General features: G+C 65.5%; 414 protein-coding genes, 12 tRNA genes and 11 pseudogenes (1 of these 437 only partly in view). 245 read left to right on the forward strand and 192 right to left on the reverse strand.

Annotated elements, in window-relative coordinates; all coding sequences use genetic code 11:
* Positions 1-243, reverse strand: partial view of a transglycosylase SLT domain-containing protein gene (locus tag PT85_RS01640; RefSeq protein ID WP_039605752.1) — the 5' portion only. The gene continues 1,677 nt to the left of window position 1, outside the view; only the first 243 of its 1,920 coding nucleotides appear in the window; it begins with the start codon at positions 241-243; its stop codon lies beyond the left edge, outside the window.
* A 219-nt stretch (positions 244-462) separates the two neighbouring features.
* On the opposite strand from PT85_RS01640, the gene PT85_RS01645 reads away from it, so the two are divergent.
* Positions 463-2,361 (forward strand): ATP-binding cassette domain-containing protein, encoded by a 1,899-nt coding sequence (locus PT85_RS01645; RefSeq protein WP_039605965.1) that lies wholly within the window; start codon positions 463-465, stop codon positions 2,359-2,361.
* 13 nt (positions 2,362-2,374) lie between these two features.
* A complete protein-coding gene (locus PT85_RS01650) occupies positions 2,375-3,058 on the forward strand; it encodes a DUF6901 family protein (protein ID WP_027589302.1) in 684 nt (227 codons plus the stop codon).
* 95 nt (positions 3,059-3,153) lie between these two features.
* On the opposite strand, the gene PT85_RS01655 is transcribed toward PT85_RS01650, so the two are convergent.
* A complete protein-coding gene (locus PT85_RS01655; protein ID WP_027589303.1) occupies positions 3,154-3,597 on the reverse strand; it encodes a universal stress protein in 444 nt (147 codons plus the stop codon).
* A gap of 373 nt (positions 3,598-3,970) precedes the next feature.
* Here PT85_RS01655 and fadB point away from each other — a divergent pair, with 373 nt between their 5' ends.
* The 6 genes from fadB to PT85_RS01685 all read left to right on the forward strand — a co-directional run bounded on the left by fadB (position 3,971) and on the right by PT85_RS01685 (position 11,325).
* Positions 3,971-6,118 carry a fatty acid oxidation complex subunit alpha FadB gene (gene fadB, locus PT85_RS01660; protein ID WP_039562049.1) on the forward strand — a complete coding sequence of 716 codons (2,148 nt, stop codon included), beginning with the start codon at positions 3,971-3,973 and terminating at the stop codon, positions 6,116-6,118.
* A 30-nt stretch (positions 6,119-6,148) separates the two neighbouring features.
* A complete protein-coding gene (fadA, locus tag PT85_RS01665) occupies positions 6,149-7,324 on the forward strand; it encodes an acetyl-CoA C-acyltransferase FadA (RefSeq protein ID WP_027589305.1) in 1,176 nt (391 codons plus the stop codon).
* Positions 7,325-7,464: 140 nt separating this feature from the next.
* Positions 7,465-7,716 (forward strand): DUF1653 domain-containing protein, encoded by a 252-nt coding sequence (locus PT85_RS01670; protein WP_027589306.1) that lies wholly within the window; start codon positions 7,465-7,467, stop codon positions 7,714-7,716.
* A 97-nt stretch (positions 7,717-7,813) separates the two neighbouring features.
* Positions 7,814-10,417 (forward strand): type I DNA topoisomerase, encoded by a 2,604-nt coding sequence (gene topA / locus PT85_RS01675; RefSeq protein WP_039605753.1) that lies wholly within the window; start codon positions 7,814-7,816, stop codon positions 10,415-10,417.
* 55 nt (positions 10,418-10,472) lie between these two features.
* On the forward strand, positions 10,473-10,970 hold the full coding sequence (locus tag PT85_RS01680) for a DUF6586 family protein (RefSeq protein ID WP_039605754.1): 498 nt from the start codon (positions 10,473-10,475) through the stop codon (positions 10,968-10,970).
* A gap of 121 nt (positions 10,971-11,091) precedes the next feature.
* Complete coding sequence (locus PT85_RS01685) at positions 11,092-11,325, forward strand: hypothetical protein (protein WP_027589309.1); 234 nt, start codon at positions 11,092-11,094, stop codon at positions 11,323-11,325.
* A 6-nt stretch (positions 11,326-11,331) separates the two neighbouring features.
* On the opposite strand, the gene sulA is transcribed toward PT85_RS01685, so the two are convergent.
* Both sulA and lexA read right to left on the reverse strand, forming a co-directional pair.
* Positions 11,332-11,784 (reverse strand): SOS-induced cell division inhibitor SulA, encoded by a 453-nt coding sequence (gene sulA, locus PT85_RS01690; RefSeq protein WP_039562053.1) that lies wholly within the window; start codon positions 11,782-11,784, stop codon positions 11,332-11,334.
* Between the two features lie 17 nt (positions 11,785-11,801).
* Entirely contained in the window at positions 11,802-12,413 is a 612-nt protein-coding gene (gene lexA / locus PT85_RS01695; protein WP_027589311.1) for a transcriptional repressor LexA, read from the reverse strand.
* A 186-nt stretch (positions 12,414-12,599) separates the two neighbouring features.
* Between lexA and PT85_RS01700 the strand changes: the two genes are divergently transcribed.
* The 3 genes from PT85_RS01700 to nagZ all read left to right on the forward strand — a co-directional run bounded on the left by PT85_RS01700 (position 12,600) and on the right by nagZ (position 14,916).
* Complete coding sequence (locus tag PT85_RS01700) at positions 12,600-13,307, forward strand: TetR/AcrR family transcriptional regulator (protein ID WP_027589312.1); 708 nt, start codon at positions 12,600-12,602, stop codon at positions 13,305-13,307.
* Positions 13,308-13,374: 67 nt separating this feature from the next.
* The gene (locus tag PT85_RS01705; protein ID WP_027589313.1) at positions 13,375-13,899 is read left to right on the forward strand and encodes a L,D-transpeptidase; all 525 of its coding nucleotides are present in this window, start codon (positions 13,375-13,377) and stop codon (positions 13,897-13,899) included.
* A 21-nt stretch (positions 13,900-13,920) separates the two neighbouring features.
* The gene (gene nagZ, locus PT85_RS01710; protein WP_139182065.1) at positions 13,921-14,916 is read left to right on the forward strand and encodes a beta-N-acetylhexosaminidase; all 996 of its coding nucleotides are present in this window, start codon (positions 13,921-13,923) and stop codon (positions 14,914-14,916) included.
* 158 nt (positions 14,917-15,074) lie between these two features.
* Here nagZ and PT85_RS01715 read toward each other — a convergent pair whose 3' ends face one another.
* Positions 15,075-15,623 carry a CsiV family protein gene (locus PT85_RS01715; RefSeq protein WP_027589315.1) on the reverse strand — a complete coding sequence of 183 codons (549 nt, stop codon included), beginning with the start codon at positions 15,621-15,623 and terminating at the stop codon, positions 15,075-15,077.
* 12 nt (positions 15,624-15,635) lie between these two features.
* The gene (gene mfd, locus PT85_RS01720; protein WP_039605756.1) at positions 15,636-19,079 is read right to left on the reverse strand and encodes a transcription-repair coupling factor; all 3,444 of its coding nucleotides are present in this window, start codon (positions 19,077-19,079) and stop codon (positions 15,636-15,638) included.
* Positions 19,080-19,283: 204 nt separating this feature from the next.
* Between mfd and PT85_RS01725 the strand changes: the two genes are divergently transcribed.
* The 10 genes from PT85_RS01725 (at position 19,284) to sthA (ending at position 29,707) form a co-directional block, all read left to right on the forward strand.
* The gene (locus PT85_RS01725; RefSeq protein WP_027589317.1) at positions 19,284-20,726 is read left to right on the forward strand and encodes a glyceraldehyde-3-phosphate dehydrogenase; all 1,443 of its coding nucleotides are present in this window, start codon (positions 19,284-19,286) and stop codon (positions 20,724-20,726) included.
* A 347-nt stretch (positions 20,727-21,073) separates the two neighbouring features.
* Positions 21,074-22,411 (forward strand): Na(+)-translocating NADH-quinone reductase subunit A, encoded by a 1,338-nt coding sequence (locus tag PT85_RS01730; RefSeq protein ID WP_027589318.1) that lies wholly within the window; start codon positions 21,074-21,076, stop codon positions 22,409-22,411.
* Positions 22,412-22,414: 3 nt separating this feature from the next.
* The gene (locus PT85_RS01735) at positions 22,415-23,626 is read left to right on the forward strand and encodes an NADH:ubiquinone reductase (Na(+)-transporting) subunit B (protein ID WP_027589319.1); all 1,212 of its coding nucleotides are present in this window, start codon (positions 22,415-22,417) and stop codon (positions 23,624-23,626) included.
* Positions 23,619-24,407: a Na(+)-translocating NADH-quinone reductase subunit C gene (locus tag PT85_RS01740; protein ID WP_027589320.1), complete on the forward strand. Its 789-nt coding sequence runs from the start codon at positions 23,619-23,621 to the stop codon at positions 24,405-24,407. Before PT85_RS01735 ends, PT85_RS01740 begins: the two co-directional genes overlap by 8 nt.
* Positions 24,404-25,078 carry an NADH:ubiquinone reductase (Na(+)-transporting) subunit D gene (locus tag PT85_RS01745; protein ID WP_175444378.1) on the forward strand — a complete coding sequence of 225 codons (675 nt, stop codon included), beginning with the start codon at positions 24,404-24,406 and terminating at the stop codon, positions 25,076-25,078. The genes PT85_RS01740 and PT85_RS01745 overlap by 4 nt, the downstream gene beginning before the upstream one ends.
* Positions 25,078-25,686 (forward strand): NADH:ubiquinone reductase (Na(+)-transporting) subunit E, encoded by a 609-nt coding sequence (nqrE, locus tag PT85_RS01750; protein ID WP_039605757.1) that lies wholly within the window; start codon positions 25,078-25,080, stop codon positions 25,684-25,686. The genes PT85_RS01745 and nqrE overlap by 1 nt, the downstream gene beginning before the upstream one ends.
* 15 nt (positions 25,687-25,701) lie before the next feature.
* Positions 25,702-26,925 (forward strand): NADH:ubiquinone reductase (Na(+)-transporting) subunit F, encoded by a 1,224-nt coding sequence (gene nqrF / locus PT85_RS01755; protein ID WP_027589323.1) that lies wholly within the window; start codon positions 25,702-25,704, stop codon positions 26,923-26,925.
* Position 26,926: 1 nt separating this feature from the next.
* Positions 26,927-27,958: an FAD:protein FMN transferase gene (locus PT85_RS01760; RefSeq protein ID WP_039605758.1), complete on the forward strand. Its 1,032-nt coding sequence runs from the start codon at positions 26,927-26,929 to the stop codon at positions 27,956-27,958.
* The gene (gene nqrM / locus PT85_RS01765; RefSeq protein ID WP_027589325.1) at positions 27,955-28,188 is read left to right on the forward strand and encodes a (Na+)-NQR maturation NqrM; all 234 of its coding nucleotides are present in this window, start codon (positions 27,955-27,957) and stop codon (positions 28,186-28,188) included. Before PT85_RS01760 ends, nqrM begins: the two co-directional genes overlap by 4 nt.
* Positions 28,189-28,312: 124 nt before the next feature.
* Entirely contained in the window at positions 28,313-29,707 is a 1,395-nt protein-coding gene (gene sthA / locus PT85_RS01770) for a Si-specific NAD(P)(+) transhydrogenase (protein ID WP_027589326.1), read from the forward strand.
* Positions 29,708-29,946: 239 nt separating this feature from the next.
* Here sthA and PT85_RS01775 read toward each other — a convergent pair whose 3' ends face one another.
* The 3 genes from PT85_RS01775 to PT85_RS01785 are packed head-to-tail and all read right to left on the reverse strand — an operon-like array spanning position 29,947 to position 31,562.
* Positions 29,947-30,669 carry a glycerophosphodiester phosphodiesterase gene (locus PT85_RS01775; protein ID WP_039605759.1) on the reverse strand — a complete coding sequence of 241 codons (723 nt, stop codon included), beginning with the start codon at positions 30,667-30,669 and terminating at the stop codon, positions 29,947-29,949.
* 19 nt (positions 30,670-30,688) lie between these two features.
* The gene (locus PT85_RS01780; RefSeq protein WP_039605760.1) at positions 30,689-30,982 is read right to left on the reverse strand and encodes a hypothetical protein; all 294 of its coding nucleotides are present in this window, start codon (positions 30,980-30,982) and stop codon (positions 30,689-30,691) included.
* Between the two features lie 10 nt (positions 30,983-30,992).
* Positions 30,993-31,562: a PilZ domain-containing protein gene (locus PT85_RS01785; RefSeq protein ID WP_027589329.1), complete on the reverse strand. Its 570-nt coding sequence runs from the start codon at positions 31,560-31,562 to the stop codon at positions 30,993-30,995.
* A 143-nt stretch (positions 31,563-31,705) separates the two neighbouring features.
* On the opposite strand from PT85_RS01785, the gene PT85_RS01790 reads away from it, so the two are divergent.
* The 11 genes from PT85_RS01790 to murB all read left to right on the forward strand — a co-directional run bounded on the left by PT85_RS01790 (position 31,706) and on the right by murB (position 41,767).
* Positions 31,706-32,953, forward strand: coding sequence for a lipoprotein-releasing ABC transporter permease subunit (locus tag PT85_RS01790; RefSeq protein ID WP_039562069.1), 1,248 nt, complete (start codon positions 31,706-31,708; stop codon positions 32,951-32,953).
* Positions 32,946-33,629, forward strand: coding sequence for a lipoprotein-releasing ABC transporter ATP-binding protein LolD (gene lolD / locus PT85_RS01795; RefSeq protein WP_027589331.1), 684 nt, complete (start codon positions 32,946-32,948; stop codon positions 33,627-33,629). The genes PT85_RS01790 and lolD overlap by 8 nt, the downstream gene beginning before the upstream one ends.
* 5 nt (positions 33,630-33,634) lie before the next feature.
* A complete protein-coding gene (locus PT85_RS01800) occupies positions 33,635-34,879 on the forward strand; it encodes a lipoprotein-releasing ABC transporter permease subunit (RefSeq protein WP_039605761.1) in 1,245 nt (414 codons plus the stop codon).
* 54 nt (positions 34,880-34,933) lie between these two features.
* Positions 34,934-37,156 (forward strand): DNA internalization-related competence protein ComEC/Rec2, encoded by a 2,223-nt coding sequence (locus PT85_RS01805; RefSeq protein ID WP_039605762.1) that lies wholly within the window; start codon positions 34,934-34,936, stop codon positions 37,154-37,156.
* Between the two features lie 70 nt (positions 37,157-37,226).
* A complete protein-coding gene (locus PT85_RS01810; RefSeq protein ID WP_027589334.1) occupies positions 37,227-37,877 on the forward strand; it encodes a MotA/TolQ/ExbB proton channel family protein in 651 nt (216 codons plus the stop codon).
* Complete coding sequence (locus PT85_RS01815) at positions 37,874-38,302, forward strand: ExbD/TolR family protein (protein WP_027589335.1); 429 nt, start codon at positions 37,874-37,876, stop codon at positions 38,300-38,302. The genes PT85_RS01810 and PT85_RS01815 overlap by 4 nt, the downstream gene beginning before the upstream one ends.
* Positions 38,302-39,321 (forward strand): tetraacyldisaccharide 4'-kinase, encoded by a 1,020-nt coding sequence (gene lpxK / locus PT85_RS01820; protein ID WP_039605763.1) that lies wholly within the window; start codon positions 38,302-38,304, stop codon positions 39,319-39,321. Before PT85_RS01815 ends, lpxK begins: the two co-directional genes overlap by 1 nt.
* Before the next feature lie 10 nt (positions 39,322-39,331).
* The gene (locus tag PT85_RS01825) at positions 39,332-39,523 is read left to right on the forward strand and encodes a Trm112 family protein (RefSeq protein ID WP_027589337.1); all 192 of its coding nucleotides are present in this window, start codon (positions 39,332-39,334) and stop codon (positions 39,521-39,523) included.
* Positions 39,520-40,284, forward strand: coding sequence for a 3-deoxy-manno-octulosonate cytidylyltransferase (gene kdsB, locus PT85_RS01830; protein WP_039605764.1), 765 nt, complete (start codon positions 39,520-39,522; stop codon positions 40,282-40,284). The genes PT85_RS01825 and kdsB overlap by 4 nt, the downstream gene beginning before the upstream one ends.
* Before the next feature lie 2 nt (positions 40,285-40,286).
* Positions 40,287-40,751, forward strand: coding sequence for a low molecular weight protein-tyrosine-phosphatase (locus PT85_RS01835; protein ID WP_027589339.1), 465 nt, complete (start codon positions 40,287-40,289; stop codon positions 40,749-40,751).
* Positions 40,748-41,767, forward strand: coding sequence for a UDP-N-acetylmuramate dehydrogenase (gene murB / locus PT85_RS01840; protein ID WP_039605765.1), 1,020 nt, complete (start codon positions 40,748-40,750; stop codon positions 41,765-41,767). The genes PT85_RS01835 and murB overlap by 4 nt, the downstream gene beginning before the upstream one ends.
* 177 nt (positions 41,768-41,944) lie before the next feature.
* Here murB and rne read toward each other — a convergent pair whose 3' ends face one another.
* Positions 41,945-44,827 carry a ribonuclease E gene (rne, locus tag PT85_RS01845; protein ID WP_082013017.1) on the reverse strand — a complete coding sequence of 961 codons (2,883 nt, stop codon included), beginning with the start codon at positions 44,825-44,827 and terminating at the stop codon, positions 41,945-41,947.
* A 549-nt stretch (positions 44,828-45,376) separates the two neighbouring features.
* Here rne and rluC point away from each other — a divergent pair.
* Genes rluC through PT85_RS01860 form a run of 3 tightly spaced genes read left to right on the forward strand, consistent with a single transcriptional unit; the run spans position 45,377 to position 47,977 of the window.
* Entirely contained in the window at positions 45,377-46,330 is a 954-nt protein-coding gene (gene rluC, locus PT85_RS01850) for a 23S rRNA pseudouridine(955/2504/2580) synthase RluC (RefSeq protein WP_027591277.1), read from the forward strand.
* Positions 46,323-47,003, forward strand: a complete 681-nt coding sequence (locus PT85_RS01855) for an HAD-IA family hydrolase (protein WP_039562873.1) — start codon at positions 46,323-46,325, stop codon at positions 47,001-47,003. The genes rluC and PT85_RS01855 overlap by 8 nt, the downstream gene beginning before the upstream one ends.
* The gene (locus PT85_RS01860; protein ID WP_039605767.1) at positions 47,003-47,977 is read left to right on the forward strand and encodes a S49 family peptidase; all 975 of its coding nucleotides are present in this window, start codon (positions 47,003-47,005) and stop codon (positions 47,975-47,977) included. Before PT85_RS01855 ends, PT85_RS01860 begins: the two co-directional genes overlap by 1 nt.
* 13 nt (positions 47,978-47,990) lie before the next feature.
* On the opposite strand, the gene PT85_RS01865 is transcribed toward PT85_RS01860, so the two are convergent.
* On the reverse strand, positions 47,991-48,569 hold the full coding sequence (locus PT85_RS01865; RefSeq protein ID WP_039605768.1) for a Maf family protein: 579 nt from the start codon (positions 48,567-48,569) through the stop codon (positions 47,991-47,993).
* A gap of 114 nt (positions 48,570-48,683) precedes the next feature.
* On the opposite strand from PT85_RS01865, the gene PT85_RS01870 reads away from it, so the two are divergent.
* From PT85_RS01870 to PT85_RS01930, 13 genes are all read left to right on the forward strand, one after another.
* Positions 48,684-49,208, forward strand: a complete 525-nt coding sequence (locus tag PT85_RS01870; protein ID WP_039605769.1) for a YceD family protein — start codon at positions 48,684-48,686, stop codon at positions 49,206-49,208.
* 13 nt (positions 49,209-49,221) lie between these two features.
* Positions 49,222-49,404, forward strand: a complete 183-nt coding sequence (rpmF, locus tag PT85_RS01875; protein ID WP_027591282.1) for a 50S ribosomal protein L32 — start codon at positions 49,222-49,224, stop codon at positions 49,402-49,404.
* Positions 49,405-49,407: 3 nt separating this feature from the next.
* Complete coding sequence (gene plsX / locus PT85_RS01880; RefSeq protein WP_074467548.1) at positions 49,408-50,418, forward strand: phosphate acyltransferase PlsX; 1,011 nt, start codon at positions 49,408-49,410, stop codon at positions 50,416-50,418.
* A gap of 110 nt (positions 50,419-50,528) precedes the next feature.
* Entirely contained in the window at positions 50,529-51,467 is a 939-nt protein-coding gene (gene fabD, locus PT85_RS01885; protein WP_039605770.1) for an ACP S-malonyltransferase, read from the forward strand.
* Between the two features lie 17 nt (positions 51,468-51,484).
* On the forward strand, positions 51,485-52,225 hold the full coding sequence (gene fabG / locus PT85_RS01890; RefSeq protein WP_039605771.1) for a 3-oxoacyl-ACP reductase FabG: 741 nt from the start codon (positions 51,485-51,487) through the stop codon (positions 52,223-52,225).
* Between the two features lie 187 nt (positions 52,226-52,412).
* Entirely contained in the window at positions 52,413-52,649 is a 237-nt protein-coding gene (gene acpP / locus PT85_RS01895) for an acyl carrier protein (RefSeq protein WP_003283670.1), read from the forward strand.
* Between the two features lie 160 nt (positions 52,650-52,809).
* Entirely contained in the window at positions 52,810-54,054 is a 1,245-nt protein-coding gene (gene fabF, locus PT85_RS01900) for a beta-ketoacyl-ACP synthase II (protein ID WP_027591286.1), read from the forward strand.
* Positions 54,054-54,869, forward strand: a complete 816-nt coding sequence (gene pabC / locus PT85_RS01905; RefSeq protein WP_039605772.1) for an aminodeoxychorismate lyase — start codon at positions 54,054-54,056, stop codon at positions 54,867-54,869. Before fabF ends, pabC begins: the two co-directional genes overlap by 1 nt.
* 2 nt (positions 54,870-54,871) lie before the next feature.
* Complete coding sequence (gene mltG / locus PT85_RS01910; protein ID WP_037009449.1) at positions 54,872-55,924, forward strand: endolytic transglycosylase MltG; 1,053 nt, start codon at positions 54,872-54,874, stop codon at positions 55,922-55,924.
* Positions 55,921-56,550, forward strand: coding sequence for a dTMP kinase (gene tmk / locus PT85_RS01915; protein WP_039605773.1), 630 nt, complete (start codon positions 55,921-55,923; stop codon positions 56,548-56,550). Before mltG ends, tmk begins: the two co-directional genes overlap by 4 nt.
* Positions 56,547-57,533, forward strand: coding sequence for a DNA polymerase III subunit delta' (locus PT85_RS01920; protein WP_039562902.1), 987 nt, complete (start codon positions 56,547-56,549; stop codon positions 57,531-57,533). Before tmk ends, PT85_RS01920 begins: the two co-directional genes overlap by 4 nt.
* Before the next feature lie 31 nt (positions 57,534-57,564).
* Positions 57,565-57,918 (forward strand): PilZ domain-containing protein, encoded by a 354-nt coding sequence (locus tag PT85_RS01925; protein WP_027591290.1) that lies wholly within the window; start codon positions 57,565-57,567, stop codon positions 57,916-57,918.
* A 65-nt stretch (positions 57,919-57,983) separates the two neighbouring features.
* The gene (locus PT85_RS01930; RefSeq protein WP_027591291.1) at positions 57,984-58,772 is read left to right on the forward strand and encodes a TatD family hydrolase; all 789 of its coding nucleotides are present in this window, start codon (positions 57,984-57,986) and stop codon (positions 58,770-58,772) included.
* 212 nt (positions 58,773-58,984) lie between these two features.
* On the opposite strand, the gene PT85_RS01935 is transcribed toward PT85_RS01930, so the two are convergent.
* Positions 58,985-60,118 (reverse strand): aminotransferase class V-fold PLP-dependent enzyme, encoded by a 1,134-nt coding sequence (locus PT85_RS01935; RefSeq protein ID WP_039605774.1) that lies wholly within the window; start codon positions 60,116-60,118, stop codon positions 58,985-58,987.
* A 69-nt stretch (positions 60,119-60,187) separates the two neighbouring features.
* Here PT85_RS01935 and PT85_RS01940 point away from each other — a divergent pair, with 69 nt between their 5' ends.
* From PT85_RS01940 to PT85_RS01950, 3 genes are all read left to right on the forward strand, one after another.
* Positions 60,188-60,826, forward strand: coding sequence for a TetR/AcrR family transcriptional regulator (locus tag PT85_RS01940; RefSeq protein ID WP_027591293.1), 639 nt, complete (start codon positions 60,188-60,190; stop codon positions 60,824-60,826).
* 70 nt (positions 60,827-60,896) lie between these two features.
* Positions 60,897-61,493 (forward strand): DUF4823 domain-containing protein, encoded by a 597-nt coding sequence (locus tag PT85_RS01945; protein WP_027591294.1) that lies wholly within the window; start codon positions 60,897-60,899, stop codon positions 61,491-61,493.
* A gap of 13 nt (positions 61,494-61,506) precedes the next feature.
* Positions 61,507-62,070: a DUF1285 domain-containing protein gene (locus tag PT85_RS01950; protein WP_039562905.1), complete on the forward strand. Its 564-nt coding sequence runs from the start codon at positions 61,507-61,509 to the stop codon at positions 62,068-62,070.
* Positions 62,071-62,181: 111 nt separating this feature from the next.
* Here PT85_RS01950 and PT85_RS01955 read toward each other — a convergent pair whose 3' ends face one another.
* Positions 62,182-63,846, reverse strand: coding sequence for an electron transfer flavoprotein-ubiquinone oxidoreductase (locus PT85_RS01955; RefSeq protein ID WP_039605775.1), 1,665 nt, complete (start codon positions 63,844-63,846; stop codon positions 62,182-62,184).
* 317 nt (positions 63,847-64,163) lie between these two features.
* Between PT85_RS01955 and PT85_RS01960 the strand changes: the two genes are divergently transcribed.
* The 4 genes from PT85_RS01960 to PT85_RS01975 all read left to right on the forward strand — a co-directional run bounded on the left by PT85_RS01960 (position 64,164) and on the right by PT85_RS01975 (position 67,352).
* A complete protein-coding gene (locus PT85_RS01960) occupies positions 64,164-64,913 on the forward strand; it encodes an electron transfer flavoprotein subunit beta/FixA family protein (protein WP_039605776.1) in 750 nt (249 codons plus the stop codon).
* On the forward strand, positions 64,913-65,842 hold the full coding sequence (locus PT85_RS01965) for an electron transfer flavoprotein subunit alpha/FixB family protein (protein ID WP_039562959.1): 930 nt from the start codon (positions 64,913-64,915) through the stop codon (positions 65,840-65,842). Before PT85_RS01960 ends, PT85_RS01965 begins: the two co-directional genes overlap by 1 nt.
* Positions 65,843-66,036: 194 nt before the next feature.
* On the forward strand, positions 66,037-66,831 hold the full coding sequence (locus PT85_RS01970; RefSeq protein WP_082013018.1) for a substrate-binding periplasmic protein: 795 nt from the start codon (positions 66,037-66,039) through the stop codon (positions 66,829-66,831).
* 20 nt (positions 66,832-66,851) lie between these two features.
* Entirely contained in the window at positions 66,852-67,352 is a 501-nt protein-coding gene (locus PT85_RS01975) for a hypothetical protein (RefSeq protein WP_139182081.1), read from the forward strand.
* 10 nt (positions 67,353-67,362) lie between these two features.
* Here PT85_RS01975 and PT85_RS01980 read toward each other — a convergent pair whose 3' ends face one another.
* The 8 genes from PT85_RS01980 to PT85_RS02015 form a co-directional block, all read right to left on the reverse strand.
* Complete coding sequence (locus PT85_RS01980) at positions 67,363-69,192, reverse strand: long-chain-acyl-CoA synthetase (protein ID WP_039605777.1); 1,830 nt, start codon at positions 69,190-69,192, stop codon at positions 67,363-67,365.
* 110 nt (positions 69,193-69,302) lie between these two features.
* Positions 69,303-70,127, reverse strand: a complete 825-nt coding sequence (locus PT85_RS01985) for an SDR family oxidoreductase (RefSeq protein ID WP_039605778.1) — start codon at positions 70,125-70,127, stop codon at positions 69,303-69,305.
* Between the two features lie 204 nt (positions 70,128-70,331).
* The gene (locus tag PT85_RS01990; RefSeq protein WP_039605779.1) at positions 70,332-72,320 is read right to left on the reverse strand and encodes an acetyl/propionyl/methylcrotonyl-CoA carboxylase subunit alpha; all 1,989 of its coding nucleotides are present in this window, start codon (positions 72,318-72,320) and stop codon (positions 70,332-70,334) included.
* Positions 72,321-72,376: 56 nt separating this feature from the next.
* A complete protein-coding gene (locus tag PT85_RS01995) occupies positions 72,377-73,171 on the reverse strand; it encodes an enoyl-CoA hydratase/isomerase family protein (RefSeq protein WP_027591704.1) in 795 nt (264 codons plus the stop codon).
* Positions 73,172-73,277: 106 nt separating this feature from the next.
* The gene (atuD, locus tag PT85_RS02000; protein WP_039605780.1) at positions 73,278-74,438 is read right to left on the reverse strand and encodes a citronellyl-CoA dehydrogenase; all 1,161 of its coding nucleotides are present in this window, start codon (positions 74,436-74,438) and stop codon (positions 73,278-73,280) included.
* 41 nt (positions 74,439-74,479) lie between these two features.
* Positions 74,480-76,096 carry a geranyl-CoA carboxylase subunit beta gene (gene atuC, locus PT85_RS02005; protein WP_039605781.1) on the reverse strand — a complete coding sequence of 539 codons (1,617 nt, stop codon included), beginning with the start codon at positions 76,094-76,096 and terminating at the stop codon, positions 74,480-74,482.
* 5 nt (positions 76,097-76,101) lie between these two features.
* Entirely contained in the window at positions 76,102-76,971 is an 870-nt protein-coding gene (locus PT85_RS02010; RefSeq protein WP_039605782.1) for an SDR family oxidoreductase, read from the reverse strand.
* Positions 76,972-77,083: 112 nt separating this feature from the next.
* A complete protein-coding gene (locus tag PT85_RS02015) occupies positions 77,084-78,871 on the reverse strand; it encodes an acyclic terpene utilization AtuA family protein (RefSeq protein ID WP_039605783.1) in 1,788 nt (595 codons plus the stop codon).
* Between the two features lie 181 nt (positions 78,872-79,052).
* Between PT85_RS02015 and PT85_RS02020 the strand changes: the two genes are divergently transcribed.
* Positions 79,053-79,679 carry a TetR/AcrR family transcriptional regulator gene (locus PT85_RS02020; RefSeq protein ID WP_039605784.1) on the forward strand — a complete coding sequence of 209 codons (627 nt, stop codon included), beginning with the start codon at positions 79,053-79,055 and terminating at the stop codon, positions 79,677-79,679.
* A gap of 28 nt (positions 79,680-79,707) precedes the next feature.
* On the opposite strand, the gene PT85_RS17535 is transcribed toward PT85_RS02020, so the two are convergent.
* Positions 79,708-79,878: a DUF2897 family protein gene (locus PT85_RS17535; protein ID WP_065365683.1), complete on the reverse strand. Its 171-nt coding sequence runs from the start codon at positions 79,876-79,878 to the stop codon at positions 79,708-79,710.
* Between the two features lie 129 nt (positions 79,879-80,007).
* Between PT85_RS17535 and pyrF the strand changes: the two genes are divergently transcribed.
* The 3 genes from pyrF (at position 80,008) to PT85_RS02035 (ending at position 81,309) form a co-directional block, all read left to right on the forward strand.
* Positions 80,008-80,703: an orotidine-5'-phosphate decarboxylase gene (gene pyrF / locus PT85_RS02025; protein ID WP_039605785.1), complete on the forward strand. Its 696-nt coding sequence runs from the start codon at positions 80,008-80,010 to the stop codon at positions 80,701-80,703.
* A gap of 89 nt (positions 80,704-80,792) precedes the next feature.
* A complete protein-coding gene (locus tag PT85_RS02030; protein WP_027591697.1) occupies positions 80,793-81,032 on the forward strand; it encodes a type II toxin-antitoxin system RelB/DinJ family antitoxin in 240 nt (79 codons plus the stop codon).
* Positions 81,022-81,309, forward strand: coding sequence for a type II toxin-antitoxin system RelE family toxin (locus PT85_RS02035; protein WP_039605786.1), 288 nt, complete (start codon positions 81,022-81,024; stop codon positions 81,307-81,309). The genes PT85_RS02030 and PT85_RS02035 overlap by 11 nt, the downstream gene beginning before the upstream one ends.
* A 30-nt stretch (positions 81,310-81,339) precedes the next feature.
* On the opposite strand, the gene PT85_RS02040 is transcribed toward PT85_RS02035, so the two are convergent.
* The 3 genes from PT85_RS02040 to PT85_RS02050 all read right to left on the reverse strand — a co-directional run bounded on the left by PT85_RS02040 (position 81,340) and on the right by PT85_RS02050 (position 84,046).
* Positions 81,340-81,999 carry a nitroreductase gene (locus PT85_RS02040; protein WP_027591695.1) on the reverse strand — a complete coding sequence of 220 codons (660 nt, stop codon included), beginning with the start codon at positions 81,997-81,999 and terminating at the stop codon, positions 81,340-81,342.
* Between the two features lie 23 nt (positions 82,000-82,022).
* The gene (gene thiM / locus PT85_RS02045; protein WP_081798342.1) at positions 82,023-82,874 is read right to left on the reverse strand and encodes a hydroxyethylthiazole kinase; all 852 of its coding nucleotides are present in this window, start codon (positions 82,872-82,874) and stop codon (positions 82,023-82,025) included.
* A gap of 170 nt (positions 82,875-83,044) precedes the next feature.
* Entirely contained in the window at positions 83,045-84,046 is a 1,002-nt protein-coding gene (locus PT85_RS02050; protein ID WP_039605787.1) for an NADP-dependent oxidoreductase, read from the reverse strand.
* A 167-nt stretch (positions 84,047-84,213) separates the two neighbouring features.
* Here PT85_RS02050 and PT85_RS02055 point away from each other — a divergent pair, with 167 nt between their 5' ends.
* A complete protein-coding gene (locus tag PT85_RS02055; RefSeq protein WP_039561589.1) occupies positions 84,214-84,924 on the forward strand; it encodes an AzlC family ABC transporter permease in 711 nt (236 codons plus the stop codon).
* Positions 84,924-85,253 (forward strand): AzlD domain-containing protein, encoded by a 330-nt coding sequence (locus PT85_RS02060; RefSeq protein ID WP_027591691.1) that lies wholly within the window; start codon positions 84,924-84,926, stop codon positions 85,251-85,253. Before PT85_RS02055 ends, PT85_RS02060 begins: the two co-directional genes overlap by 1 nt.
* 110 nt (positions 85,254-85,363) lie before the next feature.
* On the opposite strand, the gene sugE is transcribed toward PT85_RS02060, so the two are convergent.
* From sugE to rdgC, 3 genes are all read right to left on the reverse strand, one after another.
* A complete protein-coding gene (sugE, locus tag PT85_RS02065) occupies positions 85,364-85,678 on the reverse strand; it encodes a quaternary ammonium compound efflux SMR transporter SugE (RefSeq protein ID WP_027591690.1) in 315 nt (104 codons plus the stop codon).
* A 108-nt stretch (positions 85,679-85,786) separates the two neighbouring features.
* Positions 85,787-86,749, reverse strand: coding sequence for a bile acid:sodium symporter family protein (locus PT85_RS02070; protein WP_039605788.1), 963 nt, complete (start codon positions 86,747-86,749; stop codon positions 85,787-85,789).
* 167 nt (positions 86,750-86,916) lie between these two features.
* Positions 86,917-87,837, reverse strand: a complete 921-nt coding sequence (rdgC, locus tag PT85_RS02075; protein ID WP_039562480.1) for a recombination-associated protein RdgC — start codon at positions 87,835-87,837, stop codon at positions 86,917-86,919.
* A gap of 207 nt (positions 87,838-88,044) precedes the next feature.
* On the opposite strand from rdgC, the gene PT85_RS02080 reads away from it, so the two are divergent.
* The 6 genes and pseudogenes from PT85_RS02080 (at position 88,045) to PT85_RS02115 (ending at position 93,475) form a co-directional block, all read left to right on the forward strand.
* A tRNA-Val gene (locus PT85_RS02080) sits at positions 88,045-88,120 on the forward strand.
* Between the two features lie 13 nt (positions 88,121-88,133).
* Positions 88,134-88,210 (forward strand) — tRNA-Asp (locus tag PT85_RS02085).
* A gap of 163 nt (positions 88,211-88,373) precedes the next feature.
* Positions 88,374-88,928, forward strand: a complete 555-nt coding sequence (moaB, locus tag PT85_RS02090) for a molybdenum cofactor biosynthesis protein B (protein WP_027591935.1) — start codon at positions 88,374-88,376, stop codon at positions 88,926-88,928.
* Complete coding sequence (locus tag PT85_RS02095; RefSeq protein ID WP_039605789.1) at positions 88,925-90,157, forward strand: molybdopterin molybdotransferase MoeA; 1,233 nt, start codon at positions 88,925-88,927, stop codon at positions 90,155-90,157. The genes moaB and PT85_RS02095 overlap by 4 nt, the downstream gene beginning before the upstream one ends.
* A 451-nt stretch (positions 90,158-90,608) precedes the next feature.
* A pseudogene (locus PT85_RS02105) lies at positions 90,609-92,765 on the forward strand (ribonucleoside triphosphate reductase); the annotation flags it as partial.
* Positions 92,766-92,779: 14 nt separating this feature from the next.
* On the forward strand, positions 92,780-93,475 hold the full coding sequence (locus PT85_RS02115; RefSeq protein ID WP_039605792.1) for an anaerobic ribonucleoside-triphosphate reductase activating protein: 696 nt from the start codon (positions 92,780-92,782) through the stop codon (positions 93,473-93,475).
* Between the two features lies 1 nt (position 93,476).
* Here the strand turns inward: PT85_RS02115 and PT85_RS02120 are convergent, their stop codons facing one another.
* Entirely contained in the window at positions 93,477-93,896 is a 420-nt protein-coding gene (locus PT85_RS02120) for a putative zinc-binding protein (protein WP_027591108.1), read from the reverse strand.
* Between the two features lie 21 nt (positions 93,897-93,917).
* A complete protein-coding gene (locus PT85_RS02125; protein WP_039605793.1) occupies positions 93,918-94,595 on the reverse strand; it encodes a Crp/Fnr family transcriptional regulator in 678 nt (225 codons plus the stop codon).
* Positions 94,596-94,914: 319 nt separating this feature from the next.
* Between PT85_RS02125 and can the strand changes: the two genes are divergently transcribed.
* Entirely contained in the window at positions 94,915-95,544 is a 630-nt protein-coding gene (gene can / locus PT85_RS02130) for a carbonate dehydratase (RefSeq protein ID WP_039605794.1), read from the forward strand.
* Between the two features lie 195 nt (positions 95,545-95,739).
* Here can and narL read toward each other — a convergent pair whose 3' ends face one another.
* Both narL and PT85_RS02140 read right to left on the reverse strand, forming a co-directional pair.
* Positions 95,740-96,366, reverse strand: a complete 627-nt coding sequence (gene narL, locus PT85_RS02135) for a two-component system response regulator NarL (RefSeq protein WP_039605795.1) — start codon at positions 96,364-96,366, stop codon at positions 95,740-95,742.
* A complete protein-coding gene (locus tag PT85_RS02140; protein ID WP_039605796.1) occupies positions 96,363-98,159 on the reverse strand; it encodes a type IV pili methyl-accepting chemotaxis transducer N-terminal domain-containing protein in 1,797 nt (598 codons plus the stop codon). Before PT85_RS02140 ends, narL begins: the two co-directional genes overlap by 4 nt.
* Positions 98,160-98,391: 232 nt before the next feature.
* Between PT85_RS02140 and PT85_RS02145 the strand changes: the two genes are divergently transcribed.
* From PT85_RS02145 to PT85_RS18430, 22 genes and pseudogenes are all read left to right on the forward strand, one after another.
* Positions 98,392-99,648: an MFS transporter gene (locus PT85_RS02145; protein ID WP_039562473.1), complete on the forward strand. Its 1,257-nt coding sequence runs from the start codon at positions 98,392-98,394 to the stop codon at positions 99,646-99,648.
* A 2-nt stretch (positions 99,649-99,650) separates the two neighbouring features.
* The gene (locus PT85_RS02150) at positions 99,651-101,063 is read left to right on the forward strand and encodes a NarK family nitrate/nitrite MFS transporter (protein WP_039605797.1); all 1,413 of its coding nucleotides are present in this window, start codon (positions 99,651-99,653) and stop codon (positions 101,061-101,063) included.
* 60 nt (positions 101,064-101,123) lie between these two features.
* Positions 101,124-104,879, forward strand: coding sequence for a nitrate reductase subunit alpha (locus tag PT85_RS02155; protein ID WP_039605798.1), 3,756 nt, complete (start codon positions 101,124-101,126; stop codon positions 104,877-104,879).
* A gap of 10 nt (positions 104,880-104,889) precedes the next feature.
* Positions 104,890-106,428 (forward strand): nitrate reductase subunit beta, encoded by a 1,539-nt coding sequence (gene narH / locus PT85_RS02160; protein WP_039605799.1) that lies wholly within the window; start codon positions 104,890-104,892, stop codon positions 106,426-106,428.
* A 2-nt stretch (positions 106,429-106,430) separates the two neighbouring features.
* A complete protein-coding gene (gene narJ, locus PT85_RS02165) occupies positions 106,431-107,177 on the forward strand; it encodes a nitrate reductase molybdenum cofactor assembly chaperone (protein WP_039605800.1) in 747 nt (248 codons plus the stop codon).
* Positions 107,170-107,952 (forward strand): respiratory nitrate reductase subunit gamma, encoded by a 783-nt coding sequence (narI, locus tag PT85_RS02170; RefSeq protein WP_039605801.1) that lies wholly within the window; start codon positions 107,170-107,172, stop codon positions 107,950-107,952. The genes narJ and narI overlap by 8 nt, the downstream gene beginning before the upstream one ends.
* An 83-nt stretch (positions 107,953-108,035) precedes the next feature.
* The gene (locus PT85_RS02175; RefSeq protein WP_039605802.1) at positions 108,036-108,941 is read left to right on the forward strand and encodes a peptidylprolyl isomerase; all 906 of its coding nucleotides are present in this window, start codon (positions 108,036-108,038) and stop codon (positions 108,939-108,941) included.
* 51 nt (positions 108,942-108,992) lie between these two features.
* Entirely contained in the window at positions 108,993-109,979 is a 987-nt protein-coding gene (gene moaA / locus PT85_RS02180; RefSeq protein ID WP_039605803.1) for a GTP 3',8-cyclase MoaA, read from the forward strand.
* A gap of 244 nt (positions 109,980-110,223) precedes the next feature.
* Positions 110,224-111,597 (forward strand): oxygen-independent coproporphyrinogen III oxidase, encoded by a 1,374-nt coding sequence (hemN, locus tag PT85_RS02185; protein WP_407681065.1) that lies wholly within the window; start codon positions 110,224-110,226, stop codon positions 111,595-111,597.
* A gap of 350 nt (positions 111,598-111,947) precedes the next feature.
* On the forward strand, positions 111,948-112,925 hold the full coding sequence (locus PT85_RS02190; protein WP_039605805.1) for an IS110 family RNA-guided transposase: 978 nt from the start codon (positions 111,948-111,950) through the stop codon (positions 112,923-112,925).
* A gap of 151 nt (positions 112,926-113,076) precedes the next feature.
* On the forward strand, positions 113,077-113,517 hold the full coding sequence (locus tag PT85_RS02195; protein WP_039605806.1) for a CopD family copper resistance protein: 441 nt from the start codon (positions 113,077-113,079) through the stop codon (positions 113,515-113,517).
* A gap of 162 nt (positions 113,518-113,679) precedes the next feature.
* Positions 113,680-115,812, forward strand: coding sequence for a transcriptional regulator NosR (gene nosR / locus PT85_RS02200; protein WP_234702654.1), 2,133 nt, complete (start codon positions 113,680-113,682; stop codon positions 115,810-115,812).
* A 59-nt stretch (positions 115,813-115,871) separates the two neighbouring features.
* Complete coding sequence (nosZ, locus tag PT85_RS02205) at positions 115,872-117,758, forward strand: TAT-dependent nitrous-oxide reductase (protein WP_027591322.1); 1,887 nt, start codon at positions 115,872-115,874, stop codon at positions 117,756-117,758.
* 106 nt (positions 117,759-117,864) lie between these two features.
* Positions 117,865-119,169 (forward strand): nitrous oxide reductase family maturation protein NosD, encoded by a 1,305-nt coding sequence (locus tag PT85_RS02210; protein ID WP_039605807.1) that lies wholly within the window; start codon positions 117,865-117,867, stop codon positions 119,167-119,169.
* Positions 119,166-120,086: an ABC transporter ATP-binding protein gene (locus PT85_RS02215; protein ID WP_027591324.1), complete on the forward strand. Its 921-nt coding sequence runs from the start codon at positions 119,166-119,168 to the stop codon at positions 120,084-120,086. The genes PT85_RS02210 and PT85_RS02215 overlap by 4 nt, the downstream gene beginning before the upstream one ends.
* Positions 120,083-120,913 (forward strand): ABC transporter permease, encoded by an 831-nt coding sequence (locus tag PT85_RS02220; RefSeq protein WP_027591325.1) that lies wholly within the window; start codon positions 120,083-120,085, stop codon positions 120,911-120,913. The genes PT85_RS02215 and PT85_RS02220 overlap by 4 nt, the downstream gene beginning before the upstream one ends.
* Positions 120,914-120,946: 33 nt before the next feature.
* A complete protein-coding gene (locus tag PT85_RS02225) occupies positions 120,947-121,507 on the forward strand; it encodes a nitrous oxide reductase accessory protein NosL (protein ID WP_039605808.1) in 561 nt (186 codons plus the stop codon).
* A 10-nt stretch (positions 121,508-121,517) separates the two neighbouring features.
* Entirely contained in the window at positions 121,518-121,676 is a 159-nt protein-coding gene (gene tatA / locus PT85_RS02230; RefSeq protein WP_027591327.1) for a twin-arginine translocase TatA/TatE family subunit, read from the forward strand.
* A gap of 745 nt (positions 121,677-122,421) precedes the next feature.
* A complete protein-coding gene (locus PT85_RS02235; protein ID WP_039605809.1) occupies positions 122,422-123,612 on the forward strand; it encodes an NnrS family protein in 1,191 nt (396 codons plus the stop codon).
* 89 nt (positions 123,613-123,701) lie between these two features.
* Positions 123,702-124,445: an SDR family NAD(P)-dependent oxidoreductase gene (locus PT85_RS02240; protein WP_039605810.1), complete on the forward strand. Its 744-nt coding sequence runs from the start codon at positions 123,702-123,704 to the stop codon at positions 124,443-124,445.
* Positions 124,446-124,784: 339 nt separating this feature from the next.
* Positions 124,785-125,090 (forward strand): annotated as a pseudogene (locus tag PT85_RS18425) (methyl-accepting chemotaxis protein); the annotation flags it as partial.
* A gap of 72 nt (positions 125,091-125,162) precedes the next feature.
* On the forward strand, positions 125,163-125,540 hold the full coding sequence (locus PT85_RS18430; RefSeq protein WP_234702661.1) for a CZB domain-containing protein: 378 nt from the start codon (positions 125,163-125,165) through the stop codon (positions 125,538-125,540).
* A gap of 12 nt (positions 125,541-125,552) precedes the next feature.
* Here PT85_RS18430 and mapR read toward each other — a convergent pair whose 3' ends face one another.
* From mapR to nirJ, 6 genes are all read right to left on the reverse strand, one after another.
* Positions 125,553-126,956, reverse strand: a complete 1,404-nt coding sequence (gene mapR, locus PT85_RS02250; protein ID WP_039605812.1) for a GntR family transcriptional regulator MpaR — start codon at positions 126,954-126,956, stop codon at positions 125,553-125,555.
* Between the two features lie 53 nt (positions 126,957-127,009).
* A complete protein-coding gene (gene ccoG / locus PT85_RS02255; protein ID WP_039605813.1) occupies positions 127,010-128,410 on the reverse strand; it encodes a cytochrome c oxidase accessory protein CcoG in 1,401 nt (466 codons plus the stop codon).
* Positions 128,411-128,549: 139 nt separating this feature from the next.
* Positions 128,550-129,068: a superoxide dismutase family protein gene (sodC, locus tag PT85_RS02260; protein ID WP_027589879.1), complete on the reverse strand. Its 519-nt coding sequence runs from the start codon at positions 129,066-129,068 to the stop codon at positions 128,550-128,552.
* A 463-nt stretch (positions 129,069-129,531) separates the two neighbouring features.
* Entirely contained in the window at positions 129,532-131,049 is a 1,518-nt protein-coding gene (locus PT85_RS02265) for a nitrite reductase (RefSeq protein WP_039605814.1), read from the reverse strand.
* Positions 131,040-131,861 carry a uroporphyrinogen-III C-methyltransferase gene (cobA, locus tag PT85_RS02270; RefSeq protein WP_039605815.1) on the reverse strand — a complete coding sequence of 274 codons (822 nt, stop codon included), beginning with the start codon at positions 131,859-131,861 and terminating at the stop codon, positions 131,040-131,042. The genes PT85_RS02265 and cobA overlap by 10 nt, the downstream gene beginning before the upstream one ends.
* A gap of 57 nt (positions 131,862-131,918) precedes the next feature.
* On the reverse strand, positions 131,919-133,106 hold the full coding sequence (gene nirJ, locus PT85_RS02275) for a heme d1 biosynthesis radical SAM protein NirJ (protein WP_039605816.1): 1,188 nt from the start codon (positions 133,104-133,106) through the stop codon (positions 131,919-131,921).
* 421 nt (positions 133,107-133,527) lie between these two features.
* Between nirJ and PT85_RS02280 the strand changes: the two genes are divergently transcribed.
* The 5 genes from PT85_RS02280 to arfB (PT85_RS02300) all read left to right on the forward strand — a co-directional run bounded on the left by PT85_RS02280 (position 133,528) and on the right by arfB (PT85_RS02300) (position 136,125).
* Positions 133,528-133,758: a hypothetical protein gene (locus PT85_RS02280; RefSeq protein WP_052199854.1), complete on the forward strand. Its 231-nt coding sequence runs from the start codon at positions 133,528-133,530 to the stop codon at positions 133,756-133,758.
* Positions 133,759-133,881: 123 nt separating this feature from the next.
* On the forward strand, positions 133,882-134,304 hold the full coding sequence (locus PT85_RS02285) for a hypothetical protein (RefSeq protein ID WP_234702655.1): 423 nt from the start codon (positions 133,882-133,884) through the stop codon (positions 134,302-134,304).
* A 190-nt stretch (positions 134,305-134,494) separates the two neighbouring features.
* Positions 134,495-134,908, forward strand: coding sequence for an alternative ribosome rescue aminoacyl-tRNA hydrolase ArfB (arfB, locus tag PT85_RS02290; protein WP_039605818.1), 414 nt, complete (start codon positions 134,495-134,497; stop codon positions 134,906-134,908).
* A gap of 258 nt (positions 134,909-135,166) precedes the next feature.
* The gene (locus PT85_RS17905) at positions 135,167-135,442 is read left to right on the forward strand and encodes a hypothetical protein (RefSeq protein ID WP_139182051.1); all 276 of its coding nucleotides are present in this window, start codon (positions 135,167-135,169) and stop codon (positions 135,440-135,442) included.
* A 311-nt stretch (positions 135,443-135,753) separates the two neighbouring features.
* On the forward strand, positions 135,754-136,125 hold the full coding sequence (arfB, locus tag PT85_RS02300; RefSeq protein WP_052199855.1) for an alternative ribosome rescue aminoacyl-tRNA hydrolase ArfB: 372 nt from the start codon (positions 135,754-135,756) through the stop codon (positions 136,123-136,125).
* A gap of 399 nt (positions 136,126-136,524) precedes the next feature.
* Here arfB (PT85_RS02300) and PT85_RS17910 read toward each other — a convergent pair.
* Positions 136,525-137,013 (reverse strand): annotated as a pseudogene (locus PT85_RS17910) (IS4 family transposase); the annotation flags it as partial.
* Positions 137,014-137,175: 162 nt separating this feature from the next.
* Here PT85_RS17910 and arfB (PT85_RS17915) point away from each other — a divergent pair.
* Positions 137,176-137,445: pseudogene (gene arfB / locus PT85_RS17915) on the forward strand (alternative ribosome rescue aminoacyl-tRNA hydrolase ArfB); the annotation flags it as partial.
* A 102-nt stretch (positions 137,446-137,547) separates the two neighbouring features.
* Here arfB (PT85_RS17915) and PT85_RS17920 read toward each other — a convergent pair.
* The 14 genes from PT85_RS17920 to PT85_RS02360 all read right to left on the reverse strand — a co-directional run bounded on the left by PT85_RS17920 (position 137,548) and on the right by PT85_RS02360 (position 149,963).
* Positions 137,548-138,012 carry a hypothetical protein gene (locus PT85_RS17920; protein WP_139182048.1) on the reverse strand — a complete coding sequence of 155 codons (465 nt, stop codon included), beginning with the start codon at positions 138,010-138,012 and terminating at the stop codon, positions 137,548-137,550.
* Positions 138,012-138,890 carry a hypothetical protein gene (locus PT85_RS17925; RefSeq protein WP_074467539.1) on the reverse strand — a complete coding sequence of 293 codons (879 nt, stop codon included), beginning with the start codon at positions 138,888-138,890 and terminating at the stop codon, positions 138,012-138,014. The genes PT85_RS17920 and PT85_RS17925 overlap by 1 nt, the downstream gene beginning before the upstream one ends.
* A 130-nt stretch (positions 138,891-139,020) precedes the next feature.
* Positions 139,021-140,394, reverse strand: coding sequence for a Fic family protein (locus tag PT85_RS17630; RefSeq protein ID WP_074467538.1), 1,374 nt, complete (start codon positions 140,392-140,394; stop codon positions 139,021-139,023).
* A 311-nt stretch (positions 140,395-140,705) separates the two neighbouring features.
* Positions 140,706-141,194, reverse strand: coding sequence for a siroheme decarboxylase subunit beta (gene ahbB / locus PT85_RS02310; RefSeq protein ID WP_039605820.1), 489 nt, complete (start codon positions 141,192-141,194; stop codon positions 140,706-140,708).
* Positions 141,169-141,612, reverse strand: coding sequence for an Lrp/AsnC family transcriptional regulator (locus tag PT85_RS02315; protein ID WP_039605821.1), 444 nt, complete (start codon positions 141,610-141,612; stop codon positions 141,169-141,171). The genes ahbB (PT85_RS02310) and PT85_RS02315 overlap by 26 nt, the downstream gene beginning before the upstream one ends.
* On the reverse strand, positions 141,605-142,111 hold the full coding sequence (gene ahbB, locus PT85_RS02320) for a siroheme decarboxylase subunit beta (protein WP_039605822.1): 507 nt from the start codon (positions 142,109-142,111) through the stop codon (positions 141,605-141,607). Before ahbB (PT85_RS02320) ends, PT85_RS02315 begins: the two co-directional genes overlap by 8 nt.
* The gene (locus tag PT85_RS02325; protein ID WP_039605823.1) at positions 142,108-142,569 is read right to left on the reverse strand and encodes an Lrp/AsnC family transcriptional regulator; all 462 of its coding nucleotides are present in this window, start codon (positions 142,567-142,569) and stop codon (positions 142,108-142,110) included. The genes ahbB (PT85_RS02320) and PT85_RS02325 overlap by 4 nt, the downstream gene beginning before the upstream one ends.
* 1 nt (position 142,570) lies before the next feature.
* Positions 142,571-143,749 (reverse strand): cytochrome D1 domain-containing protein, encoded by a 1,179-nt coding sequence (locus PT85_RS02330; protein ID WP_039605824.1) that lies wholly within the window; start codon positions 143,747-143,749, stop codon positions 142,571-142,573.
* 1 nt (position 143,750) lies between these two features.
* Positions 143,751-144,038, reverse strand: a complete 288-nt coding sequence (locus PT85_RS02335) for a c-type cytochrome (RefSeq protein ID WP_037008655.1) — start codon at positions 144,036-144,038, stop codon at positions 143,751-143,753.
* A gap of 58 nt (positions 144,039-144,096) precedes the next feature.
* Positions 144,097-144,414, reverse strand: coding sequence for a c-type cytochrome (locus PT85_RS02340; RefSeq protein ID WP_027589866.1), 318 nt, complete (start codon positions 144,412-144,414; stop codon positions 144,097-144,099).
* Positions 144,415-144,471: 57 nt separating this feature from the next.
* Positions 144,472-146,193 carry a cytochrome D1 domain-containing protein gene (locus PT85_RS02345; RefSeq protein ID WP_027589865.1) on the reverse strand — a complete coding sequence of 574 codons (1,722 nt, stop codon included), beginning with the start codon at positions 146,191-146,193 and terminating at the stop codon, positions 144,472-144,474.
* A gap of 507 nt (positions 146,194-146,700) precedes the next feature.
* Positions 146,701-147,576: an ethylbenzene dehydrogenase-related protein gene (locus tag PT85_RS02350; protein ID WP_052237582.1), complete on the reverse strand. Its 876-nt coding sequence runs from the start codon at positions 147,574-147,576 to the stop codon at positions 146,701-146,703.
* Between the two features lie 43 nt (positions 147,577-147,619).
* Entirely contained in the window at positions 147,620-148,225 is a 606-nt protein-coding gene (locus PT85_RS02355; RefSeq protein WP_027589863.1) for a NapC/NirT family cytochrome c, read from the reverse strand.
* 52 nt (positions 148,226-148,277) lie between these two features.
* Entirely contained in the window at positions 148,278-149,963 is a 1,686-nt protein-coding gene (locus tag PT85_RS02360; protein WP_052237598.1) for a cytochrome D1 domain-containing protein, read from the reverse strand.
* Between the two features lie 239 nt (positions 149,964-150,202).
* On the opposite strand from PT85_RS02360, the gene PT85_RS02365 reads away from it, so the two are divergent.
* The 7 genes from PT85_RS02365 to PT85_RS02395 all read left to right on the forward strand — a co-directional run bounded on the left by PT85_RS02365 (position 150,203) and on the right by PT85_RS02395 (position 157,226).
* Positions 150,203-150,982, forward strand: coding sequence for a CbbQ/NirQ/NorQ/GpvN family protein (locus PT85_RS02365; RefSeq protein ID WP_234702662.1), 780 nt, complete (start codon positions 150,203-150,205; stop codon positions 150,980-150,982).
* Positions 150,966-151,565 (forward strand): cytochrome c oxidase subunit 3, encoded by a 600-nt coding sequence (locus PT85_RS02370; protein WP_039605825.1) that lies wholly within the window; start codon positions 150,966-150,968, stop codon positions 151,563-151,565. Before PT85_RS02365 ends, PT85_RS02370 begins: the two co-directional genes overlap by 17 nt.
* A gap of 9 nt (positions 151,566-151,574) precedes the next feature.
* Entirely contained in the window at positions 151,575-151,823 is a 249-nt protein-coding gene (locus PT85_RS02375; protein WP_027589859.1) for a cytochrome C oxidase subunit IV family protein, read from the forward strand.
* 825 nt (positions 151,824-152,648) lie between these two features.
* Positions 152,649-153,182, forward strand: a complete 534-nt coding sequence (locus PT85_RS02380) for an REP-associated tyrosine transposase (protein ID WP_039605826.1) — start codon at positions 152,649-152,651, stop codon at positions 153,180-153,182.
* A gap of 223 nt (positions 153,183-153,405) precedes the next feature.
* A complete protein-coding gene (locus PT85_RS02385) occupies positions 153,406-153,846 on the forward strand; it encodes a c-type cytochrome (protein WP_027590186.1) in 441 nt (146 codons plus the stop codon).
* Between the two features lie 3 nt (positions 153,847-153,849).
* Positions 153,850-155,268 carry a cbb3-type cytochrome c oxidase subunit I gene (locus PT85_RS02390; protein ID WP_027590185.1) on the forward strand — a complete coding sequence of 473 codons (1,419 nt, stop codon included), beginning with the start codon at positions 153,850-153,852 and terminating at the stop codon, positions 155,266-155,268.
* Between the two features lie 107 nt (positions 155,269-155,375).
* Positions 155,376-157,226 carry a nitric oxide reductase activation protein NorD gene (locus PT85_RS02395; protein ID WP_039605827.1) on the forward strand — a complete coding sequence of 617 codons (1,851 nt, stop codon included), beginning with the start codon at positions 155,376-155,378 and terminating at the stop codon, positions 157,224-157,226.
* Positions 157,227-157,524: 298 nt separating this feature from the next.
* On the opposite strand, the gene PT85_RS02400 is transcribed toward PT85_RS02395, so the two are convergent.
* Positions 157,525-158,322, reverse strand: coding sequence for a hypothetical protein (locus tag PT85_RS02400; RefSeq protein WP_027590183.1), 798 nt, complete (start codon positions 158,320-158,322; stop codon positions 157,525-157,527).
* Positions 158,323-158,491: 169 nt separating this feature from the next.
* Between PT85_RS02400 and aroC the strand changes: the two genes are divergently transcribed.
* The 4 genes from aroC (at position 158,492) to PT85_RS02420 (ending at position 161,947) form a co-directional block, all read left to right on the forward strand.
* Positions 158,492-159,583 carry a chorismate synthase gene (aroC, locus tag PT85_RS02405; protein ID WP_039605828.1) on the forward strand — a complete coding sequence of 364 codons (1,092 nt, stop codon included), beginning with the start codon at positions 158,492-158,494 and terminating at the stop codon, positions 159,581-159,583.
* 62 nt (positions 159,584-159,645) lie between these two features.
* Positions 159,646-160,812 (forward strand): MFS transporter, encoded by a 1,167-nt coding sequence (locus PT85_RS02410; RefSeq protein WP_027590181.1) that lies wholly within the window; start codon positions 159,646-159,648, stop codon positions 160,810-160,812.
* A gap of 19 nt (positions 160,813-160,831) precedes the next feature.
* On the forward strand, positions 160,832-161,377 hold the full coding sequence (locus PT85_RS02415) for a hypothetical protein (protein WP_039605829.1): 546 nt from the start codon (positions 160,832-160,834) through the stop codon (positions 161,375-161,377).
* Positions 161,378-161,491: 114 nt separating this feature from the next.
* Positions 161,492-161,947: a Smr/MutS family protein gene (locus PT85_RS02420; RefSeq protein ID WP_039605830.1), complete on the forward strand. Its 456-nt coding sequence runs from the start codon at positions 161,492-161,494 to the stop codon at positions 161,945-161,947.
* Here the strand turns inward: PT85_RS02420 and PT85_RS02425 are convergent.
* The gene (locus tag PT85_RS02425; protein ID WP_039605831.1) at positions 161,944-162,834 is read right to left on the reverse strand and encodes a DNA-3-methyladenine glycosylase family protein; all 891 of its coding nucleotides are present in this window, start codon (positions 162,832-162,834) and stop codon (positions 161,944-161,946) included. The two genes, PT85_RS02420 and PT85_RS02425, sit on opposite strands and share 4 nt — an antisense overlap.
* Before the next feature lie 873 nt (positions 162,835-163,707).
* On the opposite strand from PT85_RS02425, the pseudogene PT85_RS18435 reads away from it, so the two are divergent.
* Positions 163,708-164,082: pseudogene (locus PT85_RS18435) on the forward strand (HAMP domain-containing protein); the annotation flags it as partial.
* 339 nt (positions 164,083-164,421) lie between these two features.
* Positions 164,422-164,937 (forward strand): annotated as a pseudogene (locus tag PT85_RS18440) (methyl-accepting chemotaxis protein); the annotation flags it as partial.
* A 105-nt stretch (positions 164,938-165,042) separates the two neighbouring features.
* Here PT85_RS18440 and PT85_RS02435 read toward each other — a convergent pair.
* From PT85_RS02435 to PT85_RS02450, 4 genes are all read right to left on the reverse strand, one after another.
* Positions 165,043-166,386: a short-chain fatty acid transporter gene (locus PT85_RS02435; protein ID WP_027591680.1), complete on the reverse strand. Its 1,344-nt coding sequence runs from the start codon at positions 166,384-166,386 to the stop codon at positions 165,043-165,045.
* Positions 166,387-166,510: 124 nt separating this feature from the next.
* Positions 166,511-167,689, reverse strand: coding sequence for an acetyl-CoA C-acetyltransferase (locus PT85_RS02440; protein ID WP_039605833.1), 1,179 nt, complete (start codon positions 167,687-167,689; stop codon positions 166,511-166,513).
* Between the two features lie 50 nt (positions 167,690-167,739).
* Positions 167,740-168,396: a CoA transferase subunit B gene (locus tag PT85_RS02445; protein WP_039605834.1), complete on the reverse strand. Its 657-nt coding sequence runs from the start codon at positions 168,394-168,396 to the stop codon at positions 167,740-167,742.
* Positions 168,397-168,410: 14 nt separating this feature from the next.
* Positions 168,411-169,109, reverse strand: coding sequence for a CoA transferase subunit A (locus PT85_RS02450; RefSeq protein WP_027591677.1), 699 nt, complete (start codon positions 169,107-169,109; stop codon positions 168,411-168,413).
* Positions 169,110-169,233: 124 nt separating this feature from the next.
* On the opposite strand from PT85_RS02450, the gene PT85_RS02455 reads away from it, so the two are divergent.
* Complete coding sequence (locus PT85_RS02455; RefSeq protein WP_027591676.1) at positions 169,234-170,124, forward strand: LysR family transcriptional regulator; 891 nt, start codon at positions 169,234-169,236, stop codon at positions 170,122-170,124.
* Between the two features lie 190 nt (positions 170,125-170,314).
* On the opposite strand, the gene betA is transcribed toward PT85_RS02455, so the two are convergent.
* From betA to PT85_RS02495, 8 genes are all read right to left on the reverse strand, one after another.
* A complete protein-coding gene (gene betA, locus PT85_RS02460) occupies positions 170,315-171,982 on the reverse strand; it encodes a choline dehydrogenase (protein WP_039562694.1) in 1,668 nt (555 codons plus the stop codon).
* Between the two features lie 296 nt (positions 171,983-172,278).
* Positions 172,279-173,751 (reverse strand): betaine-aldehyde dehydrogenase, encoded by a 1,473-nt coding sequence (betB, locus tag PT85_RS02465; RefSeq protein ID WP_039562695.1) that lies wholly within the window; start codon positions 173,749-173,751, stop codon positions 172,279-172,281.
* 17 nt (positions 173,752-173,768) lie between these two features.
* Positions 173,769-174,608: a glycine betaine ABC transporter substrate-binding protein gene (locus tag PT85_RS02470; RefSeq protein WP_027591673.1), complete on the reverse strand. Its 840-nt coding sequence runs from the start codon at positions 174,606-174,608 to the stop codon at positions 173,769-173,771.
* 23 nt (positions 174,609-174,631) lie between these two features.
* A complete protein-coding gene (locus PT85_RS02475; RefSeq protein ID WP_027591672.1) occupies positions 174,632-175,576 on the reverse strand; it encodes a choline ABC transporter substrate-binding protein in 945 nt (314 codons plus the stop codon).
* Complete coding sequence (locus PT85_RS02480) at positions 175,573-176,472, reverse strand: ABC transporter permease (protein ID WP_027591671.1); 900 nt, start codon at positions 176,470-176,472, stop codon at positions 175,573-175,575. The genes PT85_RS02475 and PT85_RS02480 overlap by 4 nt, the downstream gene beginning before the upstream one ends.
* Positions 176,469-177,671 carry a quaternary amine ABC transporter ATP-binding protein gene (locus PT85_RS02485; RefSeq protein ID WP_039562697.1) on the reverse strand — a complete coding sequence of 401 codons (1,203 nt, stop codon included), beginning with the start codon at positions 177,669-177,671 and terminating at the stop codon, positions 176,469-176,471. Before PT85_RS02485 ends, PT85_RS02480 begins: the two co-directional genes overlap by 4 nt.
* Positions 177,672-178,489: 818 nt before the next feature.
* Entirely contained in the window at positions 178,490-179,251 is a 762-nt protein-coding gene (locus PT85_RS02490; RefSeq protein WP_039605835.1) for an SDR family oxidoreductase, read from the reverse strand.
* A 77-nt stretch (positions 179,252-179,328) separates the two neighbouring features.
* Positions 179,329-180,255 carry an alpha/beta hydrolase gene (locus tag PT85_RS02495; RefSeq protein ID WP_039605836.1) on the reverse strand — a complete coding sequence of 309 codons (927 nt, stop codon included), beginning with the start codon at positions 180,253-180,255 and terminating at the stop codon, positions 179,329-179,331.
* Positions 180,256-180,643: 388 nt separating this feature from the next.
* Between PT85_RS02495 and PT85_RS02500 the strand changes: the two genes are divergently transcribed.
* The 5 genes from PT85_RS02500 to PT85_RS02520 all read left to right on the forward strand — a co-directional run bounded on the left by PT85_RS02500 (position 180,644) and on the right by PT85_RS02520 (position 188,826).
* Positions 180,644-181,600, forward strand: a complete 957-nt coding sequence (locus PT85_RS02500) for a lipase family alpha/beta hydrolase (RefSeq protein WP_027591667.1) — start codon at positions 180,644-180,646, stop codon at positions 181,598-181,600.
* A gap of 144 nt (positions 181,601-181,744) precedes the next feature.
* Positions 181,745-182,800 (forward strand): lipase secretion chaperone, encoded by a 1,056-nt coding sequence (locus PT85_RS02505; protein ID WP_052237583.1) that lies wholly within the window; start codon positions 181,745-181,747, stop codon positions 182,798-182,800.
* A gap of 150 nt (positions 182,801-182,950) precedes the next feature.
* On the forward strand, positions 182,951-183,295 hold the full coding sequence (locus PT85_RS02510) for a ribonuclease E inhibitor RraB (RefSeq protein WP_027591666.1): 345 nt from the start codon (positions 182,951-182,953) through the stop codon (positions 183,293-183,295).
* 57 nt (positions 183,296-183,352) lie between these two features.
* The gene (locus tag PT85_RS02515) at positions 183,353-185,956 is read left to right on the forward strand and encodes a LuxR C-terminal-related transcriptional regulator (RefSeq protein ID WP_139182046.1); all 2,604 of its coding nucleotides are present in this window, start codon (positions 183,353-183,355) and stop codon (positions 185,954-185,956) included.
* 122 nt (positions 185,957-186,078) lie between these two features.
* On the forward strand, positions 186,079-188,826 hold the full coding sequence (locus PT85_RS02520; protein WP_039605837.1) for a peroxidase family protein: 2,748 nt from the start codon (positions 186,079-186,081) through the stop codon (positions 188,824-188,826).
* Between the two features lie 280 nt (positions 188,827-189,106).
* On the opposite strand, the gene gspD is transcribed toward PT85_RS02520, so the two are convergent.
* Positions 189,107-191,026, reverse strand: coding sequence for a type II secretion system secretin GspD (gspD, locus tag PT85_RS02525; RefSeq protein WP_039605838.1), 1,920 nt, complete (start codon positions 191,024-191,026; stop codon positions 189,107-189,109).
* A 3-nt stretch (positions 191,027-191,029) separates the two neighbouring features.
* Positions 191,030-191,695, reverse strand: a complete 666-nt coding sequence (locus PT85_RS02530) for a type II secretion system protein N (RefSeq protein ID WP_052237585.1) — start codon at positions 191,693-191,695, stop codon at positions 191,030-191,032.
* Positions 191,696-191,865: 170 nt separating this feature from the next.
* Here PT85_RS02530 and gspE point away from each other — a divergent pair, with 170 nt between their 5' ends.
* The 12 genes from gspE to PT85_RS02590 all read left to right on the forward strand — a co-directional run bounded on the left by gspE (position 191,866) and on the right by PT85_RS02590 (position 199,539).
* Positions 191,866-193,350 (forward strand): type II secretion system ATPase GspE, encoded by a 1,485-nt coding sequence (gene gspE, locus PT85_RS02535; RefSeq protein WP_027590718.1) that lies wholly within the window; start codon positions 191,866-191,868, stop codon positions 193,348-193,350.
* A gap of 3 nt (positions 193,351-193,353) precedes the next feature.
* Complete coding sequence (xcpS, locus tag PT85_RS02540) at positions 193,354-194,565, forward strand: GspF family T2SS innner membrane protein variant XcpS (protein WP_039605839.1); 1,212 nt, start codon at positions 193,354-193,356, stop codon at positions 194,563-194,565.
* Between the two features lie 3 nt (positions 194,566-194,568).
* Complete coding sequence (gspG, locus tag PT85_RS02545) at positions 194,569-194,997, forward strand: type II secretion system major pseudopilin GspG (RefSeq protein ID WP_027590602.1); 429 nt, start codon at positions 194,569-194,571, stop codon at positions 194,995-194,997.
* The gene (gspH, locus tag PT85_RS02550) at positions 194,997-195,512 is read left to right on the forward strand and encodes a type II secretion system minor pseudopilin GspH (protein WP_039605840.1); all 516 of its coding nucleotides are present in this window, start codon (positions 194,997-194,999) and stop codon (positions 195,510-195,512) included. The genes gspG and gspH overlap by 1 nt, the downstream gene beginning before the upstream one ends.
* Positions 195,509-195,886: a type II secretion system minor pseudopilin GspI gene (gene gspI / locus PT85_RS02555; protein WP_039605841.1), complete on the forward strand. Its 378-nt coding sequence runs from the start codon at positions 195,509-195,511 to the stop codon at positions 195,884-195,886. The genes gspH and gspI overlap by 4 nt, the downstream gene beginning before the upstream one ends.
* The gene (gspJ, locus tag PT85_RS02560; RefSeq protein WP_039605842.1) at positions 195,883-196,509 is read left to right on the forward strand and encodes a type II secretion system minor pseudopilin GspJ; all 627 of its coding nucleotides are present in this window, start codon (positions 195,883-195,885) and stop codon (positions 196,507-196,509) included. The genes gspI and gspJ overlap by 4 nt, the downstream gene beginning before the upstream one ends.
* The gene (gspK, locus tag PT85_RS02565) at positions 196,506-197,468 is read left to right on the forward strand and encodes a type II secretion system minor pseudopilin GspK (RefSeq protein WP_039605843.1); all 963 of its coding nucleotides are present in this window, start codon (positions 196,506-196,508) and stop codon (positions 197,466-197,468) included. The genes gspJ and gspK overlap by 4 nt, the downstream gene beginning before the upstream one ends.
* The gene (gene gspL, locus PT85_RS02570; protein ID WP_039605844.1) at positions 197,461-198,567 is read left to right on the forward strand and encodes a type II secretion system protein GspL; all 1,107 of its coding nucleotides are present in this window, start codon (positions 197,461-197,463) and stop codon (positions 198,565-198,567) included. The genes gspK and gspL overlap by 8 nt, the downstream gene beginning before the upstream one ends.
* On the forward strand, positions 198,568-199,092 hold the full coding sequence (locus PT85_RS02575) for a type II secretion system protein M (protein WP_027591919.1): 525 nt from the start codon (positions 198,568-198,570) through the stop codon (positions 199,090-199,092).
* A 92-nt stretch (positions 199,093-199,184) separates the two neighbouring features.
* Positions 199,185-199,260 (forward strand) — tRNA-Val (locus PT85_RS02580).
* A gap of 36 nt (positions 199,261-199,296) precedes the next feature.
* Positions 199,297-199,373, forward strand: a tRNA-Asp gene (locus tag PT85_RS02585).
* A gap of 89 nt (positions 199,374-199,462) precedes the next feature.
* Positions 199,463-199,539: transfer RNA gene (locus PT85_RS02590), tRNA-Asp, on the forward strand.
* A 126-nt stretch (positions 199,540-199,665) separates the two neighbouring features.
* Here the strand turns inward: PT85_RS02590 and PT85_RS02595 are convergent.
* Positions 199,666-200,133: a DUF305 domain-containing protein gene (locus PT85_RS02595; protein WP_027591487.1), complete on the reverse strand. Its 468-nt coding sequence runs from the start codon at positions 200,131-200,133 to the stop codon at positions 199,666-199,668.
* 300 nt (positions 200,134-200,433) lie between these two features.
* On the opposite strand from PT85_RS02595, the pseudogene PT85_RS18445 reads away from it, so the two are divergent.
* The 3 genes and pseudogenes from PT85_RS18445 to PT85_RS02605 form a co-directional block, all read left to right on the forward strand.
* Positions 200,434-201,120, forward strand: a pseudogene (locus PT85_RS18445) (cache domain-containing protein); the annotation flags it as partial.
* Between the two features lie 129 nt (positions 201,121-201,249).
* On the forward strand, positions 201,250-201,975 hold the full coding sequence (locus tag PT85_RS18450; protein WP_407681069.1) for a methyl-accepting chemotaxis protein: 726 nt from the start codon (positions 201,250-201,252) through the stop codon (positions 201,973-201,975).
* A gap of 66 nt (positions 201,976-202,041) precedes the next feature.
* Complete coding sequence (locus PT85_RS02605; RefSeq protein ID WP_027591485.1) at positions 202,042-203,025, forward strand: lipid A deacylase LpxR family protein; 984 nt, start codon at positions 202,042-202,044, stop codon at positions 203,023-203,025.
* Here PT85_RS02605 and PT85_RS02610 read toward each other — a convergent pair.
* Both PT85_RS02610 and PT85_RS02615 read right to left on the reverse strand, forming a co-directional pair.
* Entirely contained in the window at positions 203,013-203,831 is an 819-nt protein-coding gene (locus PT85_RS02610; protein ID WP_039605846.1) for an alpha/beta hydrolase, read from the reverse strand. The genes PT85_RS02605 and PT85_RS02610 overlap by 13 nt on opposite strands.
* Before the next feature lies 1 nt (position 203,832).
* Positions 203,833-204,735 carry a LysR family transcriptional regulator gene (locus PT85_RS02615; protein WP_039605847.1) on the reverse strand — a complete coding sequence of 301 codons (903 nt, stop codon included), beginning with the start codon at positions 204,733-204,735 and terminating at the stop codon, positions 203,833-203,835.
* A gap of 155 nt (positions 204,736-204,890) precedes the next feature.
* Here PT85_RS02615 and PT85_RS02620 point away from each other — a divergent pair, with 155 nt between their 5' ends.
* From PT85_RS02620 to PT85_RS02715, 20 genes are all read left to right on the forward strand, one after another.
* Positions 204,891-205,718 (forward strand): FAS1-like dehydratase domain-containing protein, encoded by an 828-nt coding sequence (locus PT85_RS02620; RefSeq protein WP_039605848.1) that lies wholly within the window; start codon positions 204,891-204,893, stop codon positions 205,716-205,718.
* Between the two features lie 188 nt (positions 205,719-205,906).
* On the forward strand, positions 205,907-207,070 hold the full coding sequence (locus PT85_RS02625) for an acyl-CoA dehydrogenase family protein (RefSeq protein WP_027591481.1): 1,164 nt from the start codon (positions 205,907-205,909) through the stop codon (positions 207,068-207,070).
* 176 nt (positions 207,071-207,246) lie between these two features.
* Complete coding sequence (locus PT85_RS02630; RefSeq protein ID WP_027591480.1) at positions 207,247-207,639, forward strand: VOC family protein; 393 nt, start codon at positions 207,247-207,249, stop codon at positions 207,637-207,639.
* Positions 207,636-208,988: an MmgE/PrpD family protein gene (locus tag PT85_RS02635; protein WP_027591479.1), complete on the forward strand. Its 1,353-nt coding sequence runs from the start codon at positions 207,636-207,638 to the stop codon at positions 208,986-208,988. The genes PT85_RS02630 and PT85_RS02635 overlap by 4 nt, the downstream gene beginning before the upstream one ends.
* A 140-nt stretch (positions 208,989-209,128) precedes the next feature.
* Positions 209,129-210,334 (forward strand): CaiB/BaiF CoA transferase family protein, encoded by a 1,206-nt coding sequence (locus PT85_RS02640; protein WP_027591478.1) that lies wholly within the window; start codon positions 209,129-209,131, stop codon positions 210,332-210,334.
* A 25-nt stretch (positions 210,335-210,359) separates the two neighbouring features.
* Positions 210,360-211,178, forward strand: a complete 819-nt coding sequence (locus tag PT85_RS02645) for an HpcH/HpaI aldolase/citrate lyase family protein (RefSeq protein ID WP_039605849.1) — start codon at positions 210,360-210,362, stop codon at positions 211,176-211,178.
* Positions 211,179-211,309: 131 nt separating this feature from the next.
* The gene (locus PT85_RS02650) at positions 211,310-212,323 is read left to right on the forward strand and encodes a TRAP transporter substrate-binding protein (protein WP_039605850.1); all 1,014 of its coding nucleotides are present in this window, start codon (positions 211,310-211,312) and stop codon (positions 212,321-212,323) included.
* Positions 212,324-212,585: 262 nt separating this feature from the next.
* The gene (gene acs, locus PT85_RS02655; RefSeq protein WP_027591475.1) at positions 212,586-214,541 is read left to right on the forward strand and encodes an acetate--CoA ligase; all 1,956 of its coding nucleotides are present in this window, start codon (positions 212,586-212,588) and stop codon (positions 214,539-214,541) included.
* 153 nt (positions 214,542-214,694) lie between these two features.
* Positions 214,695-215,684, forward strand: coding sequence for a GlxA family transcriptional regulator (locus tag PT85_RS02660; protein ID WP_027591474.1), 990 nt, complete (start codon positions 214,695-214,697; stop codon positions 215,682-215,684).
* Between the two features lie 119 nt (positions 215,685-215,803).
* The gene (locus tag PT85_RS02665) at positions 215,804-217,027 is read left to right on the forward strand and encodes an aspartate aminotransferase family protein (RefSeq protein WP_039562748.1); all 1,224 of its coding nucleotides are present in this window, start codon (positions 215,804-215,806) and stop codon (positions 217,025-217,027) included.
* A 22-nt stretch (positions 217,028-217,049) separates the two neighbouring features.
* Positions 217,050-218,072, forward strand: coding sequence for an arginine/ornithine succinyltransferase subunit alpha (gene aruF, locus PT85_RS02670; protein ID WP_027591472.1), 1,023 nt, complete (start codon positions 217,050-217,052; stop codon positions 218,070-218,072).
* A 37-nt stretch (positions 218,073-218,109) separates the two neighbouring features.
* A complete protein-coding gene (gene astA / locus PT85_RS02675; RefSeq protein WP_027591471.1) occupies positions 218,110-219,135 on the forward strand; it encodes an arginine N-succinyltransferase in 1,026 nt (341 codons plus the stop codon).
* A gap of 76 nt (positions 219,136-219,211) precedes the next feature.
* Positions 219,212-219,499 carry a hypothetical protein gene (locus PT85_RS02680; RefSeq protein ID WP_039605851.1) on the forward strand — a complete coding sequence of 96 codons (288 nt, stop codon included), beginning with the start codon at positions 219,212-219,214 and terminating at the stop codon, positions 219,497-219,499.
* Positions 219,500-219,634: 135 nt separating this feature from the next.
* A complete protein-coding gene (alaS, locus tag PT85_RS02685; protein ID WP_039605852.1) occupies positions 219,635-222,259 on the forward strand; it encodes an alanine--tRNA ligase in 2,625 nt (874 codons plus the stop codon).
* 99 nt (positions 222,260-222,358) lie between these two features.
* Positions 222,359-223,603 carry an aspartate kinase gene (locus PT85_RS02690; RefSeq protein ID WP_027591468.1) on the forward strand — a complete coding sequence of 415 codons (1,245 nt, stop codon included), beginning with the start codon at positions 222,359-222,361 and terminating at the stop codon, positions 223,601-223,603.
* A gap of 164 nt (positions 223,604-223,767) precedes the next feature.
* Entirely contained in the window at positions 223,768-223,953 is a 186-nt protein-coding gene (gene csrA, locus PT85_RS02695) for a carbon storage regulator CsrA (RefSeq protein ID WP_003283978.1), read from the forward strand.
* A gap of 71 nt (positions 223,954-224,024) precedes the next feature.
* Positions 224,025-224,115 (forward strand) — tRNA-Ser (locus PT85_RS02700).
* A 32-nt stretch (positions 224,116-224,147) separates the two neighbouring features.
* Positions 224,148-224,224 (forward strand) — tRNA-Arg (locus PT85_RS02705).
* 76 nt (positions 224,225-224,300) lie between these two features.
* Positions 224,301-224,377 (forward strand) — tRNA-Arg (locus PT85_RS02710).
* 77 nt (positions 224,378-224,454) lie between these two features.
* Positions 224,455-224,531: transfer RNA gene (locus tag PT85_RS02715), tRNA-Arg, on the forward strand.
* A gap of 37 nt (positions 224,532-224,568) precedes the next feature.
* On the opposite strand, the gene PT85_RS02720 is transcribed toward PT85_RS02715, so the two are convergent.
* On the reverse strand, positions 224,569-225,021 hold the full coding sequence (locus PT85_RS02720) for a DUF4124 domain-containing protein (RefSeq protein WP_039605853.1): 453 nt from the start codon (positions 225,019-225,021) through the stop codon (positions 224,569-224,571).
* A gap of 325 nt (positions 225,022-225,346) precedes the next feature.
* On the opposite strand from PT85_RS02720, the gene mgtE reads away from it, so the two are divergent.
* Positions 225,347-226,789 carry a magnesium transporter gene (gene mgtE / locus PT85_RS02725; protein WP_027590150.1) on the forward strand — a complete coding sequence of 481 codons (1,443 nt, stop codon included), beginning with the start codon at positions 225,347-225,349 and terminating at the stop codon, positions 226,787-226,789.
* Between the two features lie 61 nt (positions 226,790-226,850).
* Here mgtE and PT85_RS02730 read toward each other — a convergent pair whose 3' ends face one another.
* The 3 genes from PT85_RS02730 to PT85_RS02740 form a co-directional block, all read right to left on the reverse strand.
* Positions 226,851-227,180 (reverse strand): Arc family DNA-binding protein, encoded by a 330-nt coding sequence (locus PT85_RS02730; RefSeq protein ID WP_027590149.1) that lies wholly within the window; start codon positions 227,178-227,180, stop codon positions 226,851-226,853.
* 281 nt (positions 227,181-227,461) lie between these two features.
* Positions 227,462-230,701, reverse strand: coding sequence for an EAL domain-containing protein (locus tag PT85_RS02735; protein WP_052237586.1), 3,240 nt, complete (start codon positions 230,699-230,701; stop codon positions 227,462-227,464).
* 105 nt (positions 230,702-230,806) lie between these two features.
* On the reverse strand, positions 230,807-231,733 hold the full coding sequence (locus tag PT85_RS02740) for a LysR family transcriptional regulator (protein WP_027590148.1): 927 nt from the start codon (positions 231,731-231,733) through the stop codon (positions 230,807-230,809).
* 159 nt (positions 231,734-231,892) lie between these two features.
* Between PT85_RS02740 and leuC the strand changes: the two genes are divergently transcribed.
* The 13 genes from leuC (at position 231,893) to PT85_RS02805 (ending at position 247,416) form a co-directional block, all read left to right on the forward strand.
* Positions 231,893-233,320 carry a 3-isopropylmalate dehydratase large subunit gene (leuC, locus tag PT85_RS02745; RefSeq protein ID WP_039562736.1) on the forward strand — a complete coding sequence of 476 codons (1,428 nt, stop codon included), beginning with the start codon at positions 231,893-231,895 and terminating at the stop codon, positions 233,318-233,320.
* A 10-nt stretch (positions 233,321-233,330) separates the two neighbouring features.
* Positions 233,331-233,978 carry a 3-isopropylmalate dehydratase small subunit gene (leuD, locus tag PT85_RS02750; RefSeq protein ID WP_039605854.1) on the forward strand — a complete coding sequence of 216 codons (648 nt, stop codon included), beginning with the start codon at positions 233,331-233,333 and terminating at the stop codon, positions 233,976-233,978.
* Between the two features lie 106 nt (positions 233,979-234,084).
* Complete coding sequence (gene leuB / locus PT85_RS02755) at positions 234,085-235,167, forward strand: 3-isopropylmalate dehydrogenase (protein WP_039605855.1); 1,083 nt, start codon at positions 234,085-234,087, stop codon at positions 235,165-235,167.
* Between the two features lie 64 nt (positions 235,168-235,231).
* Positions 235,232-236,344 carry an aspartate-semialdehyde dehydrogenase gene (asd, locus tag PT85_RS02760; RefSeq protein ID WP_027590144.1) on the forward strand — a complete coding sequence of 371 codons (1,113 nt, stop codon included), beginning with the start codon at positions 235,232-235,234 and terminating at the stop codon, positions 236,342-236,344.
* A 347-nt stretch (positions 236,345-236,691) separates the two neighbouring features.
* The gene (locus PT85_RS02765) at positions 236,692-239,430 is read left to right on the forward strand and encodes a FimV/HubP family polar landmark protein (protein WP_039605856.1); all 2,739 of its coding nucleotides are present in this window, start codon (positions 236,692-236,694) and stop codon (positions 239,428-239,430) included.
* 3 nt (positions 239,431-239,433) lie between these two features.
* Positions 239,434-240,288: a tRNA pseudouridine(38-40) synthase TruA gene (truA, locus tag PT85_RS02770; protein ID WP_039605857.1), complete on the forward strand. Its 855-nt coding sequence runs from the start codon at positions 239,434-239,436 to the stop codon at positions 240,286-240,288.
* A gap of 58 nt (positions 240,289-240,346) precedes the next feature.
* Positions 240,347-240,979, forward strand: coding sequence for a phosphoribosylanthranilate isomerase (locus PT85_RS02775; RefSeq protein WP_027590141.1), 633 nt, complete (start codon positions 240,347-240,349; stop codon positions 240,977-240,979).
* Positions 240,980-241,120: 141 nt separating this feature from the next.
* Positions 241,121-242,005, forward strand: coding sequence for an acetyl-CoA carboxylase, carboxyltransferase subunit beta (gene accD, locus PT85_RS02780; protein ID WP_039605858.1), 885 nt, complete (start codon positions 241,121-241,123; stop codon positions 242,003-242,005).
* Positions 242,002-243,279: a bifunctional tetrahydrofolate synthase/dihydrofolate synthase gene (gene folC, locus PT85_RS02785; RefSeq protein ID WP_039605859.1), complete on the forward strand. Its 1,278-nt coding sequence runs from the start codon at positions 242,002-242,004 to the stop codon at positions 243,277-243,279. The genes accD and folC overlap by 4 nt, the downstream gene beginning before the upstream one ends.
* A 31-nt stretch (positions 243,280-243,310) precedes the next feature.
* The gene (locus PT85_RS02790; RefSeq protein ID WP_027590138.1) at positions 243,311-243,916 is read left to right on the forward strand and encodes an SPOR domain-containing protein; all 606 of its coding nucleotides are present in this window, start codon (positions 243,311-243,313) and stop codon (positions 243,914-243,916) included.
* An 85-nt stretch (positions 243,917-244,001) separates the two neighbouring features.
* Positions 244,002-244,535, forward strand: a complete 534-nt coding sequence (locus PT85_RS02795; protein WP_039562731.1) for a CvpA family protein — start codon at positions 244,002-244,004, stop codon at positions 244,533-244,535.
* Positions 244,536-244,632: 97 nt separating this feature from the next.
* Positions 244,633-246,138, forward strand: a complete 1,506-nt coding sequence (purF, locus tag PT85_RS02800; protein ID WP_027590136.1) for an amidophosphoribosyltransferase — start codon at positions 244,633-244,635, stop codon at positions 246,136-246,138.
* A 66-nt stretch (positions 246,139-246,204) separates the two neighbouring features.
* A complete protein-coding gene (locus PT85_RS02805) occupies positions 246,205-247,416 on the forward strand; it encodes an O-succinylhomoserine sulfhydrylase (RefSeq protein WP_027590135.1) in 1,212 nt (403 codons plus the stop codon).
* A gap of 188 nt (positions 247,417-247,604) precedes the next feature.
* Here the strand turns inward: PT85_RS02805 and PT85_RS02810 are convergent, their stop codons facing one another.
* On the reverse strand, positions 247,605-248,774 hold the full coding sequence (locus PT85_RS02810) for an MFS transporter (protein WP_039605860.1): 1,170 nt from the start codon (positions 248,772-248,774) through the stop codon (positions 247,605-247,607).
* Positions 248,775-248,939: 165 nt separating this feature from the next.
* A complete protein-coding gene (locus PT85_RS02815; protein WP_039605861.1) occupies positions 248,940-250,280 on the reverse strand; it encodes a class II 3-deoxy-7-phosphoheptulonate synthase in 1,341 nt (446 codons plus the stop codon).
* Positions 250,281-250,437: 157 nt separating this feature from the next.
* Between PT85_RS02815 and PT85_RS02820 the strand changes: the two genes are divergently transcribed.
* The 4 genes and pseudogenes from PT85_RS02820 (at position 250,438) to PT85_RS02835 (ending at position 256,046) form a co-directional block, all read left to right on the forward strand.
* On the forward strand, positions 250,438-251,223 hold the full coding sequence (locus tag PT85_RS02820) for a spermidine synthase (protein ID WP_407681066.1): 786 nt from the start codon (positions 250,438-250,440) through the stop codon (positions 251,221-251,223).
* A 157-nt stretch (positions 251,224-251,380) separates the two neighbouring features.
* Complete coding sequence (locus PT85_RS02825; protein ID WP_039605862.1) at positions 251,381-253,531, forward strand: methyl-accepting chemotaxis protein; 2,151 nt, start codon at positions 251,381-251,383, stop codon at positions 253,529-253,531.
* 326 nt (positions 253,532-253,857) lie between these two features.
* Positions 253,858-255,563 (forward strand): annotated as a pseudogene (locus tag PT85_RS02830) (DEAD/DEAH box helicase).
* A gap of 252 nt (positions 255,564-255,815) precedes the next feature.
* Positions 255,816-256,046, forward strand: coding sequence for a hypothetical protein (locus PT85_RS02835; protein ID WP_027590129.1), 231 nt, complete (start codon positions 255,816-255,818; stop codon positions 256,044-256,046).
* Here PT85_RS02835 and PT85_RS02840 read toward each other — a convergent pair.
* Together PT85_RS02840 and PT85_RS02845 are read right to left on the reverse strand one after the other, a co-directional pair.
* Positions 256,043-257,593: a GGDEF domain-containing protein gene (locus PT85_RS02840; RefSeq protein ID WP_027590128.1), complete on the reverse strand. Its 1,551-nt coding sequence runs from the start codon at positions 257,591-257,593 to the stop codon at positions 256,043-256,045. The genes PT85_RS02835 and PT85_RS02840 overlap by 4 nt on opposite strands.
* Before the next feature lie 115 nt (positions 257,594-257,708).
* Positions 257,709-257,981 (reverse strand): HU family DNA-binding protein, encoded by a 273-nt coding sequence (locus PT85_RS02845; protein WP_027590127.1) that lies wholly within the window; start codon positions 257,979-257,981, stop codon positions 257,709-257,711.
* Positions 257,982-258,159: 178 nt separating this feature from the next.
* Between PT85_RS02845 and earP the strand changes: the two genes are divergently transcribed.
* From earP to rmuC, 5 genes are all read left to right on the forward strand, one after another.
* The gene (gene earP / locus PT85_RS02850; RefSeq protein WP_039605863.1) at positions 258,160-259,293 is read left to right on the forward strand and encodes an elongation factor P maturation arginine rhamnosyltransferase EarP; all 1,134 of its coding nucleotides are present in this window, start codon (positions 258,160-258,162) and stop codon (positions 259,291-259,293) included.
* Between the two features lie 101 nt (positions 259,294-259,394).
* On the forward strand, positions 259,395-259,961 hold the full coding sequence (gene efp, locus PT85_RS02855; RefSeq protein WP_027590125.1) for an elongation factor P: 567 nt from the start codon (positions 259,395-259,397) through the stop codon (positions 259,959-259,961).
* Between the two features lie 227 nt (positions 259,962-260,188).
* Positions 260,189-260,431 carry a hypothetical protein gene (locus tag PT85_RS02860; protein ID WP_027590124.1) on the forward strand — a complete coding sequence of 81 codons (243 nt, stop codon included), beginning with the start codon at positions 260,189-260,191 and terminating at the stop codon, positions 260,429-260,431.
* Between the two features lie 417 nt (positions 260,432-260,848).
* Positions 260,849-261,160 carry an SEL1-like repeat protein gene (locus PT85_RS02865; protein WP_039605864.1) on the forward strand — a complete coding sequence of 104 codons (312 nt, stop codon included), beginning with the start codon at positions 260,849-260,851 and terminating at the stop codon, positions 261,158-261,160.
* Between the two features lie 63 nt (positions 261,161-261,223).
* Positions 261,224-262,678, forward strand: coding sequence for a DNA recombination protein RmuC (gene rmuC, locus PT85_RS02870; RefSeq protein WP_039605865.1), 1,455 nt, complete (start codon positions 261,224-261,226; stop codon positions 262,676-262,678).
* Here rmuC and PT85_RS02875 read toward each other — a convergent pair.
* The 3 genes from PT85_RS02875 to PT85_RS02885 all read right to left on the reverse strand — a co-directional run bounded on the left by PT85_RS02875 (position 262,666) and on the right by PT85_RS02885 (position 268,780).
* On the reverse strand, positions 262,666-263,601 hold the full coding sequence (locus PT85_RS02875; protein ID WP_052237587.1) for an alpha/beta fold hydrolase: 936 nt from the start codon (positions 263,599-263,601) through the stop codon (positions 262,666-262,668). The two genes, rmuC and PT85_RS02875, sit on opposite strands and share 13 nt — an antisense overlap.
* A 97-nt stretch (positions 263,602-263,698) precedes the next feature.
* Positions 263,699-264,946: an MgtC/SapB family protein gene (locus PT85_RS02880; RefSeq protein WP_039605866.1), complete on the reverse strand. Its 1,248-nt coding sequence runs from the start codon at positions 264,944-264,946 to the stop codon at positions 263,699-263,701.
* Positions 264,947-265,306: 360 nt separating this feature from the next.
* Positions 265,307-268,780 (reverse strand): hybrid sensor histidine kinase/response regulator, encoded by a 3,474-nt coding sequence (locus PT85_RS02885; RefSeq protein WP_027590119.1) that lies wholly within the window; start codon positions 268,778-268,780, stop codon positions 265,307-265,309.
* 295 nt (positions 268,781-269,075) lie between these two features.
* On the opposite strand from PT85_RS02885, the gene PT85_RS02890 reads away from it, so the two are divergent.
* On the forward strand, positions 269,076-269,657 hold the full coding sequence (locus tag PT85_RS02890; RefSeq protein ID WP_027590118.1) for a GNAT family N-acetyltransferase: 582 nt from the start codon (positions 269,076-269,078) through the stop codon (positions 269,655-269,657).
* Here PT85_RS02890 and PT85_RS02895 read toward each other — a convergent pair.
* Positions 269,635-270,828: a benzoate/H(+) symporter BenE family transporter gene (locus tag PT85_RS02895; protein WP_027590117.1), complete on the reverse strand. Its 1,194-nt coding sequence runs from the start codon at positions 270,826-270,828 to the stop codon at positions 269,635-269,637. The genes PT85_RS02890 and PT85_RS02895 overlap by 23 nt on opposite strands.
* 24 nt (positions 270,829-270,852) lie before the next feature.
* Entirely contained in the window at positions 270,853-271,293 is a 441-nt protein-coding gene (locus PT85_RS02900) for a MarR family winged helix-turn-helix transcriptional regulator (RefSeq protein ID WP_027590116.1), read from the reverse strand.
* An 82-nt stretch (positions 271,294-271,375) separates the two neighbouring features.
* On the opposite strand from PT85_RS02900, the gene PT85_RS02905 reads away from it, so the two are divergent.
* Positions 271,376-272,539 (forward strand): aminotransferase-like domain-containing protein, encoded by a 1,164-nt coding sequence (locus PT85_RS02905; RefSeq protein ID WP_027590115.1) that lies wholly within the window; start codon positions 271,376-271,378, stop codon positions 272,537-272,539.
* Positions 272,540-272,560: 21 nt separating this feature from the next.
* A complete protein-coding gene (locus PT85_RS02910) occupies positions 272,561-273,166 on the forward strand; it encodes a glutathione S-transferase family protein (RefSeq protein WP_039605867.1) in 606 nt (201 codons plus the stop codon).
* 27 nt (positions 273,167-273,193) lie between these two features.
* Here the strand turns inward: PT85_RS02910 and PT85_RS17450 are convergent, their stop codons facing one another.
* Positions 273,194-273,700 carry a lysozyme inhibitor LprI family protein gene (locus PT85_RS17450; RefSeq protein ID WP_051587389.1) on the reverse strand — a complete coding sequence of 169 codons (507 nt, stop codon included), beginning with the start codon at positions 273,698-273,700 and terminating at the stop codon, positions 273,194-273,196.
* Positions 273,701-273,927: 227 nt separating this feature from the next.
* On the opposite strand from PT85_RS17450, the gene PT85_RS02920 reads away from it, so the two are divergent.
* The 3 genes from PT85_RS02920 to PT85_RS02930 all read left to right on the forward strand — a co-directional run bounded on the left by PT85_RS02920 (position 273,928) and on the right by PT85_RS02930 (position 276,054).
* Positions 273,928-275,397: a DASS family sodium-coupled anion symporter gene (locus tag PT85_RS02920; protein ID WP_027590113.1), complete on the forward strand. Its 1,470-nt coding sequence runs from the start codon at positions 273,928-273,930 to the stop codon at positions 275,395-275,397.
* Positions 275,398-275,465: 68 nt separating this feature from the next.
* Positions 275,466-275,702 carry a hypothetical protein gene (locus PT85_RS02925; RefSeq protein ID WP_039561554.1) on the forward strand — a complete coding sequence of 79 codons (237 nt, stop codon included), beginning with the start codon at positions 275,466-275,468 and terminating at the stop codon, positions 275,700-275,702.
* Between the two features lie 55 nt (positions 275,703-275,757).
* Entirely contained in the window at positions 275,758-276,054 is a 297-nt protein-coding gene (locus PT85_RS02930; RefSeq protein WP_039605868.1) for an antibiotic biosynthesis monooxygenase family protein, read from the forward strand.
* Positions 276,055-276,058: 4 nt separating this feature from the next.
* Here PT85_RS02930 and PT85_RS02935 read toward each other — a convergent pair whose 3' ends face one another.
* On the reverse strand, positions 276,059-276,535 hold the full coding sequence (locus PT85_RS02935; protein ID WP_039605869.1) for a hypothetical protein: 477 nt from the start codon (positions 276,533-276,535) through the stop codon (positions 276,059-276,061).
* A 231-nt stretch (positions 276,536-276,766) separates the two neighbouring features.
* Here PT85_RS02935 and PT85_RS02940 point away from each other — a divergent pair, with 231 nt between their 5' ends.
* From PT85_RS02940 to PT85_RS17645, 5 genes are all read left to right on the forward strand, one after another.
* The gene (locus PT85_RS02940) at positions 276,767-278,371 is read left to right on the forward strand and encodes a tetratricopeptide repeat protein (RefSeq protein ID WP_039605870.1); all 1,605 of its coding nucleotides are present in this window, start codon (positions 276,767-276,769) and stop codon (positions 278,369-278,371) included.
* A gap of 245 nt (positions 278,372-278,616) precedes the next feature.
* Positions 278,617-279,030 (forward strand): SRPBCC family protein, encoded by a 414-nt coding sequence (locus tag PT85_RS02945; protein WP_039605871.1) that lies wholly within the window; start codon positions 278,617-278,619, stop codon positions 279,028-279,030.
* A 252-nt stretch (positions 279,031-279,282) separates the two neighbouring features.
* Positions 279,283-279,834: a GNAT family N-acetyltransferase gene (locus tag PT85_RS17635; RefSeq protein ID WP_074467537.1), complete on the forward strand. Its 552-nt coding sequence runs from the start codon at positions 279,283-279,285 to the stop codon at positions 279,832-279,834.
* Between the two features lie 85 nt (positions 279,835-279,919).
* Positions 279,920-280,321, forward strand: coding sequence for a GFA family protein (locus PT85_RS17640; protein ID WP_074467536.1), 402 nt, complete (start codon positions 279,920-279,922; stop codon positions 280,319-280,321).
* A 249-nt stretch (positions 280,322-280,570) separates the two neighbouring features.
* On the forward strand, positions 280,571-280,753 hold the full coding sequence (locus PT85_RS17645) for a potassium channel family protein (RefSeq protein WP_267958182.1): 183 nt from the start codon (positions 280,571-280,573) through the stop codon (positions 280,751-280,753).
* Between the two features lie 257 nt (positions 280,754-281,010).
* Here the strand turns inward: PT85_RS17645 and PT85_RS02950 are convergent, their stop codons facing one another.
* The 4 genes from PT85_RS02950 to PT85_RS02965 all read right to left on the reverse strand — a co-directional run bounded on the left by PT85_RS02950 (position 281,011) and on the right by PT85_RS02965 (position 284,872).
* The gene (locus tag PT85_RS02950; RefSeq protein ID WP_039605872.1) at positions 281,011-281,757 is read right to left on the reverse strand and encodes a pseudouridine synthase; all 747 of its coding nucleotides are present in this window, start codon (positions 281,755-281,757) and stop codon (positions 281,011-281,013) included.
* A gap of 52 nt (positions 281,758-281,809) precedes the next feature.
* Positions 281,810-282,499, reverse strand: a complete 690-nt coding sequence (locus tag PT85_RS02955) for an aspartate/glutamate racemase family protein (RefSeq protein WP_027590107.1) — start codon at positions 282,497-282,499, stop codon at positions 281,810-281,812.
* Between the two features lie 60 nt (positions 282,500-282,559).
* Positions 282,560-283,054, reverse strand: a complete 495-nt coding sequence (locus tag PT85_RS02960; protein ID WP_027590106.1) for a GNAT family N-acetyltransferase — start codon at positions 283,052-283,054, stop codon at positions 282,560-282,562.
* Between the two features lie 159 nt (positions 283,055-283,213).
* Positions 283,214-284,872, reverse strand: a complete 1,659-nt coding sequence (locus PT85_RS02965; protein ID WP_039561548.1) for a HAMP domain-containing methyl-accepting chemotaxis protein — start codon at positions 284,870-284,872, stop codon at positions 283,214-283,216.
* A gap of 204 nt (positions 284,873-285,076) precedes the next feature.
* On the opposite strand from PT85_RS02965, the gene PT85_RS02970 reads away from it, so the two are divergent.
* On the forward strand, positions 285,077-286,015 hold the full coding sequence (locus PT85_RS02970; protein WP_027589857.1) for a DMT family transporter: 939 nt from the start codon (positions 285,077-285,079) through the stop codon (positions 286,013-286,015).
* 209 nt (positions 286,016-286,224) lie between these two features.
* Here PT85_RS02970 and PT85_RS02975 read toward each other — a convergent pair whose 3' ends face one another.
* Entirely contained in the window at positions 286,225-287,613 is a 1,389-nt protein-coding gene (locus PT85_RS02975) for a class II fumarate hydratase (protein ID WP_039605873.1), read from the reverse strand.
* Between the two features lie 184 nt (positions 287,614-287,797).
* Between PT85_RS02975 and PT85_RS02980 the strand changes: the two genes are divergently transcribed.
* The 6 genes from PT85_RS02980 to PT85_RS03005 all read left to right on the forward strand — a co-directional run bounded on the left by PT85_RS02980 (position 287,798) and on the right by PT85_RS03005 (position 294,837).
* Positions 287,798-288,097 carry a BolA family protein gene (locus PT85_RS02980; RefSeq protein WP_027589855.1) on the forward strand — a complete coding sequence of 100 codons (300 nt, stop codon included), beginning with the start codon at positions 287,798-287,800 and terminating at the stop codon, positions 288,095-288,097.
* Positions 288,098-288,181: 84 nt separating this feature from the next.
* The gene (locus tag PT85_RS02985; protein ID WP_027589854.1) at positions 288,182-288,811 is read left to right on the forward strand and encodes a DsbA family protein; all 630 of its coding nucleotides are present in this window, start codon (positions 288,182-288,184) and stop codon (positions 288,809-288,811) included.
* Positions 288,804-290,582, forward strand: coding sequence for an ABC transporter ATP-binding protein (locus PT85_RS02990; protein ID WP_039605874.1), 1,779 nt, complete (start codon positions 288,804-288,806; stop codon positions 290,580-290,582). Before PT85_RS02985 ends, PT85_RS02990 begins: the two co-directional genes overlap by 8 nt.
* A 361-nt stretch (positions 290,583-290,943) precedes the next feature.
* Positions 290,944-292,128, forward strand: a complete 1,185-nt coding sequence (locus PT85_RS02995; RefSeq protein WP_039605875.1) for an acetate kinase — start codon at positions 290,944-290,946, stop codon at positions 292,126-292,128.
* Between the two features lie 109 nt (positions 292,129-292,237).
* Positions 292,238-294,361 carry a phosphate acetyltransferase gene (pta, locus tag PT85_RS03000; protein WP_027589851.1) on the forward strand — a complete coding sequence of 708 codons (2,124 nt, stop codon included), beginning with the start codon at positions 292,238-292,240 and terminating at the stop codon, positions 294,359-294,361.
* Between the two features lie 194 nt (positions 294,362-294,555).
* Positions 294,556-294,837 (forward strand): hypothetical protein, encoded by a 282-nt coding sequence (locus tag PT85_RS03005; RefSeq protein WP_139182045.1) that lies wholly within the window; start codon positions 294,556-294,558, stop codon positions 294,835-294,837.
* A 21-nt stretch (positions 294,838-294,858) separates the two neighbouring features.
* Here PT85_RS03005 and PT85_RS17455 read toward each other — a convergent pair whose 3' ends face one another.
* From PT85_RS17455 to PT85_RS03020, 3 genes are all read right to left on the reverse strand, one after another.
* On the reverse strand, positions 294,859-296,763 hold the full coding sequence (locus PT85_RS17455; protein ID WP_052237588.1) for an acyltransferase family protein: 1,905 nt from the start codon (positions 296,761-296,763) through the stop codon (positions 294,859-294,861).
* 17 nt (positions 296,764-296,780) lie between these two features.
* Complete coding sequence (locus PT85_RS03015; RefSeq protein WP_039605876.1) at positions 296,781-297,629, reverse strand: sialate O-acetylesterase; 849 nt, start codon at positions 297,627-297,629, stop codon at positions 296,781-296,783.
* Between the two features lie 182 nt (positions 297,630-297,811).
* Entirely contained in the window at positions 297,812-298,489 is a 678-nt protein-coding gene (locus PT85_RS03020) for a TorF family putative porin (protein ID WP_027589848.1), read from the reverse strand.
* 440 nt (positions 298,490-298,929) lie between these two features.
* Here PT85_RS03020 and PT85_RS03025 point away from each other — a divergent pair, with 440 nt between their 5' ends.
* The 3 genes and pseudogenes from PT85_RS03025 (at position 298,930) to PT85_RS18460 (ending at position 302,477) form a co-directional block, all read left to right on the forward strand.
* On the forward strand, positions 298,930-300,330 hold the full coding sequence (locus PT85_RS03025; RefSeq protein ID WP_027589847.1) for an amino acid permease: 1,401 nt from the start codon (positions 298,930-298,932) through the stop codon (positions 300,328-300,330).
* A 266-nt stretch (positions 300,331-300,596) separates the two neighbouring features.
* Positions 300,597-301,619 (forward strand): annotated as a pseudogene (locus PT85_RS18455) (HAMP domain-containing protein); the annotation flags it as partial.
* 102 nt (positions 301,620-301,721) lie between these two features.
* The gene (locus PT85_RS18460; RefSeq protein WP_407681070.1) at positions 301,722-302,477 is read left to right on the forward strand and encodes a methyl-accepting chemotaxis protein; all 756 of its coding nucleotides are present in this window, start codon (positions 301,722-301,724) and stop codon (positions 302,475-302,477) included.
* Positions 302,478-302,634: 157 nt separating this feature from the next.
* Here the strand turns inward: PT85_RS18460 and PT85_RS03035 are convergent, their stop codons facing one another.
* The gene (locus tag PT85_RS03035; protein WP_039605977.1) at positions 302,635-303,672 is read right to left on the reverse strand and encodes a metal-dependent hydrolase; all 1,038 of its coding nucleotides are present in this window, start codon (positions 303,670-303,672) and stop codon (positions 302,635-302,637) included.
* A 141-nt stretch (positions 303,673-303,813) separates the two neighbouring features.
* Between PT85_RS03035 and PT85_RS03040 the strand changes: the two genes are divergently transcribed.
* The gene (locus tag PT85_RS03040) at positions 303,814-305,139 is read left to right on the forward strand and encodes a ferredoxin reductase family protein (protein ID WP_039605878.1); all 1,326 of its coding nucleotides are present in this window, start codon (positions 303,814-303,816) and stop codon (positions 305,137-305,139) included.
* Positions 305,140-305,142: 3 nt separating this feature from the next.
* Here the strand turns inward: PT85_RS03040 and PT85_RS03045 are convergent, their stop codons facing one another.
* The 5 genes from PT85_RS03045 to PT85_RS03065 all read right to left on the reverse strand — a co-directional run bounded on the left by PT85_RS03045 (position 305,143) and on the right by PT85_RS03065 (position 308,723).
* Positions 305,143-305,514, reverse strand: coding sequence for a 4a-hydroxytetrahydrobiopterin dehydratase (locus PT85_RS03045; protein WP_027589843.1), 372 nt, complete (start codon positions 305,512-305,514; stop codon positions 305,143-305,145).
* A gap of 129 nt (positions 305,515-305,643) precedes the next feature.
* Positions 305,644-306,960: a serine hydrolase domain-containing protein gene (locus PT85_RS03050; RefSeq protein WP_039605879.1), complete on the reverse strand. Its 1,317-nt coding sequence runs from the start codon at positions 306,958-306,960 to the stop codon at positions 305,644-305,646.
* Positions 306,961-307,011: 51 nt separating this feature from the next.
* The gene (locus tag PT85_RS03055) at positions 307,012-307,902 is read right to left on the reverse strand and encodes a radical SAM protein (protein ID WP_039605880.1); all 891 of its coding nucleotides are present in this window, start codon (positions 307,900-307,902) and stop codon (positions 307,012-307,014) included.
* A 72-nt stretch (positions 307,903-307,974) separates the two neighbouring features.
* Complete coding sequence (locus PT85_RS03060; RefSeq protein ID WP_039605881.1) at positions 307,975-308,442, reverse strand: DUF411 domain-containing protein; 468 nt, start codon at positions 308,440-308,442, stop codon at positions 307,975-307,977.
* Between the two features lie 32 nt (positions 308,443-308,474).
* On the reverse strand, positions 308,475-308,723 hold the full coding sequence (locus PT85_RS03065) for a heavy-metal-associated domain-containing protein (protein ID WP_039605882.1): 249 nt from the start codon (positions 308,721-308,723) through the stop codon (positions 308,475-308,477).
* 181 nt (positions 308,724-308,904) lie between these two features.
* Between PT85_RS03065 and chrA the strand changes: the two genes are divergently transcribed.
* Both chrA and PT85_RS03075 read left to right on the forward strand, forming a co-directional pair.
* Positions 308,905-310,113, forward strand: coding sequence for a chromate efflux transporter (gene chrA, locus PT85_RS03070; protein WP_039605883.1), 1,209 nt, complete (start codon positions 308,905-308,907; stop codon positions 310,111-310,113).
* Positions 310,114-310,157: 44 nt separating this feature from the next.
* Positions 310,158-311,672 (forward strand): phospholipase D family protein, encoded by a 1,515-nt coding sequence (locus PT85_RS03075; RefSeq protein WP_039605884.1) that lies wholly within the window; start codon positions 310,158-310,160, stop codon positions 311,670-311,672.
* Between the two features lie 19 nt (positions 311,673-311,691).
* On the opposite strand, the gene PT85_RS03080 is transcribed toward PT85_RS03075, so the two are convergent.
* From PT85_RS03080 to ccoN (PT85_RS03140), 13 genes are all read right to left on the reverse strand, one after another.
* Entirely contained in the window at positions 311,692-312,408 is a 717-nt protein-coding gene (locus tag PT85_RS03080) for a sulfite exporter TauE/SafE family protein (protein WP_039605885.1), read from the reverse strand.
* Positions 312,401-312,613 carry a cbb3-type cytochrome oxidase assembly protein CcoS gene (gene ccoS / locus PT85_RS03085; protein ID WP_027589835.1) on the reverse strand — a complete coding sequence of 71 codons (213 nt, stop codon included), beginning with the start codon at positions 312,611-312,613 and terminating at the stop codon, positions 312,401-312,403. Before ccoS ends, PT85_RS03080 begins: the two co-directional genes overlap by 8 nt.
* Positions 312,614-312,636: 23 nt before the next feature.
* Positions 312,637-315,054, reverse strand: coding sequence for a heavy metal translocating P-type ATPase (locus tag PT85_RS03090; protein ID WP_039605886.1), 2,418 nt, complete (start codon positions 315,052-315,054; stop codon positions 312,637-312,639).
* A 10-nt stretch (positions 315,055-315,064) separates the two neighbouring features.
* On the reverse strand, positions 315,065-315,562 hold the full coding sequence (locus PT85_RS03095; RefSeq protein WP_027589833.1) for a FixH family protein: 498 nt from the start codon (positions 315,560-315,562) through the stop codon (positions 315,065-315,067).
* Between the two features lie 12 nt (positions 315,563-315,574).
* Positions 315,575-316,981 (reverse strand): cytochrome c oxidase accessory protein CcoG, encoded by a 1,407-nt coding sequence (gene ccoG / locus PT85_RS03100; protein ID WP_027589832.1) that lies wholly within the window; start codon positions 316,979-316,981, stop codon positions 315,575-315,577.
* Between the two features lie 132 nt (positions 316,982-317,113).
* Positions 317,114-318,037: a cytochrome-c oxidase, cbb3-type subunit III gene (ccoP, locus tag PT85_RS03105; RefSeq protein ID WP_039605887.1), complete on the reverse strand. Its 924-nt coding sequence runs from the start codon at positions 318,035-318,037 to the stop codon at positions 317,114-317,116.
* Positions 318,034-318,222: a CcoQ/FixQ family Cbb3-type cytochrome c oxidase assembly chaperone gene (locus PT85_RS03110; protein ID WP_027589830.1), complete on the reverse strand. Its 189-nt coding sequence runs from the start codon at positions 318,220-318,222 to the stop codon at positions 318,034-318,036. The genes ccoP (PT85_RS03105) and PT85_RS03110 overlap by 4 nt, the downstream gene beginning before the upstream one ends.
* Positions 318,223-318,228: 6 nt before the next feature.
* The gene (gene ccoO, locus PT85_RS03115; RefSeq protein WP_039561526.1) at positions 318,229-318,840 is read right to left on the reverse strand and encodes a cytochrome-c oxidase, cbb3-type subunit II; all 612 of its coding nucleotides are present in this window, start codon (positions 318,838-318,840) and stop codon (positions 318,229-318,231) included.
* Entirely contained in the window at positions 318,840-320,279 is a 1,440-nt protein-coding gene (gene ccoN, locus PT85_RS03120; RefSeq protein ID WP_039561524.1) for a cytochrome-c oxidase, cbb3-type subunit I, read from the reverse strand. The genes ccoO (PT85_RS03115) and ccoN (PT85_RS03120) overlap by 1 nt, the downstream gene beginning before the upstream one ends.
* 332 nt (positions 320,280-320,611) lie before the next feature.
* Positions 320,612-321,547: a cytochrome-c oxidase, cbb3-type subunit III gene (gene ccoP / locus PT85_RS03125; protein WP_039605888.1), complete on the reverse strand. Its 936-nt coding sequence runs from the start codon at positions 321,545-321,547 to the stop codon at positions 320,612-320,614.
* The gene (locus PT85_RS03130; protein WP_027591501.1) at positions 321,544-321,726 is read right to left on the reverse strand and encodes a CcoQ/FixQ family Cbb3-type cytochrome c oxidase assembly chaperone; all 183 of its coding nucleotides are present in this window, start codon (positions 321,724-321,726) and stop codon (positions 321,544-321,546) included. The genes ccoP (PT85_RS03125) and PT85_RS03130 overlap by 4 nt, the downstream gene beginning before the upstream one ends.
* A 6-nt stretch (positions 321,727-321,732) precedes the next feature.
* On the reverse strand, positions 321,733-322,341 hold the full coding sequence (ccoO, locus tag PT85_RS03135; RefSeq protein WP_039561521.1) for a cytochrome-c oxidase, cbb3-type subunit II: 609 nt from the start codon (positions 322,339-322,341) through the stop codon (positions 321,733-321,735).
* A complete protein-coding gene (ccoN, locus tag PT85_RS03140) occupies positions 322,341-323,780 on the reverse strand; it encodes a cytochrome-c oxidase, cbb3-type subunit I (protein WP_039561520.1) in 1,440 nt (479 codons plus the stop codon). The genes ccoO (PT85_RS03135) and ccoN (PT85_RS03140) overlap by 1 nt, the downstream gene beginning before the upstream one ends.
* A 91-nt stretch (positions 323,781-323,871) precedes the next feature.
* On the opposite strand from ccoN (PT85_RS03140), the gene PT85_RS03145 reads away from it, so the two are divergent.
* Positions 323,872-324,573 (forward strand): alpha/beta family hydrolase, encoded by a 702-nt coding sequence (locus PT85_RS03145; RefSeq protein WP_139182043.1) that lies wholly within the window; start codon positions 323,872-323,874, stop codon positions 324,571-324,573.
* On the opposite strand, the gene PT85_RS18465 is transcribed toward PT85_RS03145, so the two are convergent.
* From PT85_RS18465 to PT85_RS18140, 4 genes and pseudogenes are all read right to left on the reverse strand, one after another.
* Positions 324,570-325,487, reverse strand: a complete 918-nt coding sequence (locus PT85_RS18465) for a methyl-accepting chemotaxis protein (RefSeq protein WP_407681071.1) — start codon at positions 325,485-325,487, stop codon at positions 324,570-324,572. The genes PT85_RS03145 and PT85_RS18465 overlap by 4 nt on opposite strands.
* Before the next feature lie 321 nt (positions 325,488-325,808).
* Positions 325,809-326,255 (reverse strand): annotated as a pseudogene (locus tag PT85_RS18470) (PAS domain-containing protein); the annotation flags it as partial.
* 20 nt (positions 326,256-326,275) lie between these two features.
* Positions 326,276-328,954, reverse strand: a complete 2,679-nt coding sequence (gene acnA, locus PT85_RS03155; protein WP_039605890.1) for an aconitate hydratase AcnA — start codon at positions 328,952-328,954, stop codon at positions 326,276-326,278.
* A gap of 73 nt (positions 328,955-329,027) precedes the next feature.
* Positions 329,028-329,195: a hypothetical protein gene (locus PT85_RS18140; RefSeq protein WP_169745306.1), complete on the reverse strand. Its 168-nt coding sequence runs from the start codon at positions 329,193-329,195 to the stop codon at positions 329,028-329,030.
* A gap of 68 nt (positions 329,196-329,263) precedes the next feature.
* Here PT85_RS18140 and tusA point away from each other — a divergent pair, with 68 nt between their 5' ends.
* A complete protein-coding gene (gene tusA / locus PT85_RS03160; protein ID WP_027590101.1) occupies positions 329,264-329,503 on the forward strand; it encodes a sulfurtransferase TusA in 240 nt (79 codons plus the stop codon).
* Positions 329,504-329,517: 14 nt separating this feature from the next.
* On the opposite strand, the gene PT85_RS03165 is transcribed toward tusA, so the two are convergent.
* The gene (locus tag PT85_RS03165) at positions 329,518-330,903 is read right to left on the reverse strand and encodes an MATE family efflux transporter (RefSeq protein WP_039561513.1); all 1,386 of its coding nucleotides are present in this window, start codon (positions 330,901-330,903) and stop codon (positions 329,518-329,520) included.
* 112 nt (positions 330,904-331,015) lie between these two features.
* Here PT85_RS03165 and pdxB point away from each other — a divergent pair, with 112 nt between their 5' ends.
* On the forward strand, positions 331,016-332,158 hold the full coding sequence (gene pdxB, locus PT85_RS03170; RefSeq protein WP_039605891.1) for a 4-phosphoerythronate dehydrogenase PdxB: 1,143 nt from the start codon (positions 331,016-331,018) through the stop codon (positions 332,156-332,158).
* A 3-nt stretch (positions 332,159-332,161) separates the two neighbouring features.
* On the opposite strand, the gene PT85_RS18145 is transcribed toward pdxB, so the two are convergent.
* The 3 genes from PT85_RS18145 to PT85_RS03180 all read right to left on the reverse strand — a co-directional run bounded on the left by PT85_RS18145 (position 332,162) and on the right by PT85_RS03180 (position 333,340).
* A complete protein-coding gene (locus PT85_RS18145; RefSeq protein ID WP_169745305.1) occupies positions 332,162-332,338 on the reverse strand; it encodes a PA1571 family protein in 177 nt (58 codons plus the stop codon).
* A 102-nt stretch (positions 332,339-332,440) separates the two neighbouring features.
* Positions 332,441-332,722 (reverse strand): pyrimidine/purine nucleoside phosphorylase, encoded by a 282-nt coding sequence (gene ppnP / locus PT85_RS03175; protein ID WP_027590098.1) that lies wholly within the window; start codon positions 332,720-332,722, stop codon positions 332,441-332,443.
* 75 nt (positions 332,723-332,797) lie between these two features.
* Positions 332,798-333,340: an exonuclease domain-containing protein gene (locus PT85_RS03180; RefSeq protein WP_039605892.1), complete on the reverse strand. Its 543-nt coding sequence runs from the start codon at positions 333,338-333,340 to the stop codon at positions 332,798-332,800.
* Between the two features lie 158 nt (positions 333,341-333,498).
* Between PT85_RS03180 and PT85_RS03185 the strand changes: the two genes are divergently transcribed.
* A complete protein-coding gene (locus tag PT85_RS03185; protein ID WP_027590096.1) occupies positions 333,499-333,750 on the forward strand; it encodes a YkgJ family cysteine cluster protein in 252 nt (83 codons plus the stop codon).
* Between the two features lie 28 nt (positions 333,751-333,778).
* A complete protein-coding gene (locus PT85_RS03190; RefSeq protein ID WP_051587387.1) occupies positions 333,779-334,390 on the forward strand; it encodes an START domain-containing protein in 612 nt (203 codons plus the stop codon).
* 65 nt (positions 334,391-334,455) lie between these two features.
* Here the strand turns inward: PT85_RS03190 and gltA are convergent, their stop codons facing one another.
* Positions 334,456-335,742, reverse strand: a complete 1,287-nt coding sequence (gene gltA / locus PT85_RS03195; protein WP_027590094.1) for a citrate synthase — start codon at positions 335,740-335,742, stop codon at positions 334,456-334,458.
* Positions 335,743-336,100: 358 nt separating this feature from the next.
* Here gltA and sdhC point away from each other — a divergent pair, with 358 nt between their 5' ends.
* The 15 genes from sdhC (at position 336,101) to htpG (ending at position 353,670) form a co-directional block, all read left to right on the forward strand.
* Positions 336,101-336,475, forward strand: coding sequence for a succinate dehydrogenase, cytochrome b556 subunit (gene sdhC, locus PT85_RS03200; protein ID WP_027590093.1), 375 nt, complete (start codon positions 336,101-336,103; stop codon positions 336,473-336,475).
* A complete protein-coding gene (gene sdhD, locus PT85_RS03205) occupies positions 336,469-336,837 on the forward strand; it encodes a succinate dehydrogenase, hydrophobic membrane anchor protein (RefSeq protein ID WP_027590092.1) in 369 nt (122 codons plus the stop codon). The genes sdhC and sdhD overlap by 7 nt, the downstream gene beginning before the upstream one ends.
* Positions 336,838-336,840: 3 nt before the next feature.
* Positions 336,841-338,613 (forward strand): succinate dehydrogenase flavoprotein subunit, encoded by a 1,773-nt coding sequence (gene sdhA, locus PT85_RS03210; RefSeq protein WP_027590091.1) that lies wholly within the window; start codon positions 336,841-336,843, stop codon positions 338,611-338,613.
* Between the two features lie 11 nt (positions 338,614-338,624).
* Positions 338,625-339,344 (forward strand): succinate dehydrogenase iron-sulfur subunit, encoded by a 720-nt coding sequence (locus tag PT85_RS03215; RefSeq protein ID WP_037008717.1) that lies wholly within the window; start codon positions 338,625-338,627, stop codon positions 339,342-339,344.
* 243 nt (positions 339,345-339,587) lie between these two features.
* On the forward strand, positions 339,588-342,419 hold the full coding sequence (locus tag PT85_RS03220) for a 2-oxoglutarate dehydrogenase E1 component (protein WP_039605893.1): 2,832 nt from the start codon (positions 339,588-339,590) through the stop codon (positions 342,417-342,419).
* A 44-nt stretch (positions 342,420-342,463) separates the two neighbouring features.
* Positions 342,464-343,675, forward strand: a complete 1,212-nt coding sequence (gene odhB, locus PT85_RS03225; protein ID WP_027590088.1) for a 2-oxoglutarate dehydrogenase complex dihydrolipoyllysine-residue succinyltransferase — start codon at positions 342,464-342,466, stop codon at positions 343,673-343,675.
* A gap of 85 nt (positions 343,676-343,760) precedes the next feature.
* A complete protein-coding gene (gene lpdA, locus PT85_RS03230; protein ID WP_027590087.1) occupies positions 343,761-345,197 on the forward strand; it encodes a dihydrolipoyl dehydrogenase in 1,437 nt (478 codons plus the stop codon).
* Between the two features lie 119 nt (positions 345,198-345,316).
* On the forward strand, positions 345,317-346,486 hold the full coding sequence (gene sucC / locus PT85_RS03235; protein WP_027590086.1) for an ADP-forming succinate--CoA ligase subunit beta: 1,170 nt from the start codon (positions 345,317-345,319) through the stop codon (positions 346,484-346,486).
* A complete protein-coding gene (gene sucD / locus PT85_RS03240) occupies positions 346,483-347,370 on the forward strand; it encodes a succinate--CoA ligase subunit alpha (protein ID WP_039605894.1) in 888 nt (295 codons plus the stop codon). Before sucC ends, sucD begins: the two co-directional genes overlap by 4 nt.
* A gap of 216 nt (positions 347,371-347,586) precedes the next feature.
* A complete protein-coding gene (gene brnQ, locus PT85_RS03245; protein WP_027590084.1) occupies positions 347,587-348,888 on the forward strand; it encodes a branched-chain amino acid transport system II carrier protein in 1,302 nt (433 codons plus the stop codon).
* 67 nt (positions 348,889-348,955) lie between these two features.
* Positions 348,956-349,708: a DUF599 domain-containing protein gene (locus PT85_RS03250; protein ID WP_027590083.1), complete on the forward strand. Its 753-nt coding sequence runs from the start codon at positions 348,956-348,958 to the stop codon at positions 349,706-349,708.
* A gap of 47 nt (positions 349,709-349,755) precedes the next feature.
* Entirely contained in the window at positions 349,756-350,220 is a 465-nt protein-coding gene (locus PT85_RS03255; protein WP_027590082.1) for a PaaI family thioesterase, read from the forward strand.
* Positions 350,217-350,663, forward strand: coding sequence for a PaaI family thioesterase (locus PT85_RS03260; RefSeq protein WP_027590081.1), 447 nt, complete (start codon positions 350,217-350,219; stop codon positions 350,661-350,663). The genes PT85_RS03255 and PT85_RS03260 overlap by 4 nt, the downstream gene beginning before the upstream one ends.
* Positions 350,664-350,708: 45 nt before the next feature.
* The gene (locus PT85_RS03265) at positions 350,709-351,692 is read left to right on the forward strand and encodes a hypothetical protein (RefSeq protein WP_052237589.1); all 984 of its coding nucleotides are present in this window, start codon (positions 350,709-350,711) and stop codon (positions 351,690-351,692) included.
* Positions 351,693-351,765: 73 nt separating this feature from the next.
* Positions 351,766-353,670, forward strand: a complete 1,905-nt coding sequence (htpG, locus tag PT85_RS03270; RefSeq protein WP_027590080.1) for a molecular chaperone HtpG — start codon at positions 351,766-351,768, stop codon at positions 353,668-353,670.
* Positions 353,671-353,928: 258 nt separating this feature from the next.
* Here htpG and PT85_RS03275 read toward each other — a convergent pair whose 3' ends face one another.
* From PT85_RS03275 to gloB, 9 genes are all read right to left on the reverse strand, one after another.
* On the reverse strand, positions 353,929-354,366 hold the full coding sequence (locus tag PT85_RS03275; RefSeq protein WP_027590079.1) for an OsmC family protein: 438 nt from the start codon (positions 354,364-354,366) through the stop codon (positions 353,929-353,931).
* A gap of 206 nt (positions 354,367-354,572) precedes the next feature.
* On the reverse strand, positions 354,573-355,367 hold the full coding sequence (gene fabI, locus PT85_RS03280) for an enoyl-ACP reductase FabI (protein ID WP_027590078.1): 795 nt from the start codon (positions 355,365-355,367) through the stop codon (positions 354,573-354,575).
* Complete coding sequence (locus tag PT85_RS03285) at positions 355,348-356,994, reverse strand: ABC transporter ATP-binding protein (RefSeq protein ID WP_027590077.1); 1,647 nt, start codon at positions 356,992-356,994, stop codon at positions 355,348-355,350. Before PT85_RS03285 ends, fabI begins: the two co-directional genes overlap by 20 nt.
* Position 356,995: 1 nt before the next feature.
* Entirely contained in the window at positions 356,996-358,015 is a 1,020-nt protein-coding gene (locus PT85_RS03290) for an ABC transporter permease (protein WP_027590076.1), read from the reverse strand.
* Between the two features lies 1 nt (position 358,016).
* On the reverse strand, positions 358,017-359,099 hold the full coding sequence (locus PT85_RS03295) for a microcin C ABC transporter permease YejB (protein ID WP_027590075.1): 1,083 nt from the start codon (positions 359,097-359,099) through the stop codon (positions 358,017-358,019).
* Positions 359,099-361,204 carry an extracellular solute-binding protein gene (locus tag PT85_RS17650; RefSeq protein ID WP_081798243.1) on the reverse strand — a complete coding sequence of 702 codons (2,106 nt, stop codon included), beginning with the start codon at positions 361,202-361,204 and terminating at the stop codon, positions 359,099-359,101. Before PT85_RS17650 ends, PT85_RS03295 begins: the two co-directional genes overlap by 1 nt.
* Positions 361,201-363,030 carry an extracellular solute-binding protein gene (locus PT85_RS03305; RefSeq protein ID WP_039605895.1) on the reverse strand — a complete coding sequence of 610 codons (1,830 nt, stop codon included), beginning with the start codon at positions 363,028-363,030 and terminating at the stop codon, positions 361,201-361,203. Before PT85_RS03305 ends, PT85_RS17650 begins: the two co-directional genes overlap by 4 nt.
* A 133-nt stretch (positions 363,031-363,163) precedes the next feature.
* Positions 363,164-364,702: a lytic transglycosylase gene (locus PT85_RS03310; protein ID WP_082013024.1), complete on the reverse strand. Its 1,539-nt coding sequence runs from the start codon at positions 364,700-364,702 to the stop codon at positions 363,164-363,166.
* A 98-nt stretch (positions 364,703-364,800) separates the two neighbouring features.
* Positions 364,801-365,583, reverse strand: coding sequence for a hydroxyacylglutathione hydrolase (gene gloB / locus PT85_RS03315; RefSeq protein WP_039605896.1), 783 nt, complete (start codon positions 365,581-365,583; stop codon positions 364,801-364,803).
* An 88-nt stretch (positions 365,584-365,671) separates the two neighbouring features.
* Here gloB and PT85_RS03320 point away from each other — a divergent pair, with 88 nt between their 5' ends.
* The 7 genes from PT85_RS03320 (at position 365,672) to nudC (ending at position 373,525) form a co-directional block, all read left to right on the forward strand.
* Positions 365,672-366,442 carry a class I SAM-dependent methyltransferase gene (locus tag PT85_RS03320; RefSeq protein ID WP_039561499.1) on the forward strand — a complete coding sequence of 257 codons (771 nt, stop codon included), beginning with the start codon at positions 365,672-365,674 and terminating at the stop codon, positions 366,440-366,442.
* Entirely contained in the window at positions 366,435-366,875 is a 441-nt protein-coding gene (gene rnhA / locus PT85_RS03325; RefSeq protein ID WP_039605897.1) for a ribonuclease HI, read from the forward strand. The genes PT85_RS03320 and rnhA overlap by 8 nt, the downstream gene beginning before the upstream one ends.
* An 18-nt stretch (positions 366,876-366,893) precedes the next feature.
* Positions 366,894-367,619, forward strand: coding sequence for a DNA polymerase III subunit epsilon (dnaQ, locus tag PT85_RS03330; RefSeq protein WP_039561498.1), 726 nt, complete (start codon positions 366,894-366,896; stop codon positions 367,617-367,619).
* A 161-nt stretch (positions 367,620-367,780) separates the two neighbouring features.
* On the forward strand, positions 367,781-370,036 hold the full coding sequence (locus PT85_RS03335; RefSeq protein ID WP_027590345.1) for an Orn/Lys/Arg family decarboxylase: 2,256 nt from the start codon (positions 367,781-367,783) through the stop codon (positions 370,034-370,036).
* Positions 370,037-370,180: 144 nt separating this feature from the next.
* On the forward strand, positions 370,181-370,993 hold the full coding sequence (locus tag PT85_RS03340; protein ID WP_027590346.1) for a crotonase/enoyl-CoA hydratase family protein: 813 nt from the start codon (positions 370,181-370,183) through the stop codon (positions 370,991-370,993).
* Positions 370,994-371,027: 34 nt separating this feature from the next.
* Complete coding sequence (locus PT85_RS03345; protein ID WP_039605898.1) at positions 371,028-372,698, forward strand: hypothetical protein; 1,671 nt, start codon at positions 371,028-371,030, stop codon at positions 372,696-372,698.
* Positions 372,692-373,525 (forward strand): NAD(+) diphosphatase, encoded by an 834-nt coding sequence (nudC, locus tag PT85_RS03350; protein ID WP_407681072.1) that lies wholly within the window; start codon positions 372,692-372,694, stop codon positions 373,523-373,525. Before PT85_RS03345 ends, nudC begins: the two co-directional genes overlap by 7 nt.
* On the opposite strand, the gene PT85_RS03355 is transcribed toward nudC, so the two are convergent.
* Positions 373,493-374,281: a TSUP family transporter gene (locus PT85_RS03355; protein ID WP_039605899.1), complete on the reverse strand. Its 789-nt coding sequence runs from the start codon at positions 374,279-374,281 to the stop codon at positions 373,493-373,495. The genes nudC and PT85_RS03355 overlap by 33 nt on opposite strands.
* 100 nt (positions 374,282-374,381) lie before the next feature.
* On the opposite strand from PT85_RS03355, the gene PT85_RS03360 reads away from it, so the two are divergent.
* Complete coding sequence (locus PT85_RS03360) at positions 374,382-375,035, forward strand: hypothetical protein (protein ID WP_027590350.1); 654 nt, start codon at positions 374,382-374,384, stop codon at positions 375,033-375,035.
* Between the two features lie 31 nt (positions 375,036-375,066).
* Here PT85_RS03360 and PT85_RS03365 read toward each other — a convergent pair whose 3' ends face one another.
* The 4 genes from PT85_RS03365 to PT85_RS03380 all read right to left on the reverse strand — a co-directional run bounded on the left by PT85_RS03365 (position 375,067) and on the right by PT85_RS03380 (position 378,194).
* A complete protein-coding gene (locus PT85_RS03365; protein ID WP_027590351.1) occupies positions 375,067-375,834 on the reverse strand; it encodes an SDR family oxidoreductase in 768 nt (255 codons plus the stop codon).
* Between the two features lie 22 nt (positions 375,835-375,856).
* Positions 375,857-376,924, reverse strand: a complete 1,068-nt coding sequence (locus tag PT85_RS03370) for a phosphotransferase family protein (RefSeq protein ID WP_039605900.1) — start codon at positions 376,922-376,924, stop codon at positions 375,857-375,859.
* Positions 376,925-377,109: 185 nt separating this feature from the next.
* Positions 377,110-377,424 carry an SCP2 sterol-binding domain-containing protein gene (locus PT85_RS03375; RefSeq protein ID WP_027590353.1) on the reverse strand — a complete coding sequence of 105 codons (315 nt, stop codon included), beginning with the start codon at positions 377,422-377,424 and terminating at the stop codon, positions 377,110-377,112.
* 56 nt (positions 377,425-377,480) lie between these two features.
* Positions 377,481-378,194 (reverse strand): histidine phosphatase family protein, encoded by a 714-nt coding sequence (locus tag PT85_RS03380; protein WP_027590354.1) that lies wholly within the window; start codon positions 378,192-378,194, stop codon positions 377,481-377,483.
* 167 nt (positions 378,195-378,361) lie between these two features.
* Here PT85_RS03380 and sohB point away from each other — a divergent pair, with 167 nt between their 5' ends.
* Together sohB and PT85_RS03390 are read left to right on the forward strand one after the other, a co-directional pair.
* Complete coding sequence (sohB, locus tag PT85_RS03385) at positions 378,362-379,369, forward strand: protease SohB (RefSeq protein ID WP_039605901.1); 1,008 nt, start codon at positions 378,362-378,364, stop codon at positions 379,367-379,369.
* Positions 379,370-379,396: 27 nt separating this feature from the next.
* Entirely contained in the window at positions 379,397-380,389 is a 993-nt protein-coding gene (locus PT85_RS03390) for a YhdH/YhfP family quinone oxidoreductase (RefSeq protein WP_039605902.1), read from the forward strand.
* Between the two features lie 146 nt (positions 380,390-380,535).
* Here PT85_RS03390 and PT85_RS03395 read toward each other — a convergent pair whose 3' ends face one another.
* Both PT85_RS03395 and PT85_RS03400 read right to left on the reverse strand, forming a co-directional pair.
* Positions 380,536-381,033 carry a DUF934 domain-containing protein gene (locus tag PT85_RS03395; RefSeq protein ID WP_027590357.1) on the reverse strand — a complete coding sequence of 166 codons (498 nt, stop codon included), beginning with the start codon at positions 381,031-381,033 and terminating at the stop codon, positions 380,536-380,538.
* On the reverse strand, positions 381,017-382,675 hold the full coding sequence (locus PT85_RS03400; RefSeq protein ID WP_039561490.1) for a nitrite/sulfite reductase: 1,659 nt from the start codon (positions 382,673-382,675) through the stop codon (positions 381,017-381,019). The genes PT85_RS03395 and PT85_RS03400 overlap by 17 nt, the downstream gene beginning before the upstream one ends.
* A 367-nt stretch (positions 382,676-383,042) precedes the next feature.
* Between PT85_RS03400 and PT85_RS03405 the strand changes: the two genes are divergently transcribed.
* The gene (locus tag PT85_RS03405; RefSeq protein ID WP_082013025.1) at positions 383,043-384,122 is read left to right on the forward strand and encodes an ABC transporter substrate-binding protein; all 1,080 of its coding nucleotides are present in this window, start codon (positions 383,043-383,045) and stop codon (positions 384,120-384,122) included.
* On the opposite strand, the gene PT85_RS03410 is transcribed toward PT85_RS03405, so the two are convergent.
* On the reverse strand, positions 384,110-384,322 hold the full coding sequence (locus tag PT85_RS03410) for a DUF2970 domain-containing protein (protein ID WP_027590360.1): 213 nt from the start codon (positions 384,320-384,322) through the stop codon (positions 384,110-384,112). The two genes, PT85_RS03405 and PT85_RS03410, sit on opposite strands and share 13 nt — an antisense overlap.
* A gap of 190 nt (positions 384,323-384,512) precedes the next feature.
* Here PT85_RS03410 and PT85_RS03415 point away from each other — a divergent pair, with 190 nt between their 5' ends.
* Positions 384,513-385,964, forward strand: coding sequence for a GGDEF domain-containing protein (locus tag PT85_RS03415; RefSeq protein WP_051587418.1), 1,452 nt, complete (start codon positions 384,513-384,515; stop codon positions 385,962-385,964).
* Here PT85_RS03415 and PT85_RS03420 read toward each other — a convergent pair.
* Positions 385,944-386,981 (reverse strand): RNA methyltransferase, encoded by a 1,038-nt coding sequence (locus tag PT85_RS03420; protein ID WP_039605904.1) that lies wholly within the window; start codon positions 386,979-386,981, stop codon positions 385,944-385,946. The two genes, PT85_RS03415 and PT85_RS03420, sit on opposite strands and share 21 nt — an antisense overlap.
* A 19-nt stretch (positions 386,982-387,000) precedes the next feature.
* Positions 387,001-388,146, reverse strand: coding sequence for an MFS transporter (locus PT85_RS03425; RefSeq protein WP_039605905.1), 1,146 nt, complete (start codon positions 388,144-388,146; stop codon positions 387,001-387,003).
* Between the two features lie 140 nt (positions 388,147-388,286).
* On the opposite strand from PT85_RS03425, the gene PT85_RS03430 reads away from it, so the two are divergent.
* The 3 genes from PT85_RS03430 to PT85_RS18150 all read left to right on the forward strand — a co-directional run bounded on the left by PT85_RS03430 (position 388,287) and on the right by PT85_RS18150 (position 390,160).
* Entirely contained in the window at positions 388,287-388,589 is a 303-nt protein-coding gene (locus PT85_RS03430; protein WP_027590363.1) for a DUF1883 domain-containing protein, read from the forward strand.
* Positions 388,590-388,678: 89 nt separating this feature from the next.
* Positions 388,679-389,605 (forward strand): DMT family transporter, encoded by a 927-nt coding sequence (locus PT85_RS03435; RefSeq protein ID WP_039605906.1) that lies wholly within the window; start codon positions 388,679-388,681, stop codon positions 389,603-389,605.
* Between the two features lie 114 nt (positions 389,606-389,719).
* Positions 389,720-390,160, forward strand: coding sequence for a hypothetical protein (locus tag PT85_RS18150; protein WP_052237591.1), 441 nt, complete (start codon positions 389,720-389,722; stop codon positions 390,158-390,160).
* A gap of 49 nt (positions 390,161-390,209) precedes the next feature.
* Here the strand turns inward: PT85_RS18150 and PT85_RS03445 are convergent, their stop codons facing one another.
* A complete protein-coding gene (locus tag PT85_RS03445; RefSeq protein ID WP_039605907.1) occupies positions 390,210-391,493 on the reverse strand; it encodes a leucine-rich repeat-containing protein kinase family protein in 1,284 nt (427 codons plus the stop codon).
* A gap of 104 nt (positions 391,494-391,597) precedes the next feature.
* Positions 391,598-395,290, reverse strand: a complete 3,693-nt coding sequence (metH, locus tag PT85_RS03450; protein WP_039605908.1) for a methionine synthase — start codon at positions 395,288-395,290, stop codon at positions 391,598-391,600.
* 158 nt (positions 395,291-395,448) lie between these two features.
* On the opposite strand from metH, the gene PT85_RS03455 reads away from it, so the two are divergent.
* Both PT85_RS03455 and nfuA read left to right on the forward strand, forming a co-directional pair.
* Positions 395,449-397,728 (forward strand): fatty acid cis/trans isomerase, encoded by a 2,280-nt coding sequence (locus PT85_RS03455; protein WP_407681067.1) that lies wholly within the window; start codon positions 395,449-395,451, stop codon positions 397,726-397,728.
* Positions 397,729-397,819: 91 nt separating this feature from the next.
* Entirely contained in the window at positions 397,820-398,404 is a 585-nt protein-coding gene (gene nfuA / locus PT85_RS03460; RefSeq protein WP_039605909.1) for a Fe-S biogenesis protein NfuA, read from the forward strand.
* Between the two features lie 197 nt (positions 398,405-398,601).
* On the opposite strand, the gene acnB is transcribed toward nfuA, so the two are convergent.
* Positions 398,602-401,211, reverse strand: a complete 2,610-nt coding sequence (gene acnB, locus PT85_RS03465; RefSeq protein ID WP_027590369.1) for a bifunctional aconitate hydratase 2/2-methylisocitrate dehydratase — start codon at positions 401,209-401,211, stop codon at positions 398,602-398,604.
* Between the two features lie 370 nt (positions 401,212-401,581).
* On the opposite strand from acnB, the gene PT85_RS03475 reads away from it, so the two are divergent.
* Positions 401,582-402,031 (forward strand): DUF1289 domain-containing protein, encoded by a 450-nt coding sequence (locus PT85_RS03475; RefSeq protein WP_039605910.1) that lies wholly within the window; start codon positions 401,582-401,584, stop codon positions 402,029-402,031.
* Between the two features lie 4 nt (positions 402,032-402,035).
* Here the strand turns inward: PT85_RS03475 and PT85_RS03480 are convergent, their stop codons facing one another.
* Complete coding sequence (locus PT85_RS03480) at positions 402,036-402,899, reverse strand: universal stress protein (RefSeq protein WP_027590371.1); 864 nt, start codon at positions 402,897-402,899, stop codon at positions 402,036-402,038.
* 205 nt (positions 402,900-403,104) lie between these two features.
* Here PT85_RS03480 and miaE point away from each other — a divergent pair, with 205 nt between their 5' ends.
* Positions 403,105-403,707, forward strand: a complete 603-nt coding sequence (gene miaE / locus PT85_RS03485; protein WP_039605911.1) for a tRNA-(ms[2]io[6]A)-hydroxylase — start codon at positions 403,105-403,107, stop codon at positions 403,705-403,707.
* Positions 403,708-403,734: 27 nt separating this feature from the next.
* On the opposite strand, the gene lpxH is transcribed toward miaE, so the two are convergent.
* Together lpxH and PT85_RS03495 are read right to left on the reverse strand one after the other, a co-directional pair.
* Complete coding sequence (gene lpxH, locus PT85_RS03490; RefSeq protein WP_039605912.1) at positions 403,735-404,460, reverse strand: UDP-2,3-diacylglucosamine diphosphatase; 726 nt, start codon at positions 404,458-404,460, stop codon at positions 403,735-403,737.
* Complete coding sequence (locus PT85_RS03495; RefSeq protein ID WP_027590374.1) at positions 404,457-404,951, reverse strand: peptidylprolyl isomerase; 495 nt, start codon at positions 404,949-404,951, stop codon at positions 404,457-404,459. Before PT85_RS03495 ends, lpxH begins: the two co-directional genes overlap by 4 nt.
* Before the next feature lie 120 nt (positions 404,952-405,071).
* On the opposite strand from PT85_RS03495, the gene PT85_RS03500 reads away from it, so the two are divergent.
* Both PT85_RS03500 and cysS read left to right on the forward strand, forming a co-directional pair.
* The gene (locus tag PT85_RS03500) at positions 405,072-406,739 is read left to right on the forward strand and encodes a glutamine--tRNA ligase/YqeY domain fusion protein (RefSeq protein WP_039605913.1); all 1,668 of its coding nucleotides are present in this window, start codon (positions 405,072-405,074) and stop codon (positions 406,737-406,739) included.
* A 1-nt stretch (position 406,740) separates the two neighbouring features.
* Positions 406,741-408,126: a cysteine--tRNA ligase gene (gene cysS, locus PT85_RS03505; protein ID WP_039561473.1), complete on the forward strand. Its 1,386-nt coding sequence runs from the start codon at positions 406,741-406,743 to the stop codon at positions 408,124-408,126.
* A gap of 334 nt (positions 408,127-408,460) precedes the next feature.
* Here the strand turns inward: cysS and PT85_RS03510 are convergent, their stop codons facing one another.
* The 13 genes from PT85_RS03510 to PT85_RS03570 form a co-directional block, all read right to left on the reverse strand.
* A complete protein-coding gene (locus tag PT85_RS03510; RefSeq protein WP_039605914.1) occupies positions 408,461-409,636 on the reverse strand; it encodes an Arm DNA-binding domain-containing protein in 1,176 nt (391 codons plus the stop codon).
* A gap of 102 nt (positions 409,637-409,738) precedes the next feature.
* Positions 409,739-410,119 (reverse strand): hypothetical protein, encoded by a 381-nt coding sequence (locus PT85_RS18630; RefSeq protein WP_065365777.1) that lies wholly within the window; start codon positions 410,117-410,119, stop codon positions 409,739-409,741.
* On the reverse strand, positions 410,116-410,307 hold the full coding sequence (locus PT85_RS03520; RefSeq protein WP_039605915.1) for a hypothetical protein: 192 nt from the start codon (positions 410,305-410,307) through the stop codon (positions 410,116-410,118). The genes PT85_RS18630 and PT85_RS03520 overlap by 4 nt, the downstream gene beginning before the upstream one ends.
* Entirely contained in the window at positions 410,300-410,497 is a 198-nt protein-coding gene (locus PT85_RS03525) for a hypothetical protein (protein WP_139182042.1), read from the reverse strand. The genes PT85_RS03520 and PT85_RS03525 overlap by 8 nt, the downstream gene beginning before the upstream one ends.
* Before the next feature lie 2 nt (positions 410,498-410,499).
* A complete protein-coding gene (locus PT85_RS03530; protein WP_052237592.1) occupies positions 410,500-410,754 on the reverse strand; it encodes a hypothetical protein in 255 nt (84 codons plus the stop codon).
* A 74-nt stretch (positions 410,755-410,828) separates the two neighbouring features.
* Positions 410,829-411,764, reverse strand: coding sequence for a hypothetical protein (locus PT85_RS03535; RefSeq protein WP_052237593.1), 936 nt, complete (start codon positions 411,762-411,764; stop codon positions 410,829-410,831).
* Between the two features lie 170 nt (positions 411,765-411,934).
* Positions 411,935-412,150, reverse strand: a complete 216-nt coding sequence (locus PT85_RS03540; protein WP_039605917.1) for a hypothetical protein — start codon at positions 412,148-412,150, stop codon at positions 411,935-411,937.
* A 47-nt stretch (positions 412,151-412,197) separates the two neighbouring features.
* On the reverse strand, positions 412,198-414,930 hold the full coding sequence (locus PT85_RS03545) for a toprim domain-containing protein (RefSeq protein ID WP_039605918.1): 2,733 nt from the start codon (positions 414,928-414,930) through the stop codon (positions 412,198-412,200).
* Positions 414,927-415,157: a hypothetical protein gene (locus tag PT85_RS03550; protein ID WP_039561462.1), complete on the reverse strand. Its 231-nt coding sequence runs from the start codon at positions 415,155-415,157 to the stop codon at positions 414,927-414,929. Before PT85_RS03550 ends, PT85_RS03545 begins: the two co-directional genes overlap by 4 nt.
* Before the next feature lie 73 nt (positions 415,158-415,230).
* Entirely contained in the window at positions 415,231-415,464 is a 234-nt protein-coding gene (locus PT85_RS03555) for a hypothetical protein (protein WP_052237594.1), read from the reverse strand.
* Entirely contained in the window at positions 415,457-415,747 is a 291-nt protein-coding gene (locus PT85_RS03560) for an ogr/Delta-like zinc finger family protein (RefSeq protein WP_039605919.1), read from the reverse strand. The genes PT85_RS03555 and PT85_RS03560 overlap by 8 nt, the downstream gene beginning before the upstream one ends.
* 59 nt (positions 415,748-415,806) lie before the next feature.
* Entirely contained in the window at positions 415,807-416,280 is a 474-nt protein-coding gene (locus PT85_RS03565; protein WP_039605920.1) for a YmfL family putative regulatory protein, read from the reverse strand.
* Positions 416,281-416,315: 35 nt separating this feature from the next.
* Entirely contained in the window at positions 416,316-416,552 is a 237-nt protein-coding gene (locus tag PT85_RS03570; protein ID WP_039605921.1) for a phage-associated protein, BcepMu gp16 family, read from the reverse strand.
* Between the two features lie 88 nt (positions 416,553-416,640).
* Here PT85_RS03570 and PT85_RS03575 point away from each other — a divergent pair, with 88 nt between their 5' ends.
* The 3 genes from PT85_RS03575 (at position 416,641) to PT85_RS17940 (ending at position 419,249) form a co-directional block, all read left to right on the forward strand.
* The gene (locus tag PT85_RS03575) at positions 416,641-417,054 is read left to right on the forward strand and encodes a helix-turn-helix domain-containing protein (protein ID WP_052199793.1); all 414 of its coding nucleotides are present in this window, start codon (positions 416,641-416,643) and stop codon (positions 417,052-417,054) included.
* Positions 417,055-417,138: 84 nt separating this feature from the next.
* Positions 417,139-417,705 (forward strand): WYL domain-containing protein, encoded by a 567-nt coding sequence (locus PT85_RS17935; RefSeq protein ID WP_139182041.1) that lies wholly within the window; start codon positions 417,139-417,141, stop codon positions 417,703-417,705.
* Positions 417,706-417,776: 71 nt separating this feature from the next.
* The gene (locus tag PT85_RS17940; RefSeq protein WP_139182040.1) at positions 417,777-419,249 is read left to right on the forward strand and encodes a ParB N-terminal domain-containing protein; all 1,473 of its coding nucleotides are present in this window, start codon (positions 417,777-417,779) and stop codon (positions 419,247-419,249) included.
* On the opposite strand, the gene PT85_RS03580 is transcribed toward PT85_RS17940, so the two are convergent.
* The 27 genes and pseudogenes from PT85_RS03580 to PT85_RS03700 form a co-directional block, all read right to left on the reverse strand.
* Positions 419,239-420,099 (reverse strand): DNA adenine methylase, encoded by an 861-nt coding sequence (locus PT85_RS03580; RefSeq protein ID WP_039605922.1) that lies wholly within the window; start codon positions 420,097-420,099, stop codon positions 419,239-419,241. The genes PT85_RS17940 and PT85_RS03580 overlap by 11 nt on opposite strands.
* A 72-nt stretch (positions 420,100-420,171) precedes the next feature.
* Positions 420,172-420,585: a type II toxin-antitoxin system YafO family toxin gene (locus PT85_RS03585; protein WP_039605923.1), complete on the reverse strand. Its 414-nt coding sequence runs from the start codon at positions 420,583-420,585 to the stop codon at positions 420,172-420,174.
* A 6-nt stretch (positions 420,586-420,591) separates the two neighbouring features.
* Positions 420,592-420,738 (reverse strand): hypothetical protein, encoded by a 147-nt coding sequence (locus PT85_RS18155; RefSeq protein WP_175444368.1) that lies wholly within the window; start codon positions 420,736-420,738, stop codon positions 420,592-420,594.
* Between the two features lie 54 nt (positions 420,739-420,792).
* On the reverse strand, positions 420,793-422,022 hold the full coding sequence (locus PT85_RS03590) for a phage late control D family protein (RefSeq protein WP_039605924.1): 1,230 nt from the start codon (positions 422,020-422,022) through the stop codon (positions 420,793-420,795).
* A complete protein-coding gene (locus PT85_RS03595; RefSeq protein WP_039605925.1) occupies positions 422,019-422,462 on the reverse strand; it encodes a phage tail protein in 444 nt (147 codons plus the stop codon). The genes PT85_RS03590 and PT85_RS03595 overlap by 4 nt, the downstream gene beginning before the upstream one ends.
* A 7-nt stretch (positions 422,463-422,469) precedes the next feature.
* A complete protein-coding gene (locus PT85_RS03600) occupies positions 422,470-425,109 on the reverse strand; it encodes a phage tail tape measure protein (protein WP_039605926.1) in 2,640 nt (879 codons plus the stop codon).
* Positions 425,099-425,218 (reverse strand): GpE family phage tail protein, encoded by a 120-nt coding sequence (locus tag PT85_RS17660; RefSeq protein WP_039561441.1) that lies wholly within the window; start codon positions 425,216-425,218, stop codon positions 425,099-425,101. The genes PT85_RS03600 and PT85_RS17660 overlap by 11 nt, the downstream gene beginning before the upstream one ends.
* A gap of 8 nt (positions 425,219-425,226) precedes the next feature.
* Positions 425,227-425,574 (reverse strand): phage tail assembly protein, encoded by a 348-nt coding sequence (locus PT85_RS03610; RefSeq protein ID WP_039605927.1) that lies wholly within the window; start codon positions 425,572-425,574, stop codon positions 425,227-425,229.
* 54 nt (positions 425,575-425,628) lie between these two features.
* Positions 425,629-426,144, reverse strand: a complete 516-nt coding sequence (locus tag PT85_RS03615) for a phage major tail tube protein (RefSeq protein ID WP_039605928.1) — start codon at positions 426,142-426,144, stop codon at positions 425,629-425,631.
* A 13-nt stretch (positions 426,145-426,157) separates the two neighbouring features.
* The gene (locus PT85_RS03620) at positions 426,158-427,345 is read right to left on the reverse strand and encodes a phage tail sheath protein (protein ID WP_039605929.1); all 1,188 of its coding nucleotides are present in this window, start codon (positions 427,343-427,345) and stop codon (positions 426,158-426,160) included.
* A gap of 89 nt (positions 427,346-427,434) precedes the next feature.
* Positions 427,435-427,800, reverse strand: coding sequence for a hypothetical protein (locus PT85_RS17945; protein ID WP_139182039.1), 366 nt, complete (start codon positions 427,798-427,800; stop codon positions 427,435-427,437).
* Entirely contained in the window at positions 427,800-429,419 is a 1,620-nt protein-coding gene (locus PT85_RS18245) for a phage tail-collar fiber domain-containing protein (RefSeq protein WP_052237595.1), read from the reverse strand. The genes PT85_RS17945 and PT85_RS18245 overlap by 1 nt, the downstream gene beginning before the upstream one ends.
* A complete protein-coding gene (locus PT85_RS03635; protein ID WP_039605930.1) occupies positions 429,412-430,032 on the reverse strand; it encodes a phage tail protein I in 621 nt (206 codons plus the stop codon). The genes PT85_RS18245 and PT85_RS03635 overlap by 8 nt, the downstream gene beginning before the upstream one ends.
* Positions 430,029-430,931, reverse strand: a complete 903-nt coding sequence (locus tag PT85_RS03640; RefSeq protein WP_039605931.1) for a baseplate J/gp47 family protein — start codon at positions 430,929-430,931, stop codon at positions 430,029-430,031. Before PT85_RS03640 ends, PT85_RS03635 begins: the two co-directional genes overlap by 4 nt.
* Positions 430,928-431,281 (reverse strand): GPW/gp25 family protein, encoded by a 354-nt coding sequence (locus tag PT85_RS03645; RefSeq protein WP_039605932.1) that lies wholly within the window; start codon positions 431,279-431,281, stop codon positions 430,928-430,930. The genes PT85_RS03640 and PT85_RS03645 overlap by 4 nt, the downstream gene beginning before the upstream one ends.
* Positions 431,278-431,904, reverse strand: coding sequence for a phage baseplate assembly protein V (locus PT85_RS03650; protein ID WP_065365778.1), 627 nt, complete (start codon positions 431,902-431,904; stop codon positions 431,278-431,280). The genes PT85_RS03645 and PT85_RS03650 overlap by 4 nt, the downstream gene beginning before the upstream one ends.
* 61 nt (positions 431,905-431,965) lie before the next feature.
* A complete protein-coding gene (locus tag PT85_RS03655) occupies positions 431,966-432,412 on the reverse strand; it encodes a phage virion morphogenesis protein (protein ID WP_039561426.1) in 447 nt (148 codons plus the stop codon).
* Positions 432,409-432,897 carry a phage tail protein gene (locus tag PT85_RS03660; protein WP_039605933.1) on the reverse strand — a complete coding sequence of 163 codons (489 nt, stop codon included), beginning with the start codon at positions 432,895-432,897 and terminating at the stop codon, positions 432,409-432,411. The genes PT85_RS03655 and PT85_RS03660 overlap by 4 nt, the downstream gene beginning before the upstream one ends.
* Positions 432,894-433,157: an Rz1-like lysis system protein LysC gene (gene lysC, locus PT85_RS18200; protein WP_214442705.1), complete on the reverse strand. Its 264-nt coding sequence runs from the start codon at positions 433,155-433,157 to the stop codon at positions 432,894-432,896. Before lysC ends, PT85_RS03660 begins: the two co-directional genes overlap by 4 nt.
* Positions 433,081-433,428: pseudogene (locus tag PT85_RS18250) on the reverse strand (Rz-like lysis system protein LysB); the annotation flags it as partial. The gene lysC and the pseudogene PT85_RS18250, both read right to left, overlap by 77 nt.
* Positions 433,425-434,240 carry an N-acetylmuramidase domain-containing protein gene (locus tag PT85_RS03670; RefSeq protein WP_039605935.1) on the reverse strand — a complete coding sequence of 272 codons (816 nt, stop codon included), beginning with the start codon at positions 434,238-434,240 and terminating at the stop codon, positions 433,425-433,427. The gene PT85_RS03670 and the pseudogene PT85_RS18250, both read right to left, overlap by 4 nt.
* Positions 434,237-434,551, reverse strand: coding sequence for a phage holin, lambda family (locus tag PT85_RS03675; protein ID WP_039605988.1), 315 nt, complete (start codon positions 434,549-434,551; stop codon positions 434,237-434,239). Before PT85_RS03675 ends, PT85_RS03670 begins: the two co-directional genes overlap by 4 nt.
* Before the next feature lie 39 nt (positions 434,552-434,590).
* The gene (locus tag PT85_RS03680) at positions 434,591-434,800 is read right to left on the reverse strand and encodes a tail protein X (RefSeq protein WP_039605936.1); all 210 of its coding nucleotides are present in this window, start codon (positions 434,798-434,800) and stop codon (positions 434,591-434,593) included.
* Positions 434,800-435,261, reverse strand: a complete 462-nt coding sequence (locus PT85_RS03685; protein WP_039605937.1) for a head completion/stabilization protein — start codon at positions 435,259-435,261, stop codon at positions 434,800-434,802. The genes PT85_RS03680 and PT85_RS03685 overlap by 1 nt, the downstream gene beginning before the upstream one ends.
* Positions 435,262-435,359: 98 nt before the next feature.
* Positions 435,360-436,079 (reverse strand): phage terminase small subunit, encoded by a 720-nt coding sequence (gene gpM / locus PT85_RS03690; RefSeq protein WP_039605938.1) that lies wholly within the window; start codon positions 436,077-436,079, stop codon positions 435,360-435,362.
* Positions 436,080-436,081: 2 nt separating this feature from the next.
* The gene (locus PT85_RS03695) at positions 436,082-437,092 is read right to left on the reverse strand and encodes a phage major capsid protein, P2 family (protein ID WP_039605939.1); all 1,011 of its coding nucleotides are present in this window, start codon (positions 437,090-437,092) and stop codon (positions 436,082-436,084) included.
* A 21-nt stretch (positions 437,093-437,113) separates the two neighbouring features.
* Positions 437,114-437,935, reverse strand: coding sequence for a GPO family capsid scaffolding protein (locus PT85_RS03700; RefSeq protein ID WP_039605940.1), 822 nt, complete (start codon positions 437,933-437,935; stop codon positions 437,114-437,116).
* Between the two features lie 178 nt (positions 437,936-438,113).
* On the opposite strand from PT85_RS03700, the gene PT85_RS03705 reads away from it, so the two are divergent.
* Positions 438,114-439,874 (forward strand): terminase ATPase subunit family protein, encoded by a 1,761-nt coding sequence (locus PT85_RS03705; RefSeq protein ID WP_039605941.1) that lies wholly within the window; start codon positions 438,114-438,116, stop codon positions 439,872-439,874.
* Positions 439,874-440,872, forward strand: coding sequence for a phage portal protein (locus PT85_RS03710; protein ID WP_052237596.1), 999 nt, complete (start codon positions 439,874-439,876; stop codon positions 440,870-440,872). The genes PT85_RS03705 and PT85_RS03710 overlap by 1 nt, the downstream gene beginning before the upstream one ends.
* A 74-nt stretch (positions 440,873-440,946) precedes the next feature.
* On the opposite strand, the gene PT85_RS03715 is transcribed toward PT85_RS03710, so the two are convergent.
* From PT85_RS03715 to PT85_RS03730, 4 genes are all read right to left on the reverse strand, one after another.
* The gene (locus tag PT85_RS03715) at positions 440,947-441,381 is read right to left on the reverse strand and encodes a hypothetical protein (protein ID WP_039605942.1); all 435 of its coding nucleotides are present in this window, start codon (positions 441,379-441,381) and stop codon (positions 440,947-440,949) included.
* 697 nt (positions 441,382-442,078) lie between these two features.
* Positions 442,079-442,163 (reverse strand) — tRNA-Leu (locus PT85_RS03720).
* Between the two features lie 49 nt (positions 442,164-442,212).
* Positions 442,213-442,288 (reverse strand) — tRNA-His (locus tag PT85_RS03725).
* A 34-nt stretch (positions 442,289-442,322) separates the two neighbouring features.
* A tRNA-Arg gene (locus PT85_RS03730) sits at positions 442,323-442,399 on the reverse strand.
* A 272-nt stretch (positions 442,400-442,671) separates the two neighbouring features.
* Between PT85_RS03730 and folD the strand changes: the two genes are divergently transcribed.
* Both folD and PT85_RS03740 read left to right on the forward strand, forming a co-directional pair.
* Positions 442,672-443,526: a bifunctional methylenetetrahydrofolate dehydrogenase/methenyltetrahydrofolate cyclohydrolase FolD gene (folD, locus tag PT85_RS03735; protein ID WP_027590377.1), complete on the forward strand. Its 855-nt coding sequence runs from the start codon at positions 442,672-442,674 to the stop codon at positions 443,524-443,526.
* Positions 443,527-443,648: 122 nt separating this feature from the next.
* Positions 443,649-444,536 (forward strand): Dyp-type peroxidase, encoded by an 888-nt coding sequence (locus PT85_RS03740; protein ID WP_039605943.1) that lies wholly within the window; start codon positions 443,649-443,651, stop codon positions 444,534-444,536.
* The last annotated feature ends 507 nt before the right edge of the window (positions 444,537-445,043 follow it).

Here is a 445,043-nt window from a genome sequence, read left to right on the forward strand (position 1 = left end):
GTCCAGCTCGCGGTTGCTGGCGCTGCCCAGGCGGCGGTTGATTGCCTCGTAGGCGAGGTAGGGTTCCAGGGGATAGCTGCGCAGCGCGGCCGCATGCCGGCGATACGGGCCTTCGTCGCCTTTCTTCAGGGCCGCGTAAGCCTCGTCGTACCAGCGGCGCTGCTGGTCGAGGCTGGCAGCCTGGCTGGTCAGGGCCAACAGGGTGGCTGCAAGGCTGGCAATCAGGAGAAAAGATCGGCGCATGGTACTTCCAGAATCGCGAAGGCGGAGCTTATCCGAACTGGAGTATGGATGATTGACGCCGGTCGGCAGGGGAAGTGCTTCCGACAGGCTGTGTGTCTCACATTCCCCAGGGCAGCCCGTGGGAGCCAATTCATTCGCGAGCTCTTCTGGCATGCCTGCATGGATGAGTCCGCCGGGCGGGCTCCTGTTAGAATGCCGGCCCAGTTTTCGGAGGCGCCCATGACCCTGCTCAAATTCACCGATGTTTCCCTCGCCTACGGCGCCATGCCGCTGCTGGACGGTGTGTCCTGGCAGATCGCCAAAGGGGAGCGGGTATGCGTCATCGGCCGCAACGGTACGGGGAAATCCAGCCTTCTGCAGCTGGCCAAGGGTGCCCAGGCGCCGGATGACGGTGAAATCTGGCGGGCGCCGGGGCTGAAGATCGGCGAGCTGCCCCAGGAATTGCCGCGCGCCGACGAACGCAGCGTGTTCGACGTGGTGGCGGAGGGCCTGGCCGGCGTCGGCGAGCTGCTGGCGCGCTATCACCACCTGAGCCAGCACATCCAGGGCGATGCCGATCTGACCGAACTGATGCACGTGCAGCAGGAATTGGAGGCCAAGGATGGCTGGCGTCTGCAGCAACTGGTGGACAGTACCCTGAGCCGTCTCAATCTGCCGGCCGACAAGACCCTGGCCGAGCTCTCCGGTGGCTGGCGCCGCCGCGTGCTGCTGGCCCAGGCGCTGGTGGCCGAGCCGGATCTGCTGCTGCTCGACGAGCCGACCAACCACCTGGACATCGGTGCCATTGCCTGGCTGGAAGAAGCGTTGCTGGGCTTCAATGGCGCTGTCCTGTTCATCACCCACGACCGGGCCTTCCTGCAAAGCCTGGCGACGCGCATCCTCGAACTGGATCGTGGCCACCTGATCGACTGGAACGGCGACTATGCCAGCTTCCTGGTGCACAAGGAGCAACAGCTGGCCGCCGAGGAAAGCGCCAACGCGCTGTTCGACAAGCGCCTGGCCCAGGAGGAGGTGTGGATCCGCCAGGGCATCAAGGCCCGGCGCACCCGCAACGAGGGCCGCGTGCGCGCGCTGAAGGCCATGCGTGCCGAGCGTGCCGAGCGCCGCGAGCGCCAGGGCAAGGCCAGCCTGCAGCTGGAGACGGCGGAGAAGTCCGGCAAGCAGGTGATCGTCGCCGAGCATGTCAGCTTCGCCCATCCTGGCGGCAAGCCGCTGGTCAAGGATTTCTCCCTGGTGCTGCAGCGCGGCGACCGCATCGGCCTGCTTGGCGCCAACGGCACGGGCAAGACCACGCTGCTCAAGCTACTGCTCGGCGAGCTGCAGCCGCAGTCCGGCACCATCGAGACCGGCACCAAGCTGGAAGTCGCCTACTTCGATCAGCTGCGCCTGCAGCTGGATCCGGAAAAGACTGTCATCGACAACCTGGCCGAGGGCCGCGACTTCATCACCATCGATGGGCAGAGCCGCCATGTGCTGAGCTACCTGGGCGACTTCCTGTTCAGCCCGCAGCGCGCGCGCACGCCGGTCAAGGCGCTGTCCGGCGGCGAGCGTGCCCGCTTGCTGCTGGCGAAGTTGTTCAGCAAGCCCGCCAACCTGCTGGTACTCGACGAACCCACCAACGACCTGGACGTGGAAACCCTGGAACTGCTCGAGGAAGTGCTGCTCGGCTTCCAGGGCACCGTGCTGATGGTCAGCCACGACCGGGCGTTCCTCGATAACGTGGTGACCAGCACCCTGGTGTTCGAGGGTGACGGCCGGGTGCGCGAGTACGTCGGCGGCTACCAGGACTGGCTGCGCCAGGGCGGATCGCCGCGCCTGCTCGGCGTCGAGGAAAAGGGCAAGGCGCCGAAGGCTGAAGAGCCGGCGCCTGCGCCAGTTGCGGCACCGGTCGCGGCACCGCGACGCAAGCTCAGTTACAAAGAGCAGCGCGAGCTGGAGGCGCTGCCCGGACAGATCGAAGCGCTGGAAGAGGAACAGGCGGCCCTGCAGCGGGAAACCGCTTCGCCGTCCTTCTATCAGCGACCGGCCGAGGAAACCCGTGCGGCCCTGGCTCGCCTGGAAAGCCTGCAGCACGAGCTGGATGCCCTGCTCGAGAGGTGGGCCGAATTGGACGACTGACCAGGAGCCTTGAATGGCGATCGAGTACCGGATAACCCTCGACGACGAACACACGTTCAGCTACCAGATCGAACTCGATCGCGACCCGCGACCCGCAGCGGACAAATTGCCCGCCTGGACGCGGCTGGATTACCAGCAATGCGGCAACTGTCCGCTGAGCAAGGCCGAGCACGTGCATTGTCCGGCGGCGGTCGATCTGCACCGAGTCATTGAGGATTTCCAGGGATTGCCGGCCGTGACCCGGGCCTTCGTTTGGGTGCGCACCCCGGAGCGCGAATACAGCAAGCAGGTGGGGCTGGAAGAAGGTCTGCGCTCGCTGCTTGGCGTGATCATGGCGACCAGCGCCTGCCCGGTGCTGGCGCGCCTGCGACCCATGGCCCAGCAGCACCTGCCGTTCGCCAGCAACCGCGAATTCATCCTGCGCGCCGTGGCCCTGTACCTGGCGCGCCAGTACTTCAACAGCCGTGAAGGTCGCCGCCCCGACTGGGAACTGCGCGGCCTGGTGAAGGCGTTCCAGCAGCTGCAACTGGTCAATCAGGCCTTCTGGCAACGGATTCACGCCACTTGTGAGGGCGACTCCAACCTCAAGGCATTCCTGACCTTCTTCTCCATGGCCAACAGCATGACGGTGTCGCTGGAAACCCAGCTGCACAAGATCCGGCCGCTGGTGATGAGTGCCGGGGAGGGCGGGGAGTAAAGCGCGGACCTGTAGGAGCGACTTCAGTCCCGAGCTTTTGGGTGCGACTGCACCCAGGCATCGTGGCTAAAGCCGCCCCCACACAAGGCCTTCCCCTATTCCTCTTTCTTCAGGCGCACCGCCAGCACATCGCACGGCGCGCCGTGCAGCAGGTCGTTGGCGGTTGAGCCGAGCAGCAGGGCCAGGCCGTGGCGGCCGTGGCTGCCGACCACGATCAGGTCGCAGCCCTGCTCGATGGCCAGGCGGTGAATTTCCTGGCGCGGCTGGCCGTACGCGAGGTGGCGCTGGTCAGCCGGCAGCATGTCGCCGTAGCGTCCGGTGAAGGTATCCAGGCGTTCGCGCGCCTGGTCGAACTGCTGCTGCTGCAGCATCGACAGGTCCATCGGTACGTCTCCGCCGAAGGCCATGGCCATGGGCTCGACGATGTGCACGATCGACAGCCGGGCATTGTGGCTGCGTGCCAGGGTGGCGGCGCGTTCCACCACCGGATGGCATTCCTCTGCCAAGTCGATGGCGACCAGTATGTGCTGGTACTGCATGATCATTTCCTCCTGGAATGCCGGGTCATTCACCATTGCGGCAAGTATGGCTCCGGCCGGGGTTTCATGATGATTTCTCGAACGGGTTGCTAACGTTCACCACAAAGCGGGCTGAATGCTAGCAGAATGCGATTGGCCGGTGCGGTATGCGGGAATGCGCAGAGCGCCAATTGACAAGCCGGGCCTTTTGCAGGAAGGTTGGCACACCCGAATCAAACGATCGTATGAATTGAGCGTTTGCCTTGCACTGCTCTATTACGCACGACTCCATGCATCGACGGGTGTGCCGGTAAACACGCCGCGACAGGCACTAACCTGTGGTATCCGGCGATCGATGTATAACAGTTCAGCTTCCATACCTGGAGATCAGTTGATGATTTACGAAGGTAAAGCCATCACGGTTAAGGCTCTTGAGGGCGGCATCGTCGAATTGAATTTCGACCTCAAGGGTGAGTCCGTCAACAAGTTCAACCGCCTCACCCTGAACGAGCTCCGTCAGGCCGTCGATAGCATCAAGGCCGACGCCTCCGTCAAGGGCGTGATCGTGACCAGCGGCAAGGACGTGTTCATCGTCGGCGCCGACATCACCGAATTCGTCGACAACTTCAAGCTGCCCGAGGCTGAACTGGTCGCCGGCAACCTCGAAGCCAACAAGATCTTCAACGATTTCGAAGACCTGGCTGTTCCCACCGTGGTTGCCATCAATGGCATCGCCCTGGGCGGCGGTCTGGAAATGTGCCTGGCCGCGGATTACCGCGTAATGGCCGAAAGCGCCAAGATCGGTCTGCCGGAAGTGAAGCTGGGCATCTACCCGGGCTTCGGCGGCACCGTGCGTCTGCCGCGTCTGATCGGTACCGACAACGCCATCGAGTGGATTGCCGGCGGCGCCGAGAACAAGGCCGATGCTGCCCTCAAGGTGCGCGCCGTCGATGCCGTGGTTGCCGACGACAAGCTGCGTGATGCCGCCCTGGATCTGGTCAAGCGCGCCATCGCTGGCGAGCTGGACTACAAGGCCAAGCGCCAGCCCAAGCTGGAAAAGCTCAAGCTCAACGCCATCGAGCAGATGATGAGCTTCGAGACCGCCAAGGGCTTCGTGGCCGGCAAGGCGGGCCCGAACTATCCGGCCCCGGTGGAAGCCATCAAGACCATCCAGAAGGCGGCCAACATGGGCCGCGACAAGGCGCTGGAAGTCGAAGCTGCCGGTTTTGCCAAGCTGGCCAAGACCTCGGTCGCCGAAAGCCTGATCGGTCTGTTCCTCAACGACCAGGAACTGAAGAAGAAAGCCAAGGGCTACGACAAGCAGGCCCGCGACGTACAGCTGGCGGCAGTGCTCGGCGCCGGCATCATGGGGGGCGGCATCGCCTACCAGTCGGCCGTCAAGGGCACCCCGATCCTGATGAAGGATATCCGCGAAGAGGGTATCCAGATGGGTCTGAACGAGGCCTCCAAGCTGCTCGGCAACCGCGTCGAGAAGGGTCGCCTGACCGCCGCCAAGATGGCCGAGGCGCTGAACGCCATCCGTCCGACCATGTCCTACGGCGACTTCAAGAACGTCGACATCGTGGTCGAAGCCGTGGTCGAGAACCCGAAGGTCAAGCAGATCGTGCTGGCCGAAGTGGAAGACCAGGTGAAGGAAGATGCCGTGCTGGCCTCCAACACCTCGACCATCTCCATCAACCTGCTGGCCAAGGCGCTCAAGCGCCCGGAAAACTTCGTCGGCATGCACTTCTTCAACCCGGTGCACATGATGCCGCTGGTCGAAGTGATCCGTGGCGAGAAGTCCAGCGAGACCGCCATCGCCACCACCGTGGCCTATGCCAAGAAGATGGGCAAGAACCCGATCGTGGTCAACGACTGCCCCGGCTTCCTGGTCAACCGCGTGCTGTTCCCCTACTTCGGCGGCTTCGCCAAGCTGGTCAGCGCCGGTGTGGACTTCGTGCGCATCGACAAGATCATGGAGAAGTTCGGCTGGCCCATGGGCCCGGCCTACCTGATGGACGTGGTCGGCATCGACACCGCCCACCATGCCCGTGACGTGATGGCCGAGGGCTTCCCGGATCGCATGAAGGAAGAGCGCAAGACCGCCGTCGATGCGCTGTACGAGGCCAACCGCCTGGGCCAGAAGAACGGCAAGGGCTTCTACGCCTACGAGACCGACAAGCGCGGCAAGCCGAAGAAGGTGGTCGATGCATCCGTCCAGGAAGTGCTGGCCCCGATCGTCTACGAGCAGCGCGAAGTCACCGACGAGGACATCATCAACTTCATGATGATCCCGTTGTGCCTGGAAACCGTCCGTTGCCTGGAAGACGGCATCGTCGAAACCGCCGCCGAAGCCGACATGGGCTTGATCTACGGCATCGGCTTCCCGCCCTTCCGCGGGGGTGCGCTGCGCTACATCGATTCCATCGGTGTGGCCGAGTTCGTGGCCCTGGCCGACAAGTACGCCGACCTGGGCGCGCTGTACACCCCGACCGCCAAGCTTCGTGAAATGGCCGCCAAGGGCCAGAAGTTCTTCGGTTAATGCGGACAGAACAGAGCGAGATATAGAGATATGAGTCTGAATCCGAGAGACGCCGTCATTGTCGACTTCGGCCGCACCCCGATGGGCCGTTCCAAGGGTGGCATGCACCGCAACACCCGCGCCGAGACCATGTCGGCGCACCTGATCAGCAAACTGCTGGAGCGCAACGACAAGATCAACCCGGCCGAGGTCGAGGATGTGATCTGGGGTTGCGTCAACCAGACCCTGGAGCAGGGCTGGAACATCGCCCGCATGGCGTCGCTTATGACCCAGATCCCGCACACCAGCGCCGGCCAGACCGTCAGCCGCCTGTGCGGTTCCTCCATGAGCGCCCTGCACACCGCCGTGCAGGCGATCCAGACCGGCAACGGCGACGTGTTCGTGGTCGGCGGGGTGGAGCACATGGGCCACGTCAGCATGATGCATGGCGTGGACCCGAACCCGCAGCTGTCCCTGTACGCCGCCAAGGCCTCGGGCATGATGGGCCTGACCGCCGAAATGCTGGGCAAGATGCACGGCATCAGCCGTGAGGCCCAGGACCAGTTCGGCGTGCGCTCTCACCAGCGCGCCTGGGCCGCCACCCAGGAAGGCAAGTTCAAGGACGAGATCATCCCGATGGAAGGTTACGACGAGAACGGCTTCCTGAAGGTGTTCGACTTCGACGAGACCATCCGTCCGGAAACCACCTACGAAGGCCTGGCTTCGCTGAAGCCGGCATTCAACCCGAAGGGTGGCACCGTGACCGCCGGTACCTCCTCGCAGATCACTGACGGCGCGTCCTGCATGATCGTGATGAGCGCCCAGCGCGCCAAGGACCTGGGCATCCAGCCGATGGCCGTTGTGCGCGCCATGGCGGTGGCCGGTGTCGACCCGGCGATCATGGGCTACGGTCCGGTGCCGTCCACCCAGAAAGCGCTCAAGCGCGCTGGTCTGAGCATGGACGACATCGATCATGTCGAGCTGAACGAAGCCTTCGCAGCCCAGGCCCTGCCGGTGCTGAAGGACCTCAAGCTGCTGGACAAGATGGACCAGAAGGTCAACCTGAACGGCGGCGCCATCGCACTGGGTCACCCGTTCGGTTGCTCCGGTGCCCGTATCTCCGGCACCCTGCTGAACGTGATGAAGCAGAATGGTGGCACCCTCGGCGTCGCGACCATGTGTATCGGTCTCGGCCAGGGCATCACCACGGTCTTCGAACGCGTCTAAGCGAACGGGATCGAAAAGACCGGGGCCTCGTGCCCCGGTTTTCTTTTTTGGTTTGTCGGTGCAAAAAGCGGGTGTGGTTTTCAGCGCGGCTGCCGATACCTGCTGACGCAAATGCATCCTGTGTTATCGGAGTGGTATCGATGCGCATAACGACTGGCGTGTATCGCCACTACAAGGGGCATGAATATCGGGTATTCGGTGTGGCCCGCCATTCGGAGAACGAAGAGGAAATGGTGATTTACCAGGCGCTGTACGGCGAATACGGCCTGTGGATCCGGCCTCTGCGCATGTTCTGCGAAACGGTCGATCTGAATGGCGAGCGCCTGCCGCGCTTCGCGCTGGTGCGGGAAGAGCCGCCCTTGATCGGACTCAAGCCGGAGTTGGAGCCTTGACGCCGGCAGCTTGACCTTGGCGTGATCGCCACTATATATAGCGGTTCCGCGCAAGGCGGCCCCTTCCTTTATTTATTTGTCAGGAATTCTCCAACCCATGGGTAAATCGCTGGTCATCGTGGAATCACCGGCCAAGGCCAAGACCATCAACAAGTATCTGGGTAGCCAGTACGTTGTGAAGTCGAGTATCGGCCACATCCGCGACCTGCCGACCAGCGGCTCGAGCGCCGCCAAGGAGCCGGCCAAGCGCGGCAAGGCCGCTGCCGAAGGCGCGACCCTCTCGCCCAAGGAGAAGGCCCGGCGGCAATTGTTCGCCCGCATGGGTGTCGATCCGGAGCACGGCTGGAAAGCCCAGTACGAAATCCTGCCCGGCAAGGAAAAGGTGGTCGAGGAGCTCAAGCGCCTGGCCAAGGATGCCGACACCATCTACCTCGCAACCGACTTGGACCGCGAAGGGGAGGCCATTGCCTGGCACCTGCGCGAATCCATCGGCGGCGATGACAGCCGCTACAAGCGCGTGGTGTTCAACGAGATCACCAAGAAGGCGATCCAGGAAGCCTTCGCCAGCCCCGGCGAGCTGGACCTGAACCGCGTCAATGCCCAGCAGGCACGCCGCTTCCTCGACCGCGTGGTCGGCTACATGGTCTCGCCCCTGCTGTGGGCCAAGATCGCCCGTGGCCTGTCCGCCGGTCGCGTGCAGTCGGTGGCGGTCAAGCTGGTGGTCGAGCGCGAGCGCGAAATCCGCGCCTTCGTCCCGGAAGAGTACTGGGAAGTCCATGCCGACCTCGGCACGGCGCGACAGGACAAGGTGCGTTTCGAAGTCGTGCGCGAACAGGGCGAGGCGTTCAAGCCGGTCAACGAGGCGCAGGCCATGGCCGCCCTGGAGCGCCTCAAGCGCTTGGCGTATCGCATCGCCAAGCGCGAGGACAAGCCAACCTCCAGCAAGCCCTCCGCGCCGTTCATTACCTCCACGCTGCAGCAGGCGGCCAGTAACCGCCTGGGCTTCGGTGTGAAGAAGACCATGATGATGGCTCAGCGCCTTTATGAGGCGGGCTACATCACCTACATGCGTACCGACTCGACCAACCTGTCGCAGGACGCCATCGCCATGGCGCGCGGTTTCATCGAGGCCGAGTACGGCTCGAAGTACCTGCCCGAAAAGCCGAACCTCTATTCCAGCAAGGAGGGTGCCCAGGAGGCGCACGAGGCGATTCGTCCTTCCGATGTCCAGTTGCGTCCGAACCAGCTGTCGGGCATGGAGCGCGACGCCGAGCGTCTCTATGAACTGATCTGGCGCCAGTTCGTGGCCTGCCAGATGCCGCCCGCCCAGTACCTGTCGACGACCGTCAGCGTGGCCGCCGGCGATTTCGAACTGCGCGCCAAGGGCCGCATCCTCAAGTTCGATGGCTATACCCGCGTGCTGCCGCAACAGAGCAAGCCGGGCGAAGACGATGTATTGCCGGATATGGCCGAGGGCGAAACGCTCGACCTGCTCAAGCTCGACCCCAGCCAGCACTTCACCAAGCCGCCGGCGCGCTTCTCGGAAGCCAGCCTGGTCAAGGAGCTGGAGAAGCGCGGCATCGGCCGGCCGTCCACCTATGCGGCGATTATTTCTACCATTCAGGAACGCGGCTACGTCACCGTGCACAACCGTCGCTTCCACGCCGAGAAGATGGGCGATGTGGTCACCGATCGCCTGTCGGAGAGCTTCGCCGATCTGATGGACTACGGCTTCACCGCTGGCATGGAAGAGCGCCTGGACGATGTGGCCCAGGGTGAGCGCGACTGGAAGAACCTCCTGGACAGCTTCTACGCCCGGTTCAGCCAGCAGCTCGCCCGCGCCGAGGCCAGCGAGGGCGGCATGCGCGCCAACCAGCCGACGCTGACCGACATCCCGTGCAAGGAATGCGGCCGCCCCATGATGATCCGCACCGCCTCGACCGGGGTGTTCCTCGGTTGCTCCGGCTACAGCCTGCCGCCGAAGGAGCGTTGCAAGTCCACCCTCAACCTGGTGCCGGGCGACGAGATCGCCGCGGACGACGAGGGGGAATCCGAGTCCCTGCTGCTGCGCAACAAGCATCGCTGCTCGAAATGCGGCACGGCGATGGATGCCTACCTGCTGGATGAAACCCGCAAGCTGCATATCTGCGGCAACAATCCGGATTGCAGTGGCTATGAGATCGAGCAGGGCCAGTACCGCATCAAGGGTTACGAAGGCCCGAGCCTGGAGTGCGACAAGTGTGGCAGCCAGATGCAGCTCAAGACCGGCCGTTTCGGCAAGTTCTTCGGCTGCACCAACGCCAGCTGCAAGAACACCCGCAAGCTGCTGAAGAGCGGCGAGGCGGCGCCGCCCAAGAGCGACCCGATTCCGATGCCGGAGCTCAAGTGCGAGAAGGTGAGCGACACCTATGTGCTGCGTGATGGCGCTTCGGGGCTGTTCCTGGCCGCCAGCCAGTTCCCCAAGAACCGCGAGACCCGCGCGCCGCTGGTGCTGGAGCTGCTGCCGCACAAGGCCGAGCTGGATCCCAAGCACCATTACCTGCTGTCCGCGCCGCCCAGTGACCCGGACGGCCGTCCGGCGGTGATCCGCTTCAGCCGCAAGAGCAAGGAGCAGTACGTGCAGTCCGAGGTGGATGGCAAGCCCACCGGCTGGCGTGCCTTCTATGCCAACGGGCAGTGGAAGGTCGAAGACAAGCGCTGAACAGGGCCGCGGCCCAGGCCGCGGCACGTACCGCAGATTACCGGAGGGCGCCGTCGTGGCCCAGGAACGCTATACCCGAACCAACCAGAAGCTCTACTTCGCCGGTCTCGCCATCAAGGCGCTGCGTGAAGCCGAACAGAGCGCCGTACTGGATGCCGCGGGTCGTGCCCAGGCCGAGCGCGAGGCGGCGCTGTTCCATCTGCACGGCGCACTGCTCGGCCTGTTGCAGGAGATCGCCGGCTTCTATCGCCTGCCCGGTGCCGATGCGCCGGCGGTGGAATCTATGCTGGGCATTGCTGTCGACTGCCCCGAACTGGCGGAGCTGCGCCAGCTGGCGGCGCGTGGCGACAGCTGGCTGTCCGCCCTGCGCGAAGCCCATGCTGCACTCTTTGTGCCGCCCCTGGCACCGCGCAAGCCGGCCGAGAATGACGGGCTGATCGTCACCAGCGCCGCGCCATCGGCGTTGCCTGTCGATGCGGGGATGCTGACGGTTTGGCAGTCCGAGCTCAAAGCCCTGGCTCTGCGCTTTCGCGAGGCGATGGTCGACAGCTGAGGGCTGGCTTGGCAGGAGCGGCCACGGCCACAGCGCCGTGTATCCCCGGCCCTTCGTCCGACCACTAGGGCAATGTCTGTCGGGCTGCTACAATGCGCGCCCTCTCGCTGGGATCGAAATTATGCCGACCGCTTTCCTGGAAATCGTCGAACTGCCTGATGGCCGAATCGCGTTGCGCCGCGCCGAAGACGAGGAAACGCTGGTGACCTTGGAGTTCTCCGCTGACGCTCGCGAATTCCTGCAGGGGCAGCACGTCGAGGTAGCCAAGGCCATGCTGAGTGCCGGACTGCAGATGGCCGGTCGACTGGTCGAAGGTGAGCTTCCCGAGTCGGATGGCCCGCGGGTTCTGCACTGAACCCGCTCAGCTCATGCGTATGTTCAGACTCTGTGCGCAGCCTTGGCGGGCTGCACGGGCCAGTGCCCGGCTTTCCTGAACCGACAGCGGCAGCCAGCTGACCACGGTATGGCTGCGCCCCAGCCGCAGGGCTTCGCAGGCGAGTTTGAAGGCTGATTGGCGGTCCCGGGCCTGCAGCAGCAGAATGCGTTCGCGGTTCAGCGAAGCGCTGCGCAGCCAGGCCGGTGTGAGCGGCGAGGGCGGGGCAATCAGTGTCAGCCAGCGGGCATCCGCTGCCTGACTCAGTTCCCGCAGGATGGGTCCCAGCAGGCTCAGGCAATGCCCGGCCGCGCCGCGCAGCGACAGTTCGCTGACATGGTCGGCGGCTTCCGCCGGTTCGCTGGCTTCCCCAAGGGGCAGCAGCAGGGGATCGAACAGGGAAGGCTGGAAACGATCGGGCATCTGCTGCTGGTACTGCATGGGAAGCTCCTTGCCGGCTAGCGGCGAATGACACCGACGCTGAGGCCTTCAATGGTCAGTTGCTGGTGCTCGAGGTCGACCTTGATGGGGGCGAACTCGGGGTTTTCCGCCAGCAGCCAGACGTGTTTGCCGTCACGCTTGAAGCGCTTGACGGTGACTTCCTCATCGAGGCGGGCGACTACGATCTGCCCGTTGCGGGCTTCCTGGGTGGCGTGAACGGCCAGCAGGTCGCCATCGAGAATGCCGGCGTCCTTCATGCTCATGCCGCGGACCCGCAGCAGATAGTCGGCGCGCGGTTTGAAAATGCCGGCATCGAGCTTGAAGGTGTCTTCGATATGCGCCTGGGCGAGGATCGGAGCGCCTGCCGCGACCCTGCCGATGACCGGTAGGCCGCCCTCGTCGCTTTCCTGTTGCTCGCCTTCGGGGATGCGGATGCCCCTGGATGCGCCGGGAATCATCTCGATGGCGCCCTTGCGGGCCAGGGCCTTGAGATGTTCCTCGGCGGCGTTGGGTGACTTGAAGCCCAGCTGCTGAGCGATCTCGGCGCGGGTAGGCGGGTAGCCGTGGCGCTCCAGGCTGTGCTTGATGAAGGCCAGAATCTCGGCTTGGCGGGGCGTCAGTTTCAGCATGTCCAGCCTCTGTGTATTTATCCAGTGGCTGGGATTATATACAGTGTTTTTGCCGCTCGCCAATCACCAGGCGCCCGGACGATCGCCGAAGTGCGCAAGTGCTGCGATGCCTGCGGCAAGTTGCCTTGACTGGGCGCAACCGAAAACGTATGTTTCAAACAAGTGTTTGTCAGGTGAATGAAGACGATGGCTCAGTCAGAAACGGTAGAGCGGATACTGGATGCGGCGGAACAGTTGTTCGCCGAAAAGGGCTTTGCCGAAACGTCGCTGCGGCTGATCACCAGCAAGGCCGGTGTCAATCTGGCGGCGGTCAACTATCACTTCGGCTCCAAGAAGGCGCTGATCCAGGCGGTATTCTCGCGCTTCCTCGGGCCATTCTGCGCCAGCCTGGAAAAGGAACTGGATCGCCGACAGGCACTGCCGGAGCATAAACCGGAACTGGAAGAGCTGCTCGAGCTGCTGCTGGAGCAGGCACTGGCCGTGAAGCCGCGTAGCGGCAATGACCTGTCGATCTTCATGCGCCTGCTAGGGCTGGCGTTCAGCCAGAGCCAGGGCCATTTGCGCAAGTACCTGGAGGAGGTCTATGGCCGGGTGTTTCGCCGCTACATGCTGCTGGTGATCGAGGCCGCGCCCAAGATTCCGCCGCTGGAACTGTTCTGGCGCGTGCATTTCATGCTCGGAGCGGCGGCCTTCAGCATGTCGGGGATCAAGGCGTTGCGCGCCATGGCGGAGAACGACTACGGCGTGCATACCTCCACCGAACAGGTCATGCGCATGATGGTTCCGTTCCTGGCCGCTGGCGCGCGCGCCGACACGGGTCTCACCGATCCGAACCTGATGGCGGCTCAGCTCAAGCCGCGCAGCAAATCCGGCAATGCGCCCGCCAAGGCCTGACCGCCGGGCGGTTGGGCTCCACGTAGGCATGCGCTAAGCTAGCGGCCTGTTTCCGGGCCGTCATGCCATGCCTGCTCTCGACTTCCTGCATATCTCGCTCGCCGATCAGTGCCTGTATGGCTTCGCTGACGGCGTGCTGTGCCTGCGCGTGCCGGTTTCCACCGCGCTCAACGGAGCGGGTGAGCGGCTGGGCAGCGGCTGCACGCCGCGCGGCCTTCATTACGTGCGGGCGAAGATCGGCGAGGGTCTGCCGGAGGGTGCGGTGCTGCGCGGTCGGCGCTGGACGGGCGAAATCTGGACGCCGGAACTGCATGCCTCTTTCCCGGCGCGCGACTGGATCCTGACCCGGATTCTCTGGCTCAGCGGCTGTGAGCCAGGGCGCAATCGGCTGGGCGAAGTGGATACCTTCCGTCGCTACATCTATCTGCACGGCACGCCGGACTGCGAGCCCTTGGGTGTGCCCGGGTCCCACGGTTGCGTACGCTTGCGCAACCGTGACCTGCTGAAGCTGTTTCCCCGCGTGCCGGCCTACTGCCCGGTGCGTATCGACGAAGCGCCGTGTCCACAGTGGGCCGGTGCACCATTGTCATAAGGATTTTTCGTGAGCACTGTTTTGCAGGGTTCCCTGATGCTGGACATCGCCGGCACCTGGCTGACCGCCGAGGATCGCCAACTGCTGCGCCAGCCGCAGGTCGGCGGGTTGATTCTGTTTGCCCGCAACATCGAATGTCCCCGCCAGATGCGTGAGTTGAGCGCCGCGATTCGCGCCCTGCGTCCCGACCTGCTGCTGGCAGTGGACCAGGAGGGCGGGCGGGTGCAGCGTCTTCGCCAGGGTTTCGTGCGCTTGCCGGCCATGCGCCGGATCGCCGAGTGCGCCCGGGCCGAGCCGTTGGCCGAGCACTGCGGCTGGTTGATGGCCACCGAGGTGCTGGCGGTCGGTCTGGATCTGAGCTTCGCTCCGGTGCTGGACCTGGATCACGGCCACAGCGCGGTGATTGGCGATCGCGCCTTCGCCAGCGACCCGGAGCGGGCGGCCCGGCTGGCACGTGCCTTCATTCGTGGCATGCGCCAGGCCGGCATGGCCGCAACTGGCAAGCACTTCCCCGGCCATGGCTGGGCCGAAGCCGATTCCCACGTGGCCATCCCCCGAGACGGGCGCAGCCTCGAACAGATCCGCGCCTGCGATCTGCAGCCCTTCGCCCGGCTGGCGCAAGACCTGGCGGCGGTTATGCCGGCGCATGTCATCTACCCGGAAGTGGATCCGCAGCCGGCCGGGTTCTCGCGTCGCTGGCTACAGGACATCCTGCGCGGCGAGCTGGGCTTCAAGGGTGTGATCTTCAGCGATGACCTGTCGATGGCCGGCGCCCACGTGGCAGGCGACGCGGCGGCACGCATCGAGGCGGCACTGACCGCAGGCTGCGACATGGGGCTGGTGTGCAATGACCGGGCCGCGGCGGAGCTGGCCTTGTCCGCCTTGCAGCGCTTGCGGGTTCAGGCGCCGCAGCGCCTGGCCAGCATGCGCGGCCGTGGTTACGCGACCTGCGAATACAAGCAGCGGCCGCGCTGGCTGAAGGCGCTGAGCGAACTTCGTAGTGCGGGATTGGTGTAGCGGCTTTTCACTAGGGGCCGTCCCACCCTCGATGCTACAGGTGGTGGCAGGGTTGTAGTGCGGTCAGCGCTGTTCTGGCCGCAAGCGCGCCGTGCCGGCGCGATGGTGGGCAAGGAAAACGTTGCCCACCCTACAGGCTTCGCGCGGGCCGGACCGCCTTATTCCGGCGTGGCACGCACCAGCAGCCCCAGGCTGGTGCCATCCACGAAGGTCAGCTCGCCCGGCTTGAGGCGGCGGTTCTGCTTGATCTGCTCGCTCTGCACGATCTGCCCTTCATTCAGCTGGTTGACCCACAGCTCGGCCTGCATTTCTACCAGGCGATCCAGGCGCAGGCGCAAGGTGCCTTGCACCGGATACTGGCCCAGCTGCGGTTCGCCTTCGCCGATCGCCACGCGGGTGGCGGTCGGGCCCAGGGTCTGGCGCCAGGCGCGGTGCATCAGCACCTCGTAGCCGTTCTCCGGTGTCAGTTTGGCCACTTCCGCGTCCAGCCGCGTACTGGCGCGCAGATCGCTGGCGCGCAGGTCGGCATTGCGAGTCCAGTCCTCCGGGGCCGGCTGGCCGCTGGCGATGGGTTCACCCTGGCGGAACAGCACCACTTCCAGATGGTAGGGCACCGGGCCGGTGCTTTCGGTGGCGGGCGCGGTCTGCGCCTGGGCCAGCGGAGCCAGCAGGGCCAGCAGCAGGGCGAAGGGACGGATTAAGCGCATCGGGCGGGTCCTTCAGGCAGGTTGTGGAGCGAGGCGTTCAAGCAGGGCCTCGAGCGTATTGAAACGTTCTTCCGGGCGCTCCATGGGCACCTGGAACTTGAACAGGGTAGCGCCTTCGAACTTGTAGCGGTTCGGCTGGCTCTGGATCAACTTGATCAGTGTGAGCGGGTCGACGCAGGTATTGGCGGAGAACTCCAGGCGCCCGCCCTGCGGACCGGCGTCGATCTTCTGGATGCCCAGTTTCTCGGCCTGCAGTTTCAACAGTGTCTGGCGGATCAGGTGCTTGGCCGGCTCCGGCAGCAGCCCGAAGCGGTCGATCATCTCCACTTGCAGTTCCTGGAGGGCGTCTTCATCCGGCGCCGAAGCGATGCGCTTGTAGAGGATGAGGCGACCGTGCACATCCGGCAGGTAGTCGTCCGGAATCAGCGCCGGGACGCGCAGGTTGATCTCGGTGCCACTGGCCAGCGGCTGGTCGAGGTTCGGCTGTTCACCCTTCTGGATGGCCTTGACTGCACGTTCGAGCATTTCCATGTACAGGGTGAAGCCCACCGCCTGGATCTGCCCGCTCTGGCCCTCGCCGAGCAGTTCGCCGGCGCCGCGGATTTCCAGATCGTGGGTGGCCAGCACGAAGCCAGCGCCCAGGTCCTGGGCGTTGGCGATGGCCTCCAGGCGCATCTGTGCGTCCTCGGTCATCTGCCGGCGCGGCGGAGTAAGCAGGTAGGCGTAGGCCTGGTGGTGGCTGCGGCCGACCCGGCCGCGCAGCTGGTGCAGCTGGGCCAGGCCGAACTTGTCGGCGCGCTCGATGATGATGGTGTTGGCGGTGGGCACGTCGATGCCGGTCTCGATGATCGTCGAGGCCACCAGCACATTGAAGCGCTTGTGGTAGAAGTCGCTCATCACCTGTTCCAGCTGGCGCTCGGGCATCTGCCCATGGCCAATGGCGATGCGCGCCTCGGGCACCAGCGCGGCCAGTTCGGCGGCGCACTTCTCGATGGTCTTCACGTCGTTGTGCAGGAAGTACACCTGGCCGCCGCGCAGCAGTTCCCGCAGCAGGGCTTCCTTGATCACTGCCGGCTGGCGCTCCATGACGAAGGTGCGCACGGATAGGCGACGCGCCGGCGGCGTGGCGATGATCGACAGGTCGCGCATGCCGGCCACCGCCATGTTCAAGGTACGCGGGATCGGCGTGGCGGTGAGGGTGAGGATGTCCACCTCGCTGCGCAGCGCCTTGAGCTGTTCCTTCTGGCGCACGCCGAAGCGGTGTTCCTCGTCGATGATCAGCAGGCCCAGGTTCTTGAAGCGGATGTCGTTCTGCAGCAACCGGTGGGTGCCGATGACGATGTCCACCTTGCCCTCGGCCAGCAGCGCGGCGGCGTCGGCGATTTCCTTGGCTGACTTGAAGCGGCTCATCACTTCGACGCGCACCGGCCAGTCGGCGAAACGGTCGCGGAAACTGTTGTAGTGCTGCTCGGCCAGCAGGGTGGTGGGCACCAGCACGGCGACCTGCTTGCCGCTGTGCACGGCGATGAAGGCGGCGCGCATGGCCACCTCGGTCTTGCCGAAGCCGACGTCGCCGCACACCAGGCGGTCCATGGGCTTGCTGGCCAGCATATCGTGGCGTACCGCCTCGATGGCCGCTTCCTGGTCGACGGTTTCCTCGAACGGGAACGCGGCGCTGAAGGTTTCGTAGTCGGCGGCAGGGTCCTTGAAGGCATAGCCCTTGCGGGCCGCGCGACGGGCATAGATGTCCAGCAGCTCGGCCGCCACATCGCGCACCTGCTCGGCGGCCTTGCGCTTGGCCTTCTGCCACTGTTCGGAGCCGAGCTTGTGCAGCGGGGCCAGTGCCTCGTCGCTGCCGGTGTAGCGGGCGATCAGGTGCAGGCTGGTGACGGGCACATACAGCTTGGCGTCGTCGGCGTACTGCAGGACGAGGAACTCGTTGCTCTGGCCGTCATAGTCCAGGGTGACCAGACCCTGATAGCGGCCGACACCGTGATCGATATGCACCACCGGGGCGCCCTCACGCAGTTCGGTGAGGTGCTTGATGACGTTGTCGCCGTGGTCGCGGGTCTTCTCCCGGCGCCGACGCTGCATGACGCGCTGGCCGAACAGCGGGCTTTCGGGAATCAGCGCCAAGTCGTCGAGCAGCAGCCCCTCGTCCAGCGGCGCGATGCAGATGTTCAGCCGTTCGCCGCTGGCCAGGAAGTCCACCCAGCCATTCACCTCGCGGGGCTTGAGCTTCAGGCGGCCGAGCAGCTCCAGCAGCGCTTCGCGACGGCCTGCCGTCTCGGCGCTGAACAGCACGCGGCCGGAATACTCCTCAAGGAAGCGGCGCAGCGCGGCCAGCGGCTCGGCGGCCTTGGCCTGCAGCGCCAGATCGGGCAGCGGCCGGGCCGGAAAGCGCTCACGGCCGACGCCGGTTTGCAGGTCCTGGCTGTCGACGACCACGCGGGGCCAGCGCTTCAGGCGGGCGAAGCAGTCCTCCACGGGAACGAAGAGTTCGGCCGGCGGCAGGACGGGGCGCTCGGGGTCCAGGCGGCGGTCCTCATGGCGGTTGCGCACGTCCAGCCAGAACTGCTCGGCGGCCTGCTCGATGCCCGGCAGAGAGAATACCTGGGTGTCTTCGGGCAGATAGTCGAACAGCGTCGAGGTTTCCTCGAAGAACAGCGGCAGGTAGTACTCGATGCCCGCCGGGGTGATGCCGGTACTCAGGTCCTGATAGATCGGGCAGCGGCGGAAATCCACATCGAAATGCTCGCGGAAACGGCCGCGGAAATCGGTGACCGACTTCTTGTCCAGCGGGAACTCGCGGCCCGGCAGCAGGCGGATCGATTCGACCTTGTCCACCGAGCGCTGGGATTCCGGGTCGAAGGTGCGCAAGGTCTCGATCTCGTCATCGAACAGGTCGATGCGGTAGGGCGTGTCGCTGCCCATCGGGAACAGGTCCAGCAGCGCGCCGCGGACGGCGAACTCGCCGTGTTCGTAGACGGTTTCCACGCACCGATAGCCGGCGGCTTCCAGGCGACCACGCATGTCCTCCACATCCAGGCGCTGGCCCACGTCCAGCACCAGGCTGCGCCCGAGCAGGAAGCGGGTCGGCGCCAGGCGATGCAGGGCGGTGTTGACCGGCACCACCAATATGCCGTGACGGATCTCCGGCAGCCGGTAGAGGGTGGCAATGCGCTGGGAAATGATGTCCTGGTGCGGCGAGAACTGGTCGTAGGGCAGGGTTTCCCAGTCGGGGAAGTGCAGCACCGGCAGGGTTGGCGCGAAGAAGGCGAGTTCTTCCTTCAGGCGCTCTGCGCTCTGGCTGTCGGGAGTCAGCAGCAGGGTAAGGCGCCGGCCGGCCGCGCTGGCGGCCTCGGCGATGGCCAGGGACAGGGCGGCGCCAGGCAGGTTGCCCCAGTGCTGTTTGCCTGCCGCGGACGGCAGGGTCGGAAGACGCAGTACGGACACGGGCGACTCGGATCGGGGAACGAAAGTCGGCAATTGTAACGTGCCGAGCCGAGGCAGGCACCGTGGATGCCGTCGGTTTGCAAGTGCGGCGCGCCGGGAGGGCTACACTGGTGCCTCGAAACGGCTGCCGATTGCCCCGTCCGTGGCTCGCCGGCATAATGTAGCCCCTTTTTTTCCGTCCTACATGTAGCGAAGGTACTGCCTGTGACTCAGAAGCCCGACCAATGTCTTGGTGAGTGGATCGACCGCGAAGCTCTGGCCGAGGCCATGATTCCGCTGATCGGTCAGCTCTACCGCAACAACAATGTGGTGACCTCGATCTTCGGTCGCGGCCTGATCAACCGTTCGGTGATCGCCATTCTCAAGGCGCACCGCTTTGCCCGTCACCGCCTGAGCGGCGAAGACGAGCTGTCGGTGCATGACAGCTACACCATCCTCAAAACCATGAGCGAGATGAACCTGGGTGCGGCGTCGGTCGACCTGGGCAAGATGGTCGCCAAGTACAAGGCAGCCGGCGGCACCGACCTGGCCACCTTCGTGCGCGAAGAATTGGCCAGCCTGGCCAACAAGCGCGGCGAGAAGCGCGAAGGCACCGATGTGGTGCTGTACGGCTTCGGGCGTATCGGCCGCCTGTTGGCGCGCATCCTGATCGAGAAGACCGGTGGCGGCGACGGCCTGCGCCTGCGCGCCATCGTCGTGCGCAAGGGCGCCGAGAACGACCTGGCCAAGCGCGCCAGTCTGCTGCGTCGCGACTCGGTGCATGGTCCGTTCGACGGCACCATCGTCATCGACGAGGCAAACAACACCATCACCGCCAACGGCAACCTGATCCAGGTGATCTATTCCAACGATCCGTCTTCGGTGGACTACACCCAGTACGGCATCAAGAACGCCCTGCTGGTGGACAACACCGGCAAGTGGCGTGACGCCGAAGGCCTGGGCCAGCACCTGAAGTGCCCGGGCGTGGATCGCGTGATCCTCACTGCCCCAGGCAAGGGTGCGCTGAAGAACATCGTGCATGGCATCAACCATGCCGAGATCACCCCCGAAGACAAGATCGTCTCCGCGGCCTCCTGCACCACCAACGCCATCGTGCCGGTGCTCAAGGCCGTCTATGACAAGTTCGGCATCGTCCATGGCCATGTCGAGACCGTTCACTCGTACACCAACGACCAGAACCTGATCGACAACTTCCACAAGGGCAGCCGCCGTGGTCGCAGCGCTCCGCTGAACATGGTGATCACCGAGACCGGCGCAGCCACCGCTGCCGCCAAGGCCCTGCCGGTGCTCAAGGGCAAGCTGACCGGCAACGCCATCCGCGTGCCCACGCCGAACGTTTCCATGGCCATTCTCAACCTGACCCTGGAAAAGGCCACCGACCGCGAGGAGATCAACGAGTACCTGCGCCAGATGGCCATGCACTCGGAGCTGCAGAAGCAGATCGACTTCGTGCAGTCCCAGGAAGTGGTGTCCACCGACTTCGTCGGTTCGCGCCATGCCGGCGTGGTCGACGCCGAAGCGACCATCTGCAACGAGAACCGTGTCGTCCTGTACGTCTGGTACGACAACGAGTTCGGCTACAGCTGCCAGGTGGTGCGCGTGATGGAAGACATGGCTGGGGTCAACCCGCCGGCCTTCCCGCGCTAACCGCTTCGCGGGCGTCACAAGGACGGGAGCTTCGGCTCCCGTTTTTCATTTGCGGTCCGTTGCTGGGGCGTGCGCGCTCAGCTTCGCTCGGCCGAGGGGCTGCTTTCGCATGCGCCTGTGCGCTGCGGCAATATGCCCCCGTTCGACGGGTTGACTGTTTTGGATCAAGAAAATAGCGCCATCCCGGTGGCCATTTTGTAGGGTGCGTCCTTATAATCGGCCGGATTTTTTAGGGGTTCGGCAGACTTTGTGCATGCGACGAAACTTCCTTTCGTCGGCAATTGGACCTTGGTCCAATGCGCAGGGATTGCCGAAGCGAAAATTTCAACTACTGGTTAGGCATCCTGATGATCAGAATAAAACGTGGGCTTGATTTGCCCATCGCCGGCGCTCCGGCGCAGCGCATCGAGCCGGCTCGGCCGGTGCGCAGCGTCGCGCTGCTGGGGCCCGACTACCACGGCATGAAACCGACCATGGCTGTTCAGGTCGGGGATCGTGTCAAGCTGGGTCAAGAGCTGTTTTCTGACAAGAAGAACCCGGGCGTGATCTACACCGCGCCGGGTGCCGGCGTGGTCAGCGCGATTCACCGGGGCGAGAAGCGCGTCCTGCTGTCCGTGGTCATCGACCTGGACGGCGATGAAACGGTGCGATTCGCTCATTACCCGGTTGAAGCGCTTGGACAGCTGAGCGACGCGCAGGTTCGCGAGAATCTGCAGCAGTCCGGCCTGTGGACGGCGCTGCGCACTCGTCCGTACAGCAAGGTGCCTGCCGTCGACGCCGTTCCCTCGTCCATCTTCGTCACTGCCATCGACACCCATCCGCTGGCTGCCGATCCGCAGGTCGTCATCGCCGATCAGGCCGATGCCTTTGCTCAGGGTCTGCAGGTGCTGGCGCGCCTGGCCAAGGTGCAGCTGTGCAAGGCCGAAGGCGTGCAGCTGCCGGGCGAGAGCCTGGCCAATGTGCACACCGCGGCCTTCGCCGGTCCGCACCCGGCCGGTCTGGCCGGCACCCATGTGCACTTCCTGGACCCGGTGAGCGCCAGCAAGAGCGTCTGGACCATCGGCTATCAGGATGTGATTGCCATCGGCAAGCTGTTCACCACCGGTGAACTGTCCGTCGAGCGCGTGGTGGCCCTGGGTGGTCCGGTCGTGACTCAACCGCGTCTGCTGCGTACCCGTCTGGGCGCGCATCTGGACGAGCTGACCGCCGGTCAGCTGAACCCGGGCAATTCCCGGGTCATCTCCGGCTCGGTGTTCGGTGGCCGTACCGCCCATGGCGCACTGGCCTACCTGGGTCGCTACCACCAGCAGGTTTCCTGCCTGGCCGAAGGCAAGGAGCGCGAAATGCTCCACTACCTGCGTGCCGGCGTGAACAAGCACTCGGTACTGAACGTTTTCGTGTCCAAGCTGATGGGCAGCAAGCTGTTCAACTTCACCACCACCACCAACGGCAGCCCGCGCGCCATGGTGCCGGTCGGCAACTACGAGGAAGTGATGCCGCTGGACATCCTGCCGACCCAGTTGCTGCGCGCCCTGATCGTCGGCGATACCGAAACCGCACAGAAGCTCGGCTGCCTGGAACTCGATGAGGAAGACCTGGCGCTGTGCAGCTATGTGTGCGCCGGCAAGTACGAGTACGGCCCCATCCTGCGGGACAACCTGACTCGCATCGAGAAGGAGGGCTAAGCCTTGGGTATTCGCGCATTCCTCGACAAGATCGAGCACAACTTCGAAAAAGGCGGCAAGTACGAGAAGTGGTACGCGCTCTACGAAGCGATCGACACCTTCTTCTACCGCCCCGGCAGCGTGACCCGCACCACCGCTCACGTGCGTGACGGCATCGACCTCAAGCGCATGATGATCACGGTGTGGCTGTGCACCTTCCCGGCCATGTTCTTCGGCATGTGGAACGTCGGTTACCAGGCCAACCTGATCTTCGCCCAGAGCCCCGAGCTGCTGGCGGCGCAGGAAGGCTGGCGTTTTGCGCTGACCGGCATGCTGGCCGGGTTCGACCCGAACAGCCTGTGGGACAACTTCGTCCAGGGCGCTACCTACTTCCTGCCCATCTACGCGGTGACCTTCATCGTCGGCGGCTTCTGGGAAGTGCTGTTCGCCTCCATCCGCAAGCACGAGGTCAACGAAGGCTTCTTCGTCACCTCCGTGCTGTTCGCCCTGATCGTTCCGCCGAGCATTCCGCTCTGGCAGGTGGCGCTGGGCATCAGCTTCGGTGTGGTGATCGGCAAGGAAGTGTTCGGCGGTACCGGCAAGAACTTCCTCAACCCGGCGCTCGCCGGTCGTGCCTTCCTGTTCTTCGCCTACCCGGCGCAGATCTCCGGTGATGCGGTCTGGACCGCGGTCGACGGCTATGCCGGCGCCACCGCGCTGAGTCTCGGCGCCCAGGGTGGCATCGAGGCGATCACCGCCCAGGGCCTGACCTGGAGCGACGCCTTCTTCGGCTTCATGCACGGTTCGATCGGCGAGACCAGCACCCTGGCCATCCTGCTGGGCGGTGGTGTGCTGCTGCTGACCAAGATCGCATCCTGGCGCATCGTCGCCGGCGTGATGATCGGCATGATCGCGCTGAGCACCCTGTTCAATGCCCTCGGTTCGGACACCAATCCGCTGTTCGCCATGCCTTGGTACTGGCACCTGGTCACCGGTGGTTTCGCCTTCGCCATGATGTTCATGGCCACCGACCCGGTGTCGGCGTCCATGACCAACACTGGCAAGTGGGTGTTCGGCATCCTTATCGGTCTGATGGTGGTGCTGATCCGCGTGGTCAACCCGGCCTTCCCCGAAGGCATGATGCTGGCGATCCTGTTCGCCAACCTGTGTGCACCGCTGATCGACCACTTTGTCGTTCAGGCCAACATCAAGCGGAGGCTGGCACGCAATGTCTAATCAGAAAGAATCCACCGCTCGCACCCTGACGGTGGCCCTGCTGGTCTGCCTGGTCTGCTCGGTGTTCGTCGCCGGCGCCGCCGTGGCCCTGCGCCCGACCCAGGAAGCCAACCGCCAGCTCGACAAGCAGCGCAGCATCCTGTCCATCGCCGGTCTGGGCGAGGCGGGCATGAGTGCTCGTCAGGTGCGTGACCTGTACGCGCAGCGCATCACCGCGCGGGTCGTCGATCTGGAAACCGGCACCTTCACCGACGAATTGGATCCTACCAGCTTCGACCCGCTGGCGGCCGCCAAGGATCCGCAGCTGTCCAAGGCCCTGCCGGGCCAGCAGGACATTGCCTCGATCAAGCGCCGCGAGCGCTACACCACCGTGTACCTGGTGGAAAGCGAAGGCGAACTGCAGACCCTGGTGCTTCCGGTGCGTGGCTACGGCCTGTGGTCGACCCTGTACGGTTTCATCGCCGTGGAAGGCGACCTGAACACCGTGGCCGGTTTCGGCTTCTACCAGCACGGCGAAACCCCCGGCCTGGGCGGCGAAGTCGACAATCCCAAGTGGAAATCGCTGTGGCTCGGCAAGTCGCTGTTCGACGAGAACGGCAACCTGGCCGTGCAGATCGTCAAGGGCAACGTCGACGCACAGAGCCCGAAGGCGATCCACCAGGTCGACGGCCTGGCCGGCGCCACCCTGACCAGCAACGGCGTGAACAACCTGCTGCATTTCTGGTTGGGTGAGAACGGCTTCGGTTCCTTTATTGCCAAACTTCGTGCAGGGGAGGCGTGAGCATGTCGCAACCCACCATCAAGGAAGTCCTGTTCAATCCGGTCTTCGCCAACAACCCCATCGGCCTGCAGATCCTCGGCATCTGCTCGGCCCTGGCGGTTACCTCCAACCTCAAGACCGCGCTGGTGATGTCCATTGCGCTCACCCTGGTGACGGGTTTCTCCAACCTGTTCATCTCGATGATCCGCAGCCAGATCCCCAGCAGCATCCGCATGATCGTGCAGATGGTGATCATCGCCTCGCTGGTGATCGTGGTGGATCAGGTGCTCAAGGCGTACGCCTACTCGCTGTCCAAGCAGCTGTCGGTGTTCGTTGGCCTGATCATCACCAACTGCATCGTGATGGGTCGCGCCGAAGCGTTCGCCATGCAGAACCCGCCGCTGCTGTCGTTCTTCGACGGTATCGGCAACGGCCTGGGCTACAGCGCCATGCTGATCGTGCTGGGCGTGATCCGCGAGCTGTTCGGTGCCGGCAAGCTGTTCGGCTACACCATCATCCCGGTGATCAATGACGGTGGCTGGTACCTGCCCAACGGCCTGCTGCTGCTGCCGCCGTCGGCATTCTTCCTGATCGGTCTGATCATCTGGGCGCTGCGCTCCTGGAAGAAGGAGCAGGTCGAGAAACCGTCCTTCACGATGGCCCCGCAAGTGTCCAACAAGGAGGCGTTCTGATGGAGCATTACATCAGCCTGTTCGTCAAGGCGGTGTTCGTCGAGAACATGGCCCTGGCGTTCTTCCTCGGCATGTGCACCTTCATCGCCATCTCCAAGAAAGTGGAGACGGCGATCGGCCTGGGCGTCGCCGTGGTGGTCGTGCAGGCCATCACCGTGCCGGCCAACAACCTGATCTACGCCTACCTGCTCAAGCCGGGTGCGCTGAGCTGGGCCGGACTGCCCGACGTGGACCTGTCCTTCCTCGGTCTGCTCAGCTACATCGGGGTGATCGCCGCCATCGTGCAGATCCTCGAGATGCTGCTCGACAAGTATGTGCCGGCGCTCTACAACGCCCTCGGCGTGTTCCTGCCGCTGATCACCGTGAACTGCGCCATCATGGGCGGCACCCTGTTCATGGTGGAGCGCGACTACAACCTCTCCGAGAGCGTGGTCTACGGCGTCGGCTCGGGCTTCTCCTGGGCGCTGGCCATTGCGCTGCTGGCGGGTATCCGCGAGAAGCTCAAGTACAGCGACGTACCGGAAGGGCTGCAGGGACTGGGCATCACCTTCATCACCATCGGCCTGATGTCGCTGGGCTTCATGTCTTTCTCCGGCGTGCAGCTGTAAGGACGGGATGATCAGATGAACTACGAAATCTTCCTTGCCATCGGCATGTTCACCGCCATCGTGCTTGCACTGGTGGTGATCATCCTGGCGGCGCGCGCCAAGCTGGTTTCCAGCGGCGACGTCAATATCGAAATCAACGGCGAGCGGACCATCACCGTTCCGGCCGGCGGCAAGCTGTTGCAGACCCTGGCGGCCAACAACATTTTCCTGTCCTCGGCCTGTGGCGGCGGCGGTACCTGCGCCCAGTGCAAGTGCATCGTCGAGAGTGGCGGTGGTGAGATGCTGCCCACCGAGGCCTCGCACTTCACCCGCCGCGAGGCGACCGCCGGCTGGCGCTTGTCCTGCCAGACTCCGGTCAAGCAGGACATGAAGATCGAAGTGCCGGAAGAAGTCTTCGGCGTGAAGAAGTGGGAATGCACGGTGGAGTCCAACCCCAACGTGGCCACCTTCATCAAGGAGCTGACCCTGCGTCTGCCGGAAGGCGAGAACGTGGACTTCCGCGCCGGTGGCTACGTGCAGCTGGAATGCCCGCCGCACACCGTCGCCTACAAGGACTTCGACATCCAGCCCGAGTACCGCGGCGACTGGGACAAGTTCAACATGTGGCGCTACGTGTCCAAGGTCGACGAGACCGTGATCCGCGCGTACTCCATGGCGAACTACCCGGAAGAGAAGGGCATCGTGAAGTTCAATATCCGTATTGCTTCGCCGCCGCCCGGTCGTGACGACATTCCTGCCGGCAAGATGTCCTCCTTCGTGTTCAGCCTCAAGCCGGGCGACAAGATCACCGTGTACGGACCCTTCGGCGAATTCTTCGCCAAGGACACCGACAACGAGATGGTCTTCATCGGCGGTGGCGCGGGCATGGCGCCGATGCGTTCGCACATCTTCGATCAGCTCAAGCGCCTCAAGTCCACGCGCAAGATCAGCTTCTGGTATGGCGCCCGTTCCATGCGCGAAGCCTTCTACGTGGACGAGTTCAACAAGCTGGCCGAAGAGAACCCGAACTTCACCTGGCACCTGGCACTGTCCGACCCGCTGCCGGAAGACAACTGGACCGGCTACACCGGCTTCATTCACAACGTGCTGTACGAGAACTACCTCAAGAGCCATGCCGCTCCCGAGGACTGCGAGTTCTACATGTGCGGCCCGCCAATGATGAACGCCTCGGTGATCAAGATGCTGACCGACCTCGGCGTCGAACCGGAGAACATCCTGCTCGACGATTTCGGCGGCTAGCATGCGTCTTCGAGCTGTCCTGCAGCCCGTCATCGCTGTCGCTTCGGCGGCAGCCCTGACGGGCTGCCTGTTTTCCGAAAGCGTGGAAACCTTCGGCGGCCCGACCATGGGCAGCACCTATTCGGTCAAGTACGTGCGCGGCAGCGGCGTGCCGTACCCGGAAGCCTTGCAGAAGGAGGTTGATGCACTGCTCGCCGAGATCGACCGGCAGGTGTCTACCTATCGCAGCGATTCCCTGATTGAAGCCTTCAACAACGGTCCGGCTGGTTGTCAGGCCATGCCCGCGCCGGTGCTCGAGCTGGCTCGCTATGGCCTGGAGCTGTCGCACCGCAGCGAGGGGGCCTTCGATCTGACCCTGGAGCCCCTGTTGAATCTCTGGGGCTTCGGTCCGAAGTCGCGCGGCCAGCGTGTGCCTGATACGGCGGAGATCGACGCGGCGCGCGAACAGTACGGCTACCGGCTGCTGGAGGTTCGCGATGGACAGTTATGCAAGGCCCGTGACGCGGTGCAGGTGGATTTCAACAGTATCGCCGCCGGCCAGGCGGTGGACCGTATCGCGCAGCTGCTGCAGGCGCAGGGTGCCAACAGTTATCTGGTGGAAGTCACCGGCGAGCTGAAGGCCCAGGGCCGCAAGCCGGACGGGGCGCCCTGGCGGATCGCCATCGAGGCGCCGCAGAGCGATGTCCGCGCGGTGCAGCGCATCGTCGAGCTCGATGGGCTGTCGGTGTCCACCTCGGGCGATTACCGCAACTACTTCGAGCAGGACGGGCGTCGTTATTCGCACACCCTCGATCCTCGCCAGGCCGCGCCGATAACCCATACACTGGCGGCTGTCACCGTGGTGACGCCCTCGGCCATGGAGGCCGATGGCCTGTCCACCCTGCTGATGGTGCTCGGGCCCGAGGAGGGCCTGGCCTATGCGCAGGACCATCATGTCGCCGCGCTGTTCGTGACCCGTGCGGCAGAGGGCTTCGTCTCCACAGGCAGCCCCGCATTCGATGCGCTGTTCCCGGCGCAAGGAGTACAGCCATGACCTGGCTTATCACGTTCATCGTTCTTCTGCTGGTGGTGCTCGGCATGTCCGTCGGCGTGCTCGCCGGGCGCAAACCAATCGCCGGTTCCTGCGGCGGCATCGCCGCGCTGGGTATCGAGAAGGAGTGCTCCATCTGCGGCGGTGACCGGCAGAAATGCGAAGAGGTCAACGCTGAAAAGGCGCAAGACGCCGGCAAGACGGATCTGGCCTACGACGCCACCCGGCGCTGATGCAAACCGGCGCCCTGGGCGCCGTACTCCCGGCCCGGCCGGGACAGACAAGGGCCCGGCGCGCGGCGCAGGGCAATTGCCGTGGGCGACCGCGTGCCGCCCCGGCGCGTTTTGAGGAGTACACATGGCGGTCTACAACTTCGACGTAGTGGTGCTGGGCACGGGTCCGGCGGGTGAAGGCGCGGCAATGAACGCGGTGCGTTCGGGGCGCAAGATCGCGGTGGTGGACGAGCGTCCGCTGGTGGGCGGCAACTGCACCCATCTGGGCACCATTCCCTCCAAGGCGCTGCGTCATTCGGTGCGCCAGATCATGCAATACAACACCAACCCGCTGTTCCGCCAGATTGGCGAGCCGCGCTGGTTCTCCTTCCAGGATGTGCTGAAGAGCGCCGAGAAGGTGATCGGCAAGCAGGTCACCTCGCGTACCAGCTACTACGCGCGCAACCGCATCTCCACCTTCTTCGGCACGGCCAGTTTCGCCGATGAGCACTGCATCGAGGTGGTCTGCCTGAACGGCGCGGTCGAGCGATTGGTGGCCAAGCAGATCATCGTCGCCACCGGCTCGCGTCCCTACCGTCCGGCGGATGTCGACTTCAACCATCCGCGCATCTACGACAGCGACACCATTCTCAAGCTGACCCACACCCCGCGCCGGATCATCATCTATGGCGCCGGCGTGATCGGCACCGAATATGCGTCGATCTTCAGTGGTCTGGGCGTGCTCGTCGACCTGGTCGACACCCGTGACCAGTTGCTCAACTTCCTGGATGACGAGATCTCCGATGCGCTGAGCTACCACCTGCGCACCAACAACGTGATCATTCGCCACAACGAGGAGTACGAGCGGGTGGAGGGCACCGAGAATGCGGTGATCCTGCACCTGAAGTCCGGCAAGAAGATCAAGGCCGACGCCTTCCTGTGGTGCAACGGCCGTACCGGCAACACCGACAAGCTGGGCCTGGAGAACATCGGCATCAAGCCCAACAGCCGTGGCCAGATCCAGGTGGACGAGCACTACCGCACCCAGGTGCCGAACATCTATGCCGCCGGCGACGTGATCGGCTGGCCGTCGCTGGCCAGCGCGGCCTATGACCAGGGTCGCTCGGCCGCCGGCAGCATCATGGAAAACGACAGCTGGCGCTTCGTCGACGACGTGCCGACCGGCATCTACACGATTCCGGAGATCAGCTCCATCGGCAAGACCGAGCGCGAGCTGACGCAGGCCAAGGTTCCCTACGAGGTCGGCAAGGCGTTCTTCAAGGGCATGGCCCGTGCGCAGATCTCCTACGAGCCGGTCGGCATGCTGAAGATCCTCTTCCACCGCGAAACGCTGGAAGTGCTCGGCGTGCACTGCTTCGGCTATCAGGCTTCGGAGATCGTGCACATCGGCCAGGCGATCATGAACCAGAAGGGCGAGGCGAATACCATCAAGTACTTCGTCAACACCACCTTCAACTACCCGACCATGGCCGAGGCCTACCGGGTGGCGGCGTTCGACGGCCTGAACCGGCTTTTTTGACGGGCTCCGTCCGGTTGCCTGAGCCGGGCGGGGAACCCCTGCAGGACCCCCGGCTCTGGCAATGGCCAAACCGGGAGAGCTTCTGAATCAGGCCCAAAGGCCCGCCTTGTGCGGGCCTTTGTTTTGGGGGATGTCTGCCTCGTAGGGCGGACAGCGCTCCACCTGTTCGCCGAGCGGAAAGCACGTCGCTTCGGGAGTGCCGGTCTTGGCGGACAGACAAACGTTGTCCGCCCTACCTGCTACGCGAGCCCCAGCGTTTCCACCGCCAGCCCCGGGAAGTCGGTGATCACACTGTCCGCCCCGAAGTCGGCGAGACGGCGCATCAGCGCCGGCTCATTGACCGTCCATACCGACACATGCAGCCCTTGCTGCTGCGCCTTGAGCAGGCGTTCCGGGGTGCACAGCGTCCAGTTCAGGGCCAGCAGGTCGCAATCGTACTGCTTCGCCACCTTGAGCGGGTCCAGCCAGGCATATTCGGCCACCAGGCCGCGCGACAGCTCAGGCGCCCAGTGGCGCAGGGCGCGCAATACCACGCGGGAGCTGGAGGTCACCGTGACCTTGTCGGCCAGCCCGTACCGTTCGGTCAGCGCATGAATTGCCTTGACGGTGCGGCTGGCGCGCTCGCGCGAGGCGCTCTTGACCTCCAGTTGCCAGTGCTCGAACGGGCACTGCTCGAACAGTTCGGCCAGGGTGGGAATCGGCGTCGGCTGTGGCCAGCCCGGGCCGCCCAGGCGCGCATCGTAGCTGCGCAGCTCCTCGGCACTGTGCTCGGCCACCTTGCCCCGCCGCCCCGTGGTGCGCTTGAGGGTCGGGTCGTGGATCACCATCAGCTCGCCGTCACGCGACAGGTGCAGGTCCAGCTCGCAGCGGGTGACGCCGTGCTCCAGGCATTTGCGGAAGCTGACCAGAGTATTTTCCGGGGCTTCGCCCTTGGCGCCGCGGTGGCCGTAGATCAGGGTCATGCAATCTCCAGTGGCAGGGTCACTGGCCCTGCGCAGGGGGGGTGGGTCGCGGGTGGCGAACGCTGTCGATCACCTTGCCGCTTTCGAAATACACGGAAAAGCCGGGGTAGTCCCAGCGGCCGATGGGTGGTTGGCCAACGGCCGGATGGCGGGTTTCAGGTTGACCGAAGCGGGCTTCGACTGCCTGCTGGCTTTCACCCTGCCGAGGGAGGTGCAGGCCGGGATCCCCCTGCTGGCCCACCGGCACGCGCAGGGTGTCGGCCGAAACGGAAAAGGGCAGCAGCAGGGCAAGCAGAAAAACGAGGCGGGTCATGCGCGGATTCTCATGGCTGATCGGAGAGTTCGCGGGCCTGGCGACGGGCCTGGGCCTGCTTCTGCAGGATATGCCGGGCCAGCAGCTGGCGTTGTGCGTCGGTCAACGCTTCGAACTCCGCGCCGATGTGGTAACTGCCTTCGGACAGCGGCTGACAGTGCGCGACCCGTGCCCGTAGCAGCAGGCCCAGGCCATGGGGCATCAACAGCAGGCGCAGGCCGACCAGCGCATCGCGCTCCAGCGCCTCGGCATGCTGGAAGCTGATGCCGCCTTCACTCAGGGTGACGGTCTGCGGTACGCCGAACTGTGCCTGCAGGCCGTGCGTCATGGCCTGGCCGATCAGGTCGATACGCCGGTTCATTACCCGCAGCAGGCTGCCGGTCAGGCGGTCGCGCTCGCCCATCTGGCGCAGCAGATGCTGGGCCTCGAAGTCCAGCAGGCTGAGTTCGCCGAGCAGATTGAACAGCTGTGCATCCTCCGGCAGGGCGGTGTCGCCGTCGTCCGCCAGCGGAACGATTTGCACTGCGACCTGGTCTTCGATGCGGTAGTATTCGCGGCGATCTGCGTCTTGCATGGGCATGGCGATCCGATGGCAAACTTGGGGTCGCCAGAGTGTAAGACGCCCGGCGTCCAACGGCCAGATGGCCAGACGCACCTGTGCCGGGATGTTTCGCCCGCCCCGCAAGAGGCGGTTTTCATGGCCGAACGGACGTTTCCTCCTTCATGTTCAGACCGCTTCCAGTTTTCATCGGCACCCGCTATACCCGTGCCCGGCGCCGCAGTCGTTTCGTTTCCTTCATTTCCCTCACCTCCATGCTGGGCCTGGCCCTGGGCGTGATGGTGATGATTCTGGTGCTGTCGGTCATGAACGGCTTTGACCGCGAGATGCGCGAGCGGGTGCTGGGGATGGTGCCGCACGCCAGCCTGGAAACCGGCCAGGCGCTGAGTGGCTGGCCGGCGCTGGCCGAGCGCCTGCAGCAGCACCCCGAGGTGCTGGCGGTGGCCCCCTACACGCAGATGCAGGGGCTGCTGACGAATGCGGGCCAGGTGCAGAAAGTGCTGATCAACGCCGTCGACCCGCAGCGTGAGTCCCAGGTGTCGATTGTCGACCAGTTCTTTGTCGAAGGCGGCCTGGCGTCACTGCAGCCGGGCGAGTTCGGTCTGCTGATCGGCGACCGCGCCGCCGAGAAGCTCGGCGTGAAGATCGGTGACAAGGTCACCTTCGTCGCGCCCGAGGTGGCGGTGACCCCGGCCGGCATGTTCCCGCGCATGAAGCGCTTCACCGTGGCCGGCATCTTCCATGTCGGCGCCGGGGAAATCGACGGCTTCCTGGCCCTCGCCCATATCGAGGACGCCGCGCGCCTCAAGCGCTGGCGGCCGGATCAGGTGCAGGGCCTGCGCCTGAAGTTCGCCGACCTGTTCCAGGCGCCCGGCCTGTCCTGGCTGCTGGCCGGCAGCCTGGGCGAGGACTTCTTCGCCCGCGACTGGACCCGGACCCACGGCAACCTCTATCAGGCGATCCGCATGGAGAAGGCCATCATCGGCCTGCTGCTGTTGCTGATCGTCGCGGTCGCCGCGTTCAACATCATTTCCACCCTGGTGATGGTGGTCACCGACAAGAAATCCGACATCGCCATCCTGCGCACCCTGGGCGCCTCGCCGGCGCGCATCATGGGCATCTTCATGGTGCAGGGCACGGTGATCGGCGTGGTCGGCACGTTGCTCGGCGCGCTGCTGGGTATCTTCGCGGCGCTGAACATCAGCGACGGCATTGCCGCGCTGGAGCGCCTGCTCGGCCACAAATTCCTCAGCGCCGAGGTGTACTTCATCGACTACCTGCCGTCCCAGCTGCTGCTGGACGATGTGCTGATGGTCTGCGGCTCGGCCCTGCTGCTGAGCTTTCTCGCCACCCTTTATCCGGCCTGGCGTGCGGCGCGCACCCAGCCTGCGGAGGCTTTGCGTTATGAGTGACAAGGCGGTGCTGAGCTGTCGCAACCTGGGCAAGAGCTACGAGGAAGGCCCGCAGCCGGTGGAAGTGCTCAGCGATGTGCAGCTGGAGCTGCTGCCCGGCGAGCGCGTGGCCATCGTCGGCAGTTCCGGCTCGGGCAAGAGCACGCTGCTCAACCTGCTGGGCGGGCTCGATACCCCGAGCAAGGGCAGCGTCTGGCTGGCTGGCGAGGAACTCTCGGCCCTCGGCGAGAAGGCCCGCGGTCTGCTGCGCAACCGGGCGCTGGGCTTCGTCTACCAGTTTCATCACCTGCTGCCGGAATTCACCGCCCTGGAGAACGTCTGCATGCCGCTGTTGATCGGCAAGACGCCGATTCCCGAAGCGCGCCGGCAGGCCAGCGAGCTGCTGGCGCGGGTCGGCCTCGGTCATCGCCTGGAGCACAAGCCATCCGAGCTGTCCGGCGGCGAGCGTCAGCGCGTGGCCATCGCCCGTGCGCTGGTCAACCGCCCGGCGCTGGTGTTGCTCGACGAACCCACCGGCAACCTGGACCGGCATACCGCGCAGGGCATCCAGGAGCTGATGCTGGAACTCAGCCAGTCGCTGCACACCGCCTTCCTGGTGGTGACTCACGACCCCGAGCTGGCGCGGCAGATGGACCGCGTTCTGCGGCTGGCCGAAGGCCGCCTGGTGGCGGAGTAGGGCGCATGTTCAGACCCCTGGCCCTGTTCGTCGGCGCCCGCTACACGCGGGCCAAGCGGCGCAACCACTACATCTCCTTCATCTCGCTGACCTCGATGTTGGGCCTGACCCTCGGCGTGCTGGCCATGATCGTGGTGCTGTCGGTGATGAACGGCTTCCAGAAGGAAATGAGCGGGCGCATCCTCGGCACCGTGCCGCACGCCACGCTCACTGCCGCCGAACCGATGGACGACTGGCAGGCGGTGGCCGCCCGTGTGCAGGAGCACCCGCAAGTCACCGGCGCGGTGCCGTTGGCCGAGCTGGAAGGCATGCTCGCCTACAAGGGCGGCATGCTGCCGGTGCAGGTCAACGGCATCGATCCGTCCCGCGAGGATGACGTGTCGATCGTCGGCCGACACATGCTGCGCGGCGCGTTGAGCGACCTGCGGGCGGATGACTACGGCGTGGTGATCGGCGAGCTGATCGCCCGGCGCTTCGCCCTCGGCATCGGCGACAAGCTGACCCTGATCGTGCCCGAGGCCAGCGATTCGGCCGCCGGTGTCACGCCGCGCATGCAGCGCCTGACCGTGGCCGGTATCTTCAAGGTCGGTGCCGAGCTGGATGGCTCGCTGGCTCTGGTGCACATCGCCGATGCCGCGCAGATGCTGCGCCTGGAGCCCGGTCAGGTGCCGGCGCTGCGTCTGGCGGTCACCGACCTGTACGAAGCGCCGCGTATCGCGGCCGAATTGGCCGCGCGGCTCGGCGACGGGTACCGGATCGGCGACTGGACGCGCACCCAGGGCAGCCTGTTCGCCGCCATGCAGATGGAAAAGACCATGATTGGCCTGCTGCTGCTGCTGATCATCGCGGTGGCCGCCTTCAATATCATCGCCACGCTGATCATGGTGGTGGCCGACAAGCGCACCGACATCGCCATCCTGCGCACCCTGGGCGCCACGCCCGGGCAGATCATGGCTACCTTCATGGTGCAGGGAACGCTGATCGGCCTGGTGGGCACCGCGCTGGGCGGCGTGCTCGGTGTGCTGACGGCGCTGAATGTCAGCCAGCTGGTCGGCTGGCTGGAGCGCTTGAGCGGCCAGCAGATCCTCAGTTCCGACATCTATTTCGTCAGCTACCTGCCCTCCGACCTGCAATGGCTGGATGTGGCGCTGATCTGCACGGCGGCGCTGGTCCTGAGTTTCCTGGCTACCCTGTATCCGGCCTGGCGTGCGGCGCGCACCCAGCCGGCCGAAGCGCTCCGTTACGAGTAACGCTTCACCCCCAGCCACCAACCGGAGGCACGGACGCCCCCGGCGGAGAACCCGATGCGCACAGGGATGCTGGCGCTGGGCGCGGGCCTGCTGGCCCTGCGCTTTCTTCCTGACTTGCCCGGAACGCCCTGGCTGCTGCTGATGGCCGCGGTCGGCGTACTGCTGCTCCCGTTTCGCAGCTACCCACTGGGGCTGTTCGCCCTTGGCCTGGCCTGGGCCTGCGCCTCGGCGCAGTTGGCGCTGGATGACCGGCTGAGTCCTGAGCTGGACGGTCGCATCCTTTGGCTGGAGGGCGAGGTGGTCGGCCTGCCGGAACAACGTGACGGCGTGGTGCGCTTCGTGCTGGAAGAGCCGAGCGCGCGACGCGCCGAACTGCCCGCCCGGCTGCGCCTGAGCTGGCCGCAGGGGCCGGCGCTGCACAGTGGCGAGCGCTGGCGCCTGGCGGTGCATCTCAAGCGGCCCCACGGCATGCTGAACCCCGGTGGCTTCGATTACGAGGCCTGGCTGCTCGCCCAGCGTATCGGCGCCACCGGCACGGTGAAGAGTGGGGAACGGTTGGCGGAAGCCGAGGGTGTGCACACCTGGCGCGACGGCCTGCGTCAGCGGCTGCTGGCCATGCCGGCGTTCGGCCGCGAAGGCGGCCTGGTGGCGCTGGTGCTGGGCGACGGTTCGGGGCTGTCGAGCGCCGAGTGGCGGGTGCTGCAGGATACCGGCACCGTGCACCTGATGGTGATCTCCGGCCAGCACATCGGCCTGATCGCTCTGCTGGTCTACGGCGGGGTGGCCGGTCTGGCGCGCCTGGGAGTCTGGCCCGGGTTCCTGCCCTGGCTGCCCTGGGCCTGCGCGCTGGCCCTGGCGGCATCGCTCGGCTACGGCTGGCTGGCCGGCTTCGACGTGCCGGTGCAGCGCGCCTGCGCGATGCTCGCCCTGGTGCTGCTCTGGCGGCTGCGCTATCGCCAGCTGGGCATCTGGACGCCCTTGCTGGCCGCGTTGCTGCTGGTGCTGCTGATCGAGCCGCTGGCCAGCCTGCAGGCCGGCTTCTGGCTGTCCTTTGCGGCGGTGGGCGTGCTGCTGCTGGTGTTTTCCGGACGACTGGGTGGCTGGCCCTGGTGGCGCAGCCTGGGGCGCGCCCAGTGGGCCGCCGCGCTGGGGCTGCTGCCGGTGCTGCTGGCGTTGGCCTTGCCGGTGAGTGTCAGTGGTCCGCTGGCCAACCTGCTGGCTGTGCCCTGGGTCGGTTTCCTGGTGGTGCCCCTGGCGCTGCTGGCCACACTGCTGCTGCCGATGGCGCCGCTGGCCGAGGGCCTCTGGTGGCTGGCGGGCGGGGCGCTGGAGCTGCTGTTCCGCCTGCTGGAATGGCTGGCGGCGCTGTTGCCGGCCTGGCTGGGCGGGCACCTGCCGGCCTGGGCCTGGGCGCTCGGTGCGCTGGGAGTCGTGCTGGTGCTGCTGCCGGCGGGCGTGCCGCTGCGCCTGCTCGGTCTGCCGCTGGCGCTGCTGTTGCTGTTTCCCCCGCGTCCGTCGTTGCCGGAGGGGCAGGCGGAGGTCTGGCAACTGGATGTGGGGCAGGGCCTGGCGGTGCTGGTCCGCACCCGCGAGCATGCGCTGCTCTACGACGCCGCCGGGCGCTTCGGCGATTTCGACCTGGGCGAGCGCGTGGTGCTGCCGGCGCTGCGGGCGCTGGGCATCCAGCGTCTGGACACGCTGCTGATCAGCCATGGCGACAACGACCACGCCGGCGGGGCGGCGGCAGTGCTGCGCCGCATGCCGGGCGCCACGCTGTGGAGCGGCGAACCCCAGCGCCTGGCCGGCTTGGATGCCCAGGCCTGCCCCGCCGGCGCGCGCTGGGAGTGGGATGGCGTGGCGTTCCAGGTCTGGCGCTGGGCGCAGGCACGCGGCGGCAACGACGCCTCCTGTGTGCTGTGGGTCGAGGCCGGCGGCGAGCGGGCGCTGCTCACCGGCGACATTGATGCGCGCGCCGAGGCGGTGCTGCTGGGCAGCGGCCTCGACCTGCGGGCCGACTGGCTGCTGGCGCCGCACCACGGCAGCCGCTTCTCCTCGACGCCGGCCTTTATCGCCGCGGTGGCGCCGACGGCCGTGTTGTTCTCGCGCGGCGCACACAATGCCTTCGGCCATCCCCACCCGCGGGTGCTGGCCCGCTACGCCCGACAGGGCGTGCACATCCATGACAATGTGACGGATGGTGCCCTGAGCATTCGGCTGGGTACCCGCGCAAGCGCTCAAGGCTGGCGTTCCGAGCGTCGTTTCTGGCGAAAAAACTGAGAAGCCGGGCGGTCGGCTGACGAATCACCCTGTGGTAGAGTGGCGCGCACTTTTCCGGAGGATTGCCACAGTGTGGGAATTGGTTAAAGCCGGCGGCTGGATCATGCTGCCGATCATTCTCTGTTCTGTCACGGCCGCAGCCATCATCGTCGAACGCTTCTGGACCCTGCGCCCGTCGCGGGTCACGCCGCCACACCTGCTGGGTCTGGTCTGGCGCTGGATCAAGGACAAGAAGCTCAACCACGAGCGCCTCAAGGAACTGCGCGCCAACTCGCCGCTGGGTGAGATTCTCGCCGCCGGCCTGGCCAACTCCCGGCATGGCCGCGACATCATGAAGGAGTGCATCCAGGAAGCCGCCTCCCGGGTCATTCATGATCTTGAGCGCTACCTAAACGCCCTGGGCACCATTGCCGGCATCGCGCCGCTGCTCGGCCTGCTGGGTACCGTGCTGGCGATGATCGACATCTTCAGCGCCTTCATGGGCTCGGGCATGGCCAATGCGCCGCTGCTCGCCGGCGGCATCGCCAAGGCGCTGATCACCACCGCCGCAGGCCTGATGGTCGGCATCCCGGCCCTGTTCTTCCACCGTTACCTGCAGCGGCGCGTCGATGAGCTGGTGGTCGGCATGGAACAGGAAGCCATCAAGCTGGTGGATGTGGTGCACGGTGAGCGCAGCGTCGACCTGGCCGAGAGCAACAAGCGCGAGGGCAGCAAGGCGTGAAATTCCGGCGCAGACAGCGGGACACCGTGGAGATCGGTCTGGCCCCCCTGATCGATGTGGTCTTCATCCTGTTGCTGTTCTTTGTGGTCACCACCACCTTCACCCGGGAAACCCGCCTGAAGGTGGACCTGCCCGAGGCAGTCAGTGGTGCGCCGATGCAGGAAACCGAGCTGCGACCGCTGGAAGTGCTGGTCGGCGCGGACGGCAGCTTCTCGGTGAACGGCAAGGCTCTGGTCAAGAGTGACCTGAGCAGCCTGATGACCTCCCTGCAGCGGGAGTCCGAAGGTGACACCAGCCTGCCATTGACCATCAGTGCCGACGGCAAGTCGCCCCATCAGGCCGTGGTGATTGCCATGGATGCGGCGGGCAAGCTGGGCTTCTCGCGCCTGCGCATCGCTACGGTTGAGGCCCAGGCGACGCCCTGATGAGTCTTTCCGATCGCTTGCTGAAGGCCTGGTACCAGGAGCGCAATCATCCGGTGCTGGGCCTGTTGCGCCCCCTCGAATCCCTCTATCGCCGCGTGGTGCGCCGCAAGCGCGCCGCGTTCGTGGCGGGCCACGGCGAGATCTATCGCGCGCCGGTGCCGGTCATCGTGGTGGGCAACATCACCGTCGGCGGCACCGGCAAGACGCCACTGATCCTCTGGCTGATCCAGCATTGCCGGGCGCGCGGGCTGCGCGTTGGCGTGGTCAGTCGCGGCTACGGCGCCAAGCCGCCAAGTTTGCCCTGGCGGGTGCTGCCCGATCAGGACGCCGCGATCACCGGCGATGAGCCGGCGCTGATCGTGCGCCGTACCGGAGTGCCGCTGTTCATCGACCCCGATCGGGGCAGGGCGGTGCGTGCGCTGCTGGACAGCGAGCCGGTCGATCTCATTCTCTGCGACGACGGTCTGCAGCATTACCGCCTGGCGCGGGATCTGGAGCTGGTGCTGATCGACGCCGCGCGTGGCCTGGGCAATCGCCGCTGCCTGCCCGCCGGCCCGCTGCGCGAGCCCGAGGAGCGCCTGCAAAGCGTGGACGCCGTGCTGTTCAACGGTGCGACTCACGACCGCGCCGAGGGCTATGCCTTTCACTTGCAACCGAGCGAGCTGGTGCGGGTGAACGACGGCGCGCGCCGGCCGCTGAGCTATTTTCCCCCGGACCAGAGCCTGCACGCGGTGGCCGGCATCGGCAATCCGCAGCGTTTCTTCGCCACTCTCGAAGCGCTACACTGGCGCCCGATTGCCCATCCCTTCGCCGATCATGCCCAGTACGACGCCGAGCAGCTGACCTTCAGCCCGCCGCTGCCGTTGGTGATGACCGAGAAGGATGCGGTCAAATGCCGTGACTTCGCCGCCGACGACTGGTGGTACCTGGCGGTCGACGCCGTGCCGTCGCCGGTCTTCGTCGCCTGGTTCGACGCCCAGCTGGCGCGTCTGCTGCCGGAGCGCCTTCCCTGTTCGTGAGGATTTCCCGATGGACCCGAAACTGCTCGATATCCTGGCCTGCCCGGTATGCAAGGGCCCGTTGCAGCTCAGCGAGGACAAGACCGAGCTGATCAGCAAGGGCGCCGGCCTGGCCTACCCGATCCGCGACGGCATCCCGGTGATGCTGGAAAGCGAAGCCCGCACCCTGACCGTCGACGAGCGCCTGGACACCCGTAAATGAGCCAGGCCTTCACCGTCGTCATTCCCGCCCGTTACGCCTCCACCCGCTTGCCCGGCAAGCCGTTGCAGGACATTGCCGGCAAGCCGATGATCCAGCATGTCTGGGAACAGGCCTGCAAATCCTCCGCCGCCCGCGTGGTGGTGGCCACCGACGATGCGCGCATCGTCGAGGCCTGCCGCGCCTTCGGTGCGGACGTGTTGCTGACCCGCGCCGACCATGACTCCGGTACCGACCGGCTCGCCGAAGTTGCCAGTCAGCTGGGCCTGGCGGCCGAAGCCATCGTGGTCAACGTGCAGGGCGACGAGCCGCTGATTCCCCCGGCGATCATCGACCAGGTGGCCGCCAACCTGGCGGCCAACCCGCAGGCTGGCATCGCCACCCTGGCCGAGCCGATCCATGACGTGCAGGCGCTGTTCAATCCGAACGTGGTCAAGGTGGTCAGCGATGTGAGCGGCCTGGCGCTGACCTTCTCCCGCGCACCGTTGCCCTGGGCCCGGGACGCCTTCGCCAGCAGCCGCGAGCAGTTGCCCGAGGGCGTGCCCTACCGCCGCCACATCGGTATCTATGCCTACCGCGCGGGCTTCCTCCACGACTTCGTCGCCTGGGGCGCCTGCTGGCTGGAGAAGACCGAGTCCCTGGAGCAGCTGCGTGCCCTCTGGCACGGCGTGCGTATCCACGTCGCCGACGCCCTTGAAGCGCCGCCAACCGGTGTGGACACCCCCGAAGATCTGGAGCGCGTACGCCGCCTGCTGGGAGCCTGAGGATGAACATCCTGTTCGTCTGCCTGGGCAACATCTGCCGCTCGCCGACCGCCGAAGGCGTGTTTCGTCAGCGGGTGCGTGCCGCGGGGCTGGAAGATCGCGTGCACATCGACTCCGCGGGCACTGGCGACTGGCATGTGGGCAAGGGGCCTGACCCGCGCACCTGCCGGGCTGCCCTGCAGCGCGGCTATGATCTGAGCCCGTTGCGCGCTCGCCAGGTGGCCGCCGAGGACTTCCAGCGCTTCGACCTGATCCTGGCCATGGATCATGACAACCTGCTGCGCCTCAAGGATATCCAGCCTGACCATGCACGCGCCGAGCTGGATCTGCTGCTGCGCCGCTACGGCCTGGGCCGGGGCGTGGTGCCGGATCCCTACTACGGCGGCGCCGACGGCTTCGAGCAGGTGCTGGACCTGATCGAAGCGGCCAGCGATGCCTTGCTGGCCGAAATCAAGGGGCGCCTGTGAGCCTGACCATCACCGCAAACCCGTCCCTCCAGTCCTACAACAGCTTCGGTGTGGCGGCGCGCGCCGCACACTTCGCCGAGGCGCGTGACGAAGCCGAGGTGCGCGAAGCGCTGGCGCTGGCCGCGCGCAACGGCTGGGCGCTGCGTCCGATCGGCGGCGGCAGCAACCTGCTGCTGACCGGCGATCAGGATGCCCTGGTGCTGCGCATGGCGCTGATGGGCAAGCGGGTACTCAGCGACGACGGCGAAACCGTGGTCGTCGAGGCCGAAGCGGGCGAGCCCTGGCACCCCTTCGTGCTTTGGACGCTGGAGCAGGGGCTGGGCGGCCTGGAGAACCTCAGTCTGATCCCCGGCACCGTGGGCGCCGCGCCGATGCAGAACATCGGTGCCTACGGGGTTGAGATCAAGGATGTGTTTGCCGGCCTGACCGCGCTGGAGCGCCAGAGCGGCGAGCTGCGCGATTTCTCGCTGGCGGACTGCGCCTTCGGCTATCGCGACAGCCTGTTCAAGCGCCAGGCCGGGCGTTGGCTGATCCTGCGTGTGCGTTTTCGCCTGAGCCGGCACGCCGAGCTGCGACTGGACTATGGTCCGTTGCGTCAGCAGTTGGCTGCGCAGGGCTGCGAGGCGCCCACGGCACGGGATGTCAGTCGCGCGGTCTGTGCGATCCGCAGCGAGAAACTGCCCGATCCGGCGGTGCTGGGCAATGCCGGCAGCTTCTTCAAGAATCCCCTGGTACCGGCCGACCACGCGGCTCGCTTGCGCGTGCAGTACCCCGGGCTGGTGGCGTATCCGGCCGGTGAGGGTAGGGTGAAGCTGGCCGCCGGCTGGCTGATCGAGCAGGCCGGTTGGAAGGGCTATCGGGATGGCGATGCCGGCGTGCACGACAAGCAAGCGCTGGTGCTGGTCAATCATGGCCGGGCGACTGGCGCCGAGCTGCTGGCCTTGGCGCGGCGCATCCAGGCGGACATTGCCGCGCGCTTCGGTGTCGAGCTGGAGATCGAGCCCAACGTCTGGTGATGCTTGTCTGCGGGAGCAAGAGACCGGGGACGCTGTGTAGGAGCGACTTCAGTCGCGAGCTTCTGGTGGGCCTGCAAGAAAAGCATCGCGACTGAGCCGCTCCTGCAAAGCGTGGAGGTTAGGGAACAAAAAAGGGGATGCCGATCGGCATCCCCTTTTTCGTTTCAGCGGGTGTGATTACGAGGGCAGCTTGGTCTGCTGTTCTTCATCACGAGCCGGCTGCTCGGCTTGGCTGTCGGCCTCGACCTGAACGGCGGTCTCGTCCTTGCCTTCGGCTTCCTGCGCCTGGGCTTCCAGGTTCTTGGCCTCTTCCTGCTGCGGTTGCTCTACCGGAGCGGCCTCGGCATTGGCGTGCGCGGCGCGGGCTGCCTCGGCTTCACGTGCCAGGCGTTCGGCTTCCTGCTGGCGACGGCGAACTTCACGCGGGTCGTTGGAGGCGCGGCCGCTGGACGGTTGTACCGGCGCCGGAGCCGGCGTGGGTGCGACCGCCGGGGCCGGAGCCTCGACAACCGTGACGGGCTGCTGCTCGACCGGAGCGCTGACCTGCGGTTCGACCGGCGCCGCAGCTGCGGCAACCTCGACCAGAGGCGTCGGCTGCTCGGCGGCCGGTTGCTCTGCCGGCTCAGCAGTGGCCTGGGCGTCGACCTGCGGTGCGGTCTCCGGCTGGGCGACCGGCGCTTTGCTGATGGCTTCCACCGCCTCGCTGGCCAGGCTGGCAGCCACGGCGCTGGCGGCCACTACGCTGCCCTCGCTGGGTTCGGACTGAGCTTCCTCACTGCCTTCACTCGGCAGCAGGCCGGCTTCCTGCTGGCGTTCACGGCGGTTGCTGCGACGACGCTGGCCACGTGAGCGGCGGCGCGGACGCTCGTGTTCGCCGCCTTCCTGCTCGAGTTCCAGGCCCTCTTCGCCATTCAGCAGCTCTTCCTCGACGGTCTCGACCGGCTCCGGACGCGGCTTGCGTTCTTCGCGTTGTGGGCGTTCTTCGCGCGGCGGGCGCTCAGTACGCTCGCGGCGGACCTCTGGAGCCTGCTGGGCTTGCGTCTCGCGAGGTTCGCGTGCCTGACGCTCCTCGCGCGGCTGCCGTTCTTCACGGGGCTGGCGCTCCTCGCGGGCTTCGCGGGGCTGGCGCTCGGCGCGCGGCTGCTGGCGGCGGCTCTCCTGGCCTTCGCGTGCTTCACGGGCCTCACGCGGCTGGCGCTCTTCCCGCTCGCCACGGGGCTTGCGCTCCTCGTCACGACGACCGTCGCGGCGACGGTTCTGCTGACGACCGTTGCGGCGTTCCTCGCTGCCGCGCGCCGCGGGTTCGCGACTGGTTTTCTCGGCCGGCTTGGCGGCTTCTTCCTTGCCAGCGAACAGACCGACCAGGGATTTCACCAGGCCCTTGAACAGGCTGGGTGCCGGGGCGCTGGGTGCAGCTGGCGCCACCGGGGCGGCGGGCGCGGCTGTCGGGGCGGGGGCCGGACGCTCGTGGGTGACGGTCTTCACGGCGGCTTCCTGGCGAACCAGGGTGCGGGTGGCGCTGACCGGCTGGACTTCCTCGTTTTCGCTCGGAGCCATTTCGTAGCTGGAGTGGCCGGCGATCAGCTCGGGGCTGTCGTCGCGCAGGCGCTGCACTTCGAAGTGCGGCGTGTCCAGGTGGGCGTCCGGCAGGATGTAGATGCGGGTGCGGGTGCGCAGCTCGATCTTGGTGATGGCGTTGCGCTTCTCGTTGAGCAGGAAGGCAGCGACCTGGAAGGGCACGCGGGCACGCACTTCGGCGGTGCGGTCCTTGAGGGCTTCTTCCTCGATCAGGCGCAGGATGGCCAGCGACAGGGATTCCACGTCGCGGATGATGCCCTGGCCGTTGCAACGCGGGCAGACGATGCCACTGGTTTCCCCCAGGGACGGGCGCAGGCGCTGACGCGACATTTCCAGCAGCCCGAAGCGCGAGATGCGACCGATCTGCACGCGGGCGCGGTCGGCTTCCAGGGCTTCACGAACCTTGTCTTCCACGGCGCGCTGGTTCTTCGCCGGAGTCATGTCGATGAAGTCGATGACGATCAGGCCGCCGATGTCGCGCAGACGCAGCTGGCGGGCGATTTCCTCGGCCGCTTCCAGGTTGGTCTGCAGTGCGGTTTCCTCGATGTCGCCGCCCTTGGTGGCGCGCGCCGAGTTGATGTCGATGGACACCAGTGCTTCGGTCGGGTCGATGACGATGGAGCCGCCGGAAGGCAGCTTCACTTCGCGCTGGAAGGCGGTCTCGATCTGGCTCTCGATCTGGAAGCGGTTGAACAGCGGCACGCTGTCCTGGTACAGCTTGATCTTGCTGGCGTACTGCGGCATCACCTGCTGGATGAAGGCCAGGGCTTCTTCCTGGGCTTCCACGCTGTCGATCAGCACTTCGCCGATGTCCTGGCGCAGGTAGTCGCGGATGGCGCGGATGATGACGTTGGATTCCTGGTAGATCAGGAACGGGGCAGGGCGATCCTGGGAGGCGTCCTTGATGGCGGTCCACAACTGGATCAGGTAGTCCAGGTCCCACTGCAGCTCTTCGCTGGAGCGGCCCAGACCGGCGGTGCGCACGATCAGGCCCATGTCGGCCGGAGCGTCCAGGCCGTTCAGCGCTTCGCGCAGCTCGTTGCGTTCCTCACCCTCGATGCGGCGGGAGATGCCGCCGGCGCGCGGGTTGTTGGGCATCAGTACCAGGTAACGACCGGCCAGGCTGATGAAGGTAGTCAGTGCCGCACCTTTGTTGCCGCGCTCTTCCTTTTCAACCTGAACGATGACTTCCTGGCCTTCGCGCAGGACTTCCTTGATGTTGACGCGGCCGCCTTCCGGCGCCTTGGAGAAGTACTCGCGGGAGATTTCCTTGAGGGGCAGGAAGCCGTGGCGCTCGGCGCCGAAGTCGACGAAGGCGGCTTCCAGGCTGGGCTCGACGCGGGTGATGCGGCCCTTGTAGATGTTGGCCTTCTTCTGTTCACGAGCCCCGGACTCGATGTCCAGGTCGAACAGGCGCTGGCCATCGACTAGTGCGACGCGCAACTCTTCGGGTTGGGTCGCGTTAATCAGCATTCTTTTCATGTAGTACCGTTGGTTTCCGGGCTTCGGAAACGGCAAGCGGCACACACGACTCTCACGGTCGGTGTCGGGTGCGTCCAACAGCGGCGCGGCCGCTGCATTGTCAAGCGAGTGCCGATCAAACGGACCGGGCTCGCGACGAACGTCTCCTGCTACAACTGGCATGCAGAAGCACTGAATCAGGAGGAGGAATCAACCTGCGGATGTGGACGGGAAGCGTCTGTAAAAGCCTGATGCTACACAGTCCGGAGGTTGTGCATCTCCACCCTACACGATCCTTGAAAATCGGGTGCCGCTTACTCATTCCGTAGCGGGTTGTCATTATCGCGCCCAGTCATTCTGGCCGCGCGTCATGGGGTTTCGAGGCTTGGGTTCCTGGGCGCGCATCCCTCTGCGCATGCCCGGTGGACGGCCTGACGTCCCGAATGTGGTTGCCTGAGTGGAGCGGCTTTCTTGCATCGCTCGTGACTCGGCCGCTTTTGGCGGCGTTCGCGACTATAGCAGCTCTTAATAAGTGCTTCAATTGCATCAAAATTGTTATCATCTCGCCCCATGAATACGACTCCCTCCCCGACCTCCGGCGTACAGATGCTGGAAGTCGCGCCGGAACTGGCCGGCCAGCGCATCGACAACTTCCTGCGTACGCAATTGAAAGGCGTCCCCAAGACGCTGATCTATCGCATCCTGCGCAAGGGCGAGGTGCGCGTGAACAAAGGGCGAATCAAGCCCGAATACAAGCTGCAGGCCGGCGATGTGGTGCGCGTTCCGCCGCTGCGCCTGGCCGAGCGCGACGAGCCGGCGCCGTTGGCGCAGGGGCTGTTGGAGCGGCTGGAAGCGTCCATCGTTTATGAGGACAAGGCCCTGCTGGTGATCAACAAGCCGACCGGCATTGCCGTCCATGGTGGCAGCGGCCTGTCCTATGGTGTCATCGAAGCGTTCCGCCAGTTGCGTCCGGATGCCAAGGATCTCGAGCTGGTGCACCGGCTGGATCGGGATACCTCGGGGCTGCTGATGATCGCCAAGAAGCGCAGCATGCTGCGCCATCTGCACGAGGCGCTGCGCGGCGACGGCGTCGACAAGCGCTACCTGGCGCTGGTGCGCGGCAGCTGGCCGACCTCCAAGAAGAAGGTCAGTGCGCCCTTGCTGAAAAACAACCTGCGTTCGGGCGAGCGCATGGTCGAGGTCAATGACGAGGGCAAGGATGCGCTCACCGAGTTTCGGGTGGTTCGGCGCTTCGGCGAGTTCGCCACCCTGGTCGAGGCCAGCCCGATCACCGGACGGACCCACCAGATCCGCGTGCATGCCCGCCACGCCGGCCATGCGATCGCTGGCGACGCCAAGTACGGCGATGAGGAATTCACTCGGGAGATTCGCGAGCTGGGCGGCAAGCGCCTGTTCCTGCATGCCCATGCCCTGACGGTCACGCTGCCCGATGGCGCCGCGCTGACTCTGGAGGCGCCGGTGGATGAGATGTGGGCTCAGACCCTGGAGCGGCTGGGTGCCTGATTACCAACTGTTGGTTTTCGACTGGGATGGCACGCTGGCCGACTCGGTGTCGCGCATCATCGAGTCGGTACTGGCGGCCGCCGATCGGTTTGACCTGCAGCCGCCGGATGAGGCGCAGATTCGCGGCATCATCGGTCTGGGCCTGCCCGAGGCTATCGCGGCACTCTACCCTGAGCTGGACTCCGGGTTGGCCGAGCATTTCCGCCTGGCCTACGCCGATCATTACCTGACGCTGGATGGTGCGCCGCCGCCGCTGTTTCCCGGGGTCGTCGAGGGTCTGGAGACGCTGCGCGACGCCGGTTATCGCCTGGCGGTGGCCACCGGCAAGAGCCGTCGCGGCCTGCAGCGCGCCCTCGCGGGGCATGGCTGGCTGGATTACTTCGAAGTCACCCGTTGTGCCGATGAAACCGCCAGCAAGCCTGATCCGCGCATGCTGCACGAGATCCTGGATCATTGCGGAGTCAGTGCCGGGCGTGCGCTGATGATCGGCGATGCAACCTTCGATCTGCAGATGGCGCGCAATGCGGGAATGGATGCGGTGGCGGTCGGCTATGGTGCGCAGCCGCTGGAGCGCCTGCGGCCTTTTGCGCCGCGCCTGGAAATCATGGAATTCGCCGAGCTGCGCGACTGGCTGATGCCGGTGGTGCATCGGCACTCACTTGAGGGTGTGTAATGGCTGACGAGTGGAAGGCGCCCGAAGACAAGGGCGAGGACAAGAGCTGGAGGCTACTGGAAAAGGCTGTGCTGGCGGGTGTGCAGGAACAGCGCCGTGCCCGGCGCTGGGGCATCTTCTTCAAGTTGCTCACCTTTGCCTACCTGTTTGGCGCCCTGGTGCTGTTTGCGCCCTGGAAGGGTGAGCGAGGCGTTGCCTCGGGGGGTAACCATACTGCGCTGATTGAAGTGCGCGGCATGATCGCCGATGAGGAGAATGCCAGTGCCGACAACATCGTCGGCAGTCTGCGTGCTGCTTTCAAGGATGCCGGTACGCGCGGCGTCGTCTTGCGCATCAACAGTCCGGGGGGCAGTCCGGTACAGTCAGGCTACATCTATGACGAGATTCGCCGGCTACGGACCGAATATCCGCAGACCCGCGTGTATGCCGTGATCACCGACCTGGGGGCCTCTGGCGCTTATTACATTGCCAGTGCGGCGGATGCCATTTATGCCGACAAGGCCAGTCTGGTGGGCTCGATCGGTGTGACGGCGGCTGGTTTCGGTTTCGTGGGTGCCATGGAAAAGCTGGGTATCGACCGCCGCCTCTATACGGCGGGGGAGCACAAGGCCTTCCTGGATCCCTTCTCGCCGCCGCGGGCTGATGAAGCTGAGTTCTGGGAGTCGGTGCTGCAGACGACGCATCGCCAATTCATCGACAGTGTCCGCAAGGGGCGGGGTGCTCGCCTGAAGGATGCCGAGCATCCGGAGCTATTCTCGGGGCTGGTCTGGTCCGGCGAACAGGCGTTGGAGCTGGGGCTGGTTGACGGACTGGCCAGCAGTAGCCAGGTGGCGCGCGAGGTGATCGGCGAGGAACGTATCGTCGACTTCACCCGCAAGGACACGCCCCTAGATCGTTTTGCCAAGAAGCTGGGTGCTGGTGTGGCGGCGCACCTTTCGCCCTGGCTGGGCCTGCAAGGCCCGAGCCTGCGTTGAGTGGGTGAGGCGGTCAGGGTACCTGAATACCCTCCGCCTCCAGCATGTCCACCAGTCGAATCAGCGGCAGGCCGACCAGGCTGGTGATGTCGTCCCCTTCCGTGCGGCGAAACAGGCTGATGCCCAGTGCCTCGCACTTGAAGCTGCCGGCGCAGTCGTAGGGCTGCTCGGTGCGCAGATAGCGCTCGATGCGGGCGTCGTCCAGCTCGCGGAAATGCACGGTGAAGGGTACGCAGGCCACCTGGCTGCGGCCGCTGCGCGCGTTGTGCAGGCACAGTCCGGTGAGGAAGCTGACGCTGCGCCCGCTGGCGGCGCGTAATTGATCCCGGGCGCGTTCGAAAGTGCCGGGCTTGCCGATCAGTTGGTCGTCCAGCACGGCCACCTGATCGGAGCCGATGATCAGGTGCTCCGGGTACTGGTCGGCCAGGGCGTGCGCCTTCTGCTGCGCCAGGCGGCTGGCCAGGGCAAGGCCGTTCTCCCCGGGCAGGGGCGATTCGTCGATGTTGGCTGCCGCGTAGTCGAAAGGCAGGCGCAGGCGAGCCAGAAGTTCGCGTCGATAGATCGAGCCGGAGGCCAGCAGAATGGGTGGCATGCGCGCTTCCTTTTATAGGTATTCCGGGTGCGGATTCTAAGCCTGTGTCAGCCCGGCGCCCAGGCAGGAATTTCCTTTGACAGGGGGGAGTTAGCTCCCTAGAATCTCGCGCCTATGTTGAATGGGCCGATTCCACCTCACGTTGATCCACGCAAGCTGGCTGACCGCGGCGCAGTGCTCGAGGGCGAAATTCCCTTGGCCTCCCTGCCGCGGCTGGCCGAGCAGATGGTCGACCACGCCGGTACGGTACGCGCGAAGCTGAGCTTCGAGCGGGACGAGCGCCGCGCGGTTGTCATTCATGGCGAGTTCAGTGTCGAGGCCAAGATGGTATGCCAGCGCTGCCTGGACGTTGCCACCCTGCCGATCCATGGCGAGTACCATTACGCCGTGATCCCGGAGGGTAGCAAACAGGTCGTGCCGAAAGGTTACGATGCGCTGGAGGTGGGGGAGGACCCTCTGGATTTGCTGACACTGGTCGAGGATGAGCTGTTGCTGGCCTTGCCGATCGTTCCGGTCCACGATTCCAGCGTCTGTCAGCAACCGGCGGGTCAAGATGATCCTCAGCCGAGCGAGGACGAAGTTTCGCGGCCCAACCCGTTCAGCGTACTGGCGCAGTTAAAGCGCGACCCAAACGTTTAGGAGTTAATCAGTTATGGCTGTTCAGCAGAACAAAAAATCCCGTTCGGCACGCGACATGCGCCGCTCCCACGACGCCCTGGAGCCCAACGCTCTGTCCGTCGAAAAGAGCACCGGTGAAGTCCACCTGCGCCACCACGTGTCGCCGGAAGGCTTCTACCGTGGTCGCAAGGTGATCGACAAGGACTCCGCCGAGTAATCCTTGTCCGCTTCGATCATCGCCATCGATGCAATGGGTGGGGACTTCGGTCCCCACTGCGTTGTTCCTGCCAGTCTGGCCTGTCTGGCAGAAAATCCCCTCCTTAGACTGGCGCTCGTCGGTCAGGCACCTCTTCTCGAAAAGATCCTCTCCCGCCATTCTGGCGTGGATCGTTCCCGGCTGCACATCGTTCACGCCTCGCAAGTCATCGGCATGCAGGAGCGCCCGTCCCAGGCGCTGCGTGGCAAGCCCGATGCGTCCATGCGCGTGGCGCTGGAAATGGTCCGTGACGGTCGCGCGCGCGCCTGCGTAAGTGCCGGCAATACCGGTGCGCTGATGGCGCTGTCCCGCTATGTGCTCAAGACCCTGCCGGGTGTCGACCGGCCGGCCATGATGGCGGCACTGCCGACCCGTACCGGCAGCTGCTACCTGCTGGATCTGGGGGCCAATGTGGACTGCGGTGCCGAGCACCTCTATCAGTTCGCGGTCATGGGTTCGGTGGCGGCCGAGGCGCTGGGGGTGCGCCGGCCGCGCGTGGCGCTGCTCAACGTGGGCGCCGAGGACATCAAGGGCAATCAGCAGGTCAAGCTGGCGGCCAGCCTGCTGCGCGAGGCGCGGGCGATCAATTTTATTGGCTACATCGAAGGCGACGGACTGTATCGCGGCGAGGCGGATGTGGTGGTGTGCGACGGTTTCGTCGGCAACATCCTGCTCAAGTCCAGCGAGGGGCTGGCGGAAATGGTGGCCGAGCGCATTCGCGGGCTGTTCGAACGCAGCCTGCCGGCGCGCCTGGTCGGCCTGCTGGCATTGCCGCTTCTGCGCTCCCTGCGTCAGGAATTGCGGCCGGCGGCCCACAATGGAGCCAGCTTTCTCGGCCTGCAGGGCATCGTGATCAAGAGTCACGGCGGCGCGGCGGAGGAAGGCTTCCAGAGCGCCATTCGTCGCGCTTCGGCGGAAATCCGCGAAAATCTCCCGCAGCGCCTGCATGGGCGTCTCGAAGACCTGCTGTTATAGGTTATCGCGCATGATGTGACTGGCCTTCACGGGCTGTCATCCAATGCTCAATTCGTTGCGCTCCACAGTCGAGCGCAATGGTTTCGACGAAGACATCAAGGATTTTTTCCATGTCCGTAACCTCCGCATTCGTCTTCCCCGGTCAGGGTTCGCAATCGCTCGGCATGCTGGGCGAGATCGGCGCGCAGCAGCGTCTGGTGCTCGATACCTTCGCCGAGGCTTCCGAGGCGCTGGGCTATGACCTCTGGGCGCTGACCCAGAACGGCCCCGAAGAGCAGCTGAACCAGACCGACAAGACCCAGCCGGCGATTCTCACGGCCTCCATGGCGCTGTGGCGCCTGTGGCTGACCGAGAACGGCGCGCGTCCGGCCTATGTCGCCGGCCACAGCCTGGGCGAGTACTCGGCGCTGGTCGCTGCCGGCAGCCTGCCGTTCGCCGCTGCCGTCAAGCTGGTGGAGCTGCGTGGCCAGCTGATGCAGCAGGCCGTGCCGGCCGGGCAGGGCGGTATGGCCGCTATTCTCGGTCTGGAGGATGATGACGTGCGTGCCGCCTGCGCCGAAGCGACCCAGGGCGAAGTGGTCAGTGCGGTGAACTTCAATGCCCCCGGCCAGGTGGTCATCGCCGGTGGCGCCGCTGCCGTGGCCCGTGCCGTCGAGGTGTGCAAGGCCAAGGGCGCCAAGCGCGCCATGCCGCTGCCGGTCAGTGTGCCGTCCCATTGCGACCTGATGCGTCCGGCGGCCGAGCGTTTTGCCGAAGCCGTGGCCGCCCTCGACTGGCAGGCGCCGCAGATCCCCCTGGTGCAGAACGTCAGCGCCGACGTGGTCAATGATCTGGATACCCTCAAGCGCGACCTGTTGGCTCAGCTGTACAGCCCGGTGCGCTGGGTCGAGTCGATGCAGCGTCTGGGAGCCTGCGGCGTCACTGCGCTGGTCGAGTGCGGGCCTGGCAAGGTACTCTCCGGCCTCAACAAGCGTTGCGTGAAGGGCGTGGACACCTACAGCCTGGATACCCCCGAAGCCTTTGCGGCGACCCGCGCCGCCCTGGCTTGATCAAGGAGAACGTTTCAATGAGTTTGCAAGGTAAGGTTGCCCTGGTCACCGGCGCCAGCCGCGGCATCGGTCAGGCCATCGCCCTCGAGCTGGGCCGTCAGGGCGCTGTGGTGGTCGGTACCGCCACCTCCGCCGCCGGCGCCGAGCGCATCGCCGAAACCCTGAAGAGCAATGGCATTCAGGGCGGTGGTCTGGTGCTCGACGTGAGCAGCGATGAGTCCGTGACTGCCGCTCTGGCGCAGATCCAGGAACAATACGGCCAGCTGGCGATCCTGGTAAACAACGCCGGCATCACTCGCGACAACCTGATGCTGCGCATGAAGGATGACGAGTGGTTCGACGTCATCAACACCAACCTGAACAGTCTTTACCGTCTGTCCAAGGCGGTGCTGCGCGGCATGACCAAGGCCCGCTGGGGTCGTATCATCAACGTCGGCTCGGTGGTGGGTGCCATGGGCAACGCCGGGCAGAGCAACTACGCGGCCGCCAAGGCCGGCGTGGAAGGTTTCAGTCGTGCGCTGGCCCGTGAAGTCGGTTCGCGCAATATCACTGTGAACACCGTGGCCCCGGGTTTCATCGACACCGACATGACCCGCGAACTGCCCGAGGCGCAGCGCGAGGCCCTGCTGACCCAGATTCCCCTGGCTCGCCTGGGGCAGGCCGAGGAAATTGCCAAGGTGGTCAGCTTCCTGGCTTCCGACGGTGCGGCCTACGTGACCGGAGCAACGATTCCGGTCAATGGCGGCATGTATATGTGATGCCAAAATGTGACCCCGACCGACAGGCCGTTGTCAGAAGGGCTGTCCGAATTCATGTTGAATGGTCGGGGCACGGAATTACAGTCGATCAGGTCGGGATCTCCCGGCTTGAAATGTGAAAAACCCTTTCTATACACTTACCCGCAGTCCAGCTGCCTGGATTTGTCCATAGGAGTGAAAACAAGGTATGAGCACCATCGAAGAACGCGTCAAGAAGATCGTTGCTGAGCAACTTGGCGTCAAAGAAGAGGAAGTCACCAACAGCGCTTCCTTCGTCGAAGATCTGGGCGCCGACTCTCTTGACACCGTCGAGCTGGTGATGGCTCTCGAAGAGGAATTCGAGACCGAAATCCCGGACGAGCAAGCTGAGAAGATCACCACCGTCCAGGAAGCCATCGATTACATCAATGCCCACGCGCAGTAAGTAATCGAACGCTTTCGAGGCGAGAGAAGCCGCACAACCTCACGGGCGTGCGGCTTTTTCTTGTGGCGGGAAGAATCCCGCACACCTCCCGTCCTGTCGTCGGGAGGATGGCCGAGCGGACTGCTGCGGCCTTTCCGTTAGTGAACAAGAGGACAAAACAGTGTCGCGTAGACGTGTCGTGGTCACCGGGATGGGTATGCTTTCGCCGCTGGGTACCGATGTGCCGAGCAGCTGGGAAGGTGTTCTGGCTGGCCGCAGCGGCATCGGTCCGCTTGAGCACATGGATGTCTCTGCCTTTTCCACCCGCTTTGGCGGCTCGGTGAAGGGTTTCGATGTCGAGCAATACCTGCCCGCCAAGGAGGCGCGCAAGCTCGACCTGTTCATCCAGTACGGTCTGGCCGCCAGCTTCCAGGCGGTACGTCATTCCGGACTGGAAATCACCGATGCCAATCGTGAGCGCATCGGCGTAGCCATGGGCTCCGGTATCGGCGGCCTGACCAATATCGAGAACAACTGCAAATCGTTGTTCGAGCAAGGGCCGCGGCGCATTTCGCCGTTCTTCGTGCCCGGCTCGATCATCAACATGGTGTCCGGCTTCCTGTCCATCCACCTGGGCATCCAGGGACCGAACTACGCGGTGACCACCGCCTGCACCACCGGCACCCACAGCATCGGCATGGCGGCGCGCAACATCGCCTATGGCGAGGCTGACGTGATGATCGCCGGCGGCTCGGAAATGGCCGCCTGTGGCCTGGGGCTCGGTGGTTTCGGTGCCGCCCGTGCCCTGTCTACCCGCAACGACGAGCCGACGCGGGCCAGCCGCCCGTGGGACAAGGACCGTGACGGTTTCGTGCTGTCCGACGGTGCCGGTGCCCTGGTGCTGGAAGAGCTCGAACATGCCCGGGCGCGCGGGGCCACCATCTATGCCGAGCTGGTCGGCTTCGGCATGAGCGGTGACGCCTACCACATGACTGCTCCGCCGGAGAACGGTGCCGGCGCGGCGCGCTGCATGGTCAATGCGCTGCGCGATGCCGGTCTGAATCCGGACCAGGTGCAGTACATCAATGCCCATGGCACCTCCACGGCCGCCGGTGACCTGGCGGAAGCGGCCGCCATCAAGTCGGTGTTCGGCGAGCACGCCTATCGTCTGGCGGTTTCCTCCACCAAGTCGATGACCGGTCACTTGCTGGGCGCTGCCGGTGCGGTCGAGGCGATCTTCAGCGTGCTGGCGATCCGCGACCAGGTGGCGCCGCCGACCATCAACCTGGAGAATCCGGACGAGGGCTGCGACCTCGACTTCGTGCCCGGCGAAGCCCGCGCCCTGCCGATCGAGGTGGTGGTGTCCAACTCCTTCGGCTTCGGTGGCACCAACGGCTCGCTGGTCTTCCGCCGGTTCAACGGCTGATGCTGAGCTGGGTCGACGGTCGCCCGGCTGCGGAGCTGCCGCTGAGCGACCGCGGCCTGGCTTACGGTGACGGGTTGTTTGAAACCCTCGCCGTGCGTCATGGCCAGCCTTGTCTGCTGGCAGCTCACCTGCAACGCCTGCGGCTGGGTTGCGAGCGACTGGGTATTCCTTTTGACGAGGCCCTGGTGACCGATGAGCTGCTGGCCTTCTGCGCTGCAGTGGGCGACGGCGTGGCCAAGCTGATCGTGACCCGGGGCGATGGATTGCGCGGCTATGCGCCGCCGACGCCGGTACAACCACGGCGTCTGTTGCTGGCCAGCCCCTTGCCGGCCTATCCCGTCGGGCATGCCGAGCAGGGCGTCGAGCTGTTCCCCTGTGCGTTGCGCCTGGCCGAGCAGCCACGCCTGGCCGGCCTCAAACACCTCAACCGCCTCGAGCAGGTGCTGGCGCGCGCCGAATGGCAGGATTCCTGTTACGCGGAAGGTCTGTTGCGCGATCAGGCGGGGCGGCCCATCGAGGGCGTGTTCAGCAATCTGTTTCTGGTCAGTGACGGTCGACTGCTGACCCCGTCCCTGGAGCGCTGCGGCGTCGCTGGCGTGATGCGCGGCGCCCTGCTTGAGCAGGCGCACGCGTTGGGCATTGCTTGCGAAGTCCGCGACCTTGCCTTCGACGAATTGCTGGCGGCGCAGGAAATCTTTCTCTGCAACAGTGTCTATGGCGTCTGGCCGGTGCGCCGTCTTGAGACCCGTGTATGGCTGCCCGGGCCGCTCACCCGTAAACTGCAGGGCGTCGCCCGCACCCTCCTGGATTGTTGAACGTGATACGTACATTGTTGAGGCTGCTCGTCGGCGGCCTGCTGTTGGTTGTCCTTGTACTGGGTTACGCCTTCTGGCAACAGCGCGCGGCGCTGCAACAGCCGCTGAAATTGGATGAAGCCAGGTTGCTGGATGTGCCGGCTGGCTCCACGCCGGTCGGGCTGATCAATCGTCTGGAGCGCGATGGCCTGCTGGAGGGCAGCCTCTGGCTGCGCCTGCACTGGCGTCTGTACCGGGCCGGCCAGACCCTGCACGGCGGTGAATACCGCCTGGAGCCCGGAATGACGGTCAACGAACTGTTCGAAGCCTGGGTCAGCGGCAAGGTGGTGCAGTACAGCCTGACCCTGGTGGAAGGCTGGAACATCCGTCAGTTGCGTGCCGCGCTGGCTGCCCAGGAAAAGCTGGAACAGACGCTGGCAGGGGTGGATGATGCCGAGCTCATGCGCCGGGTCGGCGAACCGGGCATGCACCCGGAAGGTCGCTTCTTTCCCGATACCTACCGCTACGTACGGGGCATGCGGGACATCGACCTGCTGATCCAGGCCAACCGCCGGCTGCGCCAGGTGCTGGCTGAAGAATGGGCGGCGCGGGCCACCGGGCTGCCCTACAAGAATGACTACGAGGCGCTGATCATGGCGTCGATCATCGAAAAGGAGACCGGTGTGCCCGCCGAACGCGGCCAGATTGCCGGCGTGTTCGTCCGCCGCCTGGAAAAGCGCATGCGCCTGCAGACCGACCCCACGGTGATCTACGGCATGGGCGAGCGCTATGCCGGCAAGATCCGCCGTAGCGACCTGCGCGAAGCCACGCCCTACAACACCTATGTGATCTCCGGCATGCCGCCGACGCCGATCGCCATGGTCGGCCGCGAGGCGATCCACGCAGCGCTGCAGCCGGAGCCGGGCAACACCCTGTACTTCGTGGCCCGCGGCGATGGCAGCCATGTGTTCTCCTCCACGCTGGAGGAGCATCTGCGTGCCGTACGCCAGTATCAGCTCAAGCGTCGGGCCGACTATCGGTCGAGTCCGGCGCCCATCAGCAAGGAAACCCCGTGAGCGGCCTGTTTATCACCCTGGAAGGCCCGGAAGGTGCCGGCAAGACCACCAATCGCGAGTTTCTCGCCGAGCGCCTGCGCACTGCGGGGCACGAGGTTCTGCTGACCCGGGAGCCGGGCGGCACGCCGTTGGCCGAGCGCATTCGCGAGCTGCTGCTGGCGCCCAGCGATGAGCCGATGGCCACGGATACCGAACTGTTGCTGATGTTCGCCGCCCGCGCGCAGCACCTGGATCAGGTCATCCGCCCAGCGTTGGCGGCCGGCAAGGTGGTGCTTTGCGATCGCTTCACCGATGCCACCTACGCCTATCAGGGCGGTGGGCGTGGTGTGAGCGAGGCGCGGATCGCCGTGCTTGAGGACTTCGTGCAGGGTACGCTGCGGCCGGATCTGACGTTGGTGTTCGATCTGCCGGTCGACGTCGGGCTGGCCCGGGCCGCGGCGCGCGGCCGGCTGGATCGCTTCGAGCAGGAGGGACCTGCGTTCTTCGAGGCTGTGCGCCAGACCTACCTGCGCCGCGCCGCCCTGAATCCGCAGCGCTACCGGATCATCGATGCCGGCCAGCCGCTGGTCGACGTCCAGCGCCAGCTCGAGCGTCTGCTGCCGGAACTGCTGGAGCGTCAGCCGTGAACGACATCCTTCCCTGGCAGGCGGCGTTGTGGAAACAGCTGGCCGGTCGACGGCAGCACGCCCACGCCTACCTGCTGCACGGCCCGCAGGGTACCGGCAAGCGCATCCTGGCCGAGCGCCTGATGGCACTGCTGCTCTGTCAGCAGCCGGTCGACGCGCAGGCGTGCGGCCAGTGCAAGGCCTGTCAGCTGCTGGCGGCCGGTACGCACCCGGACCACTACGTGCTGGAACCGGAAGAGGTCGACAAACCAATCAAGATCGACCAGGTGCGTGACCTGGTGAGCTTCGTGGTGCAGACCGCCCAGATGGGCGGGCGCAAGGTGGTGTTGCTGGAGCCGGCCGAGGCGATGAACCTGAATGCCGCCAACGCGCTGCTCAAGAGCCTGGAGGAGCCCTCCGGGGATACCGTGCTGCTGCTCATCAGCCATCAGCCCAGTCGCTTGCTGCCAACCATCAAGAGCCGTTGCGTGCAGCAGGCCTGCCCCCTGCCGGATCACAAGCAGAGTCTGGCCTGGCTGCGCCAGTCGCTGCCGGAGCTGGATGCCGACACGCTGGAGGCCTTGCTGGCACTGGCCGCCGGCTCGCCGCTGGCAGCGCAGCGGCTGCACGCCCAGGGCGTGCTGGACCAGCGCGCGCTGGTGGTGGAGGGCGTCAAGAAGCTGATCAAGCGCCAGCAGAGTCCCAGCCAGCTCGCCGAGGCTTGGAATGCCGTGCCGCTGTCGATGCTGTTCGACTGGTTCTGCGACTGGACACACCGGATGCTGCGTTTCCAGTTGACCGCCGACACGCGGGGGCTCGGCCCGGTGGACATGGCCAAGGTGATCGAATACCTGGCGGGCAAGGTTTCCCAGCCGCGTTTGCTGGTGCTGCAGGACTGGCTGCTGGAGCAGCGCCACAAGGTGCTGGGCAAGGCCAACCTCAACCGTGCGCTGCTTCTCGAAGCCCTGCTGGTGCAGTGGGCGGAGCTGCCGAGCCACGGCTAGAATCGTCCCTCGCCACCGTGAGGGAGACACCATGACCACGCCGAGTCCGGGAGCCCGCAATGGCATCCTGTCGCTGACCATCAAGGACAAGGCGGTGCTGTACGCCGCCTACATGCCGTTCATCAAGGGCGGCGGGCTGTTCATCCCCACCAGCAAGACCTATCGCCTCGGCGACGAGGTGTTCCTGTTGCTGAACCTGATGGACGAGCCGGAAAAGATTCCGGTAGCCGGCAGGGTGGCGTGGATCACGCCCCGCGGCGCCCAGGGCAACCGCGCGGCTGGCGTCGGCGTGCAGTTCAACGAGAGTGACAACATCGCCCGCAACAAGATCGAGACCTACCTGGCCGGCGCGCTCAAGTCCGACCGGGTTACTCACACCCTGTAGCGCTCTAAGGTGGCCATCGAGGGCGTATAATGCGTGCCCTCTTCGCCTTGCCGAGCCGTCTTGCCATGTTGGTCGATTCCCACTGCCACCTAGATCGCCTGGACCTTTCCGCTCACGGAGGTTCGCTGGATGCCGCGCTGCAGGCGGCACGTGAACGGGACGTGGGGCATTTCCTGTGCATTGGCGTCAGCGCCGCCAATGCCGCCACGGTTCGTGAGCTGAGTCAGCGTTACGGGGATGTGGACTGCTCGGTCGGTGTGCATCCCCTGGACCTGCAGCCCGGCGCCGAGCCGGCGCTCGACTGGCTGCTCGCCGAACTGGCGCATCCCCACGTGGTGGCAATCGGAGAAACGGGCCTGGACTACCACTACGAGCCGGAAGCCGCGGAGTTGCAGCAGGCATCCTTCCGTCTGCACCTGCAGGCGGCCCGCATCACCGGCAAGCCGGTGATCGTGCATACCCGGGCCGCGCGCGAGGATACCCTGACGCTGCTGCGCGAGGCGGATCTGCCCCAGGCGGGCGTGCTGCACTGCTTCACCGAGGATTGGGACATGGCGCGCGCGGCGCTGGATCTGGGGTTCTACATTTCCCTCTCCGGTATCGTCACCTTCCGCAACGCAGACATGCTCCGCGAGGTCGCCCGGCAGGTTCCGGCGGACCGGCTGCTGGTGGAAACGGATGCCCCGTATCTCGCGCCGATTCCCCATCGTGGCAAGCCCAATCTCCCGCAGTATGTGCGCGAGGTGGCCGAGTTTCTCGCCGAACTGCGCAGCGTTCCCTATGCCACTCTGGCTGAGCAGACCACCGCGAACTTCAGGCGCCTGTTCCCGCTGGCGCGTGTCCGTCAGGCCTGAGCCAAGGCATAAAAAAACCCGGATTCTGGGGGATGAATCCGGGTTAAGGACCATTAGGAGTAAAAACAAGCAAGGGTACGCACTCCAGTACCCTCTGCCGCCGTCAGGCATTGGGGGAAATGCCAGAACGGTTTTGGCAGTATGGCCAGAGCCGCTGGAATGGCCGGTGACCGTCTATATCTTTTCGTAATCAATATACGTGTGTTGAGAACCTACCTCTCTGCCAACTGGCTTATCGCGCGGATCGTCTCCTCTAGCACCTGACCGGTGGTATAGAAGTGGGGTGACAGGCGAATGCCGGCACCGCGCTGGGCGCAGACGATCTGTTGCCGACGCAGTGCTTCGAACAGCTCGCCCTGGTCCCGGCCGTCAAGGGTGAAATTCAGGATGCCGGCGCGGCGCTCGGTGTCCTGCGGGCTATGGATGGTGAGTCCCGGGATGTTCAGCAATCCCTGCTGCAGGTGTTCCATACGCTCCGCCAACTGGCTGGCGACTCGCGCCGTGCCCACTTCTTCAAGCAGCGAAAGGCTGGCTTCCAGCGCCATGCTGGCCAGCATGTTCGGGCTGCCGCATTCGAAGCGCCGCGCACTGCGGGCTGGCTGCCAGTCCTGGCGCAAGTAGTCGCCGGCATGTTCCAGCATGTGCCAGCCGTATTCGTGCAGGGTCAGTTGTTCGCGCAGGTCGCTGCGGCAGTAGAACACTCCGAGGCCTTCCGGGCCGAGCATCCACTTGTGGCCGTCAGCGACCACGAACGCACAGCGTGCATCTTGTACATCGAAGGGCAGGGCGCCCAGATGCTGGATGGCGTCCACGCAGAACAGCACGCCGCGGGCGGCACAGCCTTCGCCGAGACGGGAAAGGTCCAGCCTCAGACCGCTGGCGTATTGCACCGAGCTGATCGACAGCAGCCGGGTACGCGGCCCACAGGCGGCCAGCAGGTCGGCTTCCGGGTCCGCGCCGCTCAGACTGACCTGCCGCACCTCGACGCCATGGCGCGCCAGCGCCTGCCAGACGACCCGGTTCGAGGGAAATTCCTCGTCGCTGATCACCACCTGGTCGCCCGGGCGCCAGTCCAGCCCGAAGGCAATGAAGGACAGGCCTTCCGAGGTGTTCTTCACCAGTGCGATGTCATCGGTGGAGGGTGCATTGAGCAACCGGGCCAGGCGCTGGCGCAGGCGATGTTCCACCTTGAGCCACTCGGGGTAGTCGCGGGCGCCGATGGTGGCGTTCTGCTCCGCGAAGGCGGCGACCGCGCGTGCCGCGCGTTGCGGCCACGGGGCCACCGCCGCGTGGTTGAGGTAACGCAAGCCTTCCGGCTGGGGGAACTCGGCAAGCAGATCAGCCATGGTGGCTCCGTACAATTTTTTGCGGGTCAGGCATAATAGCGAGCTTCAACCGTGAGCTGCGCAGTCCTTATGCACAAAGAACCCCGCAAGGTCCGAGAGTTTCGCCGTCGTGAGCAGGAGATTCTGGATACTGCTCTGAAGCTGTTCCTCGAGCATGGTGAAGACAGTGTCACTGTCGAGATGATCGCGGATGCCGTGGGCATCGGCAAAGGCACCATCTACAAGCACTTCAAGTCCAAGGCCGAAATCTACCTGCGGCTGATGCTCGACTATGAGCGCGACCTGAACGAGCTGCTCCACTCCGATAACGTGGATCGCGATCGGGAAGCGCTGTCGCGTGCCTATTTCGAGTTCCGCATGCGTGACCCGCAGCGCTACCGCCTGTTCGACCGCCTGGAAGAGAAGGTGGTCAAGAGCAACCAGGTGCCGGAGCTGGTGGAGAAACTGCACAAGATCCGGGCCTCGAACTTCGAGCGGCTGACCCAGTTGATCAAGGGGCGGATAGCCGAGGGCAAGCTGGAGGATGTCCCACCGTATTTCCACTACTGCGCCGCCTGGGCGCTGGTGCATGGCGCGGTGGCGCTTTACCACTCGCCGTTCTGGAGCAGCGTGCTCGAGGATCAGGAAGGGTTCTACCAGTTCCTGATGGACATTGGTGTGCGCATGGGTAACCGGCGCAAGCGTGACACTGAAACACCGGCCAGCTGAGCAGCTGGCGCGGAAGCTGCATCGCAGGGCGGCACGCCGGTTTATCGGCATCGGTAGCGAGGAAATCAGGATGTACAGGGCGATCGGTCTGGGTGTGCTGTTGTCGCTGGGCGGCTGCATGGCAGTCAGCGACATGGTCGAGGCGACGCGCGAGCAATTCGCCGATGTCGGCCTGCTCGACCACAGCCAGACGCAGCGAGGTGCCTCGCGCCGCCTGCAGGCCGATTCCTTCATCTATATTGCCCAGGACGATTATCCGGCCAGCCCGGATGCCGTGCGGAGCAACGCACTGGCGGATGAGGCCTACCGCAGCTTCACGGAGTATTTCCCCCAGGTACGTCGCGCCGAGGCGCCGCTGTCGCTCCAGCAGGCCCTTGTCCGGGCACAGTCGGCCGGGGCGCATTACCTGCTATTCGGGCGTGTGGCCGGCGAGGATGATCGCATCGGCACGCTGATCGAATGGGAAGACCAGCAAAGCCTTGACCGCCTGGGCGTCGACCGGGGGGTGGTGCAGCTGCTGCTGATCGAGACAGCCACTCGCTTTCCGGTGGATGCGGCGCGCATCACCACGCGGGGCGGCTTGCTGACCCTTTACGAAACCCGGCCCCAGGACCTGTTGGGCGCTCCCCTGCGGCAATACGCCCGGAGCCTGCGCGGCCTGAACTGATCGGGAGCGCGACATGAGCGAGCGTGGCAATCCCGGGGATCTGCTGTCACGAATCCCCGCCGGGGAAGGCAAGGGTCTTCCTCCTGTTCATCTCTGGAATCCGCCGTTCTGCGGCGATATCGACATGCGCATTGCCCGGGATGGAACCTGGTACTACCTGGGTACGCCGATCGGACGCAAGCCGATGGTCAAGTTGTTCTCCAGCGTTCTACGCAAGGATGGCGACGACTATTTCCTGGTCACTCCGGTGGAGAAGGTCGGTATCCGCGTGGATGACGCGCCGTTCGTGGCGGTGACCCTGGCTCTGGAAGGCGATGGCGAGCAGCAGCGGCTTCGTTTCACTACCCAGGTGGACGACGAGGTTGTGGCCGGTGCCGCACATCCTTTGCGGGTCGAGTTGGACTGTGACAGTGGCGAGCCTTCGCCCTACCTGCGGGTGCGCGCCAATCTGGACGCGCTGATCCATCGCAATGTGTTTTACCAATTGGTCGAGCTGGCGGTGGAGCGGGAGATTGATGGCCAGCTCTGGCTGGGGGTATGGAGCGACGGGGAATTCTTTCCCATCGGCCAGGCCTGAGGGTGGCGTGAATGAAAAAGCTCCCGGATGGGAGCTTTTTCGTTTCGGCGGGGAGGGCGGGAAACCCACCCTCCTGCTGAAAATTTCAACGAAATCAAGCGGTTACGCTTGTTACATGTTGGGGTAGTTGGGTCCGCCGGCGCCTTCCGGAGCCACCCAGGTGATGTTCTGGGCGGGGTCCTTGATGTCGCAGGTCTTGCAGTGCACGCAGTTCTGGGCATTGATCTGGAAGCGCTTGCTGCCGTCGTCGTTGCTGATCACTTCGTACACGCCGGCCGGGCAGTAGCGCTGCGCCGGTTCGTCGTATTTCGGCAGGTTCTGCTCAATCGGCAGGTTCGGATCGGCCAGCTTGAGGTGGACCGGCTGGTCTTCCTCGTGGTTGGTGTTGGACAGGAATACCGAAGACAGCTTGTCGAAGCTCAGTTTGCCGTCCGGCTTCGGATACTCGATCTTCTGGCTCTCGGCAGCCGGCTTCAGGCACGCGTAGTCCGGCTTGTTGTCGTGCAGGGTGAACGGCATCTTGCCGCCGAACCAGTTCTGGTCGATGTAGTTGAAGGCGCCGCCTACCAGTGCGCCCCACTTGTGCATGGCCGGGCCGAAGTTGCGGCTGCGGAACAGCTCGTCATACAGCCAGCTGGCCTTGAACGATTCGACATAGTTGTCCAGCGTGTCGCCGCCCTCGCGGCCGGCAGCCAGCGCTTCCGCCACGGCGTCGGCCGCGAGCATGCCGGATTTCATGGCGGTGTGGCTGCCCTTGATCTTGGCGAAGTTCAGGGTGCCCAAGTCACAGCCGATCAGTGCGCCCCCGGCGAAGACCATCTTCGGCAGCGAGTTCAGGCCGCCCTTGCAGATGGCGCGGGCGCCATAGGCCACGCGCTTGCCGCCTTCCAGGTACTGGGCGACCACCGGGTGATGCTTGTAGCGCTGGAACTCATCGAACGGCGACAGATAGGGGTTGGAGTAGGCCAGGTCAACGATCAGGCCCACGACCACCTGGTTGTTTTCCAGGTGATACAGGAAGGAGCCGCCCAGGGCGCTGTTGCCGGTTACGTCCAGCGGCCAGCCAGCGGTGTGCACCACCAGGCCGGGCTCGTGCTTGGCCGGGTCGATGTCCCAGATTTCCTTGATGCCGATGCCGTAGTGCTGGGCATCCGCTTCGGAATCCAGGTTGTAGCGCTTGATCAGCTGCTTGCCGATGTGGCCACGGCAGCCTTCGGCGAACAGGGTGTACTTGGCGCGCAGTTCCATGCCCGGGGTGTACATGCCGTCCTTCGGGTTGCCTTCGCGGTCGACACCCAGGTCGCCGGTGATGATGCCGCGCACCACGCCGTTCTCGTCGATCAGCGCTTCCTGGGCGGCGAAGCCGGGGTAGATTTCCACGCCCAGGCCTTCGGCCTGCTGGGCCAGCCAGCGGCACAGGTTGCCCAGGGAGATGATGTAGTTGCCTTCGTTGTGCATGGTCTTGGGCACGAGCAGGCCAGGCAGTTTCTTGCCGCCAGTGGCGCTGGTCAGCATGTAGATGTCATCGCGAGTGACCGGCGTGTTCAGCGGAGCGCCGAGTGCCTTCCAGTCCGGGAACAGCTCTTCGAGCGCGCGCGGCTCGAAGACGGCGCCGGAGAGAATGTGGGCGCCGACTTCGGAACCCTTCTCGACCACGCAGACACTGATTTCCTGGCCGGCTTGCGCGGCGTTCTGCTTCAGCCGGCAAGCGGCGGAAAGGCCTGCGGGGCCGGCGCCGACGATGACGACGTCGAATTCCATATATTCGCGTTCCACAACTATCTCCTGCATCAAGGCTCTGGGTGTGCGTTATGACTGGCCATCATACCTGCGAGCTCAGGTCGGCGCATTATACAAGCACCTTTTAGAGATCCAATACAAACGTTTGTTTGAAAGCCGTCAAGCCCTGATAGACTCTGCGTTCCAGCCTCCCGAACGGGTGATTTTCTTGTATTGACCGCATGGGGGGTTGCGGTCAAGATACGAGCGGTTTTGCGGTCGCCGTATGGTTCGACAGTCGGTTCCGGCCGGCAGGCAACCCTCGCCAGTGCGCTGGCGACACTACTTTCAACCGGAAAAATAACGAGGAATCCATGAAGGTTCTTGTAGCTGTCAAGCGAGTGGTCGACTACAACGTCAAGGTTCGCGTCAAGGCGGACAACTCCGGCGTCGACCTCGCCAACGTCAAGATGTCGATGAACCCCTTCTGTGAAATTGCCGTGGAAGAAGCGGTTCGTCTGAAGGAAAAGGGCATCGCCAGCGAAATCGTCGTCGTGTCCGTCGGCCCGAACGCCGCACAGGAGCAGCTGCGCACCGCGCTGGCCCTGGGCGCCGACCGCGCCATTCTGGTCGAGAGCAACGAGGAGCTGAACTCCCTGGCCGTGGCCAAGCTGCTCAAGGCCGTGGTCGACAAGGAACAGCCGCAGCTGGTCATCCTCGGCAAGCAGGCCATCGACAGCGACAACAACCAGACCGGCCAGATGCTGGCCGCGCTGACCGGCTACGCCCAGGGCACCTTTGCCTCCAAGGTGGAAGTGGCTGGCGACAAGGTCAACGTCACCCGCGAGATCGACGGCGGTTTGCAGACCGTGGCGCTGAGCCTGCCGGCCATCGTCACCACCGACCTGCGCCTGAACGAGCCGCGCTACGCCTCGCTGCCGAACATCATGAAGGCCAAGAAGAAGCCGCTGGACGTGGTCACCCCGGACGCCCTGGGCGTGTCCACCGCCTCCACCGTGAAGACCCTCAAGGTCGAGGCGCCGGCCGCGCGCAGTGCCGGCGTGAAGGTCAAGTCCGTGGCTGAACTGGTCGAGAAACTGAAGAACGAGGCGAAGGTGATCTGATGGCCATCCTGGTAATCGCTGAACACAACAACGCCGCCCTGGCGGCCGTGACCCTGAACACCGTGGCCGCCGCGGCCAAGATCGGTGGCGACATCCACGTGCTGGTCGCCGGCCAGAACGTTGGCGGCGTGGCCGAAGCGGCCGCCAAGGTCGCCGGCGTGAGCAAGGTGCTGGTGGCCGACAACGCCGCCTACGCCAACCTGCTGCCGGAAAACGTCGCGCCGCTGATCGCCGAGCTGGGCAAAGGCTATAGCCACGTGCTGGCCCCGGCCACCACCAACGGCAAGAACTACCTGCCGCGCGTGGCCGCCCTGCTGGACGTCGACCAGATCTCCGAAATCGTCGCCGTGGAAAGCGCCGACACCTTCAAGCGCCCGATCTACGCCGGCAACGCCATCGCCACCGTGCAATCCAGCGCGGCGGTGAAGGTGATCACCGTGCGCGGCACCGGCTTCGACCCGGTGGCTGCCGAAGGCGGTTCCGCCGCCATCGAAGCCGTCTCCGGCGCCGCCGATGCCGGCAAGTCCGCTTTCGTCGGCGAAGAGCTGGCCAAGAGCGACCGTCCGGAACTGACCGCCGCCAAGATCGTGGTCTCCGGCGGCCGTGGCATGCAGAACGGCGACAACTTCAAGCTGCTCTACAGCCTGGCCGACAAGCTTGGCGCGGCGGTGGGCGCCTCGCGCGCCGCGGTGGACGCCGGCTTCGTGCCGAACGACATGCAGGTCGGCCAGACCGGCAAGATCGTCGCCCCGCAGCTGTACATCGCCGTGGGCATCTCCGGTGCCATCCAGCACCTGGCGGGCATGAAGGACTCCAAGGTGATCGTCGCGATCAACAAGGACGAAGAAGCGCCGATCTTCCAGGTGGCCGACTACGGCCTGGTGGGCGACCTGTTCGAGGTCGTGCCGGAACTGGAAAAGCTGGTCTGATCCAGTCGCTTCGGTAACAGGAAAAGCCCGCTCCTCGGAGCGGGTTTTTTTATGGGTGCGGCGTCGTCTGGTGGATTGGGCAAGAAATTGTGGGGGCGGGATCAGGCTTCGGTGCATGGCATGCCGCACGGATGCCCTGATTGGCAGCCGCTTCCGGTGTACCATTTGCTCCCCGGACCTAATGCGGTACTTCCATGCCCCGTCGATTGCTGCCCGTCTCGATGACCCTCTGCTTCGCCCTGCTACCGGCCTGGAGTCAGGCTGCCGAGCCCTGCGAGCATCTGGTGGCGATTGGGGTGGGCGAGCGTGTGCCCTACCAATGGCAGGATGGGGCAGAGCCGCAAGGTGCAAGCGTCACGCTGCTGAACCGTGTGGCCGCCGGCCTGGGGGTCACGCTGGATGTGTTGACCGCTGAAAGTCCCGAGCAGGCCGAGCGTGAAGTCAGCAGCGGCCGGGTGGATCTGCTGATCGATGCCGAGCTGCGCCCGCAGCTGCAGGCAGGCCTCGACTTCCTGGAACCGCCGCTGCACGAGGCGCCGGTGGTGGTCTGGGTAGCCAAGGACCGCGTCTTCCCCTTCCAGGATTGGGACGATCTTGGGGGGCGACGCGGTGTGCGTATCGACAATACCGAGTGGGAAACCGAGAGCGATCAGCGTGCTGATGCGCAGCTGCAGCTCAGGCCTCACGGCGATTTCGTCCAGGCACTGCAGAGCTTGCTGGCAGGCCAGATCGATTACGTGCTCCATGATCACGTGGCGGGCCAGGCGGTGGTGCTGCGTCACGGTTGGGCGGATGAAGTGGTGGTGCTGATGCCGGCCTTGTACAGCCAGCCGCGCTATCTGGCGTTGTCCCATAACTCAGCCTGCAATACGGCAGGCTTGCGCGATGGCCTGACCAGGGCACTGGGCGGCCTGCAGGGCGAACAGTCAGGTGCGTCGATCGTGCGGCAACATCTGCAACAGTGGGCCGAGCGCCGGCGATCCGACTAAACTGACGCGGCGCCGAAAACTTGGCATGGAAGCTGCTGACCTTCGTTCGGTTGGCAAGAAAGCGTCATGGGAAGAATATGTGTCGGTTACTGCAATGGGTCTTTTGCATCTGCCTCGGCTGCGCCGGTGCGCCCGCCGCGTCGGCGAACAGCCAGGAGCATGAGCTTTGCCGGAGCGCCGCGTTCCGGACGTTGAACAGCCTGTGCGAGGCTGTCATGCGCATCTTCCCGGTTCGCGACAGCCAGCAGACGGTCGCGACGGTACCCGAGCCCGTCGAACCCGACGTCGCGAAGCCGTTGGACCTGACATTGCCGCCCCTTTTAGGTCAGGACGATAACGGCCCGCTGGAGAGCTACAAGCCGCTGCTGCCGCCTCTGTTCGGGCTCAAGTCCCAGCCCGGCGGGATGACCCTGGGTGGGCGGTTGATTACCAGCGAGCCGGAGGCGGAATTCGAGTTCGACCTGAGCAACATGCTCGAGCGCATCGAGGGCGCGGAAATCAGCATCCAGATCCGCCGTTGAGGCGTTCGCCTTACAGACGGTGTTCGCCGCGGGACAGCTCGGCGTAGCGAACCGCATCGAGCACCTGGAACCCCGGTGCGTCGGGCAGCAGGACGAACAGCGGATCGGCTGTCTGCGCGGGATCGAAGGCCTGGCGCTTCAGATCGGTCTTCTTGTACTTGAAGGTGCCGGTGGTTTCGACCTCGTCGAGCAGACGGACGAACAGCGGAACGGCATAGGGCGGCAGATGCTGGCGCAAATGCGTGGCCAGCCCGAGCGGATCGAAGGCGACGTCGGCGGTCATCCGCAGCGCCGCCATGCCACAGCGACCATCCATGCCTGGCACCTCCACGCCGTACACCACCGCATCCTCCACACCCGGCCAGGCGCCCAGCACGTTCTCCACCTCCGTGGTGGACACGTTCTCGCCGTGCCAGCGGAAGGTATCGCCCAGGCGGTCGACGAACTGGGCGTGCTTGCAGCCGATGTCGCGCATCAGGTCGCCGGTGTTGAACCAGGCATCGCCCTGCTTGAACACGTTGCGGAAGATGGCGGCCTCGCTCTTGGCGGAGTCCGTGTAGCCGTCGAAGGGCCATTTCGGACTGATCTCGCTGATCAGCAGGCCGGCCTCGCCCTTGTTCACCTTGACCATGAAACCCTTGCGGTCGCGCACTGGCTGCTCGTTGTCCAGGTCGTAGCGCACGATGGCGTAGGTGGCCGGGGTGAAGCCCACGGTGTTGTCGAAGTTGAACACGTTGGTGAAGCCGATGTTGCCTTCGCTGGAGGCATAGAACTCGGTGATGCGCTCGATGCCGAAGCGTTGCTTGAACTCGCCCCAGATCGAGGGTCGCAGCCCGTTGCCGATCATGCAGGTCAGGGTGTTGCCCTGTTCCTCGGGGCAGGGCGGCTGGTTGAGCAGGTAGCGGCACAGTTCGCCGATATAGCCGAAGCAGGTGGCGCGGAAATGCCGCACGTCCTTCCAGAAGGCGCTGGCGGAGAACTTGCGGCGCAGGGCGATGGCCGCGCCGCCGGCCAGGGCGGCGCTCCAGCACACGGTCACGGCGTTGTTGTGGTAGCAGGGTAGGGTGAGGTACAGCACGTCCTGCTCGGTCAGGCTCAGCCCGGAGTGGCCGAAGCCGCCGTAGGCCTTGATCCACTTGCCGTGGCTCATCACCGAGGCCTTGGGCAACCCGGTGGTGCCCGAGGTGTAGATATAGAAACAGGCGTCCTTCATGCGCACGCGAGCGGTGTGCGGCAGGTTCTCGCTCGACTCCTCGGTGGCCATACTCGCCAGGTTCTGCCAGCCATCCGGTGCCGTGCCGGCATCCTGCAGGGTGTCCTGGTCGGCCAGCCAGAAACGCCACTCGGGGCGTAGGTCGTTGAGCTCGGACTGAATGTCTTCGAAGGGCTGCAGCAGCTCCGCGCCGATCACGTAATGACCGGGTTTCACCAGATTGAGGCTGTAGGCCAGCACCTGTCCCCGTTGCGCCGTGTTGACCAGCGCGCCGATGGCGCCGAGCTTGGCCAGCGCGGCCAGCACCGCGAGGATTTCCAGGCGGTTTTCCATCATCACCGCCACCACGCTGCCGTGACTCACGCCGTTTCTTTCCAGACTGCGCGCCAAACGGTTGGCCCAGGCGTTGAAGTCGGCGTAGCTGACGCTGCGCTGCAGGTCCATCACGGCGGGGCGATCGGGGAAGCGCTTGGCGCTCTGCTCCAGCGCCCAACCCAGGGACAGCGTCTTGTCGCGGTTGCGGATGGCCGTGTAGTAGAGCCCGCGCAACATACGCGGCACCCGCGGCAGGTGACCGGGCAGGCGGGCGAGGAAATGGAGGGGCGAGATGGTGTCGACACTGGCCATGGCAAAGGCTCTCGGGGCTTGGTTTCTTGTTATGGGCCGCTGCAGCCTAGATAGCCCGGTCAGGTCCTGCCATGACTGCGTCGACGTTCTTGCCGTGTCAGATGGGCGAATCAGTCCAGGTACAGGTCCGGCATCAGCCTACCGCCGGCAGGGTCGTACCGATAGGCCTCGAAATCCGTCGTGCCGCGTTCGCGCAGCAGGTCTTCGTCGACCAGCAGGCGGCCGGTCAGGCTGCGCGCGGGGCTGGTCAGGATGGCATGCGCGGCGTCGGCCATGATCGCGGGGGTGCGCGCCTGTTTGAAGATCTGCGGGCCGCCCAGTTCATGTTCGATGGCGGCCGTGGCGATCACCGTGCGCGGCCATAGCGCGTTAACACTGATGCCGTACTTCTTGAATTCCTCGCTCATGCCCAGGGTAAGCATGCTCATGCCGTACTTGGTGGTGGTGTAGGGGCCGTACTGGGCGAACCACTTGGGGTCGAGGTTCAGCGGGGGTGACAGGCTGAGGATGTGTGGGTTGGCGCTTTTCTTCAGATAGGGCAGGGCGGCCTGGCTGCAGACCATCACCGCGCGGGTGTTGATCTGGAACATCAGGTCGAAGCGCTTGGGTTCCAGGTTCTCCACGCCCTGCAGACGGATGGCGCCGGCATTGTTGATCAGCGCGTCGAGGCCGCCGAAATGCTCGGCGGCGCGTTGCATGGCGGCGCGTACCGCCAGTTCGTCGCGCACGTCCAGCCGTAGTGCCAGGGCCCGGCCTCCGGCGGCCTCGACTTCCGCCGCCACGCTGTGAATGGTGCCGGCCAGCTTCGGATGCGGCTGCTCGCTCTTGGCGGCAATCACCACGTTGGCGCCGTCGCGCGCGGCGCGCAGCGCGATCTCGCGACCGATGCCACGGCTGGCGCCGGTGATGAACAGGGTCTTGTCACGCAGGCTCATGGGATATTCCTTTTTAACGGGCCCTCAAAAAGGGAAGACCGCCAGGCTGCCTTCCCCGTTTCCTGGCAGCCTGGATCAGGCGCCTGGCGTGGTTTCGAGCAGCGCCTGCCGGTTCGGCAAGCGTAGGGTGGATCGCGCTTCACCGATCCACCGTGCGTGCGACGGTGGACAAGGAAAGCGTTGTCCACCCTACGGTTCGCCGGCTCAGGCCTCTTCAGCTTCGATCTCCACCAGCACCTGGCGGTTCTTCACCTGATCGCCCCTGCTCGCGCCAACCCGGCGGATCACGCCATCGATGCCGGCCTTGAGCGGGTGTTCCATCTTCATGGCTTCCAGCACCACCAGCAGCTGGCCCTTGGTCACGCGGACGCCTTCCCCGACCAGCACATCGACGATGGCGCCATCCATCGGTGCCTTGATGGTGCCGGAGCTGGCCGCGCTCTGGCCGCCGGCCGGCGCGTGGCTGACGTCGGTCAGCGCCAGGTTGCCGAAGTGGCCATACAGCCACAGGTTCTCGCCGTCCAGGTGATAGGCCTGGCGCTGACGGATGCCGTCCAGTTCGAAGGTCAGCCAGCGGCCGTCGCTGTGCAGCAGGCGCAGGCTCAGTTGGCTGTCGCCGACGCTGGCCAGCAGGGCCGGTTGCGTGCCGTCGCGCTGCACTTGCAGCGCGACTTTGTGGGACTGCTCGCCCTGCTTGAGGGTGAACTGCCACGGCGCACTGCCGGCGCTGCGCCAGCCAGCCAGTTGCTGCTGATGGGCGCGGCCATTGGCCGAGGCCTGATAGAGCAGGGCGGCGGCTACGGCCAGCTCGCGGGCGGCCGGCGCCTGCGGGGTGAGGCTTTCGTCGTTGCTGAAGTGCTCGGCAATGAACGCGGTGGTGGCCTTGCCGGCGGCGAACTCGGGGTGGTTCAGCAGGTTGGCCAGGAAGCGTTGGTTGCCGTTGACGCCCAGCAGCACGCAGTTCTCCACGGCGCGGATCAGCTTGCGCAGCGCGTCCGCGCGAGTGGCGCCATAGGCGATGACCTTGGCCAGCATAGGGTCGTAGAACGGGGTGACGTCCTGACCTTCCACCAGGCCGTGGTCGATGCGCACGCCGTCCAGCAGCTCCGGTTCCCAGCGCAGCACCTTGCCGGTCTGCGGCAGGAAGTTGTGGGCCGCGTCCTCGGCATACAGGCGCACTTCGATGGCGTGGCCGGTGAGCTGGATCTCCTCCTGCTTCAGCGGCAGCGGCTGGCCTTCGGCGGCGCGGATCTGCCAGGCCACCAGGTCCTGACCGGTGATCAGTTCGGTGACCGGGTGCTCCACTTGCAGGCGGGTGTTCATTTCCAGGAAGAAGAACTCGCCGCTGGCATCCAGCAGGAATTCCACGGTTCCGGCACCGACATAGTTCACCGAGGCGGCGGCCTTCACGGCGGCCTCGCCCATGGCCTTGCGCAGCTCGGGCGTCATGACCGGGCAAGGGGCTTCTTCCACGACCTTCTGGTGACGGCGCTGTACGGAGCAGTCGCGCTCGCCCAGGTAGACGATGTTGCCGTGCTGGTCGCCGAACACCTGGATCTCCACGTGGCGCGGGCGAATGACGGCGCGCTCGAGGATCAGCTCGCCGGAGCCGAAGGCGTTCTGTGCTTCGGAACGGGCGGTACGGATCTGCTCCTGCAGCTGGCCGGCTTCGTGCACCAGACGCATGCCGCGACCCCCGCCGCCGGCGCTGGCCTTGATCATCAGCGGGTAGCCGATGCGCTCGGCCTCGCGGATCAGCGTCTCGTCGTCCTGGGCGGCGCCTTCGTAGCCCGGAATGCAGGGCACGCTGGCTTCCAGCATGGCGATCTTCGACAGGCGCTTGGAGCCCATCAGGTGGATGGCTTTCACGGTCGGGCCGATGAACACGATGCCGGCGGCTTCGCAGGCGCGGGCAAAGTCGGCGTTCTCGGAGAGAAAGCCGTAACCGGGGTGGATGGCGTCGGCGCCGGTCTTCTTGGCGGCGGCGATGATGTTGTCGATCACCAGGTAGGACTGGTTGACCTGGGCCGGGCCGATGCACACGGCCTCGTCGGCCAGCTGCACGTGACGGGCATTGGCGTCGGCTTCGGAGTACACCGCAACGGTGCGATACCCCAGTTCATGGGCGGTGCGCATCACCCGGCAAGCGATCTCGCCGCGGTTGGCAATCAGAATCTTGTTGAAAGCGGGCATCTGGGTGCTCCTGCGAATGCGGTCAGGCAGACCGAGCGGGGGCTCGGTCGGGCCCATTACTGCGCCCACTTGGGCGCACGTTTCTGTACGAAAGCCATCGTGCCCTCGACGCCTTCGGCACCGGTCACGGCGGCGGCGAACTGTTCGGCGGCGCGATCGAGCAGCGCGTTCATCGCTTCGGTCTCGCTGGCCAGTAGCAGCGCCTTGGTCTGCGCGTTGGCCTGCGGCGCGCACTGGCGAATCTGCTGGAGCACCTCGGTCAGACGGGCGTCGAGGTTCTCGCTGGACTCGCAGTAGTGCACCAGGCCCAGGCGCAGGGCTTCGGCGCCGTCGAAGCGGGCGGCGGTCAGCGCCAGGCGGCGGGCCTGGGTCAGGCCGACGCGCTTGACCACGAACGGGGCGATCTGCGCGGGCAGGATGCCCAGGGTGGTTTCCGGCAGGCCGAACTTGCAGCCCTCGGCGGCAATGGCGATATCGGACACGCAGGCCAGGCCGAAACCGCCGCCCAGCACCGCGCCTTCCAGCACCGCGACGACCACCTGCGGGGCGGCCTGGGCTTCTTCCAGCAGGGCGCCGAAGGCGCGGTTCAGGTCGCGGTAGGCGTCGTGCCCCTTGGCGCGCGCGCCGGCCATGTCCTTGATATCGCCGCCGGCACAGAAATGGCCGCCGGCGCCGCGCAGCACCAGGGCGCGCACGGCAGGGTCGTTGCGCACGCTTTCCAGCACGGCGCGCAGCTCATGCACCATGGCCAGGCTCATGGCGTTGCGGCTGTCGGGGCGGTTCAGGGTGATGTGCAGCACGCCGGCATCCAGGTTGAGCAGCAGGGTGTCGCAGTGGGGTAGATCGGCCATGGCAGGCTCCTTGGTGTCTTCGGGTAGGGCGGATCGCGCTTTACCGATCCGCCGGGCAGGGCCACGGTGGATGTAAACAACGACATCCACCCTACGGGTCCGGCTCTCAGCCCTTCTTCTTGCCCGGCAGGATGCCCATCATCTTGCAGATGATGCCGAGCATGATCTCGTCGGCGCCGCCGCCGATGGACACCAGGCGCACGTCGCGGTAGGCGCGCGACACCGGGTTGTCCCACATGAAGCCCATGCCGCCCCAGTACTGCAGGCAGCTGTCGGTGACCTCGCGGCCCAGGCGGCCGGCCTTGAGCTTGGCCATGGAGGCCAGCTTGGTCACGTCGCGGCCCTTGATGTACTGCTCGGTGGCCTGGTAGACGAGGGCGCGCAGTGCTTCGATCTCGGTCGAAAGTTCCGCCAGGCGGAAGTGGATCACCTGGTTGTCGATCAGCGCGTTGCCGAAGGTCTTGCGCTCGCGGCAGTACTCGATGGTCTGGTCGACGCACAGCTCCAGGCCCTTGATGATGTTGGCCGCGCCGAACAGGCGCTCCTCCTGGAACTGCAGCATCTGCATCATGAAGCCGGCGCCTTCGTGGCCGACGCGGTAGCGCTGCGGCACACGCACGTTGTCGAAGAACACCTGGGCGGTTTCCGAGGAGCGCATGCCCAGCTTGTCCAGGTGCGGGCTGAGGGTGATGCCCGGGGTGTTCATCGGCACGATGATCATCGACTTGTTGACGTGCGGCTTGTCGTCGCTGGTGTTGGCCAGCAGGCAGATGAAGTCGGCCTGCGGCGAGTTGGTGATCCACATCTTGTGGCCGTTGATGACGTAATCGTCGCCGTCCTTGCGGGCGGTGGTCTTCAGCCCGGCCACGTCCGAGCCGGCGGTGGTCTCGGACACGCCGATGCAGCCGATCATTTCGCCGGCGATGGCCGGAGCCAGGAACTGCTCGCGCAGCTCATCGCTGCCGAAACGGGCCAGCGCCGGGGTGCACATGTCGGTCTGCACGCCGATGGCCAGCGGCACGCCGCCGCAGTGGGCGGTGCCGAATTCTTCGGCGGCGACGATGGAGTAGCTGTAGTCCAGGCCCATGCCGCCGAATTTTTCCGGCTTGGAGATGCCCAGCAGGCCCAGGTCGCCGGCCTTCTTGAACAGCTCGCGCATCGGGAAGCGACCGTCCTTCTCCCACTCGTCAACGTAGGGGTTGATCTCCTTGTCGACGAAGTTCTTCACGGTGCGGCGCAGTTCGTCGTGTTCCTGAGTGAAGTGCATTGTTCTTGTCCTTCTTCGAATGTTCAGGAGGCGGAGGGCGCTTACAGGCGCGCGACCCCGAAGGTGTTGGATTTCAGTGGCCGCACCTCGGCCTCGGCGCAGATATCGAGCAAAAAGCCCAGCAGCTTGCGGGTATCGCGCGGGTCGATGAGGCCGTCGTCCCACAGGCTGGCGGTGCCGTACAGGGCGGTGGACTGGCTGTCCAGCTTCTGCGCGGTCACGGTTTCCAGCATGTCGAGCACCTTCGGGTCGGGGGTCATGCCCTGCCGGGCCTGCTTCTCCTCGGTGACGATGCGCAGCACCTTGCCGGCCTGGGCGCCGCCCATCACGGCGGTGCGGCTGTTGGGCCAGGCGAAGATGAAGCGCGGGTCCAGGCCACGGCCGCACATGGCGTAGTTGCCGGCGCCATAGGAGCCGCCGACCACGATGGTCAGCTTGGGCACGCGGGCGTTGGCCACCGCCTGGAGCATCTTCGAGCCGTGCTTGATCACGCCGTTCTGCTCGGACTCGGTGCCGACCATGAAGCCGGTGGTGTTGTGAAAGAACAGGATCGGCGTGTTGCTCTGGTCGCACAGCTGGATGAACTGGGCGGCCTTGGCGGCGCCGCGCGGGGTGATCGGGCCGTTGTTGCCGATGAAGCCGCAGGGCTGGCCTTCGATGCTCAGGTGGCCGCAGACGGTCTGGCTGTCGAACTCGTTCTTGAAGTCGAGGAACTCGGAGCCGTCGGCGATGCGGGCGATGATCTCGCGCACGTCGTAGGGTTTCTTGGCGTCGTTGGGCACGATGCCGAGCAGTTCCTCGGCCGGGTACAGCGGCTCGCGGTAGGCCTTCTTCGGGCGCACCGGCAACTGCTGGTTCCACGGCAGCATGGCCATGATGTTGCGGGCCAGGCGCACGCCGTCGGCGTCGTTCTCGGCCAGGTACTCGGCGGTGCCGGCGATCTGCGCGTGCATCTCGGCGCCACCCAGTTGCTCGTCGGTGGCGATCTCGCCGGTGGCGGCCTTGAGCAGCGGCGGGCCGGCCAGGAACATCTTGGCCTTGCCGCGCACCACCACCACGTAGTCGGACAGGCCCGGCTGGTAGGCGCCACCGGCGGTGGAGGAGCCATGCACCACGGTCACCTGCGGGATGCCCATGGCCGAGATGCGCGCCTGGTTGGCGAAACCGCGCGCGCCTTCCACGAAGATGTCGGCGGCGTAGTTCAGGTTGGCGCCGCCGGATTCGGCCAGGGTCACGATCGGCAGCTTGTTCTCCACGGCCACCTGCTGCATGCGCAGGGACTTCTTCAGGCCGGTGGGGGAAATGGTGCCGCCCTTGATGGCGCTGTTATTGGCCAGCACCAGGCAGCGCACGCCCTCGATGTAGCCGATGCCGGCGATGATGCCGCCGCCGGCCTGGGTGCCGTCCTTGTCGTCGTGCAGCTTGTAGCCGGCCAGCGAGGACAGCTCCAGGAACGGCGCGCCCGGGTCGAGCAGCAGGTTGATGCGCTCGCGCGGCAGCAGCTGGCCGCGCTTCTCGAACTTCGGCTTGGCCTCCTGGGCCTTGTCGAGCACTTTCTGCTCGACGTCACGGAAGCTGGCCACGGCTGCAAGCATGGCCTCGCGGTTGGCGGCGAAGGTTTCGCCGTGGACGTCTATCTCTGACTGGATCACGGGCATTGTTCTTATTCTCCGTCCTTCAGTACGTCAGGTTGGCAGGCGCGGTGAAAACCGTTGTAGGACTCGCTGTTGCGGGCCTTGCCGAGGGTCCAGGCGCGGGTGCCGAGGCTGGCCGCGCCGTCGATGCGGATGGTGTTGCCGCTGATGAAGCTGGCGCCGGGGGAGAGCAGGAACACGATGGCCGAGGCGATCTCCGCCTCGGTGGCGATGCGCTGCAGTGGCACATGGTCCTTGAGCGAACGGATCATGTTCTTCATGGCGTCCGGGTAGGTGTCCATGCCGCTGGAGGCCACCCAGCCCGGCGCCACGGCGTTCACGCGCACACCGGCGTGGCCCCATTCGTAGGCGGCGGTCTTGGTGAAGTTCTCCATGCCGGCGCGGGCGGCGCCGGAATGACCCATGCCGGGCATGCCGCCCCACATGTCGGCCAGCATGTTGACGATGCCGCCGCCATGCTTGGACAGGCTCTGCAGGAACACTTCCTTGGCGACCAGGAAGCCGCCCACCAGGTTGGTGCGGACCACGGCCTCGAAGCCCTTCTGGTTGATGCCGATCAGCGGCGCCGGGAACTGGCCGCCGGCGTTGTTGACCAGGTGATGGATGCGGCCGCGCTCGGCGATGACCGCCTTGACCATGGTCTTCACCGCCTCTTCGTCGCGGATATCGCAGACCTGGAAACTGACGCTGCCGCCGTCCTCGACGATCTCGCCGGCAGTCTTCTCCAGCTTTTCCAGCTTGCGACCGACCAGCACCACATGCGCACCCAGGGCCGCCAGCTCGTGTGCGGTGCAGCGACCGATGCCGCTGCCGCCACCGGTGACCAGGATGGTCTGGCCGGCGAAGAGATCGGGTTTGAATACCGAGTTGTAGTGCATTGTTGTTATTCCAGTGTTCAAAACGGGGATCCGGGTAGGGCGGTCGCCGCTCCAGCCGCCGGCTCTGTGCGGGCGGCACGGCGGACAGGAAAAGCGTTGTCCGCCCTACGTGTCACAGCTGATCGGCAATCGCCTGGGGCACCGCCACCGGGAATTCCAGCAGTTGCTGGGCGAAGGCCTTGCCCTGCGGGTCGATGCGCAGGCTGGCGACGCCGCCGCCGCCTAGGGCGTTTTCCAGCAGGAAGTTCAGGCTGTGGGTGCCCGGCAGGTACCAGCGGCTGACGCGACCGGTCCGCGGATCAAGCAGGTGCTGCATCCAGTCGGCCACGGCCTCGTTGCTCAGCGCCTCGGCGATCCAAGGCAGGTATTCCGGCTTGCGGGCCATCACGCCGATGTTGCTGTGGTTGCCCTTGTCGCCGGAGCGCGCCACGGCCAGCTTGACCAGCGGCACGTTGGCCTCGGCCTGGCCGCTGGCGGTCGGCGCGGCCAGGTCTTCGGCCAGTTGCGCCGGGTCGAAGGCATCCACCCGCGGCAGGCTGACTGCGGTGCGCTCGTTGTTGATCTCGACGGCCAGCTCGCAGGCACTCTTTTCAACCAGGAAGGAGAACAGGCGGATGATCGGGTAGACGGTCGGGCGGCCGCCGACGATGCCGGTCAGGCCCGGGGCCATGCCGGTGGAGGCCTGGGCGATTTCCTTGGAGAACAGCACCAGGGCTTCCTTCTTGGCGTGACTGACGGCCAGCTTGAGCACCACTTCGCGGGTATCGCCGCGCTGGCCGTGGGCGCCGTAGGTGGCCTCGGTGCCCAGCAGTTCGATGTTCACCTCGCGGTACGGGCCCCAGCCGCGTTCGGCGAACATCTCGTTGGTCTTGTTGATGATGGCCTGGCTGACGCGCTCGGCCTTGGCGCGGGCGTCGATGCCGGCCAGCACGCAGCTGGCGGTGCAGCGGAAACCGTCCGGGTAGGTGGCGCTGACCTTGTAACGGTCGGTGGGCGGCAGGCCGCGGGCGCCGGTGACGCGCACGCGGTGCTCGCCGGTCTGTTCCAGGCTCACGCGGGTGAAGTCGCAGATCACGTCGGGCAGCAGGTAGGCGCGCGGGTCGCCGATTTCATAGAGCATCTGCTCGCCCACGGTGAACGGGGTGACCAGGCCGCCGGTGTGCTCCGGCTTGGTCAGCACGAAGCTGCCGTCGGCCTCGACTTCCAGGATCGGGAAGCCGATGTGCTCGTAGTCCGGCACCAGTTGCCAGTCGGTGAAGTTGCCGCCGGTGCTCTGCGCGCCGCATTCCACCAGGTGGCCGGCCAGGGCGGACTGGGCCAGCTTGTCGTAGTCGTTCCACTGCCAGCCGAATTCATGCACCAGCGCGCCGCTGACCACGGCGCTGTCCACCACGCGACCGGTGATGACGATATCGGCGCCCAGGTCCAGCGCCTGGACGATGCCCGGCGCGCCCAGATAGGCGTTGACCGACACGCACATGGGCGGCATCGGCGTGCCGTTGAACATTTCCGTGGTGCCGGCCTTGGCCAGTTCACCGGCTTTGCTTTGCAGGCTGTCGCCGTGCAACACGGCGATCTTCAGATTGACGCCAGCCTTCTCGCAGGCGGCGGCCAGGGCGGCGGCGCAGGCAGCGGGGTTCACGCCACCGGCGTTGCTGACGATGCGGATCTTCTTGGCGGCGATCTCACCCAACAGCGGCGCCAGGACGTCGACGAAGTCCTTGGCAAAACCCTCCTGCGGGTTCTTCATGCGTGCGCCGGCCATGATCGACATGGTGATCTCGGCCAGGTAGTCGAACACCAGATAATCAATGCTCGCTCCGCGTACCAGCTGGGCGGCGGCGGTGGAGGTGTCGCCCCAGAAAGCGGAGGCGCAGCCGATGCGTACGGTCTTGGTCATTGTTGTTGTCCGCTGACGCTAGAGAAGTGTCACGAACACTACCAAGCAAGCGCTTGGTTGAAAAGCCCTGGCGGTCATTTTTCCCAAGCGCTTGCTTGGTCAGGGCAATGCGGACAGAATTCGCCTCGGTCGTGGAGCCGGTCAGGCTGCCGCACAACGTTTGCTGAACGAGGTATCAGACGTGGATGAGCAGAAAGCCGGCAAGGTGATGCGGGAACTGGTGGCCGCTGGGCGCATGACCGATCCGGACAGCGCGCGGGGCAAGCTGCTGCAGGCCGCCGCCCGCCTGTTTCGTCGCAAGGGCTATGAACGCACGACGGTGCGCGACCTGGCTACGGCAGTGGGCATCCAGTCCGGCAGCATCTTCCACCACTTCAAGAGCAAGGAAGAGATCCTGCGCGCGGTGATGGAGGAAACCATCGTCTACAACACCGCGCTGATGGAGGCCGCGCTGGCCGAGGCGGGCAGCCTGCGCGAACGGGTGCTGGCGCTGATCCGCTGCGAACTGCAGTCGATCATGGGCGGCACCGGCGAAGCCATGGCGGTGCTGGTCTATGAGTGGCGTTCGCTGTCGGAAGACAGCCAGACACACATCCTGGGCCTGCGCGATCGCTACGAGCAGCTGTGGCTGACGGTTCTGGAGGAAGCGCGCGCGGCGGGTTACGTGCAGAGCGATCCGTTCATCCTGCGCCGCTTTCTGACTGGCGCGCTGAGCTGGAGCACCACCTGGTTCCGGCCCGACGGCCCGATGAGCCTCGATGCGCTGGCCGAGGAAGCCCTGGCGCTGGTGATCCGCAACCCCGCCTGAAGAGGGCCCGCACAGGCGGGCCCGCCGGTTACTTGCGGTACTCGCGCTCCTGGGCGTCGAGCCGCGCGTTGCGCTCCTTGATTTCCTTGAGCTGTTCCTCGGTCAGGGGAATCTTCTTGGCGCCGCTGCGCAGCATCAGCAAGCCGCCGATCACCGTGCCGAACACCAGAACCAACAGCAGCCACATATACCAGGGCATGGTCGTACACCTCTCGATTCAGTCTTCTAACCATACGACGGCCTGTGGGCTTTGTCAGTGCGGCGCTGTGGGGGTGCTGCCGCACGGGGTACAATGCCCGCCGTTTTTGTCTGCCCGATGAGTCTCGCCATGGCCTGCCAGTCCCCGATTATCGTTGCCCTCGACTTCCCTTCCCGCGACGCCGCCCTTGAGCTGGCGGCGCGCCTGGACCCGACCCGCTGCCGGGTGAAGGTGGGCAAGGAACTGTTCACCCGCTGCGGCCCGGCGGTGGTGGAGGACCTTCAGGCCAAGGGTTTCGAAGTCTTCCTGGACCTGAAATTCCACGACATCCCCAACACCACGGCCATGGCGGTGAAGGCCGCCGCCGAGCTGGGCGTGTGGATGGTCAACGTGCACTGCTCCGGCGGCCTGCGCATGATGGCGGCCTGCCGGGAAACCCTGGACGCCCTGAACGGACCGAAGCCGCTGCTGATCGGCGTGACCGTGCTGACCAGCATGGAGCAGTCCGACCTGGCCGGTATCGGCCTGGACATCGAGCCGCAACAGCAGGTGCTGCGCCTGGCCGGTCTGGCGGCCCAGGCCGGGCTGGACGGCCTGGTGTGCTCGGCCCAGGAAGCGCTGGCGCTCAAGGCGGCACACCCGCAGCTGCAACTGGTTACTCCGGGCATTCGTCCGGCCGGCAGCGCCACGGATGACCAGAAGCGCATCCTCACCCCGCGCCAGGCCATGCAGGCCGGCTCCGACTACCTGGTGATCGGCCGGCCGATCAGCCAGGCCGCCGATCCGCAACAGGCACTGGCGGCGGTGCTGGCCGAGCTGGGCTGACGGCCTCGACGCCTTCCGGCGCGATCAGGTTGCCATGCGGTTGCAAGGGTGCCATGGTAATGACCGATGTCATTACAAGGGCCGCCGCCATGGCAACCATCAATATTCGTATCGACGACGAGCTGAAAGCCCGGGCCTACCGGGAGCTGGAAAAGCTCGGTGTCACCCCCTCCGAGCTGATGCGCCAAGCCTTGCAGTATGTGGCCGAGCGTGGGCAGCTGCCGTTTCGCCCGGTGCTGCTGACCGAGGAAGACGAGGCGTTGATCGCCACTGTTCGCGAGCGTCTGGCAGATCCGCAGCGCGTGAAGGTTGCGCTGGATGACCTATAGCCTGGAGTTCGATGCGCGGGCGCTCAAGGAATGGCACAAGCTGGGCGATACGGTTCGCCAACAGTTCAAGAAGAAGCTTGCAGAGATCCTGCTGAATCCGCGGATCGAGGCGAACCGTCTCCACTCGCTGCCGGACTGCTACAAGATCAAGCTGCGTAGCAGCGGTTATCGACTTGTGTATCAGGTGATCGACCACGAAGTGGTGGTGTTTGTGGTCGCGGCAGATCGCCGCGAGCGCGAGCAGGTCTACCGCAAGGCGGCCGAACGCCTCAAATAACCGCCCCGGCCGAACGCCGGGGCCCAGTCCTCAAAACCCCACCAGCTGCCCCCACTCGCCAAAGTCGGCGCGGGTGGCGCGCAGGCTGTTGATGGGCGCTTCCTTGTCCTCGTAGCCCAGGGCGATGCCGTAGGTCACCCGATAGCCCTCGGGCACCTCGATGTGCTGCCTGACTACCGCGTCGTAGCGACGCCAGAAGCCCTGGGCGCAGGTGGCCAGTCCTTCCTCGGTGGCGCGCAGCATGAAGGACTGCAGGTACAAGCCCAGGTCCATCCACTGCACCGGGCCCATGCGTTCGTCGATGAACACCAGGATGCCTACCGGCGCGCCGAAGAACTGCGCATTCCTGGCCAGCTGGCGAAAGCGCCCGGCCTTGTCTTCGCGCGGAATGCCGATGCTGCGGTAGAGGTCCTCGCCGTTGGCGAAGCGGCGGGTGCGGTACGGCTCCCACAGGTTCGGCGGATAGGAGAGCTGCGAGGGATTCTCCTCGCCGGAGGTTTTCGCCACATCGGCCAGCAGGCCGCTGAGGCGCTCGCCGGTGATGGCAGCCACCCGCCAGGGCTGCATGTTGCCGCCCGAGGCGGCCAGCGCCGCATCCTGCATCAGTTGCTGTACCAGCCGGGCCGACGGCACCTGCGGGGTGAAGGCGCGCACGGAACGGCGTTCGCGCAAGGCTTGAGAGACGTGCATGGGGATTCTGATCCTTCTTGTTGTCAGACGGTTTCGAGAGCGGTCACTTCCAGCTGCATGCGCTCGCGGAAGCTGGCTTCCTCCAGGCGATACAGCTCATCGATGAAGCCAATGGCGAACGATCCCGGTGCCGTGTGGCGCTGCGCCGCCAGGGCGCCGGCGATGGCGAAGCTGGCGTGGGCCGCCACCGCCGCCACCAGCGGCTCGGCCACCGACTGGTAGGCCGCCAGCAGGGCGCCCAGGGCACAGCCGGTGGCCGTCACGCGCGGCTGCAGCGGGCTGCCGCCGAAGATGCGCACCAGCACCTGCTGGCGCTGGTAACGACCGACCAGATGATCCACCGCGCCGGAGGCGCAGACCACCGGACTGTGTTGCAGCAGCTGCAAGGCGGCCGGTACGGCGCTGGCGGGCTCGTCGGAGCTGTCGACGCCGCGGCCGCCTTCGCCCAGGCCGGACAGGCCCTTGATTTCCGAGGGATTGCCGCGAATGGCGCTGGGCTGGAAACGCAGCAGGTCCAGTGCCACCCCGCCGCGCCAGGGCAGGCCACCGGCGCCGATGGGGTCCAGTACCCAGGGTTTGCCGGCCTGCCGTGCGGCTTCGGCGGCCAGGCGCATGGATGCCACCTGGGCGTCGGTGGGCGTACCCAGGTTGATCAGGAGCGCATCGGCGATGCCTGCGAACAGCGCGGCTTCCTGGGTGTTGTCGACCATCGCCGGCGACGCGCCGGCGGCCAGCAGCACGTTGGCCATGTAGTTGGCCGACACCACGTTGGTGATGCATTGCACCAGCGGCGTGCGCCCCTGCAGGGCCCGATGGGCCTCGATCACCTGTTCGCGCAGCACGCCGGTCGTCTGCCGGGCATCGAATGTTTGCATCGCGTCATGCCTCTCGTTGAACCGGCGCAGAGCATACCTGCTGCCCCGGCATCCGCGCACAGGTTCCGCGCCGCGTCCGGGTGCCGCACAAGGCGGCTTTAGCGTAGGGAGGTCGGCGCTTTTCCGGCCGCCGCCAAAGGTGGCCAACGCGTTGCGTTGACCACCCTACGTCACTCCACCTTGAGCACCAGCTTGCCGAAGTTCTCGCCGCTGAACAGCTTGAGCAGGGTCTCCGGGAAGGTGTCCAGGCCCTCCACGATGTCTTCCTTGCTCTTCAGCTGGCCGCTGGCCAGCCAGCCGCCCATCTCGCGCAAGGCGAGGGGGAACTGCGCCGCATGGTCCATGACCACGAAACCTTCCATGCGCGCCCGGTTGACCAGCAGCGACAGGTAGTTGCGCGGGCCGACCGGCGCTTCCAGGTTGTTGTACTGGCTGATGGCCCCGCAGATCACCACCCGAGCCTTGTAGGCCAGGCGGGCCAGCACGGCGTCGAGGATCTCCCCGCCGACGTTGTCGAAGTACACATCGACGCCCTTCGGGCAGGTGCGCTTGAGGCCGGTGGTCACGTCCTCGTGCTTGTAGTCGATGGCGGCGTCGAAGCCCAGTTCCTCGGTCAGGTAGCGGCATTTTTCCGCGCCACCGGCGATGCCGACCACCCGACAGCCCTTCAGCCTGGCGATCTGCCCGGCAATGCTGCCCACCGCGCCGGCGGCGCCGGAGATCACTACGGTTTCGCCGGCCTTGGGCGCGCCGACCTCCAGCAGGGCGAAATAGGCGGTCAGGCCGGTCATGCCCAGTGCCGAGAGATACAGCGGCAGCGGCGCCAGCTTCGGGTCGACCGGGTAGAATCCCTTCGGCTCGCCGAGGAAGTAATCCTGCACGCCGAGCGCACCACCGACGAAGCTGCCGACCGGGAACTGCGGGTGCCGCGAGGCGACCACCTCGCCCACGCCCAAGGCGCGCATCACGCCGCCCAGCGGCACCGGCTCGATGTACGACTTGCCTTCGTTCATCCAGCCGCGCATGGCCGGGTCGATGGACAGGTAGCGGTTGCGCACCAGCACCTGGCCATCGGCGGGCTCGCCAAGCGGCGTTTCCACCCGGCGGAAGGTGTCGCGGGTCGGCAGGCCAACCGGGCGCTGGGCAAGCAGGAACTGGCGGTTGCTGGGCATGGAGGATCCTCGTGCGGTTCTTGTTGTGGCCTCAGGGATAGCCGGCCGCAGCCGGTCGGGCAAGCTCCAGTGCCGGTGGGAATGCCGGGCCATGCACCGACGTGATGGCGGGCGAGACGTTCGGCGGGCTTTGGTGTAGGTTGGCCGTCCTCTCGCAAGGAGCTTCCATGTCTCGTTCCACCGAACTGCTCAACGGCGCCCGCGATACACTGCCGCTGATCCTCGGCGCCATCCCCTTCGGCATCATCTACGGCACCCTGGCCAGCGCCGCCGGGCTGACGCCCTGGCAGGCGCTGGGCATGTCCCTGTTCGTCTATGCCGGCTCGGCGCAGTTCATCGCCGTCAGCCTGCTGGGCGGTGGTGCCAGCCTGGCGGTGCTGCTGCTGACCACCTTCGTGGTCAACCTGCGCCATGCGCTGTACAGCGCTACCCTGCAGCCGTTCGTGCGCCACCTGCCGGGCCGCTGGCGCCTGCCGCTGGCCTTCTGGCTCACCGACGAGACCTTCGCGGTGGTGCAGCACCGCTATGCCGAGGCCGAGCAGTCGCCCTACAAGCACTGGTACTTCCTCGGCTCCTGTCTGGCGATGTACGGCAACTGGCAGCTGTGCACGCTGATCGGCGTGGGCTTCGGGCAGGCGGTACCGAACCTGGCTGCCTGGGGACTGGACTTCGCCATGCTGGCCACCTTCATCGGCATCGTGGTGCCGATGCTGCGCAACCTGCCGCAGGTCGCGGCGGCGCTGGTGGCCGGCGCGGTGGCGGTGGCCTGCCATGCGCTGCCTTACCAACTGGGTCTGCTTGCGGCGGCACTGGCCGGCATTCTGGTCGGCGTGACGCTGGAGCGGCGCAAGGCGCCGCTGCCCGCGGAGGGGCTGTGATGGATATCTGGCTGCTGATTCTCGGCATGGCGGCGATCACCTTCGCCATCCGCTACAGCCTGTTCGCCTGGCCGAACCTGCGCTTTGCGCCCGTGGTGCGCCAAGCGCTGCATTACGTGCCGAGCGCAGTGCTCAGCGCCATCGTGGTGCCGGTGATGCTGATGCCGGACGGCGAAGGACTGCAGCTGAGCCTGGACAACGCCTACCTGCTGGCCGGTCTGGCGGCCATCGCCATCGCCGCCTTCACCCGCAACCTGCTGGCGACCATCGCCGGCGGGCTGTTGGTGTTCTTCCTGCTGCGCTGGGCGCTGGGGCAGTTGCCGATCTGAGTGAGGCCCCGAACTGTGGGAGTGAATTCATTCGCGAGCTTTTGCGCGGGACCGCAGGAAAAGGATCGCGGACAAGTCCGCTCCCACCCAGTTGCGTGGGGCGCGGGTGTCTAATTGCTCAGCTTCAGCCCGATCAGTCCCGCCACCACCAGCGCCACGCTGATCAGCCGCAGCGGCGCCACGGATTCGCCGAACAGGAAGATGCCAGCGATCACCGTGCCCACCGCGCCGATGCCGGTCCATACCGCGTAGGCGGTACCCAGCGGCAGGCCCTTCATGGCCCAGCCGAGCAGCACGACACTGATGACCATGGCCGCCAGGGTCAGGGCCGAGGGGATCAGGCGGGTAAAGCCGTCGCTGTACTTCAGGCCGATGGCCCAGGCGATTTCGAACAGGCCGGCAAAGAAAAGAATGAGCCAGGACATGGGGCGTACTCCAGGGTTAATGGGGTCGTCCCCGCAGGCAGGGCGTTGCGTCCTTGGGGAGGAGGCAGCGCTGGCGGGGTCGTCCCCGCCAGGCGCCTATTCTGCACATCAGGGCCGGGTGGGCAAGTCGTCCGCGCTGCGATCCTGCATACGCCGGTAGACGGTGGCCAGCAGCGGGCCGGACAGGTTGTGCCAGACACTGAACAGCGCGCTGGGCACCGCCGCAAGCGGGGTGAAGTGCGCGCTGGCCAGCGCGGCGCCGAGGCCGGAGTTCTGCATGCCCACCTCGATGGACAGCGTCTTGCGCTGCGCCAGCGGCAGGCCGAACAGCCGGCCGGCGAGGTAGCCGAGCGCCAGGCCCAGGCCGTTGTGCAGCACCACCACCGCCATGATCAGCAGGCCGGACTCGGCGATCTTCGCCTGGCTGGCCGCCACCACGCCGGCGACGATGGCGACGATGGCCACCACCGACACCAGCGGCAGCACCTCCACCGCCGCCTGCACCCGCGCGCCGAGCAGGCGCTGGGCGAGCAGGCCGAGCACGATGGGCAGGATCACCACCTGCACGATGGACCAGAACATGGCGGCGAAATCCACCGGCAGCCAGGCCGAGGCGAGCAGCCAGATCAGTGCCGGGGTGACCAGCGGGGCGAGCAGGGTGCTCACCGAGGTGATTGCCACCGACAGCGCCACGTCGCCCCGGGCGAACCAGGTGATGACGTTGGAGGCGGTGCCGCCCGGGCAGCAGCCCACCAGGATCACGCCCACGGCGATCTCCGCCGGCAGGCCGAGTGCCTGGCAGAGCAGCCAGGCCAGCGCCGGCATGATGATGAACTGGGCCAGCACGCCGATCAGCACCCGCAGCGGACGGCGCGCCACCTCGGCGAAGTCGGCGGTTTTCAGGGTCAGGCCCATGCCGAACATCACCAGGCCGAGCAGCGGCACGATCCAGCCGCCCTTGGCGATCGGCAGGAACACGGAGGGCAGGTAGAAGGCCAGGCCGGCGAACAGCAGAACCCAGAGGGCGAAGGTATTGCCGGCGAAGCGGCTGAGAGCGGCCAATGCACGCATGGGGTGTTTCCTTGGTTCGTACTAAGGGAAGGCCCGCGCGCTTCCCGGCATGGCGGAAAGTGGCCGGCCGGGACTGGGCGGCGCGGGTGGCGCCGGCAGGGCCCGGGCTGGCCGCCACGCGCCCGGGATAAGGGCAGCGTGGCGGTTGCGGGTGGTAAAGAAAGCGATCAGACCGCCTGCGCGATGTCCTCGCCGCCGAGCGCCTCGAACAGCTGCGGCAGGAAGTCGTTGAGGGTCAGCATCATCAGGGTGAAGCTGGCGTCGAACTGGCCCTGGTCGTCCTCGCCACCGTCCTGCTCGGCCTGCTCCTGCAGCAGGTCCTCGAAGCGCAGACGCTTGATGACCAGCTTGTCGTCCAGCACGAAGGACAGCTTGTCCTCCCAGGCCAGGCTCAGCTTGGTGGCCAGCTTGCCGGCGGCGAGGTGGTTCTGTACTTCTTCGCTGGCCAGGTCCTGGCGCTTGCACTGGATGATGCCGCCGTCCTCGTGCGGATCGCGCAGCTCGCATTCGTCGCGCAGCTGCAGGCCGTGGCTGGCGGCGTTGTTCTTCACCCAGCCGGTAAAGGTGGCGATAGGCGCCTGCTTGACGTTGACCGGGCGCACCGGCAGCGAGCCCAGCACTTCGCGCAGGGTGGACAGCAGGTCCTCGGCGCGCTTGGCGCTGGAGCTGTCCACGAGGATCAGGCCCTGGGCCGGGGCAATGGCCGCGAAGGTCTTCGACTTGCGGATGAAGGCGCGCGGCAGGAAGGCCTGCACGATCTCGTCCTTCAGCTGCTCGCGTTCCTTCTTGTACACCTTGCGCATCTGCTCGGCCTCGATCTCCTCGATCTTCTCCTTCAGCGCATCGCGCACCACGCTGCCCGGCAGGATGCGTTCTTCCTTGCGTGCCGCCACCAGGTAGAAGCCCTGGCTGACATGCGCCAGCGGCGCGTCCGGGCCATTGCCGCAGGGCGGAATGAAGCCGTAGGTGGCCAGTTCCTGGCTGGCGCAGGGACGGGCGGGCTTTCCGGCCAGTGCGGTTTCCAGGGCCTCGGCATCGAAGCGGTAATCCGGGGACAGGCGATAGACGAGCAGGTTGCGGAACCACATGGCGGGGGCAGTCTCCTGAAGGCGCAAAGGGGCGCATTATTCCCCCTGCGCCGGAAACAGGCCAACCCCGGGGCTGGCGAATGTCGCGCAATCGGATGAAACAGCCGGATTTTCCTAAGTCGTTGGAACCTCTGAAAAAATTTTTCAAAGGGGGGGTTGCCAAGCGGTTCGGGCCTCTCTAGAATGCGCCCCACTTCGAGAGCAAATGGGTGGTTAGCTCAGCCGGGAGAGCATCTGCCTTACAAGCAGAGGGTCGGCGGTTCGATCCCGTCACCACCCACCACTCGAGGTAACGCGCAGCGGTAGTTCAGTCGGTTAGAATACCGGCCTGTCACGCCGGGGGTCGCGGGTTCGAGTCCCGTCCGCTGCGCCATATTCGAGCAAGGGTCAGACTGAAGCCCTTGCCACACAAAAAAAGCGACCTCAGGGTCGCTTTTTTTGTTTTCGCCTTCTGCGCTCGCGGCGTACCTCCATCGGGGAATGGGCGCCGTGTCGCCTTGCGTGCAGTCTGCTCATTGAATCTTCAGGAGACTGCCATGGCCCATCTTTCCAGTGCCGACTTTCAGCCTCTGCGCATCGCCGTGCTGACGGTCAGCGACACCCGTAATCTGGACACCGATACCTCCGGACACACCCTGATCGACGGCCTGCAAGGCGCCGGGCACCAGTTGGCCGACCGCGCGCTGGTACGCGACGACATCTGGCAGATCCGCGCCCGACTCTGCGCCTGGATCGCCGACCCCGCCGTGCAGGTGGTGTTGATCACCGGCGGCACCGGCTTCACCGCCCGTGACAACACCCCGCAAGCGGTCGCACCCTTGCTGGACAAGAGCGTCGACGGCTTCGGTGAACTGTTCCGCCAGGTCTCGCTGGCCGACATCGGCACCTCCACCATCCAGTCCCGCGCCCTGGCAGGGATCAGCAACGGCACCCTGGTGTGCTGTCTGCCGGGCTCGCCGAACGCCTGTCGCACGGCGTGGGAGAAGATCCTGCTCGGCCAGCTGGATGCGCGCACCCGGCCCTGCAATTTCGTGCCGCACCTCAAGCGCCTCGATGAGCAGCCCGCCAGTTGCTGCGGGAGCCGCTCATGAGTGCCTGCGGCTGTGACAGTCACGGCCTGCGCCCGGTCGATGAAGCCATCGCCGCGCTGATCGAACGCGTCCCGGCGCCGCCGGCGGTGGAGGAAATCGCGCTACGCGATGCGCTCGGCCGCGTGCTGGCCGAAACCCTGAGCGCGCCCTTCGATGTGCCGGCCTGGGATAACAGCGCCATGGACGGCTACGCGCTGCGCGTCGCCGACCTGCCGGCCGAGGGCGGCGCGCTGCCGCTGGCCGGACGCATCGCCGCCGGCGATACCGCACGGCAACCGCTGCCGGCGGGGCACGCGGTGCGCATCTTCACCGGCGCGCCCCTGCCGCCCGGCGCCGATACCGTGGTGGCCCAGGAAGCCTGTCGCATCGAGGGCGAACGGGTCTGCTTCCCGCCGTTGCAGGGCGGCGAAAACGTGCGCCGGCGGGGCGAGGAGCTGCTCGCCGGCGCTCCGGTATTGGAACAGGGCAAGAAGCTGCGCGCCCAGGAGCTGGGCCTGCTGGCCAGCTTCGGGCTGGCGCGGGTCAAGGTCTACCGGCGCCTGCGCGTCGCCGTGCTGAGTAGCGGCGACGAGCTGCGCGAGCCGGGCGAGGCGCTGCAGCCGGGCCAGCTGTACAACGCCAACCGCTACAGCCTGCTGGGCGTACTGCGCAGCCTCGGGTGCGAGGTCGACGATCTGCCGGTGATGCCCGACGACCTGGCGCTGACCCGCGACGCCCTGGCCCGCGCGGCGGCCGAGCACGATGTGCTGGTCAGCTCCGGCGGCGTCTCGGTGGGCGAGGAGGATCATCTCAAGCAAGCGGTGACCGAGCTGGGCGAGCTGCACCTGTGGCGGCTGGCCATCCAGCCCGGCAAGCCGCTGGCCTTCGGCAGCGTGCAAGGCATACCCTGGCTCGGCTTGCCGGGCAACCCGGCGGCGGCGCTGATCACCGCGCTGGTGGTGGCGCGGCCGTTCCTGCTGCGCGCCCAGGGTTGCGTCGAGGTGCTGCCGCAACCGCTGCGCCTGCCCGCCGGTTTTGCCTGGCGCAAGGCCAACGGCCGTCGCCAGTACCTGCGCGCGCGGCTGGAATCACGCGACGGAGCCTTGCAGGTGGTGCTGCACCCGCGCCAGGGCTCGGCGATGCTGACCTCCGCCAGCTGGGCCGACGGCCTGGCAGTGGTCGACTGCGGCCGCACCCTGGACATCGGCGAGGCGGTGGAATACCTGCCGTTCAGCTCCCTGCTCGGCTGAGCGAAAAGTTCGCGGACAAGTCCGCTCCCACGGAACAACGGCCTCGCACAAACCTGTGGGAGCGAATTCATTCGCGAGCTTATGGGCGCGGTCTGCAGGCTGACCGGGGGGGGGGGGGCGCCTAGTCGGGGGCGCCTGACCTGCCGCACCTGGCCGGGGGCGCCTAGCCGGCGGCACCTAGCCGGCCGCCAAAAAGCTCGCGGACAAGTCCGCTTCTACAGAAGAACGGCCCCGCGCAAACCCCTGTGGGAGCGAATTCATTCGCGAGCTTCTGGGTGCGGTCGGCCGCCAGGCCGGCCCGATGCAGCGCTTGCTTCTTGTGCACCAGGTCCGCCTCCGCCGGTCCGAAGTTGATCGAGGTCAATGGCATTCTTGTGCTTCGCCACTAGATTCAACACAACATGTTGTGTTTTGAGTTTTCGTTGAATCTATATGTAGGAGTGAGGAGCAGATGCCGGACAGGGTGATCAGGCGCAGCGGCGAGCGCGTGCCGTTCGATGGCGAGCGTATCCGCCTGGCCATTGCCGCCGCGGGGCGGGCCAGTGGCGAGTTCGACGATCGGCAGGCGGCGCAGTTGGCGCAGGGCGTGGTGGTGCGCCTGCCGGCGACGGGCGCGGTGGAGCTGGAAGCGGTCCAGGATCTCGCCGAGCAGGCGCTGATGGAGGCCGGCCACTACGCCAGCGCCAAGGCCTTCATCCTGCATCGGGCCCGCCACGGTCGCATGCGCCGCGACCGCAAGGCGCTGGTCGACGTGGCCGCCTCGATGAACGAATACCTGTCGCGCGAGGACTGGCGGGTGCGCGCCAACGCCAACCAGGGTTATTCGCTGGGCGGGCTGATCCTCAACGTCTCCGGCAAGGTCACCGCCAACTACTGGCTGGACGAGGTGTACAGCCCGGCCATCGGCGCGGCGCACCGCGAGGGCGACCTGCACATCCACGACCTCGACATGCTGGCCGGCTACTGCGCCGGCTGGTCGCTGCGAACGCTGCTCAACGAGGGCTTCAACGGCGTGCCTGGCCGGGTCGAGGCGGGGCCGCCGAAACACCTGTCCAGCGCCCTGGGGCAGATGGTCAACTTCCTCGGCACCCTGCAGAACGAATGGGCCGGCGCTCAGGCGTTCAGCAGCTTCGATACCTACCTGGCGCCCTTCGTGCGCAAGGACCGCCTGGGCTACGAACAGGTACGTCAGGCCATCCAGGAGTTCATCCACAATCTCAACGTGCCGTCGCGCTGGGGCACCCAGACGCCGTTCACCAACCTGACCTTCGACTGGGTGTGCCCCGAGGACCTGCGCGAGCAGATCCCCTGCATCGGCGGCGAGGAAATGCCCTTTGCCTACGGCGAGCTGCAGGCCGAGATGGCGCTGATCAACCGCGCCTACATCGAGGTGATGATGGCCGGCGACGGCCTGGGCCGGGTGTTCACCTTCCCGATCCCGACCTACAACATCACCCACGACTTCCCCTGGGACAGCGACAACGCCACGCGCCTGTTCGACATGGCCGCGCGCTACGGTCTGCCGTACTTCCAGAACTTCCTCAACTCGGACATGCAGCCCAACCAGGTGCGCTCCATGTGCTGCCGCCTGCAGCTGGACGTGCGCGAGCTGCTCAAGCGCGGCGGCGGGCTGTTCGGCTCGGCCGAGCAGACCGGCTCGCTGGGCGTGGTGACGATGAACTGCGCGCGCCTGGGCTATCTGTTCCGGGGCGACGAGCCGGGCCTGTATCGCCAGCTCGACCTGCTGCTTGACCTTGCCTACGAGAGCCTGGAGGTCAAGCGCAAGGTCATCCAGCAGCACATGGACAACGGCCTGTACCCCTACACGAAGCGCTACCTGGGCACCCTGCGCAATCACTTCTCCACCATCGGCGTGAACGGCCTGCACGAGATGCTGCGCAATTTCACCGGCGACCGCGAAGGCCTGCATACCGAGGCTGGCCGGCAACTGGCGCTGCGCCTGCTCGACCACGTGCGCGGGCGTCTGGTGCAGTTCCAGGCAGACAGCGGCCACCTCTACAACCTGGAGGCCACGCCCGCCGAGGGCACCACCTACCGGTTCGCCCGGGAAGACCGCAAGCGCTACCCGGACATCCTCCAGGCCGGCAGCGTCGAGGCGCCGTACTACACCAACTCCTCGCAGCTACCGGTGGGCTTCACCGATGACCCCTTCGAGGCGCTGGAGCTGCAGGACGCGCTGCAGTGCAAGTACACCGGCGGCACCGTGCTGCACCTGTACATGGCCGAGCGGATTTCCTCCGCCGAGGCCTGCAAGCAGCTGGTGCGCACCGCGCTGAGCCGCTTCCGCCTGCCGTACCTGACCGTCACGCCGACCTTCTCGATCTGCCCGGTGCACGGCTACCTGGCCGGCGAGCACGAGTTCTGCCCGCGCTGTGACGAGGCGCTGCTGCGCAAGCAGGCGTGCTGCGCCTGAATCGACTTCCCCCAACCCAAGGAGATCTCCATGAGTACGCAACTTCCCCAGGAACAACGCCAGCGCTGCGAAGTCTGGACCCGGGTGATGGGCTACCACCGTCCGGTGGCGGCCTTCAATCCCGGCAAGCAGTCCGAGCACCGTGAGCGCCGCCACTTCACCGAGTCGGCGGCCAACGGTCGCTCCGCGTGAGCACCACGCTCAGGGTCGGGGGGCTGGTCCCCCTGACCACCCTCGATTTCCCCGACCACCTGGCCTGCGTGCTGTTCTGCCAGGGCTGCGGCTGGCGCTGCCGCTACTGCCACAACCCGCAGCTGATCCCGGCGCGCGGCGACACGTCACTGGCCTGGGCGGACCTGCTGGCCTTCCTGGAGCGGCGCGTTGGCCTGCTGCAGGCGGTGGTGTTCAGCGGCGGCGAGCCGACCCAGCAGGCGGCGCTGGTCGCCGCCATGGCCCAGGTGCGCGAGCTGGGCTTCAAGGTCGGCCTGCACAGCGCCGGCATCAAGCCGCAACGCTTCGCCCGGGTGCTATCGCAGGTGGACTGGGTGGGCTTCGACGTCAAGGCGCCGCCCGGGCATGGGCAGGCGATCACCGGGGTGGCGGACAGCGACCGCGCCAACTGGCAGAGCCTGGAACGGCTGCTGGACAGCGGCGTCGCCTACGAATGCCGCACCACCTTGCACTGGCAACTGCTGGACGCCGAGCGCCTCTGGGCTCTGGCCTGCCGGTTGGCCGAACGCGGTGTCCAGCGCTTCGTGCTGCAGCCGGTGCGCAGCGCGCGGATGCTGGACGCCAGGCTGGGCCCGAGCCTCGCGCCGGCCGATTGGCCAGCGCTGCGTCAGCGGCTGGAAACCCTGTTCCCGGCCTTCGAGGTGCGCGGCTGACTCACTTCACCACGCGCAGTTTCGGTTTCGGCTCCGGTGGCGGCGGGGTGGGGCGCATGCGGTCGCTGGCGATGATCTGGCGCATCTCCTCCAGCAGCTCGTCGGCCTGTTCGCTGGAAAAGTCCTCGTGGTGGCGCTTCTTCAGGCCGTAGGAGCTGAGCACCACGTGCACGTTGGCGGTCACGCCGTGCTGCTCCAGGCAGGCGCGTACACACTGCAGCTGGCAGCCATCGATGGCCAGGATCGGTCGCTGCGAGTTGGCCTTGCTGACCAGCGAGGCGACCCGGCCGCCCACCCCGGCGATGCAGGACATTTCCGCCAGGCCGCCACGGTCCAGGCGCACTGCCAGGGTGTTGGCCAGCTGCGCCACGTTGGAACAGCCGGAGCAGGAGTAGACCAGGGGGAGCTTGGGATCGGGCATGACGCGCCTCCTGCTGGCGAGCTACTGAATGAAACCGGTCAGGGCGGGCGTGTCCAGCACGCGGATGCTGCGACGTTCCATGGCGATGATGCCGGCGTCCATCAGGCGGTGCAGGATGCGCGAGAAGGTCTCCGGCTGGATGCCCAGCTGCGAGGCGATCAGGCGCTTGGGCACGTGCAGCTGCACCAGGTTGGCGCCGTCCTGCAGTTCCTGGTTGAGGTAGCGCGCCACCCGCTGGCTGGCGTTGGCCATCGCCAGGGTGTCGATCTCGTCGAGGAACTGCTGCATGCGCTGGCTGAAACGCCCCAGCAGGTTCAGGCACAACTGCGGCTGTGCTTCCAGAAGGCGTCGGTAGTGCAGGCTGTCCAGGCTTACCAGCGAGCTGGTCTTCAGGGCGCTGGCGCTGAACGGGTTGCACTCCAGGCCGCTGAACATCAGCGTCTCGCCGAAGCTCTGTCCGGGCTGGATGATCTCAACCAGCTTTTCCTGGCCTTCCATCAACACGCGGGTCAGCTTCATCTGGCCCTGCACCAGCACGTAGAAGCGCTCGGCCGGCTCGCCCTGATGCAGCAGGCATTCGCCGGCGTCCAGCCGGCGCTGGATGGCCAGCCGGCAGACTTCCTGGAACGGTCCCTCCGCCAGCCCTTCGAACAGCGGGTGTTGGCGGAGCGTGGTGAGTATTTCCGTGTCGGTCAGCATGCGCACCTCTAGGATCGGTTCCCGTTTCGGCGTCGGTCGTGAAGCCGTGCCAAATGGCGCCATGCCATACGACCGGATGGGCCGAGCCCATGCTAGGGAGGCGTTGGCGAGGCGACCATTCCCCCGTGGCACTACCTCCAAAGGGGCATGGGCCAGTGGGTGCGACCTAGTGTCGCCGCTCCGGTGCGCGAATCCGCTTGATCTTGATCAGTTTGCTCGGATTTAGCCGAGGGGCATCGACCGGGCGACCTTGACCAACGACAACGGCGGCCCGCCGGACGCGTGCTAATCAGGCCGCGATTCTTTCGGGAGTAGGCCCATGGACATTCACCAACTGCTGGACAACAACCGCCACTGGTCGGCCACGCTGCGCGCCCGCGACCCCGAGTTCTTCGCCCGGCTGGCCCGCCAGCAGCGGCCGGAGTTTCTCTGGATCGGCTGTTCGGACAGCCGCGTGCCGGCCAACGAGGTGGTCGGGCTGCTGCCCGGTGAACTGTTCGTGCACCGCAACGTCGCCAACATGGTGGTGGCCACCGACATGAACCTGCTGTCGGTGCTGCAGTACGCCGTCGATGTGCTGCGGGTGCGCGAGATCATCGTCTGCGGCCACTACGGCTGCGGCGGCGTGCGCGCCGCCCTCGGACACGCCGCCCTGGGACAACTGATCGACAACTGGCTGCGCGCGATCAAGGCGCTCTACCACCAGAACCTGGAACGTTTCGCCGGGCTGGACGAGGAGCAGGCGGTGAACCTGCTCTGCGAGCTGAACGTGCAGCGTCAGGTGCGCAACGTCTGCCACACGCCGATCGTGCAGGGCGCCTGGCTGCGCGGCCAGCCGCTGGCCGTGCACGGCTGGATCTACGGGCTGGACGACGGACGGGTGAAGGACCTGGAGGTCACCGTGGACAGCCCGGCGCAGCTGGACGAGACCTTTCGCTACGACCCGTAGGGTGGCTTGCGCGTTATCGATCCACCGTGCGTGCCATAGGCGCGCCGTGCCGGCGCGTTGGTGGACAAGGAAAACGTTGTCCACCCTACCGGTCCCGACAGCCCGGCGCAGATCGTAGGGTGGATCGCGCTCCACCGATCCACCGTGCGTGCCGCAGGCACGCCATGCCGACGCGATGGTGCGGGGTGGGGGGCGCTAGCGCAGATGCTCCAGCGCCCACACTGCCGCTTCCACCCGGCCGCGCAGGCCGAGTTTGTGCAGCAGGTTCTTCACGTGCACCTTCACCGTGCCCTCGGTGATGCCCAGCTTGTTGCCGATCATCTTGTTGCTCAGGCCGGCGGCGATCATCTTCAGTACCTGGCGCTCGCGGTCGGTGAGGTCGGCCTGGCTCGGTCCCTGGGGGCTGCGCAGCGCCTGGGCCAGCACGCTGGTCAGGGCCGGGCTGATCGCCATCTGCCCCTGTAGCACGCGGTGCAACTGGTCGATCAGCTGTTCGGGCTCCATGTCCTTGAGCAGGTAGCCATCGGCGCCGAAGCGCATGGCGTCGCGCACGTCCTCCTCGGCGTCGGAGACGGTGAACAGCAGCACCTTGCCGGTGAAACCGCGCTCGCGGATCTTCTTCAGCGTCTCCACGCCGTTCATCTGCGGCATGTTGTTGTCCAGCAGGATCAGGTCCGGCTGGAGCTCGGCCAGCGAGTCCAGGGCCTCCTGACCGTTGCCCGCTTCGCCGACCACCTGCAGGTCTTCCTCCAGTTCCAGCAATTGGCGAATGCCGCGGCGCATCATCGGGTGGTCGTCGACCAGCAGCAGGCGGTAGGTCATGTCAGTCTCTCGTGGGGAATCAGGCTCAGGAACACCGGGCGGAAGCGCAGTTGCACCCGGGTACCGCGCGGTTCGCCGGGGCCGATGGCCAGGCTGCCGCCCAGGCTGCGGGCACGTTCCTGCATGATGGTTAGGCCATGGTGCTGGCGCTGGTCGTACTCGCCGGACAGGCCGCGGCCGTTGTCTTCGATCAGCAGCTCCACCTGCTCGCCGTCCTGGCGCAGGGCGACCGTCACCTGGTCCGCGCCGGCATGCCGCGCACAGTTGGACAGCGCCTCGCGGGCCACCTGCAGCACGTGGATCTGCTCGCTGGCCGACAGGGTGAAGGCCAGCGGCTGAACCTGCAAGTGCACCTGGAAGGCGCCGCGCTCGGCGAACTCCCGGGTGGTGTCCTGCAGCGCCTGTTCCAGGCCGCCCTCCTGGATGGACAGGCGGAAGGTGGTGAGCAGCTCGCGCAGCTGGCGATACGCCGAGTTCAGGCCCTCGCGAATCTCCTCGCTGACCGCTTCCAGGCGTTCCATGGGTTCGCCCCGGCGCATCAGCGTCTGCAGGCGGCTGACCTGCAGCTTCATGTAGGACAGCGCCTGGGCCAGCGAATCATGCAGCTCGCGGGCGATCACCGCGCGTTCCTCGAACAGCAGCAGGCGGTGTTCCTGCTCGCGCTGGCGTTCCAGCGACAGCGCGGTGCCGATCAGGTTGGCCAGTGCCTGGATCAGTTCCGCTTCCCAGTCCCGCGCCGGGCGGCCGGCGAAGCTGGCGCGCAGCTCGCCCAGCTCGCTGCCTTGGTTGACCACCGGGCAGGACAGCAGGTTGGGGCTGCCGCGCAGGGTGCACAGGGCGCAGTCCTCCGGTGCGCAGATCTCCCGCACGCGGTCGCTGTGCAGCGCCACCAGCTGCTCGGCCGGCTGGCCGGGCTCGCCGTGCAGGCACAGCGACAGCTGCAGACCGGGCAAGCGGCTGCGGAAGTCCTCCAGCAGGCTGCCCAGGGCATTGGCGTCGGCGGCACCGCTGGCCAGCCGGCGGCTGCTCTGGTAGAGCAGCTGCAGGGCGGCGTTGGCCTGCGCCAGGTTGGCGGTTTCCTCGGCCACCCGGCGCTCCAGGGTCTGGTGCGAGCGCTCGATGGCCTCGGCCATGGCGTTGAAGCTGGCGGCTACCTGGCCGAGCTCGTCCTCGGCGTCGTACTTCACCCGTACCCCGAGATCGCCGGAGCGAAAGCGCTCGTTGGCGGCGACCAGCTCCTGCAGCGGCGCCAGCACCGTGCCCTGCAACTGGTAGATGCCGACCATCAGCACCACCACGGTGACGAACAGCGCCAGGCCCTGGATGGTCTGCACCCAGCCCTGCTTGGCCTCGCTGCGCTTCTGCAGCAGCAGCACGAAGGCATTCAACTGCTCGACGAAGTTTTCCGCGCGTGGCGGGAAGTCGTCGAAGTCTCCGCTCAGCAGCGCCGGCTTGAGTTCCTCCCGCCAGCGTTGCTGCAGCGCCAGGTAGGCGTCATGCAGATCGGCATTGCTCTTCAGCTCCAGGGTCAGCGCCGGGCTGGCCAGGCGTTCCTCGAACTGCGTGGCCAGCTGGCGCACCTGTTCCGGGCTGTGCTCGGCCTCCAGCTTCCAGGTCATGCGGTAGATGGCCATGCGCAGCGAGCCGGCGGTATTGATGGCCGCGGCATCGCCTTCGCTGAGCTTGGCGATCAGCCCCGAGCTGAGGGCGCTGGCCAGCGCGAAGATCACGATCAGCGACACCGCGACCCCGGCGCGGGCCGGCAGCGAGCCGTTCCACCAGCGTTTTGCCACAGCTACCTCCAAAGAGTTCACGGTGCCGGCGTGGCACCCGGAATGAACCGAAGCGTAAAAGCAAGTCATTGAAAAACAAGGCATTTTCCGAAGAAAACGGGGTTACCTCTTTCGGGGTAAGCCGGCCGATCCTAGGAGTGCCACCCCCACGCCCACCATGATTTTCGTCAAGGTTGGCCAGGCCGCCGCGCCCAAGATGGCACCCACACAAGGAGCCTCGGCGAGGTGGATTATGAGTCGTGCGAAGGTACAGCAAGCCCTGGTGCTGAGTATGAGCACCCTGGCGTTTACCGTCTGCTTCATGGTCTGGATGATGTTCGCGGTGCTCGGCGTGCCGATCAAGGAACTGCTCCAGCTCAACGAAACCCAGTTCGGCCTGCTGGCCGCCACACCGGTGCTCACCGGCTCGCTGGTGCGTCTGCCGCTGGGCATGCTCACCGACCGCTTCGGCGGGCGCGTGGTGTTCTTCCTGCTGATGCTGGCCTGCGTGCTGCCCATCTACCTGATCGCCGAGGCCACCGCCTACTGGCAGTTCCTGGTGCTGGGCCTGTTCGTCGGCCTGGCCGGCGGCTCCTTCTCGGTGGGCATCGCCTACGTCGCCAAGTGGTTCGACAAGGACAACCAGGGCCTGGCCATGGGCATCTTCGGCGCCGGCAATGCCGGCTCGGCGCTGACCAAGTTCCTCGCCCCGGCGCTGATCGCCTGGGGCAGCTGGCAGCTGGTGCCGCAGGTGTTCTCGGCGATCCTGTTCATCACCGCGCTGCTGTTCTGGTTCCTCACCAGCGACAACAAGGCCCACCGGGTGGCCAGCAGCGTGTCGCTGCGCGAGCAACTGGCGGCGCTCAAGGACCCGGCCGTGTGGCGCTACTGCCAGTACTACTCGATCGTGTTCGGCGGTTACGTGGCGCTGGCGCTGTGGATGACCAAGTACTACGTGCAGGAATACGGCTTCAGCCTGCAGACCGCCGCGCTGCTGGCCGCCTGCTTCTCGCTGCCCGGCGGCGTGCTGCGCGCCGTCGGCGGCTGGATGTCGGACAAGTGGGGCGCGCAGAGCGTGACCTGGTGGGTGCTGTGGGTGAGCTGGGTGTGCCTGTTCCTGCTTTCCTACCCGCAGACCGATTTCACCATCCAGACGGTGAACGGCCCGAAGACCTTCCACATCGGTCTCAACGCCTGGGTGTTCACCGCACTGATGTTCGTCATCGGCATCGCCTGGGCGTTCGGCAAGGCCTCGGTGTTCAAGTACATCGCCGATGACTACCCGCAGAACATGGGCGCCATCTCCGGCATCGTCGGCCTGGCCGGCGGCCTCGGCGGCTTCATCCTGCCCATCCTGTTCGGCGCCCTGGTGGACCTCACCGGCGTGCGCTCCTCCGCCTTCATGCTGCTGTACGGCGTGGTCTGGGTCTCCCTGATCTGGATGTACTTCAGCGAAATCCGCAAAACCCCCCTCATGGGCCGGGTCAGCGCCCTTGCCCAAGGAGAATGACGATGAGCGTCCTTGAAAAATCCGTCGCCGGCCTGGGTATTCCCCAGGGCCCGGTGCTGCGTGACTGGCGACCCGAAGACCCGGTGTTCTGGAACGCGGTGGGCCAGAAGATCGCCACCCGCAACCTGTGGATCTCGATTCCCGCGCTGCTGCTGGCCTTCGCCGTGTGGATGGTGTGGAGCACCGTCACCGTGCGCCTGAACAGCGTTGGCTTCAGCTTCAGCACCGACCAGCTGTTCCTGCTCGCCGCGCTGCCCTCGGTGTCCGGCGCCACGCTGCGCATCTTCTACTCGTTCATGGTGCCGATCTTCGGCGGTCGACGCTGGACGGCGCTGAGCACCGCCTCGCTGCTGATTCCCTGCCTGTGGATGAGCGTCGCGGTGCAGAACCCGGAAACCCCGTACAGCGTGTTCGTGATCATCGCCCTGCTGTGCGGCTTCGGCGGCGGCAACTTCTCGTCGAGCATGTCCAACATCAGCTTCTTCTTCCCCAAGGCGCGCCAGGGCACCGCCCTGGGCCTGAACGCCGGCCTGGGCAACCTGGGCGTGTCGGTGATGCAGTTTGCCGTGCCGCTGGCGGTGCTCGGCGGGCTGTTCGGCAGCTTCGGCGGCGAGCCGCAGCAACTGAGCGACGGCGGTCAGCTGTGGCTGCAGAACGCCGGCCTGATCTGGGTGCCGTTCATTGCCGCGGTGTCCCTGGCCGCCTGGTTCGGCATGCACGACATCGCCGACGCCAAGGCCTCGGTGAAGACCCAGGCGGTGATCTTCCGGCGCAAGCACAACTGGCTGATGTGCTGGCTGTACGTGGGCACCTTCGGCAGCTTCATCGGCTTCTCCGCCGGCTTCGCCATGCTCAGCAAGACCCAGTTCCCGGACATCAACCCGCTGCAGTTCGCTTTCCTCGGCCCGCTGGTCGGCGCCCTGAGCCGCACCCTGGGTGGCATGCTGGCCGACAAGTTCGGCGGCGCGCGCATCACCCTGTGGAACTACGCGCTGATGGCCGGCTTCGTCTTCGTGGTCATGGCCTTCCTGCCGGGTGAGGGCAGCGAGGGCAATTTCTGGGGCTTCCTGGCCGCCTTCATCCTGCTGTTCTTCTTCGCCGGCATCGGCAACGGCTCCACCTTCTGCATGATCCCGGCGATCTTCCGCGGCGAGTGGGAGGCACGCCGCCAGCGTGGCCAGGCCACCGAGGAGCAGGCCAACCGGAACGCCAGCATCGAATCGGCCGCGGTGATCGGCTTCAGCGCCGCCATCGGCGCCTTCGGCGGCTTCTTCATCCCCAAGGCATTCGGCACCTCGCTGGCCATGACCGGCAGCGCCGAGGCCGCCCTGTACCTGTTCATCGCCTACTACCTGAGCTGCATCGCCGTGACCTGGTGGTGGTACGCGCGCCGTGGCGCGGAACGCCCCTGCTAGAGCAACCCGTTTAGTTCATGACAGGGCGCTCCGGCGCCCAGCCTGAGAGGAAATAACGACATGAGTCATCTTCTTGACCAGATGCGCTTCTTCAAGCGCAAGCAGGGCGAGTTCGCCGAAGGACACGGCGAAACCCGCCAGGAGTCCCGCGACTGGGAAAACGTCTATCGCAACCGCTGGCAGTACGACAAGATCGTGCGCTCTACCCACGGGGTGAACTGCACCGGCTCGTGCAGCTGGAAGGTCTACGTGAAGAACGGCCTGGTCACCTGGGAAACCCAGCAGACCGACTACCCGCGCACCCGCAACGACCTGCCCAACCACGAACCGCGCGGCTGCCCGCGTGGCGCCAGCTACAGCTGGTACATCTACAGCGCCAACCGCCTGAAATACCCGAAGGTGCGCAAGCCGCTGCTCAAGCTGTGGCGCGAGGCGCGTCGCCACATGGAACCGGTGGAGGCCTGGGCGAGCATCGTCGAGGACCAGGCCAAGGCCGAGTCCTACAAGAGCAAGCGCGGCCTGGGCGGTTTCGTGCGCTCCAGCTGGAACGAAGTCAACGAGATCATCGCCGCCGCCAACGTCTACACCGTCAAGCAGTACGGCCCGGACCGCGTGGTCGGCTTTTCGCCGATCCCGGCCATGTCGATGGTCAGCTACGCCGCCGGCTCCCGTTACCTGTCGCTGATCGGTGGCGTGTGCCTGTCGTTCTACGACTGGTACTGCGACCTGCCGCCGGCCTCGCCGCAGGTGTGGGGCGAGCAGACCGACGTGCCGGAATCGGCCGACTGGTACAACTCCAACTACATCATCGCCTGGGGCTCCAACGTCCCGCAGACCCGCACCCCGGACGCGCACTTCTTCACCGAGGTGCGCTACAAGGGCACCAAGACCGTGGCCGTCACCCCGGACTACGCCGAAGTCGCCAAGCTCACCGACCTGTGGCTCAACCCCAAGCAGGGCACCGACGCGGCGCTGGCCCAGGCCTTCGCCCACGTGATCTTCAAGGAATTCCACCTCGACCAGCCGAGCGCCTACTTCCGCGACTACGCCAAGCGCTACACCGACCTGCCGATGCTGGTGCTGCTCGACGAGATCGACGGCGGCTACCGCGCCGAGCGCTTCCTGCGCGCCTCCGATCTGGACAACGCGCTGGGCCAGGACAACAACCCCGAGTGGAAGACCGTGGCCGTCGACGCATCCGGCGAGCTGGTCTCCCCGCAGGGCTCGATCGGCTACCGCTGGGGCGAGAAGGGCAAGTGGAACATCGAGGCCCGCGAGGGCAAGGACGGCCGCGAAACCGACCTGACCCTCAGCCAGATCGACGGCGGCGAGGCAGCCGAGGTCGGCTTCCCGTACTTCGGCGCGCAGCAGCACGACTTCTTCCCCAACGTCGCCGGCGACGCCGTGCAGTTCCGCCGCGTGCCGGTGCGCAGCCTGAAACTGGCCGACGGCCGCAGCGTCAAGGTCGCCACCGTGTTCGACCTGATGGCCGCCAACTTAGGGATAGACCGTGGCCTGGGCGGCGCCAACGTGGCCGTGGACTACAACGACGTCAACGTGCCCGGCACCCCGGCCTGGCAGGAGCAGATCACCGGTGTGTCCCGCGAGAAGGCCATCCAGGTGGCCCGCGAATTCGCCGACAACGCCGACAAGACCCACGGGCGTTCCATGATCATCGTCGGCGCAGCGATGAACCACTGGTACCACATGGACATGAACTACCGCGGGCTGATCAACATGCTCATGCTCTGCGGGTGCGTCGGCCAGACCGGTGGCGGCTGGGCCCACTACGTCGGCCAGGAGAAGCTGCGTCCGCAGTGCGGCTGGCTGCCGCTGGCCTTCGGCCTCGACTGGCATCGCCCGTCGCGGCAGATGAACGGCACCAGCTTCTTCTACAACCACAGCTCCCAGTGGCGCCACGAGAAGATGAGCATCCACGAGGTGCTCTCGCCGCTGGCCGACAAGAGCCAGTACCCCGAGCACATGCTCGACTACAACATCCGCGCCGAGCGCGCCGGCTGGCTGCCCAGCGCGCCGCAGCTCAACCGCAACCCGCTGCAGATCGCCCGCGACGCGGCCGCCGTGGGCATGGAGCCCAGGGACTACGTGGTCAAGGGCCTGCAGGACGGCAGCCTGCGCTTCGCCTGCGAGCAGCCGGACAGCCCGGAAAACTTCCCGCGCAACATGTTCATCTGGCGCTCCAACCTGCTGGGCTCCTCCGGCAAGGGCCACGAGTACATGCTCAAGTACCTGCTGGGCACCACCAACGGCGTGATGAACGAGGACCTGGGCCAGCGCGCCGACGGCTTCAAGCCGACCGAGGCCGAATGGGTGGACGAGGGCGCCATCGGCAAGCTCGACCTGGTCACCACGCTGGACTTCCGCATGTCCTCCACCTGCGTGTACTCCGACATCGTCCTGCCGACCGCCACCTGGTACGAGAAGGACGACATGAACACCTCGGACATGCACCCCTTCATCCACCCGCTGTCCGCGGCCATCGACCCGGCCTGGGAGGCGAAGTCCGACTGGGAGATCTACAAGGGTATCGCCAAGGCGTTCTCGGCCATGGCCGAAGGGCACCTAGGCGTCGAGCGCGACGTGGTGACCGTGCCGCTGCTGCACGACACCCCCGGTGAACTGGCCCAGCCGTTCGGCGGCACCGACTGGAAGACCGCCGGCGAGGCGCCGGTGCCCGGCAAGAACGCGCCGAACATCGCCGTGGTCGAGCGCGACTACCCGTCCACCTACAAGAAGTTCACCGCCCTCGGCCCGCTGCTCGAGAGTCTGGGCAACGGCGGCAAGGGCATCAGCTGGAACACCGAGGACGAAGTGAAATTCCTCGGCGAGCTGAACTACCGGGTGCGCGAGGAGGGCGTCAGCCAGGGCCGGCCGAAGATCGAAACCGCCATCGACGCCGCCGAGGTGATCCTCTCGCTGGCGCCGGAAACCAATGGCCACGTCGCCGTGAAGGCCTGGGAAGCGCTGTCGGAATTCACCGGCCGCGACCACAGCCACCTGGCGCTGCCCAAGGAGCACGAGGCGATCCGCTTCCGCGACATCCAGGCCCAGCCGCGCAAGATCATCTCCAGCCCCACCTGGTCGGGCCTGGAAGACGAGCACGTCAGCTACAACGCCGGCTACACCAACGTCCACGAGTACATCCCGTGGCGCACCCTCACCGGTCGCCAGCAGTTCTACCAGGACCACCCGTGGATGCAGGCCTTCGGCGAGCAGTTGATGAGCTACAAGCCGCCGATCAACACCCGCTCCATCGGCTATGTGCAGGGCAAGAAGCCCAACGGCAACCCGGAGATCGCGCTGAACTGGATCACCCCGCACCAGAAGTGGGGCATCCACAGCACCTACACCGACAACCTGATCATGCTGACCCTCAGCCGCGGCGGCCCGATCGTGTGGATGAGCGAAATCGACGCGAAGAAGGTGGGCATCGAGGACAACGACTGGATCGAGTGCTTCAACGCCAACGGCGCGCTCACCGCCCGCGCGGTGGTCAGCCAGCGCGTCAAGGAAGGCATGGTGATGATGTACCACGCCCAGGAACGCATCGTGAACGTGCCCGGCGCCGAGAGCACCGGCACCCGCGGCGGCCACCACAACTCGGTGACCCGCGTGATGCTCAAGCCCACCCACATGATCGGCGGCTACGCCCAGCAGGCCTACGGCTTCAACTACTACGGCACCGTGGGCTGCAACCGCGACGAGTTCGTCGTGGTGCGCAAGATGAACAAGGTCGACTGGCTGGACGCGCCCTATGGCGATGACCTGCCGCAACCGCTGCCGCAGGACATTTGAGGAGTACGCCATGAAGATTCGTTCACAAGTCGGAATGGTCCTGAACCTGGACAAGTGCATCGGCTGCCACACCTGCTCGATCACCTGCAAGAACGTCTGGACCAGCCGTGAAGGCATGGAATACGCCTGGTTCAACAACGTCGAGACCAAGCCGGGCATCGGCTACCCGAAGGAATGGGAAAACCAGGAGAAGTGGAAGGGCGGCTGGGTGCGTAACCCCGACGGTTCGATCAACCCGAGGATCGGCGGCAAGTTCCGCGTGCTGGCGAACATCTTCGCCAACCCGGACCTGCCGAGCATCGACGACTACTACGAGCCGTTCGATTTCGACTACCAGAACCTGCACACCGCGCCGCTGGGCAAGCACCAGCCGGTGGCGCGGCCGCGCTCGCTGATCTCCGGCAAGCGCATGGAAAAGATCGAGTGGGGTCCCAACTGGGAGGAAATCCTCGGTACCGAATTCGCCAAGCGCCGCAAGGACAAGAACTTCGACAAGGTCCAGGCGGACATCTACGGCGAGTACGAGAACACCTTCATGATGTACCTGCCGCGTCTGTGCGAGCACTGCCTCAACCCGGCGTGCGCGGCCTCCTGCCCGAGCGGCGCGATCTACAAGCGCGAGGAGGACGGCATCGTCCTCATTGACCAGGAGAAGTGCCGCGGCTGGCGCATGTGCATCAGCGGCTGCCCGTACAAGAAGATCTATTACAACTGGAAGAGCGGCAAATCCGAGAAGTGCATCTTCTGCTTCCCGCGCATCGAGGCCGGCATGCCGACCATCTGTTCGGAAACCTGCGTGGGCCGCATCCGCTACCTGGGCGTGCTGCTGTATGACGCCGACCGCATCCACGAAGTGGCCAGCACGCCTAACGAGCAGGACCTGTATCCCAAGCAGCTGGAGATGTTCCTCGACCCCAACGACCCGAAGGTGATCGAGCAGGCGCTGAAGGATGGCGTGCCGCTGTCGGTGATCGAGGCCGCGCAGAAGTCGCCGGTCTACAAGCTGGCGGTGGACTGGCAGCTGGCCCTGCCGCTGCACCCGGAATACCGCACGCTGCCGATGGTCTGGTACGTGCCGCCGCTGTCGCCGATCCAGAACGCCGCCCAGGCCGGCCACGTGAGCATGGACGGCGTGCTGCCGGACGTGGACAGCCTGCGCATCCCGGTGCGCTACCTGGCCAACCTGCTCACCGCCGGCGACGAGAAGCCGGTCAAGTTGGCCCTCAAGCGCCTGCTGGCCATGCGTGCCTACAAGCGCGCCGAGCAGGTGGACGGCGTGTTCGACCTCGAGGTGCTGGAGCAGGTCGGCCTGAGCCGCGACCAGGCCGACGACATGTACCGCTACCTGGCCATCGCCAACTACGAGGACCGCTTCGTGATCCCCTCCGCGCACCGCGAGGAGGCCATGAGCGACGTGTTCGGCGAGCGCTCCGGCTGCGGCTTCAGCTTCGGCAGCGGCTGCGGCGGCGCCTCGGACACCAACATGTTCGGCGCCAGGAAGGCCAACCAGCGCGACATCATCAAGACCGTGCAGCTGTGGGAGGACTGACCATGCAGATTCTCAAGGTGATTTCCCTGCTGCTCGACTATCCCGCCGAGCCGTTGCGCGAGGGCTACCTGGAGCTGGCGAAAGCCATCTCCAGCGCCCGCGAGATCAGCCCCGAGCAGCGCGGCGAACTGCGCCTGCTGCTCGAGGAACTGACCGGCGGCGAGCTGATGGACGTGCAGGAGCGCTACAGCGAGCTGTTCGACAAGGGCCGCGCGCTGTCGCTGCTGCTGTTCGAACACGTGCACGGCGAGTCCCGCGACCGCGGCCAGGCGATGGTCGACCTGATGGCCCAGTACGAGGCCGCCGGGTTCGCCATCGGCGTGCGCGAGCTGCCGGACTACATCCCGCTGTACCTGGAATTCCTCGCCACCCGCGAGGACCTGGAGGCCCGCGAGGGCCTGGCGGATGTGGCGCACCTGCTGGCCCTGCTGGCGGCGCGCCTGGTCGAGCGCAAGAGCCCCTACGCGGCCTGCTTCCGCGCCCTGCTGCAGATCGCCGGCCAGCAGCTGGAAAGCGTGGCCGAGTTGCGCGAGCAGGTGGCCGGCGAGGAACGCGACGATTCGCTGGAAGCCCTCGACAAGGTCTGGGAGGAGGAACAGGTGAACTTCCTGCAGGCCGAGCAGCAGGAGCGCTGCCCGTCGCAGGCCAGCCTGCCGGGCAAGGCCCGCGAGGAAGGCGCGGTGCCGCTGCACTGGGTGGATTTCAACACGGGGCCCGCTGCGCCGGGCCGGGAGACGGCAAATGTCTAACTTCAATTTCCTGCTGTTCGGGGTCTACCCCTACATCGCCCTGGCCATCTGCCTGATCGGCAGCTGGGCGCGCTTCGACCTGGCCCAGTACACCTGGAAAACCGGCTCCAGCCAGATGCTGCAACCCAGGGGCATGCGCCTGGCCAGCAACCTGTTCCACATCGGGATCATCTTCATCCTGTGTGGCCACTTCGTCGGCCTGCTGATGCCGGAAGCCCTGTACCACTCGTTCATCAGCAGCGCCGACAAGCAGCTGGTGGCCATGGTCTCCGGCGGCTTCTTCGGCATCCTCTGCCTGATCGGCCTGGTGATGCTGATCCAGCGTCGCCTGGGCGATGCCCGGGTGCGCGCCACCTCCAGCCGTTCGGATATCGCCATCCTGTTCGTGCTGCTGGCGCAACTGCTGCTCGGCCTGGGCACCATCGTCGCCTCCACCGGCCACCTGGACGGTTCGGTGATGGTGCTGCTCGGCACCTGGGCGCAGAGCATCGTCACCCTGCAGCCGGTCGCCGCCGCCGAAGCCATCGCCCCGGTGTCGCTGGTCTACAAGCTGCACGTGTTCCTCGGCGTGACGCTGTTCGTGCTGTTCCCCTTCACCCGCCTGGTGCACATCGTCAGCGCCCCGGTGTGGTACCTGGGCCGGCGCTACCAGATCGTGCGCGTCAAGCACAGCGGCCGCGCCGTGCCGCCGGTGCAGGCCCCGGCCGGCTACCGCGCCCCCGCCAAGGCCGCCCCGGCCAAGGCACCGAAGAAGGCCGGCCAGCCGGTGGCCTGATTGCCTGAATGTAGGGTGGACAGTGCTTCACCTGTCCACCATGGCCGGGCCCAGCCCGGCCCCAACCAGCGAGGAACACGAACATGGCATGCGGATGTGGTGGAAGTGAAAGCGGCGGCGGCTGCGGCGGACAGGCCCACGCCGAGCCGGTGGTGCAGCAGATGCCCGAGGCGGTCGCCCCGGTCGAACTGATCGCCAGCAGCGACCAGGAATGGCCGCGCATCAGGGTCAACGGTGTGGTCATCACCCCCGAAGCGATGGCCCGGGAAATCCAGTACCATCCCGCGCCCAGTCGCGACGATGCGCTCTATCTCGCCTGCCAGGCGCTGGTGGTCCGCGAGCTGCTGCGCCAGCGCAGCGCCGAGCTGGGCATCCCGGTGGCGCCGGTCGCCGGGGAGAGCGAGGAAGAGGCGGCGACCCGCGAGCTGGTGCAGCGCGAGGTACCGGTGCCGCAGGCCGACGAGTCGACCTGCCGGCAGTACTACGAACGCAACCGCGCGCGTTTCGCCAGCGCGCCGCTGGTCATGGCCCGGCATATCCTGCTGGCTTGCCCGCCGGACGACGCCGAGGCGCGCAGCGCCGGCCGCGAACAGGCCGACGCGCTGCTGGCCGAGCTGCGCGGCGCACCGCACCGTTTCGCCGACCTGGCGCGGGCCCACTCGGCCTGCCCGTCGAAGGAGCAGGGCGGGGCGCTGGGACAGATCAGCCAGGGCCAGACCGTGCCCGAATTCGAGCGCCAGTTGCTGCGCCTGCCGGTCGGCCTGGCGGCCCAGCCCCTGGCAAGCCGCTACGGTTTTCATCTGGTGGAGGTCGAACAGCGCATCGAAGGGCGCCAGTTGCCCTACGAGGCAGTGGCCGAAGCCATCCGCGCTGAGCTGGATCAACGGGTCTGGCAGGTGGCGGTGGCACAGTACCTGCGGTACCTGGTGGGCGCGGCGGATATCCAGGGCATACACTTGGAAGGCGCCGAAACGCCGCTGATGCAATAGCGGCTTTAATGCAGTAATGCCTGTCGGCCACCCGAAGCCAGAGGAACGATCATGAGCACTTTGCAAGACGGCTACGGACGCGGCATCGAGTACCTGCGGTTGTCGGTGACGGATCGCTGCGACTTCCGCTGCGTGTACTGCATGGCCGAGGATATGACGTTCCTGCCGCGCCAGCAGGTGCTCACCCTGGAGGAGATCCAGCGGATCGCCGCGCTGTTCGTGGCCAACGGCACCCGCAAGATTCGCCTCACCGGCGGCGAGCCGCTGGTGCGCAAGGGCATCGTCGAGCTGTGTGGCAAGATCGCCGCGCTGCCCGGCCTGCGCGAACTGGTGATGACCACCAACGGCTCGCAACTGGTGAAGATGGCCCGGCCGCTGGTCGACGCCGGCGTGAAGCGCCTGAACATCAGCCTCGACAGCCTGGACGCGGAGCGCTTTCGCGCCATCACCCGCGTGGGCGACCTGCGCCAGGTGCAGGCCGGCATCGACGCCGCCCGCGCGGCCGGCTTCCAGCGCATCAAGCTCAACACCGTGGCCATGAAGGGCCGCAACGCGGACGAGATCCCGGACCTGGTCGCCTATGCCGTGGAGCGCGGCCTGGACATCACCTTCATCGAGGAGATGCCGCTGGGCGACGTGGGCCGCTCGCGGGGCGAGAGCTACTGCTCCAGCGATGAAGTGCGCGAGATCATTGCCAGCCGCTACACGCTGATCGACAGCGCCGAGCAGAGCGGCGGACCGGCACGCTACGCACGCCTGAAGGAGTTTCCGGAGAGTCGCATCGGCTTCATCTCGCCGCATTCCCACAATTTCTGCGCGACCTGCAACCGCGTGCGCCTGACCGTGGAAGGCCGCCTGCTGCTGTGCCTGGGCCACGAGAATTCCATCGACCTGCGCGCGCTGCTACGTCGCTACCCCACCGACGATCAGCCGCTGCTCGACGCCGTGCGCGCCGCGCTGCAACGCAAGCCGCTGCGCCACGAGTTCAACCTCGACGAGGTGCAGGTGGTGCGCTTCATGAACGCCACGGGCGGGTAGGGCGGACAACAGCTCGCGGACAAGTCCGCTCCCACAGGCCCTGCGCCTTACCCCCCCGTTGACCATGGTCAAGTCCCGCTGCCATCAGGCCCGTTACCCTGCGCATATCTTCCGGCCGGTCGCCTGTTTTGCGGATCGGCCCTCTGACCGGCCATAATCCGGCCCATCCAGCAGTGAGGCGGTCGCGCGAGCGGCGGTCTTCGATGTACCACTTTCCTTTCAAGGCGGGTCGAACGTGGACCACATGACTTTCAACCGAGCCCTGGTCGAGAAATACGATCGCCCGGGCCCGCGCTACACCTCCTATCCCACCGCGCCGCAGTTCCACGAGGCTTTCGCCGAGGACGACTACTTCCAGGCCGCCGCAGCCAGCAACAAGGCGTCGGCGCCCAAGCCGCTGTCGGTGTACATCCATATCCCGTTCTGCCAGAGCCTCTGCTACTACTGCGCCTGCAACAAGATCATCACCCAGAAGACCCACCGCGCCGTCGAATACCTCGACTACCTCAAGCGCGAGATCACCCTGCAGGGCAAGCTGTTCGACAAGTCCCGCAAGCTCACCCAGCTGCACTTCGGCGGCGGCACGCCCACCTACCTGACCAGCGAGCAGCTGGGCGAGGTGATGGACGCCCTGCACGAGGCGTTCAACATGGATGACAGCGACAACCACGAATTTTCCATCGAGGTCGACCCGCGCACCATCAGCCCCGAGCGCATCCACACGCTGCGCCAGCAGGGCTTCAACCGCCTGAGCTTCGGCGTGCAGGACTTCGACGAGCAGGTGCAGGCCGCCGTCAACCGCATCCAGAGCGAACAGCAGGTGCGCGACCTGATCGAGGCCGCCCGCGCCGCGCGCTTCAAGTCGATCAGCGTGGACCTGATCTATGGCCTGCCGCTGCAGACCGTGGAGAGCTTCGACGCCACCCTGAGCAAGATCATCGCCCTGCGTCCGGACCGCATCGCCGCCTACAGCTATGCGCACCTGCCCGAGCGCGTGCGCGCCCAGCGGCTGATCCGCCCGGAGGACATGCCGCCGCCCGAGCGCAAGATGGAACTGCTCGAGCTGACCATCCGCCGCCTGACCGACGCCGGCTACGTGTACATCGGCATGGACCACTTCGCGCTGCCGGACGACGAGCTGACCCTGGCCCGCGCCAACGGCACGCTGCAGCGCAACTTCCAGGGCTACTCGACCCACGGCGACACCGACCTGATCGGCCTGGGCGTGTCCTCCATCGGCAAGGTGGGCGACAGCTACAGCCAGAGCGTCAAGCTGCTTTCCGAGTACTACGCGCGCCTGGACCAGAACCGCTTGCCGGTGCAGCGTGGCTACACATTAAGCGCCGACGACGTGCTGCGCCGCGAAGTGATCCTGGCGCTGATGTGCCACAACCGTGTCGACTTCGCGCCGTTCGAGCGCGCGCACGGCATCGTCTTCCGCGAGTACTTCGCCGATGCGCTGGCGCAGCTGATGGAGATGGTCGAGGACGGGCTGGTGGAAATCCACGACGACGCCATCGTGCTGCTGCCGCAAGGGCAGTTGATGATGCGCAACGTGGCGATGACCTTCGACGCCTACCTGGGCAAGCAGACCGTGCGCTTCTCGCGCACCGTCTAAGCGGTGGGATGGTAGGGCGGTCAAGGCATCGCCTTGGCCGCCGGGCGCGGCGTCGGGGTCACCTCATTGGCGGCCACCGCATCGGCGGCCGGAAAGGCGCCGACCGCCCTTGTATCTCGACTACCGACCTTTTTGAGGCGATAGTCCCCGACTGATCATCGGGGGAAGGGAGTGCAAGACGCGACCGCCCTAGGGCTTCGAGCCTGCGACGTAGAGAGTTCTGCCTCCTTCCACACTCATCCGCCAAGTCCGAACGGTATCCAGGGCCTGCCCGTGGCGTGAGCTCGCATAAGCAAGGTTGGACCGGATGCAGTGATGATCCTGTCATCGTTTCATTCCAGGAGTTCAACATGGTCGCCGTTGTGGGCATCGACGTTGCCAAACACACCTTCGATATCGCCACCCTCCAGCCCAACGGCAAGTACCGCACACGCAGCAGGCTGGCCAACGATCCCAGCGGCTTTGCCCAGTTGTGCGAGTGGCTGGAGAAACACGCCGGACCCGATGCCTGGACCGTCATGGAGGCGACCGGCATTTACCACGAGGCATTAGCCACCTGCCTGTTCGAGCGGGGCTATCGCGTCAGCGTGGTCAATCCGACGCAGACCGCCGCCTATGCCAAGACTCAGCTGTCGCGGGGCAAGACCGACAAGACGGATGCCAAGCTGATTGCCGGCTTCGGTCAGGACCAACTGGCCAAATCGCGGCTGCGACTCTGGCAACCTGAACCGCCGGCCCAGAAGCGCCTGCGTGCGCTGGTGCGCCGTCTGGCGGACCTGCGCGAGATGGAACAGATGGAGCGCAATCGCCTGGAGAGCGCCGACGCGAATATTCAGGACTCGATCCACACCGTGCTGCGCCACATCGAGGAGGAAATCCGCCGCACCCTGAAGGCCATCGAGGATCACATCGACAACGATCCGGACCTGCGCCAACGCAAGGAGCTGCTGACCAGCATCAAGGGCTTCGGCGACCAGACAGCCGCCCTGCTACTGGGCGAACTGGGGGATCCGCTGGCGTTTCGCAGCGCCAAGGCCGTGGCGGCCTTTGCCGGGCTGACGCCCCGGCCAGACCAATCGGGGGAGTATCAAGGGCCGACGCCCATCTCGCGCATCGGCTCGGGCTTCCTGCGCAGCCGGCTGTACATGCCGGCCATCTCGGCCATGCAGCACAACCCCGCCATCAAGGCCCTGGCGGAGCGCCTGAGGAGCCGTGGCAAGCGCGGCAAACAGATCGTCTGCGCGGCGATGCGCAAGCTGCTGCACATCGCCTATGGAGTACTCAAATCCGGCCAGCCCTTCGACCCCAAACTGGCGCTTGCGCGGTAGGGAGCAAGACGGTATCTACGGTCAGTGCGGATGCAACGGTTTGTGTGACGCCGTTCGCATTTAACGGCACTCGCTTGACCCCGGTCATTCACCCGTCGCACTCCAGCGGTCAAGGTAGGTCCACTAGGCGTCGCCGCCGTAAGGAATGCCCATGACCTACACCCTGCTGCACATCCTGCACCTGCTGAGCGCCATTTTCTTCGTCGGCACGCTGTTCGTCGAAGTGGCCATGCTGGCGCAGGCCAAGCGTTCACTCGAACCCGTGGCCCGCGAAACCTTCGAGCGCGCGCTGGGGGCCCGTTCGCGGGTGGTGCTGCACTGGGTAGTGCTGTTCGTCTATGGCGCCGGCATCGGCCTGGCCTGGTTCCACCGGGGCGCCCTGGCGGACCCGTTCGCCAGCAGCTTTGGCCTCATGCTGAGCCTGAAGATCCTGCTGGCCATCGGTGTTTTCCTCTCCTTCGGCCTGGTCGCCATCCTGCTGCGCCGAGGTCGGATGAGCCCGGCACGCTATCACAGTCTTCACGTTGTGATCCTTGCGCAGATGGTCGCCATTGTTCTGCTCGCCAAAGGCATGTTCTATCTGGCCTGGTAAGGCGTGTCTGCGACCCTGCGTCACACCCCGGCGCACGTGCTTCTTGATTGATATCAAGCGTGCCTCATGTCAGTGGGACCTACCATGACCATACAGAAACCAGCATTTGGTAAGACCATGATTTATATGGGTTTTTGGCTTGAAAGGGTGCGTCGCGCAGGAATGCCGGCGTTATTTTTCCTGCTGCTGATGGCGCTGGGAGCGCCGCAGATGGTTCAGGCCAAGGACTACGGCGCGCTGGAGCGCGAGCGCATCGACCTGGTCTTCCCGGAGGCGACGGCCGTGTCCGAGCCGGAAGGCGACTACGGCGTGCGCACCATCCGCCAGGGGGACGAGGTGCTCGGCTACGCCTTCCAGAGCATCCGCGTCACCGACATGCCGGCCTACTCCGGCAAGCCGATCAACCTGCAGATCATCCTCGACGCCACGGCGACCATCCGTGATGCCTACATGCTCGAACACCACGAACCCATCGTGCTGATCGGCATTCCCGAGCAGAAGGTCCACGACTTCAACGCCCACTACACCGGCATCAAGGTCGACCAGCGCGTGGTAGTCGGACGCTCCGGCGACAAGAGCGCGGTGACCATCGACGCCGTGACCGGCGCCACCGTGACGGTGATGGTGATCAACGAGATCGTCATGCGTTCCGCGCACACCGTGGCGGTGGACCTGGGGCTGATCGAGGCGGGCGCCAGCGCGCGGCCGAAGATCGCCCTGGTACGTGACGTCTACCAGCCGAGCAACTGGACCGAGCTGACCGGCAACGGCGCCATCCGCCGCATGCACCTGACCCGCGGCCAGGTGGACGATGCCTTCATCGGCACCGAGGCCGAGGGCGTCGAGGTGGCCGCGCCGGAGCAGCGTGACGAGACCTTCATCGACCTGTACGCCACCCACCTGAATGTGCCCACCATCGGCCGCAACTTGCTGGGCGAGCGCCAGTACGCCGAGCTGATGGCCGAACTCAAGCCGGGTGAGCACGCCTTCGCGGTGCTGGCCAATGGCGAATACTCCTTCAAGGGCTCGGGCTACGTGCGCGGCGGCATCTTCGATCGGGTGCAGCTGCGCCAGTTCGGCGACATCATCAGCTTCCGCGACCTGGACTTCATCCGCCTGTCCGACGTGTACGCCGAAGGCATGCCGGACTTCTACGAGATGGCGATCTTCATCGCCCGCGAGCAGTACCGCTTCGATCCGGGCTCGGCCTGGAACCTGGAACTGCTGGTGCGCCGCCAGGTCGGTCCGGTGGAGAGCATCTTCACCAGCTTCGAGATGCCCTACCTGATGCCCGAGGACTACATCGAGCGGCCGCCGCTGACCGCCGAGGAGCTGGCCGCCATCGAGGAAGCCAACCGTCCGCTGTGGGTCAACATCTGGTACCAGAAGAGCTTCCAGATCGGCGTGCTGTGCGCCGCCCTGGGCCTGCTGACGGTGATCCTGTTCCTGCAGGACAAGTTCACCCAGAAGCCGCAGTTCCTGCACTGGCTGCGTCGCGGCTACCTGATCTTCACCGTGGTGTTCATCGGCTGGTACGCCCTGGGTCAGCTGTCGGTGGTCAACGTGCTGACCTTCGTCCACGCGGTGTTCCAGGACTTCCGCTGGGAGCTGTTCCTCACCGACCCGATCATCTTCATCCTCTGGGTGTTCACCGCCGCCAGCATCCTGCTGTGGGGCCGGGGCGTGTTCTGCGGCTGGCTGTGCCCCTTCGGCGCCCTGCAGGAACTGCTCAACGAGCTGGCACGCAAGATCAGGATCCCCCAGTACGAGCTGCCCTTCGCGGTGCATGAGCGCCTGTGGGCCATCAAGTACATCATCCTGCTGGCGCTGTTCGGCATCTCCCTGGAATCCATGATGCTGGCCGAGAAGGCCGCCGAGGTGGAGCCGTTCAAGACCGCCATCACCCTGAAGTTCGACCGCCAGTGGTGGTTCGTGCTCTACGTGGTGATCCTGCTGGTCGTGAACCTGTTCACCCGCAAGGTCTACTGCCGCTACATCTGCCCGCTCGGCGCGGCCCTGGCGGTGCCCAGCAAGTTCCGCCTGTTCGACTGGCTCAAGCGTCGCAAGGAATGTGGCAACCCCTGCCAGCTGTGCGCCGTGGAATGCGAGATCCAGGCGATCCACCCGGATGGGCACATCAACCACAACGAGTGCCACTACTGCCTCGATTGCCAGATGACCTACCACAACGACAACAAGTGTCCGCCGCTGATCAACAAGCGCAAGAAGCGCGGCAAGAAGGCTGCTCCGGACGCTCCCGAACTGATTCCCGCTGTACAGGTGACTGAACCCTGAGCCTTGCTCGCGCGAGGTTCGGGAAAGGCGAAGTGTTGTACCCATAGGAGCAAAACCCCATGAGCGACAAGCAAAACGAAAAGGAAGTGAAGGGCGGTCTCAGCCGTCGTGGCTTCCTCGGCGCCAGCGCCGTGACCGGTGCCGCGGTGGCGGCCACTGCCTTCGGCGGCGCGGTGATGTCCCGCGAAACCTGGGCAGCCGCGGTCAAGGAAGCCAAGAACAAGGTGCATGTGGCACCGGGCGAGCTGGATGAGTACTACGGCTTCTGGTCAGGCGGCCACCAGGGCGAAGTGCGCGTGCTGGGCATCCCGTCCATGCGCGAGCTGATGCGCATTCCGGTGTTCAACACCGATCCGGCCACCGGCTGGGGCATCACCAACGAAAGCCGCAGCATCATGGGTGAGTACTACCCGAACGGCGACTGCCACCACCCGCACATCTCGATGACCGACGGCCGCTACGACGGCAAGTACCTGTTCATCAACGACAAGGCCAACACCCGCGTCGCGCGTATCCGTCTGGACATCATGAAGACGGACAAGATCACCAGCATCCCGAACGTCCAGGCCATCCACGGCCTGCGTCTGCAGAAGGTGCCGCACACCAAGTACGTGTTCTGCAACGGCGAGTTCTTCATTCCGCACCCGAACGACGGGTCCAGCTTCGACCTGCAGGCCGACAACAGCTTCACCTGCTTCAGCGCGGTGGACGCCGAGACCATGAAGGTGGCCTGGCAGGTCATCGTCGACGGCAACCTGGACAACACCGACGCCGACTATACCGGCCGCTTCGCCGCCTCCACCTGCTACAACTCCGAGCGCGCCCTGGACCTGGGCGGCACCATGCGCAACGAGCGTGACTGGGTGGTGGTGTTCGATGTGCACGCCATCGACAAGGCCATCAAGGACAAGAAGTACGTGATGATGGACGGCGTGCCGGTGGTCGACGGCCGCAAGGCCAAGAACAGCCCGTTCACCCGTTACATCCCGGTGCCGAAGAACCCGCACGGCTGCAACACCTCGCCGGACGGCAAGTATTTCATCGCCAACGGCAAGCTATCGCCGACCTGTACCGTGATCGCCATCGACAAGCTGCCCGACCTGTTCGCCGGCAAGCTGAAGGACGAGCGCGACACCGTGGTCGCCGAGCCGGAACTGGGCCTCGGCCCGCTGCACACCACCTTCGACGGTCGCGGCAACGCCTACACCACCCTGTTCATCGACAGCCAGCTGTGCAAGTGGAACATCGATGAAGCCATCCGCGCCTACAAGGGCGAGAAGGTCAACTACATCAAGCAGAAGCTGGACGTGCACTACCAGCCGGGCCACAACCACGCCTCGCTGACCGAGTCCCGCGACGCCGACGGCAAGTGGGTGGTCGTGCTCTCCAAGTTCTCCAAGGACCGCTTCCTGCCGGTCGGCCCGCTGCACCCGGAGAACGACCAGCTGATCGACATCTCCGGCGACGTGATGAAGATCGTCCACGACGGTCCGACCTTCGCCGAGCCGCACGACTGCATCATGTGCCGTCGCGACCAGATCAAGACCAAGAAGATCTGGGACCGCAAGGATCCCTTCTTCGCGGACACCGTGGCCCGTGCCAAGAAGGACGGCGTCAATCTGGAGACCGACAACAAGATCATCCGCGACGGCAAGAAGGTCCGCGTGTACATGACCTCCATGGCACCGTCCTTCGGCATCACCGACTTCACCGTCAAGCAGGGCGATGAAGTCACCGTGACCATCACCAACATCGACCAGATCGAGGACGTGTCCCACGGCTTCGTGATGGTCAACCATGGTGTGAGCATGGAAATCAGCCCGCAGCAGACCTCTTCGGTCACCTTCACCGCCGACAAGCCCGGGGTGTTCTGGTACTACTGCAGCTGGTTCTGCCACGCGCTGCACATGGAGATGATGGGCCGCATGATGGTGGAAAAGGCCTGACGGCCGGGCGAGGGCCGGACGGCTGAATGTCCGGCCCTTGCCGTGTACGCGGCCGGCGCTGATGATCGCCGGCCGCCTCCCCGCCTGACCCTGAAGAGGTATCGAGTTGCTCAGATCTCAGGCTGTACACGGGGCGCTGTGTGCCCTCCTGTTCTTCGCGGGGTCCGCGCTGGCGAACCCGCGCCCGATTACCGACCTGCCGCTGCGCGCGGAAGGCGACAACCGCTGGACGCTACCGGCCGGCGAATATGTCGGCAACTTCCGCATCGACCGGCCCCTGCACCTGCGTTGCGAGCCTGGCGCCGTGTTCAGCGCGGCGGGGCAAGGCAACGCGCTGTCCATCGGTGCCAGCGACGTGCTGGTCGAGGACTGCGACCTGCGCGACTGGGGCCACAACCTCACCGACATGGACTCGGGCATCTTCATCGAAGGCGGCGCCAAGGGCGTGACCCTGCGCAACAATCGCCTGCGTGGCGTCGGCTTCGGCATCTGGGCCGACCGCTCGGAAAACGTGCACATCCTGGACAACCAGGTCCACGGCGAGCCTTCGGTGCGCTCCCAGGACCGTGGCAACGGCATCCACCTGTTCATCGTGAAAGGCGCCGTGGTGGCCGGCAACCAGGTGCGCGAAACCCGCGACGGCATCTACATCGAGACCTCCAACGGCAACCGCATCGAGAACAACCTGCTGGAAGACCTGCGCTACGGCATCCACTACATGTTCTCCAACGACAACCATGTGACCGGCAACATCACCCGCCGCACCCGCACCGGCTACGCGCTGATGCAGAGCCGCAAGCTGACGGTGATCGGCAACCGCTCCGAGCATGACCGGAACTACGGCATGCTGATGAACTACATCACCTACTCGACCATCAAGGACAACTTCGTCACCGACGTGCAGGCCGGCGACACCGGCGGCGACAGCATGATCCAGGGCGGCGAGGGCAAGGCGCTGTTCATCTACAACTCGCTGTTCAACGTCATCGAGCACAACCACTTCGAGCACAGCAACCTGGGCATCCACCTCACGGCCGGCTCGGAGGACAACCGCATCGTCGACAACGCCTTCGTCGGCAACGAACAGCAGGTCAAGTACGTGGCGGTGCGTACCCAGGAATGGTCCGCCGACGGGCGCGGCAACTACTGGAGCGACTACCTGGGCTGGGACCGCAACGACGACGGCCTGGGCGACGTGCCCTACGAGCCGAACGACAACGTCGACCGGCTGCTGTGGATGTACCCGCAGGTGCGCCTGCTGATGAACAGCCCCGGCATCGAACTGCTGCGCTGGGTGCAGCGCGCCTTCCCGGTACTGAAGTCCCCCGGCGTGCAGGACAGCTTCCCGCTGATGCAACTGCCCACCGAAACCTTGTTGAAGAAAGAACCCGCACAGGAGCCGCTGTCATGAAGGCCGTCGATATCCAGGGCGTCAGCCAGCGCTACGGCAGCATGACCGTGCTGCACGATCTGTCCCTGCAGCTCGCCGAAGGCGAGGTGCTCGGGCTGTTTGGCCACAACGGCGCCGGCAAGACCACCACCATGAAACTGATCCTCGGCCTGCTCGCCCCCAGCGAGGGCCAGGTGCGCGTGCTGGGCCAGGCGCCGAACGATCCGCAGGTGCGCCGCAGCCTGGGCTACCTGCCGGAGAACGTGACGTTCTACCCGCAGCTCACCGGCCGCGAGACGCTGACCCACTTCGCCCGCCTGAAGGGCGCCGACCTGTCCCAGGTGAACGCGCTGTTCGAGCAGGTGGGCCTGGCCCACGCCGCCGACCGCCGGGTGAAGACCTATTCCAAGGGCATGCGCCAGCGCCTCGGCCTGGCCCAGGCGATCCTTGGCACGCCGCGCCTGCTGCTGCTCGACGAGCCCACCGTGGGTCTCGACCCCATCGCCACCCAGGACCTCTACCGGCTGATCGACCGCCTGCGCCAGCAGGGCACGGCGGTGATCCTCTGCTCCCACGTGCTGCCAGGCGTGGAGGCGCACATCAACCGCGCGGTGATCCTCGCCAAGGGCCGCCTGCAGGCCAGCGGCAGCCTGGCGGCGCTGCGCGCCGAGGCCGGTCTGCCCGTGCGCATTCGCGCCAGCGGCCTGGCCCAGAGCGACGGCTGGGTGCGCCGCTGGAGTGAGGCGGGCCATGCGGTGCAGGCCATGGGCGAGGCGGGCCTGGAGGTGCAGGCGCACAACGGCCACAAGGTCGAGCTGCTGCGCGAGCTGCTCGGCGAAGCGCAACCCCATGATCTGGAAATCCTCCAGCCCTCGCTGGAAGACCTGTACCGCTACTACACGACCCGCGCCGACGTTCGCGAAGAGGGCAGACCATGAACCCGATCTGGAATATCGCCAGCAAGGAACTCAGCGACGGCCTGCGCAACCGCTGGCTGCTGGCCATCAGCCTGCTGTTCGCCGTGCTTGCCGTGGGCATCGCCTGGCTGGGCGCCGCGGCGGCCGGCACCGTGGGCTTCACCTCGATTCCCTCGACCATCGCCAGCCTGGCCAGCCTGGCCACCTTCCTGATGCCGCTGATCGCGCTGCTGCTGGCGTATGACGCCATCGTCGGCGAGGACGAGGGCGGCACCCTGATGCTGCTGCTCACCTACCCGCTGGGGCGTGGCCACATCCTGCTCGGCAAGTTCGTCGGCCACGGGCTGATCCTGGGCCTGGCGGTGCTGATCGGCTTCGGCTGCGCTGCGGTGGCCATCGGCCTGCTGGTGGAGGATGTCGACCTCGGCATGCTGTTCTGGGCTTTCGGCCGCTTCATGCTGTCCTCGACCCTGCTTGGCTGGGTGTTCCTGGCCATCGCCTACGTGCTGAGCGGCAAGGCCAGCGAGAAGTCCACCGCCGCCGGCCTGGCGCTGGGCGTGTGGTTCCTGTTCGTGCTGGTCTTCGACCTGGCGCTGCTCGGCGTGCTGGTGCTCAGCAAGGGCGCGTTCAGTCCGGACCTGTTGCCCTGGCTGCTGCTGCTCAACCCCACCGACCTGTACCGGCTGATCAACCTGGGCGGGTTCGAGGGGGGCGCCAATGCCATGGGCGTGATGGCCCTGGGCAACGACCTGCCCATGCCCACCGCCGCGCTCTGGCTGTGCCTGCTGTTGTGGGTCGGCCTGCCGCTGGCGCTGGCCTGGCGGGTGTTCAAGCGCCGCCAGGTGTGATCCGTTTTCTTTGAGTGCCCCTAGGAGTCCCGAATGAAGTCCCTGTACCTGAGCGGCGCCCGCGCCCTGTCCATCGCTGTGCTGAGCTTCGGCCTGGTCGCCTGTGGCGGCGAGGAAGAAATTGCCAAGACCTTCGACCCGGTGGCTTTCCACCCGGATGACGAATGCCACGTGTGCGGCATGATCATCGAGGAATACCCCGGCCCCAAGGGGCAGGCGGTCACCGACAAGCAGGCCCGCAAGTTCTGCTCGGTGGCGGAAATGTTCGGCTGGTACCTGCAGCCGGAAAACCAGCACCAGAACTTCACCCTGTACGTGCACGACATGCAGCACGGCAGCTGGGATGAGCCTTCCGACGAGCACCTGATCGACGCCAGGCAGGCCTACTTCGTGGTCGCCAGCACCCTGCAGGGCGCCATGGGCGCCGCGCTGGCCAGCTTCGCCGACGAGCATGCCGCCCAGCAGTTCGCGGCCGAGCAGGGCGGCCAGGTGCTGCGCTTCGCCGACATCGACCAGGCCCTGCTGCAAAGCGCGGCCGGTACCATGCACGGCATGTCCCATGGCATGTCCCACGGCATGCAACAACATCACTGAGGAATTCCCCATGTTTGGCATCAGCATCTGGCAGCTCCTGATCATCCTGTTGATCGTGGTCATGCTGTTCGGCACCAAGCGCCTGAAAAGCCTGGGCTCCGACGTGGGCGAGGCGATTGGCGGCTTTCGCAAGTCGCTGAAGGACGACAAGGAAGGCAGCGCCTCGTAGGGCGGACAACGCTTCACCTGTCCGCCGCCTGGCACCCCGCCAATACCTTGTTCGGCGGACAAGAACGACGTTGTCCGCCCTACGTCTTGCGGCCCCCGTAGGGCGGACAACGCTTTACCTGTCCGCCGTCCGGGCGCCCGCCGATACCGTGTTTGGCGGACAAGAACGACGTTGTCCGCTACGTCTTGCGGCCCCCGTAGGGCGGACAACGCTTCACCTGTCCGCCGCCTGGCACCCCGCCGATACCGCTGTCTGGCGGACAAGAGCGACGTTGTCCGCCCTACGTCTTGCGACCCCGTAGGGCGGACAACGCTTCACCTGTCCGCCGCCTGGGCGCCCGCCGATACCGTGTTTGACGGACAAGAACGACGTTGTCCGCTACGTCTTGCGGCCCCAGGGCGGACAACGCTTCACCTGTCCGCCGCTTGGCACCCCGCCGATACCGCTGTCTGGCGGACAAGAACGACGTTGTCCGCCCTACGCCCTACGCCCTGCGGCGCCTCTCAAGTTGCCTTCTTTTTTCCGAAGCTGATTGCAATCAAGTCGCAACGATACGCCCGCCCGGTAAAAATACGTCACCGCGACCGGTTTCCGGCGCGGCATGTGAGTCCCGTCTTTAGTGAACCGTTGGGTCTGCTCGATTTTGCGCACGGACGCTCGCCAGGTTGTCGCCTGGCGCCGTGCCCTCGTGCCGACCCGCGGTCGCTAGCGGTAGCGGGCGCAACAGCTTGTCAGGAGGCCTGCCATGCAAGTCATCGATCGGCGCAAGGCGCTGAGTATTCCGCCCATCTGGCGCTTGGCCTTCCGGCCGTTCTTCCTCGCCGGCAGCGTCTACGCGCTGTTTGCGGTTCCCCTGTGGATCCTGGCCTGGGGCGGCCTGATCCCCGACTGGCAACCGGCGGGCGGCTGGCTGGCCTGGCACCGTCACGAGATGGTCTTCGGCTTCGCCACCGCCATCATCGCCGGCTTCCTGCTCACCGCCGTGCAGACCTGGACCGGCCAGCCGAGCCTGTCCGGCAAGCCGCTGGCGGTCATCGCACTGATCTGGCTGGCCGGGCGTCTCGGCTGGTTGCTCAACCTGCCGCTGGTGGTACTGATTCCCCTGGACCTGCTGTTCCTCGTCGCCCTGGCCGTGCAGATGGCCCGCTTGCTGCTGGCCGTGCGGCAGACGCGCAACTACCCGATCGTGGTGGTGCTCAGCCTGCTGGCCGCCGCCGATGCGCTCACGCTGGCCGGGCTGGCCAACGCCCAGGACGCCTGGCAGCGCCAGGGCAGCATGGCCGGCCTGTGGCTGGTGGGCGCGCTGATGACGCTGATCGGCGGCCGGGTGATTCCCTTCTTCACCCAGCGCGGACTCGGGCACGTCCAGCAGGTCAAGGCCTGGCCCTGGCTGGACTGGTCGCTGCTGGTCGGCACCGCGCTGATCGGCGTGCTGCATGCCTTCGGCTGGGCGCTGCAGCCGCAGGCGCTGATCGGCGTGCTGTTCCTGGCGCTGGCCGCCGGGCACCTGCTGCGCCAGGCGCGCTGGTACGACACCGGCATCTGGAGCGTGCCGCTGCTCTGGTCGCTGCACCTGGCGATGTTCTGGCTGGTGGTGGCCTGCGCGGGGCTGGGGCTCTGGCACCTGGGCGTGCTGCAGCTGTCCAGCCCCTGGCTGCACGCCTTCACCGTCGGCTCCCTGGCCGGCCTGATCCTGGCGATGATCGCCCGGGTCACCCTCGGCCACACCGGGCGGCCGCTGCAGCCGCCGGCCGGCATGGCCGCCGGTTTCATGCTGCTCAACCTGGGCACGGTTGCACGGGTATTCCTCACCCAGACCTGGCCGCTGCACGGCATGTGGCTGGCGGCGGCCTGCTGGGCCCTGGCCTTCGGCATCTATGCCTGGCAGTACGCGCCGATGCTGTGCCAGACGCGGGTCGACGGTCATCCCGGCTGAGTCGACCGGTTCTTTCCTGATTGTTCGCCGCCCGCGCTGCGGGCGGCCTGACCGAGCCCCGGTGCCAGCACCGGAAGCGGGAGGTGGTGATGAAGATCGAATTGGAGAATCGCCTGGCGGTGATCACCGGAGCCAGCTCCGGGATCGGCCTGGCCCTCTGTCGGTTGCTGCTGCAGGGCGGTGCCCGGGTGCTGGCGTTTTCCCGCACCCCGGGCGGCCTTGACGAGCTGCTGTCGGTCTACCCGGACCAGCTCGTCTGGCAGCCGGGCGACGTGACCAGCCAGGAAGACCTGCAAGGCCTGGCGCAACGGGCGGCGAGCCTGGGGCCGGTGGATTTCCTGGTGCCCTGCGCGGGCCATGTGGAACTGGCCAGCGCGCTGGACCTGGCCGCCCAGGAGCGCCAATGGGCCGTGAACGGCGCCGGCGCGCTGAACACCCTGGCGGTGCTGGCCAATCAACTGGCGACCCAGTCGTCGGTGGTATTCCTCGGCAGCTTCCTGTCGCGCTGCACCTTCGCCGGGCTGGCCGGACACATCGCCGGCAAGGCCGCGCTGATGGCCCAGGCGCGCAACCTGGCGAAGGAGTTCGCGCCCCTGCAGGTACGCATCAACATGGTGTCGCCGGGGCCGACCGCCACCGGCTTCTGGGAGCAACTGGGCCTCAACGACGACGAGCTGGATGCCCTGGCCGAACAGGTCGGCCGCCGGCTGTTGCCCGGCCATTTCCTCGAGGCCGCCAGTGTGGCGCGGGTGATCGTGTTCCAGCTCAGCGAAGGCGCCCGTGGCGTCTATGGCCAGGACTGGGTGGTGGACAACGGCTATACGCTGGGTTGATGACGCATGTTCAAGTGGAAGCGGGAAGCCGCCCAGTGGCGGGATGAATGCACCCGCCTGCGCGGTGAGCGGGATGCGCTGGCGCAGCGTGTACGGGCGCTGGAAGAGGCTCAGGCGGCGGCACGCGAGGCCGTCCGGCAGCAGCAGCGCCGGCAGGCGTTCCAGCAGGGCCTGGCCGGTCATCTGTCCAGCTTCGGTGACTCGATGGGGGCGCTCGGCGACTCCTTCGACTACCTGGCCGGCCAACTGGCGCGTGACCGCGGCGATGCCGACCGGGTCGCCGAGGCGGCGCTGGACAACCAGCGCCAGTTCGACGTGCTGCAGGACCGGGCCTCGGACATGGAGAGCGGCCTGCACGAGGCGGCTCGCCAGGTGGAGGCACTGACCGGACGTTCCCGGGAGATCAACCGCATCGTCGAGTTGATCGCCGGCATCGCCGCACAGACCAACCTGCTGGCCCTCAACGCGGCCATCGAGGCGGCGCGCGCCGGCGAAGCCGGGCGGGGGTTCGCCGTGGTGGCCGGCGAGGTGCGCCAGCTGGCGGAAAAAAGCGCCCAGGCCACCCAGGAAATCGTCGCGCGCATCGGCGAGGTGCAGAGCAACATCGACGAGGTCAACCAGTGCATCGAGGCGCAGGGCCGCCAGGCCCGGGGCTTCAGCGACACCACCGGCGCGGCAGTGACGGCGATGCACGGGCTGCATGCGCTGGCGCTGCGCATGCGCCAGGGCATCGAGGCGTCCGCCCGCCGCGCGGCCATCGAACGCGCCAACCTGGATGAGCTGGGACTGAAGTTCGTCGTCTACAACCACCTGCTGGGCAACGGCGCCGACACGCCGCAGCTGCCGGATGAGCACGCCTGCCGCTTCGGACAGTGGTACTACGCCGAGGATCGTCGCGACCGCGAGGGCGCGCTCCGGCAGATCGAGGCACCGCACACCGCCGTGCACGACGAGGCCCGGGCCGCGCTGGCCGCCTACGATCGCCAGGCCCTGGAGGACGCCCTGCGGCACCTGGGCGGCATGGAGCAGGCCAACCGCGAGGTGATGCGCATCGTCAACCAGCTGGTGGCGGAGCGCGAAGCGCACGGTGCCTAGGGGGCATCGCCGTCAGAAGGAATGCAGGATGCGCCCCAGCACGTCCATGGCCCGCTCATGGGCGGCGCTCCACGGATGGCCGTGGTTGAGCCGGGCACAGTGGCCGAAGCCCTGGCTGGCGGAGAAGATCGGCCCCGGCGCCAGGCTGATGCCCTGGGCCAGCGCCAGTTTGAACAGCACGAGCGCGTCGACCTGTTCGGGGAATTCGAACCACAGGAAGTAGCCGCCGGTGGGCTGGGTGACCCGCGTGCCCGCCGGGAAGTGCCGCGCCGCCGAGGCCAGCATCGCGCCCTGCTGCGTTTCCAGCGCGTGGCGCAGGCGCCGAAGATGCCGGTCGTAGCCGCCATGCTGCAGGTAATCGGCGATCGCCGCCTGGGCGGGAACCGACGGCGACAGGGTGGTCATCAGCTTGAGCTTGGCGATGCGCTCGGCATAGCGCCCGGCCGCCACCCAGCCGACCCGGTAACCCGGAGCCAGGCACTTGGAGAACGAGCTGCAATGCAGCACCAGCCCCTCGTCGTCGAAACTCTTCACCGGTCGGGGCGGCTGGTTGCCGTAGTATAGCTCGGCATACACATCGTCCTCGATCAGCGGCACCTGGTGGCGCTTGAGCAGCTGGCAGAGTGCGCGCTTCTTGTCGTCGTCCAGGCTGGCGCCGAGCGGGTTCTGCAGGCTGCTCATGAACCAGCAGGCGCGGATCGGCATCCGCTCCAGGCGCTCGGCCAACTGGTCGAGATCGATGCCGGTGCGCGGATGCACGGGAATCTCCACGGCCTTGAGCTGGAGGCGTTCCAGTACCTGCAGGCAGGCATAGAAGGTCGGCGACTCGATGGCCACCAGATCGCCCGGCTGGGTGACGCATTGCAGGGCCAGGTTGAGGGCTTCCAGCGCGCCATTGGTGATGACCAGTTCCTCCAGCGGCAACATCACGCCATGCACCATGTAGCGCAGGGCGATCTGCCGGCGCAGGTCGGCATTGCCGGCGGTCATGTCGGCAATCACCTCGTGGGGCGACAGGTGGCGCAGGGCGTGGGCCATGGAGCGCGCCAGGCGTGGCAGGGGAAACAGGTCGGGGCTGGGAAAGGCCGAGCCGAACGGCACCGTGTGCGGGTCCTTGAGCGAGCCCAGCACCGAGAACACCAGTTCGCTGACGCCGACCTCGGTGGCCTGCGCCGACGGCGGCCCCGGCTCGGGCATCGGCAGCGGGCCCTGCTCGCGCACGTAATAGCCCGAGCGCGCCCGGGCCTGGATCAGGCCCCGGTCCTCCAGCAGGTAATAGGCCTGGAACACCGTGGACGGGCTGACGCCGTAGGTGCGGCTGGCATGCCGCACCGAGGGCAGCTTTGCGCCAGCGGCCAGCACGCCGGTGTGGATGAGTTCGGCGATCTCGTCGGCGAACTTTTCGTAGCGCTTCATGCGGTCCTGATCCGTTGCTGGGTCGGCGGCACTCTAACAGGCCGCCGGCGGTGTCAGCGCTGCGGTGCGATGAAGGTGGAGGGCGTGTCTATCCGGCGTTCGGGATGATCGAGGTCGCGCAGCGCGAAGCGGATCTCCGTGGTCATGCCCTGTCCCCGGTCCGAGACGCGGGTGATGCTGACCGGAATATCCAGGATCTCGCCGGCCGCCAGCCGGAACTCGGCCGGCGCGTTGAGGCGCAGCGCGTCGCCGGCGTCCAGCGCCAACTGGTAACGGGCCGGGCTCTGGGTCTTGTTGATCAGCTTGAGACGATAGATGTTCTCGATCTGCCCCTCGGTGTTTTCCCGGAACAGGCCACGGTCGCGGGTCACGTCCAGCGACAGCAGCGGCCGCGCTGCCAGCGCCCAGATGAACAGGGCGATCATCACCGACAGGGCAATGGCGTAGCCGACCAGGCGCGGACGCAGCCAACGGGTGCGCCCGCCGTCCAGTTCGCGTTCCGAGGTGTAGCGCACCAGGCCGCGCGCATAGCCCAGCTTGTCCATGACGGTGTCGCAGGCGTCGATGCAGGCGCCGCAGCCGATGCATTCCAGCTGCAGGCCGTCACGGATATCAATGCCGGTGGGGCAGACCTGCACGCACAGTGTGCAGTCGATGCAGTCGCCCAGCCCGGCGGCGCGCGGCTCGCTGTCCTTGCGGCGCGCCCCGCGGGGCTCGCCACGGGCGCTGTCGTAGGCGATCAGCAGGGTATCGCGGTCGAACATCACGCTCTGGAAGCGCGAGTAGGGGCACATGTCGCGGCAGACCTTCTCGCGCAGGCAGCCGGCATTCAGGTAGGTGGCGGCGGCGAAGCCGACGACCCACAGCACGCCGGCATCGAGCAGCCGCAGCTCCAGCAGGTCCTGGAGCAGGCCGCGAATCGGCGTGAAGTAGCCGACGAAGGTCAGCCCGGTGACCAGGCTGATGCCCAGCCACAGACCGTGCTTGGCGCCGCGCTTGCGCAGCTTGTTCCATGACCAGGGCGCCGCGTCCAGCTTGATGCGCTGGTTGCGGTCGCCCTCGGTGACCTTTTCCACCCACATGAACACCCAGGTCCACACGCTTTGCGGGCAGGTGTAGCCGCACCACACCCGGCCGGCGGCCACGGTGATGAAGAACAGGCCGAACGCGCAAATGATCAGCAGCGCCGACAGCAGGATGAAGTCCTGCGGCAGGAAGGTGGCGGCGAAGATGTGGAACTGGCGGTTGGCCAGATCCCAGAGCACGGCCTGGCGGTCGTTCCAGGTCAGCCAGACAATGCCGAAGAACAGCAGGAACAGGAATCCCGAGCCGAGCATGCGCAGCGTGCGGTAGCTGCCGGTGAAGCTGCGAGTGTGGATGGCGCCTTCAAGCGGGCGAGCCGGCTTGCCGGGGTCGATGGTCTCGATGACCCGGGCAGGGATGCGTTCGTTCATGGGAGGTTCCCGACAATCGTAATGGGCTGCGGGAATGATCGGGGGCGGGCTGATTTAAAAACAGGCTCAGGTTTTTGATAAAAAACCGTATCAGATGGAGCCGGCGGGACCTTGCGTCCCGCCGGCGGCAGCGCAGCGGCTACTGAATCACCCCACAGGCCACGCGGGCTCCGCCGCCGCCCAGCGGCTGCGGATGATCGGCGTGGTTGTCGCCGCCGGCGTGCACCATCAGCGAGCGGCCCTTGATCGCCTCTTCTTTCTTCAGGCGCGGGGCCAGCACCGGCTGGCGGGCGTTGCCTTCCTCGTCCACGTACAGCGCCGGCAGGTCGCCCAGGTGGCCGTCGCCCCACGGCGTGCCGTGCTTGCCGGTGTTCTGCGGGTCGTAATGCCCGCCGGCGGCTGCCGCCGCGGTGGCGGTGCCGTTGACCTCGGCCGGTTCGCAGCTGGGATTCTGGTGCACATGGAACCCGTGCAGCCCGCTGGGCAGCCCGTGCAGGTTGGGGGTGAACACCAGGCCGTATTCGGTGGTGGTTATGGTGACCTCGCCCAGCGCCTGGCCGACGCCATGGCTATCGACCGCGTTCAGGGTGACGGTGGTATCGGCAACGGCGGCGCCGCTGCCAAGCAGCAGGGCCAGCAGGGTGATGTTCGGCTTCATGGGCTCTCCTCAGAGGGGTTGTGAACCCAGAGAGCATAGCGACGGGATCGAGAATCGCCGGCGCTCGACGATGAACCCGGTGGGAGCGAATTAATTCGCGAGCTTTTGGTCGCGGCCAGACGCAGGACCCGAGGCGGTCTACGTCAGGGGCGTAGGGCGGACAACGTCGTTATTGTCCGCCGGACAGCGGTATCGGCGGAGCGCCGAGGCGGCGGACAGGTGAAGCGTTGTCCGCCCTACGGGGGCGGGGCGTAGGGCGGACAACGTCGTTCTTGTCCGCCAGACAGCGGTATCGGCGGAGCGCCGAGGCGGCGGACAGGTGAAGCGTTGTCCGCCCTACGGGGGCGGGGCGTAGGGCGGACAACGTCGTTCTTGTCCGCCGGACAGCGGTATCGGCGGAGCGCCGAGGCGGCGGACAGGTGAAGCGTTGTCCGCCCAACGCCAGGCTCGGCAACCGCCGGGCTCAGTGCGAGGTGCCTTCCACGAAGCCGATCTTGTTGCCCACGTTGTACTTGCCCGAAGGCTTGTTCATGGGGATGCGCTTGATCTCCTTGAGGGTGTCGGACTCGATCACCAGCAGCGCGCCGTCCGTGTCCCACACGCTGAGCAGCAGGTGCTTGCCGTCGCGGGTGAATTCCACGTGGGCGGCGTTCTTGCCGGGCATCGGCCGCAGGGTGTGGGCGACCTTGAGGGACTGCTTGTCGATCAGGTGGATGGCGTCGTTGTTGGGGCCGAAGAACACGTCGGTCCAGGCGTACTTCGAGTCGGCGTGGCTGCGCATGAAGAAGCCCGGCCCTTCGGTGGGGATTTCCTCGATCAGCTTCCAGCTCTGCATATCCAGCACCGAGATCAGCCCCTGGCTGACGTTCGGCGTGGCGAACACCCACTGGCCGTCGCGCTGCCAGTAGATGCCCGAGCCCAGGTGCGGCATGCCCGGCAGCGGGATGTCGGTAAGCGCCTTGCCGCTGTCCAGGTCGATCACCTGGCCGCCCTTGGCCTTGCGCGAGGTGGCCAGCAGTTGGCGGTAGTCCGGGGTGAAGGAGAAGTCGTCGAGGAAGTCCGCCGCCGGGATGCGGCGCGGTTCGAAGGTCGGCGTGCCGGCGTAGGACAGTTCCCACACCTCCTGCACGTCCTTGAGCGCCACCACGAAGCTGTCGCGCGGCGGCGCGGTGTACACGGCGCTGACCCGGGAAATCGTGCCGTCCAGACCCTTGGCCGGGATGCGCTTGACCAGCGACAGGTCGCGGGCGTCCAGCACCACCAGCTCGCCGGGCAGGTAGTTGCCCACCAGCGCCCAGCGGCCATCGTTGCTGACCGCCAGGTTGCGGGTGTTCAGGCCGGCGCGCACCTCGGCGATCATGGTCAGGTTGTGCAGGTCGTAGACGCTGATCCAGCCGTCCCGGGAGGCGAAGTAGACGAAGCGCCCGTCCGGCGAGAACTTCGGCCCGCCGTGCAGGGCGAAGTGCGACTGGAACTTGGCCAGCTCCTCGAAGCGGTCGCCGTCGAGGATACGCACCTGATGGTTGCCGGCTTCCACCACCACGAACAGGTTGAGCGGATCGGCGCCGTGCTGCGGGGTGTCCGGCAGCTTGCGCACGTCGGCCAGCAGACGGTGGCTGGCGCGCAGGTCGGCGTCGGTCCATTGCGGCGCCACGGCGGGCGGGGTGTACAGGTAGTCGGTCAGCGCCTGGATCTGGCCGTCATCCAGCAGGTGCCCGTAGGCCGCCATCTGGCTGGCGGGGCGGCCGTCGCGAATCACCTTCTTCGCCTCGGCGGGCTTCAGGCGGCCGAGGCTTTCCGGCAGCAGCGCCGGGCCGGCGCCGCCCAGGCGGTTCTCGCCGTGGCAGGCCAGGCAGTGCTGGCGGTACAGGGCGTCGGCGTCCGACGTCGCGGCGGCCGCCTTGGGGATGCACAGGTCGAGGGCCACGAAGGTCGCCGCCGGCAGGGCGGCGATGGCCAGCAGGGTCATGATCAGTCGCATGGGTCTTCCTCCGTGGCGACGAGGCGCGCCGGGAACTGCGGAGTGCGCTCGGCGAACAGGCCGACCACCTTGCCGATCACCGTCAGCGCCGGCGCGCTCAGCTGGTTGCTGCAGGCCATTTCCTCCAGGTCCGCCAGCGTGCCGCGCACCACGCGCTGATCCGCATGGGTGCCGCGGCTGATCAGCGCGGCCGGGGTATCAGCGGCCAGGCCGGCGGCGATCAGCTGGCGGGCGATCACCCCGAGGCTGGCCAGGCCCATGTAGAACACCAGGGTCTGGCCGCCATTGGCCAGGCTGCTCCATGGCAGCTTCAGCTCGCCGTCCTTCTGCAGGTGGCCGGTGATGAACTGGCAGGAGTGCGCCAGATCGCGATGGGTGAGCGGGATGCCGGCGTAGGTGGTGCAGCCCGAGGCGGCGGTGATGCCGGGCACCACCTGGCAGTCGACGCCCTGGTCGAGCAGGAACTCCAGCTCCTCGGCGCCACGGCCGAAGATGAACGGGTCGCCGCCCTTCAGACGCACCACGCGCAGGCGGTCGCGGGCCAGGTCCAGCAGCAGCTGGTTGATCTGCTCCTGGGGCAGGCTGTGGTAGCCGCTGGCCTTGCCGACGTAATGGCGGGCGCAGCGCGCCGGCAGCAGGGCCAGCAGTTCGTCGCTGACCAGGCGGTCGTAGACCACCGCGTCGGCCTGTTGCAGCAGGCTCCAGGCGCGCAGGGTGAGCAGGCCGGGATCGCCGGGACCGGCGCCAACCAGGGCGACCTCGCCGGGTACGAGGGACGCGTGCAGTGCAGGGGGGAGGGTGAGCTGGTCCATGCGGACTCCTTATCTCGTCTCATCGGCGGCTCTGGTGGCCGCTTGTGTCGGATGCGGTCAGGCGAGCTGCACGCTGGGAATGCATCGGGTTTCCGGCAGGCCGATTTCCGTGTCGCTCAGGTAGCAGCCGGGGTCTTCGCCCCACAGGTTGCCTTCGGCCCAGGCGCGGGTACGGGTGTTGCCGTTGCAGATCGACAGCCACTGGCACTCGGCGCAGCGGCCTTCCACGGCGCGCGGGTGTTCGCGCAGGCGCAGCAGCAGCGGATCGGGGTTGTCCAGCCAGATGTCGCGGAAACTGCGCTGGCGCACGTTGCCGACGGTGTGCTGCCACCAGTAGGTGTCCGGGTGCACGGCGCCGGTGTTGTCGATGTTGGCGATGCCGCTGCCCGAGGCGTTGCCGCCCCAGGCGCGCAGCATCTTCTCCAGACGCGCGGCGTGCTGCGGCAGGCGCTCGCGCACCCACTGCAGCAGCAGGATGGCGTCGGCGTCGTTGTTGCCGGTGACGAAATCGGTGTCGCGGCCGCTCATCACGTCGGCCCAGGCCTGCTCGAACAGCTGGCCCATGGCGTCGCGGGTCATGCGGTGATGGGCGTCGGCCTTGCGGCTGCGCTTGCCGCGCCCGCTGTAGTTGAGGTGCGAGAGGTAGAACTTCTGCACGTCGTGCTCGCGCATCAGCGCGAGGATCTCGGGCAGCTGCGGGTAGTTGTACTGGGTGAGGGTGGTGCGCAGGCCGACGCGGATGTCGTGCGCCCGGCACAGGTCGATGGCGTGCATCGAGGCGGCGAAGCTGCCCTTGAGCTGGCGCCAATCGTCGTGCACCGCCTCCAGGCCGTCGATGCTGATGCCCACGTAGTCGTACCGGGCGGCGACGATTTGCGCGATGTTGCCCGCGTCGATCAGCGTGCCGTTGGTGGACAGCGCGACGAAAAAGCCCTTGTCCCGGGCGTAGGCGGACAGCTCGAAGATGTCCTCGCGCAGCAGCGGCTCGCCGCCGGAAAGGATCAGCACCTTCACCCCGGCGGCGTGCAGGTCGTCGATCACCCGCAGCGCCTCGGCGGTGTCCAGCTCGTCGCGGAACTCGCTGTCGGCGGAGGTGGCGTAGCAGTGCTTGCAGGTGAGATTGCAGCGCCGCAACAGGTTCCAGATCACCACCGGCGGCCGGGTCCCCGGCGTGCCCCGCGCACCCAGCACGGGCCCGGCCTCGGGCCGGGCCAGCGCGCGCAGGTAATGGCTGATTCGCAGCATGAACAATTCTCCTCGCGAGACCGAATAGGCCTCCTTTGCGTGGGAGAATCGCCGAGCCGGCCGCCTCGCTCCTTGATCAGAAACAAGCAAAGTGCTGTGCCACAGCCTGATCGTTCAGGGAGCGCGGATATGTCGCGGTGGAGGCGCACGCGCCCAGAGGAGGCGAGGGCGGTTGGTGGTGGTGTTGCAGAGGCATAACGGCGGCGTTCCGGCAGGGCGGTCGGCGCTTTCCCGGTCGCCGATTCGGATTGCACCGAAGCCACGCCCGGTGGCCTACGCTACGACCGGCCGACGCTTTCACGATCGCCGATGTTTATTGCAGCGAAGCCGCAGGGTTCCGGTTGCAACGAGATCGCCGTCAATCCGGGCACAGGCCGCTGTGCATAGACTCGGGCTCCCCGACCATCGCCGAGGAGCATCCGTGGAAACCGGAGAATTCGTTGCGCTCTACTGCCTGAACAGCCTGTTCTGGAAATGGATCATCAGCTGGGGCGGCGCGCGCTGGCTCGAAGGCTGGAAGAGCATGGTGTTTCTGGAGTGGTTCGCGTGGGGCTGGAACGCCGAGCAGATCCGCCTCTATGCGCTGGTGGCGTGGGGCTTTAGCACGCTGTTTTTCGTGGTTGGCCTGTTCAAACCGGAATGGCGGTTCTGAGCCCGGCGCCGTCAACGCACGCGTAGGGCGGTCGGCGCTTTTCCGGCCGCCGCTGGTTCTGCACCGGCAGTTCACCGAAAAAGATACGGATATAACTTGGAAGGGAATTAAATGAAAAAAAACATGGGTGCTTCAGTCATTGTTGCATCAAGTTTTTTATTGAGTGCCTGCCATATCCTGGGCGTGGATGTCCCCTCCATCCCTGAATTGGTTCAAAAGAACCACTGGGAAGGAAAGCCCATCGATGCCGCCATGGTTAAGTGGGGGCAGCCTTTGAAAGCTGAGAAAATCAACAATGAAATAACGGCTTATATTTGGGATTTTTCTCGTATCCGAAGCATAACGTATGAGGCAGATAGCTATGCCTACTACAATACGGACCGTCCTGGCATGACGACTGGCATTGTGTACGATACGAAAAACGTTAACGTCAAATGCAAGCTGATTCTTCAGGTCGATAACCAATCAAAGTTGATTACAAATTATCGTCTTGATAAGGATTACACGCGCGCAGGCCCGTGCCAGCACCTCTTTTACGGTGACTAAGTACACGGGCTAGCCACAAAACCACACCGATGCCTCGTCCGCGCCAGGCACAACGCCCCGGCTACGCTAATCATTGGGCGGTCGGCGCCTTTCCGGCCGCCGTTGGGCTCTGCACCGGTCGGAACCGTGGGGTCGCGGCCAGGCGGGGCCGGGGGGTATCCTGTCGCCCCGGCCATTCTCCGAGCCCGCCATGCTGCAAATCACCAATTCCGTCGAGCTGCCCGACAGCGAAATCGAGCTGAGCGCGATCCGTGCCCAGGGCGCCGGCGGGCAGAACGTCAACAAGGTGTCCAGCGCGCTGCACCTGCGCTTCGATATCCGCGCCTCGTCGCTGCCGGAATTCTACAAGGAGCGCCTGCTGGCGCTGCGCGACAGCCGCATCACCGCCGACGGGGTGGTCGTCATCAAGGCGCAGCAGTACCGCACCCAGGAACAGAATCGCGAGGATGCCCTGCAACGCCTGGCCGAGCTGATTCGCAGCGCTGGTAAGGTGGAAAAGGCCCGGCGCCCGACCAAGCCGACGCTTGGCTCGAAAAAACGGCGGCTCGAAGGCAAGAGTCAGCGGGCGGCGATCAAGGCTGGGCGGGGGAAGGTGGAGTATTGATGAGGCAGATATATTTTTATATCTGTTCCCTTTGTCGTTGTAGTAGTTGGTGTTTTGACCGCCGGGCCTTTAGCTAAATTGCTGGGTATATAGAAGGAGAGCTCCCAGAGGCGTTGGTGCATGAAGCGACGGGGATGGCGGTCGAAAAGTATTCGGTTCTGCGCAGCGCCACCGATGAAATCGAACAGAAGTTATCTGCAATAGCAGTCTTGAGCGGAGCTTGGGATTCTGTCTTGGAAGATATAAGGAATATGTTGGGTGATTAATTTATTGGTTGCGTATAGAGGTATTGTTTTTTCGGTCCTTGTCGCTGCGTCTTTCGCTAACTCAGTGAGATTTCTTCCTGATTGGGGTGTGTTATTGAGTTTTTTGATTCTTCAGATATCCCTTTCTCGTGGGATTTACGCTTATCTTAATGGTGGTCGCATGCTCACCCTTTTAGGGGGTGTGGTGTCTGCAAAGGCTGATCCTGAGAGTAGGTCGGTAATGGCGGGCATTATTTTTGCGGTATATGTTGCGATATTTTTTGTGTGAGTGTTGGGGCAGATTTATTTTCCTTTCCTTTCCTTTCCTTTCCTTTCCTTTCCTTGGCTCCGCTATTATTGATAGTTGCGAACACACACCGAGACCAAGGAGCAGCCCGCATGGATGCTAGGCGCCAAACCGATCTTCATCAACAACAGCGCGCTTGGAGGCTTGCCGCCAGCACGGACGTCGATACGTTTGCCAGCTTGCTATCCAGACCTGACCTGCTCGACTGCATCAACATGAAATGGGGACAGATTTATTTTTCTGGCTGCCTGATAATCCAGGGATGGAAAATAAATCTGTCCCCTTTTCCTTAAATCGAGCTGAGCGCGATCCGTGCTCAGGGCGCTGGCGGGCAGAACGTCAACAAGGTGTCCAGCGCGCTGCACCTGCGCTTCGATATCCGTGGCTCGTCGCTGCCTGAGTTCTATAAGGAGCGCCTGCTGGCGCTGCGCGACAGCCGCATCACCGCCGACGGGGTGGTCGTCATCAAGGCGCAGCAGTACCGCACACAGGAACAGAATCGCGAGGATGCCCTGCAACGCCTGGCCGAGCTGATTCGCAGCGCGGGCAAGGTGGAAAAGGCCCGGCGCCCGACCAAGCCGACTCTTGGCTCGAAAAAGCGGCGGCTCGAAGGAAAGAGCCAGCGGGCGGCGATCAAGGCTGGGCGGGGGAGGGTGGAGTATTGAAGGGGTAATAGAAAATAAATCTGTCCCCTTTATTAATTCCTATAATTCCTATGTTTATGGGGAGGAATGATGTTGATTGTATTTTTCAGGATTTTGTATGTTTCTTTTTTTTCGGCGATTTGCTGGGGGGGTAGTGTTCTTTTGATGGGATTGCTAGCTCCGCTTGTGTTGAGTATTTTTAGAGGTCATGATCTGGTTTTCATATTTCGTTTCGATCTATTTCCTATTGGATTTTTGTTTGGTGGACTTTCTGGGTTTGTTATGGCTGTGTTTTCCTTGTGGAATAATAAAAGAGTTAATTGAAATGGCGATGGTTTGAAGTGAAATGGGGACATATTTATTTTTCTGGCTGCCTGATAATTCAAGGATGGAAAATAAATCTGTCCCCTTTTTCTTTGGCTTTTGCCCACGTGACTGCGGATAGGCCGCTTGATTCGCTGCGGTATCCGGCATGGATACCGTCGTGCCATCCACGAGCCGTACAGGCCTTCCCATCCACAACCAGCTGCAACGCGATTTGGCACTGATCAAGGCGCCGCTGGTGCGCGCAAGCGTTGACACCATCTCTACGGGTAGCCGCTGCCGAGCTCGACAGTAACCGCCGGTGCGCGTGCTGCATGGGCTTGAACCGGTTCGTAGCCGTTTGATGGCCAGATCATCGACGGCTTTCCGGCAAGAGCGGTCCGCGCTCAGTGCCTGCGCCATGAACATAGACAACGTCTCGGCGGGCGGAAACAACCGCTCCCTATGGCGGGGCAGCAAGGCCTCGATGCAGTCGAGCAGGTCAGGTCTGGATAGCAAGCTGGCAAACGTATCGACGTCCGTGCTGGCGGCAAGCCTCCGAACGCGCTGTTGTTGATGAAGAGCGGTTTGGCGCCTAGCATCCATGCGGGCTGCTCCTTGGTCTCGGTGTGTGTTCGCAACTATCACCGTAGACTGGGGAGCGGCCTTTTTGTTTCAAATCAATGGGTTAACGGTTAAGTAAGTGCCATTCGGGGCAGATTTATTTTCCGGATTTTCTAGTGGTGAAAAATAAATCTGTCCCCTTTTCTTGAATTCTACAAGGAGCGCCTGCTGGCGCTACGCGACAGTCGCATCACCGCCGAAGGGGTGATCGTCATCAAGGCGCAGCAATACCGCACCCAGGAACAGAATCGCGAGGATGCACTGCAACGCCTGGCCGAGCTGATTCGCAGCGCGGGCAAGGTGGAGAAGGCTCGGCGCCCGACCAAGCCTACCCTCGGCTCGAAAAAGCGGCGTCTGGAAGGCAAGAGCCAGCGGGCGGCGATCAAGGCTGGGCGGGGGAAGGTGGAGTATTGAAGGGGTTGTGCGAGCAGTTGAGCAATGGGGGCTTTTATTTTCCGAGAGCATGGTGAATTCGTAGCTGAAAAATAAATCTGTCCCCGCTCCTTCCTTTTTCTTCTACGTATGAGCCCTGATTAATGCACTTCGAACACCAATTTTTGCGGTGTAAAAGGTAAAAGCATTGATTGACGTGGCAATAGCGAACATAAAAAACAACCAGGCTCCTTCAAATTTATTCAACCCGCCAGTAAACCAAATTGCAAGGCACGGTATTAGGTAGATAATGGTGTTTAAGATGCCGACATTGAAATGGCATTTAAGTCTCCAGTAATCAGGCCATTCATGTAAAATTCTGGTTGTCCTATCATCTGGGAAAATAACGCCAACACCTTCTTTCAAGGTCCATCCAGAAACGCTAATCGGAAATAGCATAGCCCACTGCAAAGCATTTTCATTTATTGGATTAGAAATGAATTGCTTCTCAAAATATTCTCCAAAGAAAATATAAATGGCGGATCCAGAGATTAGAAAAGCAAACTCATAGCTAATAAAAAACACTCTTAAGTAATAAAGTGCTTTCATTAGTGCCTCATGTCCCTTTCGTTTGAAATTTTATCAAATTGTGATTTTGCCTTTACAGCAAGCTCATTGGCGGTAGGCTCTTTATCATGGAGAAAACTTTTCCTTGTGTCGCTCGTTCTTATTACTACTTCATCACCGTCTTCAAAGCCAACAACCTTTCCCCGCCCGTAACCATCAGCGGCCATTAGAATGGCAGCATCACTAATCGCTGGAGCTTCTTCTGGCTCATAATCTCGAGATTTCATGATGCTATCCATTAATTCGACTATTTTTGAATTTAGGCCTTTTGGTTTGGAAGAGTGCTCTTTGACAGCAACTTCTGACGCATTTCGGCTTTTGATATATTCATTTAGGCTTCCCCATAATCTGCCGAATAATGGGTTGGGTGGGTAAACGGTTGCTGAAAATTCTGTAAAATAGCTTAATTTTTTTAGCCGAGTAGTAAACGCCCTGTAGTCGGATATAGGCTCGACATCGCAAGCGACCATAAAACCGTCAAAGGCTGCTTCAATTACTGATTTAAAACGTCTGGGGAATATATCCTCTTGAATTCCGTTCCATACATGTAAAAAAGCTATGCCCGAGAAGTCGGGGAGGTATACAAAGGATGAGCTAGCCTCAAGTAGATTTGGTACGTCGGTATTTATTTGTGCACGACTAACTTCGTCAATGACTTTAGCGCAACCATCTTTTGCATACTTGGATAGTTTCCCAAATATATATGGGAAATCTGCATTTCTATTGTCTTCAATGTCGGTGATAGTCCAGTCGAATTTCCCTATTGTAATAATTGGGGCGTTTGTAATTGCATTCATCAAGCTGTCTTGGTCGAGATTGATTTTCACCACTCGGCCAAGATAGTAGCGGCCTTTTCTCATCGGATATGCTTCCTGGTAAGTTCTAGTGCCCTGCGAAACGGCGGGCGTTGGCAGATTTGGTTGGGCGTACCCTTTTGGCCGAGGCGGATTGATGGCTTGGAAAATGAATCTGTCCTTATCACCCGTTTCTCTAAATCAAGCCAACTTTTGCAAGAACCTCTTGGATAAAGTTCTGAGCTATTTCCGAGGGGGAAACATTGTCATCCCACTCTGGTGAGCGCTTAACAGGGTTGTAGCGACGGCGGAAAAACGTTCTATCTTCTACTAGAATCTCTCTAAGCGTAATGCGATCTTCTGATTCAAAATCATCTAATTTCCTATTGCCGCCAGCACCATCTTGCATGGATACCAGAATGGTTATCGTGTTTTGTTCAAATGGCCGAATGTCACCGGCATTTCGGTAATGTTTGGCGAACCAAAAAACAAATCTTTGATCAATCTCGCCATACATGAAATGTAGGCCGAAAAGCCATGTCCTAGTGGCTCTGCCATGATTTTTAAGTGCTTGGTATTTTTCAAAGTCAAGGCTTCCATAGTCCTTGAAACCTACGCGCATATCAGTGAGCTCTGAATTAAGCTCTGCACATATGCTCTCGAATTCATATTTCAGGGAGTCATATGATTTTTGTATTGAAAGGAACTTTCTGTGCTCAGTCTGCTTGATTTTTTCTGATGCAGCCTTTGCTATATTTTTAACCCAGCTTGTTTTTGATTTTTCTTCGCGAATTATTGAAAGATAGCGCTCAGATGTTCTAAGTACGTTTTTTGCCACTATTTCAAGGAAGTCACCGCCGCTACCTAGATCTGCGCTTTCCAGGGATTCATAATAGTTTCGCTCGCGGTCTTCCGGTTGTACTGATGCCGGAACATATCGGTGCTTTAGAAGTACGTAATCCTGAATTAGGCGTGCTACCCGTCCATTTCCATCAACAAATGGATGTACTCTTGCAAAGGCCCAGTGAATCCATGCCGCTTTATGAATAGGATGGATAATCGCAGAGTTTTCTAGATCAACAATCTGGCTAACTAAATGCGGAACATCAAGGTGTGATGGAGGTCTTACTTTTGCTCCTGTGATTGCTACATCAATAGATCTAAATGATCCGGCGGAGCACTTGTCAATGTCTTTTAATATTTTTTGATGCAGTTCTTTTACTAAATGAATGGATAGGGAGATTTTGTTGTCAAGACACTCTTGCAGATAAAGGCAGGCGTCGGCGAGATTTATCACTTCTTGTTGATCTTTTCTTGACCCTGCTTCTACTATTCCGGAGCTTAGGACAACAATGGTTTCGCGCCTAGATAGTTTGTTTCCCTCAATTACTGCAGAGGCATGGACTCGATCATAGAGAATCTCTGATTGAAGCTTCTCTGTTATATGTGGAGCCAGAGGGCGCTGGTCATCAATTTCCTTGATGCTCTCATCAACTTCCTCCAAATAATCTAGAGTGACTCCCTTTGGAAGAAATCGGTTTAAATCTAAGATTTCTTTTTGGATATCCATGAGGTTTCCGCTTTTGGCTAATTATCTATGAAGTGGCCGGCACTAATCCCGCTCCATTTTTCGTATTCGCTTTTTTGAAGCGGCAGTTCACCGCCGGCACACGAAAACGTTCGTACCGGTACGGCGGCAACGCGAGGTGATAAGCGGGAAGAAGTGACTGTGACGGCACGCAACGATCCCTGTTTGGCGTTTGGGTCGAAGCTACTATTTCGCCATCAGCATTGTCCAGCCTACGGAAGTCGAGGCGAGTTCGAAGAGGGGCTGGGGGGCAGTCTGAAGGCCGCCGGATGCAGCCGGCCCCAGGGTCCGGGTTAAACCCTCAACCCCGTCTTCTTCAATATCCGACTACTCACCAACATCTCATCCCCCCGGCACGCCTCGCCTAGCAGCTCGCGAATCTGCGCCCGGTAGTCCTCGATTTCCTCAGCTCTGCGCCCGTGCACCATGGCGAACAGGTTGTAGTGCCAGCCGTCGCGGCGGGGGCGGCGGTAGCAGTGGCTGACGAAGGGCTGCGCGCCGAGCAGGGGGCCGAGGCGGGGGAGTTGGGCGTCGTCCACGTCCCACACGGTCATGCCGTTGTGGCGGTAGCCGAGGCGGTAGTGGTTGGGTACGGCGGCGATGCGGCGGATGGCGCCGTCGGCCTGCAGCTGGCGCAGCAGGTCGAGCACGGCCTGTTCGTCGAGGCCCAGCTGTTCGCCGATCCACGCCCAGGGGTTGTCCACCAGCGGCAGGCCGGCCTGGGTGAGTTCCATCAGGCGGCGAACCAGCGCGCCATCAAACCTGGAAATGCAGGCCGACATGGTAGGTCTCCTCCTTGGGCAGGTTGAGCACGGTCAGGCCGGTCAGCGCCTCGATGCGCGCGATGGTCGCGGTGATGCCTTGCGGGGTGGCGCAGCCGAGCACGAACCACATGTTCCACTGATGTTCGCGGCGGTAGTTGTGGGCGACTTCCGGCAGGCCGTCGAGGATGGCCGCCACGGCGTCGAAGCGTTCTTCCGGCACGGACAGGGCGGCCAGGGTGAAGGCGCCGCCCAGGCGGTCGATGTCGAACATGGGGCCGAAGCGGGTGAGGGTGCCGTCGTCCAGCAAGGCCTGCACGCGGGCGCGCAGGGTGGCGGCGTCGCTGTGCAGTTCCTCGGCCAGCGCCTCCCACGGGCGGGGCACCAGCGGCAGGCCCAGTTGCAGGCGGTTGATCAGGCGGCGGTCGAGGTCATCCATGGGCGCGGTCCAGGGCCGGCGCGAAGCGCCCGCCGCATTGCTTGTAGGCGCGGGTGCTGAACAGCAGCTTGTGCGGGCGCTCGCTCAGGCCCAGTTCGGCCAGCAGCGCGGCGATGTGCGCGGTGACGCTGGCCCGCTCGCGGCCGTGCACCATGCAGAACAGGTTGTAGGGCCAGTGCGGCAGGCGGCGCGGGCGGCGGTAGCAGAGGTTGACGCCCGGCGCGGCGGACAGCCGCGCGCCCACCGCGTCCACCTCGGCGTCGGGGATGTCCAGCACCAGCATGGCGTTGGCGTGGATGCCCAGGGCGCGGTGCTTGAGTACGAGGCCGACGCGGCGGAACAGCCCGTCGCGCTGCCACTGCTGCACCTGTGCCAGCACCTGCTCTTCGTCGGCGCCGATGCGTTCGGCCAGCAGCCGATACGGACTGGCTTCCAGCGGCAGGCCTTCTTCCAGCAGGCGGCGCAGGCGCACGGCCTGCAGGTCGTCGAGCGGCGTCATGGCAGGTTCTCCAGGGAAAAACCCAGGTCGATGCGGTAGGAGTACTCCATCGGCAGATCGAGCGGGGCCAGGCCGGTGTCCGTTTCGATCTCGGCCAGCAGGCGATCCAGGCTGGCGCGATCCGGCCCGGTGAGCACGAACCACAGGTTATAGGCGTGCTCGCGCCGGTAGTTGTGGTTGACCTCGGGGTACTGGCTGATGCGCGCGGCGACTTGCTCCAGGCGTTCGGCCGGCACCGCCAGGGCGACCAGGGTGCTGGCGCCGGCGCGGCTGTGCTCGAACACCGGGCCGATGCGCGACAGGGCATCGCGCGCCTGCAGGCGGCGCAGGCTGTCGAGCAGCGCCTGTTCGCTGCAGCCCAGTGCCTCGGCCATCGCCCGGTAGGGCTCGGCGCACAGCGGCATGCCGTGCTGGAAGCGTTCGATCAGCCGGCGGTCCAGCGGCTCCAGGCGGTCCATGTCACAGCCCCGTCTCGTGGGCGCGGCTGGTGAAGAAGATGCCGCTGGGGCTGTCGGCCGGCAGGCGCTGGATCAGCTCCAGGCGGTGCGGGTCCCAGACCTGCACCTCGTTGTTGTCGCGCACCGACAGCCACAGCTGGTCGCCACGCGCGGTGAACTCCATGTGCAGCACGGCCGGGCCGGGCTCCAGGGTCTTGATGACCTTGCGGGTTTCGGTGTCGATCACCTGGATCAGGTGGTTGTCCGGGTGGGCGAAGTTCACCCAGATCTGCCGGCCGTCCGGGCGGGCCATGACGAACACCGGCTGGCCGGCCACGTCGATGGCGCCGACCTGTTTCCAGCTGTGGCTGTCGACCACCAGCACGCGGTGCTGGCCGATGGCAGGCACGAAGGTGTGCTCGCCGGCCACGGTCCAGCCTTCCAGGTGCGGCATCTTGTAGACCGGCAGTTTCTGCTGGCCGCGGCCGTAGCCATCGAGGATGCGTTCGATGCCGCGCTCGGGGTGCCAGAGGTCGAGCTTGGCCATGCCGTCCTCGCCGAACAGGCCGGCCACGTAGTAGCGGCCATCCGGGGTGAGCAGCGCGTCGTAGGGCTGTTTGCCGATGTTCGCGAAGCGCGTGACCTTCGGTGTGCGGCTTTCGCTGAAGTCCAGCAGCCAGGTTTCGCCGGTGTCGAACAGGCTGTAGATGAAGCCGTTGTTGGGCACGTCGGTGACGCCGACCACGCGGGAGTTGCGGCTGCCGTCGGGCAGCGGCGTGGCGGGGATGTCGGCCACCTGTTCCAGGGTGACGGCGTCGAACACCTTGACGCCGCCCGGTTCGTAGTTGCCCACGGCGATCAGCGTGCCGTCCTGGCTGATGGCGCCGCCGATGCTGTTGCCGCCCTGCACCACGCGCTTGACCAGCCGCTGTTCCAAGAGGTCGACCTTGCTCAGCCCGCCGTCGCGGCCGAACACGTAGGCGAAGCGCTGGTCGCGGGAGAACACCACCGAGGCGTGGGACAGGTCGCCCAGGCCCTCGATGCGCGCCAGGCGGGTCTGGCCGCTGGTTTCGACGAGCTGCAGGGTGCCGGCGGCGCGTTCGACCACCACGCCAAGATCACCGGTGCCGCGCAGGGTGGGCTGCGCGCAGGCGCAGAGAACCAGGCTGGCCAGGGCCAGCAGCAGGGAAGGGCGCTTCATGTCAGGGATTTCCTTGCAGGAGTCTATCGACCAGCCAGGTGATTTCGCCGTCGTTGAGCAGGGCGTTCCAGCCGGGCATGGCGGTGCCGGGGCGGCCGTGGGTAACAGTGGCGATCAGGGAGTCGCGGGGTTTGCCGGCGAGGGCCTCGGGGGTGATGGCCGGGCCGAGTCCGCCGGTCAGGCGCAGGCCGTGGCAGGAACCACAGTCCTGCAGGAGCAGATGCTCCAGCTGGCGGCGGTCGATGGATTCATCGGCCGACACCGGGGGAATTGACAGCAGGGACGTCATGCTCAGGGCGGTGATGAAACTCAGCAATCGCGATCTGTTCATGACGTCCCCCTGCGGTTTACTTCTTCAGCGACAGGACCCACTCGGCGAGGGTCTTGGCTTCGGCGTCGGATACGGCGTTCGGCGGCATCGGGATCGGACCCCAGACGCCCTGGCTGCCGTTCTTGATGTGCAGGGCCAGGGTGTCGGCGGCACCGGCGACACCGGCGTACTTGGCGGCGATGTCCTTGAGGGCCGGGCCGACCATCTTCATGTCGGCGTTGTGGCAGGCAGCGCAGGGCTTGCTCTTGAACAGCGCTTCACCGTCAGCGGCCAGGGCCGGCTGCAGGCTCATGGCGGCGCCCAGGGCGAGCATCGGGAGCAGGACTTTCTTCATATAAAGACTTCCTTAAGGCTAATGGGACGGGCGGCGAACCCGTCCCGCGGAGGTACCTCAGTAAACGTCGTACTGAGTGTTGTGCACGTTGAATTTACCCGTCGGGGTAATCAACCTTTTGTCCCGGATCACTGTTTTGAGCTTGAGGGTCTTGTCGTCGACCACCACGATGGCCGATTCCTCGTCCTGACCGCTCCAAACCGAGAACCAGACTTCGTCGCCGGCCTTATTGTACTCAGGCTGCACGACGCGCTTGGCACCTTCCTTGATTCCGGACCAGTCGCCAATAGGCAGAACGGTGTAGCCGGCCGCCAGATTGTCGATGTTGAACACCGTCACCGACTGGCTGATCGCCGCGTCGGGGTGGAAGGTGGTATCCAAGTACAGGTTGCGGGATTTCGGGTGGGTCTTGATGAACAGCGAACCGCCGCCCTGGCCCTTGAGGGTTTCCACCACCTTCCAGGCGTGCTGCGGGTTCTTCTCCGGATCGGTGCCGATCAGCGAGATGGTCTCGTCGCCCAGGTGGCTGGTGGCCCACACCGGACCGTATTTCGGGTGGTTGAAGTTGGCGCCACGACCCGGGTGCGGGATCTTGCCGACGTCCACCAGGGCCGCCATCTTGCGGTCCTTGGAGTCGATCACCGCGACCTTGTTGGAGTTGTTCGCCGCCGTCATGAAGTAGCGGTGGCTGACGTCCCAGCCGCCGTCATGCAGGAACGGCGCGGTGCCGATGCTGGTGATGGACAGGTTGTCGATGTCCTCGTAGTTCACCAGCATGACCTTGCCGGTTTCCTTGACGTTGACGATGAACTCCGGGTGTTCGTGGGAGGCGATGATCGCCGCCACGCGTGGTTCCGGATGGTATTCCTGGGTGCCGACGGTCATGCCCCGGGTAGAGACGATCTGCAGCGGTTCCAGGGTTTCGCCGTCCATGATGGTGAACTGCGGCGGCCAGTAGTCGCCAGCGATCACGTACTTGTCCTCGTAGCCCTTGAACTTCGAGGTTTCCACCGAGCGGGCCTCGATACCCACCTTGATCTCGGCGACCTTGATCGGCTCCTTGCCCCACAGGTCGATCATGTCGATCTTGGCGTCGCGGCCGATCACCAGCAGGTAGCGGCCGGAGGCGGACATGCGCGAGATGTGCACGGCGTAGCCGGTATCGATGGTCTTGACGATCTTCTTGGTCTTGCCGTCGATCAGCGCGATCTTGCCGTCGTCACGCAGGGTGACGGAGAACAGGTTGGGCAGATCCAGCTTGTTCAGCTGCTTCTTCGGACGGTTCTCGGGCTTGACCAGCACCTTCCAGGAATTCTTCATCTCGGCCAGGCCCCACTCCGGCGGCGTCGGCGGGGTGTGCTGGATGTACTTGGCCATCAGCGTGATTTCGTCCTTGGTCAGCGCGTTGGACGTGCCCCAGTTGGGCATGCCGGCGGGCGAACCATAGGTTATCAGCGCCTCCAGGAAGGCCTGGCCGCGTTGCTGGGTGATGTCCGGGGTCAGCGGCTTGCCGGTGGCGCCCTTGCGCAGCACGCCGTGGCAGCCGGCGCAACGCTGGAAGTAGATTTCCTTGGCCTTCTCGAACTCGCCGGCGGTCAGGTCCGGTGCGCCGGGGCTGCGTACCACCTGGGCACTGGACGGATCGACGGCCGAGGCCTGGCTGGTGTAGGCGGCATCAGGGCTGTCGGGGGTAGTGGTCTTGGCGTGCGCGACGGCAACGCCGAGCAGCGAAAGAGCGGCAATGAACCCTGTCACTAGCGGTTTGCTTGCGGTGCTCATGCGAATCTCCTTAGGGCCGGCCTGGGTCGTATCGCGGCGGGCCATTACAGCGGGTACGGGGGTACTCGGTGAGTACATTTTTTTAGGATCGGTACTCTCTGTTCTGGGTAACTGGCTGTTTTCGATCTGGCCCTTGGGTCTGGTGAAAACTTTGCTCCGGGTCGATGCCCCTCACACCGAGGCCGGGCGCCGTGATGCGGGGCTAGGATCGCGCGCGGGCCCGAGGGAGGTCCTTGACGATAATCAAACGGTTCCAAAGCCCTGCCCGCGCACGAGGGCGGTCAGAACGTAGGGCGGACAGCGCTTTCCTGTCCGCCGATGGCGCCCGACCGCAGCCGCGCCCGGCGGACAAAAACGACGTTGTCCGCCCTACGGGTCACCTACGCACGATCGCAGCCGCGCAGGGGTGGAAATCCTGGATATAAAGGAAGGGAAAAAAACCGCGGCCGGGTCCCGGTCGGCCGCGGAAAGAGTACCCCCCGTCTCTGAAGGGACGGGGAGAGGTTCTTACAGACGCTTGGCGGTGATCCCCGCCTCGGCGTCGATGCCCAGCTGGTAGCCCAGCGAGACGTGGTGGTAGCGACCGCTGGCGTGGTCGTCGTGGATGGCGAAGCCGAAGTTGTAGACCTTGCCCGGTTCGAGCGTCACGTCGCCCTGGCCGCCGGCGAAGGCGCGGGTGAATACCACCGACCAGGTGCCGCCGTTCTGGCCGCCGGTGGCGCCCTTGAGCGCGCTGCCGCCTTCCATCACGCGCGCTTCGGCGATGTGGCCGTCGTAGGCCTTGTTCTCGCCGCTGCGCCACTGGTTGAGGTCGTAGTACACGCCGGCCGCCAGCGAGCCGTCCTTGACGTACTTGGTCTTCTGTTCGTCGCCGCCGGGCATGGTGCGCACGCCGTTGTGGCAGCTGCCCCAGCAGCCACCCTGTTCGGCCAGTTCCACCTGGGCGCCGGCTTCGAGCATGTAGGCGAGCTTCACCGGGTTCTTGGCGTCCATCTTCGCCGCGCCGGACGCCGCCGGCTGTTGCCAGCTGAAGCGCAGGTAGAGGTTCTGGCCGTCATGGGCGGCCTGTACCCGGGCATTGATGAAGGGCGCCTTGCCGGCGATGGGGCTGGGCTCCAGCTTCGCGCCGCCGACGATCTTCTTGCCCATGTCGCCCGCTTCCTCGGAGTGGCAGTCGGCACAGGTCTCGCCTTTCTTCAGGGCGCGGGCGCCGCCGTGTTCGGTGCCCTTGGTGATCCATTCCACCGGCGAGACGCCCGGGTAGAACAGGGTGATGTCAGTGGCCGGCAGCTCGTTCCAGTCGGCGGGCGGGGCGGCGAGGGCGGCCTGGGTGGTCAGCAGCAGGGCGCCGGCAATGGCGGTATGCAGCGGGGAAAGCGTCATGGTGGGGTTCTCCGTCAAGGCTGTGTGGTCCGTCAGGCGGTCCTTATCCTTCGTCTTCCTCGGTCATGCCCTGCGGTTTGCGGTGGGCGATGCCCTTGTGGCAGTCGATGCAGGTCATGTTGTCTTCGCGGGCCATCTCGTGCTGCTTGCGGGCCCGTTGTTTCTGGCTGGCGGCGTTCATGCTGTCCAGGCTGTGGCAGTTGCGGCATTCGCGCGAGTCGGCGGCCTTCATGCGCGCCCATTCGCTGCGCGCCAGCTGCAGGCGCTTGGCCTCGAACTTCTCGGGCGTGTCGATGGTGCCCACCAGCTTGCCCCACAGCTCCCGCGAGGCCTGGATCTTGCGGACCATCTTGTAGGTCCACTCCTTGGGCACGTGGCAGTCCGGGCAGGTGGCGCGCACACCGGTGCGGTTGCTGTAGTGGATGGTCTGCTGGTACTCCGGGTACACGTTGTCGCGCATCTCATGGCAGGAGAGGCAGAAGGCTTCGGTGTTGGTGGCTTCCAGGACGGTGTTGAACCCGCCCCAGAAGATCACCCCGGCCGCGAACCCGACCAGCAGCAGGGCGCCGAGCGAGTAACGCGCGCTGGGCCGCTTCAGCAGGGCGAGCAGGCGCTTGAACGCCGACGTGCGAACTTCAGGGTCTTTCATGGTGTGGTCCTCGGCTCACCCCCGCGCCGGGCGCGGGGGTGGCGGCAGGCGATCAGTACACGTCGTGCATCGTGTTGAAGACGTTGAACTTGCCGGTGGGCGTGACGATCTCCGGATCGGTGATCACGCGCTTCACCTTCAAGGTCTTGTCGTCGTACACGACGATGGCGGACTGGTCGGTCTTGCCTCCCCACAGGGAGATCCACACCTCGTCGCCGGCCACGTTGTACTCCGGCTGCACGGCGCGGCGGATCGCCTTGCTCTCCGGCAGGCCGGAGTCCTTGGCGACGTTGAGCTGCTTGGGTGCCTTGTTCAGATCGTTCATGTCGAACACGTACACCGACTCGGCCACTTCACGCTCCGGGTTCATCGGCGCATCCGCCCAGAAGTGCTTGGACTTCGGGTGGGTCTTGACGAACAGGTTGCCGGCGCCCGGCATCTTCAGCTCCTGCACCACCTTCCAGTTGTGCTGCTTGTACTGGGCGTACTTCTTCTCCTCGGACGGCGTGGAGATCAGCGAGACCACGTCATCGCCCAGGTGGCCGGTGGACCATACCGGACCGAACTTCGGGTGCACGAAGTTGGCGCCGCGACCCGGGTGCGGGATCTTCGCGGTATCCACCAGCGCGGCCAGCTTGCCGGTCTTGGTATCCACCGCGGCGACCTTGTTGGAGGCGTTGGCGGCGACCATGAAGTAGCGCTTGGAGGCGTCCCAGCCGCCGTCATGCAGGAACTTGGCGGACTCGATGGTGGTGGTCTTGAGGTTCTTCAGGTCGGTGTAGTCCACCAGCAGGATCTGCCCGGTTTCCTTCACGTTGACCACCCACTCGGGCTTGATCATCGAGGCGACGATGGAAGCCACGCGCGGTTCCGGGTGGTACTCGCCGTCCACGGTCTGGCCGCGGGTGGAGACGACCTTGATCGGTTCCAGGGTCTCGCCGTCCATGATCGAGTACTGCGGCGGCCAGTAGGTGCCCCCGATCAGGTACTTGTCCTCGTAGCCCGCGAACTTGGAGACGTCCACCGAACGGGCGTCGGAGCCCAGGCGCACGGTGGCGACCGTGGTGGGTTCCTCGAACCACATGTCGATGATGGTGGTCAGGCCGTCGCGGCCAACCGTATAGACGTAGCGGCCGGAAGCCGACAGGCGCGAGATGTGCACCGCGTAACCGGTGTCGAGGATCTTCCAGATCTTGTGGGTGTCCCCGTCGACCAGCGCCAGCTTGCCCGCGTCACGCAGGGTGATGGCGAAGACGTTCTTCAGGTTCACCTTGTTCATCTGCTTCTTCGGACGCTGGTCCACCGGCACGATCAGCTTCCAGCTGTCCTTCATGTCCTGCAGCGAGAACTCCGGCGGTACGTCCGGGGCGTTCTGGATGTAGCGGGCCATGAGGTTGATTTCATCCTTGGTCAGGATGTCGTCGTAGTTCACCATGCCGCCTTCGGTGCCGTAGGCGATGATGTTTTCCAGGCGCTTGGTGCCCAGCTTCAGGGTGCCGCCTTCCAGCTTGCTGCCGTCGGCCTGCACCTTCTCCCAGTGCGGCTCCAGGTTCTTGCCGGTGGCGCCCTTGCGCAGCACGCCGTGACAGCCGGCGCAGCGCTCGAAGTAGATTTTCTTGGCGGCTTCCTTCTCGGCCGCGGTCATGGCAGGTGCCGACGCCTGGGCGACACCCAGGCTCAGCAGGGAAAGGCTGGCGAACAGACCAGCCAGTAAGGGTCTTGCTACGGTGCTCGACATCGACATGTTCTTCTCCTTGTTGGAGCGCGTTGGCAGCTCCATGTAGAACGACTGCGTTTGCCACCGGGACCTTCTTGTTGGCAGGGCCGATCCTAGAGAGAGGCATCTGACGAGACGCTTGACGACAATCAAGAGGGGGCTCGGAAACCCTTGAGCGTGACGCCTTGTCGCGGGTAGGTTGCGGCCATGACCTACCGCATCGCTGAGGTATTTCCGTGAATGCAATCGAGAAGCCGGAGCTGAGCACGGCGCCCTTCTACCAGGCGCTGGGCAACGAGGTGGCACTGTTCGAGCAGGCCTGGAAGCAGGGGCTGCCGGTGCTCATCAAGGGGCCGACCGGTTGCGGCAAGACCCGCTTCGTGCAGCACATGGCGCACCGTCTGGGGCTGCCGCTGTATACCGTGGCCTGCCATGACGACCTGTCCGCCACCGACCTGGTCGGTCGCCACCTGATCGGCGCCGAGGGCACCTGGTGGCAGGACGGCCCCCTGACCCGCGCGGTGCGCGAAGGCGGCATCTGCTACCTGGATGAAGTGGTCGAGGCGCGCCAGGACACCGCCGTGGTCCTCCACCCGCTGGCCGACGACCGCCGCGAGCTGTATCTGGAGCGCACCGGGGAAACCCTCAAGGCGCCGCCCGGCTTCATGCTGGTGGTGTCCTACAACCCCGGCTACCAGAACCTGCTCAAGGGCATGAAGCCGTCCACCCGCCAGCGTTTCGTGGCCATGCGTTTTGACTACCCGAGCGAGGCCGAGGAAATCCGCATCGTGGCCAGCGAGTCCGGGGTGGACGAGTTGCTGGCGGCGCGCATCGTCAAGCTTGGCCAGGCGCTGCGCCGGCTGGAGCAGCACGATCTGGAGGAAGTGGCCTCGACCCGTCTGCTGATCTTCACCGCCAGCATGATCAAGGCCGGCCTGACGCCGCGCGAAGCCTGCCTGGCGTGCCTGGCCGAACCGCTGTCGGATGACGCGCAGACCGTGGCGGCGCTGATGGATGTGGTCGATGTCCATTTCGACTGATCCGGCCGTGCTGTCCGCCGGGGTGGCCCGCCGGCTGCCCGGCGACCTGGCGATGTGGATCTTCATCCTCGCCGAGCTGGCGGTGTTCGGCATCCTGATCCTCGCCTTCGCGGTCACGCAGATGCTGCATATCGATCTGTTCCGCGAAAGCCGCCTGGCGCTGGACAGCTCCACCGGCCTGGCGCTGACCCTGGGGCTGTTGACCTCGGGGCTGTTCGCCGCCCTGGCGGTGGAGCAGGTGCGCGGCGCACGCCAGCATCGGGCCGGTTGGCTGCTGCTGGCCGCGCTGGTCTCGGCGGGCGTGTATGTGGTGCTGAAACTGCAGGAATACGGGCATCTGGCCGGACTGGGTTACGGACTGGAATACAACACCTTCTTCACCCTGTACTGGCTGCTGACCGGCTTTCACTTCCTGCACGTGCTGCTGGGCATGCTGATCCTCGGCTACATGGCCAACCGCTGCCGCATCGGCGCTTACGCGCCCGGGACCTCGCGCAGCGGACTGGAATCCGGGGTGCTGTATTGGCACATGGTGGACCTGGTGTGGGTGCTGCTGTTTCCGCTGGTCTACCTGTTGGGCTGAGGAGGGCGAGTGAGCGCGTCGAAGACATTGCTGATCTGCTGGCTGGGACTGGTGCTGCTGTCGGTGGGCACCGTGGCCCTGGGAGGCCTGGGAACCAGCCTGGCCCTGGCCGGCGGCATGCTGGCGGTGGCGCTGGGCAAGGCCTGGCTGATCACCGACGGCTTCATGGAGTTGCGTCACGCCCCGTTGTTCTGGCGGGTCCTGCTGTTCGGCTGGCCGCTGGCCATGGCCGGTGGGGTGTGGCTCACGTTGTTGTAAGGGGTTCCTTTGTAGGGGTTGGGCCGGCGCAAGCCGGCCTTTTTTTGTCTCACATGCCGCAGAACAAACGTAGGGCGGACAACGCTTCACCTGTCCGCCATCTGCGGCGCCGGGCCGGTACCTGGGCTGGCGGACAAGAACAACGTTGTCCGCCCTACGCCGGCCGGGCGGGCGATACCGGTGAACGAACGTAGGGCGGACAACGCTCCACCTGTCCGCCGCTGCGGCGCCGGGCCGGTACCTGGGCTGGCGGACAAGAACAACGTTGTCCGCCCTACGCCGGCTGGGCGGGCGATACCGGTGAACGAACGTAGGGCGGACAACGCTCCACCTGTCCGCCATCTGCGGCGCCGGGCCGGTGCCTGGGCTGGCGGACAAGAACAACGTTGTCCGCCCTACGCCGGCTGGACGGGCGATACCGGTGAACGAACGTAGGGCGGACAACGCTTCACCTGTCCGCCATCTGCGGCGCCGGGCCGGTACCTGGGCTGGCGGACAAGAACAACGTTGTCCGCCCTACGCCGGCCGGGCGGGCGATACCGGTGAACGAACGTAGGGCGGACAACGCTTCACCTGTCCGCCGCTGCGGTGTCGGGCCGGTACCTGGGCTGGCGGACAAGAAAACGTTGTCCGCCCTACGCCGGCTGGGCGGGCGATACCGGCGAACGAACGTAGGGCGGACAACGCTTCACCTGTCCGCCGCTGCGGCGCCGGGCCGGTGCCTGGGCCGGCGGACAAGAGCGACGTTGTCCGCCCTGCGCTGGACAGCCCCCGTTTCGTTATCCATAACCATCGTCCGAATGCGGACCCTCATGGACGAGACGAATGCCCAATTACCGCCGTGCCCGGGTGGCGGGTGCGAGCTACTTTTTCACGGTCAATCTGCGGGATCGCCGTTCGGATCTTCTGACGCGGCATGTGGATTTGCTGCGAGATGCGGTACGGGTGACCCGCAACCGTCATCCGTTTGAAATCGATGCCTGGGTGGTCCTGCCCGATCACATGCACTGCCTGTGGACACTGCCCGCTGGCGATTCTGATTTTGCGCTGCGCTGGAAGGTGCTCAAGGCACGCTTTTCCCGCCGTCTGCCGGCGAGCGAAGCGCCTGCCGTGGCCAACCTGCGCGGCCGCGAACGAGGGATCTGGCAGAGGCGCTATTGGGAACACCTGATCCGCGACGAGGAGGATTACCGCCGCCACGTGGATTACATCCATATCAACCCGCTCAAGCACGGTCATGTCGGGCGCGTGGCGGATTGGCCCTATTCCACGTTTCACCGGGCGGTGCGCGAGGGGCTTTATACGGCCGACTGGGCGGGCGGGTCGATCACGGACATCCCCAACACCGGAGAACCGTAGGGCGGACAACGCTTCACCTGTCCGCCGCTGCGGTGTCGGGCCGGTGCCTGGGCTGGCGGACAAGAACGACGTTGTCCGCCCTACGCCGGCTCTACGGCGGACTACCGGGCGTCAGTCTGGCCGAATGCCTGACCAATTCATTTGGGCTTCTTGATTGCCATCAAGCAGGATCGAAAGGGGCGGTTCCTAGAATGGCCATGCCAAGCCAACAGGAGGCGTCACGATGTCAGAGACCTTCACAAAGGGCATGGCCAGGAACATCTACTTTGGAGGAAGTCTTTTCTTCATCCTGGTGTTCCTGGGCCTGACCTACCACACAGAAAAGGAAATACCAGAGCGCACCAACGAGTCGGAAATGACCGAAGCGGTGGTGCGCGGAAAACTGGTCTGGGAGCAGAACAACTGCATCGGCTGCCACACGCTGCTGGGCGAGGGTGCGTACTTCGCGCCGGAGCTGGGTAACGTGTTCGTCCGCCGCGGGGGTGAAGAAGCCTTCAACAGCTTCCTGCATGCCTGGATGAAGGCCCAGCCGCTGGGTGTTCCGGGTCGCCGTGCGATGCCGCAGTTCAACCTCACCGAGCAGGAAGTGAACGATATGGCGGAGTTCCTCAAGTGGACTTCGAAGATCGATACCTTCAGCTGGCCGCCGAACAGGGAGGGTTGATCCATGAACCTCTTGAACCCGCATTTGAAATTCCAGTCGCAGAAGGTTGCGCTGCCGTACTTCGTGTTCGCCATGATCCTGTTCGTGGGCCAGGTGCTCTTCGGCCTGATCATGGCCACCCAGTACGTCATCGGTGACTTCCTGTTCCCGGCCATTCCGTTCAACGTGGCGCGGATGGTGCACACCAACCTGCTGATCGTCTGGATCCTGTTTGGCTTCATGGGCGCCGCCTACTACCTGATTCCGGAAGAGTCCGACCGCGAGCTCTACAGCCCGAAGTTGGCCATGATCCTGTTCTGGGTGTTCGCCGTCGCCGGCGTGCTGACCATCCTGGGCTACCTGCTGGTGCCCTATGCCGGCCTGGCCAAGATGACCGGCAACGAGCTGCTGCCGACCATGGGACGGGAGTTCCTCGAGCAACCGACGATCACCAAGATCGGTATCGTCATCGTCGCCCTGGGCTTCCTGTTCAACATCGGCATGACCATGCTCAAGGGCCGCAAGACCGCCATCAACGTGGTCATGATGACCGGTCTGATCGGTCTGGCCGTGCTGTTCCTGTTCTCCTTCTACAACCCGGAAAACCTCACCCGTGACAAGTTCTACTGGTGGTGGGTGGTGCACCTGTGGGTGGAAGGCGTGTGGGAACTGATCATGGGCTCGATGCTGGCCTTCGTGCTGATCAAGATCACCGGCGTGGACCGCGAAGTCATCGAGAAGTGGCTGTACGTGATCATCGCCATGGCCCTGATCACCGGCATCCTCGGCACTGGTCACCACTACTTCTGGATCGGCGCACCGGGTGTGTGGCTGTGGCTGGGTTCGATCTTCTCGGCCCTGGAACCGCTGCCGTTCTTCGCCATGGTGCTGTTCGCCTTCAACATGGTGAACCGCCGTCGTCGCCAGCACCCGAACAAGGCTGCTTCCTACTGGGCCATCGGCACCACGGTGACGGCGTTCCTCGGCGCGGGCGTGTGGGGCTTCATGCACACCCTGGCTCCGGTGAACTACTACACCCACGGCACCCAGCTCACCGCCGCCCACGGCCACCTGGCCTTCTACGGCGCCTACGCGATGATCGTCATGACCCTGATGTCCTACGCCATGCCGCGCCTGCGTGGCCTGGGCGAGGCACCCAGCGCTCGTGCGCAGAGTGTCGAGCTGTGGGGCTTCTGGCTGATGACCAGCGCCATGTTGCTGATCACCCTGCTGCTGACCGCCGCCGGCGTGGTGCAGGTCTGGCTGCAGCGCATGCCTGCAGACGGCGCCGCCATGTCGTTCATGAACACCATGGACCAGCTGGCCGTGTTCTTCTGGCTGCGTCTGGTCGCCGGTGTGATGTTCCTGGTCGGCCTGGCCTGCTACCTGCTGAGCTTCCGCCAGCGGGCCGAGGCTACGGTACAGGCTCCGGCCACGGCCTGAGTGACGCGTTGAGGTAAGGCAGGGCGGCCCGGCTGGAACAGCGGGCCGCCCTGTGGCGTTTCAGGGGCGATCGTTCGCCTCGTCAAGCAACACAAGAGGATTCTTTCATGGCCTTCAGCGTTGAAGTCGAAGAGTGGGTCGGCGGCATCTGGCACCGTTTCATCACGCGGCGTGCCAGCCCGGAATTCCCCGAAGCCCGGGTGGAACTGGCCGACATGCAGCGCTCGCTGGCCGTGCTGTTCCGCGCCTTGGGTGGGGCCAGCGGTGTCGAGCTGGCGGCCGCCAGCGCCCGCGAACTGCTGCTGCGCCGCAGCCTGCTGCAACAGGTGGCCGGCACCTGCCAGCAGGCCCCCGTGGCCTGGTGCGACCCCGGCAACCTGCGCCTGCCGGCCAGCCTGGCGGTGTTCCCGGATGTGGCGCTGAACCGCGAGTTGTACCGCTGGCTGGCGCTGCTGGCCGCCCACGCCGGACCGATGCGCCACTGGGGTCGCGACAATCAGCGCTGGACCGCCGAACTACTGGAACGCTACCCGGCCCTGCGCAAGCGCTACCAGCGTCTGGTGGAAGCCATGTTGCCGCTGCGCCCCGCCCCGGAACAGATGCCTGCCGAGGAGGCGGCGCTGGAGCGCGCCCTGCGCCAGGCGCTGCGCCAGCCCGGCAGTGTGGATAAATTCCCGCGCAGCGAGCGCTCGCCCTGGCCGTTGCCGTTGTGGCTGTATCCGCCGCAGCGCCTGGACGACCCGCAGGCCGCCAGCCTGGAGGACAGCGAGGAGGAAGAAGGCGTCGGCCTGAAGCCGCCGAGCGAGGAAGGCAAGGCGCCGCGCAAGCGTGCCGAGCGGGTCGAGGAAAACACCGGCAAGGGTGGCCTGCTGCTGTTTCGCCTGGAGAACCTGTTCAGCTGGTCCGAGCACGTCGACCTGGACCGCTGCGGCGACGACACCGAAGACCTGGACGCCGCCCGCGTGGCCGACGATCTGGATCACCTGTCGGTGTCGCGCAAGCGCTCCAGCAAGGGCGGTGGGCTGAAGCTCGACCTTGACCTGCCCTCCGCCGAAAACGACGACGTGCCGTTCGGCGAGGGCATCCGCCTGCCCGAGTGGGACTACCGCAAGCAGGCGCTGGTCGAGGATTACGTGCTGCTGCAGCCGATGCTGCCGCGCGACGCCGAGCCGAAGAGCCTGCCGCTGCACCTGGCGCCGCTGGCGCGCCGCCTGCGCCGGCAGTTCGAGCACCTGCGCAACGACCGCCAGTGGCTGCGCCAGCAACCCCAGGGCAGCGAACTGGACCTGCAGGCCTGGCTGGATTTCCACGTCGAGCGCGTACACGGCCAGTGCGTCGAGCGCGGCCTGTTCATGGACATGCGCCAGAGCCGCCGCGACCTGGCCTGCCTGCTGCTGGCCGACCTGTCCATGTCCACCGACGCGCACCTGGACGACGAACACCGGGTCATCGACCTGATCGTCGATAGCCTGCTGCTGTTCGGCGAGGCGCTCAGCGCGGTGGGCGACCCGTTCGCCCTGTACGGCTTCTCCTCGCTGCGCCGCAACCAGGTACGCCTGCAGGAATTGAAGACCTTCCGCCAGCGCTACGACGACACCACGCGTGGGCGCATCCAGGCGCTGCGGCCCGGATACTACACGCGCATGGGGGCGGCGATCCGCCAGGCCAGCCGCACGCTGGCGGCGCGGCCGCAGAAGCGCAAGCTGCTGCTGCTGGTCACCGACGGCAAGCCGAACGATCTGGATCTGTATGAGGGCCGCTACGGCGTGGAAGATACCCGCCAGGCGGTGATCGAAGCGCGGCGCATGGGCCTGCTGCCGTTCTGCATCACCATCGACCGCGAGGCCGGTGACTACCTGCCGTACATGTTCGGGGTGAACGGCTTCACGCTGATCCACGACCCGAAACAGCTGCCGTTCCGCTTGCCGCAGCTGTATCGGCAGCTGACCCAACCGTAGGCGGGACTGCAGCGTAGGGCGGACAACGTTGTTTTTGTCCGCCAGGCGGCAGCTGGCCCGGGCGTTGCGGCGGGGTACGCGACGGCGGACAGGTGAAGCGCTGTCCGCCCTACCGCTGAGCCCGGGCACCGCTCACCGCGAGGCCGGCGATGTACCGGCAGTAGACCAGCCATAGGCGGGACTGCAGCGTAGGGCGGACAACGTTGTTTTTTGTCCGCCAGGCGGCGGTTGGCCGGGCGTTGCGGCGGGGTACGCGACGGCGGACAGGTGAAGCGCTGTCCGCCCTACAGGGCACCGCTTACCGCGTGGCAATCCAGATCAGCAGCCCCGCCTGGAACAGCGCAAACGCCACCAGGCAGGTGACGGTGAAGCGCAGGCCGCTGTCTTCGCGCTTGAGCCAGGTGATGCGTTCCTCGTGCTTGCGGATCAGCGCTTCCTGATCGCGCAGCTGGGTGTCGGCCTGTTCCAGCATGGCGGCGCAATCCAGCTCGTCGAGCACCTGGACCTTGTCCGGGTTCCACTCGGCCTCCAGCTCGCTGACCCGCTTGGCCCCGTAGGTGGCGCGCAGTTGGCCCTCGTCCGGGTACAGCACCTCGAAACCCTGCTGGCGCAGCGCATGGTCGCGGCGCAGGCGGGCGTCCTCGCTGAGCATGTTGCGATAGGGCAGGTCGCCGGACTTCACCGCGTAGTGCGACCACTTCTGCTGCGCCCACTCGATGGCCTGGGCCAGCAGGAAACGTCCCAGGCCACGGTTCGGCGGGTCGATCTGCAGCGGCTCGAAGCGCATTTCCTTCTGCTGGTGATCCAGCCAGACATCCAGGCGGTTCTGGTCCTTCTTCAGCGACTGGCCGGGCAGCTCGACGCTCAGGCGCAGCAGGCTTTCCTTCTGGCTGTGGCGCTCAATGCGCGAAAACTGCGCAAAGCGCAGCGGCCGCGCGCCGGTGGCCCGGTCGAAAGGCTGCGGATACAGGCGCAGCAGACAGTAGGGCTCGGGCGCCAGCAGTTCCCAGGGATGGCCCTGGGGCGCCTGCGCGTCCGGCTCGGCCGGAGCGGCCGCCTGCTGTTCGGGTTGTTCGGGAGTGTGTGTGTCGGTCATCGGAAGGCCCACAGACTATCTGCACCGCAGTTATCGGCAGAAGGTCGGCAATCTGCAGTGGTTTTTTTGCAGAACCCGATGGAGTTGGCAGTCCGCAACGGGCAGCCTCGCAGGCGGGCTCTCGGGTATACTGCCGGCCTTTTCCAGAGGCTGATCGCGGAGCATCAGGATGTCCGGCAATACCTTCGGCAAGCTGTTTACCGTTACCACCGCCGGCGAGAGCCATGGCCCGGCCCTGGTGGCTATTGTCGATGGCTGCCCGCCGGGGCTGGAGCTGTCGCTGGACGACCTGCAGCGCGACCTGGATCGCCGCAAGCCGGGCACCAGCCGCCACACCACCCAGCGTCAGGAAGCCGATGAAGTCGAGATCCTCTCCGGCGTGTTCGAAGGCAAGACCACCGGCTGCCCGATCGGCCTGCTGATCCGCAACACCGACCAGAAGTCCAAGGACTACTCGGCCATCCAGGACCTGTTCCGCCCGGCCCACGCCGATTACACCTACCACCACAAGTACGGCATCCGCGACTACCGTGGCGGCGGCCGCAGCTCGGCCCGCGAGACCGCCATGCGCGTGGCTGCCGGCGCCATCGCCAAGAAGGTCCTGGCCAAGCTGGGTGTTCAGGTGCGTGGCTACATGAGCCAGCTCGGCCCGATCGAAATTCCCTTCAAGACCTGGGACGCGGTGGAGCAGAACGCCTTCTTCTGCCCGGACCCGGACAAGGTGCCGGAGCTGGAGGCCTACATGGACCAGCTGCGCCGCGACCAGGATTCCGTGGGCGCCAGGATCACCGTGGTCGCCGAGGGCGTGCCGCCGGGCTGGGGTGAGCCGATCTTCGACCGCCTGGACGCCGAGCTGGCCCACGCGCTGATGAGCATCAACGCGGTGAAGGGTGTGGAGATCGGCGACGGCTTCGCCGCCGTCGCCCAGAGGGGCACCGAGCACCGCGACGAACTGACCCCGGAGGGTTTCCTCTCCAACCACGCCGGCGGCATCCTCGGCGGCATCTCCAGCGGCCAGCCGATCGTCGCCCATCTGGCACTCAAGCCCACTTCCAGCATCACTACGCCGGGTCGCTCCATCGATGTGCATGGCAAATCGGTCGAGGTGATCACCAAGGGCCGCCACGATCCGTGCGTGGGCATTCGCGCCACGCCCATTGCCGAAGCCATGATGGCGCTGGTGCTGGTGGATCACCTGCTGCGCCACCGTGCCCAGAACGCCGAGGTGAGCGTCTCCACCCCAGTGTTAGGACAACTCTGAACCTGAGTCCGCGAGCCTGAAGCCGGGTAAGCGACTCCGGCTCGCACATTCGGCTGAAGGCTATGGATTCCGCGCTCCCGTATTGGCGTCTCTCCGGTTTTTATTTCGCGTACTTCGCCCTGCTCGGGGCGACCGCGCCGTTTCTCTCGCTGTATTTCGCCCACCTCGGCTTTTCGCCCGCGCGCATCGGTGAACTGGCGGCCATTCCGCTGCTGATGCGCTGCCTGTCGCCCTTCGTGTGGGGCTGGCTGGGCGACGTCACCGGGCGTCGGCTGGCGATCGTGCGCCTCGGCGCGGTCTGCACGCTGCTGGCCTTTGCGCTGATCCTGTTCGACAAGAGCTTCATGTGGCTGGCCATGGTCATGGCCCTGCATGCCTTCTTCTGGCACGCCATCCTGCCGCAGTTCGAGGCCATCACCCTGGCCCACCTGCGCGAACGCCCAACCTTCTATAGCCGCGTGCGCCTGTGGGGCAGCATCGGCTTCATCGTCGCGGTGGTGGCCCTGGGCTGGCTGTTCGACTGGTTGAGCCTGGACAGCTTCCCCGCCGCCATGCTGGTGATCATGCTGGCCATCGTCGCCACCGCCTGGCGCGTGCCGGACGCCGCACCGTCCCCCAGCAGCGACACCACCGTGCAGCTGGGCTTCTGGAAACTGCTGTGGAAACCCGGCGTGCCGGCGTTCTTCCTGTGCGTGGTGCTGATGCAGGCGTCCCACGGCCCGTACTACACCTTCCTGACCATCCACCTGGAAAACCTCGGCTACCCGCGCGGCACCATCGGCCTGATCTGGGCACTGGGCGTGGTGGCGGAAATCGGCGTGTTCATGGTGATGGCGCGCATCCTCGACCGCTTCTCGCTGCGCCGCGTGCTGATGTTCAGCATGTTGCTCGCCGCCGTGCGCTGGCTGCTGATGGGTTACCTGGCCCAGGAACTGTTCGTGCTGCTGACTGCACAGCTGCTGCACGCCGCCAGCTTCGGTTGCTTCCATTCCGCTGCCGTGCACTTCGTGCAACGCGCCTTCGGTATCCGCCACCTGGGCCGCGGCCAGGCCTCCTATGCCACCGTGTCCGGTATGGGCGGCGCCCTGGGTGCCCTCTATGCGGGGTACAGCTGGAGCGCCCTGGGTGCCGGCCCCACGTTCCTGATCGCCAGCACCGGCGCGGCGCTGGCCGCTTTCATCATCGCCAAGCGCCTGAAGGAAACCCCGCACAGCGCCCCGCCGGTCTGATTTACCAAGAGAGAGTTCGATGAGTGTTCTGAGCGTTTACAGCGTCGCCATCCCCGAAGTGCCGAGCAAGATGCTCATCCACGCCGACGACATCGCCGCCACCCTGGCCGACGTGGGCGTGCGCTACCAGCAGCGCGATATCAAAGGCGACGCACGCCCCGGCGCCAGCGAAACCGAGGGGCGCGCCGGCTACGGCGCACTGCTGCAAGACGTCGCCGGCGAACTGAACCTGCCCGTGCAGGAAATCCTCAGCCTGGAACGGGACAGCGAACAGACCGCCGAACTCAACGCCCGTTTCGCCAACGAACAGATCCTGGCCGCCGAACAGGCCTGGCTGTTCCTCGGCGGCCGCGCACTGGTCAGCCTGCATATCGGCAACGAAGTGTTCGCCTTCCTCGGCGAGCGCGGCGATCTGCTGAGCGTGCCCAAGGGCGTGGCGCACTGGGTGAGCCTGGGGGACGAGCCGCATTGCCTGGCGGTGCGATTGGCGCCGGAAGGTATTGCGCCGGAAGAAACCGGCGAGACGATCGCTGGGCGGTTTTTTGGGGTGGAGCATTACTGCTGAATAGGCCAGCCATGTAGGGCGGTCGGCGCTTTCCCGGCCGCCGTGCGCACCGCGCCGGCGGCCAAGAACCACGTTGTTGACCTTTAGGTTTGTACAACCGCTGCCGGAGCCGGAATGCATCGCGCCTACCTCGACACCGAATTCACCGACCTCAATCCCTACACCTACAAGCTGATCAGCCTGGCCCTGGTCGTCCCTGGCGGCCCTGAGTTCTATGTCGAACTCACCGACCACTGGGTCGAGGCCGAGTGCTCGGACTTCGTGCGCGAGATCGTCTTGCCGCAGTTGGATCTGAATGTCCACGGACGTACTGTGGATCAGGCGCGAACCGAGCTGCGGGCGTTCCTGCTGGCGCTCGGGCCGGTCGAGATCGTCAGTGATGCGGTGATGTGGGACTGGCCATTACTGGTATGGCTGGCCGGCCCCGAAGGCTTGCCGGACGGGGTGACGGCGGGGCGGATCAGCAGCGATATCGAGTTCGATGATCTGGGCTATGAGCCACCCCACCATGCGCTGCAGGATGCCCGCTTCCTGGCTGAGCTGGTGGGCGGCCTTGCGGAGTTTCCTTAGCCACCGCCCGCATACCGCTCCCACAGATAAACCGCCGCATACGCCCGCCACGGCCGCCAGGCCTCGGCGCGCGCCTTCAGCTCCCGCGCACTGATCCCGCCCGGCCCCCACGCCGGCGACTTGAGCAGGCCCAGGTCGGCGACGGGGAAGGCATCCACCGCGCCGAAGCCGCGCAGCGCGATGTACTCGGCGGTCCAGGGGCCGATGCCGGGCAGGGCGCAGAGGCGTTCGACCAGCGCGTCGGCGCCATCTTCCATGTGCAGCGAAAAGCTGCCATCGGCCACGGCGGCGGCCAGGCGCTGCAACGCCAGCACCCGTTTGGCGGGCATGCCGATGGCGGACAGGTCGGCGCTGGCGAGCTGTTCAGGTGTGGGAAAGAGTCGCTGCGGGCCATCCTCCGTGGGCGCATCCGCCAGCGGCTCGCCGAGCCGCGCCACCAGCCGGTTGGTGATGGTCACGGCCGCCTTGACGGTGACTTGCTGGCCGATGATGGCGCGCACGGCCTGCTCGAACGGATCGAATGCCGCGGGCAGGCGCAGGCCGGGGGCGCTGGCCACCAGCGGCCCGAGCACGGCATCGGCGGAGAAATGCGCAGTGATGGCCTGCGGGTCGGCATCCAGATCGAACATGCGCCGCACCCGGGTGACCAGCGCGGCGCTGGCGGGCATGGCGGACGGACTGATCCGCAATTCCAGGGCGTTCATTTCCGGCAGCGGACGCACCGCAAACCAGCCGGTTACCGAACCGATGCGCAGGCTGCGCCAATAGCCGTTGGCATTGAGTGCTTCCACGCCAGGCAACAGGCGCAGGGCGAAGTGACGCTGGAACTGTTGCCAGTCCCAGGGCGGCAGGAAGGGGAGGTGGAGAAGGCCGGTGGTGCTGTTCATGTGCGGAGCTTAGCGCCCTTTTGACGCCAGAAAATAACTGTCTGGCTCGCTATTCAGTTTCCTTACGTCCCAGCGATAACCCTGCAAATCAAAAGGCCATTACGGCTTCGAATCTCAGGGAGTAATTCGATGGGTTGGCAGGGTTTGGCGCTGCGCACGCGCCTGTTTGCGGTTTCCTCGCTGGTGCTGGTGCTCACGGTGTTGCTGGTGGTGGGCTTCCAGTCGTATCTGACCAGCAAGGATCAGCTGCGCCGGCTGAAGGAGCAGGAACTGCCGGGGCGCATGCAGACCATCGCGGCAGGCATTCGCGGTCAGCTCACGCTGGCCATCAACGGTTCCGAGGCGTTGGCCAACAACGTGTTCATCCAGGACTGGGCGCGCGCCGGCGCGCCGCTGGATCGCCTGCCCGACATGCGCCGGGCCATGGACCAGACGCTGAAAGCCCTGGGCGCCAACGCGGTGTTCATGGCGGTGCGCACCCCGGATGGTGGCGTGCGCTACCACCATCTGGAAGGCAATAAGCTGCAGTGGCGGCCGATGTCGGAAGGCAATGCCGACGACGGCTGGTATTTCGAGTACCTCAAGCGCAACACCCCCTACGAGCTGAACCTGGACACCAACGCGCTCGGTTCCCAGGGCCTGCAGATCTTCGTCAACTACCGCAGCGCGCAGACCGACGACCAGGGCCGTCCGTTGCTGGTGGCCGGCGGGGCGATGAACATGGAACAGCTGGCCAGCATGATCCGCAACTACCGCTTCGGCGAGTCCGGCCAGGTGATGCTGGTACAGCCGAGCGGGCTGGTGGATATCCACCCGGATGCCCGCCAGGCCGGCAGCCTGGACCTCTCCAGCCAGTCGGGCTTCCGGGCGCTGATGGCCAACGACTGGCTGAAGGTGCGCGATCAGGGGCTTCATATCCTGCAGATAGAGCTGGCTGGCCAGCCGGCCTTCGTCGGCGCGCTGCACCTGCCGGATCTGCAGCGTTACCTGGTGGTCACCCAGCCGGTGCGCGACACCGTGGCCGGCATCACCGCCAACCGCCGCCTTACGCTGGGGGTGGGCCTGGCGCTGCTGGTGCTGGGCCTGCTAGTGCTCTATCCGCTGGCCGGCCGCCTGACCCGCCCGCTGGACGACCTGCGCAGGCAGCTCAAGCGCATCAGCGACAGCCTGCAACTGGACCAGCCGCTGCAGACCCGGGATCAGGCGGAGATCGGCGAGATGTGCGCCCAGCTGAACCAGTTCCTCGGCCGGCTGCGCGAGACCCTCGGCGCGGTACGCCAGACCAGCGATGCGGTGCAGGGCATCACCCGCGAGCTGGAAGTGGGCGCCGTGCAGGCCACCCAGGCGTTCCATGATCAGCAGGCGACCTTGCGGGTGGTCAACCAGGATCTCGATCATCTGAGCCAGAGCGTGCACAGCATCGCCGGGCACGCCGGTGAAGCGGCGGAGTCGTCCGACCAGGGCAGCCGCCTGCTGGAGCAGGCCCATCGGCAGATCGATGCCAGCCATGCGGCGATCACCCGGCTGACCGAGGACATGCAGGCCAACATCGAGCAGTTGCAGGTGCTGCAGACCCACAGCGGCGAGATCACCCATGTGCTGGAGGTGATTCGTGGCATCTCCGAACAGACCAACCTGCTGGCGCTGAACGCGGCCATCGAGGCGGCACGGGCCGGGGAGCAGGGCCGTGGATTCGCCGTGGTGGCCGACGAGGTGCGCGCCCTGGCGCAGCGCACGCAGAGCTCGACCACCGAGATCCAGCAGACCACCGACCTGCTGCGCCAGGCCTCCAACCAGATGGCCGAGCGCATCACCGAGAGTGCGCAGAGCACCCAGGAAGGCATGCAGCAGCTGGCGCAGGCGCGCCATGAGCTGGGCCAGTTGCAGACCGGCCTGCAGCGGGTGTTCCAGATGAACCGCTCGATCGCCGAGGCCACCGAGGAGCAGAACGCATCCGTGGCCGACACTCATCGCAGCCTGCAATCGCTGGCCGACCAGGGCCAGCAGGCGGTGGTGATGGCCGAGCAGGCCACCGCCGCCACCAAGCGCCTGGCGGTGCTGATTCGCGAGCTGCATGTGCGCACGCAGCGGTTTCGCTGCTGAAAGCACAGCGTAACTGAAGCCGCTCCACGGTCCGTAGGAGGGGCTTCAGCCGCGATGAGGGATGCACCGGGGTTGCGCCCCGGTGCAAGGAGGTGCGGCCGGCGATCAGGTCAGGAAGTAGAACGCGCCGCAGATCACCACGCCCGAGTACAGCAGCATCATCAGGCAGTAGCCCATGATGTCGCGGGCGCCGAGGCCGACGATGCCGAGCAGCGGCAGCGCCCAGAACGGCTGGATCATGTTGGTCCAGGCGTCGCCCCAGGCGATGGCCATGGCGGTCACGGTGGGCGAGACGCCGAGGGCCTGGGCGGCCGGCAGCATGATCGGGCCCTGCACTGCCCACTGGCCGCCGCCGGAGGGCACGAACACGTTGACCACGCCGGCGCTGAGGAAGGCCAGCAGCGGGAAGGTGTCCGCCGAGGACCAGGAGATGAACGCCTCGGTGATCTGCCGGCCGAGCGAGATGCCCTCGGCGTTGGCGCCCATCATCATGCCCATGATGCCGGCGTAGAAGGGGAACAGCAGGACGATGCCGCCGATGCCGCGCACGCTCTCGTCCACCGCGCGCATGTAGCGCTCCGGGGTTCCGTGCAGCAGCAGGCCGCAGAACAGGAAGATGGCGATCACCACGTCCAGGCCGAGCACGAAGCCCTTGCTGCTGAAGTGGTTGAACAGGTAGATGGCCGCCAGGGCGACCAGCGCAAGGCCGAGGATGCGGCTGTCATCCAGGCGCTGCGCCGGGGTTTCCCGGGCCGGCTGCTCGGCGCGCGCTTCCACCAGCTTGGCCGGGTCGGCCACCTTGGCGTCCTGGCGCGGGTGCATGGCGCGGTTGAGCAGCGGCAGGCCGATCACCAGCAGGGCGACGATGGTCAGGTTCAGCGGGCTGAACAGCGACTCGGTGATGCTTACCGGACTGGTGAGCACACCGGCGGTCATGCGCGCCAGGTCGGGGCCACCACTGGCCATCGACAGCGGGATCGAGCCGGCCAGGCCGCCGTGCCAGACCAGGAAGCCGGAGTAGGCCGAGGCCACCAGCAGCGGGTAGTCGACCCCCTGCACCTGGCGGGCCAGGGCGCGGGCGAACACCGCGCCGATCACCAGGCCGAAGCCCCAGTTGACCCAGCAGCCGACCAGCGCCACCAGGGTGACCATGATGATGGCCTGCCCGGGCGTGCGGGCCATGCCGGCCAGGCGGTCGAGCTGACGGTTGACGATGGGAGCGCTGGCCAGGGCATGGCCGGTGACGAAGATCAGCGCCATCTGCATGGCGAAGCCGAGCAGGGTCCAGAAGCCGCCGCTCCAGTGTTGCACCATGCGTGGCAGGGATTGGTCGGTGGAGAGCATGCCGGCGATCAGCACGGCAAGGGTGAGCAGTGCGGAGAATACGAAGGGTGAGGGCAGGTAGCGCTGCACCAGACCCACGCTCATGCGGGTGAGGGTGTTGAACATGAGTGACGCCTCTTTCTTATGTTTGTTGGGCTTTATCGGTCGGGCGCGGTAACGCCCAGGGGGGCGGCGCGGGTATGCCGCAGCCCGGCGGTCACGCCGGGCGCTTACAGGTCTCCTTTGGAAATCAGCGTTCGATGGCCAGCGCCACGCCCTGACCGCCGCCGATGCACAGCGTGGCCAGGCCCTTGCGGGCGTCGCGGCGAAGCATTTCGTGCAGCAGGCTGACCAGGATGCGGCAGCCGGAGGCGCCGATGGGATGGCCCAGGGCGATGGCGCCGCCGTTGACGTTGACCTTGTCGGCGTCCCAGCCGAGGGCCTGGCCGACGCACAGCGCCTGGGCGGCGAAGGCTTCGTTGGCTTCGATCAGGTCCAGGTCGGCCAGTTGCCAGCCGGCCTTCTCCAGGCAGCGGCGGGTGGCCGGCACCGGGGCGTAGCCCATGATCGCCGGGTCGACGCCGGCGCTGGCGTAGGCGGCGATGCGCGTCAGCACCGGCAGGCCGAGGGCCTGGGCCTTGGTGGCGCTCATCAGCAGTACGGCGGCGGCGCCGTCGTTGAGGCTTGAGGCGTTGCCGGCGGTGACGCTGCCGTCCTTCTTGAAGGCTGGCTTGAGTCTGGCCAGCGCCTCGGCCGTGGTGCCGGCGCGCGGTTGCTCGTCGCGGGCGAAGACCAGCGGCTCACCCTTGCGCTGTGGAATCGACACCGGGGTGATCTCGGCATCGAAGCGGCCGGCTTCGATGGCGGCCAGGGCCTTCTGTTGCGAAGCGGCCGCAAAGGCGTCCTGGGCCTCGCGGCTCAGGCCGTACTGCTCCACCAGGTTCTCGGCGGTGATGCCCATGTGGTAGTCGTTGAAGGCGTCCCACAGGCCGTCGAGGATCATGCTGTCCTGCAGCTGGGCATGGCCCATGCGCAGGCCGGTGCGCGCCTTGGGCAGCACGTAGGGCGCCTGGCTCATGTTTTCCATGCCGCCGGCGATCACCACCTCGGCGTCGCCGCAGCGGATCGCCTGGGCGGCCAGGTGCAGGGCCTTGAGGCCCGAGCCGCAGACCTTGTTGAGGGTCAGTGCCGGGACTTCGTGGGGCAGGCCGGCCTTCAGCGCGGCCTGGCGGGCGGGGTTCTGGCCGGCGCCGGCGGTGAGCACCTGGCCGAGGATCACTTCGTCGACCTGGGCCGGGTCGAGGCGGGTCTGCTCCAGCAGACGGCGGATGACGAGGGCGCCAAGCTCCGGGGCGGGAATCTCGGCGAGGCTGCCCTGGAAGGTGCCGATGGCGGTACGGGTGGCGGCGACAATGACAACGTCTTGCATGGGAACTCCTGACATGCGTCCGGGGCGCCGAAACGGGCCCCGGGGAGGGTTCAGAACTGCATTTCCGGGACCTGGTCCGGCACGATCAGTTTACCGGCGGTCTTGGCGACGATTTCCTCGATGCTCACTCCCGGCGCGCGCTCGCGCAGGATGAAGGCGCCGTTGTCGATTTCCAGCCAGGCCAGGTCGGTGAGCACGGTGCGGATGCAGCCGGCGCCGGTCAACGGCAGGCTGCAGCGTTCCAGCAGCTTGGACTCGCCGTCCTTGGAGGCGTGGGTCATCACCACGATGATGTTCTCGGCGCCGGCCACCAGGTCCATGGCGCCGCCCATGCCCTTGACCAGCTTGCCGGGGATCATCCAGGAGGCGATGTTGCCCTGCACGTCGACCTCGAAGGCGCCGAGCACGGTCAGGTCCACATGGCCGCCACGGATCATGGCGAAGGAGTCGGCGGAGTCGAAGATCGCCGCGCCGGGCAGCGCGGTGACCGTCTGCTTGCCGGCGTTGATCATGTCGGCGTCCAGCTCGGCCTCGGTGGGGAAGGGCCCCATGCCGAGCAGGCCGTTCTCCGACTGCAGCAGCACCTGCATGCCTTCGGGCACGTAGTTGGCCACCAGGGTGGGGATGCCGATGCCGAGGTTCACGTAGTAGCCGTCGCGCAGTTCGCGCGCCACACGCTGGGCCATCTGTTCGCGGGTCAGTGCCATGGCGATTTCTCCTCTCAGCCGCGCAGCGTGCGTTTTTCGATGCGTTTTTCGAAGGTGCCCTGGATCAGGCGGTCCACGTAGATGCCGGGGGTGTGGATCTGCGCCGGGTCCAGCTCGCCGGGTTCGACGATCTCTTCCACTTCCACCACGGTGATGCGTCCGGCCATGGCGGCCAGCGGGTTGAAGTTCTGCGCGGTGTGGCGGTAGATCACGTTGCCGTAGTGGTCGGCCTTCCAGCCCTTGACGATGGCGAAGTCGCCCTTGATGGCGCGTTCGAGGATGTAGTGACGGCCGTCGAACTCGCGCACTTCCTTGCCCTCGGCGACCGGGGTGCCGTAGCCGGTGGCGGTGAAGAACGCGGGAATGCCGGCGCCGCCGGCGCGCAGTTTTTCGGCCAGGGTGCCTTGCGGGGTGAGTTCCACTTCCAGTTCGCCGCTGAGCAGTTGCTGCTCGAACAGGGCGTTCTCGCCGACGTAGGAAGCGATCATCTTGCGGATCTGCCGGTCTTCCAGCAGCACGCCGAGGCCGAAGCCGTCCACGCCGCAGTTGTTGGAGACCACGGTGAGGTCGCGCACGCCGCGGCGGCGGATCTCGGCGATCAGATTCTCGGGAATGCCACACAGACCGAAGCCGCCGGCCAGCACGGTCATGCCGTCCTGCAGGCCATCGAGGGCTTCCGCATAGCTGCCTACGCGCTTGTCGAGTCCACTCATTCTTGGGTGCCTCTTGTTGTTGTTGGGAGGGCAGGGGCGCTGCCAAGCGTGCGCCCAAGCTTCGGTGCTGGGGTGTTATTTGTTAAGTTTGTTTTTCCTCGCCATTGATCAGGAAAACAAAACAATGACCGTCAAGCAGCTGCGCGCCTTCCTCGCCGTGGCGCAGACCCTGAGCTTCGCCCAGGCCTGCGAACGCCTGCACCTGTCGCAACCGGCGCTGAGCCTGGCGATCAAGAACCTGGAGCAGTCGCTGGGCGGCCAGCTGCTGGTGCGTACCACCCGGAGTGTGGCACTCACCCCGGAGGGCGAGACCCTGCTGCCCATCGCCACGCGCCTGCTGGCTGATTGGGACAACGCCGAGGATCTGCTGCGCCAGCATTTCACCCTGCAGCTCGGCCGCGTGGCGCTGGCGGCCATGCCGTCGTTCGCCGGCAACCGCCTGCCGGCCGCGCTCAAGGCGTTTCGCGCCGCCCATCCACGGGTCGGGGTGACGGTGCACGACGTGATCAACGAACAGGTGCTGGAGATGGTGCGCGACCGTCGCGTGGAACTGGGCATCGCCTTCGAACCGGCCACCCTCGATGGCCTGCAGTTCACACCGTTATATGACGACCGCTTTGTCGCCATGGTGCCGGCGCACAGCCCGCTGGCCGGGCTGAAGCGGCTGAGCTGGGCGCAGTTGCTCGGCGAGCCGTTCATCACCCTGCAGCGGCCCTCGGCGGTGCGCCTGCTGCTCGAGGACAGCATCATCGCCCGCCACGGCAAGCTGCCGGTGGCGTTTGAGAGCCATCAACTGGTCACGGTCGGGCGCATGGTCGCCGAAGGCCTCGGCGTGAGCGCGGTGCCGAGCCTGTGCCGGGAGCAGATGGAGGAACTGGGCGCGCGCTGCCTGCCGCTCGATGAACCGCAGGTCACCCGCCGCATCGGCCTGCTGCACCTGGCCGGCCACCAGCTTTCCAAGGCCGCGCTGGCGCTGAGCGACACCCTGATCCGCCAAGCTAAAGGCCCGGCGTAGGACGTGCGCGGCGCGTTCGGCCGCCGAAGCCAGCGTAGGGCGGACAACGTCGTTCTTGTCCGCCACTCCAGCCCCCGGCCCGGCGCGCAGCGGCGGACAGGTAAAGCGTTGTCCGCCCTACCTTCTGTGAAGGCGGTCGGTGCTTTTCCGGCCGCCGAAGTGCATATCGCCCGGAACGACGTTGTCCTCCCTACAAGCGCCGCGCCGGGGCATCCCCGGCCACGTAGTACGCGGCGCTGCTGCGCGGCAGCGGTTCGCGGCCACGGATGCGGTCGGAGATCTTCTCAGCCAGCATGATGGTGGTGGCGTTCAGGTTGCCGGTGATGATGCGCGGCATCAGCGAGGCGTCCACCACGCGCAGCCCGGACAGGCCGTGCACGCGGCCCTGGCCGTCGGTCACCGCCAGCGCGTCGCTGCCCATGCGGCAGGTGCCGCAGGGGTGGAAGGCGGTTTCCGCCCGGTCGCGCACGAAGTCGTCCAGCTCCCGGTCGCTCTTCAGGTCCACGCCGGGGCTCAGCTCGCGGCCCCGGTAGGGGTCGAGGGCCGGCTGGGCCATGATCTCGCGGGTGATGCGGATCGCCGCGCGGAATTCCTCCCAGTCCTGGGCGTGGCTCATGTAGTTGAACAGGATGCTCGGATGCTGGCGCGGGTCGCGGGACCGGGCGCTTACCCGGCCGCGGCTCGGCGAACGCATGGAGCCGACGTGGGCCTGGAAGCCGTGTTCCTTCACCGCGTTGCTGCCGTTGTAGTTGATGGCCACCGGCAGGAAGTGGAACTGGATGTTCGGCCAGGCGAAGGATTCGTCGGTGCGGATGAAACCGCCCGCCTCGAACTGGTTGCTGGCGCCGATGCCGCTGCCGGCGAACAGCCACTGGGCGCCGATGGCCGGCTGGTTCCACCACTGCAGCGCAGGGTACAGCGACACCGGCTGCTTGCAGGCGTACTGCAGGTACATCTCCAGGTGGTCCTGCAGGTTCTCGCCGACGCCGGGCAGGTCGAGCACCAGCGGCACGTCCAGGTCGCGCAGCAGCGGCGCCGGGCCGACGCCGGAACGCTGCAGGATCTGCGGCGAGGCGATGGCCCCGGCGCACAGCAGCACCTCGCGGCGGGCGCGGGCCTGTTCCGGCTGGCTGGAATTGCCGCGCAGGTAGGCCACGCCGCTGGCGCGCAGGCCGTCGAACAGGATGCGCTCGGTGAGGGCGTGGGTGCGGATGGTCAGGTTCGGCCGCTGGCGAGCCTGGTCCAGGTAGCCGCGCGCGGTGCTGGCGCGCCGGCCGTTGGGCGTCACGGTGCGGTCCATCGGCCCGAAGCCTTCCTGGCGGTAGCCGTTGAGGTCGTCGGTGCGCGCGTAGCCGGCCTGCTCGCCGGCTTCGACCATGGCATGGAACAGCGGGTTGTTACCGGCCTTGGGCGTGCACACCGACACCGGGCCGCTGTCGCCGTGGTAGTCGTTGGCGCCGCTGTCGCGGGTCTCCGCCTTGCGGAAGTAGGGCAGGCAGTCGAGGTAGCTCCAGTCTTCCAGGCCGGGTTCCTGGGCCCAGTGGTCGAAGTCCAGGGCGTTGCCGCGGATGTAGCACATGCCGTTGATCAGCGAGGAACCGCCCAGGCCCTTGCCGCGTCCGCATTCCATGCGGCGGTGGTTCATGTGCGGCTCCGGGTCGGTCTCGTAGGCCCAGTTGTAGCGCCGGCCCTGCAGCGGGTAGGCGAGGGCGGCGGGCATCTGGGTGCGGAAGTCCAGGCGATGGTCCGGGCCGCCGGCTTCCAGCAGCAGCACGCTGACCTCGGGGTCCTCGGTCAGGCGCGTGGCCAGCACGTTACCGGCCGAACCGGCGCCGATGATGATGTAGTCGAATTCCATGGGAACTGCCTTTCCTCGAGACGGTGGCCATGGCATTGACGGCCACCTACGGTGAAGTGATTGCGCGGGCCTGGCGGTCGGCGCTTTTCCGGCCGCCCGGGCGGCTTGCACGGGCCCCGGGCTTGCATGGCCTTGGGCTTGCTCGGGCCTTGGACTTGCCCGGACCCTGTAGGAGGGGCTTTAGCCGCGATGCTTTTCGGGTGTAGGGCGGACAGCGCTCTTCTGTCCGCCGATGGCGTCCGACCGAGGCCGCACAACGTTGTCCGCCCTACACCGCAACGCTCGCGGCCACGGGTTCAGTCGAACGGCGACACGAACTCGCCCAGCTCCACCTGCACCGACTTGATGCGCGTGTAATGGGCCAGCGCGGCCAGGCCGTTCTCGCGGCCGATGCCGGAGTGCTTGTAGCCGCCCACCGGCATCTGCGCCGGGGACTCGCCCCAGGTATTGATCCAGCAGATGCCAGCTTCCAGGCGGTGGATCAGCCGGTGCGCGCGGGCCAGGTCGGGGGTCACCACGCCGGCGGCCAGGCCGTAGTCGGTGGCGTTGGCGCGGCGGATGACCTCTTCTTCATCGTTGTAGCCGAGCACGCACATCACCGGGCCGAAGATCTCCTCGCGCACGATGCGCATGTCGTCGCGGCAGGCGCTGAAGATGGTCGGCGCCACGTAGGCGCCCTCGGCGAAGGCGCCTTCACGCACCCGGCCGCCACCGACCAGCACGCGCGCGCCCTCGTTCACGCCGCTGTTGATGTGCTCCAGCACGCGCTCCATGTGGGCGAAGCTGACCAGCGGGCCGAAGCGGGTGGCCGGGTCCAGCGGGTCGCCGGGCTGGATGCGCAGGGTGCGCTCCAGCAGCTTTTCCTCGAACGCGCCCTGCAGCTCGCTCGGCACGAACACCCGGGTGCCGTTGGTGCACACCTGGCCGCTGCTGAAGAAGTTGGCGGCGATGGCGATGTCGGCGGCGCGGTCCAGGTCGGCGTCGGTGCAGACGATCAGCGGCGACTTGCCGCCCAGCTCCAGGGTCGTTTCCTTGAGCGTGGCGCCGGCGCTGGCCGCCACCTTGCGACCGGTGACGGTGCCGCCGGTGAAGGACACCTTGGCGATGCCCGGGTGCTCCACCAGCCACTGGCCGACCTCGGCGCCGCTGCCGTTGAGCACGTTGAACACGCCGTCGGGCAGGCCGGCCTCGGTGTAGATCTCGGCCAGCTTCAGGGCGGAAAGCGGGGTGACTTCGCTGGGTTTGAAGATCATCGCGTTGCCGGCGGCCAGGGCCGGGGCGGACTTCCACAGGGCGATCTGGATCGGGTAGTTCCAGGCGCCGATGCCGGCCACCACGCCCAGCGGCTCGCGGCGGGTGTAGGCGAAGGCCGTGTCGCGCAGCGGGATCTGTTCGCCTTCGATGGCCGGGATCAGCCCAGCGTAGTACTCCAGCACGTCGGCACCGGTGACGATGTCCACGCTCCGGGTTTCCGACAGCGGCTTGCCGGTGTCGAGGGTTTCCAGCAGCGCCAGTTCATCGTTGCGCTCGCGCAGGATGTCCACGGCCCGACGCAGGATGCGGGCGCGCTCGAAGGGGCCCATGGCCGCCCAGATCTGCTGGCCCTGGCGGGCGCTGGTTACGGCCTGCTCGACGTCGTCGCGGCCGGCGCTGTGCACCCGGGCCAGGATTTCGCCGTTGGCCGGGTTGATGGATTCGAAGAGGGTGCCGGAGGTCGCCGCGACCGGGCGGCCGGCGATGTAAAGCAGTTGTTCGCCGAAGCGGGGCATGGGGGCTCCTTGAGTCATCACAACCACTGCGCCACGCGCTCCGGGTTCTGCTCCACCCAGGCGCGGGCGGCATCGGCGGGCTTGGCGCCGTCGCGGATGGCTAGCATCACCGCGCCGATTTCCTTGTCCTGCCAGGCGAACTTCTTCAGGAACGCGGCCGCCTCGGGGGCCTTGGCGTGCAGGCCGGGATTGACCGCGTTGTGCACCTGCTCGGCATCGCCGAACACCTTCTTCGGGTCGTCCAGGAAGCGCAGCTCCCACTTGGCGGTCATCCAGTGCGGAATCCAGCCGGTGACCACGATGGGCTTGTTGGCCTGTACGGCGCGCGCCAGGGCCACGGTCATCGCCGGGCCGGAGCTGGCCATTAGGTTGAGGTCCAGGTCGTAGGCCTTGATGGCGTCCTCGGTGCGACGCATCACGCCGGCGCCGGCGTCGATGCCGGTGACCTGGCCGCGCAGGTCCTTCCTGATGCTGTTCAGGTCAGCGATGGACTGCACATTCATATAGGTGGGCACCAGCAGGCCGATGCGTGCGCCGCTGTAGTTGACGCCCAGCAGCTCCACCTTGTCCTTCAGGCGCGCGTAGTACTCGCCGTGGGTGGCCGGCAGCCAGGCGGAGAGGGTGGCGTCCAGGTCGCCGCGCGCCACGCCCTGCCACATGATGGCGGCTTCCACCGCCTTGAGTTCCACCGGATAGCCGAGCTTGCTGCGCAGGATCTCGGCCGCCACGTGGCTGGTGGCGACGCTGTCGTCCCAGCCGTTGACGTAGCCGAAGGTCAGGGTGGGCTTGTCGGCGGCGTGCGCGCCGGCGGTCAGGCCGAGGGCCAGGGCGGCGGTGCAGAGGATTTTCTTGAGCATGGGAAGTCTCCTTGTCGACAGCCTTACAGGCCGATGTGCCGGCGCACGGCGCTCAGGCCGTCCTCGCCGGTGAAGGTGGTGACGCCGTCGAGCCAGCGCTCGAGGATGGCCGGGTTGGCCTTCAGCCAGGTGCGGGCGACCACCTGCGGGTCCTGCTTGTCCAGCACCTTCTCCATCAGCTGGCTTTCGATCTCGACGCTGAATTGCAGGTTGTTGAGCAGTCGGCCCATGTTCGGGCAGCGCGTCTCGTAGTCCGGCGGCACCACGGTGAACACCTTGGCGGCGCCATGGTCCGGACCGAACACGTCGTCGCCGCCATCCAGGTAGGTGATGTCGAACTGGGTGTTCATCGGGTGCGGCGCCCAGCCGAGGAACACCACCGGCTTCTTCTGGCGAATGGCGCGCTGAACCTGCACCAGCATGCCGGCCTCGCTGGATTCCACCATGCGGAAGCCGCCCAGGCCGTACTGGTCGTTGTCGATCATCTGCTGGATCAGCAGGTTGCCGTCGTTGCCCGGCTCGATGCCGTAAAGGCGGCCGCCCAGCGCGTCCTTGAAGCGGGCGATGTCCTGGAAGCTCTTCAGGCCGGCCTCGGCGGCGTAGGTGGGCACCGCCAGGGTGTACTTGGCGCCGTCCAGGTTGGGGGTGGGCAGTACCTTGATGCCGTCGTTCTTCAGGAACGGCTCCACGATACTGTCCATGGACGGCGCCCAGTAGCCGAGGAAGGCGTCGATCTGGCCGTTCTTCACGCCGGTGAAGGCGATCGGTACCGAGGCCATCACCTTGCGGGGCTGGTAGCCCAGCCCTTCACTGAGGGTCATGGCCACGCCGGTGGTGGCGGCGATGTCGGCCCAGCCGATTTCGGCGAAGCGCACCGGCTGGCAGCTGGCCGGCTCGGCGGCCAGGGCGGGCTGGGCGAGGGCGGCGCACAGCAGGGCGGCGCCGCTCAGGGTGAGGCGGTTGTTCATGACGGTTCCTGTGTCGTGGAGCGGGAGGTGAACAGGCGATCGAACCAGGCGCGCAACGCGCCGCGCGCCGGACGTGGGGTGCCGAAGCTTTCGGTGATGCGGTCGAGAATGATCGCCAGCAGCACCACGGCCATGCCGCTTTCGAAGCCCAGGCCGATGTCCAGGCGCTGGATGCTGGCCAGCACGTCGTTGCCCAGGCCGCCGGCGCCGACCATCGAGGCGATGATCACCATCGACAGCGCCATCATGATGGTCTGGTTGACCCCGGCCATGATCGACGGCAGCGCGTTGGGCAGCTGCACCTTGAACAGCAGTTGGCGACGGTTGCAGCCGAATGCCTGGCCGGCCTCCACCAGCTCGCGGTTGACCTGGCGGATGCCCAGGTTGGTCAGGCGCACCGCCGGCGGCATGGCGAAGATCACCGTGGCGAGGATGCCCGGCACGCGGCCCAGGCCGAACAGCATGGCGGCGGGAATCAGGTAGACGAACGCCGGCATGGTCTGCATGAAGTCCAGCACCGGGCGGATGATGGCGGCCACGCGGTCGCTGCGCGCCGCCCAGATGCCAAGCGGCACGCCCAGCAGCAGGCTGATCAGCGTGGCCGAGAAGGTCAGGCCGAGGGTGACCAGGGTCTGCTCCCAGAAGCCGGTCAGCAGGATCAGAGCGAAGGCCACGGCGGTGAACAGCGCGAAGCGCACGCCGATGCGCCACAGGCCCAGTGCTACGAACAGTGCGATCAGCAGCCAGGCCGGGGGCAGCATCAGCAGCGCTTCGATGCCTTCGGAAAAGCCGCTGACCACCTGACCGGCGCTGTCGAAGGCGCCACCATGGTTGTCCAGCAGGTTCTGCACGCCGTCGTTGATCCAGCTGCCGAGGTCGAGGGTCTTGTCGCTCATGCCTGGCCCCCCTTCAACTGGGTGAGCACGGCGGTCTTGCTGATGGCGCCGCAGTAGTTGCCATCTTCATCGACCACTGGCACCGGGCCGGGGCTTTCCACCAGGCGCTCGATCACCTGTTCCAGCGAGGCGTCGGCGGGCATGGGATCGACACTTTCCAGCGATTCGCTGTGCACGCGCGCGCCCTGGTCTTCCTGGACCAACTGCGCGGCCTGTTCACGGCTGATCACCCCACGCAGGGTATTGTCCTCGTCGATGACGATGCCGAACGCCTTGTTCTGCTCCTCCAGGGTACGGCACACGGTGGACGCCCGGGGCGCCTTGCCGTTGTGCACGAACATCGGCACGTCATCGCTGGTCAGCTGGCCGGCGGTCAGGTAGCGGCTGGTATCCACGGCATCGAAGAAGTTCCGCACATAGTCGTTGACCGGGTTGTCGATCAGCTCCTGGGGCGTGCCGACCTGGATCAGCCGGCCGCCTTCCATGATCCCGATGCGCGTGCCGATGCGCAGGGCTTCTTCGATGTCGTGGGAGACGAACAGGATGGTGCGCCGGTGCTGGCGTTGCAGTTCCAGCAGCACGTCCTGCATTTCGCGGCGCTTGAGCGGGTCGAGGGCGGAGAAGGCCTCGTCCATGATGATCAGCGAGGGGTCCACGGCCAGCGCGCGGGCCAGGCCGACCCGCTGCTGCATGCCGCCGGACAGCTCGTGAGGGAACTTGTCGGCGAAGGGGGCCAGGCCGACCTGTTCGAGCACCGCCATGGCGCGGGCTTCGCGCTCGGCGCGGGGCTCGCCGGCGACTTCCAGGCCGAAGGCGGCGTTGTCCAGCACGCTGCGCCCGGGCATCAGCGCGAAGGACTGGAACACCATGCTCATGTCGCGGCGGCGCAGTTCGATCAGTTGCGCCTCGGGCAGGGTGGCGATGTCCCGGCCGTCGATGAACACGGCGCCGGCGCTGGGTTCGACCAGGCGGTTGATGAGGCGGATCAGGGTGGACTTGCCTGAGCCGGAGAGGCCCATGAGCACGAAGATCTCGCCTTCCTGGACACTGAACGAGACGTCGCAGACGCCGATCACGTTGCCGGTGTCGGCCAGGATGCGGTCCTTGTCATGGCCCTGTTCGAGGAGGCGGATGGCCTGCTTTGGGTCGGGGCCGAACACCTTGAACAGATGTTCGACGACGATTTTTCCATGCGACATGGAAAGGCTCCTTTGGCTATCTCCCTTCATCCAAGGCCTGGCGCGCGGCCATGGATGGTCGCCGGGACACGACACACGGCCGGCCCGCTGGCGAGGGCATGATGAATGGGGCTGGCAAGACGAGTGCGCGACAACAAGACACGGCGGATGCAGAACGTGCGGCCACGTTGCGCAACTGTGCCAGTCCCCTCGAAGTGTGCGGTTTCAATGTTTCTTGCCATATTCGAATGTTCTTCGAGTGGGGCAGAACGAAATGAAAACGTCAGGCGTCATTAATTCTTGAATAACTTGACGCTCTATTCTCGCGATCAGGGTCCGCTCGCTTGGGGCTGAATATTTCACCCTGTGCAAACAGTGTGAATGGACCTCGATCCGATCGAGCTGCGAAACCTTAACAGAAGGGTTGGGGGGCTGGTCAACCCTTGGAAGCCGCGCCTGGCGCGGTTCTGGCTTGCATACTCCCCCTGGAGGCCAGGTATCACGGGGGCTTCGGGAAAATCGAAAAAGTTCAGAAAATTTCGTGGGCGGAGCAACTTGCGCGGCGTTCGGGAGTGAATCTGGCGAGAGGGATGGGCGGGTTCAGGTGGGTTTTTTGTCTTCGAAGAGGTCGTGCGCGGTAGTTGCGGCTTGGAGAAGATTTTGGAGTTTCCAATCTTATTCAGAACGCAACTTCCATGAGCCAGAAGACTATTCCGCGCGGGTACATTCCATTCAATTGCAGGTCCCGTCGGTGCAGTTGCGGCTGCTCTGTGGACACCGCCTCGGCGGCCAGGAAAAACGCTGACCGCCGTTGCGCACGCTGCCCTGGGTTGCCCGCTTCAGGCCCGGCTCAGCCAGCCCATCACCAGGCGATTCATCCAGGCCGGGGCCAGTTGGCCGCTCAGGTACAGCAGGCGGAACTGCCAGCCCACCGGGCGGTGCACGGTCGGTCCATGGGCCTGTTGCCAGGCGGCCTGGGCAATCTGCTCGGCATTCAGCTTCACGCTCAGGCGCCGCATCACCGGCGGGGTGAAGCGCTGGCTGGCGACCATCGGCGTGGCCACGAACAGCGGCATCAGGTCGCCGACGCGAATGCCGTGCTCGCGCCATTCCAGCTCCAGCGCCTCGGTCAGCCCGCGCACCGCGAACTTGCTGGCCGAGTAGCTGGCCATGCTCGGCACGCCGTATTGCGCCGAGGCCGAGCTCATGTTGATCACCTGGGCGTTGGCGGTGCGCTTCAGGTAGGGGAAGGCGGCATGGCACAGGTTGAGCAGGCCGAGCACGTTGATATTCAGGGTGCGCACGTGCTCCTCCAGGGCCAGCTCGGCGAACGGCCCGCAGCGCAGGATGCCGGCGCCGTTGAACAGCAGGCGCAACTGGCCGTCATGCTGGGTGCAGAACGCTTCCAGGGCTTCGCGCACCGCGTCGGCGTCGGTGACGTCCAGCACCTGGTGCCAGGCGCCGCCCAGCTCCTCGGCCAGCGCGGTCAGCGCGCCCCGGTCGATATCCAGCAGGCCCACGCTCCAGCCCTGGCGGTGAAACAGCCGCGCGGTGGCGGCGCCGATACCCGACGCCGCGCCGGTGATGAGGATGTTGTGCATGTTGGCGGTCCTTTCTTGTTGTTATGGGTCAGCGCTTTCCTGGCCGCCGGCGGTGGACAAGGAAAACGTTGTCCACCCTACGGGTTGGCCAGGAACTCCGCTACCCGCTGCACCGCCAGGTCGGCGACGTCCAGTACGCCGACATGGGCCTGGAACACGTGCCAGCAGCCGGGATAGCGCTCCAGGCGCACCGCCACGCCGGCGCCCTGGGCGCGTTCGGCCAGGCGCAGGCTGTCGTTGAGCAGCACCTCGTCCTCGCCCACCTGCAGCAGCAGCGGCGGCAGGCCGCTGAGGTCGGCGAACACCGGCGACAGCGAGGGCTTGTGCGGATCGCTGCCGGGCTGGGCGGTCAGTGCGCGGGCCTGTTCGATCCACGGCAGGCTGATCATCGGGTCGCCGGCCGGCGGCCGATGGAGCTGCTCGAAGCTGAGGTCGGTGACTGGCGAGAAACACACCAGCGCGCGGGGCAGCGGCTGGCCGCGTTCCTTCAGTTCCAGGGCGGTGGTCAGCGACAGATGCCCGCCGGCCGAGTCGCCGCCGAGGATGATCTGCTCCGGCCGATAGCCCAGGTCCTGCAGCGCCTGGTAGGCGGCCAGGACGTCGATCAGCTGGGCGGGATAGCGGGACTCCGGGGCCAGGCGGTACTCGATGGCGCAGACGCTCAGGCCGCACTGCCGGGCCAGGGCGCCGCACAGGGCGCGGTGGGTGGCCGGCGAGCCCAGCAGATAGCCGCCGCCATGCAGGTACAGCCAGACCTGGCCGTTGTCCTGCGCCGGGCGATGCCACTCGCAGGGAATGCCGCCCAGATGGCCCGCAGTGCGGGTCACGCCGCGCGCCGGTAGCGTGAGGCTGGTCAGTGCGCGCAGCACCGCGCGTTGCCCGGCGATGGGCATGCCCGGACGGATCAGGCCACGGAACAGCAGGCGCAGGCTGGTGCGCAGGACGCGGGTCAGCAAGCGTTGTGCGGTGCCGGGCGGACGGGGCAGGTCGACGTAGGCAGTCATGCAGAAGCTCCAGGAACGTGAGTGAGAACACGGTAGCCTGCCTGGCCGCCGGTTACCGATGCGCCGTTCGCAATGAGGCCTGGTTTCGTAACGAGCGGTGTCGTGCCATGCCCCTACCTTCGTTGGGCTCGTGCCAGGCGCTGCGGCGGCGCCGTCGCAAACGTTACGCCCGCCGGAGCCTCTCGCGGCCCGGCATGCGTTCCCCGTTGTAACAGGCCAATCCTTGGGTGGGTCGGCTGCCGGGGGGGTATCCCGGATGCCAGAGCGTTCGGCCGAAAGGCACGATGACTGGCATGGAACCTGCCATCTCCCCACGGCTGATGTGTACAGCCCCGTTGCGGGGAGGCCATTGCACGCTGCGCCTCACATCAACTGCTGCGAGATTGCCATGAAGAAGACCACCACCCTGCTGGCCCTGGGCCTGGGGGCCTGTCTGACCACAGGCGCCGCCCACGCTTCACTGCTCGACAGACTGTTTGGAACATCCGACTACACCAAGACCCGTTACCCCATCGTGCTGTCCCACGGCATGCTCGGCTGGGACAGCATGCTTGGCATCGACTACTGGTACGGCATTCCCGGTGCGTTGCGCAGTGGCGGCGCCAGCGTCTACACCACCGAGGTGAGCCAGCTGAACACCTCCGAAGTGCGCGGCGAGGAACTGATCGAGCAGGTCGAGGACATCGTCGCCCTGAGCGGCAAGCCCAAGGTCAACCTGATCGGCCACAGCCACGGCGGCCCCACCGTGCGCTACGTGGCGGCCATGCGCCCGGATCTGATCGCCTCCGCCACCAGCGTCGGCGCACCGCACACCGGTTCGGACCTCGCCGACTTCCTCAAGCTGTTCCCGGACGGCTCGCTGACCCAGACCATCGTTTCCGAGCTGGTCAACCAGATCGGCAAGATGATCCATTTCCTCTCCGGTAGCCCCAGCACCAACCCGCAGGACTCCTTGGGCTCGCTGGAGTCGCTGCACAGCGAAGGCGCCGCGCGCTTCAACGCCAAGTTCCCGCAGGGCATGCCCCTCAGGAAATGCGGCGAGGGCGCCTACAAGGTCAATGGCGTGAACTACTACTCCTGGAGTGGCACCAGCCCGCTGACCAATCCGCTGGATCCCAGCGACGGGATGATGGGCGTGGCGTCACTGACCTTCATCGGCGGCGAGGCCAACGACGGTATGGTCGGGCGCTGCAGCTCGCACCTGGGCAAGGTGATTCGCGACAACTACCGGATGAACCACCTGGACGAGGTCAACCAGTTCTTCGGCCTCACCAGCCTGTTCGAGACCGATCCGGTCACCGTCTACCGCCAGCATGCCAACCGTCTGAAGAACGACGGCCTCTGACCCCCGGAGGGGCCGGGGACGGCCCCTTCGCTTCGCGAAGGAGATACCGATTCGTTGACCGTCTTCAGCCAGCATGCCAATCGCCTCAGGCTGAGGGCTTGCAAGGCCCGGACTCGCCGCTCGCCACAACCAGGGAAGGTGCTTATGAAGCGTGTGCTGATAGTCGTGCCGCTGGCTGTTCTGGTCAGCTATGCCGGCTTCCATTATCTCGGGCGTTCGTCCGCAACGCCGGCGCCATCGCCGCGCCTGGAATGGGCTGAGCCGCGGGTGTCGGCCCCCGTGGCGTCGCCGCCGGATCCGGCTTCAGCGCCATCGCGCACTGCCGAGGCGCTGCTTGCCAGCCTGCCGCCGTCCTTTCGCGGCACCGAGGTGGATGGCGGCTTCGAGGTGGATGCGGCGGGCAATCTGATCGTTACCCAGGAGGTTCGCCACCTGTTCGACTACTTCCTGGCCGCCATCGGCGAGGAGCCGCTGGAGCGCACCCTCGAACGCCTGCGTGACTACATCGACGCCAGCCTGGCAGCACCCGCCCGCAACCAGGCACAGGCGCTGCTCGAACAGTACCTGGACTACAAGCAGCAACTGGCCCAGCTGGAACAGGAGCTGCCGCAGCTGGCCACGCTGGATGGTCTGCGCAGCCGCGAGGCTGCCGTACAGGCCCTGCGCGCCCGGGTGTTCAGTGCCGAGGCACACCAGGCGTTCTTCGCCCGCGAGGAAGGTTTCAATCGCTTCAGCCTGGAGCGCCTGGCCATTCGCCAGAACCCCGATCTGGACGATGCGGGCAAGGCGCAGGCCATCGACCGGCTGCGCGCCGGACTGCCCGAGGCGCTGCATGCGCATGTGCTGCCGCAGTTGCAGCAGGAGTTGCGCGTGCAGACCGAACGGCTCGGGCCTGACGCCACGCCTGCCCAGGTTCGCCAGCTTCGCCAGCAACTGGTGGGCGCCGAGGCCACCGCACGCCTGGAAGTGCTGGATGCCCAGCGACAGCAATGGCGCCAGCGCCTGAAGGACTACCTGACCGAGAAGCAACGCCTCGAAGCGCACCCCGGACTGAGCGGCGCGGAGCGCGAGGCCGCGTTGCAGCGGTTGATCGAGGAGCGCTTCGACGAACGCGAGCGTCTGCGCCTGGACGCCGCCGAGCGGTTGTTGCACGCCCGTGAAAAGATGGAAGGCCGCGCGCAGGCCGGCCTGGACGGCTAGGATCAATGGACGGCTTCGGTCTGCTTCTCCAAAGCCGTTGGCACAGAGCCCGCCGGCACCTGCCCGGTCTGGTAGCCGGGCGAGGTGCGAGCCTGTCACGTATGGGCCTCTGCGGTGCGACAGACGATCGATCGAGAGGAGCGTTCAGTCATGGGCAAGACCTTGCACGAAGATGTCAGCAATACGGTTCTGCGTCGCATGAAGGAAAGCGGGTTCGACTTCGCGCGCGTCCATCCCATCGAGTTCTACGCCATCTTTCCCGACGAGGACGGGGCACGCCGCGCGGCGCGCAACTTTCGGGGAGAGTCCCTCAATGCCCAGGTCAGCGCGCGCAGCGATGGTTCCTGGAACTTGCAGGTCAGCAAGGTGATGTTCGCCACCCGCGCCGGTATCGGCGATTTCGAGCAGGGGCTGGAGGACCTGGTCGAGCCGCTGGGTGGCGTGCTGGATGGCTGGGGTGTGACACAGGAGCTGGCCGCCGCCAAGTCGGACTGAAAGACCGCGCCGCCGTAGCTTCGGCTTGCGGCGGCGCGCGTCCCTCGGAGTGTCTGCATGGAACGCCATGACGGGGCCGCAGGAAGCGCGCCATTGATATTCCGCGAGCGTCTCGTCCTGCTGCTGGAACAGGGCAGGCGGGTGCCGCTGACCCTGATGCTGGCACCGCCCGGCGCCGGCAAGACCACCGCGCTGCGGCAGTGGCTCGAGGGCCCGGGCGACGTGCGCAAGATCTACCACCCCGTTCCCCGGCGCGACGACGAGCCACGGCGCTTCTTCCGCGGCCTGCTCGAAGCGCTGGAGCGACAGGTCGAGGGCTTGGCCGTTGGCGGAATGATCGGGCGCGTACTGCGCTTGGCGCCGGCCGCACTGGGGGAGTGGCTGGCGGTGCGCCTGGCGCGTAGTCCCGAGCCCCTGTGTCTGATCCTCGACGACTTTCAGCACATCGGCGACGCTGACGTCCTGGCCGGACTGGCGGCCTTGCTGGAGCGTCTGCCCAGCCACGTGCGGGTGCTGATCGCCAGCCAGGTGCGGCCGGATCTGCCCCTGGTGCGCCTGCAGGTGACCAACCGCGTGCAGCTTGTCGACGCCGCCGACCTGGGCTTCTCGGCAGAGGAGGTGTGCGAGCTGCATGAGCGGCTGGGCGGCAGCCGGCTGGACGAGCAGGCGCTCGCCAGCCTGCTGGCAATCACCGAGGGCTGGGCCACCGGCGTCGCGTTGGCATTACGTCTGCGTGCCCTGCAGGGCGATGCTGTGCCGGCGCGCTTCGATGGCAGCCATGCGGGTATCGCCGCGTTCTTCGACCAGGAAGTGCTGCGCGGCCTCCCGGACAGCTGTCGCCAGTTGTTGATCACCTCGGCGGTGTTCGAGCGTTTCGACGGCCCCGCCTGCGATGCCGTGCTGGGCTCCCAGGGTGCCGCCCGGCAGTTGGAACGCCTGGCGGTACGTCAGCTGTTCCTGCTGCCGCTGCCCGAGCCCGGCTGGTACCGCCATCACGCGCTGCTGCGCGATTTTCTCGCCGGCCGCCTGGCTATCGAACAGCCTGAACGGGTCGGCGACCTGCATGGCCGCGCCGCGGCCCATTTCCTGCGCAGAGGCGAATATGAACAGGCCGTGAGGCATGCCTGGCAGAGCGCCGATGACGCGCTGTTCCAGTCCGTGCTGAGCACCTGTTGCGGGGCCTGGCTGGCCAGCGGCGAGTTCGCCGCCATCATCCACTGGCTGGGGCGGCTCCCCGAAGAGCGGCTGCGCGGCGACCCGCGCCTGCTGCTGTGCCTGGTGGAGGCACTGACCCTGTCGAGGCGTTTCCACCAGGCCAGCTACCACCTCGCCCAGGCGTGCGCGCTGTCCGCCGATCCGGCCAGCCTGCGCTGCCTGGCCTTCTACCTGCAGCTGTTCCAGCAGGACTGCCACTTCGTGCCCGAGCCCAACTGGGAACGCCTGACCGACACCGAACAGCCGTTGGCCCTCCGCGCCCGCGCCCTGGTGATAGGCGCCTATCACCATTTGCTCGGCGGCCGGCTGGCGCGCGCGTTGCGTTTCGCCGTGCAGGGCAAGGAGCTGCTGGCCGAAGCCGGACTGGCGTTCCTGGAAAGCTACGCCGATCTGGTCATCGCCCTCTGCCACCGCCAGGCCGGTCGGGTTGCCCAGGTGCGCCGCGAGGTCAGTGCGGATTTCCAACGCACCGATCCCTCTCGGCCGGCCTGGGTCAACCGGGCCACGGCCATGGTGGTGGCGCTGTATGAGCAGAATCGCCTGGAGGCCGCCGAACCGCTGTGCGAACAGCTGCTGGCGCGGGTCAGCGCGTCGTCGGCGACCGAGGCCATCGCCACGGTCTATCTCACCCTGTCGCGGCTACTGTTCCGCCGCCAGGCCCACGAGCGGGCGAGCCGTCTGCTGGAGCAACTGGCGGGCCTGCTGCAACTGGGGCAGTACACGCGTTTTTCCAGCCAGTTGATCCAGGAGCAGGCACGCCAGGCCTGGCTGTCCGGGCGCACGGCGCTGCTGGAAAGCCTGGTGCGCCGCTACCGGCTTGACGTGGCGCTGGCCGAGGGCAGCTGGGAGCGGGTGCGCGAGCATGACGAGTGCTGGGAGCGCCGCGGGCTCGCCGTGGTGTACTGGCTCCAGGCGCGCGGCCAGCACGGCCGCGCCGAGCGGGTGCTGCGGGTGCTGCTGGAAGCGCTGCGGCGTGGCGAGCTGCGGGCGCGGCAGCTGATCGTCGAGGCCAACCTGCTGACGCTGCTGGCGCGCCAGCACGACGACGCCGAACAGTTGAGTGCGCTAGTGCGCCTGGTCGAGGAGTACGGGCTGGTCACCATCAACCGCTCGGTGTTCGACGAGGCGCCGGGGTTCGGCGAAGGGGTGTTCGGGCTGCTCGATGCGACCGGGCTGGACATCCCCGAACGCTATCGGCAGCTGTTCGGCGAGTTCCTGGCCCCCCGGCCGCCGGCGCAGCGGCCCTGGCTGGCCGGCCTGCTCACCGGCAAGGAAGTGGAGATCTTCGACTGCCTGCTGCAGGGACTCTCCAACACCGAGATCAGCGTGCGGACCGGCATCGCCCTGTCCACCACCAAGTGGCACCTGAAGAACATCTACGCGAAGCTCAACGTGGCCAACCGCACCGAGGCGATCCTCTGTGCGCGGCCGCGCTCCGTTTCCTGACGAGCTGCAGGCCCATGCGCCCTTTCCCCTCCCTGGGGAGGGGGGCAGCCCCTGGCCTCCCTTCCTAAGCTGGTGCCGCCGAACCGCTCGGCACCACACAATAAAAACAAGGGAGATACTGCATGTCCGTCTGGGTAACATGGCCAGCCCTCACCAAGCTGGGAACGCTAGGCATCTTCGCAGGCCTGATCACGCTCGCGATGGAGCGCGAGGCGCTGTTCGAAAACAACCTCATCGACGTAGAAAACTACGAGCGCCACAACGCCGATATCACCTGCGACCCGCGAAGCGAGATCGCACGTACCGAGGACGGCACCTGTAACATCCTGTCCAACCCATCCGAAGGTTCCGTGTACATGCGCTTCAGCCGTAACGTCGGCCTGAGCGCGGCACACGCCGAAACCGACACGCTGCTGACACCCAACCCGCGAGAGGTCAGTAACGTCCTGATGGCGCGCGACGAGTTCAAGCCCGCGCCCAGCCTCAACTTCATCGCCGCTGCATGGATCCAGTTCATGATCCACGACTGGTTCGACCACGGCCCGAACGCCGAAGCCGATCCGATTCAGATTCCGCTGCCGGCCGGCGACCCGCTCGGCTCCGGCACCATGTCGGTACGCCGTACCCAGGCCGACCCTAGCCGCACCCCGGATGAAGCCGCCCTGCCGCAGACCTTCCGTAACCACAACACCCACTGGTGGGACGGTTCGCAACTCTACGGCAGCAGCAAGGAAGCCAGTGACAAGGTCCGTTCCTTCGTGGATGGCAAGCTGAAGATCGATGCCAACAACCGCCTGCCCCGCGAGTTCGTCAGCGGCAAGCCGGTCACCGGCTTCAACGAGAACTGGTGGCTGGGCCTGAGCATGTTGCACCAGCTGTTCACCCTGGAGCACAACGCCATCGCCGACCGGCTGAAGGCCCGCTACCCGGACAAGGATGACCAGTGGCTGTACGACAAGGCCCGTCTGATCAACTCCGCGCTGATGGCCAAGATCCACACCGTGGAATGGACGCCGGCGGTGATCGCCAACCCGGTGACCGAGCGCGCCATGTACTCCAACTGGTGGGGCCTGCTGGGCCAGGGCGGCCCGCGTAGCGATTTCCAGGAGGAAGTCCGCAAGCTGCGTGAGGACCTGGCCAAGTCCGACTCCTTCATCACGCGTATCCTAGGCTTTGACCCGAACCTTTCCGACGGCGTGGGCAACAGCGCCATCGACCACGCTCTGACCGGCATCGTGGGCTCGGCCGCCACCAACAACTACGGCGTGCCGTTCAGCCTGTCGGAGGAATTCGTCGCGGTTTACCGCATGCACCCGCTGATGCGCGACAACATCGAGGTGTATGACATCGGTTCGAACCTGGTTTCGCGCACCATTCCGCTGCAGAACGCCATCGACCGCGAGGCTGAGAACCTGCTGGCCGCCGAGCGTCCGGAGCGCCTCTGGTACTCCTTCGGCATCACCAACCCCGGCTCGCTCACCCTCAACAACTACCCGGGTTTCCTGCGCGACCTGTCCCTGCCGCTGGTAGGCAACGTCGACATGGCGACCATCGATGTGCTGCGTGACCGGGAGCGCGGCGTGCCGCGCTACAACGAGTTCCGCCGCCAGATTGGCCTGAATCCGATCACCAAGTTCGAGGACCTGACCAAGGATCCGGAAACCCTGGCCAACCTGAAACGCCTGTACAACAACGATATCGAGCAGATCGATGCATTGGTCGGCCAACTGGCCGAAACCGTGCGCCCGGATGGCTTCGCCTTTGGTGAAACCGCCTTCCAGATCTTCATCTCCGCAGCCTCGCGCCGCCTGATGGCTGACCGCTTCTACACCCAGGACTACCGCCCCGAGGTCTACACCCAGGAAGGTATCGACTGGGTCGAGCACACCACCATGGTGGACGTCCTGAAGCGCCACAATCCCCAGCTCAACAGCAGCCTGGTGGGCGTTGAGAACGCGTTCAAGCCCTGGGGCCTGAACATCCCGGCGGACTACGAGAGCTGGCCGGCGGCCAACAAGATGGAGAACCTCTGGGTCAACGGCGCCCTGCGTACCCAGTACCAGGACGGCGAACTGCCCCCGCTGGTGCCGGTCGATGTCGGCGGCCTGATCGGCTCCATCCTCTGGGACAAGGTGAAGAAAAATAGCGACGTCGCGCCGGTTGGCTACTCCAAACCGATCCACCCGCATGGGGTGATGGCCAAGGTGCGTTTCGTGCCGACTGCCAACAACGGCTATACCGGCCTGTTCGCCAGCGGTTCAGACCATAGCCTGCTGCGCCTCTCCGTTACCGGCGATCCGGCCGATCGCGGCTTCGCGCCGGGCCTGGCCTGGAAAGCCTTCGTGGATGGCCAGCCGTCGAAGAACGTCTCGGCGCTGTACACCCTGTCCGGCCAGGGCGGCAACTACAACTTCTTCGCCAACGAGCTCTCGCAGTTCGTGCAGACCGAGGCGAACGAAACCCTGGGCACCACGATCCTGTTCTCGGCGGTCACCCTGAAGCCGACCCTGCTGCGGGTCGACGACATGGCCAAGGTCAAGCAGGACGGCAGCGCTGTCAGCAGCCCCAAGGCGCCGACGCAGATCTACTTCGTGCCGCGCGCCGAGGTGAAGTCGCGATTCGCCAGCACGCCGCACGATTTCCGCGAGGATCTGCTGAGCATCGAGGAAGGCACCAAGGTGTATGACGTTTACGCCACCTCGACCGAAATCAAGACCTCCATCTTCCCGTCGCTGAACCAGCGCTACGCCAACGAGCGTCGCAGCAGTGCCCGGAAGATCGGCGAGATCGAGCTGGCTTCGCCCTTCATCGCCTCGGCCTTCGGCGACACCGGTGTGTTCTTCAAGCACCAGCGTCACGAAGACAAGTAACGCAACAGGCGGTACCACAAGCCCCGGCAATGCCGGGGCTTTCTTATGGGCGGCCTTTTTGGGTGAAACGCGCCGGCTGGCTACATGGACTGGTAGGAGCGACTTCGGTCGCGCGGCTCCCACAGGAGCACGCCTACAGACAGCGGAGCCAGGCGAAGCCCCCCAACCTGGCCGGCTGCACGGATCCGTGGGAGCGACTTCAGTCGCGAGCTTCTGGCCTGGGCCCGCATAAGAGCATCGCGGCTGAAGCCGCGCCCAGCGGGCCTGGCGAGGTTTGCGGTTACTGCCGCAGGTCCACCGGCCGCTCGCCCAGGCCATCGAACAGGAGGTGCTCGCTGGGCGGCAGCACGGCGTTGCGGCCGTCGTTGCCCAGCACGCGGATGTCGCCGTACTTGCGACCTGACAGCGCCGCCAGGCCGGCGGCATCGCGGACCACGCTGGGACGCAGGAACACCATCAGGTTGCGCTTGACATGCGTGTCCTTGGTGGAGCGGAACAGGCGGCCGAGCAGCGGGATGTCGCCGAGCAGCGGCACCTTGGATTCGCTGCGCGTCACGTCGTCCTGGATCAACCCGCCGAGCACCACCACCTGGCCGTCCTCGGCGAGGATGGTGCTCTTGATGGCGCGCTTGTTGGTGATCAGGTCGACCGCCCGCGCAGTCAGGCTGGCGCTGGGTGCGATGGAGGAAATTTCCTGCTCGATCTCCAGGCGCAGGGTGGCGCCTTCGTTGATGTGCGGGGTGACCTTGAGGGTGACGCCGATGTCCTGCCGCTCGATGGTGGTGAACGGATTACCGGCCCCGGAGGCATCGGTGGTGTAGGAACCGGTCTGGAAGGGCACGTTCTGGCCGACGAGGATTTCCGCGCGCTGGTTGTCCAGGGTCAGCAGGCTGGGCGTGGACAGCAGGTTGCTCTTGCTGTTCGACGACAGCGCGGTGATCAGCGCGCCGAAACTGTCGGTGCCCAGGCCGATGATGGCGCCGTCCGGCAGGCTCTCCGGCACGCTTTCATCCTGCAGGCTCTGCAGCAGGGAGCCGACCGACAGGCCGGTATTGGCGAAGTTCACCCCGCCGAGCCCGCCGGTGCTGCCGCGCGCATCGATGGCCCACTGCACGCCCAGGGCGTCGGCGATATCGCCGGACACCTCGACAATCGCCGCCTCCACCAGTACCTGGGCGCGCGGCACGTCGAGCTGGCGCACGACGTCCTCCAGGGTGTTCACGGTTTCCGGTTCGGCCAGCAGGATCAGTGCGTTGAGGCTTTCGTCGGCGCGGATCAGCATGTTGTTCGGGCGGCTGGCGGCGCCACCGCCGCCTTCCGGGCTGGCCATGCCTGCCGCCAGTTCGCCGAGGGTGGCGGCCAGGGTCTTGGCGTCGTTGTGGCGCAGACGAATCACCCGGGTGTTGGCCGAACGCACGCTGGGCGTGTCCAGCGCCCGGGCCATGGTGGCCAGCTTGGCGCGCGCGGCCGGCGGGCCCAGCAGGATCAGGCGGTTGGTTCGCCCGTCGGCGATCACCTGGGTGCCGTTGGCGCCGCCGGCCTGGCCCCGGGCGATGGCGGCGTTGAGGGTTTCCGCCGCGTCCATCACCCAGGCGTGCCGCAGGTTGAGCACGCTGTAGTCTTTCTCGTTCTTCTGATCCAGCTGGCGGATCAGCTCCTCCAGACGGGCGATGTTGGCGCGCCGGTCGCTGATGATCAGCGCATTGCTGCTGGGCACGGCCGCCAGGTGGCCGTACTGCGGCACCAGCGGGCGGATCAGCGGCAGCAGCTCGCTGGCGGCGTTGTGCTGCACCTGGATCAGACGGGTCTCCAGCTGATCGGCCAGCGCCGCCGGCGCGCCGGCTTCGGCCTTGGCGTCGGCGTTGGGCACGATGCGCGCCTGGTCACCCTGGGGGATGACGGTGAAGCCGTGGGTGGACATGACCGAGAGAAACAGCTGGTAGGCCTCCCGGCTCGACAGACGCGCCTGGGAGACCACGCTCACCTGGCCCTTGACGCGTGGGTCGACGATGAAGGTTTCCCCGGTGATCTCCGCCACCTGGTCGATGAACTCGCGGATGTCGGCATCCTTGAGGTTGATGGTCCAGTATTCGGCGGGCGGGCCATCCGCGACGGCGGCTGTCTGGGCCATGGCGGACAGGGAAAGGAACGAAGCCAGCAGCAGGCCGGCCAGGCGGAGGGCGAGGGGAGAGCGCGGCATCGGTCAGTCGCTTTGCGTGGGGGAGTCGGTAGGAGGCGGAAGCACATCAGCCTCGGCGGTGTTGCCCTGGATGCGCTGGCGCAGGGTGGCCATGCGTTCGCGCAGCTGTCTGAAGCGTTCTTCCTGCAGCATGGCCAGCTGTTCGCTGCTGGCGGCCGGGGCCTCAGCCGCTGCCGAGGCGGGAACGGCTGAGACGCCGCTGCCGGCCAGCGCCTGTCGGCGGCGGGGGAAGGGCAGGGTTTCCAGTTTTCCGTTGCGGTCGATTTCCACCCGGTCCGGGTAGACCGCATGCAGGCGCACGCCCGGCTCCAGCTGGCTGTTCACCGTCTGGCGCCGGGCCGGGCCGCCATCGCGCTGGATGATGGCGCTCGAGCGCGCCGGGTCCGGATGCACGAAGCTGCCATGCAGGGTCAGGCGCAGGGTGGTGGCGGGCGGCGCCACCGGTGCGGCGCGCGGCGGCAGGCCGAACAGGTTGGCCAGTTGTGGCGGCGCGACGCTGGTGATCGGCGCCTGCGGGCGGGGCAGTGCGACCACCGGCTCGCTGCGCAACAGGTTCAGCCAGGCGCTGCCGCGCCAGGCCAGATGAACGGCGGTGCCCAGCAGCAGGACGATGGCGAGCAGAAGCGGGGCCTGCAGCGACCACCAGTGCGCATTGCCGAATCGGGACAAGAAAGGCTCCCTGCACGTGTTCTTGTTATGGGTCCGTGGGTGGCGAATCGAGCATAGACGGCCGTCGTAGAGCGACAAGCCGAACTTTGGGCGAGTCGCACGGCGGTGCGCGAACGGGCGGCGAAAAATCGTCTAGAACCTATAGGCCATGCCTGTCGAGGGACCGACCGATGACCCAGCCCGCACCTTCGCCGCCGCGCCGGCTGCCGTTCAGTTATGCCCGCCGGCATGGGGTGCTGCTGCTGGAGGATCCGCAGCCCGCTTGCCTGGGGTTCCGTCCCGGTGTCGAGCCGCTCGCCCTGGCCGAGGCCCGGCGCTTCGCCGGTCGCCGCTTGCCGTTGCGCCCGCTGTCTGCCGAGGAATTCGAACGCCTGTTGGCCGGCACCTACCAGCAGGATGCCAACTCCATGCAGCTGGCCGAGGACCTGGGGGACAGCCTGGACCTGGCCGCCCTGGCCGAGCAGGTGCCGGAAACCGAGGACCTGCTGGAGCAGGAGGACGACGCGCCGATCATTCGCCTGATCAACGCCATTCTCGGCCAGGCAATCCGCGAGAACGCCTCGGACATCCACCTGGAAACCTTCGAGAAGCGCCTGGTGGTGCGCTTCCGTGTCGACGGCCTGCTGCGCGAGGTGCTGGAACCGAGACGCGAGCTGGCGGCGCTGCTGGTGTCGCGCATCAAGGTCATGGCGCGCCTGGACATCGCCGAGAAGCGCATCCCCCAGGACGGGCGCATCTCGCTGCGCATCGCCGGGCGCGAGGTGGACATCCGCGTGTCCACCCTGCCGTCGGCCAACGGCGAGCGGGTGGTGCTGCGTCTGCTCGACAAGCAGGCCGGGCGCCTGAGCCTGGCGCACCTGGGCATGAGCGAGCGCGACCGCCTGCGCATGGAGGAGACGGTGCGCAAGCCGCACGGCATCCTGCTGGTCACCGGCCCTACCGGCTCGGGCAAGACCACCACCCTGTACGCCAGCCTGGTCACCCTCAACGACCGCACGCGCAACATCCTCACCGTCGAGGACCCCATCGAATACCACCTGGAAGGCATCGGCCAGACCCAGGTGAATCCCAAGGTGGACATGACCTTCGCGCGCGGCCTGCGCGCCATCCTGCGCCAGGACCCGGATGTGGTGATGGTCGGCGAGATCCGCGACCGGGAAACCGCCGAGATCGCCGTACAGGCCTCGCTCACCGGCCACCTGGTGCTGTCCACGTTGCACACCAACAGCGCCGTGGGGGCGGTCAGCCGCCTGGTGGACATGGGCGTCGAGCCATTCCTGCTGGCCTCGTCGCTGCTCGGCGTGCTGGCCCAGCGCCTGGTGCGCGTGCTCTGCCCGGAATGCAAGGAAGCCATCACTGCCGACGAGTCGGCCTGCGCGCTGCTCGGCCTGGAGGCGCAGCAGGCACCGGTCATCTACCGCGCCTGCGGTTGCGCCGCCTGCAACCAGCAGGGCTATCGCGGGCGTACCGGCATCTACGAGCTGGTGGTGTTCGACGATGTCATGCGCACCCTGGTGCACAACGGCGCCGCCGAGCAGGAGCTGATTCGCCATGCCCGCCGGCTCGGGCCGGGCATTCGCGAGGACGGCCGGCGCAAGGTGCTCGAAGGCGTGACCACGCTGGAAGAGGTCCTGCGGGTGACCCGCGAGGAATAACCGATGGCCGCTTTCGAATACCTGGCCCTCGACACGCGGGGCCGTCAGCGCAAGGGCATCCTGGAAGCCGACAGCAGTCGCCAGGTGCGGCAGATGCTGCGCGAACGGGAACTGGCGCCACTGGAGGTCAAGGCCGCGCGGGCCCGCGAGGCCAGCGGCAGCGGCTGGCAGCTGGTGCGTGGCCTGTCGGCGCGCGACCTGGCGCTGCTGACCCGCCAGTTGGCCACCCTGGTTCAGGCCGCGTTGCCGATCGAGGAAGCGCTCGGCGCGGCCGCCGCCCAGGCCGGCTCGGCGCGCATCCAGGCCATGCTGCTGGCGGTGCGCGCCCGGGTGCTGGAGGGCCATAGCCTGGCGGAAGGTCTGAAAGCCTTTCCGGCCGCCTTCCCCGAGCTGTATCGCGCCACGGTGGCCGCCGGCGAGCACGCCGGCCATCTCGGGCCGGTGCTCGAACGTCTGGCCGACTACACCGAGCAGCGTCAGCAGTCGCGACAGAAGATCCAGTTGGCGCTGCTGTATCCGCTGATCCTGCTGATCGCCTCGCTGGCCATCGTGGGTTTCCTGCTGGGTTACGTGGTGCCGGACGTGGTGCGCGTGTTCATCGATTCCGGGCAGACGCTGCCGGCGCTGACCCGTGGGCTGATCGCGGTCAGCGACGCCGTGCGCGCCTGGGGCTGGCTGGCCCTGCCGCTGCTGGGCGGCGCGCTGTTCGCGGCGCGCCGGGCGCTGCGCGACGACGCGCTGCGCCTGCGCTGGCACCGCCTGCTGTTGCGCCTGCCGCTGGTCGGCGGGTTGCTGCGCACCGCCGAATGTGCGCGCTTCGCCTCGACCCTCGCGATTCTCACCCGCAGCGGCGTGCCACTGGTGGAGGCGCTGGACATCGCCGGCCAGGTGATCGGCAACCGGCTGATTCGCGGCGAGGTGCGCGAGGCGGCGCGCAAGGTGCGCGAGGGCGGCAGCCTGACCCGCGCCCTGGAGGCCACCCGCCAGTTCCCGCCGATGATGCTGCACATGATCGCCAGCGGCGAACGCTCCGGCGAACTCGATCAGATGCTGGCGCGCACCGCTACCACCCAGGAAAGCGACCTGGCCGCCCGTGTGGCGCTGCTGGTCGGCCTGTTCGAACCCTTCATGCTGGTGTTCATGGGCGCCACGGTGCTGGTCATCGTGCTGGCGATCCTGATGCCGATCCTCTCTCTCAACCAACTGGTGGGCTAATCCATGCAACGACGCACGCAGCACGGCTTCACGCTGATCGAAATCATGGTGGTGGTGGTCATCCTCGGCATCCTCGCCGCCCTGGTGGTGCCGCAGATCATGAGCCGCCCGGACCAGGCCAAGGTCACCGTGGCGAAGAACGACATCAAGGCCATCTCCGCCGCCCTCGACATGTACAAGCTGGACAATTACAGCTACCCGAGCACCCAGCAGGGCCTGGAAGCGCTGGTACGCAAGCCCTCCGGCAACCCGACGGCGCGCAACTGGAACCCGGACGGCTACCTCAAGCGCCTGCCGGTGGATCCCTGGGGCAATCCCTACCAGTACCTGGCGCCGGGCAGCAAGGGCGCCTTCGATCTCTATTCGCTGGGCGCCGATGGCCGGCAGGACGGTGCCGAGCTGAATGCCGACATCGGTAACTGGGACATCTGATGCGCCCGCAACGTGCCTGCCGGGGCTTCACCCTGGTCGAGCTGCTGGTGGTGCTGGTGCTGATCGGCAGCCTGGTCGGCCTGGCAGTGCTCGGTGGCGGCTTCGCCGGCCCGGCCCGCGAGCTGCGTGGCGAGGCCGAGCGGCTGGCTGGACTGATCGGCGTGCTGGCCGAGGAAGCGGTGCTGGACAATCGCGAATACGGCCTGCGCATTGACGCGGATCACTGGCAGGTCCTGGCGTACGACGGCGGCCGCTGGGCGCCCTGGGAAGACCGGCCCGCGCAGCGGTTTCCGCATGGCGTGCAGGCCAGCCTGGAAATCGAGGGCCGGCCGCTGCGGGTCGCCGGTGCGAAGGGACCGGCGGCTGCCGCCCCGCAGGTGCTGATTCTCTCCAGCGGCGAGATCAGCCCGTTTCGGCTGGAACTGGCCGAGCGGCGTGCCGCTGGCCTGCGCCTGGAGTTGAGCAGCGACGGCTTTCGTCTGCCCCGCGTGCAGACCCTCGGAGCGGGCGGATGAACGCGGCGCGTGGCTTCACCCTGCTGGAGGTGCTGGTCGCCCTGGCGATCTTCGCCCTGGTCGCCGCCAGCATCCTCACTGCCAGCGCACGCAGCCTGCAGACCGCCGCGCGCCTGGAAGACAAGACCCTGGCGCTGTGGATCGCCGACAACCAGCTGATCGAGCTGCAGCTGGAAGAGCCGCCGCCGGGCGAGGGCAATCGTCAGGGCCGGCTGGACTACGCCGGGCGCCCCTGGCAATGGCAGGCGCGTATCGGTTCGACGGCGCATCCGGCCCTGCGCCGGGTGGAACTGTGGGTCGCCCGGGGCGGCGAAAGCCTTGAACGCGAACAGGCACTGCTGGCGCTGAGCGGATTCCTGGAGGTTGCGCCATGAGGGCTGTGCGCGGCTTCACCCTGCTGGAGCTGCTGATCGCCATCGCCCTGTTCGCCCTGCTCGGGGTGGGCACCTACCGGCTGCTGGACAGCGTGCTGCGCGTCGACGAGGCAACCCGGCAACAGGAACAGCGCCTGCGCGAATTGACCCGGGGCATGGCCGCCTTCGAACGCGACCTGCGCCAGGTGCTGGCGCGGCCGGTGCGCGCGCCCTACGGCGACAGCCTGGCCGCGCTGCTCGGCGAGGGACGCGAACGGCAGACGCTGGAGTTCACCCGGACCGGCTGGCGCAACCCCACCGACAGTCCGCGCTCGCGTCTGCAACGGGTGCGCTGGGAAGTCCGCGATGGCTACTGGGAGCGCCGCTACTGGCCGGTGCTCGACCAGGCCCAGGACAGCCAGCCGCAGGTGCAGCAGGTGCTCGACGGCGTGAGCGGCTGGCAGGTGCGCTACCTCGACCAGGACGGCAACTGGCAGGACAGCTGGCCTGGTGGCGTCGACGAGCAGAGCCTTGGCTCGCTGCCGCGCGCCGTGGAGCTGCGCCTGGAACATCGCCATTACGGCGTGCTGCGCCGACTGTTCCGGCTGCCCGACACGAATGCGGGCAGCGAGGCGGGCGCATGAACGGGCAGCGCGGCGTGGCCCTGATCACCGTGCTGCTGGTGGTGGCGCTGGTCACGGTGGTGGGTGCCGGGCTGATCGCCCGCCAGCAACTGGCGATTCGCAGCAGCGGCAATCTGCTGGTGCACAACCAGGCCTGGCACTACGCGCTGGGCGGCGAGCTGCTGGCCAAGGCGATCCTGCGCGAGGATCTGCGCCGGGGTGACGCGCGCCAGCCGCTCGACCATCCCGCCGAGCCCTGGGCGCAACCCCTGAAACCCTTTCCCTTCGATGAAGGCGGCACGCTGCAGCTGCGCCTCGAGGACGCCACCGGGCGCTTCAATCTCAATGCCCTGGCATTGCCGGACAACGCCGGGCTGCAGGCCTTTGCCCAGTTCCAGCGGCTGCTGCGGCTGCTGGATATCGACCCGCCCTACGCCGAGCGCCTGCGCGACTGGCTCGACGAGGATGAGCAGGTCAGCCCCGGCGGCGCCGAGGACAACGACTACCTGCTGCTGCAGCCGGCGTACCGGGCGGCCAACCGGGTACTGGCGGAGGTGTCCGAGCTGCGTCTGTTGCTGGACATGACCGAGGTGGATTACCGGCGCTTGCTGCCCCACGTCACGGCGCTGCCGCTGGATGCCCGGCTGAACCTGAACAGCGCCGGCCCGCTGGTGCTGGCCAGCCTGGCCGAGGGGCTGTCGCCGCAGCTGGCCCAGGGGCTGATCGTTGCCCGCGAGGGGCAGGGCTTCGCCAGCGTGGAAAGCTTCATCGCCCAACTGGGCGCCGCCGGACAGACCGTGACAGGCCAGCCGCTGGCGGTGGGCAGCCGGTATTTCCGGGTGATCGGCGAGGTGGAACTGGCCGGGCGCCGCCAGGTGCTGGTCAGCCTGTTGCGGCGCGATGCCGATGGCAGCCTGACGGTGCTGTCGCGCGATCTGGGCCAGATGGGAATGCACAAGGAGCGGGACGACGATGCTTGAAACCTGGCTGTTCCTGCCGCCGGAGGCGGCACAGGGCGTGGATGCCGATCTGGCCGTGCGCAGGGTCTCCGCCGACGGGGAGGGCGACGTGGCGTTCGCCACGGCGCTGGCCGAGCTGACGGAGCCCTGGTGCCTGGTGCTGCCGGTCGAGGCGGTGACGGTCTGTGCAGTAAGCCTGCCCACGCTGAAACCGCGCTGGCTGCGCAAAGCCTTGCCGTTCGCCGTTGAGGAGTGGCTGGCCGAGGAGGTGGAAGCCTTCCACCTGGCGGTGGGGGAGCGTCTGGGCGATGGGCGCCATCGGGTCTTCGCGCTGCGCCGTGACTGGCTGCGTGACTGGTTGCAGGCCTGCGCCGCACATCCGCCCCGGGAAATCCGTGTCGATGCCGATCTGCTGCCCGTGGACGGTCCGCAGCTGTGCCGGCTCGGCGACCGTTGGCTGCTGGGCGGCGACCTGCCGGTGCGGCTGGCCGTGGAGGATGCGGACCTGCCGGTGCTGCAGACGCTGTTACCCCAGCCACTACCGGCCTGCGCGACGCCACCGGCGGGCGAGGCCAGTCCGCATCGCTGGCTGACCCGCTGCGCCGCCGGCTGCAACCTGGCCCAGGGCGAGTTCGCGGTGCGCGAGCCGGCGGGTGACTGGCGGCGCTGGCGCCTGCCAGCTGCCGCGCTGGGCTTGTGTCTGCTGCTGCAGTGGGGCTTCGGGCTGGCGCAGGCCTGGCAGCTGCGCCACGCTGGCCAGCTGAATGCGAAGGCCAGCGAGCAGCTGTATCGCGCGCTGTTCCCGGCGGACCGCAAGCTGATCAACCTGCGCCAGCAGTTCGACCAGCATCTGGCCGAGGGTCAGGGCGATCGAGAGGGTCTGCTCACCCTGCTGGGGCGCGCGGGTCCGGCACTGGCCGCCGAGGGCCGGCAGGTGAGCGTGCAGCAGCTGGACTTCAGTCTGACCCGCGGGGATCTGGCGCTGCAGGTGCAGGCGCCCGGTTTCGAGGCGCTGGATCGCCTGCGCCAGCGGCTGGTGGAAGCCGGGCTGGTGGTCCGGCTCGGTTCGGCGAATCGCGAGGAAACCGGCGTGAGTGCGCGGCTGGTAATCGGAGGCTAGATGAAGCGTTGGAAGCGCAATTTGCAGGCCCGATTGGCGGGGGCCAGTGGTTCACCGCTGCTGCAGCGCTGGCGGCAGCTGGCGCGCCGCGAGCGCCAGGCGCTGTCCGCGCTCGCACTCTTCCTGTTCGCCGTGGCGCTGTACAGCGGATTGTGGCTGCCGGTCGAGCGCAGCCGGGCCGAGGCGCTGCGCCACTTCGAGCAGCAGCGGGAACTGCTGGCCTACCTGCAGGCGCGCGCGCCCGAGGCTCAGGCGCTGAGCGGGCGCGCGGTTGTGCGGCCGGCTCCGACCGATCTGCAACGCCTGGTGACCGCCGCCGCCGAGCAGCAGGGGCTGGCCATCGAACGGCTGGATGCCGAAGGCGAGGGCGGGGTGCAGGTCAGCCTGCAGCCGGCGCCCTTCGTCACCCTGCTGGCCTGGTTCGAGGTGCTGCAGCGGCAGGGCATTCGCATCGAGGAAGCGGGCCTGGAGCGGCACGGCGAAGGGGCGGTGGTGGCTCGCCTGGGCCTGCGGCCCATGCCGTGAAATACCGGTAAGCCATTCATTTTTAAAAATTTCTTTGGCAACTGTTGACTTGATCGGGGCCCCTGCGTAAAGTGCGCGCCTCGCAAGGCGATGGCTGATTAGCTCAGCTGGGAGAGCACCTGCATCACACGCAGGGGGTCGGCGGTTCGATCCCGTCATCAGCCACCATATCCTTGTGAATTCGGACGCAAGTCCGGCCGACGCGCAGTGGTAGTTCAGTCGGTTAGAATACCGGCCTGTCACGCCGGGGGTCGCGGGTTCGAGTCCCGTCCACTGCGCCATTATTCCTCCAGTCCCGCTGTCCGGGGCTGAGATCGAAGCGAAGCCTTCGATCAGAAACCGAGTTATCGGACGCAAGTCCAGCCGACACGCAGTGGTAGTTCAGTCGGTTAGAATACCGGCCTGTCACGCCGGGGGTCGCGGGTTCGAGTCCCGTCCACTGCGCCATGCCTGATCACCTTCCTCATCGAAGGTGGAACAAGAGAAGCTGCCAAGGGCAGCTTTTTTTGTGCCTGCAGAAAATCACTGGCGGTACCTACCTGCCCGGCTGCCAGTGGCCTGGGCTCGAAGACCTTATTCGCCCTCCCGGTCCTTTTTCTCAAGGTCGCTGATGAGATATTCCATCTCGGCGATTTCACGGCGCTGGGCGCGGATGATCTCGTCGGCCAGTTCGCGTACCCGTGGATCGCTGATCCGCGCCCGCTCGCTGGTCATGATGGCGATGGAGTGGTGGGGGATCATCGCCCGCATGTAGTCCTGGTCGTCTATTGTCGCCTGGCTGCGCACCAGCCAGAGGGCGAGTGCGAAGACCAGCAGGCTGCTTGCGTAGATCGCCAGGTTGAGCGCCCTGTTGGCATACATGTTCAGCATGAAGCTGAGCATGATCATCGCCATGCTCGCGCCCATCAGGAGCGCCATCCAAAGCCGTGTTTCGCTCCAGCGGACATGCGCGAAGGCGTAGGTGTTGAGATACATCAGGCCGAACATGACCAGCGTCGAGGTGGCGATCATGGCGGCAAAGCGCCAATAGGACATCTGCATGGACTGGATCCCCTGTTCAGGTGTGGGTGTCGGGGGCCGAAACCTTCCAGCCGGCGGACCCACCGGTCCTGCGTTGAGTTCAGGCAAGCCGGCTGGACGGGTGTTGTTCGCTGTCCGTGCCCGTTTGTCGCAGTGCCGTAATCCTGGCCTGCTGCTTGCTGCACCCAGACTCCATGTCAAAACGGTGACGTATTACCAGGGTGGTGTCCGATGTTCCAACTGCGCAATCTGATGATCAGCCGTCGCTTGTTGCTGATCCTGCTGGCCTCTGTGCTGATGCTGCTGGTGTTGGCGGCGATGATGCTGCAGCGCAGCTATCGGAACCTCCATGACGGCAAGATCGAGCAACTGAGCTGGGTGGTGCAGACCGCTGCCGGCGTTCTTCAGCAGGCCCACCAGCGGGAGCGCGCCGGGGAGCTGACCCGCGAGCAGGCCCAGCAGCAGGCCCTGGCCCTGCTGGCGACGCTGCGCTATGCCGAGGGCGAGTACTTCTTCGTCACTACCCTGGACAGCCTGATGTTGATGCACCTGGATCCGAAGCTGGTCGGCCGGAACCTCAGCCAGCTCAAGGACAGTACGGGTGTTGCCTTCGTGGCGGAAATGACGCGCACGGCGCGTGAGCAGGGTTCGGGGACGGTTCCCTACCTGTGGCCGAAACGGCCCGGCACGCCGCCGGTGGAGAAAGTCACCTACGTGGCGCAGTTCGAACCCTGGGGCTGGATGCTCGCCACCGGGGTGTACATCGATGACGTGAAGGCCCAGTTCCGCCAGGAGCTGATCCAGGCCTCGCTGCTGGGACTGTTCATGGCCGGGCTGCTGGCCGGCATCATCGCCCTGATTGCCCGCAGCATTTCGCGACCGCTGGGCGATACCGTGCGGGCCATGGCCGACATCGCCAGTGGCGAGGCCGACCTGACCCGCCAGCTGAAGACCGACGGCCGCGATGAGCTGAGCGAGCTGGCCGGGCATTTCAACAGCTTCACCGGCAGCCTGCGCCAGGTGATCGGCGAAACCCTGGAATCGGCACGCATCCTCAGCCGCTCGGCCCAGGGCCTGGGCCAGCAGGCGCGTCTGTTCAGCGAGCAGAGCGCGCGCCAGTCCCAGCAGGTGGAGCAGGTGGCCACGGCCATCCATGAAGTGGCCTACAGCGTGCAGGACGTGGCGAAGAACGCCGAGCACACCGCCGTCGATGTACGCAGCGCTGAGGAGCGGGCCGGGCAGGGACTGCAGGGCATCGACAATGCGCTGGCGCAGATCGGCCAACTGTCCGCCAGCATTGAGCAGGCGGTGGACGTGATCCGTGCGCTGGCTGATGAAACCACCCGGATCGGTGGTGTGCTGGAAGTCATTCGCGCGGTGGCCGAGCAGACCAACCTGCTGGCGCTGAATGCCGCCATCGAGGCGGCGCGGGCGGGCGAACAGGGGCGCGGCTTCGCGGTGGTGGCCGACGAGGTCCGCCTGCTGGCGCAGCGCACCCAGCAGTCCACGGCGGAAATCCAGGCGATGATCGAGCAGCTGCAGACCCATTCGGCGGCGGCCGTAAAGGTCATCCAGGACAGCAGCCGGCAATCCGAACAGACCGTCGAGCAGGCCAGCCAGGCCGGCGCCAACCTGCGCCAGATCGTCGAATCGCTGCGCAGCATCAGCGGCCTGGCGGCCTCGATCGCCAGCGCCACCCTGGAGCAATCCCACGTGGTCGACGAGATCAATGGCAACGTGACGCAGACCGCCAGCCTGGCCCAGGACAATGCCGGCGAGGCGGAAAAGGCCGCCGGCACCAGTCAGGCGCTCAACCAGTTGGCCGAGCGTCTGGACGCGTTGCTGAGCCGTTTCCGGGTGTAGGCAGCGCGAGGAACGTTGCGAACCGGTGGCTCTCTAACGAACGTTGGAGACTGCTGGGGCGACGACATGGTGTGTTGGAAATCGCTGCGACTGGGCCTGCTGCTGATTGCCGGCCTGCCGGTGCCGCTGCTGGCCGATTCGCTGTCCATCAAGGTCGAGAATGACCTGCTGTCCTACGAGGACGACGACGGCCACTACAGCGGCGGACTGGAGCTGTTCTGGTCCTTCGAACCCGACAACGGGCACTGGGCGCGCGGCCTGGCCGAGGCCCTGCCGGGCTGGGCGGGCGACGAGGTGCAGACCCTCGCCTACCGGTTCGGCATGCAGGGCTATACCCCCGAGGACCTGCGCAGTCGCGAGCTGATCGAGGACGACCGGCCTTACGCGGGTTTGCTGTTCCTCGGCGTATCGATGTACGCGGAGCGTGACGAGACGAACCAGCGCGTGAGCCGCGAACTGCACCTGGACACCGGCCTGGTGGGGCCGGGCACCGGGGTTGGCAAGGTGCAGCACTGGATCCACAAGCACATCAACGCCACCGAGCCGCGCGGCTGGAAGCACCAGCTGCGTAACGAACCCTTCCTCAATGTGGCCTACGGGCAGCAGTGGTGGCGCCAGGGCCAGCTGTTCGGTCTGGAACTCGAATACGCGCCTACCGCCGGCCTGGCGCTGGGCAATCTCTACACCTATGCCTCGGCCGGCGGGGTGTTGCGCTTCGGCCGGCACCTGGAGCGCAGCCAGGGCATTCCCTCGGTGACCCCGGCGCAGAGCGGCAGCCAGTACTTCACGCCGCTTGGACACTTCGCCTGGTACGGTTTCCTGGGGCTGGAAGGTCGCTACATGGCCTACAACCTGCTGCTCGACGGCAACACCTTCAAGTCCAGCCACTCGGTGGATCGCGAGGAATGGGTCGGCGATGCCCTGGCCGGCCTGGCACTCACCTGGAGCCGCTGGCAGCTGACCTTCGTCAGTGTCTGGCGCACCCACGAGTTCCGTGGCCAGCAGGGGCATGACCAGTTCGGCTCGGTGACCCTGTCCTACGGTTTCTGAGCCGGCGCGCAGACCAGCGGCCGTTGCCGGAAGCCGGCCCAGGCCGTTTCCCAGCCCTCGCTGTGCGTCGCATCCACCGTCCGGATCTCCAGGCAGTCGGCCGGCCCGAGGCTGCCGGCGTACTGATAGGCCAGCGGGGGCGGCACCACCTTGTCGCGCTGTCCGGTCAGGTGCCGCTGGGGAATCTGGCGCAGGCGCTCGCGATAGGCCAGCGGCTCCAGCGAACCGGTCAGCGGCGTGAGGCGATGATGGGCGATCCAGGCACTGGGGTGCAGGTTGCCGGCCAGGGTCTGCACGGCAACCACGTCGTTGCGCTCGGCCGCCAGGAGCAGGGCAAGGGCGCCGCCACCGGAATACCCCACCAGCTCCAGGCGGCGCACGCCGTAGCGCTGCTTCAACTGGTCGAGGGCCGCATGCAGGCTGTTGAGTACCGGGCGGCTGAAGCGCTGGTCGGTCCATAGCAGCGGCTTGCAGCCCGGGTGCTCGACAAACTGGCAGGGCCGCGCCAGGTACACCGCACCCAGCGGGTCGAGGGTGGCCAGGCGGGCCACCAGCAGGTCGCGGGGCGTGGGGTCCAGGCTGGGCTGGGTGGGCGTGGCCCAGGCATAGCCGTCACCCTCCAGGTACACGCGCAGGCTGGAGCCCTCGACACGGCGCGGCAGCACCGCCTGCAGCGGGAAGGGGGTGGTGGCCAGCACGCGGACCTCCCGGCTGGTCAGTTGTGCTTCCTCGCTCAGCTGTTTCAGGGGCGCCCCGCAGCCGCCGAGCAGTACCGCGAGCACGAGCAGGAACGCGCCGCGGTGCATATCAGGTCTCCTGGGCGACCGGACGGCCGGTGAGCCGCTCGATCAGCGCCAGCAGGATGCCGGGCAGGGCGTTCAGGTCGCGGGCCAGGATGCGTCGTTCGCGCACCGCCCAGGGCTCGTCGAGCTGCACCGTGGCCAGGCGCATGGTGCGGCTGTGCCGCTGGGCGGCGGACTCGGGAATGATGCCGATGCCCACGCCGGCCTCGATCATCCGGCAGCTGGCTTCGAAGCTGGAGACCTGGATGCGCAGCGACAGCTTCTGGCCGAGTTTTTCCACCTCGTCGCGCAGGAAGGTCAGCAGCGTGCTGCCTTCGTGCAGGCTGATATGCGGGTAGGCCAGAGTCTGCGAGAGGGTCACGGACTTCTCGCCGGCCAGGGGATGGCCCTCGGGTACGGCCAGCACCAGGCGATCGGTGCTGAAGTGGATGGCCTGCAGGCCGCTGACCTCCAGCGGGCCGGCGATGATGCCCAGGTCGGTGGTGCCGTCCAGCACGCCGCGCACGATGTCGCGGCTCAGGCGCTCCTGCAGGTCCACGGTCACGCCCGGGCGCTCGACCAGGAAACCGGCCAGCACTTCGGGCAGGAACTCGGTGACCGCCGTGGTGTTGGCGAAGATGCGGATGTGCCCGGCGTTATCGGCGCCGTAGGTGGTGAACTCGCTTTTCAGGTAGTCCACCTGGCGCATGATGAGCCGCGCATGCTGCAGCAGCTTGTGGCCGGCGGGGGTCAGCTCCACACCGCGGCTGTCGCGGTACAGCAGGCGGCTGTCCAGCTGGCCCTCCAGCGCCTTGATGCGGGCGCTGGCGGCGGCCGGTGACAGGTGCGCGCGGCGCGCGCCCTGGGTCAGGCTCGGCGATTCGGCAATGTGGATGAACAGGCGCAGGTCGGCCAGATCGAAGTGCATGGATGTCCTCCGGACAACAGCGGTAAGTGGGACCGTCTCTCGGAAAAGGCGTTCAGAATATCCGAATGCCGGTGGTTGTAAATCCGGATTCACGAAACGCGAGGCGCCGATGCATCCTGCGGTCACAACCACAAGACACACGCGGGATGCCCGTAATGACCGACGCCGCCCTGACTGCCTGGATCGGACGCACCGAAGAAGCCCAGGACCAGCTGAGCCATAACCTCCTCAAGCGCATCGCCGCCACCCTGGGCGAGCAGACCCCTGCCAACGGCCAGCCGCTGCCGCCGCTGTGGCAGTGGTGTTTCTTCCAGGACCCGGTGTTCGAGACTGGCCTGGGCGCCGATGGCCATCCGGCGCGTGGCGGCTTCCTGCCGCCGGCCGACAACCGCAACCGCATGTGGGCGGGCGGCCGCGTGGAGTTCTTCGAGCCGCTGCAGGCCGGCGCGAACGCCGAGAAGGTTTCCACCATCAAGCACATCGAGGAAAAGCATGGCCGCACCGGCTCGCTGCTGTTCGTCACCGTGCAGCACGACTACCTGCAGGACGGCAGCCTGGCGATCCGCGAGGAACAGGACATCGTCTACCGCGAGCCGACCCCGCCGAAGCTCGGCGGCGGCGAAGAGCTGCCCACCGGCGACTGGCACGAGTCCATCACGCCCAGCTCGACCCTGTTGTTCCGCTATTCCGCCGTGACCTTCAACGGCCACCGCATCCATTACGATTTCCCCTACGTGACCGAGACCGAAGGCTACCCGGGTCTGGTGGTGCATGGTCCGCTGATCGCCACCCTGAACCTGCGCGCCTTCTGCCGTGCCCACCCGCAGGCCCGCCTGCGCCGCTTCGCCTATCGCGGCGTGCGTCCGCTGATCGCGCCGCAAGCGTTCGAGGTGGGCGGGCGCATCGTCGCCCCCGGCAAGGCCGAGCTCTGGGCCGGCAACGCCGACGGCATCGCCCAGAAGGCTGAAGTGGAATTCGAATGACCAGCGGCACCGTAGGGTGGATCACGCTGTATCGATCCACCGAGCGGAGTTTCGGTGGATGTGCAAAGCGACATCCACCCTACGCCTGCCGAACCGATCGGCAAGGTGGATAGGTCGGCACGGTGGCCGGAACAACGCCGACCACCCTACGGCACGCCACGTAACAAGAAGAACATCGAGGAACCGCAATGAACCCGTACCTGAATGACGAATACAACGCCATCCGTGAAGGCGTGCGCGCCCTGTGCGCCGAGTTCCCCGCCGAATACTGGCGCAAGATCGACGAGGAAAAGGGCTTCCCGGAAGCATTCGTCACCGCGATGACCGAAGCCGGCTGGCTGTCGGCGATGATCCCGGAAGAGTACGGCGGCTCGGGCCTGGGCCTGGCTGAAGCCTCCATCATCCTGGAGGAGGTCAACCGCTGCGGCGGCAACTCCGGCACCATCCATGGCCAGATGTACAACATGTTCACCCTCCTGCGTAACGGCAGCGAGGAGCAGAAGCGCTACTACCTGCCCAAGCTGGCCAGCGGCGAGCTGCGCCTGCAGTCCATGGGCGTGACTGAGCCGACCACCGGCACCGACACCACGAAGATCAAGACCACCGCGGTGCGCCAGGGCGACAAGTACGTCATCAATGGCCAGAAGGTGTGGATCTCGCGCATCCAGCACTCCGACCTGATGATCCTGCTGGCGCGCACCACGCCGCTGGCCGAGGTGAAGAAGAAGGCCGACGGCATGTCGATCTTCCTGGTCGACCTGCGCGAAGCCATCGGCAACGGCCTGACCGTGCAGCCGATCGCCAACATGGTCAACCACGAGACCAACGAGCTGTTCTTTGACAACCTGGAAATCCCCGCCAGCAGCCTGATCGGCGAAGAAGGCAAGGGCTTCCGCTACATCCTCGACGGCCTGAACGCCGAGCGCACCCTGATCGCCGCCGAGTGCATCGGCGACGGCCGCTGGTTCACCGAGAAGTCGGCCCAGTACGCCCGCGACCGCGTGGTGTTCGGTCGCCCGATCGGCCAGAACCAGGGTGTTCAGTTCCCGATCGCCGAGGCGCACATCGAGCTGGAAGCCGCCGACCTGATGCGCTGGCGTGCCTGCGAAGAGTATGACGCCGGCCGTAACGCCGGGGCCGCCGCCAACATGGCCAAGTACCTGGCCGCCAAGGCGTCCTGGGAAGCGGCCAACGCCTGCCTGCAGACCCACGGCGGTTTCGGCTTCGCCAACGAGTACGACGTCGAGCGCAAGTTCCGCGAGACCCGTCTGTACCAGGTAGCGCCGATCTCCACCAACCTGATTCTTTCCTACGTCGCGGAACACCTGCTGGAGCTGCCGCGCTCGTTCTGATGAACCCGTAGGGTGGAAAACGGCGCAGTCTTTTCCACCAGACGGAGCAGTGGGCGGGCATCGGTGGAAAAGACCCGGCGGTCGTTCTCCACCCTACGAATGACCGTAGGGTGGTCAACGCAACCCGTTGGCCACCACCGCGCCGGAACGGTGCGTTATGAAGACGGAGAGACGTTATGCAGATCAGCCATCTCGACCATCTGGTGCTTACGGTGCAGGACATCGGGCGCAGCGTCGACTTCTACACCCGCGTGCTGGGCATGCAGCCGGTGGTGTTCGGTGAAGGCCGCAAGGCACTGGCCTTCGGCGAGCAGAAGATCAACCTGCACCAGGCCGGCGCGGAATTCGAACCGCACGCCCATCGCCCGACGCCGGGTTCGGCGGACCTGTGCTTCATCGTCGCCGAGCCGCTGGAACAGGTGATCGCCCAGCTGCAGGCCAACGGCGTCGAGATGCTGATGGGGCCGGTGATGCGCACCGGCGCCCAGGGACCGATCCGCTCCGTCTACCTGCTCGACCCCGATCTGAACCTCATCGAACTCTCGAATTACGTGGAGATGGCCGAATGAGCCAGCACACCCAAGCTCTTGCCGCTTTCCTTGCCGACCTGCGCTACGAGCAGGTGCCGGCCGCGGTTCTCGACCGCACCGAAGACCTGTTCCTCGACTGGCTGGGCTCGGCGCTGGCCAGCCAGGGCGCGCACCCGATTCCGCTGTTCGAGCGCTACGCCGAGAAGATGGGTCCGGCCGAAGGACGTTCCCGCATCCTGGTCAGCCGCCGCTCCAGCTCGGCCTACTTCGCCGCGCTGGTCAACGGCGCCAGCTCGCACCTGGTGGAGCAGGACGACCTGCACAACAGCTCCGTGCTGCACCCGGCCACCGTGGTGTTCCCGGCCGCGCTGGCCGCCGCGCAGGATCTCGGCAAGTCCGGCCGCGAGCTGCTGCTGGCCTCGCTGGCCGGCTACGAGGCGGGTATTCGCATCGGCGAATTCCTCGGCCGCTCCCACTACCGCATCTTCCACACCACCGCGACCGTCGGCACCCTGGCCGCTGCCGTGGCGGTCGGCAAGCTGATGGGCTTCGACAAGGAACAGTTCATCAATCTGCTGGGCAGCGCCGGCACCCAGGCCGCCGGCCTGTGGGAGTTCCTGCGCGACGCCGCCGATTCCAAGCAGCTGCACACCGCCAAGGCCGCCGCCGACGGTCTGCTGGCCGCCTACCTGACTGCCGATGGGCTGAGCGGGGCGCGCAACATCCTGGAAGGCGAGCAGGGCATGGCCGCCGGGATGTCGAAGGACGCCGATCCGCGCTGGCTGTCCGACCGCCTGGGCGAGCGCTGGGCGCTGGCCGAGACCAGCTTCAAGTTCCATGCCTCCTGCCGTCACACCCATCCGGCCGCCGACGCGCTGCTGGCGCTGATGCAGCGCGAGAACCTGACCGCCGACGAGATCGCCCGGGTGACCACCCGCGTGCACCAGGGCGCCATCGATGTGCTGGGTCGCGTGGTGGTGCCGCAGACCGTGCACCAGGCCAAGTTCTCCATGGGCACCGTGCTGGGCCTGATCGCCCTGTACGGCAAGGCCGGCCTGACCGAATTTCACACCCACGCGCTGACCGACCCCCGCGTCGGCCAGTTCCGCGAGAAAGTCAGCATGGTGCTGGACCCCGAGGTGGATGGCGCCTACCCGCAGCGCTGGCTGGGCCGGGTCGAGGTGGTCACCGTGGACGGCCGCACCCTGACTGCTGCCGTGGACGATCCGAAGGGCGATCCGGGCAACACCCTGAGCCGCGCCGAGCTGGAAGACAAGTTCCGCCGTCTGGTCGCCTTCTCCGGCGCGCGCAGCGACGCCGAAGCTGGCGTGCTGATCGACCGCGTCTGGCGGCTACGTGACACCTATGACCTGGGCGGCCTGGCCTGATGGCCAGACCGTTTCCGTAGGGTGGAAAACGACCCCAGGTCTTTTCCACCGAATGCCGAGCGCATGGATCTGAAACGCGTGGAAAAGGCTTCGCCGTTTTCCACCCTACGGACCGAACCGAATTTGCAGGAACACCGGATATGACCGTACCGAACAACAACATCCGTCCGCTGGACGGCATCACCGTCGTCAGCCTGGAACACGCCATCGCCGCGCCGTTCTGCACCCGCCAACTGGCCGATCTGGGCGCACGGGTGATCAAGGTCGAGCGTCCCGGCGCGGGCGACTTCGCCCGGGGCTATGACGAGCGCGTCGACGGCCTGGCCTCCCACTTCGTGTGGACCAACCGCTCCAAGGAAAGCCTGACCCTGGATCTCAAGCAGGACGATGCCATGCAGGTGCTCGACCAACTGCTGAGCCAGGCCGACGTGCTGGTGCAGAACCTGGCGCCGGGCGCCGCCGCGCGCATGGGCCTGTCCTTCGAGGTGCTGCATGAGTGCTACCCGCGCCTGATCGTCTGCGACATCTCCGGCTATGGCGAGGGCGGCCCCTACGAACAGAAGAAGGCCTACGACCTGCTGATCCAGTCCGAAGGCGGCTTCCTGTCCGTCACCGGCGGGCCCGGCGAGGACGAGATGGCCAAGGCCGGTTGCTCCATCGCCGACATCGCCGCCGGCATGTACGCCTACACCGGCGTGCTCTCGGCGCTGATGCTGCGCGACAAGACCGGCAAGGGCAGCCGGGTGGACGTGTCCATGCTGGAAAGCCTGGTGGAGTGGATGGGCTACCCCCTGTACTACGCCTACAAGGGTGCCACTCCGCCGCCGCGCGCCGGCGCCGCCCATGCCACCATTTACCCGTACGGCCCGTTCCCGGCTGGCGATGGCAAGACCGTGATGCTGGGCCTGCAGAACGAGCGCGAGTGGGTGGCCTTCTGCGAGAAGGTGCTGCTCAAGCCGGAACTGGCCCGGGACCCGCGCTTCTCCGCCAACTTCAAGCGCTCGGAAAACCGCGCCGAGCTGCGCGCCATCATCGTCGAGGTGTTCAGCAGCCTGACCGCCGACGAGGTGATCGCCCGCCTGGATGCCGCGCCCATTGCCAACGCCCATGTCAACGACATGGCCGGCGTCTGGGAGCACCCGCAGCTCAAGGCCCGCCAGCGCTGGACCACGGTGGGCAGCCCCGCCGGCGAACTGCCGGCGCTGCTGCCGCCGGGCCGCAACGCCTCCTTCCAACCGCGCATGGACCCGGTGCCCGCGCTCGGCGAGCATACCGAGCGCCTGCTGGGCGAGCTGGGCTACGCCGAGGGCGATATCCAGCGCCTGCGCCAGCAGGGCGCCGTCTGACCCCCTTACAAGAAGGACATTCTTCATGAGCAGCATCGTTCGCTCCGCCCTGTTCGTGCCGGCCACCCGCCCGGAACGTATCGCCAAGGCCCTGGCCACCGGCGCCGACGTGGTCATCGTCGATCTCGAGGATGCCGTGGCCGAGGCCCAGAAGGTCGAGGCCCGTGACAACCTGGAGCGCTACCTGCACGACAACCCCGATGTGCGCGTCTTCGTGCGGATCAACGGTGCCCTGCATGCCCAGCATCTGGAGGATCTGGAAGTCTGCCGCCGCTATGCCGGTGTGGCGGGCATCCTGCTGCCCAAGGCCGAAAGCGCTCGCCAGGTCGAGCGCGCGGCGGAATGTGGCAAGCCGGTCTGGCCGATCATCGAGAGCGCGCTGGGTCTGCAGCGCCTGGAAGAGATCGCTCGCGCCAAGGGGGTCGAGCGCCTGAGCTTCGGTGCGCTGGACCTGGGTCTGGATCTGGGCCTGGCCAGCGGCACTGCCGCGGCCGAGCGCATCCTCGATCAGTCCCGCTACGCCATCCTGCTGCAATCGCGCCTGGCCGATCTCGCCGCACCGCTGGACAGCGTGTTCCCCGACTTCCAGGACGCTGACGGCCTGGCCCGCCACACCGCCGACATCCGCGACATGGGCTTCGGCGGCCGCCTGTGCATCCACCCGAAACAGGTCGAGGTGGTGCACGCCACGCTGATGCCCACTGCCGGTGAACTGGACTGGGCCCGCCGCGTCATGGCCGGCTTTGCCCGGGGCGAGGCGGTGTTCGTGGTGGACGGGCAGATGGTGGACATGCCGGTGGTCGGCCGTGCCCGGCGCCTGCTTGAGCGTGCCGGAGAGCAGTAAACGTTCGCGCGGGCGGCGATGTGCCGCCCGCATCCATTCCTTCGTTTTCAGAGGAGCGCAATAGACACCAGGGAGGGAACGCTGCCCTGTCAGGGCTTCAACGCTTACAACAACAATGAGGTAAACACCCTATGCGCAACTTCACTTTCAAAGCGCTCGCCTGCGCCATGTCCCTGTCCTTTGCCGGCCTTGTGCAGGCGGCGGACCCCATCGTCATCAAGTTCGCCCACGTGGTGGCGGACAGCACGCCCAAGGGGCAAGGTGCCCTGCTGTTCAAGCAGATGGCCGAAGAGCGTCTGCCCGGCCAGGTCAAGGTCGAGGTCTACCCCAACTCCTCGCTGTACGGCGACGGCAAGGAAATGGAGGCCCTGCTGCTCGGCGACGTGCACATGCTGGCGCCCTCGCTAGCCAAGTTCGAGCCCTACGCCAAGTCCATCCAGATCTTCGACCTGCCGTTCATCTTCGATGACATCCACGCGGTGGATCGCTTCCAGGCCAGCCCGCAGGGCCAGGCGCTGCTGCGCAGCATGGAAGGCAAGGGCATCACCGGCCTGGCCTACTGGCACAACGGCATGAAGCAGCTGTCGGCCAACAAGCCGATGCGCCTGCCCAAGGACGCCCGCGGCCTCAAATTCCGCGTGCAGGCCTCCAACGTGCTGGACGAGCAGTTCAAGGTCATTCGCGCCAACCCGCGCAAGATGAGCTTCGCCGAGGTGTACCAGGGTCTGCAGACCGGCGTGGTCAACGGCACCGAAAACACCTGGTCGAACTACTTCAGCCAGAAGGTGCATGAGGTGCAGCCGTACTTCACCGCATCCGACCACGGCGCCATCGACTACATGGTGATCACCAACACCAAGTTCTGGAAGGGCCTGCCCGAGAACATCCGCAGCGAACTGCAGGACGTGCTGAACGATGTGACCAAGGAGGTGAACCGCCAGGCCGACGACCTCAATCGCGAAGCCCGCGAGTCCATCGTCAAGGCCGGCACCAGCCAGATCATCGAACTGACGGCGCAAGAGCGTAACGAGTGGCGTGAAGCCATGAAGCCGGTGTGGAAGAAGTTCGAAGCCGAGATCGGCAAGGACCTGATCGACGCCGCCGTGGCGTCCAACAACCCGGACAGCGTGGCCGCCAGCCACTGATCCTGCGCCAACCCTGAGTACATCCCCTTGCCCGTCGGCTCCCGGAGTCGACGGGCTTTTTTTATGGCCGGGGAGGCCGAAGCGCCGCTGGCCGTCGCAGAGCCGCCTCCGACCCCTAGTGTCGGCTGCGTCACGCTTCGGGGTCTATGCTGCTAGTCGGTGCTCCCGGCCAGCCAGCGGAGTGCCGCCGCTTCCTTCCCGCAGTCGAGTCCGGGACGTATCGGCCGCGGGTCCGCCATTGCATATGACAAGAGGAACCGCCATGGCTGCCGCGTCCCTTTACCCCGTCACCCCCGAACAGGCTGCCCGCACCCTTACCAACGAGGCCACCTACAAGGCCCTGTACCAGCAGTCGGTGATCAATCCCGACGGTTTCTGGCGCGAACAGGCCCAGCGCCTGGACTGGATCAAGCCCTTCACGCGCGTCAAGCAGACCTCCTTCGATGATCACCACGTGGACATCAAGTGGTTCGCCGACGGCACCCTGAATGTCTCCGCCAACTGCCTGGATCGCCATCTGGCCGAGCGAGGCGATCAGGTGGCGATCATCTGGGAGGGCGACGAGCCCGGCGATGTCCGCCACATCACCTACCGCGAGCTGTACGAGCAAGTGAACCGCTTCGCCAACGCCCTGCGCGGCCAGGATGTGCACCGGGGCGACCTGGTGACCCTCTACATGCCGATGATTCCCGAGGCCGCCGTGGCCATGCTGGCCTGCGCGCGCATCGGCGCGGTGCATTCGGTGGTGTTTGGCGGCTTCTCGCCGGAGGCGCTGGCCGGGCGCATCATCGACTGCCGCTCCAAGGTGGTGATCACCGCCGACGAGGCGCTGCGTGGCGGCCGCCACCTGCCGCTGAAGACCAATGTCGACGAGGCGCTGACCCACCCGGAAACCAACAGCGTGCGCAAGGTGATCGTGGTGCGGCGCAGCGGCGCGGACATTCCCTGGCATGCCCACCGCGACGTCTGGTACGAGGACTTGATGAAGGTGGCCGGCGACTACTGCGAGCCCAAGGAAATGTCCGCCGAGGACCCGCTGTTTGTGCTCTACACCTCCGGCTCCACCGGCAAGCCCAAGGGCGTGCTGCACACCAGCGGCGGTTACCTGCTGTACGCGGCGCTGACCCACGAGCGGGTGTTCGACTACCGGCCCGGCGAGGTCTACTGGTGCACAGCCGACATCGGTTGGGTCACCGGGCACAGCTACCTGATCTACGGGCCGCTGGCCAACGGCGCCACCACGCTGATGTACGAAGGCGTGCCCAATTACCCGGACGTCACCCGCGTGGCGCGGATCATCGACCGCCACAAGGTGAACATCCTCTACACGGCCCCCACGGCGATCCGCGCGCTGATGGCCCAGGGCCGGGCGGTGATGGAGGGCGCCGACGGCTCCAGCCTGCGCTTGCTCGGTTCGGTGGGCGAGCCGATCAATCCGGAGGCCTGGCACTGGTACTACGAAACCGTCGGCCGTTCCCGCTGCCCGATCGTCGATACCTGGTGGCAGACCGAGACCGGCGGCATTCTCATCTCGCCGCTGCCGGGGGCCACCGCCCTCAAGCCCGGCTCGGCGACCCGGCCGTTCTTCGGGGTGGTGCCGGGCATCGTCGACAACCAGGGCAACCTGCTGGAGGGCGCAGCCGAGGGCAACCTGGTGATCCTCGATTCCTGGCCCGGGCAGATGCGCACCGTGTTCGGCGACCACGACCGTTTCGTGGACACCTACTTCAAGACCTACAAGGGCATGTACTTCACCGGCGATGGTGCGCGCCGCGACGAGGACGGTTACTACTGGATCACCGGCCGGGTGGACGACGTGCTGAATGTCTCCGGCCACCGCCTGGGCACTGCCGAGATCGAGAGCGCGCTGGTGGCTCACCCCAAGGTGGCCGAGGCAGCCGCGGTCGGTGTGCCCCACGACATCAAGGGGCAGGGCATCTATGTCTACGTCACCCTCATGGAGGGCGTGGCCGGCAGCGATGCACTGCAGCAGGAGCTGTGCCAGTGGGTGCGCCACGAGATCGGTCCGATTGCCGTGCCGGAGGTCATCCAGTGGGCGGCCGGGCTGCCGAAGACCCGCTCGGGGAAGATCATGCGCCGCATCCTGCGCAAGATCGCCACTGGCGACTACGACGGCCTGGGCGACACCTCGACCCTGGCCGACCCCTCGGTGGTGCAGCAACTGGTGGATCGGCACCGGCAGCTGCGGACGGCTTGAGCGACAGGCAACGGGCGACGCCCTGCGCCGCTGGCGCGCAGGTGTGTCGCCGGGTTACGAATGCCGCGAGACTTCCGGCGCGCGGCGGCCTAGAATGCGCTCTTTTCCTCCGGGCCACAGAATGCGTCCGTACCTGGACATCAGCCAGCCGCAATGACTGTCCCCACCATTGGTTTTCTTGTCTGGCCCGGTACCCGGGCGATCACGCTGGCCCTGGCCGATGAAGCCCTGCGCGTGGCGCGGCGCATCCATCCCGAGGCGGCCTACGACCTGCAGTTCTTCAAGGTCGAGGACGAAGAGGGCAGCGGCACCGCCTGGCGCCTGCCCGGCGGCGTGTGGGACGAGCGTATGGAAGGCATGAGCCGGCTGTTCCTGGTGGCCGACGAGCCGCCGCAGAACATTGCGCCACCCCTGGCCGCTGCCCTGCGCCAGCTGGCCCGGCAGGGCTGCACGCTGGTTGGTCTGTCCGCCGGGGTCTATCCGCTGGCCATGCTGGGTCTGCTGGATGGCTACCGCAGCGCGGTACACTGGCGCTGGCAGGACGACTTCACCGAACGCTTTCCCAAGGCCATCGTCACCAGCCACCTGTTCGAATGGGACCGTGACCGCCTGAGCGCCTGTGGCGGCCTTGCGGTGCTCGACCTGCTGCTGGCCATGCTCGGTCGCGACCACGGCGCGGAACTGGCCGGCGCGGTCAGCGAGGAGCTGGTGGTCGAACGCATCCGCGAAGGCAGCGAGCGCCAGCGCGTGCCGCTGCAGAACCGCATCGGCGCCAGCCATCCCAAGCTGACCCAGGCGGTGATGCTGATGGAGGCCAACATCGAGGAGCCGCTGACCACCGACGAGATCGCCCAGCACGTCTGCGTGTCGCGCCGTCAGTTGGAGCGGATCTTCAAGCAATACCTGAACCGGGTGCCCAGCCAGTATTACCTGGAGCTGCGCCTGAACAAGGCCCGCCAGTTGCTCATGCAGACCAGCAAGTCGATCATCCAGATCGGCCTGTCCTGCGGCTTCTCGTCGGGTCCGCACTTTTCCAGCGCCTATCGCAACTTCTTCGGCACCACCCCGCGCGAGGACCGCAACCAGCACCGCAGCGGCGCGGCCCAGGAGGCCAACGCGATTGGCAAGCACACTGAAAATTAGCCTGGCAGGCTTTCGCCCGCTGCCACAGTGTATAAACTGCGCTTCCCGGGCCGTTCGGCCCGCCGAGCACATGCTTCCACTCCCTTTCAGATGGCCAGACATGGCAGGAGACGCTCCCGATGTCCGCTAAGCCCGCGCCGATTCAGCGCGCCGATTTCGATCAGTTCATGGTGCCCAATTACGCCCCCGCGCCCTTCATTCCGGTGCGCGGTCTGGGCTCGCGAGTCTGGGATCAGAGCGGTCGAGAACTGGTGGACTTCGCCGGCGGCATCGCCGTCAACGCCCTGGGCCATTGCCACCCGCGGCTGGTCGAGGCGCTGACCGAGCAGGCCGGCAAGCTCTGGCACATCTCCAACGTGTTCACCAACGAGCCAACCCTGCGTCTGGCCAAGCGCCTGGTGGACGCGACCTTTGCCGAGCGCGTGTTCTTCTGCAACTCCGGCGCCGAGGCCAACGAGGCGGCCTTCAAGCTGGCCCGTCGCGTGGCCCACGACCGTTTCGGCGAGGACAAGCACGAGATCATCTCGGCCTACAACAGCTTCCACGGCCGCACCTTCTTCACCGTGAGCGTGGCCGGGCAGACCAAGTATTCCGACGGCTTCGGGCCCAAGCCGCAGGGCATTACCCATGTGACCTACAACGACCTGGCCGGACTGGAAGCCGTCATGTCCGACCGCACCTGCGCGGTGGTGCTTGAGCCGATCCAGGGCGAGAGCGGCATTCGCCCGGCCGACCAGGCCTACCTGGAAGGCGTGCGCCGGCTGTGCGACAAGCACAACGCGTTGCTGATCTTCGACGAGGTGCAGACCGGTGTCGGCCGCACCGGCGACCTGTATGCCTACATGCACCACGGTGTGGTGCCGGACATCCTGACCAGCGCCAAGGGCATCGGCGGCGGCTTCCCGATTGCCGCGATGCTGACCACCAGCGCGCTGGCGGCGCATTTCTCGGTGGGCGTGCACGGCACCACCTATGGCGGCAACCCGCTGGGTTGCGCGGTGGCTGACGCCCTGATCGAAATCGTCAACACCCCCGAGGTACTGAACGGCGTGAAGGCGCGCCACGAGATTTTCCGGGCGCGCCTGCAGCGTATGGGTGAACAGTACGGCCTCTTTTCCGAGATCCGCGGTCGTGGCCTGCTGATCGGCGCGCAGCTGAGCGAGCCGTGGCTGGGCAAGGCCGGGCAGGTGCTGGCGGCCGCCGAGAAGGAAGCGCTGATGGTGCTGCAGGCCGGTCCGGACGTGGTGCGCTTCGCGCCCAGCCTGGTGATCGACGAGGCGGACATCGACGAGGGCCTGCAGCGCTTCGAGCGCGCGGTGGCCCGGCTGACCACCCAGGGCTGAGTGCGGGCGGAGGACTCTGAGCATGCTGGTGATGCGCCCCGCGCAACTTTCCGACCTGGCCGAAGTGCAGCGCCTGGCGGCGATCAGCCCGGTGGGTGTCACCTCGCTGCCGGATTCCGCCGACCGGCTGCGCGAAAAGATCCTTGCCTCGGAGGCTTCGTTCGCCGCCGAGGTGGCGTTCAACGGCGAGGAAACCTATTTCTTCGTGCTGGAGGACACCGCGCGCGGCGGGCTGGTCGGCTGCTCAGGGCTGGTGGCCTCGGCTGGCTACACGGAGCCCTTCTACAGCTTTCGCAACGAGACGTTCGTGCACGTGTCACGCGAGCTGAACATCCACAACAAGACCCACGCCCTGTCGCTGTGCCATGACCTGACCGGCAACAGCCTGCTCGACAGCTTCTTTGTCGAGGCCGACAAAGCGCCGCCGCCGGCGGACGAACTGATTTCCCGGGGCCGCCTGCTGTTCGTCGCCGATCATCCGGAGCGCTTCGCCGACTCGGTTGCGGTCGACATCCTCGGCATCAGCGACGCCCAGGGCGATTCGCCGTTCTGGGATGGCGTTGGCCGCCACTTCTTCGGCATGAGCTACGCCGAGGCCGAGCACCTGTCCGGTGTGAAGAGCCGCAGCTTCCTGGCCGAGCTCATGCCCCACTACCCGATCTACGTGCCATTGCTGTCCGATGAGGCCCAGGAGGCCATGGGCGAGGTCAATCCCGATGCCCAGGCGTCCTTCGACATCCTCACCCGCGAAGGCTTCGAGACCGAGCATTACATCGATATCTTCGACGGCGGCCCGACCCTGCACGCGCGTACCTCGGCGATTCGGTCCATCGTGCACAGCCAGCAACTGGAGGTGCAGTTGAGCGATGCGCCGCTGGCGCAGGGCGGTCGTACCTGGCTGGTCGCCAACGGGCTGCTGCAGGATTTCCGCGCGCTGCTGGTCGAGCTGGACTGGGAGCCGGGCATGCCGCTGTACCTCGACCGCACCACCGCCGAGGCGCTGGGCGTCGGCGAAGGCGCCAGTGTGCGCTTGGTGGCGTTATGAACCAGGCCCATAAATTCGTCGGGCCGGCGGAGGAAGCATGATCGTTCGTCCCGTGCGCAACACGGACCTCTCGGCCCTGATCGAGCTGGCACGCAGTGCCGGCGCCGGCCTGACCTCCCTGCCCGCCAGCGAGGAACGCATGGCGCAGCGGGTACGCTGGGCCGAGTTGAGCTTTCGCGGCGAGGCCGAGCGGGCCGACGCCGACTACCTGTTCGTGCTGGAGAGCGATGACGGCGAGGTGGTGGGCATCTCCGCCATGACCGGTGCGGTCGGCCTGCGCCAGCCCTGGTACAACTACCGGCTGGGCCTGATGGTCTGCGCTTCGCTTGAACCGCGCATCCATCGAGAGATCCCCACCCTGTTCCTGGCCAACGACCTGACCGGCAGCACCGAGATGTGCTCGCTGTTCCTGCACGCCGATTTCCGCCGTGGCCAGCACGGCCGCCTGCTGTCGCGGGCGCGTCTGCTGTTCCTGGCTGAGTTCCGCGCGCTGTTCGCCGACCGGGTGATCGCCGAGATGCGCGGCATCTCCGACGAACAGGGGCGTTCGCCGTTCTGGGACAGTCTCGGCCGGCACTTCTTCAAGATGGATTTCAACCGCGCCGACTACCTGACCGGGGTCGGCGACAAGGCCTTCATCGCCCAGCTGATGCCCAAGTTCCCGCTCTACACCTGCTTCCTCACCGAGGAAGCGCGGGCGGTCCTCGGCCATGTGCACGCCGAGAGCGAGCCGGCGCTGACCATGCTCAAGAGCGAAGGGTTCCGCCATCAGGGCTACGTGGACATCTTCGACGGTGGTCCGGCGCTGGAGTGCGAGACCGACCGCATCCGTGCGATCCGCGACAGTCGCCTGGCGGTGCTGGCGGTGGGTACGCCCGGTGACGACGCCATCGATTACCTGATTCACAACCGCAAGCGCGAAGATTGTCGCGTGACGGTCGGCCCGGCCCGCATGGCCGCCGGTTCGCTGGTGGTCGATCCGCAGACCGCCGCACGCCTGCAGTTGCAGCCAGGTGCCCAGGTGCGTGCCGTGCCGTTGCGGCCGATCGCCTTGCCCGTCTGAGTTTCACCCCTTTGTTCAGATGCCCGAAGCGTGCCGAGCCGCCTTCGGGCTTTTCTTTTTCCTGAGGAGTTTTGTCATGAGCCAATCCCTGCAACTGATCCTTGAAGACGCCGATGGCCAGCAGCAGCCGGCCAGCTGCGAGCGCTTTGCGGTGCTCTGGCAGGGCCGCGAGGTGTGGATCCAGCAGGATGGCAGCGGCCAGCTGCTGATCGGTGTGGACACCGAGGAAGGCGACAGCGAGTACGCCAACCTGGTGCTGCGCCCGCTGGCCAGCAATCTGGTGGGTATCCAGCTGGAAATGGAGCCGATGGGTGATGAGGACGCGGGCCATGTGCATGGCCCCGATTGCGGCCACGATCATTGATGAGCGCAGCGGCTGCGATAGCCCTTGCCAATTGCATAAACCCCTGCAGTTCGCGGTCCGGGCCTATATAATGCCGCCCTTTGCCGTCAGTCCCGTGGTGGCTGGCCGTTCGCCGTTTTTCCCTCGGATGAATCTATGAAAAGCGCAGAAATCCGTGAAGCCTTCCTGAGCTTCTTCGAAGAGAAGGGGCACACCCGTGTGGCCTCCAGTTCGCTGATTCCGGCGAACGACCCGACGCTGCTGTTCACCAACGCCGGCATGAACCAGTTCAAGGACTGCTTCCTCGGCCTGGAGAAGCGCGCCTATACCCGTGCCACCACCAGCCAGAAGTGCGTGCGTGCCGGTGGCAAGCACAACGACCTGGAAAACGTCGGCTACACCGCACGCCACCACACCTTCTTCGAAATGCTGGGCAACTTCAGCTTCGGCGACTATTTCAAGCGCGATGCCATCCATTACGCCTGGGAGTTCCTGACCTCCGAGAAGTGGCTGAACCTGCCCAAGGAAAAGCTCTGGGTGACGGTGTACGCCACCGATGACGAGGCCTACGACATCTGGACCCAGGAAGTCGGCGTACCGGCCGAGCGCATGGTGCGCATCGGCGACAACAAGGGTGCCCCCTACGCCTCGGACAATTTCTGGGCGATGGGTGACACCGGCCCCTGCGGCCCGTGCACCGAGATCTTCTTCGACCACGGCGAACACATCTGGGGCGGCCCGCCCGGCTCCCCGGAAGAGGACGGCGACCGCTACATCGAGATCTGGAACAACGTGTTCATGCAGTTCAACCGCACCGCGGACGGCGTTCTGCACCCGCTGCCGGCGCCGAGCGTGGACACCGGCATGGGCCTGGAGCGCATCAGCGCCGTGCTGCAACACGTGAACTCGAACTACGAGATCGACCTGTTCCAGCGCCTGCTCGACGCCGCCGCCCAGGCGATCGGTTGCGCCAACGAAGGCCAGGCCTCGCTGAAGGTGGTGGCCGACCACATCCGTTCCTGCGGCTTCCTGATCGCCGACGGCGTGACGCCGTCCAACGAAGGCCGCGGCTACGTGCTGCGCCGTATCATTCGCCGCGCCTGCCGCCACGGCAACAAGCTGGGCGCCAAGGGCACGTTCTTCCACAAGATCGTCACCGCCCTGGCCGCCGAGATGGGCGAGGCCTATCCGGAGCTCAAGCAGCAGCAGGCGCATATCGAGCGCGTGCTGAGGAACGAAGAGGAGCAGTTCGCCAAGACCCTGGAGCAGGGCCTGAAGATCCTCGAGCAGGACCTGGCCGAGCTGTCCGGCAGCGTGATTCCGGGCGAAGTGGTGTTCAAGCTGTACGACACCTACGGTTTCCCGGTCGACCTGACCGCCGACATCGCCCGCGAGCGCGAGCTGAGCGTCGATGAGGCAGGCTTCGAGCGCGAGATGCAGGCCCAGCGCGAGCGCGCCCGCTCGGCCAGCGCCTTCGATCTGGATTACAACAGCCTGGTCAAGGTGGAGGGCGAAACCCGCTTCACCGGCTACCAGGGCACTTCCGGCACCGGCACCGTGCTGGCGCTGTTCAAGGAAGGCATGAAGGTCGACAGCCTGAGCGCGGGCGAGGAGGGCGTGGTGGTGCTCGACCAGACGCCGTTCTATGCCGAATCCGGCGGCCAGGCCGGTGACTGCGGCTACCTGAGCCTGGACGGTGTGCGTTTCGACGTGCGCGACACCCGCAAGGCCGGCGGCGCCTTCCTGCACCACGGCATCCTGGATGCCGGCAGCCTGAAGGTCGGTGATTCGGTACAGGCCGTGGTCGACGCCTCGGTGCGCCAGGCCACCGCGCTGAACCACTCCGCCACCCACCTGCTGCACGCCGCGCTGCGCCAGATCCTCGGCGAGCACGTGAGTCAGAAGGGCTCGCTGGTGGACAGCCAGCGCCTGCGTTTCGACTTCAGCCACTTCGAGGCCATCAAGCCGGAGGAAATCCGTGCCCTCGAAGCCCTGGTCAACGCCGAGATCCGCAAGAACAGCGCGGTAGACGTCGAGGAAACCGACATCGAGACCGCCAAGGCCAAGGGCGCCATGGCGCTGTTCGGCGAGAAGTACGGCGACCAGGTGCGCGTGCTGACCATGGGCGGCGGCTTCTCCGTCGAGCTGTGTGGTGGCACCCACGTGTCGCGCACCGGCGACATCGGTCTGTTCAAGATCGTCAGCGAAGGCGGCGTGGCTGCCGGCGTGCGGCGTATCGAGGCAGTCACCGGCGAGCTGGCGCTGGCCTACCTGAACGGCGCCGAAGAGCAGCTCAAGGAAGCCGCCAATCTGGTCAAGGGCAGCCGCGAGAACGTGCTGGACAAGCTGTCCGCCCTGCTGGAGCGCAACCGCCAGCTGGAGAAGGAGGTGGAGCAGCTCAAGGCCAAGGCAGCCAGCGCCGCCGGCGACGACCTGGCCGGATCGGCCGTGGAGATCAAGGGCGCCAAGGTGCTCTCCGCGCGGCTCGACGGCCTGGACGGCAAGGCGCTGCTGGCGCTGGTCGACCAGTTGAAGAACAAGCTGGGCAGCGCCGTGGTGCTGCTCGGTGGCGTACAGGATGACAAGGTGGTGCTGGTGGCCGGTGTCACCCAGGACCTGACCGGCAAGCTCAAGGCCGGCGACTTGATGAAACAGGCGGCCGCGGCCGTCGGCGGCAAGGGCGGTGGTCGCCCGGACATGGCGCAAGGCGGCGGCACCGATGCCGCGCAGCTGGATGCCGCGCTGGCGCTGGTACGCGGTTTCGCTGAACAGGGGCTGTAACGACAGCCAGCGGGGCAGGCAGCGCGTCCGGCCTGTCCCGTTCTCAAGACCCCTCCGGGGTCAGATGGGCGCCCCCAGGGACTCAGATGGTTTGATGACATGGCTTTGATCGTACAAAAGTTTGGCGGCACCTCTGTCGGCAGCGTCGAGCGAATCCAGCAGGTGGCTGACAAGATCAAGAAATTCCGCGAGCGGGGCGACGATATCGTCGTGGTGGTGTCCGCCATGAGCGGCGAAACCAACCGCCTGATCGATCTGGCCAAGCAGATTACCGATGGCCGGCCGGTCCCGCGCGAACTGGACGTGATGGTGTCCACCGGCGAGCAGGTGACCATCGCCCTGCTGGCCATGGCGCTGATCAAGCGCGACGTCCCGGCGATTTCCTACACCGGCAGCCAGGTGCGCATCCTCACCGACAGCTCGCACACCAAGGCGCGCATCCTGCAGATCGACGACCAGCGCCTGCGCGCCGACCTCAAGGCCGGGCGCGTGGTGGTGGTGGCCGGCTTCCAGGGCGTGGACGAGCAGGGCAACATCACCACCCTGGGTCGCGGTGGCTCGGACACCACGGCGGTGGCGCTGGCCGCCGCCCTGAAGGCGGATGAGTGCCAGATCTACACCGACGTGGACGGCGTCTACACCACCGATCCGCGCGTGGTGTCCCGCGCGCGCCGGCTGGAGAAGATCACCTTCGAGGAGATGCTGGAAATGGCCAGCCTCGGTTCCAAGGTGCTGCAGATCCGTTCGGTCGAGTTCGCCGGCAAGTACAACGTCCCGCTGCGCGTCCTGCACAGCTTCAAGGAGGGTCCGGGCACCCTCATTACCATCGATGATGAAGAGGAATCCATGGAACAGCCGATCATTTCCGGCATCGCCTTCAACCGCGACGAATCCAAGCTGACCATCCGCGGCGTGCCGGACACCCCCGGCGTGGCCTTCAAGATCCTCGGCCCGATCAGCGCGGCCAACATCGAGGTGGACATGATCGTGCAGAACGTCGCGCACGATAACACCACCGACTTCACCTTCACCGTCAACCAGGTCGACTACGACAACGCGCTGCGCATCCTGGAAAAGACCGCGTCGGAGATCGGCGCGCGCGTCGTGCATGGCGACCCGAGCATTGCCAAGGTCTCCATCGTGGGTGTCGGCATGCGCTCCCACGCCGGTGTGGCCAGCCGCATGTTCGAAGCCCTGGCCAAGGAAGGGATCAACATCCAGATGATCTCCACCTCGGAAATCAAGGTGTCCGTGGTGATCGAGGAGAAGTATCTGGAGCTGGCAGTGCGTGCCCTGCATACCGCCTTCGAGCTGGATGCACCGGTCAGCCAGGAAAAGAACTGAGGTTCCCGGAAGGCGCGAATCGCGCCTTCCGTCTTTTTTGGCCGGCCTGCCGGAACTGTCTTCGGGGGGCTGGTCAATATTTGGGCGATTGCACGCGCTGCGTGGATGAGGCCCCTTTTGTTTTTTGCAGATTGAATCGAAACATCCGTGTAAGGAGAAAAGGAATGCTGATTCTGACCCGTCGGGTAGGGGAAACCCTTATGGTGGGTGACGATGTCACCGTCACCGTTCTGGGCGTCAAGGGCAACCAGGTGCGCATTGGCGTCAACGCACCGAAAGAGGTGGCCGTTCACCGCGAAGAAATCTACCAGCGCATCCAGAAAGAGAAGGACCAGGAACCAAGCCACTAATTTTTCTAAGTTTTTTCAAACTTAGGGCTTTGCAAGCGGGGTAAAGCTGTATATCATGCGCCCCGTGTTGCGGAGAGGTGGCCGAGTGGCCGAAGGCGCTCCCCTGCTAAGGGAGTACACCTCAAAAGGGTGTCGGGGGTTCGAATCCCCCCCTCTCCGCCATTATTTGCTTGCCTGGGCAAGCAGCGTTTTGCGGACTCATAGCTCAGCTGGATAGAGTACTCGGCTACGAACCGAGCGGTCGGAGGTTCGAATCCTCCTGAGTCCGCCATCTTCTACCAGATGGCTCCTGCAGCGATCAGGTACGCGTCAAGCCAGCGGTGATCTGGTTTACCAAGCACCAAGACGGACTCATAGCTCAGCTGGATAGAGTACTCGGCTACGAACCGAGCGGTCGGAGGTTCGAATCCTCCTGAGTCCGCCATCTTTTACCGGATGGCTCCTGTAGCGATCAGGTAAGCGTCAAGCCAGCGGTGATCTGGTTTATCAAGCGCCAACGACGGACTCATAGCTCAGCTGGATAGAGTACTCGGCTACGAACCGAGCGGTCGGAGGTTCGAATCCTCCTGAGTCCGCCACATTGAGAAGCCCGCAGCAATGCGGGCTTTTTGCTTTTCAGCCTCCTGCCATCACGCAACCGTGCTCGTCGAACCGAACGGTGCGCGTGCCGCCCTTCCTGTCCGTGTACTGATAGCGGGTCAGGCCGTGGTTCCGGGTGATCCTGTCAGGTTTTCCCAGTGCGCTCTCGATGTCGGCGCGGCTCAGGCCGGCGCGGATCTCCTGGCGGACCATGGCGGTGCGTCGTTCCTGGGCATTCAGCAGGCCGCCACAGGGCAGCGCCTGCTCCTGGCCGCTGACCTTGCCCCGGTTCGGATGGTGCGGCTGGGGAGAGGGGGCTGGCAGGCTGTTCGCCGGCTGCAGGCGCAGTGCTTCACCGTTCGGGCAGCCGTGGTCCGAGAAGCTCACGCGACCCTGAACATCTACGCAGCGGTAGTAGTTCGCGCCCTGGCTGGTCAGCGGCACGCCAACCAGCAGCACTCCCCAGATCAATGCATGCAATCCCTGCATGGCTTTTTACTCCTTCGTTTTTTTGCGGGGCGAGTGTAGTCGGTACGCGGAATCCTGCTCCCGTGGCATGTGTCCTGTTGCAAAGTGGGCGCGTCGCAAAACGCATCCGGTGAATGACCTGACTTTTTGCTGGCTCCATCGAACTTCCGTGGAGCGCAGCGGCCTCAGGCAGTGCTATTATCCCCGGCTCCGCCCCGAAGGGGTTTTGGAAATCCGCCCACCATGGACTTACCCAGTAGTTACTTATCCGTAATCTCGTTCGCCCTGTCGCGTATGGACTAAGGCCCCCTTCGGCGCGCTCTGCCAGTGGGGGTGGAGTGCGTCAATGACCGAAGTAGAAGTCAAGAAAACCCAGGACAGCCTGCAAGACCGCCTCGCGCAGGTAGTCGATCTCCTGCACCGGCATCGCCTGGTCGAGAACCTGGCCCATCGCCAGGACGCCAGCAACCAGGAGGTCATCGATGACCTGGTGCGCCGTCAGAACCTGACGGAGTTGCAGCGCAAGCTGGATGAGCTGCACCCGGCGGATATCGCCTACATCCTCGAAGCCCTCCCGCTCGATGAGCGCCTGACCGTCTGGCAGTTGGTCAAGGCCGAGCGTGACGGCGACATTCTCCTCGAAGTATCCGATGCGGTCCGGGAAACCCTGATCGCTGACATGGAAGACCACGAGCTGCTTGCCGCCGCCAGGGAAATGGACGTCGACGAGCTGGCCGACCTGGCGCCGGAACTGCCGCGCGATGTCGTCCTCGAGCTGATGGAAAGCCTCGATGCGCAGCAGCGCGAGCGCATGCGCTCGGTGCTGTCCTACGAGGAGGACCAGGTCGGCGCGCTGATGGACTTCGAGATGGTCACCATTCGTGAAGACGTCAGCCTGGAGGTGGTGCTGCGCTACCTGCGCCGTCTCAAGGAGCTGCCCGGGCATACCGACAAGCTGTTCGTGGTCGACTACGACGGTCGCCTGACGGGCGTGTTGCCGCTCAAGCGTCTGCTGGTCAATGACCCGGAGCGCCAGGTAGGCGAGGTGATGGCCGATGATCCGGTGACCTTCAGCCCCGACGAGGACGCTTACGACGCCGCCCAGGCCTTCGAACGCTACGACCTTGTCTCCGCCCCGGTCGTCGACAAGGGGGGCAGGCTGATCGGCCGTCTGACTATCGACGAGATGGTCGACCTGATCCGTGAGGAGAGCGAGAGTGAAGTCCTCAACATGGCCGGTCTGCGCGAAGAAGAAGACATCTTCGCCTCGGTCTGGAAGTCGGTGCGCAACCGCTGGGCCTGGCTGGCGGTGAACCTGGTCACGGCCTTCGTTGCCTCGCGAGTCATCGGCCTGTTCGACGGTGCCATCGAGAAGCTGGTGGCTTTGGCCGCGTTGATGCCCATCGTGGCTGGCATCGGTGGGAATTCCGGCAACCAGACCATCACCATGATCGTGCGTGCCATGGCGCTGGACCAACTCGGCTCCGGCAACGCCGCCTGGTTGCTGCGCAAGGAGCTGGGCGTCGGCTTGGCCAATGGCTTGTTGTGGGGTGGGGTGATCGGCGCGGTGGCCTGGTGGCTGTACGACAGCTGGTCGCTGGGCCTGGTGATGACGGCGGCCATGACCCTCAACCTGCTGCTGGCCGCGCTGATGGGCGTGCTGATTCCGATCACCCTGGCGCGCATGGGGCGTGATCCCGCGATGGGGGCCAGTGTGATGATTACTGCCGTGACCGACAGTGGGGGCTTCTTCATCTTCCTCGGACTGGCAACGCTGTTCCTCATGTAAAAGCACGGCAATAAAAAACCGGCCATAAGGCCGGTTTTTTATTGCCTGAAAGTTGCAGCGCTTAGTGCGTTTGTCCGCCGGCCATTTCCATGTCATTGGCAATCAGCGCAACCAGGGCGTTCTGTTGGCGGCGGGTCAGTTGACGGAAGCATTGCAGCAGCTCGCGTTCGCTCAGGGTCAGCTCTGGGCTGTCCAGGCGCAGTGCCAGATCGTCGCTCAGCGAGGCCTCCTGCTGCATGCTCTGCTCAAGCCGGGCAATGATCTCGGAGTTCATGCTGCGGTGATGAAGACGGGCCACTTCGGCGATGCGATCGCGCATGCCGTCGGGCAAACGGACAACGAACTTGTCAGCGGTACGGCTGGAGTAGATAGCCTGTTTCATGGGTCGCATTTCTGATCACCGATCTAGTTCTAGGAATGAATGTTGAAGGCTCAAAACCGCAAGGTTTGACAATGGCAGCGTTTTTAAGTTCATCAACAAACTTCGTTTATATCCGTGCAGAAGTTGTGACTTCTGACACGCTCACATCAAGGCATAAATATTCTGGTACAGCTAAAGGCTTTTTGCCAGCACCAGTGGTCCATTCTTGCGAGTGCAGCCGCAAACCGGATTCTTTTCCGTGCAGGACGTGGGTGTTTTTGTGAGCCAGCACGCAGCTGGCGAACCCAGGCCTATTGTCCCGTGCGCGGTGGGCGGGCCAGTACCTCGCGGAACTCGGCCAGCGGCAGGGGCTGGCTGAAGAGGTAACCCTGGTACAACTGACAGTTCTCGCCGCGCAGGAAGTCCAACTGCTCGCTGCGCTCCACGCCCTCGGCGATGGTCTGCAGGCCCAGGCTGTTGGCCATGGCGATGATGGCGCGAATGATCTCGCTGTCGTTGCCGTTGAGGGGCACGTCGCGCACGAAGGACTGATCGATCTTCAGCACGTCCACCGGCAGACGCTTGAGCTGGGTGAGCGACGAGTAGCCGGTCCCGAAGTCGTCCATGGCGAAGCCGATGCCCAGGCGCTTGAGGCGCTGCATCTTGTTCACTGTGTCTTCGACGTTGCGAATCGCCACGTTCTCGGTGATCTCCAGCTTGAGCATATGAGCAGGCAGGCGGCTTCGGCTCAGGCAGCGCTCGATGCCCTCGTAGAACTCGGGGTGGCGGAACTGGCGGGGGCTGATGTTGACGCACAGGCTGAACCGGCCGCGCTGGATAAGCGTCTCGTCCAGCAAGCGGGCGCAGGTCTGGCAGGCCTCGTTGAGCACCCATAGGCCGACGTCGTGGATCAGGCCGCTTTCCTCGAGCACCTGGATGAAGGATTCCGGGGATTGCATGCCGTAAACGGGGTGGTTCCAGCGCAGCAGGGCTTCGGCGCCGACGATGCATCCGCTGCGGGTATCCACCTGCGGCTGGAAGCGTACCTCGAACTGCTGGCGCTGCAGGGCCTGGCGCAGGTCGTTCTCGATGCGCAGTCGTTCGCTCACCTGCTCCTGCATGCGGCTGCGGAATAGGTGCAGGCGGTTGCGTCCCGAGTCCTTGGCGCGGTACAGGGCGATGTCGGCGCGCTTGAGCAGGTCGTCGGGACTGGTGCCGTGATCGGGGATCAGCGCCACGCCGATGCTGCTGGTGACCTGCAGGGGATGGCCTTCGACGTCCATGGGTTCGGCGAGGTGTGCGCGCAGTTGCTCGGCCACCTGGCGCACCTGGCGGATCACCTGGGCACGCTTGCCCTCCAGGCCGGACAGCAGCACCACGAACTCGTCGCCGCCCAGACGTGCCACCGTGTCTTCCAGGCGGACGTTGGCTTCCAGTCGTGCGGTCAGCATCTTGAGCACCGCGTCGCCGACCGGGTGGCCCAGCGAGTCGTTGATGTGCTTGAAATGATCGAGGTCGATGAACAGCACCGCGCCGCGCAGGTTGTGGCGGTTGAGCAGGGCGATCTGCTGGGTCAGGCGATCCAGCAGCAGGGCGCGGTTGGGCAGGTTGGTCAGTGGATCGTGGTAGGCCAGGTGCTGGATTTGCGCCTGGGCGGCCTTGAGCTGGCTGATGTCGCGGGCGGTGACCAACAGGCATTCGCCACCATCCAGGCGCAGGGTCTCGACCGAGACCTCGGCGAACTTCTCGCGGCCGTCGCGATCCAGCAGATGAACCTCGGTACGGGGCAGGCGGCCGGTACTGGCAATGCTGTCGAGGATTTCCTGACGTTGCTGCGGATCGATCCGCAGCCGCAGATCAGCCACGCTGCGACCGGTGACTTCTTCCGGGGTGTAGCCGGTCAGTCGGCGAAAGCCTTCGTTCACCTCAAGGAAACGCTGCCCGTCCCGCTCCAGCAGGCAAATGGCGTCGGGGCTGGAGTGGAACGCCTTGGCGAACTTCTCCTCGCTGGCCTGCAGGGCGCGAGTAGCCTGCTGCAGACGGGTGATGTCGTGGAACGAGATGGCGACGTAGCAGTCGCCGTGCATCTCCAGGTAGCGGCAGGAGATCAGACAGGTGATGCTGCGACCGTCCTTGCTGCGGAAGCGGGCCAGGGCGCCGTCCAGGACGCGCTTCCTGTTCAGTTCGCCGATCACTTCGCTGCGTCGTTGTGAGTCCTCCCAGAAGCCTATCGTGCGGGAGGACTGGCCGATGATCTCGGCCGGCTGCCAGCCGAAGACCTCGCTGAAGCTGGGGTTGATGTCCACGAACCGACCGCTTTCCAGCTCGGACACCGAGATAGGCACCGGGCTGCTCTGGAACAGGGTCGAGAATTTCTCTTCCGAGGCGCGCAGCCGCTGTTCGTACAGCACCCTGCTGGTCATGTCGTTGAGGATGCCGGTCATGCGCAAGGGCGTACCCTGGGCATCGCGGTACAGCCGCGCGGTGCTTTCCAGGTGGCGTATCTCGCCGCTGGGCGTGCGCGCGCGGTAGCTCAGCCGACATTCGCTCTCGCTGCCCGTCAGCAGCCCGCGGTAGGCGCGGCGCAGGTTCTCCCGGTCTTCCTCGTGCACGGTTCGGAAAAAGGTGCGGAAGTCACAGCCCGCCTCGGGGACTACGAGGCCGTGCATGGCAAAGGCGCGAGGCGTTCCCTGCAGGTTGTCGGTGGGTATATGCCACTCCCAGGTGCCCAGGTTGGCCGACTCCAGCGCCAGGGCCAGGCGCTCGCGGCTGTCGCGTAGGGCCAGCTCCTGAGCGCGCAGTTGCGAAACGTCGCGCACCGTGGTGACCAGGCAGGGCGCCCCGTGCAATTCGATCGGGGCGCCATAGAAGCAGAAGTTGCCGATGCTGCCGTCGCGCCGGCGCAGGCGCGCCTCGAAGTCATGCAGGCTGCCATGTCGGGCCAGCTGCTCGACCATCCGCTCGCGTTCCCGGGCATCGACCCACAGGTTCAGCTCCTCCGAGGTACGGCCGATCGCCTGCTCCCGGCTCCAACCGAAGGTGCTGATGAACCCCTTGTTGATCTCGATGAGTCGTCCCGAACGCAGTTCGCTGATGGCGATGGGGTCCGGCGATTGGCGAAACGCCTTGGTGAAAATGTCGTCGTGCGGGGTGCGTTCCGCGTGCAGCGTGATGTCGCGGGCCACCCCTGTGAGCTGCAGGCGGCCGTCGGGCAAGGCATGGATCCGTGCGCCGATTTCCAGCCAGTGATGGCCGCCACCGGGCCAGTGTATGTGCTGGGTCATCGGCGGCAGGATCTCGCCGCGTAGGATGCGGCGGAAATAGCGCAAGGCGCGGATCCGTTCGCGGGAAGGAATCAGGCGCAGGTACTGGCGCGCGGAGGAGGGCGGTGCCTGGCGCAGGCCAAAAGGGTGGTGGGTGCCGTGGGCCCAGCTGACCTGGCCGGAGGTCGAATCCCACAGCCAGATCCCAAGTCGCGCGCAGTCCAGTGCCGCTTCCAGCACCCCGTTGTCGTGGGGTGGTGCGTCCGCTCCGGCATTCTGGGTCAGCATGGTGCGCTCACTTATCGTCAACCACATAAACGCCCACCCATATTCTCCGTTTCCTGACCTTCCTGCCCGGAACGGCTGTGCATTTTTTGCCCTGGGTAGATCCGTTCAGACGGACTGCGGTTCGTTCCCTTGTCCGTGCTGGGCATCCAGCAGCGCCATGAAGGCGCGGGCGGCATTCGACAGGGTGCGCTCCGTGTGCAGCACATAACCCAGTCGTCGACTCAGTTGTGGCCCGGGCAGCGTCAGCCGCACGACCTGATCGTCCAGCATGGTGCGTGGCAGCAGGCTCCAGGCCAAACCGATGGATACCATCATCTTGATGGTTTCCAGGTAGTTGGTGCTCATGGCGACCTGAGGTGTCAGGCCGGCTACCTCGAACAGTCTATGCACGATTCGGTGGGTGAAGGTGTGCGCCCCGGGAAAAACCGCCGGATGGGCGGCCACGTCCGCCAATGTCAGGGCGCCGTTGCGCGCCAGCGGGTGGTCCGGGGCGGCGACGAAGTCCAGCGGGTCTTCCCAGATGGGAACGGCGCGCAGCGGGGCGCGGGTATCCGGCGTCCGGGCTGCCGGCGTGCGGGCTTCAGGCGCCAGGGTAATCACCGCCAGCTCGGCGCGGCCCTGCAAGACGTCCTCGTAGGCCACTTCGGAATCCAGAAAGCGGATGTCTAGGCTGACCGCCGGATAGCGGCGGGTGAATTCGCGCAGCACCGGGGGCAGGCGATGCAGGCCGATGTGGTGGCTGGTGGCCAGGGTCAGGCGCCCGCTCACCTCGCCATTGAGGTTGGCCAGGGCGCGGCGGGTGTCGTCCAGTTCGCCCAGGATGCGGTAGGCGCGCGGCAGCAGCGCGCGCCCGGCTTCGGTGAGCCCGACCTCTCGTCCGAGACGGTCGAACAGGCGCACCTCCAGTTGCTGCTCCAGGGCAAAGATGCGCTTGCTGACCGCGGGCTGCGTCAGGTGCAGGCGCTCGCCGGCGAGGGAGAAGCTGCCGCTCTCCGCGACGGCGATGAAGGCGTTGAGGGTGGCGAGGTCCATCGTGGGTATCCGGTAGGAAAAGGGGGGGCTGGTATTCCGTTGGGGAATTCAGTGAATGAAAAATATGAATTTGAGTAATTCATGACAAGCCCCTAGCATCGCCCCCATACGTGCAAGGGGCATAGCACCCCGCATGAGCAACCGATGAGGAAGAGTCCGATGGCTGGCAAAACCCTTTATGACAAGCTCTGGGAGATGCATGAGGTCAAGCGCCGCGACGATGGTTCGTCGCTGATCTACATCGACCGTCATATCCTCCACGAAGTGACCTCGCCCCAGGCCTTCGAAGGCCTGCGCCTGGCCGGTCGCAAGCCGTGGCGCATCGACGCCAACATCGCCACCCCGGACCATAACGTGCCGACCACCCGAGCCGAGCGCCAGGGCGGACTGGAAGCCATCGCCGACGAGGTGTCGCGCATCCAGGTGCAGACCCTCGACGAGAACTGCGACGATTTCGGCATCCTCGAATTCAAGATGAATGATGTCCGCCAGGGCATCGTCCACGTAATCGGCCCGGAGCAGGGCGCCACCCTGCCGGGCATGACCGTGGTCTGCGGCGACTCGCACACTTCCACCCACGGCGCCTTCGGCGCGCTGGCCCACGGCATCGGCACCTCGGAGGTCGAGCATGTGCTGGCCACCCAGTGCCTGGTCGCCAAGAAGATGAAGAACATGCAAGTGCGCGTCGAAGGCAAGCTGCCGTTCGGCGTCACCGCCAAGGACGTCGTGCTGGCCATCATCGGCAAGATCGGCACCGCCGGCGGCAATGGCCACGCCCTGGAGTTCGCCGGCAGCGCCATCCGCGACCTGTCCATGGAAGGCCGCATGACCCTGTGCAACATGGCCATCGAGGCCGGTGCCCGGGTCGGCATGGTGGCGGTGGACGAGAAGACGATCGCCTATGTCGAAGGCCGTCCCTACGCGCCGAAGGGCGCCGACTGGGAGGCTGCCGTGGCGCTGTGGAAGGGCCTGGTGTCCGACGCCGATGCGCAGTTCGACACCGTGGTCGAGCTGCAGGCCGAAGACATCAAGCCGCAGGTCAGCTGGGGCACCTCGCCGGAAATGGTCCTGGCGGTCGATCAGCGCGTGCCGGACCCGGCGGCCGAGGCCGATCCGGTCAAGCGCGACTCCATCGTGCGCGCCCTCAAGTACATGGGCCTGGCCGCCAACCAGCCGATCACCGAGATCAAGCTGGACCGCGTGTTCATCGGCTCCTGCACCAACTCGCGCATCGAGGACCTGCGTGCCGCCGCCGAAGTGGCCAAGGGTCGCAAGGTTGCCGCCAACGTCAAGCAGGCGCTGGTGGTGCCGGGTTCCGGCCTGGTCAAGCAGCAGGCCGAGAAAGAAGGGCTGGACAAGATCTTCATCGAAGCCGGCTTCGAGTGGCGCGAGCCGGGCTGCTCCATGTGCCTGGCCATGAACCCGGACAAGCTGGGCAGCGGCGAGCATTGCGCCTCCACCTCCAACCGCAACTTCGAAGGGCGCCAGGGCGCCGGCGGCCGTACCCACCTGGTGAGCCCGGCGATGGCCGCCGCCGCCGCGGTGACCGGCCACTTCATCGACGTTCGCGAACTGCTCCAGGCCTGAGGACATAGACATGAAAGCCTTTACCCAACATACCGGCCTGGTCTGCCCGCTGGATCGCGCCAACGTCGACACCGACCAGATCATTCCCAAGCAATTCCTGAAATCGATCAAACGCACCGGCTTCGGTCCCAACCTGTTCGACGAGTGGCGCTACCTGGACGTGGGTCAGCCGAATCAGGACTGCTCGCAGCGCCCGGTCAACCAGGACTTCGTGCTCAATTTCCCGCGCTACCAGGGCGCCAGTGTGCTGCTGGCCCGCGAGAACTTCGGCTGCGGCTCCTCGCGCGAACACGCGCCTTGGGCCCTGGACGAGTACGGCTTCCGCACCATCATCGCGCCGAGCTTTGCCGACATTTTCTTCAACAACAGTTTCAAGAACGGCCTGCTGCCGATCGTGCTGAAGGAGGGCGAGGTCGATGCGCTGTTCCAGCAGGCCGAAGCCACCGAGGGCTACCAGCTCACCGTCGACCTGCAGGCACAGACCGTGACCCGTCCGGATGGCGTGCAGTACCGCTTCGAGATCGACGCCTTCCGCAAGCACTGCCTGCTCAACGGGCTGGACGACATCGGCCTGACCCTGCAGGACGCCGAGGCGATCAAGGCGTTCGAGAGCAAGCACCAGCAGGCCCAGCCCTGGCTGTTCGGCGCGATCAAGTAAGCGAGCGTGCAGGTAGGGTGGAAAATCGCGCAGCGTTTTCCACCAGAGGATTCCGGTGGATAAGGCCGATGGCCGTTATCCACCCTACGCAAAATAGAGGAATGCAATGAGCAAGCAGATTCTGGTTCTCCCGGGCGACGGCATCGGCCCGGAAATCATGGCCGAGGCCGTCAAGGTCCTGCAGCTGGCTAACGAGAAGTACAACCTGGCGTTCGAGCTGAGCTATGACGAGCTGGGCGGTGCGGCCATCGACAAGTACGGCGTGCCGCTGGCCGACGAGACCCTGGAGCGCGCCCGCCAGGCCGACGCCATCCTGCTCGGCGCCGTGGGCGGTCCGAAGTGGGACACCATCGATCCGGCCATCCGTCCCGAGCGTGGCCTGCTGAAGATCCGTTCGCAGCTGGGCCTGTTCGGCAACCTGCGCCCGGCGCTGCTCTATCCGCAACTGGCCGCCGCCTCGACCCTGAAGCCCGAAGTGGTCGCAGGCCTGGACATCCTCATCGTTCGCGAGCTGACCGGCGGTATCTACTTTGGCGCCCCGCGCGGCACCGAGACCCTGGCCAACGGCGAGCGCAAGGCCTACGACACCCTGCCGTACAGCGAAAGCGAGATCCGTCGCATCGCCAAGGTCGGCTTCGACATGGCCATGGTGCGCAACAAGAAGCTCTGCTCGGTGGACAAGGCCAACGTCCTGGCTTCCAGCCAGCTGTGGCGCGCGGTGGTCGAGGAAGTGGCCAAGGATTACCCGCAGGTCGAGCTGTCGCACATGTACGTCGACAATGCCGCCATGCAACTGGTGCGCGCGCCCAAGCAGTTCGACGTGATCGTCACCGACAACATGTTCGGCGACATCCTGTCGGACGAGGCTTCCATGCTCACCGGTTCCATCGGCATGCTGCCGTCGGCGTCGCTGGACGCCAGCAACAAGGGCATGTACGAGCCCTGCCACGGCTCCGCGCCGGATATCGCCGGCAAGGGCATTGCCAACCCGCTGGCCACCATCCTCTCGGTGTCCATGATGCTGCGCTACAGCTTCGCCGAAACGGCTGCCGCCGATGCCATCGAGCAAGCGGTCAGCCTGGTGCTGGACCAGGGGCTGCGCACGGGTGACATCTGGTCGGAAGGCTGCACCAAGGTCGGTACCCGCGAAATGGGTGACGCAGTAGTCGCGGCGCTGCGGAACCTGTAATCTCAGCGGCCTGCCGCCTGCGGGCGGCGGCCCACTTTCCTATTTCGAGGGTGTAGTTACAAAGATGAAACGTGTAGGTCTGATCGGCTGGCGTGGCATGGTGGGTTCCGTGCTCATGCAGCGCATGCGTGAAGAGCGGGACTTCGACCTGATCGAGCCGGTGTTCTTCACTACCTCCAATGTCGGCGGCCAGGGCCCCGAGATCGGCAAGGACATCGCGCCGCTGAAGGACGCCTACAGCCTCGATGAACTCAAGACCCTCGATGTGATCCTCACCTGCCAGGGTGGCGACTACACCAGCGAGGTGTATCCCAAGCTGCGCGAAGCCGGCTGGCAGGGCTACTGGATCGACGCCGCCTCGACGTTGCGCATGGCCGATGACGCGGTCATCGTCCTGGATCCGGTCAACCGCCGGGTCATCGACCAACAGCTGGATGCGGGCGTCAAGAACTACATCGGCGGCAACTGCACCGTCAGTCTGATGCTGATGGCCCTCGGCGGCCTGTACGAGGCCGGGCTGGTGGAATGGATGAGTGCCATGACCTACCAGGCCGCGAGCGGCGCCGGCGCGCAGAACATGCGCGAGCTGATCAAGCAGATGGGCACCATCCACGGCGCAGTCGCCGAGGAGCTGGCCAATCCGGCCAGCGCCATCCTCGATATCGACCGCAAGGTGGCCGAGGCCATGCGCGGCGAAGCCTTCCCGGTGGACAACTTCGGCGTGCCGCTGGCCGGTAGCCTGATCCCCTGGATCGACAAGGAGCTGCCCAATGGCCAGAGCCGCGAAGAGTGGAAGGGCCAGGCCGAGACCAACAAGATCCTCGGTCGCAACAAGAACCCGATCCCGGTGGATGGCCTGTGCGTGCGCATCGGTGCCATGCGCTGCCACAGTCAGGCGCTGACCATCAAGCTCAACAAGGATGTGCCGCTGTCGGACATCGAAGGGCTGATCAGCCAGCACAACCCGTGGGTGCGGCTGGTACCCAACCACCGCGAGCAGTCCATGCGCGAGCTGAGCCCGACCGCGGTCACCGGCACGCTGAACGTTCCGGTGGGTCGTCTGCGCAAGCTGAACATGGGCTCCCAATACCTGGGCGCCTTCACGGTGGGCGACCAGCTGCTGTGGGGCGCGGCCGAACCGCTGCGTCGCATGCTGCGTATCCTGCTGGAGCGCTGATTCGCCAACCATGTTTGCAGAACGCCACGGCTTGCCCGTGGCGTTCTGCTTTAAACCTCTGTGTTTATTCGGGTCATACGGGCGGAGTTCGATTGCGGTAGGAATGGCTGGTGAGGCCGCGCGCGTCGATTTGTGGATTGCGTCCGATAACGTCCGGAAAGGTTCCGCAATGAACGAGGTGTCCTAGGCTGGGTTGTTGATAAAACGATACCCGTCAAAGATACTTACCGAAATTTTCAAGGGCTTAACCCACTTGACGCTAGGTCGAGACAGGAAGCCGGCCTCGCTCGGGTGATAGAGGCGTATGCGCCTCCTTGCCGCCAGAGGGAAAGTACAAGGAAACCAATATGGCTCGGATTCGCAAACTGGTGCTGGCAATTGCAGCTGCTTCGGCCTTTTCTTCCGGAGTCGCGAATGCGCTGGGGTTGGGGGAAATCTCTCTGCAATCGGCCCTGAATCAGCCTTTGGTTGCGGAAATCGAACTGCTGGATGTTCGTGGTCTGTCCCCGGCGGAAGTGATGCCGGCGTTGGCCTCGGCGGATGAGTTCCACAGGGCAGGGGTCGATCGCCCGTTCTTCCTGAACGATCTGCAGTTTTCCCCGGTCATCAATGCCCAGGGCAAGAGCATCATTCGCATCAGTTCCAGCAAGCCGGTGCGCGAGCCTTACCTGAACTTCCTCGTCGAGGTGAACTGGCCGAGCGGTCGCGCGCTTCGCGAGTACACCGTTCTGCTGGATCCGCCGCTCTACAACCCGCAGAACACGGCGGATGTCGCGCCGCAGCTGGCGCTTGCCGCACCGGCTCCCCAGTCGCAGAGCCAGAGCCAACCGGCGCCCAGGGTTCAGCCTGCCCGTACCGCCCCGTCCACTGTGCGGCCGGTGGTCGCCCAGGCTGAGCCGCAGAGCGAATACCGCACGGTCGCCCAGGATACGCTCTGGGAAATTGCCAGTCGCCACCAGCGTGGCAACGCCACCGTGCAGCAGACCATGCTGGCCATTCAGGATCTGAACCCCAGCGCCTTCATCAATGACAACATCAACCTGCTCAAGACCGGCCAGGTGTTGCGCCTGCCCGACGAGCAGCAGATAGCGGCTCGTACCCGCCGCGAAGCAATTGCCCTGGTGGCCGAGCAGAATGCAGCCTGGCAGGCCTGGCGGCAGGCGCGCAGCCTGGCTGGCGGCGCGCGTCAGCTGGATGCCACCCGTCGCGCCGTTGCGGGCCCGGCACCGGAGCGCGTGGAGCTCGGGGACAGCCTGCGACTGGTCGCCGGTACCGAGGGTAAATCTGCCGAAGGTCAGGATGCCGGCAGCGCTCTGGCCGACAAACTCGCAGTGGCTCAGGAAAATCTGGATACCTCCCGGCGCGCCAGCGCGGAGCTTGAAGGACGCATGGGGGATCTGCAGAGCCAGCTGGACAAGCTGCAGCGCCTGATCGAACTGAAGGACAGCCAGCTGGCGCGTCTCCAGGCTCGTCTGGCGGAAGAGGAGCAGGCCGCTCAGCAGGCGCCCGAGGTGACTGCGACTCCTGCGGCCGAGCAGTCGCCCGAGCTGCAGCAGCAGAATTCGGCGCCGCAGCAGTCGTCCCCGCAGCCATCGGACGGGGCGCAGACCACTGATGCTGCTCCAGGCGCCTTCGAGGCGCCGCTGCAAAGTGCCAATGAACAGCCGGCCCCTGCGCCGGCTGAAGTGCTTCAGAGCGTCGTGCCGGCCGCTAGTGCAGAGCCGTCCACGGCAAGCGACGCCGGCCTGCAAGGCTATGTCGATCGCCTGCTTGCCGATCCGCTGTTGTTGGGCGCCATTGGCGGCGGCAGCCTGCTGGCGCTGCTGCTGGCCCTGATGGCCCTGTCGCGTCGCAACGCCATGAAGGAAGCCGAACTGCAGGAAGGCCTGGGCCTGAGCGACGACGATCAGGCGTTCAGCGAGGAACTGGCGCTGCCCAGCAGCAGCTTCGATGATCTCGGTGGCGTTTCCCGTAACGGTCAGTCCAGCAAGGCAGGCGATGCAACCGATGTGCTGGGGGAGGCCAACATCTACATTGCCTATGGCCGCTTCAACCAGGCTGCCGAGCTGTTGCTCAATGCGCTGGACGAGGAGCCGGAGCGTCGCGACCTGCGCCTCAAGCTGATGGAAGTATTCGCCGAGCAGGGTGATCGCGCCGGCTTCCAGCGCCAGGAAGCCGAGTTGCGCGAAGTCGGCGGTGCCGAAAGCGAGATCCGCAAGTTGAAGAGCCGTTACCCGGATATCGCCCAGGCGCCGGTGTCTCCGGCGACAGCGGGCGCGATGGCCGTTGCCGCCACTGCCGGAGCGACGACCCTGGCGGGCTGGCAGGATGCGGAAGAGGCGATCCCCAGCCTCGACGAGTTGAGCTTCGACGATGAGCTGCAGGTTTCCCCGGCGCTGGCTACTCCGAATGTCGCGGAAGACCTCGACAAGCCGTTGCCGGCTTATGACGACCTCGACTTCGACCTTCAGCTGGATAGCGAGCCCGCCCTGAACCTGACCGAGCCGGTTGTTCCGACAGCTGTGGCGCCGATCGCCGAGCCGGCCGCTGAGGAGACGCTGGCCGATCTGGAGTTCACCCTGGACGATCCGTTCGAGTCGCTGGTCGGCGAAGACGAAGTCGAGGATGAAGATGATCTTCCCGAGTTCGAGCTGCCGACCCTGGATGCCATTGAGCCGCCGGCGCGCGATAACGAACTGTCGACCCTGCCGGAGGACTTCGACCTGTCCCTGGCGGAGGCCGAGCAGCTGCTGTCCGGTGACGAGCCGGAGCCGTCCGCGGTGGATGATTTCGAAGCCGAGCTGGAGCGTGTGAATGCTCAGCTCGATACGCTTACCGATGAGCTGGAGATGCCTGCCGTCGAGCCGCCGCCTTTCGACATCACGGACCTGGGGCCGCTGGAAGATGACGAGGACTTCGATTTCCTCTCCGGTACCAATGAAACCGCCACCAAGCTCGACCTGGCGCGAGCCTACATCGACATGGGTGACAGCGAGGGCGCTCGCGACATCCTTGATGAGGTGCTAGGTGAGGGTGACGACAGTCAGAAGAACGAAGCGCGGGAGCTGATGGCCCGCCTGAGCTGATCGATGAAACAAGCAGTAGCAGTACCACCAGCGGCAGCCGAAACGGCTGCCGCTGGCGTTTACAGGATTGCCCTTGGTGTGGAGTACAAGGGTTCGCGTTATCGCGGCTGGCAGCGGCAGGGTGCCGGTGTGCCTTCCGTCCAGGAAGCGCTGGAGCGCGCCCTGGGCAGGGTGGCCGCCGAGTCGGTCAGCCTGCAGTGTGCAGGCCGCACGGATGCGTCTGTGCATGCCAGCGGCCAGGTGGTGCATTTCGATACGGCGGTCGAGCGACCGTTGCAGGCCTGGGTGATGGGGGCCAACGCCAACCTGCCGGGGGATATCAGTGTCTGCTGGGCCAAGGTCATGCCGGCCGACTTTCACGCGCGCTTCAAGGCGTGTGCGCGCCGTTACCGCTACGTGATCTACAACGACCCGGTGCGTCCCGCCCATATGGCCGAGGAGGTCACCTGGAACCACCGGCCACTGGACGTGCAGCGCATGCGCGAAGCGGCCGCGCTGCTGGTCGGCACCCATGACTTCACTTCGTTTCGTGCCGTGCAGTGCCAGGCCAAGTCGCCGATCAAGACAGTTCATCACCTGAACGTCATCGAGCACGGCCGCTTCATCGTGCTGGATGTACGCGCCAATGCCTTCCTGCACCACATGGTGCGCAATTTCGCCGGTGTGCTCATGACTATCGGCGCCGGCGAGCGCCCGGTGGAGTGGGTCAGCGAGATTCTGGCCGCCCGGGACCGGCGTGCCGGGGGCGTTACGGCGCATCCCTACGGGTTGTATCTGGTGCGGGTCGAGTACCCGGAGGAATTCCATCTGCCGCAGCGTTATCTGGGCCCGCATTTCCTCTCTGCGCTGCCCGAGTGACACCGGTCGCTGCCGCAGGGCCACTCTGCTAACATCCAGCCCCTGTTCAGAGGAGCCAATCGTGGTCGTTCGCAGCAAGATCTGCGGGATTACCCGTATCGAAGACGCCCTGGTCGCCGCCGAGGCGGGCGCCGACGCCATCGGGCTGGTGTTCTACGACAAGAGTCCGCGCGCCGTCGATGTGCGCCAGGCGCGCGCCATCCTCGCCGCCCTGCCGCCGTTCGTGACCAGCGTCGGCCTGTTCGTCAACGCCAGCCGCTGTTTCATTGGCGAAGTGCTGGATGCCGTGCCGCTGGATGTCCTGCAGTTCCATGGTGATGAAACGCCGGAACAATGCGAAGGGCATGGTCGCCCCTGGTTCAAGGCGCTGCGCGTGCGCCCGGGTGACGACCTGCACGCGGAAGCAAGACGCTTTGCTGGCGCCCGGGCGATCCTGCTGGATGCCTATGTGCCCGGTGTGCCGGGAGGCACCGGCGAGCGCTTCGACTGGAGCCTTATCCCCGCCGACCTGCCCATGCCGCTGATCCTGGCCGGTGGGCTGACGCCCGACAATGTGACTGAAGCCATCGCTTCGGTGCGTCCGTATGGGGTGGATGTCAGTGGCGGTGTGGAGGCGGCCAAGGGAATCAAGGACGCTGCGAAAGTGGCGGCGTTCATCCGGCGCGTGCGCGGGGTTGGCGACCGCATGTGACGAGCGTGATGGCGCCGCCGTCATTAGCTCCAGTCGTCGGCAGTGCCGAGGCCCGGGGTGGACCTGGGCTGGCGCCGGCAAATACTGAGAATTCGCCCCAGGCGCCCGGCGCCTCGGGTATCGAAGCTGCGGAGAACAACGATGAGCAACTGGCTGGTAGACAAGCTGATCCCTTCGATCATGCGTTCCGAGGTTACGAAGAGCTCGGTTCCGGAAGGTCTGTGGCACAAGTGCCCCTCCTGCGATGCGGTGCTGTACAAGCCCGAGCTGGAAAAGAACCTGGACGTCTGCCCCAAGTGCGACCACCACATGCGCATCAATGCGCGCACCCGCCTGGACATGTTCCTGGATCCGGAAGGCCGCGAGGAGCTGGGCGTCGACCTGGAGCCGGTGGACCGTCTGAAGTTCCGCGACAGCAAGAAGTACAAGGACCGCCTGACCGCCGCCCAGCGCGACACCGGCGAGAAGGACGCCCTGGTGGCCATGCGTGGCCAGCTGCAAGGCATGCCGATCGTGTCGGCGGCGTTCGAGTTCTCCTTCATGGGTGGCTCCATGGGCTCGATCGTTGGTGAGCGCTTCGTGCGTGCCGCCAACGTGGCCCTGGAGCAGCGCATTCCCTTCGTCTGCTTCTCCGCCTCCGGTGGCGCGCGCATGCAGGAGGCCCTGATTTCCCTGATGCAGATGGCCAAGACTTCGGCGGCGCTGGCGCGCCTGCGCGAGGAAGGCATTCCGTTCATCTCGGTGCTGACCGATCCGGTCTACGGCGGCGTGTCCGCCAGCCTGGCCATGCTCGGCGACGTCATCGTCAGCGAGCCGCGCGCCCTGATCGGCTTCGCCGGCCCGCGCGTGATCGAACAGACCGTGCGCGAGAAGCTGCCGGAAGGCTTCCAGCGCGGCGAGTTCCTGCTGGCCCACGGTGCCATCGACCTGATCATCCCGCGCCATGAACTGCGCGCGCGCCTGGCGCGCCTGCTCGCCCAGTTCACTCACCAGCCGACCCCGGTGGAAGTGCCTCGCTACGCATGAAGACGCTTGCCGACTGGCTGAGCTACCTCGAACAGCTGCACCCCAGTGCCATCGACATGGGACTGGAGCGTGCCGGCGAGGTAGCTCGGCGTCTGGGTCTGGGACGCCCCGCCTCGACGGTGATCACGGTCACCGGCACCAACGGCAAGGGCTCCACCTGTGCGTTGCTGGCTTCGCTGCTGCACGCGCAGGGGCACCGCGTAGGTGTCTACAGTTCGCCGCACCTGCTGCGTTACAACGAGCGGGTGCGCATCAATGGTCAGGACGCCGGCGATGCCGACCTCTGCGCCGCCTTCGAGGCAGTGGAGCAGGCACGTGGCGAGATTTCCCTGACCTACTTCGAGATGGGCACGCTGGCCGCCTTCTGGCTGTTCGAGCGTGCGGCGCTGGACTTCGCCGTGCTCGAGGTGGGCTTGGGCGGCCGCCTGGATGCCGTCAACCTGGTGGATGCCGACCTGGCGCTGGTGACCAGCATCGCCGTTGATCACAGCGAATGGCTGGGTAACACCCGCGAATCGGTGGCCGTCGAGAAGGCGGGCATCTTTCGCGTCGGCAAACCTGCCCTGTGCGGGGACCCCCAGCCTCCGGCCGTGCTTGAGGAGCGTGCGCACGCCCTGGGTGCGCCTTTCTGGCTGCGCGGCCGCGATTTCGACCTGAGCATTCGAGCCAGCGACTGGGAGTGGCGGGGCAGGGACGCACGGGGTGCAGCCCTGACACTGCGGGAGATTCCCCTGTTGAGCCTGCCGATGCAGAACGCCGCGCTGGCGCTGCAGGCCTACGCATTGCTCGATCAGCCGTGGCAGCCGGAGCGCCTGAAGCAGGCGCTGCGCGAAGCGCGTGTCACTGGTCGCCTGGATCGCCGCGCGCTTCGCTATCAGGGGCGAAGCGTGTCGCTGCTGCTGGATGTCGGCCATAATCCCCACGCCGCCGCCTATCTGGCCGAGCGGCTGGAACGCTGCAACGGTCGCCGCCTGGCCGTGTTCGGCTTGCTGGCCGACAAGGACCTGGAGGGTGTGCTGGACCCGCTGCTCGCCAAGGTCGACCACTGGGCCGTGGCCGATCTGCCCACGGTGCGTACCCGTAGCGGCGCTGCGCTGGCGGCTGCGCTGCAGGCCCGTGGGGCGCAGGCCGCCAGTTACCCTTCGATCGCCGCGGCGCTGGATGCCCAGTGCGGCCAGGCGGGTGAGGACGACGAGGTGCTGGTGTTCGGATCGTTCTACTGCGTGGCCGAAGCCCTGGAATGGCTTGGCCAGGCTCGACGCGAAGATGCCTGATCGCGCTTCGCGCTGAACCGAGGAGTGTGAGATGGCTTTGCTGGACCGGGGACTCAAGCAACGAATCGTGGGTGCGCTGGTGCTGGTGGCGCTGGCGGTGATCTTCCTGCCCATGTTGCTGACCCGCGAGGACGAGCTGCGGCATGTGCGCGTCGAGGCCCCGCCCATGCCGTCGATGCCCGCGCTGCCTGACATCCGCACTGCGCCGGTCGCCGTTCCCGACCCGCTGCCGGACGAGCCGGTACCGGCGGCGCCTTCCGCTCCCATCGGTTCTCTGCCGCTGCCTGAGCCGGCTGCCTCCGACCAGCGGCAGGCTGTCCCAAAGCCGGTGACGCCCTCCGCCGATCCGGCGCCAGCCGCACGCAAGGCGCCCGAAGCGCGTCTGGATGCTAACAACCTGCCGGTGACCTGGAGTGTGCAGTTGGCCAGCCTGAGCAACCGCGCCAATGCCCTGGCCCTGCAGAAAACCCTGCGTGAACAGGGCTACAACGCCTATGTGCGCACCTTCGAGGGCAAGAACCGGGTGTTTGTCGGCCCAGTCATCGAGCGCGCCGAGGCTACCCGGTTGCGCGATCAGTTGCGCCGCCAGCACAAGCTGGATGGCATCGTGGTGCGCTTCCAGCCCGAGCGTGGCTGAAGTTCATTGCCCAAGGGCGCGGCTTACCGCTGGCCAACAGCTCTGTTAAAATGCGCGCCCCTTTTCCTCGCTGGCCTGTATCACCGTGTCGTTCTCCTGGGTCGATTGGGCAATCATCGCCATCATCCTTGTCTCCGGACTGATCAGTCTCAAGCGCGGCTTCGTCAGAGAAGCCCTGTCCCTGGTCATCTGGATTGTCGCCGGTGCCGTTGCCTGGCTGTTCGGCGGCGCGTTGGCCGAGCACCTTGGCGGTTTCATCGAAACGCCGTCGGCGCGCATCATCGCTGCCTGCGGCATCCTGTTCGTGGCCACGCTGTTGGTCGGTGCGCTGATCAGTTTCCTGCTCGGCGAGCTGGTGCGCGCCACGGGCCTGACGGGGACCGATCGCCTGCTGGGCATGGTTTTCGGTGTGGCCCGCGGCGCCCTGCTGGTGGTGGTTCTGGTCGGCCTGTTGAGCCTGGCGCCGGTGCAGCAGGACAGTTGGTGGCGAGAGTCGTCCCTGGTGCCGCATTTCCTGATGGTGGCGGACTGGTCCAAGAACCTGATCCTCAACAATGTCGGTCAGTGGATGATCGAAGGTTCAGCCGCCGCGCAGCAGTTCGGCGCGGCTGGTCGATAGGGCCCTCTTCCGTTTCGCGCGACTGCGGCGAGGCGGGAATGGACCCCAGAACGGGAGCTCCGGCTCCCTCCATGATTCATGAGTGAGGTTGCGTCACATGTGTGGCATCGTCGGTATCGTCGGCAAGTCGAACGTCAATCAGGCGCTGTATGACGCGCTTACCGTGCTCCAGCACCGCGGTCAGGATGCCGCCGGCATCGTGACCTGCGAGAACGGTCACCTGCACATGCGCAAGGAAAACGGCCTGGTGCGCGACGTGTTCCGTCAGCGCCACATGCAGGAGCTGGTGGGCGACATCGGCATCGGTCATGTCCGCTACCCGACCGCCGGCAGCTCCAGCTCCGCCGAGGCGCAGCCGTTCTATGTGAACTCGCCGTATGGCATCACCCTGGCGCACAACGGCAACCTCACCAACGTGGAACAGTTGGCCGAAGAAATCTACGCCGCTGACCTGCGCCACGTGAACACCAACTCCGACTCCGAAGTGCTGCTCAACGTGTTCGCCCACGAGCTGGCCCGTCGCGGCAAGCTGCGCCCCAGCGAAGAGGACATCTTCGCCGCCGTCGCCAAGGTGCATGAGCGCTGCCGGGGTGGTTATGCCGTGGTGGCCATGGTCACCGGCTACGGCCTGGTGGGCTTCCGCGACCCGAATGGCATTCGCCCGATCGTTTTCGGCCAGCGTCACACCGACGAAGGCGTCGAGTACATGATCGCCTCGGAAAGCGTTGCCCTGGATGTGCTCGGCTTCTCGCTGATCCGCGACCTGGCGCCAGGCGAAGCGGTGTTCATCACCGAAGACGGCAAGCTGTTCACCCGCCAGTGCGCGCAGAATCCGCGCCTTACCCCGTGCATCTTCGAATACGTCTACCTGGCGCGTTCCGACTCCATCATGGACGGCGTGTCGGTGTACAAGGCCCGCCTGCGCATGGGTGAGAAACTGGCCGAGAAGATCCGCCGCGAGCGCCCGGACCACGACATCGACGTGATCATCCCGATTCCCGATACCAGCCGTACCTCCGCGCTGGAGCTGGCCAACCACCTGGGAGTGAAGTTCCGCGAAGGTTTCGTGAAGAACCGCTATATCGGCCGGACCTTCATCATGCCCGGCCAGGCGGCGCGCAAGAAGTCGGTGCGCCAGAAGCTCAACGCCATCGACCTGGAATTCCGCGGCAAGAACGTGATGCTGGTGGATGACTCCATCGTGCGCGGCACCACCTGCAAGCAGATCATTCAGATGGCCCGCGACGCCGGTGCCAAGAAGGTCTACTTCTGCTCGGCGGCGCCGGAAGTGCGCTACCCGAATGTCTACGGCATCGACATGCCCAGCGCCCACGAGCTGATTGCCCACAATCGCACTGCCGAACAGGTGGCCGAGCTGATCGGCGCCGACTGGCTGGTCTACCAGGATCTGGCAGACCTCAAGGACGCCGTCGGCGGCGGCAAGGTGAAGATCGACGAGTTCGACTGCGCAGTGTTCGATGGCAAGTACGTCACCGGCGACGTGGACGAGGCCTACCTGCAGCGGATTGATCAGGCGCGCAACGACCTGAGCAAGAGCAAGCAGAACGCTGTCAACGCGATCATCGACCTGTACAACAACTGATCTGACGCACCCGGGCGGCGGCGCAGTCGCCGTGCCGAATGCGCCGCAACCCCAAGGTGTAAAGCAATGTTGAATGAATGGGATGCCGGCCGGCTGGACAGTGATCTGAGCGAGGCCGGGGCGGATACCCTGGCCGTGCGCGCCGGCCAGTACCGCAGCCCCGAGGCGGAGCACAGCGAAGCGCTGTTCCTGTCCTCCAGCTATGTGTTCCGCAGTGCGGCCGATGCCGCTGCGCGCTTCGCCGGCGAGCAGCCCGGCAACGTCTACTCCCGCTATACCAACCCCACGGTGCGCACTTTCGAGGAGCGCATTGCCGCAATGGAAGGGGCCGAGCAGGCGGTCGCCACCGCTTCCGGTATGGCCGCCATCCTCGCCATGGTGATGAGCCTGTGCAGCGCCGGCGACCATGTGCTGGTGTCGCGCAGCGTGTTCGGTTCGACCATCAGCCTGTTCGACAAGTACTTCAAGCGCTTCGGTGTGGAGGTGGACTACCCGCCGCTGGCCGACCTGGACGCCTGGGCGGCGGCCTGCAAGCCCAACACCAAGCTGTTCATCGTCGAATCGCCGTCCAACCCGCTGGCCGAGCTGGTGGATATCGCCGCGCTGGCCCAGGTGGCCCACGCCCACGGCGCGCTGCTGGCGGTGGACAACTGCTTCTGCACGCCGGTGCTGCAGAAGCCGCTGGCGCTGGGTGCCGATATCGTCATCCATTCGGCCACCAAGTACATCGACGGCCAGGGCCGTTGCCTGGGCGGCGTGGTGGCCGGTCCGGCCAAGCTGATGCAGGAGGTGGTCGGCTTCCTGCGTACCGCCGGCCCGACGCTAAGTCCGTTCAACGCCTGGTTGTTCATCAAGGGCCTGGAAACCCTCAAGGTGCGTATGCAGGCCCACTGCGCAAGCGCGCAGGCCATCGCCGAATGGCTGGAGCAGCAGCCCCAGGTTGAACGCGTCTACTACGCTGGCCTGCCCAGCCACCCGCAGCATGAGCTGGCCAAGCGACAGCAAAGCGGCTTCGGCGCGGTGGTGAGCTTCGAGGTGAAGGGCGGCAAGGCGAATGCCTGGAAGGTGATCGATGCCACCCGCATGATCTCCATCACCACCAACCTGGGCGACACCAAGACCACCATTGCCCACCCGGCCAGCACGTCCCACGGCCGCCTCAGCCCCGAAGCGCGCGCCGCCGCCGGAATCAGCGACAGCCTGATCCGTGTCGCGGTTGGCCTGGAGGACGTGGACGACATCCGCAACGACCTGGCTCGCGGTCTGGCGTTGATCTGAGGTGGTGCACGAGGCCGGCTTGACGCCGGCCGACTGCGGCTGAGGGCGTGCCGCTCCGGTAGGGTGGACAACGTTTTCCTTGTCCACCACCGCGCCGGCACGGCGCGTCTCGCGGCCTCGCACCGCGTCGGCGGATCAATGAAACCTGCTCCCGGGAGCTGCAGCCGCGAAGCGCGTAGGCGCAGGACTCAGCCTCGGGCGCCCTGCAGCAGCCGAACCCCCATCCCCAGACCGATCACTGCAAGCAGCGCGGATACGCCGAACAGGCCTGCCAGGCCGCTCAACGGCACCAGCAGCCCCATCAGCGGGCCGGCCAGTCCCAGGGCCAGATCAAAGAACAGCGCAAAAGCGCCCAGCGCCGAGCTGCGGCTGGAGGCTGGCACCTGTTGGATGACTTCCACTGCCAGCGCTGGATACAGAAGCGACAGGCCCAGGCCGGTCAGGGCCGCGCCGGCAAAGACCAGTACCGGGCCCGGCGCCAGCCAGATCAGCAGCAGTCCGAGCAGCTCCACGCCCAGACAGGCCAGCGCCACCCGGTAACCACCCCAGCGGCCGATGGTGCCTGAGAACACCAGGCGCGCGCCAATGAAGGCGGCGCCGAAGGCGCTCAGCGCATAGCCGGCGCCGTCCCAGCCGCGGCTGGTGAAGTACAGCGCCACGAAGGTCGACAGGGTGCCGTAGCCAAGCGTGCCGAGCGCCAGGGTCAGGCCGCCGGGCAGCACCCGGCCGAACACGCGACGAAAGGGCAGGCGGGCTTCGCTGCTGACCGGCAGGGTCGCCTGTCGGCGGATCAGCAGCAGGCCGCCGAGCGCCAGTGCCAGGGTCACCGCGCCGAGGCTCCCGACGCCGAAGCGTTCGGCCAAGGCCATGCCCAGTGGGGCGCCGATGGCGATGGCGCCGTAGACAGCGACGCCGTTCCAGGAAATCACCCGGGCGGTGTGCTCCACCCCGGCGCGGGCGATGGCCCAGCTCAGCGCGCCGGTACCCATCAGTCCCTGGGCGGCGCCCAGCAAAACCCGCCCCAGTAACAGGGCGCCCAGCGTCACGATGGGCAGGTTGTCCAGGCTGATCGCCAGCCACGTCAGCAGACCGCTCAGCGCGCAGGCCAGCAGGCCGTAGGTCACCGCGCGGCGCGAGCCCAGCCGGTCACACAGGCTGCTGGTCAGCGGCCGGGCGAGCAGGGTGGTGAGGTACTGGGCGCTGATCACCAGGCCGGCCACAGCCGAGCTGTAGCCGAGGCTGTCGTGTACATAGCCGGGTAGCACCGCCAGCGGCAGGCCGGTGCAGAAATAGATCAGGGCCGTGAAGACGATCAGGGCGAGAACTTGCGCGGGATCGCGCAATCGGACTGCGCTCATAGGGGCTGCACGCTGTGGCTGGGACGAACTGCCGCATGATGCGGCAGGTGGCGCCGAGAAAGGAAGCAGCCTAATGAAATTCTCGGTGATCGGCTGATCGCGACACCGACCGTAGAGTGGTCAACGCAACGCGTTGGCCACCGTTGGCGGCCGGAGACTCCACTATTACCCCAGCCCCTTCAGGCTCTCGGCGATCATGAACGCCAGCTCCAGCGACTGGTCGGCGTTCAGGCGCGGGTCGCAGTGGGTGTGGTAGCGATCCGACAGGCTGTCCGCGGTGACCGGTCGGCAGCCGCCGATGCACTCGGTGACGTTCTGGCCGGTCATCTCGATATGGATGCCGCCCGGGTAGCTGCCTTCGGCGCGGTGCACGGCGAAGAATTCGCGCACTTCCTGCAACACGCTGGCGAAGTCCCGCGTCTTGTAGGCGCCGGCCTTGATGGTATTGCCGTGCATCGGATCGGAACTCCACAGCACCAGGCGCCCCTCTTCGGTGATGGCGCGGATCAGGCGAGGCAGGTGCTGCTCGACCTTGCCAGCGCCCATGCGCACGATCAGGTTGAGGCGGCCCGGATCGTTCTCCGGGTTGAGGATGTCGATCAGCCGCAGCAGCTCGTCGGGCTGGGTGCTCGGGCCAATCTTCACGCCGATCGGGTTGCCGACCCCGCGCAGGAATTCCACATGCGCGCCGTCCGGCTGGCGGGTGCGGTCGCCGATCCACAGCATGTGCGCCGAGCAGTCGTACCAGTCGCCGGTCAGGCTGTCGCGGCGCACGAAGGCCTGCTCGTAGTTGAGCAGCAGCGCCTCGTGGGCGGTGAAGAAGCTGGCCTCGCGCAGCTGTGGCACACCATCCAGGCCGCAGGCGCGCATGAACGCCAGCGCTTCATCGAGGCGACCTGCCAACTGCTGGTACTTCTCGGCCAGTGCCGAGTTGGCGATGAAGTCCAGGTTCCACTGGTGCACCTGGTGGACGTCGGCGAATCCACCCTGGGCGAAGGCGCGCAGCAGGTTGAGGGTGGCGGTGGACTGGTTGTAGGCCTGGACCAGCCGCTCCGGGTCGGGCACGCGGCTACGGCTGTCGAATTCGATGCCGTTGACGATGTCTCCGCGGTAGGCGGGCAGGGTGACCCCGCCTTGGGTTTCCTCCCCCGAGGAACGCGGCTTGGCGAACTGGCCCGCCATGCGGCCGACTTTCACCACCGGGCAGCCGGCGGCGAAGGTCATGACGATGGCCATCTGCAGCAGCACCTTGAAGGTGTCGCGGATCTTCGCGGCGGAGAATTCCGCGAAGCTTTCGGCGCAGTCACCGCCCTGCAACAGGAAGGCGCGGCCCTGGGTGACCTCGGCGAACTGGCGGCGCAGCTCGCGTGCCTCGCCGGCGAACACCAGCGGCGGATAGCCGGCCAGGGTGTTTTCCACACGGGCCAGATGGGCGGCGTCGGGGTAGTCGGGTTGCTGCTGGATGGGCTTGCTCCTCCAGCTCTCGGGGGACCAGGGTTGCGACATCGATGCTCTCTTGGCGGATTGAAAAGGACGCCGCCTATGCTACTCCAATGCCGATGGCGCTCCGATGAAGGCTTGTGATTGTGTTTCCCGCGCGCTTTGGCAAGCATAGGCGCCCCTTCGGCCGCCCTGGCCGGTTGCAAGCAGGTTGTATGACGCGATGAGTAGTGAACAGACGCCGCTGTCGGGTGTGCCGGATGTGCAGGAAGAACGGCTGCTGGCCGAGGTGCGCGACGCCTATGGCGTGATCCGCGTGGTGGAAATGGGCGACTACCGCTTCCTGGAGTTCGGCGATCAGGTGGAGCAGAGCTGCGTGTTCACCGCCGATCCGGCCTGGCTGGAATACGACTACACCCGCGCCATGCTGCTCGGCGCCCTGGCCCACTCGGCGCCGGAATCCGCGCTGTTTCTCGGCCTCGGGGCAGGCACGCTGACCCAGGCCTGCCTGAAGTTCCTGTCGCTGGACGATGTCGAAGTCATTGAGCTGCGCCCGGATGTGCCGCGTCTGGCCATGGAGTTCCTCGGCCTGGACGATGATCCGCGCCTGACCATCCGCGTCGGCGACGCACTGGAGCTGCTCGACAGCGCCGAACGGCCGGACCTGCTGTTCGTCGACCTCTATACCGACCTGGGCCCCGGCCCGGGCCATCTGGCCTGGAAATTCCTCGAAGCCTGCCAGGCCAAGCTCAATCCGGGTGGCTGGCTGATCATCAACCAGTGGGCCACCGATGATGGCAAGCCGCTGGGCGCTGCGCTGCTGCGCGGGCTGTTCCATCACCATTACTGGGAATGTCCGGTGAAGGAGGGCAATGTCGCCCTGCTGGTGCCCTCCGATCTGGAGCAGACGCTGGATCTTGATGCGTTGCGTGAGCGCGCCCAGGCCCTGCAGCCGCGCCTGGGTTACAGCCTGGAATCGTTGATCGAGGCGATCCGCCCCGCCAGTTGATGTGCACGGTAATGGCGCATTGATATTGGTTCTCTCGCTCTCTGCGCCCTGAAACGGTGCGGAATTTGCCGTAAACGGGCGATTTTGGGGCTTTGCAGCTGGTCCGGGAATTGCTCTGCACCGAAGGTTACCGCTGTCGGTCGCAAGGAATTCCCCGATGTCCCATTCGAGTGCACACATGAATCTGTCGGCCGCCGAGCGCGGCTGGTTGCCCTGGTTCGGCAAGACCGGCCGCCTGGCCATGGGCTGGGCCTGCTGGCTGAATCGCGGACTGGCGGCGGAACTGGAGCAGACGTTCGAGGGCATCGCCCAGACGCGCATGAAGAAGCTCCAGCAGTGGACGGAAGCGCACTGGACGCGTCTCGGCGAACTGGCGCAGGGCGTGGGGGTGGACTGGCCAACGCCCGACGCGCAGCGCCTGCGGGAGGAGCTGCGGCAGTTGCCGGACTGCTCGGAGCTGTTCGTGGTGGACGCCGCCGGCCGGGTGCTGGCTTCCAGCAGCGAGGCGCGCCAGGGCCAGACGGACATCTCCCCGCGCGCCCTCGCCGAAGGCCTGAAGAAGCCGTTCCTGCTCGGCCCGTACCGCGATCCCTGGACCGAGCGCCTGGGCGCCAGCAGCTCCCGGTTCCACGACGCCGTTACGCTGATGTTCTTCCAGCCGGTCCAGGTCGAGGGCCAGGGTCTCGGCTGCCTGTGCGCGCGGGTGCCCAACGATGTGCTGGGCGATCTGATTCAGCGCGAAGCCGGGCATGTCTACCCGGACTCCGGCGACAACTACCTGTTCATGGTGGAGTCGCGGTTCGATCCGGCGATCACCGCCGGCACCGCGCTGTCGCGCTCGCGGTTCGAGGATGACACCTTCAGCCTCGGCGAGAACCTCAAGGGTGGCGTGCACACCGCCTGGGGCACGGTGCGCGTGCAGCGCCACACTGAGCTGGAGCTGCGCTTCACCGATCCGGCCAGCGGCGAGCTGCATCCCGGTGTGCGCGAAACCATCGCCCGTGGACAGAACCTGTTCGTCAGCTATCCGGGCTACTCGGACTACCGGCACATCCCGGTGATCGGCAAGGGCGTCACCTTCCAGCTACCCGGTTCGCCGGACCGCTGGGGCATGATGTGCGAGGCCGACTTGGAGGAAGTCTACCGGCGTCGCTCGCTGGCCTACGGGCTGATGAAGACCTACCTGGCCACCGTGCTGACGCTGTTCGGCCTGCGTGTCGGCCTGCAGCACCTCGGCGGGCTCTCCGGCTGGGCGCTGGATGCCGTGGATTTCGGCCTGCTGGTGCTGGGCGCCTGCGCCTTCGCGGCGTTCGGACCGAACCGCCTGGCCGCGCGCCTGCGGCGCATGACTGGTGTGGTGCGCACCATCGCCGAGGGCGGCGGCAACCTCAGTCAGCGCCTGGACCGGGCGCAACTGGGCAACGACGAGAGCGGCGAGATGGGCCGCTGGATCAACAGCCTGATCGACAGCCTGGACAACCTGGTGGGGCAGGTCATCGAGGTTTCCGCCCAGGTGCGCGACACCAACGCGCGCATGCTGGAGCGCAGCGGTGAGGCGGCTGGCACCAGTCGCGAGGTCAACGAGGAAATCCACCGACTGCTGCTGCTGGTCGAGGAGCAGCTGGGCGAGATCCAGCAGGCGGCCAGCACGGCCGGTGAGATGAAGAGCGCCATGGACCAGGTGGTGGCCAGCGCCCGCGAGCGCTTCGAGCAGGTGCGCAGCGGCACCCGCTCGATCCGCGACGTGATGGAGCGTTCCGCCCTCGGCGTGCAGCGCCTGGACAGCCGCATGGCGGAGATCGACGGCATCGTCGGGCTGATCGCCGACATCACCGCGCAGACCAACCTGCTGGCCCTCAACGCGGCCATCGAGGCGGCGCGCGCCGGCGAGCACGGGCGCGGCTTCGCCGTGGTGGCCGGTGAGGTACGCACCCTGGCGCAGCGCACCGCCCAGGCCGCCGAGAACATCGGTACCCTGGTCGAAAGCCTGCAGGCTGAAACACGGCGCGAAGTGCAGAGCATGGAAGCCGGGGTCAAGGACGTCGATGCGCGCCTGCAGCACAGCGAGACAGAGGGCGCCGAGAATAGCGAGCTGCACGCGCGGGTGCAGCGCATGTTCGAAATCATCCAGCAGTTGAACCAGCGCAGCCTGCACTACGGGCAGACCATCCGCGGCGTGGAACAGGCCGCCGGCGACATGGGGCAGACCCTGGACGGGCTGGCCGGCAGCGCGGAGCGGGTGCGGCATACCGCCAATCGCCTGCAGCGACTGGTCGGCCAGTTCCGGGTCAGTAAACGGGGCGCCTAGGCAGCGGTACCGGCCCCCTGTGGGGTTGGACTGCTCGCACCCGGCACTGCGGGGCGGGGGATCGCCGGCCGTACCAGGTTGCGTCCCGGGTGGCGCCCGTCAAAGGGCGTCACGTCCGTCAAAAAAAACGCGCAGAGGCGCCAGGTTTCCGGTATAGTGCGCGCCGGTCGCAATTGCGGCTCCGATCAGGTTCCACGAAGCATCGCTTCGCTGCAGGTCCGCTCCGCGGCCTACCTTCGTCGTTTCATTCATTCACATCGCAACTCCTCGCCGCCAGGCTGCCAGGGTGACCCACAAGGTCGATCAAGGCATGCGCAGTCTTGCTCATGGGTGTTTGCGAATGCAAAGAGGCAACCCCATGACTCAGGAAACCGGCGGCTTCGCCGCGCTCGGTATTCATCCCGCCGTTCTCTCCGCCATCGTCGCGGCCGGCTACGAAGAACCGTCCCCCATTCAGGCCCAGGCCATCCCGGTCATCCTGGAAGGCCACGACATGATCGGCCAGGCGCAGACCGGTACCGGCAAGACCGCTGCCTTCTGCCTGCCGATGCTGTCCAGGATTGACCCGGCCCGCCGCGAGCCCCAGGCGCTGATCCTGGCGCCGACCCGCGAACTGGCCCTGCAGGTGGCTACCGCCTGCGAAACCTACTCCAAGCAGATGCCGGGTGTCGGCGTGGTCGCCGTCTACGGTGGCGCGCCCATGGGTCCGCAGCTCAAGGCGCTGCGCCAGGGTGCACAGATCATCGTCGCCACGCCCGGTCGTCTCGTCGATCACCTGAGCCGCAACGACCAGCTGCTGTCGACCATCGGCTTCCTGGTGCTGGACGAAGCCGACGAGATGCTCAAGCTCGGCTTCATGGACGACCTGGAAGTGATCTTCCAGGCCATGCCGGCCAGCCGCCAGAGCGTGCTGTTCTCCGCGACCCTGCCGCATTCGATCCGCGCCATCGCCGAGAAGCACCTGCGCGAGCCGCAGCACATCAAGATCGCCGCCAAGACCCAGACCGTGGCCCGTATCGAGCAGGCCCACGTGATGGTGCACGCTGACCAGAAGGTCGCCGCGGTGTGCCGTCTGCTGGAAGTGGAAGACTTCGATGCGCTGATCGGCTTCGTGCGCACCAAGCAGGCCACCCTGGACCTGGCCGCCGCGCTGGAAGCCAAGGGTTACAAGGCCGCTGCGCTGAACGGCGACATCGCCCAGGCACAGCGCGAAAAGGTCATCGAGTCGCTGAAGAACGGCACCCTGGACATCGTGATCGCCACCGACGTGGCTGCCCGCGGTATCGACGTGCCGCGCATCACCCACGTGCTCAACGTGGACATGCCCTACGATCCGGAATCCTACGTGCACCGCATCGGCCGTACCGGCCGCGCCGGTCGCGAGGGTCGCGCGCTGCTGCTGGTTACCCCGCGCGAGCGCCGTATGCTGCAGGTCATCGAGCGCGTAACCGGCCAGAAGGTTGCCGAGGCGCACCTGCCGGGCCCGCAACAGGTGCTGGATGCGCGCATTCGCAAGCTTACCGAGACCCTGCGTCCGCTGCTGGCCGAGGCCGAAGGCACCCATGGCGCACTGTTTGATCGCCTGCTGACCGATCTGGACTGCACCCCGCATGCCCTGGCCGCCGCACTGCTGCGCAAGGCCACCAACGGCCAGTCGCTGAGCCTGGCCGATCTGGAGCGCGAGCAGCCGCTGGTGCCGGGCCCGACCCGCGAGCGTCGCGAGCGTGATAGCAGCGCCCGCAGCGAATACCGCGAGCGTGGCGAGCGTCGCGCCCCGGCGCCGATCGCCGAAGGCCGTGCCCGTTGCCGCGCTGCCCTGGGTACCCGCGACGGTATCGCCGCGAAGAACCTGCTGGGCGCGATCCTCAACGAAGGCGGCCTGGCCCGCGAAGCCATCGGCCGCATCCAGATCCGCGAAACCTTCAGCCTGATCGAGCTGCCGGAAGAGGGCCTCGACCGTCTGCTCGGCAAGCTCAAGGACACCCGCGTCGCCGGCAAGGCCCTCAAGCTGCGCCGCTACCGCGAGGATTGATCCTCCGTCGCTTCACCCGAAACCCCGCCTAGGCGGGGTTTCTTTTTGGGGCGGAGGAAATGACTAAAGACCATGAATTTATTGTGACTGTTCCGGACGGACGGTAGACTCGCGGCCTGTGATCCTGTTAACGAGTTTTTTCGACAGACGGATGAGTGCCCGCACACGCCGCCTGGACGGGGCTTGTTCCAGGCACGTCTATTTCGAGTGCCATGGCCTGATGGCCGTGGCAGCACCAAGAGCGGTTGATAAATGAGCAGTGCAGAAAGGCAGTCGCACGACACCCCGGCGCAGAAGCGCCCGTCCCGATCCCACAAGGCCGAGCCCACCCTGCGCGCCAGCGCGCTGTTCGCGCTGCGGGTCTACAACAGCCATATCCTGGAAGGTCTGCTCGACGAGCACATTCGCGCCGTCATGCACGCGCGCACCGAAGAACAGATCCGCGAAGTGATCGCCCTGGCGGACGGCCTGCTGCGCCGCTAACCGGGCGCCAGCTCCACGCGGTTGCGTCCCTGCTCCTTGGCGCGGTACAGCGCCTCGTCCGCAGCCTTGAGCACCTTCTCGGGGAAGCTGTTGGTCTGCGGGTAGTGCGCCACCCCGAAGGAGAGCGTCACCGGGCGTCCGGCGGTCGTGACGCTTTCCTCCATCAGGCGGCGCAGCCGCTCGGCGACCCGGGCGGCATCCTCCAGCTCAGTGTCCGGCAGCAGCATCATGAATTCCTCGCCACCGCTGCGGCACAGCACGTCGCTGGCCCGCGCCACCTTGCGCATCTGGCTGGCCAGGAACTGCAGCGTGCGGTCGCCCGCGTCGTGGCCGAACTGGTCGTTGACCTGCTTGAAGTGGTCGATGTCCATCAGTACCACGGCGAAGGGGCGGGCATCGTTCTCCCATTCCTCGAGGGACAGTTGGGCGCCGCGCCGGTTGACCAGCCCGGTCAGCGGGTCGGTGATCGAATCCAGGTTCAGCTTGCCGATCTTGCGGTTGAGCAGCTCCAGGCCGGCAAGGATCGAACGTTTGAGTTGCGCCGCCTCGTAGTACCACGACCTCACCTTGCGAACTTCCTGGGCCGCCAGCAGCCCGTCCGGCTGTTGCACGCTCCTGGCCAGCTGGCGCAGGGGGCGGGAAATGATCCAGGACAGCCACCAGATCACCAGCATGGTGACCAGCAGCACCGGCGTGACGAAGCCCGCCACTTCCCAGGCCAGGCTTTTCAGTTCTGCCAGGGTGACCTGCAAGGGGCGCTGGGTCACCACGCCCCAGCCCGCCCCCTGCACGGTGGCGTAGCCGGCCAGGACCTCCTCGCCCTTCTCGCTGAGCAGTCGCAGGCTGCCGCTGCGACCTTCTCGCACCGCCTGGGTGATTTCGCTTTCGTCCAGCTGCTGGCCGATCCAATGCGGGTCGTCGTGGTAGAGGACATGCCGGTCCGGGGAGAACGCGTAAAGGTAGGAGCCGTCGCGATGGTAATGCTCGCCCAGCAGCTTGTTGAGCACGCTGGGTTCGCGCAGGTAGATGGAGCCGCCCAGGTAGCCGAGGAAGGTCCCCTGGTCGTCGAACAGCGGCTGGGCAAGCGCCACCACCAGGCGTCCCCGGGCGGTGATGAACGGTCGCGAGACCAGCGGCTCACGACGCAACAGGATTTCTTCCGAGCCGGCGCTGATGCGATCCGCGATGCGCTGTGGGTCATGAGGGGAGAAGGCCCGCAGGCGCCCGTCGGCATTCACCAGGTAGACCGAGTTGAAGGTATCGAGCTGCACGCGCAGGCGTTCCAGCTCAGCGTCGATGAACGCCGGGTCGTCCAGTCGGGAGCGCAGCAGGTTGGCGCTGTAGGTCAGGCGTTGCTGCGAGGAGTAGAGGAAGTCTTCGGCCAGCTCCGCCAGTTTCACGGCGTAGATGCGATTGGTTTCCAGGGTTTGCTCGATCAGCAGGCGGCGTTGCAGCTGATAACCGGAATACAGCAGGAAGCCTTGCACCAGCAGCGTGGCGCAGATGCTCAGCAGGAGAATCAGACGGCGCAGATCGAGCGTTGGCATGGCGGCGTTCAAGGGCCAGGGTCTTCCGGCAGTCTGGCACGCCGCGCCTTGTCGGGCCCGGCGCACGGGCAGGAGAAGCGGGTGCCGCCCCGGGTGGACTCGGGGCGGCGGAAGATCAGTTCACGGCGTCGCGCAGGCCCTTGCCCGGCTTGAAGCCCGGCAGGCGCGCGGCGGCGATCTGCAGGGTGGCGCCGGTCTGCGGATTGCGACCTTCGCGGGCCGCGCGCTCCTTCACGGCGAAGGTGCCGAAGCCGACCAGCGAAACGCTGTCACCGTCGCGCAGGGCGCTGGTGATGGTTTCGGTCAGGGCATCCAGAGCACGGGCGGCGGTGGATTTCGGCAGATCGGCGGAGGCCGCGATGGCCTCGATCAGTTCGGCTTTGTTCATGAGGGGACTCCAGTGAGAAGGGTGGCCAGTATACGCAAGCTCGGATCGACAAGGATGCGACCTGTTCGACTCGGACCGGTTCGCTTTGTTCTGGCGGGCGGAAGGCGGCCTCGCTGCGGTATCCTGCGCGCCTGATGGTAATGCCGGCCGGGGTCGGCGTGGCACGGGCGGGAGACATATGGCGCGCAGCTGGGACGTTTTTTGTGCGGTAGTCGACAACTTCGGCGATATCGGGGTGACCTGGCGCCTGGCGCGCCAGCTGGTGGCCGAGCACCACCAGCAGGTACGCCTGTGGGTCGATGACCTGGATGCCTTCGCGCGCCTTTGTCCGCAAGCCGATGTACGGGCCTCGCGGCAGACCCAGGCCGGGGTGGAGATCCGCCACTGGGAGGCGCAGTGGGAATCGGTCGAGCCCGCCGATGTGGTGGTCGAGGCCTTTGCCTGCCGGCTGCCGGCGGATTTCGAGGTGGCCATGGCGCGTCGCGCGGTGCCGCCGCTGTGGCTGAACCTGGAATACCTGAGTGCCGAAGGCTGGGTGGCGGGTTGTCACCGGCTGCCATCGCTGCAACCCAACGGCCTGTCCAAGTACTTCTTCTTTCCGGGCTTCGATGCCGACACCGGCGGGCTATTGCGCGAACGCGAGCTGCTGGCGCGGCGGCGCGCCTTCCAGGCCGACCCGTTGGCGCGGCGCGCCTTCCTGCAGGGCCTGGGCATCGACGTCGCGGCGAACGAGCGGCTGGTCTCGCTGTTCAGCTACGAGCAACCGGCGCTGGGCGACTGGTTGCAGCCGTTGGTCGACCAGCAGCCGCCCACGCGTTTGCTGGTGCCGGAGGGCAGGGTGCTGCCCGACCTCAAGGCCTGGCTGGGGGTCGACGCGCTGCGTGCGGGCGACTGCGTCACCCGGGGCCGCTTGACCGTGCAGGTCCTGCCATTCGTCTCCCAGGCAGCCTACGACACACTGCTCTGGTGCTGCGACCTCAACGGGGTGCGCGGCGAGGACTCCTTTGTCCGTGCGCAGTGGGCCAGTGAGCCGCTGATCTGGCACATCTACCCACAGGACGATGAGGCGCACATGCACAAGTTGGAAGCCTTCCTGGACCGCTTTTGCGTCGGCCTGGAGCCAGGACTGGCCGATGACCTTCGGGGCGTCTGGCGGGCCTGGAACCGTGCCGAGGCCCCCGGCCCGGCCTGGTCCGCCCTGCTGGCGCAGTTGCCCGCGCTACGGGCGCACGCCGAGCGCTGGTGCGTGGCCCTGGCCGAGCAGGACGATCTCGCCAGTCAGCTGGTGGCCTTCGCCGCGAGGCAGGGCTGAGGAACGGTTGCGCAAAGCGAGCGGCGGCAGGTTACTCGCGGGCGGGAAATTGGCTATCATACGCGGCCTCTTTTTTGTCACTCATCCCAACGGATATCCGTATGAAAACCGCACAAGAATTCCGCGCCGGTCAGGTAGCCAACATCAACGGCCAGCCCTGGGTCATCCAGAAGGCCGAGTTCAACAAGTCCGGCCGTAACTCTGCGGTCGTCAAGATGAAGCTGAAGAACCTGCTCACCGGCGCTGGCACCGAAACCGTGTTCAAGGCCGATGACAAGCTGGAGCCGATCATCCTTGAGCGCAAGGAAGTGACCTACTCCTACTTCGCCGATCCGCTGTACGTGTTCATGGACAGCGACTTCAACCAGTACGAGATCGAGAAGGACGACCTGGAAGGCGTCATGGCCTTCATCGAAGACGGCATGACCGACGTCTGCGAAGCCGTGTTCTACGGTGAGAAGGTCATCTCCGTCGAACTGCCGACCACCATCGTCCGCCAGATCGCCTACACCGAGCCGGCCGTGCGCGGTGACACCTCCGGCAAGGTGATGAAGACCGCTCGCCTGAACAACGGTGCCGAGCTGCAGGTTTCCGCCTTCTGCGAAATCGGCGACTCCATCGAAATCGATACCCGTACCGGCGAATACAAGTCCCGCGTCAAGGCCTGATTCCCCTGGTGTGGCAGAAAGCCCCCGTCACCGGCCGGTGACGGGGGCTTTTCATTTGCGCCGGATCACTTTCTGGCCATGCGCCATCCTGCCTTCCGTCGGGTGGACATCAACCGACAGGGTGCTTTTGTGATGCCACTCTCTGTTCCCGCACATGCACGCGATGCGCCGTCGCAGGGGCTGTCTACGCTTCTGGCACGTCACACGGAGCAATCAAGGAGGGAGGTATGCGGTGCTTACCCGAAGAAGCCGAGCGGCAGGCCATCAATGCCCTGCTCGATTGGCTGAAGGCCAGGCGGCGAGTCGCCGGCGGCATGGACCTGGCGCTGGCGGAGGCTGTGCTGGATGAGGCGGCGGTACGGATCGTTCTGTCCGGTGCCCGGCGTCTGCCACGCGAACATGTGGAGGCCATGGGGCTCGGCCTGGGCATGCCGGTGCGGCGCTGCCCGCCACGTCTGAGAGTGGTCTAGTGCAGGCCAGGGCAGCGCGGATAACCGGCGGTCATGCCGACGAAATGCGCTTCAGCTGGCCCGGCTCCTGCCTCTTCTGCGAGAACTTGTTCACATTGCGCCCGGGCTTCCGTCGAAACAGCTGCGGAACCCGGTCACACCCAGGTAATCGCCAGGTTTATCAGCCATTGAAGCGTAACTTATTGAAAAATAAGGATTTTATTTTTGGCTAAAAAATAGCCAATCCGTCTTCGGGCCTTTATCCACGGCCGTTTGCGCGCGTTGTTCGCAAACTTCCCCACAATGTTATCCACAGAAACTGTGGATGGCTTGTCTGCGGCTGTCTGGAACAAGCCCAACGCATTTTTACAAGTCTTTACCCACCGGGAAAAAGGAGTAGAGTGCGCGCCTCGTTCAAGGTACCCCCCCGATCACGCAATGAAGTTCCTGTCCGTTTCTACGTCCGCACCGCGCGCACTCCTGTCCCTGCGAGTGGCTGGCTGGCTGTTGGATAATCCGCGCCTGCGACGGGCCGCGATGGCGCAACGGCTGGCTGGCCAGTTGCTCAAGCAGCCGGCGCGCCGAGGTGTGGTGGAAGCCCAGAGCCGTCTGGGCCTGCTGCTGTGTCAGCATTGCGGCAGCCATCGGGACCGGCGCATCGGCCAGGAGTTCCTCCGCCAGGCCGCGCGAGCGGGCGACCCACGCGCCCAGCAGGCCCTGACCGGCGAAGCGGCTTCCTTCCTGTCCTGATTCCGTCCCTCTCCCGGATGGTCGATATACTGGCCGCCTCGTTGCTCAACCCCGGGAGTTCCCATGCCCTTGCATCCTCTGTCCCTGCTGGTCGGCCTGCTGCTTGCCGGTGTGCCGCTGCTCGGCCTGGCCTGGCACCTTCAGCGTCGCCTCGGTGAAGCGCGCAGCCAGGCGATGCTCCTGGAGGAGCGCGCCACCACCGCGCAGCTGGCCCAGGACCTGCTCAACGGCCAGCTGCGCGAATGCCGCGACGAGCTTGGCGAACTGCAGCAGCACAATGCCGCGCAGCAGGCCGAACTGGCCGCCCAGCGCCGCGAGCGGGAACTGCTGGTGCAGGAGCAGCACGCCTGGAAAGCGGAGCGCGAGCGCCAGGAGGTTACGCTGCGCCAGCTGGTGGGCGAACGGGCGGGACTCGAGGCCGAGCTGCGCGAGCAGCAGCAGGCCCACCAGCAGCGTCTCCTCGACCTGCAGGCCGCCCGCGACACCCTGAAAGCGCAGTTCGCCGAACTGGCCGGCAGCATCTTCGCCGAGCGCGAGCAGCGCTTCGCGGAGAACAGCCAGCAGCGCCTCGGCCAGCTGCTCGAGCCCCTCAAGGAGCGCATCCAGGCGTTCGAGAAGCGGGTCGAGGACAGCTACCAGCAGGAAGCCCGCGAACGGTTCTCGCTGGCCAATGAACTGCAGCGCCTGCAGCAGCTCAACCAGCGCCTGGGCGAAGAGGCCAACAACCTGACCCGCGCCCTCGAGGGCCAGAAGAACCAGGGCAGCTGGGGCGAACTGGTGCTGGAACGCGTGCTCGAGCACGCCGGCTTGGCCAAGGGCCGCGAGTACCACACCCAGGTCAGCCTGCAGAGCCCGGACGGCCAGCGCTTCCAGCCCGACGTGCTGATCCAGCTGCCGGGCGACAAGCAGGTAGTGGTAGACGCCAAGGTCAGCCTGACGGCCTACCAGGCCATGCTCGCCGCCGAGAACGACAATGTGCGCGAGCTGGCACTCAAGCGGCATGTGCAGTCCTTGCGCGGCCATCTCAAGGGCCTGTCGCTGAAGGATTACCAGCGCCTGGAGGGCCTGCACAGCCTGGATTTCGTGCTGCTGTTCGTGCCCATCGAGGCGGCCTTCGCCGCCGCGCTGCAGGCCGATCCGGGGCTGTTCCAGGAGGCCTTCGAGCAGCACATCGTGATTGTCAGCCCGACCACGCTGCTCGCCACCCTGCGGGTGATCGACAGCCTCTGGCGCCAGGAGCGGCAGAGCCAGAACGCCCGCGAGATCGCCGAGCGCGCCGGCGCGCTGTACGACAAGTTCGTCGCCTTTGTGCAGGACCTGGATGAAATCGGCACGCGCCTGCAGCAGCTCGACAAGGCCTACGCCAGTGCACGCAACAAGCTGGTGGACGGGCGCGGCAACCTGATCGGCCGGGTGGAAAACCTCAAGCTGCTCGGTGCGCGGGCCAGCAAGAGCCTGCCCAACGAGCTGCTGGAACGCGCCGCCGGTCTGCCGGCGCTGGAAGATCAGGACGACTGACCGGCCTTCTCCACGTCGGCAACGAAGTCGCGCAGGCGGTCGGCCAGCTCCCCAGGCTGGGCCAGCAACTGCCAGTGTCCTGCCGGAGTGTCGCGCCTCATCAGCCGGGGCACCCAGCGTTGCAGGCCTTCGAACAGCTGCGGGCGGACGAAGCGATCGCGCAACGGCACGATCAGTTGCACGGCCACTGGGGTGTGGCGTGCACGGGGCCTGCACAGGCGTGGCATGAAGTTGGCCCGGTACAACGCCACCCCGTGCAGGCCATCGGCACGCTGGCTGGGATTGGGCGGCACGTCGCGCAGCCCTTCCAGACGCTGCAGCAGCCAGGGCCAGGCCCGATCCAGGCCCAGCCGCCAGCACAGCTCTGGCAGCAGCGGCAGATGGAAGAAGCCGATGTACCAGGAGCTGAGCCATTGTCCGCCCACCTGCCGCCAGGCACCGGCGCGCTTCTCGGCCAGGCGTTCGCGCATCCAGTGGCCGACGTGGTCGAGGCATGGGCCGGACACGCTCGTATAGGACGCCAGCAGGGGTTGGAGACGCGGTTCGGTGACCGCTTCCCAGCACTGGATCGAGCCCCAGTCGTGACCCACCAGGTGCACCGGGCGCTCCGGACTGGTGGCGCGAATCACCGCCTCCAGATCCTTGGCCAGCCGCTCCAGGCGGTACGCCCGCAAGTGCCTCGGCTTCTGCGAAGCGCCGAAGCCTCGCACGTCGTAGGCAATGATCTGGAAGTCGTCGGCCAGTGCATCGACCAGCGGCAGCCAGATGGCGTGGTTGTCCGGATAACCGTGCACCAGCAGCAGGACAGGGCCGTCGGCACGCCCCCAGCGGTAGGTCGCCAGATGCACGCCATCACCCGTCACCACCCGGTGGCGGATTGGCTGGCGTAGTGTGGGTGCACACGGAATGTTGCCGTCTGACATGCGGATCTCCTGCCGGTTTCCACACAGTCTCGACGTCCGGCCGCCAGGTGCCCACCGATCGGAGGGTGGGAAGCAGGCAGTTCCGGCCAGGGGCGCCCTATACCAGCAGCACCACCGCACCGGCCAGCAGGCCGGCGAAGATGAAGGGCAGGGTGCGCACGGCCAAGGCGCGGCCGCCAATGGCGACGATCAGCCCGGCCTTCACCAGGCTGTTGCTCAGCGCGGCGAGGAAAATGCCCTGAACGGCGATCTGATTGCCCAGTTCGCCCTGGGCGTTGCGGGCCAGCGACAGGGTAATGGCGTCCACATCGGCCAGGCCTGACACCAGGGCCACCAGGTAGACGCCCACGTCGCCCATCAGGCGTCGTCCGGCCTCCACCAGAAACAGGATCAGCGCCAGCAGCAGGGCGAAACGCAGCGCCGGGGCCAGCTCGAAGGGGTTGCTCAGCGGCGCCTCGCTTTCCGCGGCGGCCGGCTCGTGGGGACGGAAGAACCACCAGAGCGCCCCTAGCAGATAGAAGGCACAGGCGACCAGCAGCGGGGCCATCAGGCTGGGCAGCAGGGTGCGGTTGATCACCCCCACTTCCAGCAGCACGCGGGGAAACATCAGCGCCGAGGTGGCCAGCAGGCCGGTGGCCAGCAGGTTGTGCAGGCTGGTCTTGTCACGCAGTCGTGACAGGCTGATGGTCATCGCCGTGGAGGACACCAGACTGCCGAGCAGCGCGGTGATCAGCAGGCCGTGGCGGGTGCCGACCAACCGCACCGCCACATAGGCGGCGAAGCCGATACCGGCGATCAGCACCACCATCCACCAGATGCTGTAGGGGTTGAACACCTCCCAGGGACCGTAGCCCTGGTTGGGCAGGGTCGGCAGCAGCACCAGGGAAATGAACAGCAGTTTCAGCGCGCCGCTCAGCTCCAGCGCGGAGAGCTTCTGCAACGCGGCATGCAGCTGGTCCTTGAGGCTCAGCAGCAACGCCACGATCACCGCGCAGCCGGCCGCCAGCATGCGCTGGTCGCTGAGCGCCAGGCTGCCGAGCAGGAAGGTCAGCAGCAGGGCGATCTCACTGGTCATGCCCAGGTCGCCCCGGCGCAGGTCGCCGAAGTAACTGACCAGCACCAGGGCGCCGAACACCGCCAGCACGGCGATCCAGGCGCCGACGCCGAATGGCTGGCTGAGCAGCGCGGCGAGCCCGCCCAGCAGGCCGACCAGCCCGTAGGTGCGGATGCCGGCCGCCAGTTGGCCGTCGGCCACGCCGCGGCTGCGCCAGCCGCGCTCGATGCCGATCAGCAAGCCGATGGCCAGGGCGGTGACGAGATCCAGCAGTAACGGGGGCATGTTCATGGCAGAAAGCGTATCCGGTGATCGGCGGTGCGTCGGCAGCCGCTCTGGAATGCGGGTTTAGCGGCATTCTGACCGGCGTGGTGCCGGCTGCCAAGCGGCTGGGTGAATACGCTCGCGGCTCATCGACTCGCCCTGCGCGCCGTGCCGGCGCGGTGGTGGACAAGGAAAACGTTGTCCACCCTACGGAACTGCCGCAGGCGTAGGGTGGATCGCGCTGCATCGACCCACCAACGCACCGCCGACGCGCCGTGCCGGCGCGGGCAAGGAAACGTTGTCCACCCTACGGAACTGCCGCAGACGTAGGGTGGATCGCGCTCCATCGATCCCCCAACGCACCGCAGACTCGCCGTGCCGGCGTGGTCAGCGCAGGCGCAGGTGCCGGCTGATCAGCGCGCGCAGCGCGGCGGGCTTGACCGGCTTGGTCAGGTAGTCGAGGCCGGAACCATGCACCTGGGCCACCAGTTCCGGGCGGCTGTCGGCGCTGATCACCACGCCGGGGATCGGCTCGCCGAGGCGGCTGCGCAGCCAGCTCATCAACTGGATGCCGGTGACACCGCCGTCCAGGTGGTAGTCGACCAGCACCAGCAGGGGCTTGCTGCCGTCCTTGAGCAACTGCTCGCACTCCTGGCGGTTGCGGGCCGTCCACACCTGGCAGCCCCAGCGCGACAACAGGCTGCGCATGCCGAGCAGGATGCTTTCCTCGTTGTCCACGCACAGCACCTGCGCACCGCTCAGATTGCCGGTGTCCGGCTGGAAGGCGCCGACGCGGGGTGCGGGCTCGGTCTTGCGCGCCAGCGGCACGGTGACGCTGAACACGCTGCCGCGGCCGATCCACGAGCGCACCTCGATACGGTGATCGAGCACCTTGCACAGACCGTCGGCAATGGCCAGGCCAAGGCCCAGACCCTTCTCGGCACGGGTCTGGTGGCTGTCCAGGCGCTTGAACTCCTCGAAGATCTCCTGGCGCTTGTCCTCGGGGATGCCCGGGCCGCGGTCCCACACCTCCAGGCGCACCTGATCGCCCTGGCGACGCACGCCGAGCAGCACCTCGCCCTTGGCGTAGCGAAAGGCGTTGGTGAGGAAGTTCTGCAGCACGCGGCGCAGCAGCTTGGGATCGCTGTCGATGCGCAGGCGGCTGCTGCGCATGCGCAGGTCCACGCCCTGTTCCTGGGCCAGCGCGCGGAACTCCACGCCCAGGGTGTCGAACAGGCTGCTGATCGGAAAGGTCTGGCGATCCGGGGTGATGCGCCCGCTTTCCAGGCGCGAAATGTCCAGCAGGTCGCTGATCAGGTCCTCCACCGAGCGCAGCGAGCTGTCCAGGTGCTGCACCAGTTCGCGGGCTTCGGCCGGCAGGCTCTGTCCGGAGTGGGCCAGCGACGCGGAGAACAGTCGCGCGGCGTTGAGCGGCTGCATCAGGTCATGGCTGACCGCGGCCAGGAAGCGCGACTTGGACTGGTTGGCGGTCTCCGCGTTGCGCTTGGCGGCAATCAGCGCCTCATTCAGCTCGGACAGCTCGCGGGTGCGCTCGGCCACGCGCTGTTCCAGGCCCTCGTTGGCTTCCTTGAGCGCCGCCTCGGCCTTACGGAATTCGGTGATGTCGGTGAAGCTCATGACGAAGCCACCGCCGGGCATCGGGTTGCCGATCAGCTCGATCACCCGGCCGTTGGGGAACAGCCGCTCGGAGGTGTGCGGCGTGCCCTGGCGCATCCAGTAGAGGCGCTTGATCACGTGGGTTTCCGGGTCGCCCAGGCCGCACAGGCCACGCTCGGCGTTGTAGCGGATCACATCGGCGATCGGCCGGCCGACATGGATCAGGTGCTCGGGATAACCGAACAGCTCGATGTAACGGCGGTTCCAGGCCACCAGGCGCAGCGACTGATCGACCACACTGATGCCCTGGGTGATGTTCTCGATGGCGCCCTGCAGCAGCGCGCGGTTGAACTGCAGCACCTCCGAGGCTTCGTCGACGATGCGCACCACATCCTCGACCTGCATGTCGCGGCCCTCGATGGCCGCCTTGACCACCGCGCGGGTGGAGGAGGCGCCCAGCACGCCGGCCAGCAGGCGCTCGGTGTGCGCCGTCCAGGCCTCGTCGGCGGCATCGGACGGATTGAACGCCTTGCCCTGGCGCATGGCGAAGCGCATGAAGCTCTGCTCGGCGCGCTCCACACCGACGAAGCGGGCGGCCAGGGCCAGCAGGTCGCTGACCTGCACCGCCAGCAGCGCGCGGCTGCTCGGCCGGTGCAATTCCTGGCCGATGAATCGGCTGGCCTGCCAGTACTCCAGCACCCGGGTGCGGGAGAACAGCGACACCAGGGCGAACAGCAGGAAGTTGCCGATCAGCGAGAGCACCAGGCCACGGGTCAGCGGGTCCACGTCGATCCACAGCGGGAAGTGCAGCAGTGTCTCCAGGCCGGGGAACAGCTCCAGCGACCAGCCGAGGCCGCCGGCCACCAGCGGCAGCACCAGGGTGTAGAACCAGATGATCGAGCCGGCAATCAGCCCGGCGAACACGCCGCGGCGGTTCGCCTGCTTCCACAGCAGGGCGCCGAGCATGGCGGGGGCCAGTTGCCCGATGGCGGCGAAGGACACCATGCCGATGGTGGCCAGGCTGGTATTGGCGCCCAGCAGGCGATAGCTGACATAGGCCAGCAGCAGGATGACCACGATGCTCACCCGGCGGGCGGTGAGCATCCAGCTGCGAAAGGCCTCGAACGGACGCTCCTCTTCCTTGCGGCGCAGCAGCCAGGGCAACAGCATGTCGTTGGAGATCATGGTGGACAGCGCCACGCTGGCGACGATCACCATGCCGGTGGCGGCCGAGGCACCACCGATGAACGCCAGTACGGCCAGGGTCGGGTTGTTCTGCGCCAGCGGCAGGCTGATCACGAAGGAGTCCGGCTGCATGTCGGACGGCAACAGCAGTTGCCCGGCCAGGCCGATGGGCAGCACGAACAGGGCGGCGAGAATCAGGTACAGCGGGAACACCCGGCGGGCCAGGGTCAGGTCCTGGGGCGCGTTGTTCTCCACCACCGTGACGTGGAACTGGCGGGGCAGGCAGACCACCGCCACCATCGCCAGGTAGGTCTGCACCAGCATCGCCGGCCAATTCACTTCTTCCTGCCAGAACGCTTCGAGCTCCGGCGACGCCTTGGCCTGCTCGAACAGGTCGGTGAAACCGTCGAACAGGCCGAAGGTGACGAACACCCCCACCGCCAGGAAGGCCAGCAGCTTGACCAGCGATTCGAAGGCGATGGCCAGCATCATGCCCCGGTGGTGCTCGGTGACGTCCAGGCTGCGGGTGCCGAACAGGATGGCGAACAGCGCCAGCACCAGCGAGACGAGCAGTGCGGTGTCCTGGGTGCGCAGGTCGTATTCCGCCGGGTCGGCGCCGATCAGCAGGTCGAAGCCCAGCACGATGGCCTTCAGCTGCAGGGCCAGATAGGGCAGCACGCCGACCAGGCAGATCAGCGCGATGGCGATGGCCAGGGTCTGCGACTTGCCGTAGCGGGCGGCGATGAAATCGGCGATGGAGGTGATGTTCTCCTGCTTGGAGATCATCACCATCTTCTGCACCACCCAGGGCGCGAACAGCAGCAGCAGGATCGGCCCCAGGTAGATGGGCAGGAAGGCCCACAGCTGCTCGGTGGACTGGCCCACCGCGCCGAAGAACGTCCAGCTGGTGCAGTAGACGGCCAGCGACAGGCTGTACACCCAGCCGCGCATGCGCGGCGACAGCGGCGTCTTGCGGCGATCACCGTAGAAGGCGATGGCGAACAGCAGGGCCAGGTACGCGAAGGCGATGAAGGCAATCAGCCCGGGGGACAACGACATGCAGACTCCGAAAAGCGAGGCGGGACTTCGATCGTCTGGCGGCGGCGCCCACCAGGCGACCACACCTTACAAGCCTGCCTGCGCCGAAAGAAGAAGGGATACGGAGGGGAATTCTCGCAGAAAGACCGCGAAGGGCACCGATCGTTGCGACCAAGGTCGCAGGGGGACGGACGGCACGGCGGAAATGTGACGGGCTTTGCATAATCGCTGTGTTTCTTGTGGTCGTACGCCTCGGTGGGCACGGCGGATTTACCGCTTGGCTATCGTCAAGGCCTCACATCGGAGAGTCGTGCAGATGTTCAAACCCCAGCCGGTCACCCTGCGACGCGGAGCCCTGTGCCTAGAACCCCTCGCTGAAGCGGACCTTGTGGAATTGCTGAGCCTGGCCGAAGCCAATCGGCAGTCGCTGATCTACATGAACGGCCCGCTACGCCCCGACTGGTATCGCCAGGGGCTGGCCGAGCAGCGTGAAGGGCAGGCGGTGATCTATGCCGTGCGGCAGGATCACGCCCTGGTTGGCACTACCCGTTTCTTCGACTTCATGCCCGGGCTGCCGGCGGTGGAGATCGGCGGCACCTGGCTGGCCGAGGACCGGCACGGCAGTGGCCTGAACGCGGCCATCAAGTTCCTGATGCTGCGCCAGGCCTTCGAGCAATGGGAAATGGTCCGCGTGCAGCTCAAGACCGCCGCCAGCAACCTGCGCGCCCAGCGCGCCATCGAGAAGCTCGGCGCCCGGCGCGAGGGCCAGCTGCGCAACCATCGCCGGCTGGCGGATGGCCGGCTCGACGACAGCATCCTCTACAGCATCACCGACCGCGACTGGCCGGAGATTCGCCGCACCCTGGAAACGGAGCTCAGCGCCGCCGCCCGCCCTTGAGGATCGCCAGGGTCAGCAGCCCGGCGACGATGCCCCAGAATGCCGAACCCACGGAGAACAGCGTCATGCCCGAGGCGGTGACCAGGAAGGTCACCAGCGCCGCCTCGCGCTCGCTGGGCTCGCTCATTGCCTGGGTCAGCCCGCCGATGATCGAGGCGAACAGCGCCAGGGCGGCGATGGACAGGATCAGCGCCGCCGGCAGCGCGGCGAACAGCGCCGCCAGCGTGGCGCCGAAGACCCCGGCGATGCCGTAGAAGATCCCGCACCACACGGCGGCGGTGTAGCGGCGGGCGGGGTTCTCGTGGGCTTCCGGCCCGGCGCAGATCGCCGCACTGATGGCCGCCAGATGAATGCCGTGGGAGCCGAACGGGGCGAGCAGCACCGAGGCCAGCCCGCTGACCGTCAGCAGCGGCGAGGCGGGCACGTCATAGCCGTTGGCACGCAGCACCGCCATGCCCGGCAGGTTCTGCGAGGCCATGGCGACGATGAACAGCGGAATGCCGATGCTGATGGCTGCGCCCAGGGAAAACTGCGGCGGGGTCCATTCCGGCACCGCCAGGCGCAGCTCGAAACCGGAAAAATCCAGCAACCCCAGCGCGCCGGCCAGGCCGCTGCCCACCAGCAGCGCCGCCAGGACGGCGTAGCGGGGCAGCCAGCGCTTGCCGAACAGGTAGGCCAGCAGCATGGCCAGCACCAACGCGGGCTGCTGCTCGGCCGCCACGCAGATTTCCAGTCCGATCCTGAACAGCACGCCGGCCAGCAGGGCGGCGGCGAGGGAGGCGGGGATACGGCGCATCAGGCGGTCGAAGCTGCCGGTCAGGCCGATCAGCACGATCAGCGCGGACGCCAGGATGTAGGCGCCAATCGCCTCGCCGTACGGCACGCCCGGCAGGCTGCTGATCAGCAACGCGGCCCCGGGCGTCGACCAGGCGATCATCACCGGCGCCCGGTAGCGCAGTGACAGGCCGATGCAGCACAGCGCCATGCCGATCGACAGCGCCCAGATCCACGAGGAGATCTGCCCGGCGCTCAGCCCGGCGTTCTGTCCGGCCTGGAACATCAATACCAGCGAGCTGGTGTAGCCGGTGAGCATGGCGATGAAGCCGGCCACCACGGCGGAAGGGGAGCTGTCGCGCAGGAAGTGCGCGGAGCGCAGGGAAGGCGCGTCCATGGCGAACCTCGTCGTGGAAAGGGATTAGCCCGGCAGTTTCTCGGCCAGAGCCTGATTGACGCGCAGCCAGCCGGCAACCGCCTCTTCGCCGACCTCGCCGAAGACCGCCTGCAGGGTGCGGATCTGTTCCTGGCGCAGCTTCTGCTCCAGCTTGGCGCCTTCCGGGGTCAGCGCCAGCAAGCGCTTGCGCTTGTCGTCGGCGGCCGGGGCGCTCTCCACCAGCTGCATCTCGACCAGCTGGCGCAGCGGGATGTTCAGCGCCTGCTTGGTCACGCCCAGGCGGATCAGCAGCTCGCTGACGCTCAACCCCGGCTGGTGGGAAATGAAGAACAGGATGCGGTGATGCACCCGCGACAGGCCCCGTCGCGCCAGCATTTCGTCCGGCTTGGCGGTGAAGGCCCGGTAGGCGCCGAAGAAGGCTTCCATGATCTGTCGCTGGCCGGTGCTTTTTTTTAGGTCAGTCATATTGACGTTTTCGCGAGCCGAGGCGTAATTTTCAGGTCAACAGGTTTGACCCAATTCTCTGCCTATCGCCCCGGTGACATCAATGGCTTTTTCCGAACGCATTTCTCGTCTCAAGAGCTCCCTCATCCGCGAAATCCTCGCCGCCGCACAGCGTCCGGAAGTGATGTCCTTCGCCGGTGGCCTGCCGGCCGAGCCCATGCTGCCGACTGTGGACTGGAGCGCCATGCCGGCCTCGGTGTCCCAGTACGGCATGAGCGAGGGCGAGCCGGAGCTGCGCGAGCTGATCGCCGCCGAGGCCCGCTCGCTGGGCCTGGACTGCGAGGCGTCGCAGGTGCTGGTCACCTGTGGCTCGCAGCAGGCGCTGGACCTGGTCACCAAGCTGTATGTCGACCCGGGCACCGAGATCCTCGTTGAATCGCCCACCTACCTGGCCGCGCTGCAGTCCTTCCAGCTGTTCGGCGCCCAGTGCCTGGAAGTGCCCCAGGAAGCCGACGGCCCGAACATCGCGGCCCTGCGCCAGCGCCTGGAAAACCACAAGCCGGCGTTCGCCTACCTGATCCCCACCTTCCAGAACCCCTCGGCGGTACGCTACAGCGAAGCCAAGCGCGACGCGGTGGCGGCCCTGCTGGACGAGTTCGGCGTCACCCTGGTGGAGGACGAGCCCTACCGCGAACTGGTGTTCGATGACTACAAGGCTGCACCGATCACCAGCCGCCTGAAGACAACCGGCTGGATCTACACTGGAACCGTATCCAAGACGCTGCTGCCGGGGCTGCGCGTGGGCTATCTGATCTGCAGCAAGGAGCTGTTCCCGCACCTGCTGCGTCTCAAGCAGGCTGCCGACCTCCACACCAACCGCATCGGCCAGTGGCAGGCCGCGCAGTGGCTGGGCACCGAGAAATTCCAGCGCCATCTGGCCGAGCTGCGCAGCTTCTACCGGGTGCGCCGCGATGCCATGCAGAAGGCGCTGGAAGAGCACTTCGGCGAACTGGCCGACTGGAACATGCCGCAGGGCGGTCTGTTCTTCTGGCTGAAGCTGAAGAACCCGATCGACACCCGTGCGCTGATGCACAAGGCGCTGGCCGTGGATGTGGCCTTCATGCCGGGCGAGGCCTTCTTCATCGACCCGGACAGCAATCCCGGTTACATGCGACTGAACTTCAGCCATGTGGCGCCGGAGCGCCTGGGTGAGGGCCTGCGCCGGCTGGCCGGCGTGGTTCGGGAAGCCCAGGCCGCCAACTCATAGCCGTGTGAGGAGTATTGCGAGATGTTCAGGGTTTACGGGGATCACCGCTCGGGCAACTGCTACAAGGTCAAGCTGATGCTGCACCTGCTCGACCGGCCCTACGAATGGGTGCCGGTCGATCTGACCAGCGGCGAGACCCGCTCCGAGGCCTTCCGGGCCATCAACCCCAACGGCAAGATTCCCGTGCTGCAGCTGGAGGATGGCACCAACCTGTGGGAATCCAACGCCATCCTCAACTACCTGGCCGATGGCAGCGCCTTCCTGCCCAGTGATCCGCGCCTGCGCACCCAGGTGCTGCAGTGGCAGTTCTTCGAGCAGTACAGCCACGAGCCGTACCTGTCGCGGGCCCGCTATATCAAGGTGTTCGAGGGCAACCCCGACGCTTGCCGCGAGGAGTACGAGGCCAAGTGCTACGACGGCTACCACGCCCTCGACGTGATGGAGCAGCAGCTCAAGCGCACCCCGTTCCTGGTCGGTGACGCCTGCTCCATCGCCGACGTGGCGTTGTATCCCTTCACCTCGCTGGCCGAGGAGTCGGGCTTCGACCTGAGCAACTACCCGGCCATCCGGGCCTGGCTGCAGCGGGTGGCAGCCCTGCCGGGCTACATCCCCATCACGGCGGAGTAGGCGTGCCCTTCGTGGGCCGAGACCGCTTCACGGAATCGGCAGATCCCGCGCCATCGGCGCCAGGTCGCGCAGGCATTCGCCTTGTTCGAAGATGCGGTCCTGCTCGGAGATCGCGTTGATGCATTCTCGGGCCGCCTGCACATCCTCCAGCCGCTGCTGGCCCAGGCTCAGTTCGCAATCGGTGGCGTAGGTGCTGGGCCAGCTGCCACCGGCGCCGGTCAGCGCACCGATCAACTGACACTCCCCCGCGCGATAACGCAGCCACGCCTTCTGCTGGTCGCGCAGGGCACGGGTCAGCATGCCGTCGGGCTGCGGCGTTTCGTCCGTTACCGGCGCTGCGCCCACCTGCTCGATCAACGCCTTGTGAGCCACGGCCAGTTCCTCGTCCAGTGTCCGCAATTCCTCGGCCAGCAGCACACCCGTATGCATGGCGCTGCCTTCCGGCCAGCATTCGGCGCGGTCGGTGCAGTCCTGGGCGAACCCCAGGGTGGGCAGGGCGGTGAGAAGGAGCAGAGCAGTGGCGCGGTACGGCATACGAGGCAGCATCCGGAAGGGTGGCAAAAAGCGCAGCAGAGTGTGTCGATTTGCCGAAGCCAGGGCAACAGGCGTCGAGGCGGGGCATTGCTCTGCGGCAAGGTTTGCCGACCGGTCGGTCACTAAAATGGCGCAACAACAAGCCGGGACACCCCCGGCGCCATGCCGGAACCGGTTACCGCCGGTATCCGCAGGTCGACCTGCATGCTCTCCTACAAGGACCCTCCATGACCCTCACCGAACTTCGCGCCCGGCTGCCCTGGGGCCTGCTGCTGGCCATCGCGGCCGGCGGCCTGATCGCGTTGCTGCCGCCGCTCCCCGGCCTGCCCCAGGCCGGTCAGTACATGCTGGCCATCCTCGCCTTCGCCGTCATCGTCTGGATCACCGAAACCGTGTCCTACGAAGTCAGCGCCATCATGATCATCGGCCTGATGGCCTTCCTGCTCGGCAGTGCGCCGACGGTGGCCAACCCCGAGGTGCTGATCGGCACCAAGGGCGGCCTGGCCATGGCCCTGGCCGGCTTCGCCAACTCGGCGCTTGCGCTGGTGGCCGCGGCGCTGTTCATCGCCGCGGCCATGACCCACACCGGGCTGGACAAGCGCATCGCGCTCTACACCCTGTCCAAGGTCGGCGCCAGCCCGCGCCGGGTGCTGATCGGCGCCATCCTGGTCACCATCATCCTCAGCTTCATCGTGCCCAGCGCCACCGCCCGCGTGGCCTGCGTGGTGCCGATCATGATGGGGGTGATCGCCGCCTTCGGTGTGGACAAGCGCTCCACCTTCGCCGGCGCGCTGATGATCCTGGTGGCGCAGGGCACCAGCATCTGGAACGTCGGCATCCAGACCTCGGCTGCGCAGAACCTGCTCACCACCGGCTTCATGCACAAGTTGCTCGGCGAGTCCGTCACCTGGATGGACTGGCTGATCGCCGGCATGCCGTGGAGCATCCTGATGTCGGTGGTGCTTTATGTGGTCATCGTCAAGCTGATGCCGCCGGGCGTGGGCAAGATCGAAGGCGGCAGGGACGCGGTGCGCAACTCCCTGCGCGAACTGGGCGCCATGAGCGGCGGCGAACGCAAGCTGCTGGCCATCACCCTCGGCCTGCTGGCCTTCTGGGCCACCGAAGGCAAGCTGCACAGCTTCGATACCGCTTCCGTCACCATGGTCGGCCTGGCGCTGCTGCTGATGCCCGGCCTCGGCGTGATGAGCTGGAAGGAGGCGCAGAACCGGGTGCCGTGGGGCACGGTGATCGTCTTCGGTGTCGGCATCAGCCTCGGCACCGCGCTGCTCGGCACACAGGCCGGTTCCTGGCTGGCGCGCGGGCTGGTGGACAACCTGGGCATGGAAGGCATGTCGCCGTTCTGGGTGTTCGCCGTGCTCGGCCTGTTCCTCATCCTCATCCATATCGGCTTCGCCAGCGCCACCGCGCTGACCTCGGCGATGCTGCCGATCATGATCGCCCTGCTACAGCAGCTGGGCGGCGACATCAACGCGCTGGGCATGAGCATGTTGCTCGGCTTCGTGATGAGCTTCGGCTTCCTGCTGCCGATCAATGCCCCGCAGAACATGGTCTGCATCGGCACCGAGACCTTCACCTCGCGGCAGTTCCTGCGTACCGGCGTGTGGCTGACCCTGGTCGGCTACCTGCTGATGCTGGTGATGGCGCTGACCTGGTGGAAGTGGCTGGGCTGGATGTAGAGCCACGCGGCACCCTGAACCATGAACGGAGCCTTTATGCTCCGTTCATTTTCCGCAGTCGAGGCTCCATGAAGCGTCTAGGTTCCCTCCTGGCCCTGGCTGCCAGCCTGTTGTTCAGCCTGCTGGGCATCCTCCTGGCGTACCTGAGTCACGCGCGCGCTGTACTGCCTTATAACGAGCAAGGCATCTATTTCGACGGTGCGGCAACGTTCAAGGAGCAGGCCGTCGAGGTGTACGCCCTGCTGGCTGTGCTGGCGTTTGCGCTGGCCGCCCTGTGCCTTGCCCTGTACCGACGTTTCAGGTGACGTTCAGGCGCTACGCTTCTCTCGCCCACCGGGCACTATCAGGCAAGGAGGCCCCATGTACGTTGTCATCTTCCGCGCGAAGGTCATGTCGCTCGACGACGAGTATTTCCGTGTCGCTTCCCGCATGCGCGAGCTGGCGCTTGCGGAGTTCGGTTGCCTTGAATTCCATGCCGTGAGCGAAGGGGATAACGAGGTGGCGTTGTCCTACTGGCCAGACGAAGCCGCCATCAAGGCCTGGAAGGCGCATCCCGAGCATCTTCTGGCGCAGAAAGCCGGGCGCGAGCGCTGGTACGCGTCCTATTCGGTCCAGGTGGCCTGCATCACGCGGGATTACCAGGTGCCGGCGAGCTGATGCCTCAGCGTGGCGGGGGGAGCCGCAGCCCGTTGTCATGCAGCGGCCGGTAGATACCCGGCGGATGCGGGTTGTGGCGCGACGGGAAGTCGTTCCTGTCCGGAACAACCTGCCGGGGCGGCGGGTATCCACGCGGGGTATTGAAGGACGGGGAGTGCGGATAGATGCGCACACCCCAATCCATGCGCTCCCGTGGATAGGACCAGCTTCCCTGGGGGTAATGATCGTAGCGGTATTGTCCGGACCCATACACGCGATCCTCGTAGCGGTAATAGCGGTAACGCTGCGGGTAGCGAGAGTCCCGTTGCATGCGCGGGTCATGCCAGCCTCGCGGGTGCGGCCCGTACCGGCCGCGCTCGTCGTGTTGCATCAGTTTGGAGCGGGTGTCCCGGGCGCGGTCCGAATCGGCCAGCGAGAACAACGACCCACCCATCAGCAGCAGGCCGCCGAGCACGACGGCAGTCAAGCGCAAGACATGCATGACGGCACCCTCCAAGTGGTTCTGGCCAGTATGGACCGCACGATGCGTGGGATCTCGCTTGAGCACCGGCCTCTCGCCGTCCGGCAGACAATCGGGCGTGTTGCCGGTTGGCGCAGGAACGTCCAGCCGTTGCGCCCCAACTTTGCGCCCTGTCCGGCATCCAATGCTTGCAGGTCGTCGTGACAGGGAAGGCCAGTCGGCGGCCTTTTTCAGCCTATCGTGGAGGCCGCCATGCACAGGTCAATCGCACGGGCAGGGACGCTGGCGCTCTCGCTCGCCCTCAGCGGCGGGGCAGGGGCGCAAACTCCGCACGAAGGGGAACCGCCCGAACAACTGGGCGAGGTGAATTTCCAGGTGTCCTGCACCCCGGACGCGCAGCGCACCTTCAACAGGGCCATGGCCCTGTTCCATTCCTTCTGGTTCGATCCTGCCAAGCAGGCCTTCGCGACGGTGCTGGAGCAGGACCCGACCTGCGCCATGGCCCACTGGGGCATCGCCATCATGTCCATGGGCAATCCGCTGGCCTGGCCGCCCAGCCCGCAGGCGTTGCAGGCCGGCGCCAACGCCTGGTCCCTGGCCCAACAGCTCGGCGCCGGCAGCGAGCGGGAAAACGCCTACATCGACGCCCTCGGCGTCTTCTTCAAGGACTGGCAGAGCACCGAACACCGGCCCCGCGCGCTGGCGCTGGAGCAGGCCATGGGCGAAGTGGCGGCGCGCTATCCGCAGGATGTCGAAGCGCAGATCCTCCACGCGCTGCTGCTCAACGCCACCGCCCAGCCCACCGACAAGACCTACGCCAACCAGCTCAAGGCCGCCGGCATCCTCGAGCCGCTGTACCGGCAGTACCCCAACCACCCCGGCATCGCCCACTACCTGATCCACACCTTCGACTACACCAGCCTGGCGGAGCGCGGCATGCCCTATGCCCGTGCCTATGCGGACATCGCGCCCTCGGTGCCGCACGTTCAGCACATGCCCTCGCACATCTTCAGCCGGGTCGGCGACTGGCCGGCCATGGTGGAAAGCAACCTGGCCTCCTACCAGGCTGCCCGCCATGAGCTGCAGGCGACCACGCTGGACATCGGCACCTACGACGCCCTGCACGCGCTGGACTACCTGGTGTTCGGCCACCTGCAACAGGCCCAGCACCAGGCGGCCAAACAGCGGGTGGACGAGGTGGCGGCGATCCACAAGGTCAACGTGGAGAACTTCGTCGCCGCCTACGCCTTCGCGGCCATTCCGGCGCGCTACGCGCTGGAGCGGGGGCAGTGGCAGGAAGCGGCCGCCCTGCAGCTGTCACCCGCCGACCTGGCCTGGGACAAGTTCCCGCAGGCCGAAGCCATCCTGGTGTTCGCCCGCGGCCTGGGCGCCGCGCGCAGCGGCAACCCCGGCGCGGCCCGCGCGGATGTCGAGCGCCTGCAGGCGCTGCAGACTGCGATGCGCCAGAACAACCTCGGCTACTGGGCCGACCAGGCGGAATTCCAGATCCGTGCGGTAAACGCCTGGATCGCCCAGGCCGAGAACCGCCCCGACGACGCCCTGCGCCTGATGCGCGAAGCGGCCGATCTCGAGGAAGCCAGCGACAAGCACCCGGTCACCCCCGGCAACGTGGTGCCTTCCCGGGAACTGCTGGCCGAACTGCTGGTGGTGCAGAAGCAGCCTGCTGAGGCTTTCGCGGAGTTTGAGCGCTCCCTGCAACGGGACCCGAATCGGTTGCGCGCTACAAAGGGCGCGATGGAGGCTGCCAAGGCGGCGGGGAATGCGGAGGCTGCGCGGCGCTATGAGCAGAAGGTTGCGGTGCTGACTGCGGCGGGTGATGCGCAGCGGGCCGAGTGAGGAAGTGCTGGCGCTAGGCAGAACGCTCGAATTCGAGCGGTCGGGCCGTGACCGGAGGTGAGACACGACTTCTCGCACTGAAGCGTTCGAGTGCAACCTGCTCGGGTAGGGTCAACCTTTGCAGTGAAGAGGGACGCCGTTCGACACGCTGCGTTGCTGCGCGTGGCTTGGTTCATGGTTGTTCCCTATAGAGGCGCTACAGTCTTCCGCGCACCCCGTTGCTCATCAATATAAGGAAGACAGGAATGAACATTACGGTTGAAACCACCATTGCGGCACCGATTGAACGGGTGTGGAGTGCTTGGACCACTCCAGAAGACATCACCCAATGGAACGCCGCATCCGATGATTGGCATACCACCCGGGCGAGCGTTGATCTTCGCGTCGGCGGAACCTTCTCATCACGCATGGAAGCCAAGGACGGCAGCATGGGGTTCGATTTTTCGGGTACCTATACGAAGATCGAGCACCATCAATTGATCGAGTGCGAGTTTGGCGGGCGCACCTTGCGGGTGGAATTTCTCACCGGGCCGAATGGGGTCACCGTGCGGGAAACCTTCGAAGCGGAGCAGACGCACTCTGAAGAGCAACAGCGGGCGGGTTGGCAATCCATTCTGGACAACTTCGCCCGCCACGTGGAAGGCAAGACCACCGCTTGATTCAGGTTCCCACGTGCGCTGGCCTGATGGGCTGGCGCTGTTCAACTTTCCCGTCCTCCACGACTCAAACCGTGTCTCGTTAGTGGCAGTAGGTGAAGGTGAATTGCTGGTTTATTAAGGTGAAAAGTAGATATAACAAACGTCTCAAGAGGGACTGCGGTGGTTACGGATGTTCTTGTTGAGTTTAGTTGTATGCGTTGCCGGCCACTTAGGCGGGCGTTATGCGTCTTCACTCATCCGGATGTGTAGCAAATGACTGACCTCATTGAGTTCGAAACTGAGCGCCTTTTCTTGAGGCAGTGGACGCCCGCTGACCGCGAGCCGTTTGCCGCGCTCAACGCAGATCCAAGGGTAATGGAGTTCTTCCCCGCGCGGCTTACACGTGCCGAAAGTGATGCAATGGCTGATCGTTGCGAGGCTTTGATTCGAGAGCGTGGCTGGGGGTTTTGGGCTGCTGAGCTCAAGGGTTCTCGCGAGTTCATCGGGTTCGTCGGCTTGCACACTCCCTCAGCTGAACTTCCTTTCTCGCCCTGCGTGGAAGTCGGTTGGCGTCTTTCCTTTTCGCATTGGGGAAAAGGATTTGCTTCTGAGGCTGCACGCGGAGCGTTCCGCGTTGGATTTACAGTCCTGGGTCTAAACGAAATCGTGTCCTTCACAGCAGTTAAAAATTTCAGGTCTCGAGCAGTTATGGAAAGACTCAAGATGTGTGAGTCAGGTACCTTTGAGCACCCTCAAGTACCTGGAAATAGTCCGCTGCGCTTGCACTGCCTGTACCGACTGCCACGTGCCCACTATGATGCATGAAAATTCATTCAAGCCGACGCCGCTATGTGGCCCGGCTTAATTCAACGTTATGTGTTTTCACCCAAAGGCCCTGGAAGGAGTTCTGATGGCTGATCATTTCGGTTCTTGTCTGTGCGGCACCGTGAGCTTTGAAGTGAAAGGTGAGTTCGACAGCTTTTACCTGTGCCATTGTCAGCGTTGCCAAAAAGATACAGGTTCGGCTCATGCGGCAAATCTATTCTCGCACTCGGCTAAATTGGTTTGGCAGTCGGGCGCGGATGCCGTGACTTCCTATACGCTTCCAGGCACTCGTCATAACAAAAGCTTTTGTAAGTTGTGTGGTTCAGCATTGCCAAACACTCAGATTGCAGGTGTGCTTGTCGTTCCCGTAGGGTGTTTGGACACTGAAATCACTATGTTGCCAACTGCGCATATCTTTTCATCCAGCAAAGCAGCTTGGGATGAGGGGGGAGGGGAGGTGCCAGAGTTCGAGGGACTGCCAGCTTGAGCTGCCATCATATAACCAGTGGCTGCTGCATGAGTGGTGCTTATACGTTGGTTTTTACGATATGGATCAGTCAATCTTGTTGAGATTATATTATTGGACAATAATCCTGGTGTGTTGAGAAGAAGATTCTGGCGTGCGTTGTTTTTCGGTCTGAAGGTTGTGTGGCCGATACTTTCGATTCTTTTCGGTTTAATGGTGACGCTCGGAATCGTTATTGGCTGGCGTGAGGGCTGATCCATACATGAGTCGCTGTATTTTTCATTTGTGACAGGATTGACGATCGGCTATGGAGATCTTGCGCCGAAAACAGTTTTTACGCGCACTTTGGCTGTACTGATTGGTCTGTGCGGTATGCTTTTTACTGCGCTGGTTGCGGCAATTGCCGTAAAGGCGCTTACGATAACGATGGAGAAAAATAAAACTAATAAATGAGAGTGGTTGCAAGACGATATGCGCGGCAGTCAGCGTTATCTGAGTCATCCGGTAAGGATTTCTGCTTGCATCTTGATTTCTAATAAATTGGCATTGCCATGAAGAGAACAATTTTAGCTTTATCGCTCGTTGTATTTGCCTCTACGGCTGTCGCTCATGGCGGCGGCTGCCGGAAAGACAGTCCCCCGGGACAATGCTGTCATGCGGGTTCCAAGCCATACCACTGTCATTAATCATCGGTAAAACATGCGCGCGCCCTACGGGGCGATGGGGCCAGCCGCACCTTCCTCGAATATCCCCCGCACCACCTGCTGAAAATCCTCACTCGGCTCCGCCTGCAGGTGCATGGCTTCGCCCGTGACCGGGTGGGTGAAGTGCAGCTCCGTGGCGGCGAGCATCAAGCGGCTGTAGCCGAAGCGTTGGGCGAAGTAGTGGTTGTGCCGGGTGCGGCCGTAGTTGGTGTCGCCAATGATCGGGTGGCTGAGGTGCTGCATATGGCGGCGCAGCTGGTGTTTGCGGCCGGTCAGTGGGTGCAGCTGCAGCAGGCTGTAGCGGCTGGTGGGAAAGCCTTCGATCTCGACCTCCAACTGCGTGGTGGCCAGGCGGCTATAGCGGGTCTGCGCGTCGCGCACGGGCTGGGGTTCGTCCTTGAGCCGCTTGTCCACGGGGTGTTCCTTGAGGGCGTGGTCGATCAGGCCGGACTCCGGCGGCCAGCCGCGTACCAGGGCGCGGTAGGTCTTGTGCACGGCGTTGGCCATCATGGCCTGGCCGAGCAGGCTGGCGGTGTGCGGGTCGCGGGCGAACAGCAGCAGGCCCGAAGTGGGGCGGTCCAGCCGGTGCACCGCGTAGACGTGCTCGCCGCCGTTCAGTTCGCGGGCGTATTGCAGGGCGAATTCGGTTTCGTGCTTGTCGATGGGGCTGCGGTGTACCAGCAGCCCGGCGGGCTTGTGCACGGCCAGCAGCCAGTCGTCCCGGTACAGCTCGGTTAGCGGGTTGTCGGTCATGTGCGGGAAAGTCAGCGGCGAAAGGGGCGGCGATGATACCGCCCCGAGTGCGTCAGTCCAGCGCCGCTTCCGCCGCCCGGCGCGCATGCAGGGCGGTGGTGTCGAACAGCGGCACGCGGGCATCCTCGCTGCCCACCAGCAGGGAGATTTCCGTGCAGCCGAGGATGATCGCTTCGGCGCCCTGTTCCACCAGCGCCGCCATGATGCGCCGGTATTCCTCGCGGGAGCTGCCGCGAATGTGTCCCAGGCAGAGCTCCTCGTAAATGACACGGTGGATCACGGCGCGATCCGCCTCGTCGGGCGTCAGCACCTCGAGTCCGTGCTGCTGCAGGCGCTGGCGGTAGAAGTCCTGCTCCATGGTGAAGCGGGTGCCCAGCAGGCCGACCCTGGACAGCCCGGCGCGTTTGATGGCATCGGCGGTCGGGTCGGCGATGTGCAGCAGCGGAATGGAGACAGCCGCTTCGATATCCCCGGCGACCTTGTGCATGGTGTTGGTGCACAGCACCAGGAAATCCGCGCCGGCCCGTTCCAGCGCCCGGCCCGCATCGGCCAGCAGGGCGCCGGCCGTCGTCCAGTCGCCGGCCTGCTGCAGGCGCTCGATGTCGTGGAAATCCACGCTGTACAGCGCCAGCTTCGCCGAATGCAGCCCGCCCAGGCGCGCCTTGATGGTTTCGTTGATCTGCCGGTAGTAGGGAATCGTCGATTCCCAGCTCATGCCGCCGATAAGGCCGATGGTTTTCATGGGGGCATCCTGAACGTTGACTCAGGCTCGACTCTACCCGCTGGAGTCGGTGGCGGAGGATCAGTCGACCTGCGGCGCAATGTCGCGGGGCAGGCGCAGATGGACAAGCGCCACCGGCGCGCCGGCCTTGTCGCGGCGTTCCTCGATGGCGCTGGGCGTGAAGCCCAGCCGCGGGTAGAGCAACAGGCCGGCGGTATTGGCGTTGAAGCAGGACACCTTCACCTCGGTGGCGCGGTGCTTGTCGAAGGCCAAGGCGCACATGACCTTCATCAGGTACGAGGCCACACCGCGCCGGCGCGCATCGGCGGCCACCATCACGTTGCCGATGGCGCAGATGCCGCCTTCTGCCCACTGGTAGAAGTTGGCGAAGGCCACCACCCGGCCGTCCAGTTCGACCACGGTCGAATCGCTGCGCTGCTCGATGGCGGCGCGCAGTTGCTCCGGCGTGAGGGGGAATTCGGCCCTGGGGAAGCAGTAGAACAGCTCCTCCGGCGTGCGGGGCAGGGCGCAGAGGGCGGACAGGTCGGCGTCGGTGACGGGGCGATGGGTCGGCATGCGGGTCAGACCTGAGACAGAGGAAGGGCAGACTAGCGGCCGGCCTGGACCGAGCTCAAGTGCGGTAGGGTGGTCAACGCATGCGTTGACCACCACCGCGGCCATGCCGTTGGCATGACCGCCCTACGGACTGCTGCTTTGCGGACCCGGGCTCGGCCTTTACAGCTTGAACTGCTGCACCAGGCCGTGCAGGTGCTTGGCCAGGGCGCTCAGTTCGCGGCTGGTTTCCACGTTCTGGCGCGAGGCGTCGCTGGTGTCCTCGGCGATCTCGCTGACGTTGGTGATGTTGCGGTTGATCTCCTCGGCCACCGAGCTCTGTTCCTCGGCCGCCGAGGCGATCATGGCGTTCATGTCGTTGATGGTCGCCACGGCGGCGGTGATCTGCTCCAGCACGCGACCGGCGTCGGCTACCTGCTCGCGCCCGGCCTCGGCCTTCTCGCAGCTCTTCTCCATGACCTCGACCGCACGGCGCGCGCCGCTCTGCACCTTCTCGATCATCGACTGGATCTCTTCGGTGGAGTGCTGGGTGCGCGAGGCCAGCGAGCGGACCTCGTCGGCCACCACGGCGAAGCCGCGACCCTGTTCGCCGGCGCGCGCCGCCTCGATGGCCGCGTTGAGGGCCAGCAGGTTGGTCTGGTCGGCGATGCCGCGAATCACGTCCACCACCGAGCTGATGGTGGCGCTGGCGTCTTCCAGCTCGCCGATCACCTTGGCGGCGTGCTCCACCTCGCGGGCCAGGCTGTCGATCACCTGGATGCTCTGGGTGACCACCTGCTGGCCGTGCTCGGCTTCGCTGTCCGCCTTCTCGGCGGCGTGGGCGGCGCTGGCGGCGTTGCTGGCGACGTCCTGCACGGTGGCGGACATCTCGTGCATGGCGGTGGCCACCTGGTCGGTTTCCAGGTGCTGGCGATGGATGCCATCGCTGGTCTGGCGGCTGACCGCGGCGGTCTGCTCGGCGGCGGCGGCCAGTTGTTCCACGGCCTTGGACAGTTCCTTGAGGGTTTCCTGTACGTGGTCGGCCATCGTGTTGAAGGACGAGGCGATCTTGCCCAGCTCGTCACGGCCCCGGTAGGCGACGCGGTGCACCAGGTCGCCGTCGGCCAGACGCTTGCCGCCGCTCAGCAGGGCATCCACCGCCTGGCTGATGCCGCGCAGGGTGGCCCAGGCCAGGGCGATGACCAGCACCAGGGTGACCACCAGCACCAGGCTCAGCCAGAACAGCAGCGCCTCGAAATGGCGCTCGGCCGCGGTGTAGGCAGTCACCGCATGGATATGCAGGTTGTCGGAGAAGGCCTGCACCTTGTCGGAGGCCACCGCGAAGGTCGGTTGCAGCCTGTCCAGCAGCACGCCGTTGGCCTTCAGGTAATCACCGGCGCGCATCAGCTCCAGCACCGGCCGCACGCCTTGCTCCAGATAGAGGTTCAGGGTGCGCTGCATTTCCTGCGCCAGGGCGCGCTCCTGAGCGTCCAGGTTGTTGGCCAGCAGCGTTTGCAGCAGGGCCTGGATGTTGCGCTGGCTCTGCTCCACGGCGTTGAAGTGCATGCTCACGTCGTGGTTGTGCGCCTTCTCGTAGTCGCTTCCCGGCGCATGCTGCAGCGCCAGCAACAGTTGGGTGCGCGCATGGTGCATTTCATTGGTCATGCGGTTGAGCTGGTCGCTGGGCAGCAGGCCCTCGTAATACAGATGGGTCAGCTCGCGGTTACTGTCACGCATGCCGGTCAGGGAGAAACCGACCATCAGCACCATCAGCAGGCAGAGCAGGGAAATCAAGGCCACCAGCCGGACCTTGAGGGAAAATTGAGTAAGCCAGGTTCGCACGTCGGGACGCCTCGATTCTTGATTAACGTTAAGTTAAGGCATTTTGCTATCCGTGACATGCTTCACGTCAAAAGGTCTAAGGCTTTGATTGCAAAAGGCGGCTAGGCGCTAGGGGGAATTTCGAAAGCGCACTAACGAATAGGGCGCCGGGTCACTAGAATGCACTCCCTCCCTTTCGTTCTCTGTTGTACGCCGAGGTCCTTCATGCACGTTTCTTCCGGTCGCTGGCTGTATGGCCTGTCCCTGGCGATGGTCACGGCCGTGCTCTGGGGTATTCTGCCGATCAAGCTCAAGCTGGTGCTGCAGACCATGGATCCGGTCACCGTCACCTGGTACCGCCTGTTCAGCTCCGGGCTGGTGCTACTGGTCTGGCTGGGCGCGCGCCGCCAGTTGCCGGCGTTTCGGCCACTGGGGCGCCGGGGCGGCATGCTGGTGGGACTCGCCATCGCCGGGCTGGTCAGCAACTACGTGCTGTACCTGATGGGGCTCAACCTGCTGAGCCCGGGTACCACGCAGCTGGTGATCCAGATCGCGCCCTTCCTGCTGCTGATCAGCAGCCTGTTCGTGTTCCGCGAGTCGTTCAGCGCCGGTCAGTTGCTCGGCCTGCTGGTGCTGCTGCTGGGCTTCGGGCTGTTCTTCAACCAGCGGCTCGGCGAGCTGCTGACTTCGCTGACCGACTACACCCTCGGCGTGCTCACCGTGCTGGCGGCGGCGGTGGTGTGGGTGGTGTACGGGCTGGCGCAGAAGCAACTATTGAGTCAGTGGTCATCCTTCCAGGTGATGATGGTGATCTATCTGGGCTGCGCGCTGCTTCTGACGCCCTGGGCGTCGCCGGCCCAGGTGCTGGAACTGGATGCGCTGCAGTTCTGGCTGCTGGTCGCCTGCTGCCTGAACACGCTGATCGCTTACGGTGCCTTCGCCGAGGCGCTGGCCCACTGGGAAGCCTCCCGGGTCAGCGCGGCGCTGGCGCTGACGCCGCTGATCACCTTCGCTGGCGTGGCATTGGCGGCCATCTGGTGGCCCGCCCATGTCATTCCCGAACAGCTCAATCTGCTCGCCTATGGCGGCGCGCTGCTGGTGGTGGCGGGCTCGGCGGTGGCGGCGCTGGGGCACCGGCGGAGGAAGGCGCTCACAACCCCGTAGGGTGGCCAACGTTTTCCTTGTCCATCATCGCGCCGGCCCCGCGCGCCTGTGGCGCGTTGGCGGATCGGTGAAGCGCGATCCACCCTACGTCTGGGCCGCCCTGGAGGGTGGACAACGTTTTCCTTGTCCACCATCGCGCCGGGCCGGCGCGCGACTGTGGCGCGTTGTGAATCGGTGACGCGCGATCCACCCTACGTTTTCGTGTTTTCCTACTGTCCCGGCTCCAGCATCTGCTCCGGGCGCACCCAGGCGTCGAACTGTTCGTCGGTCAGGTGGCCAAGGGCGAGGGCGGCTTCGCGCAGGGTGATGCCCTCGGCGTAGGCCTTCTTGGCAATTTCCGCCGCCTTGTCGTAGCCGATGTGCGGGTTGAGGGCGGTCACCAGCATCAGTCCGCGTTCCAGGTGGGCGGCCATCTGCCGGGCATCCGGCTCCATGTCGGCCACGCATTGGCGGTTGAAGTTGCGGCAGCCATCGGCCAGCAGGCGGATGGATTGCAGCAGGCTGTGGATGATCACCGGCTTGAACACGTTCAGTTGCAGGTGCCCCTGGCTGGCGGCGAAGCCGATGGTCACGTCGTTGCCGAGTACCTGGCAGGCCAGCATCGACAGCGCCTCGCACTGGGTGGGGTTGACCTTGCCGGGCATGATCGAGCTGCCCGGCTCGTTGGCCGGCAGGCGTACCTCGGCGAAGCCGGCGCGCGGGCCGGAGCCGAGCAGGCGCAGATCGTTGGCCAGCTTCATCAGCGCCACGGCCAGGGTCTTCAGCGTGCCGGCCAGGGTCACCAGCGGCTCGTGGCCGGCCAGGGCGGCGAACTTGTTGGGGGCGCTGACGAAGGGCAGGCCGGACAGGGCCGCCAGCTCGGCGGCGATGGCGTCGGCGAAGCCCTTGGGGGCATTCAGGCCGGTGCCCACCGCGGTGCCGCCCTGGGCCAGTTCGCAGACGGCCGGCAGCGCAGCGCGAATGACCTGCTCGGCATGATCCAGCTGGGCGACGAAGGCCGACAGCTCCTGGCCGAAGGTGATCGGCGTGGCGTCCATCAGGTGCGTGCGCCCGGTCTTGACCAGCTGGGCGTGGCGCAGCGACTGCTCGGCGAGGCCGCCGCGCAGCTCGGCGATGGCCGGCAGCAGGTCCTGCTGCACGGCGCGCACGGCGGCCAGATGCATGGCGGTGGGAAAGCTGTCGTTGGAGCTCTGCGAGCGATTGACGTGGTCGTTGGGGTGCACCGGGCTCTTGCCGCCGCGCTGGCCGGTGGCGATCTCGTTGGCGCGGCCGGCGATCACCTCGTTGACGTTCATATTGCTCTGCGTGCCGCTGCCGGTCTGCCAGACCACCAGCGGAAACTGGTCGTCGTGCTGGCCGTCCAGCACTTCGTCGGCGGCCTGCTCGATGAGTCGGGCGATGTCCGTGGGCAGGTCGCCAATGCGGCAGTTGACCCGTGCCGCCGCCTTCTTGATCAGCGCCAGGGCATGCACCACCGGCAGCGGCATGCGTTCCTGGCCAATGGCGAAGTTGATCAACGAGCGCTGGGTCTGCGCGCCCCAGTAGGCATCCGCCGGGACGTCCACGGCTCCCAGGCTGTCGGTTTCGGTACGGCTCATCGGGTGTCTCCCTTGTGATCATCAGGGGTTAGGCCGGCCCGGTGGGTGCGGGTTCCCCTGCGTGGCAGGTAGCCATTATGGCGTGTTGGCGCAATGACCACACGGCGTGACGGGTTGAGCCGGACGGCGGCGAGGCGCAAAATCGCGCCCCGAACCCCCCGTCCCCTGTCGGCAGGTAACCCGAATGAACATGCGTGAGCGTATCCAGGCTGCGCTGGCGGCGCTGCAGCCCCAGCATCTGGAAGTCCTCGACGAGAGCCACATGCACCATCGTGGCGAGGAAAGCCACTTCAAGGTGGTGATGGTCAGTGAACAGTTCGCCGGCCTGAACGCGGTCAAGCGTCACCAGAAGGTGTACGGCGGCCTGGGCGAGCTGATGGGCCAGTTCCACGCGCTCGCACTGCACACCTACAGCCCCGACGAGTGGGCGGCCCAGGGCAGTGCGCCGGCCTCGCCGACCTGCCGGGGCGGCGGTCTGCACTAGTCACTACGCTGTCGGGGGTTGGCCCCCTTCGTTCTTTACTTTCCTCGAGCTGCCCCGGCAGCCCATCCGCGTCAGGAGACTCCAATGGCCCGGCTGGTCTATGTCATGGATCCCATGTGTTCATGGTGCTGGGGTTTCGCCCCGGTGGTGGAGGCGCTGGCCGGACAGGCTCGCCAGGCCGGCGTGGCGCTGCACCTGGTAGCGGGCGGCCTGCGCCGCGAATCCCGGGTGATGGATGAGCGGGGACGTGCCCGCATCCAGTCGCACTGGCAGGCGGTGCATGAAGCGACCGGCCAGCCCTTCGACCTGAGCGGCGGCCTGCCGGACAACCTTGTCTACGACACCGAACCGGCCTGCCGCGCGCTGGTCACCGCGCGCAGCCTGGCCGACGGCTGCGCCAGCCGTTTGCTCGGGCTGATCCAGCGGGCCTTTTATGTCGAGCGCCAGGATGTGACCCGTCCCCGCGTGCTGGTCGAACTGGCCGAGCAGGCTGGCCTCGACCGCCAGGCCTTCGCCGAGGGCTTCGACAGCCAGGCGCAGCGCCAGGCCACCGAGGCGGACTTCGCCTGGGCGGAAAACCTGGGCATCGCCGGCTTTCCGACCCTGCTGGCCGAGCGCGATGGCACCTATGCGCTGCTGACCAACGGCTACCAGCCGCTGGATAGCCTGGCGCCGTTGCTCGATCGCTGGCTGGAGCGGGGCGTGCGTGGCTGACCGGCTGACCTGGTCCGATATCCGGCGCCTGGCGCTGGGGCACCGCAAGTCGCTGTTGCTGGCCAACCTGTTCGCCGTGCTCGGCACCCTGTGCAGCGTGCCGATTCCGCTGCTGCTGCCCTTGCTGGTCGACGAGGTGCTGCTCGGCCAGGGCGGCGCTGCCCTGCAGTTCATGGACCGCTGGCTACCAAGCGGCTGGCAGGTGGCGGCCGGCTACATCGGCCTGATGCTGTTGTTCAGCCTGTCGCTGCGCCTGTTCGCCCTGGTGTTCAACGTGCTGCAGGCGCGGCTGTTCGCGCGGCTGTCCAAGGACATCGTCTACCGCCTGCGTGCCCGGCTGATCGAACGCCTCAAGCGCATCGCCCTCGGCGAATACGAAAGCCTCGGCGGCGGTACCGTCACCGCGCACCTGCTTACCGATCTGGACACCCTGGACAAGTTCGTCGGCGAAACCCTCAGCCGTTTCCTGGTGGCGCTGCTGACCCTGGCCGGCACCTCGGCGATCCTGTTGTGGATGCACTGGCAGCTGGCGCTGCTGATCCTGCTGTTCAACCCGCTGGTGATCTACGCCACCGTGCAGCTGGGCAAGCGCGTCAAGCAGCTGAAGAAACTGGAAAACGACAGCACTGCGCGCTTTGCCCAGGCGCTCAGCGAAACCCTGGATGCCATCCAGGAAATCCGCGCCAGCAACCGCCAGGGCTTCTTCCTCGGCCGGCTCGGCCTGGCAGCCCGCGAGGTGCGCGACCGGGCGGTGGCCACCCAGTGGAAGACCGACGCCTCCAACCGGGCCAGCGGCCTGCTGTTCCAGTTCGGCATCGATATCTTCCGCGCCGCCGCCATGCTCACCGTGCTGTTCTCGGACCTGTCCATCGGCCAGATGCTGGCGGTGTTCAGCTACCTGTGGTTCATGATCGGCCCGGTGGAGCAACTGCTCAGCCTGCAGTACGCCTTCTATGCCGCCGGCGGCGCGCTGGCCCGCATCAACCAACTGCTGGCGCGGGCCGACGAGCCCCACTATGCCGGAGGCCAGGACCCGTTCGCCGGACGGCGCACGGTGGGCATCGAGGTGCGCGGGCTGAGCTTTACCTACCGTGACGAGCCGGTGCTGGACCGTCTCGACCTGAGCATCGCCCCCGGTGAAAAGGTCGCCATCGTCGGTGCTTCCGGCGGCGGCAAGAGCACCCTGGTGCAGCTGCTGCTCGGCCTCTACACGCCGCAGGCGGGCAGCATCCGCTTCGGTGGCGTGGCGCTGGAGGACGTCGGCCTGGAGCGGGTGCGCGAGCACGTGGCCGTGGTGCTGCAGCATCCCTCGCTGTTCAACGACACAGTGCGCGCCAACCTGTGCATGGGCCGCGAGCGCAGCGACGCCGAGTGCTGGCGGGCGCTGGAGGTGGCGCAGCTGGCCGACACCGTGCGCCAGCTACCCGACGGGCTGGACAGCGTGGTCGGGCGTTCCGGCGTGCGCCTGTCCGGCGGTCAGCGCCAGCGCCTGGCCATTGCCCGCATGGTGCTGGCCGACCCGAAGGTGGTGATTCTCGACGAGGCCACTTCGGCCCTCGACGCGGCCACCGAGTACGCCCTGCACCAGGCGCTCGGGCGCTTCCTGGACGGGCGCACCACGCTGATCGTCGCCCACCGCCTGTCGGCGGTGAAACAGGCGGACCGGGTGCTGGTCTTCGACGGCGGGCGGATCGCCGAAGAGGGCGATCACCAGCGGCTGATCGCCGAGGGTGGGCTATACGCCAAGCTCTACGGCCATCTGCAGCACTGAGCCGTCGTGCGGCAACTGGCCGCAGGCGGCGCCGGTGAGCCGTTAAGCTGGATCAAGGCAGTCGCGCCGACTTTCCCCTAAAACAGCCTCAACGGGCCGCAAGCCGCGTTTCTGACGGGCTCGTGGCCGGTTGACCTGCGCGCGCAGCATTCACGTTCGTGGCTAACTGCTTGAAATTCCAAGCGGGCTGTGTGCGATTCAGCTTCGACTAAAGGGGAACTGCCTCACGGGGAGGTGCGTGACAAGATTCCGGCACACCCCTGATTCAGTCCAGGCTTCCACAAGAACGCCGGACGCCCCAAACCCATAAATCCAATTAGGCGTGGCCCTCGGGTCAGGTCGAATGAGTTCAGGAAGTCGTATGCCCGCCCGCAACATTCTGGTGATCAACTGCGGTAGTTCGTCGCTCAAGTTTGCCCTGGTCAATGAAAGCCAGGACACCTTCCCGCTGCAGGGTCTGGCCGAACGGCTCGGCAGCCCGGAAGCGGTCGTCCAGTGGCAGATCGGAGACACCAAGGAAACCCGTCAGATTCCGAACGGTGCCCACCGTGAGGCGCTGGAAGCGATCCTGCCGCTGGCCCAGGAAGTCGCCGGCGGGCAGCTGGACGGCATCGGCCACCGCGTGGTGCACGGCGGCGAAGACTTCACCGCCTCCTGCCTGATCGACGACGCCGTGCTGGAAGGCATCCGCGCCAACGCCCAGCTGGCGCCGCTGCACAACCCGGCCAACCTGATCGGCATCGAAGCGGCCATGGCGCTGTTCCCCGGCCTGCCGCAGGTGGTGGTGTTCGACACCGCGTTCCACCAGGCCATGCCCGATTACGCCTACCGGTACGCGGTGCCGGAGTTCCTCTACAAGGAACACGCGGTGCGTCGCTACGGCTTCCACGGCACCAGCCACCGTTTCGTCAGCAAGCGCGCCGCCGAGATGCTGCAACTGCCGGTGGATGACAGCTGCTGGCTGGTCGCCCACCTGGGCAACGGCTGCTCCACCTGCGCGGTGGTCAACGGTGAGAGCCGTGACACCAGCATGGGCCTGACGCCGCTGGAGGGTCTGGTGATGGGCACCCGCAGCGGTGACGTCGACCCGGCGCTGCACATCCATCTGACTCGCACCCTGGGCTGGACCATCGAGCAGGTGGACAACATGCTGACCCGCGAGAGCGGCCTGAAGGGCCTTTCCGGGCTGTCCAACGACATGCGCACCTTGCACGAGGCGCTGGAAAGCGGCCACGCCGGCGCCACCCTGGCCTTCGAAGTGTTCTGCTACCGCCTGGCCAAGTCGCTCGCCGGCATGGCCTGCGCCCTGCCGCAGGTCAACGGCCTGGTGTTCACCGGCGGTATCGGCGAAAACTCCGCCGCCGTGCGGGCCCGCACCATCGAGCACCTGAAAGTCTTCAACTTCGCGGTGGATGCCGAGGCCAACGCCCGGTGCACCCGGGGTGTCGCCGGCCAGATCCAGGCCGAAGGCAGCCCGCGCATCCTGGTGGTGCCGACCAACGAGGAGCGCCAGATCGCCCTCGATACCCTGGAACTGCTCGACTGATCGTCTGACGTGCCGACCGAAAACCCGATAGCCAGTGGCATCGGGTTTTCGTCATCTGGTCCACGCTTTTTTGCAGCAGAGGCATTTTCCTGCCTCCGAAGGAGACTCCATGCATACGCTGTTTCTCGCCCCCACCGGTTTTGGCGGCGGTCTCAACTCGATCAGCCTGGGGCTGGTCCGCACCCTGGAGAAGGCCGGCCTGAAGGTCGGTTACTTCAAGCCCATTTCCCAGCCATTCCCGGTCGACCAGGGCCGTGAACGCTCCTGCCTGCTGGTGGAGCGCACCCTGCAGCTGGAAGTGGCCGAGCCGATCAGCCTCGAGCAGGCCGAGCGCCAGCTGGCCAGCGGCGACGTGGATCTGCTGCTCGAGGACGTGGTCAGCCGCTTCCAGCAAGCCTCGGCCGGCAAGGACGTGGTGGTGGTCGAAGGCATGGTGCCGACCCGCGAGTCCAACTACACCCTGCGCCTGAACAGCCAGCTGGCCAAGAGCCTGGACGCCGAGGTGATCCTGGTCGCCGCCCAGGGCCGCGACAACCTGCAGCGCATGGCCGAGCGCATCGAGATCCAGGCCCAGCTGTTCGGTGGCATCAAGGAGCCCAAGCTGCTCGGTGTGATCCTCAACAAGGCCGAGGGCGAGCAGGGCCTGGCCGAGCGCCTCAAGGAATTTCTGCCGGCGCTGGGTGGCAAGGACTTCCGCCTGCTGGGCGCCATTCCCTTCAATGCCGAGCTGAACGCGCTGCGCACCCGCGACATCGCCGAGCTGATGGGCGCCAAGGTGCTCAACGCCGGCGAGGCGGAGCAGCGTCGCGTCACCGACATCGTGCTGTGCGCGCGCACTGTGCCGAACATCGTGCCGCTGCTGCAGAACGGCGTGCTGGTGGTCACTCCCGGCGACCGCGACGACGTGATCCTGGCCGCCAGCCTGGCCTCGCTCAAGGGCGTGAAGTTGGCCGGCCTGCTGCTGACCAGCGACTTCGCCCCGGATGCCCGCATCCTCGACCTGTGCCAGTCGGCACTGGACGGCGGCCTGCCGCTGCTCTGCGTGGCCAGCAATTCCTACGACACCGCCACCACGCTGCACGGCCTGAACCGCGAAACCCCGGCCGACGACATCGAGCGCGCCACCCGCGTCACCGAGTACATCGCCGCGCACCTGGACGCCGACTACCTGCGCGGCCATGTCAGCGCCCCGCGTGGCGAGATGCGCCTGTCGCCGCCGGCGTTCCGCTACCAGCTGGTCAAGCGCGCCCAGGACGCCAACAAGCGCATCGTGCTGCCCGAAGGCAGCGAGCCGCGCACCATCCGCGCCGCCGCTATCTGCCAGGAGCGCGGCATCGCCCGCTGCGTGCTGCTGGCCAAGCCTGACGAAGTCGCCCGCGTGGCGGCCGAGCAGGGCGTCAGGCTGCCGGCCGGTCTGGAGATCCTCGATCCGGACAGCATCCGCAGCCGTTACGTCGCGCCCATGGTCGAGATGCGCAAGAGCAAGGGCCTGACCCCGGAAATGGCCGACGAGCAGCTCAAGGACACCGTGGTGCTGGGCACCATGATGCTCGCCCTGGACGAAGTGGACGGCCTGGTTTCCGGCGCTATCCACACCACCGCCAACACCATTCGCCCGGCCCTGCAGCTGATCAAGACCGCACCCGGCTACAACCTGGTGTCCTCGGTGTTCTTCATGCTGCTGCCCGACCAGGTGCTGGTCTATGGCGACTGCGCGGTGAACCCGAACCCGACCGCCACCGAGCTGGCGGAAATCGCCCTGCAGAGCTCCGAGTCGGCCGTGGCCCTGGGCGTGCATCCGCGCGTGGCGATGATCAGCTACTCCACCGGCGATTCCGGCAGCGGCGCGGAAGTGGACAAGGTGCGCGAAGCCACCCGCATCGCCCGCGAGCGTGCCCCGGGCCTGCCGATCGACGGCCCGCTGCAGTACGACGCCGCCTCGGTGCTCAGCGTCGGCAAGTCCAAGGCGCCGAACAGCCCGGTCGCCGGCCAGGCCACCGTGTTCATCTTCCCGGACCTGAACACCGGCAACACCACCTACAAGGCGGTGCAGCGCAGCGCCTCGGTGATCAGCGTCGGTCCGATGCTGCAGGGACTGGCCAAGCCGGTGAACGACCTGTCGCGCGGCGCGCTGGTGGACGACATCGTCTTCACCATCGCCCTGACCGCCCTGCAGGCTGCCGCCCTGGATGCCCAGAAAGCCAAGGCCAAGGGCGAACTGATCGACGCCTGACGGTTTGCGACCTGACCAGCCCCGCTTCGGCGGGGCTTTTTTTTGCGTTAACGGGCGTGGCTTCGCGTGCTGCAAGGCAGCCGCACCGCCCTCGATAGACAAGGTGCCAGCCAGTGAGTAGCTTAAGGCCATCATTCAGGGATGGTTGTGCCGCGCATGGAAAGACTGCGGTGACCGTGTTCGAGGAGCAGTGCATGAACACCACGAAACTCAGTTCCCTCCTGTTCAAGGCTGGCGTAGTGGTAACCATGGTGGCGGTGGTCTGGTGGGGCCTGACCTACGGGCAGATGGCCGTGGACCTGGGCACCGGTTTCAACAAGGCGCTGACCTGCCTGTTTGCCAGCGGCGGCATGTGCGGCTTCACGGGCAGCCTCTCTGCGCTGGGCGGCGGAACGCCCTATGAGCCGCTGGTGTTCTGGCTGGGTGTCGCATTGCTAGCCGCCGGGCTCGTGCTGGGTTTCCTGCGCAAGCGCTGACTACCCACCCGGTCCGGGCTGTCACGGGAAGTACCGGTTGCTGATCTCTTCGGGCGAGGCGGTGGACAATACGTGCCGGGCCAGGCGCTCGGCGCCATACACCGAGAGGTGGTTGGAGTCCCGGTACCAGGGCGTGCCGTTGTCATCCAGGTGATTCAGCTGTAGCCCGGAGCGGGTGACCTCCCGGAACGGATCGATGAACTTGGTGCCCAGCCGGCGGCTGTAGCGCTCCAGGGTTTCGTTTTCCTCCCGGAAATCCGCCAGTGCGCGCACCTCGGTGGGCCGGCTGCCCAGGCCGAACAGGCGCGCATGGTTGGCGACCTTGTCGATGTCCACGTTGAAGCGCGGCATGCTGCCCACCAGCAGGATGGGGCGTCCCAGGGATTGCAGGCGCTGCAGGTATTCGCCGATGGCCATGGCGTAGCGCGAAGCGGATACCTGGTTCAGGCTGCTCCAGGCCTGCACCAGGATGAAGCCGTCGTACTCCCGTTCATGCTCGAACACGTAGTTGTAGACGCTCAGGCACTTGCGCTCGCGGTCGTGCGGGCCGCAGCCGCCGCTGGCGGCCAGGTCGACGCGGATGCCCGCCGCGCGTCCCAGGGTGTCGTAGAACTTGAAGTAATGCTCGGCGTAGGAGTTGCCAATGATCAGGTAGCGGCGCGGGCTCTCCCGGTCGCCACCCGGGCAGCCAAGGCTGACGAAATCCGGACACTGCTGCTTGTCGATGGAGTTGAACGCCAGCCGGGCCGGCGCCGCGTCGGTATCCAGGCGAAAGGGCGCGCCGTGGCTCAGGAAGATCGCGCCGAACAGCAGCGCGCCCAGTGCGTTGGGTACCGCACAGAAGCGCACGAAAGCCGGGCGGAACCCCAGCCGGGCATTCTTGATCGGCGTTTCGATGAAGCGGTAGGAGACCCAGGCCAGAGCAAAGGCTGCCGCCACGATGAGCAGCGCCTGGGCCGGCGCAATGCGAAAGCCGCCGTCGCCGAAGTCGAACAGGTAGCGGGTGAAGGACACCAGCGGCCAGTGCCACAGGTACAGCGAATAGGACAGCAGCCCGATGCCCACCAGGGGCTTGCACGCCAGCAGCCGGTACACGGGCCCCTCGCGTCCGCCGGCGAGCAGGATGGCGGTGGTCAGGCAGGGAATCAGCGCCGTGAAGGAGGGGAAGGGCAGGCTGGCGTCGTGCAGGACCAGGCTGGCCAGCAGCACCAGCAGGGCGGGCGCGGTAAGGCGAGCGTCCAGCGGCGGCAGGCGTCCTTCCGCCTTGAGCACCGCCAGGCCGGCGCCGATCAGCAGCTCGAAGGCGCGGGTGAACACGCTGTAGTAACTCCACTTGGCCAGGGTGCTGTCGCCCGACAGCCAGCTGGCGCCAGTTACCGACAGCAGCGCCAGTCCCAGCAGCACCGGCAGCAGCAGGCGCCGCCGCTTCGCCGCATCAGGCAGCAGTGCGAACAGTCCGAACAGGATGACCGGCCAGATCAGATAGAACTGCTCTTCCACCGCCAGCGACCAGGTGTGCAGCAGCGGCCACTGCTCGGCGTCGGTGGAGAAATAGTCGCCCTGGCGCAGCGCGTAGTTGAGGTTGGACACGAAGAACAGTGACGAGAAGGCCGACACCGCGTACTTCTTGAGGTCGTAGGGCAGCATCACCAGGAAGGCCACCAGTGTCACGCCCGTGAGCATGAACAGGTAGGCCGGCAGGATGCGCTTGATGCGCCGGCGGTAGAACTCCGCCCAGGAGAACTGCCCGGTGGACATCTCATTGAGCAGGATCGAGGTGATCAGGAACCCGGAAATGACGAAGAAGATGTCCACGCCCAGGAAGCCACCCGGCAGCCAGCGGTGGTCGAGATGGAAGACGAACACGGCGAGCACGGCCAGCGCCCGCAGGCCGTCGATACTGGGGTTGTAAGCGTTGGCTGCCATGCGCTGAAGGCTCCTGGTCAGTTCTCCGATGCCTGGATCAGGCTCTGCACCCAGAGCGTCGCGGCGGCATCCAGTCCCTCCGCGGAGAAGTGACAGCGGTCCGGCAGCCGGTAGCGGGGCTCGATGAGGGTGTCGGTGTTGGGCCCGCGCAGCACGCCGGGCAGTTCGCGGATCAGTCGGTCCTGCACGGCCAGCAGCTGTGGGTCCACCGAATTGCCGCAGTAGGACGCCTGCGCCAGGTAGAGCGGGGCGGTGATGCCGTCACGCCGCAGCTGTTGTTCGAAGGCCAGGAACGCCCGGCGGTAGTCGCCGGCCTGGCGGTGCCGATGGTTGGCTTCGCCCTGGTGGACGAGAATCGCGTCCACACGCCCCAGTTGCTGTTGCAGGGCGGCGTATTCGTGCACCAGGTAGTCGTAGTAGGGCGGTCGGCTCAACTGCTCGAGGGTCTTGCCGTTGGCGCCGGCCAGGGCGAAGACCGCGCCGGCGTAGGCGGTCTGCTCCACCAGCCGATCGCCCACCCGTCCCCACACGCTGCCCTGCTGACCCTGCCCGCCCAGGGCGGGGTCCTCATAGCGATACAGCACGCCGTTGTGGAAATTCAGCACGTTGTGGCGCGGCACGTAGCCGATCTGCCCCGAATTGACCGAGTTGGACTGCCCGTAGGTCAGGAAGATGGCGTAGCCGGCGGTGTCCAGGCCGAGCACCGTGGCGCGGCCGCTGGCGTTGGAAAAGCGCGAGGCATCCTGCACCAGCAGACCCTTGAAGCGGTACAGCTGCGGGCTGTTGAACACGAAGAACAGGGCAACGGCGTTGGTTGCCAGCAGCAGGCCGATGATGGCCAGGTAGCGGGGATGGGCGCTGCGCATATCGGCGTTCCGTGCGGTCGGGCGCCACGACACGGCTGCGCTTTCGGGATCAGGTTGTCTGATCGTCGGGGAGGGGAAAAGTTTGGCCGGAAGCGGGCAACAGGGGAGTGGCCAAACAAAAGCGCCGCCCCGGAGGGCGGCGCTTGTCTAGATATCCGGCCCGCGAGGGCGGGATAGCAGGCTTACAGGCTCTTGGAGATGGAGAAGATGAAGTGGTCGTCGTTGCCATCGATATCGTTGCTGGCGTAGGTCAGGCCCAGGTCCAGGCCAGCCAGGGTCTTGCTGACGCCCAGGCTCCAGTCGACGTAGTCGTCGCCGGCTTCTTCGTTGTCGTCGAACTTGGTCTGGCCGACCGAGGCGGACAGGCCGAAACCGGCCGGCAGTTCCAGATCGTAACCGACGTAGTAATACAGCTGTTCGGTAGCGTCGGTACGGTACTTCACACCGACGGTGGCACCGTAGGCACTGAGGCTACCCAGGTACTCCACGTCATCTTCCCAACCAGTGCGCGGGTAGGTGTAGGTGGCCACGGAGACATCGAAGGACACATCTTCGGTGAGGTTGCCGCCGTAACCGAGGTAGTAATCGATCTCGACGCCAGCGCCCTTCTCCTGCATGTCATCCATGCTGGAGCCCCACATGCCGATGTACAGGCCGCTTTCGTGGGCGATATCCAGGCTGCCCTGGATAGTGCCGGCGCCGCCATTCAACGAGGTGCCACGGGACACGTAGTCAGTAACGAATGTGGCGGTCATGCCCACATCGAACTTGCCCACCGGGCTGTCGACGGACTCCGCGAAGGCCGCACCGCTCATGACTGCCGAAGCTACTGCAACTGCGAGGGAAAGTTTCTTAAGCATGCTCTTGCTCCATGTCGCTTAGTTATTTGAGGGTGGGCCCCTCGATTTATAAAACCAGTGGCTATTGGTCTTATTTCAACCGGGACTAAGCATATCCCTTGCCAAGTTCGAAAAAAACCGTGCAAACCCGGGATTCAGAGCCTCCTTTGACGAATTCGAGGTTTTCGACTAGCCCAGCGCTGCTCTTTTTTGGTGCGCGATCTTGCGCTCAAAGCGCGACGATCATGGCGTTAAGCCACGGCTGGCGTGGGCTGGCTGGATTGGGCAGTTGCGGTGCATGCGGTCGAGAGGCGGCAGGTTGCCGAGGCGCGGGGGTCATGCAACCCGGACCGGCGAGACGGTCCGGTGGACGCCAGCGGTGTACAATGCGCGCCGTTTTTCGTCGAACCCGTCCGCATCCGTGCGCGGACGGCGCTCCGGACCTGCCCACAAGGACACTTATGAGCCACGACACACTGCACGCCGGGCCGCTTACCCGTGGTCTGAAGAACCGCCACATCCAGTTGATCGCCCTGGGTGGCGCCATCGGCACCGGCCTGTTCCTGGGCTCGGCGGGCGTCATGAAAAGCGCCGGTCCCTCGATGATCCTCGGCTATGCCATCGGCGGTTTCATCGCCTTCCTGATCATGCGCCAGCTGGGCGAGATGATCGTCCAGGAGCCCGTGGCCGGCTCTTTCAGCCACTTCGCCCACAAGTACTGGGGCGGCTATGCGGGCTTCCTGTCCGGCTGGAACTACTGGGTGCTGTACGTGCTGGTGGGCATGGCCGAGCTGACGGCGGTGGGCAAGTACGTGCAGTTCTGGTGGCCGGAAATTCCCACCTGGGCCACGGCCGCGGCCTTCTTCGTGCTGATCAACCTGATCAACCTCAGCAATGTGAAGGCGTTCGGCGAGGCCGAGTTCTGGTTCGCCATCATCAAGGTGGTGGCCATCCTGGCCATGATTGGCCTGGGCATCTATCTGCTGGTCACCGGTCTGGGCGGTGAGCAGGCGTCCATCACCAACCTGTGGGCCCACGGCGGCTTCTTCCCCAACGGGGTGACGGGTCTGGTGATGATGATGGCCATCATCATGTTCTCCTTCGGCGGCCTGGAACTGGTGGGCATCACCGCCGCCGAAGCCGCCGAGCCGCGCAAGGTGATTCCCAAGGCCATCAACCAGGTGGTCTACCGCATCCTGATCTTCTACATCGGCGCGCTCACCGTGCTGCTGGCCCTCTATCCATGGGACAGCCTGGTGGCCGAACTCAATGCGGCTGGCGATCCCTACAGCGCCAGCCCCTTCGTGCGCATCTTCTCGCTGATCGGTAGCGACACTGCCGCCCACGTGCTCAATTTCGTGGTGCTTACCGCAGCGCTGTCGGTCTACAACAGCGGCGTGTACTGCAACAGCCGCATGCTCTACGGTCTGGCTGAACAGGGTGACGCGCCGCGTGCCCTGATGAAGGTGAACCGTCGGGGTGTGCCGGTGCTGGCCATCGGCGTTTCCGCGCTGGTGACGCTGCTGTGCGTGCTGGTCAACTACCTGGTGCCGCAGAATGCCCTGGAAATGCTCATGTCCCTGGTGGTCGCCACCCTGGTGATCAACTGGGCGATGATCAGCCTCGCGCACCTGAAGTTCCGCAAGGCCATGCTGGCCCAGGGCGTGGCCACGCACTTCAAGGCGCTCTGGTCGCCCCTGGGCAACTACCTCTGCCTGGCCTTCGTGGTGTTCATCCTCGGCATCCTGCTGCTGATTCCGGGCATCCGGGTCTCGGTTTACGTGATTCCCTTCTGGTTGCTGCTGATGTGGGTCGCCTATCGCGTGCGCCTGAAGGCGGGTGACCCGCCGTCACAGCGCTGATCTGCTGCTTTAGCGGGCGCCTCCGGTCGCCCGCTTTGTTTGAAGTCCTGCCTTTTTGCAGGGTTTTTCCCTTCCGTTTCCCGGTTTTTTTGCTCGCCAGCCCTAAAGTCTGCGGTTTTGAAGTCGATTAGTTGGCGTCAACTTTTGCTGGTGGCGTGGGTCGCCCCGCGAAATCGCTACGGGAGCGAGAAAACATGAATGGCATAGGAAGTGTTCTGGCGAACATGGGGGTCGGCCGCAAGCTGCGGATCGGCTTCGGCCTGATCATGCTGCTGACGCTGGCAGTGGCCGGTACCGGCTACTACGCCCTGAACGCCGTCCAGGAACGGGCCAGCCAGATGCAGGCGATCGCCGCTATCGAGCGCGCGGTGGTAGAGGCGTATGCCGCCGAGATCGATTACGAGTCGAATCGCAAGGATCAGGCGCTGCGCAAGGTGCGTGACAGCCTGGCGTCTGCGGCCACGCAGAGCGAGGCGTTGGCGGGAAAACTGGAGGGCGAGGCCCGCCAGCGCATCCTGGCGATTGGTGACGACGCGCGTGCGTTCGTTGTGCAGTTCGACGCGGTCGTAGAGAACTTCAAGGCCGCCGTCCTCCAGCGCCAGCGCATGGAGGAAGCCGCTAACGAGGCCCGTGACGAATTCAGCCAGATCGAACTGGAAATGTACGATGCGGTTCGCGAACTGCGCCTGCAGGGTGACCGGCTCAGAGGCAGCGATCCGCTGACCCTGGCGGAGACGGCCTCGGGCCTGAACCAGCGCATGATGGACCTGCGCCTGGCGGAGTTGCGCTACATCCACTTCTTCCGCGAGGAGTTCCTGCAGAACTGGCAGGACCTGTACGCCGAGCAGCAGCGGATCTCAAACAACCTGATCCACTGGCTGGACGATGAGCGCAAGGAAGGTCTGCGTACGGGGCTGCGGTCGCTGGAGCTCTATCGCCAGGCCTTCGAGGAGTTCCGGCAGGCCCGTGACACGCGCCTTGCCAGCAGCGAAGAGATGGGCCGCATCGCCGCCCAGGCGGTCGCCCGGGCTCAGCAAGCGGCAGCCAGCGCCGCGCAGGCGATGGACGCACAGATCACCCGCGTGGCCTTGTTGCTGGCGGGCTTCACGCTGGCCGCGCTGGTGCTGGCCGCGGTGGCCGGTGTGCTGATCACCCGCTCCATCCTGCAGCCGTTGCGGCAGACCGTGGAGATCGCCCGGCGTGTGGCCGAGGGCGACCTGCGTTACGAGAGCAGCGTGAGCCGTCGCGATGAGCTGGGGCAACTGCAAAGCAGCATGGCCAGCATGACGGCCAGCCTGCGTACCCTCGTGGGGCACATCGAGGACGGCGTGCAGCAGATCGCCAGTTCGTCCGAGGAGCTGGCAGCCGTGACCACCCAGACGAGCACCGGCATGCAGTCCCAGCGCCAGGAAACCGAGCAGGCGGCAACCGCCATGCACCAGATGGCCCTGACCGTGCAGGAGGTGGCGCGCAACGCGGAGCAGGCTTCGCAGGCCGCCCATGAGGCGGATAGCGAGGCCCGCCAGGGCAATCAGGTGGTGCAGCGGGCGGTCGGCCAGATCGGCGACATGGCCCGCGAGGTGGAGGAGACCGCGACCGTCATCCAGAGCCTGCAGGCCGAAAGCGGGCGAATCGGCAGTGTGCTGGAGGTGATCCGCGCGGTCGCCGAGCAGACCAATCTGCTGGCGCTCAACGCCGCCATCGAGGCGGCCCGTGCGGGTGAGCAGGGTCGCGGCTTCGCCGTGGTGGCCGATGAGGTGCGCGCGCTGGCGCTGCGCACCCACGACTCCACCGAAGAGATCGAAACCTTGATCGCCAGCCTCCAGGAGATGTCCGACAAGGCGGTGACGCGCATGGAAAGCAGCCGGCGCCTGACCCAGGACACCGTCGAGCTGGCGGGAGCGGCGGGTGGCGCCCTGCAGCGGATTGCCCAGGCGGTGGCCAACATCGAACAGATGAACCAGCAGATCGCCGCCTCCGCCGAAGAGCAGAGCGCCGCCGCCGAAACCATCAGCCAGAACATGGTGCGCGTGCGCGACATCGGCGTGCAGACCGCTGCCGCCGGCGAGCAGACCGCCGCCTCCAGCAACGAACTGGCCCGCCTGGGCGTCGAACTGCGCGAGCTGGTGGCGCAGTTCAAGCGCTGAGAGAACGCGCGCGGACGTGGCCAACGGCGTTCTGGCCACCTTCGCCCGGCGCGGCGCGCCTTGCTGCGCGTTGGTGGATCGGTGAAGCGCGATCCACCCTACGGGTCTTGCGCCCCCAGACCGGGAAGCACGCCACCGGCGGGCCTTGCGCTGAGCATCAGCGCTCCAGCTCGGCCGCCCATTCGCCCAGCGGCACCGGGGTGTGGGGTTGCCAGATGCGGGTCAGCAGTTGGCCGAGTCGTTCGGCATCGCCCCGCAGGCTGGATTGCCGTTCTACCCAGCGGATGGGCTGCCAGTCGCCGTCACGCCATTCGGCGAGGGCGAAGCGGAACGGGTGGTAGCCGGTCATGCCCAGACGCAGGTCAGTCACCACCAGCTGGTCATCGATGCGGTCGTAGCGCAGCACCCCCTGGGTGAACCACTCCAGGCGCGCGTGCTGGGGCGAGTCCTGCAGGTGGGTACGCCAGGCGGTGCCGCGCGGCAGGGGCTGCAGATGGGGCGGCTGCCGGTCGAACCAGCCGACCAGCGCTTCGTGATATTGCTCGCCATCGAGCACCAGCACCCGCCAGAGCAGCGCATTGAATGGCGTCGGCGTGCTGAACAGGCGTTCGGGGGTGATGCCCTGCCGGTCGAGCGCGTGTAGCACTCGGCTTTCGGCCATCTGCTTGCCGGCCAGGGTGAAGGCGAGATACAGGCTCGACAACCCCAGCGCCCAGTAATGCCAGCGCTGGCGGCCTTCGGCGAAGCCGGAAATGCCGGTGACCAGCACCGCGGCCAGCAGCGGCAGGGTGTACAGCGGGTCGATGATGAAGATGCTCGACCAGGCCACGGGTGGAGTGTCCAGCGGCCAGAACAATTGCGTGCCGTAGCTGGTGAAGCTGTCCAGCAGCGTATGGGTGGTGAGCACCAGCCAGACAGTGAGGAACAGCCGGGTGCCGGAGTAGCCCGGGTGGGGTCGCCAGCGTCGCGCCAGCCAGGCGATCAGCAGCGCCGCGCCGGTGAGCACGAACAGCGAGTGGCTGAAGCCACGGTGATAGGTCATCCGGGCCACGGCGTCGCCGTAGTCAATGACCACATCCAGATCCGGCAGGGTGCCGAGCATCGCGCCGTACACCAGCGCCTTGCGGCCTTGCCAGCGACCGAGCAAGGCAGCCTGCACGCCGGCGCCGAGTACGGCCTGGGTAATCGAATCCATGGAAGCGCCCATAACGAAGGGTGCATTACTTTACCACCGCCTTGTCGTCGGGAATTTCATCTCCCTTTGACTTTCGACAGGTCCTGGCCCCGGCCTGGGGGGTAGCCTCGGCAGGTGGTGTGTTCAACCCGGAATTCCAAGATGAAAGTTATCCAGCGCACCTACTGGGTGCTGTTCGCGGTCATCAGCCTGCTCTGGTGGTTGGCTGATGATGTCCTCGCTGCGCGCGGTTTTTTCCCGCTGCGCTCTTCGTTGGTCAACTTCTCAGGACTGCTGGCCATGGGCGCCATGAGCCTGGCCATGTTGCTGGCGGTGCGCCCGGCGCTGCTCGAGCGGCGGCTGGGTGGCCTGGACAAGGTCTACCGGCTGCACAAATGGCTGGGGATCAGCGCGCTGGTGCTGAGTGCCATCCATTGGGGCTGGGCGCAGATACCCAAGTGGCTGGTGGGCTGGGGGCTGCTGGAGAAGCCGGCGCGCAAGGGTCTGGGCGCACCGCAGGAAGGCATCCTCGGCTGGTTCCATAGCCAGCGCGGCCTGGCCGAGAGCATCGGCGAGTGGGCCTTCTACGCGGCGGTGGTGCTGATCGTGCTGGCGCTGGTCAAGCGTTTCCCGTACCGCTACTTCTTCAAGACCCACCGGTTGCTGGCACTGGTCTACCTGCTGCTGGCCTTCCACGGCCTGGTGCTGATGAAGCCGGAATACTGGGCGGCGCCGCTTGCTCCGTTGTTCGCGCTGTTCATGCTGCTGGGCTGTATCGCCGCAGTGGTGTCGCTGACCCGGCGCATCGGCCTTCGGCGGCGGGTGCTGGGCGAAGTGCTGGAGCTGGAGCGCCATCCGGACAACCGGGTGCTGCGTGTGACCCTGCGCCTGCAGGACCGCTGGCCAGGTCACGAGGCCGGACAATTCGCCTTTGTCACCTTCGATCCGCAGGAAGGCCCGCATCCCTTCACCATCTCCTCGGCGTGGCGTGAAGACGGCCTGCTGACCTTCCTCATCAAAGCCATCGGCGATTACACCGCTGCCTTGCCGCAGCGCTTGAAGCTGGGTGACCAGGCGGTGGTGGAAGGCCCCTATGGTCGCTTCGATTTCCAGGGGCGCAAGGCGGCGCAGATCTGGATCGGGGGGGGTATCGGCATCACCCCGTTCATCGCGCGCTTGCAATGGTTGGCCAAGCAGCGGCGCGAACAGGCGGTGGACCTCTTCTATTGCACCAGCGAACCGGATGAGGCCTTCATCGCCCGGTTGCGCCTGCTGGCCCGGCAGGCCGGCGTGCGTCTGCACCTGCTGGTGTCCCAGCGTGACGGCCGCTTGACCCCCGAACGCCTCTGCGAGGCGGTACCCGGCTGGCGCGACGCGGATGTGTGGTTCTGCGGCCCGCTGGCGTTCGGAAACAGCCTGAGGCAGGGACTGGTGGAACGCGGCATGTCGGCCGAGGACTTCCACCACGAGCTGTTCGACATGCGCTGAGCGTCAGACCGGGATGCCATTGCGCAGCCCGGCGGCGTGGCGGGCCAGCTCCTCGGTACGTGCCGCCATGATGAAGTCGTTGTGGTGCAGGCCGCCGATCTTGTGGGTCCACCAGGTCACGGTGACCTTGCCCCACTCGGTGAGCAGCGCCGGGTGATGGCCCTCGGCCTCGGCGATCTCGCCAACGGCCTGGGTAAACGCCAGGGCCTGCTGGAAGTTCTGGAAACGGAAGACTTTCTCCAGCTGCATCACACCGTTGCGATCCTGGATGCCCCAGTCCGGCAGTTGCTGGAGGAGGGCCGCCCGCTCGGCATCGGTAACCTGTGGGGCATCGGCGCGACAGGCTTCGCAGTGGGCTTTGCTCAGGTCGGACATGCGGGGCAGCTCCTTGTCTCGGCCGGACGGCGGCCATGGGTGAACGAGAGGTGGCGAGGGCGCACAGCTCATGGACCATGGGCAGTGTGCGCCCGTTCCCCCCGGCACCCAGGGTGTCGATACGCGGTGTCAGCGGCTCATGAGGTGCCTGGCCAGGGCCGCGTAGGCGGGCAGCGAGGTGGGGTCGCTGGCGGCGTTGGCCGCCACCGGATGGCTGGCAAAGCGGGCGATCACCATCTCCGCCGCCGGGTCGATATACAGCGCCTGGCCGTACACGCCCCGGGCCATGAAAGCGCCGTTGGGGTTGTGCGTGACCCACCACATGTTGCGGTAGCTCCAGCCCTGCAGCAGGTCGTAGCCGGCCTTGGCGAAGTCCTCGCGGCTCGCCCCGGCGCGGATGTCGTCCACCACGGCCTGGGGGATGACCTGCTGGCCGTTGTGGCGGCCACCGTTGCGCATCAGTTCGCCGAAGCGGGCGAGATCGCGCAGGCCGGCATTCATGCCGCCGCCGGCGAAGGGGGTGCCTGAGGCATCGACCGAGATATAGGCGTCCTGCTCCGCGCCCAGTCGGCTCCAGACGCGCTCCGACAGCAGCTGCGCCACCGAGCGGCCGCTGACCCGGGCGATGATCCAGCCCAGCGCGTCGGCATTGGCCGTGCGGTAGTGGAAGGCTTCGCCATGCCGCCCCTCCGGGCGCACGGTTTGCAGGAATTCGTAGTAGGAGCGTGGCCCCTGGTAGCCCTCGGGTTTGGGCAGCGGGTTGCCGGCTGCGGCATGCGCCCACACTTCGGCGTTGGGGTCGGCGTAGTCCTCGCTGAAGCGGATGCCGGTGGTCATGTCCATCACCTGGCGCACCGTGGCGTCGCCGAAGGCGGAGCGGGCCAGCTCGGGGACGTAGTCGGCCACCTTGCGCTGCGGGTCCAGCGTGCCCTCGGCTACCAGCAGCGCGGCCAGGGTGCCGGTGAAGGTCTTGGTGATCGACATGGCGCCATGCTGTCCGGCCGGGGTGAGCACGCCAAAGTAGCGTTCGTAGACCACCCGGCCCTTGTGCAGCACGAGTATGCCGTCGGTGTAGTTGGCCAGCAGGGAGTCGGCCCAGGTCATCGGCTGCTCACTGCCCAGCGGCAGGAAGGTCAGCGCATCGATGTCAGTGCGCAGGGCGCGTTCGAGCGGGGCCGGTGCGTCGAGCCCGCGGGAGATATTCATCGTCGGCATCAGTTGCCGGAAGTTCGACACGCTCCAGCGCAGCTGCGGAAAGCGGAAATAGCTGCCGTCGTCGAAACGCACCTGGCGTTCCGGCGGCGGTGGCGAGCCGACCATCCAGCCCAGGCGGGCGGGGTCGCTGGCGATGGCATCGGGATACGGCTCGGCGGCGCTGGCGGGGCCGGACAGCAGGGCGCAGGCCAGGCCGGCGTAAAGCATCTTGAAAGGGATTGGCGCAGGCATATCGAACTTCCGGGCGTGGCTGGTGGCGGCAGTGTAGCCGAGTGCGCCTGCCTACAGCCCGCGCAACCACTCCGGACGCAGGCCCGCCTGATCGGGCTGGCGGATGGCGTGGCGCACCTGTTCCAGCAGGCGCGCCTTGTCGGCGCCGAGGGTGCCCTTGAGGACCAGGTAATTGGAGGCGTGGTCGCTGCGGAACAGGGTGTCCTTCAGCTCCAGGGCGTCGAGCAGGCGCTCGGTCTCCTCGAACAGCTCGCGCGGGTTCAGCGGCGTGAAGTCGGGGAAGTTCGCGAGGAAGCGCTCCATGCCCTGCGGGAAACTGACCACCAGGGTGGCCAGGAACTCCGGCTGGGTGGCGTTGATCAGTCGGGCGGAGTTGAGGGCGTGCTGGCGGCTGAGGCTGCGGCCGCCCAGCCCGTTGAGCAGCATCACCGAGCGCTGGATGCCGGCTTCGCCGGCCTTCAGCAGTGCGTCCCGGGTGCTTTCGTGGGTCTCGCCCTTGTTGACACGGGCCAGCACCTCGTCATCGCCGGATTCGGCCCCGACATAGATCATGGCCAGACCGGCTGCGCGCAGCGCCGCGAGCTCCGTCACCGACTTGCGCTTGAGATTGCGCGGCAGGCAATAGGCCGTCACCCGCTCGACCGTTGGCAGGTGGGTACGAATGGCCTCCAGGATGCGCAGCAGGCGGTGGGTCGGCAGTACCAGGGCATCGCCGTCGGCGAGGAACACGCGCTGGGCGATCAGGGATTCGCCGCAGCGGCGGATCTCCTCCAGCACCTCCTGCTCGTCACGGGCGCGGAATTTCTTCTGCGGCGCCGTGTACATCTCGCAGTAGGTGCATTGGTTCCAGGAGCAGCCATTGGTTACCGGCAGGATCAGCGAGTGGGCCTCGCTGGGCGGACGGAACACCGGCTCGATGTAATGGATGGGAAAGCGCTGCATCGTCGTGTCGCACGAAGAGGAGAGGGTGCGCAGCTTAGCGCCTGCGCACCCGAAGCGAAACGCAGGACCCGGTCAGTTGCCCGGGTAGCGGGCGATCACTTCCTCGCGGCCATTGCGGGCCAGGCCGATGACCTCGTAGGCGTCCTGGCGGCCGCCCATTTCCATGCCCGGCGAGCCGATCGGCATGCCGGGGACGGCCAGGCCGCGCAGGTCGGGGCGCTTGCGCAGCTCCAGCACCTGCTCGGCCGGCACATGGCCTTCCACGAAGCGGCCGTCGATCAGCGCGGTGTGGCAGGAGGCGAGGCGCGGGGGCACGCCATGCTTCATCTTCACCGCCACCATGTCGGGCTCGACGTGGTCGCGTACCGTGAAACCGTTGTCCTCGAGGTGGGCGATCCAGTCCTTGCAGCAGCCGCAGTTGGCGTCGCGATGGACGTCGATGACCAGTTGATCGACCACGGCCTCCTCCTGACAACCGCCAAGGAGCAGCAGGGTGGTCAGGGCGCCGAGGCGCAGGCTACGGGAGAAGCGTTGACGCATGGAAAAATCCCCGATTAAACGAAATGGATAGATCAGCCGCAGCAGCCGCCACAGCAGCTGCCGCCGCTCTTGCGGCCGCCGGCCAGGCGGGCCGGATAACCGGCATCGTCGAGCGCGGCGATCAGCGCGGCGCTGTCTGCGTCACCGGAGATGCGTACGCGACCACCGGCCAGATCGACCTCGACGTTCTGCACCCCGGCCAGCGGGCGCAGGGCCTCGTCGACGTGCTTGGCGCAGTTGCCGCAGGTCATGCCTTCAACCATCAGTTCGATAGCAGTCATGGAAAATACCTCAAAGTGCAATGCCGGGGCGTTATCCTCGTCCTTGCCACCGTGGCAAGGTCAAGCGCCGGCGGGTGGGGAAGTGCTGCGTAGTCTGCTGCCGCCCGCCGGTTTTGGGCATGATCTCCATCAAGTCGCCGCGCTGGCCTATGATGCCGCCGTCTTACAAGGGAGCCTGTCGATGCAGTCGAGCGAAACGGCCCGGTCCGATTCCTGGTGGACCGTGTTCAAGGTGTTTCTGCGCCTGGGGCTCACCTCCTTCGGCGGTCCGGTTGCTCATCTGGGCTACTTCCATGCGGAGTTCGTGCGGCGGCGTCAGTGGTTGAGCGAACGCGGTTACGCCGACCTGGTCGCCCTCTGCCAGTTCCTGCCCGGTCCGGCCAGCAGCCAGGTGGGCATCGCCGTCGGCCTGGCGCGGGCGGGATATCGCGGGGCGCTGGCCGCCTGGGCGGGCTTCACCCTGCCTTCGGCGCTGCTGCTGATCCTGTTTGCCCTGGGCCTGGCGGCGTGGGGCAGTGTGCTACCGAGCGGGCTGTTGCACGGGCTCAAGGTGGTGGCGGTGGCGGTGGTGGCCCAGGCGGTGTGGGGCATGGCGCGGGTGTTCTGCACGGACCGCGTGCGCCTGGCGCTGATGCTCGGCGCGGCGGTGGTGCTGTTGCTGTGGTCTTCGGCGCTTGGGCAGGTCACGGTGATTCTGCTGGCGGGGCTGCTCGGCCTGCTGCTGTTCAAGCCCGATTCGGCCGAGGCGCATCAACCGCTGGGCATTCTGGTTAGCCGGCGCACGGCGGTTTTCCTGCTCGCATTGTTCTTCGTGCTGCTGCTGGCGCTGCCGCTGCTGGCGCAGCTGTGGCCGCTGCCCTGGCTGCAGCGCGTCGATGCCTTCTACCGGGCCGGCGCGCTGGTGTTCGGCGGTGGTCATGTGGTGCTGCCACTGCTGCAGGCCGAGGTGGTCGGCAGCGGCTGGGTGGGCAGCGAGGCCTTTCTGGCCGGCTATGGTGCCACCCAGGCGGTGCCCGGTCCGCTGTTCACCTTTGCGGCATTTCTGGGCGCGGCCATGGAGCAGCCGCCGACCGGGTGGCTGGGCGGGTTGCTGTGTCTGCTGGCGGTGTTTGCGCCGTCCTTCCTGCTGGTGATCGGCGCATTGCCGTTCTGGGAGCGCCTGCGCGCCAACCGGCATACCGGGGCGGCGCTGCAGGGGGTGAACGCCGCCGTGGTCGGCGTGCTGCTGGCGGCGCTCTACGATCCGGTCTGGACCAGCGCCATCCTCGGCCCGGCCGACCTGGCTCTGGCGCTGGCGGCCTTGCTGGCGCTGATGGTGTGGAAACTGCCGCCCTGGCTGCTGGTGCTGGGCTGCGGCCTGGCCGGTTGGGCACTGGAGGTACTGCTGTGAACAAACAGGTGGGAACCGCATGGCGCCGCGGGTGGTTGCCGGGCATGTGCGCCCTGCTGCTCTGCGGGTGTGGCGGCCTGCCGACCCTGGAGACGCGTACCGCGTCACAGGCGCTGGGCGAAGAGGAATCGGCTGGCACTGCGCTGGGCCGGGCGCTGGCCCCGGAACTGGCGGCCCATCCCGGACTGAACGGCATCTGGACGCTGGCCGACGCCCAGGACGCCTTCGCCGCCCGGGTGCTGCTGGCCCGCACTGCCCAGCGCACCCTCGACGTGCAGTATTACATCTGGCGTCAGGACATGACCGGCACGCTGCTGTTCGAGGCGCTGCACGAGGCGGCCGAACGGGGTGTGCGGGTGCGCCTGCTGCTGGACGACAACAACACCCGCGGCCTGGATGCGGCCCTGGCGGCTCTGGATGCGCACCCCAACATGGAGGTGCGGCTGTTCAATCCGTATGTGCAGCGCAAGGTACGGCTATTGGGCTTGCTGACCGATTTTTCACGCGCCAACCGGCGCATGCACAACAAGTCGTTCACCGCCGACAACCAGGCGACGGTCCTCGGCGGGCGCAACGTCGGCGACGAATATTTCGGTGCTACCGACGGGGTGCTGTTCGCCGATCTCGACGTACTGGCCGTCGGACCGGTGGTCAAGGCGGTGTCGGACGATTTCGACCGCTACTGGGCCAGCGATTCCAGCTACCCGGTGGCTGGCTTGCTGCCCGCCGTGGATCCCACGCATCTGCGCGAGCTGGTCGAGCAGGCGTCGTTGATCGAGCGCGATCCGGCCGCTGCGATGTATGTCGAGGCGGTGCGCAACAGTGACTTCATCCGCCGGCTGTTCGAGCAACGCCTGGACCTGGAATGGGCGCCGGTGCGGCTGGTCAGCGACGACCCGGCCAAGGGGCTCGGCCTGGCGCCGCGCGAGGCGCTCTTGCCGCACCAGTTGAAGGAAATCCTCGGTACGCCCCAGCAGCATCTTCAGCTGGTGTCGCCTTATTTCGTTCCGACCCGCAGTGGCGTGGAGGCGTTTGCGGCGATGGCGGCGCAGGGCATCGATGTGCGGGTGTTGACCAACTCGCTGGATGCCACCGACGTGGCGCCGGTGCACGCCGGCTACGCCAAATGGCGCAAGGCGCTGTTGCAGGCCGGCGTGGAGCTGTACGAGATGCGTCGTACTGCCCCGGACCACGAGCCGCCGCCGAAAGGCGGGCCCTTCGGTAGCTCAGGCTCCAGCCTGCATGCCAAGACCTTTGCGGTGGACGGGCAGCGGCTGTTTGTCGGTTCGTTCAACTTCGATCCGCGCTCAAGCCACCTCAACACCGAGCTGGGTCTGGTGATCGATAGTCCACGTCTGGCGGAGCAGATCCGTTCGGCCTTCGAACAGGCGGTGCCCGCCAATGCCTACCGGGTCCGGCTCGACGAGGCGGGACGGCTGTACTGGCAGGAGCAGGCGGGGCCGCAACAGCGGGTCTATACCCAGGAGCCGAACAGCGGCCTGCTCAAGCGTGCCGCAGTGCGGGTGCTGTCCTGGCTGCCGATCGACTGGCTGTTGTAGGTGCGGTAGGATCGTCGCCCTACCGGGCCGGCGCGTGCTGCTGATGCTGGCCGCCATGGCCCATCAGCCAGTCCTGGTGCGGTCCGGGCAGGGTCCACAGGCCAAACAGGATGACCAGCAGGCCGCCGGCGATGCGCACGCCACGGCGGCGCAGCAGCGCAGTGATGCGCTCGGCGGCCAGGCCGGTGGCCAGCAGCACCGGCCAGGTGCCCAGGCCGAAGGCGAGCATCAGCAGCGCGCTGTCCAGTGCATCGCCCTGGCTGGCCGCCCACAGCAGGGTGCTATACACGAGCCCGCAGGGCAGCCAGCCCCACAGGGCGCCCAGCGTCAGCGCCTGCGGCAGGCCATGCACCGGCATGAAGCGCCGGGTCAGCGGCTGGATGAAACGCCAGAGGCCCTTGCCCAGCGCCTCGATACGCGTCAGCCCGCTCCACCAGCCGGCCAGGTACAGGCCCATGGCGATCAGCAGCAGCGCGGCGACGACGCGCAAGGCCGTGGCCGCCGGACTGTTGGCCAGCGCCCAGCCGCCCAGGCCGAGCAGCAGGCCGGCAGCGGCGTAGCTGAGGACGCGACCGAGGTTGTAGCCCAGCAGCAGTTGCAGGCGGCGGCCGCGTTGTTCCGGCGGGATGGCCAGGGTCAGCGCGCCCATCAGGCCGCCACACATGCCCAGGCAGTGTCCACCGCCCAGCAGGCCGAGGATGAACGCGGAAATCAGTTGCGGCGCGAGTTCAGGCACTGGGCTTGTCCTGGTCCTTGCCGGCATCCTGATCCGCCTTCTCGACCCCGGCCTTGTGGTTGGGATCGTCGTCGTCGAACAGGATGCTGTGGGCCGGGCTGTCGAGGTCGTCGTACTGGCCGCTGTTGACGGCCCAGAAGAACAGCCAGATGGCCAGGCCGACCACGATGACGGCCACGGGAATCATGTAGTACAGGGCGGCCATGGGATACCTCCGGTAGAGAGCGCTCAGTGGGCGGCTTCGGCAGGCTGGCGGGCCAGGCGCAGGGCGTTGACCACCACCAGCAGCGAGCTGATGGACATGCCCAGCGCGGCCCACGCCGGCGTGACCCAGCCGACGGCGGCGAAGGGCAGGATAAGGCCGTTGTACAGCATTGCCCAGCTGAGGTTCTCGATGATGATCCGCCGGGTGCGGCGCGCCACGGGCAGGGCGCGGGTCAGGCTGTCCAGGCGGTTGGACAGCAGCACCGCGTCGGCGCTGGTCTTGGCCAGGTCGGTGGCCGAACCCATGGCCACACTGATGTCGGCGGCGGCCAGCACCGGCACGTCGTTCACCCCATCGCCCAGCATCAGTACCTTGCGGCCTTCGGCATGCAGCTGTTTGAGCTCGGCGAGCTTGTCGTCCGGCGTCAAGCCGCCACGGGCGTCCTCGATGCCGAGCTGGCGGGCGATCTCGCCGACCATCGGCGAGCTGTCGCCGGACAGCAGCAGGATGCGCCAGCCGCGGGCGCGGCAAGCGTCCAGCAGGGCCGGAGCATCGTCGCGCAGGCGATCATCCAGCACCAGCCAGGCCAGCGGGCCCTGTTCGTCACCGAGCAGCAGCCACTGGCCGTGGTCGCCAGGAATCGCCGGCGCGGGCTGGCCGGCGAGGGCGCTGACGAAATCCGGCTGGCCGATGCGCAGGCGGCGCTGTTCGACCACGCCTTCCAGGCCCAAGCCGGGGTGGCTGTCGACCTGCTCGGCGGCCTGGGCGGCGCGGCCGAAAGCTTTGGCGATGGGGTGTTCGGAGCGGTTCTCCAGGGCGGCGGCCAGCCCCAGGCACTGGTCGGCATCCAGCTCGCGCAGCGGGTGGATGCCCCGCAGGGTCAGGCGCCCCTCGGTCAGCGTACCGGTCTTGTCGAAGATCACCGTGTCGATCTGGTTCAGCCCTTCCAGCACGTGGCCCCGGGTGAGCAGCAGACCGAGCTTGTGCAGGCTGCCGGTGGCGGCGGTGAGGGCGGTCGGCGTGGCCAGCGAAAGGGCGCACGGGCAGGTGGCGACCAGCAGGGCCAGCACGATCCAGAAGGCCCGGTCACTGTCGATCTGCCACCAGACCAGGCCGACTACGGCGGCCGCCAGCAGCACGCCGATCAGGAACCAGTGGGCGACCTGGTCGGCCAGTTCGGCCAGGCGCGGTTTCTCGCTCTGCGCGCGCTCCAGCAGTCGCACGATGGCGGACAGCCGGGTGTCGTCGCCCAGCGCCTGCACCTCGACGGTCAGCGGCCCTTCCACGTTCAGAGTGCCGGCGGTGACGCTGTCGCCGACGCCGCGCGGTTGCGGCAGGTATTCGCCCGTGAGCAGGGATTCGTCAACGCTCGACTGGCCGCTGAGGATGCGTCCGTCGGCGGGCAGCAGAGCGCCGGGTTGTACCAGCACGCGGTCGCCGATGCGCAGCTCGCTGAGCAGGATGCGCTGCGACTGATCCTGTTCATCCAGGCGCAGGCAGGACGCCGGCAGCAGGTTGACCAGTTGCGCGGTGGCCGCCGCCGTGCGCTCGCGGGCGCGGCGTTCCAGGTAGCGGCCGGCGAGCAGGAACAGGGCGAACATGCCCACGGCATCGAAATAGAGTTCGCCTTCGCCGGTCAGCGTCGACCAGATGCCGGCCAGGTAGGCGCCGCCGATGGCCAGCGATACCGAGACATCCATGGTCAGGTGTCGGGTGCGCAGGTCGCGCAGCGCGCCGCGGAAGAACTGGCCGCAGCAGTAGAAGACGATGGGAGTGGTGAGGATCAGCGCGGTCCAGCGCAGGATGACGTGGAAGCTGTGCGACAGGTCGAGGTTGAACTCCGGCCAGGTGGCCATGGTGGCCATCATCACCTGGAACCACAGCAGGCCGGCCACGCCGATCTGCTTGAGGGCGCGGCGGTTTTCCTCGGCCAGCGTCTCGGCCGCGCGGTCGGGACGGTAGGGGTGGGCCGCGTAGCCGATGCGCCGCAGGCTCTGCAGCAGTTCGCTGAGCGGCACCTGGCTGTCGGACCAGCGTACTTGCAGGCGATGGTTGGAGAGGTTCAGGCGCGCCTCGGCCACCGCTGGCAGGCCGCGCAGGTGTTTCTCGATCAGCCAGCCGCAGGCGGCACAGCTGATGCCTTCGACCAGCAGGGTGGTTTCCGCCAGTTCGCCTTCATGCTGCACGAAGGGCTGCTGCACCTCGGCGCGGTCGTAGAGCGCCAGTTCGTCGGTGAGCACCTGGGGCAGCGCTTCGGGGTTGGCCGAAGGTTCGCTGCGATGGCGGTAGTAGCTCTCCAGGCCGCCGCCGACGATGGCTTCGGCCACCGCCTGGCAGCCCGGGCAGCAGAATTCGCGGCTTTCGCCCAGCACGGGCGCGACAAAGCGGCTGCCGGCAGGAACCGGCAAGCCGCAGTGGAAGCAGGGAACGAGACTGCTCATCGGGGCGGAATCAGTTTTCCAGCGTGAGCGGCTGTCCCGGGATCACTTCCTTCTCCACATACAGGCGCCAGGGTTGGCCACCTTCCTGACCCAGCAGCTCGACGAAGCGGCGGCCGGACACGCTGTCCTGCAGGAAGCCCTGGTAGAGGCCGTCACCCTTCGGTTGCAGGATGACGCGGCGATCCTTTTCGGCCTGGGTCGGCGAGATCAGGTTCAGTTCCAGCTGCTGCGGGTTGCTGAAGCCCACCAGCTGCAGGTTGGCGGTACCGGTCTCGTCGTCCAGGGTCAGGGTGGCCGAGAGGTTCAGCTTCTTGGCCAGCTTTTCACGCTCCAGCGAGGCATTGATGCCCTTGCCGACGTCGTAGTAGTTGGCCACCACCGGGACGTCGGGGTTCATCGTCGCGAAGGTCAGCAGGCCGAGACCCAGAACCACGGCGAACGCCAGGATGGCAATGACGAACCAGGCCCAGAACTCCTGGTACCAACGACTTTCGGTTTTCGACTGCATGCGGAACCTTACTTAGCGAATGGTCGGGCCGATGAAACGGCTCTCGGCCTCGTTGTGGATGGTCTGATCGTCCGTTGCCTTGACGCGGAAGACGATGTTGTTGGTGCTGGACGGCAGCTTCTCCGGTTCGATGGACAGCTCGGCGGGGATGGACAGCACCTCTCCGGCGGCCACCTGCACTTGCTGGCGACCCTCGAACGCCAGGCCCGGCAGGCCGTCGACTTCGATCACGAAGGATTTGTCGACCTGCGCCTTGTTCATGATCTTCAGGGTGTAGACGTTCTCGATGTTGCCTTCCTCGTTCTCGCGGTACAGCACGCGGTCCTTGAGGACGTCGATCTGCACCAGCGGGCGGGCGGTGAGCGCCCAGGAGAACAGGCCCATCATGACCAGCAGTGCCACGGCATAGCCGACCAGGCGCGGACGCAGCAGATGCGTCTTCTGCCCGGACAGGTTGTGCTCGGTGGTGTAACTGATCAGGCCACGCGGGTAGCCCATCTTGTCCATGATGCTGTCGCAGGCGTCGATGCAGGCCGCGCAACTGATGCACTCGATCTGCAGGCCGTTGCGGATGTCGATGCCGGTCGGGCAGACCTGCACGCATACCGTGCAATCGATGCAGTCACCCAGGCCCTGGGCCTGATAATCGGCGCCCTTCTTGCGCGGACCACGCTTTTCGCCACGGTTGGCGTCGTAGGAAACGATCAGCGTGTCCTTGTCGAACATCACGCTCTGGAAGCGGGCGTAGGGGCACATGTAGATACACACCTGCTCGCGCAGGAAGCCGGCGCTGCCGTAGGTGGCCAGGGTGAAGAAGCCGATCCAGAAGGCGGCCCAGCCGTCGACGTTGAGGCTGAGCAGATCGGGAACCAGTTGGCGGATCGGGGTGAAGTAGCCGACGAAGGTGATGGCCACCAGCACGGCGACGGCCACCCAGATGGCGTGCTTGGCCACCTTGCGCAGCAGCTTGTTGGCGCTCATCGGCGCCTTGTCCAGCTTCATGCGCTGGTTGCGGTCGCCCTCGGTGACCTTTTCCGCCCACATGTACACCCAGGTGAACACGCTCTGCGGGCAGGTGTAGCCGCACCAGACGCGGCCGGCGAACACGGTGATGAAGAACAGGCCGAAGGCACAGATGATCAGCAGCCACGACAGCAGCATGAAGTCCTGGGGCCAGAAGGTGGCACCGAAGACGTGGAACTTGCGCTCGGGCAGGTCCCACCAGACGGCCTGACGACCATCCCAGTTCAGCCAGACCGTGCCGAAGAACAGAATGAAGAGGAACGCACCGCCGAAGCGGCGGATGTTGCGGAACACGCCGGTGAACGCTCGGGTGTAGATCTTCTCGCGTTTGGCGTAGAGGTCGACGTTTTCACCTTTGGCGGGTGTCACGTCACGAACGGGGATCTGCTCACTCATCATCAGGTACCACTTTGCGGGGTGGGGCTCCAGCCGATGCGTTGTCGGATGGAATCATTTGGCCTGCTGCCAATGGTACGCCTGATGTATGCGCTTTCGGTGCGACCCCGGGTCGCACCGAAAGTATTTTTCTTATTGAGCGTGAGCAGCTTGCTGCGACAGGCTGTACACGTAGGCGGCCAGCAGGTGCACCTTGTCATTGCCCAGGAAGGCTTCCTGGGCGGGCATCTGGCCGTTACGACCGTGACGGATGCTCTGCTGGACCTGGGCGAAGCTGGAACCGTACAACCATACGCGGTCGGTCAGGTTCGGAGCGCCCATGGCCTGCAAGCCCTTGCCGTCGGGGCCGTGACATACTGCGCAATTGGTCTGGTAGATCTTTTGACCTGCGGCAAGGTCCACGGCGATTCCTTCCGGCTGCTTCAGGTCGGCCAGGCTGCGCACGTAGGCGGCGGCGTTCTTGACGCCTTCTTCGCCGATCACGTCTTTCCAGGCCGGCATTGCGGCCTGGCGGCCGTGCAGGATGGTGGTCTTGATGGTTTCCGGATCACCACCGTACAGCCAGTCGTTGTCGGTGAGATTCGGGAAGCCATAGGAGCCCTTGGCGTCGGAGCCATGGCACACCGAGCAGTTGGAGGCGAACAGGCGGCTGCCCATCTTCAGGGCCTGCTCGTCCTGGGCGACTTCCTCCAGCGGCATGGCGGCGTACTTGGCGAACAGCGGGCCGTATTGCTCGTCGGCCTTGGCCATTTCCTTCTTCCACTGGTTCACGCCGGTCCAGCCATCTTCATAGCCGGGCAGGATGCCCTTGTAGTTGCCCAGGCCCGGGTAGAGCACCAGATAGCCCAGGGCGAAGATGATGGTGGCCACGAACAGCATGAACCACCAGCGCGGCAGCGGGTTGTCGTACTCTTCGATGCCATCGTAGCTGTGGCCGGTGGTTTCCTCGACGTTGTCGGGGCGCTGGCCCTTGCGGGTGGCGAACAGCAGCCAGGTCAGCGCGGCGATGGTGCCGAGGCTGAGGATGCTGATGTACCAACTCCAGAAACTGGTCATTCTTTGTTACTCCGGGAAGCTTCTTCGTCGCGCTTCTTGGGTTCGGACTCTTCGTCGGCGAAGGGCAGGTTGGCCGCTTCGTCGAAGCTCTTCCTGCGCTTGCTGTTGTAAGCCCAGAGAACCACGCCGATGAAGGCGATGAAGACGACCAGGGTGCCCAGGCCGCGAATGAGTCCGATATCCATAGTGCGTTACCGTTTGTTCGAGAGGGAGGTGCCGAGCACTTGCAGGTAGGCCACCAGGGCGTCCATTTCGGTCTTGCCCTTCACGGCTGCCTTGGCGCCTGCGATGTCCTCGTCGGTGTACGGCACACCCAGGGTGCGCAGTGCTTCCATCTTGGTGGCGGTGTCCTTGCCATCGAGACGGTTCTCCACCAGCCAGGGGTAGGAGGGCATCTTCGATTCGGGCACGACGTTGCGCGGGTTGTACAGGTGGGCACGGTGCCAGTCGTCGGAGTAACGACCGCCGACGCGGGCCAGGTCCGGACCGGTACGCTTGGAACCCCACAGGAACGGATGGTCCCAGACGCTTTCGCCGGCGACGGAGTAGTGGCCGTAGCGCTCGGTTTCCGCGCGGAACGGACGGATCATCTGGGAGTGGCAGCCGACGCAGCCTTCCTTGATGTAGATGTCACGACCTTCCAGCTGCAGGGCAGTGTAGGGCTTCATGCCTTCCACCGGCTCGTTGACCACGTCCTGGAAGAACAGCGGGACGATCTGGGTCAGGCCGCCGATGGCCACGGCAATGATCATGAACAGGGTCAGCAGACCGATGTTCTTCTCGAGTTTCTCATGGCTTTTCATCAGTGGGCTCCTTGGACCGTGAACTTCCCGGCCGCTTCGACTTCTTCAGGCTTGGCTGCGCGCACGGTCTGCCAGGTGTTGTAGGCCATCAGCAGCATACCGGCGACGAAGAACGCACCGCCCAGGGCGCGAATCATGAAGCCGGGGTGGCTGGCTTCCAGCGCTTCGACGAAGGAGTAGGTCAGGGTGCCGTCCTGGTTCACGGCGCGCCACATCAGGCCCTGGGTAATGCCGTTCACCCACATGGAGGCGATGTACAGCACGGTGCCGATGGTGGCCAGCCAGAAGTGGGTGTTGATCAGGGCGATGCTGTGCATCTGCTCGCGACCGAACACTTTCGGAATCAGGTGGTACAGGGAGCCGATGGAGATCATTGCCACCCAGCCAAGGGCGCCGGCGTGTACGTGACCGATGGTCCAGTCGGTGTAGTGCGACAGGGCGTTCACGGTCTTGATGGCCATCATCGGGCCTTCGAAGGTGGACATGCCGTAGAAGGCCAGGGAAACCACCAGGAAGCGCAGGATCGGGTCGGTGCGCAGCTTATGCCAGGCGCCGGAGAGGGTCATCATGCCGTTGATCATGCCGCCCCAGCTCGGAGCCAGCAGGATGACGGACATCACCATGCCGAGGGACTGGGCCCAGTCCGGCAGCGCGGTGTAGTGCAGGTGGTGCGGACCGGCCCAGATGTACAGGGTGATCAGCGCCCAGAAGTGCACGATGGACAGGCGGTAGGAGTAGACCGGACGGCCAGCCTGCTTCGGCACGAAGTAGTACATCATGCCGAGGAAGCCGGTGGTCAGGAAGAAGCCCACGGCGTTGTGGCCATACCACCACTGCACCATCGCGTCGGTGGCGCCGGAGTAGATGGAGTAGGACTTGAACCAGGTGACCGGGATTTCCAGGTTGTTGACGATGTGCAGCATCGCCGTGACCAGGATGAAGCCGCCGTAGAACCAGTTACCCACATAGATGTGCTTGCTCTGGCGCTTCATGATGGTGCCGAAGAACACGATCGCGTAGGACACCCAGACGATGGCCAGCAGAATGTCGATCGGCCACTCCAGCTCGGCGTATTCCTTGGAGCTGGTGAAGCCCTGCGGCAGGGTGATCACAGCCAGGACGATGACCGCTTGCCAGCCCCAGAAGGTGAAGGCGGCCAGGCCGTCGGAGATCAGACGGGTCTGGCAGGTGCGCTGGACCACGTAATAAGAAGTGGCGAACAGGGCGCAGCCACCGAATGCGAAGATCACTGCGTTGGTGTGCAGCGGACGCAGGCGGCCGAAACTCGTCCAGGGAAGGTCGAGGTTGAGTTCGGGCCACACCAGTTGCGCGGCGATGAACACACCTAGACCCATTCCTATGACCCCCCAGACCACCGTCATGATGGCGAACTGGCGGACCACCTTATAGTTATAAGCACTTTGGATTGCTGTACTCATTTGTAGGGGTTCCACGGTTAGAAGGCGCACAAGGCAAAAAACGGCGGCAGTATGGAGAAACCGGAAGGTCAATGCAAACGCGCCACCCTTTTGGCGGGGCTCGCAGAGGCCGGAAAATCAAGGGCTTACAGCGATGGTCGGAGTGTCGGAAGCGTGCGCGACGAACGGCGGAAAGCTGGAAGACCTCGGCTGCCTTCTTAGGCACGGCCAAGCGATGCGTGAAAAGGGTAACCGAATGGAGCGGGGGGCGGGGAAGGGCAGGCGTGCGGTGCGACATTCGGCCGCACGAAGGCGGCCGAATGTTTGTTACAGATCAAGGTCGGTGGCGGCGCTTATTTGCTGGCCACTTGCGCTTGCTTGGACAGGCTGTACACGTAGGCCGCCAGCAGGTGCACCTTGTCGTTGCCCAGGTAGGATTCCTGGGCCGGCATGACGCCGGTACGACCATGGCGGATGGTCTGCTGCAGCTGGGCCAGGCTGGTGCCATAGATCCAGCCGGCCGGGTGGGTCAGGTCGGGTGCGCCGAGCATGGCCATACCCTTGCCTTCCGGACCGTGGCAAGCCACGCAGGTGGTGGCGAACGCCTGCTTGCCGGCTTCCAGGTCAACCTGGGTGCCTTCCGGCAGCTTCAGGCCAGCCAGTTCCTGGCGCACATAGGCGGCCACGTTCTTCACGCCATCTTCGCCGATCACCGCGCCCCAGGCCGGCATCACGCCGGTGCGGCCGTGCAGGATGGAGGCCTTGATGGTCTCGGCATCGCCGCCCCAGCGCCAGTCGCTGTCGGCCAGGTTGGGGAAGCCCATCGAGCCCTTGGCATCGGAGCCGTGGCAGATGGAGCAGTAGGTGGCGAACATGCGGCTGCCCATTTTCAGAGCCTGCTCGTCCTGAGCGACTTCCTCCAGCGGCATGGCCGCATACTTGGCGAAGATCGGCCCGTACTGCTGGTCGGCACGCTGCATTTCGCGTTCCCACTGGCCAACGCTGGTCCAGCCATTTTCATAGCCGGGCAGGATGCCCTTCCAGTTGCCCAGGCCCGGATAGAGGGCCAGGTAAACGGCGCCGAAGACGATGGTGCCCACGAACAGCAGGAACCACCAGCGCGGCAGCGGGTTGTCGTATTCCTCGATGCCATCGAAGGAATGGCCCATCGTTTGATCAGTAATGCCCTTGGACTGTTCACTTTTGCGTGTCGCAAAAATCAGCCACAGCAGCGCCACTAGGGAGCCGAGGGTGAGCAGGGTGATATACCAGCTCCAGAAAGAAGTCATTCTTGGTTACTCCTAGAGACTTGCTGGTTGTGCAGGCCTTGCGGGTCATCGGCGAAGGGCAGCAGCGCGGCTTCGTCGAAGCTGCCGCGACGCTTGCTGTTGTAGGCCCAGAGGACCACGCCGATGAAGGCGACGAAGACCACCAGGGTGCCCAAGCCGCGAATTAGCCCGATTTCCATGCACCGTTACCGTTTGTTGGTGAGCGAGGTGCCAAGCACTTGCAGGTAGGCGACCACGGCGTCCATCTCGGTCTTGCCCTTGACGGCGTCGCGTGCGGTGGCGATGTCGTCGGCGGTATAGGGCACGCCGAGGGTACGCAGCGCCTGCAGCTTCTTGGCGGTGTCCTTGCCGTCCAGGGTGTTCTCTACCAGCCAGGGGTAGGCGGGCATGATCGACTCGGGCACGACGTTGCGCGGGTTGTACAGGTGGGCACGGTGCCAGTCGTCGGAGTAACGACCGCCGACGCGGGCCAGGTCCGGACCGGTACGCTTGGAGCCCCACAGGAACGGGTGGTCCCAGACGCTTTCGCCGGCGACGGAGTAGTGGCCGTAGCGCTCGGTTTCTGCGCGGAACGGGCGGATCATCTGCGAATGGCAGACGTTGCAACCTTCGCGGATGTAGATGTCACGGCCTTCGACCTGCAGGGCGGTGTAAGGCTTCATGCCGTCCACCGGCTCGTTGACCACGTCCTGGAAGAACAGCGGCACGATCTGCGTCAGGCCGCCGATTGCGACGGCGATGACCATGAAGATGGACAGCAGGCCGACGTTCTTCTCGAGAATTTCGTGTTTCATCAGTGGGCTCCTTCAACCGCATACTTCGCGGCGGCTTCCATCTCTTCAGGCTTGGCGGCGCGCACGGTTTTCCAGGTGTTGTAGGCCATCAGCAGCATGCCGGCGAAGAAGATGGCGCCCCCGATGGTCCGCACGACGAAGCCGGGGTGGCTGGCCACCAGGGTTTCGGCGAAGGAGTAGGTCAGGGTGCCGTCGGTGTTCACGGCGCGCCACATCAGGCCCTGGGCGATGCCGTTCACCCACATCGAGGCGATGTAGAGCACGGTGCCGATGGTGGCCATCCAGAAGTGGGTGTTGATCAGCGCGATGCTGTGCATCTCTTCGCGACCGAACACCTTCGGGATCAGGTGGTACAGGGAGCCGATGGAGACCATCGCAACCCAGCCGAGGGCGCCGGCGTGTACGTGACCGATGGTCCAGTCGGTGTAGTGCGACAGGGCGTTCACGGTCTTGATCGACATCATCGGGCCTTCGAAGGTGGACATGCCGTAGAAGGCCAGGGAAACCACCAGGAAGCGCAGGATCGGGTCGGTGCGCAGCTTATGCCAGGCGCCGGAGAGGGTCATCATGCCGTTGATCATGCCGCCCCAGCTCGGAGCCAGCAGAATCAGGGACATCACCATGCCGAGGGACTGGGCCCAGTCCGGCAGCGCGGTGTAGTGCAGGTGGTGCGGACCGGCCCAGATGTACAGGGTGATCAGCGCCCAGAAGTGCACGATGGACAGGCGATAGGAGTAGACCGGACGGCCAGCCTGCTTCGGTACGAAGTAGTACATCATGCCGAGGAAGGCGGTGGTCAGGAAGAAGCCCACGGCGTTGTGGCCATACCACCACTGCACCATGGCGTCGGTGGCGCCGGAGTACAGGGAGTAGGACTTGGTCCAGGTGACCGGCATCTCCAGGTTGTTGACGATGTGCAGCATCGCCACAACGATGATGAACGCGCCGAAGAACCAGTTACCGACGTACAGGTGTTTGACGTTGCGCTTCAGCAGGGTGCCGAAGAACACGATGCCGTAAACGACCCAGACCACGGCGATCAGGATGTCGATCGGCCATTCCAGTTCGGCGTATTCCTTGCCGCCGGTCCAGCCCAGGGGCAGGGAGATCGCGGCGAGCAGGATCACCAGCTGCCAGCCCCAGAAGGTGAACGCGGCCAGCTTGGGTGCGAACAGGGTGGTCTGGCAGGTGCGTTGCACGGTGTAGTAGGAGGTGGCGAACAGGGCGCAGCCACCGAATGCGAAGATCACTGCGTTGGTGTGCAGTGGGCGCAGGCGGCCGAAACTTGTCCAGGGGAGGTCGAGGTTCAGGGCGGGCCAAGCCAATTGGGCGGCGATCAGGACGCCGACAAGCATCCCGACGATGCCCCACACCACCGTCATGATGGCAAATTGGCGGACCACCTTGTAGTTATAGGCGGTACTGGTTGCTGTGTTCATGTATGGGCTTCCATCCACGGTTTTGGGCAGAGTGCTGCGTCTGCCATCTCCTGGAGGCCAGGAATCGACGGGTTTTGCAGCGGAGTGAAGGATGGTGAAACGCTATTGCCAGCATATTGACCCGGATCAATGTCCTCTCGGACCCGCCCGGGCGGCGGACGAAGCGGCATGGTTATGGACGAGACCGGCCGGGAGTCCACGTGCGACGCTGATCCTGGCCCATGGCGCGGGCGCGCCTATGGACAGCCCGTTCATGGAGGAGATCGCCCAGAGGCTAGGGGCGTGCGGGATTGCCGTGGTGCGTTTCGAGTTCCCCTACATGGCTGCGCGGCGCCTCGGTGGTACACGTCGCCCGCCGGATCCCCAGGCGCGTTTGCTGGACGCTTGGCGCGCGGTGCACGCCCAGGTGCGGCAACAGGTCACGGGGCCATTGGCCATCGGTGGCAAGTCCATGGGTGGGCGCATGGCCAGTCTGCTGGCTGATGAGTTGCGGGTCGACGCGCTGGTGTGCCTGGGCTATCCGTTCCATCCCGCAGGCAAGCCGGAGAAGACCCGCGTCGAGCACCTGGCGGAACTGCGCACGCCGACCCTCATCCTGCAAGGCGAGCGGGACGCGTTGGGATCACGGCCGGAGGTTGAAACCTATCGATTGTCGGCGAGCATCCGCCTGGACTGGCTGGCCGCCGCCGACCATGATCTGAAACCGCTCAAAAGCTCAGGCTTCACCCAGGCGCAGCATCTGCAGCACTGTGCCGAGGTGATCGCGGCTTTATTGTCGGGCAACTCCCGCTAGCGGTTGAAGCGCTCCACCAGGGCATGCTGGCCGCGCGCCGTGGCGGTCAGCTCCTTGCTCAGTTGCGCGGTGCCGGCCGCTTCGCCGGCGGTGCGCTCCGCCAGCAGGGCGATGGTGTCGATGTTGCGGTTGATTTCACCGGCGGTGGTGCTCTGTTGCTCCGCGGCGGTGGCGATCTGCCCGGCCATGTCGGCGATGCGGTGCACGGCTTCGCCGATGCCGGCCAGGGCGCGATCCGCATTCAGTACCTGGGCGACGCTGTCGTCGGCCTGGCGGCGACTGTCTTCCATGGCCTGCACGGCCTCTTCGGCGGTGCGCTGCAGCGTGGCGATCAGCTGGTGGATCTGTTCTGTGGAATCCGCGGTGCGCCTGGCCAGCAGGCGTACCTCGTCGGCCACCACCGCGAAGCCGCGGCCCATTTCGCCGGCGCGTGCCGCTTCGATGGCGGCGTTCAAGGCCAGCAGGTTGGTCTGGTCGGTGATGCCCTTGATGACATCAACCACGCCGCCGATTTCGCTGCTGTCCTGGGCCAGGCGCGCCACGGTGGCGCTGGAATGGCCGGCGGCCTGCGACAGCTGTTCGATGGCGCGGCTGGCCTGCTCGGCGATCAGGCGTCCCTGGTCGGCCAGCGCCTTGGCGTTGCGGGTGGCCTCGGCGGTCTGCCCGATGTGGCTGGCCACCTCGTGGGTGGCGCTGCTGAGCAGGCGGATCGATTCGGCGACACGCTCGGTTTCCCTCAGTTGGTTCTGCAGGCCGCTGGAGCTGTTCTGCGCCAACTGGTCGGCCTGGCTGGCCTGGCGGGTCAGCTGCTCTGCCGTGTCCTGCAGGCGGGTCAGGCAGGTCTGCAAATGCAGATGCTGGCTGATCATGGCCATTTCCAGCTGCGAGCTGATACCCAGGCCATCGGTGTACATGCGGGCGATCAGCGGATCGGCGATGCCCTGGCTCTTGGCCACGCCCAGCAGGTGGCGCGGGCCGCGGGTCTGCCAGTAGAGACCAGCCAGCCCCAGGGGAATGCTCAGCAGGGCGGCCAGGGCAAAGCCCCAGCCGCTGTTCAGCCAGGCGCCGACGGCGAAGCCGATCTGGCTGACCAGGATGAACGGCAGCCAGTTGAGCAGCACCGGTAGCCAGCGGGCCCGGCGAGGTACTGCCGGCTTGCCGCCGTTGATGCGTCGGTACAGGGCTTCGGCGCGGCGAATCTGCTCGCCACTCGGCTTGCTGCGCACGGACTCGTAGCCGACCACCTTGCCGTTTTCCAGGATCGGCACCACGTAGGCGTTCACCCAGTAGTGGTCGCCGGTCTTGCAGCGGTTTTTGACGATGCCCATCCACGGGCGCCCTGACTTGAGGGTTTGCCACATGTGCGCAAACACCGCCGGCGGCACATCCGGGTGGCGTACCAGGTTGTGCGGCGCGCGCTGCAGCTCCTCGCGGTTGAAGCCGCTGATCTGCACAAAGGCATCGTTGCAGTAGGTGATCTGACCTTTCAGGTCAGTGGTGGAAATCAGTCGCTGCTCGGCCGGGAAGGTGCGTTCGCGCTGAGTGACAGGCAAATTCTTGCGCATTCTGGGATCCATGCGGTGACGTAGTGTCCACCGGGGTAAAGTCATGACATGAGTAAATCGGCTGACGCCAAAAAAACATAAATGAATAAGTGTGCGCCAGAGTTCCTGACACTTCATTCATTCGGAATTGATCCTGGTCATGGACTTCCGAGGCGTTCGCGGAGAACGAAGTGCAGAATGCCGCCGTGCATGAAGTAATCCACTTCGTTCTGGGTGTCGATGCGACAAAGGACGGGGAAGCTGTCCTGCGAGCCGTCGCGGCGGGTGACGTCCACCGTCAGTTGTTGGCGGGGCGCCAGCGAGGCGGACAGGCCCCGGATGTTCAGCACTTCATCACCGGTCAGGCCCAGGCTGTGGCGATTCTGGCCGGCCATGAACTGCAGGGCCAGCACGCCCATGCCGATCAGGTTGGAACGATGAATGCGCTCGAAGCTTTCCGCGATCACCGCCTTGATGCCCAGCAGGTTGGTGCCCTTGGCCGCCCAGTCGCGGGAGGAGCCGGTGCCGTACTCTTGCCCGGCAATCACCACCAGTGGCACGCCTTCGCGCTGGTAGCGCATGGCCGCGTCGTAGATGGAGAGCTTCTCGCCGCCCGGATGATGCAGGGTGTAGCCGCCTTCCTCGCCCGCCAGCATCTCGTTGCGGATGCGGATGTTGGCAAAGGTGCCGCGCATCATCACTTCGTGATTGCCGCGCCGCGAGCCGTAGGAGTTGAAGTCCCGGGGCGCGATGCCCAGCGATTGCAGGTAGAGGCCGGCCGGCGAGGTGGCCTTGATGTTCCCGGCGGGGGAGATGTGGTCGGTGGTGATCGAGTCGCCAAACAGCGCCAGGATGCGCGCGCCGAGGATGTCCGCCGGTGGCTCCAGAGGCTGGTCGATGCGCTTGAAATAGGGCGGGTGCTGCACGTAGCTGGAGTGCGGGTCCCAGGCATAGGTGTCGCCGCTGGCCAGCGGCATGCTGCGCCAGGCCTCGTCGCCGCTGAACACGTCGGCATATTCGCGGCGGAACATCTCGCCTTCGACGGCGCCCACGGCGGCGGCCACTTCTGCGTCGCTGGGCCACAGGTCGCGCAGGTACACCGGCTGGCCCTGCGGGTCGTGGCCCAGTGGTTCGCTCAGCAGGTCGATGCGCGTGGTTCCGGCCAGAGCGAAGGCCACCACCAGCGGCGGCGAAGCCAGCCAGTTGGCCTTGACCTGGGGATGTACGCGGCCTTCGAAGTTGCGGTTGCCGGAAAGCACCGAGCAGACGATCAGGTCCTGGTCGGTGATGCACTGGGCAATGGGGTCCGGCAGCGGGCCCGAGTTGCCGATGCAGGTGGTGCAGCCATATCCGACCAGGTAGAACCCCAGTCGCTCCAGATAGGGCGTGAAGCCGGCCTTTTCCAGGTAGTCGGTCACCACCTTGGAGCCGGGCGCCAGCGAGGACTTCACCCAGGGCTTGCGCTGCAGGCCACGCTCCACCGCCTTCTTGGCCAGCAGTCCGGAGGCCATCAGCACGCTGGGATTGGAGGTGTTGGTGCAAGACGTGATGGCGGCAATGACCACCGCCCCGTGACGCAAGCCGAAAGACTCTCCCTGCACCGGAAATTCGCTCTGCATCTGCGCGCTCCGGCCGCTGGTTTCCAGCAGCAGATCGAAGCTGGCGCGCATGTCCGGAAGGTTGACGCGATCCTGCGGCCGTTTCGGGCCGGCCAGCGAGGGCTGCACGCTGTCCAGATCGAGGTGCAGGGCTTCGCTGAACTCGGGCTCGGGGCTGGCACTGTCGCGCCACAGGCCCTGGGCCCGACAGTAGGCCTCCACCAGGGCGATGCGCGACGCATCGCGACCGGTCAGGCGCAGGTAGTCGAGGGTGATCCTGTCCACCGGGAAGAAGCCGCAGGTGGCGCCATATTCCGGCGCCATGTTGCTGATGGTCGCGCGGTCGGCCAGCGGCAGGGCGTCCAGCCCGGGACCGTAGAACTCCACGAACTTGCCGACCACGCCATGCTTGCGCAGCATCTGGGTGACGGTGAGCACCAGGTCGGTGGCGGTCACCCCTTCGCGCAACCGACCGGTGAGCCTCACGCCCACCACCTCCGGAATCAGCATGGACACCGGTTGGCCGAGCATCGCCGCCTCGGCTTCGATGCCGCCCACGCCCCAGCCGAGCACGCCGAGGCCGTTGATCATGGTGGTGTGCGAATCGGTGCCCACCAGGCTGTCCGGGAAGGCCAGCATACGGCCGTCATCGGCCTCGCTGCGCACGACATCGGCCAGGTACTCGAGGTTGACCTGGTGGCAGATGCCGGTGCCCGGCGGCACCACGCGGAAGTTGGCGAATGCCTGCTGACCCCAGCGCAGGAAGGCATAGCGTTCGGCGTTGCGCTGCATCTCGATGGCCACGTTGTCGGCAAACGCGCTCGGATCGGCGAAACGGTCGACCATCACCGAGTGGTCGATGACCAGGTCCACGGGGATCTGCGGGTTGATCTGCCGGGGATCGCCGCCCGCCCTGGCCGTGGCGTCGCGCATGGCGGCCAGGTCGACCACCGCCGGCACGCCGGTGAAGTCCTGCATCAGCACCCGTGCCGGCCGGTACTGGATCTCGTGCTCCGAGCGGCGCTCGCGAAGCCAGTCGGCGATGGCCTGGCAGTCCTCCCGGCGTACCGTCCGGCCATCCTCCCAGCGCAGCAGATTCTCCAGCAGCACCTTGAGCGAGAGCGGCAGGCGTGCGATATCACCCAGGCTGTTCCCGGCCTCCGGCAGGCTGTAGTAGTGATACGTGTGCTTGCCGACCTGCAGGGTGCGGCAACAATTCAGGCTGTCCAGGGCTGGCATGGTGTGATCCTTGGAAGTCGTGCCACGGGTTCTGCTCTGGACCGACCGGGCGGGCCAAGGGTTCCCGCGCGGCTCACGAGCGCGGCGGTGTGGGCGGCATGGGTGCTGCCCAGTAGGTCTGCTTGTGGCCGCGGGCCTGGTAGTCGCGGGCCAGGTGTTCGGCCTCGGCCCGGGTCAGGCGTTCGCGCACCAGGCATTCGTTGCCGTTGTCATCCAGACGCTTGACGCACCAGTCGCGCATGACGTTCCTCCGGCTGGGCGTAATGCCCGCTTTGCGCCACAATAGCCGCCTGTTTCCGGAGTATCACGATGTCCCTGCAACCCGACGCGATTCTCGACGCCAGCGGGCTGAACTGCCCCGAACCGGTGATGATGCTGCACAACAAGGTGCGCGACCTGCAGGCCGGCGGCCTGCTGCAGGTCATTGCCACCGATCCCTCGACCCGTCGTGACATCCCCAAGTTCTGCGTGTTTCTTGGCCATGAGCTGGTCGAGCAGCGCGAGGATGCCGGCCAGTTCCTCTACTGGATTCGCAAGAAGGCCGATTGAGCTGCCGACACGGGCTATTCCTGTGTCGGTGCCATCCGGTGGATCGCGCGGCCTGCGCGCACATGCAGTCGCCAGCCGAGCATCAGCGCCGCGCAGCTCAGGCCGACGATCAGGCCCTGCCATAGGCCTGCCGGGCCGCTGGGGGCGCCGAGCAGGTCGGTGAGCCCCAGCAGGTAGCCCACCGTCAGACCGATGCCCCAGTAGCTGGGCAGGGTGATCAGCATCACCGCCCGAGTGTCCTGATAACCACGCAAGGCGCCAGCGGCGGAAACCTGTATGCCGTCGGAAAACTGGAAGAGCGCGGCATAGATCAGCAGGGTGCTGGCCAGGGCGACCACCGCCGGGTCCGGCGAGTAGAACCCGGCAATCTGCTCGCGAAATACCATCATCAGCATGGCCGAGAAGCAGGCGTAGCTCAGTGCCACGCCGATCCCCAGGGCCGCGGCGAAGCGTGCGTCGCGTGGCGCGTTGCGGCCCAGGGCCTGGCCCACGCGCACGGTGACCGCCATGCCCAGGGACAGGGGCACCATGAACACCAGCGACGAGATGCTGAGGGCGATCTGATGGCCGGCCACCACGGTGTCACCGAGGCTGCCGATCAGCAGGGCGATGACCGAGAAGATGCTCGACTCGGCAAAGATGGCGATTCCGATCGGCACGCCCACCGCCAGCAGTGCTCGGATCAGTGGCCAGCGTGGGCGCTCGAAATGCTTGAACAGTTCGCTGAAGCGGTAGATGGGCGAGCGGTTGACCCAGGTGAGCATGGCCGCCAGCATGGCGATCATCACCAGCCCGGTAGCCCAGCCGCAGCCCACGCCGCCCAGGGCGGGCAAGCCCAGCTTGCCGTGGATGAGCACATAGTTGAGCGGGATGTTAACCAGCAGGCCCAGCAGGCCGATGATCATGCTCGGCAATGTGTGGCTCAGGGCGTCGCTGTAGCAGCGCAGCACCTGGTAGACGGCGGCGGCGGGAAAGCCGAACGCTACCCCCTGCAGATAGCCGAGGGTGGGCTCGATCAATCCGGGGTCGACCTGCATGGCATTCAGCACGGGCCTGGCCTGGGTCAGTAGAAATGCGAACAGCAGGCCAATCGCCAATCCCAGCCAGAGCGCCTGGCGCACCAGCGGCCCGATTTCTGCCAGCTTGCCGGCGCCGAAGCGATGGGCCACCTTCGGGGTGGTTGCCATCAGGATGCCGGTCATCAGCAGGTAGAGGGGAATCCAGACGGAGTTGCCCAAGGCCACGGCCGCCAGGTCGGCGGCGCTGACCCGGCCAGCCATCACGGCATCGACGGCGCCCATGGCGGTATGCGCCACCTGGGCGATGATGATGGGAGTAGCGAGGGCGAGCAGTGCGCTCAGTTCGTGCCCGACGCGGGAAACGCGGTTCATATGGCTCATGGGACGGCGACAGGGAAAAGGCGGGGATTCTACGCCGCGCACCCAGGCGAAGAAAGGGTAGGGGTCGCAAGGGCAAAGGACTAAACTGGCGCCCCCTCCGAGGAGTCCGAGCATGCGCATTCTTGCCGACGAAAACATACCCCTGGTCGAAGCCTTCTTCGCCGAATTCGGCGAGATCCGCCGTCAGCCGGGGCGCGCGTTCAGCGCTGATGCCCTGGCCGAAGCCGATGTGCTGCTGGTGCGCTCGGTGACCCGGGTGGATGCCGCCTTGCTGCAGGGTAGCCCGGTGCGCTTCGTCGGCACCTGCACCATAGGCACCGACCACCTCGACCTCGATCATCTGGCCGCCGCCAACATTGCGTGGGCCAGCGCGCCGGGCTGCAATGCCCGTGGAGTGGTGGATTACGTGCTGGGCAGCCTGCTGGCGCTGGCCGAGGTGGCGGGCTCGCCACTGCGGGAGCGCTGCTACGGAGTGGTGGGCGCCGGTCAGGTGGGTGCGCGGCTGGTGGAGGTGTTGCGCGGGCTGGGTTGTCGGGTGCTGGTCTGCGACCCGCCGCGCGCGGAGCGCGAGGGTGGCGATTATGTCGATCTGGACGAGGTGCTGGCGCAGTGCGATGTAATCAGTCTGCATACACCGCTCACCTCGGCAGGCCGGTGGCCGACGCGCCATCTGCTGAATGCCGAGCGGTTGGCCCGGCTGCGTCCCGGCAGTTGGCTGATCAATGCCAGCCGCGGCGCGGTGGTGGACAACCAGGCCCTGCATGCGCTGCTCCTGCAGCGGCCCGATGTCGAGGCGGTGCTGGATGTCTGGGAGGGTGAGCCGCTCGTGGATGTGGCACTGGCCGAGCGATGCCGGATCGCCACCCCCCACATCGCGGGCTACAGCCTGGAAGGCAAGGCACGCGGCACTGCACAGATCTACCGCGCGCTCTGCGCACACCTGGGCATGCTGGCACCGCTGGAGCTGGAGGCGCTATTGCCCGAGCCCTGGCTACCGCAATTGACCCTGCACGCCGGTGCGGACCCCGACTGGGCGCTGTCTGCCCTGTGTCGGGCCGTCTACGATCCGCGGCGCGACTCCGCCGATTTTCGGCGCAGCTTGAGAGGCGACGAGGACATGCGCCGCGCCGGCTTCGACGCGCTGCGCAAGCATTATCCGCCACGCCGGGAAATCGATGGCCTCAGGGTCGAGTTGCTGGGCCAGGCCCCGCAACTGGCTGCGCTGGTTCGTGCGCTGGGGGCCAGGCTGGTCTGAGCCTCACCCCTGGGTGGGCTCATCCTCATCGGGCTCCTGATCGAGGGCGCGGCAGGCCTGCTGGATCATGGCTTCGGTGATGGGTACTTCGCGTCCCTGCTCATCGATCACTGCACACGCAAAGCAGTCGGCGGGGAGGTGGGTGGGTACAGGCTGGGTGGCGTTGTTGTTCAGGTTCATGTGTCCATCTCCTGGTCGCTGGATTCCATAGCTTGTTCAATCTAGATGAAATCCAGATGACGACCAGGGCGGGCGGACGGGATACCGCCCGCCCACGAGACTTTAGTAGTACTCGCAGAGGTAGGCGGTATCCACGGCGACCTTTAGCTGGAACTTGCTGTTGGCCGGTACGCTGAACTGGCTGCCGGCCTCGAAGGTTTCCCAGGCTTCACTGCCTGGCAGGCGCACAGTGAGGGCGCCGGCCACGACCTTCATGATTTCCTTCTGGCTGGTGCCAAACTCGTACTCGCCGGGTGCCATCACGCCGACGGTGGCAGGGCATTCGGCCTGTTCGAAGGCGATGGATTTGACCTTGCCGTCGAAGTATTCGTTGACCTTGAACATGGGGCGTTTCCTATACGGAAAAAAGGGCGCGCCAGTATGCCGAAGCGTCCGATCGGCGTCACCGGGTTCCCGTGTTTAATGCGGCAGGGCCAGGGGTAGCAGGCGTGCGGCGTTGCGTGCGTCTTCCAGGGCGCGGTGCTGGCGGCCCTGGAAATGCATGCCGGCCAGCATCAGGGCCATGTTCAGACCGACCGGGCGGGTCAGCTGTCGACTGCTGGCGAAGGACTGCTTGAGGTTCAGGTGGGGAAACTGCTGAAGGCGGCTTTGCAGGCCTTGCGCCTGCCATTCCTGCTCGAGCTGGCGGCGGTCGTAGTCGCCCCAACTGGCCCAGCCAGCCAGGCGGGAGCCTTGGGCCAGCAGCCAGCTTTCGAAGGCCGGCCAGAGTTGCGCGAGGGTCCGGGCGCTGTCGATCTGCTGCTGGCCGATATGCGTGAGGTCCTTGCAGAAGCTCGTCAGGCAGGGGCGCCGCAGCGGTCGGACATAGCGCTGGAAATGGGCGACTTCGTGGCCCTCGCTGGTGGCGAGGGTGGCGCCGATCTCGATGATCTCCATGTCTCGCAGTGGCCAGCCACCTTCATCCGTGGTGGCTTCCAGGTCGATAACCAGCCAATGTCGCATACGTCCTCCATCGGGCTGGCCGGAGTATGGCGGTGTCGGTCCCGGTCGGCAAATCGACCAAGGGTGGGGCTGATCGGCTGGATGCAATGCCTGTGACAACGGATGGGCTGGCAGTAAAATCGCGGCCCCCTCTGTTCGAGTGTCGAGTAGTCATCGTCATGAAATGCCGTGCAGGTTGCGGCGCTTGCTGCATAGCCCCCTCCATCAGCTCGTTCATTCCCGGCATGCCGCGTGGCAAAAAGGCCGGTGAGCGATGTATTCACCTGAGCGAGGCAGGCCTCTGCGCGCTGTTCGGAAAGCCGGAGCGGCCACGCGTGTGTTCGGCCTTCGAGGCTGACGAGGCATTCTGCGGGGAAACCGCCGAGCAGGCGATTCAGCTTCTGGGCTGGCTGGAGCAGTCCACTGCCTGAGCCCCCCACAACGAAAAGGAGAGAAATCATGCTCGTGTCTACGTGCAGGCCCCTGATGCTGGGGTTGTCCCTGGTGTTGTTCGGTGGCGCGGTGAGCGCTCAGGATTGGGAGCTGGTGAAGGACGAGCAGGGGATCAGGGTCTACCTGGCTGCGGTGCCTGGTTCTGCCTACAAGGCCTATCGAGGCGAGACGGTCATTCGGGCAAGCATGGCCCGGATTCGTGCACTGCAGGAAGACGTTCAGGGTTCCTGTGCGTGGATCCATCAATGCAAGGCGCAGCAAATGATCCGGCGGGAAGGCAGCAAAGCCTGGACGCACACCTATTTCAGCACGCCCTGGCCGGTTACCCCGCGTGACTCCGTGATCGAGGTGACCACCGAGGAGGAGGGCGGTACTCTGGTGCGCCATCTAAAAGGCGTGCCAGACATGCTCCCGGAAGAAAAGGGCTATGTGCGTGTGACCCGTGTCGAGGGTTACTGGCGTTTGGAGCCGTTGGACGGTGGGCTGGTGAAGGTGACGTATCAGCTGTATAGCGAGCCGGGTGGCAGCGTGCCCTCCTGGCTTGCCAATAGTTTCGTGATCGATGCCCCGTTCAACACGCTCAACGGGTTGCGCAGTCTGGCGGAAAGCGCTCGTTAAAGGGTGGGGTGCCGAAAGCAGAAAAGGCTGCCCATGGGCAGCCTTTTCTTTTGGCGTCCGAGCGATCAGCCGCGCTGGTTCAGCGGAGCGAAGTCGCGACGCTCGTGGCCAGTGTAGAGCTGGCGCGGGCGACCGATCTTCTGGCCGCTTTCGATCATTTCCTTCCAGTGCGAGATCCAGCCCACGGTACGGGACATGGCGAAGATCACGGTGAACATGCTGGTCGGAATGCCGATGGCCTTCAGGATGATGCCGGAGTAGAAGTCCACGTTCGGGTACAGGTTGCGCTCGGCGAAGTAGGGGTCCTTCAGCGCAATCTCTTCCAGCTTCATCGCCAGTTCCAGCTGCGGGTCATTGATACCCAGCTCGCCCAGAACCTCGTCGCAGGTCTGCTTCATGACCTTGGCGCGCGGGTCGAAGTTCTTGTACACGCGGTGGCCGAAGCCCATCAGCTTGAACGGATCGTTCTTGTCCTTGGCCTTGGCCAGGAACTTGTCGATGTTCGAAACGTCGCCGATCTCGTCCAGCATGGTCAGCACGGCTTCGTTGGCGCCGCCGTGGGCCGGTCCCCACAGGGCAGCGATGCCGGCAGCGATACAGGCGAACGGGTTGGCGCCCGTGGAGCCAGCCAGACGAACGGTGGAAGTCGAGGCGTTCTGCTCGTGGTCCGCATGCAGGATGAAGATGCGGTCCATGGCCTTGGCCAGCACCGGGCTGATCGGTTTGATCTCGGCCGGGGTGTTGAACATCATGTGCAGGAAGTTTTCCGCGTAGTTCAGGTCGTTACGCGGATACATGATCGGCTGGCCGATCGAATACTTGTACGCCATGGCCGCGATGGTCGGCATCTTGGCGATCAGGCGGTGTGCGGAAATCTCGCGGTGCTGCGGATTGTTGATGTCCAGCGAGTCGTGGTAGAACGCCGACAGGGCGCCAACGATGCCGCACATCACGGCCATCGGGTGAGCGTCGCGACGGAAGCCGTTCAGGAAGGACTTCAGCTGCTCGTGAACGATGGTGTGGTTCTTGATGGTGTTGACGAATTTGGCCTTCTGCTCGGCATTCGGCAGCTCGCCGTTGAGCAGCAGGTAGGCGGTTTCCAGGTAATCGGACTTTTCCGCCAGTTGTTCGATCGGATAGCCGCGGTGCAGCAGGACGCCCTTGTCGCCGTCGATATAGGTGATCTTCGACTCGCAGGAAGCGGTGGACATGAAACCGGGATCGAAAGTGAATTTGCCCGTGGCTGTCAGGCTGCGGACGTCGATGACGTCGGGCCCGATGGTACCGCTTAGGACGGGCAGTTCTACGGGGGCGGCGCCCTCGATGATCAACTGCGCTTTTTTGTCAGCCATGAGTGGCCTCCTGGTTATGCTTGGAATCATCAGCAGCCCCCCATGCAGGGCCGGCATCACTATAGAGCGATAAACTTGAATGTCAATTTGCGTAACCCCTGAAAAATGAAGGGGTTCCGGCGTCTTTCATGGGGGTAGGGTGGACTTTTTACGGCATTCTTTTGGGGCTAGCCATTCGCCTTTAGTGGCGGCGCGTCGCGTTGTCATTAGTGGGCTAACTGTCTATACTCCGTAGCCGGCCGTCATGGGCATAGCGCCTGTGTTTTGGCGGTTGCACTCCATGTGGGTGGGTACCTGACCAGTGCACTTCCCAACAACAACGCCCTGCTTCCTGGGGCTCAAAGTGTGAAAAGAAGCCGTGAATAGCCAACGACCAGTAAACCTAGACCTTAGGACTATCAAGCTCCCTGTCACCGCTTACACGTCCATCCTTCACCGCATCTCCGGCGTGATCCTGTTCCTCGGGCTCGTCGTGCTCCTTTACGGGCTCGATATGTCCCTGGCGTCCGAGGAGAGCTTCGAAGAGCTGAAGGCGTGCCTGGCCAGTCCGCTGGCAAAGCTGGTGATCTGGGGTCTGCTGTCCGCTCTGCTGTACCACCTGGTGGCCGGGATTCGCCACCTGTTCATGGATGCCGGCGTCGGTGAGACGCTGGAGGGCGGCAAGCTCGGCTCGAAGATCGTCATTGCCGTTGCCGTAGTATTGATTGTCCTGGCTGGGGTGTGGGTATGGTAACCAACGTCACTAACTTTTCGCGCTCCGGCCTCTATGACTGGATGGCTCAGCGCGTCTCCGCGGTCGTGCTGGCTGCGTATTTCATTTTTCTGCTCGGCTTCGTGCTGCTCAATCCAGGCCTGACCTACGCCGACTGGCATGGTCTGTTCTCCCACAATGCGATGCGCATCTTCAGTCTGCTGGCGCTGCTGGCGACGGTGGTGCATGCCTGGGTCGGCATGTGGACCATCTCGACTGACTACCTGACGCCGATGGCTTTCGGTCGTTGGGCAACCGTGTTGCGCTTCTTCTTCCAGGCGGCCTGCGGCGTGCTGCAGTTTGTGCTGTTCGTCTGGGGCGTGCAGATTCTGTGGGGTATCTGATCCATGTCTAGCATTCGCACTCTTTCCTTCGACGCCATCATCGTCGGTGGCGGTGGCGCCGGCATGCGCGCCGCGCTGCAACTGGCCCAGGGTGGTCACAAGACTGCCGTGGTGACCAAGGTCTTCCCGACCCGTTCGCACACCGTGTCCGCCCAGGGCGGCATCACCTGCGCCATCGCTTCGGCCGACCCGAACGACGATTGGCGCTGGCACATGTACGACACCGTCAAGGGCTCCGACTACATCGGTGACCAGGACGCGATCGAGTACATGTGTTCCGTGGGGCCGGAGGCCGTGTTCGAGCTCGAGCACATGGGTCTGCCGTTCTCCCGCACCGAGCAGGGTCGCATCTACCAGCGCCCGTTCGGCGGCCAGTCCAAGGACTTCGGCAAGGGTGGTCAGGCAGCTCGTACCTGTGCCGCGGCTGACCGTACCGGTCACGCCCTGCTGCACACCCTGTACCAGGCCAACCTGAAGAACGGTACCTCGTTCCTGAACGAGTGGTACGCCGTGGACCTGGTGAAGAACCAGGACGGCGCCATCGTCGGCATCATCGCGATCTGCATCGAGACTGGCGAAACCGTCTACATCCGCTCCAAGGCCGTGGTCCTGGCTACTGGTGGCGCCGGCCGCATCTATGCGTCCACCACCAACGCCCTGATCAACACCGGCGACGGCGTGGGCATGGCCCTGCGTGCTGGTGTGCCGGTCCAGGATATCGAAATGTGGCAGTTCCACCCGACCGGTATCGCCGGTGCCGGCGTGCTGGTGACCGAAGGTTGCCGTGGCGAGGGTGGCTACCTGATCAACGCCCACGGCGAGCGCTTCATGGAGCGTTATGCTCCGAACGCCAAGGACCTGGCAGGTCGCGACGTGGTCGCCCGTTCCATGGTCAAGGAAGTCATCGCCGGCAACGGTGTTGGTCCGAACAAGGATCACGTGCTGCTGAAGCTGGACCACCTGGGCGAGGACGTGCTGCACAGCCGCCTGCCGGGTATCTGCGAACTGTCCAAGACCTTCGCGCATGTCGACCCGGTTGTTGCGCCGATTCCGGTTATCCCGACCTGCCACTACATGATGGGCGGCATTGCCACCAACATTCATGGCCAGGCCATCACCCAGGACGCCAACGGCAACGACAAGATCGTCGAAGGCCTGTTCGCTGTGGGTGAAGTGGCGTGCGTATCCGTACACGGTGCCAACCGACTGGGCGGCAACTCGCTGCTCGACCTGGTGGTGTTCGGTCGTGCCGCTGGTCTGCACCTGGAGAAGGCGCTGAAGGAAGGTGTCGAGGCGCGCAGCGCCAGCGAGACCGACATCGAGGCTTCCCTGAAGCGTCTGGCCGGCGTCAATGAGCGTACCTCCGGTGAGGAAGTGGCCCCGCTCAAGCGCGAGCTGCAGAGCTGCATGCAGAACTACTTCGGTGTATTCCGTACCGGCGAATACATGAAGAAGGGCATCGCCCAGCTGGCCGAGCTGCGCGAGCGCATCGCCACCGTCAAGATCAACGACAAGAGCCAGGCCTTCAACACCGCGCGCATCGAAGCGCTCGAGCTGCAGAACCTGCTCGAAGTGGCTGAAGCAACCGCCATCGCTGCCGATACCCGTACCGAGTCCCGTGGTGCCCACGCCCGCGAAGACTACGAAGAGCGCGACGACCAGAACTGGCTGTGCCATACCCTGTACTTCCCGGGCGAAAAACGCGTCGCCAAGCGCGCCGTCAACTTCGCACCGAAGACTGTGCCGGCGTTCGAGCCGAAAGTACGTACTTACTAAGGGTGATGTGAATGTCTCTGCCCAAGACTTTGCAAGTAAGCGTTTACCGCTACAACCCGGAGCGCGATGCGTCTCCCTACATGCAGGACTTCAACGTCGAGATCGACGGCAAGGATCTGATGGTCCTGGACGTGCTGGCGCTGATCAAGGAACAGGACGAAGGTTTTTCCTACCGTCGCTCCTGCCGTGAAGGCGTTTGCGGTTCCGACGGCATGAACATCAGCGGCAAGAACGGCCTGGCCTGTATCACCCCGCTGTCCAGCGTGGTGAAGAACGGCAAGCTGGTGATCCGCCCGCTGCCGGGTCTGCCGGTCATCCGTGACCTGGCCGTCGATATGAGCATCTTCTACAAGCAATACGAGAAGGTGCAGCCGTACCTGCAGAACAACACGCCGGCTCCGGCCATCGAACGTCTGCAGAGCCCGGAAGACCGCGAGAAGCTGGATGGCTTGTACGAATGCATTCTGTGCGCGTGCTGCTCGACCAGCTGCCCGTCCTTCTGGTGGAACCCGGACAAGTTCCTGGGCCCGGCAGCGCTGCTGCAGGCCTATCGTTTCCTGGCCGATAGCCGTGACACGATGACCGAACAGCGTCTGGCGGCCATGGATGACCCGTTCAGCGTCTTCCGTTGCCGCGGCATCATGAACTGCGTGAACGTATGTCCCAAGGGTCTGAACCCGACCAAGGCCATCGGTCACATCCGTAACATGCTGCTGCAAAGCGGTACCTGATCCCTCGGGATCGTACCCAGGCTGTACCTCTACGCTGTCGGCTAACCCCGGCAGCGTAGTTTTAAGCGGGTCCGGAGCTCACAAAGCACTGGACCCTTCCTGAAAAGTAAATGATGGCTATCAGGGGCATCCGGTAAAAACCCGGTCTATCTGCGGGGTCCCGTAGTGGCTTAACCAGTTGCTCAGGCACGCCGTGCTGCGGTTTCCACGCCGATGGTGTTCCCTTATCGAGGGTGACCAAGCATGCAAGAAAGCGTAATGCAGCGCATGTGGAACAGTGCCCACCTTTCCGGTGGTAACGCTGCCTATGTCGAGGAGCTGTATGAGCTCTATCTGCACGACCCCAACGCTGTGCCCGAAGAGTGGCGCACCTATTTCCAGAAGCTGCCCAACGATGGCGGCAACACGACTGACGTTCCGCATTCGCCCATTCGCGATCACTTCGTCCTGCTTGCCAAGAACCAGCGCCGCGCGCAGCCCGCTTCTGCCGCCAGCGTGAGCAGCGAGCACGAGAAGAAGCAAGTCCAGGTATTGCGCCTGATCCAGGCCTTCCGCGCCCGTGGCCATCAGGCCGCCAAGCTCGACCCGCTGGGTCTGTGGCAGCGCCAGGTGCCGGCCGATCTCACCATTCAGAACTACGGCCTGACCGACGCCGATCTGGATACCACCTTCCAGACGGGCGAGCTGTTCATTGGCAAGGAAGCGGCAACTCTGCGCGAGATTGTCCAGTCCCTGCAAGATACCTATTGCCGCACCATCGGCGCCGAGTTCAACCACATCACTGACTCCGAGCAGCGCAAGTGGTTCGCCCAGCGTCTGGAGAGCGTGCGTGGTCGCCCCACCTACTCGCGTGATGCGCAGGCTCATCTGTTGGAGCGCCTGACTGCAGCCGAAGGTCTGGAGAAGTACCTGGGCACCAAGTACCCGGGCACCAAGCGCTTCGGCCTGGAAGGCGGCGAAAGCCTGATCCCGATGGTCGACGAGATCATCCAGCGTTCCGGCTCCTACGGCATGAAGGAAATCGTCATCGGCATGGCCCACCGCGGCCGTCTGAACATGCTGGTGAACACCTTCGGCAAGAACCCGCGCGACCTGTTCGACGAGTTCGAAGGCAAGAAGGTCGAGGGTCTGTCCTCCGGCGACGTGAAGTACCATCAGGGCTTCTCGTCCAACGTCACCACCCCGGGTGGCGAACTGCACCTGGCCATGGCCTTCAACCCGTCGCACCTGGAAATCGTCTCCCCGGTGGTCGAGGGCTCCGTGCGTGCCCGCCAGGACCGTCGTCTCGATCCGAATGGCGACAAGGTTCTCCCTGTCTCCATCCACGGTGACGCGGCCTTCGCCGGCCAGGGCGTGGTGATGGAAACCTTCCAGATGTCGCAGATCCGCGGCTTCAAGACTGGCGGTACCATCCACATCGTCATCAACAACCAGGTCGGCTTCACCACCAGCAACCCGCTGGATGCGCGCTCCACCGAGTACGCTACCGACGTGGCCAAGATGATCGAGGCGCCGATCCTGCACGTGAACGGCGATGATCCGGAAGCCGTCCTGTTCGTCACCCAGCTGGCCGTCGACTACCGCATGCAGTTCAAGCGTGACGTGGTGCTCGACCTGGTCTGCTATCGCCGTCGTGGCCACAACGAGGCCGACGAGCCGAGCGGCACCCAGCCGCTGATGTACCAGCAGATTGCCAAGCAGCGCACCACCCGTGAGCTGTATGCCGATGCCCTGATCAAGGCCGGTGCACAAACCAACGAAGACGTGCAGGCCAAGATCGACGAGTACCGCACCGCCCTGGACAATGGCCAGCACGTGGTGAAGAGCCTGGTCAAGGAGCCGAACCCCGACCTGTTCGTGGACTGGACTCCCTACCTGGGCCATGCCTGGACCGCTCGCCACGATACCCGTGTACCGCTGGACAAGCTGCGCGAGATTGCCGCTGGCCTGACCCGTATTCCGGAAGGCTTCGTGGTACAGCGCCAGGTTGGCAAGGTCTACGAAGACCGCCAGAAGATGACCGCCGGCGCCATGCCGATCAACTGGGGCTATGCGGAAACCCTGGCCTACGCCACGCTGCTGCATGACGGCCACCCGGTGCGCATGACCGGCCAGGACGTCGGCCGCGGCACCTTCTCGCATCGCCATGCCGCGCTGCACAGCCAGAAGGACGCAACCACTTACATCCCGCTGAAGAACCTGTTCGAGGGTCAGCCGCGTTTCGACCTGTACGACTCCTTCCTGTCGGAGGAAGCCGTCCTGGCCTTCGAATACGGCTATGCCACCACCACGCCCAACGCGCTGGTGATCTGGGAAGCCCAGTTCGGCGACTTCGCCAACGGTGCCCAGGTAGTGTTCGACCAGTTCATTTCCAGCGGCGAGACCAAGTGGGGCCGCCTGTGCGGTCTGACCGTCCTGCTGCCGCACGGTTATGAAGGCCAGGGTCCGGAGCACAGCTCCGCGCGTCTGGAGCGTTACCTGCAGCTGTGCGCCGAGCACAACATCCAGGTCTGCGTGCCGACCACCCCGGCACAGGTCTACCACATGCTGCGTCGCCAGGTGGTTCGCCCGCTGCGCAAGCCGCTGATTGCCCTGACGCCCAAGTCGCTGCTGCGCCACCCGCTGGCCATCTCGACCCTGGAAGATCTGGCCGAAGGCTCCTTCCAGACCGTGATCCCGGAAGTGGACGCCGTCGATCCGGCCAAGGTCGAGCGCCTGATCATGTGTTCGGGCAAGGTCTATTACGACCTGCTGACCAAGCGCCGCAACGAAGGCCGCGACGACACCATCATCGTGCGCATCGAGCAGCTGTACCCGTTCCCGGAAGAGGATCTGGCCGAGATCATCGCGCCCTACAAGAACCTCAAGAAGGTGATCTGGTGTCAGGAAGAACCGATGAACCAGGGCGCCTGGTACTGCTCGCAGCACCACATGCGTCGTGTCGCCAGCGCGCATCAGAAGGGCCTGTTCCTGGAGTACGCCGGCCGCGAGGCCTCCGCTTCTCCGGCCTGCGGCTACCCGTCGATGCATGCCGAGCAGCAGGAAAAACTGCTGCATGACGCCTTCAATATCTAACCCACGTTCTCGAACGTAGTATCGGAAAGACAGGAATTCATCACATGGCTATTGAGATCAAAGCCCCCGCCTTCCCGGAATCGGTTGCCGACGGCACCGTTGCCACCTGGCACAAGAAGCCGGGCGAAGCCGTAAAGCGCGACGAACTGATCGTCGACATCGAAACCGACAAGGTTGTTATGGAAGTGCTGGCCGAAGCCGATGGCGTGGTCGGTGAAATCATCAAGGGCGAGGGCGAGACCGTTCTCTCCGGCGAAGTGCTGGGCACCCTGAACGCTGGCGCCGTGGCCGCCGCTCCGGCTCCGGCCGCTGCTGCTGCCCCGGCAGCCGCCGCCGCTCCGGCCGCTGCTGCCGAAGACAAGATCCTGTCTCCGGCCGCCCGCAAGATCGCCGACGAAGCCGGCGTCGACCGTAACAGCATCGAAGGCACCGGCAAGGGTGGTCGCGTGACCAAGGAAGACGCCGTTGCTGCCGCTTCCGGCAAGCCGGCCGCCGCTCCGGCTGCCAAGACTGCCGCTCCGGCTGCCGACGCTCCGGTCTTCGCTGCCGGCGACCGCGTCGAGAAGCGCGTGCCGATGACCCGTCTGCGCGCCAAGGTGGCCCAGCGTCTGGTCGAGGCCCAGTCCTCCATGGCAATGCTGACGACCTACAACGAAGTCAACATGAAGCCGATCATGGACCTGCGCGCCAAGTACAAGGACCTGTTCGAGAAGAAGCACAATGGCGTGCGTCTGGGCTTCATGTCCTTCTTCGTCAAGGCGGCTGTCGAGGCGCTGAAGCGCCAGCCGGTGGTCAATGCTTCCATCGACGGTAACGACATCGTCTACCACGGCTACCAGGACATCGGCGTGGCCGTGTCCAGCGACCGTGGCCTGGTGGTACCGGTGCTGCGCAACGCCGAGTTCATGAGCCTGGCGGAAATCGAAGGCGGCATCGCTGCCTACGGCCGCAAGGCGAAGGAAGGCAAGCTGACCATCGAGGAAATGACCGGTGGCACCTTCACCATCTCCAACGGTGGTGTGTTCGGTTCGCTGCTCTCCAGCCCGATCGTCAACCCGCCGCAGTCCGCCATCCTCGGCATGCACAAGATCCAGGAGCGCCCGATGGCCGTGAACGGCCAGGTGGTGATTCTGCCGATGATGTACCTGGCGCTGTCCTACGACCACCGCCTGCTGGATGGCAAGGAAGCGGTCACCTTCCTGGTCACCCTCAAGGATCTGCTGGAAGACCCGGCGCGCCTGCTGCTGGACATCTGATCGACGTGTGATTCGCGTCAGGCAGAACCCGGCATGTCCGGGCTCTGCCGTTTGTGGACTTCGCAATTTTCGAAGAGGAAACCCTATGAGCCAGAAATTCGACGTCGTGGTGATCGGTGCCGGCCCCGGCGGCTATGTCGCTGCCATCCGCGCGGCCCAACTGGGCAAGAAGACCGCCATCATCGAGAAGTACACCGGCAAGGACGGCAAGCTGGCCCTGGGCGGCACCTGCCTGAACGTCGGCTGCATCCCCTCCAAGGCGCTGCTGGACAGCTCCTACAAGTTCCATGAAGCCCACGAGAGCTTCAAGCTGCACGGCATCAGCACCGGTGACGTGAAGATGGACGTGCCGACCATGGTCGGCCGCAAGGACCAGATCGTCAAAAACCTCACCGGCGGTGTCTCCGCGCTGATGAAGGCCAATGGCGTGACCGTGTTCGAAGGCCACGGCAAGCTGCTGGCCGGCAAGCAGGTGGAAGTCACCAAAACCGACGGCAGCGTTGAAGTGCTGGCCGCCGAGAACGTGATCCTGGCCTCCGGTTCCAAGCCGGTCGAGATTCCGCCGGCTCCGGTCGATCAGAAGGTCATCGTCGACTCCACCGGCGCCCTGGACTTCCAGAACGTTCCCGGCAAGCTGGGCGTCATCGGCGCCGGCGTGATCGGTCTCGAGCTGGGTTCGGTCTGGGCCCGCCTGGGCAGCCAGGTCACCGTGCTGGAAGCCATGGACAAGTTCCTGGCCGCCGCCGACGAGCAGATCGCCAAGGAAGCCCAGAAGATCCTCACCAAGCAGGGTCTGGACATCCGTCTGGGCGCGCGCGTCACCGGCACCGAGGTCAAGGGCGAGCAAGTGGTCGTCACCTTCAGCGATGCCAATGGCGAACAGCAGCTGACCTTCGACAAGCTGATCGTAGCGGTCGGCCGCCGTCCGGTGACCACCAACCTGCTGGCCGCCGACAGCGGCGTGACCATGGACGAGCGCGGCTTCATCTTCGTCGATGACTTCTGTGCCACCAGCGTTCCGGGCGTCTACGCCATCGGCGACGTGGTGCGCGGCGCTATGCTGGCCCACAAGGCCTCGGAAGAGGGCGTGATGGTTGCCGAGCGCATTGCCGGTCACAAGACCCAGATGAACTACGACCTGATCCCGGGCGTCATCTACACCCATCCGGAAATCGCATGGGTCGGCAAGACCGAGCAGTCCCTGAAGGCCGAAGGCGTGGAGATCAACGTGGGTGTTGCCCCGTTCGCCGCCAGCGGTCGCGCCATGGCTGCCAACGAAACCGCCGGTTTCGTCAAGGTCATTGCCGATGCCAAAACCGATCGCGTGCTGGGCGTCCACGTCGTGGGCCCGAGCGCTGCCGAGCTGGTTCAGCAGGGCGCCATCGCCATGGAATTCGGCACCAGTGCCGAGGACCTGGGCATGATGGTGTTCGCGCACCCGACGCTGTCCGAATCGCTTCATGAAGCGGCCTTGGCTGTGAATGGTCATGCCATCCACGTTGCCAACCGCAAGAAGCGCTAAGGGAGCCCGGCAGGTGGCTTGAACTTTTGCGAGGGGGGAGGGCTCACCTGCCGTATAGGAGGCGTGTCCGTGAGGACACGCCTATTGCCAATAGCAAAAACTAGAAACGGTAGAGAAGCATGAATCTTCACGAGTATCAGGGTAAGCAGCTCTTCGCTGAATACGGCCTGCCCGTCTCCATCGGCCATGCTGTAGACACCCCGCAACAGGCCGCAGAAGCCTGCAAGGAGATCGGTGGCGATGCATGGGTCGTCAAGGCCCAGGTGCATGCCGGCGGGCGAGGAAAGGCCGGCGGTGTAAAGCTGGTTCGCAATCCAGAGGAGGCGCGGGAGTTCGCAACCCACTGGCTGGGCAAGCGCCTGGTGACCTACCAGACCGATGCCAATGGCCAACCGGTCAGCAAGATCCTGGTCGAGGCCTGCACCGACATCGACAAGGAGCTGTATCTCGGCGCCGTGGTCGATCGTTCCAGTCGACGCATCGTCTTCATGGCGTCCACCGAGGGTGGTGTGGAGATCGAGAAGGTCGCCCACGATACCCCCGAGAAGATTCTCAAGGCCACCATCGACCCGCTGGTGGGCCCGCAGCCCTACCAGGGCCGCAGCCTGGCGTTCCAGCTGGGCCTGCAGGGTGAGCAGATCAAGCAATTCACCCACATCTTCATGGGCCTGGCGCGCCTGTTCAAGGACTACGACCTGGCCCTGCTCGAAGTCAATCCGCTGGTCATCAAGAAGGACGGCAATCTGCATTGCCTGGATGCCAAGGTGAACATTGACGGCAACGCGCTGTATCGCCAGTCCAAGCTGCGCGCCATGCATGACCCGTCCCAGGATGATCCCCGCGAGGCCCACGCGGCACGCTGGGAGCTCAATTACGTGGCCCTCGATGGCAACATTGGTTGCATGGTCAACGGCGCGGGCCTGGCCATGGGCACCATGGACATCATCAATCTGCACGGTGGCAAGCCGGCCAACTTCCTCGACGTGGGCGGCGGCGCGACCAAGGAACGCGTGACCGAAGCGTTCAAGATCATTCTCTCCGACAGCAACGTGAAGGCCGTGCTGGTGAACATCTTCGGCGGCATCGTGCGCTGCGACATGATTGCCGAGGGCATCATGGGCGCCGTGCGTGAAGTCGGCGTCAAGGTACCCGTGGTGGTGCGCCTGGAGGGCAACAATGCCCAGCTCGGCGCCAAGATGCTGGCCGAAAGCGGCCTGAACATCATCCCGGCAACCAGTCTGACCGAGGCCGCCCAGCAGGTGGTCAAGGCTGCGGAGAGCAACCAATGAGCATTCTGATCAACAAGGACACCAAGGTCATCTGCCAGGGCTTCACCGGCTCGCAGGGTACGTTCCACAGCGAACAGGCCATCGAATACGGCACGAAAATGGTGGGCGGCGTGACGCCGGGCAAGGGCGGCACCATGCACCTGGGCCTGCCGGTCTTCAACTCGGTTGCCGAGGCCGTGCAAGCCACCGGTGCGGATGCCTCCGTTATCTACGTGCCGGCGCCGTTCTGCAAGGACTCCATCCTCGAAGCGGCATTCGGCGGCATCAAGCTGATCGTCTGCATCACCGAAGGCATTCCGACCCTGGACATGCTGGAAGTGAAGATCAAGTGCGACGAGCTGGGCGTGCGTCTGATCGGCCCGAACTGCCCGGGCGTGATCACCCCCGGCGAGTGCAAGATCGGTATCCAACCCGGCTATATCCATATGCCGGGCAAGGTCGGCATCGTGTCCCGCTCCGGCACCCTGACCTATGAAGCGGTGAAGCAGACCACCGACGCCGGCTTCGGCCAGTCCACCTGCGTGGGCATCGGCGGCGACCCGATCCCCGGTTCCAGCTTCGTCGACATCCTCCAGTTGTTCCAGGAAGACCCGCAGACCGAAGCCATCGTGATGATCGGCGAGATCGGCGGCAGCGCCGAGGAGGAAGCGGCGGCCTTCATCAAGGCCAACGTCACCAAGCCGGTTGTGTCCTACATCGCCGGCGTGACCGCGCCGCCTGGCAAGCGCATGGGCCATGCCGGTGCGATCATTTCCGGTGGCAAGGGCACGGCGGAAGAGAAGTTCGCCGCGCTGCAGGACGCCGGCGTGAAAACCGTGCGCTCCCTGGCCGATATCGGCAAGGCGCTGGCGGAAGTCACCGGCTGGCAGGTCAAGCGGGCCTGAGCCCCGGCGTGCAAGCAAAGGCCACCGCAAGGTGGCCTTTGTGTTTGCGCATGGCACCGGATGTCCATCAGAAGGTGCAGAAATGACCGTAAATCGTTAGGCTTTGCATCTTTTTGAACGTCCTCTTCAAAAGAGAGCGTCGTTCTGGCCCGCAGCCAGTTTCCCTTACCCCGGGAAGCCACGACATAACATTCTTTTGCAGTGGTGTTACTTCCCATGACCCGTCTGAAAGGTTCCGACCTGGTTGCCCTTGGTTTCATGACCTTCGCGCTGTTCCTCGGCGCCGGCAACATCATCTTCCCCGCAAGCGCCGGCATGGCCTCGGGCGACAATATCTGGCCCGTGGCACTGGGCTTCCTGCTCACCGGCGTCGGCCTGCCGCTGCTGACCATCGTGGCCCTGGCCCGGGTCGGTGGTGGTATGCCGAGCCTGACCGGGCCACTTGGCAAGGTAGCCGGTACCGTGCTGGCCGTGGCCGTCTACCTGTCCATCGGGCCGCTGTTCGCCACGCCGCGTACCGCGGTGGTGTCGTTCGAGATCGGTGTCGCGCCCTTCACCGGTAACAGTGACTGGGCGTTGTTCATCTATTCCCTGGTGTTCTTCGGACTGGTGCTGTTCCTGGTGCTCAACCCCGGACGGTTGATCGACCGGGTTGGCAAGATCATCACCCCGGTGCTGCTGCTGGCCCTGGTGTTGCTGGGTGCCGCCGCGATCTTCGCGCCGGCCGGCCCGGTGGGGGGCACTGCCGTGGAGTACCGCGATGTGCCCCTGTTGCAGGGCTTCCTGCAGGGCTACCTGACCATGGACGCCCTGGGCGCGCTGGTGTTCGGCATCGTGATCGCCACCGCGATCCGCGATCGCGGTGTGACTAGTCCGAGTCTGGTGACCCGCTATTCCATCATTGCGGTGATCATCGCCGCGGTTGGCCTGGCGCTGGTCTACCTGGCGCTGTTCTACCTGGGCGCCACCAGCCAGAGCGTGGCGGGTGAAGCAAGCAATGGCGGGCAGATCCTCACTGCCTACGTGCAGCACACCTTCGGTACTCCCGGCCTGCTGCTGCTGGCCGCGGTGATCATCCTCGCCTGTCTGACCACCGCGGTGGGCCTGCTCACCGCCTGCGGCGAATTCTTCGGCGAGCTGCTGCACACGTCCTATCGCAACGTGGCCGTGGGCTTCACGCTGTTCAGCCTGCTGGTGGCCAACCAGGGGCTCGACCAGCTGATTCGCATCTCGGTGCCGGTGCTGGTGGGCCTGTATCCGCTGGCCATCGTGCTGGTACTGCTGAGCCTGGCCGACAGGCTGTGGCGCGAGCCGCACCGGGTGTTCCGCCCGGTGATGGCGGTCGCCCTGGTCTTCGGTCTGGCGGACGGCCTGCTGGCCAGCGCCTTCAAGGATGTGGTGCCCCCGTTCTTCACCACCTTGCCCTGGGCGGCGCAAAGCATGGGCTGGGTACTGCCCGTGCTGGTGGTGCTGCTGATCAGTGTGGTCATTGATCGCCTGCTGCCGGCTCGACAGTAGTGGCGTAAAGGCATTAGCGGAGAGGACAAGCCGGGTATAATCGCCCGGCTCTGAAGGGAACGTGCCTATGACCTTGACCGACGATTATCTGCGCCAGTTGGTGGCAGCCCTCTGGTTCGTCTTCTGCTGGCTGGGCTACACGCGCTACGCGATCTGGAAGGGCCGGGACACGCCGTGCCTGGCCAGCGTCATGGCCCTGTACCGCGAGGACTGGATGCGGCGCATGCTGCAGCGCGACAACCGCATCGCCGATGCCAGCGTGATCGGCAACCTGGAACGCAATGCCTCGTTCTTCGCCTCCAGCACGCTGATCATCCTGGCCGGTATCGTCACTGCGCTGGGGGCTTCCGACCGTGCGGTATCGCTGCTGGCCGAGCTGCCCTTCATCGAACCGGTCGGCCGGGGCATGTCCGAGCTCAAGCTGTTGTTGCTGGCCATGGTGTTCGTCTACGCCTTCTTCACGTTCAGCTGGTGCATGCGCCAGTACAACTTTGCCGCCGTGCTGCTGGGCTCGGCGCCGCTGCTGGCCGAACGCAACGTCAGCGATCAGGAGCGCAACATCTTCGCCAAGCGCGCCGCCAAGCTGCTGTCGAGCGCCGGCAACCAGTTCAACCTGGGCCTGCGGGCGTACTATTTTGGCCTGGCGGCGCTGTCCTGGTTCATCCATCCGTGGGTGTTCATGGTCGTGACCGCCGGTGTGGTGCTGGTTCTGTACCATCGCGAATTCCACTCCCGGGTACTCAAGGTGCTGACCCATACCCCCGCTCCGATTGCCGCCCCCTCAGCCCAACAGGAGCCCCGCGAGCCCGATTTCCATTGACCCGGGCGGCCTGATGCCGCCCGTTCTGCACCTTGCGAGCCATAACCATGAACAAGAATCCACTCGTGCAGCGCGCCGAACGCTTCCTTTCTGCCCTGCGGCACTGCCAGGTGCTGGGCATGCAGGTGGAAGCGGCCGACAAAAAGGGCCTGACGCTACGCCTGCCATACAGCGAGAAGATCGTCGGCAATCCGGAAACCGGCGGTATCCATGGCGGCGCCATCACCACCCTGATGGACACCACCTGCGGAATTTCCACCGTGTGTTTCCTGCCCGATTTCGAGGTCTGCCCGACCCTGGACCTGCGCATCGACTACATGCACCCGGCCGATCCGCACAAGGACGTCTATGGCTTTGCCGAATGCTATCGGGTGACGCCGACGGTGATCTTCACCCGTGGCGTGGCCTATCAGGATGATCCCGCGCAACCGATCGCCCACGCGGTGGGCACCTTCATGCGCCTGGGGTCCGGCGCGCACATCAAGAGCGGTTTCCCGGAGGGCAAGGCATGAACCGGCAGGCGTTCAACGCACTCTTGAGCGAGGCGCATACCCGCAACGACTACAGCGCCCTGATCGATCTGGTTCCCTATGCACGGCTGATCGGCATCGAATGCCTGCGTCTGGGGGATGACATGGTGTTCCGCCTGCCGGCCCAGGCCGACAACATCGGTAACCCGGTACTGCCGGCGCTGCACGGCGGGGTGATCGCCGGATTCATGGAACATGCCGCACTGCTGCACCTGCTGATGTTCATGGGCAGCGCGCATTTGCCGAAAACCATCGACTTCTCGGTGGATTACCTCAGGGCCGGTCACTATCGTGACACCTTCGCTCAATGCCAGGTGTGGCGACAGGGCCGTCGTGTGGCCAACGTGGCCATCACCGCCTGGCAGACCACGCAAACCGAGCCCATCGCCACCGCGCGCGCGCACTTCAAGGTCGACGAGTCCTGATCGATCGTTCCGCGTCCGGTGGCCTGCCCGGACGAGGAACACCCGATGGATGCCTTGCTGATTCTCGGCGGCTGCTTCGTGCTGGTCGGCAGTTTCTTCTGGCTGGCCCTGCGCGCCTTTGCGCGGGGGGCCGGCTGGGGGCTGCTGTGCCTGCTACCGCCGTTGACCCTGCTTTATCTGTTTCGCCACGGCCGGGAGGCGCGTGCGCCCCTGCTGTGCGCGCTGCTTGCCGCCATGCCGTTGGGTTTCGGCCTGCTCGGACTGGCGGAGCAGGACCCCAATCGCTTGCGCGCCCTGCTGAACCTGGAATGGCTGGAGCCCGTGCGCAATCCCTGGCAGCCGGACATCCGCCTGCGCGGTCGCCTGTGGGGCGAACCTTTCGCGCCGGTGGAAGGCGAGTTCATCGATGGCCGGTTGCGACTGAGTCAGGGTTCGGCAAGCTTCGACTGGCGCGAGTTGGTGATCCACCTGGGCGAGTTTTCCGGTTCGCAACTGACGCTGGACATCCTGCCGCAGGACGATGACGTCCCGACCATCGAGCTGGTGCGCCAGTTGGGCGGCAATCCGTTACCCGAGGCGTTGCGCCTGGAGCGCGGCTACAGCATGCATCTGCAGTTGCAACGCCAGGCGCCCAACCGGCTGGTGGGCAACCTCCACCTGGGCTTGCCGAGTGCGCACAGGACCTGGGTGTCCGGCCCCATCGAAGTCTTCACCGACCGGTTGCGCTACCGCGAAGGCCGGGTGGATACCCGTTTCGACTCGGTGCAGACCCTGCAGGTCGTCATCGAAGACTACCTGCAGCGCCGCTTTCCGCAGCACCGCGTTGAGGCGGTGCAATTGCCGGACATCGACTGGAACAGCCGGCCGCTGGAACTGCGTGTCCAGGCGCGCATCGGCAACCGGGCGCTGATCGTGCCCTTGCTACTGCTCAAGGACGAACAGATGGGCTGGGGCGTGCCGGGCGACCGTTATCCGCCGCGCGGCGCGTCCGATCAGGAGGCTGATGCCGCCAAGCCCTTGAAATCATGAGCCTCGTCCCCCATCTGCTGGGACACCCCGTCGCGCAAGCGGCCCGTACCCAACACCTGGAGAGTTGAAGACGATGAGTGTGGAAACTCAAAAAGAAACCCTGGGCTTCCAGACCGAGGTGAAGCAGCTGCTGCACCTGATGATCCATTCCCTGTACTCCAACAAGGAAATCTTCCTGCGCGAGCTGATCTCCAACGCTTCCGACGCCGCCGACAAGCTGCGTTTCGAGGCGCTGGCCAAGCCGGAGCTGCTCGAAGGCGGCGCCGAGCTGAAGATCCGTGTCAGCTTCGACAAGGACGCCAAGACCCTCACCGTCGAAGACAACGGCATCGGCCTGAGCCGTGAGGATGCCATTACCCACCTGGGTACCATCGCCAAGTCCGGCACCGCCGAATTCCTCAAGAATCTCACCGGCGACCAGAAGAAGGATTCCCGCCTGATCGGCCAGTTCGGCGTGGGCTTCTATTCCGCATTCATCGTCGCCGACAAGGTGGACGTGTTCAGCCGCCGCGCCGGCCTGCCGGCCGCCGAGGGCGTGCACTGGTCGTCGAAGGGCGAGGGCGAGTTCGAAGTGGCCACCGTGGAGAAGGCCGAGCGCGGCACGCGTATCGTGTTGCACCTGAAGAGCGGTGAGGAAGAGTTCGCCGACGGCTGGCGCCTGCGCAACATCATCAAGAAATACTCCGACCACGTGGCGCTGCCCATCGAACTGCCGAAGGAGCATTACGGGGAAGAGAAGGACAAGCCGGCGGAACCCGAGTGGGAGACCGTCAACCGCGCCAGCGCCCTGTGGACCCGGCCGCGCAGCGAGATCAAGGACGAGGAATACACCGAGTTCTACAAGCACGTCGGTCACGACTTCGAAGACCCGCTGGCCTGGAGCCACAACAAGGTCGAGGGCAAGCTGGAATACACCTCGCTGCTCTACGTGCCGGGCCGCGCGCCGTTCGACCTGTACCACCGCGAAGCACCCAAGGGCCTGAAACTCTATGTGCAGCGCGTGTTCATCATGGATCAGGCCGACCAGTTCCTGCCGCTGTACCTGCGCTTCATCAAGGGCGTGGTGGATTCCAATGACCTGTCCCTGAACGTTTCCCGCGAAATCCTGCAGTCGGGCCCGGTCATCGACTCCATGAAGTCGGCGCTGACCAAGCGCGCCCTGGACATGCTGGAAAAGCTCGCCAAGGACAAGCCCGAGGACTACAAGACCTTCTGGAAACAGTTTGGCCAGGTGCTCAAGGAAGGCCCCGCCGAGGACTTCGCCAACAAGGAGAAGATCGCCGGCCTGCTGCGTTTCAGCTCCACCCACGACGCCAGCGGCGAACAGTCCGTGTCGCTTGCCGACTACCTGGGTCGCCTGAAGGAAGGTCAGGACAAGCTTTATTTCCTCACCGGCGAGAGCTACGGCCAGGTCAAGAACAGCCCGCACCTGGAAGTGTTCCGCAAGAAGGGCGTGGAAGTGCTGCTGCTCACTGATCGCATCGACGAGTGGCTGATGAGCTACCTGACCGAGTTCGACGGCAAGCAGTTCGTCGACGTGGCGCGCGGTGACCTGGACCTCGGCAAGCTGGACACCGAGGAGGACAAGAAGGCCCAGGAAGAAGTCGCCAAGACCAAGGAACAGCTGGTCGAGCGCTTGAAGAAGGTGTTGGAGGCGGAGGTCGCCGAGGTGCGCGTGTCGCACCGTCTGACGGAATCGCCGGCGATTCTCGCCATCGGCGAGCAGGACCTGGGCCTGCAGATGCGCCAGATCCTCGAGGCCAGCGGCCAGAAGGTGCCGGAGAGCAAGCCGATCTTCGAGATCAATCCGCAGCACCCGCTGATCGAGAAGCTGGATGCGGAAGCCGACGAAGACCGCTTCGCCGACCTCAGCCACATCCTGTTCGACCAGGCCGCCCTGGCCGCCGGCGACAGCCTGAAGGACCCGGCCGGCTACGTGCAGCGCCTGAACAAGCTGCTGCTGGAGCTGAGCGCCTGAGCGTTGCGCTGAAATCACAAAGGGCCACCTCGGTGGCCCTTTGTGTTTACGCCGCAGTCTTAGGGCGGTCGGCGCATGTCCGGCCGCCGTTGGGCCACGGCCCCGTGGCCATGGTGGACAAGGAAAACGTTGTCCACCCTACGTTTGCCCGGCCCGCGACACCTTAGCAGCCGTAGGGTGATCGGCGCACTTCCGGCCGCCGTTGGGCCATGGCACCGTGGTCATGGTGGACAAAAACATTGTCCACCCCCACGTGCATCACGCCAGCGCCGTGCTTACCTTGGTGCCATTCAGCAGGGTTTCCATCACCGGGCAGCGGCGTTCCACTTCTTCCAGAAAGGCCTGCTTGCGCGCCTGATCCAGTTCCGGCGCGTCGATGTCGACCTTCAGGCGGATCTCCTGGAAGCCCACCCGGGCGTCGGTCTCGCGGCCGAGCAGGCCGCTGGGGTCGTAGTCGGCCTCCACCTCGAATGTCATGGCGTTGATGGCGAGCTTCTGCTGATGGGCGACGATGCGCCCGATACTGCCGAAGCAGCCGGCCACGGTGGCGATCATCACCTCCAGCGGGCTGGCGCCCAGGTCTGCTCCGCCGGCGGTCTTGGGCTGGTCCATGATGACGTGGTGGCTGCCACACTGGATGTCGATGGTCATGCCGGCCTGCATGTGGCCGCTGGCTTTGATGGTCTTGAGCGCCATGCGCGAACTACCTCATGAAAAGATAAAAAAGCCTGGGAAGGCTAGGGGTGGTTTGGCGCTTCGTCCTTGATGCGCATCAATACCCCTTGGGGTATCAATCGAAGGCCAGCATGCTACGACGTTTGGTCTCGGGATGAAACAGGCGCGCCCGCGGAAATGAAAAAGCCCGGGCATTGGCCCGGGCTCTGGGGGTATCGCGGACCGGATCAGTCCTCGATGGCACCCATGGCGGTGGTGTTGAAACCGCCGTCGACATACATGATTTCGCCGCTGATGCCGGACGCCAGGTCCGAGCACAGGAAGGCGGCGGCATTGCCGACTTCCTCGATGGTCACGTTGCGACGCAGGGGGGTCTGCTTCTCGTTGGCGGCGAGCATCTTGCGGAAGCTCTTGATGCCAGACGCGGCCAGGGTACGGATCGGGCCGGCGGACACGGCGTTCACGCGGGTGCCTTCCGGGCCGAGGCTGCCGGCCAGGTAGCGCACGCCGGCTTCCAGGCTGGCCTTGGCCATGCCCATCACGTTGTAGTTGGGCATGGTGCGCTCGGCGCCCAGGTAGGTGAGGGTCAGCAGGCTGCCGTTGCGGCCCTTCATCATCGGGCGGCCAGCCTTGGCCAGGGCGACGAAGCTGTAGGCGCTGATGTCGTGGGCGATCTTGAAGCCTTCGCGGGTGGTGACTTCGGTGAAGTCGCCGTCCAACTGGTCACCGGGGGCGAAGCCGACGGAGTGGACGATGCAGTCCAGGCCGTCCCACTTCTTGGCCAGCTCTTCGAAGACCTTGGCGATGTCCTCGTCCTTGGCGACGTCGCAGGGGAAGCACAGGTCGGCGCTGGAGCCCCAGCCGGCGGCGAAGTCTTCCACGCGGCCCTTGAGCTTGTCGTTCTGGTAGGTGAAAGCCAGTTCTGCACCTTCGCGGTACATGGCTTCGGCGATGCCCGAGGCAATCGACAGCTTGCTGGCGACACCGACGATCAGTACGCGCTTACCGGCGAGAAAACCCATGTTCTATTCCTCTTGCTTGGTTGGTTGGCGTTGCCGGGGCCATGAAGGCCGCTTCCAGCAACTGCCGGGTATAAGGGTGTTGTGGGTCGGCGAATACCTGCCGCGCCTCGCCTTGCTCGACGACCTGTCCCTGTTTCATCACCAGCAGGTGATGAGAGAGGGCCCTGACCACCGCCAGATCATGGCTGATGAACAGGTAAGTCAGGTTGTGCCGGGCCTGCAAGTTGCGCAGCAGCTCGACGACCTGGCGCTGTACCGTGCGGTCGAGCGCCGAGGTGGGCTCGTCCAGCAGGATCAGCGCCGGCTTCAACACCAGTGCCCGGGCAATGGCGATACGCTGCCGTTGCCCGCCGGAAAACTCGTGGGGATAGCGGTGCCGGGCATCCGGGTCCAGACCTACCTCCGTGAGCGCGTCGATGATGGCCTGTTCCTGCTCCTCGGCGCTGCCGAGACGGTGAATGCGCAGCCCCTCGCCGACGATCTCGCCCACCGACATGCGCGGGCTGAGACTGCCGTAAGGGTCCTGGAAGACCACCTGCATCTGGCGGCGCAAGGGCCGCACCTGCTGCTGGCTGAGGCCTTCCAGGGCCTGGTCCTGGAAACAGATGCCGCCCTGACTGCTGATCAGGCGCAGGATGGCCATTCCCAGCGTGGACTTGCCGGAACCGCTTTCCCCCACGATGCCCAGGGTTTGCCCTTGCAGCAGGGAGAAGTCGATGCCGTCCACGGCCTTCACATGATCGACCGTGCGCCGCAGCAGCCCCTTCCTGATGGGGAACCACACACGCAGGTCGTTCACTTGCAGAATCGGCTGGCCGACGGGGTTGTCCGCCGGCTCGCCGCTGGGTTCTGCGCCGAGCAGTTCCTGGCTATAGGGATGCTGCGGAGCGCGGAACAATTCCTCACACGACGCCTGTTCGACGATGCGTCCGCGCTGCATGACACATACGCGGTGGGCGATTCTGCGCACCAGGTTGAGGTCGTGGCTGATGATCAGCAGTGACATGCCCAAACGGGCCTGCAAGTCCTGGAGAAGTTCGAGGATCTTGAGCTGAACGGTGACATCCAGCGCGGTCGTGGGTTCGTCGGCGATCAGCAGCTCTGGCTCGTTGGCCAGGGCCATGGCAATCATCACGCGCTGGCGCTGGCCGCCGGACAGCTCATGGGGATAGGCCTTGAGGCGCTTGGCCGGCTCGGGAATGCCCACCAGATCCAGCAGTTCAAGGGTGCGCGCGGTGGCGGCGCTGCCGCTCAGCCCCTTGTGCAGGCCCAGGACTTCGTTGATCTGCTTTTCCACCGTATGCAGGGGGTTGAGCGAGGTCATCGGTTCCTGGAAGACCATGGCGATGCGGTTGCCGCGGATGCCGCGCAGGGTCTTCTCGTTCGCCTGCAGCAGGTCCTGGCCCTGGTAATGAACGCTGCCGGCCGGATGGCGGGCCAGCGGGTAGGGCAGCAGGCGCAGGATGGAATGCGCAGTGACGGACTTGCCCGAGCCGCTTTCGCCCACCAGCGCCAGGGTCTCGCCCTTGCGGATGTCGAAGCTGACGCCTTCCACCACGCGCTGCGTCTGGTCGCCGGTGACGAACTCGACGGCCAGGTCGCGGATTTCGATCAGGTTGTCGCTCATCTCACTTCCTCGGGTCGAAGGCATCGCGGGCGGCTTCGCCGATGAACACCAGCAGGCTCAGCATGATCGCCAGCACGCTGAACGCGGCGATGCCCAGCCAGGGCGCCTGCAGGTTGGATTTGGCCTGGGCCACCAGTTCGCCCAGCGAGGGAGAGCCGGCGGGGAGGCCGAAGCCGAGGAAATCCAGGGCGGTCAGGGTGCCGATGGCCCCGGTCAAAATGAACGGCATGAAGGTCATGGTGGAGACCATGGCGTTGGGCAGGATGTGACGGAACATGATGGCGCCGTTCTGCATGCCTAGCGCCCGGGCGGCGCGCACGTACTCCAGGTTGCGGCCGCGCAGGAACTCGGCACGCACCACGTCCACCAGGCTCATCCAGGAGAACAGCAGCATGATGCCCAGCAGCCACCAGAAGTTCGGCTGCACGAAGCTGGCCAGGATGATCAGCAGGTAGAGCACCGGCAACCCCGACCAGATCTCCAGGAAGCGCTGCCCGGCCAGGTCCACCCAGCCGCCGTAGAAACCCTGCACGGCGCCGGCGATGACGCCGATTAGCGAGCTGAGCAGGGTCAACGTCAGGGCGAACAGCACCGACACGCGGAAGCCATAGATGATCCGCGCCAGCACGTCGCGGCCCTGGTCATCGGTGCCTAGCCAGTTCTGGATGGAGGGCGGGGCGGGGGCCGGGACGTCCAGATCGTAGTTGATGCTGGCGTAATCGAAGGGAATCGGCGGCCAGAGCATCCAGCCGCCTTTCTCTTCAATGAGCTGGCGCACATAAGGGCTCTTGTAGTTGGCCTCCAGCGGGAATTCGCCGCCAAAGGTGGTCTCCGGGTAGCGCTTGAACACCGGGGAGTACCACTGTCCGTCGTAGCTGACGATCAGTGGCTTGTGGTTGGCGATCAGTTCGGCGCCCAGGCTGAGCACGAACAGCGCAAGGAACAGCCACAGCGACCACCAGCCACGCTTGTTGGCCTTGAAGCGCTCGAAGCGACGTCGATTGAGCGGGGACAGTTTCATCTCAACCCTCCCGGCTTTCGAAGTCGATGCGCGGATCGACCAGGGTGTAGGTGAGATCGCCGATCAGCTTGACCAGCAGGCCCAGCAGGGTGAACAGGAACAGCGTGCCGAACACCACCGGGTAGTCGCGGTTCAGCGCCGACTCGAAGCTGAGCAGGCCCAGGCCGTCGAGGGAGAAGATCACCTCGATGAGCAGCGAACCGGTGAAGAACATGCCGATGAAGGCGGCGGGGAAGCCGGCAATGATGATCAGCATGGCGTTGCGGAACACGTGACCGTAGAGCACGCGGTTGGGGCTCAGGCCCTTGGCCTTGGCGGTGACTACGTACTGCTTGCCGATCTCGTCGAGGAAGCTGTTCTTGGTCAGCAGGGTCAGGGTGGCGAAGTTGCCGATCACCAGCGCGGTCACCGGCAGCGCCAGGTGCCAGAAGTAATCGGCGACCTTGCCCAGCAGCGACAGCTCGTCGAAGTTGCTGGAGGTGAGGCCGCGCAGCGGGAACCAGTTGAAGTAGCTGCCGCCCGCGAACAGCACGATCAGCAGGATGGCGAACAGGAACGCCGGGATGGCGTAGCCGACGATGATCGCCGAGCTGGTCCAGACATCGAAGGCGCTGCCGTGGCGGGTGGCCTTGGCGATGCCCAGCGGGATGGAGACCAGGTACATGATCAGTGTGCTCCAAAGCCCGAGCGAGATGGACACCGGCATCTTTTCCAGAATCAGGTCGGTGACCTTGGCGTCGCGGAAGAAGCTTTCGCCGAAATCGAACTGTGCGTAGTTGGTCAGCATCAGCCAGAAGCGCTCATGGGCCGGTTTGTCGAAGCCGTACATGCGCTCGATCTCGGCCACCAGTTCCGGGTCCAGGCCCTGGGCGCCGCGATAGTTGGAGCCGGACGCCGCTTCGGCGCCGCCGCCGGCGATGCGTCCGGTGGCGCCACCGGCTGCGGCGTCGAAGCCCTCCAGGCGGGCGATGGTCTGCTCCACCGGGCCGCCGGGCGCGGCCTGGATGATGAGGAAGTTGATCAGCAGGATGCCGAGCAGGGTCGGAATGATCAGCAGCAGGCGCCGCGCAATGTAGGCCAGCATTATTCAGCTACCTCGTCCGGCGCAGGCGTCGGCGCGCTGCCTTCGATCCACCAGCTCATCAAACCCACGTCGTAGCGCGGTGTGCGGTGCGGGCGCTTGAGATGCGTCCAGTGCGCCACGCGCCAGGTATCGATGTAGTAGTTGGGCACCACGTAGTGGCCCCAGAGCAGGGCGCGGTCCAGCGCGCGGGCATGGGTGATCAGGCTCTGCCGCGAATCGGCGCGGATCAGGCCTTCCACCAGCGCATCGATCGCCGGGTCGCGCAGGCCGATGAAGTTGCGGCTGCCGGGGCTGTCCGCGCTGCGCGAATGCCAGAACTCCATCTGTTCGTTACCCGGCGAGTTCGATTGCGGCCAGATGCTGGAGGTCATGTCGAAGTCACGGGAACGCAGGCGGTTGATGAACTGCGAGACGTCCACGCGACGCAGCTGCATCTCGATGCCCAGCTCGGCCAGGTTGCGCTTGAACGGCAGCAGCACGCGCTCCATGTTGGCCTGCAGCACCATGAACTCGAAGCTCAGCGGCTGGCCATCGGCATTCACCATGCGGTCCTTTTCCACTCGGTAGCCGGCGTCGAGCAGCAACTGGTACGCGCGGCGCTGGCGGTCGCGAATGATGCCGCTGCCGTCGCTCACCGGCGGCTCGAAACCCTGGGTGAATACCTCCTCGGGCAGGTGCTCGCGCAGGGGCTCGAGGAGCTTCAGCTCCGCCTCGTCAGGCAGCCCGCGGGCCGCCAGTTCCGAGTTCTCGAAGAAGCTGCGGGTGCGCTTGTAGGCGCCAAAGAAAAGCTGTTTGTTGGTCCATTCGAAGTCGAACAGCAGGGCAATGGCCTCGCGCACGCGGCGATCCTGGAACATCGGCCGGCGGATATTGAAGGTGAAGCCCTGCATGCCCACCGGATTGTGGTTGGGAATGGCTTCCTGGATGATCCGGCCGCTGCGCAGGGCGGGGCTGTCATAGCCGGTGGCCCAGTCCTTGGCGGAGTATTCCAGGTTGTAGTCGAACTGCCCGGCCTTGAAGGCCTCCAGGGCGACGGACATGTCGCGGTAGTAATCCAGGGTAATGGCGTCGAAGTTGTACAGGCCGCGGGTCACCGGCAGATCGGCTGCCCACCAGTCGGTGATCCGCTCGTAGCGCACGGAGCGGCCGGCGGCGTAGCTGGCGATGCGGTACGGGCCGCTGCCCAGCGGCGGCTCCAGGCTGGTGCGGGTGAAGTCGCGCTTGGCCGGCAGCACCTTCATGGCGCGCAGGGCGGCCAACAGGTCCTCGCTGGCGGGGCCGTTCAATTCGGCACGCAGGCGCCGGGCATCCGCGATGTGCAGGGATTTCACCGCGGCAAGTGCCGGCAGATCCTGGGTGGCACGGGACAGTTGCACGTCCTCGGCGCTGGGGAGGTTCTCGCCCTCGTTCAGGGTGATGGTGACGCTGCGGCCGTCTTCGGCGAGCACTAGCGTGGCGATGGTTTCCAGCGCCGGTGCGGACTCCCTTCGGGACAGGTCGCGTTCCTGCCACCAGTGCCGGGGCAGAATCTGCAACTGCCCGATGATCAGTGGCAATTCGCGGTTGCCGGTATGGGTGAAATCGAAGCGCACGCGATGCAGCCCTTCGGCCACCACCTGTTTGATGTCCGCGTAATAGTGGCGGTACATCGGGTCGCCCTTGCTGACCAGGGTATCGAAGGTGAACACCACATCCTCGGCGGTCAACGGGGTGCCGTCATGGAAGCGTGCCTGGGGGCGCAGGTGGAAGCGCACGAAGCTGTTGTCCGGCGCCTTTTCGATCCTTTCCGCCAGCAGGCCGTATTCCGTGAACGGCTCGTCCGGGGAATGGTAGGTGAGGGTGTCGTAGACCAGCCCGATCATGCTGGCTTCGTTGCCCTTGGGTATGAACGGGTTGAAGCTGTCGAAGCCATTCAGCCCGGCCAGGCGCAGGGTGCCCCCCTTGGGCGCGTCCGGGTTGACGAAGTCGAAGTGGCGGAAATCGGCCGGGTAGAGCGGTGCCTCGTCATACAGCGTGACGGCATGCTGGGGTTGCGCCAGTGCCGCGCCGGCCAGCCCGAGCGTGAGGGCCGTGGCCGGCAGCAGGCGTTTGCACAGGGTGTTCATCGTGAGCTCTTCTCCGTGGGCTTTTGCCACCAGGCACGCAATCCGAGGGTGTACGGCGGCGTACCGGGCATGGCCAGGCGATTGCGATAGGCCAAGCGGTGGTGATCGATGTACCAGTTGGGGATGCTGTAGTGCTGCCAGAGCAGCACGCGGTCCAGGGCGCGGGTGGCGACAATCTGCTCCTCACGGCTGGTGGCGGCCAGCAGCTGTTCAAGCATGGCGTCCACCACCGGATCGGCGATACCCGCATAGTTGCGGCTGCCACGCACGTTCGCCTGGGAGGAATGAAAGTACTGCCATTGTTCCAGGCCGGGGCTGAGGGTTTGCGGCAGTGTCATCAGCACCATGTCGAAATCGAAGCTGTCGAGCCGTTGCTTGTACTGCGCGCGGTCCACGGTGCGCAGGCCGACCTGCACGCCGAGGCGCTGCAGGTTCTCCCGGTACGGCTGCAGGATGCGTTCCAGGCGCGGGTTGACCAGCAGGATCTCGAAACGCAGTGGACGACCCCGGGCGTCGCGCAGCCCCTGGCCGGATGGCTTCCAGCCCGCCTCGGCCAGCAGGCCGAGGGCGCGGCGTATGGTCTCGCGCGGAATGCCGCGGCCATCGGTGCGCGGCATCTGCCAGGGGCGGGTGAGTGTGCCGGGCGGCAGTTGCTCGCGCCAGGGTGAAAGCAGCAGCCACTCGGCGCCTTCCGGTTTGCCAGTGGCGGAGAATTCGCTGTTGGGGAAGTAACTCTCGCTGCGCCGGTAGGCGGCATTGAACAGGGTGCGGTTGGCCCATTCGAAATCCAGCATCAGGCCCATGGCTTCGCGCACCCGCCGATCGGCGAAGATCGCTCGCCGGCTGTTCATGAACAGCGCCTGGGTCTGGGTGGGAATCCGATGGGGAATCTCCGCGCGGATCACCTCGCCGCGCGCCACTGCCGGGAAGTTGTAGCCGCTGGCCCAGTTCTTTGCCTGATTTTCCAGGAAGATGTCGAATTCGCCGGCCTTGAAGGCCTCGAAGGCCACATGGTTATCGCGGTAGAAATCCACCTCCACCCGATCGAAGTTGTACTTGCCGCGGTTCACCGCCAGGTCCTTGCCCCACCAGTTCTTCACCCGCTCGAATACCAGACGTCGGCCGGGCTCCACCTGGACGATGCGGTAAGGACCGCTGCCCAGCGGTGGCTCGAAGCTGGTGGCCTTGATGTCGCGCTTGTTCCAGTAGTGCTGCGGCAGCACCGGCAGCTCGCCGAGGCGCAGGATCAGCAGCGGGTTGCCGGCGCGCTTGAACACGAAACGGATGCGCTGGCGGTTGAGGATGTCGACCCGTGCCACTTCCTGCAGGCTGGTGCGGTAGCTCGGGTGGCCATCGCGCAGCAGGGTGCGGTAGGAAAAGGCCACGTCGGCGGCGGTGATCGGCTTGCCGTCGTGGAAGCGAGCTTCGCGGCGCAGGTTGAATACCACCCAGCTGCGTTCGCTGTCGTAGTCGATGGACTCGGCCACCAGCCCATAACTGGAAGCGGGCTCGTCACCGGAAGGATCGTAGGCGCCGGTGCCGACCATCAGCGGGGCGTTCAGCTCGCTGACGCCGTACTGCCAGAAGTTGGCCGTCGCTGTGGGGCTGGTGCCCTTGAGCGGGTAGGGATTGAGGGTATCGAAGGTACCAAGGCCCATCAGGCGCAGGGTGCCGCCTTTGGGTGCGTCGGGGTTGACCCAGTCGAAGTGGGTGAAGGAAGCGGGGTACTTGAGCGTGCCGAACTGGGCGTAGCCATGGCTGTTGAAGAGCCCGGCGTGCACCGGCAGGCAAAGCAGGCTCAGCAACAGGATAACGAGGCGGTACATCAGGCGAGGAAACCCGGTCCATGGCGGCGGATGAAGCTGCCGGTACAGTACCAGCTTGCCCCGGGGGGCAAAAGCCCGCCGACCCGGGGCTGCGGATCGGCGGTAGGCTGGCAGGCCGCCCTGGGGGAGCGGTTCAATCCGCGAGATAGAGCGTCAGGGTCTGGCCGGGCCGCAGCGCTTCGCTGCTGTTGGGGTTCCAGCTCTGCAGGTGGCTGACGTTCACGTTGAAACGCTTGGCGATGGCGTACAGCGAGTCGCCCTTGCGCACCTTGTAGATCGTCGGTTGCTCACCGGTCGGTTGAGCGCTGCCGCCGCGCAGGGTCAGCACCTGGTCGATGCGCAGGCGGTTGCCCGACAGCTTGTTCCAGCGCTTGATGTCGGTGACGCTGACCTTGTGGTTGGCGGCGATGGTCCACAGCGAGTCGCCGTTCTTGACCCGGTAGTTGTAAGTGCCTTCGCCACCTGTGCTGGCGCTGGCCAGCACGGTGCGGGCAGCGGGTGCCGGCTGGCCGGCGTGCGAGGGAATGCTGAGCAACTGGCCGACGCGCAGGTGTGTGCCGCGGATGCGGTTGATTTCCTGCAGCATGCCCACGGTCAGGTTGTGCCGGCGGGCGATGGTGTACAGGCTGTCACCCGGGCGGACCTTGTACTCGTGCCAGTCAACCAGGTCCTCTTGCGGAAGCTGCGCGAGGTTGGTGGCGAGAATCTCGGCGTTGCTGCTTGGCACCAGCAGATGGCGGGGGCCGTCCATGGTGATCCGGCGCTTGAAGGCCGGATTGAGCAGATACAGGTGCTGCTCGTCGATCTCGGCCAGCTTGGCGGCGCGGGCCAGGTCCATGCGGCGGTCGATCTCGACCACCTCGAAGTAGGGCTCGTTGGGGATCGGATTCAGCGCGACATTGTATTTTTCGGGTGCCTTTACCAGCGAGGCCAGGCCAAGCAGCTTGGGCACGTATTCGCGGGTTTCGCGCGGCAGTGGCAGGCTCCAGAAATCGGTCGGCAGCCCCTTGCTCTCGTTGCGCTTCATGGCCCGGCGCACCGTGCCTTCGCCGGCATTGTAGGCCGCCAGGGCCAGTGGCCAGTCGCCGTCGAACATGGCATGCAGGCGGGTCAGGTAGTTCAGCGCGGCGTCGGTGGAGGCGGTGACGTCACGGCGCCCGTCATACCAGTTGGTCTGGCGCAGGTTGAAATGGCGTCCCGTGGAAGGAATGAACTGCCACAGGCCCGCCGCATGGGCGCGGGAATAGGCGAGGGGGTTGTAGGCGCTTTCGATTACGGGCAGCAGCGCCAGTTCCAGCGGTAACTGGCGCTCTTCGAGGCGTTCGACGATGTAGTGCATGTATAGGCTGCCGCGCTCACTGGCAGCTTCGAGCGTCCGGGGATTGTCGATGAACAATTGACGGTGGCGGATGATCTGAGCGTTCTCTTCAATGGAGAAGGCAAAGCCCGCCCGCATGCGTCCCCAGATATCGGCTGGCGGAGCCTGTACGGTCTCGGCGAAAGGTTGCGAAGCGGGCAGAGCAGGGGTGCCCAGGGTTGCCTGCTCCGTTGGATCGGTGGATTGCTGCAGGCTCTGACAGCCCGCCAGAGTCAGCAGGCCGGCCAGCGAGGCGAGTCGCAGGGCCCGTGCCAGAGGGGCTGAATAAAGATGAAAAGAAAGAAGCGGCGGCATTGGAGGTGGTCGTTTCGAGGCCAAAAATTGCCGCGATTCTAGGAACGCAACGGCGCAAGGGCAAGGAGGCCCGGTGACACGGGCCTCGCTTCGGGAAGTTAAAAATGATCTTTCCAGGCGCGCAGCGCTTCAAACACAAGTGCTGGCGTCAGATTTCCGTTTTTTTGACGCGTCGAAATAATTTCATTAATGGATGTTTCGTTGCAGCGCAGAAAGGGGTTGGTGGCCTTCTCGATGGCCAGTGTGGAGGGCAGCGTCTTGTGCCCGGCCGCACGCAGGCACTCCACCTCTTCCAGTCGCGCGCGGACCTGGGGGTTGTGCGGCTCCACGGCGCTGGCAAAACGCAGGTTGCTCAGCGTGTATTCATGGGCGCAGTAGATGCGCGTGGTGTCGGGCAGGCTTGCCAGCCGGCTCAGCGAGTCGTGCATCTGTGCGGGACTGCCTTCGAATAGACGCCCGCAACCAGCGGCGAACAGGGTATCGCCGCTGAACAACACGGGTGTGTCGGCGGCCGTATCGCTGTAGTAGGCGATGTGCCCCAGGGTATGGCCCGGAACATGGAAGACGTGCCATGCGTGGCCCAGCACCTTCACGAGGTCGCCGTCGCCAACCGCCTGGTCGCGGGCCGGGATCGCCTCCCGCTCGGGGCCGACGACCCGCGCTGCGGTCTGCTGCTTGAGAGGCGCAATGCCACCCACGTGGTCGTGATGGTGGTGAGTGACCAGAATATCGGTAAGGCGCCAGTCGGGATGCGCCGCCAGCCAGTTCAGCACCGGTGCGGCGTCGCCCGGATCCACCACCGCGCATGTATGCGTGGCGTGGTTTTGCAGCAGCCAGATGTAGTTGTCATTGAACGCCGGCAGGGCATCGATCTTCAGCATGGCGGATGGCTCGCGTTGCGGAACATAAAGGTGCATCTTAATCGGCATTGCCAAGGCGGGCCTTACCCGTCTTCATCCGGAGGTGGTCATGACCGAGCAACCCTTTGCCCAGGCCGATCCTCGCTGGCTGGCGCTGACTGGCGAGGCGCGGCGCTGGTTCGCCGGGCCCCTGGGGCAGCAGATGCTGAACGCCGAGCATCCCGTCCTGGAGTCCGAACTCGCCGGCTTCTTCGGCGGCTTCAGCATTCATTACGGCCCACCGCCCAAGTCGTGCGCGGCTCGGCAGATCCGCCATACGGTCAGCCTGGGGGCGCCCTTTCCAGGGGTGGAAATCGCCTGCGACGAGCAGGCCTGGCCGCTGGGCGAGCACAGCGCCGACCTGGTAGTGCTGCAACACGGTCTGGATTTCAGCGTTTCCCCTCACGGCTTGCTGCGCGAGGCGGCCCGCAGCGTGCGGCCTGGCGGGCACCTGGTGATCCTCGGCATCAATCCCTGGAGCAGTTGGGGACTGCGGCATTACTTCGCATCCGACGGACTGCGCCAGGCGCGCTGCATCGCACCCAGCCGGGTGGTCGACTGGCTGAACCTGCTGGGCTTCGCGCTGGAGAAACGCCGCTTCGGATGCTATTGTCCGCCGCTTGCCTCGCCGGCCTGGCAGGCACGGCTGGCGCGCCTGGAACGGTGGGGCGGACGCTGGCAGTCGCCGGGGGCCGGCTTTTACATTCTGGTGGCGCGCAAGCTGATGATCGGCCTGCGACCCTTGCGCCAGCCGCGCCGTGAAGCGATGGGAAAACTCCTGCCGTTGCCGGTGGCCAAGGTCAGCCGCCGCGTGCCGAGTATCGCCAAGAAGCATGAGTGACATCGTCGAGATCTACACGGACGGCGCCTGCAAGGGCAATCCGGGTCCGGGGGGCTGGGGCGCGCTACTGATCTACAAGGGCGTCGAGAAGGAGCTCTTCGGTGGGGAAGCGCAAACTACCAACAACCGCATGGAGTTGATGGCGGCCATCCAGGCGTTGGCTACCCTGAAGCGCTCCTGCCAGGTGCGGCTGATCACCGATTCCCAATACGTGATGCAGGGCATCCAGGACTGGCTGCCCAACTGGAAGAAACGCGGCTGGAGAACCGCCAGCAAGCAGCCGGTGAAGAACGCCGACCTCTGGCAGCAGCTGGACGAGCAGGTCAGCCGCCATCAGGTGACCTGGGAATGGGTGCGTGGCCATACCGGCCATCCCGGTAACGAGCGCGCCGACCAGCTCGCCAACCGCGGCGTCGTCATGACGACGAAATAGACAGCAGGACGATAGGACATGCGCAGCGTAGTACTCGATACCGAAACCACCGGTATGCCGGTAGGCGATGGCCACCGCATCATTGAAATCGGTTGCGTCGAATTGATGGGCCGTCGCCTGACCGGTCGCCATTTCCACGTTTACCTGCAGCCAGACCGCGAGGTGGACGAAGGCGCCATCGCAGTACACGGCATTACCAACGAATTCCTGGTCGACAAGCCGCGCTTCCGGGAAGTGGCCGACGAGTTCTTCGCGTTCATCCAGGGCGCCCAGCTGATCATTCACAACGCGGCGTTCGATATCGGCTTCCTCAGCAATGAATTCAACCTGCTGAGCCAGCACGAACGCGCCGATATCGGCAGTTACTGTTCCGTGCTGGATACCCTGCTGATGGCTCGCGAGCGCCATCCGGGCCAGCGCAACAGCCTGGATGCGCTGTGCAAGCGCTATGGCGTGGACAACTCCAACCGCGAGCTCCACGGCGCCTTGCTCGACGCCGAGATCCTTGCCGACGTCTACCTGGCGATGACCGGTGGCCAGACCCACCTGTCGCTGGCTGGTGAGAGCAGTGAAGCCGGGGGCGGACGCCTGGCCCCGTCGCCCATCAGACGCTTTGTCGCGCGCGCGCCTGGCCGTGTCATCCGGGCCACGGACGCCGAGCTGGCCGCGCATGCCGCGCGCCTGGCCGCGCTGGAGAAGGCCAGCGGCGCGCCAGCGCTGTGGGCACAGCTGGAGCAGCAGTAGCCGGGCCTGTGGGGCGGTCTTGTCCGCGAGCCCTTCGGACGGCCGCATCCAAAAGCTCGCGAATGAATTCGCTCCCACAGCATCCCTGCAGGCCATTCCTCCCTTGCGACTGGCGTCCGTCTGTATGACTCTTTGACGCCAGACAGCGGGCAGGGTGGACCATGTATAACGAGCTGAATTTTCCGATTCTCATCGTTCATCGCGACATCAAGGCCGAAAGTGTGGCCGGCGAGCGCATCCGGGCCATCGCCGCCGAGCTCGGCCAGGGCGGCTTCACCATTCTCAGCACGGCGAGCACGATGGAGGGGCGGATCGTCGCTTCCACTCATCACGGGCTGGCCTGCATCCTGCTGGCTGCGGAGGGGGCCGGTGAGAACCGCCATCTGCTGCAGGACATGGTGGAGCTGATCCGTGTGGCCCGGGCGCGGGCACCGCAGTTGCCGATCTTCGCCCTCGGCGAGCAGGTGACCATCGAGAACGCCCCGGCCGAAGCCATGGCCGACCTCAACCAGCTGCGCGGCATCCTCTATCTGTTCGAGGACACGGTGCCGTTCCTGGCCCGCCAGGTGGCACGGGCGGCGCGCAACTACCTCGACGGGCTGCTGCCACCGTTCTTCCGCGCCCTGGTGGAGCACACCGCGCAATCCAACTATTCCTGGCACACCCCTGGCCATGGTGGCGGGGTGGCCTACCGCAAGAGCCCGGTCGGCCAGGCTTTCCACCAGTTCTTCGGCGAGAACACGCTGCGTTCGGATCTTTCGGTATCCGTGCCGGAACTGGGCTCGTTGCTGGATCACACCGGGCCGGTGGCCGAGGCGGAGGCGCGGGCGGCGCGCAATTTCGGTGCCGACCACAGCTTCTTCGTTATCAACGGCACCTCCACGGCCAACAAGATCGTCTGGCACGCCATGGTCGGTCGCGACGACCTGGTACTGGTCGATCGCAACTGCCACAAGTCCATCCTGCACGCCATCATCATGACCGGCGCGATTCCTCTGTACCTGACACCGGAGCGCAACGAACTCGGCATCATCGGCCCCATTCCGCTGAGCGAGTTCAGCCCCGAGGCGATACGCGCCAAGATCGACGCGCATCCGCTGGCGCGGGGGCGCGAGCCGCGCATCAAGCTGGCGGTGATCACCAATTCCACCTATGACGGCCTCTGCTACAACGCCGAGCAGATCAAGCGAGCACTGGGCGACAGTGTCGAGGTGCTGCACTTTGACGAGGCCTGGTATGCCTATGCTGCATTTCACGAGTTCTACGCCGGCCGCTACGCCATGGGCACCGCACGGCAGGGCGACGGGCCACTGGTCTTCAGCACCCACTCGACCCACAAGATGCTTGCCGCGTTCAGTCAGGCCTCGATGATTCATGTGCAGGACAACGGCGAGCGGGCGCTGGATCGCCAGCGCTTCAACGAGGCGTTCATGATGCACATCTCCACGTCGCCGCAGTACGGCATCCTCGCCTCGCTGGACGTGGCCTCGGCGATGATGGAGGGGCCGGCCGGTCGGTCATTGATCCAGGAGACCTTCGATGAAGCGCTGAGCTTCCGGCGTGCCCTGAACAACGTGCGCAAGAATCTGGCGGCGCAGGACTGGTGGTTCCAGATCTGGCAGGCCCCGGAGGCAGACACCGTGGACACGCTGCAGGTCGAAGACTGGGTACTGCAACCGGGCGCCGACTGGCACGGCTTCGACGATGTCGCCGACGACTACATGCTGCTCGACCCGATCAAGGTCACCCTGGTCATGCCGGGCCTCACCGCCGGCGGGCGGCTGGACGAGCGGGGTATTCCGGCGGCGGTGGTCAGTCGCTTCCTCTGGGAGCGGGGGCTGGTAGTGGAGAAAACCGGTCTGTACTCCTTCCTGGTGCTGTTTTCCATGGGCATCACCAAGGGCAAGTGGAGCACCCTGCTTACCGAGCTGTTGGAGTTCAAGCGGCATTTCGATGCCAACCTGCCGTTGAGCGAGGCCTTGCCGTCGGTGGCCAGGCTGGGTGGGGTGCGCTACCAGGGCATGGGGCTGCGCGACCTGTGTGACGAGTTGCATCACTGCTATCGGGAGAACGCCACGGCTAAGGCGCTCAAGCGCATGTACACCCAGCTGCCGGATATCGCCATGACCCCGGCCCAGGCCTACGACCGTCTGGTGCGTGGCCAGGTGGAGGCGGTCCCCATCGATGCGCTGCAGGGGCGGATTGCTGCCACCATGCTGGTGCCTTATCCGCCGGGTATCCCGCTGATCATGCCGGGCGAGCGCTTCAGCGAGCGGAACTCTGCCGTGCTGGACTACCTGCGTTTCGCCCAGGCTTTCGAACAGCGTTTTCCGGGCTTCGCCGCCGATGTGCATGGCCTGCGCCACAAGGAGACGGCCGAGGGGCGGCGCTACAGCGTGGATTGCGTCATTCCGTGATAGCGGGCAGCCGGGCATTTTGCCCGGCGTGGCGTGGAGGGAGAAGGGTGCTGTTTGTCACACCCTTGCCATCGACTTTTAATGGCCGCTTGCTATAGTGGCGCACAGTTTCATACGTCCATTTGAATCGTGAGGGAATACTGCATGGCCGATTACCAAGCTTTCCGGGTCGAGTTGAAGGACAAGATTGCCCACGTGCAGATCAACCGACCGGAAAAGCGCAACGCCATGAACAGCGCCTTCTGGACCGAAATCATCGAGATCTTCACCTGGGCCGACCGTACGGACGACGTTCGGGTGGTCGTCCTCAGCGGTGCTGGCGAGCATTTTTCCTCCGGTATCGATCTGAATCTGCTGGCCCAGGCGGCCGCGTTGGTCGGCAAGGACGTCGGGCGCAGCGCCGATGCCCTGCGCCGAAAGATTCTCGAGTTGCAGGCCTCCTTCAATGCTGTCGACCGTTGCCGCAAGCCGGTGCTGGCCGCCATTCAGGGCTATTGCCTGGGTGGGGCCATCGACCTGGTCTCGGCCTGCGACATGCGTTACGCCTCCCGCGACGCGAAGTTCGCAATCAAGGAGATCGACATGGGCATGGCCGCCGACGTTGGTACCCTGCAGCGTCTGCCGCGCATCATCGGCGACGGCATCATGCGCGAGCTGGCTTTCACCGGGCGCATGGTGGAGAGCGAGGAAGCCCAGCGCATCGGCCTGGTCAACCGGGTCTACGACGACAAGGACAGCCTGCTGGCCGGGGTCATGCAACTGGCCGCGGACATCGCCGCCAAGTCGCCCATCGCCATTCGCGGTACCAAGGAAATGATTCGCTACATGCGTGACCATCGCGTAGATGATGGCCTGGAATACATCGCGACCTGGAACGCCGCGATGCTGCAGTCAGCCGATCTCAGAATTGCCATGGCCGCTCATATGAGCAAGCAGGCGCCGGAGTTTGCCGACTGAAATATTTGAACCGCCTGCAGGGAGAAGCAGTGGCATGGCTGGAGTCACCTCACTCAACCTGGTCCGCGACGAGCTGTTCGCGACCATGGCCGAGGCAGAGCAAAACCTGGAACACTTCATTGCCGAGCGGCAGAACGGCAGCCTGTTGCAACAGGCGGTCGGCAATCTGCAGCAGGTGCGCGGTACCCTCAAACTCATCGAACTCACCGGTGCGGAGCTTTTGGCGCAGGAGATCCTGCGCCTGGGCATGGACGTGCCTGTGGATGCCGGTCCCGAGCGCGATGACCAGCTGACTGCGCTCAGCGGTGCGCTGCATGTGCTGCGCAGTTACCTGGAGGGGCTGGATGTCCACCGCCAGGAGATCCCCGAGCTGCTGTTGCCGGCGATCAATGACCTGCGCAGGTCTGTTGGTCAGCCAGCGTTGCCTGCCAGCTTCTTTTTCAGCGTGCGTCTGGATCAGGCGCGCCCGCCCCGCGACGTCGCTGCCGTCGATCCCAGAGCGCGCCAGGCCCAGGCTCGCCTGCTGCGCCACATGTACCAGCTGGGGCTGGTCGGTTTCCTGCGCGACGACAATCACCAGCCAGGCCTTAAGCTGATGGCCCGTGCGCTGGCGCGCTTCGACAACCTGTTCGGCCACGAGCCGCGTGGCCGGCTCTGCTGGGTCGGCGCAGGTGCGGCGGAAGCCATGCTTGATGGCCAGCTGCGGCCCCGGGAATCCACCCGCAAGCTGTTTAGCCGCATCGATCGGGAACTCAAGCTGCTGCTAGGTAACGAAGGCTATGAAGTCCCTCGTCATGTCCTCAAGGAAATGCTCTATCTGATTGCCCTGGCCGACTCGTCGGGCCCGCGTGCCACCGAGCTTCGCCAGGTGTTCAACCTCAGCCCGCTGCCCTTCACCGACCACATGTTGGAGGAGGGCTACCAGCGCCTGGCCGGCCCGGGCCAGGCCGTGATGCGCTCCTTGTCCACTGCCATTCGCGAAGAACTGAGTGCCGTCCAGGACCTGCTCGATCTGATCGGGCGCGGTACCGCCCAGCATGACAGTTTCGCCATGCTGCATAGCCAGCTCGCCAAGCTGACCAAGACACTGGGCATGGTTGGCCTGATCTCGGCCGCCAACGCCCTGCAGGAGCAGCTGTCCCAGGTAGCCACCTGGTCCAATGAGCAGCCGGCGGCTGCGCCGGCGCTTGAGCGACTGGCCGAAACACTGCTGTACGTGGAAAGCATGGTGGCGAGCCTGGACCGCAGTCGGCGTCGCGCGCCGACTGCGGCTGCGTCCACCGGCAGCGACACGTCCTTCATGCTGCATCAGCTCAATGAGGCGCGCATCGTGGTCAGCGACGAGGCGCAGTCCGGGCTGGCGCTGTCCAAACGTGCCATCGTGGCCTATCTGGAATCCGGCGGTGAAAAGCTGCACCTGGCCAATGTGCCGCATTCCCTCCAGGCCGTGCGTGGCGGGCTCTGGTTTCTGGGATACGAGCGCGCGGCGCGCCTGGTGGGCAGCTGCGGCGATTTCATCCAGTGGCGCATGCTGGAATCCGAGCGTATGCCGGCCGAGCCGCTGCTGGAAACCCTGGCGGACGCACTGACCAGCCTTGAGTACTTCCTGGAAGACGGCGGTCGCCTGCACGGCGAACCGCGCGATGATGTGCTCGATCTGGCTGAGCGCAGCGTTCAGGCTCTGGGTTTGCCGGTGGCCTGCTGATGGATTGGCGACCCGCCTGCATCACCTCCAGCCAGAGGGAAGGCTGGGTTCTGCTGCAGGGGGCGCAGGGCTTTGTGCAGGGAAATGGCGGTCCGTTGTTTTCGCGTGCCTGGATACGCTCGCAGGGGCTGCAGGGCATAGCCGAGCATGGACTTGGCTACTGGCGGGGTGAGCCGGTGTGTGTGCTGCAGCTGGCCGAATCGACTCCGCTGCCCGCTCGCTGCGAATGGGTGAGCCTGCGGCGACATCTGCTGGAGGGTGACGGGCGAATCGTGCCGCTGCTCAACTACGCCAGCCAGATCGTGACCTGGGCCGAGGAGCACCGCTTCTGCGGTCGCTGCGGCCGTCCACAGCAGGCTGCCGAGGATGAGCGCGCCATGTGCTGCGAGCAGTGTGCGACCCGCCAGTATCCGCGCCTGTCGCCGAGCATGATCGTGCTGGTGACCCGCGGCGATGAGATCCTGCTGGCCCGTTCGCCGCGTTTCGCACCCGGCGTCTACAGCACCCTGGCCGGCTTTGTGGAGCCGGCCGAGTCCGTCGAGCAGTGCGTGATTCGCGAGGTGCGCGAAGAGGTGGGGCTGGAGGTCGGCAACCTGCGCTATCAGGGTAGCCAGAGCTGGCCCTTCCCCCATTCGCTGATGCTCGGTTTCCATGCCGAGTACGTCGGCGGCGAGATCGTGCCGCAGCCCGAGGAAATCGAGGACGCCCGCTGGTTCGCCCTCGATGCATTACCGCCGTTGCCCAAGCCGGGCTCCATCTCCCGTTACCTGGTCGACCTCCACCTGGCGCGCCGTTCAGGCCGCCCCGACCCAGTGCTGCCAGGCTAGCCGCAGGCTCAGCGCCAGAACCACCAGGATGAACACCGGGCGGATGAAGCGCGCGCCGCCGTGGATCGCCGTGCGCGCGCCCAGGTAGGCGCCGGCCATCAGCGCCAGACCCATGCCAATACCCAGCACCCAGGCCACCTGGCCGGCTACGATGAACACGCCCAGGGCCACGGAATTGCTCACGAAGTTCATGCTGCGCGCCACGCCGCTGGCTTTGAGTAGGTCGAGCGGGTAGAGCATCAGCGTGCTGACCGTCCAGAAGGCGCCGGTGCCAGGGCCGGCGACGCCGTCGTAGAAGCCCAGCGAGAGTCCTTGCGGCCATTGCCGATGGCGGCCGAGAGGAGCCTGGCTGTCGCCGGTCGCCTCGCGGGGCTTGCGCTGGAACAGCAGGTACAGCGCGCAACCGAACACCACGACCGGCAGCATCAGGTTCAGCCAGCTGGCTGGCATCAGGTGCGCCAGCCAGGCGCCGAACAGCGCCCCCACGGCGGTGGCCAGCAGCGCGCGCCACCAGCGGCCGGGATCGAACAGGCGGCGTCGGTAGAAAGTGAAGCTGGCGGTGGCCGAGCCGAAGGTGGCGCACAGCTTGTTGGTGCCCAGCACCAGGTGTGGAGGCAGCCCCGCAGTGAGCAGGGCAGGCAGGGTGAGCAGGCCACCGCCACCGGCGATGGCATCGATGAAACCGGCGAGGAAGGCGACGGCCACCAGCAGCCCGAGCGTGAGCGGCTCAAGGGCGATTTCGAAAGGCAGGGTCATGAAAACTCGAACTGGGACAGATTGTGGAAGGGTGCGGCTGGTTGCTCCCGCAGGGGCTTGCGCATAATGCCGGCATTTTCATCGCGCAGGAATCCATCCCATGCAGTATGACGGTCTGGCCTGGCTCGGCGGCGCCCTGGCGACGCTGGTGACGCTGTTGGCGGTACGTCTGCTTTGGCGGCGCGGCTGGTTGGCCGGCTGGTTACGCGGCAACCTGGCGCTGGGCCTGCTGGCGCTGGCGGCGCTACTCGGTCTGCTGGTGAAGGCGTTGCTGGCGTATGCGCCCCTGCCGGAGAGCAACCGACCGCTGGTGACCCTGAGTTTCCAGGCGCTTGCACCCCAGCAATATCAGGTAGCCCTGCTGGAGGGCACCCGCGAACGCCAGGCGATCCTGCAGGGGGATCTCTGGCAGCTGGACGTGCGCATGCTGCGCATGAAGGGACTGGCCGAACTGATCGGTCTGGAGTCTGGCTACCGTCTGGAGCGCCTCGCTGCCCGCTACATGGCCATCGAGCAGCAGGCCCTGCAGAACCAGGCTGATCTGCTGGAAGACGCCCCGCTCGATTTCTGGCACCTGCTGCGCCTGCCGCAGCGCTCGCTCTGGCTGCTCGATGCGACGCCGCTGCGCAGCGGCCAGCTGCCCATGGCGGACGGGGCGGTGTATGTCGTCAGTCTTTCCGCGGCGGGCCTGCTGGCGCAGCCGCTGAATCCGGCCGCGCAACGGGCGGTGCGGCTCTGGACGTTGAAGGAATGAGCCCCGGTACCGCCCGCCATCGTGTGCCGTCTCAGGCCAGGTAGCCTCCGTCCACGTTCAGCGCCACGCCGGTGGTATAGCTGGAGGCGTCGCTGGCCAGGTACAGCACGGCGCCGGCCATTTCGCTCGGCGCGGCGACACGCTTGAGCGGAATGCGCTGCAGGGCCATCTTCAGAATCGCGTCGTTGCTGGTCAGCGCCGATGCGAACTTGGTGTCCGTCAGGCCCGGCAGCAGGGCGTTGCAGCGAATGCCCAGGCCCGCGCATTCCTTGGCGAACACCTTGGTCATGCTGATCACCGCTGCCTTGGTCATGGAGTACACGCCCTGGAACTCGCCGGGGGTGACGCCGTTGATCGAGGCGACGTTGATGATGCTGCCGCCCCCCTGCGCCTTCATCAGCCGGCCGGCTTCCACCGACATGAAATAGTAGCCGCGGATGTTCACATCCACGGTCTTCTGGAAAGCGGTCAGGTCGGTGTCCAGCACGTGGCCGAACTGCGGGTTGGTGGCGGCATTGTTGACCAGGATGTCCAGGCGGCCGAAGCGCTCGCGGATTTCCGTAAAGGCCGCGCGGATCTGCTCCATTTCGCCGATATGGCAGCCGATGGCGGTGGCCTGGCCGCCTTCCGCGCGGATAGCCTCAGCCACGCCCTCGCAGCTTTCCACCTTGCGGCTGGAGACGATCACATGGGCGCCCTGCTGGGCGAGCAGGCGGGCAATGGCCTCGCCGATGCCCCGGCTGGCGCCGGAAACGAAGGCGATCTTGCCGTCGAGGTCGAACAGATTGGTCTTGTTCATGGGGCGTTCCCTTTTGTAATTGTCAGAGGGTGGAGGCGCGGATCACCCGCAGGGCCATTTGTTCCAGCAGCCCATTCATCTTCACGAAGGGGGCAAAGCGCGCGTCGCGGGTCTGGCCGTGGTAGTAGCGGTAGTAGATCTGCTGGGCGATGCCGGCCAGGCGGAACAGGCCGTAGCAGTAGTAGTAATCGAAGGTGTCGATGCGAATGCCGGCGCGCTCGGCGTAGTAGGCAACGAACTCCGCGCGGGTCAGCATGCCGGGCGCGTTGCTGGGCTGACGGCGCAGCAGCTGCACGGGAGCCGGGTCGCTGGCTTCCACCCAGTAGGCCAGGGTGTTGCCCAAGTCCATCAGCGGATCGCCGATGGTGGTGAGTTCCCAGTCCAGTACACCGATGATGCGCATCGGATCCTGCGGATCAAGGATCACGTTGTCGAAGCGGTAGTCGTTGTGCACCAGCGCCGGCTTGGGGTGGTCGGCGGGCATCTTCTCGCTCAGCCAGGCCTTCACCTCTTCCCATAGCGGCGCGTCGGGCGTCAGGGCTTTTTCGTAGCGGTCGCACCAGCCTTCGATCTGGCGCTGCACGTAGCCTTCCGGCTTGCCCAGATCGCCCAGCCCGCAGGCCTGGTAATCGACGCCATGCAACTCCACCAGCTTGTCGATGAAGCTCTCGCACAGGGCCCGGGTCTTCTCTGGCGTGAAGGCCAATTCGGCGGGCAGGTCGCTGCGCAGGATGATCCCTTCGATGCGCTCCATGACGTAGAACTCGGCGCCGATCACCGCTTCGTCCGTGCAGTGCAACAGGGCCTTGGGGCAATAGGGGAAGCCGTCGTTGAGGCGATTGAGAATGCGGAACTCGCGGCCCATGTCGTGGGCGGACTTGGCCTTGCGCCCGAACGGCGGGCGGCGCAGCACCAGGGCGCGATCCGGATACTGCAGCAGGTAGGTGAGGTTCGAGGCGCCGCCGGGGAACTGGCTGATCGTCAGCGGCCCCTGCAGGTCTTGCAACTGCCCCTTGAGATAGGCATCCACACGCACGGCATCCAGCTCCTCGCCCTCGCGGATCTGGCTGGCCTGGTCGGTCAGTGACATTGTTGTTCTATCCTTCTGCCTGATGGTCGAGGTCCGTAAGTATTGGCCAATCTAATCGGCGCGGCGGACGCGGCTCAAGGAAACCGCCGCCTTATTGGTCAGGCTGTTGCCGGTCGATAAGTTCGCCGAAGTGACAGGCAAAAAAAACCGGAGCAGGGCTCCGGTTTTTCAGGTGCGGGCGGCAATCAGAAGGCGAACAGCTCGCTCAGCTTCATGGCCAGCATCATGTCGCCTTCGGCGCGCAGCTTGCCGGCCATGAAGGCCTGCATGCCGTCGGTTTCACCGCTGGTGATGCCCTTCAGGGTGTCGGTGTCGAGAATCAGGGTCACGTTGGCGTTGGGATTTTCGCCTTGCTCGACGGCGCAGGTGCCATCCTTGACCACCAGGGCGTAGTTCTCGCCGTCTTCGATGTTGAACTGGAACACGAGGTCCAGGCCGGCAGCGGCGCTCGGGTTGAACTTGGATTGCATGCTTTGGATGATGTCGGCAACGGTGCTCATGTCATGGTTCCTTGTTTTCGGTTTTTCTGGCGGCTTGCGGCCGCAGTATGCCGGGCTCAGCGATAGGTGATGAGCTCCGGGGCCTTCAGCAACTCGAGGTGCGCATGGTTGTTGAAGGAAGCCAGGGACAGGTCGCTACCCCGAAACTTCAGGTGGGTCAGCGACGTGTTGACGATCTGCCAGTTCAGCTCGAAGGCCTTCAGCGGCGGAACGCCGGAAACGCGGTGCAACAGGGCGGTAATGGCGCCGCCCGAGGTAAAGATGGCGATGCGGGCGCGGTCGTTGTTTGCCCGCTCGATGACCCGGCGCAGACCCTGTTCGACTCGAGCGGCGAAGGCTTCCCAGCTTTCCACCCCCGGTGTGTTCAGGCGGCCGCCCAGCCAGCCGTCGATGACGAACTGGAACAGGCGCTGGAAATCGCTGCGGTGGTCGGCTGCATTGCGCAGAATGTGCAGGGCTCGCGGTTCATGTTCCAGCAGCTCGGGCAGATGGGCGCGGATCAACTCCTCGGCCTTGAATTCGTCGAAAGCCGGTTCGATATGCAGTTGCGGGGTCGGCAAGCCGGCGCTGCTCAAGCGGCGCAGGGCATGCTCGGCCGTATGGCGCTGGCGCTGCAGGGTGCCGCTGTAGCAGTGGTCGAAGGCGGTACCGAGTCGGGCCAGGTGGTCACCGAGGATTTCCGACTGGCGCACGCCGGTGGCGCAGAGGACATCGTAGTCATCCGCACCGAAGGAAGCCTGGCCATGTCGAATCAGATAGATACTGCCCACACCCGGTACCCGGCAGGTTGAAGTGAACCGAGGGTAGGGTGAGCGCGGGTGGCTGTCAACGAAAAAACATACGCTTGTTTGAATTGCGCTGCCCCGTGTCGATGACGTCTGTGGCGGGCCATGGGTATGCTTGGCCGCAATCGGGCTCGGATAGCGTAGGAGGGGATGTGGAGTTTCTGGCGGATTATGCGGGCTTTCTTGCCAAAACGGTCACCGTGGTGGTGGCCATTCTGGTGGTACTGGCGGCCATCGCCGTGCTGCGCGGACGCAATCGGGCGCGTAGCGGGCACCTGGAAGTGCGCAAGCTCAACGAATTCTTCACTGGCTTGCGCGAGCGACTGGAGCAGGAGCTGCTCGACAAGCACGAGCTAAAGCTCCGGCGCAAGGCGGAAGCCAAGGCCGACAAGTCCGCGAAGAAGGCGGGTGAGCATAAGCCGCGCGTGTACGTGCTGGACTTTGATGGCGACATCCGCGCCTCGGCGGTCGAACATCTGCGCCACGAGATCACCGCGCTGCTGAGCGTGGCGACACCCAAGGACGAAGTGGTGCTGCGCCTGGAAAGCCCGGGCGGCATGGTGCACGGCTACGGCCTGGCGGCCTCGCAGCTGGTGCGCATCCGCCAGGCGGGTATACCGCTGACCGTGTGCGTCGACAAGGTGGCGGCCAGTGGCGGCTACATGATGGCCTGTATCGGCGATCGGATTCTCAGCGCCCCCTTCGCTGTGCTCGGCTCGATTGGTGTGGTCGCGCAGATCCCCAACCTGCACCGGCTGCTCAAGAAGCACGATGTCGATTACGAGGTGCTGACCGCCGGCGAGTACAAGCGCACGCTGACGGTGTTCGGCGAGAACACCGATAAGGGCCGGCAGAAGTTCCAGGAGGACCTAGAACTCACCCATGTACTGTTCAAGGACTTCGTGTCCCGTTACCGGCCGCAGCTGGACATCGACCAGGTAGCCACCGGCGAGGTCTGGCTCGGCCAGGCGGCGCTGGGTCGCCAGTTGATCGACGAGCTCAAGACCAGCGACGAATACCTGTGCGAGCGTGCCCGCGAAGCCGACCTTTATCTACTGCATTTCGCCCAGAAAAAAAGTCTGCAGGAGCGTGTCGGCATGGCCGCCAGCTCGACGCTGGACGGCGTGCTGACCAGCCTGCAGAAGCAGCGTTTCTGGTAGTTCAAGAACAATAACAGGAGACGATCCATGACCCATTTCCAGGCCCTGCAGGCCGATCGCGACGAACAGGGTGCCTTTTGCCAGAAGGTGGTTACCCGCGAGCTGGACTCACTGCCGGCGGGTGACGTGCTGGTGCGCGTGCGCTATTCCTCACTCAACTACAAGGATGCGCTGTCGGCCACCGGCAATCCCGGCGTGACGCGCAACTACCCGCATACCCCTGGCATCGATGCCGCCGGCGAGGTGGAAGCCTGTGCCACCGGTGAGTTCTCGGCGGGGGACCGGGTGATCGTTACCGGCTACGACCTGGGCATGAATACGTCCGGCGGTTTTGGCCAGTACATCCGCGTGCCGGCCGGCTGGCTGGTGCCGCTGCCGGCCGGACTGAACCTGCGCGAGGCCATGCTGCTGGGTACTGCTGGCCTGACCGCCGGTCTGTGCGTGGACAAGCTGCTGGTCGCCGGCGTCAGCCCGGAGGGTGGTCCGGTGCTGGTAACCGGCGCCACCGGCGGGGTGGGCAGCATCGCGGTGATGCTGCTGGCCAAGCTGGGCTTCGAAGTGGAGGCGGTGACCGGCAAGGCGGAGCAGGGTGACTGGTTGCGCCAGATCGGCGCCAGCGCCGTGCTGGGCCGCGAGGCCGTTCAGGAAGGCACCGCCAAGGCGCTGCTCAAGGAGCGCTGGGCTGGCGCGGTGGACACGGTGGGCGGCGACGTGCTGTTCAATGTGGTCAAGTCGCTGCGCCGTGGCGGCAGCGTCGCCTGCTGTGGCCTGACGGCGGGCACCGGCTTCCAGGCCAGCGTGTTCCCCTTCATCCTGCGTGGCGTGAACTTGCTGGGGGTGGATTCGGTGGAAATCCCGCTGGCGGACAAGGCCGATATCTGGCGCAAGCTGGCCGGGCCGTGGAAGCTGGAAGGGCTGGAGCGCCTGTGCCACGAAGTTGGCCTGGCGGAGCTGCCGGCGGAGATTGCGCGTATTCTGGAAGGCCGCCAGGTGGGCCGCGCGCTGGTGCGGGTTGATTGAAGTCGGCCGCTCCACCGTAGGTGGACACGCGTTGTTCTTGTCCACCATCGCGCCGGAACGGCGCGCAGGGTGGATCGGTGAAGCGCAATCCACCCTGCGCTTGCCCTCCGTAAAAGAAGGCCCCGCCGGTTGGTGGGGCCTTTTGCTTACTGTCGGCGACGGAACAGCGGACGCGGATCGTCGCTGGCCGCCTGGTAGGTCACGGAAAAGTCCTTGAGGCCTTCCAGCGCATCGTGGGGATCGCGGTCCGCGCGAATCGCATAGGCATCGAATCCACAGCGGCGCATAAAGAACAGCTGGTCGCGCAGCACGTCCCCGATGGCGCGGATCTCGCCGCGATAGCCGTAGCGTTCGCGCAACAGGCGGGCGCTGGAATAGTGACGGCCATCGGTAAAGGCCGGGAAATTGAGTGCCACCACCTGAAAGGCGTCCAGCTGGTCGCTGATCTCCTCCACGGCTTCGTCCGCATCCAGCCAGACGCCCAGGCCTCCATCGCGGGCCTTGAGCGCGTGGGCGTGCTCGCGCCATAGGGCCAGCGGCACGATCAGGTTGTCGCTATTGGGCAGGCCTTCAAGGGTCGCTTCCTTGTCCAGCAGATGCCAACGGTCATCCACTACCTGGTCGTTCTTAATGATGCGCTGCATAGACGCGTTCCTTGAAGGGGTCGATGCCAATACGGCGGAAGGTATCGATGAAGCGCTCGTCTTCGGTGCGCTGGGCCAGATAGACGCCGACGATTTTCTCGATCACGTCTGGCATGTCGTCCTGGGCAAACGATGGGCCGAGGATCTGGCCGAGGCTGGCGTCGCGGCCGGAGCTGCCGCCCAGCGAAACCTGATAGAACTCCGCCCCTTTCTTGTCCACGCCGAGAATGCCGATGTGGCCGATGTGGTGGTGGCCGCAGGCGTTCATGCAGCCGGAGATGTTCAGGTCCAGCTCGCCCAGGTCGAACAGGTAGTCCAGGTCGTCGAAGCGACGCTGGATGGCTTCGGCCACTGGAATCGATTTGGCGTTGGCCAGCGAGCAGTAGTCCCCGCCGGGGCAGGCGATGATGTCGGTGAGCAGGCCGATGTTTGGCGTGGCCAGGCCCAGCTCGCGCAGCTCCAGCCAGAGCGCGTGCAGCTGGCTCTGCTCGACGTCGGCGAGAATCATGTTCTGTTCGTGGGAGTTGCGCACCTCGCCGAAGCTGTAGCGGTCGGCCAGCTCGGCGATGGCGTCCAGCTGCTTGTCGCTGACATCGCCTGGCGCCACGCCGGTCTTCTTCAGCGACAGAGTGACCGCCGCGTAGCCCGGCTTCTTGTGGGCGGTAACGTTGCGCGCGCGCCAGCGGGCAAAGCCGGGGTTTTCTGCATCCTGCCGGGCCAGTAGTTCGTCCTGATCCTCAAGCGCGCGATAGGCCGGGTCGACGAAGAAGCGGCTGACGCGCGCGACTTCCTCTTCGGTCAGGGTGGTGGGGCCATCCTTAAGGTGCTGCCACTCGGCATGCACGCGCTCGGCGAATACCTCGGGAGTCAGCGCCTTGACCAGGATCTTGATGCGCGCCTTGAACTTGTTGTCGCGACGGCCATAGCGGTTGTAGACCCGTAGAATCGCATCCAGGTAGCTGAGCAGGTGCTGCCAGGGCAGGAATTCATTGATGAAGCTGCCGACAATCGGCGTGCGGCCCAGGCCGCCGCCGACCGAGACGCGAAAGCCCAGCTCGCCGGCGGCGTTGCGTACGGCTTCCAGGCCGATGTCATGCACTTCAATGGCGGCGCGGTCGCGCGCCGCGCCGTTCACCGCGATCTTGAACTTGCGCGGCAGGAAGGCGAATTCCGGATGGAAGGTGGACCACTGGCGGATGATCTCGCACCACGGACGCGGGTCCACCAGTTCGTCGCGGGCCACGCCGGCAAACTGGTCGGTAGTGGTGTTACGGATGCAGTTGCCACTGGTCTGGATGGCATGCATCTGCACGCCGGCCAGCTCGGCCAGGATGTCCGGCACATCTTCCAGTTCCGGCCAGTTGAACTGCACGTTGGTGCGCGTGCTGATGTGCGCGTAGCCCTTGTCGTAATGACGGGCGATGTGCGCGAGGGTGCGCACTTGCGTCGAGGACAGCAGACCGTAAGGCACCGCGATGCGCAGCATGGGTGCGTAGCGCTGGATGTACAGGCCGTTCTGCAGGCGCAGCGGGCGGAACTCGTCTTCCTTCAGCTCACCGGCCAGGTAGCGGCGGGTCTGGTCGCGAAACTGCCGGACGCGCTCCTCGATGATGTGCTGGTCGTACTGGTCGTAAACGTACATAGGGGTCCTGTAAGCGGTCTACTGCCGGGTTGCGCGCGCAGTCGCGCCACCGCATCTTGGGGCCGGCACGATAGCAGTATCGATTTATGCTTAAAAGTGAAGTTTAAGAATATGTTTAGAATTAAAAGGAATTAAAAACAGCGCGCGCGCCTTCTGCAAAGCTGGTCTTTACTCGAAGCGGGTTGCGCAGAATAAGGGAACATGCATGGACAAGCACTCCGGTCATGACGAGAGCGACAGCCGAGTCGACGCAGTGGCGATTCTCGCGCTGATTCTTCTGGCCGTCTCGACGGCAGTCTATTGGGTCAGCCAACAATAGCTGGCAGAATGCCAGGCTTTGTCTGGCTTCGATGGTGCGGTGTTGTCAATGAGGCGTGTAGTCACCGGGTTGTTTCTGTGCTGGATGACCTTTGCCGCCTGTGCCGCCCCGTCGGTGGCCTTCATCAATCCTGGTTATTCCAGCGAGCCCTTCTGGGTCAGTTATTCCCACTTCATGCAGGCCGTGGCCGATGACCTGGGTATGGAACTGGAAATCCATTACGCCGAACGGGATTTCAACCGCCTGCTGGCGCTGGGCAGGCAGGTGCGCGACCGCCAGCCGGACTACCTGTTGTTCGTCAATGAGATCTATGCCGGTCCCGAGCTGTTGAGAATCTTCGAAGACAGCCCGGTTCGACTCTTCAATGTGCACAGCACCCTCACCACCTCGCAGCGCGAGCGCACCGGCAATCCGCGTGAGCGCTATCGCAACTGGATCGGCAGCCTGATTCCCAACGACGAGGAAGCCGGCTATCTGATGGGCAAGGCCCTGGCAGCCATGAAGCCACCGGGCCAGGTGGAAATGCTGGCCTTCGGCGGCGTGCCGCAGACCCCTTCGGCGCAGCTGCGCAACCTGGGCCTGCTGCGCGCGCTTGGCGAGCACCCGGACATTCGTCTGCGCCAGTTGGTCAACGGCGAGTGGTCGCGCCAGCGGGCCCGGGACCAGGCGCGCACGCTGTTCGAGCGCTACCCCGCTGTCCGGCTGGTATGGTCCGCCAACGACGAGATGGCCCTCGGTGCCATCGAGGCGGTGCGCGAGCGGGGACTGCAGCCGGGCAGGGATGTGCAGTTCAGTGCGGCGAACAATTCCGCCGAGGTATTCCAGGCGCGGCTGGAAGGTGACATCGGGGCGCTGACGTCCGGGCATTTCACCCTGGGAGGCTGGGCGCTGCTGCTGGTTCACGATTACCACCTGGGGCGGGACTTTGCCGAGAGGATCGGCGTTGACGCGTTGGGCAAGGTGTTCAGATTGCTGGACGAGGAGCAGGTGGCGCTGCTTCAGCGCCGGCTCGGCGCAGCGCCGCTGCAGGTGGATTTCCGTCGTTACAGCCGGGTTTTGCACCCTGAACGGGTCGGCTATCCGCTGGATCTGTCACCGTTGCTCGATGTGCCGACTCAGGCCAGGTAGAGCGCCAGCTTCACCAGGCCGAGGACGATCAGTACGAAGAACAGGCAGAACAGCAGCCCGAGCACGATGAACTGCACCGGGCGGCCGCGACTGAAATCGCGCGCGCGGTTCTTGCCGCTCTGCACGCCTAGGGCGGCCGCCAGCACGCTCTGCAGCAGCTCACCCCAGCCAAGGGGGCGCTTGTCGTCGTGGTCGTTCATGTCGTGCTCCTGTCGCAAAGGGTATCAGCGAAAGTAAAGCTGCCCGTGGCGAGATGGGTGCCTGTGACCGGAGTCACGGGGCGGCGGGGGCGAGCGGCTGCGCAGGGTGCCGAATGTTAAAGTCGCAGGCCAGACCGGCAGGGTGAGCGGGTTGGAGCAGGCACCACAGGGAGAAACTGAAGTGAGAATCATGGCATCGACCGACTGGGAGGCTCGCGCGCTGCGGCTGCTGGGCGTGCTGCTGCTGGTCCTGTTCACCGCCTGGCTGGGCATCGCCACGCGACCGGTCGGCCTGCTGGCCTCCTTCTGGCCCGCCAATGCCGTGCTGCTGGGGCTCTTCATCCTTCACCCCCAACTGGCACGCCCGGAAGGCTGGATCGCCGCCCTTGCGGGCTATGTGTCGGCCGATCTGTTCATGGGCGGCGACCTGTTGTTCTCCCTGCGACTTTCCCTGGTCAACCTCGCCTTCGTGGCCAGTGGCCTGCTCTTGGTCCGGCTGATGCCCCGGCGTTTTCGCTCTCTGCGCAGGCCCAGCGGCCTGCTGGCGCTGTTTGCCATCTGTCTGCTGGCCTCGGGCTGTTCCGCGCTGGCCGCCGTGTTGCTGGGGCATCTCGTCAGCCCTCGGCTGTTCGCCACGGCGTGGGAGGCCGGGGCATCCTGGTTCAGTGCGGACCTGACCAATGCCGTGCTGATCCTGCCTGCCATGCTGTCGGCGCCGGAGTTTTTCTCGCGTCTGGCCAGCGGCAGGCATTCCCGGCGGCGGGACGACCTGTGGGAGTTCGCGCCGGTGGTGGCGCTGCTGGTCTCGCTGATGGTCTGTGTCGGTGTGGGTGGGCCGGCCTCGCTGGGCATCGTGGTGCCCGCGCTGCTCTGGTGCGCCCTGAGTTATTCCCTGTTTATCTCGGCCTTGCTGACCCTGCTGGCCTGTGTCTGGTTGTTCGTGGCGGTGAGTCTCGGGCTGGTGCCGCTGCTCGATGCGGGCAACGATTTCGCCCGGACGGTCGCGCTGCGCCTGGGCATCACGCTGTTCGCCCTGGGCCCGCTGACGGTGGCCAGCATCAACCAGGCTCGCAATCGTGAATTGCTGGCGCTGCGACAGCGCGCCGATCACGACATCCTGACCGGCGCCCTGTCGCGCCGGGGCTTTTTCAGGCGTGGCGAAGGACTGCTGCGCCAGCACAGGGGCACCGCAACCCCGCTGGTGGTGATGATGCTGGACCTCGACCACTTCAAGCGCGTCAACGACCGCCATGGACATGCGGTGGGTGACGAGGTGTTGCGTAGCTTTGCCGGCGGTGTCCGGCAGATTCTGCGTCAGAGCGATCTCTTCGGGCGCCTGGGCGGCGAAGAGTTCGCTCTCGTGCTGTCTGGCCTCACGGAGGCGGATGCGCTGGGCATGGCCGAGCGGATCCGCAGCGCGGTGGCGCGGCGCCCACTGCACGCGGGGACCGATCATGTGGTCGCGACGCTGAGCATCGGTCTGGCCTGGTATGCGCAAACGCCGGCTGGGACGCTGGATGAATTGCTGGCTGACGCCGATCGCGCGCTGTACCAGGCCAAGGATGAAGGGCGTGACCGGGTGGTGATGGTCACGCTGGCCGGGCGGGAAAGCCCCGAACTGTCAGCGTTGCCCCTGGCCTGAACGGGTGCGGCTGCCGCGCTCGGCGCGGGCGCGCAATTGGCCGCAGCCGCCGTCCACATCCTGCCCCGCCGAGTTGCGGACCTTGGTCAGCACGCCGTTGCCATGCAGATAGCGGACGATCTGGCGGATGCGTTCGCCATCCGGCCGCTGGTACTCATCCTGCTCCAGGCTGTTGTAAGGGATGACATTCATGATCGCGTACTTGCCCTTGAGTAGCCGGATGATCCCGTCCATCTCGTCCTGGCTGTCATTGATGCCCTTGAGCAGGGTCCACTGGTACTGGATCGGATAGCCGACCTCGCGAGCGTACGCTTCGCCGCGCTCGACCAGCTCCTCGGGTGCCAGGCGCGGCGCGCGCGGCAGCAGCTGTTCCCGCAGGGCCGCATCGGTGCTGTGCAGGGACAAGGCCAGCGCCGGCTTCACACGCTGCAGCGGCAGGCGCTCGAATACCCGGGGATCACCCACCGTGGAGAACACCAGGTTCTTGTGACCGATGCCGCCTTCACTGCCCAGCACGTCGATGGCGTCCAGCACGTTGTCGAGGTTGTGGGCCGGCTCGCCCATGCCCATGAACACCACCTTCTTCACGGCGCGCTTGCGCCGGGCCAGGGCGACCTGGGCGAGGATCTCGGCACTGCCGACCTGGCGCAGCAGGCCGCTCTTGCCGGTCATGCAGAAGGTGCAGCCCACCGCGCAACCCACCTGGCTGGACACGCAGAGCCCGTCGCGGGGCAGCAGCACGCTCTCGACCAGCTGTCCGTCATTCAGCGCCACCAGCAGCCGGGCGGAGTCATCGGCACCCGGGTGCTCGGAGCGCAGGCGGGCCAGGTCGTCGAGCATCGCCTCGAGGGCCGGGAGGTTGTCGCGTACCGCCAGGGGGAGGAAATCCTGGCTCTGCTGGCGCCGGGTGCCGGTGTCCAGCGGCAGCCCGTGCAGCCAGGCACGCAGGATACGGGTGATGTGCAGGGGCTTGGCGCCCAGCTCGGCGAGGTGTTGATGGATCTGCTGGATTCGCATGGGTCGAGTGTCTGGAAGGCTAGCGAGGCAGGCGTGTCGTGCTGAACAACATGCCCAGCAACAAAGCGGCGACCATGGCGAAGGCGATGGTCAGGGAGCTGTGGTGAGCCACGAAACCCATCAGCGCCGGGCCGGCCAGGACGCCGGCGAAGCCTACCGTGGTGGCGGCGGTGACCGCCAGGTGTACCGGCATGTCCTTCTGGTGGTTCAGGGAAGAAATCAGTACGGGGGATATGTTGGCGCAGCCCAGGCCACACAGGGCGTAACCGATCAGCGCGACGATCCAGTGGCTGGCCAGCAGGCTGAGCAGCAGGCCCGTGGCGGCCAGCACCGATCCGATCACCACCACGCGCACGGTGCCCAGGCGGGCGACCACCGGCCCGCCGGCCAGACGGGCGATGGCAACCAGCGCGGCGAAGCTGGCATAGCCCAGGCCAGCCAGGGACATGGCCATGCCTGTTTCCTGGGTGAGGTAGATCGCGCTCCAGTCCAGGATCGCGCCTTCAGCCAGGTAGACGACAAAGCACAGCAGGCCCACCACCAGCACCACGCCAGTGGGGCGGGCGAACATCACGCCGCCGGCGGGCGCACGGTCCGGCAACAGGCCGCTGCGGATGGCCAGTGTGGTGACGAGGATCAGGCCGACCAGCAGCAGGGTACTGAGCGCCGGAGACAGACCGAGCGTCAGCAGGGCGGTCAGGCACGCCGCCCCGGCGATGGTGCCCAGGCTGAACATGCCGTGAAACTGTGACATCAGCGGCCGTTGCAGGGCGCGTTCCACTTTCAACGACTGGATGTTGAGCAGGATGTCCAGCACACCCAGCGTGCCGCCGAAGGCGAACAGGGCAACCCCCAGCCAGGCGATCGAATCGGTAAGCGCCATGATCGCGAGCGCGCAGATCAGCAGCGCCAGGCTACCCAGGGAGGCCAGGCGAATGCCCAGACGCGCGGCCAGCATGCCGGACAGCGGCATGCAGGACAGCGAGCCGGCACCCACGCAGAGCAGCAGCAGGCCAAAGGTGGCATCGCTCATCGGAATGCGCTCGCGCACGTAGGGAATCAGTGGGGCCCAGACCGACAAGCCGAACCCGGCTAGGAAGAAGCCGCAGCGGGTGGCCCAGCGCACCCGGGGGGCGCTGATGTCGAGGGTGTGAGAAGCAGACATGAAAGAAAAACGAGCCTCGGTAATGCGGATGCCGGGTGCCGCCCCGGGGCGGCGCAACATACCGCAAAGCGGTGGCGGGTGGGAGATTTTTGGCGCCGCGTGGTATGGTGCGCGCCCCTCGTAAGATGCCTCGACCTGCCATGAAATTCATCCACCGGCGCGAATACCTCAACGAAGACGATCTGGTGATCATCGAATCTTCCCAGCCGTGCAACATCCGGCTGATGAACGACGCCAACTTCCGCAGTTTCCGTAACGGCGGACGGCACACCTACCACGGCGGCGCATTCATCCGTTTCCCCGCCCGGATCCGCGTGCCGAGCACCGGTTTCTGGAACATCACGCTGGATACCGTGACACGCAAGGCCATCAGCGTGACCCAGAAGCCCAAGCTGGATTTTCGCATTCGCTTCAAGCGCAACACGCCCACCGACCAGGGCTGATACGCGGAACCGCTGCGTCGTATGTGGGTCGCAGCCCTGTGGGTGGCCTTGCCCGCAGGAGATCCCATGCACATCCGGTGTCCTCGTTCATGACAGTGCGCAGCTCGTCTGTGCGGTTGCGTGCCCATGCGGGGATGCTGCTCTGGGCACTGCTGGTGGGACTGTCCTTCCCGGCGGTTGGACTCCTGGGTCAGCAGCTGCCGCCGCTCTGGCTGACTGCCCTGCGCTTCACCATCGCTGCCCTGGCGCTATTGCCTCTCTATCTCCGCCAACCCGGCTGGCCTTCCGCCCGGGGCTGGCTGCTGTACCTGCTGATGGGGGCTTCGCTAGGCGGATTCTTCGCCATCATGTTCTGGGCGGCCCATAGGGTCAGCTCGCTGTCCATGGCCGTACTGTTTGTCAGCGTGCCGTTGCTGGCCTATGGACTGGGGCGCGGCTTTGGCGTGGAGCGGCCGGTGCCTGCGCTGCTGGGCTGTCTGCTGCTGGGGGCAGTGGGAGCCCTCGGGCTGGCCTGGGCTGAACATCGCTCCAGCGACCAGCTACTGCAGCCCGGCATGGGCGAGGCGCTTTTCTTCCTCGGCTGCCTGTGTTCGGCGCTCTACCCGGTACTCAGCAAGTGGGGCCTGGCGCGGGGCTGGCTGGAGCAGGCGTCGGTGCCCCGTGCGTTCTGGAGCCTGCTGGGCGGTGCGGCGATCACTGCCGGGCTCGGCCTGTTGCTGGAGACGCCTGAAAACCTGCTGGGCATGAGTCAGCGGGAATGGCTGGTGGTGGTGTACCTCGGAATCCTGTCGACCAGCGCCACCTTCTGGCTGCAGCAACATGCCACCCGGCTGCTTTCACCCGGAGGGATCGCTGCCTACGGCTACCTGGTGCCCTTCGTGGCGATGCTGGTGATGTTTTTCCGTCAGCCTGAAGCCATCGGCTGGGCCTGGCTGCCCGGCAGCCTGCTGGTGCTGCTCGCCATGGGCCTGCTGTTGCGCGAGGACCTCCATGCTCACGCGCCGTTACACAAGTAGATGCCTAACCGATTGATTTTCCTTGCGTTGATTTTATGCTTGCCCACCATTGGAAGGCCGCAAGCCGGCCCCATATAGCGCCTATGTAGGCACAACCTCAGGAGTTACCCCCGCGTGAAATCCCTCAAGTTCTCCTTTACCAGCCTGGCTCTGGCCGGCCTGCTGGTTAGCACCACCGGTTACGTTGATGATGCGGAAGCCGCCCGCAAGCGCATGAGCGCCAAGCCGGTCCCGGCCGCTCAGGCCAAGCCGGCTACCCGTTACGGTTCCTCTCCCGCCGCCCAGGCCAAGCCTGCCGCTCCGGCACAGAACGCCGCTCCGGCTGCCGCCATGGCGCCGGCCCGTACCGGTACCGCGCCTGCCGCTGCGCCTGCCGCTCCGCAGGCCGCGCCGCAGTCGGCCGGCAGCGGCTTCATGGGCAGCATGGCTGGCGCTGTCGCCGGTAGCGTGATCGGTGGCGCAGTGGTCAACACCCTGTTTGCCGACGATGCGGTTGCCGAAGAGGCCCCGGTGGCTGAAGCCGTTCCGGCCCAGACCGAGGCCGTGGCGCAGTAATCGGCTCGTTACGAAGAAAAAACCGCCAGCTTGTCTGGCGGTTTTCGTTTCAGGCCAGGGTGGCGCAGAGGGTCTGGAAGTCCGGCCGGCTGGCGACCCGTTCGTCCAGGCAAGCCTGCTGGAGCTGGCGCAAGGCTTGCTGGCGCTGCGGCTGGTCATCGGCAGGGCAGTGGTCGAGCAGTTCCTCCAGCAGGCAGCCGAAGGCGCGGCTTTCCAGGCGCATCAGCCGCTGCCCCTGGGCGCTGTCTGGATCGATGAAGGTGGCGCCGCCGAAGTCGCTGAGCAGGGTGTGGCCGTCGCCGTCGACCAGCAGGTTATGGCCATACAGGTCGCCATGCAGAATGCCACGTCCGTGCAGGTGCGCCACGGCGGCCGCGGTGCCCTGGGCGATGCGCAGCGCCTGCTCCGTCGAGAGCGTCCAGCCGTCGGGGTAGCAATCCCGGGTGCAGCTGGCAAGCGACGGCGGCCCGGCCAGGGTGCGGTAGCGCGGCGGCAGGCGCTCCATCAGCAGCGCCGGCAACGGACTGTGTTTGGTGCGCAGGATGCCCTTGACGGCTATCAGATGCGGGTGCGCGCCGGCAGCCAGGCAGGCCGCCAGCTCGCTTTCCGGCAGGCCGTCGCTGGTGACCTGGCCCTTGAACAGCTTGGCCGCCACGGCGGCGCCGTCCTGTAGCAGCGCGGCATGGATCAGCCCGGAGGCGCCCTGGCCGAGCAGCTCGCCCAGTTGCACCTCGTTCCGGGAATAGACGCGCGTGTCCGGGACGGCGGGGAAGGGATTGCACGGGTTGCCGGAAAACGCCAGCCAGCTCAGGCGCGGCAGCTCGCCGAGCCAACCCGGCAGCGCCTCGAAGCGGTTGGCGGCCAGTCGTAGCAGTTCCAGGTTGGCTGCGTCGGCGAGGCTGTCCGGCAACGCCGACAATCGATTGCCGGAAAGCATCAGCTTCTGCAGGCGCGGGCGCTGGCCCAGCGCATCCGGCAGCCGGGCAATGCGGTTATCGGTAAGGATCAGCCAGCGCAGCTGTGGCGGCAGTGCGGCGCCGGCCACCCGCTCGATGCGGCAGGCCTTGAAGCCGACCATCTCCAACCGCGGGCATTCGCCCAATACCTCGGGAAGCTCGGTGAAGGGATTCTCCGAACAGAAGACGACCTTCAGGTTCTTCAGGCGCGGCAGGTCATCCGGCAGGCGCGACAGCCGGTTGCCGGACAGGTTGAGGACTTCCAGGCTGTCGGCCAGCGCGAAGATCTCGTCGGGGAATTCCGTCAGGTCGGCGGCCAGGTCCAGCCGACGTAGGCCGGCCAGCTCGCCACGGCGCAGTTGTTCGAGGGTATGCATGGGCGAATCAGGTGTCGAGGAAGCGTAGGGTGGACAACCGCTGTGCGTTGTCCACCGTGCAAGACCTGCGGTGGATGCGCAAAACGACATCCACCTACCGGGCCTCAGGCGTCGTAACCCAGGTTCGGCATCAGCCAGCGTTCGCTGACGTCGATGGCCTGGCCCTTGCGCCGCGAGTAGCTTTCCACCTGGTCCTTGTCGATCTTGCCGACGGCGAAGTACTGCGCCTCGGGATGGGCGAAGTACCAGCCGCTGACGGCCGCGGTGGGGAACATGGCGTAGTGCTCGGTGAGGGTCACCTGACTGATGCCGTCGGCGTCCAGCAGTTGGAACAGCGTGCCCTTCTCGGTGTGATCCGGGCAGGCCGGGTAGCCGGGCGCCGGGCGGATGCCCTTGTACTGCTCGCGGATCAGGTCGTCGTTGCTCAGCTGTTCGTCTGCCGCGTAGCCCCAGTATTCCTTGCGCACGCGCTCGTGCAGCCACTCGGCGCAGGCCTCGGCCAGGCGGTCGGCCAGCGCCTTGACCATGATCGAGTTGTAATCGTCGCCGGCGTCCTGGTAGGCCTTGGCCACTTCCTCGGCGCCGATGCCGGCGGTGCAGATAAAGCCGCCGACATAGTCCTGCTTGCCGCTGTCCTTCGGCGCGACGAAGTCGGCCAGGCTGAAGTTCGGCTTGCCGTCGGTCTTGATGGTCTGCTGGCGCAGGTGGTGCAGGGTCGCCAGCGGCTTGCCGTCCTCGCCGTAGACTTCCAGATCGTCATGGGCGACCTGGTTGGCCGGCCAGAAACCGACTATCGCCCTGGCGCTGATGAGTTTCTCGCTGATCAGTTTCTCCAGCATGGCCTGGGCATCGTTGTACAGGGCGGTGGCGGCTTCGCCGACCACTTCGTCCTGCAGGATGCGCGGATACTTGCCGGCCAGGTCCCAGGAGATGAAGAACGGCGTCCAATCGATGTACTGTGCCAGCGTGCGCAGGTCGATATCCTCCAGCACCTTGCGGCCAGTGAAGGTCGGCTTGGCCGGGGTGTAACCGGCCCAGTCGAACTGCGGCTTGGCGGCGATGGCCTGCTCGTAGCTCAGGCGCTCGGTGCGCGCGCTGCGGTTGGCGGTGCGCTCGCGGATCATCGCGTATTCCTCGCGAATCTTCGTGGCGTACTCCGGCTTCATCTCCTTGGACAGCAGGGTGGTGGCCACGCCCACGGCGCGCGAGGCGTCGGTGACGTACACCACCGCGTCGTTCTGATAGTGCGGATCGATCTTCACCGCCGTGTGCGCCTTGGAGGTGGTGGCGCCGCCGATCATCAGCGGCAGCCGGATGCCCTGACGCTGCATTTCCTTGGCCACATGCACCATCTCGTCCAGCGACGGGGTGATCAGCCCGGACAGGCCGATGATGTCGCACTTCTCCTCGAGGGCGGTCTTGAGGATCTTGTCGGCCGGCACCATCACACCCAGGTCGACGATGTCGTAGCCGTTGCAGCCCAGCACCACGCCGACGATGTTCTTGCCGATGTCGTGCACGTCGCCCTTCACGGTGGCCATGAGGATCTTGCCCTTGGCTTCCGGCTTGTCACCCTTTTCCGCCTCGATGAAGGGGATCAGGTGCGCCACGGCCTGCTTCATCACCCGGGCGGACTTGACCACCTGGGGCAGGAACATCTTGCCCGAGCCGAACAGGTCGCCGACCACGTTCATGCCGGCCATCAGCGGGCCTTCGATGACCTCGATGGGCCGCGCGCACTGCTGGCGGCATTCCTCAGTGTCCTCGACGATGAAGGCGGTGATGCCCTTGACCAGCGCGTGCTCCAGGCGCTTTTCCACCGGCAGGCTGCGCCATTCCTCGTTCTCGACTTCCCTGACCGTGCCGCCGCCCCGGTAGTCTTCGGCGATGGCCAGCAGCGCTTCGGTACCGCCGGGGTGGCGGTTGAGGATCACGTCTTCCACCTTATCGCGCAGCTCGGCCGGGATCTCGTCATAGATCTCCAGCTGACCGGCATTGACGATGCCCATGGTCAGGCCCGCCTTGATGGCGTGGTAGAGGAATACCGAGTGGATGGCCTCGCGCACCGGGTTGTTGCCACGGAACGAGAAGGACACGTTGGACACGCCGCCCGAGGTCAGCGCGTGGGGCAGGTGGTCGCGGATGAAGGCGCAGGCCTCGATGAAGTCCACCGCGTAGTTGTTGTGTTCCTCGATGCCGGTGGCCACGGCAAAGATGTTCGGGTCGAAGATGATGTCTTCCGGCGGGAAGCCCACCTCGTTGACCAGGATGTCGTAGCTGCGCTGGCAGATTTCCTTCTTGCGCGCGGCGGTGTCGGCCTGGCCGGCCTCGTCGAAGGCCATCACCACCACGGCGGCGCCGTAGCGCTTGCACAGTCGCGCGTGCTCCTTGAACTGCTCGACGCCTTCCTTCATGGAGATGGAGTTGACGATGCCCTTGCCCTGGATGCACTTCAGGCCGGCTTCGATCACCTCCCACTTGGAGGAGTCGATCATGATCGGCACGCGGGAGATGTCCGGCTCGCCGGCGATCAGGTTGAGGAAGCGCACCATCGCCGCCTTGGAGTCGAGCATGCCCTCGTCCATGTTGATGTCGATCACCTGGGCGCCGGCCTCGACCTGCTGCAGGGCGACTTCCAGCGCCTCGGTGTAGTTCTCCTCGCGGATCAGGCGGGCGAACTTGGCGCTGCCGGTGATGTTGGTGCGCTCGCCGACGTTCACGAACAGGGAGTTGCGGTCGATGGTGAACGGCTCAAGGCCCGACAGGCGGCAGGCCTTGGGGATCTCGGGAATCACGCGTGGCGCGTGCTTGGCCACGGCCTCGGCAATGGCCTGGATGTGCGCCGGCGTGGTGCCGCAGCAACCACCGATGATGTTCAGCAGACCGCTGGCGGCGAATTCCTCGACCACTTCGGCCATCTGTGCCGGGGTTTCATCGTATTCGCCGAAGGCGTTGGGCAGACCGGCGTTGGGGTGGGCGGACACATGGGTATCGGCCTTGGCCGCCAGCTCAGCCAGGTAGGGACGCAGCTCCTTGGCGCCGAGGGCGCAGTTCAGGCCCACGGAAATCGGCTGGGCGTGGCGTACCGAGTTCCAGAACGCCTCGGTGGTCTGCCCGGACAGGGTGCGGCCGGAGGCATCGGTGATGGTGCCGGAAATCATGATCGGCAGCTCGACGCCCAGTTCCTCGTACACGCCCTGCACGGCGAAGATCGCCGCCTTGGCGTTGAGGGTGTCGAAGATGGTCTCGATGAGGATCAGGTCGGCGCCGCCCTCGATCAGGCCGCGGGTGGCCTCGGCGTAGTTCTCCACCAGCTCGTCGAAGGTGACGTTGCGGTAGCCGGGGTCGTTGACGTCCGGGGAGATGGAGCAGGTGCGGCTGGTCGGGCCGATCACGCCGGCGACGAAGCGCGGCTTGTCGGGGGTTTCCAGGGTCTTGGCGTCGGCCACTTGGCGGGCCAGGCGGGCGCCTTCCACGTTCAGTTCATACACCAGCTCTTCCATGCCGTAGTCGGCCTGGGACACGCGGGTGGCGTTGAAGGTGTTGGTTTCCAGGATGTCGGCGCCGGCGTCCAGGTAGGCCTTCTCGATGGCCTGGATGACGTCCGGGCGGCTCAGCAGCAGCAGGTCGTTGTTGCCCTTGACGTCCTGCGGCCAGTCGGCGAAGCGTTCGCCGCGATAGTCGGCTTCGTCCAGCTTGTAGCTCTGGATCATGGTGCCCATGCCGCCATCGAGGATCAGGATGCGTTCCTTCAGGGCCTGCTGAAGAAGGGAGAGGCGGGTGCTGCGATCGGACATGGAAAAACCTGGCGAAGAGGGTGTGACAAAAGTGCGCGCATGATAGCAAAGCTGCACGGGGCTTGAGCCGGGCGTGGTTGTGCATGAGCGCGGCTCATGTTGCAGCCACGGGCCCGCCTTCCGGATAGAATGCGCGGCCTTCCTTCAGGAGCGCCGCCGTGATCCGTCGTGCCGTCCTTGCAGTCGCCGCGCTGGCGCTGAGCCCCCTGGCCATGGCAGAACCGCTGTCCTATCAGCGGGACATCCAGCCGATCTTCACCGCCAAGTGCGTGGCCTGCCACGCCTGCTACGACTCGCCCTGCCAGCTCAACCTGGGCAGTGGCGAGGGGGCCGAGCGCGGCGCGCACAAGCTGCCGGTGTACAACGGCACCCGCACCCAGGCGCAGGACACCACCCGGCTGTTCCTCGATGCCCAGGGCGAGGCAGCCTGGCGGCGCAAGGGCTTTCATTCGGTTCTGGAAGGTCAGTCCGACCAGGCGGCGCTGATGGCGCGCATGCTGGAGCTGGGCCGCAGCCAGCCCCTGGCGCCCAATGTCCGGCTGCCCGAGTCGCTGGATATTGGCATCTATCGCGACAACCAATGCCCATTGCCGGACGAGTTCGCGGCCTACGCCAAGGCCAATCCGCACGGCGGCATGCCGTTCGCGGTGACCGGGCTGAGCGACGAGGAGTACGCCACCCTGCAGCGCTGGCTGGCGCAGGGCGCGCCGCTGGACAGCCGCTCATGGCAGCCGAGCCCACGCGAGCAGGTGCAGATCAGCGATTGGGAAGGCTTCCTCAACGGCAGCAGCCTGCGCGAACAACTGGTGGGACGCTGGCTATACGAGCACCTGTTCCTGGCCCACCTGTACTTCGAGGACGGCGAGCAGACGCACTTCTTCCAGCTGGTGCGTTCGCGTACGCCGAGCGGGCAGCCCATCGACCCCATCGCCACGCGGCGTCCCAACGACGATCCGGGCACCGATTTCCACTACCGCCTGCGTCCCGTCACCGATGTGATCGTGCACAAGACGCATATCACCTATCCGCTCGGCGCGGCGAAGCTGGCGCGGGTGAAGGCGCTGTTCTTCGCCGAGGACTGGGACCTGGAGCAGTTGCCGGGCTATGGCGTCGGTCGGCGCGCCAACCCCTTCGCGACCTTCGAGGCGATTCCGGCGCGGGCGCGCTACCAGTTCATGCTGGATAACGCCGAGTATTTCGTGCGCACCTTTATCCGCGGACCGGTGTGCCGTGGGCAGATCGCCACCGACGTGATCCGCGACCAGTTCTGGGTGCTATTCCAGGACCCGGAGCATGACCAGTACATCGCCGATGCGGATTACCGGCGCCAGGCGACGCCGTTGCTGGCCATGCCCGGCCAGCTCGACAACCTCGGCGACCTCTGGAGCCTGTGGCTCGCCTATCTGAACAAGCGCAACCAGTACGAGGAATTGCGCCGGGAACGCTACAGCGGCGCAGCGACGGAATGGGCACAGATCTGGCGCGGCAACGACAATGCGCTGCTAAGCGTGTTTCGCCATCACGACAGCGCCTCGGTGCGCAAGGGATTGATCGGCGCCGTACCGCAGACGTTGTGGTGGATGGACTACCCGCTGCTGGAGCGCACCTACTACCAGCTGGTGGTTAATTTCGACGTGTTCGGCAATGTCTCCCATCAGGCGCAGACGCGGCTGTATTTCGACCTGATCCGCAATGGCGCCGAACTCAATTTCCTGCGCCTGTTGCCGGCCGATTCGCGCCAGGCGTTGCTGGACAGCTGGTATGAGGGCAGCGGCCAATTGAAGCTGTGGCTGACCTACACGGGTGTCGACACCCGCACGCCCAGCGGCCTGACGCTGCCACAAGAGGGCGTGCTGCCGGCGTTCGCCGCCGGACTGCTCGGACGCTTCGAGTCGATCAACGCCCTGTCGGATGACCCACTGAACCGTTGCGGCGGCGCTGCCTGTGTTCGTGCGGATGGTCCGCCGGCGTTGCGCGAGGCCGAGCAGGCCCTGCGCCGGCTGGCGGCGAGCCCGGCGGCCGGGCTGCCGGTCATCCACCAGATGCCGGATGTCACGCTGCTGCGGGTGTCGCTTCCGGATGGCTCGCGGGTGATCTACACACTGTTGCGCAACCGCGCGCACAGCAACGTGGCCTTCATGCTCGGCGAGTCGCTGCGCTACCAGCCGGAGAAGGACACCCTCACGGTCTATCCGGGCCTGCTGGGCAGTTATCCCAACTTCCTGTTTTCACTGTCTGCCCAGGAGGTGCCAGCCTTCGTGGCGGCACTGGAGCAGGCCGGCAGCGCCGAGGCGTTCGCCGACATCGCATCGCGCTGGGGCATTCGCCGCAGCCATCCGGCCTTCTGGGACTACTTCCATGACCTGAGTGCCTACCTGCGGGAGCAGGAGCCACGAGAGGCTGGCGTGCTGGACATGAACCGTTATCGGAACCTGTAGCCAGAGGGCGCTCAAATCCGACTTGAATACTTGGACTTAACCGCCAAAGCCCTTTGGCGTACACTGCGCCGCATGTACGCGAGGAGTTGCCATGAGCACCATCACCATCACCGAATCCGCTGAAAAGTACCTGGCCGAGCTGCTCGAGAAGCAGAACACCCCCGGCATCGGTATCCGCGTCTTCATCACCCAGCCGGGCACTCCCTATGCCGAAACCTGCATCGCCTATTGCAAGCCCGGCGAGCAGAAGGCCGAGGACACCGCGCTGTCGCTGGCCAGTTTCACCGCCTGGATCGATGCCGTCAGCGAGCCCTTCCTGGAAGACGCCGTGGTGGATTACGCCACCGACCGCATGGGTGGCCAGCTGACCATCAAGGCGCCCAACGCCAAGGTGCCGATGATCAGGGAAGATAGCCCGCTCAACGAGCGCATCAACTACTACCTGCAGACCGAGGTGAATCCCGGTCTGGCCAGCCATGGCGGCAACGTGAGCCTGGTGGACATCGTGGAGGAGGGCATTGCCGTCCTGCAGTTCGGGGGCGGCTGCCAGGGTTGCGGCATGGTGGATACCACTCTCAAGGATGGTGTGGAGAAGACCCTGATGGAGCGCATTCCGGAGCTGAAGGGTGTGCGTGACGTGACCGACCACAGCAATCGCGAGAACGCTTACTACTAGTCGGCAGGTAGCGGTTAAGGAGCCTCGCTTCGGCGGGGCTTTTTCATGCCTGCGCGTCAGGGGTCGTTCTCTGCAGCCAAGAGATCGCGACTGAAGTGGCTTCTACAGGTTTTGTGGGAGCGGTGTAAGCCGCGATGCGCTGGAAACAAAAGGGCCCGTGTCTTGCGACACGGGCCCTTGGTGTTACCGGCTAAGGCTTAGGCCTGAACGACCGGGATCTTCGCGTTGGCCGCGGCTTCGCGGAACTCGGCGATCTGGTCGAAGCTCAGGTAGCGGTAGATATCGGCAGCCATGCTGTCGATGTCCTTCGCGTAGGCCATGTACTCCTCGACGGTCGGCAGCTTGCCGATGATCGAGGCGACCGCTGCCAGTTCGGCAGAAGCCAGGTACACATTGGTGGCATCGCCCAGACGGTTCGGGAAGTTACGGGTCGAGGTGGAGACCACGGTGGAACCGGTCTGTACGCGCGCCTGGTTACCCATGCACAGCGAGCAGCCCGGCATTTCCATGCGGGCACCGGCCTTGCCGTAAATGCCGTAGTAGCCTTCTTCGGTCAGCTGGTGGGCGTCCATCTTGGTCGGCGGTGCCAGCCACAGACGGGTCGGAATGCCACCCTTGACCTTGTCCAGCAGTTTACCGGCAGCGCGGAAGTGACCGATGTTGGTCATGCAGGAACCGATGAACACTTCGTCGATCTTGTCGCCGGCCACGGTGGACAGCAGACGAGCGTCGTCCGGATCGTTCGGGGCGCACAGGATCGGTTCCTTCACTTCGTTCAGGTCGATCTCGATGACGGCCGCGTATTCGGCGTCCTTGTCGGCTTCCAGCAGCTCCGGCTTGGCCAGCCAGGCTTCCATCGCCTTGGCGCGACGCTCCAGGGTGCGGGCATCGCCGTAGCCTTCGCTGATCATCCAGCGCAGCAGGGTGATGTTGGACTTCAGGTACTCGGCGATCGAGTCTTCCGGCAGCTTGATGGTGCAACCGGCAGCCGAACGCTCGGCGGAGGCGTCGGACAGCTCGAAGGCTTGTTCCACGGTCAGACCGGTCAGGCCTTCGATTTCCAGGATGCGGCCGGAGAAGATGTTCTTCTTGCCCTTCTTCTCGACAGTCAGCAGGCCCTGCTGAATGGCGTAGTAGGGGATGGCATGCACCAGGTCACGCAGGGTGATACCGGGCTGCATCTTGCCCTTGAAGCGCACCAGCACGGATTCCGGCATGTCCAGCGGCATGACGCCGGTGGCGGCGGCGAAGGCTACCAGGCCGGAACCGGCCGGGAAGGAGATGCCGATCGGGAAGCGAGTGTGGGAGTCGCCACCGGTACCGACGGTGTCCGGCAGCAGCATGCGGTTCAGCCAGCTGTGGATGATGCCATCACCCGGGCGCAGGGACACACCGCCACGGTTCATGATGAAGTCGGGCAGGGTGTGGTGAGTGGTGACGTCGATGGGCTTCGGATAGGCGGCGGTGTGGCAGAAGGACTGCATCACCAGGTCGGCGGAGAAGCCCAGGCACGCCAGGTCCTTCAGCTCGTCGCGGGTCATCGGGCCGGTGGTGTCCTGGGAACCGACGGTGGTCATCTTCGGTTCGCAGTAGGTGCCCGGGCGCACGCCCTTGCCTTCCGGCAGACCGCAGGCGCGGCCGACCATCTTCTGGGCGAGGGTGAAGCCCTTGCCGCTGTCAGCCGGCGCTTCCGGCTTCTTGAACAGGGTGGACGGAGCCAGACCCAGCTCGGCGCGAGCCTTCTCGGTCAGGCCGCGGCCGATGATCAGCGGGATACGGCCGCCAGCGCGGACTTCGTCCAGCAGCACGTCGGTCTTCAGCTGGAAGGTGGTGACCAGCTCGTTGCTGTCGTGACGACGGACTTCGCCCTTGTACGGGTACACGTCGATGACGTCGCCCATGGCCAGGTTGGTGCAGTCGAATTCGATCGGCAGGGCGCCGGCGTCTTCCATGGTGTTATAGAAGATCGGCGCGATCTTGGTGCCGAAGCAGAAACCACCGGCGCGCTTGTTCGGCACGTAGGGGATGTCGTCACCGAAGAACCACAGCACGGAGTTGGTGGCGGACTTGCGGGAGGAGCCGGTACCGACCACGTCGCCGACGTAGGCAACCGGGAAGCCCTTGGCCTTCAGTGCTTCCATCTGCTTGATGGGGCCGACGGAGCCGGGAACGTCCGGGTTGATGCCGTCGCGGGCCATCTTCAGCATGGCCAGGGCGTGCAGCGGGATGTCCGGGCGGGACCAGGCGTCCGGAGCCGGGGACAGGTCGTCGGTGTTGGTTTCGCCGGTGACCTTGAATACGGACAGGGTGATCTTTTCGGCAACGGCCGGACGGTTCTGGAACCATTCGCCATCGGCCCAGGACTGCAGCACGGCCTTGGCGGCGGCGTTGCCCTTCTTGGCACGCTCGGCCACGTCGTGGAAGGCGTCGAACATCAGCAGGGTGTGCTTCAGTTGTTCGGCGGTCACGTTGGCCAGTTCGGCATCGTCCAGCAGCTCGACCAGGGTGGCGATGTTGTAGCCGCCCTGCATGGTGCCCAGCAGCTCAACGGCGCGCTGCTTGCTGATCAGCGGAGACTTGGCTTCGCCCTTGGCGATGGCGGACAGGAATCCGGCCTTGACGTAGGCGGCTTCGTCGACGCCCGCGGGAACGCGGTTGGTGATCAGGTCAACCAGGAAGGCTTCTTCGCCAGCCGGCGGGTTCTTCAGCAGCTCGACCAGGCCTGCGGTTTGTTCGGCGTTCAGCGGCTGAGGCACGACGCCTTGGGCGGCGCGCTCTGCTACGTGTTTGCGGTAGGCTTCAAGCACAGTTATTACCTCATCAGTGGTCCCATGGGCCGGGACACTCATCCCGGGAACCTCGAGCCTGCACTCCACCGCTTTATGGGCGGCTTTGCCTGGGCTGCGAGATTTCCCCTCAAGAAGCTGCTTTCAAAGTTTTACGCCAAGGGGGACGAAGCGAGGAAGCGCTGCGATGAGGTTCTCGTCCCGCTCGGTTCGACTGTGCTCGTGACGCTTTGAAAACAGCTTCCGGCGGTTGGTGATGCCAAAAACGGCGGATGGATTCTACTGGAAAGGCGCTGTGAAAGTAAGTCGCGCAGCCACTACAAGCCGGGGTGACCCGGGTTAGACAAAGGGCTAAGATGCCCGCCCCGCAAGCCGCCACCCGGTCTTCGCCATGTCCGATTCCCGCCTGCCCACACCCTGTGTCGGACGCTGCTCCACAGTGTTTGGCGACCTGGTGTGCCGGGGTTGCAAGCGCTTCCTGCACGAGATCGTCGACTGGAACGCGTACGACGAGTCCCGCAAGGCACAGGTATGGGGGCGACTCGAGCTATTGCTGGTGCGGGTGATGGAGAACAAGCTGGTGATCCAGGATGCGCAACTGTTGCGTCATCAGCTGGAGCGGCGGCAGATCCGCTTTGTGCCGCAGCTGTCGCCCTACTGCTGGGCCTATCAGCTGCTGGCCCATGGCGCCCGGCATATCCGCCGCCTGGACGCCTACGGGTTGGCGCTGCAGCCGGCTTACGGCGAATGGACGCTGACAGCGCTGCGCGATGCGATCGATGAGGAGTTCTATGCGCTCTCCGAGGCCCGCCGCCGGCAGGAAGCCGGTGGGCAGGCCTGAGGCTTCAGCGCTGCAGCAGGGTTTCCAGGTGCTGAATGATGTCTTCCGGCTTGAGTACCAGCACGTCGCTTTCCAGTGAGTCCAGCACCACCTCTGCGGTATTGCCCATCAGGGCGCCCGCCAGGCCGGTACGGGCCACGGTGCCGATTACGGTCACCGCTGCGTTGAGCGCGTGGGCGGTCTTGGGGATCAGTACGTCCGCCGGTCCTTCCTGGATATGCAGGTGGCTGTCCGGAACTTCGTATTCGTCCTGGAACCTGCGGCAGGCCTCGCGGTAGCGCTGCTCGATGGTTTCCTTGAGCTGGAAGGTCGGGTCGGCCGCCGAGAGCATGGGGGAGGGGTGGGCGCTGAGAACGTGCAGCTCGCCCTGGCACAGGCGGGCGATGTCGCTGGCATGGCCAACGATGCCGGTGTGCAGCGTCTGGTGCTCGCTGTCGGAGTTGCCGACATCCACGGCGGCGAGGATGGCACGGCCGGTCCAGGGCTGGTCGTTCTTGACCATCAGCACCGGGCAGGGGCAGTAGCGCAGCAGTTTCCAGTCTTCCGGAGTCAGGAAGGCCTTCTTCAACAGGCTGTCGCGGCGGTGCTGCTTGATCACCAGTGCGCACCCTTCGGCCTGCTGCACGGCGATCACGGTCTGGTGCGGGCCGTCCTGCCAGGCTTGTTGGGCGGTGACGGAGTATCCCTCGTCGGTGAGCGTTTTGGTCAGCGTGTCGAGCAGGGCGGCGTGGTTCTGAGCGGGCTCCGCGCAGATCAGCAGATGCAGATGCGACTGGGTCACGCTGGCAATCAGCTGGGCGCGCTTCAGCGCGAGCTGTTCCGGAAGATCGGGCTGGATGACGACCAGAATGCTGCGGATCGCTTGCATATGTGTGCTCCTTTGCGGTGTGCCTGGCTGAACTGTAGCCGCCTCGTCGGCCCATGCCGCTGACCTGGGTCAAGCGCGGGCGCTGGCTGGACGGGCGTGCGGTCGTATAATGCGCCGTTTTCGCTGTCGAGCCGAGCGTAATGTCCCCAAATCGAGTCCTGGATTCAGCTTTGTCCATCCCGCGCATGCCGAGCGGGAGGTGCTGATGAACTTGCCGGAAATTCATGCATTCCTGGGTTGCCGCACGCCGGATGCCTGGGTGGCGATGGCGCTGCAACACCAGGACATCCTGCTGATCGATCACAAGAACTGCGAGTTCAAGGCCGCTTCGACCGCGCTGAGCCTGATCGCCAAGTACAACCAGCGCCTGGATCTGGTCAACTACATGTCGCGGCTGGCGCGCGAAGAGCTGGTGCACCACGAGCAGGTGCTGCGCATCCTCAAGAAGCGCAAGGTCGAGGTCCGGCCGGTGTCCGCCAGTCGCTATGCCTCCGGGCTGCGTGCCGGGGTTCGCACGTCGGAGCCGCACAAGCTGATCGACACACTGGTAGTGGGTGCCTATATCGAGGCGCGAAGCTGTGAGCGCTTCGAGGCACTGGTGCCGCATCTGGACCCGGAGCTGGCCAAGTTCTACGCCGGCTTGCTGCAGTCCGAGTCGCGGCATTACCAGAATTATCTGAAGTTCGCCTATCAGTTCGGCGAGCCGGCCGATGTGGAGCGCTCGGTCGAGCGCTTCCGCGAACTGGAGCGGGAGCTGATCGAAAGCCCCGACGCGGAATTCCGCTTTCACAGCGGCGTGCCGGCTTAAGGGCAGCGGCCGGACGCAGGGTCCGGCTTACGCCTCCAGCGGGAAGGGCGCCTGTCTCCGTCCATTGCCGTCGATCTGCAGGGCCCAGCCCTGCCTGTCCCAGTCGCCCAGCACGATACGCTGAGCGTCCTGCCCATTCACCGAGAGCGTATGGACGTCGGGTCGGTGGGTATGGCCATGAATCAGCGTGCGTACGCCGTGCTCGGACATCACTCGCTCGACCTCCGCCGGTGTTACATCGGTGATTTCGGCGGTCTTCATGCGGGTCTGTGCCCGGCTTTCATTGCGCAGCTTGCGCGCCAGTTGGCGGCGCTTGCTCAGCGGCAGGTGGCGCAGGATGAATAACGCCAGCGGATTGCGCAGGATGCGGCGCATGCGCATGTAGGCTTCATCGGCGGTGCACAGGCTGTCGCCGTGCATGAGCAGCACCCGCTCGCTCTCCAGCGTGATGACGCTGGGGTCCTTCAGCAGCGTGCAGCCCGCCTCGCGGCAGAACGCCCGGCCGATCATGAAGTCGCGGTTGCCGTGCATCAGGAAGATGCGTGTGCCGGTTTGGCTCAGCTCGTACAGGGCGGCGGCAATCTGGTGCTGGAAGGGCGTCATGCCGTCATCGCCGATCCAGACCTCGAAGAAGTCGCCGAGGATATACAGGGCGTCGGCCTGCACCGCGCGTTCCCGCAGAAAACGCAGAAACGCCCGGGTGATGTCCGGGCGTTCCTCTTCAAGATGCAGATCGGAGATCAGCAGGATCATTCGGTGACTTCGGCACGCTCGATGATCACGTCGTCGACCGGCACGTCCTGGTGGCCGCCACGCATGGTGGTTTGCACTGCCTTGATCTTGTTGACCACATCCATGCCCTCGACCACTTCACCGAAGACCGCATAGCCCCAGCCCTGTACGGTCGGCGCAGTGTGATCGAGGAAGTCGTTGTCCTTGACGTTGATGAAGAACTGCGCGGAGGCGGAGTGCGGCTCCATGGTGCGTGCCATGGCGATGGTGCCGGTCTTGTTGGAAAGACCGTTGTTGGCTTCGTTCTTGATGGGGGCGCGGGTGGACTTCTGCTTCATGCCGGGTTCGAAGCCGCCGCCCTGGATCATGAAGTTGCCGATCACGCGGTGGAAGATGGTGTTGTCGTAATGGCCATCCTTCACGTACTGGATGAAGTTGGCTACGGTTTCCGGCGCCTTGTCGGCGAACAGTTGCAGGGTGATGGTGCCGTGATTGGTGTGCAGCTTGATCATGACAAGGGCTCTCTGTCGCAGGGGAGTGAGGTCTGTCAGGTGTATGACAGCTCGGCTATGATACGGCGTTTATTTTGCTCGGCCTACCCGGGGCCGCGCAGCAGTCAGTCCAAGGATCCCATGAGCAAGCCCGAGATTCCCGCCGCCGCGAATTTTCTCCGTCCCATCGTTCAGGCTGACCTGGACAGCGGCAAGCACAGCACGATCATTACCCGCTTCCCGCCGGAGCCCAACGGTTACCTGCATATCGGTCATGCCAAGTCGATCTGTCTGAACTTCGGCCTGGCCGAAGAGTTTGGCGGCCAGTGCAACCTGCGCTTCGACGACACCAACCCGGCCAAGGAAGACCAGGAATACATCGATGCGATCAAGGAAGACGTGCGCTGGCTGGGCTTTCAGTGGGCCGGCGAGGAACATTACGCGTCGGACTACTTCGAGCAATTGCACGACTGGGCGATCCATCTGATCAAGGCCGGCAAGGCCTATGTCTGTGACCTGTCCCCCGACGAGGCCCGCGAATACCGCGGCAGCCTGACGGAGCCGGGTCGGAACAGTCCGTTCCGTGAGCGCTCGGTGGAGGAAAACCTCGACCTGTTCGCGCGCATGAAGGCTGGCGAGTTCCCGGATGGCGCACGTGCGCTGCGTGCGAAGATCGACATGGCTTCGCCGAACATGAACCTGCGCGACCCGATCCTCTACCGCATCCGTCATGCCCACCACCACCAGACCGGTGACAAGTGGTGCATCTATCCGAGTTATGACTTCACCCACGGCCAGTCGGACGCCATCGAAGGCATCACCCACTCGATCTGCACCCTGGAGTTCGAGGATCACCGCCCGCTCTACGAGTGGTTCCTGGACAACCTGCCGGTGCCGGCCAAGCCGCGCCAGTACGAATTCGCGCGCCTGAACCTGAACTACACCATCACCAGCAAGCGCAAGCTCAAGCAACTGGTCGATGAAGGCCACGTGAATGGCTGGGACGACCCGCGCATGTCCACGCTGTCCGGCTTTCGCCGCCGTGGCTATACCCCGGCCTCGATCCGCAACTTCTGCGACATGATCGGCGTCAACCGCGCGGGCGGCCTGGTGGACATCGGCATGCTGGAATTCGCCATTCGTGAAGACCTGGATGCCAACGCTGCGCGCGCCATGTGTGTGCTCAAGCCACTGAAGGTGGTGATTACCAACTATCCGGAAGGCCAGGTCGAGAACCTCGAGCTGCCGCGCCATCCGAAGCTGGACATGGGCGTGCGCGTTCTGCCGTTCTCCCGCGAGATCTACATCGACGCGAGCGATTTCGAAGAAGTGCCGCCGGCCGGCTACAAGCGCCTGATCCCGGGCGGCGAGGTGCGCCTGCGTGGCAGCTACGTGATCCGCGCCGACGAGGCGATCAAGGACGCTGAGGGCAACATCGTCGAACTGCGTTGCTCCTACGACAAAAACACCCTGGGCAAGAACCCGGAAGGCCGCAAGGTCAAGGGCGTGATCCACTGGGTGCCGGCCGCCGAAAGCGTCGAGTGTGAGGTGCGCCTGTACGACCGCCTGTTCCGTTCGCCGAATCCGGAAAAGACCGAGGAGGGCGGCAGCTTCCTGGACAACATCAACCCGGAATCCCTGGTGGTGCTCAAGGGCTGCCGCGCCGAGCCGTCGCTGGCCAGTGCGGTGGCGGAAGAGCGTTTCCAGTTCGAGCGTGAGGGCTACTTCTGCGTGGACCGTCGCGACTCGACGCCTGGGGCGCCGGTCTTCAATCGCACCGTGACGCTGCGCGACTCCTGGGGAGCCTGATATGGCGTTGTCGATCTACAACACCCTGAGCAAGACCAAGGAGCCGTTCAAGCCGCTGGTCGACAACCAGGTGCGCATGTACGTTTGCGGCATGACGGTCTATGACTTCTGTCACATCGGCCACGCCCGGGTGATGGTGGCTTTCGACGTGGTGGCCCGCTGGCTGCGCCACCGTGGCTACGACCTGACCTATGTGCGCAACATCACCGACATCGACGACAAGATCATCCGTCGGGCCAACGAGAACGGCGAGCCGTTCGAGGCGCTGGTCGAGCGCATGATCGCGGCGATGCATGAGGATGAAGCGCGCCTCGGCGTGCAGCGCCCGGATCTCGAGCCGCGGGCGACCCGGCACATCGACGGCATGTTCGCGATGATCCAGACGCTGATCGATAAAGGCTATGCCTACGCACCGGGCAATGGCGACGTGTACTACCGGGTCGGCAAGTTCGAGGGTTACGGCAAGCTGTCGCGCCGCAAGATCGAAGACCTGAAAATTGGCGCGCGCATCGAGGTGGACGAGGCCAAGGAGGATCCGTTGGATTTCGTGCTGTGGAAGGGCGCCAAGCCCGGCGAGCCGAGCTGGCAATCGCCGTGGGGTGCGGGGCGCCCTGGCTGGCATATCGAATGCTCGGTGATGTCCACCTGCTGTCTGGGTGACACCTTCGATATCCACGGCGGTGGTCCGGATCTGGTGTTCCCGCATCACGAAAACGAGATCGCCCAGAGTGAGGCGGCGACCGGCAAGCCCTACGCAAATGCCTGGATGCATGCCGGTGCAGTGCGTGTGGATGGCGAGAAGATGTCCAAGAGCCTGGGCAATTTCTTCACCATCCGTGAGGTGCTGGAGAAGTATCACCCGGAAGTGGTGCGTTACCTGCTGGTGTCCAGCCACTACCGCAGCCCGATCAACTACTCCGAAGATAGCCTGCGCGAGGCCAAGGGTGCTCTGGAGCGTTTCTATAACGGCCTGAAGGGGCTTCCGGATGTACAGCCGGCGGGCGGCGAGGAATTTGTTGCACGCTTCACAGCGGCGATGGACGATGACTTCAACTCGCCGGAAGCCTGCTCGGTCCTGTTCGAGATGATCCGCGAAGTCAACCGTCTGCGTGAAAACAACCTGAATGCTGCTGGCGCGTTGGCTGCTCGCCTTCGGGAGCTGGCCGGTTTGCTAGGGGTGCTGCAGCTGGAGCCGGACGCCTTCCTGCAGGCTGGCGCCGAAGGAAAGGTGGATGGCGCCGAGGTGGAAGCGCTGATCGCCGCCCGCCTGCAGGCTCGCGCCGAGAAGAACTGGGCCGAATCGGACCGTATCCGCGATCAGCTCACCGCCATGGGTGTGGTCCTGGAGGATGGCAAGGGCGGCACCACCTGGCGCCTGGCTGAGTAACTCGCCGCTGCAATGCAAAAGGCCGCTCTCGTGAGCGGCCTTTTTATGTCATACACAAAGCGGGCCTCGGCGGAGGTGCCCGGCAGTAATTCAATTATCAGAGGAGGGTGCCCGGTCAGCCTGATTCTCAGGCTTTGGGCAAGTGTTGCGAAAGGGAGATGGTGCGGACGGAGAGACTCGAACACAGCGACATTCGCTCCTAAGTCATTGATTCATAGAGATATTTTTCTCATCGCTCGGCCAATGTGACCAGAAATGGGACCAGCCGGGGCGAAACGGCAAAAAAAAGCGGCCAGATCCTGGTGATCGTGGCCGCCGTGAAATGCCGTTCGGATTACAGATTGAGCGCGCGCTCCAGGACGCTGACGAAGTCCGGGCCGTCCCCGCTGATCCATTTGCCGTAGTGCTTGCGGATCATGTCAGTCGAGGTGTGGCCCATCTGGTCCGCAATCCATTCCAACGGCACTGCGCCGCTGCTGAGCAACTGACTGGCGAAGGTATGCCGGCAGTTGTTCGGGCCGCGAAAGCGCACCCCGGCCGCCTTCAGGTGCGGCCGCCACCAGCCCTTGAGCAGCATGTCCGAACTGGTATGCGCCGCGCCGGTGCGGCTGTTGTGGAACACGAAGCGCAGCTTGCGCTCGCGCACCGTCTTGTTGTCTCGCTCGGTTACCGACACGAGCACCGGCGGCAGCTCGCGGGTAAACCGCGCCTGGGCCTGCAGCGCTTCCCGTGCGGGACGCAGCAGCTTCAGCTCACGGGTGGAGCGGCGTGTCTTGGTTGCCTTGTAGTGCCCACGCACCTGCGACCGCTGCAGGCGCACGATGCCTGTCTCCAGATCCACCACGTCCTCCCAGGCCAGCGCAATCGCCTCGGACACCCGAGGCCCCGCCCAGATCATGAACTGCGCCAGGTTGCGTTCCTGCTCGCGCTCGGTCGGCGTATTCAGGATTGCCGCGATCTCGCGCCGGTCGAACGGGTCGGGATCATCCGGGTCCGGCAGCAGCACGCGCAGCCCCTCGGTGGGGTCGTGTGCCATGCGATTGCGCATGCGGTACAGCAGGAAGATCTGCTTCACCAGGCTGACGATCTCCTTCACCGTCTTGTTGTGCAGGATGGGCATCAGTTCGGTCTGCACCCAGTGCTGCAGATCCAGGTGATCGATCTGGTCGGCCTGCCGGTCGCCCCATTTCGCACGGATGTACCGTTCGGCACGGCCCCTGTAGATCCGGAAGCCAGAAGGGGCCAGCTCGTTGCGTTTGATGTCCAGCCACAAGTCGATGTAGTGGCCAAGTGTGTTGGTCTTCACCCTGGGCGAGTTGGGGAAATGCCGCGCGTAGCTGAACGTGCCGTGCTTGATTTCGTAGGTAATCAGGCCCACCAGCCGTTCGGCATGGGCCAGATTTTCGGGAGTAGGTAGGCCGGGGAAGGGTTCGCGGCAACGCTCGCCCTGGTAGCGGAAATACACGCGGATCGAGTTGCCGCGTACTTCAACGCCTTCGTACTTGATCATGAAAACAGCCTGAACAGGAAAAGGCGGGGGAGTCTATGCCCCACGGAAAAAGGCGCCCCGAGGGGCGCCCTAGAACCAGGCGGCGCGCTTTCTAGCGCAGTCTCACAAACACATAGGCGCCTGGTCGCGCCCCTCGAACTCCAGGTCCACCCGTTCCCAGGCGGACAGCGGTTCGCGCATTGCTCCCTGCCAGCGCGCTTCGGCCCGGGCGAGCTTCGCCTCGTCATCCGCAGTCAGCTGCAGCGGTGCCGAGCGGTCCGCGCGGCGCAGCATGGCCAGGGTATTGAGATAGGCGCGGTGGTCGCTCGGTGTGCTGCTGGTGAACACCGGGCCACGGCCGGGCTTGGTGAGGCGCAGGTGGCCGCCTCGGGTCAGGCTGATCTGCCAGCCGTGGTCTGCGGCATAGATCAGCAGCTCCCAGACTCCCTTCCCGCAGCGGCGGGAGAGGGAGGCCATTTCCACGGGCTTGTGATGGCTGGTCATTGCAGGCACCCCCGCACCAGTTGCCAGTCGGCATCGCTGATCGCGCCCAGAGCCCGGGCCATTTCGGCTAGGGCCTGCACGCGGGCGCGCTGCTCCGGGGTACGCTGGATGCGGTGCTGACACAGCGCGGCGCCCAGCAGGGCGGTGGCGCGAGCGGCCGCAGGGATTGCAGCGTGCTGATTAACCACGGCGAGCCTCCTTGTTCAGGCGGCGCACCGCTTCCTGCTCGGCCATGATCGCCGCCCAGGTGGCGTCCTTGCGCTTCTGGCGCAGCTTGCTGCAGCGGGCATGCTTGCCGGTCGAACGGGCGTTGCCGCAGATGTCGCAGATATAGGGCAGGTCCAGCCGCTTGCTGGCCATCGGGGGACGGGTGCGCATGTTCATACCCCCACCCCCGGATGCACGAACAGCGATTGCTGTTTGCCGAGCAGATCCGGCTGTTCCTGGAGCATTGCTGCGTCCAGCCCGAGCTTGGCGCACACCGCCTCGGCGGCCTGGCGGGCGCCAATGGTGTTGCTGGCCGAGCATTTGCGGCCGATTGCCCTGGCCACGTAGGTGCCGGTGGTGAACCGAGCGATGATTTCCACGGGGCCGGCTGTGTTAGCCTTGGCGCCGCTTACCTTGGGTTGATTCATGGTGTTTCTCCTTGGGTAGGTTCGGCGTCGGGGAGTTGCCGCTCCCCGCGCCACTTCTCTCGAACGCCTGCCGATTACGCGACCACGTAGCCGGTGGGCGTTTTTCGTATGGCCCCGCGCTCCAGCGCGAGACCGAATGCCGCCACCGCGCGGCTGTTGCCGATGCGCAGCGCCTTGGCGAAGTCGCGGGTGCCGTAACGGGTTCCCGGCTCCAGCTTCCCGACGATGGCCAGCAGCTCGCCCAGCAGGGCGTTCTCGCCTTGCTCGCCTGCCTCTTCCTCGACGCGCTCCAGCGCCGGTTCCCGGTGCTGGGGAACAGGTCTGGCCGAGCGCAGCGCCGCGAAAATCAGCGCGGGAACGATCTCCAGTGCCGCCGCGAATCCCAGACAGAGGAGGGTGGCCAGTTGCGCCGGCAGGCTGGCCGCCTTGGCCGGCTGCGAGCGCAGCGCGGTCAGCTCGCGGGAACTGGCCTCCAGTCGAGCCCGGGCCTGCTCCCGCTGGTCATCCAGCCGGCGCAGGGCCGAGGTCTCCAGCAGCAGCGCCTTGCTGACCATTCCGCGCTCGCGCATGGCTGCCGCCTGTTCCTGGACGGAACGGGCCTCGGCATCCAGCGCGGTCAGGCGGGCCTCATCGGCACGGCGGGCGGCCTCGATGTCGGTGATGCGCTGCTCCTGGATCGCCTGGTGCTGGGCACGACCGGCGAGCATCGAGGACATCAGCCGGTCATAGGTCGCCCAGCCCGACACGCCGCCCAGGATTAGGGCGCAGACCATCATCAGCACCGCGCTGCCGTGGCGCCCCAGGGCGAGCAGCCCCAGGGCCAGCGGCCAGGCCGCGTACTTGATCAGGTCCAGGACCACCGCCGCGCCGGCGAACAGCCCGGCCAGCAGGCGGTCCTCGATCAGCGCAAGCATGGCCAGGCAGACCGATACGGCCGTCACGCCACACAGGGCAACGGCCATCAGGGTCAGCAACTGGGCAACGGGTGCGCCGATGGGTTGTGTGTGCATGGCTGGCTCCTCAGCGCGCAAACAGCATCAGCAGATCGGGCACGTAGTTGGCGGCTGTTACCAGCGCGCCGAGGCCGAGGCCCTGGGCGATCCAGCCGGTGAAACGATTCAGCAGGTTCATGGTGTTTCTCCTTGGGTAGGTGGCCGGGCGTTGCCGCGCCCGGTGGGTTTCAGCTGATGCGGATCTGGGTGCCGTCTTCGTGCAGGACGATCAGGTGCACGTCCTCCAGCCGGTACTGGCCGCCGTACCCGCCCTGCACCACGTAGCCGTCGCACTCCGGGGCGAGGGTTACCGGGAAGGGGTAGGGGCCAGTCTCGCGTTGCCGCTGCGCCTGGTGGGCGTACCGGCTGTTCTTGCGGATCTCGGCGTAGAGCTGTTGGGGCATGGTGCTTCTCCTTGGGTAGTTGGGTCGGGCGTTGCCGCGCCCGGGGTTCACTTCTTGAATACCCAGCACTTCACCGTGGTGCAGCGCGGGCTCAGGGGGTTCTTCAGGTTCCAGTGGGCGCGCACGGCGCTGTCCACGCTCTTGTTGGCCTCGATCAGCTTGTGGCGGCGGCTCTCGCGCAGCAGGTCGCGCAGGGTGTTCACGTCGGCCAGCTTCTGGCGGTGCTCGGCGGCGCGCTCGCAGAACTCGTTGAGGTTGATGGCGATCAGCTCGTCCTTCTTGCTGTGGTTCACCATCGGGCCGTCGCCGAGCGATTCCAGGTACTCGTATACCTCCCAGAACTCGGCCACCTGCGGGTGGTCGGCGTTGATCGCCGCCTGCCGCTCCAGGGCCATGCCCATCAGGGTCTGCTGCACGCTGGCCAGCTGGTGATCGGTGAGAGGCACGATCAGGCGCAGGGCGTCCACCAGGGCCATCATCTGCGCGTGGTTCTTGATGATTCGCTCCACGCGGATCTGCTGCAGGCCGCGCAGGGTCGTCTCGTGGACCTTCACCCGCTCGCGGAACAGCTCCAGGACGGCGGCCTCCTTCTTCGCTGCCATCAGCAGGAAATGGGAAACGTCCTTGGTGCTCAGGTGGTTGAGGTTGTCCGCCGCCGCGCGACTGGTGCTGGTGACCTCCGGGCGCACGAAATGCAGCTTCACGATGCGGGTCATGATGGCCTCGGAGGCCTGCACCGCCGCGTTCTGGCTCATCACCAGCGTGCCCCGGAAGGGCGGCTCGTGGGTTTCGTTGCCGGCGGTCTTCACACCGGTCACGCCCAGCGAGCCGCCGTTGAACATCGGCTTGAACTCGTCCCAGTCGAACGCCTTGCCGTGGCCGCTGCCGGCCACGTCGCTGCGGTCGGCTTCCAGCATCACCAGCGGCATGCCGCTCACCTGGGCGAGCCAGCGGCGCAGACCGGCCTTGGACATCTTCGAGGGGTCCTTGCCTTCCTCGTCCGGGCGGCCGAACAGCTTCCACAGGAACATCAGCAGGGTGGATTTGCCCGCGCCGGCCTCGCCGGTCACTTCCAGGAACGGGAAGGACTGGAACTCCGCGCGGATCTGCTCGGCGAACAGCGAGCCGAACCAGAAGGCCAGCGCGATCACGCCCTTGGCGCCGAAACAGGTCCACAGCCAGTCCAGCCACTCGCTGCGGTAGCCCTCGTCGGACAGGGCCAGCTCCAGGCGGATGGACTTCTGCAGCGTCTTGAGGCGCAGCTTGCCGAACTCGAAGTAATCCTCGTCGTTGGCCTTCTCGACGATGCCGCCGCGCACGGCCAGGTCGCCGAACACGTAGGCGCCGTGGTTCTTGCTGTAGCCGATGAAGTCGATGGTCTCGACGGTTTTCAGCGCGTAAAGCTGTTCCTTCATGATGCGGTCCAGCTGCGAGCCGGTACCGGTGAACACCGCGCCGGCCGCCATGCCCAGCAAGCGCTTCTTGAACTCCGAGGCCGCCGCCACCTGGCCACCCGTGAAGGTGTTACGCACGCTGGGCGCGTCATGGGGAAAGTCGATGCGGAAGTAATACCAGCTCTCGTCTGTCACCTCGTTGCGTTGGAAATACAGCGCCTGCGGGTAGCAGTTGGCGATCTCCACCACCGCGCCGGCCTGGCGTAGCGCCTTGGCGCGCATCTGTCGGTCGGTGAGCGCACGGTCCTCGGCTTCGTCGCTTTCTTCCAGGGCCTGCAGGGCCTTGTTGAAGCGCTCCAGGTCGAGCTTGAACCAGTACAGGCGGCTGTCGAAGCCGAAGTGAAATTCGTGGCGCTCGCGCCATTGGTACATCAGCACACCCTTCTCTTCGGCGCTCTCAGCCAGCAGCAGCGCACCGTGGTGACGGGCCTCCTTGAGGTCGCGCTCGATCTGCTCAGTGCGCTTCTCAGCGTCCTCGATGAATTGCCAGCGCTGATGCAGGTCGTTCCAGTCGTGCTTGCGCTCGCGCTGGGGAATCTGCGCGGCCTCGCAGTGGAAGCCCAGCTCGCGGGCCAGCTTGGCGTGCTTACGGGTGAAGCGGTGTGCGCCCGGCTCGTTGTCCAGCGCCCAGACCAGCTTCGGCAGCTTGCTGTCGGGCTCGGCGCGCAGGGTGCGGAGCGCCTTGAGGGATTCCTCGGGGTAGTAGCCACTGCCCATAGCCGCTACGGCGGCGATGCCATGGTGGAGTAGGGCGATGGCGTCGAAGATCCCCTCGACAATCCACAGCTCATCCACGGCCAGCAGATCCACACAAGGCGGACACCACCAGTAGCCGCGTGGACTCTGCCCAGGCGCAAAACGCGCCTTCTTCTTGCCGAAGCGGTGCGGCCGGTCGATCAGGCGTTCCCAGTAGCCGCCTTTCTCCAGGGCGAAGCGCACCGTGGCGCTGCCGATGCTAAGGTCACGGTCCCAGTAGTTTTCCTGGGTAAACCAGCCATTGATCAGGCTCAGATCGAAGCCGCGGGCAAAGGTCAGGTAGGAGCGGGCAGTGGCGAGCGGATCCTGCTCGGTGGCCGGGGCGCGCTTGCTCCAGTCGTCGAACAGATCCTCGAACAGTTCCTTTACGTGCCACATCTGGCCGCACTTGCTCTCGCGGCCGCACTTGATGAACCAGGGCTCGTCCTGACGCGCATACAGCTCCCGCTTGCCGCAGGCCGGGCATTCACCCTTGCGCAGGTAGTGGGTGCCAGTGACGGGGCGCAGGCCGTAGTCGCTCTCCAGCCGGCGCAGCACCTCGGCGCGGATCTCTCGGTCCATGCTCTTCATGCCCGCACCTGCTTGCGCAGCTCGCGCGCCGTGCGGTTCAAGCCGGCGATGTAGGGGTGGTCGCGCAGCACGGCCGGGCCGCGCATGCCTTCCGGCACCTTGCGGTAGCGGTCGGAATACCAGACTTCGGTCATGGCCAACTCGTACTGGCGAACCACCCAGGCCAGGTAGGCCTCGGCCTGGGTGGGCGAGAGCTGGATTGAAACGGTGATTTGCGTACTGCTCATGGGTTGCACCTGAAATTCGGGCGTAGCAATCCCCTGCCCACGGAAAGGCGGGCATGGGCTCAAGGGGTTCGGATTAAGCGGTGCCGATGTCCCAGCCCAAGAGGACTGGCTTTTCCGGCGGCGGGCTCATGGCCAGGTGCGCCAGGCGCGGCGCCATGAAGGCCGGCACGTCCAGCGAGGTCACCAGGTAGTCCGTGGTGCGCTCGAACAACTGCTGGTCGTTGCCCAGGTGTTCGTCGCGGTGGCGGGCCACGAACTGCCGGGCCGCGTCGGTCATCTGCTCCTGGTAGTCGTTGTGGTTATCCATGGGCGGCCTCCAGTGTGTCGATCAGGTCCAGTTGCTGTTCGTCGTCCCGCTGCATGGCTTGCCGGCGCAGGGTGGTGGGCGCCACCGGCAGGCGCACGGTCGGGTTGGCCATGCCGGAAGGGCTGAGCTCGTGGGTCATCTGGAACTCGGCCCGCACCGACCAGCCGCACGCCTCATTGGTGCACTGCAGGTAGGCGATGCGCAGGAATATGTGTTGACCATCGCTGGTCCTGATCCGCATGCGCCCGTGGCAATGCGGGCATACGAGTTTGTAGGTACTCAAACTGCTCTCCCCAACGGCTCCGGCCGGGCCGGTAAAACAGGGGCGCCTTGGCGCCGGATTTATTGGTCGTTCTGTTTGCGGTGCAGGGTGATCACGGCGCCGATTTCGGAATGCCGCGCCGCAATGTGTACCCGGTGGGCGGCCACGATCTCGGCGAGCTCGGCCTCGTCGATCAGGCCGTCATCCAGCGCCTGGACGATCAGCTGATCCACCCGGCCGCGCTTGGCCTGGGTGTTCAGGGCGCGCTCGAACAGCTCCACGTTGTCCAGCTCGCCCTGCTCGGGCATGGGCACGAACACGCCGCCATACAGCGCGCAGATGTAGTCGGGCAGGTGGGTGGTGCCGGTGGTCTGCTCCAGCAGGTGCAACTGGGCGTCATTCAGCGGCTGGGCGCCGGCGTTCTCATAGACCTGGTTGTCCAGGCGCTTGAGCGGCAGGCCCAGGCGGGCGGCGGCGCACTCGCGGCCGCCGGGGTAGGTACACACCACGGCACTCATGACTTGGCGGCGGGTTTCAAGGATCGGGCGCTTCATCTTCTCGTTTTCCCGGTAATGGCCAAGGGCTAGGTTCAGCAGGCCTTGGCGAAGGGGTGATCCAGCAGGCCGGGGATCAGCTCCACGCCGATCTGAGTCGAGAGGTCGCGCATGACGGAGAAGGCGATGCGCCCATTGGGCAGGGTTTCAGAGCCGGCCCAGCGTTCGACCGTCTGGGTCACCGTGCGCGGCTCGTAACCTTTGGTCAGCGCGAACTGACGAAAACTGAGGCCTTGCTCAATAAGTCGGGCTTGGATCTGGCGCTTATTCATGGTTCCAAGGGTCTCGCTTGGCTAATATGTTCCCAATGCGACGCACCTTAGATTCCCAAATGGGATTCGTCAAGAGGAATTTTCCCATATGGGAATTGGAAAGCGAATTAGAGAAGCAGTTGATGCGCTTGGACTAAGCCTGAAACAGGCCGCAGATCGCTGCGGAATCTCCTACAGCTCCCTTCAGAACTGGGCCGGTGGTCATCGAGAGCCACGGCCTGATGCACTGATCACCCTTGGGTCCCAATTGGGAATTTCGATTGACTGGCTGCTGACAGGCGAGGGTCCGATGCTGCGCGGCCAAAGCGCGCAGGCCACCGCCGCATCATCCGAGCCTGCGAACCCCCGTGAGCAGGCAATCCTGGAGCTGTACCGCGCCCTGGATGAGGACGCCCAGCGAGAGATACAGAGCGCTGCTGAGGAAAAGAAACGGCTGAAAGCCCTTGAGCAGCGCCTCCAGGAGCTTGAGGCCGTTGTCGCTGATATCAAAAGGCTGGCATGATCTGTTCCCGTTAAGAACATGTGCCAGCTTGTCGAGCTCTTGGGTTGTCGCTTTTCGCTAGGTAAGAAGTACAGGGAGTGTTGTGTGAAAGAGTTTCTTGCCGCTGCCTCGGTCATAGGTAGCTTCGCTAGTGTGTGGTATGCGAACTACTGGTTGATGTCGGTTGATGGCTCCGGGAAGTTGCGCCGGCATGGGGTTTCAATTGGTATTGCCGTGCTCATCTCATCAGCTCTCGTGTGGATGCTTTTCCCAGGCGAAGGTGCCGACGGAATTGGCTGGGGGTGGGTCCTACTGGCTTGCTTGCTTTCGCTGGCAATGGCTGCTTATGCCGCCGCAGTGCCCGGCGCGATAGAAGAAACCCTCGCCAAGCAGTCTGCTTCTTCGGTTAAGCCAGCCTCTCCTAAAGCCAAGACCCGCGCCATTCGCACCGGATGGAGCATTGGAGAAGTCGAGTTCAAATATCGTGATGCTGACGGCGTTGTCACTCTGCGCCGCGTTACCGTTCACTCCGTTACGCCAACTTATCTTAAGGGCGAGTGCCACGAGCGTGGTGCTGAGCGGACGTTCCGTCTGGATCGGATTATTGATGATCTTGTGGATTGCCAGACTGGTGAAGTTCTTAGTGCCTTGCAGTGGGTTAAGAGAGGCTGAAGGAATTTCTCTTTTAATTCAAAAAAATGCACTGATGGGTAGGCTAGCTTTTTTTAATGGAGTGGTAGTTTATGGGTTATGAGACTTGGGAAACATTTTCACTCTCTCCTTCAAGTATTGATCTTGATCCCAAGAATCCTCGCCTTCCGGGCCTGCCCGACGATGCTACGCAAAGTCAGGTGCTGGAAGAAATATTTAATATGGGCAAGGTCAGGGAAATGATTAAGTCGATCGCCAAGTCTGGATTTTATCCGGACCAGCGCATTGTCGTAATCAGGAAGGGAGTCAGAGGATATATTGCAATCGAAGGCAACAGGAGGCTTGCAGCGTGCAAGGCTCTGCTCGACCCTGAGAAGGCTCCGGACAAGCATCTTCGCTACGTAAAAAAGTGGGCTCTCGCTGCTCAGCCATATAAGGCTAGCTTTGAAAAAATCCCGGTTGTGGTTGCTCCTTCTAGGCAGGCTGCAATGCAGTTACTTGCATCGAGGCACCTTAATGAGGCACCGGTGATAAGCTGGTCAAGGTATGCTCAAGGTCGCTTCGCGATCAACGCGTTTGCAGAAGGCCAAGAAATGGCTGACGTTATGGAGGACACTGGGCTTGCCGAGCTGGATCTGAAGGATTGTATTCAAGAGGCTCGCATGTTTGACCTTTTCCTTGGTCTGAGTTGGGGTAAAGAGGAAAGGGAAATAATTGAAAGCAATATGGACAAGTTCCCTATTGAAGCCTTGAGAAGGCTCCTCCAAAGCAAGGTTACGAGCGATGAGCTGGGTGCTGTGTCCATTGGTGACGATGGGTGGGTTAGTTTCTGCTGGACAAAGGAGACTATTGAGCCTGTACTCAAGCGTTTTGTATACGACTCAATACCGCAGCTTTCTGGGCAGGACAAGGCTCGCCTTACCAGTCGTACTCTAAATGACGCTGATGGCGTAAGGCACTATTTGTCTGAGCTTCCTCAGGAGCTTAAACCCGCGCGTACTGAGAGTTCTGTTTCGGCAAAAGAGTTGGTTCCGGAAATTCCGGCTCTGCCAAAACTTCCACAAAATCCTCAGCCCAAAGCCCAGGCTAAGAGGCAGCCGCCCAAGCCTAAGAAAAGGCCGCGAGAGTCGGCGCTTCCGGACGATATCTCATCTAATATCGGAAATGATAAGGCAACAGCCTTGCTGGAGGAGCTTCAAACTATTAGGCCTGAAGACTTCCCATACGCAACGGGGCTGCTTCTCAGATCGCTACTAGAGATAGCTCTTATTTATAGAATGAAAAGGGTTGGTAGCTGGGGGTCTTGCATTTCGAAGTATGCTCAGCAGGGTGCGGTTCCTTCGCTTGATAAAATATTGAAATTTGCAGTGGATTGTGAAAAAACCATATCCGACATCCAGCTGCGTACGTCATTATCAAATCAAAATTCCGTGCCAAGAATCCTGCTAAATCTTGTTGCTCATAATGACCAGCATGTATTTGTTCAGCTCGAAGCGCGTGATGTCGCAAACAAGCTTTCTCCTTTGATCAGGTACTTGCTTGCGGATGATGCGTCTAGCGCCTAAGTGTGGGGGCGGAGTGCAGACGGAGATTTCCGTAGAACATTGCCTCGGTAGCTTTAGGTCTCAACATGTTGGTGGAGTAATGCAGGGAGAACTCCACCCCTTGCGCCTCGCTGTATAGCCCCTTGATCTCGTCGCAGTTGTCATATGTGACGAGCCAAGGCGTTTCGATGGCCATTACAGCCTGCGCAATTTCTTGATGGTCGTCGGGCTTGTAATGGTTTCGGTACAACTGGCTGCCCTTTTCGTAGTAGGGCGGGTCCAGGTAGATCAGTGATCGGTTGTTCAGATCAAGCTCGGGGTGGCGGAGCAGTTCGAGAGCGTCGATGTTGAACAGCTGGATTCGGTCCCGCATCGAGCCAATCCGCGCAATTCTCTCTGCCAACTGCTCTTTCTTGTAGCGAGCGTCGATCAGGTATTTTCCCGTCTGCTTCTGCCCGCCAATCACGCCACCCTTGATCATGCCCGAGCGGTTGGTGCGGTTCAGAAAGAAGGTGGCGAACCCTAACGTCGTAAGGTCATGTGTGGCTGCGTTGGCAATCACTTCGCGCTGCTGATGCCAGGTCTCCATGGTCACGGGCGTGTCCAGGACCTTGTCCACGAGGCGTTCCGTATCGTTGAGCACGGCCCACCAGAAGGCATGCACCACGGGATCGATATCATTGATCGCAATGCGCTCAACATGATTGTTCGCCAGCAGGTACATGGCGGCGCCGGCGCCTCCGGCATACGGCTCGACGTACAGTCCACCCGTCAGCCCGTTGTGCTCCAGGAGCTCGGAAAGCCAGGCTCCCAGACGGCCTTTACCGCCGGGGTAGCGCAGAGGTGTAACGAAAGAAGGGGCAATAGACATGGGGCATCCGTTCAAATAGGGGGCCAGTTTATCGAGGCGGAAGGGACATGGCCATCTCTATTTGCTCAGACGCTAATCGATGTCTGGGTAAGTCCACCGGCCCAATATCCAAGGCTCCACGATCTCCGCCAAGATTGTCCGCAGGTAGGAGCCCCATTCCTTGCGATTGTGCGCATCTGGACCTGTGATAGTCAGGAGCAGGTATTCCTCAGCGACGTCGTCGTAGGCATAGATGAGCCAGTAATCGTTTTCTGGCTCACCGATGGGGGTGGTTCGATTGAATTGCCGTTTCTCTCGTGACCACCGGGCCTGAATTTTGGCTGTCCTGGCGAGGTGGATATGGCGCATGTCGGCCAAATCGAGAGGTTCATCTCGTCCGAAAAAATCGGGGAGATCACCGAAAAGTTTGTAGTCGTGAAAGACCGTGTAGAACGCGTACCAGTCGGAAACTTCCTTGAAAAGATCCGAAACCTTTACCGACGGCATTGATTCCTACTTGTCGACAGGTAGTTTTCCGGTCGCGACGAAATGCTCGAAGGACTTTTGCCCGTCTTGAGCAGCGCGAACCACGTCCTTGTAGGTGAGCACCTTGCCGATTGCCTTGCGCTGCGGCTGGACGACTTTCTTTGCAGTGGCCATGAGGGAGCCTCCTGTTCTCATGGGCGACAGGATACGCCGTTGATCTTTTTTGAGCTAGCTCCGACTAGTGTGTTCCTCGTCGTTTTGCAGTCTTGACCACTCCCGCTCCACCGCCCTCCGTGCCGCCGCCTGCCCGCTGTACAGCTGCTTGAGCCGCAGCACATTCCCGCCCCGTCCCGACATTTCGTATTTCTGCTGCCCGCTGGCGTCGCGGTAGTAGGCGCGCACGCCCGTGTAGCCCTCGCCGCTGTCCAGCAGGTCGGCGATCTGTTCGTCCGGCAATTGGGACTCCAGCTCCAGGCTGGTGGTGTACGCCTCGGGCCGGTAGCTGTGGATCAGGCTGCGACCGAGCCAGATGAGGGCGCCGATCTCGTCCTTCACGCCGGTGAGGCTGAACGTCTGGTCCGGTACCAGGTCCGGGCGGCCCTTGGCCAGAGTGTAGCTGAGCGTGGCGGTACCGCGTTGCAGGCGGGTCCATTCGGCGCGGGCGGCGCTCAACGCCGCCTCGCGGTCGGCGTAGCTGTGGCGCAGGTCCTTGAGGTTGCCGTCGGCGCCGGCGATGGCCTCCTGCTTCTTGGTGCTGCCGGGGTTGTAGTAGTAGGCGCGCGCGCCGCTGTAGCTGTCGCGGTCGGCTTCCAGGTAGCGGTGCTGGTCGCCGTCTTCACGGGTCAGGGTGACGTGGGGCAGGGCCAGCCCGCCGGCGGTACTGGCGCCGCCCACCGGCATGAACAGCAGGCGCCCGGCCTTGATGGCGGCGATGGCGTCATGCTCGTGGCCCAGGCGGGTGAGCAGGTTGGCGTCGGATTCGTTGGCCTGGTCCAGGTGCGCGATGGGCACGGCGGCCAGGCTCGCTTCCACCTGGGGCTTGAGGTTGTGGCGCGACGCGATGGCGGACAGCACCGCGCCCAGGGTGGTGGCGTGCCAGCTCTGTTCGCGGCGGGTTTTCAGGTCGCCGCGCAGGTCGGCCGAGCGGGCGCGAATGCTCAGGGTATCCGGCGCGCCGCTGTGCTCCAGCTCGTCCACGGTGAAGGTGCCCTTGTCCACCAGGCCGCTGTCGCTCCAGCCCAGCCACAGGCGCAGCTCGGCGCCGCGCGGGGGGATGGCCAGCTTGCCGTCGTGGTCGCTGAGGGCCACGTCGAGCTGGTCTGCCTCCATGCCCCGGTTGTCGGTCAGGGTCAGCTCGACCAGGCGCTTTTCCACCGCGGCGGTGATGTCGGTGCCGTTGACCACCAGACGGCAGAGGGGCCGGGCGTAGGCCAGCTGCTTGCGGGCGGCCTCGATCATAGCCGGCGGCCCTGCAGCAGGCCGAAGCCGGCCTGGGTGGCGGTGCCCAGCAGGTCGATGCTGCCGTCATCGATGCGCTGCAGGGTGAGGGTGAACTCGATGCGGCGCGCGGCGCCGTCGCGGAAGAACAGCGTGCGGGTTTCCTGCATGCCCTCGATGATCCACACGCCGTAGATTTTCCCGGTGCCCTCGATCAGTGGCCAGGCTTTGCCGGTGTCGCCCATAGCGCGCAGCGCGTCGAGGCTCAGCGCGGTGCCGGCGAGGCCCGGCAGCAGCACGCCGGACAGGGTGATGGTGTCGTCGTCACGGCCCTGGAACTGCCGCGCCGGGTTGGTGCCAACGCGGCTGGTCTTGCCGTGGACCCAGGCGGTTTGTCGCTGAAAATCCTGATAGGCCAGCGTCTCCAGCGAGAAGACGAACAGGCCGAGGGCCATCATCATGGGTCGGTTACTCCTGGTCGTGCAGGCTGCTGCGGCTGCGGGCGGCCCGGGCGCGTTCGCGGCGGTCCAGCTCGGCGGCCACGGCCTGGGCGATGGCCTGGGCATCCATGCCGGGCGCGGCGTGGATGGTGATCTGGTAGGTGTTGCTCACCGTCGTCGGCGCCGGTGCGCTCAGGCTGGCCGGGCTCAGCGGGGCGCGGTTGTCGATGCGGATCGGCTCGTCGGCCAGCAGCGGACCGGAGGCGGCCAGGGTCAGCGCGCCGGCGGCGGCCAAGCGCTTGCTCATGTCGCCCACGGCCGATAGCGGGCCGCCTTCGCTCTGGACGATGCCTTTCTGCAGGCCGTCCATGGTGTGGCCGCCCAGTTCGGCGAACACCCGCGAGGGTGAGTGAATGCCCAGGGTTTCCTTGAACCAGCCGATGGCCGAGCTGGCCGCGCCGGTGATGGCCTCCTTGACCGCGCCCAGCCGGCTGGTGATGCCGTTGACCATGCCGTCCAGGAGCATGCCACCGAACTCGGTGAAGCGCCCCGGTAGCTCGATGCCGAACCAGTCCAGCACGCCGGCGAACGCACTGTAGAACGCGCCCAGCGGGCTGAAGTTGACGATGGTGGCGGCGATGCCGGCCAGGCCGCCGCTGAAGCCTGCCTTCAGTTCCTCCCACAGGCCCAGCGCGCCGGCTTTCAGGCCCTCCCAGAGGGCGGCGAACTTCGGCCCCAGGGTGCCCCAGTTCTTCCAGATCAGGTAGGCGCCGCCCGCGATCAGAGCGATAGCGCCGATGATCCAGCCGAGCGGGGTCATCAGCAGCGCCTTGCCGAGCAGCAGCACGCCCTTGGCGGCCATCGGCAGCGCCGTACGGCCCAGGCTGATCAATGGGCCGAGGAAGCGAGCAGCGCCGAAGCGCAGCACGCTCATGCCGTAGCTGACCATGGCGATGGGGCCGAGCACGCTGGCCAGCACCAGGGCCAGGCCACCGCCGGCGGCCATCAGGATGCCCAGCCCGGCAGCGGTCTTGACGATGTTGGCGGCCAGGGTGGGGTTCGCGGCGATCCACTCGCGGACGCGGCCGACGATGCGGGTGATGCCCTGGGTCAGCTGGCGCAGTGGGCCGTTCTGGTCGCGCATCATGGTCGAGGTGAGGTTGGTCCAGGCGCCGCCCAACTTGGCGATGTCGCCGCGCAGGTCGTCGCGCAGCACGGTGCCCAGTCCTTCGGCGGCGCCTTCCACCTGCCCGAGGTTGTTCCTGGAGCGCGACAGGGCTTTCAGGAAGTCGGGGATCTGGTCGACGGCCAGGTCTTCGACCGGCGTGCCGAACAGGGCGATGGCGGCATTGGCGCGCTCGGCGGGGTCGGTGATGGCCAGCAGCGCCTTGGCGGTGGTTTGCAGGGCGCGCTGGGCACCATCACCGCCGCCTGCGATGGCCGAGGACATCGCCTCGGCGTCCAGGCCGATGCTCTCGTAGGCCTCCTGGCTGGCCTTGCTCATGTCCGAGCCGCGGATGCTGAATTCCTTGATGGCGTCGCCGGTCTTGTCCAGGGCGAACTTGCCCTGCTTGGCCATCTCCACCAGCAGGCTCATGGCCTCCTGGCCGTCGAAGCCCATGCCCCGGAAGTGCGTCGAATACTCGTGCAGGATTTCGGGCAGCTCGCCGCGCATCTGCGTGGAGACGGACTGCATGCCCCGGGTGAGCAGGTCCAGCGCCTCGTCGCTGTTCTTGGCCAGTCCGTTCTGCATCATGATCGCGGCCACCTGGATGTTCTCCGCCACGTCGCCGCCCAGCACGGCGCTCATGTCCAGGGCGCGGCGGCTGATGCGTTGCAGTTCGTCATCCCCCACTTCGCCCAGGGCGCCCAGGGTGCTGCGCACCGCGCCCACGGCGGCACCGATGGCGGCCATGTCGTCGCTGACGCCCTCGGTGCGGATGCTCTGGATGATCTGGGTGTAGCGGGTGGCCTGCTCGCGGCCTTCGCCCGTCTGCGCGGCGATGATCCCGCCCTGCTGATCGGCGGCCATCTGCGGGGCCATCAGACGGGCGCCCGCGTACAGAATGCCGGTGCCGCTGGCCACCCCGGCGGCGCCGGTGGCGGCTATGCTGCCGGCCAGACCTTGCGCTTTCTCATAGCTGGCCTTGGCCTCGGCCAGGCGCTTCTGCTGCTGGCCGAGCTTGCGCAGGCGTTCGGTCTGGTCGGTGATGTCCTGGTTGGCCTCGGCCATCTGCCGGCGCAGCCGCTGCTCATGCTCGCCCAGGTTGCGCGTGCCGATGCCGGCCTGTTGCAGTCGGGTGCGCAAGCCGTGCAGTTCCTGCTGCTGGCCCTGGTGCTGCTGCTTGAGGCGTTGCGCCTGACGCACCGCCTGCTGGAATTCCTGGCGCATCTGCCGGGTGGGCTTGTTGGTCGCGGCCAGCTGTTGGGACAGCCGGCGCACCTCGGCCTGTTGCTCCTGGAGCGCGTGACCGGTCTGCTGCGCGGCGCTCTTGAGCTGCCGGAAGCTGCTGATGTCCCGCTGCTGCCCCTGTAACCCCTTGAGCGCTTCGCGGCTGGCCTTGAGTTGCCGGGCCATGCCTTCGCTGCCCTGCATCACGTTGCGGATCGGGCGGGTGGCCCGGTCCACGGCCTGCAGCACGACTGCCAGTTTCAGATCACGCGCCATCGGGGTCGACTCTCCGGCGGGCCTGTTCCCGCCATTCCATCAGTTCGGACAGGGGCAGCGGATTGAGGTCCGCCGGCCCCCAGTGAAACACCAGGGCGATGTCCGCCATGGCGTCTTCTACGCGGTGAGGGAGGCCTCCTCCTTGAAGCGCTTCTGCACCAAAAAACCGGTCACCGCGACGCCCAACTGAGTCAGGTCTGCCGGGTCCATGCGGCTGATTTCGTTCTCGGTCAGGGTGGGGATGGTGATGCGCGGCAGCACCCGGCGCAGGGCCAGCACGTCCATCTGGAGCAAGTCCTGGAGCGAGACGCCGCGCAGTTCGCCGGCCATGGGCTTGCGCACCAGGACCTCATTGATGGTCTGCTCGCCGCGCTGGATGGGGCTGTCCAGGGGCACGGTTTCCTGGTTGGGGTTCTTCTTGGCCTCGGTCTGGTCGAGGGCGGCGGTGGTTTCTTGCTTGGCCATGATTGGATTCCTTGAGTGGGTAGGCCGCCGTCGCCGGCGGCGCCTGGGTGGGGTTTACAGGCCGAGGGCCTGGCGGTGGGCGGCCAGACGGTCGTCGCCGCCGACGTTGAAGATGAAGTTGAGGAGGTCGATTTCGATCACCACTTCGCCGCCGATGGTCAGCTTGTAGTAGCTGCAGGTGGTGACGTACTTGTGCTCGGTGTCCTCGCCGGACTTGCTCTCACCGAAGTCGATCTCCTCGTGGCGACCACGCACTACCACTTCCACGGCGCTCACTTCGCCGGTGTCGTCGCGTTGCACCGAGCCGCTGAAGCGCAGCATGGCGCCGTCGATCTTGGTAGCGCCGAACTGCTTGAGGGCGGTCAGGTCCCAGCCGCCGAGGGTCCATTCCAGCTGGATGCCGTCGTCGCTGTGGCCGAGGTCGACCTTGACGGGGCCATCCATTCCCGCGCCGCGCCAGGACTCGAACTTGCGGCCGAGCTTGGGCAGCGTGACGGAAGCGCACTGCCCGACGTAGCTGTTGCCCTCGTTGAAGAGCAGCATGGATTTGAGTTTCTTGGGCATAGCCATGGGCGATCTCCTGTCAGGCCTTGATGCCGGCCGCGAAGTTGATGAGGTGGCGGTCGGTGATGCGCTGACGCAGGGTCAGGTCTTCCAGCGGCGGCACGGGGGTGTAGTCGTAATCCAGGAACAGCTTGCCGGCCTTGAGGGTGTCCTTGTCGTTGGCGGACTCATCGAACCAGGCCTCGCCGCCGATCAGGTACCCACCCCGGACCAGCTCGCGGAACTTGGCGTTGATGCTTTCCAGCATGTCCTTGACCAGCGACGGGTGCATGGGCTTGTCCATCGCCCAGAACTGCGCCTCGGCCATGGTGTCGGCCAGCACCTGGGCGGTGCGGGTGTAGTTCTCGAAGGCGAACAAGGGGTCAGCGCTGCAGGTACGCGAGCCCCAGAAGCGGAATCCATCGCGGCGGATCAGGGTGGTGACTTCGCTGCCGTTGAGCAGGCCGGCGTCGGTGGCGGGGTTCTGCAGGTCCCAGAACACCGGCTTGCTGATGCCGGTCACGCCGTTGACCGGCATGTTGGAGAGGGTCTTGTGCCAGCCGATCTGCTGGTCGAGCTGGGCGCGCAGGCCCAGGGCGCGGGCCACGGCGCTGGCCGGCATGTCGGCTGCCAGGGCGGTGTCGAAGGCCATGAAGTCCGGCCAGAGCAGCATCAGCTCGCGGGCGCCGAAGCCCTCGCGGTAGGCAATGGCGTCGGAGACGGTCTCCGCGCCCATGCAGCTGGCATAGGCGAAGCCGCGCAGCTTCTGGGCGATGCTGATCAGCTCGGTGGTGACCGGCAGGGTGTCCAGACCCGGCACGCCCAGGATGCGCGGACGCACGCCCAGCTGCGATTCAGCCGCCAGCAGCGCCTTGAGGCCGGTGTACTCGCCGGTGGGCGTCACGCCGCCGATGATCTTGACGGCCTGGTCGGCGGCCTTGGCTTCGTCGTCGGCGCCTTCGCCGTCCGCCACGCGCACCACCACGGTGACCGGGCTGGCGTTGTCGGCGATGGCATCCAGGCTGCGGGCCAGGGTGCCCATCTCGCCGGCCGAGCCGGACGCGCGCAGCACGTCGGTGAGCAGCACGGGCTTGTTGAGGGGGAAAACGGTTTCGTCGGCGTCGGAGCCGGTGCAAATCATGCCGACAGTGGCGGTGGAGACGGTGCGGATCGGGCGCGAGCCCTCGTTGATTTCGAGGACCCGGACGCCGTGATGGTGATCGGTCATTGGGCAAACCTGCGCAGGAGTGGGTAGTCCTGCGCAGGGTGACGCGCGCGCGTGGCGGGAGCGACTGGCGGGGGTTGTAGCGGGGGTGGTTACAACTCGGGCAGCGGATAGCGGGCCTTGATCGCCTCGACCGCCGCCATCCAGGCGGTGTAGTCGGGTTCGGTGCCGCTCACCAGGGCGTCATAGTCGGCCTCGTTGCGGAGGGGGTCGGACTCGGCGGCGTAGGCGGCGCGGCGCAGGTCCTGGATCTGCCCAAGCGTCGGCGGTACGGGATCAGGCTCGATGTAAGGTTCGATATCGCCGAACTCCCCAGCCAGGATGCGTGCATGGAGGTCGCGTCCATGCGCCTCGGGATCATCTGGCGAGGTAGTGAATGGAATCCAGCCATATGCCGGGTCGTAAACTTCGCAATCAAAAGTTCCATGACTGTTGAATCGTGGAGACCGTACTTCCATCAGGCAATCCTCAAGTACAGGGTGGCATCAAATTCCAGTCCATAACCCATCGCCCGCCAAGTGCCGGGCAACGGGGTGTTGGACCCCGATTCCGAGGTGCTTGAGTACTGCAAGACCGACCCCGCCACAGTCGCTCCCGGTGCGGTCGTCCCCGCGGTCCGTATGGCGAAGGCATACGTTCCCACCCCGCCTATCCCCGCCGCTGCCATAGCGGCCAGCACCGAGGCGGCAGTCGCATCCGCGCTGATGCTGACATTCGACCCAGCGTTTACTGGTACCCCGTTGATAATGATGCTGGAGGCCAATGCTGCCGCTTTGGCGGCCGTTTCGGTTTTGCCCAGTTTTCCGGCCAGGGCATTGGTCATGGTGGTCGCGAAGTTGGGATCGTTGCCCAGGGCGGCCGCTAGTTCGTTGAGGGTATCGAGTGCCGCAGGCGAGGAACCGACCAGGGCGGCAATGGCCGCGCGCACAAATGCCGTGGTGGCGATCTGTGCACTGTTCGTTCCGGCCGGTGCAGTTGGCGCAGTCGGCGTGCCGGTAAATGCCGGTGAGGCCAACGGCGCGTAAATCTCGGCAAGCTGGCGGGCGCACTTGATCTCTTCCCATGTCGACCAGGTGTTCTGGTAACGGCTACGAAACCAGAATCCATCGACCGTTGCCCGGTAGGGGAACGCCACCTGCAGCACCGAGGTTGTCCCATCGCTTGCTGTGCGGAGGTGCTGGTGGAGATACCAGAAGAACTCACCGGCCTTTGGACTGTTCTTTGCGGTGACGCCACCATACAGATTCGGCAGTCGGCCGCTGTAGGGGTATTGCGTCGGCAGGTTGTTGAAGTCCACCTCGTTGACGGGGCCGGTCATCTGGCCAAACCCGAGGTCGCCCATGCGCACTGCCCGGCCCACCGTCCGGTCTGTCACCGACGTCGTGGCATCCAGTAACGCAGCGCTGCGCAGTTCCAGCTTTGCGCGTGCCTTCGCCGGGGTGTCAGCCGCGATCAGCTCGCGGGCGAAGGTCGGGAATGCCGTCATTCCGAACTCGTCCGGCCCGGTCGAGTAGATCAACTGATTCGCAGCCATCACCTGCTGGGCCAAGGTAGTCAGCCGGGCATTGAGGGGCTGACGTTCGCTGTCTCGCCTGTCGACATACTCCCGCGTCGCCAGCACGATCGACGGGTCGATCTTCAGCTGCACATTCGCCGTGTTCCCGAACACCACGTGCATGCGGATGGTCTGGGTCCGACCACTGCCCTGGTTGAGCTGCGGCTTGTAGCTGGGCGCCGGTGCAGCGACGGCGATCAGGTCGCCATCGGCATCGCGCAGCGCGGTCTCCCGAATCCAGAACCCACCGATGTTGGGCGGCAGCACCAGTTCTGCGATCAGCACGCCGGGATCGTCCGGCGACGGGTAAAGGGCATTCAGCGGCGCGTCGTGCACCACACGGATCAGCGCGGTCTGGTCGGGGCGTGGCACCGGGTCGGGCGCCTGAGTCGGCTCCCCACCGCCATCACCCAGCTGCATGCGGGTGATTTTCCAGGGAATCTGCAGTGCGTTGGCGTTGGTCTGCTTGGCGACCCCCACGTTGGTGAGGAACCCGCCGAACTGGGAGTTCGCGTTAGCCATTGAGGTACACGTCCAGGATGTCGTTGGTGTGGTCGGTCACCGCGTGGTAGGCGGTGACATGAATGTCGAGATCGGCGGATTGCCAGGGGAGAATGTCCAGCACGTCACCGTCGGTGAGCGCGCAGCCGTAGAAGGCCGGCACGCGGGTGTCGAGGGCGATGTCCAGGCGGGTGATGTGGCGGCTGGCCGGCTTGGCGTCTTCGATGAACAGCACCAGGGCGTCGTACAGCTCCTCGCTGATGCCGTTCCCCAGCGTGCCGATCTCCAGTTCGAAGGTGCCGCGTGGGCCGGGCGGATCGGTCTGCCACCACTCGACGATGCGGATCAGGTAGCCGAGCGGTTCCACCACGCGGCGCAGGGCGCCGATGGTGCCCTTGTGGCGGTGGATGTACGGGCTGGCCTTGATGACCTCCCGCTTGGTGCGTTCCGGCCAGGCGTCATCCCAGCGATCCACCGAACGCTCCCAAGCCAGGTACGGCAGCAGCGGCTCCGGACAGCGGTCCGGGTCGTGCAGGTCGCGGACCGGGATCGGTACCCGCTCGATCTGTGCCAGGCCCTGGGCTGCGCGGTGCTCCAGTGGCGTGGCGTTGGGTGGCAGCAGGTCGGCGGTCATGTCCGCACCTCGATGCTGTACCCCGTGCAATAGGCGGCCTGGGCATAGGTGGGCGCTATGTCGGCCCAGTCCACCAGTTCCACCCAGCTCACGCCCTCGACGTGCAGGGCGGCCTTGAGCAGCGAATCGGATACGCGCGCGCCGATACGCCTACGTGGGTTGATGACGGCCGCCAACCTGGCCTCAGCCGCGGCGCGAGCGGCAACGGCTTCGGGGCCAGCAGTGTTCATGTGCAGCACGGCGGTGATGCTGTACGGCAGCACCTCCACGCCTTGCACCGTCAGGCGGTCGCCCACCGGCCGGCGGTCCTCGTCGGACAGGTAGTCCGCCACGACGGCCAGCAGCTCGGCATCGGTGCCGCCATCACCCAGGGCGGACTGCACTGTCAACACCACCTCGGCGCCGGCCGGGCTGTGGACGCTGGCATCGGCGACCCGGCCGGAGGCGCTGCGGGCGTGGAAGATGTAGGCGTTGCGTGCACCGGCGGAGCTCAGGCCCTCCCAGGCCATCTGGGCGCGCTCACGCAGGCTGTCGTCATCCTCCATCACGGCCGGGCTGTTGGCGGTGGCCGGGGTGATGACCAGGCGCTCTACCTCTACGCGAGCGGCGGCGTGCTCCAGATCCTCGCCCTCTGCGAATGCCAACATCGTGGCCAGGGCGGCTTCGTTGACCCGTTTGCGCAGCAGCAGCTCGCGGTAGGCGTTCTCCTGGAGCAGCTTGTTCAGCGGCTCGGATTCCAGCTCCAGTTTCGCGGCGATGTCCGCCTGCTCGGCGGCGGGCCAGAGCGAAACCATGTAGGCCTTGCGCTCGGCGAGGATCTGTTCGTAATCCAGCGCCTCCACCACCTGGGGCGGCGGCAAGCGGGACAGGTCGATGGGCGTGTAGGTGCTGCTGCTCATGCCATCGCCCCCATCTGCAGCGGCACCCGCAGGTTCAGCCGCTCGTTTGTGTCGACGCGCTGGCCGTCCAGGTCGAGTAAGGCCTGGCCGGGGCGCTCGCCCAGGCTTAGCGCCACGGCGCTCAGGCTGATGCGCGGCTCCCAGCGCATCAGGGCCATGACGATGGCGGCATAGGCCTGCAGCGTGGTCTGACCGTTGAGGGGCCAGTCGATGAGATCGGGCAGCAGGCTGCCGTAGTCGCGGCGCATGATGCGGGTGTTCAGCGGAGTGGTGAGGATGTCCGCGATGGACTGGGCCAGGTGCTCGCGCTCGGTCAGGGCGCGGCCGGTGGTTGCGCTCATGCCGGTCATGGGATGGGGACTCCCGACGTGCCATTGCCGGGCAGAACGCCACTGGTGCGGTGCTTGGTAAGGCTGATGTCACCGGCCAGCACATCCGCGTCGGTGGTGATGTCATCAACGGCGGTAACGCCGGCATCGGTGCTGATGGCGTCTGTCGCGTGCAGGGTGCTGTCGGTGCTCACCGCTTCGGTGGCGTGCAGGGTGCCCTCGATGCGCACCGGCCCGACGATGCGCGAGCCGCCAGTGGCGATCAGCTCGAAGGTGCCGCCTTCGGGCAGTTCGGCGCGCAGGGCGTGGGCGGCGGTGTCGTACTCGATGACAGCGCCGTCGCGGTAGGTGCGGCGGTGGCGGGTCGGGCTGTCGTCTGGGGCCGGGAAATCGTCGCCGTACAGGCCGACCAGGGCGAATGCCTGTTCCGGGTTTCCGGAGGGGCACAGCACCAGGCATTGCTCGTTGACGCTGGGCGGGTCCCAGGTGCGGTCTTCGCCTGCGCGCTGGGCGAACACCATCAGCCAGCCGGTGAGCAGGCCGCCGGTGGCCACGCGCACGCGCAGGGGCGTGTGCTGGACCTCGGCGATGACTCCGGGACGGATCAGGTTTTCGATGCGGCGGATGACGTCGGCGATATTCATGCCGGCGATGCTGCCGCCCGCGCGCGCAGGGCGCACGGGCCGGGGGTTGTAGCGGCGGGGTTTACAACGCGAGGTGGTGCAGCAGGCGGTCTCGGATCATTTCCAGCTCGGCCTCGGTGAAGCCCAGCAGTTCGCGACGGGCGTAGCGGATCTCGGGGCCGTTGCGCTCCGGCCGATCCGTCAGGCCGTGCTGGTGGGTGTGGGCGATGCGCCCGGCGCGGCCAGTGATGACAAGGGCGATGCTGTCGGCGTCGCTCTGCAGCTTGAGGTGCTTGGCCTGGCGCAGCTTGGCGAACATCTTGATGCGGCCTTGTCGGCGCAGGTTCTTGCGAGGCTTGCGCGGTGCGTAGGCGCTGCCGTCCGGGTTCTGCTGGGCGGCGATGCGCTGCTGCTGGCTGCGGCGCAGCTCGCGGGCGAGGGTCTGGTTCAGCTTGCGCCGCTCGGTGGGCTGGAGCTTGGCCAGCAGCGCGCCGGCCCAGTCTTCCAGGGCGTTGAGGTTGTCGCTCATGCCGGGGCCTCGGGGCTGTCCCAGTCGGCCAGCGGCTCGCCGTTGGCGATCAGTTGCCAGTGCCTGGCTTCAAGGTAGGGCTCGGGTTGCGGCTCGTCCGGGTGGGTGACCTGCAGGGTGCCATCGGCCTGCTTCTTGACGATGACGCGCTCGGTCAGCGGCAGGGTGATGGACAGGTCCACTGACTTGTTCGACAGGATCTCGGCCTCGAACTTGATCGAGCCGTTGGCCTTGTCCAGGTTCTCCAGCAGCTCGCGCTGGTGAGTACCCACCCAGGCCAGCAGCGGGATCATCACCGCGTCCGGGTGACCGGGGAAGTCGGTCAGCACCACGTTGAGGTCGTACTGGTATTCGAACGACAGACCCGGCGCGGCGGTGCAGCGCAGCGAACCGGAGTCGATGAACACCAGCAGGCTGTCCTTGCGATGGCGCAGCTGGGGGACGGCTGCCTGCAGGTGGTCGCGCAGTGATCCGTGCTTGTTCATTGGGCGGCTTCCTTGGGCTGAGCAGCGATCACCGTGTCGACCTTGGCCGCGCACTCGGCCCAGGCCAGTTCCAGGGCGTCGGCGTCCTGGAACAGTGCGCCGTTATTGTCCGGCGCCGTCGCTGGCAGCACGCACGGCGTCACGGCGGGACAGCCAGTCACGATAAGCGTCGGCGCCGGTGAGGGCGGGGCGCTCGCGCAACCGGCGAGCAGCAGCAGGCAAAGGCTGGTCAGCCCAGCGGCGCAGGTCTTCGTTCTCACGTTTCAGCTCCTCGATGTCGCGCTGGCGGGCGGCCAGCAGGGTGCGCAATTCGGTGGTGCGGGTTTGCAGCTGGGCCTGGGCGGTGCGCTCGGTGGCGAGGGTGGCGGCCAGGGTGTCGGCGTTGGCCTGGTGCTGCGCGGCGGTTTGCTCGGCCTGTTCGGCGCGCTTGACGGCGAGTTCCTTGCCGGACTGGGCGGCGTCGATGCGGGTTTGCTGATGCCAGATCAGCAGGGCCAGCGCGGCGACCAGGGCGAGCAGCCAGCGCGTCATGCGGCGGCCTGCAGTGCGTCGCTGAATTGCTCGAATGCCCGAGCCAGCTTCACGTCGTACAAATTGCGGGCGTAGGCCGGGCCGTTGTAGCGGCGGGCGAACTCGGCCCACTTACGGCCCTTGAGTGCCTTGTGCAGTGCCGGATCGGCTTCGATGAAGCGCACGAACGCTTCCAGGTGCTCGGCTTCGTGGCGGGCCATGCGCTCGGTGAAGTCCTGGGTGGTGTCGTAGCCCAGGGCCTGCCAGTGGTAGCCCATCACCTGGAACAGTCCCCAACTGGCGGATTCCAGGGCAGCGGTGTCATGCAACAGGCGGGCATTGGCCAGGCGCTGATGCTCGGCGGTGTCGCCGACGTAGCCGCCTGGCCGGCGACTCACCAGGCCGGGGTGGCGTGCCGCCAGGGCGTCCGCCTCGGCTTCGCTCAGGCCGTTGACCTGCAAGCGTTCGTGCATCACGTGCCGCTCGAACAGGATCACCGGCCGGCCATTGGCGGCGAAGCCCTCGCCGCGACTTTCCACGGCATTGAGGGCCATGACGCTGGCCAGCGGCACGCCCAAGCGGTCGGCGGCGCGTTGCAGGTCGCGCTGGCCGAGCAGGCGGCTGGTGGAATGGCCGGACAGGGCGGCCATCGTCTTGGGTCCGGCCACGCCATCGACCACCAGGCCGGCACGTTGCTGGAAGGCCCGCACGGCGCGCTCGGTGACCTCGCCGAACTGGCCATCGGGCAGCAGCCGCGGATTCGCGCCCAGCTCGTTGAGGCGCTTCTGCAGATGGAGCACGTCGAGGCCGACGTCATCGAGGCGCAGGGTCATAGGGTGTCCGCCTTGCGGTTGTAGAAGCGCTTGAGGCCTTCGCGGATGCCCTCGGCGCCAATCAGGCCGATGAAGCCCCCGAAAAGCGGCGAGTAGGAGGCAGGAATGCCGAGCAGCCCGAGGCCGTTACTGGCCGCCAGGGTGATGAGGCCGCAGATCAGAGCCTCCAGCGCGATGCGGCGCCAGGTGCTGCCGCCATTCAACAGGCGGGCAGCGGCGATGGCGGCGGCGAGCAGGGCGGCGTACAGCGCGGGGAAGTTCTCCTGCAGCCAGGCTGCGAAGAACGCCCAGGTTTCAGGACGGTCAGGCATGTTGTTCATCTCGTTGGCCCTCGGAGAGGGGGTGGTCGGTCAGTCCCATAGGTTCACCACGTCGCGCTGGGTGGCCTGGGTGGCCACGGCGGGCATCCGCACCAGCGTGCCGATGGGCAGCACCGGCCCCAGGCTGGCCAGCCCGGGGTTGGCCTCCAGCACCTGCTCGACCACGCCGGCCGTGCGGCCGTAGTACCGCCAGCAGATCGCGTCGAGGGTGTCGCCCTGGGTGGCCCGGATCGTGTCCATCAGATGAGCTCCACCGTGCTGTGGGTGATGCCCAGCAGGTCGCGGATCGCGTAGCGGGCGTCGCGGCGGTATTCGTCGATGCTCGGGGTCAGGTCGTCGGCGCGCTGGTTGCCGGCGGCGGTGGCGTCGAACGTCCGGTAGCGCTCGGCCAGCTCGGCGCCGGCGGTGCAGTAAATGGCGCGGCGGTAGAGGTGAATCAGCCCGCTCAGGCCTTGCAGCTCGGCGGCCGGAACGTCGGCCAGCGTGGCGTAGCCATCGGCCTGGTATTCGGCCTGCAGATGGGCCAGCTCGCGGTTGACGCTGAGCATGGCGTTGACAGCCGCCAGTTCCAGGCGGGCGTTGCTGACGGTACCGTCCATGCGCAGCGAGGCGCGCAGGTGGTCGGCATCAATGTCCGGCCAGAAGCCGTCGTTGGTCAGGGTGAAGGCCTCGGCGGTGCCGGTGGCGATAAATCCGCTCATCAATGCCTCGGAGTCAGGTCGGCGGTGGTCGGGGCTTCACAGCGAAGGATTCAACCTGCTGATCCGCCCCGAGCCGCCGGGGTCGCGGGGACGCTCGGTTATGCCTCGGTGGTGACCGTGGCGTGTTTCTTGAGGAGGCGCGTGGCGCGCTCCAGGTCTTTCTTGCCGCCGCAGTTTTGGTGCAGCTCGATGGCGCGCAGCACGTGGGAGTGGGCAGCGTTCAGCTGGATCAGTTGCTCAAAGGTTGGAGACTCGTCCGGGACTAGACCCAGCAGCACGCGGGCGAGGGCCAGGTGCAGCTTGGCGCGCGCCTGGTCGGGCATGTCCTGCTCACGGGTGAGCTCCTCGGTCTGCTCCAGCACGGCCAGCTCGAAGGGCTGGCCGAGCTTGAGCGCCTTGAGCGCGGCCTCGGCGATTTCCTCGGCAACCAGGGTGCCGGGCGTACGCGCGAAGCGATCCGGCATCGGCAGCTTGTGCTCCAGGACGTAGCGGGCGAGGGGCAAAGCGCTGTGCCAGTCGCCAATGTCGAAGCACCAGACCATCAGGGTGGCCAGTACCTCGTCCTGGGCGCCGACGCCGGCCGAAAGCACGCCGTCGATATACGGGGCGTAGTGCGGGACCAGTTGCCGCTTGAGCTCGATCTTGCCCTCGGTCGATTGGATCTGTTTCAGACGGTGGCGGTCCTGGTGCAGCTGGGCCAGCTGCAGCTCGTAGGACGTCGCACCCGCCATGGAGGTGGCCGGCGCAGCGGCGGCGGCCTCCTGGGCCGCGCGTTTGCGCAGCTGTACGCGCTGGGCGGGAGAAAGAGGCTTGAGCATGATTAGACGGCCTCGATGTTCTCGACCAAGGCCACCAGACCGAAGTCCTCGACCACATAGGCCTCGTTGCTGGACTGATAGTCGGCGATGCGGTCGAATTCGGGCTCGTCCTTGATGTGCCGACGGCGGGCGCCTTCCTGCCAGTAAATGGACAGGTTATCCAGAGTGGTGATCAGGACCGTGCCATCCGGGAAGAACGGGGCATCCTCGATGGGCAGGCCAGCAAGGCGGGCCTTCGCGATGATCTCGTCACCAGCCAGCTCCTCCTCGTTGGAGCTTGCGCCCTTTTCCAGAGCCTTCAGCAGCTTGTTCTGCAGCAGGTTCCGGGACACGAAGACGCGCAAACCTGGTTGCTTGCGGTGCCAGGGCTCCAAGAGCTGCAGGGCGTCGAATACCAGACCTTCCAGAGTCTTGTAGTCACCCGCCGCGCCGATGGTCACCTTACCGGAGGTCTCGACGACTTCGTCGATTACCCGGTCGGGCGCGCTGGTGCGGATCTTCTGCAGCCAGCCGATGTTCACGTCCTGGAGCAACGGATACTGTTCGAGATTGGTCGCAGTAGCCGCGTGAGTGCCGTTGAAGCCGATCATGATGCGGTCGAGTGCTTGCTGACCGGCGACAGCGTTAGCAATACGCGCTTGGAAGTCCTTGAATTTTGCCCAAGCATCCAACTTTGCATAAGGAACGGAGCTGTCGAAGTCCGTCTTCTTGCAGACGTAGGAATCCTTGGTCAGCTTGGTGCGATCGGCAGGGTTTCGGCGGTTGCCACCTGCTGTGTTGGTGCGGCTGGCGATCGGGCTATTGGTACCCAGATCCAGGGCTTCGCCTTCCTGCTCGTTCACGCCCATGATGTTGATGCGCTGCAGGAATTCGCTGGATTCCTGGATGGCGGTTTCCAGCTTTTGCTGCACCGACGGGGTGACATTGAACTTCTCGGTGGCGGACTCGACGCCGTTGAGTTTGGCCACCTGCTGCAGGTAGCCGTTGAACGCTTTGCGGGTTTCGTTACGCATGGAGTGCTCCGGGGAAAAGAGTCAGAACTGGGCCAGTACGACGCCGTCGCCGCCGGCTACCGGCGGGCGCTGTTGTTGGCTGTGGTCTTGGGTGTTGCCGAGGGTTTCTTTGAGGGAGGCCAGGTCACCCGACAGCGTGGACAGTTGGGTTTCCAGCCTCTGGCGGGCGGTCTTCTCGGCGTTCAGCGCTTCGGCTTGCTCTGCCGAGTGCTTGGCGATGGCTTCCAGGGTCTCGGCCAGCTCGCCGAACTGCTCGTCGGTCTGCTTGCCCTTGCCCAGCAGCTCGCTGACTTTCTTGAACAGGCCGGCGACCTTGGACGGGGTGTCGTCCACTTCCTCGAACTCGAGTTCGGTTTCTTCGGCAGCGGTAAACAGGTTGTCCGCGTGCAGCTTGCGATTGGCCAGGGTGCCTTTCTGGGCGCTGAACTCCAGGGCTTCGGTGCCCAGGCTGGCCGGGCTGTCGGTCACGGCCAGGCCGACCAGGTAGGCCTTGCCGGTCTTGGCGAAGTTGGGCTGCACCTCGATGGAGGTGTAGATCTTCTGGCCCTTCTTGTTCAGGGCGATCAGCGCTTCGGTGGGCTCGATCTGCGCGAACAGGGCCAGCTTCTTCTCGCCGGCGATGTCGACTTCCTTGGCTTCCAGGGAAAGCACGTCGCCATAGCTGCCGAACACGGAATCCGGGGCCAGGCCCTTGATGTGTTCGCAGTTCAGACGGGCACCATAGGTGTTGCGGTTGTAGGTGGCGGCCATGTCCTCGATCCAGCTGCGCTGGATCTCGCGGCCGTCCGTAGTCGCGCCTTCGACGGCGACACGGAACAGCTTGGAGCGGAATTTCTTGCTCATCGGTGGATGTCCTCAATCCGGTCTGCGGGTGTGCAGTGGGTTGAGGGCATGGTCGGCAGGCGCGCGATGAGCGGCAACGACGGGGAGTTGTAGGGCGGGGCGTTACAACCCCCCGTGCTAGGGCGGTTCGCGCGCGGGCGGCAGCATCGCTGCCATTGCTGAATGCCAGAGCCCCGCCATGACTGAGACCGTAGCAATCCCCATCCGCGATAACCGCCGGCAGGCCAAGTTCCTGTACTGGCTGGGTTGGCGCATCACCGACATCGCCGACTTCCTGGGCGAGCCGGAGAAGACCGTCCATTCCTGGAAGGGCCGGGACGAATGGGACCGGGCCGATACCCTAGAACGAATCGGCGGCGCCCTGGAAGCCCGGCTGGTGCAACTGCTGCTCAAGGACCCGAAGACCGGGGCGGACTTCAAGGAAATCGACCTGCTGCACCGCCAGTTGGAGCGGCAGGCGCGCATCCAGCGCTACCAGGGCGGCGGCACCGAAACCGACCTGAACCCGAACATCGCCGCGCGCAACGAGGGGCCGAAGAAGGCGCCCAAGCGTAACGAGTTCAGCGAGGAGGACATCGAGAAGCTGCAGGAGGCGTTTCTCGATACCTGCTTCGACTACCAGAAGGACTGGTACCGGGCGGGCAATCAGCGCACCCGCATGATCCTGAAGTCGCGCCAGATCGGCGCCACGTACTACTTCGCCCGCGAGGCGCTGCTTGATGCGGCGATCACCGGACGTAACCAGATCTTCCTCTCGGCCAGCAAGGCTCAGGCGCACCAGTTCAAGAACTACATGCAGGACATGGCGCGCGAGGTCCTGGACCGCCAGCTGACCGGCGACCCGATCATCCTGGCCAACGGCGCCGAGCTGCACTTTCTGGGCACCAACTACCGCACCGCCCAGGGGCGGTCGGGAAACTTCTACTTCGACGAATTCTTCTGGACCCACAAGTTCGAGGAGCTGAACAAGGTCGCCTCGGGCATGGCGCTGCACAAGAAGTGGCGCAAGACCTACTTTTCGACCCCCTCCAGCAAGGGGCACGAGGCCTACAAGTGGTGGACCGGCGAGCGGCTGAACAAGGGCAAGCCGAGCGCCCAGCACATCAAGCTGGATGTCAGCCACGACGCCCTGAGCCAGGGGAGGCTGTGCGACGACAAGATCTGGCGACAGATCGTGACCATCCTCGACGCCGAGGCCCGCGGCTGCGACCTGTTCAACCTGGACGAGCTGCGCTTCGAGTACAACGCCGAACAGTGGGCCAACCTGCTGATGTGCGAGTTCGTCGACGACGGCGCGAGCATCTTCCCGCTGACGCTGCTGCAGCCCTGCATGATCGACAGCTGGGAGGCCTGGGCCGAGGACTACAAGCCGTTCGCGCAGCGCCCGTTCGGTGATCGTGCGGTGTGGATCGGCTATGACCCGGCCGAGTCCGGCGACAGCGCCGGCCTGGTGGTGGTCGCGCCGCCCATGGTGCCCGGCGGCAAGTTCCGCGTGATCGAGCGCCACCAGTTCCGGGGCATGGATTTCGCCGCCCAGGCCGAGTTCATCCGCCAGGTGACTCAGCGCTTCTGGGTGACCTACATCGGCATCGACACCACCGGCATGGGCACCGGCGTCGCCCAGCTGGTGCGCCAGTTCTTCCCCGGCCTGACCACCTTCAGCTACTCGCCCGAGGTGAAGACGCGCCTGGTGATGAAGACCTGGGACGTGATCAAGAGCGGCCGCCTGGAGTTCGACGCAGGCTGGACCGACATGGCCTCCAGTCTGATGGCCATCCGCAAAACCATGACGGCCAGCGGCCGCCAATTCACCTACACCGCCGGGCGCACCGACGAGACCGGCCACGCCGACCTCGCCTGGGCGCTCATGCACGCCCTGCACAACGAGCCGCTGGAGGGCCGCACCGCCCAGAACAGCAGCTTCATGGAGATCTATTGATGAGCACTGAAACCGCTGCGGCGCAGCCCGGCATCGAGGCCTTCACCTTCGGCGACCCGGTACCGGTGCTCGATGGCCGCGAGATCCTCGATTACCTGGAGTGCTGGCAGAACGGCCGCTGGTACGAACCGCCGCTGTCGCTTGACGGCCTGGCCAAGTCCACCCGGGCCAGCGTCTACCTGCAGAGCGGCATCGGCTTCAAGCGCAACATGCTCGAGCGCACCTTCATCCCGCACAAACTGCTCAGCCGCGCCGCGTTCGGGCAGTTCGCCCTGGACTGGCTGTGGTGCGGCAATGCCTACCTGGAGAAACGTCGCAACATGCTCGGCCAGGCGCTGGGCCTGCTGCCGCCGCTGGCCAAGTACATGCGCGTGGGTGTCGAGGCGGGTGAGTACTTCCAGGTGCGCGGCTGGAAGGACGAACACGCCTTCGAGGTTGGCACGGTGCTGCACCTGCGCGAGGCCGACATCAACCAGGAGATCTACGGCCTGCCGGAGTGGCTGGCCGCCCTGCAGAGCGCGCTGCTCAACGAGTCGGCGACCCTGTTCCGGCGCAAGTATTACCAGAACGGCAGCCACGCCGGGTTCATCCTCTACATGACCGACGCCGCGCAGAACGAGGGCGACGTTGCCGCGCTCCGCACTGCGCTGAAGAACGCCAAGGGGCCAGGCAACTTCCGCAACCTGTTCATGTACGCCCCGGGCGGCAAGAAGGATGGCATCCAATTGCTGCCGGTGAGCGAGGTGGCGGCCAAGGATGAGTTCGGCAGCATCAAGAACATCAGCCGCGACGACCTGCTGGCCGCGCTGCGCATCCCGCCGCAACTGATGGGCATCGTCCCGCAGAACGCCGGCGGCTTCGGCAGCCTGCGCGAGGCAGCCGAGGTGTGGGCCATCAACGAACTCGAACCCATCCAGGCACGCCTGCAGCAGGTGAACGACTGGCTGGGCGAGGAGGTGATCCGGTTCAGGCCGTTCGAGTTGCCGGCAAAGGGTTGAGCCAGACCCGGAAACGAAAAAGCCGCCTCAAGGGCGGCTTTTTTGTGATCGAAGATCCGGTGGCAGCGGTGGCCTTACGCTGCGTCGAACTCCTCTTGCTCTTCGAGCTCCTCTTCAGCATCCGGTCCGGGTGCGGCAGGAAGTTTCTTCGTTGAAACCAGGGTGGTGACATCACTCCACTCTTCCATGCGGAATACGTGCACCCGACGCACGTATTCGCAGAAGCTCGGCGCCTGCGTTTTCAATGTGGACTGAAGCTGCATGATCGCAGTGATAGGGTTTTGCTCGGCCTCTGTGTGGTAGAGCGACCCTTGGGGGTGTGCAGTGAAACCACACTGGGCGAGGGCTTGAGGAATCTCAGTTTGGTAGATCCGAGTCCTCTGAGCGGCGCTCAAGCCGGCTGCTTTCATAGCTTTTGTGTCGAGATCAAAGGCAATCGCGTAATGAGCCATTTGGGCTTTCTCCATATGCAGCCGGTACCCGGTGATCCTCGCGAATTCATCAGCCATTGTCTAGGGGTTCGCTGGCTAAGGGCGGCGCGCGCAATCGTCCCCCCGCCACGCCTGCGGGCTTAATGTGTCGCTTTTTCTGCGCCCCTGCGGGCAGGCGTGAGCCGCGCTAATGCTGGTGGGTTGAGGAGGTTTGGCGGTGCCGATTTCCCTGCGAATCCCTGCACGGTGGGGTGGTTTAGCGGTACAGGGGGAGTAGGGCAGGGGAGCGAGGTTTGGGTGGGGGGATGCTGGAGAGGTAATTTCAGTTAGCCCTACCCCAAGCCGTGGCTGTAACCCGCATGAACACTGGGTTAGGGCAATTACCTTGGATGGTGATTTTAGGTAAGGGTAAAGGTTAGGTTTTCTCAAGCCCTTGATTTACAAGGCTTCCAGCTTCTTGGGTGGCAACCTGAAAAAAGGTAATCAGATAACCATTACCTAACCGTTTCCTAACCTTGGCTGGAACGACCGCAGCCCAAGCGCCGCAAGGGTTTCAGCGGGCCGGTCGCCGGACATAACCGAAATTACCCCAGATTGAGGGGTCAACATAAAACGGCGGAAACCCCATCCGGCCGCCCCGGATGACCTGATCCGTGCGCTTTCTCTGGGAACACTCTGGGAACAAAACAGAGAGGGAAACAAACGCTCTCGCCTGGATGACATCCGCTGAAAGCCTTGAACCACGCGGCTTTGCGGAGGAGGGGAGCTTGAGAGATGGTGCGGACGGAGAGACTCGAACTCTCACACCTTGCGGCGCCAGAACCTAAATCTGGTGTGTCTACCAATTTCACCACGTCCGCGTGGTTGAAACGAAAACGCCAGACTCAGGGTCTGGCGTTTTCTCGAATATGGGGTGGACGATGGGAATCGAACCCACGACACCAGGAGCCACAATCCTGTGCTCTACCAACTGAGCTACGCCCACCATATTGCGTTTGCTTGTGCCAAAGCTGCCTTTATGGCGCACCCGGCAGGACTCGAACCTGCGACCATCCGCTTAGAAGGCGGATGCTCTATCCAGCTGAGCTACGGGCGCCTATTTCTGCTATCTCGAAAGAGCGCAAATGTTGGCTTTGATTGCAGTTAGCCTTTGGTGAGGCTTGCTGCCTTCATGCCCAGCGACTAGCTGTGCTCGACAAGCGGGGCGTATGTTATTCATGTCGCCATACCTCGTCAACAGATTTTTTAAAAAAATCCTGTGAGATAAATGGGTTACGTCTGTCTGGCCTTCGCTGCTTTTGCCTTCGGGGGCTGGCGTGCGAGAATGCGCGCCTTCTATTTACCCTTTGTGATGGTTGACCAAGCGTAATGACCGCTCAATTGATCGACGGCAAGGCGATTGCCGCCCGTCTCCGCCAGCAGATCGCCCAACGGGTTGTCGAACGTCGTCAGCAGGGGCTGCGCGCACCTGGTCTGGCTGTGATCCTGGTGGGCTCTGATCCCGCGTCCCAGGTTTATGTGGCGCACAAGCGCAAGGATTGTGTCGAGGTCGGTTTCGAGTCCCGTGCCTACGACCTGCCGGAAACGACCAGTCAGGAAGAGCTGCTGGCATTGATCGACCAGCTAAACGCAGATCCTGCAATTGACGGCATCCTGGTGCAGCTGCCTCTGCCGAAGCATCTGGATGCGTCCCGGTTGCTGGAGCGTATCCGTCCTGACAAGGATGTGGATGGTTTCCATCCTTACAATGTGGGTCGCCTTGCGCAGCGGATTCCATTGCTGCGCCCTTGCACGCCGAAAGGCATCATGACGCTGCTGTCCGAGACAGGCGTCGATCTGCACGGCCTGGATGCCGTGGTGGTTGGGGCATCCAATATCGTTGGGCGTCCCATGGCGCTTGAGCTGTTGCTGGCTGGATGTACCGTTACGGTCACCCATCGCTTCACCAGGAATCTGGAGGAGCACGTCAGTCGTGCCGACTTGGTGGTGGTTGCCACGGGGATCACTGGATTGGTGAAGGGGCACTGGATCAAGCCGGGTGCCATCGTCATCGATGTAGGTATCAATCGCCAGCCGGACGGGCGTTTGGTTGGTGATGTCGAGTTTGAGGCGGCCAGCAAGCGTGCCGGTTGGATTACGCCGGTTCCCGGCGGGGTGGGTCCTATGACCCGTGCCTGCCTGCTGGAAAATACGCTTCATGCGGCGGACAAGTTGCACGCTTGAGCCTGTGTCGCGAGAACGGCACCCTGCGGGGTGCCGTTTTTATTGGTGTGCTAGTGAGACAAGTGCTGCCCGTGTGCCCGGTCGTAGTGCTTGGGCTGCCCGATGCCATTGCAGGAGAGTTTATGAATCGTTGTCAGCCGGCCATCCTCGAAGCGCCGGTCCCTTTGCAAGCTCGCCATTTGTTCTTCTCGTTGCGTTCGCCGGATGAGTTGCGTGGGGCTCTGGATCGCCTTGTGCCATGGGTAGATGGCCGGGCTGTGGTGGTAGGGCTGGGGCAGTCTCTTGTGACGGCGATGGGGTGCTGTGTTTCGGGGCTTCGTGAGTTCCCGGCCTTCGAGGGTTCGCTCGTTGAGGTTCCTGTCACTCAGTTTGCGCTGTGGTGCTGGTTGCGGGGGAGTGATCGCGGCGAGCTGCTGCACTTGTCCCGGCGATTGGAGGTGGCGTTATCCCCTGCGCTGTCTCTTGATCACGCTGTTGAGGCCTTTCGCCATCAGGCGGGTCATGATCTGACGGGCTATGAAGATGGCACTGAAAACCCGCTTGGCGAGGCGGCAGTCAAGGCGGCGATTGTTGTCGACGGTGAAGATGGGGAGCTGGGTGGTAGTTTTGCCGTCATCCAGCGGTGGGTTCATGATCTCGACTATTTTGAAAGCCTCCCTGGTTCTGAGCAGGACGACATTTTCGGGCGTCGCAAAAGTGATAACGAAGAGCTGGATGAGGCTCCGGAGTCGGCGCATGTGAAGCGGACGGCTCAGGAGAGCTTCGCACCGGAGGCGTTTATGGTGCGTCGCTCCATGCCGTGGGTCGAGGGTGCGCGGGCGGGGTTGATGTTTTTGTGCTTCGGACGGAGTTTTGATGCATTTGAGGTGCAAATGCGCCGGATGGCGGGAGTCGATGATGGGATTGTGGATGCGCTTTACCGTTTCAGTCGGCCGGTAAGTGGCGGTTATTATTGGTGCCCGCCGCTGCGTGAGGGTGTGCTCGATCTGTCCGGGGTACGGGTTGGTTGAAGTTATATAAAAGAAGCCTTGACCTTTGGCTGAGGCTCCTTATAATGCGCCCCACTTCCAGCGCAGAGCTGCTGAAAACTCCTTGTAAATCAACGAGTTGGATGTTCGGATCTGCTTGGGGGGGGGGCTCGCTAGAGGAAGCGGGCTGCTGGTCGAGGCGGGGTTGACAGTGTCGTTTGGCGCTGTATGATTCGCCTCCCGCTGCAGAGTCTGGTTGAACCGGCTCTGGGTGGTAAGCAGTTGAGATGAAACGAAAAAGTTCAAATCAACGCTTGACAGGCAAAACGGCCGCTGTAGAATGCGCGGCCTCGGTTGAGACCTTCGGTCAGATCGAAACGCTCTTTAACAACTGAATCAAGCAATTCGTGTGGGTGCTTGTGGGTGCATCGAGTGATAGTCGCCAGTTTAACAGCATCACACGTAATACTCGTGAATCACAGTGTTTTCTGATATTGCTGAACCACGTTTAGGGTTTTATAAAAACAAGATTAGGATTTTAATTGAGAG

It is taken from the genome of Pseudomonas flexibilis (genome assembly GCF_000806415.1).
GTDB lineage: Bacteria > Pseudomonadota > Gammaproteobacteria > Pseudomonadales > Pseudomonadaceae > Serpens > Serpens flexibilis.

Excerpts from the sequence above, each read along its gene's own strand:
- PT85_RS01645 (WP_039605965.1), top strand. The coding sequence starts at position 463 with ATGACCCTGCTCAAATTCACCGATGTTTCCCTCGCCTACGGCGCCATG.
- PT85_RS01650 (WP_027589302.1), top strand. The coding sequence starts at position 2,375 with ATGGCGATCGAGTACCGGATAACCCTCGACGACGAACACACGTTCAGC.
- PT85_RS01655 (WP_027589303.1), bottom strand. The coding sequence starts at position 3,597 with ATGCAGTACCAGCACATACTGGTCGCCATCGACTTGGCAGAGGAATGC.
- fadB (WP_039562049.1), top strand. The coding sequence starts at position 3,971 with ATGATTTACGAAGGTAAAGCCATCACGGTTAAGGCTCTTGAGGGCGGC.
- fadA (WP_027589305.1), top strand. The coding sequence starts at position 6,149 with ATGAGTCTGAATCCGAGAGACGCCGTCATTGTCGACTTCGGCCGCACC.
- PT85_RS01670 (WP_027589306.1), top strand. The coding sequence starts at position 7,465 with ATGCGCATAACGACTGGCGTGTATCGCCACTACAAGGGGCATGAATAT.
- topA (WP_039605753.1), top strand. The coding sequence starts at position 7,814 with ATGGGTAAATCGCTGGTCATCGTGGAATCACCGGCCAAGGCCAAGACC.
- PT85_RS01685 (WP_027589309.1), top strand. The coding sequence starts at position 11,092 with ATGCCGACCGCTTTCCTGGAAATCGTCGAACTGCCTGATGGCCGAATC.
- sulA (WP_039562053.1), bottom strand. The coding sequence starts at position 11,784 with ATGCAGTACCAGCAGCAGATGCCCGATCGTTTCCAGCCTTCCCTGTTC.
- lexA (WP_027589311.1), bottom strand. The coding sequence starts at position 12,413 with ATGCTGAAACTGACGCCCCGCCAAGCCGAGATTCTGGCCTTCATCAAG.
- PT85_RS01700 (WP_027589312.1), top strand. The coding sequence starts at position 12,600 with ATGGCTCAGTCAGAAACGGTAGAGCGGATACTGGATGCGGCGGAACAG.
- PT85_RS01705 (WP_027589313.1), top strand. The coding sequence starts at position 13,375 with ATGCCTGCTCTCGACTTCCTGCATATCTCGCTCGCCGATCAGTGCCTG.
- PT85_RS01715 (WP_027589315.1), bottom strand. The coding sequence starts at position 15,623 with ATGCGCTTAATCCGTCCCTTCGCCCTGCTGCTGGCCCTGCTGGCTCCG.
- PT85_RS01730 (WP_027589318.1), top strand. The coding sequence starts at position 21,074 with ATGATCAGAATAAAACGTGGGCTTGATTTGCCCATCGCCGGCGCTCCG.
- PT85_RS01740 (WP_027589320.1), top strand. The coding sequence starts at position 23,619 with ATGTCTAATCAGAAAGAATCCACCGCTCGCACCCTGACGGTGGCCCTG.
- nqrE (WP_039605757.1), top strand. The coding sequence starts at position 25,078 with ATGGAGCATTACATCAGCCTGTTCGTCAAGGCGGTGTTCGTCGAGAAC.
- nqrF (WP_027589323.1), top strand. The coding sequence starts at position 25,702 with ATGAACTACGAAATCTTCCTTGCCATCGGCATGTTCACCGCCATCGTG.
- PT85_RS01760 (WP_039605758.1), top strand. The coding sequence starts at position 26,927 with ATGCGTCTTCGAGCTGTCCTGCAGCCCGTCATCGCTGTCGCTTCGGCG.
- nqrM (WP_027589325.1), top strand. The coding sequence starts at position 27,955 with ATGACCTGGCTTATCACGTTCATCGTTCTTCTGCTGGTGGTGCTCGGC.
- sthA (WP_027589326.1), top strand. The coding sequence starts at position 28,313 with ATGGCGGTCTACAACTTCGACGTAGTGGTGCTGGGCACGGGTCCGGCG.
- PT85_RS01775 (WP_039605759.1), bottom strand. The coding sequence starts at position 30,669 with ATGACCCTGATCTACGGCCACCGCGGCGCCAAGGGCGAAGCCCCGGAA.
- PT85_RS01780 (WP_039605760.1), bottom strand. The coding sequence starts at position 30,982 with ATGACCCGCCTCGTTTTTCTGCTTGCCCTGCTGCTGCCCTTTTCCGTT.
- PT85_RS01785 (WP_027589329.1), bottom strand. The coding sequence starts at position 31,562 with ATGCCCATGCAAGACGCAGATCGCCGCGAATACTACCGCATCGAAGAC.
- PT85_RS01790 (WP_039562069.1), top strand. The coding sequence starts at position 31,706 with ATGTTCAGACCGCTTCCAGTTTTCATCGGCACCCGCTATACCCGTGCC.
- lolD (WP_027589331.1), top strand. The coding sequence starts at position 32,946 with ATGAGTGACAAGGCGGTGCTGAGCTGTCGCAACCTGGGCAAGAGCTAC.
- PT85_RS01800 (WP_039605761.1), top strand. The coding sequence starts at position 33,635 with ATGTTCAGACCCCTGGCCCTGTTCGTCGGCGCCCGCTACACGCGGGCC.
- PT85_RS01805 (WP_039605762.1), top strand. The coding sequence starts at position 34,934 with ATGCGCACAGGGATGCTGGCGCTGGGCGCGGGCCTGCTGGCCCTGCGC.
- lpxK (WP_039605763.1), top strand. The coding sequence starts at position 38,302 with ATGAGTCTTTCCGATCGCTTGCTGAAGGCCTGGTACCAGGAGCGCAAT.
- PT85_RS01825 (WP_027589337.1), top strand. The coding sequence starts at position 39,332 with ATGGACCCGAAACTGCTCGATATCCTGGCCTGCCCGGTATGCAAGGGC.
- kdsB (WP_039605764.1), top strand. The coding sequence starts at position 39,520 with ATGAGCCAGGCCTTCACCGTCGTCATTCCCGCCCGTTACGCCTCCACC.
- PT85_RS01835 (WP_027589339.1), top strand. The coding sequence starts at position 40,287 with ATGAACATCCTGTTCGTCTGCCTGGGCAACATCTGCCGCTCGCCGACC.
- rne (WP_082013017.1), bottom strand. The coding sequence starts at position 44,827 with ATGAAAAGAATGCTGATTAACGCGACCCAACCCGAAGAGTTGCGCGTC.
- rluC (WP_027591277.1), top strand. The coding sequence starts at position 45,377 with ATGAATACGACTCCCTCCCCGACCTCCGGCGTACAGATGCTGGAAGTC.
- PT85_RS01860 (WP_039605767.1), top strand. The coding sequence starts at position 47,003 with ATGGCTGACGAGTGGAAGGCGCCCGAAGACAAGGGCGAGGACAAGAGC.
- PT85_RS01865 (WP_039605768.1), bottom strand. The coding sequence starts at position 48,569 with ATGCCACCCATTCTGCTGGCCTCCGGCTCGATCTATCGACGCGAACTT.
- PT85_RS01870 (WP_039605769.1), top strand. The coding sequence starts at position 48,684 with ATGTTGAATGGGCCGATTCCACCTCACGTTGATCCACGCAAGCTGGCT.
- rpmF (WP_027591282.1), top strand. The coding sequence starts at position 49,222 with ATGGCTGTTCAGCAGAACAAAAAATCCCGTTCGGCACGCGACATGCGC.
- fabD (WP_039605770.1), top strand. The coding sequence starts at position 50,529 with ATGTCCGTAACCTCCGCATTCGTCTTCCCCGGTCAGGGTTCGCAATCG.
- fabG (WP_039605771.1), top strand. The coding sequence starts at position 51,485 with ATGAGTTTGCAAGGTAAGGTTGCCCTGGTCACCGGCGCCAGCCGCGGC.
- acpP (WP_003283670.1), top strand. The coding sequence starts at position 52,413 with ATGAGCACCATCGAAGAACGCGTCAAGAAGATCGTTGCTGAGCAACTT.
- pabC (WP_039605772.1), top strand. The coding sequence starts at position 54,054 with ATGCTGAGCTGGGTCGACGGTCGCCCGGCTGCGGAGCTGCCGCTGAGC.
- PT85_RS01925 (WP_027591290.1), top strand. The coding sequence starts at position 57,565 with ATGACCACGCCGAGTCCGGGAGCCCGCAATGGCATCCTGTCGCTGACC.
- PT85_RS01930 (WP_027591291.1), top strand. The coding sequence starts at position 57,984 with ATGTTGGTCGATTCCCACTGCCACCTAGATCGCCTGGACCTTTCCGCT.
- PT85_RS01935 (WP_039605774.1), bottom strand. The coding sequence starts at position 60,118 with ATGGCTGATCTGCTTGCCGAGTTCCCCCAGCCGGAAGGCTTGCGTTAC.
- PT85_RS01940 (WP_027591293.1), top strand. The coding sequence starts at position 60,188 with ATGCACAAAGAACCCCGCAAGGTCCGAGAGTTTCGCCGTCGTGAGCAG.
- PT85_RS01945 (WP_027591294.1), top strand. The coding sequence starts at position 60,897 with ATGTACAGGGCGATCGGTCTGGGTGTGCTGTTGTCGCTGGGCGGCTGC.
- PT85_RS01950 (WP_039562905.1), top strand. The coding sequence starts at position 61,507 with ATGAGCGAGCGTGGCAATCCCGGGGATCTGCTGTCACGAATCCCCGCC.
- PT85_RS01960 (WP_039605776.1), top strand. The coding sequence starts at position 64,164 with ATGAAGGTTCTTGTAGCTGTCAAGCGAGTGGTCGACTACAACGTCAAG.
- PT85_RS01965 (WP_039562959.1), top strand. The coding sequence starts at position 64,913 with ATGGCCATCCTGGTAATCGCTGAACACAACAACGCCGCCCTGGCGGCC.
- PT85_RS01970 (WP_082013018.1), top strand. The coding sequence starts at position 66,037 with ATGCCCCGTCGATTGCTGCCCGTCTCGATGACCCTCTGCTTCGCCCTG.
- PT85_RS01980 (WP_039605777.1), bottom strand. The coding sequence starts at position 69,192 with ATGGCCAGTGTCGACACCATCTCGCCCCTCCATTTCCTCGCCCGCCTG.
- PT85_RS01985 (WP_039605778.1), bottom strand. The coding sequence starts at position 70,127 with ATGAGCCTGCGTGACAAGACCCTGTTCATCACCGGCGCCAGCCGTGGC.
- PT85_RS01990 (WP_039605779.1), bottom strand. The coding sequence starts at position 72,320 with ATGCCCGCTTTCAACAAGATTCTGATTGCCAACCGCGGCGAGATCGCT.
- PT85_RS01995 (WP_027591704.1), bottom strand. The coding sequence starts at position 73,171 with ATGGCCGATCTACCCCACTGCGACACCCTGCTGCTCAACCTGGATGCC.
- atuD (WP_039605780.1), bottom strand. The coding sequence starts at position 74,438 with ATGCACTTCACTCAGGAACACGACGAACTGCGCCGCACCGTGAAGAAC.
- atuC (WP_039605781.1), bottom strand. The coding sequence starts at position 76,096 with ATGCCCGTGATCCAGTCAGAGATAGACGTCCACGGCGAAACCTTCGCC.
- PT85_RS02010 (WP_039605782.1), bottom strand. The coding sequence starts at position 76,971 with ATGCACTACAACTCGGTATTCAAACCCGATCTCTTCGCCGGCCAGACC.
- PT85_RS02015 (WP_039605783.1), bottom strand. The coding sequence starts at position 78,871 with ATGACCAAGACCGTACGCATCGGCTGCGCCTCCGCTTTCTGGGGCGAC.
- PT85_RS17535 (WP_065365683.1), bottom strand. The coding sequence starts at position 79,878 with ATGCCCTGGTATATGTGGCTGCTGTTGGTTCTGGTGTTCGGCACGGTG.
- pyrF (WP_039605785.1), top strand. The coding sequence starts at position 80,008 with ATGGCCTGCCAGTCCCCGATTATCGTTGCCCTCGACTTCCCTTCCCGC.
- PT85_RS02030 (WP_027591697.1), top strand. The coding sequence starts at position 80,793 with ATGGCAACCATCAATATTCGTATCGACGACGAGCTGAAAGCCCGGGCC.
- PT85_RS02035 (WP_039605786.1), top strand. The coding sequence starts at position 81,022 with ATGACCTATAGCCTGGAGTTCGATGCGCGGGCGCTCAAGGAATGGCAC.
- PT85_RS02040 (WP_027591695.1), bottom strand. The coding sequence starts at position 81,999 with ATGCACGTCTCTCAAGCCTTGCGCGAACGCCGTTCCGTGCGCGCCTTC.
- thiM (WP_081798342.1), bottom strand. The coding sequence starts at position 82,874 with ATGCAAACATTCGATGCCCGGCAGACGACCGGCGTGCTGCGCGAACAG.
- PT85_RS02050 (WP_039605787.1), bottom strand. The coding sequence starts at position 84,046 with ATGCCCAGCAACCGCCAGTTCCTGCTTGCCCAGCGCCCGGTTGGCCTG.
- PT85_RS02055 (WP_039561589.1), top strand. The coding sequence starts at position 84,214 with ATGTCTCGTTCCACCGAACTGCTCAACGGCGCCCGCGATACACTGCCG.
- PT85_RS02060 (WP_027591691.1), top strand. The coding sequence starts at position 84,924 with ATGGATATCTGGCTGCTGATTCTCGGCATGGCGGCGATCACCTTCGCC.
- sugE (WP_027591690.1), bottom strand. The coding sequence starts at position 85,678 with ATGTCCTGGCTCATTCTTTTCTTTGCCGGCCTGTTCGAAATCGCCTGG.
- PT85_RS02070 (WP_039605788.1), bottom strand. The coding sequence starts at position 86,749 with ATGCGTGCATTGGCCGCTCTCAGCCGCTTCGCCGGCAATACCTTCGCC.
- rdgC (WP_039562480.1), bottom strand. The coding sequence starts at position 87,837 with ATGTGGTTCCGCAACCTGCTCGTCTATCGCCTGTCCCCGGATTACCGC.
- moaB (WP_027591935.1), top strand. The coding sequence starts at position 88,374 with ATGGCCCATCTTTCCAGTGCCGACTTTCAGCCTCTGCGCATCGCCGTG.
- PT85_RS02095 (WP_039605789.1), top strand. The coding sequence starts at position 88,925 with ATGAGTGCCTGCGGCTGTGACAGTCACGGCCTGCGCCCGGTCGATGAA.
- PT85_RS02120 (WP_027591108.1), bottom strand. The coding sequence starts at position 93,896 with ATGCCCGATCCCAAGCTCCCCCTGGTCTACTCCTGCTCCGGCTGTTCC.
- PT85_RS02125 (WP_039605793.1), bottom strand. The coding sequence starts at position 94,595 with ATGCTGACCGACACGGAAATACTCACCACGCTCCGCCAACACCCGCTG.
- can (WP_039605794.1), top strand. The coding sequence starts at position 94,915 with ATGGACATTCACCAACTGCTGGACAACAACCGCCACTGGTCGGCCACG.
- narL (WP_039605795.1), bottom strand. The coding sequence starts at position 96,366 with ATGACCTACCGCCTGCTGCTGGTCGACGACCACCCGATGATGCGCCGC.
- PT85_RS02145 (WP_039562473.1), top strand. The coding sequence starts at position 98,392 with ATGAGTCGTGCGAAGGTACAGCAAGCCCTGGTGCTGAGTATGAGCACC.
- PT85_RS02150 (WP_039605797.1), top strand. The coding sequence starts at position 99,651 with ATGAGCGTCCTTGAAAAATCCGTCGCCGGCCTGGGTATTCCCCAGGGC.
- PT85_RS02155 (WP_039605798.1), top strand. The coding sequence starts at position 101,124 with ATGAGTCATCTTCTTGACCAGATGCGCTTCTTCAAGCGCAAGCAGGGC.
- narH (WP_039605799.1), top strand. The coding sequence starts at position 104,890 with ATGAAGATTCGTTCACAAGTCGGAATGGTCCTGAACCTGGACAAGTGC.
- narJ (WP_039605800.1), top strand. The coding sequence starts at position 106,431 with ATGCAGATTCTCAAGGTGATTTCCCTGCTGCTCGACTATCCCGCCGAG.
- narI (WP_039605801.1), top strand. The coding sequence starts at position 107,170 with ATGTCTAACTTCAATTTCCTGCTGTTCGGGGTCTACCCCTACATCGCC.
- PT85_RS02175 (WP_039605802.1), top strand. The coding sequence starts at position 108,036 with ATGGCATGCGGATGTGGTGGAAGTGAAAGCGGCGGCGGCTGCGGCGGA.
- moaA (WP_039605803.1), top strand. The coding sequence starts at position 108,993 with ATGAGCACTTTGCAAGACGGCTACGGACGCGGCATCGAGTACCTGCGG.
- hemN (WP_407681065.1), top strand. The coding sequence starts at position 110,224 with ATGACTTTCAACCGAGCCCTGGTCGAGAAATACGATCGCCCGGGCCCG.
- PT85_RS02190 (WP_039605805.1), top strand. The coding sequence starts at position 111,948 with ATGGTCGCCGTTGTGGGCATCGACGTTGCCAAACACACCTTCGATATC.
- PT85_RS02195 (WP_039605806.1), top strand. The coding sequence starts at position 113,077 with ATGACCTACACCCTGCTGCACATCCTGCACCTGCTGAGCGCCATTTTC.
- nosR (WP_234702654.1), top strand. The coding sequence starts at position 113,680 with ATGCCGGCGTTATTTTTCCTGCTGCTGATGGCGCTGGGAGCGCCGCAG.
- nosZ (WP_027591322.1), top strand. The coding sequence starts at position 115,872 with ATGAGCGACAAGCAAAACGAAAAGGAAGTGAAGGGCGGTCTCAGCCGT.
- PT85_RS02215 (WP_027591324.1), top strand. The coding sequence starts at position 119,166 with ATGAAGGCCGTCGATATCCAGGGCGTCAGCCAGCGCTACGGCAGCATG.
- PT85_RS02220 (WP_027591325.1), top strand. The coding sequence starts at position 120,083 with ATGAACCCGATCTGGAATATCGCCAGCAAGGAACTCAGCGACGGCCTG.
- PT85_RS02225 (WP_039605808.1), top strand. The coding sequence starts at position 120,947 with ATGAAGTCCCTGTACCTGAGCGGCGCCCGCGCCCTGTCCATCGCTGTG.
- tatA (WP_027591327.1), top strand. The coding sequence starts at position 121,518 with ATGTTTGGCATCAGCATCTGGCAGCTCCTGATCATCCTGTTGATCGTG.
- PT85_RS02235 (WP_039605809.1), top strand. The coding sequence starts at position 122,422 with ATGCAAGTCATCGATCGGCGCAAGGCGCTGAGTATTCCGCCCATCTGG.
- PT85_RS02240 (WP_039605810.1), top strand. The coding sequence starts at position 123,702 with ATGAAGATCGAATTGGAGAATCGCCTGGCGGTGATCACCGGAGCCAGC.
- PT85_RS18430 (WP_234702661.1), top strand. The coding sequence starts at position 125,163 with ATGCGCCAGGGCATCGAGGCGTCCGCCCGCCGCGCGGCCATCGAACGC.
- mapR (WP_039605812.1), bottom strand. The coding sequence starts at position 126,956 with ATGAAGCGCTACGAAAAGTTCGCCGACGAGATCGCCGAACTCATCCAC.
- ccoG (WP_039605813.1), bottom strand. The coding sequence starts at position 128,410 with ATGAACGAACGCATCCCTGCCCGGGTCATCGAGACCATCGACCCCGGC.
- sodC (WP_027589879.1), bottom strand. The coding sequence starts at position 129,068 with ATGAAGCCGAACATCACCCTGCTGGCCCTGCTGCTTGGCAGCGGCGCC.
- PT85_RS02265 (WP_039605814.1), bottom strand. The coding sequence starts at position 131,049 with ATGCGACTGATCATGACCCTGCTGGCCATCGCCGCCCTGCCGGCGGCG.
- cobA (WP_039605815.1), bottom strand. The coding sequence starts at position 131,861 with ATGGACCAGCTCACCCTCCCCCCTGCACTGCACGCGTCCCTCGTACCC.
- nirJ (WP_039605816.1), bottom strand. The coding sequence starts at position 133,106 with ATGCTGCGAATCAGCCATTACCTGCGCGCGCTGGCCCGGCCCGAGGCC.
- PT85_RS02285 (WP_234702655.1), top strand. The coding sequence starts at position 133,882 with ATGGGTGCTTCAGTCATTGTTGCATCAAGTTTTTTATTGAGTGCCTGC.
- arfB (WP_039605818.1), top strand. The coding sequence starts at position 134,495 with ATGCTGCAAATCACCAATTCCGTCGAGCTGCCCGACAGCGAAATCGAG.
- PT85_RS17920 (WP_139182048.1), bottom strand. The coding sequence starts at position 138,012 with ATGAAAGCACTTTATTACTTAAGAGTGTTTTTTATTAGCTATGAGTTT.
- PT85_RS17925 (WP_074467539.1), bottom strand. The coding sequence starts at position 138,890 with ATGAGAAAAGGCCGCTACTATCTTGGCCGAGTGGTGAAAATCAATCTC.
- PT85_RS17630 (WP_074467538.1), bottom strand. The coding sequence starts at position 140,394 with ATGGATATCCAAAAAGAAATCTTAGATTTAAACCGATTTCTTCCAAAG.
- ahbB (WP_039605820.1), bottom strand. The coding sequence starts at position 141,194 with ATGTCGGCCTGCATTTCCAGGTTTGATGGCGCGCTGGTTCGCCGCCTG.
- PT85_RS02315 (WP_039605821.1), bottom strand. The coding sequence starts at position 141,612 with ATGGATGACCTCGACCGCCGCCTGATCAACCGCCTGCAACTGGGCCTG.
- ahbB (WP_039605822.1), bottom strand. The coding sequence starts at position 142,111 with ATGACGCCGCTCGACGACCTGCAGGCCGTGCGCCTGCGCCGCCTGCTG.
- PT85_RS02325 (WP_039605823.1), bottom strand. The coding sequence starts at position 142,569 with ATGGACCGCCTGGAGCCGCTGGACCGCCGGCTGATCGAACGCTTCCAG.
- PT85_RS02330 (WP_039605824.1), bottom strand. The coding sequence starts at position 143,749 with ATGAAGCGCCCTTCCCTGCTGCTGGCCCTGGCCAGCCTGGTTCTCTGC.
- PT85_RS02335 (WP_037008655.1), bottom strand. The coding sequence starts at position 144,038 with ATGACGTCCCTGCTGTCAATTCCCCCGGTGTCGGCCGATGAATCCATC.
- PT85_RS02340 (WP_027589866.1), bottom strand. The coding sequence starts at position 144,414 with ATGAAGAAAGTCCTGCTCCCGATGCTCGCCCTGGGCGCCGCCATGAGC.
- PT85_RS02345 (WP_027589865.1), bottom strand. The coding sequence starts at position 146,193 with ATGAGCACCGCAAGCAAACCGCTAGTGACAGGGTTCATTGCCGCTCTT.
- PT85_RS02350 (WP_052237582.1), bottom strand. The coding sequence starts at position 147,576 with ATGACGCTTTCCCCGCTGCATACCGCCATTGCCGGCGCCCTGCTGCTG.
- PT85_RS02355 (WP_027589863.1), bottom strand. The coding sequence starts at position 148,225 with ATGAAAGACCCTGAAGTTCGCACGTCGGCGTTCAAGCGCCTGCTCGCC.
- PT85_RS02360 (WP_052237598.1), bottom strand. The coding sequence starts at position 149,963 with ATGTCGAGCACCGTAGCAAGACCCTTACTGGCTGGTCTGTTCGCCAGC.
- PT85_RS02370 (WP_039605825.1), top strand. The coding sequence starts at position 150,966 with ATGTCCATTTCGACTGATCCGGCCGTGCTGTCCGCCGGGGTGGCCCGC.
- PT85_RS02380 (WP_039605826.1), top strand. The coding sequence starts at position 152,649 with ATGCCCAATTACCGCCGTGCCCGGGTGGCGGGTGCGAGCTACTTTTTC.
- PT85_RS02385 (WP_027590186.1), top strand. The coding sequence starts at position 153,406 with ATGTCAGAGACCTTCACAAAGGGCATGGCCAGGAACATCTACTTTGGA.
- PT85_RS02390 (WP_027590185.1), top strand. The coding sequence starts at position 153,850 with ATGAACCTCTTGAACCCGCATTTGAAATTCCAGTCGCAGAAGGTTGCG.
- PT85_RS02395 (WP_039605827.1), top strand. The coding sequence starts at position 155,376 with ATGGCCTTCAGCGTTGAAGTCGAAGAGTGGGTCGGCGGCATCTGGCAC.
- PT85_RS02400 (WP_027590183.1), bottom strand. The coding sequence starts at position 158,322 with ATGACCGACACACACACTCCCGAACAACCCGAACAGCAGGCGGCCGCT.
- aroC (WP_039605828.1), top strand. The coding sequence starts at position 158,492 with ATGTCCGGCAATACCTTCGGCAAGCTGTTTACCGTTACCACCGCCGGC.
- PT85_RS02410 (WP_027590181.1), top strand. The coding sequence starts at position 159,646 with ATGGATTCCGCGCTCCCGTATTGGCGTCTCTCCGGTTTTTATTTCGCG.
- PT85_RS02415 (WP_039605829.1), top strand. The coding sequence starts at position 160,832 with ATGAGTGTTCTGAGCGTTTACAGCGTCGCCATCCCCGAAGTGCCGAGC.
- PT85_RS02420 (WP_039605830.1), top strand. The coding sequence starts at position 161,492 with ATGCATCGCGCCTACCTCGACACCGAATTCACCGACCTCAATCCCTAC.
- PT85_RS02425 (WP_039605831.1), bottom strand. The coding sequence starts at position 162,834 with ATGAACAGCACCACCGGCCTTCTCCACCTCCCCTTCCTGCCGCCCTGG.
- PT85_RS02435 (WP_027591680.1), bottom strand. The coding sequence starts at position 166,386 with ATGTTCAACACCCTCACCCGCATGAGCGTGGGTCTGGTGCAGCGCTAC.
- PT85_RS02440 (WP_039605833.1), bottom strand. The coding sequence starts at position 167,689 with ATGCAAGACGTTGTCATTGTCGCCGCCACCCGTACCGCCATCGGCACC.
- PT85_RS02445 (WP_039605834.1), bottom strand. The coding sequence starts at position 168,396 with ATGGCACTGACCCGCGAACAGATGGCCCAGCGTGTGGCGCGCGAACTG.
- PT85_RS02450 (WP_027591677.1), bottom strand. The coding sequence starts at position 169,109 with ATGAGTGGACTCGACAAGCGCGTAGGCAGCTATGCGGAAGCCCTCGAT.
- PT85_RS02455 (WP_027591676.1), top strand. The coding sequence starts at position 169,234 with ATGACCGTCAAGCAGCTGCGCGCCTTCCTCGCCGTGGCGCAGACCCTG.
- betA (WP_039562694.1), bottom strand. The coding sequence starts at position 171,982 with ATGGAATTCGACTACATCATCATCGGCGCCGGTTCGGCCGGTAACGTG.
- betB (WP_039562695.1), bottom strand. The coding sequence starts at position 173,751 with ATGCCCCGCTTCGGCGAACAACTGCTTTACATCGCCGGCCGCCCGGTC.
- PT85_RS02470 (WP_027591673.1), bottom strand. The coding sequence starts at position 174,608 with ATGCTCAAGAAAATCCTCTGCACCGCCGCCCTGGCCCTCGGCCTGACC.
- PT85_RS02475 (WP_027591672.1), bottom strand. The coding sequence starts at position 175,576 with ATGAACAACCGCCTCACCCTGAGCGGCGCCGCCCTGCTGTGCGCCGCC.
- PT85_RS02480 (WP_027591671.1), bottom strand. The coding sequence starts at position 176,472 with ATGAGCGACAAGACCCTCGACCTCGGCAGCTGGATCAACGACGGCGTG.
- PT85_RS02485 (WP_039562697.1), bottom strand. The coding sequence starts at position 177,671 with ATGTCGCATGGAAAAATCGTCGTCGAACATCTGTTCAAGGTGTTCGGC.
- PT85_RS02490 (WP_039605835.1), bottom strand. The coding sequence starts at position 179,251 with ATGCACAACATCCTCATCACCGGCGCGGCGTCGGGTATCGGCGCCGCC.
- PT85_RS02495 (WP_039605836.1), bottom strand. The coding sequence starts at position 180,255 with ATGACTGCCTACGTCGACCTGCCCCGTCCGCCCGGCACCGCACAACGC.
- PT85_RS02500 (WP_027591667.1), top strand. The coding sequence starts at position 180,644 with ATGAAGAAGACCACCACCCTGCTGGCCCTGGGCCTGGGGGCCTGTCTG.
- PT85_RS02505 (WP_052237583.1), top strand. The coding sequence starts at position 181,745 with ATGAAGCGTGTGCTGATAGTCGTGCCGCTGGCTGTTCTGGTCAGCTAT.
- PT85_RS02510 (WP_027591666.1), top strand. The coding sequence starts at position 182,951 with ATGGGCAAGACCTTGCACGAAGATGTCAGCAATACGGTTCTGCGTCGC.
- PT85_RS02515 (WP_139182046.1), top strand. The coding sequence starts at position 183,353 with ATGGAACGCCATGACGGGGCCGCAGGAAGCGCGCCATTGATATTCCGC.
- PT85_RS02520 (WP_039605837.1), top strand. The coding sequence starts at position 186,079 with ATGTCCGTCTGGGTAACATGGCCAGCCCTCACCAAGCTGGGAACGCTA.
- gspD (WP_039605838.1), bottom strand. The coding sequence starts at position 191,026 with ATGCCGCGCTCTCCCCTCGCCCTCCGCCTGGCCGGCCTGCTGCTGGCT.
- gspE (WP_027590718.1), top strand. The coding sequence starts at position 191,866 with ATGACCCAGCCCGCACCTTCGCCGCCGCGCCGGCTGCCGTTCAGTTAT.
- xcpS (WP_039605839.1), top strand. The coding sequence starts at position 193,354 with ATGGCCGCTTTCGAATACCTGGCCCTCGACACGCGGGGCCGTCAGCGC.
- gspG (WP_027590602.1), top strand. The coding sequence starts at position 194,569 with ATGCAACGACGCACGCAGCACGGCTTCACGCTGATCGAAATCATGGTG.
- gspH (WP_039605840.1), top strand. The coding sequence starts at position 194,997 with ATGCGCCCGCAACGTGCCTGCCGGGGCTTCACCCTGGTCGAGCTGCTG.
- gspI (WP_039605841.1), top strand. The coding sequence starts at position 195,509 with ATGAACGCGGCGCGTGGCTTCACCCTGCTGGAGGTGCTGGTCGCCCTG.
- gspJ (WP_039605842.1), top strand. The coding sequence starts at position 195,883 with ATGAGGGCTGTGCGCGGCTTCACCCTGCTGGAGCTGCTGATCGCCATC.
- gspK (WP_039605843.1), top strand. The coding sequence starts at position 196,506 with ATGAACGGGCAGCGCGGCGTGGCCCTGATCACCGTGCTGCTGGTGGTG.
- gspL (WP_039605844.1), top strand. The coding sequence starts at position 197,461 with ATGCTTGAAACCTGGCTGTTCCTGCCGCCGGAGGCGGCACAGGGCGTG.
- PT85_RS02575 (WP_027591919.1), top strand. The coding sequence starts at position 198,568 with ATGAAGCGTTGGAAGCGCAATTTGCAGGCCCGATTGGCGGGGGCCAGT.
- PT85_RS02595 (WP_027591487.1), bottom strand. The coding sequence starts at position 200,133 with ATGCAGATGTCCTATTGGCGCTTTGCCGCCATGATCGCCACCTCGACG.
- PT85_RS02605 (WP_027591485.1), top strand. The coding sequence starts at position 202,042 with ATGGTGTGTTGGAAATCGCTGCGACTGGGCCTGCTGCTGATTGCCGGC.
- PT85_RS02610 (WP_039605846.1), bottom strand. The coding sequence starts at position 203,831 with ATGCACCGCGGCGCGTTCCTGCTCGTGCTCGCGGTACTGCTCGGCGGC.
- PT85_RS02615 (WP_039605847.1), bottom strand. The coding sequence starts at position 204,735 with ATGCACTTCGATCTGGCCGACCTGCGCCTGTTCATCCACATTGCCGAA.
- PT85_RS02620 (WP_039605848.1), top strand. The coding sequence starts at position 204,891 with ATGACCGACGCCGCCCTGACTGCCTGGATCGGACGCACCGAAGAAGCC.
- PT85_RS02625 (WP_027591481.1), top strand. The coding sequence starts at position 205,907 with ATGAACCCGTACCTGAATGACGAATACAACGCCATCCGTGAAGGCGTG.
- PT85_RS02630 (WP_027591480.1), top strand. The coding sequence starts at position 207,247 with ATGCAGATCAGCCATCTCGACCATCTGGTGCTTACGGTGCAGGACATC.
- PT85_RS02635 (WP_027591479.1), top strand. The coding sequence starts at position 207,636 with ATGAGCCAGCACACCCAAGCTCTTGCCGCTTTCCTTGCCGACCTGCGC.
- PT85_RS02640 (WP_027591478.1), top strand. The coding sequence starts at position 209,129 with ATGACCGTACCGAACAACAACATCCGTCCGCTGGACGGCATCACCGTC.
- PT85_RS02645 (WP_039605849.1), top strand. The coding sequence starts at position 210,360 with ATGAGCAGCATCGTTCGCTCCGCCCTGTTCGTGCCGGCCACCCGCCCG.
- PT85_RS02650 (WP_039605850.1), top strand. The coding sequence starts at position 211,310 with ATGCGCAACTTCACTTTCAAAGCGCTCGCCTGCGCCATGTCCCTGTCC.
- acs (WP_027591475.1), top strand. The coding sequence starts at position 212,586 with ATGGCTGCCGCGTCCCTTTACCCCGTCACCCCCGAACAGGCTGCCCGC.
- PT85_RS02660 (WP_027591474.1), top strand. The coding sequence starts at position 214,695 with ATGACTGTCCCCACCATTGGTTTTCTTGTCTGGCCCGGTACCCGGGCG.
- PT85_RS02665 (WP_039562748.1), top strand. The coding sequence starts at position 215,804 with ATGTCCGCTAAGCCCGCGCCGATTCAGCGCGCCGATTTCGATCAGTTC.
- aruF (WP_027591472.1), top strand. The coding sequence starts at position 217,050 with ATGCTGGTGATGCGCCCCGCGCAACTTTCCGACCTGGCCGAAGTGCAG.
- astA (WP_027591471.1), top strand. The coding sequence starts at position 218,110 with ATGATCGTTCGTCCCGTGCGCAACACGGACCTCTCGGCCCTGATCGAG.
- PT85_RS02680 (WP_039605851.1), top strand. The coding sequence starts at position 219,212 with ATGAGCCAATCCCTGCAACTGATCCTTGAAGACGCCGATGGCCAGCAG.
- alaS (WP_039605852.1), top strand. The coding sequence starts at position 219,635 with ATGAAAAGCGCAGAAATCCGTGAAGCCTTCCTGAGCTTCTTCGAAGAG.
- PT85_RS02690 (WP_027591468.1), top strand. The coding sequence starts at position 222,359 with ATGGCTTTGATCGTACAAAAGTTTGGCGGCACCTCTGTCGGCAGCGTC.
- csrA (WP_003283978.1), top strand. The coding sequence starts at position 223,768 with ATGCTGATTCTGACCCGTCGGGTAGGGGAAACCCTTATGGTGGGTGAC.
- PT85_RS02720 (WP_039605853.1), bottom strand. The coding sequence starts at position 225,021 with ATGCAGGGATTGCATGCATTGATCTGGGGAGTGCTGCTGGTTGGCGTG.
- mgtE (WP_027590150.1), top strand. The coding sequence starts at position 225,347 with ATGACCGAAGTAGAAGTCAAGAAAACCCAGGACAGCCTGCAAGACCGC.
- PT85_RS02730 (WP_027590149.1), bottom strand. The coding sequence starts at position 227,180 with ATGCGACCCATGAAACAGGCTATCTACTCCAGCCGTACCGCTGACAAG.
- PT85_RS02735 (WP_052237586.1), bottom strand. The coding sequence starts at position 230,701 with ATGCTGACCCAGAATGCCGGAGCGGACGCACCACCCCACGACAACGGG.
- PT85_RS02740 (WP_027590148.1), bottom strand. The coding sequence starts at position 231,733 with ATGGACCTCGCCACCCTCAACGCCTTCATCGCCGTCGCGGAGAGCGGC.
- leuC (WP_039562736.1), top strand. The coding sequence starts at position 231,893 with ATGGCTGGCAAAACCCTTTATGACAAGCTCTGGGAGATGCATGAGGTC.
- leuD (WP_039605854.1), top strand. The coding sequence starts at position 233,331 with ATGAAAGCCTTTACCCAACATACCGGCCTGGTCTGCCCGCTGGATCGC.
- leuB (WP_039605855.1), top strand. The coding sequence starts at position 234,085 with ATGAGCAAGCAGATTCTGGTTCTCCCGGGCGACGGCATCGGCCCGGAA.
- asd (WP_027590144.1), top strand. The coding sequence starts at position 235,232 with ATGAAACGTGTAGGTCTGATCGGCTGGCGTGGCATGGTGGGTTCCGTG.
- PT85_RS02765 (WP_039605856.1), top strand. The coding sequence starts at position 236,692 with ATGGCTCGGATTCGCAAACTGGTGCTGGCAATTGCAGCTGCTTCGGCC.
- truA (WP_039605857.1), top strand. The coding sequence starts at position 239,434 with ATGAAACAAGCAGTAGCAGTACCACCAGCGGCAGCCGAAACGGCTGCC.
- accD (WP_039605858.1), top strand. The coding sequence starts at position 241,121 with ATGAGCAACTGGCTGGTAGACAAGCTGATCCCTTCGATCATGCGTTCC.
- folC (WP_039605859.1), top strand. The coding sequence starts at position 242,002 with ATGAAGACGCTTGCCGACTGGCTGAGCTACCTCGAACAGCTGCACCCC.
- PT85_RS02790 (WP_027590138.1), top strand. The coding sequence starts at position 243,311 with ATGGCTTTGCTGGACCGGGGACTCAAGCAACGAATCGTGGGTGCGCTG.
- purF (WP_027590136.1), top strand. The coding sequence starts at position 244,633 with ATGTGTGGCATCGTCGGTATCGTCGGCAAGTCGAACGTCAATCAGGCG.
- PT85_RS02805 (WP_027590135.1), top strand. The coding sequence starts at position 246,205 with ATGTTGAATGAATGGGATGCCGGCCGGCTGGACAGTGATCTGAGCGAG.
- PT85_RS02810 (WP_039605860.1), bottom strand. The coding sequence starts at position 248,774 with ATGAGCGCAGTCCGATTGCGCGATCCCGCGCAAGTTCTCGCCCTGATC.
- PT85_RS02815 (WP_039605861.1), bottom strand. The coding sequence starts at position 250,280 with ATGTCGCAACCCTGGTCCCCCGAGAGCTGGAGGAGCAAGCCCATCCAG.
- PT85_RS02820 (WP_407681066.1), top strand. The coding sequence starts at position 250,438 with ATGAGTAGTGAACAGACGCCGCTGTCGGGTGTGCCGGATGTGCAGGAA.
- PT85_RS02825 (WP_039605862.1), top strand. The coding sequence starts at position 251,381 with ATGTCCCATTCGAGTGCACACATGAATCTGTCGGCCGCCGAGCGCGGC.
- PT85_RS02835 (WP_027590129.1), top strand. The coding sequence starts at position 255,816 with ATGAGCAGTGCAGAAAGGCAGTCGCACGACACCCCGGCGCAGAAGCGC.
- PT85_RS02840 (WP_027590128.1), bottom strand. The coding sequence starts at position 257,593 with ATGCCAACGCTCGATCTGCGCCGTCTGATTCTCCTGCTGAGCATCTGC.
- PT85_RS02845 (WP_027590127.1), bottom strand. The coding sequence starts at position 257,981 with ATGAACAAAGCCGAACTGATCGAGGCCATCGCGGCCTCCGCCGATCTG.
- earP (WP_039605863.1), top strand. The coding sequence starts at position 258,160 with ATGGCGCGCAGCTGGGACGTTTTTTGTGCGGTAGTCGACAACTTCGGC.
- efp (WP_027590125.1), top strand. The coding sequence starts at position 259,395 with ATGAAAACCGCACAAGAATTCCGCGCCGGTCAGGTAGCCAACATCAAC.
- PT85_RS02860 (WP_027590124.1), top strand. The coding sequence starts at position 260,189 with ATGCGGTGCTTACCCGAAGAAGCCGAGCGGCAGGCCATCAATGCCCTG.
- PT85_RS02865 (WP_039605864.1), top strand. The coding sequence starts at position 260,849 with ATGAAGTTCCTGTCCGTTTCTACGTCCGCACCGCGCGCACTCCTGTCC.
- rmuC (WP_039605865.1), top strand. The coding sequence starts at position 261,224 with ATGCCCTTGCATCCTCTGTCCCTGCTGGTCGGCCTGCTGCTTGCCGGT.
- PT85_RS02875 (WP_052237587.1), bottom strand. The coding sequence starts at position 263,601 with ATGTCAGACGGCAACATTCCGTGTGCACCCACACTACGCCAGCCAATC.
- PT85_RS02880 (WP_039605866.1), bottom strand. The coding sequence starts at position 264,946 with ATGAACATGCCCCCGTTACTGCTGGATCTCGTCACCGCCCTGGCCATC.
- PT85_RS02885 (WP_027590119.1), bottom strand. The coding sequence starts at position 268,780 with ATGTCGTTGTCCCCCGGGCTGATTGCCTTCATCGCCTTCGCGTACCTG.
- PT85_RS02890 (WP_027590118.1), top strand. The coding sequence starts at position 269,076 with ATGTTCAAACCCCAGCCGGTCACCCTGCGACGCGGAGCCCTGTGCCTA.
- PT85_RS02895 (WP_027590117.1), bottom strand. The coding sequence starts at position 270,828 with ATGGACGCGCCTTCCCTGCGCTCCGCGCACTTCCTGCGCGACAGCTCC.
- PT85_RS02900 (WP_027590116.1), bottom strand. The coding sequence starts at position 271,293 with ATGACTGACCTAAAAAAAAGCACCGGCCAGCGACAGATCATGGAAGCC.
- PT85_RS02905 (WP_027590115.1), top strand. The coding sequence starts at position 271,376 with ATGGCTTTTTCCGAACGCATTTCTCGTCTCAAGAGCTCCCTCATCCGC.
- PT85_RS02910 (WP_039605867.1), top strand. The coding sequence starts at position 272,561 with ATGTTCAGGGTTTACGGGGATCACCGCTCGGGCAACTGCTACAAGGTC.
- PT85_RS17450 (WP_051587389.1), bottom strand. The coding sequence starts at position 273,700 with ATGCCGTACCGCGCCACTGCTCTGCTCCTTCTCACCGCCCTGCCCACC.
- PT85_RS02920 (WP_027590113.1), top strand. The coding sequence starts at position 273,928 with ATGACCCTCACCGAACTTCGCGCCCGGCTGCCCTGGGGCCTGCTGCTG.
- PT85_RS02925 (WP_039561554.1), top strand. The coding sequence starts at position 275,466 with ATGAAGCGTCTAGGTTCCCTCCTGGCCCTGGCTGCCAGCCTGTTGTTC.
- PT85_RS02930 (WP_039605868.1), top strand. The coding sequence starts at position 275,758 with ATGTACGTTGTCATCTTCCGCGCGAAGGTCATGTCGCTCGACGACGAG.
- PT85_RS02935 (WP_039605869.1), bottom strand. The coding sequence starts at position 276,535 with ATGCATGTCTTGCGCTTGACTGCCGTCGTGCTCGGCGGCCTGCTGCTG.
- PT85_RS02940 (WP_039605870.1), top strand. The coding sequence starts at position 276,767 with ATGCACAGGTCAATCGCACGGGCAGGGACGCTGGCGCTCTCGCTCGCC.
- PT85_RS02945 (WP_039605871.1), top strand. The coding sequence starts at position 278,617 with ATGAACATTACGGTTGAAACCACCATTGCGGCACCGATTGAACGGGTG.
- PT85_RS17635 (WP_074467537.1), top strand. The coding sequence starts at position 279,283 with ATGACTGACCTCATTGAGTTCGAAACTGAGCGCCTTTTCTTGAGGCAG.
- PT85_RS17640 (WP_074467536.1), top strand. The coding sequence starts at position 279,920 with ATGGCTGATCATTTCGGTTCTTGTCTGTGCGGCACCGTGAGCTTTGAA.
- PT85_RS02950 (WP_039605872.1), bottom strand. The coding sequence starts at position 281,757 with ATGACCGACAACCCGCTAACCGAGCTGTACCGGGACGACTGGCTGCTG.
- PT85_RS02955 (WP_027590107.1), bottom strand. The coding sequence starts at position 282,499 with ATGAAAACCATCGGCCTTATCGGCGGCATGAGCTGGGAATCGACGATT.
- PT85_RS02960 (WP_027590106.1), bottom strand. The coding sequence starts at position 283,054 with ATGCCGACCCATCGCCCCGTCACCGACGCCGACCTGTCCGCCCTCTGC.
- PT85_RS02970 (WP_027589857.1), top strand. The coding sequence starts at position 285,077 with ATGCACGTTTCTTCCGGTCGCTGGCTGTATGGCCTGTCCCTGGCGATG.
- PT85_RS02975 (WP_039605873.1), bottom strand. The coding sequence starts at position 287,613 with ATGAGCCGTACCGAAACCGACAGCCTGGGAGCCGTGGACGTCCCGGCG.
- PT85_RS02980 (WP_027589855.1), top strand. The coding sequence starts at position 287,798 with ATGAACATGCGTGAGCGTATCCAGGCTGCGCTGGCGGCGCTGCAGCCC.
- PT85_RS02985 (WP_027589854.1), top strand. The coding sequence starts at position 288,182 with ATGGCCCGGCTGGTCTATGTCATGGATCCCATGTGTTCATGGTGCTGG.
- PT85_RS02995 (WP_039605875.1), top strand. The coding sequence starts at position 290,944 with ATGCCCGCCCGCAACATTCTGGTGATCAACTGCGGTAGTTCGTCGCTC.
- pta (WP_027589851.1), top strand. The coding sequence starts at position 292,238 with ATGCATACGCTGTTTCTCGCCCCCACCGGTTTTGGCGGCGGTCTCAAC.
- PT85_RS03005 (WP_139182045.1), top strand. The coding sequence starts at position 294,556 with ATGAACACCACGAAACTCAGTTCCCTCCTGTTCAAGGCTGGCGTAGTG.
- PT85_RS17455 (WP_052237588.1), bottom strand. The coding sequence starts at position 296,763 with ATGGCAGCCAACGCTTACAACCCCAGTATCGACGGCCTGCGGGCGCTG.
- PT85_RS03015 (WP_039605876.1), bottom strand. The coding sequence starts at position 297,629 with ATGCGCAGCGCCCATCCCCGCTACCTGGCCATCATCGGCCTGCTGCTG.
- PT85_RS03020 (WP_027589848.1), bottom strand. The coding sequence starts at position 298,489 with ATGCTTAAGAAACTTTCCCTCGCAGTTGCAGTAGCTTCGGCAGTCATG.
- PT85_RS03025 (WP_027589847.1), top strand. The coding sequence starts at position 298,930 with ATGAGCCACGACACACTGCACGCCGGGCCGCTTACCCGTGGTCTGAAG.
- PT85_RS18460 (WP_407681070.1), top strand. The coding sequence starts at position 301,722 with ATGCAGTCCCAGCGCCAGGAAACCGAGCAGGCGGCAACCGCCATGCAC.
- PT85_RS03035 (WP_039605977.1), bottom strand. The coding sequence starts at position 303,672 with ATGGATTCGATTACCCAGGCCGTACTCGGCGCCGGCGTGCAGGCTGCC.
- PT85_RS03040 (WP_039605878.1), top strand. The coding sequence starts at position 303,814 with ATGAAAGTTATCCAGCGCACCTACTGGGTGCTGTTCGCGGTCATCAGC.
- PT85_RS03045 (WP_027589843.1), bottom strand. The coding sequence starts at position 305,514 with ATGTCCGACCTGAGCAAAGCCCACTGCGAAGCCTGTCGCGCCGATGCC.
- PT85_RS03050 (WP_039605879.1), bottom strand. The coding sequence starts at position 306,960 with ATGCCTGCGCCAATCCCTTTCAAGATGCTTTACGCCGGCCTGGCCTGC.
- PT85_RS03055 (WP_039605880.1), bottom strand. The coding sequence starts at position 307,902 with ATGCAGCGCTTTCCCATCCATTACATCGAGCCGGTGTTCCGTCCGCCC.
- PT85_RS03060 (WP_039605881.1), bottom strand. The coding sequence starts at position 308,442 with ATGCGTCAACGCTTCTCCCGTAGCCTGCGCCTCGGCGCCCTGACCACC.
- PT85_RS03065 (WP_039605882.1), bottom strand. The coding sequence starts at position 308,723 with ATGACTGCTATCGAACTGATGGTTGAAGGCATGACCTGCGGCAACTGC.
- chrA (WP_039605883.1), top strand. The coding sequence starts at position 308,905 with ATGCAGTCGAGCGAAACGGCCCGGTCCGATTCCTGGTGGACCGTGTTC.
- PT85_RS03075 (WP_039605884.1), top strand. The coding sequence starts at position 310,158 with ATGTGCGCCCTGCTGCTCTGCGGGTGTGGCGGCCTGCCGACCCTGGAG.
- ccoS (WP_027589835.1), bottom strand. The coding sequence starts at position 312,613 with ATGGCCGCCCTGTACTACATGATTCCCGTGGCCGTCATCGTGGTCGGC.
- PT85_RS03090 (WP_039605886.1), bottom strand. The coding sequence starts at position 315,054 with ATGAGCAGTCTCGTTCCCTGCTTCCACTGCGGCTTGCCGGTTCCTGCC.
- PT85_RS03095 (WP_027589833.1), bottom strand. The coding sequence starts at position 315,562 with ATGCAGTCGAAAACCGAAAGTCGTTGGTACCAGGAGTTCTGGGCCTGG.
- ccoG (WP_027589832.1), bottom strand. The coding sequence starts at position 316,981 with ATGAGTGAGCAGATCCCCGTTCGTGACGTGACACCCGCCAAAGGTGAA.
- ccoP (WP_039605887.1), bottom strand. The coding sequence starts at position 318,037 with ATGACCAGTTTCTGGAGTTGGTACATCAGCATCCTCAGCCTCGGCACC.
- PT85_RS03110 (WP_027589830.1), bottom strand. The coding sequence starts at position 318,222 with ATGGATATCGGACTCATTCGCGGCCTGGGCACCCTGGTCGTCTTCATC.
- ccoO (WP_039561526.1), bottom strand. The coding sequence starts at position 318,840 with ATGAAAAGCCATGAGAAACTCGAGAAGAACATCGGTCTGCTGACCCTG.
- ccoN (WP_039561524.1), bottom strand. The coding sequence starts at position 320,279 with ATGAGTACAGCAATCCAAAGTGCTTATAACTATAAGGTGGTCCGCCAG.
- ccoP (WP_039605888.1), bottom strand. The coding sequence starts at position 321,547 with ATGACTTCTTTCTGGAGCTGGTATATCACCCTGCTCACCCTCGGCTCC.
- PT85_RS03130 (WP_027591501.1), bottom strand. The coding sequence starts at position 321,726 with ATGGAAATCGGGCTAATTCGCGGCTTGGGCACCCTGGTGGTCTTCGTC.
- ccoO (WP_039561521.1), bottom strand. The coding sequence starts at position 322,341 with ATGAAACACGAAATTCTCGAGAAGAACGTCGGCCTGCTGTCCATCTTC.
- ccoN (WP_039561520.1), bottom strand. The coding sequence starts at position 323,780 with ATGAACACAGCAACCAGTACCGCCTATAACTACAAGGTGGTCCGCCAA.
- PT85_RS03145 (WP_139182043.1), top strand. The coding sequence starts at position 323,872 with ATGGTGAAACGCTATTGCCAGCATATTGACCCGGATCAATGTCCTCTC.
- PT85_RS18465 (WP_407681071.1), bottom strand. The coding sequence starts at position 325,487 with ATGTACACCGATGGCCTGGGTATCAGCTCGCAGCTGGAAATGGCCATG.
- acnA (WP_039605890.1), bottom strand. The coding sequence starts at position 328,954 with ATGCCAGCCCTGGACAGCCTGAATTGTTGCCGCACCCTGCAGGTCGGC.
- PT85_RS18140 (WP_169745306.1), bottom strand. The coding sequence starts at position 329,195 with ATGCGCGACTGGTGCGTCAAGCGTCTGGATGACAACGGCAACGAATGC.
- tusA (WP_027590101.1), top strand. The coding sequence starts at position 329,264 with ATGTCCCTGCAACCCGACGCGATTCTCGACGCCAGCGGGCTGAACTGC.
- PT85_RS03165 (WP_039561513.1), bottom strand. The coding sequence starts at position 330,903 with ATGAGCCATATGAACCGCGTTTCCCGCGTCGGGCACGAACTGAGCGCA.
- pdxB (WP_039605891.1), top strand. The coding sequence starts at position 331,016 with ATGCGCATTCTTGCCGACGAAAACATACCCCTGGTCGAAGCCTTCTTC.
- PT85_RS18145 (WP_169745305.1), bottom strand. The coding sequence starts at position 332,338 with ATGAACCTGAACAACAACGCCACCCAGCCTGTACCCACCCACCTCCCC.
- ppnP (WP_027590098.1), bottom strand. The coding sequence starts at position 332,722 with ATGTTCAAGGTCAACGAATACTTCGACGGCAAGGTCAAATCCATCGCC.
- PT85_RS03180 (WP_039605892.1), bottom strand. The coding sequence starts at position 333,340 with ATGCGACATTGGCTGGTTATCGACCTGGAAGCCACCACGGATGAAGGT.
- PT85_RS03185 (WP_027590096.1), top strand. The coding sequence starts at position 333,499 with ATGAAATGCCGTGCAGGTTGCGGCGCTTGCTGCATAGCCCCCTCCATC.
- PT85_RS03190 (WP_051587387.1), top strand. The coding sequence starts at position 333,779 with ATGCTCGTGTCTACGTGCAGGCCCCTGATGCTGGGGTTGTCCCTGGTG.
- gltA (WP_027590094.1), bottom strand. The coding sequence starts at position 335,742 with ATGGCTGACAAAAAAGCGCAGTTGATCATCGAGGGCGCCGCCCCCGTA.
- sdhD (WP_027590092.1), top strand. The coding sequence starts at position 336,469 with ATGGTAACCAACGTCACTAACTTTTCGCGCTCCGGCCTCTATGACTGG.
- sdhA (WP_027590091.1), top strand. The coding sequence starts at position 336,841 with ATGTCTAGCATTCGCACTCTTTCCTTCGACGCCATCATCGTCGGTGGC.
- PT85_RS03215 (WP_037008717.1), top strand. The coding sequence starts at position 338,625 with ATGTCTCTGCCCAAGACTTTGCAAGTAAGCGTTTACCGCTACAACCCG.
- PT85_RS03220 (WP_039605893.1), top strand. The coding sequence starts at position 339,588 with ATGCAAGAAAGCGTAATGCAGCGCATGTGGAACAGTGCCCACCTTTCC.
- odhB (WP_027590088.1), top strand. The coding sequence starts at position 342,464 with ATGGCTATTGAGATCAAAGCCCCCGCCTTCCCGGAATCGGTTGCCGAC.
- lpdA (WP_027590087.1), top strand. The coding sequence starts at position 343,761 with ATGAGCCAGAAATTCGACGTCGTGGTGATCGGTGCCGGCCCCGGCGGC.
- sucC (WP_027590086.1), top strand. The coding sequence starts at position 345,317 with ATGAATCTTCACGAGTATCAGGGTAAGCAGCTCTTCGCTGAATACGGC.
- sucD (WP_039605894.1), top strand. The coding sequence starts at position 346,483 with ATGAGCATTCTGATCAACAAGGACACCAAGGTCATCTGCCAGGGCTTC.
- brnQ (WP_027590084.1), top strand. The coding sequence starts at position 347,587 with ATGACCCGTCTGAAAGGTTCCGACCTGGTTGCCCTTGGTTTCATGACC.
- PT85_RS03250 (WP_027590083.1), top strand. The coding sequence starts at position 348,956 with ATGACCTTGACCGACGATTATCTGCGCCAGTTGGTGGCAGCCCTCTGG.
- PT85_RS03255 (WP_027590082.1), top strand. The coding sequence starts at position 349,756 with ATGAACAAGAATCCACTCGTGCAGCGCGCCGAACGCTTCCTTTCTGCC.
- PT85_RS03260 (WP_027590081.1), top strand. The coding sequence starts at position 350,217 with ATGAACCGGCAGGCGTTCAACGCACTCTTGAGCGAGGCGCATACCCGC.
- PT85_RS03265 (WP_052237589.1), top strand. The coding sequence starts at position 350,709 with ATGGATGCCTTGCTGATTCTCGGCGGCTGCTTCGTGCTGGTCGGCAGT.
- htpG (WP_027590080.1), top strand. The coding sequence starts at position 351,766 with ATGAGTGTGGAAACTCAAAAAGAAACCCTGGGCTTCCAGACCGAGGTG.
- PT85_RS03275 (WP_027590079.1), bottom strand. The coding sequence starts at position 354,366 with ATGGCGCTCAAGACCATCAAAGCCAGCGGCCACATGCAGGCCGGCATG.
- fabI (WP_027590078.1), bottom strand. The coding sequence starts at position 355,367 with ATGGGTTTTCTCGCCGGTAAGCGCGTACTGATCGTCGGTGTCGCCAGC.
- PT85_RS03285 (WP_027590077.1), bottom strand. The coding sequence starts at position 356,994 with ATGAGCGACAACCTGATCGAAATCCGCGACCTGGCCGTCGAGTTCGTC.
- PT85_RS03290 (WP_027590076.1), bottom strand. The coding sequence starts at position 358,015 with ATGAAACTGTCCCCGCTCAATCGACGTCGCTTCGAGCGCTTCAAGGCC.
- PT85_RS03295 (WP_027590075.1), bottom strand. The coding sequence starts at position 359,099 with ATGCTGGCCTACATTGCGCGGCGCCTGCTGCTGATCATTCCGACCCTG.
- PT85_RS17650 (WP_081798243.1), bottom strand. The coding sequence starts at position 361,204 with ATGAACACCCTGTGCAAACGCCTGCTGCCGGCCACGGCCCTCACGCTC.
- PT85_RS03305 (WP_039605895.1), bottom strand. The coding sequence starts at position 363,030 with ATGTACCGCCTCGTTATCCTGTTGCTGAGCCTGCTTTGCCTGCCGGTG.
- PT85_RS03310 (WP_082013024.1), bottom strand. The coding sequence starts at position 364,702 with ATGCCGCCGCTTCTTTCTTTTCATCTTTATTCAGCCCCTCTGGCACGG.
- gloB (WP_039605896.1), bottom strand. The coding sequence starts at position 365,583 with ATGCTGAAGATCGATGCCCTGCCGGCGTTCAATGACAACTACATCTGG.
- PT85_RS03320 (WP_039561499.1), top strand. The coding sequence starts at position 365,672 with ATGACCGAGCAACCCTTTGCCCAGGCCGATCCTCGCTGGCTGGCGCTG.
- rnhA (WP_039605897.1), top strand. The coding sequence starts at position 366,435 with ATGAGTGACATCGTCGAGATCTACACGGACGGCGCCTGCAAGGGCAAT.
- dnaQ (WP_039561498.1), top strand. The coding sequence starts at position 366,894 with ATGCGCAGCGTAGTACTCGATACCGAAACCACCGGTATGCCGGTAGGC.
- PT85_RS03335 (WP_027590345.1), top strand. The coding sequence starts at position 367,781 with ATGTATAACGAGCTGAATTTTCCGATTCTCATCGTTCATCGCGACATC.
- PT85_RS03340 (WP_027590346.1), top strand. The coding sequence starts at position 370,181 with ATGGCCGATTACCAAGCTTTCCGGGTCGAGTTGAAGGACAAGATTGCC.
- PT85_RS03345 (WP_039605898.1), top strand. The coding sequence starts at position 371,028 with ATGGCTGGAGTCACCTCACTCAACCTGGTCCGCGACGAGCTGTTCGCG.
- PT85_RS03355 (WP_039605899.1), bottom strand. The coding sequence starts at position 374,281 with ATGACCCTGCCTTTCGAAATCGCCCTTGAGCCGCTCACGCTCGGGCTG.
- PT85_RS03360 (WP_027590350.1), top strand. The coding sequence starts at position 374,382 with ATGCAGTATGACGGTCTGGCCTGGCTCGGCGGCGCCCTGGCGACGCTG.
- PT85_RS03365 (WP_027590351.1), bottom strand. The coding sequence starts at position 375,834 with ATGAACAAGACCAATCTGTTCGACCTCGACGGCAAGATCGCCTTCGTT.
- PT85_RS03370 (WP_039605900.1), bottom strand. The coding sequence starts at position 376,924 with ATGTCACTGACCGACCAGGCCAGCCAGATCCGCGAGGGCGAGGAGCTG.
- PT85_RS03375 (WP_027590353.1), bottom strand. The coding sequence starts at position 377,424 with ATGAGCACCGTTGCCGACATCATCCAAAGCATGCAATCCAAGTTCAAC.
- PT85_RS03390 (WP_039605902.1), top strand. The coding sequence starts at position 379,397 with ATGACCCATTTCCAGGCCCTGCAGGCCGATCGCGACGAACAGGGTGCC.
- PT85_RS03395 (WP_027590357.1), bottom strand. The coding sequence starts at position 381,033 with ATGCAGCGCATCATTAAGAACGACCAGGTAGTGGATGACCGTTGGCAT.
- PT85_RS03400 (WP_039561490.1), bottom strand. The coding sequence starts at position 382,675 with ATGTACGTTTACGACCAGTACGACCAGCACATCATCGAGGAGCGCGTC.
- PT85_RS03405 (WP_082013025.1), top strand. The coding sequence starts at position 383,043 with ATGAGGCGTGTAGTCACCGGGTTGTTTCTGTGCTGGATGACCTTTGCC.
- PT85_RS03410 (WP_027590360.1), bottom strand. The coding sequence starts at position 384,322 with ATGAACGACCACGACGACAAGCGCCCCCTTGGCTGGGGTGAGCTGCTG.
- PT85_RS03415 (WP_051587418.1), top strand. The coding sequence starts at position 384,513 with ATGGCATCGACCGACTGGGAGGCTCGCGCGCTGCGGCTGCTGGGCGTG.
- PT85_RS03420 (WP_039605904.1), bottom strand. The coding sequence starts at position 386,981 with ATGCGAATCCAGCAGATCCATCAACACCTCGCCGAGCTGGGCGCCAAG.
- PT85_RS03425 (WP_039605905.1), bottom strand. The coding sequence starts at position 388,146 with ATGTCTGCTTCTCACACCCTCGACATCAGCGCCCCCCGGGTGCGCTGG.
- PT85_RS03430 (WP_027590363.1), top strand. The coding sequence starts at position 388,287 with ATGAAATTCATCCACCGGCGCGAATACCTCAACGAAGACGATCTGGTG.
- PT85_RS03435 (WP_039605906.1), top strand. The coding sequence starts at position 388,679 with ATGACAGTGCGCAGCTCGTCTGTGCGGTTGCGTGCCCATGCGGGGATG.
- PT85_RS03445 (WP_039605907.1), bottom strand. The coding sequence starts at position 391,493 with ATGCATACCCTCGAACAACTGCGCCGTGGCGAGCTGGCCGGCCTACGT.
- metH (WP_039605908.1), bottom strand. The coding sequence starts at position 395,290 with ATGTCCGATCGCAGCACCCGCCTCTCCCTTCTTCAGCAGGCCCTGAAG.
- nfuA (WP_039605909.1), top strand. The coding sequence starts at position 397,820 with ATGAGCACCATCACCATCACCGAATCCGCTGAAAAGTACCTGGCCGAG.
- PT85_RS03475 (WP_039605910.1), top strand. The coding sequence starts at position 401,582 with ATGTCCGATTCCCGCCTGCCCACACCCTGTGTCGGACGCTGCTCCACA.
- PT85_RS03480 (WP_027590371.1), bottom strand. The coding sequence starts at position 402,899 with ATGCAAGCGATCCGCAGCATTCTGGTCGTCATCCAGCCCGATCTTCCG.
- miaE (WP_039605911.1), top strand. The coding sequence starts at position 403,105 with ATGAACTTGCCGGAAATTCATGCATTCCTGGGTTGCCGCACGCCGGAT.
- lpxH (WP_039605912.1), bottom strand. The coding sequence starts at position 404,460 with ATGATCCTGCTGATCTCCGATCTGCATCTTGAAGAGGAACGCCCGGAC.
- PT85_RS03495 (WP_027590374.1), bottom strand. The coding sequence starts at position 404,951 with ATGATCAAGCTGCACACCAATCACGGCACCATCACCCTGCAACTGTTC.
- PT85_RS03500 (WP_039605913.1), top strand. The coding sequence starts at position 405,072 with ATGAGCAAGCCCGAGATTCCCGCCGCCGCGAATTTTCTCCGTCCCATC.
- cysS (WP_039561473.1), top strand. The coding sequence starts at position 406,741 with ATGGCGTTGTCGATCTACAACACCCTGAGCAAGACCAAGGAGCCGTTC.
- PT85_RS03510 (WP_039605914.1), bottom strand. The coding sequence starts at position 409,636 with ATGATCAAGTACGAAGGCGTTGAAGTACGCGGCAACTCGATCCGCGTG.
- PT85_RS18630 (WP_065365777.1), bottom strand. The coding sequence starts at position 410,119 with ATGACCAGCCATCACAAGCCCGTGGAAATGGCCTCCCTCTCCCGCCGC.
- PT85_RS03525 (WP_139182042.1), bottom strand. The coding sequence starts at position 410,497 with ATGCGCACCCGTCCCCCGATGGCCAGCAAGCGGCTGGACCTGCCCTAT.
- PT85_RS03530 (WP_052237592.1), bottom strand. The coding sequence starts at position 410,754 with ATGAATCAACCCAAGGTAAGCGGCGCCAAGGCTAACACAGCCGGCCCC.
- PT85_RS03535 (WP_052237593.1), bottom strand. The coding sequence starts at position 411,764 with ATGCACACACAACCCATCGGCGCACCCGTTGCCCAGTTGCTGACCCTG.
- PT85_RS03540 (WP_039605917.1), bottom strand. The coding sequence starts at position 412,150 with ATGCCCCAACAGCTCTACGCCGAGATCCGCAAGAACAGCCGGTACGCC.
- PT85_RS03545 (WP_039605918.1), bottom strand. The coding sequence starts at position 414,930 with ATGAAGAGCATGGACCGAGAGATCCGCGCCGAGGTGCTGCGCCGGCTG.
- PT85_RS03550 (WP_039561462.1), bottom strand. The coding sequence starts at position 415,157 with ATGAGCAGTACGCAAATCACCGTTTCAATCCAGCTCTCGCCCACCCAG.
- PT85_RS03555 (WP_052237594.1), bottom strand. The coding sequence starts at position 415,464 with ATGGATAACCACAACGACTACCAGGAGCAGATGACCGACGCGGCCCGG.
- PT85_RS03565 (WP_039605920.1), bottom strand. The coding sequence starts at position 416,280 with ATGAAGCGCCCGATCCTTGAAACCCGCCGCCAAGTCATGAGTGCCGTG.
- PT85_RS03570 (WP_039605921.1), bottom strand. The coding sequence starts at position 416,552 with ATGAATAAGCGCCAGATCCAAGCCCGACTTATTGAGCAAGGCCTCAGT.
- PT85_RS03575 (WP_052199793.1), top strand. The coding sequence starts at position 416,641 with ATGGGAATTGGAAAGCGAATTAGAGAAGCAGTTGATGCGCTTGGACTA.
- PT85_RS17940 (WP_139182040.1), top strand. The coding sequence starts at position 417,777 with ATGGGTTATGAGACTTGGGAAACATTTTCACTCTCTCCTTCAAGTATT.
- PT85_RS03580 (WP_039605922.1), bottom strand. The coding sequence starts at position 420,099 with ATGTCTATTGCCCCTTCTTTCGTTACACCTCTGCGCTACCCCGGCGGT.
- PT85_RS03585 (WP_039605923.1), bottom strand. The coding sequence starts at position 420,585 with ATGCCGTCGGTAAAGGTTTCGGATCTTTTCAAGGAAGTTTCCGACTGG.
- PT85_RS18155 (WP_175444368.1), bottom strand. The coding sequence starts at position 420,738 with ATGGCCACTGCAAAGAAAGTCGTCCAGCCGCAGCGCAAGGCAATCGGC.
- PT85_RS03590 (WP_039605924.1), bottom strand. The coding sequence starts at position 422,022 with ATGATCGAGGCCGCCCGCAAGCAGCTGGCCTACGCCCGGCCCCTCTGC.
- PT85_RS03595 (WP_039605925.1), bottom strand. The coding sequence starts at position 422,462 with ATGATGATGGCCCTCGGCCTGTTCGTCTTCTCGCTGGAGACGCTGGCC.
- PT85_RS03600 (WP_039605926.1), bottom strand. The coding sequence starts at position 425,109 with ATGGCGCGTGATCTGAAACTGGCAGTCGTGCTGCAGGCCGTGGACCGG.
- PT85_RS17660 (WP_039561441.1), bottom strand. The coding sequence starts at position 425,218 with ATGGCGGACATCGCCCTGGTGTTTCACTGGGGGCCGGCGGACCTCAAT.
- PT85_RS03610 (WP_039605927.1), bottom strand. The coding sequence starts at position 425,574 with ATGGCCAAGCAAGAAACCACCGCCGCCCTCGACCAGACCGAGGCCAAG.
- PT85_RS03615 (WP_039605928.1), bottom strand. The coding sequence starts at position 426,144 with ATGGCTATGCCCAAGAAACTCAAATCCATGCTGCTCTTCAACGAGGGC.
- PT85_RS03620 (WP_039605929.1), bottom strand. The coding sequence starts at position 427,345 with ATGACCGATCACCATCACGGCGTCCGGGTCCTCGAAATCAACGAGGGC.
- PT85_RS17945 (WP_139182039.1), bottom strand. The coding sequence starts at position 427,800 with ATGGAAGTACGGTCTCCACGATTCAACAGTCATGGAACTTTTGATTGC.
- PT85_RS18245 (WP_052237595.1), bottom strand. The coding sequence starts at position 429,419 with ATGGCTAACGCGAACTCCCAGTTCGGCGGGTTCCTCACCAACGTGGGG.
- PT85_RS03635 (WP_039605930.1), bottom strand. The coding sequence starts at position 430,032 with ATGACCGCCGACCTGCTGCCACCCAACGCCACGCCACTGGAGCACCGC.
- PT85_RS03640 (WP_039605931.1), bottom strand. The coding sequence starts at position 430,931 with ATGAGCAGCAGCACCTACACGCCCATCGACCTGTCCCGCTTGCCGCCG.
- PT85_RS03645 (WP_039605932.1), bottom strand. The coding sequence starts at position 431,281 with ATGACCGGCATGAGCGCAACCACCGGCCGCGCCCTGACCGAGCGCGAG.
- PT85_RS03650 (WP_065365778.1), bottom strand. The coding sequence starts at position 431,904 with ATGAATATCGCCGACGTCATCCGCCGCATCGAAAACCTGATCCGTCCC.
- PT85_RS03655 (WP_039561426.1), bottom strand. The coding sequence starts at position 432,412 with ATGAGCGACAACCTCAACGCCCTGGAAGACTGGGCCGGCGCGCTGCTG.
- PT85_RS03660 (WP_039605933.1), bottom strand. The coding sequence starts at position 432,897 with ATGAACAAGCACGGATCACTGCGCGACCACCTGCAGGCAGCCGTCCCC.
- PT85_RS03670 (WP_039605935.1), bottom strand. The coding sequence starts at position 434,240 with ATGACCCTGCGCCTCGATGACGTCGGCCTCGACGTGCTCCATCTGCAG.
- PT85_RS03675 (WP_039605988.1), bottom strand. The coding sequence starts at position 434,551 with ATGCCTGACCGTCCTGAAACCTGGGCGTTCTTCGCAGCCTGGCTGCAG.
- PT85_RS03680 (WP_039605936.1), bottom strand. The coding sequence starts at position 434,800 with ATGGACACGATCCGGGCCACCCAGGGCGACACCCTCGACGCGATCTGC.
- PT85_RS03685 (WP_039605937.1), bottom strand. The coding sequence starts at position 435,261 with ATGAGCGGATTTATCGCCACCGGCACCGCCGAGGCCTTCACCCTGACC.
- gpM (WP_039605938.1), bottom strand. The coding sequence starts at position 436,079 with ATGCTCAAGCCTCTTTCTCCCGCCCAGCGCGTACAGCTGCGCAAACGC.
- PT85_RS03695 (WP_039605939.1), bottom strand. The coding sequence starts at position 437,092 with ATGCGTAACGAAACCCGCAAAGCGTTCAACGGCTACCTGCAGCAGGTG.
- PT85_RS03700 (WP_039605940.1), bottom strand. The coding sequence starts at position 437,935 with ATGAGCAAGAAATTCCGCTCCAAGCTGTTCCGTGTCGCCGTCGAAGGC.
- PT85_RS03705 (WP_039605941.1), top strand. The coding sequence starts at position 438,114 with ATGACTGAGACCGTAGCAATCCCCATCCGCGATAACCGCCGGCAGGCC.
- PT85_RS03710 (WP_052237596.1), top strand. The coding sequence starts at position 439,874 with ATGAGCACTGAAACCGCTGCGGCGCAGCCCGGCATCGAGGCCTTCACC.
- PT85_RS03715 (WP_039605942.1), bottom strand. The coding sequence starts at position 441,381 with ATGGCTGATGAATTCGCGAGGATCACCGGGTACCGGCTGCATATGGAG.
- folD (WP_027590377.1), top strand. The coding sequence starts at position 442,672 with ATGACCGCTCAATTGATCGACGGCAAGGCGATTGCCGCCCGTCTCCGC.
- PT85_RS03740 (WP_039605943.1), top strand. The coding sequence starts at position 443,649 with ATGAATCGTTGTCAGCCGGCCATCCTCGAAGCGCCGGTCCCTTTGCAA.